Annotated in this window: 434 protein-coding genes, 2 tRNA genes, 1 other RNA gene, 7 pseudogenes and 1 other annotated feature (1 of these 445 only partly in view); of the genes and pseudogenes, 245 read left to right on the top strand and 199 right to left on the bottom strand. The window is 55.2% G+C overall.

The features are described 5' to 3' along the window. The 24 genes and pseudogenes from L350_RS15060 to L350_RS15165 all read left to right on the top strand — a co-directional run. Window positions 1–164 carry the final stretch of a hypothetical protein gene (locus tag L350_RS15060; protein WP_032624428.1) on the top strand. Its footprint begins 322 nt before the window's first position, so the window shows 164 of its 486 coding nt (coding positions 323–486); the start codon falls outside the window, past its left edge; it ends in the stop codon at window positions 162–164. A gap of 6 nt (window positions 165–170) precedes the next feature. After that, window positions 171–1,685, top strand: coding sequence for a terminase large subunit (locus L350_RS15065; protein WP_015980155.1), 1,515 nt, complete (start codon window positions 171–173; stop codon window positions 1,683–1,685). Further along, the gene (locus L350_RS15070) at window positions 1,685–2,959 is read left to right on the top strand and encodes a phage portal protein (protein ID WP_032624427.1); all 1,275 of its coding nucleotides are present in this window, start codon (window positions 1,685–1,687) and stop codon (window positions 2,957–2,959) included. Before L350_RS15065 ends, L350_RS15070 begins: the two co-directional genes overlap by 1 nt. Window positions 2,960–2,976: 17 nt before the next feature. Beyond that, the gene (locus L350_RS15075) at window positions 2,977–3,654 is read left to right on the top strand and encodes an HK97 family phage prohead protease (protein WP_016063561.1); all 678 of its coding nucleotides are present in this window, start codon (window positions 2,977–2,979) and stop codon (window positions 3,652–3,654) included. A gap of 2 nt (window positions 3,655–3,656) precedes the next feature. After that, a complete protein-coding gene (locus tag L350_RS15080; protein ID WP_032624426.1) occupies window positions 3,657–4,814 on the top strand; it encodes a phage major capsid protein in 1,158 nt (385 codons plus the stop codon). Window positions 4,815–4,846: 32 nt separating this feature from the next. Continuing rightward, window positions 4,847–5,173 (top strand): head-tail connector protein, encoded by a 327-nt coding sequence (locus tag L350_RS0122270; RefSeq protein WP_080686355.1) that lies wholly within the window; start codon window positions 4,847–4,849, stop codon window positions 5,171–5,173. Next, a complete protein-coding gene (locus L350_RS15085; RefSeq protein ID WP_032624425.1) occupies window positions 5,173–5,511 on the top strand; it encodes a phage head closure protein in 339 nt (112 codons plus the stop codon). The genes L350_RS0122270 and L350_RS15085 overlap by 1 nt, the downstream gene beginning before the upstream one ends. After that, window positions 5,508–5,957 carry an HK97-gp10 family putative phage morphogenesis protein gene (locus L350_RS15090; RefSeq protein ID WP_032624424.1) on the top strand — a complete coding sequence of 150 codons (450 nt, stop codon included), beginning with the start codon at window positions 5,508–5,510 and terminating at the stop codon, window positions 5,955–5,957. The genes L350_RS15085 and L350_RS15090 overlap by 4 nt, the downstream gene beginning before the upstream one ends. Beyond that, window positions 5,954–6,301: a tail completion protein gp17 gene (locus L350_RS15095; RefSeq protein WP_032624423.1), complete on the top strand. Its 348-nt coding sequence runs from the start codon at window positions 5,954–5,956 to the stop codon at window positions 6,299–6,301. The genes L350_RS15090 and L350_RS15095 overlap by 4 nt, the downstream gene beginning before the upstream one ends. Window positions 6,302–6,360: 59 nt before the next feature. Next, window positions 6,361–6,780 (top strand): annotated as a pseudogene (locus L350_RS15100) (phage tail tube protein); the annotation flags it as partial. Between the two features lie 32 nt (window positions 6,781–6,812). Further along, window positions 6,813–7,196 (top strand): phage tail assembly chaperone, encoded by a 384-nt coding sequence (locus L350_RS15105; RefSeq protein WP_001549114.1) that lies wholly within the window; start codon window positions 6,813–6,815, stop codon window positions 7,194–7,196. Window positions 7,197–7,204: 8 nt separating this feature from the next. Next, entirely contained in the window at window positions 7,205–7,483 is a 279-nt protein-coding gene (locus L350_RS15110; protein WP_032624421.1) for a phage tail assembly protein T, read from the top strand. Window positions 7,484–7,537: 54 nt separating this feature from the next. Continuing rightward, window positions 7,538–7,873: a zinc ribbon domain-containing protein gene (locus L350_RS15115; protein ID WP_016240210.1), complete on the top strand. Its 336-nt coding sequence runs from the start codon at window positions 7,538–7,540 to the stop codon at window positions 7,871–7,873. 46 nt (window positions 7,874–7,919) lie between these two features. After that, window positions 7,920–11,423, top strand: coding sequence for a phage tail tape measure protein (locus L350_RS15120; RefSeq protein WP_032624420.1), 3,504 nt, complete (start codon window positions 7,920–7,922; stop codon window positions 11,421–11,423). A 2-nt stretch (window positions 11,424–11,425) separates the two neighbouring features. Then, window positions 11,426–11,764, top strand: coding sequence for a phage tail protein (locus tag L350_RS15125; protein WP_032624419.1), 339 nt, complete (start codon window positions 11,426–11,428; stop codon window positions 11,762–11,764). Continuing rightward, window positions 11,761–12,519 carry a phage minor tail protein L gene (locus L350_RS15130; protein ID WP_032624418.1) on the top strand — a complete coding sequence of 253 codons (759 nt, stop codon included), beginning with the start codon at window positions 11,761–11,763 and terminating at the stop codon, window positions 12,517–12,519. Before L350_RS15125 ends, L350_RS15130 begins: the two co-directional genes overlap by 4 nt. 1 nt (window position 12,520) lies before the next feature. Then, on the top strand, window positions 12,521–13,231 hold the full coding sequence (locus tag L350_RS15135; RefSeq protein WP_032624417.1) for a C40 family peptidase: 711 nt from the start codon (window positions 12,521–12,523) through the stop codon (window positions 13,229–13,231). Between the two features lie 29 nt (window positions 13,232–13,260). Continuing rightward, the gene (locus L350_RS0122265; RefSeq protein WP_032624416.1) at window positions 13,261–13,602 is read left to right on the top strand and encodes a hypothetical protein; all 342 of its coding nucleotides are present in this window, start codon (window positions 13,261–13,263) and stop codon (window positions 13,600–13,602) included. A gap of 43 nt (window positions 13,603–13,645) precedes the next feature. Continuing rightward, the gene (locus L350_RS15140; RefSeq protein WP_032624415.1) at window positions 13,646–14,251 is read left to right on the top strand and encodes a tail assembly protein; all 606 of its coding nucleotides are present in this window, start codon (window positions 13,646–13,648) and stop codon (window positions 14,249–14,251) included. 53 nt (window positions 14,252–14,304) lie between these two features. Next, the gene (locus L350_RS15145; RefSeq protein WP_032624414.1) at window positions 14,305–17,757 is read left to right on the top strand and encodes a TipJ family phage tail tip protein; all 3,453 of its coding nucleotides are present in this window, start codon (window positions 14,305–14,307) and stop codon (window positions 17,755–17,757) included. Beyond that, window positions 17,757–18,059, top strand: coding sequence for a hypothetical protein (locus L350_RS24810; protein ID WP_022648742.1), 303 nt, complete (start codon window positions 17,757–17,759; stop codon window positions 18,057–18,059). The genes L350_RS15145 and L350_RS24810 overlap by 1 nt, the downstream gene beginning before the upstream one ends. Continuing rightward, window positions 18,059–18,733 (top strand): hypothetical protein, encoded by a 675-nt coding sequence (locus tag L350_RS15155; protein WP_022648741.1) that lies wholly within the window; start codon window positions 18,059–18,061, stop codon window positions 18,731–18,733. Before L350_RS24810 ends, L350_RS15155 begins: the two co-directional genes overlap by 1 nt. 111 nt (window positions 18,734–18,844) lie before the next feature. After that, on the top strand, window positions 18,845–19,078 hold the full coding sequence (locus L350_RS15160) for a phage exclusion lipoprotein Cor (protein WP_032624413.1): 234 nt from the start codon (window positions 18,845–18,847) through the stop codon (window positions 19,076–19,078). A 58-nt stretch (window positions 19,079–19,136) separates the two neighbouring features. Then, window positions 19,137–20,441 carry a phage tail fiber protein gene (locus tag L350_RS15165; RefSeq protein WP_032624412.1) on the top strand — a complete coding sequence of 435 codons (1,305 nt, stop codon included), beginning with the start codon at window positions 19,137–19,139 and terminating at the stop codon, window positions 20,439–20,441. A 95-nt stretch (window positions 20,442–20,536) separates the two neighbouring features. Here L350_RS15165 and L350_RS15170 read toward each other — a convergent pair whose 3' ends face one another. Next, window positions 20,537–20,803 carry a DinI family protein gene (locus tag L350_RS15170; RefSeq protein ID WP_032624411.1) on the bottom strand — a complete coding sequence of 89 codons (267 nt, stop codon included), beginning with the start codon at window positions 20,801–20,803 and terminating at the stop codon, window positions 20,537–20,539. Window positions 20,804–20,889: 86 nt separating this feature from the next. On the opposite strand from L350_RS15170, the gene L350_RS24635 reads away from it, so the two are divergent. Together L350_RS24635 and L350_RS15180 are read left to right on the top strand one after the other, a co-directional pair. Further along, window positions 20,890–21,129 carry a hypothetical protein gene (locus L350_RS24635; RefSeq protein WP_032624410.1) on the top strand — a complete coding sequence of 80 codons (240 nt, stop codon included), beginning with the start codon at window positions 20,890–20,892 and terminating at the stop codon, window positions 21,127–21,129. Beyond that, window positions 21,129–21,449, top strand: coding sequence for a hypothetical protein (locus tag L350_RS15180; RefSeq protein WP_032624409.1), 321 nt, complete (start codon window positions 21,129–21,131; stop codon window positions 21,447–21,449). Before L350_RS24635 ends, L350_RS15180 begins: the two co-directional genes overlap by 1 nt. Before the next feature lie 127 nt (window positions 21,450–21,576). Here L350_RS15180 and L350_RS15185 read toward each other — a convergent pair whose 3' ends face one another. Further along, window positions 21,577–22,860: a YeaH/YhbH family protein gene (locus L350_RS15185; protein ID WP_023299884.1), complete on the bottom strand. Its 1,284-nt coding sequence runs from the start codon at window positions 22,858–22,860 to the stop codon at window positions 21,577–21,579. An 89-nt stretch (window positions 22,861–22,949) separates the two neighbouring features. Then, the gene (yeaG, locus tag L350_RS15190) at window positions 22,950–24,884 is read right to left on the bottom strand and encodes a protein kinase YeaG (RefSeq protein ID WP_006809140.1); all 1,935 of its coding nucleotides are present in this window, start codon (window positions 24,882–24,884) and stop codon (window positions 22,950–22,952) included. A gap of 432 nt (window positions 24,885–25,316) precedes the next feature. Between yeaG and L350_RS15195 the strand changes: the two genes are divergently transcribed. Further along, on the top strand, window positions 25,317–26,063 hold the full coding sequence (locus L350_RS15195; RefSeq protein WP_023299885.1) for a MipA/OmpV family protein: 747 nt from the start codon (window positions 25,317–25,319) through the stop codon (window positions 26,061–26,063). A gap of 66 nt (window positions 26,064–26,129) precedes the next feature. On the opposite strand, the gene L350_RS15200 is transcribed toward L350_RS15195, so the two are convergent. Both L350_RS15200 and gapA read right to left on the bottom strand, forming a co-directional pair. Next, entirely contained in the window at window positions 26,130–27,014 is an 885-nt protein-coding gene (locus L350_RS15200) for a D-hexose-6-phosphate mutarotase (RefSeq protein WP_032624408.1), read from the bottom strand. 74 nt (window positions 27,015–27,088) lie between these two features. Further along, window positions 27,089–28,084 (bottom strand): glyceraldehyde-3-phosphate dehydrogenase, encoded by a 996-nt coding sequence (gene gapA / locus L350_RS15205; protein ID WP_006809136.1) that lies wholly within the window; start codon window positions 28,082–28,084, stop codon window positions 27,089–27,091. A 341-nt stretch (window positions 28,085–28,425) separates the two neighbouring features. On the opposite strand from gapA, the gene msrB reads away from it, so the two are divergent. After that, on the top strand, window positions 28,426–28,839 hold the full coding sequence (msrB, locus tag L350_RS15210; protein ID WP_022647790.1) for a peptide-methionine (R)-S-oxide reductase MsrB: 414 nt from the start codon (window positions 28,426–28,428) through the stop codon (window positions 28,837–28,839). 40 nt (window positions 28,840–28,879) lie between these two features. Further along, entirely contained in the window at window positions 28,880–29,152 is a 273-nt protein-coding gene (locus L350_RS15215) for a YeaC family protein (RefSeq protein ID WP_022647791.1), read from the top strand. A 51-nt stretch (window positions 29,153–29,203) separates the two neighbouring features. Here L350_RS15215 and L350_RS15220 read toward each other — a convergent pair whose 3' ends face one another. The 4 genes from L350_RS15220 to sppA all read right to left on the bottom strand — a co-directional run bounded on the left by L350_RS15220 (window position 29,204) and on the right by sppA (window position 34,267). After that, entirely contained in the window at window positions 29,204–30,457 is a 1,254-nt protein-coding gene (locus L350_RS15220; RefSeq protein WP_022647792.1) for a chitinase ChiD, read from the bottom strand. Between the two features lie 223 nt (window positions 30,458–30,680). Beyond that, on the bottom strand, window positions 30,681–31,322 hold the full coding sequence (gene pncA, locus L350_RS15225; RefSeq protein WP_017384686.1) for a bifunctional nicotinamidase/pyrazinamidase: 642 nt from the start codon (window positions 31,320–31,322) through the stop codon (window positions 30,681–30,683). A gap of 9 nt (window positions 31,323–31,331) precedes the next feature. Continuing rightward, a complete protein-coding gene (gene ansA / locus L350_RS15230; RefSeq protein WP_032624877.1) occupies window positions 31,332–32,348 on the bottom strand; it encodes an asparaginase in 1,017 nt (338 codons plus the stop codon). 62 nt (window positions 32,349–32,410) lie between these two features. Continuing rightward, complete coding sequence (sppA, locus tag L350_RS15235) at window positions 32,411–34,267, bottom strand: signal peptide peptidase SppA (protein WP_023299888.1); 1,857 nt, start codon at window positions 34,265–34,267, stop codon at window positions 32,411–32,413. A 167-nt stretch (window positions 34,268–34,434) separates the two neighbouring features. Here sppA and L350_RS15240 point away from each other — a divergent pair, with 167 nt between their 5' ends. From L350_RS15240 to L350_RS15250, 3 genes are all read left to right on the top strand, one after another. Continuing rightward, entirely contained in the window at window positions 34,435–34,986 is a 552-nt protein-coding gene (locus L350_RS15240; RefSeq protein ID WP_022647795.1) for an NAD(P)H nitroreductase, read from the top strand. Window positions 34,987–35,102: 116 nt separating this feature from the next. Next, window positions 35,103–36,146: a selenide, water dikinase SelD gene (selD, locus tag L350_RS15245; protein ID WP_022647796.1), complete on the top strand. Its 1,044-nt coding sequence runs from the start codon at window positions 35,103–35,105 to the stop codon at window positions 36,144–36,146. 4 nt (window positions 36,147–36,150) lie between these two features. After that, the gene (locus L350_RS15250; protein WP_023299889.1) at window positions 36,151–38,073 is read left to right on the top strand and encodes a DNA topoisomerase III; all 1,923 of its coding nucleotides are present in this window, start codon (window positions 36,151–36,153) and stop codon (window positions 38,071–38,073) included. Between the two features lie 114 nt (window positions 38,074–38,187). On the opposite strand, the gene gdhA is transcribed toward L350_RS15250, so the two are convergent. Further along, window positions 38,188–39,531 carry an NADP-specific glutamate dehydrogenase gene (gene gdhA / locus L350_RS15255; RefSeq protein WP_022647798.1) on the bottom strand — a complete coding sequence of 448 codons (1,344 nt, stop codon included), beginning with the start codon at window positions 39,529–39,531 and terminating at the stop codon, window positions 38,188–38,190. 225 nt (window positions 39,532–39,756) lie between these two features. On the opposite strand from gdhA, the gene L350_RS15260 reads away from it, so the two are divergent. Further along, a complete protein-coding gene (locus tag L350_RS15260) occupies window positions 39,757–40,029 on the top strand; it encodes a YnjH family protein (RefSeq protein WP_022647799.1) in 273 nt (90 codons plus the stop codon). Here L350_RS15260 and L350_RS15265 read toward each other — a convergent pair. After that, window positions 39,989–40,405, bottom strand: coding sequence for a pyrimidine (deoxy)nucleoside triphosphate diphosphatase (locus tag L350_RS15265; protein ID WP_022647800.1), 417 nt, complete (start codon window positions 40,403–40,405; stop codon window positions 39,989–39,991). The two genes, L350_RS15260 and L350_RS15265, sit on opposite strands and share 41 nt — an antisense overlap. A gap of 75 nt (window positions 40,406–40,480) precedes the next feature. On the opposite strand from L350_RS15265, the gene L350_RS15270 reads away from it, so the two are divergent. Then, window positions 40,481–41,053: a carboxymuconolactone decarboxylase family protein gene (locus L350_RS15270; RefSeq protein ID WP_023299893.1), complete on the top strand. Its 573-nt coding sequence runs from the start codon at window positions 40,481–40,483 to the stop codon at window positions 41,051–41,053. After that, window positions 41,043–41,660 (top strand): CDP-alcohol phosphatidyltransferase family protein, encoded by a 618-nt coding sequence (locus L350_RS15275; RefSeq protein ID WP_032624407.1) that lies wholly within the window; start codon window positions 41,043–41,045, stop codon window positions 41,658–41,660. The genes L350_RS15270 and L350_RS15275 overlap by 11 nt, the downstream gene beginning before the upstream one ends. Here the strand turns inward: L350_RS15275 and L350_RS15280 are convergent. From L350_RS15280 to xthA, 6 genes are all read right to left on the bottom strand, one after another. Beyond that, complete coding sequence (locus L350_RS15280) at window positions 41,657–42,964, bottom strand: rhodanese-like domain-containing protein (protein WP_032624875.1); 1,308 nt, start codon at window positions 42,962–42,964, stop codon at window positions 41,657–41,659. The two genes, L350_RS15275 and L350_RS15280, sit on opposite strands and share 4 nt — an antisense overlap. Before the next feature lie 73 nt (window positions 42,965–43,037). Next, window positions 43,038–43,658 (bottom strand): ATP-binding cassette domain-containing protein, encoded by a 621-nt coding sequence (locus tag L350_RS15285; protein WP_032624406.1) that lies wholly within the window; start codon window positions 43,656–43,658, stop codon window positions 43,038–43,040. Beyond that, entirely contained in the window at window positions 43,658–45,187 is a 1,530-nt protein-coding gene (locus L350_RS15290) for an ABC transporter permease family protein (RefSeq protein WP_032624405.1), read from the bottom strand. Before L350_RS15290 ends, L350_RS15285 begins: the two co-directional genes overlap by 1 nt. Next, window positions 45,160–46,329 carry an ABC transporter substrate-binding protein gene (locus tag L350_RS15295; RefSeq protein WP_080686354.1) on the bottom strand — a complete coding sequence of 390 codons (1,170 nt, stop codon included), beginning with the start codon at window positions 46,327–46,329 and terminating at the stop codon, window positions 45,160–45,162. The genes L350_RS15290 and L350_RS15295 overlap by 28 nt, the downstream gene beginning before the upstream one ends. 6 nt (window positions 46,330–46,335) lie before the next feature. Then, window positions 46,336–47,019, bottom strand: a complete 684-nt coding sequence (locus L350_RS15300; RefSeq protein ID WP_032624404.1) for a TVP38/TMEM64 family protein — start codon at window positions 47,017–47,019, stop codon at window positions 46,336–46,338. A 6-nt stretch (window positions 47,020–47,025) separates the two neighbouring features. Then, window positions 47,026–47,832 (bottom strand): exodeoxyribonuclease III, encoded by an 807-nt coding sequence (gene xthA / locus L350_RS15305; RefSeq protein WP_023299900.1) that lies wholly within the window; start codon window positions 47,830–47,832, stop codon window positions 47,026–47,028. A gap of 433 nt (window positions 47,833–48,265) precedes the next feature. Between xthA and L350_RS15310 the strand changes: the two genes are divergently transcribed. The 7 genes from L350_RS15310 (at window position 48,266) to ves (ending at window position 55,845) form a co-directional block, all read left to right on the top strand. Then, entirely contained in the window at window positions 48,266–49,486 is a 1,221-nt protein-coding gene (locus L350_RS15310) for a succinylornithine/acetylornithine transaminase (protein WP_032624403.1), read from the top strand. Next, the gene (gene astA / locus L350_RS15315) at window positions 49,483–50,517 is read left to right on the top strand and encodes an arginine N-succinyltransferase (protein WP_022647810.1); all 1,035 of its coding nucleotides are present in this window, start codon (window positions 49,483–49,485) and stop codon (window positions 50,515–50,517) included. The genes L350_RS15310 and astA overlap by 4 nt, the downstream gene beginning before the upstream one ends. Next, on the top strand, window positions 50,514–52,001 hold the full coding sequence (gene astD, locus L350_RS15320) for a succinylglutamate-semialdehyde dehydrogenase (RefSeq protein ID WP_032624402.1): 1,488 nt from the start codon (window positions 50,514–50,516) through the stop codon (window positions 51,999–52,001). The genes astA and astD overlap by 4 nt, the downstream gene beginning before the upstream one ends. Further along, the gene (gene astB / locus L350_RS15325; RefSeq protein ID WP_032624401.1) at window positions 51,988–53,313 is read left to right on the top strand and encodes an N-succinylarginine dihydrolase; all 1,326 of its coding nucleotides are present in this window, start codon (window positions 51,988–51,990) and stop codon (window positions 53,311–53,313) included. The genes astD and astB overlap by 14 nt, the downstream gene beginning before the upstream one ends. A gap of 9 nt (window positions 53,314–53,322) precedes the next feature. After that, the gene (gene astE, locus L350_RS15330; protein ID WP_032624400.1) at window positions 53,323–54,288 is read left to right on the top strand and encodes a succinylglutamate desuccinylase; all 966 of its coding nucleotides are present in this window, start codon (window positions 53,323–53,325) and stop codon (window positions 54,286–54,288) included. A 337-nt stretch (window positions 54,289–54,625) separates the two neighbouring features. Beyond that, entirely contained in the window at window positions 54,626–55,120 is a 495-nt protein-coding gene (gene spy / locus L350_RS15335) for an ATP-independent periplasmic protein-refolding chaperone Spy (protein ID WP_022647814.1), read from the top strand. Window positions 55,121–55,287: 167 nt separating this feature from the next. Next, complete coding sequence (gene ves / locus L350_RS15340; RefSeq protein ID WP_022647815.1) at window positions 55,288–55,845, top strand: environmental stress-induced protein Ves; 558 nt, start codon at window positions 55,288–55,290, stop codon at window positions 55,843–55,845. On the opposite strand, the gene cho is transcribed toward ves, so the two are convergent. Then, window positions 55,823–56,701: an excinuclease Cho gene (gene cho, locus L350_RS15345; RefSeq protein ID WP_032624399.1), complete on the bottom strand. Its 879-nt coding sequence runs from the start codon at window positions 56,699–56,701 to the stop codon at window positions 55,823–55,825. The two genes, ves and cho, sit on opposite strands and share 23 nt — an antisense overlap. Before the next feature lie 115 nt (window positions 56,702–56,816). Beyond that, the gene (gene nadE, locus L350_RS15350; RefSeq protein ID WP_022647817.1) at window positions 56,817–57,644 is read right to left on the bottom strand and encodes an ammonia-dependent NAD(+) synthetase; all 828 of its coding nucleotides are present in this window, start codon (window positions 57,642–57,644) and stop codon (window positions 56,817–56,819) included. Window positions 57,645–57,875: 231 nt separating this feature from the next. Here nadE and osmE point away from each other — a divergent pair, with 231 nt between their 5' ends. The 7 genes from osmE to chbG all read left to right on the top strand — a co-directional run bounded on the left by osmE (window position 57,876) and on the right by chbG (window position 63,727). Next, window positions 57,876–58,220 carry an osmotically-inducible lipoprotein OsmE gene (gene osmE / locus L350_RS15355; protein ID WP_022647818.1) on the top strand — a complete coding sequence of 115 codons (345 nt, stop codon included), beginning with the start codon at window positions 57,876–57,878 and terminating at the stop codon, window positions 58,218–58,220. A 275-nt stretch (window positions 58,221–58,495) separates the two neighbouring features. Next, window positions 58,496–58,819 (top strand): PTS N,N'-diacetylchitobiose transporter subunit IIB, encoded by a 324-nt coding sequence (gene chbB / locus L350_RS15360; RefSeq protein WP_225303350.1) that lies wholly within the window; start codon window positions 58,496–58,498, stop codon window positions 58,817–58,819. Between the two features lie 80 nt (window positions 58,820–58,899). Further along, a complete protein-coding gene (gene chbC, locus L350_RS15365) occupies window positions 58,900–60,258 on the top strand; it encodes a PTS N,N'-diacetylchitobiose transporter subunit IIC (protein ID WP_017384664.1) in 1,359 nt (452 codons plus the stop codon). Window positions 60,259–60,305: 47 nt separating this feature from the next. Continuing rightward, window positions 60,306–60,653: a PTS N,N'-diacetylchitobiose transporter subunit IIA gene (chbA, locus tag L350_RS15370; protein ID WP_022647820.1), complete on the top strand. Its 348-nt coding sequence runs from the start codon at window positions 60,306–60,308 to the stop codon at window positions 60,651–60,653. Window positions 60,654–60,655: 2 nt separating this feature from the next. Then, window positions 60,656–61,501: a transcriptional regulator ChbR gene (gene chbR, locus L350_RS15375; RefSeq protein ID WP_258462648.1), complete on the top strand. Its 846-nt coding sequence runs from the start codon at window positions 60,656–60,658 to the stop codon at window positions 61,499–61,501. Window positions 61,502–61,610: 109 nt separating this feature from the next. Beyond that, window positions 61,611–62,966 carry a 6-phospho-beta-glucosidase gene (locus L350_RS15380; protein WP_022647822.1) on the top strand — a complete coding sequence of 452 codons (1,356 nt, stop codon included), beginning with the start codon at window positions 61,611–61,613 and terminating at the stop codon, window positions 62,964–62,966. 11 nt (window positions 62,967–62,977) lie between these two features. After that, window positions 62,978–63,727: a chitin disaccharide deacetylase gene (gene chbG, locus L350_RS15385; protein WP_023305960.1), complete on the top strand. Its 750-nt coding sequence runs from the start codon at window positions 62,978–62,980 to the stop codon at window positions 63,725–63,727. A gap of 92 nt (window positions 63,728–63,819) precedes the next feature. On the opposite strand, the gene katE is transcribed toward chbG, so the two are convergent. Next, window positions 63,820–66,069 carry a catalase HPII gene (gene katE, locus L350_RS15390; protein ID WP_032624397.1) on the bottom strand — a complete coding sequence of 750 codons (2,250 nt, stop codon included), beginning with the start codon at window positions 66,067–66,069 and terminating at the stop codon, window positions 63,820–63,822. Between the two features lie 201 nt (window positions 66,070–66,270). Between katE and cedA the strand changes: the two genes are divergently transcribed. Then, window positions 66,271–66,510, top strand: a complete 240-nt coding sequence (gene cedA, locus L350_RS15395; RefSeq protein WP_022647825.1) for a cell division activator CedA — start codon at window positions 66,271–66,273, stop codon at window positions 66,508–66,510. A 48-nt stretch (window positions 66,511–66,558) separates the two neighbouring features. On the opposite strand, the gene tcyP is transcribed toward cedA, so the two are convergent. The 4 genes from tcyP to hxpB form a co-directional block, all read right to left on the bottom strand. After that, window positions 66,559–67,950 (bottom strand): cystine/sulfocysteine:cation symporter, encoded by a 1,392-nt coding sequence (gene tcyP, locus L350_RS15400; protein WP_022647826.1) that lies wholly within the window; start codon window positions 67,948–67,950, stop codon window positions 66,559–66,561. 127 nt (window positions 67,951–68,077) lie between these two features. Beyond that, window positions 68,078–68,668: a metal-dependent hydrolase gene (locus L350_RS15405; RefSeq protein ID WP_015570742.1), complete on the bottom strand. Its 591-nt coding sequence runs from the start codon at window positions 68,666–68,668 to the stop codon at window positions 68,078–68,080. Between the two features lie 95 nt (window positions 68,669–68,763). Next, window positions 68,764–69,525 (bottom strand): 2-dehydro-3-deoxy-D-gluconate 5-dehydrogenase KduD, encoded by a 762-nt coding sequence (gene kduD, locus L350_RS15410; RefSeq protein ID WP_022647827.1) that lies wholly within the window; start codon window positions 69,523–69,525, stop codon window positions 68,764–68,766. A 128-nt stretch (window positions 69,526–69,653) separates the two neighbouring features. Then, window positions 69,654–70,325 carry a hexitol phosphatase HxpB gene (hxpB, locus tag L350_RS15415; protein WP_022647828.1) on the bottom strand — a complete coding sequence of 224 codons (672 nt, stop codon included), beginning with the start codon at window positions 70,323–70,325 and terminating at the stop codon, window positions 69,654–69,656. Window positions 70,326–70,466: 141 nt separating this feature from the next. Here hxpB and L350_RS15420 point away from each other — a divergent pair, with 141 nt between their 5' ends. Further along, window positions 70,467–71,003 carry a YniB family protein gene (locus L350_RS15420; RefSeq protein WP_015570741.1) on the top strand — a complete coding sequence of 179 codons (537 nt, stop codon included), beginning with the start codon at window positions 70,467–70,469 and terminating at the stop codon, window positions 71,001–71,003. Between the two features lie 32 nt (window positions 71,004–71,035). Here L350_RS15420 and L350_RS15425 read toward each other — a convergent pair whose 3' ends face one another. The 3 genes from L350_RS15425 to pfkB form a co-directional block, all read right to left on the bottom strand. Further along, on the bottom strand, window positions 71,036–71,896 hold the full coding sequence (locus L350_RS15425) for a fructosamine kinase family protein (RefSeq protein WP_022647830.1): 861 nt from the start codon (window positions 71,894–71,896) through the stop codon (window positions 71,036–71,038). A gap of 105 nt (window positions 71,897–72,001) precedes the next feature. After that, entirely contained in the window at window positions 72,002–72,292 is a 291-nt protein-coding gene (gene ghoS, locus L350_RS15430; protein WP_032624396.1) for a type V toxin-antitoxin system endoribonuclease antitoxin GhoS, read from the bottom strand. A 91-nt stretch (window positions 72,293–72,383) separates the two neighbouring features. Further along, window positions 72,384–73,316, bottom strand: a complete 933-nt coding sequence (gene pfkB / locus L350_RS15435) for a 6-phosphofructokinase II (protein WP_022647831.1) — start codon at window positions 73,314–73,316, stop codon at window positions 72,384–72,386. Window positions 73,317–73,333: 17 nt separating this feature from the next. Between pfkB and L350_RS15440 the strand changes: the two genes are divergently transcribed. From L350_RS15440 to L350_RS0122260, 3 genes are all read left to right on the top strand, one after another. Continuing rightward, on the top strand, window positions 73,334–73,606 hold the full coding sequence (locus L350_RS15440; protein ID WP_032624395.1) for a hypothetical protein: 273 nt from the start codon (window positions 73,334–73,336) through the stop codon (window positions 73,604–73,606). Between the two features lie 5 nt (window positions 73,607–73,611). Continuing rightward, window positions 73,612–74,370: a DUF481 domain-containing protein gene (locus L350_RS15445; RefSeq protein ID WP_022647833.1), complete on the top strand. Its 759-nt coding sequence runs from the start codon at window positions 73,612–73,614 to the stop codon at window positions 74,368–74,370. 264 nt (window positions 74,371–74,634) lie between these two features. Then, window positions 74,635–74,868: a YdgH/BhsA/McbA family protein gene (locus L350_RS0122260; protein WP_032622263.1), complete on the top strand. Its 234-nt coding sequence runs from the start codon at window positions 74,635–74,637 to the stop codon at window positions 74,866–74,868. 149 nt (window positions 74,869–75,017) lie between these two features. Here L350_RS0122260 and yniD read toward each other — a convergent pair whose 3' ends face one another. Together yniD and yncL are read right to left on the bottom strand one after the other, a co-directional pair. Next, the gene (yniD, locus tag L350_RS24190) at window positions 75,018–75,125 is read right to left on the bottom strand and encodes a small membrane protein YniD (protein ID WP_003857815.1); all 108 of its coding nucleotides are present in this window, start codon (window positions 75,123–75,125) and stop codon (window positions 75,018–75,020) included. Window positions 75,126–75,223: 98 nt separating this feature from the next. Continuing rightward, window positions 75,224–75,316: a stress response membrane protein YncL gene (yncL, locus tag L350_RS23105; protein ID WP_071785204.1), complete on the bottom strand. Its 93-nt coding sequence runs from the start codon at window positions 75,314–75,316 to the stop codon at window positions 75,224–75,226. 323 nt (window positions 75,317–75,639) lie between these two features. On the opposite strand from yncL, the gene thrS reads away from it, so the two are divergent. The 14 genes from thrS to selO all read left to right on the top strand — a co-directional run bounded on the left by thrS (window position 75,640) and on the right by selO (window position 88,282). Beyond that, window positions 75,640–77,568, top strand: coding sequence for a threonine--tRNA ligase (thrS, locus tag L350_RS15450; protein WP_006809077.1), 1,929 nt, complete (start codon window positions 75,640–75,642; stop codon window positions 77,566–77,568). A 3-nt stretch (window positions 77,569–77,571) separates the two neighbouring features. After that, window positions 77,572–78,114 carry a translation initiation factor IF-3 gene (infC, locus tag L350_RS0122255; protein ID WP_059443439.1) on the top strand — a complete coding sequence of 181 codons (543 nt, stop codon included), beginning with the start codon at window positions 77,572–77,574 and terminating at the stop codon, window positions 78,112–78,114. A gap of 97 nt (window positions 78,115–78,211) precedes the next feature. Continuing rightward, window positions 78,212–78,409: a 50S ribosomal protein L35 gene (rpmI, locus tag L350_RS15455; protein ID WP_001124225.1), complete on the top strand. Its 198-nt coding sequence runs from the start codon at window positions 78,212–78,214 to the stop codon at window positions 78,407–78,409. 50 nt (window positions 78,410–78,459) lie between these two features. Beyond that, the gene (gene rplT, locus L350_RS15460) at window positions 78,460–78,816 is read left to right on the top strand and encodes a 50S ribosomal protein L20 (RefSeq protein WP_000124850.1); all 357 of its coding nucleotides are present in this window, start codon (window positions 78,460–78,462) and stop codon (window positions 78,814–78,816) included. A 117-nt stretch (window positions 78,817–78,933) separates the two neighbouring features. Next, window positions 78,934–79,058, top strand: a sequence feature (Phe leader region). Beyond that, the gene (pheM, locus tag L350_RS24545; RefSeq protein ID WP_001386830.1) at window positions 78,939–78,983 is read left to right on the top strand and encodes a pheST operon leader peptide PheM; all 45 of its coding nucleotides are present in this window, start codon (window positions 78,939–78,941) and stop codon (window positions 78,981–78,983) included. Its footprint overlaps the feature before it by 45 nt. 62 nt (window positions 79,059–79,120) lie before the next feature. Beyond that, complete coding sequence (gene pheS, locus L350_RS15465; protein ID WP_022647837.1) at window positions 79,121–80,104, top strand: phenylalanine--tRNA ligase subunit alpha; 984 nt, start codon at window positions 79,121–79,123, stop codon at window positions 80,102–80,104. A gap of 15 nt (window positions 80,105–80,119) precedes the next feature. Beyond that, window positions 80,120–82,507, top strand: a complete 2,388-nt coding sequence (gene pheT, locus L350_RS15470) for a phenylalanine--tRNA ligase subunit beta (protein WP_032624394.1) — start codon at window positions 80,120–80,122, stop codon at window positions 82,505–82,507. A gap of 4 nt (window positions 82,508–82,511) precedes the next feature. Further along, window positions 82,512–82,811: an integration host factor subunit alpha gene (gene ihfA, locus L350_RS15475; protein ID WP_003857805.1), complete on the top strand. Its 300-nt coding sequence runs from the start codon at window positions 82,512–82,514 to the stop codon at window positions 82,809–82,811. Between the two features lie 103 nt (window positions 82,812–82,914). Further along, the gene (gene btuC / locus L350_RS15480; RefSeq protein WP_023305965.1) at window positions 82,915–83,895 is read left to right on the top strand and encodes a vitamin B12 ABC transporter permease BtuC; all 981 of its coding nucleotides are present in this window, start codon (window positions 82,915–82,917) and stop codon (window positions 83,893–83,895) included. A gap of 33 nt (window positions 83,896–83,928) precedes the next feature. Continuing rightward, window positions 83,929–84,480 carry a glutathione peroxidase gene (locus tag L350_RS15485; protein WP_032624393.1) on the top strand — a complete coding sequence of 184 codons (552 nt, stop codon included), beginning with the start codon at window positions 83,929–83,931 and terminating at the stop codon, window positions 84,478–84,480. Then, complete coding sequence (gene btuD, locus L350_RS15490) at window positions 84,480–85,235, top strand: vitamin B12 ABC transporter ATP-binding protein BtuD (protein WP_022647841.1); 756 nt, start codon at window positions 84,480–84,482, stop codon at window positions 85,233–85,235. The genes L350_RS15485 and btuD overlap by 1 nt, the downstream gene beginning before the upstream one ends. Window positions 85,236–85,307: 72 nt before the next feature. Beyond that, complete coding sequence (locus tag L350_RS15495) at window positions 85,308–85,772, top strand: NlpC/P60 family protein (RefSeq protein ID WP_015570730.1); 465 nt, start codon at window positions 85,308–85,310, stop codon at window positions 85,770–85,772. Between the two features lie 292 nt (window positions 85,773–86,064). Beyond that, entirely contained in the window at window positions 86,065–86,778 is a 714-nt protein-coding gene (locus L350_RS15500) for an EAL domain-containing protein (RefSeq protein WP_022647843.1), read from the top strand. 61 nt (window positions 86,779–86,839) lie between these two features. Continuing rightward, complete coding sequence (gene selO / locus L350_RS15505) at window positions 86,840–88,282, top strand: protein adenylyltransferase SelO (protein ID WP_032624392.1); 1,443 nt, start codon at window positions 86,840–86,842, stop codon at window positions 88,280–88,282. Here the strand turns inward: selO and L350_RS15510 are convergent. From L350_RS15510 to ppsR, 8 genes are all read right to left on the bottom strand, one after another. Continuing rightward, the gene (locus L350_RS15510) at window positions 88,279–89,058 is read right to left on the bottom strand and encodes a heme ABC transporter ATP-binding protein (protein WP_032624391.1); all 780 of its coding nucleotides are present in this window, start codon (window positions 89,056–89,058) and stop codon (window positions 88,279–88,281) included. The genes selO and L350_RS15510 overlap by 4 nt on opposite strands. Beyond that, on the bottom strand, window positions 89,051–90,043 hold the full coding sequence (locus L350_RS15515; protein WP_023299913.1) for a FecCD family ABC transporter permease: 993 nt from the start codon (window positions 90,041–90,043) through the stop codon (window positions 89,051–89,053). The genes L350_RS15510 and L350_RS15515 overlap by 8 nt, the downstream gene beginning before the upstream one ends. Next, on the bottom strand, window positions 90,043–90,861 hold the full coding sequence (locus L350_RS15520) for a heme/hemin ABC transporter substrate-binding protein (protein ID WP_032624390.1): 819 nt from the start codon (window positions 90,859–90,861) through the stop codon (window positions 90,043–90,045). The genes L350_RS15515 and L350_RS15520 overlap by 1 nt, the downstream gene beginning before the upstream one ends. Then, on the bottom strand, window positions 90,858–91,886 hold the full coding sequence (gene chuS, locus L350_RS15525; RefSeq protein ID WP_032624871.1) for a hematinate-forming heme oxygenase ChuS: 1,029 nt from the start codon (window positions 91,884–91,886) through the stop codon (window positions 90,858–90,860). The genes L350_RS15520 and chuS overlap by 4 nt, the downstream gene beginning before the upstream one ends. A 35-nt stretch (window positions 91,887–91,921) precedes the next feature. After that, window positions 91,922–93,904, bottom strand: a complete 1,983-nt coding sequence (locus L350_RS15530) for a TonB-dependent hemoglobin/transferrin/lactoferrin family receptor (protein ID WP_032624389.1) — start codon at window positions 93,902–93,904, stop codon at window positions 91,922–91,924. A gap of 76 nt (window positions 93,905–93,980) precedes the next feature. Then, window positions 93,981–94,169 (bottom strand): hemin uptake protein HemP, encoded by a 189-nt coding sequence (gene hemP, locus L350_RS15535; protein WP_022647850.1) that lies wholly within the window; start codon window positions 94,167–94,169, stop codon window positions 93,981–93,983. 209 nt (window positions 94,170–94,378) lie between these two features. Further along, window positions 94,379–95,425, bottom strand: a complete 1,047-nt coding sequence (gene aroH, locus L350_RS15540) for a 3-deoxy-7-phosphoheptulonate synthase AroH (protein WP_022647851.1) — start codon at window positions 95,423–95,425, stop codon at window positions 94,379–94,381. A gap of 150 nt (window positions 95,426–95,575) precedes the next feature. Beyond that, a complete protein-coding gene (ppsR, locus tag L350_RS15545) occupies window positions 95,576–96,409 on the bottom strand; it encodes a posphoenolpyruvate synthetase regulatory kinase/phosphorylase PpsR (RefSeq protein WP_017384644.1) in 834 nt (277 codons plus the stop codon). 335 nt (window positions 96,410–96,744) lie between these two features. Between ppsR and ppsA the strand changes: the two genes are divergently transcribed. The 4 genes from ppsA (at window position 96,745) to L350_RS15565 (ending at window position 103,702) form a co-directional block, all read left to right on the top strand. Then, window positions 96,745–99,123: a phosphoenolpyruvate synthase gene (gene ppsA, locus L350_RS15550; protein WP_023305974.1), complete on the top strand. Its 2,379-nt coding sequence runs from the start codon at window positions 96,745–96,747 to the stop codon at window positions 99,121–99,123. 234 nt (window positions 99,124–99,357) lie between these two features. Continuing rightward, entirely contained in the window at window positions 99,358–100,758 is a 1,401-nt protein-coding gene (locus L350_RS15555) for an MFS transporter (protein WP_032624388.1), read from the top strand. A gap of 3 nt (window positions 100,759–100,761) precedes the next feature. Next, window positions 100,762–103,137 carry a glycoside hydrolase family 3 N-terminal domain-containing protein gene (locus tag L350_RS15560; RefSeq protein WP_032624387.1) on the top strand — a complete coding sequence of 792 codons (2,376 nt, stop codon included), beginning with the start codon at window positions 100,762–100,764 and terminating at the stop codon, window positions 103,135–103,137. Between the two features lie 358 nt (window positions 103,138–103,495). After that, the gene (locus L350_RS15565) at window positions 103,496–103,702 is read left to right on the top strand and encodes a hypothetical protein (protein ID WP_022647855.1); all 207 of its coding nucleotides are present in this window, start codon (window positions 103,496–103,498) and stop codon (window positions 103,700–103,702) included. Between the two features lie 186 nt (window positions 103,703–103,888). On the opposite strand, the gene rprA is transcribed toward L350_RS15565, so the two are convergent. After that, window positions 103,889–103,996: antisense sRNA RprA (gene rprA / locus L350_RS23095), an RNA gene on the bottom strand. A 209-nt stretch (window positions 103,997–104,205) separates the two neighbouring features. Beyond that, entirely contained in the window at window positions 104,206–105,321 is a 1,116-nt protein-coding gene (ydiK, locus tag L350_RS15570; RefSeq protein WP_032624386.1) for an AI-2E family transporter YdiK, read from the bottom strand. A gap of 199 nt (window positions 105,322–105,520) precedes the next feature. Between ydiK and L350_RS15575 the strand changes: the two genes are divergently transcribed. From L350_RS15575 to L350_RS15585, 3 genes are all read left to right on the top strand, one after another. Next, window positions 105,521–108,577: a D-2-hydroxyglutarate dehydrogenase YdiJ gene (locus tag L350_RS15575; RefSeq protein WP_032624385.1), complete on the top strand. Its 3,057-nt coding sequence runs from the start codon at window positions 105,521–105,523 to the stop codon at window positions 108,575–108,577. Next, window positions 108,574–108,984 (top strand): 1,4-dihydroxy-2-naphthoyl-CoA hydrolase, encoded by a 411-nt coding sequence (gene menI / locus L350_RS15580; protein WP_022647858.1) that lies wholly within the window; start codon window positions 108,574–108,576, stop codon window positions 108,982–108,984. The genes L350_RS15575 and menI overlap by 4 nt, the downstream gene beginning before the upstream one ends. 85 nt (window positions 108,985–109,069) lie before the next feature. Next, window positions 109,070–109,264, top strand: a complete 195-nt coding sequence (locus L350_RS15585; protein ID WP_003857766.1) for a YdiH family protein — start codon at window positions 109,070–109,072, stop codon at window positions 109,262–109,264. Between the two features lie 46 nt (window positions 109,265–109,310). Here the strand turns inward: L350_RS15585 and L350_RS15590 are convergent. Together L350_RS15590 and L350_RS15595 are read right to left on the bottom strand one after the other, a co-directional pair. After that, window positions 109,311–109,940, bottom strand: a pseudogene (locus L350_RS15590) (helix-turn-helix domain-containing protein). A 77-nt stretch (window positions 109,941–110,017) separates the two neighbouring features. Next, window positions 110,018–110,677 (bottom strand): winged helix-turn-helix transcriptional regulator, encoded by a 660-nt coding sequence (locus L350_RS15595; RefSeq protein ID WP_022647860.1) that lies wholly within the window; start codon window positions 110,675–110,677, stop codon window positions 110,018–110,020. A gap of 354 nt (window positions 110,678–111,031) precedes the next feature. Between L350_RS15595 and L350_RS15600 the strand changes: the two genes are divergently transcribed. The 6 genes from L350_RS15600 to L350_RS15625 are packed head-to-tail and all read left to right on the top strand — an operon-like array spanning window position 111,032 to window position 117,036. Then, window positions 111,032–111,562: a fimbrial protein gene (locus tag L350_RS15600; protein WP_032624383.1), complete on the top strand. Its 531-nt coding sequence runs from the start codon at window positions 111,032–111,034 to the stop codon at window positions 111,560–111,562. A 57-nt stretch (window positions 111,563–111,619) separates the two neighbouring features. Further along, window positions 111,620–112,297, top strand: coding sequence for a fimbrial biogenesis chaperone (locus tag L350_RS15605; RefSeq protein ID WP_022647862.1), 678 nt, complete (start codon window positions 111,620–111,622; stop codon window positions 112,295–112,297). A 27-nt stretch (window positions 112,298–112,324) separates the two neighbouring features. Further along, window positions 112,325–114,868, top strand: a complete 2,544-nt coding sequence (locus tag L350_RS15610) for a fimbria/pilus outer membrane usher protein (protein ID WP_032624382.1) — start codon at window positions 112,325–112,327, stop codon at window positions 114,866–114,868. A gap of 1 nt (window position 114,869) precedes the next feature. After that, the gene (locus tag L350_RS15615; RefSeq protein ID WP_032624381.1) at window positions 114,870–115,817 is read left to right on the top strand and encodes a fimbrial protein; all 948 of its coding nucleotides are present in this window, start codon (window positions 114,870–114,872) and stop codon (window positions 115,815–115,817) included. A gap of 11 nt (window positions 115,818–115,828) precedes the next feature. Then, the gene (locus L350_RS15620) at window positions 115,829–116,341 is read left to right on the top strand and encodes a fimbrial protein (protein WP_022647865.1); all 513 of its coding nucleotides are present in this window, start codon (window positions 115,829–115,831) and stop codon (window positions 116,339–116,341) included. 41 nt (window positions 116,342–116,382) lie between these two features. After that, window positions 116,383–117,036, top strand: a complete 654-nt coding sequence (locus tag L350_RS15625) for a helix-turn-helix transcriptional regulator (RefSeq protein WP_032624380.1) — start codon at window positions 116,383–116,385, stop codon at window positions 117,034–117,036. Between the two features lie 52 nt (window positions 117,037–117,088). Here L350_RS15625 and fdhF read toward each other — a convergent pair whose 3' ends face one another. The 4 genes from fdhF to ycgZ (L350_RS15640) all read right to left on the bottom strand — a co-directional run bounded on the left by fdhF (window position 117,089) and on the right by ycgZ (L350_RS15640) (window position 120,305). Further along, window positions 117,089–119,239, bottom strand: a complete 2,151-nt coding sequence (gene fdhF / locus L350_RS15630) for a formate dehydrogenase subunit alpha (RefSeq protein WP_032624379.1) — start codon at window positions 119,237–119,239, stop codon at window positions 117,089–117,091. A gap of 193 nt (window positions 119,240–119,432) precedes the next feature. After that, complete coding sequence (locus tag L350_RS15635) at window positions 119,433–119,711, bottom strand: biofilm/acid-resistance regulator YmgB/AriR (protein ID WP_022647868.1); 279 nt, start codon at window positions 119,709–119,711, stop codon at window positions 119,433–119,435. Between the two features lie 29 nt (window positions 119,712–119,740). Next, window positions 119,741–120,061 carry a hypothetical protein gene (locus L350_RS0122250; RefSeq protein WP_032624378.1) on the bottom strand — a complete coding sequence of 107 codons (321 nt, stop codon included), beginning with the start codon at window positions 120,059–120,061 and terminating at the stop codon, window positions 119,741–119,743. Window positions 120,062–120,065: 4 nt separating this feature from the next. Continuing rightward, window positions 120,066–120,305 carry a regulatory protein YcgZ gene (gene ycgZ, locus L350_RS15640; protein ID WP_032624377.1) on the bottom strand — a complete coding sequence of 80 codons (240 nt, stop codon included), beginning with the start codon at window positions 120,303–120,305 and terminating at the stop codon, window positions 120,066–120,068. 339 nt (window positions 120,306–120,644) lie between these two features. On the opposite strand from ycgZ (L350_RS15640), the gene L350_RS15645 reads away from it, so the two are divergent. Beyond that, window positions 120,645–121,865 (top strand): diguanylate phosphodiesterase, encoded by a 1,221-nt coding sequence (locus L350_RS15645; protein WP_032624376.1) that lies wholly within the window; start codon window positions 120,645–120,647, stop codon window positions 121,863–121,865. A gap of 188 nt (window positions 121,866–122,053) precedes the next feature. Beyond that, a complete protein-coding gene (locus L350_RS15650) occupies window positions 122,054–122,782 on the top strand; it encodes a MerR family transcriptional regulator (protein ID WP_023299929.1) in 729 nt (242 codons plus the stop codon). A gap of 110 nt (window positions 122,783–122,892) precedes the next feature. Here the strand turns inward: L350_RS15650 and L350_RS0122245 are convergent, their stop codons facing one another. Continuing rightward, window positions 122,893–123,486: a DUF3828 domain-containing protein gene (locus L350_RS0122245; RefSeq protein ID WP_240183871.1), complete on the bottom strand. Its 594-nt coding sequence runs from the start codon at window positions 123,484–123,486 to the stop codon at window positions 122,893–122,895. A 496-nt stretch (window positions 123,487–123,982) separates the two neighbouring features. Here L350_RS0122245 and sufA point away from each other — a divergent pair, with 496 nt between their 5' ends. The 7 genes from sufA to L350_RS15690 all read left to right on the top strand — a co-directional run bounded on the left by sufA (window position 123,983) and on the right by L350_RS15690 (window position 130,611). After that, a complete protein-coding gene (gene sufA, locus L350_RS15660; RefSeq protein WP_022647873.1) occupies window positions 123,983–124,351 on the top strand; it encodes a Fe-S cluster assembly scaffold SufA in 369 nt (122 codons plus the stop codon). An 8-nt stretch (window positions 124,352–124,359) separates the two neighbouring features. Further along, a complete protein-coding gene (gene sufB / locus L350_RS15665) occupies window positions 124,360–125,850 on the top strand; it encodes a Fe-S cluster assembly protein SufB (protein WP_003857739.1) in 1,491 nt (496 codons plus the stop codon). Window positions 125,851–125,859: 9 nt separating this feature from the next. After that, window positions 125,860–126,606: a Fe-S cluster assembly ATPase SufC gene (sufC, locus tag L350_RS15670; protein ID WP_022647874.1), complete on the top strand. Its 747-nt coding sequence runs from the start codon at window positions 125,860–125,862 to the stop codon at window positions 126,604–126,606. Further along, window positions 126,581–127,852 (top strand): Fe-S cluster assembly protein SufD, encoded by a 1,272-nt coding sequence (gene sufD, locus L350_RS15675; protein ID WP_022647875.1) that lies wholly within the window; start codon window positions 126,581–126,583, stop codon window positions 127,850–127,852. Before sufC ends, sufD begins: the two co-directional genes overlap by 26 nt. Then, on the top strand, window positions 127,849–129,069 hold the full coding sequence (sufS, locus tag L350_RS15680; RefSeq protein ID WP_032624374.1) for a cysteine desulfurase SufS: 1,221 nt from the start codon (window positions 127,849–127,851) through the stop codon (window positions 129,067–129,069). The genes sufD and sufS overlap by 4 nt, the downstream gene beginning before the upstream one ends. A 14-nt stretch (window positions 129,070–129,083) precedes the next feature. Continuing rightward, window positions 129,084–129,500, top strand: coding sequence for a cysteine desulfuration protein SufE (gene sufE / locus L350_RS15685; RefSeq protein ID WP_032624373.1), 417 nt, complete (start codon window positions 129,084–129,086; stop codon window positions 129,498–129,500). A gap of 97 nt (window positions 129,501–129,597) precedes the next feature. Further along, entirely contained in the window at window positions 129,598–130,611 is a 1,014-nt protein-coding gene (locus tag L350_RS15690; RefSeq protein WP_023299936.1) for a L,D-transpeptidase LdtE, read from the top strand. A gap of 60 nt (window positions 130,612–130,671) precedes the next feature. Here L350_RS15690 and lpp read toward each other — a convergent pair whose 3' ends face one another. The 4 genes from lpp to L350_RS15710 form a co-directional block, all read right to left on the bottom strand. Further along, window positions 130,672–130,908, bottom strand: coding sequence for a murein lipoprotein Lpp (lpp, locus tag L350_RS15695; RefSeq protein ID WP_001082307.1), 237 nt, complete (start codon window positions 130,906–130,908; stop codon window positions 130,672–130,674). A 312-nt stretch (window positions 130,909–131,220) separates the two neighbouring features. Continuing rightward, complete coding sequence (gene pykF, locus L350_RS15700) at window positions 131,221–132,642, bottom strand: pyruvate kinase PykF (RefSeq protein ID WP_015570703.1); 1,422 nt, start codon at window positions 132,640–132,642, stop codon at window positions 131,221–131,223. 377 nt (window positions 132,643–133,019) lie between these two features. Further along, the gene (locus tag L350_RS15705) at window positions 133,020–134,165 is read right to left on the bottom strand and encodes a trans-sulfuration enzyme family protein (RefSeq protein WP_032624372.1); all 1,146 of its coding nucleotides are present in this window, start codon (window positions 134,163–134,165) and stop codon (window positions 133,020–133,022) included. A 12-nt stretch (window positions 134,166–134,177) separates the two neighbouring features. Continuing rightward, a complete protein-coding gene (locus L350_RS15710; RefSeq protein WP_032624371.1) occupies window positions 134,178–135,548 on the bottom strand; it encodes a pyridoxal-phosphate dependent enzyme in 1,371 nt (456 codons plus the stop codon). Between the two features lie 400 nt (window positions 135,549–135,948). On the opposite strand from L350_RS15710, the gene L350_RS15715 reads away from it, so the two are divergent. From L350_RS15715 to L350_RS15755, 9 genes are all read left to right on the top strand, one after another. After that, window positions 135,949–136,971: a methionine ABC transporter ATP-binding protein gene (locus L350_RS15715; RefSeq protein WP_032624370.1), complete on the top strand. Its 1,023-nt coding sequence runs from the start codon at window positions 135,949–135,951 to the stop codon at window positions 136,969–136,971. Beyond that, window positions 136,964–137,632, top strand: coding sequence for a methionine ABC transporter permease (locus tag L350_RS15720; RefSeq protein WP_017384621.1), 669 nt, complete (start codon window positions 136,964–136,966; stop codon window positions 137,630–137,632). Before L350_RS15715 ends, L350_RS15720 begins: the two co-directional genes overlap by 8 nt. A 23-nt stretch (window positions 137,633–137,655) precedes the next feature. Continuing rightward, a complete protein-coding gene (locus L350_RS15725; protein ID WP_003857677.1) occupies window positions 137,656–138,468 on the top strand; it encodes a MetQ/NlpA family ABC transporter substrate-binding protein in 813 nt (270 codons plus the stop codon). Between the two features lie 108 nt (window positions 138,469–138,576). After that, the gene (gene fumD, locus L350_RS15730) at window positions 138,577–138,786 is read left to right on the top strand and encodes a fumarate hydratase FumD (RefSeq protein ID WP_003857676.1); all 210 of its coding nucleotides are present in this window, start codon (window positions 138,577–138,579) and stop codon (window positions 138,784–138,786) included. Between the two features lie 117 nt (window positions 138,787–138,903). Next, window positions 138,904–139,071, top strand: coding sequence for a hypothetical protein (locus tag L350_RS24430; RefSeq protein WP_022647883.1), 168 nt, complete (start codon window positions 138,904–138,906; stop codon window positions 139,069–139,071). A 144-nt stretch (window positions 139,072–139,215) separates the two neighbouring features. Then, window positions 139,216–140,622, top strand: coding sequence for a DUF1996 domain-containing protein (locus L350_RS15740; RefSeq protein ID WP_022647884.1), 1,407 nt, complete (start codon window positions 139,216–139,218; stop codon window positions 140,620–140,622). A 92-nt stretch (window positions 140,623–140,714) separates the two neighbouring features. Further along, on the top strand, window positions 140,715–142,025 hold the full coding sequence (locus tag L350_RS15745) for a sensor histidine kinase (RefSeq protein ID WP_022647885.1): 1,311 nt from the start codon (window positions 140,715–140,717) through the stop codon (window positions 142,023–142,025). Next, entirely contained in the window at window positions 142,018–142,629 is a 612-nt protein-coding gene (locus L350_RS15750; RefSeq protein WP_022647886.1) for a response regulator transcription factor, read from the top strand. The genes L350_RS15745 and L350_RS15750 overlap by 8 nt, the downstream gene beginning before the upstream one ends. An 89-nt stretch (window positions 142,630–142,718) precedes the next feature. After that, window positions 142,719–143,198 carry a GlcG/HbpS family heme-binding protein gene (locus L350_RS15755; RefSeq protein ID WP_022647887.1) on the top strand — a complete coding sequence of 160 codons (480 nt, stop codon included), beginning with the start codon at window positions 142,719–142,721 and terminating at the stop codon, window positions 143,196–143,198. A 38-nt stretch (window positions 143,199–143,236) separates the two neighbouring features. Here the strand turns inward: L350_RS15755 and L350_RS24180 are convergent, their stop codons facing one another. Then, window positions 143,237–143,377: a hypothetical protein gene (locus L350_RS24180; RefSeq protein ID WP_003857665.1), complete on the bottom strand. Its 141-nt coding sequence runs from the start codon at window positions 143,375–143,377 to the stop codon at window positions 143,237–143,239. 125 nt (window positions 143,378–143,502) lie between these two features. Between L350_RS24180 and L350_RS15765 the strand changes: the two genes are divergently transcribed. After that, window positions 143,503–144,285 (top strand): MBL fold metallo-hydrolase, encoded by a 783-nt coding sequence (locus tag L350_RS15765; RefSeq protein WP_022647888.1) that lies wholly within the window; start codon window positions 143,503–143,505, stop codon window positions 144,283–144,285. Between the two features lie 72 nt (window positions 144,286–144,357). Beyond that, window positions 144,358–144,993, top strand: coding sequence for a carbonic anhydrase (locus tag L350_RS15770; protein ID WP_022647889.1), 636 nt, complete (start codon window positions 144,358–144,360; stop codon window positions 144,991–144,993). Window positions 144,994–145,021: 28 nt separating this feature from the next. Here L350_RS15770 and L350_RS15775 read toward each other — a convergent pair whose 3' ends face one another. The 4 genes from L350_RS15775 to mdtK all read right to left on the bottom strand — a co-directional run bounded on the left by L350_RS15775 (window position 145,022) and on the right by mdtK (window position 148,424). After that, complete coding sequence (locus L350_RS15775; RefSeq protein WP_022647890.1) at window positions 145,022–146,617, bottom strand: FAD-NAD(P)-binding protein; 1,596 nt, start codon at window positions 146,615–146,617, stop codon at window positions 145,022–145,024. 122 nt (window positions 146,618–146,739) lie between these two features. Further along, a tRNA-Val gene (locus L350_RS15780) sits at window positions 146,740–146,816 on the bottom strand. A gap of 4 nt (window positions 146,817–146,820) precedes the next feature. Beyond that, window positions 146,821–146,897: transfer RNA gene (locus L350_RS15785), tRNA-Val, on the bottom strand. 153 nt (window positions 146,898–147,050) lie between these two features. Next, window positions 147,051–148,424, bottom strand: coding sequence for an MdtK family multidrug efflux MATE transporter (gene mdtK, locus L350_RS15790; RefSeq protein ID WP_032622176.1), 1,374 nt, complete (start codon window positions 148,422–148,424; stop codon window positions 147,051–147,053). A 225-nt stretch (window positions 148,425–148,649) separates the two neighbouring features. Between mdtK and L350_RS15795 the strand changes: the two genes are divergently transcribed. Continuing rightward, window positions 148,650–149,291: a riboflavin synthase gene (locus tag L350_RS15795; RefSeq protein WP_022647892.1), complete on the top strand. Its 642-nt coding sequence runs from the start codon at window positions 148,650–148,652 to the stop codon at window positions 149,289–149,291. A gap of 30 nt (window positions 149,292–149,321) precedes the next feature. Here L350_RS15795 and cfa read toward each other — a convergent pair whose 3' ends face one another. Beyond that, window positions 149,322–150,470 carry a cyclopropane fatty acyl phospholipid synthase gene (gene cfa / locus L350_RS15800; protein WP_022647893.1) on the bottom strand — a complete coding sequence of 383 codons (1,149 nt, stop codon included), beginning with the start codon at window positions 150,468–150,470 and terminating at the stop codon, window positions 149,322–149,324. 298 nt (window positions 150,471–150,768) lie between these two features. Continuing rightward, window positions 150,769–151,968 (bottom strand): purine nucleoside transporter PunC, encoded by a 1,200-nt coding sequence (gene punC / locus L350_RS15805; protein ID WP_032624369.1) that lies wholly within the window; start codon window positions 151,966–151,968, stop codon window positions 150,769–150,771. 113 nt (window positions 151,969–152,081) lie between these two features. On the opposite strand from punC, the gene punR reads away from it, so the two are divergent. Beyond that, on the top strand, window positions 152,082–152,993 hold the full coding sequence (punR, locus tag L350_RS15810) for a DNA-binding transcriptional activator PunR (RefSeq protein WP_022647895.1): 912 nt from the start codon (window positions 152,082–152,084) through the stop codon (window positions 152,991–152,993). Window positions 152,994–153,010: 17 nt separating this feature from the next. Here punR and purR read toward each other — a convergent pair whose 3' ends face one another. Further along, complete coding sequence (purR, locus tag L350_RS15815) at window positions 153,011–154,036, bottom strand: HTH-type transcriptional repressor PurR (protein ID WP_006809011.1); 1,026 nt, start codon at window positions 154,034–154,036, stop codon at window positions 153,011–153,013. Between the two features lie 297 nt (window positions 154,037–154,333). Here purR and L350_RS24175 point away from each other — a divergent pair, with 297 nt between their 5' ends. Together L350_RS24175 and L350_RS15825 are read left to right on the top strand one after the other, a co-directional pair. Next, on the top strand, window positions 154,334–154,423 hold the full coding sequence (locus tag L350_RS24175; RefSeq protein WP_003857632.1) for a cytochrome bd-I oxidase subunit CydH: 90 nt from the start codon (window positions 154,334–154,336) through the stop codon (window positions 154,421–154,423). 160 nt (window positions 154,424–154,583) lie between these two features. Continuing rightward, window positions 154,584–155,750, top strand: a complete 1,167-nt coding sequence (locus L350_RS15825) for an MFS transporter (RefSeq protein WP_023299945.1) — start codon at window positions 154,584–154,586, stop codon at window positions 155,748–155,750. Between the two features lie 37 nt (window positions 155,751–155,787). Here L350_RS15825 and sodB read toward each other — a convergent pair whose 3' ends face one another. Next, window positions 155,788–156,369: a superoxide dismutase [Fe] gene (gene sodB, locus L350_RS15830; RefSeq protein ID WP_032624368.1), complete on the bottom strand. Its 582-nt coding sequence runs from the start codon at window positions 156,367–156,369 to the stop codon at window positions 155,788–155,790. A gap of 122 nt (window positions 156,370–156,491) precedes the next feature. Beyond that, window positions 156,492–157,250 (bottom strand): C40 family peptidase, encoded by a 759-nt coding sequence (locus L350_RS15835; protein ID WP_023299947.1) that lies wholly within the window; start codon window positions 157,248–157,250, stop codon window positions 156,492–156,494. 338 nt (window positions 157,251–157,588) lie between these two features. On the opposite strand from L350_RS15835, the gene grxD reads away from it, so the two are divergent. Continuing rightward, entirely contained in the window at window positions 157,589–157,936 is a 348-nt protein-coding gene (gene grxD, locus L350_RS15840; RefSeq protein ID WP_003832760.1) for a monothiol glutaredoxin 4, read from the top strand. 78 nt (window positions 157,937–158,014) lie between these two features. Here grxD and rnt read toward each other — a convergent pair whose 3' ends face one another. The 5 genes from rnt to eptA all read right to left on the bottom strand — a co-directional run bounded on the left by rnt (window position 158,015) and on the right by eptA (window position 162,695). Beyond that, complete coding sequence (gene rnt, locus L350_RS15845) at window positions 158,015–158,674, bottom strand: ribonuclease T (protein WP_003857625.1); 660 nt, start codon at window positions 158,672–158,674, stop codon at window positions 158,015–158,017. A 96-nt stretch (window positions 158,675–158,770) separates the two neighbouring features. Further along, window positions 158,771–159,178, bottom strand: coding sequence for a lactoylglutathione lyase (gene gloA, locus L350_RS15850; protein WP_022647898.1), 408 nt, complete (start codon window positions 159,176–159,178; stop codon window positions 158,771–158,773). Window positions 159,179–159,277: 99 nt separating this feature from the next. Next, the gene (locus tag L350_RS15855; RefSeq protein ID WP_023299948.1) at window positions 159,278–160,375 is read right to left on the bottom strand and encodes an alkene reductase; all 1,098 of its coding nucleotides are present in this window, start codon (window positions 160,373–160,375) and stop codon (window positions 159,278–159,280) included. A gap of 53 nt (window positions 160,376–160,428) precedes the next feature. Then, the gene (locus L350_RS15860; RefSeq protein ID WP_022647900.1) at window positions 160,429–161,028 is read right to left on the bottom strand and encodes a TetR/AcrR family transcriptional regulator; all 600 of its coding nucleotides are present in this window, start codon (window positions 161,026–161,028) and stop codon (window positions 160,429–160,431) included. Window positions 161,029–161,069: 41 nt separating this feature from the next. Continuing rightward, window positions 161,070–162,695, bottom strand: a complete 1,626-nt coding sequence (eptA, locus tag L350_RS15865) for a phosphoethanolamine transferase EptA (RefSeq protein WP_032624367.1) — start codon at window positions 162,693–162,695, stop codon at window positions 161,070–161,072. Between the two features lie 148 nt (window positions 162,696–162,843). On the opposite strand from eptA, the gene L350_RS15870 reads away from it, so the two are divergent. The 3 genes from L350_RS15870 (at window position 162,844) to sodC (ending at window position 164,627) form a co-directional block, all read left to right on the top strand. Then, a complete protein-coding gene (locus L350_RS15870) occupies window positions 162,844–163,083 on the top strand; it encodes a DUF1289 domain-containing protein (protein ID WP_023299951.1) in 240 nt (79 codons plus the stop codon). Between the two features lie 48 nt (window positions 163,084–163,131). Further along, window positions 163,132–164,028 (top strand): aldo/keto reductase, encoded by an 897-nt coding sequence (locus tag L350_RS15875; RefSeq protein ID WP_023299952.1) that lies wholly within the window; start codon window positions 163,132–163,134, stop codon window positions 164,026–164,028. Window positions 164,029–164,108: 80 nt separating this feature from the next. Beyond that, window positions 164,109–164,627 carry a superoxide dismutase [Cu-Zn] SodC gene (gene sodC / locus L350_RS15880; RefSeq protein ID WP_032624366.1) on the top strand — a complete coding sequence of 173 codons (519 nt, stop codon included), beginning with the start codon at window positions 164,109–164,111 and terminating at the stop codon, window positions 164,625–164,627. Here sodC and L350_RS15885 read toward each other — a convergent pair. Genes L350_RS15885 through L350_RS15895 form a run of 3 tightly spaced genes read right to left on the bottom strand, consistent with a single transcriptional unit; the run spans window position 164,606 to window position 167,738 of the window. After that, window positions 164,606–166,639, bottom strand: coding sequence for an FUSC family protein (locus L350_RS15885; protein ID WP_032624869.1), 2,034 nt, complete (start codon window positions 166,637–166,639; stop codon window positions 164,606–164,608). The two genes, sodC and L350_RS15885, sit on opposite strands and share 22 nt — an antisense overlap. After that, a complete protein-coding gene (locus tag L350_RS15890) occupies window positions 166,639–167,499 on the bottom strand; it encodes an efflux RND transporter periplasmic adaptor subunit (RefSeq protein ID WP_032624867.1) in 861 nt (286 codons plus the stop codon). Before L350_RS15890 ends, L350_RS15885 begins: the two co-directional genes overlap by 1 nt. A gap of 2 nt (window positions 167,500–167,501) precedes the next feature. Further along, entirely contained in the window at window positions 167,502–167,738 is a 237-nt protein-coding gene (locus tag L350_RS15895) for a DUF1656 domain-containing protein (RefSeq protein WP_022647907.1), read from the bottom strand. Window positions 167,739–167,925: 187 nt separating this feature from the next. Here L350_RS15895 and slyA point away from each other — a divergent pair, with 187 nt between their 5' ends. Beyond that, on the top strand, window positions 167,926–168,366 hold the full coding sequence (gene slyA, locus L350_RS15900) for a transcriptional regulator SlyA (RefSeq protein WP_032623345.1): 441 nt from the start codon (window positions 167,926–167,928) through the stop codon (window positions 168,364–168,366). A 38-nt stretch (window positions 168,367–168,404) separates the two neighbouring features. Here slyA and L350_RS15905 read toward each other — a convergent pair whose 3' ends face one another. Together L350_RS15905 and slyB are read right to left on the bottom strand one after the other, a co-directional pair. Further along, window positions 168,405–169,766: a sensor domain-containing diguanylate cyclase gene (locus L350_RS15905; protein ID WP_032624365.1), complete on the bottom strand. Its 1,362-nt coding sequence runs from the start codon at window positions 169,764–169,766 to the stop codon at window positions 168,405–168,407. A 196-nt stretch (window positions 169,767–169,962) separates the two neighbouring features. Continuing rightward, complete coding sequence (gene slyB / locus L350_RS15910; protein WP_022647910.1) at window positions 169,963–170,430, bottom strand: outer membrane lipoprotein SlyB; 468 nt, start codon at window positions 170,428–170,430, stop codon at window positions 169,963–169,965. 255 nt (window positions 170,431–170,685) lie between these two features. On the opposite strand from slyB, the gene anmK reads away from it, so the two are divergent. The 5 genes from anmK (at window position 170,686) to pdxY (ending at window position 175,268) form a co-directional block, all read left to right on the top strand. Continuing rightward, on the top strand, window positions 170,686–171,810 hold the full coding sequence (gene anmK / locus L350_RS15915) for an anhydro-N-acetylmuramic acid kinase (protein WP_032624364.1): 1,125 nt from the start codon (window positions 170,686–170,688) through the stop codon (window positions 171,808–171,810). 93 nt (window positions 171,811–171,903) lie between these two features. Beyond that, window positions 171,904–172,227: a C-type lysozyme inhibitor gene (gene mliC, locus L350_RS15920; protein WP_022647912.1), complete on the top strand. Its 324-nt coding sequence runs from the start codon at window positions 171,904–171,906 to the stop codon at window positions 172,225–172,227. A 57-nt stretch (window positions 172,228–172,284) separates the two neighbouring features. Beyond that, window positions 172,285–172,941 (top strand): pyridoxamine 5'-phosphate oxidase, encoded by a 657-nt coding sequence (pdxH, locus tag L350_RS15925; RefSeq protein WP_032624363.1) that lies wholly within the window; start codon window positions 172,285–172,287, stop codon window positions 172,939–172,941. A 125-nt stretch (window positions 172,942–173,066) separates the two neighbouring features. Further along, the gene (gene tyrS / locus L350_RS15930) at window positions 173,067–174,341 is read left to right on the top strand and encodes a tyrosine--tRNA ligase (RefSeq protein ID WP_022647913.1); all 1,275 of its coding nucleotides are present in this window, start codon (window positions 173,067–173,069) and stop codon (window positions 174,339–174,341) included. Between the two features lie 66 nt (window positions 174,342–174,407). Further along, complete coding sequence (pdxY, locus tag L350_RS15935; protein WP_022647914.1) at window positions 174,408–175,268, top strand: pyridoxal kinase PdxY; 861 nt, start codon at window positions 174,408–174,410, stop codon at window positions 175,266–175,268. 60 nt (window positions 175,269–175,328) lie between these two features. Here the strand turns inward: pdxY and gstA are convergent, their stop codons facing one another. The 12 genes from gstA to blr all read right to left on the bottom strand — a co-directional run bounded on the left by gstA (window position 175,329) and on the right by blr (window position 185,508). Further along, window positions 175,329–175,934, bottom strand: a complete 606-nt coding sequence (gene gstA / locus L350_RS15940; RefSeq protein WP_032624362.1) for a glutathione transferase GstA — start codon at window positions 175,932–175,934, stop codon at window positions 175,329–175,331. A gap of 105 nt (window positions 175,935–176,039) precedes the next feature. Further along, entirely contained in the window at window positions 176,040–177,548 is a 1,509-nt protein-coding gene (gene dtpA / locus L350_RS15945; RefSeq protein ID WP_023299961.1) for a dipeptide/tripeptide permease DtpA, read from the bottom strand. A gap of 608 nt (window positions 177,549–178,156) precedes the next feature. Then, a complete protein-coding gene (nth, locus tag L350_RS15950) occupies window positions 178,157–178,792 on the bottom strand; it encodes an endonuclease III (protein ID WP_015570668.1) in 636 nt (211 codons plus the stop codon). Continuing rightward, entirely contained in the window at window positions 178,789–179,475 is a 687-nt protein-coding gene (locus tag L350_RS15955) for an electron transport complex subunit E (RefSeq protein ID WP_032624361.1), read from the bottom strand. The genes nth and L350_RS15955 overlap by 4 nt, the downstream gene beginning before the upstream one ends. 2 nt (window positions 179,476–179,477) lie before the next feature. Continuing rightward, the gene (gene rsxG / locus L350_RS15960; RefSeq protein WP_022647917.1) at window positions 179,478–180,098 is read right to left on the bottom strand and encodes an electron transport complex subunit RsxG; all 621 of its coding nucleotides are present in this window, start codon (window positions 180,096–180,098) and stop codon (window positions 179,478–179,480) included. 10 nt (window positions 180,099–180,108) lie between these two features. Beyond that, a complete protein-coding gene (gene rsxD, locus L350_RS15965; protein WP_022647918.1) occupies window positions 180,109–181,161 on the bottom strand; it encodes an electron transport complex subunit RsxD in 1,053 nt (350 codons plus the stop codon). Further along, window positions 181,162–183,183, bottom strand: a complete 2,022-nt coding sequence (gene rsxC, locus L350_RS15970) for an electron transport complex subunit RsxC (protein WP_032624360.1) — start codon at window positions 183,181–183,183, stop codon at window positions 181,162–181,164. Further along, a complete protein-coding gene (gene rsxB / locus L350_RS15975; protein ID WP_032624359.1) occupies window positions 183,176–183,754 on the bottom strand; it encodes an electron transport complex subunit RsxB in 579 nt (192 codons plus the stop codon). The genes rsxC and rsxB overlap by 8 nt, the downstream gene beginning before the upstream one ends. Further along, window positions 183,754–184,335, bottom strand: coding sequence for an electron transport complex subunit RsxA (rsxA, locus tag L350_RS15980; protein ID WP_022647920.1), 582 nt, complete (start codon window positions 184,333–184,335; stop codon window positions 183,754–183,756). Before rsxA ends, rsxB begins: the two co-directional genes overlap by 1 nt. Window positions 184,336–184,411: 76 nt before the next feature. Continuing rightward, window positions 184,412–184,852: a DUF2569 domain-containing protein gene (locus L350_RS15985; RefSeq protein WP_015570663.1), complete on the bottom strand. Its 441-nt coding sequence runs from the start codon at window positions 184,850–184,852 to the stop codon at window positions 184,412–184,414. A gap of 85 nt (window positions 184,853–184,937) precedes the next feature. Further along, window positions 184,938–185,153: a transcription modulator YdgT gene (ydgT, locus tag L350_RS15990; protein ID WP_000217941.1), complete on the bottom strand. Its 216-nt coding sequence runs from the start codon at window positions 185,151–185,153 to the stop codon at window positions 184,938–184,940. Window positions 185,154–185,382: 229 nt separating this feature from the next. Then, window positions 185,383–185,508 carry a division septum protein Blr gene (blr, locus tag L350_RS0122240; protein WP_151884424.1) on the bottom strand — a complete coding sequence of 42 codons (126 nt, stop codon included), beginning with the start codon at window positions 185,506–185,508 and terminating at the stop codon, window positions 185,383–185,385. Between the two features lie 239 nt (window positions 185,509–185,747). Between blr and L350_RS15995 the strand changes: the two genes are divergently transcribed. Next, window positions 185,748–186,788, top strand: a complete 1,041-nt coding sequence (locus L350_RS15995; protein ID WP_032624357.1) for an oxidoreductase — start codon at window positions 185,748–185,750, stop codon at window positions 186,786–186,788. 56 nt (window positions 186,789–186,844) lie between these two features. Here the strand turns inward: L350_RS15995 and add are convergent, their stop codons facing one another. The 3 genes from add to malX all read right to left on the bottom strand — a co-directional run bounded on the left by add (window position 186,845) and on the right by malX (window position 190,754). Next, the gene (gene add / locus L350_RS16000) at window positions 186,845–187,843 is read right to left on the bottom strand and encodes an adenosine deaminase (RefSeq protein WP_022647922.1); all 999 of its coding nucleotides are present in this window, start codon (window positions 187,841–187,843) and stop codon (window positions 186,845–186,847) included. A gap of 96 nt (window positions 187,844–187,939) precedes the next feature. Continuing rightward, window positions 187,940–189,112, bottom strand: coding sequence for a MalY/PatB family protein (locus tag L350_RS16005; protein WP_032624356.1), 1,173 nt, complete (start codon window positions 189,110–189,112; stop codon window positions 187,940–187,942). Window positions 189,113–189,161: 49 nt separating this feature from the next. Then, complete coding sequence (gene malX / locus L350_RS16010) at window positions 189,162–190,754, bottom strand: maltose/glucose-specific PTS transporter subunit IIBC (protein WP_032624355.1); 1,593 nt, start codon at window positions 190,752–190,754, stop codon at window positions 189,162–189,164. Window positions 190,755–190,933: 179 nt separating this feature from the next. Between malX and L350_RS16015 the strand changes: the two genes are divergently transcribed. Then, the gene (locus L350_RS16015) at window positions 190,934–191,962 is read left to right on the top strand and encodes a Mal regulon transcriptional regulator MalI (RefSeq protein ID WP_023299968.1); all 1,029 of its coding nucleotides are present in this window, start codon (window positions 190,934–190,936) and stop codon (window positions 191,960–191,962) included. Window positions 191,963–192,018: 56 nt separating this feature from the next. Here L350_RS16015 and L350_RS16020 read toward each other — a convergent pair whose 3' ends face one another. Both L350_RS16020 and manA read right to left on the bottom strand, forming a co-directional pair. Continuing rightward, entirely contained in the window at window positions 192,019–193,545 is a 1,527-nt protein-coding gene (locus tag L350_RS16020) for a YdgA family protein (RefSeq protein ID WP_022647926.1), read from the bottom strand. 99 nt (window positions 193,546–193,644) lie between these two features. Beyond that, entirely contained in the window at window positions 193,645–194,820 is a 1,176-nt protein-coding gene (manA, locus tag L350_RS16025; protein ID WP_032624354.1) for a mannose-6-phosphate isomerase, read from the bottom strand. Window positions 194,821–195,019: 199 nt separating this feature from the next. Between manA and fumA the strand changes: the two genes are divergently transcribed. Both fumA and fumC read left to right on the top strand, forming a co-directional pair. After that, window positions 195,020–196,666, top strand: coding sequence for a class I fumarate hydratase FumA (fumA, locus tag L350_RS16030; protein WP_022647928.1), 1,647 nt, complete (start codon window positions 195,020–195,022; stop codon window positions 196,664–196,666). A gap of 182 nt (window positions 196,667–196,848) precedes the next feature. Further along, window positions 196,849–198,243: a class II fumarate hydratase gene (fumC, locus tag L350_RS16035; RefSeq protein WP_022647929.1), complete on the top strand. Its 1,395-nt coding sequence runs from the start codon at window positions 196,849–196,851 to the stop codon at window positions 198,241–198,243. On the opposite strand, the gene tus is transcribed toward fumC, so the two are convergent. The 4 genes from tus to rstA form a co-directional block, all read right to left on the bottom strand. Then, window positions 198,244–199,173, bottom strand: a complete 930-nt coding sequence (tus, locus tag L350_RS16040; RefSeq protein ID WP_022647930.1) for a DNA replication terminus site-binding protein — start codon at window positions 199,171–199,173, stop codon at window positions 198,244–198,246. Window positions 199,174–199,247: 74 nt separating this feature from the next. Beyond that, window positions 199,248–200,546: a two-component system sensor histidine kinase RstB gene (rstB, locus tag L350_RS16045; protein WP_032624353.1), complete on the bottom strand. Its 1,299-nt coding sequence runs from the start codon at window positions 200,544–200,546 to the stop codon at window positions 199,248–199,250. 325 nt (window positions 200,547–200,871) lie between these two features. Further along, window positions 200,872–201,243: an anti-adapter protein IraM gene (iraM, locus tag L350_RS16050; RefSeq protein ID WP_022647932.1), complete on the bottom strand. Its 372-nt coding sequence runs from the start codon at window positions 201,241–201,243 to the stop codon at window positions 200,872–200,874. A 437-nt stretch (window positions 201,244–201,680) separates the two neighbouring features. Continuing rightward, window positions 201,681–202,397 carry a two-component system response regulator RstA gene (rstA, locus tag L350_RS16055; protein ID WP_032624352.1) on the bottom strand — a complete coding sequence of 239 codons (717 nt, stop codon included), beginning with the start codon at window positions 202,395–202,397 and terminating at the stop codon, window positions 201,681–201,683. Between the two features lie 127 nt (window positions 202,398–202,524). Here rstA and L350_RS16060 point away from each other — a divergent pair, with 127 nt between their 5' ends. After that, a complete protein-coding gene (locus L350_RS16060; protein ID WP_032624351.1) occupies window positions 202,525–202,860 on the top strand; it encodes a GlpM family protein in 336 nt (111 codons plus the stop codon). Here L350_RS16060 and folM read toward each other — a convergent pair. The 3 genes from folM to ydgH all read right to left on the bottom strand — a co-directional run bounded on the left by folM (window position 202,857) and on the right by ydgH (window position 206,131). Then, a complete protein-coding gene (gene folM, locus L350_RS16065; protein WP_022647935.1) occupies window positions 202,857–203,579 on the bottom strand; it encodes a dihydromonapterin reductase in 723 nt (240 codons plus the stop codon). The two genes, L350_RS16060 and folM, sit on opposite strands and share 4 nt — an antisense overlap. A gap of 39 nt (window positions 203,580–203,618) precedes the next feature. Next, window positions 203,619–205,001 (bottom strand): amino acid permease, encoded by a 1,383-nt coding sequence (locus L350_RS16070; RefSeq protein ID WP_022647936.1) that lies wholly within the window; start codon window positions 204,999–205,001, stop codon window positions 203,619–203,621. 185 nt (window positions 205,002–205,186) lie between these two features. Next, window positions 205,187–206,131 carry a DUF1471 family protein YdgH gene (ydgH, locus tag L350_RS16075; RefSeq protein ID WP_022647937.1) on the bottom strand — a complete coding sequence of 315 codons (945 nt, stop codon included), beginning with the start codon at window positions 206,129–206,131 and terminating at the stop codon, window positions 205,187–205,189. Window positions 206,132–206,666: 535 nt separating this feature from the next. On the opposite strand from ydgH, the gene pntA reads away from it, so the two are divergent. The 3 genes from pntA (at window position 206,667) to L350_RS16090 (ending at window position 210,815) form a co-directional block, all read left to right on the top strand. Beyond that, window positions 206,667–208,196: a Re/Si-specific NAD(P)(+) transhydrogenase subunit alpha gene (pntA, locus tag L350_RS16080; RefSeq protein WP_017384575.1), complete on the top strand. Its 1,530-nt coding sequence runs from the start codon at window positions 206,667–206,669 to the stop codon at window positions 208,194–208,196. 10 nt (window positions 208,197–208,206) lie between these two features. Next, the gene (pntB, locus tag L350_RS16085) at window positions 208,207–209,595 is read left to right on the top strand and encodes a Re/Si-specific NAD(P)(+) transhydrogenase subunit beta (protein WP_022647939.1); all 1,389 of its coding nucleotides are present in this window, start codon (window positions 208,207–208,209) and stop codon (window positions 209,593–209,595) included. 107 nt (window positions 209,596–209,702) lie between these two features. Further along, on the top strand, window positions 209,703–210,815 hold the full coding sequence (locus L350_RS16090; protein ID WP_022647940.1) for a mechanosensitive ion channel family protein: 1,113 nt from the start codon (window positions 209,703–209,705) through the stop codon (window positions 210,813–210,815). Window positions 210,816–210,853: 38 nt separating this feature from the next. Here L350_RS16090 and uspE read toward each other — a convergent pair whose 3' ends face one another. The 6 genes from uspE to L350_RS16120 form a co-directional block, all read right to left on the bottom strand. After that, window positions 210,854–211,804 carry a universal stress protein UspE gene (gene uspE / locus L350_RS16095; protein WP_003857535.1) on the bottom strand — a complete coding sequence of 317 codons (951 nt, stop codon included), beginning with the start codon at window positions 211,802–211,804 and terminating at the stop codon, window positions 210,854–210,856. A 137-nt stretch (window positions 211,805–211,941) separates the two neighbouring features. Continuing rightward, complete coding sequence (gene fnr / locus L350_RS16100) at window positions 211,942–212,694, bottom strand: fumarate/nitrate reduction transcriptional regulator Fnr (RefSeq protein ID WP_000611906.1); 753 nt, start codon at window positions 212,692–212,694, stop codon at window positions 211,942–211,944. A gap of 183 nt (window positions 212,695–212,877) precedes the next feature. Then, window positions 212,878–213,393 carry a methylated-DNA--[protein]-cysteine S-methyltransferase gene (gene ogt, locus L350_RS16105; protein ID WP_015570643.1) on the bottom strand — a complete coding sequence of 172 codons (516 nt, stop codon included), beginning with the start codon at window positions 213,391–213,393 and terminating at the stop codon, window positions 212,878–212,880. Window positions 213,394–213,402: 9 nt separating this feature from the next. Further along, window positions 213,403–214,929 (bottom strand): p-aminobenzoyl-glutamate transporter, encoded by a 1,527-nt coding sequence (gene abgT / locus L350_RS16110; protein WP_032624350.1) that lies wholly within the window; start codon window positions 214,927–214,929, stop codon window positions 213,403–213,405. Between the two features lie 41 nt (window positions 214,930–214,970). After that, window positions 214,971–216,416 carry a M20 family metallopeptidase gene (locus tag L350_RS16115; RefSeq protein WP_032624349.1) on the bottom strand — a complete coding sequence of 482 codons (1,446 nt, stop codon included), beginning with the start codon at window positions 216,414–216,416 and terminating at the stop codon, window positions 214,971–214,973. After that, complete coding sequence (locus L350_RS16120; protein WP_032624348.1) at window positions 216,416–217,726, bottom strand: M20 family metallo-hydrolase; 1,311 nt, start codon at window positions 217,724–217,726, stop codon at window positions 216,416–216,418. The genes L350_RS16115 and L350_RS16120 overlap by 1 nt, the downstream gene beginning before the upstream one ends. Before the next feature lie 175 nt (window positions 217,727–217,901). Here L350_RS16120 and L350_RS16125 point away from each other — a divergent pair, with 175 nt between their 5' ends. Both L350_RS16125 and smrA read left to right on the top strand, forming a co-directional pair. Then, complete coding sequence (locus tag L350_RS16125; protein WP_032624347.1) at window positions 217,902–218,813, top strand: LysR family transcriptional regulator; 912 nt, start codon at window positions 217,902–217,904, stop codon at window positions 218,811–218,813. A gap of 350 nt (window positions 218,814–219,163) precedes the next feature. Further along, entirely contained in the window at window positions 219,164–219,727 is a 564-nt protein-coding gene (gene smrA / locus L350_RS16130) for a DNA endonuclease SmrA (protein WP_032624346.1), read from the top strand. A 9-nt stretch (window positions 219,728–219,736) separates the two neighbouring features. On the opposite strand, the gene tcp is transcribed toward smrA, so the two are convergent. After that, window positions 219,737–221,395, bottom strand: coding sequence for a methyl-accepting chemotaxis citrate transducer (gene tcp, locus L350_RS16135; RefSeq protein WP_023299980.1), 1,659 nt, complete (start codon window positions 221,393–221,395; stop codon window positions 219,737–219,739). 144 nt (window positions 221,396–221,539) lie between these two features. Here tcp and L350_RS16140 point away from each other — a divergent pair, with 144 nt between their 5' ends. Next, a complete protein-coding gene (locus L350_RS16140) occupies window positions 221,540–222,406 on the top strand; it encodes an aldo/keto reductase family oxidoreductase (RefSeq protein WP_032624345.1) in 867 nt (288 codons plus the stop codon). 46 nt (window positions 222,407–222,452) lie between these two features. Here the strand turns inward: L350_RS16140 and L350_RS16145 are convergent, their stop codons facing one another. Next, a complete protein-coding gene (locus L350_RS16145; RefSeq protein ID WP_023299982.1) occupies window positions 222,453–222,653 on the bottom strand; it encodes a hypothetical protein in 201 nt (66 codons plus the stop codon). Window positions 222,654–223,287: 634 nt separating this feature from the next. On the opposite strand from L350_RS16145, the gene L350_RS16150 reads away from it, so the two are divergent. Further along, window positions 223,288–225,717 (top strand): glucose/quinate/shikimate family membrane-bound PQQ-dependent dehydrogenase, encoded by a 2,430-nt coding sequence (locus tag L350_RS16150; protein ID WP_032624344.1) that lies wholly within the window; start codon window positions 223,288–223,290, stop codon window positions 225,715–225,717. A gap of 86 nt (window positions 225,718–225,803) precedes the next feature. Here the strand turns inward: L350_RS16150 and pqqF are convergent, their stop codons facing one another. From pqqF to L350_RS16180, 7 genes are all read right to left on the bottom strand, one after another. Further along, the gene (pqqF, locus tag L350_RS16155; RefSeq protein WP_032624343.1) at window positions 225,804–228,080 is read right to left on the bottom strand and encodes a pyrroloquinoline quinone biosynthesis protein PqqF; all 2,277 of its coding nucleotides are present in this window, start codon (window positions 228,078–228,080) and stop codon (window positions 225,804–225,806) included. Between the two features lie 5 nt (window positions 228,081–228,085). Beyond that, window positions 228,086–229,228, bottom strand: a complete 1,143-nt coding sequence (gene pqqE / locus L350_RS16160) for a pyrroloquinoline quinone biosynthesis protein PqqE (protein WP_023299985.1) — start codon at window positions 229,226–229,228, stop codon at window positions 228,086–228,088. Continuing rightward, window positions 229,215–229,493, bottom strand: a complete 279-nt coding sequence (pqqD, locus tag L350_RS16165; RefSeq protein ID WP_003857508.1) for a pyrroloquinoline quinone biosynthesis peptide chaperone PqqD — start codon at window positions 229,491–229,493, stop codon at window positions 229,215–229,217. The genes pqqE and pqqD overlap by 14 nt, the downstream gene beginning before the upstream one ends. A gap of 2 nt (window positions 229,494–229,495) precedes the next feature. Further along, complete coding sequence (gene pqqC, locus L350_RS16170; RefSeq protein WP_023299986.1) at window positions 229,496–230,251, bottom strand: pyrroloquinoline-quinone synthase PqqC; 756 nt, start codon at window positions 230,249–230,251, stop codon at window positions 229,496–229,498. Between the two features lie 2 nt (window positions 230,252–230,253). Further along, window positions 230,254–231,171, bottom strand: coding sequence for a pyrroloquinoline quinone biosynthesis protein PqqB (gene pqqB, locus L350_RS16175; RefSeq protein WP_023299987.1), 918 nt, complete (start codon window positions 231,169–231,171; stop codon window positions 230,254–230,256). 55 nt (window positions 231,172–231,226) lie between these two features. After that, window positions 231,227–231,298 carry a pyrroloquinoline quinone precursor peptide PqqA gene (gene pqqA, locus L350_RS23085; protein ID WP_002905689.1) on the bottom strand — a complete coding sequence of 24 codons (72 nt, stop codon included), beginning with the start codon at window positions 231,296–231,298 and terminating at the stop codon, window positions 231,227–231,229. 138 nt (window positions 231,299–231,436) lie between these two features. Next, entirely contained in the window at window positions 231,437–232,456 is a 1,020-nt protein-coding gene (locus L350_RS16180) for a dipeptidase (RefSeq protein WP_023299988.1), read from the bottom strand. A gap of 255 nt (window positions 232,457–232,711) precedes the next feature. On the opposite strand from L350_RS16180, the gene L350_RS16185 reads away from it, so the two are divergent. Beyond that, window positions 232,712–233,158: a hypothetical protein gene (locus L350_RS16185; protein ID WP_032624342.1), complete on the top strand. Its 447-nt coding sequence runs from the start codon at window positions 232,712–232,714 to the stop codon at window positions 233,156–233,158. Window positions 233,159–233,225: 67 nt separating this feature from the next. On the opposite strand, the gene yajD is transcribed toward L350_RS16185, so the two are convergent. Further along, on the bottom strand, window positions 233,226–233,573 hold the full coding sequence (gene yajD, locus L350_RS16190) for an HNH nuclease YajD (RefSeq protein WP_006808895.1): 348 nt from the start codon (window positions 233,571–233,573) through the stop codon (window positions 233,226–233,228). Between the two features lie 208 nt (window positions 233,574–233,781). On the opposite strand from yajD, the gene L350_RS16195 reads away from it, so the two are divergent. Continuing rightward, window positions 233,782–234,816, top strand: a complete 1,035-nt coding sequence (locus L350_RS16195) for an LLM class flavin-dependent oxidoreductase (RefSeq protein WP_023299989.1) — start codon at window positions 233,782–233,784, stop codon at window positions 234,814–234,816. Next, window positions 234,809–235,756 carry a zinc-dependent alcohol dehydrogenase family protein gene (locus tag L350_RS16200; protein WP_032622195.1) on the top strand — a complete coding sequence of 316 codons (948 nt, stop codon included), beginning with the start codon at window positions 234,809–234,811 and terminating at the stop codon, window positions 235,754–235,756. The genes L350_RS16195 and L350_RS16200 overlap by 8 nt, the downstream gene beginning before the upstream one ends. Here L350_RS16200 and L350_RS16205 read toward each other — a convergent pair. Beyond that, a complete protein-coding gene (locus L350_RS16205) occupies window positions 235,753–236,793 on the bottom strand; it encodes an AI-2E family transporter (RefSeq protein ID WP_032624341.1) in 1,041 nt (346 codons plus the stop codon). The genes L350_RS16200 and L350_RS16205 overlap by 4 nt on opposite strands. Before the next feature lie 420 nt (window positions 236,794–237,213). Here L350_RS16205 and mdtJ point away from each other — a divergent pair, with 420 nt between their 5' ends. Both mdtJ and mdtI read left to right on the top strand, forming a co-directional pair. Next, a complete protein-coding gene (gene mdtJ, locus L350_RS16210) occupies window positions 237,214–237,576 on the top strand; it encodes a multidrug/spermidine efflux SMR transporter subunit MdtJ (RefSeq protein WP_032624865.1) in 363 nt (120 codons plus the stop codon). After that, window positions 237,563–237,892, top strand: coding sequence for a multidrug/spermidine efflux SMR transporter subunit MdtI (mdtI, locus tag L350_RS16215; protein ID WP_022647960.1), 330 nt, complete (start codon window positions 237,563–237,565; stop codon window positions 237,890–237,892). The genes mdtJ and mdtI overlap by 14 nt, the downstream gene beginning before the upstream one ends. A gap of 5 nt (window positions 237,893–237,897) precedes the next feature. On the opposite strand, the gene L350_RS16220 is transcribed toward mdtI, so the two are convergent. The 5 genes from L350_RS16220 to L350_RS16235 form a co-directional block, all read right to left on the bottom strand. Beyond that, entirely contained in the window at window positions 237,898–238,719 is an 822-nt protein-coding gene (locus tag L350_RS16220) for a trypsin-like serine peptidase (protein ID WP_023299991.1), read from the bottom strand. Window positions 238,720–238,821: 102 nt separating this feature from the next. After that, entirely contained in the window at window positions 238,822–238,905 is an 84-nt protein-coding gene (locus L350_RS24855; protein ID WP_057979992.1) for a small membrane protein YdgU, read from the bottom strand. A gap of 92 nt (window positions 238,906–238,997) precedes the next feature. Further along, entirely contained in the window at window positions 238,998–239,303 is a 306-nt protein-coding gene (asr, locus tag L350_RS16225; RefSeq protein WP_022647962.1) for an acid resistance repetitive basic protein Asr, read from the bottom strand. Between the two features lie 148 nt (window positions 239,304–239,451). Beyond that, window positions 239,452–240,936 (bottom strand): carboxypeptidase M32, encoded by a 1,485-nt coding sequence (locus L350_RS16230; protein ID WP_032624340.1) that lies wholly within the window; start codon window positions 240,934–240,936, stop codon window positions 239,452–239,454. A 74-nt stretch (window positions 240,937–241,010) separates the two neighbouring features. Continuing rightward, complete coding sequence (locus tag L350_RS16235; RefSeq protein ID WP_032624339.1) at window positions 241,011–242,264, bottom strand: MFS transporter; 1,254 nt, start codon at window positions 242,262–242,264, stop codon at window positions 241,011–241,013. 121 nt (window positions 242,265–242,385) lie between these two features. On the opposite strand from L350_RS16235, the gene L350_RS16240 reads away from it, so the two are divergent. The 3 genes from L350_RS16240 (at window position 242,386) to bioD (ending at window position 245,460) form a co-directional block, all read left to right on the top strand. Then, the gene (locus tag L350_RS16240; protein ID WP_032624338.1) at window positions 242,386–243,291 is read left to right on the top strand and encodes a LysR family transcriptional regulator; all 906 of its coding nucleotides are present in this window, start codon (window positions 242,386–242,388) and stop codon (window positions 243,289–243,291) included. A gap of 121 nt (window positions 243,292–243,412) precedes the next feature. Then, window positions 243,413–244,633: a sugar metabolism global transcriptional regulator Mlc gene (gene mlc, locus L350_RS16245; RefSeq protein ID WP_032624337.1), complete on the top strand. Its 1,221-nt coding sequence runs from the start codon at window positions 243,413–243,415 to the stop codon at window positions 244,631–244,633. 131 nt (window positions 244,634–244,764) lie between these two features. Continuing rightward, on the top strand, window positions 244,765–245,460 hold the full coding sequence (gene bioD / locus L350_RS16250) for a dethiobiotin synthase (RefSeq protein WP_032624336.1): 696 nt from the start codon (window positions 244,765–244,767) through the stop codon (window positions 245,458–245,460). Here the strand turns inward: bioD and clcB are convergent. The 7 genes from clcB to L350_RS16285 form a co-directional block, all read right to left on the bottom strand. Continuing rightward, a complete protein-coding gene (clcB, locus tag L350_RS16255) occupies window positions 245,395–246,705 on the bottom strand; it encodes a voltage-gated ClC-type chloride channel ClcB (protein ID WP_023299996.1) in 1,311 nt (436 codons plus the stop codon). The genes bioD and clcB overlap by 66 nt on opposite strands. Window positions 246,706–246,809: 104 nt before the next feature. Continuing rightward, window positions 246,810–247,958 (bottom strand): osmoprotectant ABC transporter ATP-binding protein OsmV, encoded by a 1,149-nt coding sequence (osmV, locus tag L350_RS16260; protein WP_022647969.1) that lies wholly within the window; start codon window positions 247,956–247,958, stop codon window positions 246,810–246,812. Beyond that, window positions 247,958–248,605, bottom strand: a complete 648-nt coding sequence (osmW, locus tag L350_RS16265) for an osmoprotectant ABC transporter permease OsmW (protein ID WP_022647970.1) — start codon at window positions 248,603–248,605, stop codon at window positions 247,958–247,960. The genes osmV and osmW overlap by 1 nt, the downstream gene beginning before the upstream one ends. A gap of 8 nt (window positions 248,606–248,613) precedes the next feature. Continuing rightward, a complete protein-coding gene (osmX, locus tag L350_RS16270; protein WP_017694085.1) occupies window positions 248,614–249,513 on the bottom strand; it encodes an osmoprotectant ABC transporter substrate-binding protein OsmX in 900 nt (299 codons plus the stop codon). Between the two features lie 18 nt (window positions 249,514–249,531). Further along, window positions 249,532–250,242, bottom strand: a complete 711-nt coding sequence (osmY, locus tag L350_RS16275) for an osmoprotectant ABC transporter permease OsmY (RefSeq protein WP_003857442.1) — start codon at window positions 250,240–250,242, stop codon at window positions 249,532–249,534. Window positions 250,243–250,503: 261 nt separating this feature from the next. Beyond that, window positions 250,504–251,247: a YoaK family protein gene (locus L350_RS16280; RefSeq protein WP_032624335.1), complete on the bottom strand. Its 744-nt coding sequence runs from the start codon at window positions 251,245–251,247 to the stop codon at window positions 250,504–250,506. A 299-nt stretch (window positions 251,248–251,546) separates the two neighbouring features. Then, a complete protein-coding gene (locus L350_RS16285) occupies window positions 251,547–252,674 on the bottom strand; it encodes an alpha/beta hydrolase (RefSeq protein ID WP_071993621.1) in 1,128 nt (375 codons plus the stop codon). A gap of 114 nt (window positions 252,675–252,788) precedes the next feature. On the opposite strand from L350_RS16285, the gene L350_RS16290 reads away from it, so the two are divergent. Next, window positions 252,789–253,673, top strand: a complete 885-nt coding sequence (locus tag L350_RS16290; RefSeq protein WP_032624333.1) for a LysR family transcriptional regulator — start codon at window positions 252,789–252,791, stop codon at window positions 253,671–253,673. Between the two features lie 86 nt (window positions 253,674–253,759). After that, window positions 253,760–254,419, top strand: coding sequence for a type A chloramphenicol O-acetyltransferase (gene catA, locus L350_RS16295; protein ID WP_032624332.1), 660 nt, complete (start codon window positions 253,760–253,762; stop codon window positions 254,417–254,419). Window positions 254,420–254,475: 56 nt separating this feature from the next. Here catA and L350_RS16300 read toward each other — a convergent pair whose 3' ends face one another. The 7 genes and pseudogenes from L350_RS16300 to L350_RS16330 form a co-directional block, all read right to left on the bottom strand. Next, a complete protein-coding gene (locus tag L350_RS16300; RefSeq protein WP_022647976.1) occupies window positions 254,476–254,787 on the bottom strand; it encodes a YebG family protein in 312 nt (103 codons plus the stop codon). A gap of 108 nt (window positions 254,788–254,895) precedes the next feature. Next, complete coding sequence (gene dmsD / locus L350_RS16305; RefSeq protein ID WP_032624331.1) at window positions 254,896–255,510, bottom strand: Tat proofreading chaperone DmsD; 615 nt, start codon at window positions 255,508–255,510, stop codon at window positions 254,896–254,898. 45 nt (window positions 255,511–255,555) lie between these two features. Continuing rightward, window positions 255,556–256,410, bottom strand: a complete 855-nt coding sequence (locus L350_RS16310) for a dimethyl sulfoxide reductase anchor subunit family protein (protein WP_023306112.1) — start codon at window positions 256,408–256,410, stop codon at window positions 255,556–255,558. Window position 256,411: 1 nt separating this feature from the next. Further along, window positions 256,412–257,029 (bottom strand): DMSO/selenate family reductase complex B subunit, encoded by a 618-nt coding sequence (locus L350_RS16315; RefSeq protein ID WP_017384545.1) that lies wholly within the window; start codon window positions 257,027–257,029, stop codon window positions 256,412–256,414. 10 nt (window positions 257,030–257,039) lie between these two features. After that, a pseudogene (gene ynfE, locus L350_RS16320) lies at window positions 257,040–259,478 on the bottom strand (selenate/tellurate reductase subunit YnfE). Between the two features lie 130 nt (window positions 259,479–259,608). Next, window positions 259,609–259,914 carry a DUF1161 domain-containing protein gene (locus tag L350_RS16325; RefSeq protein WP_006808860.1) on the bottom strand — a complete coding sequence of 102 codons (306 nt, stop codon included), beginning with the start codon at window positions 259,912–259,914 and terminating at the stop codon, window positions 259,609–259,611. Between the two features lie 102 nt (window positions 259,915–260,016). Then, window positions 260,017–260,871, bottom strand: a complete 855-nt coding sequence (locus tag L350_RS16330; RefSeq protein ID WP_022647981.1) for a glycosyltransferase family 17 protein — start codon at window positions 260,869–260,871, stop codon at window positions 260,017–260,019. A 192-nt stretch (window positions 260,872–261,063) separates the two neighbouring features. Between L350_RS16330 and L350_RS16335 the strand changes: the two genes are divergently transcribed. Continuing rightward, the gene (locus tag L350_RS16335; RefSeq protein ID WP_032622202.1) at window positions 261,064–261,774 is read left to right on the top strand and encodes a YnfC family lipoprotein; all 711 of its coding nucleotides are present in this window, start codon (window positions 261,064–261,066) and stop codon (window positions 261,772–261,774) included. Window positions 261,775–261,791: 17 nt separating this feature from the next. Here the strand turns inward: L350_RS16335 and speG are convergent, their stop codons facing one another. After that, the gene (gene speG / locus L350_RS16340) at window positions 261,792–262,352 is read right to left on the bottom strand and encodes a spermidine N1-acetyltransferase (RefSeq protein WP_022647983.1); all 561 of its coding nucleotides are present in this window, start codon (window positions 262,350–262,352) and stop codon (window positions 261,792–261,794) included. Further along, window positions 262,352–262,690, bottom strand: coding sequence for a DUF1283 family protein (locus L350_RS16345; RefSeq protein WP_022647984.1), 339 nt, complete (start codon window positions 262,688–262,690; stop codon window positions 262,352–262,354). Before L350_RS16345 ends, speG begins: the two co-directional genes overlap by 1 nt. 150 nt (window positions 262,691–262,840) lie before the next feature. Between L350_RS16345 and L350_RS16350 the strand changes: the two genes are divergently transcribed. The 5 genes from L350_RS16350 to L350_RS16370 all read left to right on the top strand — a co-directional run bounded on the left by L350_RS16350 (window position 262,841) and on the right by L350_RS16370 (window position 268,667). Beyond that, the gene (locus tag L350_RS16350; protein ID WP_023300008.1) at window positions 262,841–263,167 is read left to right on the top strand and encodes a YnfA family protein; all 327 of its coding nucleotides are present in this window, start codon (window positions 262,841–262,843) and stop codon (window positions 263,165–263,167) included. Between the two features lie 111 nt (window positions 263,168–263,278). Further along, window positions 263,279–264,493: a D-mannonate dehydratase ManD gene (gene manD, locus L350_RS16355; RefSeq protein ID WP_023300009.1), complete on the top strand. Its 1,215-nt coding sequence runs from the start codon at window positions 263,279–263,281 to the stop codon at window positions 264,491–264,493. 14 nt (window positions 264,494–264,507) lie between these two features. After that, entirely contained in the window at window positions 264,508–265,527 is a 1,020-nt protein-coding gene (locus L350_RS16360) for a Zn-dependent oxidoreductase (protein WP_032624330.1), read from the top strand. Between the two features lie 73 nt (window positions 265,528–265,600). Further along, a complete protein-coding gene (locus tag L350_RS16365) occupies window positions 265,601–266,980 on the top strand; it encodes an MFS transporter (RefSeq protein WP_032624329.1) in 1,380 nt (459 codons plus the stop codon). Window positions 266,981–267,203: 223 nt separating this feature from the next. Beyond that, complete coding sequence (locus L350_RS16370) at window positions 267,204–268,667, top strand: mannitol dehydrogenase family protein (RefSeq protein WP_032624328.1); 1,464 nt, start codon at window positions 267,204–267,206, stop codon at window positions 268,665–268,667. Window positions 268,668–268,711: 44 nt separating this feature from the next. Here L350_RS16370 and ydfZ read toward each other — a convergent pair whose 3' ends face one another. Then, on the bottom strand, window positions 268,712–268,915 hold the full coding sequence (gene ydfZ / locus L350_RS16375; protein ID WP_003857405.1) for a putative selenium delivery protein YdfZ: 204 nt from the start codon (window positions 268,913–268,915) through the stop codon (window positions 268,712–268,714). Window positions 268,916–269,202: 287 nt separating this feature from the next. On the opposite strand from ydfZ, the gene L350_RS16380 reads away from it, so the two are divergent. Next, on the top strand, window positions 269,203–269,634 hold the full coding sequence (locus L350_RS16380; RefSeq protein WP_023300013.1) for a universal stress protein: 432 nt from the start codon (window positions 269,203–269,205) through the stop codon (window positions 269,632–269,634). A 35-nt stretch (window positions 269,635–269,669) separates the two neighbouring features. Here the strand turns inward: L350_RS16380 and L350_RS16385 are convergent, their stop codons facing one another. Together L350_RS16385 and ydfG are read right to left on the bottom strand one after the other, a co-directional pair. Beyond that, the gene (locus tag L350_RS16385) at window positions 269,670–270,356 is read right to left on the bottom strand and encodes a GntR family transcriptional regulator (protein WP_003857403.1); all 687 of its coding nucleotides are present in this window, start codon (window positions 270,354–270,356) and stop codon (window positions 269,670–269,672) included. Between the two features lie 90 nt (window positions 270,357–270,446). Further along, window positions 270,447–271,193: a bifunctional NADP-dependent 3-hydroxy acid dehydrogenase/3-hydroxypropionate dehydrogenase YdfG gene (gene ydfG, locus L350_RS16390; protein ID WP_022647991.1), complete on the bottom strand. Its 747-nt coding sequence runs from the start codon at window positions 271,191–271,193 to the stop codon at window positions 270,447–270,449. A gap of 143 nt (window positions 271,194–271,336) precedes the next feature. Here ydfG and dcp point away from each other — a divergent pair, with 143 nt between their 5' ends. Further along, on the top strand, window positions 271,337–273,370 hold the full coding sequence (gene dcp / locus L350_RS16395; RefSeq protein ID WP_032624327.1) for a peptidyl-dipeptidase Dcp: 2,034 nt from the start codon (window positions 271,337–271,339) through the stop codon (window positions 273,368–273,370). A 297-nt stretch (window positions 273,371–273,667) separates the two neighbouring features. Here the strand turns inward: dcp and L350_RS24805 are convergent, their stop codons facing one another. Together L350_RS24805 and L350_RS23080 are read right to left on the bottom strand one after the other, a co-directional pair. After that, on the bottom strand, window positions 273,668–273,775 hold the full coding sequence (locus L350_RS24805) for a YnaM/YnfT family protein (RefSeq protein WP_022647993.1): 108 nt from the start codon (window positions 273,773–273,775) through the stop codon (window positions 273,668–273,670). A 208-nt stretch (window positions 273,776–273,983) separates the two neighbouring features. Continuing rightward, window positions 273,984–274,211 (bottom strand): hypothetical protein, encoded by a 228-nt coding sequence (locus L350_RS23080; protein ID WP_071993622.1) that lies wholly within the window; start codon window positions 274,209–274,211, stop codon window positions 273,984–273,986. A gap of 149 nt (window positions 274,212–274,360) precedes the next feature. Here L350_RS23080 and L350_RS24540 point away from each other — a divergent pair, with 149 nt between their 5' ends. Next, on the top strand, window positions 274,361–274,525 hold the full coding sequence (locus tag L350_RS24540) for a YnfU family zinc-binding protein (protein ID WP_213083702.1): 165 nt from the start codon (window positions 274,361–274,363) through the stop codon (window positions 274,523–274,525). A gap of 248 nt (window positions 274,526–274,773) precedes the next feature. Here L350_RS24540 and L350_RS16400 read toward each other — a convergent pair whose 3' ends face one another. The 3 genes from L350_RS16400 to L350_RS16410 form a co-directional block, all read right to left on the bottom strand. After that, complete coding sequence (locus L350_RS16400) at window positions 274,774–274,992, bottom strand: cold shock domain-containing protein (protein ID WP_022647994.1); 219 nt, start codon at window positions 274,990–274,992, stop codon at window positions 274,774–274,776. A gap of 367 nt (window positions 274,993–275,359) precedes the next feature. Beyond that, window positions 275,360–276,049 carry an SOS response-associated peptidase gene (locus L350_RS16405; protein ID WP_022647995.1) on the bottom strand — a complete coding sequence of 230 codons (690 nt, stop codon included), beginning with the start codon at window positions 276,047–276,049 and terminating at the stop codon, window positions 275,360–275,362. A gap of 263 nt (window positions 276,050–276,312) precedes the next feature. Continuing rightward, window positions 276,313–276,552, bottom strand: coding sequence for a DinI family protein (locus tag L350_RS16410; protein ID WP_006808847.1), 240 nt, complete (start codon window positions 276,550–276,552; stop codon window positions 276,313–276,315). A gap of 326 nt (window positions 276,553–276,878) precedes the next feature. On the opposite strand from L350_RS16410, the gene L350_RS16415 reads away from it, so the two are divergent. The 3 genes from L350_RS16415 (at window position 276,879) to L350_RS16425 (ending at window position 279,536) form a co-directional block, all read left to right on the top strand. Further along, window positions 276,879–277,298, top strand: a complete 420-nt coding sequence (locus L350_RS16415) for a translesion error-prone DNA polymerase V autoproteolytic subunit (RefSeq protein WP_022647996.1) — start codon at window positions 276,879–276,881, stop codon at window positions 277,296–277,298. Window position 277,299: 1 nt separating this feature from the next. Further along, window positions 277,300–278,568, top strand: coding sequence for a Y-family DNA polymerase (locus L350_RS16420; RefSeq protein WP_032622206.1), 1,269 nt, complete (start codon window positions 277,300–277,302; stop codon window positions 278,566–278,568). Window positions 278,569–278,774: 206 nt separating this feature from the next. Further along, window positions 278,775–279,536: an OBAP family protein gene (locus L350_RS16425; RefSeq protein WP_023300017.1), complete on the top strand. Its 762-nt coding sequence runs from the start codon at window positions 278,775–278,777 to the stop codon at window positions 279,534–279,536. A gap of 74 nt (window positions 279,537–279,610) precedes the next feature. Here L350_RS16425 and L350_RS16430 read toward each other — a convergent pair whose 3' ends face one another. The 3 genes from L350_RS16430 to L350_RS16440 form a co-directional block, all read right to left on the bottom strand. Continuing rightward, complete coding sequence (locus L350_RS16430) at window positions 279,611–282,919, bottom strand: autotransporter outer membrane beta-barrel domain-containing protein (RefSeq protein WP_032624326.1); 3,309 nt, start codon at window positions 282,917–282,919, stop codon at window positions 279,611–279,613. 333 nt (window positions 282,920–283,252) lie between these two features. After that, entirely contained in the window at window positions 283,253–284,218 is a 966-nt protein-coding gene (locus L350_RS16435; RefSeq protein ID WP_022648001.1) for a magnesium and cobalt transport protein CorA, read from the bottom strand. A 121-nt stretch (window positions 284,219–284,339) separates the two neighbouring features. Next, window positions 284,340–285,197 (bottom strand): alpha/beta hydrolase family protein, encoded by an 858-nt coding sequence (locus L350_RS16440; protein WP_023306125.1) that lies wholly within the window; start codon window positions 285,195–285,197, stop codon window positions 284,340–284,342. A gap of 368 nt (window positions 285,198–285,565) precedes the next feature. On the opposite strand from L350_RS16440, the gene L350_RS16445 reads away from it, so the two are divergent. Then, window positions 285,566–285,931 (top strand): hypothetical protein, encoded by a 366-nt coding sequence (locus tag L350_RS16445; RefSeq protein WP_032624325.1) that lies wholly within the window; start codon window positions 285,566–285,568, stop codon window positions 285,929–285,931. 10 nt (window positions 285,932–285,941) lie between these two features. Beyond that, window positions 285,942–288,038 carry a pyrroloquinoline quinone-dependent dehydrogenase gene (locus tag L350_RS16450; protein ID WP_022648004.1) on the top strand — a complete coding sequence of 699 codons (2,097 nt, stop codon included), beginning with the start codon at window positions 285,942–285,944 and terminating at the stop codon, window positions 288,036–288,038. Between the two features lie 74 nt (window positions 288,039–288,112). Here L350_RS16450 and L350_RS16455 read toward each other — a convergent pair whose 3' ends face one another. Then, window positions 288,113–288,703, bottom strand: coding sequence for a DUF4142 domain-containing protein (locus tag L350_RS16455; protein WP_032624324.1), 591 nt, complete (start codon window positions 288,701–288,703; stop codon window positions 288,113–288,115). 249 nt (window positions 288,704–288,952) lie between these two features. Between L350_RS16455 and L350_RS16460 the strand changes: the two genes are divergently transcribed. After that, window positions 288,953–289,231, top strand: coding sequence for a YdgH/BhsA/McbA family protein (locus tag L350_RS16460; RefSeq protein ID WP_032624323.1), 279 nt, complete (start codon window positions 288,953–288,955; stop codon window positions 289,229–289,231). A gap of 306 nt (window positions 289,232–289,537) precedes the next feature. Next, window positions 289,538–289,711, top strand: a complete 174-nt coding sequence (locus tag L350_RS23075) for a GnsA/GnsB family addiction module toxin (RefSeq protein WP_022648006.1) — start codon at window positions 289,538–289,540, stop codon at window positions 289,709–289,711. 87 nt (window positions 289,712–289,798) lie between these two features. On the opposite strand, the gene L350_RS16470 is transcribed toward L350_RS23075, so the two are convergent. Together L350_RS16470 and L350_RS16475 are read right to left on the bottom strand one after the other, a co-directional pair. Next, complete coding sequence (locus tag L350_RS16470) at window positions 289,799–290,635, bottom strand: alpha/beta fold hydrolase (protein ID WP_022648007.1); 837 nt, start codon at window positions 290,633–290,635, stop codon at window positions 289,799–289,801. 658 nt (window positions 290,636–291,293) lie between these two features. Then, the gene (locus L350_RS16475) at window positions 291,294–292,283 is read right to left on the bottom strand and encodes a 2-hydroxyacid dehydrogenase (RefSeq protein ID WP_003857375.1); all 990 of its coding nucleotides are present in this window, start codon (window positions 292,281–292,283) and stop codon (window positions 291,294–291,296) included. Window positions 292,284–292,493: 210 nt separating this feature from the next. On the opposite strand from L350_RS16475, the gene L350_RS16480 reads away from it, so the two are divergent. The 3 genes from L350_RS16480 to L350_RS16490 are packed head-to-tail and all read left to right on the top strand — an operon-like array spanning window position 292,494 to window position 295,646. Further along, window positions 292,494–295,133 carry a YdbH family protein gene (locus L350_RS16480; protein WP_032624322.1) on the top strand — a complete coding sequence of 880 codons (2,640 nt, stop codon included), beginning with the start codon at window positions 292,494–292,496 and terminating at the stop codon, window positions 295,131–295,133. Next, window positions 295,130–295,321 (top strand): YnbE family lipoprotein, encoded by a 192-nt coding sequence (locus L350_RS16485; protein ID WP_003857369.1) that lies wholly within the window; start codon window positions 295,130–295,132, stop codon window positions 295,319–295,321. Before L350_RS16480 ends, L350_RS16485 begins: the two co-directional genes overlap by 4 nt. Before the next feature lie 7 nt (window positions 295,322–295,328). Next, window positions 295,329–295,646, top strand: a complete 318-nt coding sequence (locus L350_RS16490; RefSeq protein ID WP_022648010.1) for a YdbL family probable chaperone protein — start codon at window positions 295,329–295,331, stop codon at window positions 295,644–295,646. Here L350_RS16490 and feaR read toward each other — a convergent pair whose 3' ends face one another. Next, window positions 295,647–296,555 carry a transcriptional regulator FeaR gene (feaR, locus tag L350_RS16495; RefSeq protein WP_023300024.1) on the bottom strand — a complete coding sequence of 303 codons (909 nt, stop codon included), beginning with the start codon at window positions 296,553–296,555 and terminating at the stop codon, window positions 295,647–295,649. It abuts the gene before it with no gap. A 241-nt stretch (window positions 296,556–296,796) separates the two neighbouring features. Between feaR and L350_RS16500 the strand changes: the two genes are divergently transcribed. Together L350_RS16500 and L350_RS24850 are read left to right on the top strand one after the other, a co-directional pair. After that, a complete protein-coding gene (locus L350_RS16500) occupies window positions 296,797–298,296 on the top strand; it encodes an aldehyde dehydrogenase family protein (RefSeq protein WP_022648012.1) in 1,500 nt (499 codons plus the stop codon). Between the two features lie 152 nt (window positions 298,297–298,448). Then, a pseudogene (locus tag L350_RS24850) lies at window positions 298,449–298,523 on the top strand (hypothetical protein); the annotation flags it as partial. A gap of 97 nt (window positions 298,524–298,620) precedes the next feature. On the opposite strand, the gene L350_RS16505 reads toward L350_RS24850, so the two are convergent. From L350_RS16505 to paaZ, 7 genes and pseudogenes are all read right to left on the bottom strand, one after another. Next, window positions 298,621–299,727 carry a GGDEF domain-containing protein gene (locus tag L350_RS16505; protein ID WP_032624321.1) on the bottom strand — a complete coding sequence of 369 codons (1,107 nt, stop codon included), beginning with the start codon at window positions 299,725–299,727 and terminating at the stop codon, window positions 298,621–298,623. 51 nt (window positions 299,728–299,778) lie between these two features. Further along, window positions 299,779–301,752 (bottom strand): alkyl/aryl-sulfatase, encoded by a 1,974-nt coding sequence (locus L350_RS16510; RefSeq protein ID WP_032624320.1) that lies wholly within the window; start codon window positions 301,750–301,752, stop codon window positions 299,779–299,781. A 166-nt stretch (window positions 301,753–301,918) separates the two neighbouring features. Further along, a pseudogene (tynA, locus tag L350_RS16515) lies at window positions 301,919–304,192 on the bottom strand (primary-amine oxidase). A gap of 153 nt (window positions 304,193–304,345) precedes the next feature. After that, window positions 304,346–304,741 (bottom strand): hypothetical protein, encoded by a 396-nt coding sequence (locus L350_RS16520; protein ID WP_032624319.1) that lies wholly within the window; start codon window positions 304,739–304,741, stop codon window positions 304,346–304,348. Then, entirely contained in the window at window positions 304,719–305,012 is a 294-nt protein-coding gene (locus tag L350_RS23070) for a polymorphic toxin type 44 domain-containing protein (protein WP_223825170.1), read from the bottom strand. Before L350_RS23070 ends, L350_RS16520 begins: the two co-directional genes overlap by 23 nt. Window positions 305,013–305,125: 113 nt before the next feature. Next, on the bottom strand, window positions 305,126–305,608 hold the full coding sequence (locus tag L350_RS16525; protein WP_022648017.1) for an Hcp family type VI secretion system effector: 483 nt from the start codon (window positions 305,606–305,608) through the stop codon (window positions 305,126–305,128). 225 nt (window positions 305,609–305,833) lie between these two features. Next, the gene (gene paaZ / locus L350_RS16530) at window positions 305,834–307,873 is read right to left on the bottom strand and encodes a phenylacetic acid degradation bifunctional protein PaaZ (protein WP_032624318.1); all 2,040 of its coding nucleotides are present in this window, start codon (window positions 307,871–307,873) and stop codon (window positions 305,834–305,836) included. A gap of 285 nt (window positions 307,874–308,158) precedes the next feature. On the opposite strand from paaZ, the gene paaA reads away from it, so the two are divergent. The 14 genes from paaA to L350_RS16600 all read left to right on the top strand — a co-directional run bounded on the left by paaA (window position 308,159) and on the right by L350_RS16600 (window position 321,968). Next, window positions 308,159–309,088, top strand: a complete 930-nt coding sequence (paaA, locus tag L350_RS16535) for a 1,2-phenylacetyl-CoA epoxidase subunit PaaA (protein WP_032624863.1) — start codon at window positions 308,159–308,161, stop codon at window positions 309,086–309,088. A 12-nt stretch (window positions 309,089–309,100) separates the two neighbouring features. Next, complete coding sequence (gene paaB / locus L350_RS16540; RefSeq protein WP_003857353.1) at window positions 309,101–309,388, top strand: 1,2-phenylacetyl-CoA epoxidase subunit PaaB; 288 nt, start codon at window positions 309,101–309,103, stop codon at window positions 309,386–309,388. Window positions 309,389–309,396: 8 nt separating this feature from the next. Further along, entirely contained in the window at window positions 309,397–310,143 is a 747-nt protein-coding gene (gene paaC, locus L350_RS16545; protein WP_032624317.1) for a 1,2-phenylacetyl-CoA epoxidase subunit PaaC, read from the top strand. An 11-nt stretch (window positions 310,144–310,154) separates the two neighbouring features. Then, window positions 310,155–310,652, top strand: coding sequence for a 1,2-phenylacetyl-CoA epoxidase subunit PaaD (gene paaD, locus L350_RS16550; protein WP_032624316.1), 498 nt, complete (start codon window positions 310,155–310,157; stop codon window positions 310,650–310,652). A gap of 7 nt (window positions 310,653–310,659) precedes the next feature. Continuing rightward, entirely contained in the window at window positions 310,660–311,730 is a 1,071-nt protein-coding gene (gene paaE / locus L350_RS16555; protein WP_032624315.1) for a 1,2-phenylacetyl-CoA epoxidase subunit PaaE, read from the top strand. Continuing rightward, entirely contained in the window at window positions 311,727–312,494 is a 768-nt protein-coding gene (gene paaF / locus L350_RS16560) for a 2,3-dehydroadipyl-CoA hydratase PaaF (protein ID WP_022648023.1), read from the top strand. Before paaE ends, paaF begins: the two co-directional genes overlap by 4 nt. Beyond that, the gene (gene paaG / locus L350_RS16565) at window positions 312,494–313,282 is read left to right on the top strand and encodes a 2-(1,2-epoxy-1,2-dihydrophenyl)acetyl-CoA isomerase PaaG (protein WP_041907448.1); all 789 of its coding nucleotides are present in this window, start codon (window positions 312,494–312,496) and stop codon (window positions 313,280–313,282) included. Before paaF ends, paaG begins: the two co-directional genes overlap by 1 nt. Before the next feature lies 1 nt (window position 313,283). Then, the gene (gene paaH / locus L350_RS16570) at window positions 313,284–314,708 is read left to right on the top strand and encodes a 3-hydroxyacyl-CoA dehydrogenase PaaH (RefSeq protein WP_032624313.1); all 1,425 of its coding nucleotides are present in this window, start codon (window positions 313,284–313,286) and stop codon (window positions 314,706–314,708) included. Further along, the gene (paaI, locus tag L350_RS16575; protein ID WP_023300032.1) at window positions 314,698–315,120 is read left to right on the top strand and encodes a hydroxyphenylacetyl-CoA thioesterase PaaI; all 423 of its coding nucleotides are present in this window, start codon (window positions 314,698–314,700) and stop codon (window positions 315,118–315,120) included. Before paaH ends, paaI begins: the two co-directional genes overlap by 11 nt. Continuing rightward, window positions 315,120–316,325 carry a 3-oxoadipyl-CoA thiolase gene (gene pcaF / locus L350_RS16580; protein ID WP_032624312.1) on the top strand — a complete coding sequence of 402 codons (1,206 nt, stop codon included), beginning with the start codon at window positions 315,120–315,122 and terminating at the stop codon, window positions 316,323–316,325. The genes paaI and pcaF overlap by 1 nt, the downstream gene beginning before the upstream one ends. 26 nt (window positions 316,326–316,351) lie before the next feature. Next, on the top strand, window positions 316,352–317,668 hold the full coding sequence (paaK, locus tag L350_RS16585) for a phenylacetate--CoA ligase PaaK (protein WP_022648028.1): 1,317 nt from the start codon (window positions 316,352–316,354) through the stop codon (window positions 317,666–317,668). A 572-nt stretch (window positions 317,669–318,240) separates the two neighbouring features. Next, window positions 318,241–319,176, top strand: a complete 936-nt coding sequence (paaX, locus tag L350_RS16590; RefSeq protein ID WP_032622213.1) for a phenylacetic acid degradation operon negative regulatory protein PaaX — start codon at window positions 318,241–318,243, stop codon at window positions 319,174–319,176. A gap of 9 nt (window positions 319,177–319,185) precedes the next feature. After that, the gene (paaY, locus tag L350_RS16595; RefSeq protein WP_032624311.1) at window positions 319,186–319,791 is read left to right on the top strand and encodes a phenylacetic acid degradation protein PaaY; all 606 of its coding nucleotides are present in this window, start codon (window positions 319,186–319,188) and stop codon (window positions 319,789–319,791) included. A gap of 179 nt (window positions 319,792–319,970) precedes the next feature. Next, window positions 319,971–321,968 (top strand): BCCT family transporter, encoded by a 1,998-nt coding sequence (locus L350_RS16600; protein WP_032624310.1) that lies wholly within the window; start codon window positions 319,971–319,973, stop codon window positions 321,966–321,968. A gap of 38 nt (window positions 321,969–322,006) precedes the next feature. Here L350_RS16600 and L350_RS16605 read toward each other — a convergent pair whose 3' ends face one another. Further along, window positions 322,007–322,642, bottom strand: coding sequence for a helix-turn-helix domain-containing protein (locus tag L350_RS16605; RefSeq protein ID WP_032624309.1), 636 nt, complete (start codon window positions 322,640–322,642; stop codon window positions 322,007–322,009). A gap of 203 nt (window positions 322,643–322,845) precedes the next feature. Here L350_RS16605 and L350_RS16610 point away from each other — a divergent pair, with 203 nt between their 5' ends. Beyond that, the gene (locus L350_RS16610; protein WP_032624308.1) at window positions 322,846–324,822 is read left to right on the top strand and encodes an alkyl/aryl-sulfatase; all 1,977 of its coding nucleotides are present in this window, start codon (window positions 322,846–322,848) and stop codon (window positions 324,820–324,822) included. A gap of 53 nt (window positions 324,823–324,875) precedes the next feature. Here the strand turns inward: L350_RS16610 and L350_RS16615 are convergent, their stop codons facing one another. Next, the gene (locus L350_RS16615; RefSeq protein ID WP_022648034.1) at window positions 324,876–325,628 is read right to left on the bottom strand and encodes a hypothetical protein; all 753 of its coding nucleotides are present in this window, start codon (window positions 325,626–325,628) and stop codon (window positions 324,876–324,878) included. A gap of 1 nt (window position 325,629) precedes the next feature. Then, window positions 325,630–325,827, bottom strand: a complete 198-nt coding sequence (locus L350_RS16620; protein ID WP_022648035.1) for a hypothetical protein — start codon at window positions 325,825–325,827, stop codon at window positions 325,630–325,632. Window positions 325,828–326,085: 258 nt separating this feature from the next. Here L350_RS16620 and L350_RS16625 point away from each other — a divergent pair, with 258 nt between their 5' ends. From L350_RS16625 to L350_RS16660, 8 genes are read left to right on the top strand one after another with little or no spacing between them, the layout of a single operon-like run. Further along, on the top strand, window positions 326,086–326,520 hold the full coding sequence (locus L350_RS16625) for a nuclear transport factor 2 family protein (protein WP_022648036.1): 435 nt from the start codon (window positions 326,086–326,088) through the stop codon (window positions 326,518–326,520). Beyond that, window positions 326,517–327,236, top strand: coding sequence for an SDR family NAD(P)-dependent oxidoreductase (locus L350_RS16630; RefSeq protein ID WP_032624307.1), 720 nt, complete (start codon window positions 326,517–326,519; stop codon window positions 327,234–327,236). The genes L350_RS16625 and L350_RS16630 overlap by 4 nt, the downstream gene beginning before the upstream one ends. Beyond that, entirely contained in the window at window positions 327,233–328,492 is a 1,260-nt protein-coding gene (locus L350_RS16635; protein WP_023306143.1) for an NAD(P)/FAD-dependent oxidoreductase, read from the top strand. Before L350_RS16630 ends, L350_RS16635 begins: the two co-directional genes overlap by 4 nt. 1 nt (window position 328,493) lies before the next feature. Continuing rightward, window positions 328,494–329,216: a DUF1365 domain-containing protein gene (locus L350_RS16640; protein ID WP_032624306.1), complete on the top strand. Its 723-nt coding sequence runs from the start codon at window positions 328,494–328,496 to the stop codon at window positions 329,214–329,216. After that, window positions 329,213–330,433: an SAM-dependent methyltransferase gene (locus L350_RS16645; RefSeq protein WP_032624305.1), complete on the top strand. Its 1,221-nt coding sequence runs from the start codon at window positions 329,213–329,215 to the stop codon at window positions 330,431–330,433. The genes L350_RS16640 and L350_RS16645 overlap by 4 nt, the downstream gene beginning before the upstream one ends. Beyond that, entirely contained in the window at window positions 330,430–330,915 is a 486-nt protein-coding gene (locus L350_RS16650; protein WP_023300043.1) for a DUF2878 domain-containing protein, read from the top strand. Before L350_RS16645 ends, L350_RS16650 begins: the two co-directional genes overlap by 4 nt. Further along, complete coding sequence (locus L350_RS16655) at window positions 330,912–331,436, top strand: chalcone isomerase family protein (protein ID WP_032624304.1); 525 nt, start codon at window positions 330,912–330,914, stop codon at window positions 331,434–331,436. The genes L350_RS16650 and L350_RS16655 overlap by 4 nt, the downstream gene beginning before the upstream one ends. Further along, entirely contained in the window at window positions 331,433–331,966 is a 534-nt protein-coding gene (locus L350_RS16660) for a DUF3833 domain-containing protein (protein WP_023300045.1), read from the top strand. The genes L350_RS16655 and L350_RS16660 overlap by 4 nt, the downstream gene beginning before the upstream one ends. On the opposite strand, the gene L350_RS16665 is transcribed toward L350_RS16660, so the two are convergent. Continuing rightward, complete coding sequence (locus tag L350_RS16665) at window positions 331,963–332,421, bottom strand: DMT family transporter (protein ID WP_022648044.1); 459 nt, start codon at window positions 332,419–332,421, stop codon at window positions 331,963–331,965. The two genes, L350_RS16660 and L350_RS16665, sit on opposite strands and share 4 nt — an antisense overlap. Window positions 332,422–332,425: 4 nt before the next feature. Next, the gene (locus L350_RS16670) at window positions 332,426–332,860 is read right to left on the bottom strand and encodes a DMT family transporter (RefSeq protein WP_003857304.1); all 435 of its coding nucleotides are present in this window, start codon (window positions 332,858–332,860) and stop codon (window positions 332,426–332,428) included. Window positions 332,861–332,958: 98 nt separating this feature from the next. Here L350_RS16670 and L350_RS16675 point away from each other — a divergent pair, with 98 nt between their 5' ends. Next, a complete protein-coding gene (locus L350_RS16675; RefSeq protein ID WP_032624303.1) occupies window positions 332,959–333,891 on the top strand; it encodes a LysR family transcriptional regulator in 933 nt (310 codons plus the stop codon). 3 nt (window positions 333,892–333,894) lie between these two features. On the opposite strand, the gene L350_RS16680 is transcribed toward L350_RS16675, so the two are convergent. Together L350_RS16680 and L350_RS16685 are read right to left on the bottom strand one after the other, a co-directional pair. Then, window positions 333,895–334,923 (bottom strand): methionine synthase, encoded by a 1,029-nt coding sequence (locus L350_RS16680; protein ID WP_003857302.1) that lies wholly within the window; start codon window positions 334,921–334,923, stop codon window positions 333,895–333,897. A 26-nt stretch (window positions 334,924–334,949) separates the two neighbouring features. Further along, window positions 334,950–335,924: a DUF1852 domain-containing protein gene (locus L350_RS16685; RefSeq protein ID WP_032624861.1), complete on the bottom strand. Its 975-nt coding sequence runs from the start codon at window positions 335,922–335,924 to the stop codon at window positions 334,950–334,952. 168 nt (window positions 335,925–336,092) lie between these two features. Between L350_RS16685 and L350_RS16690 the strand changes: the two genes are divergently transcribed. Next, window positions 336,093–336,632: a DUF2058 domain-containing protein gene (locus L350_RS16690; RefSeq protein WP_022648048.1), complete on the top strand. Its 540-nt coding sequence runs from the start codon at window positions 336,093–336,095 to the stop codon at window positions 336,630–336,632. A gap of 7 nt (window positions 336,633–336,639) precedes the next feature. Here the strand turns inward: L350_RS16690 and L350_RS16695 are convergent, their stop codons facing one another. Together L350_RS16695 and azoR are read right to left on the bottom strand one after the other, a co-directional pair. Continuing rightward, window positions 336,640–337,326 (bottom strand): RluA family pseudouridine synthase, encoded by a 687-nt coding sequence (locus L350_RS16695; RefSeq protein WP_023300051.1) that lies wholly within the window; start codon window positions 337,324–337,326, stop codon window positions 336,640–336,642. A gap of 89 nt (window positions 337,327–337,415) precedes the next feature. Then, window positions 337,416–338,021, bottom strand: coding sequence for an FMN-dependent NADH-azoreductase (gene azoR, locus L350_RS16700; protein WP_022648050.1), 606 nt, complete (start codon window positions 338,019–338,021; stop codon window positions 337,416–337,418). A gap of 203 nt (window positions 338,022–338,224) precedes the next feature. On the opposite strand from azoR, the gene hrpA reads away from it, so the two are divergent. Next, on the top strand, window positions 338,225–342,127 hold the full coding sequence (gene hrpA / locus L350_RS16705) for an ATP-dependent RNA helicase HrpA (RefSeq protein WP_032624302.1): 3,903 nt from the start codon (window positions 338,225–338,227) through the stop codon (window positions 342,125–342,127). A 116-nt stretch (window positions 342,128–342,243) separates the two neighbouring features. Here hrpA and L350_RS16710 read toward each other — a convergent pair whose 3' ends face one another. From L350_RS16710 to L350_RS16730, 5 genes are all read right to left on the bottom strand, one after another. Beyond that, a complete protein-coding gene (locus tag L350_RS16710) occupies window positions 342,244–342,870 on the bottom strand; it encodes an O-methyltransferase (protein WP_032624301.1) in 627 nt (208 codons plus the stop codon). Between the two features lie 74 nt (window positions 342,871–342,944). Beyond that, a complete protein-coding gene (locus L350_RS16715; protein ID WP_032624300.1) occupies window positions 342,945–344,324 on the bottom strand; it encodes an efflux transporter outer membrane subunit in 1,380 nt (459 codons plus the stop codon). Then, window positions 344,321–345,403, bottom strand: coding sequence for an HlyD family secretion protein (locus L350_RS16720; RefSeq protein ID WP_032624299.1), 1,083 nt, complete (start codon window positions 345,401–345,403; stop codon window positions 344,321–344,323). Before L350_RS16720 ends, L350_RS16715 begins: the two co-directional genes overlap by 4 nt. Window positions 345,404–345,425: 22 nt before the next feature. Beyond that, window positions 345,426–347,078, bottom strand: coding sequence for an MFS transporter (locus L350_RS16725; protein WP_023300055.1), 1,653 nt, complete (start codon window positions 347,076–347,078; stop codon window positions 345,426–345,428). A 158-nt stretch (window positions 347,079–347,236) separates the two neighbouring features. Beyond that, window positions 347,237–348,556 carry an MFS transporter gene (locus L350_RS16730; RefSeq protein WP_032624298.1) on the bottom strand — a complete coding sequence of 440 codons (1,320 nt, stop codon included), beginning with the start codon at window positions 348,554–348,556 and terminating at the stop codon, window positions 347,237–347,239. A gap of 391 nt (window positions 348,557–348,947) precedes the next feature. On the opposite strand from L350_RS16730, the gene L350_RS16735 reads away from it, so the two are divergent. The 3 genes from L350_RS16735 to cybB all read left to right on the top strand — a co-directional run bounded on the left by L350_RS16735 (window position 348,948) and on the right by cybB (window position 352,420). After that, window positions 348,948–349,742, top strand: coding sequence for a YdcF family protein (locus L350_RS16735; protein ID WP_022648057.1), 795 nt, complete (start codon window positions 348,948–348,950; stop codon window positions 349,740–349,742). 199 nt (window positions 349,743–349,941) lie between these two features. After that, window positions 349,942–351,381, top strand: a complete 1,440-nt coding sequence (gene aldA / locus L350_RS16740) for an aldehyde dehydrogenase (RefSeq protein ID WP_032624297.1) — start codon at window positions 349,942–349,944, stop codon at window positions 351,379–351,381. Window positions 351,382–351,889: 508 nt separating this feature from the next. Next, window positions 351,890–352,420 carry a cytochrome b561 gene (gene cybB, locus L350_RS16745; protein WP_023300059.1) on the top strand — a complete coding sequence of 177 codons (531 nt, stop codon included), beginning with the start codon at window positions 351,890–351,892 and terminating at the stop codon, window positions 352,418–352,420. Window positions 352,421–352,462: 42 nt separating this feature from the next. Here the strand turns inward: cybB and L350_RS16750 are convergent, their stop codons facing one another. Both L350_RS16750 and L350_RS16755 read right to left on the bottom strand, forming a co-directional pair. Continuing rightward, window positions 352,463–353,530, bottom strand: coding sequence for an oxidoreductase (locus L350_RS16750; protein ID WP_023306156.1), 1,068 nt, complete (start codon window positions 353,528–353,530; stop codon window positions 352,463–352,465). 13 nt (window positions 353,531–353,543) lie between these two features. Next, window positions 353,544–354,287 (bottom strand): DeoR/GlpR family DNA-binding transcription regulator, encoded by a 744-nt coding sequence (locus L350_RS16755; protein ID WP_032624296.1) that lies wholly within the window; start codon window positions 354,285–354,287, stop codon window positions 353,544–353,546. A gap of 756 nt (window positions 354,288–355,043) precedes the next feature. On the opposite strand from L350_RS16755, the gene L350_RS16760 reads away from it, so the two are divergent. The 4 genes from L350_RS16760 (at window position 355,044) to L350_RS16775 (ending at window position 376,200) form a co-directional block, all read left to right on the top strand. Then, on the top strand, window positions 355,044–356,357 hold the full coding sequence (locus tag L350_RS16760; protein WP_240183872.1) for a TolC family outer membrane protein: 1,314 nt from the start codon (window positions 355,044–355,046) through the stop codon (window positions 356,355–356,357). A 120-nt stretch (window positions 356,358–356,477) separates the two neighbouring features. Further along, window positions 356,478–372,686: an Ig-like domain-containing protein gene (locus L350_RS16765; protein WP_032624294.1), complete on the top strand. Its 16,209-nt coding sequence runs from the start codon at window positions 356,478–356,480 to the stop codon at window positions 372,684–372,686. Window positions 372,687–372,862: 176 nt separating this feature from the next. Then, the gene (locus tag L350_RS16770; protein ID WP_022648065.1) at window positions 372,863–375,028 is read left to right on the top strand and encodes a type I secretion system permease/ATPase; all 2,166 of its coding nucleotides are present in this window, start codon (window positions 372,863–372,865) and stop codon (window positions 375,026–375,028) included. Next, window positions 375,025–376,200, top strand: a complete 1,176-nt coding sequence (locus L350_RS16775; protein ID WP_032624293.1) for an HlyD family type I secretion periplasmic adaptor subunit — start codon at window positions 375,025–375,027, stop codon at window positions 376,198–376,200. The genes L350_RS16770 and L350_RS16775 overlap by 4 nt, the downstream gene beginning before the upstream one ends. Window positions 376,201–376,233: 33 nt before the next feature. On the opposite strand, the gene L350_RS16780 is transcribed toward L350_RS16775, so the two are convergent. Next, window positions 376,234–377,118: a hypothetical protein gene (locus L350_RS16780; protein ID WP_032624292.1), complete on the bottom strand. Its 885-nt coding sequence runs from the start codon at window positions 377,116–377,118 to the stop codon at window positions 376,234–376,236. Window positions 377,119–377,404: 286 nt separating this feature from the next. Here L350_RS16780 and L350_RS16785 point away from each other — a divergent pair, with 286 nt between their 5' ends. The 3 genes and pseudogenes from L350_RS16785 to L350_RS23065 all read left to right on the top strand — a co-directional run. Continuing rightward, window positions 377,405–378,706 (top strand): EAL domain-containing protein, encoded by a 1,302-nt coding sequence (locus L350_RS16785; protein ID WP_032624858.1) that lies wholly within the window; start codon window positions 377,405–377,407, stop codon window positions 378,704–378,706. A 49-nt stretch (window positions 378,707–378,755) separates the two neighbouring features. Continuing rightward, window positions 378,756–379,876 (top strand): IS3-like element ISSen4 family transposase gene (locus tag L350_RS16795; protein ID WP_096147877.1). Its coding sequence is split into 2 segments (ribosomal slippage): window positions 378,756–379,014 and window positions 379,014–379,876, totalling 1,122 coding nucleotides; the frame shifts between segments, so codons are not numbered across the junction. 28 nt (window positions 379,877–379,904) lie between these two features. Beyond that, window positions 379,905–380,087, top strand: a pseudogene (locus L350_RS23065) (EAL domain-containing protein); the annotation flags it as partial. 85 nt (window positions 380,088–380,172) lie between these two features. On the opposite strand, the gene L350_RS16800 reads toward L350_RS23065, so the two are convergent. The 5 genes from L350_RS16800 to L350_RS16820 all read right to left on the bottom strand — a co-directional run bounded on the left by L350_RS16800 (window position 380,173) and on the right by L350_RS16820 (window position 382,382). After that, window positions 380,173–380,451, bottom strand: coding sequence for a biofilm development regulator YmgB/AriR family protein (locus tag L350_RS16800; protein WP_075208094.1), 279 nt, complete (start codon window positions 380,449–380,451; stop codon window positions 380,173–380,175). A 23-nt stretch (window positions 380,452–380,474) separates the two neighbouring features. Beyond that, on the bottom strand, window positions 380,475–380,774 hold the full coding sequence (locus L350_RS16805) for a hypothetical protein (RefSeq protein WP_023306164.1): 300 nt from the start codon (window positions 380,772–380,774) through the stop codon (window positions 380,475–380,477). 112 nt (window positions 380,775–380,886) lie between these two features. Beyond that, window positions 380,887–381,126, bottom strand: a complete 240-nt coding sequence (gene ycgZ, locus L350_RS16810; protein WP_003857265.1) for a regulatory protein YcgZ — start codon at window positions 381,124–381,126, stop codon at window positions 380,887–380,889. A gap of 191 nt (window positions 381,127–381,317) precedes the next feature. Then, complete coding sequence (locus tag L350_RS16815) at window positions 381,318–381,590, bottom strand: ElaB/YgaM/YqjD family protein (protein ID WP_032624291.1); 273 nt, start codon at window positions 381,588–381,590, stop codon at window positions 381,318–381,320. A 186-nt stretch (window positions 381,591–381,776) separates the two neighbouring features. Next, complete coding sequence (locus L350_RS16820) at window positions 381,777–382,382, bottom strand: hypothetical protein (RefSeq protein ID WP_023300068.1); 606 nt, start codon at window positions 382,380–382,382, stop codon at window positions 381,777–381,779. Window positions 382,383–382,625: 243 nt separating this feature from the next. On the opposite strand from L350_RS16820, the gene L350_RS16825 reads away from it, so the two are divergent. From L350_RS16825 to L350_RS16835, 3 genes are all read left to right on the top strand, one after another. Further along, window positions 382,626–382,901: a metal/formaldehyde-sensitive transcriptional repressor gene (locus L350_RS16825; RefSeq protein WP_003857256.1), complete on the top strand. Its 276-nt coding sequence runs from the start codon at window positions 382,626–382,628 to the stop codon at window positions 382,899–382,901. Between the two features lie 32 nt (window positions 382,902–382,933). Continuing rightward, window positions 382,934–384,052 (top strand): S-(hydroxymethyl)glutathione dehydrogenase/class III alcohol dehydrogenase, encoded by a 1,119-nt coding sequence (locus L350_RS16830; protein WP_032624290.1) that lies wholly within the window; start codon window positions 382,934–382,936, stop codon window positions 384,050–384,052. Window positions 384,053–384,211: 159 nt separating this feature from the next. Then, entirely contained in the window at window positions 384,212–385,900 is a 1,689-nt protein-coding gene (locus tag L350_RS16835; RefSeq protein WP_032624289.1) for a methyl-accepting chemotaxis protein, read from the top strand. A gap of 41 nt (window positions 385,901–385,941) precedes the next feature. Here L350_RS16835 and L350_RS16840 read toward each other — a convergent pair whose 3' ends face one another. Then, window positions 385,942–386,865, bottom strand: coding sequence for a LysR substrate-binding domain-containing protein (locus tag L350_RS16840; RefSeq protein WP_032624288.1), 924 nt, complete (start codon window positions 386,863–386,865; stop codon window positions 385,942–385,944). A gap of 227 nt (window positions 386,866–387,092) precedes the next feature. On the opposite strand from L350_RS16840, the gene L350_RS16845 reads away from it, so the two are divergent. After that, window positions 387,093–388,436, top strand: coding sequence for a 2-oxoadipate dioxygenase/decarboxylase HglS (locus tag L350_RS16845; protein WP_022648074.1), 1,344 nt, complete (start codon window positions 387,093–387,095; stop codon window positions 388,434–388,436). A gap of 42 nt (window positions 388,437–388,478) precedes the next feature. Further along, window positions 388,479–389,984, top strand: coding sequence for a carboxylesterase/lipase family protein (locus L350_RS16850; protein WP_032624287.1), 1,506 nt, complete (start codon window positions 388,479–388,481; stop codon window positions 389,982–389,984). On the opposite strand, the gene L350_RS16855 is transcribed toward L350_RS16850, so the two are convergent. Continuing rightward, on the bottom strand, window positions 389,971–390,813 hold the full coding sequence (locus L350_RS16855) for a LysR family transcriptional regulator (protein WP_032624286.1): 843 nt from the start codon (window positions 390,811–390,813) through the stop codon (window positions 389,971–389,973). The genes L350_RS16850 and L350_RS16855 overlap by 14 nt on opposite strands. A 113-nt stretch (window positions 390,814–390,926) precedes the next feature. Between L350_RS16855 and L350_RS16860 the strand changes: the two genes are divergently transcribed. The 4 genes from L350_RS16860 (at window position 390,927) to rimL (ending at window position 395,411) form a co-directional block, all read left to right on the top strand. After that, window positions 390,927–392,096, top strand: coding sequence for a pyridoxal phosphate-dependent aminotransferase (locus L350_RS16860; RefSeq protein ID WP_032624285.1), 1,170 nt, complete (start codon window positions 390,927–390,929; stop codon window positions 392,094–392,096). A gap of 10 nt (window positions 392,097–392,106) precedes the next feature. Next, the gene (locus L350_RS16865) at window positions 392,107–392,880 is read left to right on the top strand and encodes an ABC transporter substrate-binding protein (RefSeq protein WP_023300074.1); all 774 of its coding nucleotides are present in this window, start codon (window positions 392,107–392,109) and stop codon (window positions 392,878–392,880) included. Window positions 392,881–393,110: 230 nt separating this feature from the next. Further along, the gene (locus L350_RS16870; RefSeq protein ID WP_032622222.1) at window positions 393,111–394,766 is read left to right on the top strand and encodes a glucan biosynthesis protein D; all 1,656 of its coding nucleotides are present in this window, start codon (window positions 393,111–393,113) and stop codon (window positions 394,764–394,766) included. 105 nt (window positions 394,767–394,871) lie between these two features. Beyond that, entirely contained in the window at window positions 394,872–395,411 is a 540-nt protein-coding gene (rimL, locus tag L350_RS16875; protein ID WP_032624284.1) for a 50S ribosomal protein L7/L12-serine acetyltransferase, read from the top strand. Here rimL and ydcK read toward each other — a convergent pair. Next, entirely contained in the window at window positions 395,406–396,386 is a 981-nt protein-coding gene (gene ydcK / locus L350_RS16880; RefSeq protein ID WP_032624283.1) for a YdcK family protein, read from the bottom strand. The two genes, rimL and ydcK, sit on opposite strands and share 6 nt — an antisense overlap. Window positions 396,387–396,507: 121 nt before the next feature. Here ydcK and tehA point away from each other — a divergent pair, with 121 nt between their 5' ends. Together tehA and tehB are read left to right on the top strand one after the other, a co-directional pair. After that, window positions 396,508–397,503: a dicarboxylate transporter/tellurite-resistance protein TehA gene (tehA, locus tag L350_RS16885; RefSeq protein ID WP_032624282.1), complete on the top strand. Its 996-nt coding sequence runs from the start codon at window positions 396,508–396,510 to the stop codon at window positions 397,501–397,503. Continuing rightward, window positions 397,503–398,096, top strand: a complete 594-nt coding sequence (gene tehB, locus L350_RS16890) for a tellurite resistance methyltransferase TehB (protein ID WP_032624281.1) — start codon at window positions 397,503–397,505, stop codon at window positions 398,094–398,096. Before tehA ends, tehB begins: the two co-directional genes overlap by 1 nt. On the opposite strand, the gene pepT is transcribed toward tehB, so the two are convergent. Continuing rightward, window positions 398,093–399,322 (bottom strand): peptidase T, encoded by a 1,230-nt coding sequence (pepT, locus tag L350_RS16895; protein ID WP_032624280.1) that lies wholly within the window; start codon window positions 399,320–399,322, stop codon window positions 398,093–398,095. The genes tehB and pepT overlap by 4 nt on opposite strands. Window positions 399,323–399,433: 111 nt before the next feature. Between pepT and L350_RS16900 the strand changes: the two genes are divergently transcribed. Both L350_RS16900 and L350_RS16905 read left to right on the top strand, forming a co-directional pair. Next, the gene (locus tag L350_RS16900) at window positions 399,434–401,029 is read left to right on the top strand and encodes an ABC transporter substrate-binding protein (protein ID WP_032624279.1); all 1,596 of its coding nucleotides are present in this window, start codon (window positions 399,434–399,436) and stop codon (window positions 401,027–401,029) included. A gap of 135 nt (window positions 401,030–401,164) precedes the next feature. Then, window positions 401,165–401,839, top strand: a complete 675-nt coding sequence (locus L350_RS16905; RefSeq protein ID WP_032624278.1) for a DUF3313 domain-containing protein — start codon at window positions 401,165–401,167, stop codon at window positions 401,837–401,839. Window positions 401,840–401,872: 33 nt separating this feature from the next. Here the strand turns inward: L350_RS16905 and L350_RS16910 are convergent, their stop codons facing one another. Continuing rightward, window positions 401,873–402,769: a DMT family transporter gene (locus tag L350_RS16910; protein WP_032624277.1), complete on the bottom strand. Its 897-nt coding sequence runs from the start codon at window positions 402,767–402,769 to the stop codon at window positions 401,873–401,875. Between the two features lie 174 nt (window positions 402,770–402,943). Between L350_RS16910 and L350_RS16915 the strand changes: the two genes are divergently transcribed. Further along, window positions 402,944–403,816: a helix-turn-helix domain-containing protein gene (locus L350_RS16915; RefSeq protein ID WP_022648088.1), complete on the top strand. Its 873-nt coding sequence runs from the start codon at window positions 402,944–402,946 to the stop codon at window positions 403,814–403,816. Here L350_RS16915 and L350_RS16920 read toward each other — a convergent pair. Then, window positions 403,796–404,962, bottom strand: coding sequence for a benzoate/H(+) symporter BenE family transporter (locus tag L350_RS16920; RefSeq protein ID WP_032624276.1), 1,167 nt, complete (start codon window positions 404,960–404,962; stop codon window positions 403,796–403,798). The two genes, L350_RS16915 and L350_RS16920, sit on opposite strands and share 21 nt — an antisense overlap. Before the next feature lie 92 nt (window positions 404,963–405,054). Here L350_RS16920 and L350_RS16925 point away from each other — a divergent pair, with 92 nt between their 5' ends. Beyond that, window positions 405,055–405,582 carry a helix-turn-helix domain-containing protein gene (locus L350_RS16925; RefSeq protein ID WP_032624275.1) on the top strand — a complete coding sequence of 176 codons (528 nt, stop codon included), beginning with the start codon at window positions 405,055–405,057 and terminating at the stop codon, window positions 405,580–405,582. A gap of 80 nt (window positions 405,583–405,662) precedes the next feature. Further along, complete coding sequence (locus L350_RS16930; protein ID WP_032624274.1) at window positions 405,663–407,627, top strand: peptidase U32 family protein; 1,965 nt, start codon at window positions 405,663–405,665, stop codon at window positions 407,625–407,627. On the opposite strand, the gene L350_RS16935 is transcribed toward L350_RS16930, so the two are convergent. After that, window positions 407,624–407,857, bottom strand: a complete 234-nt coding sequence (locus L350_RS16935) for a DUF2554 family protein (RefSeq protein WP_032624273.1) — start codon at window positions 407,855–407,857, stop codon at window positions 407,624–407,626. The two genes, L350_RS16930 and L350_RS16935, sit on opposite strands and share 4 nt — an antisense overlap. 242 nt (window positions 407,858–408,099) lie before the next feature. Here L350_RS16935 and L350_RS16940 point away from each other — a divergent pair, with 242 nt between their 5' ends. Next, window positions 408,100–408,462 carry a hypothetical protein gene (locus tag L350_RS16940; protein WP_032624272.1) on the top strand — a complete coding sequence of 121 codons (363 nt, stop codon included), beginning with the start codon at window positions 408,100–408,102 and terminating at the stop codon, window positions 408,460–408,462. A gap of 148 nt (window positions 408,463–408,610) precedes the next feature. Here L350_RS16940 and ftrA read toward each other — a convergent pair whose 3' ends face one another. Next, complete coding sequence (ftrA, locus tag L350_RS16945; protein ID WP_032624271.1) at window positions 408,611–409,609, bottom strand: transcriptional regulator FtrA; 999 nt, start codon at window positions 409,607–409,609, stop codon at window positions 408,611–408,613. A gap of 73 nt (window positions 409,610–409,682) precedes the next feature. On the opposite strand from ftrA, the gene L350_RS16950 reads away from it, so the two are divergent. The 8 genes from L350_RS16950 (at window position 409,683) to zinT (ending at window position 417,690) form a co-directional block, all read left to right on the top strand. Beyond that, window positions 409,683–410,093 (top strand): rhodanese-like domain-containing protein, encoded by a 411-nt coding sequence (locus tag L350_RS16950; RefSeq protein ID WP_023306182.1) that lies wholly within the window; start codon window positions 409,683–409,685, stop codon window positions 410,091–410,093. 156 nt (window positions 410,094–410,249) lie between these two features. After that, complete coding sequence (locus tag L350_RS16955) at window positions 410,250–411,353, top strand: cobalamin-independent methionine synthase II family protein (RefSeq protein ID WP_032624270.1); 1,104 nt, start codon at window positions 410,250–410,252, stop codon at window positions 411,351–411,353. A gap of 199 nt (window positions 411,354–411,552) precedes the next feature. Beyond that, on the top strand, window positions 411,553–412,824 hold the full coding sequence (gene urtA / locus L350_RS16960; protein ID WP_032624269.1) for an urea ABC transporter substrate-binding protein: 1,272 nt from the start codon (window positions 411,553–411,555) through the stop codon (window positions 412,822–412,824). 22 nt (window positions 412,825–412,846) lie between these two features. After that, window positions 412,847–414,421: an urea ABC transporter permease subunit UrtB gene (urtB, locus tag L350_RS16965; RefSeq protein ID WP_032624268.1), complete on the top strand. Its 1,575-nt coding sequence runs from the start codon at window positions 412,847–412,849 to the stop codon at window positions 414,419–414,421. After that, window positions 414,421–415,494 carry an urea ABC transporter permease subunit UrtC gene (gene urtC, locus L350_RS16970; RefSeq protein WP_032624267.1) on the top strand — a complete coding sequence of 358 codons (1,074 nt, stop codon included), beginning with the start codon at window positions 414,421–414,423 and terminating at the stop codon, window positions 415,492–415,494. The genes urtB and urtC overlap by 1 nt, the downstream gene beginning before the upstream one ends. Then, entirely contained in the window at window positions 415,494–416,291 is a 798-nt protein-coding gene (urtD, locus tag L350_RS16975) for an urea ABC transporter ATP-binding protein UrtD (protein ID WP_032624266.1), read from the top strand. Before urtC ends, urtD begins: the two co-directional genes overlap by 1 nt. 9 nt (window positions 416,292–416,300) lie before the next feature. Then, a complete protein-coding gene (gene urtE, locus L350_RS16980) occupies window positions 416,301–416,999 on the top strand; it encodes an urea ABC transporter ATP-binding subunit UrtE (RefSeq protein ID WP_023300094.1) in 699 nt (232 codons plus the stop codon). Window positions 417,000–417,051: 52 nt separating this feature from the next. Beyond that, window positions 417,052–417,690 carry a metal-binding protein ZinT gene (gene zinT / locus L350_RS16985; protein ID WP_023306187.1) on the top strand — a complete coding sequence of 213 codons (639 nt, stop codon included), beginning with the start codon at window positions 417,052–417,054 and terminating at the stop codon, window positions 417,688–417,690. A 46-nt stretch (window positions 417,691–417,736) separates the two neighbouring features. Here zinT and ydeE read toward each other — a convergent pair whose 3' ends face one another. Further along, window positions 417,737–418,954, bottom strand: coding sequence for an efflux MFS transporter YdeE (gene ydeE, locus L350_RS16990; RefSeq protein ID WP_032624265.1), 1,218 nt, complete (start codon window positions 418,952–418,954; stop codon window positions 417,737–417,739). Window positions 418,955–419,147: 193 nt separating this feature from the next. Here ydeE and eamA point away from each other — a divergent pair, with 193 nt between their 5' ends. After that, window positions 419,148–420,047, top strand: coding sequence for an O-acetylserine/cysteine exporter (gene eamA, locus L350_RS16995; RefSeq protein ID WP_023330139.1), 900 nt, complete (start codon window positions 419,148–419,150; stop codon window positions 420,045–420,047). A 38-nt stretch (window positions 420,048–420,085) separates the two neighbouring features. On the opposite strand, the gene marB is transcribed toward eamA, so the two are convergent. From marB to marR, 3 genes are read right to left on the bottom strand one after another with little or no spacing between them, the layout of a single operon-like run. Continuing rightward, entirely contained in the window at window positions 420,086–420,301 is a 216-nt protein-coding gene (gene marB, locus L350_RS17000) for a multiple antibiotic resistance protein MarB (protein ID WP_023300098.1), read from the bottom strand. A gap of 32 nt (window positions 420,302–420,333) precedes the next feature. After that, window positions 420,334–420,714 (bottom strand): MDR efflux pump AcrAB transcriptional activator MarA, encoded by a 381-nt coding sequence (gene marA / locus L350_RS17005; RefSeq protein ID WP_001303241.1) that lies wholly within the window; start codon window positions 420,712–420,714, stop codon window positions 420,334–420,336. Window positions 420,715–420,734: 20 nt separating this feature from the next. Next, the gene (marR, locus tag L350_RS17010) at window positions 420,735–421,169 is read right to left on the bottom strand and encodes a multiple antibiotic resistance transcriptional regulator MarR (protein WP_020884159.1); all 435 of its coding nucleotides are present in this window, start codon (window positions 421,167–421,169) and stop codon (window positions 420,735–420,737) included. Between the two features lie 256 nt (window positions 421,170–421,425). Between marR and L350_RS17015 the strand changes: the two genes are divergently transcribed. Continuing rightward, window positions 421,426–422,091, top strand: a complete 666-nt coding sequence (locus L350_RS17015; RefSeq protein WP_032624264.1) for a MarC family NAAT transporter — start codon at window positions 421,426–421,428, stop codon at window positions 422,089–422,091. A 93-nt stretch (window positions 422,092–422,184) separates the two neighbouring features. On the opposite strand, the gene L350_RS17020 is transcribed toward L350_RS17015, so the two are convergent. After that, a complete protein-coding gene (locus L350_RS17020; protein ID WP_022648106.1) occupies window positions 422,185–423,381 on the bottom strand; it encodes a sugar transporter in 1,197 nt (398 codons plus the stop codon). 176 nt (window positions 423,382–423,557) lie between these two features. Between L350_RS17020 and L350_RS17025 the strand changes: the two genes are divergently transcribed. From L350_RS17025 to L350_RS17035, 3 genes are all read left to right on the top strand, one after another. Continuing rightward, window positions 423,558–424,346 (top strand): PhzF family phenazine biosynthesis protein, encoded by a 789-nt coding sequence (locus tag L350_RS17025; protein WP_023306191.1) that lies wholly within the window; start codon window positions 423,558–423,560, stop codon window positions 424,344–424,346. A gap of 22 nt (window positions 424,347–424,368) precedes the next feature. Further along, on the top strand, window positions 424,369–425,181 hold the full coding sequence (locus L350_RS17030; protein WP_032624263.1) for a PhzF family phenazine biosynthesis protein: 813 nt from the start codon (window positions 424,369–424,371) through the stop codon (window positions 425,179–425,181). Between the two features lie 62 nt (window positions 425,182–425,243). Next, window positions 425,244–425,726, top strand: coding sequence for a GNAT family N-acetyltransferase (locus L350_RS17035; RefSeq protein ID WP_032624262.1), 483 nt, complete (start codon window positions 425,244–425,246; stop codon window positions 425,724–425,726). Here L350_RS17035 and ptrR read toward each other — a convergent pair. Further along, the gene (gene ptrR, locus L350_RS17040; RefSeq protein WP_032624261.1) at window positions 425,680–426,558 is read right to left on the bottom strand and encodes a putrescine utilization regulator PtrR; all 879 of its coding nucleotides are present in this window, start codon (window positions 426,556–426,558) and stop codon (window positions 425,680–425,682) included. The two genes, L350_RS17035 and ptrR, sit on opposite strands and share 47 nt — an antisense overlap. Before the next feature lie 99 nt (window positions 426,559–426,657). Here ptrR and sad point away from each other — a divergent pair, with 99 nt between their 5' ends. The 8 genes from sad (at window position 426,658) to L350_RS17080 (ending at window position 435,426) form a co-directional block, all read left to right on the top strand. After that, entirely contained in the window at window positions 426,658–428,040 is a 1,383-nt protein-coding gene (sad, locus tag L350_RS17045; RefSeq protein ID WP_032624260.1) for a succinate-semialdehyde dehydrogenase, read from the top strand. Between the two features lie 127 nt (window positions 428,041–428,167). Next, window positions 428,168–429,757: a methyl-accepting chemotaxis protein gene (locus L350_RS17050; protein ID WP_023300101.1), complete on the top strand. Its 1,590-nt coding sequence runs from the start codon at window positions 428,168–428,170 to the stop codon at window positions 429,755–429,757. Window positions 429,758–429,819: 62 nt separating this feature from the next. Further along, window positions 429,820–430,746, top strand: a complete 927-nt coding sequence (gene glsB, locus L350_RS17055; protein WP_003857165.1) for a glutaminase B — start codon at window positions 429,820–429,822, stop codon at window positions 430,744–430,746. Beyond that, window positions 430,746–431,108, top strand: coding sequence for a DUF4186 domain-containing protein (locus L350_RS17060; protein WP_022648114.1), 363 nt, complete (start codon window positions 430,746–430,748; stop codon window positions 431,106–431,108). The genes glsB and L350_RS17060 overlap by 1 nt, the downstream gene beginning before the upstream one ends. Before the next feature lie 58 nt (window positions 431,109–431,166). Next, window positions 431,167–432,132 carry a sensor domain-containing diguanylate cyclase gene (locus L350_RS17065; RefSeq protein WP_022648115.1) on the top strand — a complete coding sequence of 322 codons (966 nt, stop codon included), beginning with the start codon at window positions 431,167–431,169 and terminating at the stop codon, window positions 432,130–432,132. Between the two features lie 82 nt (window positions 432,133–432,214). Beyond that, complete coding sequence (locus tag L350_RS17070) at window positions 432,215–432,742, top strand: GNAT family N-acetyltransferase (RefSeq protein WP_032624259.1); 528 nt, start codon at window positions 432,215–432,217, stop codon at window positions 432,740–432,742. Window positions 432,743–432,858: 116 nt separating this feature from the next. Next, the gene (locus L350_RS17075; protein WP_032624258.1) at window positions 432,859–434,310 is read left to right on the top strand and encodes a tagaturonate reductase; all 1,452 of its coding nucleotides are present in this window, start codon (window positions 432,859–432,861) and stop codon (window positions 434,308–434,310) included. A 201-nt stretch (window positions 434,311–434,511) separates the two neighbouring features. Then, entirely contained in the window at window positions 434,512–435,426 is a 915-nt protein-coding gene (locus tag L350_RS17080; RefSeq protein WP_003857155.1) for a bestrophin family protein, read from the top strand. Here the strand turns inward: L350_RS17080 and L350_RS17085 are convergent. Beyond that, window positions 435,414–435,962, bottom strand: a complete 549-nt coding sequence (locus tag L350_RS17085; RefSeq protein ID WP_023300104.1) for a GNAT family N-acetyltransferase — start codon at window positions 435,960–435,962, stop codon at window positions 435,414–435,416. The two genes, L350_RS17080 and L350_RS17085, sit on opposite strands and share 13 nt — an antisense overlap. Window positions 435,963–436,406: 444 nt before the next feature. Here L350_RS17085 and L350_RS24165 point away from each other — a divergent pair, with 444 nt between their 5' ends. The 9 genes and pseudogenes from L350_RS24165 to L350_RS17120 all read left to right on the top strand — a co-directional run bounded on the left by L350_RS24165 (window position 436,407) and on the right by L350_RS17120 (window position 445,572). Beyond that, window positions 436,407–436,739: a hypothetical protein gene (locus tag L350_RS24165; RefSeq protein ID WP_023300105.1), complete on the top strand. Its 333-nt coding sequence runs from the start codon at window positions 436,407–436,409 to the stop codon at window positions 436,737–436,739. Window positions 436,740–437,236: 497 nt separating this feature from the next. Continuing rightward, window positions 437,237–437,803, top strand: coding sequence for a CPBP family intramembrane glutamic endopeptidase (locus tag L350_RS24800; RefSeq protein ID WP_309472211.1), 567 nt, complete (start codon window positions 437,237–437,239; stop codon window positions 437,801–437,803). Window positions 437,804–437,896: 93 nt separating this feature from the next. Further along, window positions 437,897–439,150, top strand: a complete 1,254-nt coding sequence (locus L350_RS17095; RefSeq protein WP_032624257.1) for an HlyD family secretion protein — start codon at window positions 437,897–437,899, stop codon at window positions 439,148–439,150. Next, window positions 439,150–440,800, top strand: a pseudogene (locus tag L350_RS17100) (ATP-binding cassette domain-containing protein). The gene L350_RS17095 and the pseudogene L350_RS17100 overlap by 1 nt, the downstream one beginning before the upstream one ends. Window positions 440,801–440,811: 11 nt before the next feature. Next, entirely contained in the window at window positions 440,812–441,039 is a 228-nt protein-coding gene (locus L350_RS0122230) for a GNAT family N-acetyltransferase (protein WP_254909581.1), read from the top strand. A gap of 134 nt (window positions 441,040–441,173) precedes the next feature. Next, complete coding sequence (locus L350_RS17105; RefSeq protein ID WP_032624256.1) at window positions 441,174–442,169, top strand: alpha/beta fold hydrolase; 996 nt, start codon at window positions 441,174–441,176, stop codon at window positions 442,167–442,169. A 44-nt stretch (window positions 442,170–442,213) separates the two neighbouring features. Continuing rightward, window positions 442,214–442,954, top strand: coding sequence for a response regulator (locus tag L350_RS17110; RefSeq protein WP_023300109.1), 741 nt, complete (start codon window positions 442,214–442,216; stop codon window positions 442,952–442,954). Further along, a complete protein-coding gene (locus L350_RS17115) occupies window positions 442,951–444,246 on the top strand; it encodes an ATP-binding protein (RefSeq protein ID WP_032624255.1) in 1,296 nt (431 codons plus the stop codon). Before L350_RS17110 ends, L350_RS17115 begins: the two co-directional genes overlap by 4 nt. Before the next feature lie 135 nt (window positions 444,247–444,381). Next, window positions 444,382–445,572, top strand: a complete 1,191-nt coding sequence (locus L350_RS17120) for a cytochrome c biogenesis protein/redoxin (RefSeq protein ID WP_032624254.1) — start codon at window positions 444,382–444,384, stop codon at window positions 445,570–445,572. Between the two features lie 6 nt (window positions 445,573–445,578). Here L350_RS17120 and tam read toward each other — a convergent pair whose 3' ends face one another. Beyond that, window positions 445,579–446,337: a trans-aconitate 2-methyltransferase gene (tam, locus tag L350_RS17125; RefSeq protein ID WP_032624253.1), complete on the bottom strand. Its 759-nt coding sequence runs from the start codon at window positions 446,335–446,337 to the stop codon at window positions 445,579–445,581. 84 nt (window positions 446,338–446,421) lie between these two features. Beyond that, entirely contained in the window at window positions 446,422–447,006 is a 585-nt protein-coding gene (locus tag L350_RS17130) for an NUDIX hydrolase (protein ID WP_032624252.1), read from the bottom strand. An 86-nt stretch (window positions 447,007–447,092) separates the two neighbouring features. Here L350_RS17130 and L350_RS17135 point away from each other — a divergent pair, with 86 nt between their 5' ends. Together L350_RS17135 and L350_RS17140 are read left to right on the top strand one after the other, a co-directional pair. Beyond that, a complete protein-coding gene (locus L350_RS17135; protein ID WP_023300114.1) occupies window positions 447,093–447,851 on the top strand; it encodes a DeoR/GlpR family DNA-binding transcription regulator in 759 nt (252 codons plus the stop codon). A gap of 104 nt (window positions 447,852–447,955) precedes the next feature. Beyond that, a complete protein-coding gene (locus L350_RS17140) occupies window positions 447,956–449,248 on the top strand; it encodes a glycoside hydrolase family 28 protein (protein ID WP_032624251.1) in 1,293 nt (430 codons plus the stop codon). A gap of 317 nt (window positions 449,249–449,565) precedes the next feature. Here the strand turns inward: L350_RS17140 and L350_RS17145 are convergent, their stop codons facing one another. From L350_RS17145 to L350_RS17155, 3 genes are all read right to left on the bottom strand, one after another. Next, complete coding sequence (locus L350_RS17145) at window positions 449,566–450,072, bottom strand: SRPBCC family protein (RefSeq protein WP_032624250.1); 507 nt, start codon at window positions 450,070–450,072, stop codon at window positions 449,566–449,568. A 133-nt stretch (window positions 450,073–450,205) separates the two neighbouring features. After that, on the bottom strand, window positions 450,206–451,114 hold the full coding sequence (locus L350_RS17150; RefSeq protein ID WP_032624249.1) for a LysR family transcriptional regulator: 909 nt from the start codon (window positions 451,112–451,114) through the stop codon (window positions 450,206–450,208). A 464-nt stretch (window positions 451,115–451,578) separates the two neighbouring features. Beyond that, on the bottom strand, window positions 451,579–452,496 hold the full coding sequence (locus tag L350_RS17155) for a DMT family transporter (RefSeq protein WP_050595060.1): 918 nt from the start codon (window positions 452,494–452,496) through the stop codon (window positions 451,579–451,581). A 183-nt stretch (window positions 452,497–452,679) separates the two neighbouring features. On the opposite strand from L350_RS17155, the gene L350_RS17160 reads away from it, so the two are divergent. Next, the gene (locus tag L350_RS17160; RefSeq protein ID WP_032624248.1) at window positions 452,680–453,474 is read left to right on the top strand and encodes an AraC family transcriptional regulator; all 795 of its coding nucleotides are present in this window, start codon (window positions 452,680–452,682) and stop codon (window positions 453,472–453,474) included. A gap of 133 nt (window positions 453,475–453,607) precedes the next feature. Here the strand turns inward: L350_RS17160 and L350_RS17165 are convergent, their stop codons facing one another. Together L350_RS17165 and L350_RS17170 are read right to left on the bottom strand one after the other, a co-directional pair. After that, window positions 453,608–454,003 carry a helix-turn-helix domain-containing protein gene (locus L350_RS17165; RefSeq protein WP_032624247.1) on the bottom strand — a complete coding sequence of 132 codons (396 nt, stop codon included), beginning with the start codon at window positions 454,001–454,003 and terminating at the stop codon, window positions 453,608–453,610. A gap of 53 nt (window positions 454,004–454,056) precedes the next feature. Next, window positions 454,057–455,454, bottom strand: coding sequence for an ISNCY family transposase (locus tag L350_RS17170; RefSeq protein WP_032624246.1), 1,398 nt, complete (start codon window positions 455,452–455,454; stop codon window positions 454,057–454,059). Window positions 455,455–455,804: 350 nt separating this feature from the next. Here L350_RS17170 and L350_RS17175 point away from each other — a divergent pair, with 350 nt between their 5' ends. Then, window positions 455,805–456,068: a DUF4225 domain-containing protein gene (locus L350_RS17175; protein WP_022648138.1), complete on the top strand. Its 264-nt coding sequence runs from the start codon at window positions 455,805–455,807 to the stop codon at window positions 456,066–456,068. Here the strand turns inward: L350_RS17175 and L350_RS17180 are convergent. Further along, entirely contained in the window at window positions 456,043–456,372 is a 330-nt protein-coding gene (locus L350_RS17180) for a hypothetical protein (protein ID WP_023306210.1), read from the bottom strand. The two genes, L350_RS17175 and L350_RS17180, sit on opposite strands and share 26 nt — an antisense overlap. Window positions 456,373–456,376: the final 4 nt, after the last annotated feature.

Below are 456,376 nucleotides of genomic sequence, written 5' to 3'. Positions count from 1 at the left end.
CTATTCTGGCTCAGCGCCGTGACCTCCAGATCCATTCCCACGCAACCAACGGCGAAAGCCGCGACCAGAAAAAACGCAATCAGAATGATCGTGATGCACGAAATACCAAAACCGAGCATCAGGACCAGGACGACAACCTGATCGCCTTTCCCAAGCACGGATAAAAGACTATGACGCGAGGTGAGCGTGTAATAGCGTTCATTGAGCGCTTTTGCATCGTGCCGGAAGGCAAGCTTATCGGCCAGCCTATGCGGTTGGACCCCTTTCAGAAAGATTTCATCCTGGCGGTTTACGACAATCCGGCCGGAACGGATATGGCGATCCTCAGCATCGCCCGAAAAAACGGTAAAACAGGCTTAATCGCTGGAATCCTGCTGGCTCACCTGGTGGGTCCTGAAGCGGTCCAGAACACGCAGATTGTCAGCGGTGCACTTAGCCGGGAACAGGCGGCCATCGTTTTTAACCTCGCGGTGAAGATGGTCAACCTGAACCCTAAGCTGCAGGAGATTGTGCACATTACGCCAAGCGGCAAAAAGCTGATCGGCCTGCCGTGTAACGTCGAATACAAGGCTTTATCCGCAGAAGGAAAGACGACGCACGGCCTTTCCCCCATTCTGGCCATTCTCGATGAAACCGGGCAGGTTAGGGGGCCGCAGGATGATTTTATCGATGCAATAACTACCGCGCAGGGGGCGCATGAAAACCCGCTGCTGATTGTTATCAGTACGCAGGCAGCAAACGATGCTGACCTGCTGAGCATCTGGATTGATGATGCGGTCAAATCGAAAGATCCGCACATCGTGTGCCACGTTTATGAAGCGCCAAAAGACGCTGATATCAGTAAACGCGAGTCCTGGCTGGCTGCGAACCCGGCACTGGGAACATTCAGGTCAGAAAAAGACATGGCGCGCCAGGCTGAGAAAGCTGGCCGAATGCCAAGCTTCGAAAACACCTTCCGAAACCTCAACCTCAATCAGCGCGTGTCTACCGTATCGCCGTTTATCTCCCGCAGCGTGTGGGAGCTTTGCGGAGAGATGCCGATTAACACGCCGAGGAAGTGGTACGCGGGGCTGGATCTGTCAGCCAGGAACGACTTAACGGCGCTGGTTATCGCTGGTGAAGCAGATGATGGTGTCTGGGATGTTTTCCCCTTCTTCTGGACACCGCAAAAAACCCTTGAAGAGCGAACCAAAACGGACCGCGCACCCTATGACGTTTGGGTGAGAGAGGGGCTGCTGCGCACCACGCCAGGCGCTTCGGTGGATTACTCATTCGTCGTTGCGGATATCGCTGAAATTATCGGTGATTTCGACCTTACCTCGATGGCTTTTGACCGCTGGCGCATTGACCAGTTCAGGAAGGATGCCGATGCCATTGGGCTGAGCCTCCCGCTGGTCGAGTTCGGCCAGGGCTTTAAGGATATGGGGCCAGCTGTAGACACGCTGGAGTCTCTGATGCTTAACGGGCGCGTGAGGCATGGCATGCACCCCGTATTAACGATGTGTGCTGTGAATGCGGTGGTGGTGAAAGATGCTGCTGGCAACCGCAAGCTCGATAAGTCAAAAGCAACAGGCCGTATTGATGGCATGGTCGCAATGACAATGTCCGTTGGTGCTGCTAATGGGGAAGTTACCGAACAGGGTGGTGACTTCGATGACTTCATTTTCCGACCGCTGAGCATGTGATGGAAGAACCTAAATACACGATTGACCTGCGAACCAATAACGGCTGGTGGGCAAGGCTGCAGTCCTGGTTTGTAGGCGGGCGTTTAGTCACCCCAAATCAGGGCTCACAGACGGGGCCTGTTTCGGCCCACGGACACCTGGGCGATTCATCCATTAACGATGAACGGATACTGCAAATTTCGACGGTTTGGCGCTGCGTGAGCCTGATTTCAACGCTCACGGCATGCTTACCGCTTGATGTCTTCGAAACCGACCAGAATGACAACCGCAAAAAAGTGGGTTTGAGCAATCCGCTGGCGCGACTGCTGCGCTACTCACCGAATCAGTACATGACCGCCCAGGAATTCAGGGAGGCCATGACGATGCAGCTCTGTTTCTACGGTAACGCGTATGCACTGGTGGACCGCAACAGCGCGGGTGACGTGATCAGCCTTCTCCCGCTTCAGTCTGCCAATATGGATGTGAAACTCGTCGGAAAAAAAGTGGTTTATCGCTATCAGCGCGACAGCGAATACGCCGACTTTTCGCAGAGAGAGATTTTTCACCTTAAAGGCTTCGGATTCACCGGGCTGGTCGGCCTGTCCCCCATTGCTTTTGCCTGTAAATCGGCAGGTGTGGCAGTTGCGATGGAGGACCAGCAGCGAGATTTCTTTGCCAATGGCGCCAAGTCTCCGCAAATCCTCTCAACCGGCGAAAAAGTGCTAACTGAACAGCAGCGCTCGCAGGTCGAAGAGAACTTCAAAGAGATCGCCGGCGGCCCGGTTAAAAAACGCCTCTGGATTCTGGAAGCGGGCTTTTCCACATCGGCAATTGGCGTAACGCCGCAGGATGCCGAAATGATGGCGTCCCGAAAATTTCAGGTAAGTGAACTGGCGCGATTCTTTGGCGTACCGCCTCACCTTGTCGGCGACGTCGAGAAATCAACGAGCTGGGGATCGGGCATCGAGCAGCAGAATCTCGGCTTCCTGCAGTACACCCTGCAGCCATATATCTCCCGGTGGGAAAACAGCATTCAGCGGTGGCTTATTCCTGCTAAGGATGTTGGCCGCATTCATGCTGAGCACAATCTCGACGGCCTGCTGAGGGGCGATTCGGCATCCCGCGCTGCCTTTATGAAGGCAATGGGAGAGGCAGGGCTACGCACCATCAACGAGATGCGACGAACGGACAACCTCCCGCCATTGCCGGGTGGAGATGTGGCTATGCGCCAGTCGCAATACGTGCCGATCACCGATTTAGGAACCAACAAAGAGCCCCGTAATAACGGGGCTTAATTTTTATGGGGGCCGTAATGCCTGAGATCGTAAAAACGCTGTCCTTCGACGAGACAGAAATCAAATTCACCGGTGACGGTAAACAGGGGATTTTTGAAGGCTACGCCTCTGTTTTTAATAACACCGATTCCGATGGCGACATCATTCTGCCCGGGGCGTTTAAAAACGCACTGGCGAACCAGACCCGCAAAGTGGCGATGTTTTTCAACCACAAGACGTGGGAGCTGCCGGTTGGTAAATGGGACAGCCTGGCCGAAGACGAAAAAGGCCTGTATGTGCGCGGTCAACTTACCCCAGGGCACAGCGGCGCCGCCGACCTGAAAGCGGCAATGCAGCACGGTACGGTTGAAGGTATGTCGGTTGGCTTTTCCGTTGCGAAAGACGATTACACCATCATTCCAACAGGCCGCATTTTTAAGAATATCCAGGCTCTGCGTGAAATCAGCGTCTGCACTTTCCCCGCCAACGAACAGGCTGGCATCGCAGCCATGAAGAGTGTCGACGGCATTGAAACAATTCGTGATGTGGAGAACTGGCTGAGGGATTCAGTCGGGCTCACCAAATCACAGGCAGTTGGGCTAATAGCCCGGTTTAAGTCAGCGATTCGGAGCGAGTCCGAGGGCGACGGAAACGAAGCACAAATCAACGCTCTGCTTCAGAGCATTAAATCTTTCCCTTCTAATTTAGGTAATTAATTATGTCTGAACTCGCTCTCATTCAAAAAGCTATTGAAGAATCCCAGCAGAAAATGTCCCAGCTTTTCGATGCACAGAAAGCAGAAATTGAAAGCACGGGTAAGGTTTCCAAACAGCTGCAGGCCGACCTGGTGAAGGTACAGGAAGAACTGACCAAATCCGGTACCCGCCTCTTCGATCTTGAACAGAAACTGGCATCCGGCGCTGAGAATCCCGGTGAGAAGAAATCCTTCTCTGAGCGAGCTGCTGAAGAGCTCATCAAGTCATGGGACGGTAAACAGGGCACCTTCGATGCGAAGACGTTCAATAAGTCGCTCGGCAGTGACGCTGACTCTGCTGGCGCACTGATCCAGCCAATGCAGATTCCAGGCATTATCATGCCGGGACTGCGCCGTCTGACCATTCGTGACCTGCTGGCTCAGGGCCGCATTTCCAGTAACGCTCTGGAATATGTGCGTGAAGAGGTGTTTACCAATAACGCCGATGTGGTGGCTGAGAAAGCGCTGAAGCCTGAATCGGATATCACCTTCAGCAAACAGACCGCGAACGTGAAGACCATCGCGCACTGGGTGCAGGCGTCACGTCAGGTGATGGATGATGCACCAATGCTGCAGTCTTACGTCAACGGTCGTCTGATGTATGGTCTGGCGCTGAAGGAAGAAAATCAGCTGCTGAACGGCGACGGCACCGGGGATAACCTGGAAGGCCTGAACAAAGTGGCAACTGCTTATGACACCTCGCTGAATGTTTCAGGTGACACCCGCGCAGATATTATCGCTCATGCAATTTACCAGGTGACCGAGTCTGAGTTTAGCGCTTCCGGTATCGTCCTGAACCCGCGCGACTGGCACAACATTGCGCTGCTGAAAGATAACGAAGGCCGCTATCTCTTCGGCGGCCCGCAGGCCTTCACCAGCAACATCATGTGGGGCCTGCCGGTGGTACCGACCAAGGCACAGGCAGCGGGTACCTTCACTGTGGGCGGTTTCGACATGGCCTCTCAGGTGTGGGATCGCATGGATGCCACCGTGGAAGTCAGCCGTGAAGACCGCGATAACTTCGTGAAAAACATGCTGACCATCCTGTGCGAAGAGCGCCTGGCGCTGGCGCACTATCGCCCGACGGCAATCATCAAGGGCACCTTCTCTTCTGGCTCATGATGGAGGGGGCGGGGAAACCCGCCCTTTAACGTATGGCGATAGATGTTCTCGATGTAATAAATCTCAGTCTGTTTAAGCAGCAGATTGAGTTTGAGGAAGACGACAGGGACGAGCTGATCACGCTGTACGCCCAGGCCGCTTTTGATTACTGCATACGCTGGTGCGATGAACCGGCATGGAAGGTTGCAGCTGATATTCCTGCAGCTGTTAAGGGCGCCGTTCTCCTTGTCTTTGCTGACATGTTTGAACACCGCACCGCGCAAAGCGAAGTACAGCTTTATGAGAACGCTGCAGCAGAACGCATGATGTTCATCCATCGCAACTGGCGCGGTAAATCTGAACCTGAGGAGGGCTCCTGATGGAACCTGGACGATTCAGGCACCGGGTAAAAATTCTCACCTTCACGACTTCGCGCGATCCCTCTGGTCAGCCGGTTGAATCGTGGACTGGTGGCAACCCGGTCCCGGCTGAGGTGAAGGGGATTAGCGGCAGAGAGCAGCTTTCAGGCGGCGCGGAAACGGCGCAGGCAACCATTCGCGTCTGGATGCGCTTCAGGGCAGAGCTGAACGCCTCTTCTCGTCTGGAAGTGCTCAGCGGCCCGTATAAAGGTCAGGTGCTAAATATCATCGGTCCTCCTGTAGCAAATGCGACCGGCACTCGCCTGGAAATTCTTTGCAAAACGGGAGCTGAAAAATGATTGAGACGAGCCTCGATTTTTCCGGGTTAAATGACATCGCAAAGGATCTGGAGGCGCTTAGCCGCGCTGAAAACAACAAGGTTCTGCGTGATGCCACGCGCGCAGGCGCAGAAGTGCTTAAGGAAGAAGTGATCGCCCGAGCTCCGGTGCGTACCGGGAAACTGAAAAAAAACGTGGTGGTGGTGACCCAAAAAAGCCGCCGCCGCGGGGAAATTTCTTCCGGCGTCCATATTCGTGGTGTTAACCCGCGCACCGGGAACAGCGATAACACAATGAAGGCGAGTAACCCGAGAAACGCCTTTTACTGGCGCTTTGTGGAGCTTGGCACTGCGAACATGCCTGCGCATCCTTTTGTGCGACCCGCTTACGATACGCGCGAGGAAGAGGTCGCCAGCGTCGCCATTGCTAGGATGAATCAGGCTATTGATGAGGTGTTGAGCAAGTGAATGAAGATGATATCTACGCTTTGCTTTCTCCCCTGGCAGAAGGGCGGGTATATCCCTACGTTGCGCCATTAGGTAGTGACGGAAAACCGTCTGTCTCGCCACCCTGGATTATTTTTTCCATCGTCGATGATGTTTCCGCTGACGTGCTGTGCGGCCATGCAGAGAGCAGGGTTTCCATTCAGGTAGATGTGTATTCCACTACGATCACTGAATCACGCACCCTGAGAGACTTGGCGCTCGCTTCGCTGAAGCCCTTAAACCCTACAGAGGTGGTAAAAATCCCCGGTTACGAGCCAGATTATCGGCTCTACCGTGCCACCCTGGATTTTAAAGTTATCCCCTGACAATTAATTCACCCAACGAACCCGCTTAATGGCGGGTTTTCTTTTTCCAGGAGACAGCTATGTCTGCACTTTATGAAAAATCGCAGCTGACGAAGATCCTTATTTCCTCCCTGCCAGCCACCAAAGAAACGATGGATTCCGCAACCTTCCTCGATCTGAGTTGCACCATCAAAGAAATTCAGTTCACCGGTGGTCAGAAGCAGGATATCGACGTAACAACACTTTGCTCTACCGAGCAGGAGAACATCAACGGCCTGCCTTCTCCGTCAGAAATCTCTCTGTCCGGCAACTTCTACAAGAATCCGGCGCAGGACGCCTTGCGTGATGCGTATGACAACGATACGACCTACGCTTTCCAGGTCATTTTCCCGTCCGGCAAAGGCTTTAAGTTCCTGGCTGAAATCCGCCAGCACACCTGGTCTTCCGGTACCAACGGCGTAGTGGCGGCAACGTTCTCCCTGCGCCTGAAAGGTAAGCCTGAAAACATCGAGTCTGGCTCCTGAGAGGTCGCATGAAGAATATTAAAAATCTCGCCCTGGCTAAGATGTCGGGTTTTCGTCATAAGACGGTCGCCGTTCCTGAGTGGGAAGGCGTCAAAGTGGTTCTCCGTGAGCCATCCGGTGAAGCCTGGCTTCGCTGGCAGGAAGTGGTGAAAGCGGGTGCTGATGATGAAAATGTGTCGGTATCGGAAAAGGCACACCGTAATCTTTGCGCTGACGTGGTGCTCTTCATTGACGTCCTGTGCGACACCGATAAGCAACCGGTATTCAGCGTAGACGAAGAAGAGCAGGTGCGTGAAATCTACGGCCCCGTCCATTCACGCCTGCTCAAACAGGCGCTTGACCTGATCAACAACGCGGACGAAGCGCGGGAAAAGTCTCAACCCCCGGCGTAAAGTTTCTGATGTCGCTTGCGCTCCGGATGGGGCGCACGCTCTCAGAGCTTCGGCAGAATATGACGGCAAGCGAGCTTCTGATGTGGATTGAGTACGACAGGCAAAGTCCGGTTGGCGATATTCGCGGTGACATTCAGGCCGCCCAGATCGTCTCTGCCATCTACGGTTCGCAGGGGGCAAAAGTACCGCTGGACGATGCGATCCTGCGCTGGGGTGGTGAGGAGCAATCAGAACCGAATGACCCGTTTGCAGGGCTTGAGGCTGCACTTACTGCCGCGACGCAGTGACTTTTGACCCAGATAATATTAGGATTCTTAGACTGATAATGCTGGGGAACCAAAATGGAAATTTTACTAGTTTCAATTGTTATAGGCTTAATTCCAGCCTTAATTGCTCAAAGCAAAGGAAGATCTTTCTTTGCATGGTGGGTGTATGGTGCTCTGCTATTTATAATTGCTTTTGTACATTCTTTGGTAATAAAGAAGGATGTTGCGGCAGAAGAAAAAGACTTAATTGAAAACGATGGTATGAAGAAGTGCCCATTCTGTGCAGAGTTAATCAAAAGCGAAGCTATTAAATGTAAGCACTGTGGTAGTGATTTAGCAGTCGATTCCCCACCGGTTAAGACTGATGAAGAATACCTCGAAGAAGCCAGGCAAAAGGTCTGGAAACAATAAAAATAAAACCGCTTCGGCGGTTTTTTTACGTCTGGAGTTAGACTAAATGGCAACTTTACGTGAGTTAATAATCAAAATTTCCGCTAACTCGCAATCATTCCAGACGGAAATTTCCCGCGCTTCACGTATGGGGCAGGATTATTACCGCACCATGCAAAATGGTGGCCGTCAGGCTGCCGCTGCCGCCCGAGAGAGCGAAAGGGCGTTATCTGATCTGACCGCTGGGTTTGCATCGGCAGGAAGAGCCGCTGCTGCTGCTACGGCCGCTTTTGCGACTGGTAAGCTCGTGCAGATTGCTGATGAGTGGAATTCAGTAAACGCCCGTCTTAAGCAGGCATCATCTTCAGCTGATGATTTTGCTGCCTCTCAGCGCCAGTTAATGGAAATCAGCCAAAGAACTGGCACCGCGTTTTCAGACAACGCAAACCTTTTTTCACGCGCAGCTGCTTCAATGCGTGAGTTTGGGTATAGCTCTGACGAAGTTCTGAAAATTACCGAAGCTGTTTCTACCGGCCTTAAACTTTCGGGGGCTAATACTCAGGAAGCGAGTTCTGTTATCACTCAATTCAGCCAGGCTCTGGCGCAGGGCGTTCTTCGCGGTGAAGAATTCAACGCCGTTAACGAAGCAGGTGATCGTGTTATCCGCGCACTTGCCGCCGGAATGGGCGTGGCCCGCAAAGACCTGAAGAGCATGGCTGACCAGGGGCAACTTACGATTGATAAGGTTGTTCCTGCATTAATGAGCCAGTTGGGCTCATTACAGGGTGAGTTTGCCAGCATGCCGCAAACAGTTTCCGGATCCCTGCAAAAAGTCACAAACTCGTTCATGGCATGGGTTGGAGGTGTCAACCAGGCTACAGGTGCTACCGATGCGCTATCTGGTGGCCTAGACGGAGTTGCCCAAACGCTTGATTCATTTACCTCTTCGGCAGTAAGCGGCGCACTAAGTGATGTTGCAGACAATATGTCCACGATCACAACAGTGGCGGGTGCACTTGTTGGCGTTGGGCTGGCAAGGTATCTCAGTGGAGTAGTAACTAGCGCCACGAGCGCAACCGGCGCGCTAATTTCTGCGGCTAAGTCAGAGGTTGCTCTTGCCGTTGCGCAGGATAAGGCTGCACAGTCTGCCGTTGCCGCCTCAAGGGCGGAGGTTTATAGGGCTCAGCAAGCTGTACAGAGATCGCGTAGCGCAGATGTTCAGGCTGCGCAGCAAGAGAAAATTGCTGCGGCAGAAGCAAAAGTCACTGCAGCCCAGGCCAGGCTGACTACCGCTCTAGCCAGCGGTTCTGCTACAGAGAAAGTCAGAGCCAGAACAGCGCTTGAGCGTGCGCAGGCAGGTCTGGTGGCAGCAAAAAACGCCGATGCACAGGCTATCGCTGAAAGACGCCTGGCTTCCGCGGAGGCCGCCAGAGACCGGAACCTTGCAAATCGTGTTACCACCCAAAGCAATCTCAATAGTGTCACATCTGTTGGCACCCGCCTTTTAAGCAGTGCCCTCGGGCTCATTGGCGGCGTGCCGGGATTGGTGATGCTTGGAGCCGGTGCCTGGTATGCGGTGTATCAAAATCAGGAGCAGGCTCGGCGCTCTGCTCAGGAGTATGCCAGCACGATAGATGAAGTCAGTAAAAAGACGAGGGCAATGACCCTTCCTGAAGCTTCAGATAATGCAGAGAAAACTCGTGCCGCTCTGAATGAACAAATCAGGCTAATTGATGAACAAAAGAGCAAGGTTGAAAGCCTGAAAGAGCAGATAGCTGGTTATCAGTCAGTGATTAGTAATCCCGGTCCAACTACCAGCGGTGGTTTCATGATTAACCACCTGACATATTTGGACACGGTGACTCGTGGGCTGGCTACGGCTACAGAGCAGTTATCTGTTGAGCAAGAAAGACTTGCTCAGATGCAGCAAGAATCCGCTTCTATTCAACAGGTTCTGGAAGGGCTTGAACATCGCCGGGTGGCACTCATTCGAGAAGAGGCTGCTAATCAAAACCGGGCTTATCAATCTCTCCTGTTGATGAATGGGCAGCATGACGAATTTAACCGTCTGCTGGGGCTGGGAAATCAGCTATTAATGGCTCGTCAGGGGCTGGCTAACGTCCCGCTCAGACTTCCCCAGGCCGACCTCGACAAAAAACAAACTGATGCCCTCGAAAAGAGCCGCCGGGATCTGGAGTTGTCACGCCTGAAGGGTGAAGCAAAAGAGCGTCTGCGACTGAGTTATGCAGCCGATGACCTGGGGTTAACCAGTGATCCGCAATTCCAGACAGGCCGTCAGGAGTTGATTAATAACGGTCTTGCTGAATGGCGGAATAATGAGGCCAACAAACCTAAGGCGAAGGGCGGTAAAACCGAAGGCGAGAAAACCGAGGATGTGTATAAGCGCCTTATCAAGCAGCAAAAAGAGCAGATTGCCCTGCAAGGCCAGAATACTGAACTGGCGAAGGTTAAATACCAGGTCAGCCAGGGGGAGCTTGCTTCTCTGACAGAAGCCCAGAAAAAGACGGTATTGCAGAATGCTGCGCTGATTGACCAGGTTAAATTGCGTGAGCAACTGCGAAATTACGAAGCCAACCTTGCTGACAGTAACGCCAGCGCCCGCGCAGCCAATGAAGCGCAACTGCTGGGCTACGGGCAGGGAGCCAGGTTCCGTGAAAGACTTCAGGAGCAGTTCAATCTGCGTAAGGAGTTTGAGCAGAAGAATACCGATCTTCTCCGCCAGCGTCAGGCTGGTGAAATCGACGAGACGTTCTATCAGCAGGGGCTGGCACTCAATAAGCGCTACCTCGAAGAGCGCCTGCGCGACCAGGAGGGATATTACGCAGCTTCTGATGCGCAGCGTGACGACTGGATGACGGGACTGTCTGAGGGTTATGCGAACTGGGTGGACGAAGCCACTGATTATTCTTCCATGGCCGCTGACGGCATGAAGCAGGCCATGGGTGGCGCGGTCACCACGATCACCGACATGCTCAATGGCAACGTTGACAGCTGGAAGGACTGGGGCGTGAGCGTACTGAAGATTATCCAGAACGTTCTGGTGAACATGGCTGTTGCTAATGGCGTCAGCTCAATTGGATCACTGTTCAGTTTTGGTGCCTCGTCAGCCGCAACCGCCAGCAGCGGTACCGCTATTCAGAATGCTGGCGCGAACTTTACCTTTAATGCGAAGGGTAATGTTTACGACTCTCCGTCCCTGAGCGCTTACAGCAATGGCGTTTTCCAGACGCCTCAGCTGTTTGCTTTTGCCAAAGGCGCAGGGGTTTTTGCCGAGGCTGGGCCGGAGGCGATCATGCCGCTTACCCGCGCGCCGGATGGTTCTCTCGGTGTTCGTGCGGTCGGAGGTGGCGGCGGTCAGTCTCTATCTTCGGCGCCACAGGTTTATATCACCATCGATGGTAATGGCAACACCTCAACGCAAACCTCACCTGGCCTTGAGCAATTTGGCGCTGAGGTCGGAAAATTTGTTGATCAGCGATATAAGCAGAATGTAATGCGTGATATCCGCCCCGGCGGTGACATCTGGAACGCAATGAAAGGAAACCGATAATTATGGCCATCGAAACTTTCACATGGTGCCCACGGATTAACGCTGAGGCTGATACAAATTTCCGCGTCAGGAAAGCCAAGTTTGGCGATGGATATGAGCAGGTTTCAGGGGATGGATTAAACCCTAAAAGCCAGCAATGGACACTTAATTTCACCGGCAATGAAACCTACATTTCCGCCATAAAGACTTTTCTCGACAGGCATGAAGGAACGAAAGCCTTTCAATGGAAGCCACCGCTCGAACCATTGGGTTTGTATCGTTGCGAAACGTATAAACCCACCGGGCTCGGCGCGGGGAAATTTAATCTTGAAGCAACATTCATCCAGGCATTTAAACCATGAGCTTAAACGCAGACTATCAGAAGCTGGAATCAGGAAACGACGTTCGTCTGATTGAGGTGGACGGTTCTTCTTTTGGACTGACGGACGTTCTCCGATTTCACAATTACAACATTCCCCACACCGAAGCGGAAATAGTCGCCGCCGGCGGGGATGAGGCCAAGCTCCCGGCGAAACCAATCTGGTGGCAGGGTAATGAATATTCCGCCTGGCCTTATCAGCTGGAAGGGCTGGAGAAATCGACCAGTGGCAGCAATGCGACGCCATCACTGACGGTCGCGAACATCGAAAGCTCTATTTCTGCCCTGTGTCTTGCGTATGACGATTTGCTTCAGGCTAAGGTCACTATTCACGACACAAAGGCAAAATATCTCGATGCGAAAAACTTCGCAGGCGGTAACCCTACAGCAGATCCGACTCAGGAGAAAATTCAGGTCTGGTATATCGACGGGAAAACGACCGAGCTTGCCGGCGAAACCATTGAGTTTGTACTGTCCAGCCCTATGGATCTTCAGGGACAAATGATCCCCACCCGGCAGCTTCATTCTCTGTGCACATGGTGCATCCGGAACAAGTACCAAACCGGCGATGGCTGCGACTATGCCGGTACGCGCTATTTCGACAAAAACAACAACCCGGTAAGCGATCCGTCACTGGATGAATGCAACGGAACGCTGACGGCCTGCAAACTTCGGTTCGGTGAAAACAACGAACTCTCGTTTGGTGGGTTCCCGGGTACGTCGCTGATCAGGAGCTGATATGCGTCAGAAAACCATTGATGCGATTATGGCGCATGCCGCCGCTGAATATCCTCGTGAGTGCTGTGGTGTGGTGGCGCAGAAAAGCCGCGTTGAACGTTATTTTCCTTGCCGGAATCTTGCCGCGGCGCCGGAGGACAATTTTGTCCTTTGCCCCGAAGATTACGCAGCCGCGGAGGACTGGGGTACGGTGATCGCCATCGTTCACAGCCACCCTGACGCCACTACACAGCCGAGCGAACTGGATAAAGCGCAATGCGACGCAACGCTTTTACCCTGGCATATCGTGAGCTGGCCGGAGGGGGATTTACGCACCATTCAGCCGCGCGGAGAGCTGCCGCTGCTGGAGCGTCCTTTTGTGCTTGGTCACTTCGACTGCTGGGGGCTGGTAATGAGCTATTTCCGGCAAACTCATGGTATCGAACTCCACGATTACCGGGTTGATTATCCCTGGTGGGAAAACGAATATCCGGAAAACTTCTACCAGGATTGCTGGTACGAGTGCGGATTCCGTGAATTCGACGGGCCGCCGAAACCTGGCGATATGGTGATCATGCAGGTGCAGGCTGATAAGTGGAATCATGCTGGAATTCTGCTGGAGGGCAATATGCTGCTGCACCATCTGTACGGACATCTGAGCCAGCGCGTGCCGTATGGGGGCTATTGGCGGGAACGAACGATGAAAATTCTACGTTACAAATCTCTGTGCTAACCTTTTGTAAAACCAAAGGGGATAGGGATATGAAAAAAACATTATTGGCACTTTCTTTGTTAATCATGGCTGGTTGTTCCAGTATGCAGGATCTCCGGAAGGAGCCAGCGTCAAATACTTTTCAATCGAAGAAACAAATTGACGCAGTAGCTGAATGCATACTCGCTGGATGGCAAGAAGAAAGCCAAAAATATGGAAGCGTTTTTATTCAGCCTTATGACGGTGGTAAAACTGTATTTACACAATCTCAACTTGAGATGGTTGATTTAATATCGGACGGCGGAATTACCAAGATTGAATTCCGTCATCAAGGTGGCCTATTTGCTTATCGAATCAACAGCCGGATTAAAGTAATAGAACGCTGTATATAACCAAGACTTAACCCGCTTCGGCGGGTTTTTTTATGGTGAGAATATGAAAGAAGTAATGACAACAATTCAGCTCGGCGGAGTGTTAGGAAAGACCTTCGGTAGAACCCATCAAAGACTGATAGCGCGAACTGGTGAAGCTGCTATTGCTTTAAGTAAAACATTGCCCGGTTTCGAAAGCTTCATGATCAGCAGTAAACGTCGCGGATTAACTTTCGCGGTGTTCAAAGGGAAAAAAAATATTGCAGCAGATGAGATGGGTTTTCCCTCTGAAGGCGATGTAGTAAGGATTATGCCTGTAATTATCGGTAGTAAACGCGCTGGTCTTTTTCAGACGATATTAGGAGCAGTTTTGATAGCTGCTGCTGTCTTTGTTTCTGGCGGAGTTGGCGCTGCGTTCGCTGCTGGTGGATTAACTGGGTTTGCTGCAGCAACTGGCGCCTCGTTGGTCCTCGGTGGGGTTATTCAGCTTCTTTCACCACAGCCATCAGGCATAGCCAGCAAACAAAGTGCAGATAACCGCGCATCCTACGCATTCGGTGGTGTAACAAACACCGCTGCTCAGGGCTACCCGGTACCGCTCCTTTATGGTAAGCGTCGAATCGGCGGAGCGATTATTTCTGCCGGAATTTATGTCGAAGATCAGCAGTAGATAACTAACCTTTTTTCTGGCCACCTTCGGGTGGCTTTTTTTATGGGCGCAATATGGCTACAGAAAAAGTTTTAAAGGGCCGCAAGGGCGGCAGCTCAAGTTCCCGAACCCCTACCGAACAGCCTGATGATCTGCAATCTGTAGCGAAGGCAAAAATCCTTGTTGCGCTTGGGGAAGGGGAGTTTGCAGGGCAGCTAACCGGCAAAGATATCTACCTGGACGGAACGGCCCTGGAAAATGCTGACGGCTCCCAAAACTTCAGCGGCGTGACGTGGGAGTTTCGCGCGGGAACGCAGGCGCAAAAATATATTCAGGGTATTCCCGGTACCGAAAACGAAATCAGCGTAGGAACAGAGGTATCAAGCGCTACAGCCTGGACGCGCACGTTTACCAATACGCAGCTTTCAGCAGTTCGCCTACGCCTGAAATGGCCCTCGCTTTTCAAACAGGAGGACGACAGCGATCTGGTGGGTTACTCGGTCAATTATGCGATTGACCTGCAGACCGACGGCGGCGCCTGGCAGACGGTGCTGAATACCAGCGTAACCGGTAAAACCACATCCGGTTATGAGCGCAGCCACCGTATTGATTTACCGCAGGCTGGCAGCACCTGGACAATCCGCCTGCGTAAGATTACCTCTGACGCCAACAGCGCGAAGATCGGCGACACGATGACGCTGCAGAGCTTCACCGAGGTGATTGACGCCAAACTGCGCTACCCGAACACCGCGCTGCTTTACATCGAATTCGACTCAAGCCAGTTCAACGGCTCTATTCCCCAAATTTCATGCGAACCGCGTGGCCGCGTTATCCGCGTTCCAGATACCTACGACCCTGAAACCCGCACTTATAGCGGTACATGGACCGGTGCGTTTAAGTGGGCATGGACGGATAATCCGGCGTGGATTTTTTACGATCTGGTTGTTTCTGACCGGTTCGGCCTTGGGCACCGTTTGACCGCTGCGAATATTGATAAATGGACGCTTTATCAGGTTGCCCAGTATTGTGATCAGATGGTACCAGACGGCAAAGGGGGCAACGGTACCGAACCACGTTATACCTGCAACGTGTACATTCAGGACCGGAACGACGCCTACACAGTCCTGCGTGATTTTGCCGCTATCTTCCGTGGCATGACCTACTGGGGAGGGGATCAGATTGTGGCCCTGGCTGACATGCCGCGCGATGTTGATTATAGCTACACGCGCGCTAACGTTGTTGGCGGTCGCTTCACCTATTCGAGCAGCACCACGAAAAGCCGCTACACCACAGCACTGGTTTCATGGTCAGACCCGGGTAACGCTTATGCCGACGCAATGGAGCCGGTATTTGAGCAGGCGCTGGTGGCGCGATACGGCTTCAATCAGCTGGAAATGACAGCCATCGGCTGCACCAGGCAGTCAGAAGCGAACCGAAAGGGGCGCTGGGGTATTCTCACCAACAACAAGGATCGCGTTGTTTCGTTTGATGTCGGGCTGGACGGCAACATTCCGCAGCCGGGCTACATCATCGCCGTGGCAGACGAGCTGCTTTCCGGAAAGGTTATGGGCGGCCGCATCAGCGCCGTCAACGGTCGCGTTATCAAACTTGACCGCGTGGCAGATGCAGCAGCAGGGGATCGCCTTATTCTCAACCTTCCCTCCGGAGCATCGCAGAGCAGGACCATTCAGGCTGTAAACGGGGAATCAGTCACAGTCACCACGGCATACAGTGAGACGCCACAGGTCGAAGCTGTTTGGGTGGTTGAATCTGACGAGCTCTACGCGCAGCAGTATCGTGTTGTCAGCGTTTCCGAAAAGGATGATGGCACTTTCTCGATTACTGGCGCATGGCACGACCCGGATAAATATGCCCGTATCGATACCGGAGCCATCATCGACCAGCGGCCGGTGAGTGTGATCCCTCCGGGTAACCAGTCGCCGCCTGCGAACATCGTGATCAGCTCGTTTTCCGTGGTGCAGCAAAATATCAGCGTAGAAACGATGCGCGTGAGCTGGGACCAGGCGCAGAACGCTATCGCCTATGAAGCGCAATGGCGCCGCAACGACGGGAACTGGGTTAACGTGCCGCGCAGCTCCACCACGTCATTCGACGTCCCCGGGATTTATGCCGGGCGCTACCTGGTGCGCGTGCGCGCAATCAATGCCGCAGAAATCTCATCCGGATGGGGCTATTCAGAAGAGAAAACGCTGACGGGTAAAGTGGGCAATCCACCGAAGCCGGTCGGCTTCATTGCGTCTGAAAACGTGGTATTCGGTATCGAGCTGAACTGGGGGTTCCCCGCGAATACCGACGACACGCTGAAGACGGAAATTCAGTACAGCCTGACCGGTTCTGAAGACGATGAGATGCTGCTGGCCGATGTGCCTTACCCGCAGCGCAAATATCAGCAGATGGGCCTTAAGGCTGGGCAGATTTTCTGGTATCGCGCGCAGCTGGTGGACCGAACCGGCAACGAATCAGGTTACACCGAATGGGTGCGAGGACAGGCCAGCATCGATGTTTCCGACATCACAGACGTGATCCTGGAGGAAATTAAAGACTCCGATACGTTCAAAGACCTGATCGAGAACGCGGTGGACAGCAACGAAAAAGTTGCAGGCATGGCGGATGACATCAAAAAGCATGCCGACGAGCTTGAGCAGCAGGCGAAAGACATCCAGGAGAATGCTGACGGGCTGGCGAAGGCCGAAGTGAAAATAGACGAGATTTCTGTGTCGATGGACGGCATGACGGGAGGCGTGAAGAACTCGGCAATTGCGATAATCCAGGCCAACCTCGCTCAGGTGGCCACGCGTAAAACCCTGTCGGCATCGGTTGCCGGTAACAGCGCGCAGCTGGACCGCATTGATGAGGTGATCGTCACTGACAGGGAGGCAACGGCACGCGCATTGCTGAGCCTGCAGACGAACGTCAACGGCAATACGGCATCCATCAACAGTCTGAGCCAGACGGTTTCGAATTACCAGCAGACCACGGCGACGCAGATAAACGCCATCACTGCGACCATAAACGGAAATACGGCGGCGATAACAACGAACGCCCAGGCAATTGCGAACGTAAACGGCCAACTCAGCGCGATGTACAACATCAAAGTTGCGGTAACGAGTAATGGCCAGTATTACGCCGCAGGCATGGGGATCGGGGTGGAGAATACGCCATCAGGGATGCAGTCGCAGGTAATCTTCATGGCCGACCGTTTTGCCGTCACTACGGCAGCAGGAAACAGCGTGGCGTTGCCATTTGTGATCCAGAATGGTCAGACGTTCATCAGGGCCAGCTTCATTCAGGACGGTACCATTGAGAACGCCAAAATCGGTAACTATATCCAGTCGAATAACTATGTGGCTGGCTCGGCAGGCTGGAAACTTGATAAAGGCGGCACCTGGGAAAACTACGGCAGCGACGGTCAGGGAGCAAGAAAATCCACCAATGTCACTGACAGTATCAGGGATTCAAATGGCGTGCTCCGCGTGCAAATCGGCAAACTTACAGGGGTGTTTTGATGTCATGGGGTATACAAACATGGGATGCGTCGGGTAAACCCAACAACTACGGTATCAAGCCAGTTTCAGTTGTTGGGCGTATACAGCTGGCTGCCGGACAAAACTCCGGCAACTGGTCTTTCGCGGTGCCCTCAGGAATGAAGGTCGGCTTTGTGCTCACACTTGATGAAGGAGGAAGCAGCGTAGGGAGGCGCATTGTCGCGTCAGGGAACACAATAACTGTAACTGCTGCCTCTTCTGTAGGCCTGGGAAATTACCCGGCCTCTAAGTGTGAGGTGATCGTTTTCATGGAGAAAGCATAGTGTCTGACTTTGGCGCAATGATATTAATGGAGAACGGCAATCCCTTTGTTACACCACAATCAACGCCTTTCTGCCTCTACGGAAAATACTCCTTCAATTCCTCAGCTAATGGCAGCTCTCAGCAGGTGGCGCAATATCTTTCGGTTCCTGACGATTATCCGGTAATGGTCTTCATAAAAACGACTAATACTGCGCAGCCGACTCCGGCCATGTCATATCGGATAGGAGGAAATGTCTATATTAGTGGCGTAAATCCCTATAACCAGGGCTTTACGCTGACAGCATATGTATTTGCAATTTTTCCGCAAACACTTCCCGCGTGGGGATTTGCTATCTGGGATGCCTCCGGGAAGCTTGTTCTGACGAACGAATCAAGGGTGCTTTCTGATCTGCAAACAGTGGGCACGCCAGGTGCAAGCGGCGGGATTAATATTGACCAGACGCTGAGCGGGTCATGGGCTGTTGCGCCTGCACAGCTTGGGCAGACCATCGTTGTGAATAACTCCACCCAGCCTCCGACCATCTACACCATCAATGCTTATTCGGCTTGCAGGTTTGACGGGACTAATACGAGGATAAATGCAGGGGGAACCTCCACCGGAACAGGTTCTCCGGGAGGGGGAACGAATACTGGCATTTCCTTGACCGCGATAAATACAGCGGCCTATGACTGATTGATCGTTTTGAGCGATCAATAACAAATAATTGATCTATCTAATCAATTATACCCGTTTCTTTCATGTTGGTATTGTCTAAGTTCATGAATACCTCTGGATACCATCAATATGATTAAGCTACTTATCTGCATGGCTGGCGCTGTCATGCTTTCAGGCTGCGCTGGAGTACTTGAGAAACAGGAACCAATTTGCAGCGGAACGGCCATCGTTGGCGGTCAGGAAAATACCGTCCAGATTTACGGTGTTCGTAAACAAAATAACCAGACGCAGTACCGAGCCGGTGATCCCTTTAACTGGCGCTGGGTAGGTGCAAATACATTCACTGGCACTACCTGTAAATAACCCACCTCATTCGAATACAACTTCGCTCCGGCGGGGTTTTTTGTTGCCTGGAGAAAATATGCTTTATAACACTGGCACCATTGCTATCAACGGAAATACCGCCACCGGGACGGGTACAAACTGGACGGCACCCGCCAGCCAGGTTCGCGCTGGCCAGACGATTATCGTCATGTCGAGCCCGGTACAAATTTTCCAGATCTCAAGCGTGGACAGTTCCACCTCAATGACGGTTACACCTGCCGCCGCTCCGGCACTTAGTGGCCAGAAGTATGGAATCCTGGTGTCCGACAATATCTCTGTCGACGGACTGGCACAGGCCATGTCGCAACTCATCAAAGAGTATGACGAGAATATTGGCGCGTGGGAGACGTTCGCCACAACCTCAGCCAATCAGAGCATCACTGTAACCATCAACGGCACCTCCGTAACCATCCCTGGCATCGGTAAGCTGGCACAGAAAGGGAGCAACGGCGCGCTAGCTGTCGAAGACGGCGGAACCGGGGCAACCACGGCAGAAGGCAGTCGCACAAACCTCGGTTTGGGAAATTCTGCAACGAAAAACACAGGAAAAACGAGCAATGATGTCATGCAGCCCGGCATGTTTGGTCTTGGGCTAGCTAATGGTGCAATTATAACGAACTCGACTAATTTCAGTTCTCTGGTCAACGACAACTTTACAACGCAGGGAACGGGATTGTGTGCATTCCGAAATGATACTCCAGTTACGAGCGGTGATACGCCTTTTTATCATTTTTCCCCATCGTTGTTTTTCAGGACCTTAGATACATTTGCTGTGCTCAACTTCCATTATAATGGTGGCCCGATAAGAGTTTTTACAGGTTTAATCAACGGGACGAACTTAATTACATCGACAAATGGCAGAACATTGTGGGACACAAAAAATACTGCTGTAGACAGTAATGGCTTTATAAAGGTGGCATCCCCGGTCGTCAAAATCTTCACTGATGGTAAGTATAAAACTAACGACGAATCAGAAGGCGTCACGGTCACTCGTCTGGATGTCGGGCAATATCTTATTGAAGGCTGTAAAGCACTCAATTCAGACGCTGCATGGGGAGGTATCGACGGAGGGTTTGAGATTCCCACAGATCGAAATAAACAACCGCTTATATGGCTGGACTACGACGTTAACGCAGACGGCTCTGTGCTGGTAAAAACCTATCACCGCGAACATCCTTCTGCGCCAGCATTTGCCAGGAATGAGCGTGATGGATTGGCAGATGGCGAGCCGGTTGACATCCCGGCTGACCAGTTCGTCAGCGTTCGTGTAGAAATGCCAGCTGACAGCATCTGGAATCAGAAACAAGCGGAAGAGGCTTTAAAGCAGGAACAGGGCTCGTAAAAAAAAACCGCCGCCATTTTTCGTAAGAATGAGCGGCGGTTGATTGCTCAGTATTCATGCCCGAGCAAACGTCGGGAATATTACCCGAACAATATCTACCGGCCAACCTGGCGAACGGTCGGGAACTCAGAAACCAGCCACATATCAGATTCTTCAAACATTTCCTCCAGCATGCGGTTCAGTTTTTCCCGATCGCTTTTGCTGGCGTCGCTATTCAGGCCGTTTGCCTGCATCGGCTTCACCTTCACTTCGGCATCAGGGAAAATCTGGTGCACCCGCTTCGTCAGCTCGGCCAGAATGATCTCTCTGGCCCCTTCGAGCCCCTCAACATTACGCTTGTCATAAACCAGCTCAACAAACATCACGATCCCTCCTTGCAAACTTGATCTACAAAACCAAAAATACTACTGTATATACATCCAGTCAATGATGAAGTGAGGGTGCTCTTATGCCTCGTCAACCTGATATCCACGCCGCATTTATAGCGTCAATCCAACAGAATCCAAAGGGCTACCTTTGTCTTAATACAGATAAGTTCATAACTGAACTACGTCAAAGAAACTGGCATTTCAGCCAGGCAGACGCTAACGCATTGATTGAGAGATACCAGCCAGATTTTGCTGATAAGACGAAGGACGGCAGTGATAACCGTTACTGGATATTGCGCAATATGGGGAGGGTTTTCTGATGGGATTTCCCTCACCGGCTATGGATTATCAAGAACAGCGGCTAACTATCGATCTGCTATGCGGAATTGATGGTAACTGCAGAGTAATAGAAACAACATTTGGTTGGGCTGTGATTAACGTTGCACTAAGACCAGAGCAGGGAGATACGCTACTGGTAAGAATGGATAACAGGAACGTGTTTGCAAAGCTATACGGGACGGCATTGATAACTGAAGATGGTGAAGCGATAGAAGGCGAAGCGCTGGATGATGTAACTGTATATGGCGTACTGACTCACACCCTTAACATTATAGGGGAGGACAAGTCACCCACTATCTAACCGGGTAACCACTGAACTGCCTTCCCCAAAATAAAAACTAAGGCAATGAAAATTATGGAGAATTTTGAACGTAAAAACTATAGTTAATCAGCCAGCAAAACAAATCTAACTGGCTGATTAACAAGGGTTAATTTGAAGTTGTTGAGCTTTGCTTCTGGAACAGTTCCCGGAAGACCGGATAGATGTCATCCTGGTCACGAATGTGCTGCATCGCAAAGTTATCGAACATCGCTTGCAGATGCTCATACTCACGCCACAGCGTCTGGTGGGCGCGACGGGTAATTTCAATGTAACTGTAGTAGCGCACCACCGGCAGGATCTTCTTCGCCAGAATTTCATGACACAGGGGCGAGTCATCCGCCCAGTTATCGCCATCCGATGCCTGGGCGGCGTAGATGTTCCACTGCGCCGGGTCGTAGCGCTCCTTCACCACCTCATCCATCAGCTTCAGGGCGCTCGACACGATGGTGCCACCGGTCTCCTGCGAGTAGAAAAACTCATGCTCATCCACCTCTTTCGCCTGAGTGTGATGGCGGATGTAGACCACCTCCACGTTCTTATACGTTCTGCTCAGGAACAGATAGAGCAGAATATAAAAACGCTTAGCCATATCCTTGGTGGCCTGATCCATTGAACCTGACACGTCCATCAGGCAGAACATCACCGCCTGGCTGGAAGGCTCCGGACGTTTTTCGTAGTTCTTATAGCGCAGGTCGAACGTGTCGATAAACGGTACCCGGTCGATCTTCGCCCGCAGTTCGGCGATCTCTTTTCGCAGGCGCTCCTCTTCCAGTAGTTGCGCCGGTTCGGTGTTTTCCACCACTTTCAGGCTGGTTTCCAGCTCGCGCAGTTCGCGCCGTTTGCCTGCCGTCATCGCCGTGCGTCGCGCCAGCGAGTTTTGCAGTGAACGCACCACGCTGATGTTGGCGGGCACCCCGTTTGCGGTATAACCCGCGCGATGGGTTTTGTATTCGTTGAGCTGACGGTGCTGATTCTTTCTCAGATTCGGCAGGGCCAGATCCTCAAACAGCAGGTCGAGATATTCGTCTTTTGAAATCTGAAAGACGAACTCATCCTGGCCTTCACCGTCCTGGCTGGCCTGTCCCTGACCGCTGCCAGAACCGCCGCCTCCGCCTTGTGGCCGCTCGATTCTGTCATTCTGGACGAAGTGGTCATTACCTGGGTGCACGCGATGGCGAAGGCCGCCACGCCCCTGATGAAACATCGGTTCGCTGATGTCATCGTTGGGAATGGAGACGGATTCGCCGCTGTCGACGTCGGTCACCGAGCGTTTGTTGATGGCCTCGGAGATCGACTGTTTAATTTGCGCTTTATAACGGCGCAAGAAGCGCTGGCGATTCACCGTGCTCTTGTTTTTGCCGTTAAGACGCCGGTCAATAAACCAGGTCATATATCCCCCGTACTGCATTTGCCAACTTGCAGCGTCCGTAAGTGCCGGACATTTTGTTGGCCCGGTAAGCGCGTTACCGGGCACTTGTTTTAAGACGATTTACGCACGCGCAAATACCATTCACAAAGCAGGCGGACCTGTTTGCGCGTATAGCCTTTTTCCATCATACGGTCGACAAAATCGTCGTGCTTTTTCTGCTCGTCGGTTGAGGTTTTGGCGTTGAACGAGATAACCGGCAACAGCTCTTCGGTGTTAGAGAACATTTTCTTCTCTATAACCGTGCGCAGTTTTTCGTAGCTGGTCCAGTTTGGATTGCGGCCGTTGTTATGCGCTCTGGCGCGCAGCACGAAGTTCACAATCTCGTTTCGGAAGTCTTTCGGGTTGCTGATCCCGGCCGGTTTCTCAATTTTTTCCAGCTCTGCGTTCAGGGATTCACGGTCAAACAGCTGGCCGGTATCCGGGTCGCGGTACTCCTGATCCTGGATCCAGAAGTCAGCGTAGGTGACGTACCGATCGAAAATGTTCTGGCCGTATTCGGAATAGGATTCCAGGTAGGCGGTCTGGATCTCTTTGCCGATAAACTCGGCGTATTTCGGGATCAGGTAGCCTTTCAGGAACTCCAGGTAGCGTTCAGCCTGCTCCTGTGGGAACTGTTCACGTTCAATTTGCTGTTCCAGCACGTAGAAAAGATGTACCGGGTTGGCGGCCACCTCCGCGTGGTCGAAGTTAAAGACGCGGGAGAGGATCTTAAACGCGAAACGCGTCGACAAACCGTTCATCCCTTCGTCGACCCCGGCGTAATCGCGGTATTCCTGGTACGATTTGGCTTTCGGGTCGGTATCCTTCAGGCTTTCGCCGTCATACACGCGCATTTTGGAGTAAATGCTGGAGTTTTCCGGCTCTTTCAGGCGCGACAGAATCGAGAAGCGCGACAGCGTTTCCAGCGTTCCCGGTGCGCAGGGGGCATGGACCAGCTCACTGTGGTTGAGCAGTTTTTCGTAAATCTTGATCTCCTCGGAGATCCGCAGGCAATAAGGCACTTTGACGATGTACACGCGGTCAAGGAACGCCTCATTGTTTTTGTTGTTACGGAAGGTCACCCATTCAGATTCGTTCGAGTGGGCGAGGATAATCCCGTTAAACGGCAGGGCGGAAATACCTTCCGTCCCGTTGTAGTTCCCCTCCTGGGTGGCGGTCAGCAGCGGATGCAGCACTTTGATCGGTGCTTTAAACATCTCGACAAATTCCATAATCCCCTGGTTGGCGCGGCACAGCGCACCGGAATAGCCGTAGGCATCCGGGTCGTTTTGCGCGTGATGTTCCAGCTTACGGATATCGACTTTACCCACCAGCGCCGAGATGTCCTGGTTGTTCTCGTCACCGGGTTCAGTTTTAGCAATGGCGATCTGCTCAAGGATAGACGGCCACACTTTTACGACGCGGAATTTGGTGATGTCCCCACCAAACTCGTGCAGGCGTTTTGCCGCCCACGGCGACATGATCGTACCGAGATAGCGATGCGGAATGCCAAACTCTTTCTCCAGAATTTGCGCATCCTCTTGCGGATTAAACAGGCACAGCGGATGGTCATTGACCGGGCTGCGCTCGCCGTTGGCGCTCAGCACATAGATCGGCACGCGCTGCATCAGCGCTTTCAGCCGTTCAGCCAGGGAGGATTTACCCCCGCCGACGGGACCCAACAGGTAAAGGATCTGTTTCTTCTCTTCCAGCCCCTGAGCGGCATGCTTCAGGTAGGAGACGATCTGCTCAATGGCATCTTCCATACCATAGAACTCTTCAAACGCCGGGTATCGGGCGACTACCCGATTCGAAAAAAGACGGGAAAGCCGTGGCTCCAGTGCAGTATCAACCATGTTTGGCTCACCGATAGCCATCAATAGCCGTTCTGCCGCATTGGCATAGGCACTGCGATCTTGCCGACAAATGGTAAGAAACTCCTGCAGTGTGAACTCTTCGTCCTTGGCAGCTTCGTAGCGCTGGCGATAGTGATCGAATATATTCATGGCATGCCGTCCTTTCGTTTTTTAGCACAGGATAAGAGCCGTTCGTATGAGTAGTGGAGGCTCCCGGAAGAGAATCTTTCGCACCTCACTGCCAGAGCAGCAACCTGTGTGCCAGGTCGAAGGCTATGAACCGCAGGGTGTTCAGCAAAACCTCTTCTTAAATTAAAGCGTAGATGGCAATTGCAAAACTTGCATACGGATAAAATCTACTTTCAATGACATATCAATAACTCATCCAAAAATTTCCACTGCGGTTATAAGCGAAAAGGGGGTTTTTCATTTATCGGTCACATAAATGAAAGCGGGATGTCATCTGAAAAATGAAAAATAATGGGTTAATCAAATGGATTCGCGCGCAAAAAATTTTGGGATGTACGGGAATGGCGGTTACACTTCACCCGCTGATTATTTGACTACAGGAAAGAATGGATTGTGACCAAACTCAAACTTCTGGCATTGGGCATCCTTGCCGCTACCGCAGCGAGCACCGTACAGGCTGAGAGCCAGTGGACTGTTGGCGCGGGTGCTGGCGTGATCAACAGCCCGTACAAGCAGTATGACCGCGACGTTTATCCTGTCCCCGTTGTCACCTATGAAGGCGATAACTTCTGGTTCCGTGGATTGGGCGGCGGCTACTATCTGTGGAACGATACGGCCGATAAGCTCTCCATCATGGCCTATTACGACCCAACGTACTTTAAACCAGGCGACAGCGACAGCAATGCGCTTCGTCAGCTGGACAAGCGCAGAAGCTCACTGATGGCCGGGCTTTCATATGTGCATAACACCCAGTATGGCTTCCTGCGCACGGCGCTGGCGGGCGATACCCTGGACAACAGCAATGGCTTCATCTGGGATCTGGCGTGGCTTTATCGCTATACCAACGGCGCGGTGACCCTGACGCCGGGTATCGGTGTGCAGTACAGCAGCGAGAATTACAATGACTACTACTATGGCGTGTCTAAGGCTGAGTCTCGCCGCAGTGGTCTGAAGAGCTACAGCGCTGATGATGGCTGGGATCCGTACCTGGAACTCACCGCCTCCTATAACTTCCTCGGCGACTGGAACGTGTACGGTACTGGCCGTTATACCCGTCTGAGCGACGAAGTGAAGGACAGCCCGATGGTCGACAAGTCCTGGTCCGGCATCTTCTCCGTGGGTGTGACCTACAAGTTCTGACCAGAACGTGATGTCTTAAAACGGGGCGCTTGCGCCCCGTTTGTTTTTTATGGTGCCTGATAAATATTAGCGCTTCACAATCTTGATCGTCTGGCCTAAGCGGGACGGTTTTTCTTCGCTGGTTTTCTGCGGGGCGGTCACGCACGCGGTTTCCACACACACGAAGGTCTTGTAACCGTCATCCGGGATATCTGCCATGCTGACGGAAAGGGCAGGGCCCGGGTTCCAGCCCACCACGTTGCTATGGTGGTGGTGAACCACGTCAATGCCGCGGTTCAACGCGCTGTCGTGGATGACGCTACAGGCTTCCGGGTGCAGATACACGCGATCGGTACGGTCCGGGAAGCTCTGAACGCCGTCGTCCAGCCTGCCTTCTTTCGCGTTGTCCACTTTGTCGATAAAGGTATCGCCAAGTCCGCTCACCTTAACGGCCTGAATGTCGCCTACGTTGAAATAGGTGTGCAGGGCGGACGTTGTTTCGAATTCGCCGTGCGCTTCCAGTTCTATCTCGCAGGTTTTACCCAGCTTGAAGCGGGCATAGAGGGTGAATTCATGTGGCCACAGGGCGCGCGTTTCATCATTTGCCTGAAGTTCAAAGGTCAACACCGCGCCGTTATGATCTTCGTTGTGGGCTTTCAGCGTCCACTGCTGGTTACGGGCGAAACCGTGAGACGGCAATCCCTGCTGCGCTGACGGACCAAACCATGGCCAGCAGATCGGTACGCCGCCACGGATCGCCGCCCCTTTTTTGAACGAGGTGGCCTCGCTCAGCCACAGGCCTTCTTCTTCGCCTTCTGGTTTCCAGGAGAGCAGGTGGGCGCCATTGAGCGCTACGGAGGCTTTAACGCGCGGATGATCGACGACGATGATATCGGCGCCGTCAATCTGACGGCGGGAGAGCACAGGGGTAAGTTGTTCGACTACCGGAAGTGCAAAAATTTTATTAATCATTAAGCAATCCTCTGTCTAAAAACAATAAAAAAGGCGACCGAAGTCGCCTTTTAGGATCAAGCACTCATCTCAACTTATTTGGAGATGTGAGCGATCAGGTCCAGTACTTTGTTAGAGTAGCCAGTTTCGTTGTCGTACCAGGAAACCAGTTTCACGAAGTTGTCGTTCAGTGCGATACCTGCTTTAGCATCGAACACGGAAGTGCACACTTCGCCGTTGAAATCGGTAGATACAACGTCGTCTTCGGTGTAACCCAGAACGCCTTTCATTGGGCCTTCGGAAGCAGCTTTGATTGCTTTCTTAATTTCTTCGTAAGAAGCAGCTTTTTCCAGACGAACGGTCAGGTCAACAACGGATACGTTAGGAGTTGGAACGCGGAACGCCATACCAGTCAGTTTGCCATTCAGTTCTGGCAGTACTTTACCTACTGCTTTAGCAGCACCGGTAGAAGATGGGATGATGTTCTGAGCCGCGCCACGGCCGCCGCGCCAGTCTTTGTGAGACGGGCCATCAACGGTTTTCTGAGTAGCGGTGGTAGCGTGAACGGTAGTCATCAGACCTTCGATGATGCCGAAGTTGTCGTTGATAACTTTAGCCAGCGGTGCCAGGCAGTTGGTGGTGCAGGATGCGTTGGAAACGATGTCCTGGCCAGCGTAAGTTTCGAAGTTTGCACCGCGAACGAACATTGGGGTGTTGTCTTTGGAAGGACCAGTCAGAACAACTTTCTTCGCACCCGCAGTGATGTGTTTACGTGCAGTTTCGTCGGTCAGGAAGATACCGGTAGCTTCAGCTACAACGTCAACACCGATTTCGTTCCATTTCAGGTTAGCTGGGTCTTTCTCAGCAGTAACGCGGATGGTTTTGCCGTTAACAACCAGGTGGCCGTCTTTCACTTCAACGGTGCCGTCGAAACGACCGTGAGTTGAGTCGTACTTCAGCATGTACGCCATGTATTCAGCGTCCAGGAGATCGTTGATACCAACGATTTCGATGTCAGAACGTTTCTGAGCAGCACGGAAAACAATACGGCCGATACGGCCAAAACCGTTGATACCTACTTTGATAGTCATATATTCCACCAGCTATTTGTTAGTGAATAAAAGGTTGCCTGTAAAATTACAAAAACCTTACGCAGCGTCAAGCGGAATCGTGTCAATCATTGCGACAAATCAATCCTGTGACTAACGTTTGTGCGACTGACTCGCCTCACTTTCCCTTTGAGCTAGCAACCACATGGGGGCTGCGCCCGGAATTTTAAAGGCCTCGCAGGATTAAAATGTGAAATTGATCACAATTGCCTGACCGCCTTTTCGCGACACATAAGTTTAGATCAAAAGTGCACGCGCGGGTGTTAATGTTTTGTTAGAATCTGGGTTAAAAGATGTCTGTTTCAACAGCGAGATGTAAGCATATGTCGAACCAACATAACCCCGACGATTTGAAAAAAAACCTTACAGAGATGCAGTTTTACGTAACGCAAAATCACGGCACGGAACCGCCGTTTACCGGGCGTTTGCTGCACAATAAACGGGAAGGCGTCTACCACTGCCTGGTGTGTGATGCACCGCTGTTTAACTCCCAGACTAAGTACGATTCTGGCTGCGGCTGGCCAAGCTTTTACGAGCCTGTCAGCGATGATGCGATCCGCTATCTGACGGACTCCTCGCACGGCATGGTGCGCACCGAAATTCGTTGTGGGAATTGCGACGCCCATCTCGGGCATGTCTTCCCGGATGGCCCGCAGCCGACGGGGGAGCGTTTCTGCGTAAATTCGGCTTCGATGAGCTTTACCGATGACGAAAACGGCGACCAGACCAAGGGTTGAAAAACGATTCAGCAAATTATTCCTTTGAAAGGGAGAGATCGTGAATATTGATGACATGATTGCAGGCATGACCCCGGAGGTTTATCAGCGCCTGGTGACGGCCGTTGAGCTGGGAAAATGGCCGGACGGTGTGGCGCTCACACCTGAGCAAAAAGAGAACAGCTTGCAGCTGGTGATGCTGTGGCAGGCGCGTCACAATACCAACGCCCAGCACATGACCATCGACACTAACGGTCAGATGGTGATGAAAAGTAAGCGCGAACTGAAAGAAGACTTCGGCATCACGCCGAAGCCGATTGCAACCTTCAAATAAATCTCCTATGTAGGCCGGGTAAGGCGAAGCCGCCACCCGGCACACTACACCTTAGTGCGGGATCCCAAGCGACTCCGCCAGCTGCTTCGCTAACTGGTTGTTGTCATCCGCGCCATACTCCCAGAACATCGCCCCGGCGAGACCTTTCTCCTTGATGTAATCTGCTTTAATCGCCACGGAACGCGGGTTCTCATAGGAGATCGCAAACAGCGCCTTCCCGTCGGCGGATTTTACCGACAGCCACGGCACCTTCGCCTGTTCGTCCCAGTGCTCGGTAAAGCGTTTCTGCGGATCGTTTAGCAGTTTGCGGACGATATCGTTGTATTTCACGTAGGTATCTTTGGTCAGGTCATAGCCAAGCGATTTGAACAGGCCCAGTTCCTGCGGCCCGAAGTAGGGCTGGGTGACCGGATTGTTTTGCGCATCCGGTTTACTCCAGTCGATACCCGGTTCAACGGCGCGCTTCGGTACACGACCGTAAAAACCGATTCCGAGGTTCATTTGCTGCGGCTTTAGGCCGGCGGCCAGATAGTTATTCACCACAAAATCAACGCTGTATTTGTCTGCGGCAGCCACCGTTGGCCAGGCGCTGGAGTCATACAGATTCGCGTTAAAATACTGCGTCCCGTACGCCATGTCGTAGGTCATCAGGTTGATGTAATCAAGCAGGGGGGCAATGGCCTTCACATCCACCCAGCTTTTCGGACTTTCTGCATTTGCGCCCACCGCAATCGTGACCAGTTTTTTCTTACCAAACGCGTCACGCATCTCTTTTAACAGCGCGGTGAAATTATCCCTGTCGGCTGGGGTGCTCTCGACCAGTCCCCACGCGCCGTTGACCGGGAACTCCCAGTCGAGATCGATCCCGTCCAGGCCGTATTGACTGACGATCTGCTGCGCGGAGCGAATAAACACCGCGCGGCTCTCTTTGGTAGCCGCTGCGCCAGAAAAACCACGTGCGCCCCAGCCGCCAACGGAAAGCAGCACTTTTAAATTCGGGTTTTGTTTACGAAGCTGAGGAAGTAACGCCAGGTCGGATGCCACCTTGGGTGATAACCAGATTTGATGCAGTTTTGCCGGATCTTTCAGTGCAGGGTTGGTCTCGTCTTTCTCGTTGTTATAGACCAGACCAAACGAGTAGTTGAGGTGTGTGATCTGGCGGACATCGAGTTTATTGATATCGCCACCCGGTCCGGCGGTAACATCGCCACCGCCATTGAAGTAGCCCACGGACATCAGGGGCGCGGCGGAAGCCAGTGACGCACAAAGCAAGGGTAATGCTGCCAGCAAGGGCAAACGTTTCATATAAGTTCCTCTTTGACTGAATAAAAATAACCACGCCACAGAAAAGGCGTGGCGAAAAAACAGCCTGAAGAGAATACCATCGCCGCCTCGCTTGTGATGCGAGGGAGTTCACTTTATGGGAGATCGGGGAGGGGTTTTGCCGGGTGGCGCTGATGCTTACCCGGCCTACAAAACCAGAGAAAGTAGGCCGGGTAAGGCGAAGCCGCCTCCCGGCTAAAAAAGCTTACGCCTGCGTCTCCATCCAGTCAGCCAGCGTATACAGCGTTGCGCCTTCTGCGGCCATATCCATAAACGCCTGGGCGCTGTCATGCGGCTGAATATTCACCCCGCGACAGCCGTCGGTAATGACATTCACGGTATAGCCCAACTGGAGCGCATCCAGCACGGTGAACTTCACGCAGTAATCCGTCGCCAGGCCCAGCACAATCAGCTCGGTGATCTCATGATGGCGTAACCATGCGTCCAGCGCCGTCTTCTGGCGGTGACCGTTATCGAAGAATGCGCTGTAGCTGTCGATGGTTGGATTTTCACCTTTGTGGAACACCGCGTCGATGGCTTTCTGGTTCAGCAGCGGATGCAGCTCAGCGCCTTCCGTCTGCTGCACGCAGTGATCGGGCCAGAAGGTTTGCGCCAGTCCGTCCAGTTCGCCCTGGCTGTAAGGCTCAACGTTGTGCTGGCTGGCAAAGCTGCCGTGGTTTGCCGGATGCCAGTCCTGACTCGCCACCACCGCTTCACCACGAGCCTTACACCACTCAATCAGCGAATTCGCGACGTCTACGGTGCTGTCGCCTTCCGCGACGGCCAGCGCACCGCCCGCACAGAAATCATTTTGCAAATCGACCAGTAACAGGGCGCGTTGCTTCATGGGAACTCCTTATTCGTCCGGCGTCAGTTCACCGCGTAGGTTTTGCATCATGGCGCGGCGAATGGAATCAATATCCAGATCCTGACTCAGTAAATAGTGAAGTTTAGTCAGCGTTGCCTCAACGGTCATATCGAAACCACTGATCACGCCAGCGTGCGCCAGGGCGTTGCCGGTGGCGTAGCCGCCCATATTGACCTTACCGGACATACACTGGGTGAGGTTGACCACCACAATCCCGCGATCGCTCGCCTCCTGAAGCTCTTTCAGGAACTCACCGTTCTGCGGGGCGTTACCCACACCATAGGAGCGCAGGATCAGCGCCTTAACCGGCTGGCGCAGGAAGTTGCGCACCACGTCGGCGGAAATACCCGGATAAATCGTCACCACGCCAATCGGCTGCGGGGTGATCGGGTGAACGATCAGCTCGCCTGCAGTATTTGGCGCGGGCGGCGTGCCCAGACGACGGATATGGATCCCCGCTTCCAACAGCGATTGCAGGTTAGGTGAGGCAAACGCGTCAAAGCCGTCAGCGTGCGCTTTAGTGGTACGGTTCCCGCGGTACAGTCGGTTGTTGAAGAACAGCGTTACCTCGTTGATCGGGTAATTAGCGGCCACGTACAGGGAGTTAAGCAGGTTGATCTGCCCGTCTGAACGCAGTTCCGCCAGCGGGATCTGCGAACCGGTCACGATGACGGGCTTGCCCAGGTTCTCCAGCATGAAGGAGAGCGCCGAGGCGGTGAACGCCATGGTGTCGGTGCCGTGCAGGATCACGAAGCCGTCGTACTGGTCGTAATGGGCTTTAATATCGTCCGCAATATGCTGCCAGTCTTCCGGCGTCATGTCGGAGGAGTCCATCAGCGGCTCATATTCGTGGATGGTAAAGTCCGGCATTTCCGGACGGTGGAATTCAGGCATCAGCGCCAGCTGGCGCTGCAAGTGGCCAGAAACCGGGATATAGCCATTTTCTGAGCGCTGCATACCGATGGTACCGCCGGTATAGGCGACATATATTGATTTCTTCTGCATGGTAATGAGTTCTTGTTCTTCAAAAGAAAAAATCCCCTCTTCACGGGAAGAGGGGACGGTTTTTAACGCACGTTCGCACAGGTCAGGCAAAACGCGTAACGGCTTTGCGGATCGTTGAAAGTCGCGAGCTTATCGCTCTCCGCTTTCATGGCTTTAGCCGCCGTCGCCACCGGCGCCGGCAGATACGCCTGAAGCGCTTCCGGCAGCATGGCGCGGACGGAGCCGGACATGCTGTCCATGACCATATCGAAGAACGTCGGTTCGTCCTGATAATAGTCAACGTGCCACTGCTTGAGCTTCGCCAGTTCCGCCGCTTTCTTCACGGCATCGTCGAAGTCACCCAGGCTGTCTACCAGACCGTTGCTCTTCGCATCCTGGCCGGTCCAGACGTGGCCCTGCGCGATCTGGTCAATCTGGTCTGGCGTTTTTTTACGGGAATCCGCCACCAGCGTGATGAAGCGCTTATAGCCACTCTCAATGCTGAGCTGCATCATCTCGGACACCTCAGGCGGCAGAGATTTAGTCACGGACACATCCGCCAGCGGCGAGGTGGAAACGCCGTCGGTATGAACGCCGAGATAATCCAGGCTGTTCTCTACGGTGTTGATCACGCCGAAGATGCCAATCGAGCCGGTCAGCGTGCTTGGGTTAGCCACAATGTAGTTGGCTGGCGTCGAGATCCAGTACCCCCCTGAAGCCGCCATGCCCCCCATCGAGACCACGACCGGCTTGCCCGCGGCACGCGCGGCGGCCAGCTCAGCACGGATCACCTCGGAGGCGCTGACGCTGCCGCCAGGGCTGTTCACCCGCAGGACAATCGCCTTCACTTTCGGATCCAGACGCGCATCGCGGATCTGCGACGCGGTGGTGTCCCCGCCGACGTTCCCCGGCGTTTCTTCACCGTCCATAATGGCCCCGTTAGCAAACACCACGGCGATGCTGTCACCGCTGTCATCCGGCTTTTTCGCGGCGTAGTCATACATGCTGATGGCGCTGTAGTTCTTGTCCTCTTTACTCCAGCCGAACTGTTTGGTCAGCGCTTTTTCGATTTCAGCGCTGGAACCCAGCCGATCGACCAGTTTGTTATCAAGCGCGTATTTCGCTGTATCGCCGTCCACTTTGCGCAGGCCCTCCAGCACACCGCGCGCGCCCGGGAAGACCTGCTCAGCGGTCATTTGACGGTTAGCGGCAATGGTGCCGAGATAGTTCTGCCACAGCTCGCCAATCCAGCGGCTGTCCGCTTCACGGGCGGCAGGGGACATATCATCACGGATAAACGGCTCCACGGCAGATTTATAGGTCCCGACGCGGAAGACGTGGGTAGTGACCTTCAGCTTGTCGAGCAGCGATTTGTAGTACAGACCATTTGTGGCGAAGCCATGCAGATCGACCGTGCCCTGCGGAGAGAGCCAGATTTTGTTAGCAAAGCTCGCCAGATAATATTGCCCCTGGGTGTAGCTGTCGCCGACGGCAATGACCGGTTTACCGCTGTCGCGGAATTCCCGCAGCGCTTTCCCGATGTACTGCATCGAAGGCTGATCGGCTCCGGCAAAATCTTTCAGATCCAGCACGATACCGGTAATGTTGCGATCGTCTTTGGCCTGACGGATCGTGTCGACGATATCAAACAGGGAGTTTTCCTGCAGGCGGTCTGAAGTCGCGCCGAACAGCTGGCGGCCAATCACGCCCAGACGATTGCTGGTCGATGGCTTATCAACAATCACCCCGGTGATATCGAGGAGCAGTGCGCCGCGCGTCGAATTCTGCGCCTGGCTGGCGCTGCTGAGATGCATCCAGATACCTGCGCATACCAGGACCAGGAAGATGAAGAAGATATTCATCACCAGGTTGCGGACGAAGTTGAGCAGTCGCCACGTCCATTTAAAGAAACCGGCAAAGATTCGCCAAAGGGTTCGCATGTATTCTCCCTAACCAGAAAAGGACTGTTTCCGTCGCCACGGGACGGTAATGTGCGGTTATCGTAATGACCCAACCGCCACTTGTCAGCAGGAATCGCCTGCCACGCTGTAACAAATTCTGCTGTCGTGTTAATTTTGTGAGTAAATTTCACGAAAGGAGTTAACCAATGGACGCACTTGAACTGCTTGTTAACCGTCGTAGCGCTTCCCGCCTGGCCGACCCGGCCCCCGTCGGCGAGCAGCTGGAAAACATTCTGCGTGCCGGAATGCGTGCGCCGGACCATGGCACATTGCAGCCGTGGCACTTCTTTATTATTGAAGGCGAAGGGCGCGACCGCTTCAGCCAGCTGCTGGAGCAGGGGGCGGTTGCCGCAGGCCAGGATGAGAAGGGGATTGATAAAGCCCGCAACGCGCCGTTCCGTGCGCCGATGATCATCGCGGTAGTCGCAAAATGCCAGGCCGACCATAAAGTGCCGGTCTGGGAGCAGGAGATGTCTGCCGGTTGCGCGGTAATGGCAATGCAGATGGCCGCCGTCGCGCAGGGCTTTAACGGCATCTGGCGTACCGGGCCGCTGACCGGGAGCGCCGCCGTGCGGGAAGGCTTCTCCTGCGGTGAACACGATAAAATTGTCGGCTTCCTCTATCTCGGCACCCCGCAGCTTAAAGCCTCCAGCACCATTAGCGTGCCGGACACCACGCCTTTCGTCAGCCGTTTTTGATTACACGCGCTAAACTGTCTGGATTCTGAGCATCCGCCGCAGAATTCAGACAGTCATACTTACCTCTTTATGGAATGAGCGCTACCATAGCGCGATTGAGATGACAGGAGACGTCCATGAGCGAGCAAACCATTCGTTTAACGCAATACAGCCACGGAGCCGGTTGCGGTTGTAAAATTTCCCCGAAAGTGCTGGAGACCATCCTGCACAGTGAACAGGCGAAGTTTGTCGACCCGAACCTGCTTGTCGGTAACGAAACGCGTGACGATGCAGCGGTTTATGACTTAGGTAACGGCACCAGCATTATCAGCACCACTGACTTCTTTATGCCCATTGTCGACAACCCGTTCGACTTCGGACGCATTGCGGCCACCAACGCCATCAGCGATATCTTCGCGATGGGCGGTAAGCCGATTATGGCGATCGCCATTCTGGGCTGGCCGATTAACACCCTCCCGCCGGAGATTGCCCGCGATGTCATCGAAGGCGGACGCTTTGCCTGCCAGCAGGCGGGTATTGCCCTGGCCGGTGGTCACTCTATCGATGCGCCGGAGCCGATCTTCGGCCTGGCCGTCACCGGCGTGGTGCCAACCGAACGCGTGAAGCGCAACAGCACCGCGCAGGCGGGCTGCAAGCTGTTCCTCACCAAGCCGCTGGGCATTGGCGTACTGACAACCGCCGAGAAAAAATCCCTGCTGAAGCCCGAGCATATTGGTCTGGCAACGGAAGTGATGTGCCAAATGAACCTTGCCGGTGCGGCATTCGCCAGTATCGACGGCGTAAAGGCCATGACCGACGTGACCGGCTTTGGTCTGCTGGGACACCTCTCTGAAGTCTGTCAGGGCGCGGGCGTGCAGGCGCAGGTCTGGTATCAGGATGTGCCGAAGCTGCCGGGCGTGGAAGAGTACATTGCTCAGGGCGCCGTTCCGGGCGGGACGCAGCGCAACTTCGCCAGCTACGGCCATTTAATGGGCGAAATGCCGGAAGCGTGGCGCAATCTGCTGTGCGATCCGCAAACCTCCGGCGGCCTGCTGCTGGCGGTGACGCCGGAAGCAGAAGCTGACGTTCAGGCAACGGCGGCCGAGTTTGGCATCACCCTGACGGCCATTGGCGAGCTGGTGACCGCCCGCGGTGGCCGCCCGATGATTGAGATCCGTTAATTCGATGCGGTTGTTTATTGCCGAAAAGCCGAGTCTGGCACGAGCCATCGCCGACGTGCTGCCCAAGCCGCATCGCAAAGGTGATGGCTTTATCGAATGCGGTAACGGGCAGGTGGTCACCTGGTGTATCGGTCACCTGCTTGAACAGGCGCAGCCGGATGTCTACGACAGCCGCTACGCCCGCTGGAACCTCAACGATCTGCCGATCGTGCCGGAAAAGTGGCGTCTACAACCGCGTCCTTCCGTCACCAAACAGCTCAACGTCATTAAGCGTTTCCTGCATGAGGCGACGGAAGTGGTCCACGCGGGTGACCCGGACAGGGAAGGGCAACTGCTTGTCGACGAAGTGCTCGACTACCTGGAGTTGGCACCGGAAAAGCGCCAGCAGGTGCAGCGCTGTTTAATTAACGACCTCAACCCGCAGGCGGTGGAGCGCGCGATTTCGCGCCTGCGCGCCAACAGCGAATTTATTCCCCTGTGTGTCTCCGCGCTGGCGCGTGCGCGTGCCGACTGGCTGTACGGGATCAACATGACCCGCGCCTACACCATCCTGGGACGCAATGCGGGCTATCAGGGCGTACTCTCTGTTGGGCGTGTTCAAACCCCGGTGCTGGGGCTGGTGGTGCGTCGCGACGAAGAGATCGAAAATTTCGTCGCCAAAGACTTCTTCGAAGTCAAAGCGCATATCGTCACGCCGAAAGACGAACGCTTTACCGCCGTCTGGCAGCCGAGCGATGCCTGTGAGTCATATCAGGACGAAGAGGGGCGGCTGCTACATCGTCCGCTGGCGGAGCACGTGGTTAACCGCATTACCGGCCAGCCCGCGATCGTTACCAGCTATAACGACAAACGGGAATCAGAGCCCGCACCGCTGCCGTTCTCCCTTTCGGCGTTGCAGATCGAGGCCGCGAAAAAGTTTGGCCTGAGCGCGCAGAACGTGCTCGATATCTGCCAGAAGCTCTATGAAACCCACAAGCTGATCACCTATCCGCGTTCGGACAGCCGCTATCTGCCGGAGGAACACTTCGCCGGACGCCACTCGGTGATGAATGCCATTGGTGTCCATGCGCCGGATCTGTTGCCGCAACCGGCGGTAAACCCGGATACCCATAACCGCTGCTGGGACGATAAAAAAGTCGATGCCCACCACGCGATAATCCCGACGGCGCGCACCAGCAACGTCAACCTGACCGACAACGAAGCAAAGGTCTATAACCTGATCGCGCGTCAGTATCTGATGCAGTTCTGCCCGGACGCGGTTTTCCGCAAGTGCGTTATTGAGCTGGAAATTGCCAAAGGCAAATTTATCGCCAAAGCGCGTTTCCTCGCGGAAGCGGGCTGGCGCACGCTGCTCGGCAACAAAGAGCGTGACGAAGAGAACGACGGCACGCCGCTGCCGGTCGTAGCCAAAGGCGATGAACTGCTGTGCGAAAAAGGCGAAGTGGTTGAACGTCAGACCCAGCCGCCGCGCCACTTCACCGATGCGACGCTGCTTTCGGCCATGACCGGGATCGCCCGTTTTGTGCAAGATAAAGATCTAAAGAAGATCCTCCGCGCCACCGACGGTCTGGGTACGGAAGCAACCCGCGCGGGGATTATCGAGTTGCTGTTTAAGCGTGGTTTTCTCGAGAAAAAAGGGCGCTATATCCATTCGACAGAGCCGGGCCGGGCACTGATTCACTCCTTGCCAGAGCTGGCCGCCAGACCGGACATGACCGCGCACTGGGAGTCGGTGCTGACGCAGATCAGCGAAAAGCAGTGCCGTTACCAGGACTTTATGCAGCCGCTGGTGGGGACGCTTTATCAGTTGATTGATCAGGCGCGCAGCACGCCAGTGAAGCGATTCCGGGGGATGGTTGCCCCGGGTGGCGGGGCGAAGAAACCGTTCAAAAAGAAAAAAAGCGCAGCCAAAAATACCACCGCTTAAACCGTAGGCCGGGTAAGGCGAAGCCGCCACCCGGCAAAAAGCAGCTCTGCGGCCTGAAAAAAGCCCGGTGGCGCTAACGCTTACCGGGCCTGCAAGGGCGAGAATGCAGCGAAACTAAATCACACCCTGCCCGATCATCGCATCGGCCACCTTCACGAACCCGGCGATGTTGGCGCCGCGCACGTAGTTGGTCTGTGAAGCCTCACCGCCATACTCCACGCAGGCATGGTGAATATCAAGCATAATGTGGTGCAGACGGGCATCCACTTTCTCCGCCTTCCAGCCCATTCTCGCGGCGTTTTGTGCCATTTCCAGACCGGATGTTGCCACCCCGCCCGCGTTCGCCGCCTTGCCTGGCGCAAAGAGTACGCCTGCGTCCAGGAACAGATCGGTCGCTTCAATGGTGGTGGGCATATTTGCCCCTTCCGCTACCGCCTTCACGCCATTGCTAATCAGCGTCCGGGCGGCATCCACGTCCAGCTCGTTTTGCGTCGCGCACGGCAGGGCGATATCCACCGGCACACCCCACGGCTGTTTACCTTCCAGATAGGTCAGGCCAAACTCTCGGGCATAATCCGCCACGCGGCCGTCACGGCTGGCTTTGATTTCGCACAGACGCGCCAGTTTTTCTGCTGTGAAGCCAGCTTCATCCACCACGGTGCCGCTGGAGTCGGAGGCGGTCACTACGCGCGCGCCAAACTCCATCGCTTTCTCGATAGCGTACTGCGCCACGTTGCCGGAGCCGGAGACCGCCACGCGCATCCCCTCGAAGCTCAGCCCGTGACGCTTAAGCATCGCTTCAGTGAAATAGACCAGACCGTAACCCGTCGCTTCCGGACGAATCAGGCTGCCGCCAAACGACAGACCTTTGCCGGTAAAGACGCAGGCGCTGTTGTTGGAGAGCTTTTTCATCATCCCGGCCATAAAGCCCACTTCACGCCCCCCCACGCCGATATCCCCGGCAGGAACGTCGGTGTCCGGCCCAAGGTGGCGATAGAGCTCAGTGACCAGCGCCTGGCAGAAGCGCATCACTTCGCCTTCGCTCTTGCCTTTCGGATCGAAATCACTCCCGCCTTTACCGCCGCCCATCGGCAGGGTAGTGAGCGCATTTTTAAAGGTCTGCTCGAAGCCGAGGAATTTCAGAATCGACAGGTTCACCGAGGGATGGAAGCGCATCCCGCCCTTAAACGGCCCAATGGCGGAGTTAAACTGCACGCGCCACGCGCGGTTGACCTGTACCTGATTGCGATCGTCCACCCACGCCACGCGGAACTGGATGACGCGCTCCGGCTCCACCAGACGTTCAAGCAGCGCCATCTGGCGGTAGCGCGGATTTTCCTCAAGGAAGGGCCACAGGGTGGTCATGACTTCACGAACGGCCTGGGCAAACTCGCTTTGGTGCGGGTCGCGCTGCTGAACATGGGCAAGAAAGCTTTCCAGAGAGCGTGTCTGATCCATAGATATAAGAACCTCTTATAATAATTTATGCGTGTGGCGGAGATGTTTTGTGTCGTTTTTTTGACTATACCACCCGCACCGCTTTGAGAGGCAAGCAGAAATTTAGGCCGAAAGGGAAATTAATGACAAGGCGCGCGTCATAACCAAAAGCGATGACGAGATAAATTAAAGATCCCGTCAGGATCTACCGTTATAGATATAAACGATGCAAAGGAAATTAAGTCTATGAACCGTTTCGCAATGGCCGCGTTATGTTTGATGGTGTCCGCCGGGGCACAGGCTGATCGCATTCGCCCGGATGTCGAAGTTAACGTGCCGCCAGAGGTTTTTAGCGCTGGCGGCCAGCGTGCGCAGCCGTGTAATCAGTGCTGTATCTATCAGGATCAAAACTATTCCGAAGGCGCAGTGGTCAGGGCGGATGGCGTGCTGTTGCAGTGCCAGCGTGATGAACGCACCCTCAGTACAAACCCGCTGGTCTGGCGTCGCGTAAAAGAATAAACGCTTCCAGAAGCGGTATATCCGCCGGGGCTAAATCATACGTGAACGCGTCTTCTGGCGTGCACCACACCAGCGCCGAGTGGTAGTGCGCCTTCAGCTCGCCGCTAAATTCCGGCACGTGCCAGGCGTGGAGGTGGATCAGCCGCTGCGACACTTCCCGCTGGTGGCTTGCCACATACCGCGCGGGCACGGCTTCAATGCCGAGCTCTTCGCGTAGTTCGCGGATCAGCGCTTCCTGCTGGGTCTCACCGGCTTCAACCTTTCCGCCCGCAAATTCCCACATTCCTGGCTGATCGGCATGTTCGGGACGCTGCGCCAGCAAGATCTTGCCCTCTTTTTCGAGGATGGCCGCAACAACATCGAGTGTTTTCAGCATGTTCGTCAATAATTAATAGCGAAAAACGACATATTATCGTGCCCTGCCAAAGAGTCCAGTCATCAGGAGAATCAGGTGAAAGAGACAGCCGCCTGGGTTGCGCCCATGGAAACCCTTCCCGTCAGCCTCAAGCCCATTGCTGCCATGCAGAAAAAACACTTCGGCGCGGTGCTGAACCCCACGCGCTGGTGGGGGCGTATGCCGCGTCTTTTCTGGCTGGTAGCGCTATTTGTCGGCTATCTGGAGCGGCGCAAGGCGCGTTTGACGCCGGTTCTGCGTTCGTTACTAATGACGCGGGTCTCGCAGATCTGCCACTGCGCATTTTGTATTGATGCCAACAGCCTGCGTCTGGCCGAGCGGAGCGGGGCGCTGGATAAAGTGCAGGCCGTCAACGACTGGCAAAATTCCACCCTGTTCAGCGAAGAGGAGCGCGCGGCGCTGGCCTATGCGGAAGCGGTCACCGCCACGCCGCCTCAGGTGGATGAAAATATCAAAAACCAGCTGAAGCGCCACTTTAGCGAAGAGACTATCACCGAAATGACGGCTCTGATTGCCTTTCAGAACCTTTCCGCCCGCTTTAACGCCGCGCTGGATATCCCGGCTCAGGGCCTATGTGCCACGTTTAAAGGTAAACCGCATGCTGGATAAACATCTGCATCCACGGCTGAAGCCCGGGTTAAATCAGCTGGCCGCCGCGCTGGATAAACCGTTTATTACGCCTGATGGGTTAACGCTCGCCGGGTTTGCGATTGGCGTACTGGCGTTACCGTTTCTGGCGTTGGGCTGGTATCTGGCGGCGCTGGTCGCCATTGTGCTGAACCGGCTGCTGGATGGTCTGGACGGTGCGCTGGCGCGTCGCCGTGGCCTGACGGACGCGGGAGGATTTCTTGATATCGCCCTCGACTTCCTGTTTTACGCGCTGGTACCGTTTGGCTTCGCGCTGGCCGCTCCGGCTGACAATGCGATCGCCGCCGCCTGGCTGCTGTTCGCGTTTATGGGGACGGGCAGCAGTTTCCTGGCCTTTGCCGCGCTGGCGGGGAAGCATAATATCGACAACCCCGGCTACGCGCACAAGTCGCTTTATTACATTGGAGGATTAACGGAAGGAACGGAGACCATCGCGCTGTTTGTGCTGTGCTGCCTGTTTCCGGCACACTTCACGCTGTTTGCCTGGGCGTTTGGCGCGTTGTGCTGGCTGACCACCACAACGCGCATCTGGAGCGGTTACGTGACGCTGAGGTCACTCCCCCGCTAGCGTGCGCTCTCCGGTCCACGCTCCCCGGTGGAGACCGGGTTCTGCGGATGGCTGCTCCATTCGTACCAGCCGCCGTCGTAGACGGCAACGTTTTGCCAGCCCATGGCGCGGGCGTACATGAAGGCTTCAGACGCGCGCCAGCCAGTGCCGCAGTAGAACGCAACGTGCTGCTCCGGCAGGATATTCCACGTCTTCCACATGGCGGCAATATCATCGGCGCTGCGCATGGTGCCATCCGGATTGTGGAAATCTTCCATGTGGGTCGCGTCGCTACCCGCATGGCCCCAGCGCGCACCGGCAATGTCACCTTTTGGCTTGATATAGCTGTAGCCGCTGGTTTCACCGATAAACTCTGGCCAGGAACGAATGCTCACCAGGGATGCATCCTGACGGTGCAGCATTCCCCGGGCCTGTTCCATATCCACCATCAGCCGGGGCTGGCCCGGGATCGGCGCGCCAAAATCAGGGGCTGGCTTCACGTTCTCAGGCGTTCCGCGCTCAACGGGCAGGCTGGCGTCTGACCATGCCTTCCAGCCGCCGTCCAGAATTCGCACATCCTTCACGCCCGCGTAGAGCATGATCTGCGCCACGCGCGCGGCGGCATATACGTCGCGACCGTACAGAATGACGGTGGTATCGTGACGGATCCCGTGCTTCGCCAGCATCGCTTTCAACTTTTCGTCAGCGACCTTATTCCACAGCGGTTCGCTTTCCACTTCATTGGTGTCGATGTAGCCCGCGCCGGGAATGTGGCTCAGGAGATAAAGCTTCGGCGCACCCCAGCCAGCCTCGATCACCTTCCACTCTCCGGCTGGTGCGGCAGTAACGGGTTTGCCCTGCTGCAACAGGTGGATCCACTGCGGATAAACCAGCTGTTCAAAATGTGCCAGACGTTGCAAACGGTCGGATTGTTGCAGGGCATCGCTCAGGATGGAAACGTGGGTAAAACCCGCTTTTTCCAGCCGCGTTTTGACGGTCTGGTTGTCATCATCATTGCCATAGAGCGCAACCGGCATGTCAGGCGTAAGCCGATGCTGTTTTGCCCAGCCGCTGAGCTGTTCATCGCTCATTGCCCCAAGCCAGCCTGCAGAGAGATTAAGCGCGGCGGGTTCATGCCCGGACGTTCCGCGCAGCGCCTGCGGCCAGCCGTTATAGAACGCACTGATGCGCGTATCAATTACCGCGCCGTTTTGCGCCTGGAGCTGGTCCAGCGTGAGGGAGTGGGGCATATCAGCCGCCATGGAGGAGAGTGAGGCGAGGCCGCAGATCAGAGCCAGCGCGGTCAGTTGAGAAACACGTTTCATCGAAAAACCTGACGTCATTAAAAGAGGGTGGCATTGTCGTCTCTCCTGAAGCCAAAAACATTGCGTTAGCACATTATTGCCAGCGAGAAATCTCAAACACCTCTCCGCCGGGCGGGATATCTTCCTCATCATGCGTGACCAGCACCACCGGGATCTTGCGCTGGCGAGTGGTTTCGAATACCCACGCCCGGAATGAGGCGCGGAGCGTTTTATCCAGTCGGCTGAACGGTTCGTCGAGCAGCAATGCCTGCGGCTGGGCGAGAAGGGCGCGCAGCAGGCTGACCCGGGCGCGCTCGCCGCCGGAAAGGGTCGCCGGATCGCTGACATAGTGGTTTGCCAGCCCGGCAGATTCAAGAGCCTGCTCTACCGCGTCGCGCCGCGCGCGTCCGGCAATGTGCGCCGGCAACGCCAGCATCAGGTTTTGCCCCACGCTGAAGGCGTCAAACAGCAGGGCGTCCTGAAACAGAATGCCGATCCCGCGCGTTTCCACGGGGAGCATATCGCAGCGACGATCGTTCAGCCACAGCTCGCCGTGCGCCTTAAAATCAGCGGATAACGCGCCCACCATCCAGGCGAAAAGGGTCGATTTCCCGCTCCCGGAGGGTCCCATCAGCGTGAGAATCTCCCCTGCCGGGACGCGGAAGTTGACCTCACGTAAGAGTGGCGCAATGGTGAGATTTTTCACGTTCAGCATTAACGTAATCCTTGTCTGTGACGGCCCACGAGCCGGGCGAGCAGCGCGGCAAGGGCAAATACGCTGCTGGTCAACAGCAACAGACCCAGCGCCCGGCTGGCGAGGATCGGAACGCTGCCGCCGCTGCTGAGGGCGACCGCCTCCGTCGTCAGAGTAGTAAAACGACCCGCTCCCAGCCAGAGGGTGGGCATGTACTGGGCCATGCTCACGGAAAAGCCGGTCGCAAAGGCCAGCAGTGCCGGACGAACCATCAGGGGACATTTCACTAACCAGAAAATTTTCGCCTGTCGCCAGCCCAGCGTTCTGGCGGTGAGGATAAGCCGGGGATCGAGCCTGCGCCAGGCCGGTTGCAGCACCAGGAGCATCCACGGGAGAACCCAGAGCATATGGCTCCAGAGCACCGCAGCGTACTGGCCGTCGATGCCCAGCCACAGCGCCACGGCATACTGCCCGGACACGAGGGGCAGCGCCGGGAGGGCAAGCGGCAGCCAGATCCACACCGCGCCGCGCTGGGGTCCCCACTCAAGCCAGATCATGAGGATGGCCAGCGCTGTCAGGCTGGACAGCAGTCCCAGTGAAAGGCTGTCGCTGACGGGGTCGGTGTCGTCCCGGCGTGCCAGCATCAGCAGAACCAGCGCACAGAGCACGCCGCACAGCGGCAGTAACCCGCCCAGCGTCCGTGCGGGCAGCGCCGTATGCGAAGCGCGACGTACCCCCGAGACATCAGGCTGGGCGCGCCGCCAAGCCGTCCAGAGGCCGTATCCCACCGCGGTAAGTGCGGCCAGCAGCAGGAGCAACACCAGACACAGCAACGTTCCCTTTGTCTGCTGCTGCGCATCGCCCTGGGTCAGCCACTGCCAGGCCAGCACCGCCAGCGTAGGTGGGTTGCCCGGCCCGAGCACGATCGCCACATCCACCACGGAAAGCGACCAGGCGAGCACCGCCAGCATCACGGCGCCCAGCGCGGGGGCGATAGCCGGGAGGACGAGCCAGTTGAGCGCCTGCATTCGTCCGTAGCCGAAGGTATGCAGGACAATTTTCTGCTGTGCGAGGCGCTTTTCAGGCAGCGCGGCGTAGATTGCCCACAGAACGAACGCGCTCTCTTTGACCGCAAGCGTCAGGCCAAGCCCGATACCGTAGCGGTCAAGCTGCGGCGAACAGACTGTACAGATCCGGTAAAACTGACCGCCTTCCGCAAACAGCAGCAGCGCGCTGGTGGCGAAGGCGATGTGCGGCACGGCTAACAGCCACGGCAGACGGGTGCTCAGGCGCTGCCAGCCATCACCCGGCCAGAGAAGCGCAAGCAGGCTCAGGGCGATAAACAGTGAGCCCAGCGTCGCGATGAGGGTTGACACCAGCGTAGCGGCCAGCGCCTGCGGCAGCTGCGGGTCGGCAAACAGCGCCGCCCAGTTACTGAGAGAAAAAGCCGGGGCCAGCAGCATGCCGCTGGCGGGAAGCAGTGGCAGATAGATGACCGCCATTGCCGCCCATACCAGCCCGCTTAGCGGGTTCCGTAGCGGCGAAGCCATTCCTGCTCCAGGGCGTTAACCCAGGCGGCGTGCGGTTCGGGAAGCACATCAGGCGTGCCTGAAGGGGTAAAGGCATGAAGCTGTTTTGCCGCTTTCGCAGGTAGTTTGGCACCATCCAGCACGCTCGGGTCACCCCAGACGGCAGGATCGGCTTTGCGGATCTGCGCCTGCGGTGACAGCAGGAAATTTGCCACCACTTTCGCCCCTGCGCTCGCACTGGCATTTGCCGGGATAGCGACAAAATGGACGTTGCCGATCATGCCTTTGAGAAAGCCGAAACTGTAGCTGTCGGCAGGCAGTTCACCGCTCGCCACCTTTTGCATCGCATGGGCGGGGTTAAAGGTGAGCGACAGGTTCAGGTTGCCGCTGGCCAGCAGCGTATCCATGCGCGCAGGCGATGGTGGAAAATCGTTCCCTTCGCGCCACAGCAGGGGATGCAGGGTATCAAGATAGTCCCACAGCGGCGCGGTGATCTCTGCAAAGGTGCCGTCCGGCGCGTTTTTTAACGCCTCCGGATGGGCGGTCAATGCCAGCAGAAGCTGTTCAAGAAACGCCGTGCCGGTAAAATCCGGCGGTCGCGGATAGCTCACCTTGCCAGGGTGCTGCTGAGCGTAAGCCAGCAGCGCGTGGGGATCTGCCGGAGGCGTCGACATACTCGCTTTACGGGCGATGAAGGTTAACTGCGCGCCGCCCCATGGGGATTCCGCCCCATCGGTCGGGATGGCAAAATCTTCCGTGACCGGTTTACGGGTATCGACGTAACGCCAGTTGGGCAGGGTTTGCGCCCAGCCGGTGAGCAGCAGGTTTGCCTCCTTCAGCGTGCGGAAGTTTTCCCCGTTTACCCAGAGTAGATCCACCGACCCGTTACTGCTACGTCCTGCGGCCTGTTCCGTCTGGATCCGCTTCACCGCATCGGCGGCATCGGCCAGATGAACGATCTTCAGGTTAATGGCATAGTGCGTTTTCATCTCGCCGCTCACCCAGTCGAGGTAGCGGTTAACGGCCTCGTCACCGCCCCAGGCGTTAAACCAGACGGTCTGCCCGGTGGCCTGTTGCTGAATGGATTGCCAGCTTTCTGCGGCGAAGGCAGAGGTTGCCAGCAGCAGACTCGTCAGAAACGCGCAAAAACGCACCCGGCGCATAATGCCTCACTTTTTAATCGAAGGGATGTAACGGGAAAACAGCCAGCGAGTGACCAGCGGTAATAACCCTAATAGTGTAAAGGCGAACAGCAGTCCCGGCGACACAATATCGCGCAGCGTGGTGAGTTTTCCCAGCTCGCGTCCGGCGTTCAGATAAATGACGGTGGCAGGTAGCATCGCAAGCTGGCTGACCCACCAGTAGTGACGCACCTGGATACGTGTTAGCCCCATCAGCAAATTGACCAGAAAGAACGGAAACAACGGCATCAGGCGCAGGGCAAAAAGGTAGCGCGCGCCATCGCGAACCATCCCCACATCGATCGTGTTCATCTGTGCGGCAAAGCGCCGTTGCACCCAGTCACGCAGCAGATAACGGCTGACGAGCATGGCAAGCGTGGCGCCGAGCGTCGAGGCCAATGACACCAACAGCATCGCCTCCCACAGGCTGAAAATCGCCCCGCCGAGCAGCGTCAGAAGCGCGGCCCCGGGTATCGACAGCGCAGAGACCAGAACGTAAACCGCAAAATAGATCAGCGCGCTCTGAAGGGGCGCCTGCTCCACACGATCGAGCAACGTTTGCTGGTGTATTTTTAGCGTGTCGAGGGAGAGCATGCCCGGAGGAAGCAAAACAACGATTAAAACAAATGCGCCCAGAAGGGCGCACAGGAGACTGATTTTTTTTATATTCACTGAGGATTACAGCTTGAACGTTGCCCATACCGGCGCATGGTCGGACGGTTTTTCCATGCTGCGAATATCATAGTCGATACCGGTTTCGATGCAGCGTTCGGCCAGGGGGGCGCTCGCCAGCAGCAGATCAATACGCAGGCCCCGGTTGTCATCGAAGCCTTTAGAGCGGTAGTCAAACCACGAGAAGCGATCCTGCGTCTCCGGGTTAGCGGTGCGGAAGGTATCCACCAGCCCCCAGTCAAGCAAGCGCTGCATCCACTCGCGCTCTTCCGGCAGGAAGGAACATTTCCCGGTGCGCAGCCAGCGCTTGCGGCTGTCTTCGCCAATGCCAATGTCCAGATCAGTCGGGCTGATATTCACATCCCCCATGATCAGCACCGGATTATCTTTGTTGAGTTCGGTCGTAAGGTAGTTTTGCAGATCCTGATAAAATTTGGCTTTGGCCGGGAATTTGGTCGGGTGGTCGCGGCTTTCACCCTGCGGGAAGTAACCATTAATCACAGTGATGTTACCCAGCGGGGAAGGCAGCTCAGCCATGATGAGACGACGCTGTGCTTCTTCACCGTCACCCGGAAAGCCACGACGCACCGACACCGGCGTATCTTTGGTCAGCAGCGCAACGCCGTAGTGGCCTTTCTGACCGTGGTAAAAAACGTTATAGCCCAGCTTCGCTACCTCTTCGAGCGGGAACATATCGTCGTGAACTTTTGTCTCCTGCAAGCCGATCACATCTGGCTGATGTTGCTCAACAATCGCTTCGAGCTGGTGAGGGCGGGCACGCAGGCCGTTGATATTAAAAGAGACAAATTTCATAGTCGCTGCCAATGCAAGGTGAATAGTGCAAGGATGGTAGCAGAATTTACGTCTTCTGTTATCCGCTTCGCCCAATTACTGCGACAGATAATGCCGACGGTGCAATATTTGCACCATTTCGACGCGTTTTGCCCTCGAACAGGGCGTAAAGAACCGATAAATTTCGCGAGCGATCACAATTCCAGAATTATATTTGGCATGTGCATACTCTTTCTTGTTTTCGTGCGGCAAAGCGCCGCTTGCTGTAAAAATATTCACTATTTATGCATTAACAGTGAATAACTCCATATTGTAACTCATTGATATTCTGTTACCCAAATCCGTTTATGCATTTTTATCGCTGGCTGGCATGAACGCTGCAATCTACATTCACAGTGCAAACACTCAATTATTTAACATTTAAACAACCTTTTATTTACCGGATGAGGTCGCTATGTCTCTGTCAGTTACGCGTGAAAATTTTGATGAATGGATGATGCCGGTATACGCTCCGGCGGCTTTTATTCCGGTACGTGGGGAAGGCTCTCGCCTGTGGGATCAGCAGGGCAAAGAGTATATCGACTTTGCGGGTGGGATTGCGGTGAATGCGCTGGGGCATGCAAACCCGGCGCTGCGGCAGGCGCTGAATGATCAGGCGGCGAAATTCTGGCATACCGGCAACGGTTATACCAACGAACCGGTGTTGCGTCTGGCGAAGAAGCTGATCGACGCCACTTTCGCAGAAAAAGTCTTTTTCTGTAACTCCGGCGCGGAAGCGAACGAAGCGGCGCTGAAGCTGGCACGCAAATATGCGCACGATAAATTCGGCCCGCACAAGAGCGGCATCGTAGCCTTTAAAAATGCCTTCCATGGCCGCACGCTGTTTACCGTCAGTGCGGGTGGTCAGCCCTCATATTCTCAGGATTTTGCGCCGCTGCCGCCGGATATCCGTCATGCGGCGTATAACGATTTACACTCTGCCAGCGAGCTGATTGACGACACCACCTGTGCGGTGATTGTCGAGCCCATGCAGGGGGAAGGCGGCGTCATGCCCGCCCAGAAAGCGTTCCTGCAAGGGCTGCGCGAGCTGTGCGATCGGCATAACGCGGTCCTGATTTTTGACGAAGTCCAGACCGGCGTGGGCCGTACGGGTGAGCTGTACGCCTACATGCACTATGGCGTGACCCCGGATGTGCTCTCAACAGCTAAAGCGCTCGGCGGCGGCTTCCCGGTGGGGGCGATGCTGACCACCGATACATTCGCCAGCGTGATGACCGTGGGCACCCATGGCACCACTTACGGCGGTAACCCGCTGGCAACCGCTGTCGCCGGACAGGTGCTGGATATCATCAACACTCCTGAGGTGCTTAGCGGCGTGAAGCAGCGTCACCAGTGGTTTGTTGAGCGTCTTACCGCCATCAATAACCAGACCGGCATGTTCAAAGAGATCCGCGGTCTGGGGCTGTTGATAGGTTGTGAGCTTGCCCCTGAGTTTGCTGGCAAAGCGAAGCTGATTTCACAGGAAGCGGCAAAGCAGGGCGTGATGGTGTTGATTGCCGGCGCTAACGTGGTGCGGTTTGCCCCTGCGCTGATCGTCAGTGAGGAAGAGGTCAGAACCGGGTTAGATCGTTTTGCGCTGGCCTGCGAACAGGTGAAGTCCGGGGTGTCATCATGATGGTCATCCGTCCCGTTGCGCACGGCGATCTCGCCGGGCTTATGCAGCTTGCCGGTAAGACAGGGGGCGGGCTGACCTCGCTGCCTGCCGATGAAAAAACGCTGTCGGCGCGCATTGAGCGCGCCCTGCAAACCTGGCAGGGGACGTTGCCAAAAAGCGAACAGGGCTATGTGTTCGTGCTGGAAGAGACCGACACGGGAACCGTGGCGGGGATTTGCGCCATCGAGGTGGCCGTCGGGCTTAACGATCCGTGGTACAACTACCGCGTCGGCACGATGGTCCACGCCTCGAAAGAGCTGAACGTCTACAACGCGCTGCCGACGCTCTTTCTCTGTAATGACCACACCGGCGCCAGCGAACTCTGCACCCTGTTTCTCGATCCGGACTGGCGCAAAGAGGGTAACGGTTATCTGCTCTCCAAATCGCGCTTCATGTTTATGGCCGCCTTTCGCGACCGCTTCAACGAAAAAGTGGTCGCGGAGATGCGCGGCGTAATTGATGAGACGGGCTACTCGCCGTTCTGGGAGAGCCTGGGCGAACGCTTCTTCTCCATGGAATTCAGCCGGGCGGATTACCTGTGCGGTACCGGTCAGAAGGCGTTTATCGCCGAGTTAATGCCGAAGCATCCTATTTATACCCATTTCTTAACGCCGGAAGCGCAGGCGGTGATCGGCGAAGTTCACCCGCAAACCGCTCCGGCCCGTGCAGTGCTGGAGAAAGAGGGTTTTCGCTACCGTAATTACGTCGACATCTTTGACGGCGGCCCGACGCTGGAATGCGATATTGACCGCGTACGCGCCATCCGAAAAAGCCGCCTGGTTGAGGTTTCAGAAGGCCAGCCCGCGCCGGGCGAGTGGCCAGCCTGCCTGGTCTCGAACGAGAATTACGCCAACTTCCGCGCCATGCTGGTGCGAACCAACCCAACATGCGAGCGTCTGGTACTGACGGCTGCGCAACTGGATGCCCTGAAATGTAACGCTGGCGACACGGTTCGCCTGGTGCGGCTCTGCCCTGAGGAGAAAACAGCATGACTCTATGGATTAACGGTGACTGGGTAACGGGCGAAGGTGATGCGCGGACAAAAACTAACCCGGTCGGCCAGGAGATGCTCTGGTCGGGGAACGACGCCAGCGCCGGGCAGGTTGAGCAGGCCTGCCAGGCTGCACGCCGCGCGTTTCCGGCATGGGCGAAACGGCCATTCTCCGAGCGCCAGGCGCTGGTTGAGAAATTTGCTGCGCTGCTGGAGGCCAATAAAGCAGAGCTGACCCGCATCATTGCCTGCGAAACCAGCAAGCCGCGCTGGGAGGCAACAACCGAAGTGACGGCGATGATCAATAAAATCGGTATATCGGTGAAGGCGTACCACGCCCGCACCGGTGAGCAGCATACCGGGATGCCGGACGGCGCCGCCACGTTGCGCCACCGTCCGCACGGGGTGTTGGCGGTGTTTGGCCCGTACAACTTCCCCGGGCATCTGCCGAACGGGCATATTGTGCCTGCGCTGCTGGCGGGAAATACCGTCATCTTCAAGCCGAGTGAGTTAACCCCCTTAACCGGAGAAGCAGTAGTAAAACTCTGGGAGCAGGCGGGGCTGCCACCGGGCGTGCTGAATCTGGTGCAGGGCGGGCGTGAAACCGGTCAGGCGCTGAGTGCGCTGAGCGACATTGACGGTCTGCTGTTTACCGGCAGTGCCGGAACGGGTTATCAGCTGCATCGTCAGTTGGCGGGGCAGCCGGAAAAAATTCTGGCGCTGGAGATGGGTGGCAACAACCCGCTGATTGTGGAAGATCCGGATGATATCGATGCTGCGGTCCACCTGACCATTCAGTCGGCATTCATTACCGCCGGACAGCGCTGCACCTGCGCCCGCCGCCTGCTGGTTAAACGCGGCGCGCAGGGGGATGCGTTTCTTAAGCGTCTGGTGGAGGTGAGCGGGCGTCTGGTTCCCGCGAAATGGGATACCGAGCCGCAGCCGTTTATCGGCGGGCTGATCTCCGGGCAGGCGGCGCTGAACGTGCTGAAAGCGTGGCAGGAGCACGTGGCGCGCGGGGCGAAAACCCTGCTGGAGCCGAAGCTGGTTCAGCCGGGCACATCGCTGCTGACGCCGGGGATTATTGAGATGAGTGCGACGAGCAACGTGCCGGATGAAGAGGTCTTTGGCCCGCTGCTGTGCGTCTGGCGCTATGACGATTTTGCATCGGCGATCGAGATGGCCAACAACACCCGCTACGGCCTGTCGAGCGGCCTGATATCCCCGCATCGCGAGAAATTCGACCAGCTGCTGCTGGAAGCGCGCGCCGGGATCGTGAACTGGAACAAACCGCTGATCGGCGCGGCGAGCACCGCGCCGTTTGGTGGCGTAGGGGCATCGGGCAACCATCGCGCCAGCGCCTGGTATGCTGCCGATTACTGCGCGTGGCCGATGGCAAGCCTGGAAACCCCGGCGCTGACGCTGCCGGAGACGCTGAATCCGGGGCTGGATTTTACAGAGGGTGACGCCCATGAAAGCGCGTGAGGTTAACTTTGACGGACTGGTGGGGTTGACGCACCACTATGCCGGGCTGTCGTTCGGCAATGAAGCTTCGACGAAGCACCGTTTCCAGGTCTCGAACCCGAAGCTGGCGGCCAAGCAGGGGCTATTGAAAATGAAGGCGCTGTCCGATGCCGGTTTCCCGCAGGCGGTGATCCCGCCGCAGGAGCGGCCGAACGTGGCCGTGCTGCGCCAGCTGGGCTTCAGCGGTACGGATGAACAGGTGGTTGAAAAAGCCGGTACGCAGTCCCCACAGCTGCTTTCCGCGGCCAGTTCAGCCTCTTCAATGTGGGTTGCGAATGCCGCCACCGTCGCGCCGTCGGCGGAAACGCTGGACGGCAAAGTGCATCTGACTGTCGCTAACCTGAACAACAAATTCCACCGCGCCAGCGAAGCGGAGACCACCGGGCGCGTGCTGCGCGCCATTTTTAATCATGATGCGCATTTTGAGGTGCATTCAGCGCTGCCGCAGGTCGCGATGTTTGGCGACGAAGGGGCGGCAAACCACAACCGTCTGGGTGGCGATTACGGCGATCCAGGCTTGCAGCTGTTTATCTATGGACGGGAAGAGGGCGGCCACGCCGCGCCGGTTCGTTATCCGGCGAGACAAACCTTAGCCGCAAGCCAGGCGGTTGCACGGCTGAACCAGGTTAATCCTACTCAGGTGATTTTTGCCCAGCAAAATCCGCAGGTGATCGACCAGGGCGTGTTTCATAACGACGTGATTGCCGTTTCCAACCATCAGGTGCTGTTCTGCCACGAGCAGGCGTTTGCCCATCAGGAAAAGTTGCTGGCCACGCTGCGCGAACGCGTGCCGGGATTTATGCCGATTCAGGTGCCCACGCAGGCGGTAAGCGTGCAGGATGCGGTCGAAACGTATCTGTTCAACAGCCAGCTGCTGAGCCGGGATGACGGCAGCATGATGCTGGTGCTGCCGCAGGAGTCCCGCAACCATCAGGGCGTCTGGCGCTATCTCAGCGAACTGGTGCAGGCGGATAACCCGATTGATGAACTGCGCGTGTTTGATCTGCGGGAAAGTATGGCCAACGGCGGGGGACCGGCGTGCCTGCGACTGCGCGTGGTGTTAACGCCGGAGGAAATGCAGGCCGTGAATCCGTCGGTGATGATGAACGACACGCTGTTCAATACCCTCAATGACTGGGTGGACCGCTACTATCGTGACCGTCTGGTTCAGGCCGATCTGGTTGATCCGCAGCTGCTGCGCGAAGGCCGCGAGGCGCTGGATGCATTATCGACCATCCTGCAACTGGGATCGGTTTATCCGTTCCAGCGCTAAGGAGACGATATGGAAAACTTTCTGGCGCTGACGCTGGCTGAAGAGACACCGGAGCGGCACGAGGGGGAAGGCCCTTCGTTCCACTGGCGATGGCTGGGGTCGGGCGTGCTTGAACTGACGCCGACGTGGCAATATAACCTGTCGCTGCTGCTTTCTACCGGCATTCACGGGAATGAAACCGCGCCTGTGGAGATTGTCGATCTGTTGCTGCGCGCGCTCTATGGCAAGGAGATTACGCTGCACTGCCGTCTGCTGGTGGTACTGGGAAATCCGCCTGCGCTGGCGCAAAACAAACGGTATCTCGTGAGCGACATCAACCGAATGTTTGGTGGCCGCTGGGCGCAATTTCCACAGAGTGATGAAAAGACACGTGCGCAATGGCTGGAGAAGGTGGTCACGGCGTTTTTTGCCGGGGCGGGGGAAACGCGCTGGCACCTCGATCTGCATACCGCCATCCGCGCCTCGTACCACGTACGTTTTGGCGTGTTACCGCAGCGCCATCAGCCGTGGGATGAGGCGTTTCTGACCTGGCTTGGCGACGCGGGACTGGAAGCGCTGGTTTTCCACCAGACGCCGGGCGGCACGTTTACCCACTTCACCTGCGAGAATTTCGGCGCGCTGTCCTGCACGCTGGAGCTGGGAAAAGCGCTGCCGTTCGGGCAAAACGACCTGACGCGTTTTGCCCCTACGCATCAGGCGCTTCGGGCGTTGCTCGCAGGGGTTGCGCCGGAACCCACCCGGGAACCCGTCGTGCGCTATCGGGTCGTACAGCAGATCACGCGTCAAAGTGAAGCTTTCCAGCTTCATATGGCGCCCCATACGCTGAACTTCACGCCGTTTCGCCAGGGCGTCCTGCTGGCGGAAGATGGTGAGACGCGCTATGCGGTACAGAACCCCACGGAATATGTTTTATTTCCTAACCCGTCAGTCGCGTTTGGTTTACGAGCCGGGTTGATGCTGGAAAAAATGCCCTGATCGTCTCCCCTCGCGCAGACCGGAGGGGAAACGAAGAATTAATTTCTTAACGTTAAAAGCGCTCTGGAAGTGTTTGCGGAATATTCCTGGAGAATTGCTTTATTATTAAACGGCACTTCGCTATACTCCTCCATAATCTCTTTAAAATCATCCTGTTGAATATTTTTGTTTCATCTCTCCACGCTTTTTCCTTAATTTCTCCATAATTGGCGCAAACGTGTTTTTTATACTTTCATTGTTTTACCGTTGCTCTGACTAATTGACGATAAACCCCGTAAAGTTAATCTCGTCAACACGGCATAGCGCCGAAGAATAACTGAAAGTAAGGAAAGACATTATGCGTAAATTAACTGCACTGTTTGTTGCCTCTACCCTGGCTCTGGGCGCTACCAGCATGGCGTTCGCCGCCGATACCGCGACCACTACCGCCGCGCCGGCAGAAGGCAAAATGATGATGCATCATAAAGGCAAGCCGGGTATGCATCATGAGATGATGATGTTTAAAGATCTGAACCTGACCGATGCGCAGAAGCAGCAGATCCGCGACATCAGGAAAAGTCAGCGTGACCAGATGAAACGTCCTCCGCTGGAAGAGCGCCGCGCGATGCATGACATCATTGCCAGCGACAGCTTCGACAAAGCAAAAGCAGAAGCGCAGATCGACAAAATGGCCGAGCAGCATAAAGCGCGCATGCTGGCCCACATGGAAACCCAGAACAAGATTTACAACATTCTGACGCCGGAACAGAAAAAGCAATTTAATGCCAATTTTGAGAAGCGTCTGACAGAACGTGCAGCGCCGGAAGGTAAAATGCCTGCACCAGCCGAATAATCGGTTCACTCTCTTAAGACCGCCGGGCTCCTGTCTACACAAGCGAAAACGCTGTGGACAGGACCGGCGGTTTTTCTTTTGCCCCATGCCTAAGGTCTGGCCATACCGTTGCCGATAATACGTCTGTGAAAATGCCCTGGCGCACGGTGCGTCCTTCAGGAGTGGTCATGGAATTCTTTGATATCCGTAAAATCCCCGTCAGTCTCTGGCGTAACGGCGCGGGTGAGACGCGTGAGATTTGCTGTTTCCCTCCCGCGACGCGGGATTTTTCCTGGCGGGCCAGCATCGCCTCCATCGCCAGTAACGGCGAATTCTCCGCGTTTCCGGGCGTTGACCGGGTGATTACGCTGCTGGAAGGCGGCGAGGTGACGCTGGATGCGGGGAGGGCGTTTTGCCATACCCTGAAACACCATCAGCCTTACGGCTTTGCGGGCGATTTGACGGTGAAAGCCGTGCTCACGGAGGGGCAGATGTCGATGGATTTCAATGTCATGACCCGACGGGAGCACTGCCAGGCAAAGGTGCGCGTTGCTACCCGAACGTTCACTACCTTCGCATCACGCGGTGGCGTGGCGTTCGTATTAAGCGGCGCCTGGCAACTGGGCGATAAATTACTGACCGCCGATCAGGGCGCCAGCTGGCAAGAGGGCAGCCATACCCTCCGTCTACTGGAAACGAAGGGGTCGCTGCTGTTCAGTGAAATTACCTGGCTGCCGGGTCATTGAGCATGACTATCTCATATTTACCGGTTAACAGCGGCTTACAGAGAATTTTGTAGCCATCCTGATCGAACCCGGCAGGTGTGCGCAGCAGGGCGGCAGCGTCATCCAGACTTTCAACCGCGCCAAGCCAGAGCCAGTTGCGGATGACGTGATAGTGCGTCATCGCATCGCGGGTCTCTTTCAACGCCACCGCGCCTTCCCACGGCCAGCAGTTGACGCTGATTGAGGCCAGGCCAGCCATAAACCGGGCATGATGTTCTTCAACGCTCTCTTTTCCACAGCACGCCCCGGCGCAGCGTTTCAACGCGGAGCGGAAACAGGCGCGACCGCGGGTAGTCGCTTCCAGTCCTAACAGGCCGTAACAAAGCTGTAATTCATCAGCAAGGGATTGCAGAGTTTGCAGTGCGGCACGTTTGTTGGCAAACAGACCGTAAAGATTCGGTTCATGCGAAAAATCCACTTCCCGGGCATAAACGACCTGCGGTTTTCCCGCGTTAACCTGCAAGGAACACAGCTGGCGGTTGCGGCGCAGGCGTTTGTTAAACAGCGGCTGCTGTTCCTTGATGAGCCGGGCTTCGAGCAGAAGCGCGCCCAGTTCACCTGCCGTCTCGATCCAGGTGATCCGCCGGGACTGTCTGAGCATCGATGCTTCGTCCGGCGTACGCAGGTGCGACATCACCCGACTGCGGATATTTACGCTTTTGCCGATATAGAGCGGCATGGTGTCGCTGTCGCCGTGGAAGAAATAGACGCCAGGCTGTTTAGGCAGCGCCTCAAGCCAGGGGCGAAGATGCTCGGGATATTCGTAGATAGCCGCCGCTTCAAACTCAAGACGCGGGGCGGATTGACGCCTGCTCACATACTACTCCATATACTGTTCAGGCATACAGTGTAGCAGGTGTTTGGTGGTTAAAAAAGAGCCGGGTGGCGGCTACGCCTTACCCGGCCTGCAAAACTGAGTTACCGTTTTGCTTTTACTTTTTCCAGAAATCATCAAACACCGTAATGGGTGGACGGCGTTTGTGCTCGGTTTTCAGATACCAGCCTTCAATAATTTTTGCGGTACCTTCGTCGAGCGTTTTGCCTTCCAGATAATCATCGATGTTGTCATAGGTCACACCCAGCGCGGCTTCATCCGGCAGGGAAGGGCGATCGTCTTCCAGGTCTGCCGTTGGCGCCTTCTTATACAGGTGCTCCGGGCAGCCCAACGCCGCCAGCAGTTGCTTACCCTGACGCTTGTTCAGGCGGAAGAGGGGGTTGATGTCCGTGCCGCCATCGCCGTATTTGGTGAAGAAACCGGTGATGGCTTCCGCGGCGTGGTCGGTGCCGACGACGACCCCTTTGGTCATCCCTGCGATACTGTACTGCGCTTTCATGCGCTCACGGGCTTTCTCGTTGCCACGAACAAAATCGCTCAGTTCAATACCGGCTTCACGCAAGGCCTGCTCGCTTGCCAGCACCGAACCTTTAATATTCACGGTTAGAACTCGGTCCGGCTGAATAAAGGCGATCGCATCCTGACAGTCCTGCTCGTCGGCCTGCACGCCATACGGCAGACGTACGGCAATAAATTGCAGTGCGGTGTCACCGGTCTCGTCACGAAGCTCGGTGATGGCCATCTGGCTTAGTTTACCGGCCAGAGTGGAGTCCTGACCGCCGCTGATACCCAGTACCAGCGTCTTCAGGAAAGGGTGTGCGGACAGGTAAGCTTTCAAAAAATCAACGCTACGACGGATCTCTTCATTGGCATTAATCGCAGGTTTCGCGCCCAGCGCCTGAATAATTTCTTGTTGCAGAGCCATTACGCCCTCCCTATGCAGAACCAAACAGAAAGTGTGATCTGTTAAAACTAACCCTTTGTCGGGGAAACGACAAGGATCACAGTTTTGAGTGTACTGTTTTACAGCGATTTAGCAGCTTAACGTTGTTTTATTAGAATTTTCCGAAATTCGTCTGGCGTAACTCGCAAAGTTGAACAATAGTAATTTTTATCCCATGCTTAGTTAACACGCTGATAAACAAGAGGACGGAATATGAACAAGAACGTAGCAGGAATTTTAAGCGCAGCGGCGGTACTGACTATGCTGGCTGGGTGTACAGCTTACGATCGCACCACAGATCAGTTCACACAGCCAGTGGTAAAAGACGTCAAAAAAGGCATGACGCGTTCCCAGGTTGCAGCCATTGCCGGTAAACCTTCTTCAGAAGTCACTATGATCCACGCGCGTGGCACCTGCCAGACCTATATTCTGGGTCAACGTAATGGTAAGGCAGAAACCTACTTTGTCGCCCTGGATGATACCGGTCACGTGATCAATTCGGGCTACCAGACCTGCGCTGAATACGACACCGATCCACAGGCACCTAAGGCGCAGTAACCGCGCTTGCCTGAAAGTGTTAACAAACCGGCCTGATGGCCGGTTTTTTTATGCATACGTAAATCTTATTTCTTAGCGCGAAATATTTGCCTGAAATGTGAAGGTAGTCAACAAGCCAGGTCAATGAGAGACAATTTGAGTCTATCCAGAATTATCCCCTCCCTGTACCATTGCGTATACTCACTTCAACGACAAACAATGTTCAGCACACTGCCCGTCAGCCAGGATAGCGAGTCGAGTGATAGCGCGACGGCGGTCAGACCAATAAGAGGGAAATTATCATGGAAAAGAAACATATCTACTTGTTCTGCTCTGCGGGCATGTCCACTTCGCTGCTGGTTTCAAAAATGCGCGCGCAGGCCGAAAAATATGAAGTCCCTGTGGTGATTGAGGCGTTTCCGGAAACGCTGGCGGGCGAAAAGGGTCAGACAGCAGATGTAATTTTACTCGGGCCGCAAATCGCTTATATGCTGCCAGAAATTCAACGTTTGCTCCCTAATAAGCCGGTCGAAGTGATCGATTCCGTTTTATACGGCAAGATTGATGGTTTAGGTGTATTAAAAGCTGCTGTTGCGGCGATTAAAAAAGCTGCTAATTAATTTTTTATTTTTCCCGTCAAAGAGTTATTTCACACACAATACGCCGTAACGGTCGTTGCGGCATTTAAGGGTATTTTCCTATGAGTAAAGTCATCGCTTCACTTGAAAAGGTACTCCTTCCTTTTGCTGTTAAAATAGGAAAGCAGCCTCACGTTAATGCCATTAAGAACGGCTTTATTAAATTAATGCCGTTGACATTAGCCGGGGCAATGTTCGTTTTAATTAACAACGTTTTTCTCAGCTTTGGAGAAGGTTCCTTTTTTTATTCATTAGGAATTAGGTTAGATGCTTCCACTATTGAAACCCTTAATGGTTTAAAAGCCATTGGCGGCAACGTATACAACGGTACGTTGGGTATTATGTCGCTAATGGCGCCTTTCTTTATTGGAATGGCGCTGGCGGAAGAGCGTAAGGTGGATCCGCTGGCGGCAGGATTACTGTCCATTGCCGCGTTTATGACCGTCACGCCGTACAGCGTGGGCGACGCTTACGCCGTGGGCGCCAACTGGCTGGGTGGGGCAAACATCATTTCCGGTATTATTATCGGACTGGTGGTGGCCGAAATGTTCACCTTTATTATTCGCCGCAACTGGGTTATCCGCTTGCCGGATAGCGTTCCGGCCTCCGTTTCTCGTTCATTTTCCGCGTTGATACCGGGCTTCATTATTCTCTCCATCATGGGGATTATTGCCTGGGCGCTCTCTCACTGGGGGACTAACTTCCACCAGATCATTATGGACTCTATCTCAACGCCGCTGGCGTCGATGGGTAGCGTGGTCGGTTGGGCGTATGTCATCTTTACCTCCCTGCTGTGGTTCTTCGGCGTGCATGGTTCACTGGCACTGGCGGCGCTGGACAGCGGTATTATGACCCCGTGGGCACTGGAAAACGTCGCGCTTTACCAGCAGTACGGCTCCGTCGATGCGGCGCTGGCGGCCGGTAAAACCTTCCATGTGTGGGCGAAGCCGATGCTTGACTCCTATATCTTCCTGGGCGGTACCGGGGCGACGCTGGGTCTGATCATCGCGGTCTTTATTGTCTCTCGCCGCGCCGACCATCGTCAGGTTGCGAAGCTGGCCCTGCCGTCAGGCATCTTCCAGATTAACGAGCCGATCCTGTTTGGTCTGCCAATTATCATGAACCCGGTGATGTTCATTCCATTCATCCTGGTTCAGCCGCTGCTGGCCGCGATTACGCTGACGGCGTATTACCTGGGCATTATCCCGCCGGTGACCAACATTGCGCCGTGGACGATGCCAGCTGGTCTGGGCGCGTTCTTCAACACCAACGGTAGCGTGGCCGCCTTCCTGCTGGCGATATTCAACCTCGGGATTGCAACCCTGCTCTACATGCCGTTCGTGGCGATTGCGAACAAGGCTGCAACGGTTATCGATGAAGAAGAGAGCGAGGAGGATATCGCCCTCGCACTGAAATTCTAAAATTGCACGGCGCGGGGCAACCCGCGCCAGCGTAAAGGAGCTTAAAGATGTTAGATTTAGAGAGTATCGTTGCCGAAGAAACCGCAGTGAACGATCTGGAAGAGGTGGTGATGGGGCTCATCATCAATTCCGGGCAGGCGCGAAGCCTGGCGTATGCGGCGCTTAAGCAGGCTAAGCAGGGCGATTTTGTTGCCGCGAAAACCATGATGGAGCAGTCCCGTACGGCGTTAAACGAAGCGCATCTGGTGCAGACGAAACTCATCGAAAGCGACCAGGGCGAAGGAAAGATGAAAGTGAGTCTGGTGCTGGTACATGCGCAGGATCACCTGATGACCTCCATGCTGGCGCGCGAGATGGTAGCGGAGCTCATCGAGCTTCACGAGAAGATGCAGTAAGTCTGAACAGGCACCAGGAGGTCAGCACGATGGAAATCAAAACCGCACATGAGCAGCAGCTGTTTAATGGCAAGAATTTTCACGTGGTGATTTACAACAAAACGGAGAGCGCCAGCGGTCTGCACCAGCATGACTACTACGAGTTCACGATTGTTCTGACCGGCCGCTACTATCAGGAGATTAACGGTAAGCGCGTCGTGCTTGAGCGTGGCGATTTCGTCTTCCTGCCGATGGGGTCCTATCACCAGAGCTTTTATGAGTTTGGTGCGACGCGCATTCTTAACGTAGGGGTGAGCAGACGTTTCTTCGAGAAGCACTATCTGCCGCTGGTTCCGTTCTGCTTTGTGGCGTCACAGGTGTATCGCGTTAAAAATGAGTTTATGACCTGGATTGAAACGGTTATCGCCTCGCTGAATTTCCGCGACAATGAATTTGATGAATTTATTGAAACCGTGACGTTCTACGTCATGAACCGTCTTCGCCATCACCGTGAAGAACAGCAGGTGGTGGATGATATTCCTCAGTGGCTGCGCAGTACCGTGGAGCTGATGCACGACAAAGGACAGTTCAGCGATAACGCCCTGGAAAACATGGTGGCGCTGTCGGGTAAATCGCAGGAATATTTAACGCGCGCCACGCAGCGCTATTACCGTAAAACGCCTGTTCAAATTATTAATGAAATCCGCATCAATTTTGCCAAAAAACAGCTGGAAATTACTAACTACTCTGTCACCGATATCGCTTACGAATCGGGTTACAGCAGCCCCAGCCTGTTTATTAAAACCTTTAAGAAAATGACTTCATTCACACCGAACAGTTACCGCAAAAATTTAACGGTAATTAATTAACTTTCGGCGGTTTATCCGCCAGGAATATTGACGTAATGGCTTGCCCAAATAGCGGGAAGAGTACGCTATACCTTGCAGGCGATTACCCTGATAAGCTAAGGGAGAGTTTATGCAAAAGAAATTAAAAGTCGTAACCATTGGTGGCGGAAGCAGCTATACCCCGGAATTACTTGAAGGTTTCCTGAAACGTTATCATGAATTACCGGTCAGCGAATTATGGCTGGTGGATGTTGAAGAAGGTCAGGAGAAGCTAAATATTATTTTTGAACTGTGCAAACGCATGGTTGAAAAAGCGGGCGTGCCTTTAACCGTGCATAAAACGCTGGATCGCCGCCTGGCGCTGAAAGATGCTGACTTCGTGACCACCCAGCTGCGCGTCGGCCAGCTGAAGGCGCGTGAGCTGGACGAGCGTATTCCGCTGAGCCACGGTTATCTGGGCCAGGAAACCAACGGGGCTGGTGGCCTGTTTAAAGGTCTGCGTACTATTCCGGTCATTTTTGACATCATTAAAGACGTGGAAGAGATCTGCCCGAACGCGTGGGTGATTAACTTTACCAACCCGGCCGGGATGGTCACCGAGGCAGTCTATCGTCACACCGGTTTCAAACGCTTTATCGGCGTCTGCAATATTCCGATCGGCATGAAGATGTTCATCCGCGATGTGCTGGCGCTAACCGATAACGATGAATTGTCCATTGACCTGTTCGGCCTGAACCACATGGTCTTTATCAAAGATGTGATTGTGAACGGGCAATCGCGCTTTGCGGAACTGCTTGATGGCGTTGCCTCTGGTCGCCTGACCGCGGCCTCGGTGAAAAACATCTTCGATCTGCCGTTCAGCGAAGGGCTGATCCGCTCCCTGAATCTGCTGCCGTGCTCGTATCTGCTTTACTACTTCAAGCAGAAAGAGATGCTGGCGATTGAAATGGGCGAATACTACAAAGGTGGCGCACGCGCTCAGGTTGTGCAGAAAGTAGAGAAGCAGCTTTTTGATTTGTATAAAGATCCGAACCTGAACGTCAAACCGAAAGAGCTTGAGCAGCGCGGTGGGGCATACTATTCAGATGCCGCGTGTGAAGTGATCAACGCCATTTACAATGACAAGCAGGCCGAGCACTATGTGAACGTTCCGCATCATGGGCACATCGACAATATCCCGGCAGACTGGGCCGTGGAGATGACCTGCATCCTTGGGCGCGAGGGTGCAAAACCGCATCCCCGCATTACCCACTTCGACGATAAGGTGATGGGCCTGATTCATACCATCAAAGGCTTTGAAGTGGCGGCGAGCAATGCGGCCCTGAGCGGCGAGCTGAATGACGTGCTGCTGGCGCTGAACCTGAGCCCGCTGGTGCATTCTGACCGTGACGCTGAAAAACTCGCGAGTGAGATGATCCTGGCGCATGAGAAATGGCTGCCAAACTTTGCTGCAACGGTTGAGAAACTGAAACTCACACACCGTTAAGAGGAGGCGCGATGGAAAACCTGCTGATCGTCAATGCCGATGATTTCGGCCTGTCAAAAGGGCAGAACTACGGCATTATCGAAGCCTGTCGCCGGGGCGTCGTGACCTCTACAACAGCGCTCATCAACGGTGAGGCGGTGGAACATGCGGCGCAGTTATGCCGTGAGCTGCCCGAACTGGGCGTGGGCATGCACTTTGTGCTGACGCTTGGGTTGCCCCTTTCACCGATGCCGGGGCTGACGCGCGACGGGCAACTGGGTAAATGGATTTGGGAAATGGCGGAGCAGGACGCTTTGTCGCTTGATGAGATTGCCCGCGAGCTGGACTGCCAGTTTAACCGCTTTGTGGATGTGTTTGGCCGCGAGCCCACCCATATCGACAGTCATCATCATGTGCATATGATCCCGGCGATTTTCCCGCTTGTGGCAGAATTTGCCCAACGTAAAGGCGTGGCGATGCGCGTGGATCGGGAGGTGCGCGGACTGCCGGACGTTGCGGTGACGTCAACGGAGGGGTTCAGCAGCGCATTTTATGGCGACGATATCGACGAAGCGCTGTTCCTGAAGGTGCTGGATGCCTCCGCCGCAAAAGGGGAGCGCTCGCTTGAGGTAATGGCGCATCCGGCGTTTGTCGATAACATCGTACGTAAGAGCGCCTACTGCTGGCCGCGTCTGGCAGAACTGGACGTGCTAACGTCAGCGTCGTTGAAGTATGCGATTGCCGAGCGTGGGTATCGTCTGGGGACGTTCAGGGATTTGTGAGCAAAATAAAGCCCGGGGACGGCTTCGCCTTACCGGGCCTACAACATCAGTCGAAATATAGGCCGGGTAAGCGTAGCGCCACCCGGTTTTTTTTACGCCGGTATCTGGTCAATCTTGCTGCTGCGCGACCACACGCGGTGCGCGGCGAGCAGGTCAAACAGCCGGGTCATAAACGCATCGTCAATGTTATCACCTTCGACAATGCCTTCTTCCCCTTGATCCGGTACCTTCAGCAGCGATTTAAACTTCCGCGCATCGCCTGCGAGGGCGATTGGCTTCAGGTGCTTATAGGCTTCCAGCAGATAATAGGCGGCATCACCGTTACCGAGCAAACTCTCAACGTCGCCGCACGGCATAATCACCGCATCAACCGTCAGGGACGGTGCCCCGGCAAAGGTCGCGGCAATCGGCAGGACGGAGCCATCATCGGCCGTCACTTCACCCATGCGTGAGTAAAGCAGTTTGGCGTGTACGCCCTGAGTCTTGAGCGCCCTCATGATCCCCAGCACGTCGCTGGCGCGCGGTTTATCGTTCAGCAGGATAGCCACTACGCGGCCTTTGATCGTCCCGCCAGGTACCGCGTACAGGCTCAGGGACGGATCCTTCTTAAGCCCGTTCACGTCTTTAGGCGGTGCAGCATGGCATTGCTCGTCAGTCAGCGTAATGCCGAGATTATTCGCCACGCCCTGAGCAAGCTGGATATCAATATGCGCCAGATGGTCGACCACGCGCTCGCGAATGTAGGTACGCACCACTTTGCTCAGCTCGAAGCTGAAGCCGCCGATAATGTGCTGCTGTTCGATCGGGGTCTGGCTGTTCCAGAACAGGCGAGGCTGAGCGTAATATTCGCCGAATGACGGGCTGCGCTCGCGAATTTTTGTTCCGTCCACGCGCTCCTGATACGACTCGAATCCGCCACGTTTTGGCCCCGGCGGGGTTTCACGCGGCCAGTTATCGTTAATGGAGTTCGGCTCGTAGTTCGCCAGGTTGGTATCGATATCCTGGCGATGCATCCCGTCACGCTGGAAGTTATGGTACGGACAGGTCGGACGGTTGATTGGGAGCTCATGGAAGTTAGGTCCACCAAGACGGCTGATCTGCGTATCGGTGTAAGAGAACAGACGACCCTGCAGCAGCGGATCGTTGGTGAAGTCCAGCCCCGGCACAATATGGCCCGGGTGGAACGCTGCCTGCTCATTTTCCGCGAAGAAGTTATCCGGGTTGCGGTTAAGCACCATTTTACCCACCAGCTGAACCGGCACCAACTCTTCAGGAATAAGCTTGGTCGGGTCGAGCAGGTCGAAGTCGAATTTGAACTCGTCTTCTTCCGGGATCAGCTGTAACCCCAGCTCGTATTCCGGGAAATCACCGGCTTCAATGGATTCCCACAGTTCGCGACGGTGGAAGTCCGGATCGCGTCCGGTCAGCTTCTGCGCTTCATCCCACACCAGCGACGCTTTCCCTGCGACCGGTTTCCAGTGGAAACGCACAAACGTCGCTTTACCTTCAGCGTTAATCAGACGGAAGGTATGAATACCAAAGCCTTCCATGGTGCGATAGCTGCGCGGGATCCCCCGGTCAGACATCGCCCACATCACGTTGTGAAGGGTTTCCGGTTGCAGGGAGACGTAGTCCCAGAATGTGTCATGCGCACTTTGTCCCTGCGGTATGGCCCAGTGTGGTTCTGGTTTTACCGCATGGACAAAGTCAGGGAACTTATGCGCGTCCTGTATGAAGAAAACCGGGGTGTTATTCCCGACGAGGTCGAAAATGCCCTCTTCGGTATAGAATTTGGTGGCGAAGCCGCGGATATCACGCACCGTGTCGGCCGAACCCGCGCCGCCCTGTACGGTAGAGAAACGCACAAACACCGGTGTGATTTTGTTCGGATCGGAAAGGAAATCTGCTTTGGTGAGCTCCTTCAGGCTCTTGTACGGCTGGAAATAGCCGTGCGCCGCGGAGCCGCGAGCGTGGACGATACGCTCAGGGATACGCTCATGGTCGAAATGGGTGATTTTTTCGCGCAGGATGAAATCTTCCAGCAGCGTCGGGCCGCGCGTTCCGGCGCGCAGGGAGTTCTGATCATCGGCAATGCGAACGCCCTGGTTCGTGGTCAGCGCATGGCCTTCACCGCCCTTGCGGTGAGGATCGAGCGATTTCAGCTTTTCGTTTTCCGTTTCCGGGGCTTTCATGCTGCCCGGGGCGGTAGGCTGTTCACCCGGTGCGGAAGGATCCGGTGATGGTTTGTGTGAGCCGTCGGCTGGGGCAAGTGAGTCCATTCCCGGTTGAGATTCTTCAGTCCCATGAATGGGTGACTGATGTGGTTTATCATTGTTCGACATTGCACGCTTCTCCTTTGTTCATTCCTAAAAACCCTATTAAGGATAGAACAATGTTAAGAATTAGCAGGCGAACTAAGCGTTTTCAGATATTGATTAGCGAAAGGAGCCATCTGCGATACGTCAGGCGCGACGGGCGGGGGGAGAATCGGCTATGATAGAAATTTCCTGCTTTAAGAATTTGCTTTAGTGAACCCGTCGCTTATGAAACCTCTTCGTCAACAAAACCGCCAGGTTATTAGCTATGTACCCCGCGTTGAGCCCGCGCCGCCAGACCATGCCCTGAAGGTGGATGGTTTTCGCGATGTCTGGATGCTGCGGGGTAAATACGTTGCCTTCGTGCTGATTGGCGAGCACTTCCGTCGCTCCCCTGCGTTTACGGTGCCGGAATCGGCGCAGCGATGGGCAATGCAGACCCGCCAGGATGAAGAGGTTGAAGAATAACAGCCATAAAAAAACCGCCCGATGGCGGTTTTTTTATTTCAGCAGTGATTAACGATGTGCCAGTTCGGCATCATCTTCACTGTCGAGAATCGTTTTGTCGGTCTGCTTCAGCCACTGGCTGGTCAGGGTACCGGCGGTCATTGAACCACTCACGTTCAACGCGGTACGACCCATATCGATCAGTGGTTCAACAGAGATCAGCAGGGCAACCAGCGTTACCGGCAGCCCCAGCGCAGGCAGAACGATCAGCGCAGCGAAGGTCGCGCCGCCGCCCACGCCCGCAACACCGGCGGAGCTAATGGTCACGATACCGACCAGCGTCGCAATCCAGACCGGATCCAGCGGGTTAATACCCACGGTTGGGGCAACCATCACGGCCAGCATCGCCGGGTAGAGACCCGCACAGCCGTTCTGCCCGATGGTGGCGCCAAAGGAGGCCGAGAAGCTGGCGATAGACTCGGGTACGCCCAGACGACGTGTCTGTGCTTCCACGTTCAGCGGAATCGATGCCGCGCTGGAACGGCTGGTGAAGGCGAAGGTCAGCACCGGCCAGACTTTGCGGAAATATTTCAGCGGGCCAACGCCGTTCACCGCCAGCAGGATGCCGTGCACAACAAACATGATGCCCAGACCGAGGTACGAGGCAATCACAAAGCTGCCAAGCTTGATGATGTCTTGCAGGTTAGAACCTGCCACGACTTTGGTCATCAGCGCCAGGACACCGTACGGCGTCAGCTGCATGACCAGACGCACCAGCTTCATTACCCAGCTTTGCAGGGTATCGATGGCAGTCAGAACCCGCTCGCCTTTCGGCGCATCGTCCTTCAGCAGCTTCAGCGCAGCCACGCCCAGGAACGCAGCGAAGATCACTACGCTGATAATGGAGGTTGGGCTTGCACCGGTCAGGTCAGCAAACGGGTTTTTCGGAATGAAGGAGAGCACCATTTGCGGAACGGTCAGATCGGCCACTTTACCCACGTAGTTGGTCTCAATCGCCGTCAGACGCGCGGTTTCAGCGCTACCCTGCACCAGACCTTCAGCAGTCAGGCCAAACAGATTGGTAACCAGCACACCCACCAGCGCCGCAATCAGCGTGGTGAAGAGCAGGGTGCCAATGGTCAGGAAACTGATTTTACCCAGTTGAGAAGCATTATGCAGGCGGGCTACGGCGCTCAGAATTGAGGCGAATACCAGCGGCATAACGATCATTTGCAGCAGCTGTACATAGCCGTTACCGACAATGTTGAACCACTGAATGGAATCTTTCAGTACCGGGCTGTCGGAGCCGTAAATAGCGTGTAAGGCCAGGCCAAACACCACGCCCATGACCAGACCAACCAGTACCTTTTTCGCCAGGCTCCACTGTTTGTGGCGAGCCTGGGCGAGAAGCAATAGCAATACGACGAACACAACAATGTTCGCGATGAGTGGAAAATTCATCCCCGTTCTCCTGATTTATTATACGGTCGGTTTTTACCGAACCTGTTGGCGCAAGGTTATCAGAAGTGTGATGTAGCGCTTATATCCATATGGAATGGTTTATGACAAAAGTGATTATATTGTCGGTTTAATGTTCAATCTGGTGATTAATAAAACGATTGAACTGAAATTGCAGCGAGTTGATCATCTGCGATGACCAGCGCACTGCACCATTTTCGGGCAATGTCTGCGGCATCCAGACGGCATAGGCAAACAGCGCCATGCACAGAACGCGCTCCAGCTGGTTGCCTTTTTGCGGCACGAGGATTGGCAGGCGGAAACGCCAGCGGCAGGGCCAGAGCAGCGGAACGCCCGCTGGCGTCAGCATATCGGCGAGGATATGGCTTAAGTAGCCGAGCACCATGCCCTGAATGGCATCCGCCGGGACTATCCAACTCTCGGGAACCTTCAAATAGAAGAGTGTAAGCAGGCCAAATACGGCCAGTAGGCTGTGGGTAAACCCGCGATGACCAAAGGCTCTGGCGATGGGTTTTGAAATCCACTTCAGCCGCTGACCAAGGAATGATTTTGGATGGTCGATGTCCGGCAGCAGGCAGGTCAGCACGGCAGAAGGGACAATATGCCACCAGTCCCCCTGGGCCAGCACAGGGGTCAGTTCAGCGTTTTTAGCAAACACTGCACAGGCAAGTGAAAAAAGCAGGTGGCCTTCCGCCGTCATGATAAAACCCGGTAAACTGTCAATCCATACAGTATAGGGTTTTTATACAGTGTGTGAAAGAGGTGACGGTGTAACTCTTTGTCACAAACCGGCGGTTAGCGCGCCAGCCAGCCACCGTCTACGGCAAGGGTATGGCCGTTAACGTAATCCGACGCCGCCGAGGCCAGAAACACCACCGGACCCTGTAAATCCTCCGGAAGTCCCCAGCGGCCCGCCGGAATACGGTCGAGGATCGCCTGGCTGCGCTGCTCATCATCGCGAAGTTGTTGGGTGTTATTTGTCGCCATATAACCCGGCGCGATAGCGTTCACGTTAATACCTAGCGGCGCCCATTCGTTTGCCAGCAGGCGGGTGAGCCCGAGGACGCCGCTTTTCGAAGCCGTATAGGACGGCACCCGAATGCCGCCCTGGAAGGAGAGCATGGAGGCAATGTTAATAATCTTGCCGCCCTGACCCTGCACGATAAACTGTTTCGCTACTGCCTGAGAGAGGAAAAAGACCGATTTCAGATTGAGATCGATGACCTCGTCCCAGTCCTTCTCGCTAAATTCCAGCGCATCGCACCGACGAATGGTGCCGGCATTGTTAACCAGAATATCGATGCGGCCCATCTCTGTGATGGCGGTATCCACGACGCTCTGAATACTCTCATGCTTGCCGAGATCGGCGCGAATTGCGATAAAGCGCCGTCCCAGCGCCGTGACGCGCGCTGCCGTTTCGTCAGGAACCTTGCGGTTTACCCCCACGATATCGCATCCTGCCTGGGCGAGGGCAATGGCCATGCCTTGCCCCAGACCGGTATCGCACCCGGTCACCATCGCCACTTTTCCTGCCAGAGTAAAAGCATCCAGTATCATACGCGCCTCAGAAGTCAGGTTATTGTCATTCTGCACGTAAGGATAGGAGTCTGGAATGAGAAAAGCAAATAAAGTAAAACGTTGTTTTGATTTTGTGATACAGGCAGCCGAAGCTGCCTGAAAGAGCGTTACTCTCCGCGCAGATGGCGGGCAGTCAATTCTTCAAGAGACGTCAGCCTGACATCCGCGAGGGCAAAGCGGGGATCGTGTCGGCCTTCTTCAGCCGGCACAACGATGGAGCGCATACGTGCGGCTTTGGACGCCACCATGCCGTTAACCGAATCTTCCAGCGCCACACAGGTAAGCGGATCCAGCCCCAGTTTCGCGGCGCAGTCCATATACACCTGCGGATGTGGCTTGCTGTAAGGAAGCTTTTCGGCCGAGGCCAGCGCGTCGAAGCTGTCGCGCAGCCCGAACATCGTCAGCACTTTTTCCAGCATATGCAGAGGTGAGGCAGAGGCAAGCCCCACTTTCAGCCCTTGCGCCTTGCACAGGGCGATAGCGTCGCGTACGCCCGGTAACAGAGGCTTATTCTCTTCAACAAGGGAGATAGCACGGTTGATAATGCGCGCCGTAACTTCGTCGCGATCCGGGCCAACCCATGGCTGGTGGGCATACCAAAGGTCAACCACCATATCGATGCGCAGCCCCAGGGTATCGGGAAGCTCATTACGACGACTGATATCGACGCCGAGGCTGGCCATCACGTCCAGTTCAGCCCGATCCCACAGGGGTTCGGAATCAATCAACAATCCATCCATGTCAAAAATAGCGGCAAGTATCTGGCGCGGTGTCGACATTACAACATCTCCTTATCTTGGGGGTAAGACGAACGGTGCTAAGCACAAGCAATTTAGCATATTGCATTCAAAGATCGGGCGAAAATGACCGACAGCAGGTAGACTTAGGCACAAATAACGCGTCTTTATGAAGAGGAACTAATGACGTATCAACAAGCTGGACGCATCGCAGTCTTAAAACGTATTGCTGGTTGGGTTATTTTCATTCCCGCCCTGATTTCAACGCTGATCTCCGTACTTAAATTTATGTACGATCACAGCGAAAAACAGCCGGGCATTAATGCCGTCATGCTCGATTTTGCCCACGTCATGATTGAGATGATGCGGTTTAACACCCCATTCCTGAACGTCTTCTGGTTCAACTCGCCCACCCCGGATTTTCACCACCAGCTGAATGTCGGGTTCTGGATAATCTATGCGTTGATCTTTATCGCGATGGCGTTGCAAGCCTCCGGCGCGCGCATGAGTCGCCAGACCCGCTTTTTACGCGAAGGGGTGGAAGATCAGCTGATACTTGAGAAGGCGAAAGGCCCTGACGGGATGAGCCGCGAGCAGATCGAATCGCGCATTGTCGTTCCGCGTCATACCATTTTTGTGCAGTTTTTCCCGCTCTATATCCTGCCGGTTATTATCATTGTGGCCGGGTATTTCTTCTTTACGCTGCTCGGCTTCCTGTAATGTCAAAGGGGGCGTATTGCCGCCCCCTCCCGCTATGCCGCCAGGATACGATCCAGCGCCCGCTGGGCATTCACCAGATGACTCCCGCCAAACAAAATCGCCCGGTTTAGCAAGGTGTACAGCTGATAAACCGGCTGACGTTCAAGGAAACCCGCAGGTAACGGCGAGACAGACTGATAGCCATCATAAATTTGCGGCGGCTGTTCAGGGTGCAACGGCAGCATCGCCAGGTCACATTCTCTGTCGCCCCAGTAGCAGGCCGGGTCAAATATATAGGGACCATCAGGCCCAAGCGCGCAGTTGTTCGACCATAAATCACCGTGCAGAAGGGAAGCCTGAGGCTGATGCGAAGCCAGACGCTGCTGAATGTGTTCAACAATCGCGTCGATGTTGCCGAACGCTAGTCCCTTTTCAGCGGCCAGCTCCAGCTGCCAGCCTATGCGCTGCTCGGCGAAAAAAGTCGACCAGCGGCGTTGCCACGCGTTTGGCTGTGGGGTGGTAGAGAGGTCGTTATCGAAATCGAGCCCAAACTGAGGTTGATCGCTCCACTGGTGCAAACGGGCGATCTGTTGGCCGAGAATAAAGGCGTTGTGCGCATCCAGAGGGCGCGCCGGAAGATAGTTCATCACCAGAAAGCTGTAGTCACGATCGCTGCCAACGGCTAAAACCTGTGGAACGTTGACTGTTTTACTGCGCGATAACAACTCAAGCTGATCGGCTTCGGCCGTAAAAATGGGGAGCAATTCGCGCTCATCACATTTTACGAAGAGATCGCGCCCGGCGTAACGTAAATGCCATGCGGCATGGATCTCTCCGCCTGGCAGTTCGTTACGCAGTTCAATTTCACCTTCACCCAGTTGCTCACTTAAAAGATGACTGATAGCCTGCCACATGATGTCTCTCCCATGTTGTCTGCCAGATCATAAAGTTAGCGCAAAACGGCTATAAAAAAACAGGAACTAACGCACAACTGAGCGGTTTAATTTTGTACAGGGCACTTATTGTTCTTTTTTATGCCAGTTTTCCCAGCTATCCACATCAATTTCCGTGGCTTTGTCAGTCACGCTTTCCACCAGGCTACTGGCCATCGCCTTCACCTCCTCCTGACTCAGCGGGCTTATCAGGCCAAAGGCCAGCGAGCCGAGATCGTGAATATTGCCCTCATCGTCCGTCAGCGTGAGCAGAAAATTCGCCCGCGTGAAAGCGTTGTTGAGTTCATTCAGTTCGGTCAGCGATGCTTCATGAATATTGACGGTTACGACGTAGCGGGTGATATCACCACTGCTCATAATTCACCTCGTTGTTATCCTGAAAGTTTTCTTAGCATAGTCGATAAGCCATATTTGGCGACTTCCCCCTCCACGGGAAGGGGAAGCACGTTCAGCTTCTCGCCAGGTAATCGACAATTTTCTGAGTATCCGCAAGCGAACACAGACGGGTTCCCTGATTGATGGTGGCAGCGCTCCCTGCCGCGACGCCATAGCGTGCCATCTCCAGAAGCGAAGCGCCCTGCGCCAGCTTCAGCACCATCGCGCCAACCATACTGTCACCGGCACCCACGGTACTCTGACTTTTCATCGGCGGTGGAACAACCTGCACGCAGCCCGTCTTGTCGACGGCCAGCGCACCCTGAGGACCGAGAGAGACTACAACGCGATGCGCTTTGCCCGTGCGTACCAGCTCTTCTGCGGCAGTACGCACGTCATCAGGCTGGTTGAGCTCGCGATTGACAAGCGCACTGAGCTCTTTCTGGTTAGGTTTGACAAGTTCAAGTTGTCCGGGCTCTAACGCCGCCTTCAGGGCATCGCCTGAGCTATCGACAATGCAGCGGATGCCGCGCTGGAGCACCGCCTGAACCAGTGCCGTCAGCTTTTCTGTTTTGACGCCCGGCGGCAGGCTACCGCTGATCACCAGCAATGAGCCGCTTTCAATGGTCAGCACTTTCTCTTCCAGTTGACGAAACTCATCATCGCTCAACTTCGCCCCTGGCATCACAAAACGATATTGCTCGCCGCTGGATTCAACATGGACATGCAGGTTTTGCCGGGTCCAGTCTCTGGCGTCAACGGTATCTACGGCAACCTGTTCATCTGCCAGCAACGCAACCAGATGCTCACCCGTGGCGCCGCCAGCGGGGAAGATGGCGGTTGCTTTTCCGCCGAGATGGGTAATTGCGCGCGCCACGTTAATGCCGCCGCCGCCCGGCTCAAACACCGGCGCGCTACAGCGCAGCTTACCTTCCGGATAGATTTGCGGCGTCATGGTCGCAGAGTCGAGGGAAGGGGAGAGCGTCAGCGTGTAAATCGAAGCCATCATGACCTCCTTTTATCATGGGTTATTTTAAGCCTGGCACCGTTTGGCAGGAAGGCAACGTAAATAACAGTATGATTTTAAAAATGAATGCTGACAAAAAACCTTGGCCGGGTATATACATTAAATCGCGTTTTGGGATCGTTCTTATTCAAAAAATGAAAGAAGAAATTATTGCTATGTTATTTGCGGCTTTTTATAATTTGTTACCTTTCTATGATCGCCTTGTCATTGATCCGCAAGAAAGTTTCCGAGACCGTGACGGTCTCTTTTTATGTTGTACGGACTCCTAAAATAAATGAAGCTTTTGAAGACAGTACCCGCAGCACTGATGCTGGCGGGTGGCGTATTTGCGTCACTGAATGCAACCGCCGATGATACCGTTTTTACTGTCATGGACGATCCCTCCACTGCCAAAAAACCCTTTGAAGGTAACGTGAATGCCGGGTATCTGGCGCAATCCGGTAACACGAAAAGCTCCTCCATGACCGCAGACAGCACCCTGACCTGGTACGGCAACACCACGGCCTGGTCGCTGTGGGGCAATGCCAGCAACACATCTGCTAACGATGAACGCTCCTCTGAGAAATACGCGGTAGGTGGGCGTAGCCGTTACAACATGACAGATTATGACTACCTGTTCGGGCAGGCGAGTTGGCTTACTGACCGCTACAACGGCTATCGCCAGCGCGATGTCATGACTGCGGGTTATGGTCGTCAGTTCCTGAATGGACCGGTGCACAGCCTCCGTTTTGAATTCGGTCCGGGTGTCCGTTACGACGAGTACACCAACGGCGAAGATGAAACCCAGCCGCTGGGTTATGCATCGGGCACCTACGCATGGCAAATGACTGACAACGCGAAATTCACCCAGGGTGTGTCGGTGTTTGGTGCTGAAGATACAACGCTGAACTCTGAAAGTGCGTTGAACGTGGCTATCAACGAACACTTTGGACTCAAGGTGGCGTACAACGTAACCTGGAACTCTTCACCGCCTGATTCCGCGCCGGAACATACCGATCGCCGAACCACGATTTCTTTAGGTTATAAAATGTAATTTCTTCGGGCCGGGACTATTCTCGGCCTGTTTTTTATTTTTTGAAACTGTGCTTATTTATATTAAACGGCGTTTTGAAATAATAGGCATGCTTTCGTCTTCATAATTTCTCCATAATTAGGCGACTAGGCCTTATTCAGTTTATTTGACACGATTTGATAAATAATTTGCCTAGGCAAAAGTGTGATCCAGATCTACACTTACGGCACAGGCAAAAAACTCGCCTCAGGCATTTCTGCATTAATTAAGTATGAGAACAGAATTATGAAAAAAATCAAAACCGCTACAGCAGCGATGGTGCTTTCCGCACTTTCATTTGGCGTATTTGCTGCTGATAATATGACGCAACCTGCCAGTGACGTTAACAGCCCAGTCGGGATCGCTAAAGCCTCTGATGTTGAAGCAGGCTCCAACATTGCCCCTGGCTCCCAGTCTACCGGCCAGTCAATGAATGATGCATTTGATGTACACAAGCTGGTGGCGGGTGAGTGGTCCTGATATTTCAACCGCCACATGTGATGGAATATATACGCTGTCACAGCCTGGCGAAAACCGGATTATGACGTACCGGTTTTGGACCATAAATTATCGTAAAGATAGTTAAGATTTATTCAGTAAATTCACGGCACGTTTTCGCTGACATAATATTAGCCCCAGATCATCGCGGCCCAACGCAGCAGCAACATCGCGCCGCAAATAGCGATTAACACCACGACCATTTTCCAGTGCTTAACGGCAAATCTTTTTGTTGGCATAACCCAATCCTTGTCAGTTGATACCCTTAGTCTACCAAAGTCTGCGCCAGAAAGCGCTTTACCCGGGACAACAGGTTATGCCAGAACAGCGGTTCGGCTTAAAACCAGTGGAATCTGTCGGCCAGTATCAATACCAGACCAGCAGCGGAAAGTAGATTCAATATCACAACGGTTCTGCTCGATACATTCATGTGATACCCCTTCGATGTTTAAGGACCAGATCAAGAATAGCTCAGCACTTTCGGATTGCGAGCCCCCGTCAACAAAAGTTCATGAACGCAGACATAAGGATGAGCGGTTCAAATCGGTCGCGGGAAGGTGCATTCGCCCTGTTAATAGTGTTACCATTACGCTGCTTGCCGTAAATCCGCATTTATCTGAATCGGCAGGTGCATGATGACGAACCAATTTGACGATTGTTGGTCAGATGGTTTCGTAATCTACTGTTTAATCACGATTATTTTCTTTGTATATGCTCTTATGTGTGGGGCATCACTGCAAATAAGGATATAAAATGCCTGTAATTACTCTTCCTGATGGCAGCCAACGCCATTTCGACCACGCTGTAAGCCCAATGGATGTTGCACTGGATATCGGTCCTGGACTCGCAAAAGCAACCATTGCAGGCCGCGTAAACGGTGAGCTGGTAGACGCGTCCGATCTGATTGAAAGCGATGCAACGCTTGCGATCATCACCGCGAAAGACGAAGAAGGTCTGGAGATAATTCGTCACTCCTGTGCGCACCTGTTAGGTCATGCTATTAAGCAGCTGTGGCCCAACACCAAAATGGCGATCGGCCCGGTTATCGACAACGGCTTCTACTACGACGTTGACCTTGACCACACCCTGACACAGGAAGATATCGACGCGCTCGAAAAACGTATGCATGAGCTCGCCGAAACGAACTATGACGTCATCAAGAAGAAAGTCAGCTGGCATGAAGCGCGTGAAACCTTCGTGAAGCGCGGCGAGAGCTATAAAGTCTCGATTCTTGATGAAAACATCGCTCATGATGACAAGCCTGGCTTGTACCATCACGAAGAATATGTCGACATGTGCCGTGGACCGCACGTGCCGAATATGCGCTTCTGTCATCACTTCAAACTGATGAAAATCGCAGGCGCCTACTGGCGTGGCGACAGCAACAATAAAATGTTGCAGCGTATCTATGGTACCGCGTGGGCCGATAAGAAAGCCCTGAACGCGTACCTGCAACGCCTGGAAGAGGCGGCTAAGCGTGACCACCGTAAAATCGGTAAGCAGCTTGACCTGTATCATATGCAGGAAGAAGCGCCGGGGATGGTGTTCTGGCATAACGACGGCTGGACAATCTTCCGTGAACTGGAAACGTTCGTGCGCTCCAAGCTGAAAGAGTACCAGTATCAGGAAGTGAAAGGCCCGTTCATGATGGACCGTGTGCTGTGGGAAAAAACCGGCCACTGGGACAACTACAAAGATGCGATGTTCACCACTTCGTCTGAGAACCGTGAATACTGCATCAAGCCAATGAACTGTCCGGGCCACGTTCAGATCTTCAACCAGGGTCTGAAATCCTACCGCGATCTGCCGCTGCGTATGGCGGAGTTCGGTAGCTGCCACCGTAACGAGCCATCAGGTGCGCTGCACGGTCTGATGCGTGTTCGTGGCTTTACTCAGGATGATGCGCATATCTTCTGTACTGAAGATCAGGTACGTGATGAAGTTAACGCCTGTATTCGTATGGTCTACGATATGTACAGCACCTTTGGCTTCGAGAAGATCGTGGTCAAACTCTCAACGCGTCCGGAAAAACGTATCGGTAGCGATGAGACATGGGATCGCGCAGAGGCGGATCTCGCCGTGGCGCTGGAAGAGAACGGTATTCCGTTCGAATACCAGCTGGGCGAGGGCGCATTCTACGGTCCAAAAATTGAATTTACCCTGTATGACTGCCTCGATCGCGCATGGCAGTGCGGAACGGTACAGCTGGACTTCTCCCTGCCGCAGCGTTTAAGCGCCTCTTATGTTGGCGAAGACAACGAGCGTCAGGTGCCGGTTATGATTCACCGTGCGATTCTCGGTTCACTGGAGCGCTTCATCGGCATCCTGACTGAAGAGTTCGCGGGCTTCTTCCCAACCTGGCTTGCGCCAGTGCAGGTAGTTGTGATGAACATTACCGATTCTCAGGCGGATTACGTTAAAGAATTGACGCAGAAACTACAAAATGCGGGCATTCGCGTAAAAGCAGACTTGAGAAATGAGAAGATTGGCTTTAAAATCCGCGAGCACACTTTACGTCGTGTCCCGTATATGTTGGTCTGTGGTGATAAAGAGGTGGAAGCAGGCAAAGTTGCCGTTCGCACCCGCCGTGGTAAAGACCTGGGGAGCCTGGACGTAAGTGAAGTGATTGAGAAGCTGCAACAAGAGATTCGCAGCCGCAGTCTTCAACAACTGGAGGAATAAGGTATTAAAGGCGGAAAACGAGTTCAAACGGCACGTCCGAATCGTATCAATGGCGAGATTCGCGCCCAGGAAGTTCGCTTAACAGATCTTGAAGGTGAACCACTGGGGATTGTGAGTCTGAGAGAAGCGATCGAAAAAGCTGAAGAAGCTGGAGTAGATTTAGTTGAAATCAGCCCTAACGCCGAACCGCCAGTTTGTCGTATTATGGACTACGGCAAGTTCCTTTATGAAAAGAGTAAATCTTCTAAGGAACAGAAGAAGAAGCAAAAAGTTATCCAGGTTAAGGAAATCAAATTCCGTCCTGGTACCGACGATGGCGATTATCAGGTAAAACTCCGCAGCCTGATTCGCTTTCTGGAAGATGGCGATAAGGCCAAGATCACGCTGCGTTTCCGCGGTCGTGAGATGGCCCACCAACAGATTGGTATGGAAGTGCTTAACCGCGTCCGTGAAGATCTGAGTGAACTGGCAGTAGTCGAATCCTTCCCAACGAAGATCGAAGGCCGCCAGATGATCATGGTGCTCGCTCCTAAGAAGAAACAGTAAGGCCTTCAAGCAGCAAAATCTGTGGAGCCTTCGGGCCCCATAGGTTTTGTTCGCCTATGTTTCGTTTATTTAACAATGCGAAGTGGAAGTTATTAAAATGCCAAAAATTAAGACCGTACGCGGTGCTGCTAAGCGCTTCAAAAAAACCGGTAAAGGTGGTTTTAAGCACAAGCACGCTAACCTGCGTCACATTCTGACTAAGAAAGCTACCAAGCGTAAACGTCACCTGCGTCCAAAAGCCATGGTTTCTAAAGGCGATCTGGGCCTGGTCATCGCGTGCCTGCCGTACGCATAAGTCGTTAACGTTTAACTTTTTTAACTTAGAATAGATACAGGAGAGCACACATGGCTCGCGTAAAACGTGGTGTAATTGCACGTGCACGTCACAAGAAAATTTTGAAACAAGCTAAAGGCTACTACGGTGCGCGTTCACGCGTATACCGCGTTGCCTTCCAGGCTGTTATCAAAGCAGGTCAGTACGCTTACCGTGACCGTCGTCAGCGTAAGCGTCAGTTCCGTCAACTGTGGATTGCGCGTATCAACGCAGCAGCACGTCAGAACGGTATTTCTTACAGCAAATTCATCAACGGCCTGAAAAAAGCCTCTGTTGAAATCGACCGTAAGATCCTGGCTGACATCGCAGTATTCGACAAAGTAGCGTTCACCGCTCTGGTCGAAAAAGCGAAAGCAGCACTGGCATAAGCCAGTTGAAAGAGGGGGCTTTGTTCCCTCTTTTCATATCGCCTTATCAGAAGATTGACATTTACCCGTCCAGGCTTTTCAATAAGGTCTTAACGGTTTTTACCCTACAAGGTAACGCAAGCATGAATGCTGCTATTTTCCGCTTCTTCTTTTACTTTAGCACCTGACTTCAGGAGGCTAGCGCGTGAAAGATGAAACGAAAAACAGCGCCAGATAAGCCTCCCGATGGAGGCTTTTTTTGTGCCTGAATTTGAGAGATTACGTCCAACAATTCGGTGTCTGCACCGACATAATGAGGAAAACCATGTCACATCTCGCAGAGCTGGTTGCCAGTGCAACGGCCGCCATTAACCAGGCCTCAGATGTTGCCGCGTTAGACAATGTCCGCGTCGAATATCTGGGCAAGAAAGGGCATCTGACCCTTCAGATGACTACCCTGCGTGAACTGCCAGCAGAGGAGCGCCCGGCAGCAGGTGCAGTGATTAACGAAGCCAAAGAGCAGGTACAACAGGCGCTGAACGCACGTAAAGCCGAGCTGGAAAGCGCAGTATTGAATGCGCGTCTGGCGGCAGAAACGATTGACGTTTCTCTGCCGGGTCGCCGTATCGAAAACGGCGGTCTGCATCCGGTTACCCGTACTATCGATCGTATTGAAAGTTTCTTCGGTGAGCTCGGCTTTACCGTGGCGACTGGCCCGGAAATTGAAGATGACTACCACAACTTCGATGCCCTTAACATTCCTGGCCATCATCCGGCACGCGCTGACCACGACACTTTCTGGTTTGACGCCACCCGTCTGCTGCGTACTCAGACATCTGGCGTTCAGATCCGTACCATGAAGGAGCAGGCTCCACCGATCCGCATCATCGCGCCGGGTCGCGTATACCGTAACGACTACGATCAGACCCACACCCCAATGTTCCACCAGATGGAAGGTCTGATTGTTGATAAAAACATCAGCTTCACCAACCTGAAAGGCACACTGCACGATTTCCTGAACAACTTCTTTGAGGAAGATTTGCAGGTTCGTTTCCGTCCGTCCTACTTCCCGTTCACTGAACCTTCTGCGGAAGTTGACGTGATGGGTAAAAACGGTAAATGGCTGGAAGTGCTGGGCTGCGGCATGGTGCATCCAAACGTACTGCGCAACGTAGGTATCGATCCGGAAGTATACTCCGGCTTTGCGTTCGGTATGGGCATGGAGCGTCTTACCATGCTGCGCTACGGCGTAACCGACTTACGTGCGTTCTTCGAAAACGATCTGCGTTTCCTCAAACAGTTTAAATAAGGGCAGGAAAGAACAATGAAATTCAGTGAACTGTGGTTACGCGAATGGGTTAACACCACGCTGGACAGCGACGCGCTTTCTAACCAGATCACCATGGCGGGTCTGGAAGTTGATGGCGTGGATCCTGTTTCTGGCGCCTTTACCGGCGTCGTGGTAGGTGAAGTGGTTGAGTGTGGCCAGCACCCTAACGCCGACAAACTGCGCGTAACAAAAGTCAATGTGGGCGGTGACCGTCTGCTGGATATCGTCTGCGGTGCGCCAAACTGCCGACAGGGCCTGAAGGTAGCCGTGGCGACCGTCGGCGCGGTACTGCCGGGCGATTTCAAAATCAAAGCGGCTAAGCTGCGCGGTGAGCCGTCTGAAGGCATGCTGTGCTCCTTCTCCGAGCTGGGCATTTCCGACGATCACTCCGGGATTATCGAGCTGCCGCAGGATGCACCAGTGGGTACCGATATCCGCGAATACCTGAAGCTTGATGACAACACCATCGAAATCAGCGTGACGCCAAACCGTGCCGACTGCTTAGGTATCATCGGTGTAGCCCGCGACGTGGCCGTTCTGAACCAGACCGAACTGAACGAGCCGGAGATCGCTCCGGTTGAGGCAACCATCAGTGATGTGCTGCCGATTCAGGTTGACGCCCCTGACGCATGTCCGCGCTACCTCGGTCGCGTGGTGAAAGGCATCAACGTTAAAGCGCCAACCCCGCTGTGGATGAAAGAGAAACTGCGTCGCTGTGGTATCCGTTCTATCGACGCTGTGGTTGACGTGACCAACTATGTTCTGCTGGAGCTGGGCCAGCCAATGCACGCCTTCGATAAAGATCGTATCGAAGGGGGTATTGTTGTGCGCATGGCGAAAGAGGGCGAAACCCTGGTTCTGCTGGACGGCAGCGAAGCGAAACTGAACGCCGACACCCTAGTAATTGCCGATCACAACAAAGCGCTGGCGATGGGCGGGATCTTCGGCGGCGAGCACTCTGGCGTCAACGACGAGACGCAAAACGTCCTGCTGGAATGCGCGTTCTTCAGCCCGCTCTCCATCACCGGCCGCGCACGCCGTCACGGTCTGCACACTGACGCTTCTCACCGCTATGAGCGTGGCGTGGATCCTGCGCTGCAATACAAAGCGATGGAGCGTGCGACTCGCCTGCTGATCGACATCTGCGGCGGCGAAGCGGGTCCGGTTATCGATGTGACCAACCAAGCGGCGCTGCCGAAGCGTGCGACCATTACTCTGCGCCGCAGCAAGCTGGATCGTTTGATTGGTCACCACGTTGCCGATGCGCAGGTGACCGACATTCTGACGCGTCTGGGCTGCGAAGTGACTGAAGGTCAGGATGAGTGGAAAGCCGTTGCGCCATCCTGGCGTTTCGACATGGAGATCGAAGAAGATCTGGTGGAAGAAGTGGCCCGCGTGTACGGCTACAACAATATCCCTGACGAGCCGGTGCAGGCGGGTCTGGTGATGGGCAGCCATCGCGAAGCCGATCTGTCACTGAAGCGTGTGAAAACCATGCTGAACGACAAAGGCTACCAGGAAGTGATCACCTACAGCTTCGTTGATCCTAAGCTGCAACAGCTGATCCACCCGGGTCAGGAAGCGCTGATCCTGCCAAGCCCGATCTCCAGCGAGATGTCAGCGATGCGTCTGTCCCTGTGGACGGGACTGCTGGGTACTATCGTTTATAACCAGAACCGTCAGCAGAACCGCGTGCGTATTTTCGAAAGCGGTTTGCGCTTTGTACCGGATACTCAGGCCAATTTAGGCATCCGTCAGGATCTCATGCTGGCCGGCGCCATTAGCGGTAACCGCTATGAAGAGCACTGGGACCTGGCAAAAGGGACGGTTGATTTCTACGATATGAAGGGCGATCTGGAAGCGATTCTCGATCTGACCGGTAAATTATCCGAAATTGAATTCCGCGCAGAAGCGATTCCAGCCCTGCATCCGGGCCAGAGTGCGGCGATCTATTTAGACGGCAAACGTGTTGGTTTTATTGGGGTTGTTCACCCGGAGCTGGAACGTAAGCTGGATCTGAATGGCCGTACCATCGTATTCGAGCTGGAGTGGAACCCGGTTGCAGACCGCGTCATTCCTCAGGCAAAGGACGTCTCACGCTTCCCGGCAAACCGCCGTGATATCGCGGTTGTGGTCGCTGAAAATGTGCCCGCAGCAGATATTTTGGCCGAATGTAAGAAAGTTGGCGTAAATCAGGTAGTTGGCGTAAACTTATTTGACGTGTACCGCGGCAAGGGCGTAGCAGAAGGTTTCAAGAGCCTCGCTATTAGCCTTATCCTTCAGGATACCAGCCGTACACTCGAAGAAGAGGAGATTGCCGCTACCGTCGCCAAATGTGTAGAGGCATTAAAAGAGCGATTCCAGGCATCATTGAGGGATTGAACCTATGGCGCTTACAAAAGCTGAAATGTCAGAATATCTGTTTGATAAGCTTGGGCTTAGCAAACGGGATGCCAAAGAGCTGGTAGAGCTGTTTTTCGAAGAGATCCGTCGTGCTCTGGAAAATGGTGAGCAGGTTAAACTCTCCGGCTTTGGCAATTTTGATTTGCGAGACAAAAACCAACGTCCGGGCCGTAACCCGAAGACGGGGGAAGATATTCCCATTACAGCCCGCCGCGTGGTGACCTTCAGACCCGGACAGAAGTTAAAAAGCCGTGTCGAAAACGCAACGCCCAAAGCAGAGTAATATGAACTAACTAAAAAGGCCGCTCACGCGGCCTTTTTTCTTTGCGCTATTTGCTAAACCCGCCGTAAAATCAATGATATCTCAACCGGATAACCTATCGTCTATGCTTGATCTTGCCCGTCTTCAGCACCGCTCCGATCTCCGCCGCCTGTGTCTGCTCGGGGTGCTGATGATTGTCGCCACCACCGTCAGCCTGTGTGCGGGCGATCGGTGGCTGGGACCGGAAAGCTGGTTTACGCCTGAGGGACAGCTCTTTGTCTGGCAGATCCGCCTGCCACGGACGCTGGCTGTGCTTTTAGTCGGCGCTGCGCTGGCGCTGTGCGGCACGATCATGCAGGCATTATTTGAAAACCCTCTGGCGGAACCCGGACTTCTCGGGGTGTCGAATGGCGCAGGCGTCGGGCTTATCGCCGCCGTGATGCTGGGGGGAGGCGAGCTCTCCGCCTGGGGGATTAGCCTCAGCGCCATCCTTGGCGCGCTGTTGATAACCCTTATCCTTCTGCGCTTTGCTCGTCGCCATTTATCCACCAGCCGGCTGCTGCTTGCCGGGGTAGCGTTGGGGATCATCTGTAGCGCGCTGATGACATGGGCCGTCTACTTCTCCACCTCTTTCGATCTGCGCCAGTTAATGTACTGGATGATGGGGGGATTTGGTGGCGTTGACTGGCGTCAGGGGTGGCTGATGGTGCTCCTGATCCCGGTCATCCTGTGGACGGCGTTCCAGGCGCAGCCGCTTAATATTCTCGCGCTGGGCGAAACGTCTGCTCGCCAGCTCGGGATGCCGATTGGCTTCTGGCGCAACGTGCTGGTTATCGCTATCGGCTGGATGGTGGGCGTAAGCGTGGCGCTGGCGGGGGCGATTGGCTTTATTGGGCTGGTGATCCCGCATATGCTGCGCCTGTGCGGTATTACGGACCACCGAACCCTGCTTCCGGCCTCGGCGGTTGCCGGGGCGGCAACGCTGCTGATTGCCGATATCATCGCCCGGCTTGCGCTGACGGCCGCTGAGTTGCCGATAGGCGTGGTGACCGCAACGCTGGGCGCACCGGTCTTTATCTGGCTACTATTAAAAGCTGGACGTTAAAACACAACCTGTAAGTCAACCTGAGGGAATGCTATGCAGTCTGATATTCTGAATACCGAACTGACTACCATTGACGGCGAGAAAACCACGCTGGAAGGCTACAAGGGCAAGGTACTGCTCATCGTGAACGTGGCATCGAAATGTGGCCTTACGCCGCAGTATGAACAGCTGGAAAACATTCATAAAGCCTGGGAAAAAGACGGCTTTACCGTACTCGGCTTCCCGTGCAACCAGTTCCTGGGCCAGGAGCCGGGCAGCGAAGAGGAGATTAAGACCTTTTGCAGCACAACCTATGGTGTGACGTTCCCGATGTTCAGCAAAATTGATGTGAACGGGGAGAATCGACATCCGCTGTATGCCAAACTGGTGGCTGCGGCGCCGACCGCCGTTGCGCCTGAAGAGAGTGGTTTCTATGAGCGTATGGCGAGCAAAGGTCGCGCGCCGCTCTATCCGGACGATATTCTGTGGAACTTCGAAAAATTCCTGATTGGCCGTGACGGTCAGGTCGTGCAGCGTTTCTCGCCTGACATGACGCCTGAAGATCCTATCGTGATGGAATCAATCAAACTGGCGCTGGCGAAATAATGACGCTGCTGATGCAGCTCACAGGCGTTGCCGGGAAGGGACGTCTTGAGCCTGTTACCGCCGCAGTCAACGCAGGTGAAATCCTTCACCTGGTTGGGCCTAACGGCGCCGGAAAAAGCACGCTGCTGGCGCGCATGGCGGGGCTGACCCGCGGGGAAGGGGAGATTACCTTTCTCGGGCAATCGCTCGTCAACTGGCTACCCTCTACACTTGCCTCCCGTCGAAGCTATCTGGTTCAGCAGCAGGTTCCGCCCTTTGCAATGCCCGTCTGGCACTACCTGACGCTGCACCTGCCTGATAAAAATCAGGTAGCATTGCTCCATGACGTTGCTGCGGCGCTCGGGTTAGACGATAAGCTCACCCGACAGGCCAGCCAGCTTTCCGGTGGCGAATGGCAGCGCGTGCGTCTGGCCGCCGTCATCCTTCAGGTTCATCCGGTGGGAAATCCTCACGGGCGGTTGCTGCTGCTGGACGAGCCGATGAGCGGACTGGACGTTGCCCAGCAGGCAGCGCTGGATACTCTGCTCAGCGCGCTGTGTCGCAAGGGCATCGCCATTGTGATGAGCAGCCATGATTTAAACCATACGTTGCGCCACGCGCATCGGGTGTGGTTGCTGGCGCGTGGCAAACTGATTGCCAGCGGAACGCGCGATAGCGTGCTGACGGCCCCCAATCTTGCGAGTGCTTACCACATGTCGTTCCGGAGGCTGGATATTGAAGGCCACAAGATGCTCATTTCCACGGCGCAGGAATAACCTTTCTTGCACAGCCGCATAGATGCACGCTAAATTACCGAAAGAACAAAAAAAGCAGAGGATTCGTCTGAAATGCGATTCTGGTTTCTCCTTGTTGCGGCGCTATTTCTTGCAGGATGCAGCAGCCATCGTGCACCTCCGCCTAACCCACGGCTTTCCGATTCCATTACGGTCATTGCCAGCCTGAACGATCAGCTCAGCAACTGGCGCGGCACCCCTTATCGCTACGGCGGGATGAGCCGGGGCGGGGTGGATTGCTCGGGATTTGTGCTGATGACTTTCCGCGATAAATTTGACCTACAGCTTCCGCGTGAAACGCGTATGCAGGCGAAAATCGGCACTGAAATTGATAAAGACGAGCTCCTGCCCGGCGATCTGGTCTTTTTTAAAACAGGTTCCGGTGAAAGCGGCCTTCATGTCGGCATTTATGACACCGATAATCAGTTCATCCATGCCTCGACCAGCCGTGGCGTAATGCGCTCCTCTCTCGATAATGTTTACTGGCGTAAAAATTTCTGGCAGGCCAGGCGTATTTAACCGCTGCATAAAGATGCAGTGCGGAGGGCCTGCCGGTGAAAATAGACGTCAGGCTTTTCTTGCGGGTGGATTAAAGTAAAATTTTTGCCCACTTATTTTTGTCAGCATGTGCCTGTTTTATCTAAAACTGGCTATTATTCAATAACCAGGATAAGATTATTTTAGATTCAGGGAAAAATCTGAAAATTAATACGGAAAGAATGAAATTAATCTTATTAAAATCAAGACAGTGGAATTGTGCCTGCAATTGCTCCAGGATGTTCTCTCTCATCTTTAATGCAGGACAAGGGCGATGATTATTACGCTAGATAATGCTTACCAGTCTGAACTTTTACTCCTTCCGGCGCGTGATAGTGCAGGTTTGCTTAAAGGTTTAGAGATTTTGGTTAACTTTACTGGCGTGGGTACGGACGTACGAATCCCGACTGAACTGGTTATCCCTCATCTTTCTCAGGAAGATGAATTAGTGCTGTTTCAGGAAAAACTGCAATTACTCGATACCTGTAAGCTATTTTTTATTCAGCATCAGTTAATTGCATGGATCAATATTACACCTGCAATTGTTGAGTTTTTATTAACTAATGAGAACGCTGTTTCAATCCTTGATCGTTATCCGTTTCTTGAGTTTACTGTTAATGAGAACTATCCAGGTTTAAATAACGGGAAAGACGATCTGACGCTTGCAAGAATGGCGATCCATTTCCCCTTAGTGCTGGCTAACTTTGGTGCAGGGGCTGCATCCCTTAAACCGGTTTATGATGGTCTGTTCAAACGGGTGATTCTGGATAAAAACTTTATTCATCAGCGCGTCTCGGCGCTCTCTTTCGAGCCATTTATGCGCGCCATTCTCTGGCAGATCGCGCCGCATTGTCAGTCGGTCATGGTCTCGGGAATTGACGATCACGGCATCTTACAACGCGTGCTGCCCTTCAATTTTGGCGCAATGCAGGGAACCCTGTGGCCTGCCGTCCCGGCAGAACGCGTAACGACCCTCGTTCAGCAATAACCCCTTTCTTCGCCCGTGTTTACGTCAAGGGAAACCCTCTACACTTAAAGCAGGAGGACTTATGACCCTGTCTTTTACTGCTCACTGGCACGATGAATTACCCGGCTTTTACACCGCGCTTAAGCCCACGCCTTTACAGAACGCGCGTCTTATCTGGCATAACGATGCATTAGCGGATTCGCTTGGCATCCCTTCGACACTTTTTCAGCCAGAAAAGGGCGCCGGTGTCTGGGGCGGCGAAACGCTGCTTCCGGGCATGAAGCCTCTGGCTCAGGTCTACAGCGGACATCAGTTTGGCGTCTGGGCGGGACAGCTCGGCGATGGTCGCGGCATCCTGCTGGGTGAACAGGTTCTGCCGAATGGCGAAACGCTCGACTGGCACCTGAAAGGGGCAGGGTTAACACCGTACTCACGCATGGGGGATGGCCGCGCGGTGCTGCGTTCAACCATTCGTGAAAGTCTGGCTTCCGAGGCGATGCATGCCCTGGGGATCCCCACCTCACGCGCGCTGTCCATTGTCACCAGCGACACGCCGGTGGCCCGCGAGACGATAGAGCAGGGGGCGATGCTGATCCGCGTGGCGGAAAGCCATCTGCGTTTCGGTCATTTTGAACACTTCTACTATCGCCGCGAGCCGGATAAAGTCCGCCAGCTTGCCGACTACGCCCATCGACGTCACTGGCCGCACCTGCAAGACGAACCGGACTGCTATGTTCTCTGGTTCCGTGATATTGTCGCGCGCACCGCCTCAATGATTGCCCGCTGGCAGGCCGTCGGCTTTGCCCACGGGGTGATGAATACCGACAACATGTCCCTGTTAGGGCTGACGTTTGACTACGGTCCGTACGGCTTCCTTGATGACTATCAACCGGGTTACATCTGTAACCATTCGGACTATCAGGGGCGTTACCGTTTCGACAACCAGCCTGCGGTGGGGCTGTGGAACCTTCAGCGGCTTGCGCAAAGCCTGTCGCCGTTTATCGACGTCGATGCCCTGAACGATGCGCTCGATACCTATCAGGAGGTTTTGCTGCGGGAATATGGTGTGTTAATGCGCAACAAGCTGGGGCTGATGACGCAGGAAAAAGGCGATAACGCGCTGCTGAATGGGCTGTTTGCCATCATGGCGCGTGAAGGCAGCGACTATACCCGAACCTTCCGTATACTAAGCCAGACTGCGCAGCAGAGCGCCGCTTCACCGCTGCGTGACGAGTTCATCGATCGACAGGCGTTTGATGACTGGTTTGCCACTTACCGGGCGCGTTTACAGCAGGAACAGATTGATGACGATACCCGCCAGGCGCGGATGAAGGCGGTTAACCCGGCGATGGTGTTGCGCAACTGGCTGGCGCAGCGGGCTATTGAGCAGGCAGAGCAGGGGGATTATGCCGAGCTGCATCGGCTGCATATCGCCCTGCGCACGCCGTTTGCTGACCGGGAGGATGACTATGTCAGCCGCCCGCCGGACTGGGGCAAGCGACTGGAAGTGAGCTGCTCAAGCTAAGGGGCGAGAAAAACCTGCGGCGCGGCGTGCGCCGGATGTCTGCCGACGTGCACCTGCGCACCGTACCAGCGCGCCAGCGCGTCGGCCTGCAATACCGTCTCCGGTATGCCCTGAGAAACAATCCTGCCGTTGTGTAACAGCAGGATCCGGTCCGACCATAACGCGGCGAGATTAAGATCGTGCAGCACCACGCAGGCGTGAAGATGACCCAGACGGGTCAGCGATTTCAAAAGGCGCAGCAAATGCTGCTGGTGGTAGAGATCCAGCGCTGAAGTGGGTTCGTCGAGAAACAGCCAGCCGCGCGGCGTTCCCTCACGCCACAGCTGCGCCAGCGCGCGGGCGAGCTGAACGCGCTGCTGCTCGCCCCCCGAGAGGGAATGATAACGTCTGCCAGCCAGCGGCAGGCAACCGGTCAGCTGCATCACCTTACGCACAATCGACGGTTCAGGTTGAGGCGACCAGGGCGCACGCCCCATTCCAACGATCTCCTCCACCAGCCAGTCAAATCCAGGCTGAGTATGCTGACGCATCACTGCCCGATAGCGGGACAGCGTCTCCGGGTGCCATTCATCCAGCGCTTTCCCCGCCAGCGAACAGCCGCCGCTGTCGGGTTTCAGGTAGCCGGTCAGCAGTCGCAGCAGCGTGGATTTCCCCGCGCCGTTGGGACCGATCAATGTAACCAGCTCTCCCTGCGACAGTGACAGCGAAACGTTATCTGTCAGCGTGCGGCCAGACCGGGTAAAAGTCAGATTTTCAGCCGTATAACGTTCAGCCATGCTGTTCTCCACGACGAAAAATGAGCCATAAGAACCAGGGGGCGCCAAGGATGCTGGTGAGCAACCCGACCGGCATTTCTGCCGGGGCGACCAGAGTGCGGGCTACCGTATCCGCCACCAGCAGCAGAAAAGCGCCCGCGAGAACCGTGCCGGGGAGGGTTGCCCGGTGATCGGCGCCCAGCCACATGCGCATCAGGTGCGGCACCACGAGTCCGACAAAGCCAATCACGCCGCTGACGGCGACAGCCGCAGCGACCAGCAGAGCGCTGCATAGCAGTAATATTCGCTGTACAAGGGCAACGTCCACGCCGAGGTAATGCGCTTCCTCTTCACCCAGTTGCAGTAAATTTAACGCGCTGGCACAACGCCAGATCGCCAGAGCGGCAGGCACCATCAGCGAGATCACGGCGAGCAGCGTTGACCACTGCGCCTGACCGAGACTTCCCATTCCCCAGAGTGAAAGCTGACGCAACTGGGCGTCATTGCTGACCCACGAAAGCACACCCACTGCCGCACCGCACAGGGCATTGATGGCGATACCCACCAGCAACAGACGTGACAGAGAGGTGTCACGCTGCTTGCTGAGCAGGAAGATCACGCCTGTGGCTGCCAGCGCCCCAAAAAATGCCGCCAGCATCGGGGCATAAAGCATCACCAGCGCGGGCAGCGAGAGCGGGAGCACCACCCACAGGGCGACGGCCAGCGCCGCACCGCTGCTGATCCCGAGCAGGCCCGGGTCGGCCAGCGGATTGCGAAACAGCCCCTGCATGACGCAGCCGGCGAGCGCCAGCGACCCGCCAATCACCAGCGCCAGCAGCACGCGGGGCAGACGGATGGTGAGCCAGATCTGGCGTAGCGTCTCATCGCTGCCGCTCCACAGCACGTTCACCGGCAGGCGTAACGCCCCAAAACCGGTAGCCATGAACGTCATGACGGTAAGCAACCCCGCCAGAAGCCATAACGATAACGTGATGCGCCGGGACATCAGGGCAGTTGCTCCGCTCTGGCACGCAGTTGTTGTATGGCTTTCGGCGTGCGGACGCTGAAGCCCAGCAGGGCCATGTCATCAATAGCCAGCACCTGCTTGCTTCGCCCCGCTGGCGTTTGCGCCAGGCCGGGCAGTTTCCACAGATTTTGTTCGCCGCCCAGCGCGTTAAGGCCGTCCTGCGAAATCACCACCAGATCCGGCTGGCTGGCCATTACCCCCTCCTGGGAGAGCGGCTGATAGCGGGTAAAGCCCTGCATGGCGTTCTGCAACCCGGCGGCGCGTATTGCCGCATCCGCGCCGGTCTGTTGCCCGGCCGCCATTGCGGTCATTCCGCCGTGGCTGAGGATAAACAGCACCCGCTTGTTGAGCGGTGTTGAGGGCAGAGCCGCCAGCGCCTGACGCAGCGAGTTGCGCAGGGTTTCCCCTTGCACCTCATGATGCGTCGCCTGGGCTATCACCCGCACTTTTTCGTCAATCGTGCGCAGGTCAGGCGTGCCGGGAACGGTAACCACCCGGACGTGGCTCTGTTCAACCTGTTTCAGCGCCAGAGAGGGTTGCGCCTGGTCGCTTGCCAGCACCAGCGTCGGGCGTACGGACAGAATTCCCTCCGCATTCAGCTGGCGGAGATACCCCACGTCAGGCAGCGCGTTTGTCGCCTGCGGCCACTGGCTGGTACTGTCGCGCGCAACCAGAGAAGACTCCGCGCCGAGAGCGTAGACGATCTCCGTCACGTCGCCGCCGAGGGCGACAATTCTCTCCGGCGCGGCGACGGCGACCAGCGGCAGGGCGCAGAGCAGGGCAAACCAGTTTTTCATGCGGCCAGCCCTTCTGGCGTCAGAGCGTCAATCTGGCGGCGCCACTGGCTCTGCTCCGGCTCGCCTTCGGTACGCTGCCCGTAGAGCTGGGCGATCTGAGTTCCATCCGCAGCAAACAGCTCCAGGCTGGTAACGTGTCCGTCTGCCGTGGGCTTACGCGTAACCCACGTCTCCGCGATAGTCTCCTCCAGCAGATGCAGGGTAAAGGTTGGGTTGAAGATGTTCAGCCAGCCCTTCATGGGCGTCAGTTTTTCCACCACACCGGTGAAGATCTGCACGCAACCGCGGTTGCCGACGAAGATCATGATTTCGTTTCCGTCCTGTTGCGCCGTCTCCAGCAGTTGTGCCAGCGCGCTGTTATCCACCTTACAGGCCAGATCGTCACTCACCAGACGAAACGCCTGCTGGCGGCTCAGGTTATGGCGCTTCAATAAGCTAAAGAATTGATGCACGTCGGTCATGGCGCGCCACTCTTTCTCCACCGAGCCTGCATCTGCACCGTCGGAATGCGCGGGGGCTTCGACAGCCTTCAGCGCCAGAGCGGGGTTATCGGCAATGATAAAACGGGTCAGCACGTCGCCCCAGGCGGCAACGTCGGTGTGATCCGTGGTGTAGACCTTCAGTAAAGCGTCGCCCTGATGATCGAAGAACTGAATGCTCTGACGTTCGCCGCGGGAGGTCGTTTCGCTAATGTGAAACGCGCTCGCCCACTGGTTGAGGAACAAACGCAGATCCAGCGCGCGCGGATTCAGCACCAGCCCGGCATGACCGCCGAGGTGCTGGTGAGTAAACGCTCCAACCTGTTCGTGAACGGCGTATTCGTTACGGCAGATGCATTTGGTTTCCCCCACGGACTCCAGCGCTGCCAGAATCTCGCGGATTTCACCGCGCAGCCGCCAGGCGTCGTGTCCAACGCGCGCAAATGCCAGCTCTGCTTCGCTGATGTGCATTAATCCGGCGATATCACGGGCGTACTTACCCGGATGTTCTTCTTTAAGCTCAAGCCAGCGTGTGTAGTGACCCATAATCTTATCCTTCTGAATCGTTGCCCCGAAGGGAATTACCATTGATAACTGACGAAGATCTTGCCGTTGCGGCCATCCTGCGGGATGCCCTGCGGTGACCAGTAGGCTTTGTCGAAGGCGTTCCCCAGCACGAGGGTGGTGGTGACGCCTTTGAACTGCTGCTGGCCTTTATAGCTGACGTAGAAATCATTTACTGCGTAGCCAGGCTGCTCGCTGTAGCTGCTGCTGATGTGCGTTGAACGTTCGACGAAGGTGCCGATCCAGCCCACGGAGAAGCCGCTTTGCGCCACCGGGATATCCAGCTTGCTGGTGACGGTGTCCGGGTTGATGCTGGAGATATATTCACCCGTGTCGGTATCTTTCCCGCGCGTGCGGTTGTAGGCCACGTCGAGGTTGAACAGGCTGGTCGAGTAGGTCGCCATCATGTCCCAGCCCCAGATTTTGGCATTTGGTACGTTATAGGACATGGTAGTGGCCGCCGCAAAATCGACGGTGGTAGAGATGTAATCTTTTGCTTTGGTGTCGAAGTAGCTGGCTTTGAACTCCAGCGCGTCGTTGGCGAGTAGCAGATCGTCAAAACGCAGCCCAAAACCGAACTCCTGGGTTTCGTTGGTCTCCGGACGCAGGTTCGGGTTCGGCACCCAGTAGTTAGTGTAGAAGCTGCCGATAGAGAAGTGCTTTGAGTCGTTATACATCTCGCCCATCGTTGGCGCGCGGAAGGCCTGGGCGTAAGAGCCGAACAGCATCAGCCAGTCGGTTGGACTCACAGTTAACCCGGCGCGTGATGACCATTTATCCGCATCCACGTCGTCGTAACCGTCGCTGCTGCCGCGGTAGTTGTCGTAACGCGTCCCGCCGAGAAGCGTTACCGGCAGGTCGCGCAGGGTGATCTCATCCTGCAACCAGCCGGAGCTGAAGTCGATTTTAGCGTCCGGGAAGCCGGTGGTCGCGCCGCCAGGGTGTTGCTCCTGACGGTAGTATTCCCCGCCGTAGGTCAGCAGGTGCGAGGCGAAGGAGTCGCTGAACAGGCGGGTGCGGTTTTCCACTTTGCCGCCTTTGGTGGTCTGCTTACGGAACTCGCCGCTGGCGTCGATGTTCTGGGCGTTGAGCCGCGCTTCGGACCAGTAAATTTTCGCATCGGCGTTCAGCCAGTCGTTTCCGGCTGGCGCAATGCGGTAGCCAAGCTGGGCATCGCGCTGAATGGTGGAACGATCGGTCATCGGGTTACTGCTGCTGGCATCCGTGGTCTGCGGGTTTTTCGGCTCCTGCGCGTCGTTGTTGTAGTAGCGCAGGGAGCCGCTCAGCGTCTGAGCCGGATCAATTTTCCAGCTGCCTTTCGCCAGCATATTGTTGATGGATTCGTCGTTTGGCGCCCTCGCGCCGTCACTCTGGCGAATGTCGCCGCGATCGCGACTGGACCAGGAGACCACACCGTCCAGGGTATCGGTGCGGCCATAGGCGCTGGCGCCCATCCCGATGCTGTGATCGCCCGTTGCACCGGTAGCAAATACGCGATAGCCGCTATTTTTACCTGCGTCCAGCAGATCGCTGGCGTCGACGGTGTCATATGAAATTACGCCGCCCAGCGCGCCGCTGCCGTACAGCAAGGCGGAAGGGCCACGTACCACTTCGATACGTTTGATCAGCGCCGGATCGAGGAACGTGCTGTTCAGGTGTCCGGTATCGGTGCCCTGTCGTACGCCATCCACCAGCACCAGCACGCCACGTCGGTCGTAACCGCGCAGGTTAACGTCCTGACCGTTGGTGCGCCCGGTGCCGTCCAGCGTCAGGCCGGGCACCTTGCGCAGCAGGTCGGCGGCGGAGCTGGCGGTCTGGTTTTCCGGCGCGGTGGTGTCAATCACGCTTACCATCATGGGGGCTTCGAAGGCGCTGCGGGCGTTGCCGGTGGCGGTAACGGTGATATCGTCTGTGGCGGCAAACGCAACGCCCGGCAGGGTGCTGACAATTGCCAGCGCCAGAAGAGACGGGCGTAAAGACGCGGATTGCAGGTGTGGCATAGCAACTCTCCATAAGAATTGAAAAGCGCTGGCTGCCTGGGGATCACCTGGGTGGCTGGCGAATGTGTTGTCTGGATTATTTAGTCAGGATCAGTTTTCCGGCATTGGTCTGGCGCAGCAGGTAGTGCTGGCCGTCATGCTCGATAATGACCCGTCCCTCCTCACCCAACAGGCTTTTGCTGTCGATTCGGCGATCGGTGGGAGCAGGGGACGGCGCTGTGTGTGTTTTTACTGGCGTTGCCGCGCTGTTATCGGTCGGTGACATAATGTTTATAAATAACAATCAATGTAACAATGATAATCATTATCAATAAACTGCAAATTCACGGCAAGCGTTTTTATGAAAATTGTGTGACGGGATCAAATTTGGGGGAGAGGTGCGGTCTGATGCCCTCACCCCGACCTTCTCCCATGGGGAGAGGGAGAAGGGCACGTACCGTAGGCCGGGTAAGCGCAGCGTCACCCGGCAGGATTTTAAAAGCGCGTGTCCACGGCTGAAGCCAGCTTCTCCAGCAGCCGTTCGCTGTCTTCCCAGCTCAGGCACGGGTCGGTGATCGACTGGCCGTACACCATTTGCTGTCCGGCGACGATCTTCTGCGTGCCTTCTTTGATAAAGCTCTCCGCCATAATTCCTGCAATGGCGGTCGAGCCGCTGCGGATCTGCTGGCAGACTTCATCGCAGACGTCCAGCTGGCGGCGGTGCTGTTTCTGGCAGTTGCCGTGGCTGAAATCCACCACCAGATGCTCCGGCAGGTCAAATTCCGCCAGCGTTTCGCAGGCGGCGGCAATATCTTCTGCATGGTAATTCGGTTTTTTACCGCCACGCATAATGATATGTCCGAACGGGTTGCCGCTGGTCTGGTAGATGGTCATTTGGCCGTTTTTATCCGGGGAGAGGAACATATGGCTGGCGCGTGACGCGCGGATGGCATCAACGGCGATGCGGGTATTGCCGTCCGTTCCGTTTTTGAAGCCCACCGGGCAAGAGAGCGCCGACGCCATTTCACGGTGGATCTGGCTTTCGGTGGTACGCGCGCCAATCGCGCCCCAGCTAATGAGGTCGGCAATAAACTGTCCGGTCACCATATCCAGAAATTCGGTAGCGGTCGGCACGCCCAGCTCGTTAACCTGTAGCAGCAGCTTACGCGCCAGCGCAATGCCGTGATTCACCCGGTAACTACCGTTCAGATCGGGATCGGATATCAATCCTTTCCAGCCCACGACAGTACGCGGTTTTTCAAAGTAGGTACGCATCACGATCTCCAGGCGATCCTGATACGTGCCGCGCAGCGTCTGAAGGCGTTGTGCATAATCCATCGCCGCGTCCAGGTCGTGGATGGAGCAGGGGCCAATTACTACCAGAAGACGTTTGTCTTCACCATTGAGAATTTTTTCGATGCGGCGACGGGAGGCCGTCACATGGTCCGCCACCTCGTCGGAAACGGGGTGCAGCCGGGCCAGTTCAGCCGGGGTGACCAGGCTATCAATGCGCGCGGTGCGCAGTTCGTCGGTTTTGTTCATGGAATGTCTCAGAAATTTTTTGCTTCATCGGCAGACTACCGGGAAGTGATGGGCATCACCTTAAACCAATCCCTGCTGATTTCAAGTTCGGGGCACGTCGCCCCGAGGATGGCATGATAATAACTGAAACTGGATTAATGTACTAGCATATTAGTACATGCGGCGATTCAGTCCCATGATATCGAGGATCTTGGTGGCAATTTCTTCTACTGAATAGTTGGTACTGTTCAGCCAGGGGATCTGATTTTTTCGGTACAGCGCTTCGACTTCGGAGACTTCCATTCGGCACTGGCGCATTGAGGCGTAGCGGCTGTTCTCGCGACGTTCTTCGCGGATCGCCGCCAGTCGTTCCGGGTTGATGGTCAGCCCAAACAGCTTATGCTGAAGCGGCTTGAGCGCGGCAGGCAGCACCAGGTTGTCCATATCATCGGCAATAAAGGGGTAGTTGGCGGCGCGAATGCCAAACTGCATTGCCAGGTAAAGGCTGGTGGGGGTTTTACCGCAGCGCGACACGCCAAGCAAAATGACCTGCGCCTGGTCCAGATTGCGCAGCGAGATCCCGTCGTCGTGCGCCAGAGTGTAGTCAATGGCGGCAATACGCGCATCGTATTTGGTCAGGTTGCCGGGGTTCAGCCCGTGGGTACGGTGAGCGATCGGCGTCGGGTCGAGCTTCAGCTCGCTTTGCAAGGGTGCAACCAGCGCCTGCACGATATCCTGACAGAAGCCCTCGCTTTGCAGAATGATGTTGCGGATCTCAGGGATCACAATGGAATAGAACACCAGCGGACGAACGCCGGTCTGCTGGTAAATGGCGTCGATCTGGTCCTTGACCGCTTTGGCCCGGCTCTCATTTTCCACGAACGGCAACGTGATGCTGTTTATCGATACCGGAAACTGCGACATCACCGCGTGTCCCAGCACCTCGGCGGTAATCGCCGTCCCATCAGAAATATAAAAAACGTGGCGATCGACAGCATTATCCATTTTATCCACCCTGAATAGCGTACGTAATTGCCTGAAAGCATAAATTAAAAAAGTTAATTGCACAGCAAAGAACTTATCTGAATTTAAAATGAAATGGTGTTTTTGATTTTCCTGAAAAGTGGATTTCATTTTCTGATTAGCGGCGTTATTTCTATGGTTTTTGACGGATTCTATAGGAATCATCGGGTTAGCGAGTGCGGGGAAACTGTCCGAAAAGTTGAAAATTTAAATTGCTTACACGATTCACCGTTTTTTTAGCGGAAATAAATATGCCAGTATAAATACGTAGTCAGGTGTTTCTTACTCCGATCAAATATCACAAAAGGATTGTTTCGATGTCCAACAATGGCTCGTCACCGCTGGTGCTTTGGTATAACCAACTCGGCATGAATGATGTAGACAGAGTTGGGGGCAAAAATGCCTCCCTGGGTGAAATGATTACAAATCTGTCCGGTATGGGTGTCTCCGTACCAAACGGGTTTGCCACAACCGCCGATGCGTTTAACCTGTTTTTAGACCAGAGCGGTGTAAACCAGCGCATTTACGACCTGCTGGATAAAACGGATATTGATGATGTCACCGAGCTTGCCAAAGCCGGGGCGCAAATCCGCCAGTGGATTATCGACACACCTTTCCAGCCGGAACTGGAAAAAGCCATCCATGACGCCTACAACCAGCTCTCCGCTGACGACGCGCAGGCCTCCTTTGCCGTGCGCTCTTCCGCTACCGCGGAAGATATGCCGGATGCCTCTTTCGCCGGACAGCAGGAAACCTTCCTCAACGTCCAGGGTTACGAGGCGGTACTGGTGGCGGTGAAGCATGTGTTTGCTTCCCTGTTCAACGACCGCGCCATCTCCTATCGCGTGCATCAGGGCTATGACCACCGCGGCGTCGCGCTCTCCGCAGGCGTACAGCGCATGGTGCGCTCCGACGTGGGCTCTTCCGGCGTGATGTTCTCTATCGATACTGAATCCGGCTTCGACCAGGTGGTGTTTATCACCTCCGCGTGGGGTCTGGGCGAGATGGTGGTGCAGGGGGCGGTGAACCCTGACGAATTCTACGTGCACAAGCCTACGCTGGCGGCTAACCGTCCGGCAGTGGTACGCCGCACCATGGGCTCGAAAAAAATCCGCATGATCTATGCCCCGACGCAAGAGCATGGCAAGCAGGTCACCATTGAAGATGTGCCGCAGGAGCAGCGGGATCGCTTCTCGCTCACCGACGCCGAAGTGGAAGAGCTGGCGAAGCAGGCGGTGCAGATTGAAAAGCACTATGGCCGTCCGATGGACATCGAGTGGGCCAAAGACGGACACACCGGCAAGCTGTTTATCGTGCAGGCGCGTCCGGAAACCGTCCGTTCGCGCGGTCAGGTCATGGAGCGCTACACCCTGCACGCGCAGGGCAAAATTGTCGCGGAAGGCCGCGCAATCGGCCACCGCATCGGTGCCGGTCCGGTGAAAGTGATCCACGACATCAGCGAGATGAATCGCATTCAGCCTGGCGACGTGCTGGTGACCGACATGACCGACCCGGACTGGGAGCCGATCATGAAGAAAGCGGCTGCTATCGTCACCAACCGCGGTGGCCGTACCTGTCACGCGGCTATCATTGCCCGTGAGCTGGGGATCCCGGCGGTGGTCGGCTGTGGTGACGCGACCGAACGCATGAAGGACGACCAGAACGTGACGGTCTCCTGTGCCGAAGGCGATACCGGTTACGTGTATGCCGATATCCTCGACTTCAGCGTGAAGAGCTCCAGCGTGGATACCATGCCGGACCTGCCGCTGAAAATCATGATGAACGTCGGTAACCCGGATCGCGCGTTTGACTTCGCCTGCCTGCCGAACGAAGGCGTGGGCCTGGCGCGTCTGGAATTCATCATCAACCGCATGATCGGCGTTCACCCGCGCGCGCTGCTGGAGTTTGACGACCAGGACGCGAAGCTGCAAAACGAAATCCGCGAGATGATGAAGGGTTACGACTCGCCGAGAGAGTTCTATGTCGGCCGCCTGACGGAAGGCATCGCCACGCTCGGCGCGGCCTTCTACCCGAAACGCGTGATCGTGCGTCTGTCGGACTTTAAGTCCAACGAATATGCCAACCTGGTGGGCGGCGAACGCTACGAGCCGGAAGAAGAGAACCCGATGCTGGGCTTCCGCGGCGCCGGACGCTACGTGTCGGAAAGCTTCCGCGACTGCTTCGCGCTGGAGTGCGAAGCGGTAAAACGCGTGCGCAACGACATGGGGCTGACCAACGTGGAAATCATGATCCCGTTCGTCCGTACCGTGGATCAGGCGAAAGCGGTGGTGGATGAGCTGGCGCGTCAGGGGCTGAAGCGCGGCGAGAACGGGCTGAAGATCATCATGATGTGTGAAATTCCGTCCAACGCCCTGCTGGCCGAGCAGTTCCTGGAGCACTTCGACGGCTTCTCCATTGGTTCGAATGATATGACGCAGCTGGCGCTCGGCCTGGACCGCGACTCCGGCGTTGTCTCTGAGCTGTTTGATGAGCGTAACGAGGCGGTGAAAGCGCTGCTCTCCATGGCTATCCGTGCGGCGAAGAAACAGGGTAAATATGTCGGGATCTGCGGGCAGGGTCCTTCTGACCATGAAGACTTTGCGGCCTGGCTGATGGATGAGGGGATTGATAGCCTCTCCCTGAACCCGGACACCGTGGTGCAAACCTGGCTGAGCCTGGCAGAGCTGAACAAGTAAAACCTGCATAACCTGAAAAAGGCGAGGATATCTGTCCTCGCCTTTTTTATTTTCCTGCGAATATGCTCACCATCACAAATAAAGCAAAAAACCAAATATCATAATTTATCTGTTAATTTAGACAATTGTTAGTGGGCAGGGCGTTGCTAATACTTGAGCCTTACCGCGTACATCCGTCGGGATGATGCGCGACTGGTTGAAATACGTTTTAACCTGATAAAAAGGCTAATAACAATGACAATCTCCTCTGTGTTACGTACCAAAGATAAAATAGGTTATGGCCTCGGTGATATGGCCAGCGCGCTGGTCTGGCAAACGGCAACGTTATTTCTCGCTTATTTCTATACGGACGTATTCGGTTTGCCGGCGGCCATTATGGGCACCATGTTTTTAGTGGTGCGCGTGATCGATGCGTTTGTCGATCCGTGCATTGGCGCGCTGGTGGACCGCACTCAGACCCGCCACGGTCGTTTTCGTCCCTGGCTGCTCTGGTTTGCCATTCCGTTTGGCGTGAGCTGCCTGATTACCTTCTACGTACCGGATGCCGGGCAGACGGCGAAAATTGTCTATGCTTGCGTAACCTATGCCATCCTGAGCCTGATCTACTCCGCGATTAACGTTCCATACTGCGCCATGCCCGGCGCGCTGACGCTCGACCCGCGCGAGCGCCACTCGCTGCAATCCTGGCGCTTTGGCCTGTCGTTTATCGGCGGGTTGATTGTAACGGTCATCGCGCTGCCGCTGGTCTCATTATTAGGTCAGGGGAATGTGCAAAAAGGTTATTTCTATGCCATGAGCCTGATGGGGCTGCTGGGTATTGTTTTATTCTTCTGCTGCTTCTTTATGACCCGGGAGCGTTACTCGCCACGCAATGACACCTCCGGCTCGATGCTGACGGATTTAAAACTGCTGGCCGCCAACAGCCAGTGGCGAATTGTTTTTCTGTTTAATATTTTACTGTTAACCGCCGTCGTGACGCGTGGCTCTGCGACCATGTATTACGTTAACTATGTTCTGTTACGTCCTGAACTGGTCTTTGCCTTTATTGTTTCCGGCATGGTGGCATCCTTAAGCGGCGCATTATTATCTGAACGCCTGCTGGGGAAATTTGATCGCGTACGCGCCTATCAGTGGACCATTATTTCTTTCGTTATTTTTGGCGCGTTGATTTTCTTCATTCCTCCTTCGCAGGTGTGGCTGATATTCGGTCTGAATATTGTGTTTAGTTTTATTCAGAACCTGACCACGCCGCTGCAATGGACCATGTTCTCCGATGTGGTGGACTACGAAGAACACCGCAGCGGCCGCCGTCTGGACGGGCTGGTCTTTTCTACCGCCCTGTTTGCCATCAAGTTTGGGTTGGCGCTGGGTGGGGCGGTAGTCGGTTGGGTGCTGGGCATGGTGGATTACGCGCCCGGACAGGCAAACCAGGCGCCTCACGTCCTCGCAACCATCAATGCCCTGTTCACCCTGATCCCCTGCGCGCTGTTCCTCTGCATGGTGGCGCTCCTTGCTATCTACAAACTCAACAGCCGACTGGTGGATTCCATTGCCCGTGAGCTGGCCAGCAAGCGAGACATTCGAAACGATGCGGGGCAGCTCAGCCCGGTAACCCAATCCGCACTACAGGAGTAAACCATGACTGTGATCTACAAGGACGCGGGACGTCCCGTACACGAGCGTGTCGCTGATTTACTGGCGCGTATGACGCCGGAAGAGAAATTTGCCCAGATGCACGCGTACTGGCTGATCCTCGATGAACACGGCAACCACCGCGAGCGCAGCGATTTGAGCGATGAGTTCGCCGGCGTGAGCGAACAGGCGTCCCTCAGCGAAAGGCTGAAGCTGGGCGTCGGGCAGATCACCCGTCCGCTCGGCACGCACATTGTTGATGCAAAAACCGGCGTGCGTGCCGCTAACCGCCTGCAACGTATGATGATGGAGGAGACCCGGCTCGGCATTCCGGCGCTGTTTCATGAGGAGTGTCTGGTGGGGCTGCTGTGCAAAGATGCAACCCTGTTCCCGTCGTCGCTGAACTACGGTTCCACCTGGGACCCGGCGCTGGTGCAGCGCGCGGCGGAGCAGATTGGCAATGAGGCCCGGTCTGTCGGGTGCCAGCAGGGGCTGGCCCCGGTGCTGGATGTCTCGCGCGATGTGCGCTGGGGACGGACGGAAGAGACCTTTGGGGAAGATCCGTGGCTGGTAGGGGTGATGGCGACGGCGTACGTGAAGGGGTTGCAGGGCGATAAGCGCGATCTGCTGGCGACCCTGAAACATTACGTGGGGCACTCCTTCAGCGAAGGGGCGCGCAACCATGCGCCGGTCCATCTGGGTTTCAGCGAGCTAAACGATACCTTCCTGCTACCGTTTGAGATGGCGGTGAAGCTGGCCAACGCCGGTTCGGTGATGCCAGCCTATCATGACATCGATAATCAGCCAGGGCACAGCGACCATTTCCTGCTCACCACCGTGCTGCGTGATCAGTGGGGCTTCGACGGCATTATTGTCGCGGATTACGGCGGCGTCAGCCTGCTGCACCAGCACCACGGGATTTCTCACGATCCAGCAGAATCGGCGGCGCTGGCGTTTAACGCCGGGCTGGACGTGGAATTGCCGAAGGATGACTGCGCGCGTCATCTGGCGGAAGCGGTAGAGCGTGGGCTTATCTCAATGGCGAAAGTGGATGAGATTGTGGCGCGCGTGCTAAGTGAAAAATTCCGTCTCGGGCTGTTTGAAAAACCGTACGCCGACGAAAAAGGTATCGATTTGCAGAATGAGGCGACCCGGCAGGTGGCGCGCGAGGTGGCAACAAAATCGATCACGCTGCTGGAAAATAACGGCATTTTGCCCCTCGGCGGAAAACCCCGTGTAGCGGTAGTGGGGCCGACGGCGGACGATCCGCTGGCGTTGCTGAGCGGCTACAGCTTCCCGGTTCACCTGATCATCAGCGATATGGTTGAAGAGACCTCGCAGGTGACAACCCCGCGCGCGGCGCTGGAACAGTACCTTGGTGCATCGCAGATACGTTACGCCAAAGGGTGCCACATTATCGAAAAACGGATGGCGGGTGCGCCGGTGTTCCCGGGCGACAGCGGCGGTAAACCGATGCAGCAATCGCCGGTTTCACAACGCACGGATTTGATCCCCGAAGCCGTGAGCGCGGCAAAAGAGAGTGACGTGGTGGTGGCCTGCGTGGGCGACCTCGCCGGGCTATTCCAGAGCGGCACCGTGGGGGAAGGATCGGATACCGATTCGCTGAATCTGCCGGGCGTGCAGCAACAGCTGCTTGAGGAGCTGGTGGCAACCGGCAAGCCGGTAATTGTCGTCATGACGGGCGGGCGTCCTTATAACCTTCAGGGGCTGGAAGAGAAGGTGGCCGCGCTGATGATGGCCTGGGCGCCGGGGCAGGAAGGGGGCTGGGCGATTGCCGATATCTTAACCGGCCGCGCGGAGCCGCAGGGCAGGCTGGTAGTCAGCGTGCCGAAAAACGCCGGGGCGATGCCGTACTACTATAACCACAAGCTGAAAAGCGGCGGCACGCCGTTTGCGTTCCATTTCGGCGCACTTTACCCGTTCGGTTACGGTCTTGGCTGGACGCAGTTTCGCTGGAGTGCGGCGCGTCTCGCTGAAAGCCACGTCCCGGTCGACGGAGAGGTGGTGTTAAGCGTCGAAGTCAGCAACATCGGGGAGCGCAGCGGCAGCGAAGTAATACAGGTGTACGTGCGTGACAAAGTCGCGACGCAGGTTCGTCCGCTTCAGGAGCTGAAAGCGTTTCAACGCGTTACGCTTTCACCGGGAGAAACCGCCACCCTGACCTTTACCCTGCCGGTGGAGATGTTTAATTTCACCCGCCGGGACGGGAAGCGAATTGTCGAGCCAGGTGAATTTGAGCTACAGGTTGGCGCGTCCTCGGCGGATATTCGCGAGGTGGTGAACGTGCAGGTGACCGGGGAGACGCGGGTGCTGGAGGGGGAATGGCAGATGTTGAGTAGGAGTGAAATTTGTAAAAATTAATATTCAGGACTCGCCTGGCCACAAAGGCGAGTCCTCTTTCAAGCAATCAAAAGAGGAAAATGAACTTACAAAGCACTAATAACTTAAAAAAATAGTTCGCATAAGAATAGTCTTAGCCGCCTTGCTCTGAGCCTGGAACTGATATAGCTACTCCTCACCCTCTGCTGGTTGCAGGACTGCGCCAGATAGCCTGATAGGTTTGATGAGCTATAAAAGATGAAATTTAAATGAATATACGGACTCTGTCTGATTTAAGTTCCCTGTGCAACGGCTACATGACAACGCAATGCAGGGAAAACGAAGAACTACAGTGCATAGCGTCAGAACTCAGGATTCAATAAGTAACTGGAGAGGTTAAGTGGTTGTAGATATTTCGGTGTTATTCATTATTCTTTTAATGATTGTGTGCGCCCTGATTTATCGCCTTTCTGTCATGGAAGATAAGTTGTTAGCAATGGAGTTAAGACACGCTACGGAAGTCAACGCAGCGCGTAGAGAAGGGTATATAAACTGCATGAATCTTCATGCTCAGGTTGAAAAAAGTATAAAAGATAAAGCTAAATGATGGCGTTTTTAGGAACGCCAATTGGCTGTTGGTACGAGAAAGATATTCAGTTGATAGTGAAATGGCATATGCTTATGACGAATGGAACTAAACAGTAAAACTCTTTCATCGCTATTCATCCGTCTGTAATGAACGGTTTTTTCGTTTAAAACACGCCTAAATCCTGTGCGCTCAGCATAAGGTAAATAAAAAAAAAGCCCATCGTGGGAGATGGGCAAAGACTACACACAGCAATTCGTTGTTTCACTCAGGGGATTTCCATGCTTATAAATCAAGGTGTTGATTTATAACCGTGTCTTAATAGTAGGCATGCCAACTTTATGAGTCGATCGGATTCGTCTCAATAGTTAAAGGGAGGTAAAGATTTCTTGAAGAGAATGACGGTTTTAGGCATGAAAAGGCGGGTCTGACCAGTGCGCAGAGAATAAATAGTTTAGCAACGTTTAAGTATTCCTGCGAAGAGTGTAGGCCGGGTAAGCGTTAGCGCCACCCGGCAAAGGTTATTACTGCGCGTTCTTATCTTCCAGCTCTTCAAGTTCGCTTAAGATGAGGTCCGGATCGGTTCCGGGTGGCGGCACTTCATGCACCCAGGCAGAGAAGAGACGCCAGGTTACCGCAAGCAGCACCGGACCGATAAACAGGCCAATCATGCCGAAGGCAATCAACCCCCCGATCACCCCGGACAGGATCAGAATCAGCGGCAGATCAGCGCCCATGCGGATGAGGAGAGGACGAATCACGTTATCCATGGTGCCCACCACGCAACTCCAGACCAGCAGCACCGTGCCCCAGGTCGTGTCCCCCGTCCAGTAAAGCCAGATAATGCAGGGAACCAGCACCAGCAGCGGACCAAGCTGTGCCAGACAGGTCATCAGCATGACAACGGTGAAAATGGTGGCATAAGGTACGCCGGAAACCGCCAGCCCGATACCGCCAAGCACCGCCTGCACCAGCGCTGTGACCACCACGCCGAGCGCCACCGCGCGAACGGCCTGGGCTGCCAGCAGCACGGCCGCATCGCCGCGTTTACCTGCCAGCCGGGTGGCGAAATGGCGTACCCCCAGCGCAACCTGCTCGCCGCGCCAGTACAGCAGGGCGCTGAAGACCAGCATCAACGTACAGTGCATCATAAAGCGACCAATATGCGCAGCCTGCCCGACAAACCAGGTGGTGGTTGTGCCGATGTACGGGCGCACTTTGGCCATCAGGGCGCTACCGCCCATCTCCAGCAGGCTGTGCCAGCCGCTGTATAGTTTTGCGCCCAAAACAGGAATGCTGTTCAGCCACGCGAGATCCGGCAGCGTCATGTCACCGCTGGTGACCGCGCGAATAACCGGGCCGCTGCTGTCAACCAGGCTGTTAACCAGCAGCGCAATGGGAATAATAAACAGCAGGAACAGCAGCAGCGTCATCACCAGCACGGCAAGGCCGCGGCGACCAAACAGCAGTTTCTGCAAACGTAAGAGTAAAGGCCAGGTTGCGACCACGACGGTCGCGGCCCAGGCAAATCCGAGCACGAAAGGACGAACAATCCACAGACACGCAATAATCATAATGGCTAAGAACAGCACCGACAGCAGTATCTGTGCGACATCCCTGGGCTGACGAAGATTGACCATAAACGAAACTTTCCTTAAATGAACACCAGCAAGGCTGATGGGAATATAAACCGCATCTCTCTAATCATTAGTGATTTCAGCGATTTTTGACAGGCGGATTTTGCCCGTAATTCTACGAAGCACATAAGAAAAAAATGTGATAAAACTTTCCAGACACAACGCAAACGATTTCACACTATTCTCATTAGGGTCGACAGCAATGATCCCACAGATTTCTCAGGCACCGGGCGTCGTTCAACTGGTGCTTAATTTTTTGCAGGCACTGGAGCAACAGGGTTTTACAGGTGATACCGCCACCGATTATGCCGACAGGCTGACGATGGCAACCGATAACAGCATTTACCAGCTTCTTCCCGATGCCGTCGTTTTCCCGCGCTCTACCGCCGATGTGGCCCTCATCGCCCGTCTGGCGTCGCAGGAGCGTTTCAGCTCCCTGGTCTTTACCCCGCGCGGCGGCGGGACGGGCACCAATGGGCAGGCGCTGAACCAGGGCATCATCGTTGATATGTCCCGCTATATGAATCGCATCATTGAGATCAACCCGGAAGAGGGGTGGGTGCGTGTGGAAGCGGGGGTAATCAAAGATCAACTGAATCAGTTTTTAAAACCGTATGGCTATTTTTTTGCGCCCGAGCTTTCCACCAGTAACCGCGCAACCCTTGGCGGGATGATCAACACCGATGCCTCAGGGCAGGGCTCGCTGGTCTACGGCAAAACCTCCGATCACGTCATGGGTGTGCGGGCGGTGCTGCTGGGGGGCGATATTCTCGATACCCAGCCGTTGCCGGTCGAACTGGCTGAAACGCTGGCAAAAGAGAGCACCACCAGCGGACGGATTTATCGCACCGTGCTGGAGCGCTGCCGCGAAAATCGCGAACTGATCCTCGACAAATTCCCGAAGCTCAATCGCTTCCTGACGGGCTACGATCTGCGCCATGTCTTTAATGACGATCTGAGCCAGTTCGATCTTACCCGCGTACTGACCGGGTCAGAAGGGACGCTGGCCTTTATCACCGAAGCGCGTCTGGATATCACCCCGCTGCCGAAGGTGCGCCGTCTGGTGAACGTCAAATACAACTCCTTTGACTCCGCGCTGCGTAATGCCCCGTTTATGGTGGAGGCGCGGGCGCTGTCGGTGGAAACCGTTGATTCAAAAGTACTGAACCTGGCCCGGGAAGATATTGTCTGGCATTCGGTGAGCGAACTGATTACCGACGTGCCGGATAAAGAGATGCTCGGTCTGAACATCGTCGAGTTCGCCGGGGATGACGCAGAGCTGATTGAGAGCCAGGTGAGCACGCTCTGCCAGCGTCTGGATGAGCTGATTGCACAGGGGGAAGGCGGCGTCATTGGCTGGCAGCTGTGTAACGACCTCTCCGGCATCGAGCGAATCTACGCGATGCGTAAAAAGGCGGTGGGGCTGCTCGGTAACGCGAAAGGGGCGGCGAAGCCGATTCCGTTTGCGGAAGATACCTGCGTGCCGCCGGAGCATCTGGCGGATTATATTGTGGAGTTTCGTGCGCTGCTCGACAGCCATGGTCTGAGCTATGGCATGTTCGGGCACGTTGACGCGGGTGTGCTACACGTGCGCCCGGCGCTGGACATGTGTGATCCGCAGCAGGAGATCCTGATGAAGGAGATCTCCGACGAAGTCGTGGCCCTTACGGCCAAATATGGCGGTTTGTTATGGGGAGAGCATGGCAAAGGATTCCGCGCCGAGTACAGCCCGGCGTTTTTTGGCGAACAACTCTACGCCGAGCTGCGTAAGGTGAAAGCCGCTTTTGATCCTGATAACCGTCTTAACCCGGGTAAAATCTGCCCGCCAGAGGGCGTTGATGCGCCGATGTTGCAGGTAGACGCCGTCAAGCGCGGCACCTATGACCGACAAATTCCGATTGCGGTTCGCGCTTCCTGGCGCGGCGCGATGGAGTGCAACGGCAACGGGCTGTGCTTCAACTTCGATGTGAAAAGCCCGATGTGTCCGTCGATGAAAATCACCAGCAACCGCATCCACTCCCCAAAAGGACGTGCGACGCTGGTGCGCGAATGGCTGCGCCTGCTGGCTGACCGCGGCATTGACCCGCTCAAGCTGGAACTGGAGCTGCCGGAAAAACGCGCCAGCCTGCGCAGGCTCATCGAACGGACCCGCAACAGCTGGCATGCGAATAAAGGCGAATACGATTTCTCGCATGAGGTGAAAGAGGCGATGTCCGGCTGCCTGGCGTGCAAGGCGTGTTCAACCCAGTGTCCGATTAAAATTGACGTGCCGGAATTCCGTTCCCGCTTCCTCCAGCTGTACCACACGCGTTATCTGCGCCCGATGCGCGATCATCTGGTGGCAACGGTGGAGAGTTACGCGCCGCTAATGGCTCGTGCGCCAAAAACCTTTAACTTCTTTATCAATCAGCCGCTGGTGCGCAAACTGTCTGAAAAACATATCGGCATGGTGGATCTGCCGCTGCTGTCGGTGCCATCGCTCCAGCGTCGGCTGGTGGGGCACCGCTCGGCGAACATGACCCTGGAACAACTGGAAGCATTAAGCTCTGAGCAGAAAGCGAAGGTGGTGCTGGTGGTGCAGGATCCGTTTACCAGCTATTACGATGCGCAGGTGGTGGCTGATTTTGTCCGTCTGGCAGAGAAAATTGGCTACCAGCCGGTGGTACTGCCGTTCTCGCCGAACGGCAAGGCGCAGCACATTAAAGGTTTCCTGACCCGCTTCGCGAAAACCGCGCAGAAAACTTCAGATTTCCTGAATCGCGTGGCGCAGCTCGATATGCCAATGGTGGGCGTCGATCCGGCGCTGGTGCTCTGTTACCGGGATGAGTATAAGCAGACGCTCGGCGATAAGCGTGGTGATTTTCAGGTCTTACTGGTGCATGAGTGGCTGCCTGCGGTGCTGAAGCAAACGGCCCCTCAGGAGGTCAGCGGAGAATCCTGGTACCTGTTTGGGCACTGTACCGAAGTGACCGCGCTGCCGACGGCGCCTGCCCAATGGGCTTCTATCTTCGCGCGCTTTGGCGCGAAGCTGGAAAGCGTCAGCGTGGGCTGCTGCGGTATGGCCGGAACCTACGGTCATGAAGTCAAAAACCACGCTAACTCGCTCGGCATTTACGAGCTGTCGTGGCACCAGGCAATGCAGCGCCTGCCGCGTAACCGCTGTCTGGCGACGGGCTACTCCTGCCGCAGCCAGGTGAAACGGGTGGAAGGTAACGGCGTTCGCCATCCCTTGCAGGCTTTACTGGAGATTATCGGATGATCTGGAAACGTGCGGTCACTCTGCAGGCCTTAAATGCTATGGGTGCAGAAAACATGGTCGGTTTGCTGGATATCCAGTTTACGCGCATTGGCGATACCGAACTTGAAGCGACGATGCCAGTAGACAGCCGTACTCATCAACCGTTTGGCCTGCTGCACGGCGGTGCGTCCGTCGTGCTGGCCGAAACGCTGGGGTCGGTCGCGGGTTACCTGTGTACGGAAGGGGAGCAGAAGGTGGTCGGGCTGGAGGTCAATGCCAACCACATCCGCTCCGTTCGCAGCGGGCGCGTGCGCGGTGTTTGCCGCGCACTGCACGCCGGAAGTCGTCATCAGGTGTGGCAGATTGATATTCTGGACGAGCAGGATCGCCTGTGTTGTTCATCCAGACTGACGACGGCCGTTGTGTAAAGTTTCCGAATGTCTTGCTTTTGGTCAAAAATTAGCCGTCTGATTGTGATATACTGGTCACGTTTTGAACATAAGCGAGGACATCATGGATACTGAAATAACCCCAACACAGCTGGCAATTGAATATTTACGTCGCGATAAAAGCAATCTGTCTCCGGCGCAGTACCTGAAAAAGCTGAAACAACTTGAGCTGGAATTTACGGATTTGCTGGCGCTCTCTTCAAACGAGCTGAAAGAAGAGATCTACTTTGCCTGGCGGTTGGGCGTTCACGTCCATTGAGCAGTGAAGAAAAGGCCGCCCGCGCGGCCTTTTTTGTGTCTGAAAATCAGTATTTGGCAGGCAGCTTGTTAATTTTAATGAGCCGGCCTTCTTCCATTTCGATGAACCCGCCCGTTTTCAGGTCAGCCAGTATCCGCATTACGCCGCTGCGGGAAAGCCGGGTTTTATCCCGGATGTACCTTTCCGCCGTCACGCTGCGTCGGTAGCTGTCATCTTCCTGCATCAGCATCATGAGCTGCTGACGAATCATCTCGTAAGCCGTTGGCGCACCTTTCGGCATGACGTTGTGATAAAGGCGGTTATAGATAAACATCAGATGATTAGAAAGCAGCCCCCATAACGCCTTCTCTTTGATAACTTCTGCCACCCGATCGGTTGCTAGCACGCCGATCAGGCATGGCGTCACCGTTTTGAGATAATCGTTAAAATATATGTCCGTCAGATTAGCGAGACCAAACAGGGCGGGACTGCGCGCGGTGGTAAGCATCATGTCGTCGCTTCTTCTGTATATCGCGATTGTGCCCTCGAGAATTAAATAACACATACTCTGCCCGTTAACCTAGAGATCAAGTTGCTCACCGGGATCGGTTTTATACGTGGCGCAGTGCGGCTGTAAGTGGGAAATCAGTTCCTGGGCATAGGGAGAGCCGCGATGCGATGGTTTGTCAGAAGACATAGCGTTAACCTGGAAAGAGACTGTACTTTCTATAGTGTCGCTCTTATTTTCCACCTTCTCCAGAGATAAAAACAGCCTCAGTACTTGCGGGGTAAGTGATGGATCTCGATTAGCACGCCGCGCTCCATAGTGATGTATTTCCCCGTCCGCAACTCCGCCAGGATCCGCATAATGCCGCTGCGTGAAAGATAGGTGCGGCTTTTGATATAGGCTGCGGCGGTAATGCTTTGTCTTATGGCTTCCGGCTCCTGCATCAGTTCTACCAGCTGAAAGCGGATAATGTCGTAAGCCGACATCTGCGATATCTGGGCACAATGTTCGTAAACGCGCGATGCGGTATAGATCAGCAGGTTCGAGAAGGACTCCCATAAATTCTGTTGTGCGACTACGTGATTAAAACGCTCCAGCGTAACGCTAGCCACCTCTGAAGTTTCCAGCGCTCTGACGTAGAGGTGCTCAGAAGAAAACTGGCTGCTCACGCCGAGTATAAAAGGTGCGGATTCGGAATTTAAGACGATACCGTCACCTCGACGATGCAATGCCACGCTGCCATGTAACAGTAAAAAGCACTGGCGGATATCACCGGAATAATAATGGATGACTTCACCTTTAGCCATGATGCATCTTTCCGTATGCGGCAAAACATTATCGATTATTTTTTCAATGTGCTTAAGAGGCTTAGCGCCAAGCACTGTTGTTATTTCATTACCTGAAACGGGCGCAATACGGGTGTTCATAAGAGGCCTCATACACTGATGCGATCATTTTTTGATCGACATAAAGAATTATCTTAAAAAACAGTTAGTCAGGGAATATTTTCGTCGAGTCTAATTATAGACTTGCCTATTAATGAGTGTTAATTAGTTGAATTTGAAACATTTTTGACTTAGGTCTAAAAGTAGACCGGGGACTTTATTGTTAAGATATTTCCAAAGTAATTTGTTTTGTTTTTGTTAAAAGAGAGTCTACAGCTAGACCCTAAAATCGATTGTGCGTAGAAAAAGAGTTGTATAAATTTTGATTCGTCGAAAGGGGTTTTATTTCTGCAACTGAATGTCGGTAATAAATAAAGTAATACAGGAAAGAGAATTATGAATAATAAATTGATGATGGCAATGTTAGCGGCAGGTTCTGTACTCACCATGACCAATGCATTTGCAGCGGCAGGTACCGTTAATTTTAACGGAAATATTCTGGATTCTGCCTGCGACGTAGATGTGGCATCTCAGAACCAGGTGGTGGTATTGGGCGATTATTATAAAACGGAATTCCCGACGGCGGGAGCAAGAACGGCTGCGACGCAGTTTAATATTATTTTGAAAAACTGTCCTGTGACGGTCACCAATGCAAAAGTCCGTTTTGACGGTACGCCGGATTTAACCAACGCCAGCCTGCTGGCGATTGATACGTCCGTAGCGGGGGCGGCCACAGGGGTAGCGATTAACCTGATGACTGCAGATAAAGCCGATCTGCCGCTGTACGGCAGCAACAGCTATACCTACGCGCTCAGCAGTACGGCTGATAATACACTGAACTTCTACGCGCAGTATATCTCCACCGCAGCGTCCGTGACCGCGGGCCCGGCTAACTCGGTCGCGAACTTCTCAGTGGTTTACAACTAAGTCATTGGCAGTAATTAGCAGGGGGCTTCCCGGCCCCTTGTTTTATGAGGTATTGAAATGCGTTTTATAACGACAACTGGCCTGGCGATGGCGCTGTTATCGCTGACGTTAACATCCGCCAGTGCTGGAGTAGTTATTGGCGGCACCCGCATTATTTTCGATGGGGCAAAAAAAGAAGCGTCAATAAGTATCACCAATCCTGATGACGTTCCTTATTTAATCCAGTCGTGGATTGATGTTCAGGATGGGCAATCCGGTAAAGCGCCTTTTATTATTACGCCTCCGCTGTATCGGCTGGATGGCGGGCAAAAAAACCTTGAGCGTATTGTCATGACAGGCTCGCTGCCTCAGGGGCAGGAGAGTTTATTCTGGCTGAACATTAAAGCTATTCCATCAGCTTCAAAGCAGATGAACTCGCTGCAAATTGCCGTCAAAACGCGCATTAAACTTATTTATCGGCCAGAGAGCCTTCGTGCGTCTACCCCTGAGGAACAAACCAACAAATTAACCTGGCATCGTGCGGGAAATGCTCTGCAGGTAAATAACCCAACGCCGTACGTTATCAATTTCAATGAAATAACGGTCGGGGGTAAAAAACTTGATGATGTCACGTACGTAATGCCTTCAGGCTCAGTTCGTTTCCCGTTACCGAATGGGACCAATGGCAATACGCTGACGTTTAAAGTCATTAACGATTATGGCAATCCTGGCGAATTACACCGGGCCAGTTTGTGATCCCTTTGCATTAATCGGGTGCTCGTCATGACAACGGCATTTAATACAGTGCAGCCTGCGCGCCTGGCAATATTCATTGCCCTCGCGCTTGCGGGTTTCTCTCCCACACTGTGGGCCAGTGAGACGTTTAATACGGAACTGGTAGAACTGGATAATCCCGGAATGGGAAAAGCGGATTTATCTGCCTTTGAATCCGGCTCGCAGGCGCCCGGGACGTACCACGTGGATATTATTCTTGACGAGCGGCTGCTGGAAACGCGGGATATTCGTTTCATGGCAGTGAAGGATGCTAACGGCAGTGAAACGTTGCAGCCGTGCCTGAGTATCAGGCAGTTAAAAGCGTGGGGCGTGAAAACGGCGCTTTTCCCGCAGCTCGACGCCGGGCAAGGAGAATGCGCCGATCTCAAGGCGATTCCACAGGCCAGCGCGGACTTCCAGTTTGGCGCCCAGCGTCTGGCAATCAGCATCCCACAGGCGGCCATAGATCTGCCAGCGAGAGGTTACGTTCCGCCGGAGATGTGGGATGAAGGCATTACCGCGGCTATGCTCAACTACAGCCTGAGCGGCGCGAACAGCCGGGCAAGAAGCGGGGCAGGCACCCGCAGCGAAAGTCAGTATGCAAACCTGCGACCGGGGATCAACGTCGGTCCCTGGCGGTTACGCAACTACACCACCTGGTCCCGCGATGCGTCCGGCCAGGATAAGTGGGACAATGTCTATACCTTGATGCAGCGCGCGATTATTCCCCTGCAAGCCCAGCTTACGCTCGGAGACAGTTCCGCCCCTGCCGATGTCTTTGACAGCATGCCTTTTCGCGGCGTCCAGCTGGCGTCCGACGACGACATGCTACCGGATTCCCTGAAAGGCTATGCGCCGGTGGTGCGCGGTATTGCGCGAACTAACGCGCAGGTCGTGGTGCGTCAGAATGGCTATCAAATCTACCAAAGCTATGTGGCGCCGGGCGCGTTTGAGATCCCGGATATGTATCCCACCGGCGGCGCGGGCGATCTTGATGTCACGATCGTCGAAGCTGATGGCAGTGAGCAACATTTCGCCCTGCCGTACGCTTCGCTGCCGGTCCTGCAACGGGAGGGGCGCCTGAAATATGCCCTTACCGCCGGGCAGTATCGATCGTATAACCGTAGCGTGGAGAAAACCCCCTTCGGGCAACTGACCGGAATCTACGGCCTCCCTTACGGCCTCACGCTCTATGGCGGCGTTCAGGGGGCAGATAAGTACCAGTCGGCGGCTCTGGGGGTGGGCAAGAACATGGGCGATTTCGGGGCGATATCCGCAGACCTCACCCAGGGCTGGTCAACGCCGGAGCATGCCGCGAAAACAAGCGGTCAGTCGTGGCGGGCCCGATACAGCAAGAATTTTATTAATACCGGGACGAACTTTTCGATTGCCGGGTATCGCTACTCGACCCGCGGCTATTACGGGATGCAGGAGGTCCTCGATTCGTACGGCGACAGCAGCGCGCTTCAGGACAGGCGACGTAACCGTGCCGAGCTGACAATGAGCCAGACGCTGGGGGACAACCTGGGCGCGCTTACCCTCAGTGCGGCGCAGGAAGATTACTGGAATGACGGTAAGTCGATGGCTTCGTGGAGCGTCGGCTATAGCAACTACTGGCACAACATCAGCTATGGCCTGACATGGACCTACAGCAAAAATGTCCGCTCAGCGTCAGAAACCCGCGACAACCAAAAAAACGCTGTTCACGACCAGCTTCTGGCGTTCAACATCAGCATTCCGCTGGATAAATTTTTGCCGCAGACATGGGCGAACTATGGCATGAACGCCAGCAGGAATAACGGGACGATACACAGCATCGGTCTGAACGGGGTGGCACTCGAAAACCGAGCCCTGAACTGGAACGTGCAGCAGGGATACGGCACAGAGGGCGTGGGCTATACCGGCAACGTTAACGCGGACTACAGAGGCACCTATGGCGAAGCCACGGCGGGGTATGGTTATGACAAAAACAGTGAACGCCTGAATTACGGGCTACAAGGCGGCATTCTCGCCCATGCTGATGGCATCACGCTTTCTCAGCCGCTGGGGGAGACCAACGCCTTAATTAAAGCGCCTGGCGCCCACGGCGTGGATATCCGCAATCAGCCCGGTGTACGGACAGATGTTCGCGGTTATACGGTCGTGAGCAACCTTTCGGTCTACCGAAAAAACGATCTCACTCTCGATCCGGAAAATATGCCGGAGGATGTCGAACTGGAGATCAACACCCGCACGGTGACGCCGACGCGGGGAGCGGTGGTGAGAGCCGATTATTTGCCGAAGTCAGGTCGCCGGGTGCTGATGACCTTGACCGACAACGAACACGCCGTTCCGTTTGGGGCGGTGGTCACCCTTGTCGGTGATGAGAGCAGCAGTTTTATTGTGGGCGATCGCGGCCAGGTTTATTTAACCGGTATGCGCGAGGAGGGGACGTTAGTCGCGACATGGGGGAGTCAGCCCAGCCAGCAATGCCGCGCTGATTTCAGCCTGCCGACACACTCAACATTCGGTGGGATCGCTGACATGCGCGCCTCCTGCCGTCAGGAACGTTAACATGAAATGGCTTATCGTGATTTTGCTTCTCTGTTTGCTCGCGGCGGGAAACCTCGCCCGTGCCGGTACGTGCACCACCATCACGCCGCAGCTGTCAACCCTGTCCGTGGGGACGATTAACGTGCAGCGTGATGCGCCTGTCGGCACGGTGGTCTTTTCCGGCGCGGCGACAGCCACCGGTTCCTATCTTACTGGATGTGCTAATCCGCTGATGCTGGGATTCAGCATGCGCTACAACAGCGCCACGTTGAGCAGCTACGGCAATCATGTTTACAACACTAACGTCAGCGGGATAGGCATACGCTTTTCCTCCAACGCCTATTTTGAAAACCCGAGCAATACGTTCTCGTACAATGCGCAGACCTCCTATGTCGACTGGTATGGCGGGAGGATTGAGCTGGTGGTGACTGGTGCGGTCTCATCGGGGGCGTTAACCCCGGGGGCGATCGGCGTCGTGACGCTTCAGGGGAGCGACGGCATCTATCGTGACGGCCTGACCACGCAGCTCACCGCCGGAACCATTAATGCCATGGCGTGCACGGTGAATACGTCACAGCTGACGTTTCCGATCGGGGATATCCCCGCCTCGGCGTTCGGCAACGTGGTGGGCACCACGCCAGCGGGAGCACAGAACACGCAAAACCTGGGCTTAAATTGCGCCGCCGGAACCAATATTACGGTCTCGCTCAGTGGAATACAGAATCCGGACAGCGCCAATACCAGCGTGATGGCCTTAACCGGGCAGGGGAATGCCGGCACCGCAAAAGGGGTTGGGGTGCAGCTTATCTATAACGGTGTGCCGCTGGTGATGAACAGCCGACTATTCTTGCGGCAGTCTGCCGGCGGGCAAGAGACATTGCCGTTAACGGCCCGATATTACCAGACGTTGAACCGCGTGGAGTCAGGTTCAGCAAATGCCTCCGCCACCCTTAATTTGACCTATCAGTAGCAGGTACGAAGATGAAAATAATATACGGGACACTGCTGTTACTGGCTTTACTCAGCGGGAAGGCTTTCACCGCTGATAGCGTCAACATCGGTGTGACGGGAAATATCGTTGCGTCGCCGTGCATATTTAATGGCGGGAGTAACAGCCTCGATGTCAATCTGGGCAATATTCAGGCAACCAATATGGCGACGCCGGGCTCAACATCGGATCCGGTGCCATTTAGTCTGCTGTTCACCCAGTGCCCAACGGGAACGCAAAGTGTGACCGTCTCTTTTACCGGCAGCCCCGATCCCGCGGCGGGCGCGGACTATTTTATGAACAGCGGTTCGGCCACGCACGTGGCGATAGCCATGCGCGATGCCCAAACGGGTACGCTTAAAGGAACAGGCTCTGGCATGACTCAAACTATTGGTGCCGACAGAACCGCGACAATGGCTATGCAGGCCTCGGTTAAATCCGTGACGGGTGGCGTCACGCCGGGAAGCATCAGTGCAGTTGTGGTGATGACGATGCAGTACAACTGAGCGCCGGTGATATGCCTTTTTTAAAGACGTTGGTATGAGCTATGTTAAATATTCTGATTCAGGAAACCGATCTATTTTTTCAGGCTGGGCTACATGAATTTTTCGAGGATTTTTTTAAACATAACTTTCATCGTGCCATCACATTTAACCTGGCGCTGACCCATGAAAACGTCAGTCAGGCCGATATTATTGTCCTGTCATTATGCCAGGGTGAAACACTGACCTGTTTTCCCGAGTTACTCGCCCGGCAAAAAGGGATTGTGCTAGGGTTTGTCGACGATGAACTGCGCTTTTCGGCGTTGCCCTCCTGCTTTCAGGACATTATTTTTCTCCCTCGCCGTGCATCGCTTGATCGTATCAGTGGCGTACTGTTTATCGCGTGGTTCAGGACGCAATTACCGGGTTACACATGGACTAAACATAACTGCTTCGACTGCCAGCATAAAGGGTTATCCCGGCAACAAATTCGTATTCTGGTCAATTTTTACCGAGGGCTGTCGGTAGTGCAGACCGCTCAGACGCTGGAGATGAGCCAGAAAACGGTCTTTACCCATAAATATATGCTGATGCAAAAATTTAATCTGCGAAGCGATTACGAGCTGATCGTACTATTGAGAAGGCTGATGGAGAAAAAGAGCCGTCCGAACCTGCTTCGCGATTACCTTGAAAATAATTATGCAGAACAGATAGCGTAAAACGCCAGCGGATAGCTGGCCGGGCAGTGATAGCCACCACCCGGCAATGCATTTAAACGTTAACCGCAGCGATCAACCGCGTCTTCATGGTCTGGTACGCAGAAGCCGCAAAATCCTCCGCCCAGCGCTGGTCCTCGATCGCCTCCATCTGCACGGCGCAATATTTCGTTTCAGGCGTTCTGGAGATCGGGTCTAGATTATCCTGCGTCAGCTCATTACAGGCGCCAATCCACCACTGGTAGGTCATATAGATTGCTCCCGCATTGATGCGCTCGCTGATGCTGGCGCGCGTGATCACTTTACCCCGGCGTGAACGTACCCAGACCAATTGGCCGTCGGCGATCCCACGCTCATCCGCGTCGGCCGGGTTCATTTGCACCCGGCCCGGCTCGTCGGCCAGGCTTTGCAGCGCCGCGCAGTTCCCGGTCATTGAGCGACAGGAGTAGTGACCGACTTCGCGCACCGTGCAAAGTACCAGCGGGTATTCCGTATCCGGTGTCTCGGCCGGAGCGCGCCAGGGGGCAGCAAACAGCTGGCCTTTGCCAGTGGGGGTGTCGAACTGATTATCCCTGTACAGATAGGGTGTGCCGGGATGATCAAGGGTTGGGCAGGGCCACTGGACATGGCCCATCTCGCCCATTTTTTCGTAGGTCACGCCGTAGAAGAGGGGGCACAGCTCGCGCATTTCGTCCCAGATCTGCTGGTTATTCTCGTAATGCATGGGATAGCCCATCTCCGTGGCCAGCAGGCTGATGATCTCCCAGTCGCGCTTGACGTTGCCGCTGGCCTCAATGGCCTTGCCAAAACGCTGGAAGCCGCGATCGGCACAGGTGAACACGCCAGCATGTTCTCCCCATGACGTGGCAGGGAGCAGTACGTCAGCCACCTCTGCCGTTTTGGTCATAAAGATGTCCTGAACCACCACAAAATCGAGGGACTCAAAGCCGCGGCGGACCAGGCCCAGATCGGCTTCTGTCTGAAGCGGATCTTCCCCCATGATGTAATAGGCTTTGATCTTACCTTCCAGCGCGAGATGCGGCACTTCGGTGATACGCGTCCCGACGCGATCGTCCATCCGGCTGACATTGATTTTCCACGCATCGGCAAATTTCAGTCTGACCGCCGGGTCAGTGACATCCTGGTAGCCGGGGAACATATTGGGCAAAACGCCCATATCGCAGGCACCCTGAACGTTATTTTGCCCGCGAACCGGACCTACGCCGACGGCAGGGCGGCCCAGGTTGCCGGTGAGCAGCGCGAGGCTGGAGAGACCTTTCACCACATCAACCGCCTGACCAAACTGCGTAACGCCCATTCCCCACATTACCGTTGCTGAAGGCGCCGCCGCGAACATGCGCATTGCCTGACGAACATCCCGCGCGGGAATGCCCGTCAGATGTTCAACCTGCTCGGGTGCGTAATCTTTTACCGTCAGTCGGTAAGCCTCAAGCCCTTCTGTGAAGCGGGCAACGTAGTTTTTGTCGTACAGTTCCTCTTCAAGCAGGACATAGCCAAAGGCATTGACCAGCGCCATGTTACTGCCGTTTTTCAACTGAAGATGAAGATCGGCAATGCGTGCCGTTTCAATATGACGCGGATCGCAGACGATGATTTTTGCGCCATTTTCACGTGCTTTAAGCACGCGTCGGGCGACGATGGGGTGAGAGTCGGCGCAGTTATAGCCGAACACCAGCAGGCATTTTGAGTTTTCAATATCGTTAATGGAATTGCTCATGGCACCGTTGCCGAGGGTCTCCTGTAAACCGGCAACGGACGGACCGTGACAGACGCGGGCGCAGCAGTCGACGTTGTTAGTGTTCAGCACCGCACGGGCAAATTTTTGCATCACATAGTTGGTCTCATTGCCCGTTCCCCGCGAGGACCCCGTGGTCATAATGGATCGAGGGCCGTACTGATCTTTGATGCTTTTAAGCCTGTGAGCAGTATAGCGAATGGCCTCTTCCCAGGTAACAGGGGTAAAGGACTCACCTTTGCTGTAGCGGATCATGGGCTGCGTCAGACGGGGGGTAAGCAGCCGTGTGTCGTTAAGAAAGTCCCAGCCGTAGAATCCTTTCAGGCAAAGCGTGCCCTGATTGGTTACGCCATCAGCGGCTTCGGCACGGATAATCCGGTTATTTTTCACGACGAGGTTTAGTTTGCAGCCTGCACCGCAGTAAGGGCAGACGCTGGCGATTTTTTTCATCAATAACAGACCTGTTAAGAAATGAAGCAATGTTTACTGGAAAGCCCAGTCCCTTAGCGGACTAAGCAGGAACCATGCCACATTCAGCGTGCTTGATTAACAGGGCGTCAGGGAAGAGAGGGTGTGTCATCGTCAGTCTGTTCGTCAGAATTGACGATGACACGCTATCCGTAGGGATGGGAAGGGAGAGGCGTTAAAGATCGTCCATGGTATAACCGACAACAATTTCCAGCGTCTTGCGGATCACATCCGCCTTAACGACATCGTCGGTAGTTTCCAGCGTCTGGATCAGCCAGAGAATGATCGCTTTGTTGGTCAGATGACCTTCAGAAGCGAGAACACAACGAACCGCAGTCGAAAAAATGGCAGACTCTTCAGCAAAGCGATCGCCTGCGTGACGGAAATACTCCGACAACGCGCTATCTAAAAAGGCGGAGTGGTATTCGGGTTGAAGCTGAATATTTTGTCTCATTTGTTCTCACCGTTGCTGTAAAGTTGTAGTCAATGCATCTTTTTGGGATCGGACGGTTTTCCATTTCCAAATAACGGCACTACATTGTCTCGATTATTTTTGAGAAATCCCTCTCTCTGTATTCGTCCTTGTGCGGTTCTGCGACCTTTGAAAGCGACCGTGCCTGAACTGATTTCAGCTATCACCCTCGCTAATGTCTCCCGCCGCTGGGGATCCGTCTCACAGGCTTGCATGTTACGCAGACGCTGAACCAATCCCTCGGTCGTCACGGGACCGCGCTCCTTCAAAAGTGAAAGAGCGGCTTCTCCAATAAGCTTGTCGATCAGTCTGTCCGCATCACTGCTGTTCATGACATTAACGTTCGAAGAGCAGACCAAGAAGCAGGTGATAATGATGTTCCTCTTCCGGGCCATTGGCCTTTTCAAGGCGACTCAACAGTTTTGTGCAGAGCGATTTGCGATTCAGATTTCGCCCGTCGCTAAGGATTTCAACAACAACCTGACCCAATGTTTCCTGTTGGGTTGGAAGCGCGGCTTTTTCGAAATACTGCGCAATCGCTGTTGCCGAGTCTGCGAGGTGTCCGTTCTGCTGCATGTTTCGCTCCTGTAAAATTCTGTAATCAGTAACGTTACATTTAAGGTATACATAATTTTCAAATCTGTACATTTAAAATGTACAATTTTTTAAATATTTTATAATATATTTTATAAAGTCTTTATTTATCATAGTGTTATGTGCGCACACTTTACTGCGTGATTCACAAAATATATTGTACAATCCAAAGCGGCGTCGCAGAGTTGTACAAGCTTGGGAAAGGCGCAAAGAAGCCGTGTAAATCGTTGAGATGTAAATTATTTGTTGGGAAATTAATGTGCTATAACAGAGTTCTCCCCACGTGTTTTCGTGGTCACCCCTTCAATCTTCAGGATTAGCATGCTCACAACCATCATTTACCGCAGTCATATCTGCGAGGACGTTCCAGTGAAAGCGCTGGAAGACATGGTCGCTGCTGCAAATTGTAGAAATCGCCAGTTCGATGTGACGGGGATTTTGCTGTTTAACGGCACACACTTTTTTCAGTTACTTGAAGGGCCCGCTGATAACGTTAAGGAGATCTATGAGCTCATTTGCCGTGACCCACGGCATCACAACGTGGTCGAATTGTTGAGCGATCACGGGCCTTCAAGACGTTTTGGCAATGTGGGTATGGAGCTCTTCGACCTTCGTCAGTACGACACCAACGAAGTGCTGCAACAGGTTCTTGATAAAGGCACAAGCCGCTATCAGCTGACCTATAACGATCGCGCCCTGCAATTTTTCCGCACCTTCGTTGAGGCCACTGAAAAAGCCAACTACTTTGAGCTGCCTCCGGCTGACGCCTGGGAGTTTGTCACCGAAAACACGCCGTTATCCTCCCAGCCGACGGTAGTGGCAAAGGGAGCGGACTGTAGTTTCGCGTTTCAACCTATCGTCGATCCGTTTATGCAGCAGGTTGTTTCCTGGGAAGCCCTGATCCGCACGCCGTCCGGTGAGTCCCCGGAAAGCTATTTTGCCAACCTGTCGCGTGAGGCGCTGTACGAATCGGATCTGAAGAGTAAACAGGTGGCTTTGTCGATGGCCAGCGCGCTGGGCCTACAGACTCAAACGTTGTCCATTAATCTGCTGCCGATGACGCTGGTCAATGTTCCTGGCGCCGTCGATTTTTTACTGACGGCAATTGAGGCGAACGGTTTTGTGTCGGAGCAAATTGTAGTCGAGTTCACCGAGAGCGAGGCCATCTCGCGCTTTGAAGAGTTCACCAGCGCGGTCAGACAGCTTAAAAGCGCCGGGATCAGCGTGGCCATCGATCACTTTGGCGCGGGATTCGCCGGTCTGCAACTGCTGGCCCAGTTCCAGCCGGACAGAATCAAGATCAACCGTGATTTGATTGCCAACGTGCACAAGAGCGGCCCGCGTCAGGCGATCATTCAGTCGATCATTAAATGCTGTGCGTCCCTGGAAATTCTGTTCTGTGCGGTTGGCGTAGAGCTGGCTGAAGAGTGGATGTGGCTGGAATCCGCCGGGATTTCTCAGTTCCAGGGACACCTTTTCGCCAGCCCGCGTCTGGGGGGCATTCCGGCGATTGCCTGGCCCGAGAAAAAGTACGATTTATAAAAACCTGTACGTAACTCTTAATAGTGACCTGTACGTACGGCTAAATTTATACAACAATACATTAACGAGTGAGGGGTTCTTTGAGCCATTCACTTGTCTCAGAACGAGGAGTTAGTTATACAAATGATTTGTACAATCTGATAAGGTTGGTTTGGTTAGGTATGGAAGTATTGTGCGTGAGGGAGTTAATGGCCTATTACAGTATCGGCGAAGTGGCCGAACGATGCGGTATCAACCCCGTTACGCTGCGTGCCTGGCAGCGCCGTTATGGATTGTTGAAGCCGCAGCGAAGTGAAGGGGGTCATCGTCAGTTTGACGATGAAGATATCCTGCGTATCGAAGAGATTAAACGCCTGATGAAAACGGGTGTTTCGGTCGGTAAAGTAAAAGCGCTTCTTGAAAATACAGAAGTGATGACGCATGGGAACTGGGCATCGTTTCAGGAAGAGATGTTAACCGTTCTGCGCTATGCCAATCCGGCAAAACTGCGCGCCAAAATCAGTGAGTTCCGCCGCGACCATGCGATGGATGTTCTGATAGATAACATCATCACCCCTGTGCGTCAGCGAATGAATCAGGATCAGAATACGGTGCGTCATATGGCGAGCCTGCTCGACGGTGTCCTGATTGAGTTTGCCGTTACTAGCCTGGTTGAATCACGAAAAAAAGCAGGTAAAGATGCGCTACTGGTTGGATGGGAGTGCGACGACCGTACGCATTTGTGGCTGGAAGCGGCCCGTCTTGCCTACAAGGGCTGGCATATCGACGTGCTGGCTGAACCCATTGATTCTCCACGTCCGGAACTTTTCCCTGGACAAAAAATTTTCGTCTGGACCGGTAAAGCACCTACGCCTCGTCAACAGGAGCAGCTCGACCACTGGCGTGAACAGGGTTTCGCCGTCTCGTTCCATCACTGATGTTAAGGGGGTCAACGGTAAACCGCCAGCGCGGGATTTTTGCTTTCTGGCGATACGACAGGGGTATCCGCGAAGATGCATAGCATCAGTACCCCTGTCATATCGTCGGTTTATTCCATCATCAGATTGTCTGAAATATTCATACTGGCCACGGATTCAACTTTCCACACGCCATCTTCCTTGAGCATGCAGTCAATCACGGTGTGATCCCGCTTTTTGCCGAATGAGATATAAACCTGCATACAGGCGGCATCGTAATCCAGCGCCCGCGCACTGACGATGTCCCAGTCATCTTCATATCCCTGAGCCTTGATGAACAAATCGACGTCAGGCACGTCATATTCATCTGGATCCAGCTTATCCATGTCTTTGAGTTTGCTGATGGTTTCACGGGTTACATATGGCCTCAGCGCTTCATAGTTTTTCAGGGGCTCTTTCCCGATAATAATTTGCGAGATGTACCACTTATTAAACTGAAGGGCAGCGGATACCTCAGGGGGTAACTTCTGTGCAGCTGATGCGAGAGTGGGCAGAAGCAGGATCGCCAGAATTAAATTGCTTTTCATATCCTTAGCATAATGTGTGTTCTGTAGATTAGCACCGCCGGCGCGAATGGATTTTGAAACAAATTCTGCACATCTTTTCTGGCTATACTGACCTGCATGCTGGCGAGCATGAACTGCGGCTTTATGGGCACTCCACATAATTTAATCCCTTACTGAATAAATGGTTAACAAGGGAAACATTACGCCGAAAAGGGACGAGTTTATGTAATTAATCATGATCGGAATTTAACCACTATCAGACTGATAAATAATGGTTAACTTATCCATCAAACGTCTTTATGCGCGCCCAGGTAAGGCAAAAAAGAATTAAAAAGAACCTGGCTTAAGGGGGAGGCATACGTAAAAAATGTATATGATGCCTGGGCGTACTTTAGCTATCTCAAAAATAGGTATTTTCAATACAATTTTTATTATTGCCCGCCACCTTACCGCCTTTCTTATGAAATGCATTATTTATCAATGCATTGAACAAAACTAACCCACCCATCCGCATCCCGTCACAGGGTCTATGCTTAATGAAAGTAGCCAAAAAGGGCGGTTTAGCCCAAAGCCCCTGCTCGCAGGGGGTTGAAGTGATAATCGTTATCACTAACATGGTGTTATGCCCTGGTGGCTTATCAGATGAGGTGGACCTATGGAACTGCATTCAGAAACCTTCAATCCGGCCGATTTTGCCTGGCGTGGCTTAACGCTGACGCCTGCGGCGGCGGCGCATATTCATGAGCTGGTGGCAAAAAATCCCGACATCCTCGGCGTACGCTTAGGCGTTAAGCAGACGGGCTGCGCAGGATTCGGCTACGTGCTGGATACCGTAACCGAACCCAAAAAGGACGATCTGGTCTTTGAAACCGACGGTGCAAAGTTATACGTCGCGCTACAGGCTATGCCGTTTATCGATGGAACCGAAGTCGACTACGTTCGGGAAGGTTTAAACCAGTTATTCAAATTTCATAACCCGAAAGCCCAGAACGAATGCGGCTGCGGCGAAAGCTTTGGGGTATAGGCGGTACTATGTCTCGTAATACTGAAGCAACGAGTGATGTAAACACCTGGAGCGGCGGACACCTCAACTATAAAGAGGGTTTCTTCACGCAGCTGCAAACCGATGAGCTGGCGAAAGGCATCAACGAAGAGGTCGTGCGCGCCATTTCGGCGAAACGTAACGAGCCGGAGTGGATGCTGGAGTTTCGCCTGAGCGCATTCCGCGCGTGGCTGGAGATGGAAGAACCCCATTGGCTGAAAGCGCATTACGATAAGCTGAACTATCAGGATTACAGCTACTACTCCGCGCCCTCATGCGGCAGCTGCGATGATACCTGTGCCTCGCAGCCCGGCGCGGTACAGCAAACCGGTGCCGAGAACAGCTTCCTGAGTAAAGAGGTGGAAGAGGCCTTCAATCAGCTCGGCGTGCCCGTGCGCGAAGGTAAAGAGGTGGCGGTGGACGCCATTTTTGACTCCGTCTCGGTGGCAACCACCTACCGTGAAAAGCTGGCGGAGCAGGGGATAATTTTCTGCTCCTTTGGGGAAGCCATTCACGATCACCCGGAGCTGGTGAAAAAGTACATTGGCACCGTGGTACCCAGTAACGATAACTTCTTCGCGGCACTGAATGCGGCGGTGGCGTCAGACGGCACCTTTATCTACGTGCCTAAAGGTGTGCGCTGCCCGATGGAGCTCTCAACCTATTTCCGCATTAACGCGGAAAAAACCGGCCAGTTTGAACGCACCATCCTGGTGGCCGATGAAGGCAGCTACGTCAGCTATATCGAAGGCTGTTCGGCGCCGGTGCGCGACAGCTACCAGCTGCACGCGGCGGTGGTAGAGGTGATCATCCATAAAGACGCGGAAGTGAAATACTCTACGGTACAGAACTGGTTCCCGGGCGATGGCAACACCGGTGGTATTCTGAACTTCGTCACCAAGCGTGCGCTGTGCGAAGGTGAAAACAGTAAGATGTCCTGGACGCAGTCAGAAACCGGCTCCGCCATTACCTGGAAATACCCGAGCTGTATTCTGCGCGGCGACAACTCCATCGGTGAGTTTTACTCCGTGGCGCTGACCAGCGGTCATCAGCAGGCCGATACCGGCACCAAGATGATCCACATCGGTAAAAACACCAAATCGACCATCATCTCCAAAGGGATCTCTGCCGGTCACAGCCAGAACAGCTATCGCGGGCTGGTGAAAATCATGCCGACAGCCACCAACGCACGTAACTTTACCCAGTGCGACTCCATGTTGATTGGTGCGGACTGCGGGGCGCATACCTTCCCCTATGTCGAATGCCGCAATAACAGCGCCCAGCTCGAGCATGAGGCGACTACGTCACGTATTGGTGAAGATCAGCTGTTCTACTGCCTGCAACGCGGGATCAGTGAAGAAGATGCGATTTCAATGATTGTTAACGGCTTCTGTAAGGACGTGTTCTCTGAACTGCCGCTGGAATTTGCCGTTGAAGCCCAGAAACTCCTCGCCATTAGTCTTGAACACAGCGTCGGTTAAGGAAAGCACATGTTAAGCATTAAAGATTTACAGGTTAGCGTGGAAGAGAAAGAGATCCTGCGTGGGCTCAATTTTGACGTCAAACCGGGTGAAGTTCACGCCATCATGGGGCCAAACGGCTCCGGGAAAAGTACGCTTTCAGCGACGCTGGCAGGACGCGAAGATTATGAGGTCACCAGCGGCTCCGTTGAGTTTAACGGCAAGGATCTGCTGGAGATGTCGCCTGAAGAGCGTGCCGGTGAGGGCATCTTTATGGCCTTCCAGTATCCGGTGGAAATCCCGGGCGTCAGCAACCAGTTCTTCCTGCAAACCGCGCTGAACGCGGTGCGCAAGTATCGCGGACTTGAGGCGCTGGATCGCTTTGACTTCCAGGATCTGATGGAAGAGAAAATCAAGCTGCTGAAAATGCCCGAAGATCTGCTCACCCGCTCGGTGAACGTGGGTTTTTCTGGCGGTGAGAAAAAACGTAACGATATTCTGCAAATGGCGGTTCTTGAGCCGGAGCTGTGCATTCTCGATGAAACCGATTCAGGGCTGGATATTGATGCCCTGAAGATCGTTGCCGACGGCGTAAACTCTCTGCGTGACGGTAACCGCTCATTTATTATCGTGACTCACTACCAGCGTATTCTGGACTACATCAAACCGGACTATGTCCACGTGCTTTATCAGGGGCGCATTGTGAAATCCGGTGACTTTACGCTGGTTAAACAACTGGAGGAGCAGGGTTATGGCTGGCTTACCGAACAGCAGTAATGCACTCCAGCAGTGGCACCGGCTGTTTGAAGCGCAGGGTGGAGCGCGCTCTGAACAGGCTCAGCACCATCTCCAGCAGATGCTGCGTCTCGGTTTACCGACGCGTAAGCATGAGAACTGGAAATATACCCCGCTGGACGGCCTGCTGAACGGCGAGTTTGTCACCCGTCTGGCGCAGGTTAGCCCCGGTCAGCGCGATGTGCTGGCGCTGAGCGTGGATGCCGTGCGTCTGGTGTTTGTAGACGGGCAGTTTCGTGAGGAACTCAGCGACAGCGTACAGGAGAGCGGGTTCGATATCGCCATTAACGACGAGCGCCAGTCGTTGAGTGCTCCGGTCCAGCCTGACGTCTTTCTGCACCTCACTGAGAGCCTGTCTAAGTCTGTCACCCATATTCACGTTAAGCGTAACCAGCGCCCGGCGAAACCGCTGCTGCTGATGCATATCACCCAGGGTGTTGAGGGCGGCGAGATCAACACCGCCCACTATCGCCACCATCTCGAGCTGGCAGAAGGGGCAGAAGCGACGGTAATTGAACATTACGTTAGTCTGAACGACACCCGCCATTTTACCGGCTCGCGTCTGACGATGAACGTGGCGGCCAACGCCCAGCTGCACCATATCAAGCTGGCGTTTGAGAATCCGCTCAGTCACCACTTCGCCCACAACGATATTCTGCTGGGCCAGGATGCCGCGGCTTACAGCCACAGCTTCCTGCTTGGCGGCGCGGTGCTGCGCCACAATACCAGCACCCAGCTGAACGGTGAGAACACTACGCTGCGTATTAACAGCCTGGCGATGCCGGTGAAGTCAGAAGTGTGCGACACGCGCACCTGGCTTGAGCATAACAAAGGCTACTGCAACAGCCGTCAGCTGCACAAAACCATCGTCAGCGACAAAGGACGTGCGGTGTTTAACGGCCTGATCAATGTGGCGCAGCACGCCATCAAAACTGACGGGCAGATGACCAACAACAACCTTTTGCTGGGACGTCTGGCAGAGGTGGACACCAAACCACAGCTGGAAATTTATGCGGACGACGTGAAATGCAGCCACGGCGCAACGGTCGGGCGTATTGACGATGAGCAGATGTTCTACCTGCGCTCTCGCGGGATAGACCAGCAGGCCGCGCAAAAGATGATTATTTACGCCTTTGCGGCTGAGCTGACGGAAGCGCTGCCCGATGGCGGACTTAAACAGCAGGTGCTGGCCCGTATCGGTCAGCGGCTGCCTGGAGGCGAAGCATGATATTTCCCGTAGAGAAAGTCCGGGCAGATTTTCCGGTACTGACCCGTGAAGTGAACGGTCTGCCGCTGGCCTATCTCGACAGTGCGGCCAGCGCGCAAAAACCGAATCAAGTGGTGGATGCGGAAGCCGAGTTTTACCGCCACGGTTATGCGGCGGTCCATCGCGGGATCCACACTCTGAGCGCCGAGGCGACCCAGCGCATGGAAAACGTGCGCACGCAGGTTGCGGCGTTTCTCAACGCGCGTTCGCCGGAAGAGCTGGTGTTCGTGCGTGGCACCACCGAAGGGATCAACCTGGTGGCTAACAGCTGGGGCAATGCGCAGGTGCACGCGGGGGATAACATCATCATCACCCAGATGGAGCACCACGCTAACATCGTGCCCTGGCAGATGCTCTGTGAGCGTATGGGGGCGCAACTGCGGGTGATCCCGCTAAACGAAGACGGTACGCTTCAGCTTGAACAGCTGGACGCCCTGCTTGACGACAGAACGCGGCTGGTAGCGGTGACCCACGTTTCAAACGTGCTGGGGACGGAAAATCCGGTGGCGCTGATCGTCGACAAAGCCCATCAGGCCGGTGCGAAAGTGTTGATTGATGGTGCCCAGGCGGTGATGCACCATGCGGTTGACGTTCAGACTCTGGACTGCGATTTCTACGTCTTCTCCGGGCACAAGCTGTATGGTCCGACGGGCATCGGCGTGTTGTATGTGAAAGAGGACATTCTTCAGGCCATGCCGCCGTGGGAAGGGGGCGGGTCAATGATTGCCACCGTCAGCCTGACGGAAGGCACAACCTACGCCCGGGCGCCCTGGCGCTTCGAGGCGGGCACGCCAAACACGGGCGGGATCATCGGGCTGGGCGCGGCCATTAGCTACGTATCTGAAACGGGGCTGGCGGCGATTCAGGAGTACGAACAGCTGCTGATGCAATATGCCTTGCAGGAGCTTGCCGGCGTCCCGGATCTGACCTTATATGGCCCTGCTGACCGTCTGGGTGTGATAGCCTTCAACCTCGGCAAGCATCACGCTTATGATGTGGGCAGTTTCCTGGATAATTACGGCGTCGCCGTACGTACCGGGCATCACTGCGCGATGCCACTGATGGCGTATTATCAGGTACCGGCCATGTGCCGCGCATCGCTGGTGATGTACAACACAACGGAAGAGGTCGACAGACTGGTGGCGGGACTAAAACGTATTCACCAGCTGCTTGGCTAACGGAGAGGCGAGAGATGGCAGATTTGCCGGACAGAGATAAATTGCTGCGTAACTTTGGGCGTTGCGCAAACTGGGAAGAGAAATACCTTTATATTATCGAGCTAGGTCAGCGCCTGCCGCCGCTCAGCGAAGAGGCGCATAACCCGGACAACATCATTCAGGGCTGCCAGAGCCAGGTCTGGATCCAGATGCAGCAGACGGAGGATGGCGTAATCGATTTACAGGGTGACAGCGATGCGGCCATTGTGAAGGGGCTTATTGCCGTCGTATTTATTCTTTATCACCAGATGTCGGCGCAGGATATTGTCGCCTTTGACGTTCGCCCGTGGTTTGAAAAAATGGCCTTAACCCAACACCTCACCCCGTCCCGCTCCCAGGGACTGGAAGCGATGATCCGCGCCATACGCGCCAAAGCCGCAATCCTTAGCTAAACTGACAGAACAGCATTCATTCTGTTTCGCGGGGTGGTTTCCACCTCGCTGGTTTTTCAGCTTTCTGACGTTTGGTCAGTGAATAAGGAATCTCAGCATGAAGCGCGCGTCTCTAATAACTCTATTACTCCTTGGTTCGCTCGGTGCTGTTAATTCAGCCAGGGCGGTTGATTATCCTTTACCGCCCGCAGGCAGCCGCCTGATTGGGCAAAATCAGACATACACCATTCAGGAAGGCGACAATAAGCTCCAGGCTATCGCTCGTCGGTTTAATACCGCCGCACAGCTTATCCTTGAAACCAATAATACCATTGCACCGGTAAACCCTGCGCCAGGAACGGTCATTACCATTCCTTCCCAGATGCTGCTCCCGGACACCGAGCGTGAGGGCATTGTGGTGAATCTGGCGGAGCTGCGTCTTTACTTCTATCCGCCTGGCGAAAATATCGTGCAGGTCTATCCGCTGGGTATTGGTCAGCTTGGGCTGGAAACACCGGTCAGCACCACCCGTGTGAGTCAGAAAATCCCTAACCCTACCTGGACCCCCACAGCGGGCATCAGAGCGCGCTCACTGGCGCAGGGCATTAAACTGCCGCCTGTGGTACCCGCAGGGCCAAATAACCCGCTGGGGCGCTTTGCGCTGCGTCTGGGCATCGGGAATGGGGAATATCTTATCCATGGCACCAGCGCGCCGGACAGCGTAGGGCTGCGGGTCAGCTCGGGCTGTATGCGAATGAACGCGCCGGATATCAAAGCGTTGTTTGAACAAGTGCGCGTCGGCACGCGGGTGCAGATTATCAATGAGCCGGTTAAGTTCTCCGTCGAGCCGGACGGCAAACGTTATATCGAGGTGCACAGGCCGCTGGCGCAGGCTGAGGGCGAAAACCCACAGACGGTGCCGTTCACGCACTCAGCGGCGTTTACCGCCTTCGCAGCGGAATCAGGTAGCGATAAAACGCTAATCGACAAAGCTCTGGCGCGCAGAGCCGGGATCCCGGTTGCCGTTTCAGCAGGCAATGGTTCGTCAGCCAGCAATTCTGTCCTGTCGGTTCAGAACAGTCGTGTCTCAGCGGCGGTGACGGAAGGCGAGGGAGAGAAAGCGCTTCAGTAGAGGTTTGACGAAGGCAAAAAAAATGGCGCACAATGTGCGCCATTTTATTAACAGGTACTATTACTTACGGTATTTAGTAGCCTGGTTGTCCAGACGCTGGTTAGCGCGAGCTGCGTCGTCTTTAGCAGCCTGAACGTCGGAACGCATTGCGTTCACGTCGTTGCTCAGCTGGTCAACTTTAGCGTTCAGAGTCTGAACGTCAGAAGACAGCTGATCGATTTTAGCGTTGCTGGAGCAACCTGCCAGCAGAGTAGAACCCAGGATTACCGCGCCCAGTACCAGTTTAGTACGATTCATTATTAATACCCTCTAGATTGAGTTAATCTCCATGTAGCGTTACAAGTATTACACAAAGTTTTTTGGGTTGAGAATATTTTTTTGATGGGATTACGCCTATTTTTGATCGTTCGCTCAAAGAAGCAACGAAATCGGCAATTTTGACGAAAAAGCTATGTTAAAAAAGGCATTTTTCATCGGATTCATCTTAGATAAATCGCGATTAAATAGAAAAACCCGATTTGCTTTTTGAATAGTTCTGGTTAATGGCGGGAATAAAAAAAGCGCCCCGAAGGACGCTTTTTAACAAAACAATAATTTGTTCGTGAAATATTACAGTACGTGGACAGATGCAGTGTTGGTTGTACCGCTTGGTACCAGTGCACCAGAAACCATAACCACCACGTCGCCTTTCTGAGCCAGGCCACAATCAACCAGTTCCAGAGCCACTTCTTTACCCAGACGATAGAAATCATCGGTAGAGGCAATCTCTTTCACCAAGTGTGGGATCACGCCTTTGCTCAGCACCAGCTGACGCGCGGTGGTTTCGTTGGTGGTCAGCGCCAGAATGGTCGCATCCGGGAAGTATTTACGCACGGCACGCGCAGATTTACCGCCCTGGGTCGCCACGACAATCAGTGGGGCTTCCAGTTTCTCGGCGGTTTCTACCGCACCACGGCACACGGCTTCGGTGATGCGCAGTTTACGGCTGTCGTTGTTGTAATCCAGACGGCTTTTCATCACGCGGTCGGTACGCTCACAGATGGTCGCCATGATGCCGACCGCTTCCAGAGGGTATTTCCCTTTTGCAGATTCGCCAGACAGCATAACGGCATCGGTACCGTCGAGGATGGCGTTCGCCACGTCGCCGGCTTCAGCGCGGGTAGGGCGTGGGTTTTTGATCATGGAGTCCAGCATCTGCGTTGCGGTGATAACCACTTTACGCGCGCGAACGCATTTCTCGATCATCATCTTCTGCGCGAAGATCACTTCTTCAACCGGGATTTCAACGCCCAGGTCACCACGCGCAACCATGATACCGTCAGACGCTTCAAGGATTTCGTCGAAGTTGTTCAGGCCTTCCTGGTTTTCGATCTTGGAGATGATCTGGATGTTCTCACCACCGTGCGCTTTCAGGTGCTCACGGATCTCAACCACATCAGAACGTTTACGGATGAAGGACGCCGCAACGAAGTCCACACCTTGTTCGCAGCCGAAGATCAGGTCTTGTTTGTCTTTTTCAGCCAGCGCTGGCAGAGCAATGGACACACCCGGCAGGTTAACGCCTTTGTTTTCGCCCAGATCGCCGTTGTTCAGCACTTTACAGATAACCTTGTTACCTTCAATCGCGGTCACTTCCATGCCGATCAGGCCGTCATCTACCAGCACGGTGTTGCCAACGGACAGATCGCTGGTGAAGCCTTCGTAGGTCACGGCAACGATTTCGTTATTACCTACAACGGATTTGTCGGTGGTGAAGGTGAAGGTCTGGCCCGCTTTCAGGGAAACGTCGTTACCGCCTTCCAGTTTGATGGTGCGGATTTCAGGACCTTTGGTGTCGAGCAGGATTGCCGCTTTTTTCCCGGTCTTGCTCATCACGTTGCGCAAGTTCTGAATACGCTGACCGTGTTCAGCATAGTCGCCGTGGGAGAAGTTCAGACGCATCACGTTCATGCCGGCATCCAGCATTTTGCTCAGCATCTCTTCGGATTCGGTTTTCGGGCCGATAGTACAAACAATTTTCGTCTTTTTCATGACAGTCTTAGTCTTTAAGTTGGGAAGGATATGGAAATCTCGCTCCGGGGGCGCACCGCCGCGGAGTCAAACCTGTGTTGCGAAAGAGTATATGACACGCACTAAGAATAGGTGACATCAAATGAGCGTGCAGAAGAAAGTGTGCCTGAGTGCCAGCCCAACGAATGAGAGGAGAAGTTGTACGTTGTTTTTTGTATTCCAAGCGCTGAAACCATTCACCAGGGATTTGGCGCGCATTATACGCTGATTCACAGTAAAAAGGAAAATGGAAACAGCGTTTCAAAAACATTCTGTGCAGATTCACATAAGTTTGTTATCAAGGCGTTAAGGCCTAATGTCATCTTATGACGGCAGGCGCAACGCCCGCCGTTTTTTGCTCACTTTTCCAGCGCCTGTTGAAGGTCGGCGATCAGATCCTTCGCATCCTCAATCCCCACCGACAGGCGTATCAGCTGCGGCACAATGCCGTTTGCAAGACGCTGCGCCAGTGGAATGGAGGCGTGGGTCATGCTGTAGGGCTGGCTCACCAGACTCTCCACCCCGCCCAGGCTTTCCGCCAGGGTAAAGAGCGTAAGATGACGAATCACCTCTGTCGCGCGTTGCGCATCGCCTTTAATCACAACGGAGATCATGCCGCCCGGCAGCGCCATTTGTCTGCGGGCAAGCGCATACTGGGGGTGTGACTCCAGCCCGGGATAGAGCACGCTCTCTATCTGCGGATGCTGCTCCAGCCATTGCGCAATCGCCAGCGCGTTGGCACTGTGCTTCTCAACGCGCAGGGAGAGGGTGCGAATCCCCCGTAGCGTCAGGAAGCTGCTGAACGGATCCAGAACGCCGCCAACCGCGTTTTGCAGATAGCCCAGACGCTCCGCGAGATCCTTATTTGCCCCGACAACAGCCAGCCCGGCAACCACGTCTGAATGACCGTTGAGATATTTGGTGGCGGAGTGAACCACAATGTCGAACCCCGCCTCCAGCGGCCGGTGAATGACCGGGGAGGCGAAGGTATTATCCGCCACGCTGATCGCATTATGGCGCCGGGCAATGTCTGCGATGGCCTCCAGGTCGGCCAGTTTCAGCAGCGGGTTCGTCGGCGTTTCCACCCAGATCATGCGGGTGTCCGGGCGAATGGCGGCCTCAAGTCCGGCTACATCGTCCGGCTTAACCCAGCTCACCTGTAACCCGGTGCTGCGCTTGCGCACGTTTTCGATCAGGCGATACGTACCGCCATACACGTCGTCAATGGCAACGATATGGCTGTCTTTATCCAGCAGTTCGAGCACGGTGGAAATGGCCGCCAGCCCTGACGCGAAGGCGTACCCGCGCGTGCCGCCTTCCAGTTCGGAGATGGCGGTCTCCAGCGCATGGCGGGTTGGGTTGCCGCTCCGGGAGTATTCGTAGCCGGTATGTTCACCCGGTGCCGGTTGCGCAAACGTCGACGTGGCGTAAATTGGCGGCATCACGGCGCCGTGCGTGTCGTGATACTCACCGCTGTGAACGCTGAGGGTGGCCAGGTATTTCATCTTTTGCTCCTTTTATTTCGTCAGGCGGTTACGCCAGGTGGTGAGTACGTCACTGCGTGTGATCAGACCCAGAAAGCGGTCTTCGTCATAAATAATCGCCACCAGGCCACGGTCAAAGATGGTGTACAGGGCGCTCTCCGGGGCCTGCTTATCCAGATATTCGACCTGACGTGTCATCGCCGCCGTCACGGGGAGAGAGAAGCGATCGGCATCTCCCTCAATGTGTCGCAGCAGGTCCCACTCGTCGATGATGCCGACGACCTTGTTGTTATCGAGCACCGGCAGCTGGGAGATGTCGTACAGGCGCATGCGGGCCAGCACGGTGGAAAGCGTGTCGTCCGGGGCGGCAGTCACCGTCGCGCCTTCATCGTGGCGCAGGGCAATATAGTCCGAGAGATCGCCTGCCTGCGGACGCGAAATCAACCCCTGCTGGCGCATCCAGTCGTCGTTGAACATCTTCGAGAGGTATTTATTGCCGCTGTCGCAGGCGAAGGTGACCACACGTTTTGGCGTAGTCTGCGCCTGGCAATATTTCAGCGCCGCCGCCAGCAGCGTGCCGGTGGAGGAGCCTGCCAGGATCCCTTCCGTTTTTAGCAGATCGCGGGCGGTGGTGAACGCCTCACGATCGGTAATGCGCCAGGCGCGGTTAACCCCTTCGATGTGCGCCAGCGGAGGGATAAAGTCTTCGCCAATCCCTTCAACCAGCCACGATCCGGCATCGTGATGGCGTCCGGTCTCAACCTGGTCCGCCAGTACCGACCCGGCCGGATCGGCAAGCACAAATTTCGTCTGCGGCGAATGTTCTGCAAACCACGCCTGTAAGCCACCCAGCGTACCGCCCGACCCCACGCCGACGACGATGGCATCGATCTGGCCGTCAAGCTGTTCAAACAGTTCCGGTGCGGTAGTGGTGCGGTGCGCCAGCGGATTGGCCGCGTTATTGAATTGGTCGATATAAAACGCGCCTGGCAGTTCGTTCGCCAGCCGCCGGGCATAATCCTGGTAGTAGGCCGGATGCCCTTTATTCACATCTGAACGGGTCAGCACGACCTGCGCTCCTAACGCGCGCAGGTGGAAAATCTTCTCGCGGCTCATTTTGTCCGGCACCACCAGGATCAGCGAGTATCCCTTTTGCGCCGCAATCAACGCCAGCCCCAGGCCGGTGTTCCCCGCCGTGGCTTCAATAATGGTGCCGCCGGGCCGTAGCTGCCCCATACGCTCGGCTTCGTTAATCATCGACAGCGCGACGCGGTCTTTAATCGAGCCGCCTGGATTCTGATTTTCCAGCTTCAGAAACAGCGAGCAGGGGCCGGTATCCAGCTTGTGCAGCTGGATGAGTGGCGTATGGCCAATTAGTTCGGTGACGGAGTGGTAAAGCGTCATGGTCATGTCCTGTGAAGAGGTGATGACCGGATGATAGGACCATGAAATTTTCTCAATAAAGAACGTTTCACTGGGTTTTAGAACAGAAAGGAATAATCCTTATGTTTTTGGATTGAAAGACAGCAAGACGTAAAGCTGCCCGGATGTGAGGATGGCTAAATCCGCATAAAGTGCTGCAAAATTAACCGATTTCGCCGGGTGAGTGTGACCTGATATGCAAAGGGCAGATAATTATTGCTGATATTCATCTAAATGCTTTTTCACCCGCCAGTTCGCTGCTTATTCCGCCGCGTTATAAGAAATTCTTTTTTGGTCATTTAAAAGCTGATAACGGCTGTTTACTATCTTTTGGACATCCATACTGCTAAACCGCTATATGCGTAACGGATAACGAATAAGAATGATCGTACTCAGTAATATTTCGAAGGTTTTTGACAACGGGAAGCTGGCGCTGACAGCCGTTGATAACGTCAACTTGACGATAGAGCAGGGACAGATTTACGGGATCATTGGTTACAGCGGGGCCGGGAAAAGTACGCTTATCCGTCTGCTGAACGGTCTGGAAAAGCCCAGCGCCGGCAGCGTCACTATTAACGGTCAGGATATCTCCGCCGCGAAGGGAGAAGCGCTGCGTCAGGCACGCCTGAAAATCAGCATGGTGTTCCAGCACTTTAATCTGCTCTGGTCGCGCACGGTGAAGGAAAACATCGCCTTTTCAATGCAAATTGCCGGTGTGCCAAAAGCGCAAATCCAGGCTCGCGTTGCCGAGCTGGTGGAGCTGGTCGGCCTGAAGGGGCGCGAGAATGCCTACCCGTCGCAGCTGAGCGGCGGGCAAAAACAGCGTGTGGGCATTGCCCGCGCGCTGGCCAATCATCCGGACGTACTGCTGTGTGACGAAGCCACCTCGGCGCTGGATCCGCAGACCACCGATCAGATCCTCGATCTGCTCCTGGACATTAACCGTCGTTTTAACCTGACCATCGTACTCATTACGCATGAGATGCATGTGGTGCGCAAAATCTGCGACCGCGTGGCGGTAATGGAGAACGGCAAGGTGGTGGAAGAGGGGGAGGTGCTGAGCGTGTTTACGCATCCTCAGCAGCCGATCACCCGGCAGTTTGTCCGCCAGGTGAGCCAGTACACGGAGGAAGAGACCTTCAATACCGAACTGGCAAATGAGCTGGAGGGCGCGGTCATCAAGCTCACCTTCACCGGGCACAGCACGCACAGGCCGATCGTCGGTGAACTGACCCTGCGCTACGGCCTGCCGTTTAACATCCTGCACGGCAAAATGACGCAAACCGCCCACGGTGTTTTCGGGCAGCTCTGGGTGCACGTGGTGGCATCGGATGAACAACTGAACAATATCCTCGCCGACCTGAAGCAAAGCGATATTGAAGGCGAGGTAATCAAGCATGGCTGAAGAACTCTTTCCGCACCTGAAGTGGGATCAGCTTTGGGCTGCAACCCAGGAGACGCTCTACATGACCGCGCTTTCCGGCGTGGCGACGTTTGTTCTGGGGATCGCGCTCGGTCTGGCGCTGTTTTTAACCGCCCGCGGCGGGTTATTTCACAACCGCACGGTCTACAGCGTGATGTCGATTGTGGTGAACGTGTTCCGCTCGATTCCGTTCATCATTCTCATTGTTCTGCTGATCCCGTTCACCAAGACCGTTGTGGGGACCATTCTCGGCGCTAACGCTGCGCTGCCCGCTCTGATTGTGGGCGCCGCGCCGTTTTACGCCCGTCTGGTCGAGATTGCCCTGCGGGAAGTGGATAAAGGGGTAATTGAAGCCACGCGTTCGATGGGCGCGCGGCTGAGCACGTTAGTTTTTCGGGTTTTACTGCCGGAATCTTCACCCGCACTGGTTTCAGGTATGACGGTGACGCTGATTGCGCTGGTGAGCTACAGCGCAATGGCGGGGGTGATAGGTGCCGGCGGTTTGGGAAATCTGGCTTATCTGGAAGGATTCCAGCGCAACCATGGTGACGTCACGCTGGTGGCAACGGTGACCATTCTGATCATTGTGTTCATTATCCAGTTCTGCGGCGATGCCATTACTTCACTGTTAGATAAACGCTAATAAATACACACAGGAACCACATCATGAAAAAGACACTGACACTGATCGCCGCAGCCACCCTGAGCGCCCTGAGCTTTGCCTCCTGGGCGGACACGCTCACCGTGGGGGCGTCCAACACCCCGCACGCGGAAATTCTGGAGCAGGCTAAGCCGATTCTGGCGAAGCAGGGTATTGATCTGGAGATTAAACCGTTCCAGGACTACATTCTGCCAAACACGGCGCTGGCAGGGCATGACATTGATGCCAACTATTTCCAGCACATCCCTTACCTGAACAGCGTGCTTAAAGATCATGCGGGCGATAAGGATTATGATTTTGTCAGTGCAGGCGCAATCCACATTGAGCCGATCGGTATCTATTCAAAAAAATACAAATCGCTGAAGGATCTGCCGGAAGGCGGCAAAATCATCATGCGTGATGCAGTTTCCGAGGAAGGGCGTATTCTCTCCATCTTCGAAAAAGAGGGCGTGATCAAGCTGAAGCCAGGCATCGATAAAGTGACCGCGCGCATCAGTGATATTGTGGAGAACCCGAAAAAGCTGCAATTCACCCCTAACGTCGAGGCATCTCTGCTGCCGCAGATGTACAACAACGACGAAGGTGCTGCGGTGGTGATCAACGCCAACTACGCAATTGATGCCGGTCTGGATCCGGTCCACGATCCAATTGCGGTTGAAAGCGGTGAGAATAACCCGTACGCCAACATCATTACCGTTCATCGCGGTGATGAGAAGAAGAAGGATATCGTCGCGCTGGTGAACGTGCTGCACTCCAAAGAGATTCAGGACTGGATCCGCACCAAATACAAAGGCGCGGTCATCCCGGTAAACAACTAATCGCCTGATTTTCCAGACGAAGCCCGGCGAACAACACGCCGGGCTTCTTTTTTGTATCCAGCCGACGAATGATTTAAGCTGACGGTTTAGGGCAACGGAGTGATGGCAATGGGCAATGTGACCAAAGACGAAGCGCTGTACCAGGAGATGTGTCGGGTGGTAGGCAAGGTCGTTCTGGAGATGCGTGACTTAGGGCAGGAGCCCAAGCATATCGTGATTGCCGGGGTACTACGTACCGCGCTGGCGAACCAGCGCGTTAAGCGCAGTGAGTTGACCACCAAAGCGATGGAAACGGTGGTTAAAGCGCTGGCCGGTTAGGACGAAGCGTCTCGCGAGTTTTTCAGATCCCGCATATCAACAGTCATTATTGTTATTTCCTCTTCATGATGAAGGCGTGTTTAACTGAGTCCAGGTTAAGCGAGAAGGGTAATGACGATGAAAAAATGGATAAGCACGTTACGGCGGTTTTTTGCGCCCCGACCAGCGAATGCGGAGAACAGCGCGCAACGTGTTCTTGAGTCAATACTGCCTGTCGCCAGCCTCTATGGCGTGGACGTAGCCAACATCGACCCGGAGTGGTTCTATGTTAAAACGTCACGCTGAACTTCGCCGGACGCGCGAAATGTACTGGAATGAGCTGTGCGTGATGCGTGTAAAGTGAGAATGAAGGGAAAAATGCCCTGGCTAATCCTCGGTAAACGATAGCCGTTTTGTTACCACTATCTCCTTTCTCAGATGGAGATGATAATGAAACGGACAGTATTAACCCCCGCGCTTTCTGCCACCGTGCTATTGCTTGCCATGCAGGCGGCACACGCTGGTCCACAGGCGCATGTTGTATGCAGTTATTCCCATACCCTCGGTGATGATGCCATTATGATGTACGGCATGCCCAACGAGGCCATGCTGCACGATTTTTTTGGTAACGTGCAAACGGATGCTTACTCCAGCCGTGAATCGCTGCGTACCCAGGAAAAGACCACCTGCGATAACAAAGCAGACAGCTCGGCCTACTGGGCTCCGTCGCTAAAATTACCGGACGGAACGGTGGTCAAACCCGCCTATCAAAAAACCTATTATCAGGCATCGAACGTTGACGCCTGGCCGCTGCACCCGTTCCCGGCGGGGCTGTCGCTGCTGGCGGGCGATCATCACGGCACCGCGCCAAATCCACATATCACCTTTTTATGCGCCAACGGCAAGGGCTACACCACCAGAACGGGTGAAGTCTGCGGCTTACGCAAGGCGAAGGATGCCGTGCAGTTTAATATCGGCATTCAGTTCCCGAACTGCTGGGACGGGGTCAACCTGAAGCCCGCCCACGGCCTGGCTAACGCCACCTACGATACGAAAGGACAGTGTCCGTCCGCCTTCCCGGTGAAGATCCCGACGGTGAACATGAATATTGCGTACGTGCTTCCGACAATTAGCTCTCTGGATACCAGTAAAGTCCAGCTTTCCCTCGACCCCACCATGCATGGCAGTGAACGTGAAGAGCGATGGGGGAGCCTGTATACGGCGCATGCTGACTTCATGAACGGCTGGACGGAAGATGCCGCGCGCTTTATGACCGACCTGTGCATGAACCACGGAATGGATTGCGGCACCACCGTGCCGTATGGTTATTCAAAAGCGAAGGCCAACGTCTGGCTCAGCAGCATGGAACCCGCACTTTCACAACCCGATCCCCAGGTCTTACTGGTGCAGGATAACTGGAAGAACGGTGGACGCACGAAAAACAGCGAAACATTGTCGCTGGTGAAGTTCAACATCCCTCCGCTGCCTGCCGGACAGGATCCTGCCCAGTTTAAATACCGCGTGAGAATTTATGGCGGGAAAGTGGAAACCAACGGCGCGGATCAAATCTTCTTCTATCCGGCGAGTAACGACTGGGATCCGGCCACCGTGAGCTGGCATTCACGGCCGTCCTGCAACTATCGCTCGGATGCGGTGCTTTACCTGAACCACTCCCGCGAATACCGGATGGTGGACGTGGATAAAGCGGTGCGCAAGGCGCTGGCAGAAGGGAAAACCGAAATTTCGTGGTATATCGGCGGCGATCGTCAGGGAAACCACTATCAGTTTGAGACGGGGTCATCTCAACAAAGCCTGATCCTGATGCTGACCGGGTTTAGCAAAACGCCGGAGATCTGATAACGCCCGCGTTTTTTTGTTCTCAACAGCGTTAACTGGTAATGTCGACAGCCTGAATGACTGCGCCCGTTAACGCTATGAGCTTAAATAAGATGATAAAGCGCAGCATCGCTGCATGGGTGGCGGTCTGCCTGATAAGCGGTATGCTGCTTTATGCGGAACAGATACGTCGCCAGTACTGGGAGCGCGATCGCGAGTTTACGGCACGCTATTCGGCGATCGGCGCGGTGCTGACGCAAAACGAATCGGTGCTTCCGCTTCTGAGCGGCGATGAAGATATTACCGCGTTACGCAAAAAGTTTCCTTCTGTCCTGGCCCTGGAAAAAACCGCGGGGCGTGCGCTGGACGCCCCGCGTGTGGAGCCGTTTCGCGGGGTGCAGTACTGGTTATATAATCCCTGGCGGCAGATACGCGTGCTGGTCGACCTAAGCGCGCTGATTCCCGCGCGCCATAGCTTTGCGCAGCTGCATCTTAACGTCACGAACGGCGATGGTCCGCCATCCTCCGGCGCTTTCTGGCGCTGGCAGCGCGCTTTCCCGCAGCATACCCAGCCCTTCGTTCTTACAGCCGAGGCAGAGCCTGACTGGTTCAGCGTTTCCCTGCTGCCTTACCTGCTGCTCTTTCTGACGTGGGGGGGAGCGATTGCGGGCGTGGGAAGCGTGCTCTGGCAGCGCAAACAGCGGCAGCAGGCCGAGCAGCGCGCCCGCTATTATCAGCATGCCAGGCTTAACACGCTGGGGGAGATCACCGCGGGCATTGTCCATGAAATTAACCAGCCGCTTACCGCCGTGCAAACCTGGATCCAGGGGGCGCAGCGACAGCTCGAGGCTAATCCGCAGGCCGTGCCGCAGGCGCTTGCGGCCGCGCTGCTGCAAACGCAACGCATCAGCGCCCTGCTGACGCGCTTTCGCGAGCATGTGGTACAGGAGAAGGTGACTCTGCGCGAAACCGATCTGGTGCAGTGCTGGCAGCAGGTTGAGAGCCTGCTGGAGCACGAGCGCAAATCGAACCGTATCGCGGTCATCCACGCGTTTGCAGCGGACGCCACGACCGTGCTGGCAGACAGGCTCTGGCTGGAGCAGATACTGCACAACCTGCTCAGCAATGCGATTCAGGCTCAGCAGGAGAGCACGCACGGCTGGGTGCGAATCGACAGCCAGAAAAACGAGAAGGGCATTCTGGTCACGCTTACTGACGGCGGGCCGGGATTTAGCCCGGAGGCCCTGCAAAACGCTTTTATGCCCTTCTTTAGCGGACGCCCCGGCGGAACGGGGCTGGGGATGACGTTAACCGAAACGCTAATAACCCGCATGACCGGCTCGATTGCCCTGGGCAACGCCCCGCAGGGTGGGGCGCAGATCCGGTTGCAGCTCGCAGAAGGTAAGGAGACAAAGCATGGATAAGGTGGTCTGGCTCATTGATGACGATGAGTCCATCAGGGAATCATTGACGTTTTTACTCTCCGGAATGGGCTGGCAGGTTAAGGCATTCGAGAGCGTCGATGCCTTTACGCTGGCGCACGGCGGCGAAACGGCGCTTGTCGGCTGTCTGCTTCTGGATATGCGCATGCCGGGCAAGAGCGGGCTTGCCTGGCTGGAAGAGGGTGAATGGCCCTGGCCGCTGCTGCCAGTCGTTATCATGACCGGGCACGGAACGGTCGACGCCTGCCGTCGCGCGTTTCGCAACGGCGTGTTTGAGTTCTTCACCAAACCCCTGGATGCCGACAGGCTTATCGAAACGGTTGGCATGGCTTTCGAAGAGAGCCTGCGGCGATCTGCCGCCTGGCAGGATATCTCGCGGATTAAAGCGCGATTCGAACAGCTAACCGCGCGGGAGCACGAGGTGTTGACCGTGCTGATGGAAGGATGCAGCAATAAAGAGGCGGCTGCGCGTCTTAACCTCTCCCCGAGGACCGTGGAAGCGCACCGCGCGGCGGCGTTTGCCAAGCTTGGCGTCAGCAGCCTGGTTCAGGCGAGCCGGGATTATGACAAATTGCAATCCGTATAACTACCAGGTGGAGTGCGTAATCAACCGAATTACGTGTAAACGCGCGCTTCAGTAATCTCGGGTTGTCTCCCAACACTCGAGGAAGTGCAATGAAAAAAGTATTGATGGTGGCGGCACTGGTTGCAGGTAGCGTAAGCCTGGCTGCACGGGCGGATGCGCTGAATCAGAAAAGCCTCTCTCTGGCACAGGCTAACGCGCTGGCAACGTCTGCTGTTAAGGCCTGTATGGCAAAGAACTATCAGGTTACGGTGACCGTGGTTGACCGCGCAGGGGTTGTTAAGGCGGTGCAGCGCACGGATAACGCTGGTCCACATACGGTAAAAGCCAGCGAAATGAAGGCATATACCGCGCTGAGTACGAAAAACGCGTCAGGCAAGGTAATGGAAGCTGCACAGACTAACGCGGGCGCGCAGAATATGCGTGATGTTCCCGGCTTCCTGCTGCTGGCGGGTGGTTTACCGGTAAAAGAGGGCGATGAGGTGATTGGGGCGATTGGCATCGGCGGTGCGCCGGGCGGTCATCTTGATGAAGCCTGTGCCCAGGCGGCCATTAACGGGGCCGGACAGTAATTCATAAAAAAAGCACCGGCATGGCCGGTGCTCTGTATTCAGATCTTGCAGGCATCGCCGCAGTCGTCATCGGCGACAATCGCCTGGGCTTTTTTATCCGCATCGTCGAGACGTTCCGCGTTGCGCTCTTCTGCTTCATCCAGCCCGTTAAAGACTAAGTTATCGAGATCAATTTCCATGTGCCACCTGCGTTATTCAGTTTTTGATACTGGCACAGTATAAGTCAAAAAAAGCGGGCCAGGCACCCCTCAGCACATATGGATAATCCCTGCCATACTCAGTGCTTTATTGCTGAGGAAAGCCGATGATTACACTCTGTAAAACCTGCGGTACCGCTTACGATGAACAGCCCAAAAACTGCCCGATTTGCGACGATGAGCGCCAGTATGTCCCGGTCACGGGCCAGGCATGGACGGACTTCGACAGCCTTACGACCACGCACACCAACAAATGGCAACAGCTGGAGCCGCAGCTGTTCAGCATCAAAACCGTTCCCGCTTTTGCCATCAACCAGCGGGCGCTTCTGCTGAGTACGCCGCAGGGCAATGTTCTGTGGGACTGCATCGCCAACCTCGATCCGGCGACCAGAGCGTTAGTTGACGCGCTCGGGGGCATCAGCGCGATCGCGATTTCGCACCCACATTACTACACCACCATGCAGGAGTGGGCCGCCGCGTTTAACGCGCCGATCTACCTGCACGCCAGCGATCGGCAGTGGGTGATGCGTGACAGTCCGGCGATACGCTTCTGGGAGGAGGACGCCCTGGAGATTTTGCCGTCGGTGACGCTGCTGCGTCTGGGCGGGCATTTTGCAGGCGGCACGGTGCTGCACTGGCAGTCAGGCGACGGCGTGCTGCTGGCCGGTGATATTTTGCAGGTTACGCCTGGTAAGGACGCCGTGTCGTTTATGTGGAGTTATCCGAATATGCTGCCGCTGCCTGCCCGCACCGTTGAATCGGTGATCGGTCGACTGACCGGGAAAACGTACCAGCGACTGTACGGGGCCTTTGAAGGGCAAAACATCCCGGCGAACGCAGATGAGATTGTGCAGCGGTCGGGCCAGAAATATATTGCTTGTCTCCGCTAAGGCACGGTGGTTAAATTTTACGAGTGTGATCGCGATCATACCTAAACTAAAACAGATAAAAGAGAAATGGCTATGCAACATATCATTGAAGGTTTTCTCAGCTTTCAAAAAGAGATTTTCCCGCAACGTAAAGAGCTTTTTCGTAGTTTAGCGTCTAGTCAGAATCCCAAAGCGCTGTTTATCTCCTGCTCCGACAGCCGTCTGGTTCCGGAACTGGTCACGCAGCAGGAGCCAGGACAGCTCTTTGTCATTCGAAACGCGGGCAACATTGTGCCACCGTTCGGGCCGGAGCCTGGCGGTGTCTCTGCAACCATCGAATACGCGGTAGTGGCCCTCGGCGTGACCGATATTGTTATTTGCGGCCACTCCAACTGCGGCGCGATGAAGGCGATTGCTGACAACGCCGATCTGGAGCCGATGCCAGCCGTTTCCCACTGGCTGCGCTATTCTGATGCGGCAAAAGCGGTGGTTGAGAAGAAAACCTGGGATCAGCCAATCGATAAAGTGAATGCGATGGTGCAGGAGAACGTCTTTGCTCAGCTGAGCAACATCAAGACCCATCCGTCGGTGGCGGTAGGCCTGCGCAACAACGCCATTCGCCTGCACGGCTGGGTGTATGATATTGAAAGCGGCAAAATCCTTGCCCTGGACAAGAACACTAAATCGTTCGTGTCGTTGTCGGAAAACCCGGAAGTCTTCTTCGAGTAATCCGACACCGCAGGGCAGGGAAGCCCTGTTAAAACTCCGTGTAAGGTAACTTCCGTCGCACGCCAGATGCAGGATTCCCCGCCGCTTTCGCCATCGCTTTACCAATTTCAGCGCACTCAGACAAACCCTGAACAAACGGATGATCGTGCATCAGCCAGGGGATCGCCCCAAAAGCGATACGTCCGCGCAGAGACGCAGGTGACAGCAACGTGTAGTCTTCCCCCACGTCCGGTATTTCATCCCCCGTTTCCTCAAGCTGTTTGCGCAGCGTCGGGAAGGGAATATCCTTATTTCTGAGCGGTTTCTGCCCGCGGGCATCGATAAAGACGTCGAAGCGATAACGCTTTTCTTTCGTGGTGATGACGGTCTGATCGCTGCCGATATCCAGGGCGTAATCATCACCGAGTGCGACTACGCTAATGATCCCTGCCTCGCGCAGTGCCAGTAACCGGCGGATAGACTGCGGTGGAATGGCGGCATAGTTATCAATAAACACACGCTCCAGCCCGGATTTAAACCGTTCTCTGTCACGTTCATTGAGTGAAGGGACAATGGCCTGAACTACTTCATGCAGACGAAGCACGGTATAGCGCCAGGCAACGGTGCGTTTCTCGCACTTATTGCGCTCCACTTCTTTCAGATTCGCTTCGGCCCAGGTGAAAGGACCATGCTTTTTACGATCCTCAAACCAGACATCACGAAGCGTGTCAGCATTCAGCGTGCCGATCGCTATCGCCTGGCACCAGCGCGGATCGGCCAGCTCAAGCTCTTTCACCATCAGCGCAAAGATGCGGTCAAGCAGCCCGTCAGGGCCTTTGGCAATTTCGCTTTCTGCCACAGACTCCGTTAACACCGACAGCGGTTCATAAGGGATAGGGCAGTAAAAGTCGGCCTCCGGAAGAACGCCCGAGCGGGACATCAGCGTGATGTTTAGCCCCTCACTACCTTTATTGACAACGAACTGCTCCCCGCTAAACCGACCATGCTGCATTACTACCGCCATAGCAGCGTCCAGTCCGCTGAGGGAGGTACCCATAATCCCCACCTCACAGGCTCGGATATCCGCGTCCATCAGCCCCGACCATGGGCTTGGGAAATAGTCGCGGGTGGATTCATCTTCATCAGGCCAGACGTGACCGGTGGCGACCACTGCAAGATCAAACCGCCTTGAGAAAGGGGCATCGTTCACTGACAGGGCCACGCCGTCTGCATCAGCCTTAATATCAGTGACTTCTGCGTTGGGATGAACCTCGATATGAAACCCAGCCTTTTTCGCCTCGGCAACGACGGCGAGAAAGCGGTCGTGGAAATATTCACCCAGCAGAATACGCGGCAGAAACTGCCGTTCATTCAGTCTGTCTTTGTCGACGTTATAGCGGGCAAGATGGGCTTCACTCTGCTGTTTGAGCCAGTCGAGGTAGGTGATAAAAATGGGCGGGATTTCGATACTGGCGATATTCGCCAGCATTAGCCGGGAGTTATCCTCGTCGCTGTAGGGCATCCCTACGCCGGGTTGGTCTGCTTTTTCGAACACGGTGATCGACAGCGGTGCTGCGTTGTTAAGAAGTGAGTAAAAGGTGTAAATCCCTGTTGGGCCTGAGCCGATAATGGCGATTTTTTTCATCGAAAGCGTTCCTGCGTTTCTGAACCATAGAATAAGCGTAGCAGGAGAAAGGTTAAGTCATTCAATGAAGGGAAAAATTAAGACGTTCAGAAGAGGATTTTTGCACCATTTCAGGACTGAAATGGTGCGTCCGAGTGGACTCGAACCACCGACCCCCACCATGTCAAGGTGGTGCTCTAACCAACTGAGCTACGGACGCAGAATGGTGCGTTCAATTGGACTCGAACCAACGACCCCCACCATGTCAAGGTGGTGCTCTAACCAACTGAGCTATGAACGCATTGTGTTGTCGGTGACAACGGGGACGAATATTAGCGGCACAGCACCAAGGTGGCAAGAGGGAAAATGCATTTTTCTCTCTGATTTCACGCGATTGCTTCATTACCGCGCAAAGTGAAGAGAAAGTAGCCGCCAGCCGGCGGCTACTGTGTCATTAACGCGCAGCGCGTTGCAAAATGACCGCAGACGACTGACGTTGCAGGAAGCGCATGCGCAGCATCATCATAATGGCTGCAGACGTTAAGCCGATGATAAAGCCCATCCAGAATCCGGCTGGCCCCATGCGATCCACCACCAGATCCGTGAGCGCCAGAATATACCCACTCGGCAGGCCCAGAACCCAGTAAGCGATAAAGGTGATAAAGAAGATGGAACGCGTATCTTTATACCCACGCAGCACGCCGCTGCCAATTACCTGGATGGAGTCAGAGATCTGGTAAATGGCCGCAAGCAGCATCAAATGCGAGGCCAGGGTCACTACTTCCGGGTTGTCGTTATAGAGCAGGGCAATTTGCTCACGCAACAGCACGGTAAAGAGCGCGGTACAGACTGCCATGCAGACGCCGACGCCCAGCCCGGTGCGGGCTGCCGTTTGCGCATCCAGCGTCGAGCCTTGCCCCAGACGGAAGCCCACGCGAATCGTCACCGCAGCAGCCAGGGACATCGGCAGGACGAACATCAAAGAGCTGAAGTTCAGGGCGATCTGGTGGCCTGCCACGTCAATAATCCCTAACGGCGAGACCAGCAGGGCGACAACGGCAAACAGCGTCACTTCAAAGAACAGCGCCAGCGCAATGGGCAGACCAAGTTGGGTAAGGCGGCTCATCATCGACCAGTCAGGCGTGCTAAAGGCGGTGTCGTTACGAATGTCGCGCATGGATCGCGCATGTTTAACGTAGGTGAGCATACAGCCGAACATCACCCAGTACACCGCAGCCGTCGCCACGCCACAACCCACGCCGCCGAGTTCCGGCATGCCAAAATGACCGTAGATGAAGATGTAGTTCACGGGAATGTTCACCAGCAAGCCGATAAAGCCCATCACCATGCCCGGCTTGGTTTTTGCCAGCCCTTCACACTGGTTACGAGCCACCTGGAAGAAGAGATAACCGGGCGCGCCCCAGAGCAGGGCGCGCAGATAACCGACTGCTTTATCTGCCAGCGCCGGGTCGATATTATGCATGGCGCGAATAATATACCCGGCGTTCCACAGGACGATCATAATCAGGACGGAGACACCCCCGGCCAGCCAGAAGCCCTGGCGCACCTGATGGGCTACGCGGTCGCGTCGACCGGAGCCGTTAAGCTGCGCGATAACGGGCGTCAGCGCCAGCAGCAGGCCGTGACCAAACAGAATGGCCGGGAGCCAGATTGAGGTTCCGATCGCCACGGCGGCCATATCGGTGGCGCTGTAACCACCGGCCATTACCGTATCCACAAATCCCATTGCGGTTTGGGCTACCTGCGCGACGATCACCGGTATGGCCAGTGCCAATAACTGACGCGCTTCGATCATATACTTCTGCACGTGAACACCTTTGTATTGTAGTTATTTGAGAGACTAAAAAGGCCGCCGTTACTGGCAGCAAGAAGAAAAAACAGAGGGATGCCAGCTATTGTAGCGGGGTTTAACTAATTATCTAGTGAAAAAATCGCCAGAAATTGCGCATCACTGGCAACCTGTTTTTTCAACTGTTATTGTGGTGGGATTATACGGTGTCATCGCCGTTCGGAATGAACAGGAGCTGTAAGCATGTTTACTGGTATTGTGCAGGGCACTGCCAAAGTGGTGTCCATTGATGAAAAACCGAATTTCCGCACTCACGTAGTTGAGCTGCCTGAATATATGCTCGACGGCATTGAAACCGGGGCGTCGATAGCGCATAACGGCTGCTGCCTGACGGTGACCGAAATTAACGGTAACCAGATAAGCTTTGATTTAATGAAAGAGACGCTGCGCATCACTAACCTGGGTGAGCTGGTGGTGGGGGATACCGTCAACGTTGAACGTGCGGCGAAATTCAGCGATGAGATTGGCGGGCATCTGATGTCGGGCCATATTATGACCACCGCAGAAGTGGCGAAAATCGTGACCTCGGAAAATAACCGTCAAATCTGGTTTAAGGTGCAGGATCCGTCATTAATGAAATACATCCTTTATAAAGGATTTATTGGCATCGATGGGATTAGTCTGACCGTCGGTGAAGTGACGCCAACGCGTTTTTGCGTGCATTTAATTCCTGAAACGCTGCAACGTACTACGCTTGGCGCAAAAAAACTGGGGCAGCGCGTAAATATCGAAATTGATCCGCAGACCCAGGCGGTCGTGGATACCGTTGAGCGCGTGCTGGCGGCGAAAGAGGCGGCGATAATAAAGGCCGTGGAAGAAGAATAAAAAATAACCCCGGTTACCCGGGGTTATTTTTCAGCGGGCCACGCGCAGGCCGTGCTCAATCCCACGACTAAACACCACCTGCCACAGCTGTATATCCCGCGCGCGGAACGCACCCGCGCAGGCATTAAGATAATAGCTGAACATCCGTTTGAATCGTTCCGAATAGTTGTCGGCGATTTCAGGCCATGCAGCCTGGAAACGTTCATGCCAGGCCATCAGCGTGGTGTCGTAATCTGCGCCGAAGTTATGCCAGTCTTCCACAATAAAATGCGGTTCGCTGGCGTTCGCAATCTGGCGAACAGAGGGTAAACAACCATTCGGGAAGATATATTTGTTGATCCAGGGATCCACATTGTTATCGGTGCGTTTAGAGCCGATGGTGTGTAGCAGGAAAATTCCGTCAGGCTTCAGGTTATGGTCGGCGACGTCGAAATAAGTCTTGTAGTTCTTTGGCCCCACGTGCTCGAACATACCCACGGAAACAATCCGATCGAACTGCTCATTCAGGTCGCGGTAATCCTGAAGCCGAATATCGACATCCAGACCCAGACAGCGTTCCTGTGCCATCTTCTGCTGTTCAGCTGAAATCGTGACGCCGACTACGCTGACACCGTAATGTTTCGCCATAAACCAGGCAAGGCCGCCCCAACCACAGCCGATGTCCAGCACGCGCATGCCGGGCTGCAACTGCAACTTATCGCAAATCAGCTGTAGCTTATCCTGCTGCGCCTCTTCCAGGGTTGTCGCTTTTTTCCAGTATCCGCAGGAGTACTGCATTAACGGGTCAAGCATACGGCTGAACAGGTCGTTGCCCAGGTCATAATGCTCTTTACCGACGATCCACGCGCGCTTTTTACTTTGCAGATTGAACAGGCGGGCGGAGGCGATACGTAACGTATCTTTGAAATGACGAGGGAGCTGATTTTCAAGACCGGCGCGTAAAACGCTGGAGAAGAACATATCCAGCCGCTCACACTCCCACCAGCCGTCCATATAGCTTTCACCCAGCCCTAACGATCCCTCCTGTAACACGCGTTTGAAAAAATCGGGATGTTTAATCTGGGGATCGGAGGGGGATGAGCCATTAATCGTAATGCCCGCACGTCCCAACAGTTCACTGACGATCCGGGACCAGTTATCGTCCGGAACGCTGACTTCTTCTATACACGATGAACTCATAGCTTCTCCATCACCTTGCTGTGATCAGAACCTTAAAACAGCGTAGACGCTTTTTTGGTTTGTGAGAAATCTCACGGTAAATGCCCGCGAGGCTAATATCCGACGTAGAACAGAGGAAGGGAGATAACCCTTGCCGAAATGCCTTCCATGGTAAAACGGGAGCGCTCCGGCTCCCGTTAACACTTAATATTTATCGTATTTAATCGAACCAAATTCAGTATAGGCCGCAAAATTTGGTGATTCAACAGAAAATTGTTAGCAACCTAATCACTGGTTTTTAACATAGTTTCCCGCGTAATCAGGCGTGCGACGTTTCTGCCTGCGCGTTTTCACTCTGCTCGCGATGGGCGGAGGACTGCATGCGATAACCCAATCCTGCCAGCACAACGGTGACCAGCATCACGCTGGTGGTGGTGAGCAGCGGGGTTGCAATCAACGCAGAGACCACGAGACTTGCCAGGAAGCACAGGCCAAGTTGCAGGGTATTTTGCAGCGAGGCAGCGCGGCCTGTCGCCTGCGGGAATGGACGCAGCGCCTGGGCTACAACGATAGGGTAAATGGCCCCGTTAGCGATCGCCATGACGCAGAACGGAATCAAAATTTCTGCAAGCCCGGCGCCGGGAATAAAGCCGACAGCCCAGGTCGCAATCACGCTTAGCGCATACAGCACCAGCAGCCAGGGCAGCATCTGCTGGCCTTCCCATTTTTGCAGCGCGGCGCGACAGCCATAGCCACCCACCAGGAAGGCGATGGTCTGTGGTACATAGCTCAGGCCGATAGCCGCCGGGCTGTAGCCCATGTCATGCAGAATGAACGGTGAACCGGTAAGCCAGGCAAAGAAGCTGGCAGAGCAGGCGGCATAAATCAGCACGTTACCGCGATAGGCTTTCGCCCGCAGTAAAGAGGTAAAGGTGATGGGCTTCGCGTCCGGATGCGTCTCTTTTTTATGCGCAGGTTTAAGCCCGAACGCGGGCAGCATCAGGACCAGCGTGATCGCAAAGAGCGTGGCGAAAATGGCCTGCCAGTCGAAATGCGCCAGGATCCAGCTGCCCAGCAGCGGAGCGAGCGCCGGAGACAGGCCGACCAGCGGCATGATGGTGGCGAAGATGCGGTTAGTGCGTGAGGCGGGGTAGTAATCGGTCACCAGCGCCTGCCAGGTGACCGCTGCGGCACAGACGCCGACCGCCTGAATAAAGCGCAACACCAATAACCAGGCGGCATCGCGGACCCACATCATGCCCAGACAGCCTACGGCAAAAATCGCCAGTCCCAGCAACAGGACGGGCTTACGGCCAAAACGATCAGAGAGCGGCCCCCAGAGCAGTTGCGCAAAAGCAAAGCCGGCGAGGAACAAACTCAAACTGGCGCTGATGGCGGCGGCAGGGGTTTGCAAATCTTCCTGCATCGCGGCGAATGCGGGCAGATACATATCGGTCGCCAAAAAGCCCAGCACGCTTAAGCCGCCGAGCCAGACTAAAAATCCTTTCCTGGGTTGCACTGTTTTTTCTCCTGAGGAGGCAGGTGTACGTTGGCGCAGAGTGTAGGGAGTGCAAAGCGGCTTGTGAAACGCTAATATTTGGTGGGTGCATTCAAAAAATTTGCAGGCTAAAGATGTGGTCAGATTATTCCCTTGAAGTGGTTGATGCCGTGGCGCGTAACGGCAGCTTTACTGGTGCCGCCCAGGAGTTGCACCGCGTTCCCTCGGCTATCAGCTATACGGTGCGCCAGCTGGAAGCGTGGCTGGCAGTCCCGCTGTTCGAGCGGCGTCATCGCGACGTGGAGCTCACGCCTGCCGGCGCGTGGTTTTTGAAGGAAGGCCGGTCTGTTATCAAAAAAATGCAGATCACCCGTGAGCAGTGCCAGCAGATCGCCAACGGCTGGCGCGGACATCTCGCTATCGCGGTGGATAACATCGTTAAGCCGGAACGGACCCGGCAAATGATCGTCGATTTCTATCGTCATTTTTCCGACGTCGAACTGCGTGTGTCGCAGGAAGTGTTCAACGGCGTATGGGATGCGCTGGCGGACGGCAGGGCGGAGATGGCGATTGGTGCAACCCAGGCGATCCCGGTTGGCGGGCGCTACGCGTTTCGCGACATGGGCATGCTGAGCTGGACCTGCGTGGTCGCGCGCGATCACCCGCTGGCGGCGCTGGACGGGCCGCTGAGTGATGACACCTTACGCAACTGGCCCTCGCTGGTGCTGGAAGATACCTCCCGCTCGCTGCCCAAGCGCATTACCTGGCTGCTGGATAATCAGCGCCGCGTGGTTGCGCCGGACTGGGAGTCGTCAGCCACCTGTCTGAGCGCGGGGCTGTGCGTTGGCATGGTGCCGGTGCATTTTGCGCGCCCGCGCATCGACGCGGGAGAGTGGGTGGCTCTGACGCTGGAAAACCCTTTCCCGGATGCTGCATGCTGTCTGACGTGGCAGCAAAACGACGTCTCGCCCGCCATGGCCTGGCTGCTGGATTATCTGGGAGACAGCGAAACGCTGAACCGGGAGTGGTTGCGGGGACCAGCGTAGCTGGCCCCGTAAAGAGATTAACGTCGGTAGTCGCGGAACGGACCGTCGGCAACGGAACGGCGTTCAATCAGGCGCGGGTGGACTTCAATGGACTGGGACTGTTCTCGCTTGTTGACGATCCTGTCCATCAGCATATTGAAGGCCGTTTCACCCAGCGAATCTTTCGGCTGGTGAATGGTGGTCAGCGCCGGGGTAAAGAAACGGGCGTTGCGAACGTTATCATAGCCGATCACCGAGATGTCCTGCGGAACGCGCAGGCCGAGTTCATCCGCCGCGCAGAGCGCGCCCATTGCCATGATATCGCCGCCGCAGAATACAGCGGTAGGGCGATGCGGCTGGGAGACGATCTGCTGCATAGCGCGATAGCCCGACTCCGGCTCGAAATCGCCCTGGACAATCCAGTTTTCCGGCACGGTAATCAGCGCCTCTTCCATCGCTTTCATGAAACCGGCCAGACGGCCAGCACCGGTGTTACGCTCCAGCGGGCCCGGGATCACGCCAATTTCACGATGCCCGCGTTCTACCAGATAACGCCCGGCCATGTAGCCGCCTTCAAAGGCGTTATCAATAACAGAGTCGGTGAAGTCTGCGCGCGCCTCGCCCCAGTCCATCACTACCATCGGAATGTGGCGATACTCTTCCAGCATGGAAAGCACCGACTCAGGGTATTCAGAACACATGACCAGCAGGCCGTCGACGCGTTTTTGCGCCATCATCGACAGGTAAGCGCGCTGTTTTTCAATGTTGTTCCACGCGTTGCCCAGAATCAGGGTATAGCCTTTCTGAAAGCAGTTTTTTTCAACGGCTTCGATGATTTCAGCAAAGTAAGCCGCTTCACTGCTGGTGGCCAGCAGGCCAATCGATTTGGTGTGATTAACCTTCAGGCTACGGGCGACCGCACTTGGCGAGTAGTGCAGTTCTTTGATTGCTGCCCAAACGGCATTACGCGTCTCTTCTGCGACGAAACGCGTTTTGTTAATAACATGTGATACGGTTGTAGTGGAAACGTTTGCGCGTTTTGCTACGTCTTTAATTGTTGCCATTAAATGTCACTCCAGACCATATCCTAAGCTCCTGAAAAAAATGAAGGTAAACGTTTGCCTTCTCTCACCCTTATTACGCAAACATGAGTTGCGACACGCCGGGAAAACGACACAGGACGTCAGGAGGGGGTCAGTGGCCGGTACGCTAATAAATTTAGCGTGGAATTTTGTCCTATCTTGATGAAAAGGGGAAGAGGTAAAGTGGATATCCGTTTAAATCCTGGAAGATTTTTGACCTGAACTGTGTAAAAATGAGCAAGCTCACTTTTCGTAAGGTGAATAAAAGGAGAAAAATTGATGAGTACCGATCTGAAGTTTTCGCTGTTTACCACCATTGTTGTTCTTGCCCTGATTGTTGCGGGTGGTTTAACCGCTGCGCTGCACTGATTTAGGTGGAGGGAGAGTCTTCTCCCTCCCTTGCCGCTATTGTTACCTCTCCGGCAAAAATCTTTTGCCAAAATGTTAACTTCTCATTTTTTGTGATTGATGTCATGCTTTTGCCTTCTTAGTCTGTGCCGGGTAACGGCACGGTATCCGGAGTCTTTTCATGAAAATCAATTTTCCCCTGCTGGCCCTGGCGATTGGCGCCTTTGGGATTGGCACCACTGAATTCTCCCCGATGGGGTTATTGCCTGTTATCGCCCGGGGTGTGGACGTCTCTATCCCTGCGGCCGGTATGTTGATTAGCGCCTATGCGATCGGCGTGATGGTGGGCGCACCGCTGATGACGCTGCTGCTTTCGCACCGCGCGCGACGCAATGCGCTGATTTTCCTGATGGCAATTTTTACTCTCGGAAATGTGCTTTCCGCGATTTCGCCGGATTACACCACGCTGATGCTTTCCCGTATTCTGACTAGCCTGAACCACGGCGCTTTCTTCGGGCTGGGCTCGGTTGTTGCCGCAAGCGTAGTGCCAAAACATAAGCAGGCCAGCGCGGTAGCCACTATGTTTATGGGCCTCACTATCGCTAATATCGGCGGCGTTCCCGCTGCCACCTGGCTCGGAGAAGCCATCGGCTGGCGTATGTCTTTCCTCGCAACCGCCGGACTGGGCGTGGTCGCGATGGTCGCGCTGTTCTTCTCGCTGCCGAAAGGAAGTGCGGGAGAACGTCCGGAAGTACGTAAAGAGCTGGCGGTGCTGATGCGTCCTCAGGTGTTGTCCGCGCTGCTCACCACGGTGCTGGGGGCAGGGGCGATGTTTACGCTCTACACCTATATCTCCCCGGTGCTGCACGACATTACCCACGCAACGCCACTCTTTGTTACCGCGATGCTGGTGCTGATTGGTGTCGGGTTCTCGATTGGCAACTATCTCGGCGGGAAATTTGCCGACCGCTCCGTCAGCGGGACGCTGAAAGGTTTTTTAACGCTGCTGATTGTCATCATGGTGGCGATCCCGTGGCTGGCACGTAACGAAGTGGGCGCCGCGGTTGCCATGGTGGTGTGGGGCGCCGCAACCTTTGCCGTGGTGCCGCCGTTGCAGATGCGTGTAATGCGCGTTGCGCACGAAGCACCGGGGCTCTCTTCGTCAGTGAATATCGGTGCATTTAACCTCGGCAATGCGCTGGGAGCCGCAGCGGGTGGGGCGGTGATCTCCAGTGGTTTGGGTTACAGCTTTGTGCCGGTGATGGGGGCGATCATTGCCGCACTCGGCTTGCTGCTGGTGTTGATGTCCGGGCGTAAACAGCCAGAAGCGGTGTGTACGGCGGAATAAATAAAAACGCAGAAGGGTTGCCCCTTCTGCGTGTCCCTTATGCGGCGAAGTTCTTCGCAACAAATTCCCAGTTAACCAGTGCCCAGAAATGTTCCAGGTAGTTCGGGCGCGCATTACGGTAATCAATGTAATAGGCGTGTTCCCATACGTCCACGGTCATCAGCGGCGTTACGCTGGTGGTCAGAGGGGTACCCGCATTAGAAGTGGAAACGATAGCCAGTTTGCCATCAGCCTCTTTTACCAGCCAGGTCCAGCCGGAGCCAAAGTTTTTAACGGCGGCGTCAGTAAATTTCGCTTTGAAATCCGCGAAACTGCCGAACGCGGCGTTAATCGCTGCGGCCAGCTCACCGGTAGGTTCTCCGCCTGCATTTGGAGCCAGGCAGTGCCAGTAGAAGGTGTGGTTCCACACCTGAGCGGCGTTGTTGAATACGCCACCGTCTGAACTGCGCACAATCTCTTCCAGCGTTTTGCCTTCAAAATCGGTGCCCTTGATCAGGTTATTCAGGTTGGTGACATAGGTCTGGTGATGCTTGCCGTAATGGTACTCCAGGGTTTCCGCAGAAATGTGCGGAGCCAGGGCGTCTTTTGCATACGGTAGTGCAGGTAATTCGAACGACATTGCTACTCTCCTTATAGTTTTATACGTTGCCAATAACCCTACAGACAACAAGGACAGAATAGCAAATTGAAAGGGTATGCAAAAGAGGAACTTACCCCGCCACGGAGGCGGCAGGGCAGGGTCTAGCGAATGGTTTTTGGCGTCATCACTCGGCGCGCACCCACATAGTGGCGCACCCAATAATCTTCGCTGAGGGAGGTGATCTGAATGTCCTGACCGCTGCGCGGTGACTGGATAAATTTACCGTTACCCACATACACCCCAACGTGATCGGCCGTGCCGCGTCCCTGGGTGCGGAAGAACACCAGGTCGCCATTTTGCAGTTCGCCACGGTTTACAGGCGCGGCGTCGCGCAGATGGTACATCTCATTGGCGGTGCGTGGAATGCGAAACTTCACCAGATCTTTATAGGCATAATAAACCAGCCCACTACAGTCAAAACCGGTGCGCGGAGAGGTGCCACCCCAGCGATATGGTTTACCTATTTGCCCCATCAGTTTATTCATCGCCGTTTTTTGCGCTTTCTGCATACGCGCTTTATGCACGTCAGCCAGCTTCGTCACTTTTGCGCATTTCGTTTTATGGCCTTTGCGCACGGTGCATTTATCATTCACCAGGCTGGCGGTCGTGCGAGTGGTTTTGTGCGTGCCGGAACGGAGAGTTTTGGTTTTACTGGAGGCGGTCTTTTTGGTGTGAGCGGTGGTTTTCTTCTTTACTGTTTTGCTGGTGGTTTTTTTCTTACGTTCTGTGGTTTTTGCCAGATGCGTTTTTTGTACAGCAGAATGCCGCGCCTGTTCGGAGGCGTTCGCCGCTGGCGTAAATGAGAGTGTGGTAAACAGTAAAGCACAGAGCGTCATCGAGATTTTAGTTATCCGCGCCACTGGGCAGTCCCCTGATAAGTGCGAGCCAAAATACATACCCGCATGAGATTTACAAAACCAGTCGATTCTAATCCATAAAATCGGAATAAGTTAATAGCATTTTTCATTCAAAAAATGTGTTTCGTTAGCAAGTGCAAAAAAATTCACCATTCTGTCGCACTCTTGTTCGCTCCTTAAGCAAAACCGCACGGCGCGCAGCCTTAAACGTCATTATCAATGCAACTTTACGCGATAGCGGATAAAATAATGAGACGTGACAAAAATGTTATTTTCCGATGTCGGCCTGACCCGCTACAATGTCAGACTGATGCCGTAACAGAAGTTAAAGGAAGCAAGACATGAGCACCACTATTGAAAAAATTCAGCGCCAGATCGCTGAAAACCCGATTCTCCTGTACATGAAAGGTTCTCCGAAGCTGCCAAGCTGCGGCTTCTCCGCGCAAGCGGTTCAGGCGCTGTCCGCCTGTGGTGAGCGTTTTGCTTACGTTGATATCCTGCAAAACCCGGACATCCGCGCTGAGCTGCCAAAATACGCAAACTGGCCGACCTTCCCACAGCTGTGGGTTGACGGTGAACTGGTTGGCGGCTGTGATATTCTGATTGAAATGTATCAGCGCGGCGAACTGCAACAGCTGATCAAAGAGACTGCGGCGAAGTATAAAACCGAAGAGCCGGACGCAGAATAAGTTTTCTGCGGATATAAAAAAGCGACCACATTATGTTGGTCGCTTTTTTTTGTCCTGTGGAGCTGTTGATTACCCAGTCTACGATTGAAGATCGGCCTCGTCGCCCATCGGCAGCGGCCAGCCACCCAGACGTTTCCAGCGGTTGACGATCTCACAGAACAGCTCCGCCGTACGCTCGGTATCGTATAACGCGGAATGCGCCTGAGTGCCGTCAAACGCAATACCCGCCGTGATGCAGGCTTTAGAGAGCACGGTTTGCCCCAGCGCCAGGCCGCTCAGCGCGGCGGTGTCGAAGGTCACAAACGGATGGAATGGATTACGTTTTAGCGAGGCGCGCTCGGCGGCAGCCATGGTGAAGCTGTGATCGAACGTAGCGTTGTGGGCCACCATGATGGCGCGGCTACAGTCATTCTCTTTCATGCCCTTGCGCACCATTTTGAAAATGGCGTGCAGCGCCTCATATTCGCTTACCGCCCCGCGCAGCGGGTTTGTCGGATCGATACCGTTAAAGGCCAGCGCCTCTGGCTGTAAGTTTGCCCCTTCAAAGGGTTCAACGTGGAAATGCAGCGTGGTGTCCGGTACAAGCCAGCCCTGTTCATCCATCTTCAGCGTGATGGCGGCAATCTCAAGCAGCGCATCGGTTTTAGCGTTAAATCCGGCTGTTTCTACATCAATGACAACGGGATAAAAACCACGAAAACGGTCGCACAGACCGGTAAATTGAGCGTTATCGGACATCAGGGTCTCTTACAAGGGGGAAAAAGCAGTGCGCATTATGGCAAATTTTGAGAGGGGATGCAGCAAAACAACGGGCGCATAGTGCGCCCTGCGGGATCAATTGCCCAGACCGCGACCAGCGTCTTTAGCTTCGATCAGTTCGATTTTATACCCGTCCGGATCTTCAACAAACGCAATCACGGTGGTGCCGCCTTTAACCGGACCGGCTTCACGGGTGACGTTACCGCCATTGCTGCGGATACGTTCGCAGGCTTCAGCCGCATTATCCACTTCCAGCGCGATGTGGCCGTAAGCCGTACCCAGCTCGTAGCTGTCCACGCCCCAGTTGTAGGTCAGCTCGATGACCGCTTCTTCAGATTCCGGGCCGTAACCGACAAACGCCAGAGAGTATTTATATTCCGGATTTTCGCTGGTGCGCAGCAGCTTCATGCCCAGAACGTTAGTGTAGAAATCGATGGAACGTTGCAGGTCGCCAACGCGCAGCATGGTGTGAAGTAGGCGCATAATTTCCTCATTAACCAGTGGAATGGATTATCTTTTTGAACAGAAACGATGTTTTAGTATAGCGGCGAAAGGTCGCCGCTATCAATGTACAAAGCGGGATTACAGTGAAGGGTAGTCGGTATAACCTTCCGCGCCGCCGCCATAGAAGCTTTCAGGGCGCTGCGGGTTCAGTTCGGCTTTCTTCTGCAAACGGGCAACCAGATCCGGGTTAGCAATGTAATCACGGCCAAAGGCCACGGCGTCGATCAGACCTTTACCGATCAGATCCTCGGCTTTCTCTGCCGTATAAGCGCCCGCCCCGATAATCACGCCGTGGAAGCGCTCGCGAACTTTCTGGCGGAAGGCTTCGCTGTAGGGCTTGCCGCCTGCCCAGTCCGGCTCGGACATGTGCAGATACGCGATACCGCGTTTAGCCAGCTCTTCAATCAGATACAGCGCATCCGCTTCTTCGTTCGGACCGTTGTCGACGTTCTGGAAGGTACCAATTGGGGAAACTCGAATACCAATGCGATCTGCGCTCCACTCATTACACACGGCATCTACCACTTCAAGCACCAGACGCGCGCGGTTTTCAACGCTGCCGCCGTACTGGTCGGTACGCTGATTGGAAGACGGTGACAGGAACTGGTGCAGCAGGTAGCCGTGCGCAGAGTGCAGCTCAACCAGGTCGAAGCCCGCTTCACGGGCGTTGGCGACGGCCTGACGGAAATCATTCACGATACCCGGGATCTCGTCCAGCTCAAGCGCGCGTGGCGTGGTGGTGTCGACGCGAATAGCATTACCGTTTTCATCGCGCAGGGAAGTGCGGGTATTCGCATTCAGGGCAGAGGCAGAAACGGGCGCCTGACCGCCAGGCTGGATGCTGCTGTGCGAGATACGACCGGTGTGCCACAGCTGAACCGCAATACGGCCATCTTCAGCATGAACGCCTGCGGTGATTTTTTTCCACGCGGCGATCTGTTCCGGGCTGTGCAGACCCGGCGCACCGGCGTAGCCTTTAGCCTGGGCAGAAATCTGCGTGGCTTCGGAAATAATCAGGCCCGAGCTGGCGCGCTGACGGTAATACTCACCCATCAATGGCGTTGGGATATCTCCCGGCTCGATGCTGCGCAGACGGGTAAGTGGGGCCATAAACACGCGGTTTGGGGCAGTAACGGCACCCACTTTCAGTGGGGTAAATAGCTTTTCAGCGGACATAATGGCTCCTGAGTAGACCAGTCGACTAGTAAAAGGGTAAATAAAAACGCCGGCTACACGCCAGGCGCGGTAATACAGTTTTTCACATGTGCCAGCGCGCTTTCGAGCGGCACGGCGCTGCGAGACATTTTTGCCTGCAGGTTGGCGCCTAACCAGAGGGAATAGAGCACCTGTGCCTGCGTGAGCGGATCGCCGGAGAAGGAGAGCGTTGTTTCATCGCGGCCTTTTTCCAGCGCCTGAGCCAGCAGAGCGATTACGCCGCTGGCCCCTTTATCCATGGCGGTGCGCATATCTTCGGAGAGATCGCACACTTCGGCAGACAGTTTTACCGTCAGGCACCCGCTGATGATGCCCTGCTGACAGAACTGCGTCAGCGTTTCCTGATAGTAGTTCAGAACACGATCCCGGTAGTCACCTTCGCCGCTGGCGAAGTGGGCTGCCAGGCGCTGATGGTAGCTGGCGTAGTGCCGCTCCAGCATGGCTACGCCAAACGCCTCTTTGGATCGAAAATAGTGATAAAACGATCCCTTAGGCACTTCAGCGGTTTTTAATAACTCGCTCAGCCCCATACCGGTAAACCCGCGATGCATGCAAAGGCGCTCGCCGGTAGCCAGCAAATGTTCTCGTGTATCGTGTTCTGTATGTCTGCTCATGCTCTTACTCTAATAGACCGTTCGGTCTAATGCAAGCCCGCTTAGCGACGACATTGCGACAAAATATCCAGCTGCGGCTGATAAACCACTGATTTCACGTCCATCATGCCCAGAACCGTGGCAAACAAATTGTCCTGTGAAACTGCCTCTTTTGCAGCATGGTTACGCAGGCAATCCGTGTTTACGCCGAAGTTTTTCGCATAGTCCGGGGAGAGCCAGAACATAAACGGAATATGCGTTTGCTGCTCCGGGGCCAGCATATACGGCGTACCGTGCAGGTAAATTCCGCTTTCGCCCAGCGATTCGCCGTGATCGGAGAGGTAAATGAGCGCTGTGTTCATACTGGCCTGCCGGGCTTTTAGCGCGTCGATGATTCGGCTGAGCACGCTATCGGTATACAGAATCGAGTTGTCATAGGTATTGATCAGCGACTGATGATCGCAATCCTGAATTTCATTGGTATCGCAGGTTGGGGTGAATTTCCGGAAGCGGTCCGGGTAACGGTTGTAATAAGCCGGACCGTGGCTGCCCATCAGGTGTATCACCAGTACGGTATCCTGCTTTATTCCGTCCAGCACGTTGTCCAGGCGGTACAGGTTGACGTCGTCGATACAGGATTTGTCCTTACAGAACTGATCCAGTTTCCACTGGGTCATATCCGTGTGCGGCACGCGGTCACAGGCACCTTTACACCCGCCGTCATTGTCACGCCACAGCAGGTTGAACCCGGCGTGGTTAAGCACATCGAGCAGTCCTTCCTGATGATGGGCGAGGTCCGCGTCATATTTTTTTCGCGTCATGCCGGAGAACATGCAGGGGACGGAAACGGCGGTTTCCGTGCCACAGGAGGAGGCCTGTGGGAAGTTGATGACATCCCGCTTTTTCAGCTCGGGGTTGGTTTCACGGGGGTAACCATTTAACGAATAGTTTGCAGCGCGGGAGGCTTCACCCACCACCAGAACCAGCACGGTTTTCTTACGTTGGCCGGAAATCAGCGCCCCTTTATGGGCATCCTCGCCAATGCGGACCAGCGTCTGGTCGCCGGCAAACCAGCGCATTTTACTGTACTTCACAACGGCGCTCACGTAGTTCGCCGGAGTGACCATTTTGACGATGCTTTTGTTATTGCGGAACAGCGAAGCATAGTCTTTATAGAACACTGCCGCGACGAGAATGATCACCAGCAGCGCACCCAGTATAGCGGCGAAACGTGTTAGCAGGGCATACCACCATTTTCCGGTTCGAATGCGCGTCAGGGCTAAGATGACGGAAGGGACCAGACCCGCGACGGCCAGCCACAGGATCAGCTGCGGCGTTACCAGGGCTGTCGCTTCCTGGGAGTTAGTCTCAAACACGTTCACAATCATGTTTTGATCGATAACCGCGCCATAGGTGTACATAAACCAGGTCGCGGCGGCGCATCCTATGGTCAGGGCAATCATGAGCGGCTTGCGAATAAAGGGAATATTCAGCAGGCTAAAAACAATGACCCAGCCGCAGAACAGAACCAGCGGCACACTGGCGGCAAAAAGCACGTCGTGCAGACGGGTAGGTGCGATGATTGACCAGCTGTGCTGGATAAACAGCGCATTGAACACGGTGAAGAAAAGCGCACAGGCGAGGGTAAATTTCGTATCGTTACAGTGTAACTTTTTAGTGAGCCACATGATGACCAGACCATTCGTTATATCAATGCGGCGAGTATAAGAAGGGAAGATTAGCGAAACCTTAATGCCCTGTTTGTGACGGACACGCCTTGCATGCAGGCCATTTAGGGTCTTCACTGTAGGGAATAATGACGTTCTGGAGGTAGGTGTGGCAGAGCAACTGGAATTTTTCCCTGTCCAGAGCCCGTGCCGGGGTATTTGCCAGGTTGATGAACGAGGATACTGCCGTGGCTGCATGCGCACACGCGATGAACGTTTTAACTGGCAAAATTTCAGCGACGCGCAAAAGCAGGAGGTCTTACGGCTCTGCCGACAACGTCTGCTGCGCAAAATTCGTGCAAACAAAGCGGTTGAAACCGAAGAACCTCAGCAACCTTCACTGTTTTAGCAGGGTAATTGCGTATACTGGTGACATGACTTCCTTGAGGAAAATGTTATGGTTCAGCGTATTACCCTTGCCCCGCAGGGCCCGGAATTCTCCCGATTCGTTATGGGCTACTGGCGCCTTATGGACTGGAATATGTCTCCGGTCCAGCTGGCGGACTTTATAGAAGAGCATCTCGATCTCGGGATCACCACCGTCGATCACGCTGATATTTATGGCGGCTATCAGTGCGAGGCCGCTTTTGGCGAAGCGCTGAAGCGTGCGCCAGCGCTGCGTGAACGTATGGAGATTGTGACCAAATGCGGTATTGCCACCACAGCAAAACCGGAGCATGCACTTGGGCATTACATCACTGACAGCGCGCATATCGTTAAAAGCGCTGAGCAGTCACTGGTCAACCTGGCCACCGATCGTATCGACCTGCTGCTGATCCACCGTCCCGATCCATTGATGGATGCGGATGAGGTTGCGGAAGCGTTCCTGACGCTACACCAGAGCGGCAAAGTGCGTCATTTTGGCGTGTCTAACTTCACCCCGGCACAGTTTGCGCTATTGCAGTCTCGCCTGCCGTTTACGCTGGCGACGAATCAGGTGGAGATCTCGCCTGTTCACCAGCCGCTGCTGCTGGACGGAACGCTCGATCAGCTGCAACAGTTACGCATTCGTCCGATGGCCTGGTCTTGTCTCGGCGGCGGTCGCCTGTTTAACGATGAGGCCTTCCAGCCGCTGCGTAACGAGCTTGAAACCGTGGCCCGCGAACTGAATGCGGAAAGCATCGAGCAGGTGGTTTACGCCTGGATCCTGCGCCTGCCGTCTAAACCGCTGCCAATTATCGGCTCCGGCAAAATTGAGCGCGTACGCGCTGCGCTGGTGGCTGAAGAGCTGGATATGTCGCGTCAGCAGTGGTTCCGCATCCGCAAGGCGGCGCTGGGCTACGACGTACCCTGAGTGCGTGGAGTCTGACTTTCCGGTGAAATCTGCGCCTCTGGTATAGACTTAAGGTGCAAAAAATAACCCGTGGAGGTCATATGAAGCGTTTTGCTCTGGCAGTGGTCACGCTGGTTGTTTGCGCAGGAGCGCAGGCAGCCAGCGAAGAAGTTGAAATGAATCTCGTCTCTTCTCAGGGAGTAGGCCAGTCCATCGGGACGGTGAAAATCACCGAAACCGATAAAGGGCTGGAATTTGCTCCCGATCTCAAGGCCCTTCCACCCGGTGAACATGGTTTTCACGTTCATGCCAAAGGCAGCTGTCAACCTGCAATGAAAGAGGGGAAACCTTCAGCCGCTGAGGCCGCTGGGGGGCATCTGGATCCGCACAACTCTGGTAAGCATGAAGGCCCGGAAGGTATGGGGCACCTCGGCGATCTGCCGGTGCTGGTGGTGAATAACGACGGTAAAGCCACCGATCCGGTTGTTGCGCCCCGGCTGAAAAAGATTGACGAGGTCAAAGGCAAGGCGCTGATGGTCCATGTGGGCGGCGATAACATGTCCGATCAACCTAAACCGCTTGGCGGCGGCGGGGCGCGCTATGCCTGCGGCGTGATCTGATCGCCAATTGTTCCGGGTGGCGGCGCCTGTTCAAGCTGTGACAGGGAGCAGTGCAGCCGCCAGATAATGGACGCCAGATCGCGGGCCGCAGGCTGATGGTGGTGCGCCAGAGCGTCGCAAATACGCTGAAGCTCGGCGAGCGTGACGCTCAGGGGGCGTTGCTGAACTCCGCGCTCGCTCATGACATCGCTGAGCATGGAAATACAATTATCGCGGACCTGCGAAAGCGGGTCGGAACGCGTCTCCCAGGCACGCAGCTGCCACACCACGTGCGAACAGTTCAGCAGCACCACGCCCCAGCGCAGTAGCCAGCGACGGGAGAGGGAATCCTGGCTGTTGTTCAGCTGGCTGACATGATGGTAAACCAGCGATTCATACTCGCTTTCACGCAGATGCGGCCTGCGGCTCAGTTGATCGACAAAACCCCTGCGCAGCTCACGAATATGCCTGCGGCTTTTACGCGCATCCGAGCCCGGGCGTAGCACGGCGAAAGCCAGCCACGCCAGCCCCACGCCGAGGATCTTCGCCAGGTTATCGTTGAGAAAATCAGCGTAATCGTAAACCGGAGGATTCGTTACAGAGATAAATGAGCCCATAAAAACAATCAACTGCCCCCACAGACCGGCCAGTTTTGGCATTTGCAGTTTGAGCAACTGCATGGTGGTTAATAGCGGGAAGAGAAACAGCAGAAATTGCCAGAGGTCGGTTATCTGCACCATCAAACCAAATTTCACCACGAAGCTGAACAGCGACAGCAGTACCAGCGTACGCAGCAGAAGCGTCAGGGAATTAAACGGGGAAGCTGCGACGGAATAGAGCACGCAGCTGATTGCCGCAAGCGTCAGGGCTGCACTGCCCGCATCCCATTGGGTGGTGATGGCCCATGCACCCACGGCCGTCAACGCGCAAAACGTACGAAAACCGCTCCACAGCGCCTCCATTGCGTCGGTATGGCGCGCCAGAGCTGGGCTACCGGGAACGGAAAATTCGGTGACGGGCGTGGCATTTTCGACGGCTTTTAACCAGCGGCTGCTGCGCAGATACAGGCGGCAGAAATAGTTCAGACGCTGCCAGAAGGCGCGGTGCCGGTAATCATATTCATCCGTTGGGGCGAGCGGCGCGATAATGCGGGCCACGGTATAGATATCGGCATCCGGACGCGCAAGGGCGGCGAGCAGCGCCTCGATAACTTCCCGGGTATGGGCTGGCGGCGCAGGCCAGTTCAGCAACATCCGGCGAAGGCTTGAGATCGCACTCGTCATCCGCAATTGCTGGTGCAGTAAATAGTTCAGGAGCGTGTTCTGGCGACGAAAACGGTAGTGGCTCCAGAATGCCTGGATGCGTAACAGGTTCATGGTCAGGATCTGGCCGATGACCTTTTCGTGTGCTAGACGGATGTTATCGCTGCTATCAGGCTGCCAGAGCAGGCTGGCATGTTCCAGCAAACGCGCGTGCATCGTTTTAAGGGCGGTGATAAGCGTAGTGCCATCCGAGGTGCTGGGCAGGATCATCATCATGACGCCGCCGCACAGAATGCCGACCATCACTTCACACACGCGTGCCTGGGCGATATCCCATAGCTCGGTGGTATCCAGCACGTTGACGACCGGAAAGGCGATAATGGCTGCGGTGTAACCTGCCAGTTGAAACGCGTACGCAACGTTGTTGGTAAAATGGGCGCAGGCCCAGGTGCACAGCCCCAGCCATGCCGACATGCTTAACAGAAAGAGCCAGGGATCGTTCAGGGTATGGCCGGCAAGAAGCAGTGCAGCGGTCGCACCCAGCAGGCTACCCGCCACGCGCCCGAGGCTTTTACTGATAACGCCCCCGACGGTAGGGAAGCTGACGACCGCAGCAGAGGTCATCGCCCAGTAAGGCTCATCCAGATTCAGATAATAGGCTACCGTAAGCGCAAGGCACATGGCGATGCCGTTACGCAGCGCGTAACGCCACTGCGGCCGTGTCGCTTTTATCCACGGCGTATTGCGCCAGGAGAAAGCCCCCAGGTTCATCATCGCGATCCGATGGCGACGGTGCAGGTTGTGCCAGAGACCAGAGTAATGTCTTTCGGCAGTTGCTCAAACTCGACGCGAACAGGCACCCGCTGAGCCAGACGCACCCACGGTACGTTGGGTTTGATGTCAGGCACCAGGCCAGAATCGGTTTCCACGCTCTGATCGTAAATTGCCCGACCTATGCTGCTAACGTGACCCTGTAACGTTTCTGCACCGCTGTAAAGCGTGATCCGGGCAGGCGCACCCTCGCGGATATGGCGCAGCTTGGTCTCTTCAAAATAACCTACAACATAGAAAGAGTGGCTATCTACCAGGGCAAAGACCGGCTGGCCTGTGGTGGCGTAATCCCCCACACGGGTCGACAGGCTCGTGATCCATCCATCCACCGGAGCTTTGACAACGGTCTGGGTCAGTTGCCACTCGGCCTGTTTCAGCGTTGCCTCTGCAACCTTCAGGCTGGCCTGCATGGCTTTTACATTGATATTGGCGGTATCGAGATCTTCCGCAGAGATGTAATTCCTCGACAGATGTCGGCGACGTTCGGCTTCGTTATTGGCTTTTGCCAGATCTGATTGAGCTTTTGCGAGCTGCGCCTGGGCATTGAGCACCGCAATGTGGAAAGGGGTCTCATCGATGCGGAATAACACATCGCCCGCATGAACGAACTGGTTGTCCTTCACCAGCAGCGCGCTGATACTGCCGGACACCTGTGGCGTGATGCTGACCTGTTCTGCGCGGATCTTGCCGTCACGCGTCCAGGGCGACTGCATGTAATAATTCCAGAGCCACCAGCCGGCCATAAGCGCCAGCGCTAAAACGAAAAGAGTGGAAAAATATTTTAACGTTTTCAATGCTATTCTCACCACACGGTTAACACGGCAAGGCCAAGACAGACGGAAAGGGTAAACAGGGAGAGATCCATTAACATCGGGTGCCAGATTTCACCGGAATACATCCAGTCGCGCAGCAGACGATGCGCAATGAGCCAGATCACAAAACCGACCATCACGGCTTTAAACAGTGGCGGAAAGTAGACCGATGCGCCGACAATCAGATCCTGGAGGGGCAACCCTGCGGAGAGGGAAAAGAACGTCACAAGCAGTGATCCTTTGCAGTGGGGTGAGGGCCACAATGGCATATTTCAATGCGATGGCGCATTACCGTTCAGTGTAAATCATCCTTTCAGGAATGATGAATACCGTGATTGCATTTGTTTTGGCAATACAAATACTGCAAACTATTCTAAAATCACTATAATCACTTAGCAAGCTAATTATAAGGAGATGAAATTGGAATCGCCATTAGGTTCTGATCTGGCAAGGTTGGTACGCATCTGGCGTGCTCTGATTGACCATCGCCTGAAACCTCTGGAACTCACGCAGACGCACTGGGTTACGCTGCATAACATTCATCAGCTCCCGCCCGACCAGTCACAGATCCAACTGGCAAAAGCGATTGGCATTGAGCAGCCGTCACTGGTGCGCACTCTTGACCAACTGGAAGAGAAGGGACTTATCTCCCGACAAACCTGCGCCAGCGACCGTCGCGCCAAGCGGATCAAATTGACGGAAAAAGCGGCCCCGATTATTACTGAGATGGAAGCTGTCATCAGTAAAACGCGTGGGGAGATCCTTGAAGGTATTTCCCCCGCTGAGCTGGAGATGCTGATAGGACTCATCGCCCGTCTTGAGCAGAACATCCACGATCTGCAGTCTCGCGACTGACCGAACGTAAAGGCCTTGCGAAATCAAGGCCTTTCTTATTATCTGAACACCACCACCCGGTTGCGCCCCGTCTCTTTTGCCTCATACATGGCTTTATCCGCGCTCTCCACGCAGGTTTCCGCACTGGTTTCCGGCGAGGTTGCGGTGAATACGCCCATGCTGATGGTAATGGGTTCCGGCAGATGACCGCCGCTGCTGGCTTTATCAAACCCGCTCAGCTTGAGGCGAATGCGCTCGGCCACCTGCCGCGCGGCGTCTGAAGGGGTATTTGTCAGCATCAACACAAACTCTTCACCACCGATTCGGGCCGCGATATCCTGGGGGCGCACGGAATCCGTCAGCAGATTAGAGACGAACTGTAATACCTTATCGCCCTGCAAATGCCCGTAACAGTCGTTGATACGTTTGAAACGGTCAAGGTCGCTTACCACCACCGATACCGGGTGTGCCTCCGTTGCAGAGCTGAGGGCATAGTTTAATGAATCATAAAAATAGCTGCGATTATAAAGACGGGTAAGCGGGTCGCGGATTGAATTTTGATATGACTGTTGGTATTTGACGTGCGAGTCACGATACAAATTAAAGACGTCGGAAAGCAAAATGAAAATAATCATTAATGTCGCGACAGTTTCGAATAACCGGGCGCGGTACCATGATACATCTTCTACGTATCCACCTACCAACAGCATTAACAGCGTGACGACATAACAGACGCATAAAAAATTGCCGCCCGCCCAGAACAAATTTCTTATCCGGGTCACGACCATCAGGGTGATTAATGTGACAACCCAAAGAATGACCAAAATGATGTTGATGGTCTGGCTCCAGAGAATCATGAACTGCCGGGTTTCATTATCCACAAGATCCAGGGTTAACGTCGTGGAATGGCTGGAATAGAACCACGCCAGCCAAAGCATGCAGCCCGTAAAGAGAGCCGATCCGACAACAATACCGATGTGGGTGCTTCGTGAAAGGGGGGAAACGCGAAGCGTATAAAGTAAGGCTGAGGCCATCATGAGCACCGCCATTAAGAGGTGTCGGAACATATAAAAGATCATCGCGTCATTATAGTTCGCCTCGTTGAACTGATAGAGATCCAGCCAACCTGGAAAACTGGATAGCGTACCCACCATCAGCAGTGCTGAACCGGCAAAGGCTGACGCAATCGGAACGAGATATAGCCGTTTTTTATCACACCAGTATTTCATTGCAATAAAACAGGCGATAAACAGATGGAATACCAGAAGAAAAATAGTGAGCGTAGGGAAAAATAGCGGAGAGAATGAAGGAACCCATTCAACAAGTTTTATAAAACAACCTTGTAACACGGCAATGATAAAAATGCACCCAAGTGCAAAGGCCACAAAGCGGTTCATTACAAATCGACAGTTCGCAAGCATAGAATCTTAAAAAATTAAAAAGAGGAAAAAGAGAATCAGACGAGTCTAAAGGAGGGAAATAAAAAATACTTTGAGCAGGAACAATATCAGAGGGAATTAATTATACGCCGTGTGAATGTATTTTTATAAATACATTTTTTAAAATGATAGTTTTGGTAAATGGATGCGGCCCGAAAGGACCGCATCCGTCGGGATATTAACGCGGGGAGACGGTGACCTGGCTACCGTTGCTTGCCAGTACAACACGCTGGCCTGCAGAGAAGCGAGTATTACCCTGTTTCTGCACAACCATAATGGTGCTGCCATCGTCTTTACGGATTTCCAGCTCAACGCCCTGAGTTTTGTTCATCGCACCCTGAACGCCCTGACCCGCTACGCCGCCTGCAACTGCGCCTGCTGCGGTAGCCAAAGAGCGACCGGTGCCGCCACCAATGGTGTTACCCAGGAAACCACCCAGCACAGCACCACCGATTGCGCCCACGACGTTCGTGTCATCACCACCCTGAATCTGAACAGGACGGGCATTAACGATAGTACCGTAGGTCACGTTCTGTACCTGTTTAGCTTCAGAAGCACTATATACGTCGCCGGAGAGTGAATTGTCGTTCACACAACCCGCCAGTGTTAAACCAATCAGCGAAACGCCCAGTACACGTAAAATCATTTGACTCTCCTGTTCACCAAAAAACGCCCGGTTGGGGCATCCGTTATGGCTAAATTATATGGCATTCCTGACCACAGTTCATATCTTTGCATGCCGAATAGATAAATTTTACCTGAACAGGGCTTAACGGGACATAAACAAAAACCGTCTGTGCTACAGGTCTGAGATTGTTAAAAAATATTATCACCGCATAGCAAAGCAGCGTTATTTATGATGGAGTGGTTGCACTTAGCCCATGTAACGTAAGGAAAGCGCATGAAATCGGGTCGCTATATCGGTGTGATGTCTGGTACCAGTCTTGACGGTGTGGATGTCGTTCTGGCCGCCATTGATGAAAACATGGTGGCGCAGCAGGCAAGCCTGACCTGGCCTATTCCGGTCTCGTTAAAAGAAGAGATCCTGAGCATCTGCCAGGGGCAACAGCTGACGCTTTCCCAACTGGGCCAACTGGATGTGCGTCTGGGGGCGCTGTTTGCTGATGCGGTATTGGCCCTGATGCAGCAAGAAAGACTTCATCCGCAGGATGTCGTGGCAATAGGTTGCCATGGGCAGACCGTCTGGCATGAACCTGTCGGCGAGGCGCCGCACACGATGCAAATTGGCGATAATAACCAGATTGTGGCAAAAACCGGCGTGACGGTGGTGGGGGATTTCCGTCGTCGCGATATGGCCCTCGGCGGGCAGGGGGCGCCGCTGGTTCCGGCATTTCATCAGGCGCTGCTGGCGCACCCGGTGGAGCGCAGAATGGTTCTGAACATTGGCGGGATTGCCAACCTGTCAATGCTCATTCCCGGGCAGCCCGTGCGTGGATACGATACCGGGCCCGGTAATATGCTGATGGATGCCTGGATCTGGCGTCAGAACGGTAAACCCTACGACAAAGACGCGCAGTGGGCCAGCCAGGGGAAAGTGATCCTTCCCTTGCTGCAAGCCCTGTTAAGCGATCCATTCTTTGCCCTGCCAGCGCCGAAAAGCACGGGGCGAGAGTATTTCAACTACGGCTGGCTTGAACGTCATCTGGCACGCTTCCCCGGCCTTGCGCCTCAGGATGTGCAGGCTACGCTGACTGAGCTTACCGCCGTGTCGATTTCTGAACAGGTGTTGCTCAGCGGCGGGTGCGAGCGTCTGCTGGTATGCGGAGGCGGAAGCCGCAACCCGCTCCTGATGGCACGCCTCGCCGCCCTGCTGCCGGGCACCGAAGTCACGACCACTGACGAAGCCGGGATCAGCGGAGACGACATGGAAGCGCTGGCCTTCGCCTGGCTTGCCTGGCGTACGGTTGCCGGTCTGCCCGGGAATTTACCCTCCGTAACCGGTGCGCGAGAGGCGAGCGTCCTCGGTGCTATTTTCCCGGCAAATCCGCGCCATAATCAGAGTTAACTGAAATTCAGCGGGAGGCATAACCCGTAAAATAGGGAAAAACAGGAGGGCGGTTAGGCCCTCCAGGACCAGGATAGTCTTCGGAATCTGCCCATGAAAAAACTTCTTCTCATTGCTGTACCTTTTCTTATGACCGGATGCAGCGTCTATAACCAGTTCGTTGAGCGTATGCAAACCGATACGCTGGAATATCGTTGTGATGAAAAACCGCTGACGGTGAAGCTGAACAACACTCGCCAGGAAGCCAGCTTTGTTTATGACAATAAGTTGTTGACGCTGAAGCAGGGGATGTCCGCCTCCGGGGCGCGTTACACGGATGGGATCTACGTCTTCTGGTCAAAAGGTGACAGCGCCACCGTCTATAAGCGAGACCGCATTGTGCTGAACAATTGTCAGCTGGAAAATCCGAAGCGTTGAGATTTTTGAAGGGGGCGCGCACAATAGCGCCACCCAACCTCACTTTCAGCTAACGCCATGTCAGATAACGACGAACTACAGCAAATTGCGCATCTGCGCCGTGAATACACCAAAGGCGGTCTGCGCCGCCAGGATCTTCCCGCCGAACCGCTGGTGCTTTTTGAACGCTGGCTGAAACAGGCCTGCGAAGCGAAACTGGCCGACCCGACGGCGATGGTCGTTGCCACGGTTGATGATAACGGTCAGCCGTATCAACGCATCGTTCTTCTTAAGCATTATGACGAGAAAGGGCTGGTGTTCTACACCAACCTTGGTAGTCGTAAAGCGCATCACCTGGAAAATAATCCGCGTATTAGCCTGCTCTTCCCGTGGCATATGCTTGAGCGCCAGGTGATGGTTACCGGCAAGGCAGAGCGCCTCTCTACGCTCGAAGTGGTGAAATATTTCCACAGCCGACCGCGCGACAGTCAGATTGGCGCCTGGGTTTCTAAACAGTCCAGCCGAATCTCGGCCCGCGGCGTACTTGAAAGTAAATTCCTCGAACTCAAACAGAAGTTTCAGCAGGGTGAAGTGCCGCTGCCGAGTTTCTGGGGCGGGTTCCGCATCCCCATTGAGCAGATGGAATTCTGGCAGGGCGGTGAGCACCGCCTGCACGACCGCTTTTTATACCAGCGCGACAACGGTGGCTGGAAAATAGACCGACTGGCACCGTAATCCCCAAAATTTGTTGATTTAAGCGCTAGCGCACACCGCGCTGGCGCTTTATTCTATGGTCCTTTCGCGTCAGGCGAAAAGTCGTGTACCGGCAAAGGTGCAGTCGTTTATACATGGAGAATTTGATGGCAAGCAGTAACTTGATTAAACAATTGCAAGAGCGGGGCCTGGTGGCCCAGGTGACGGACGAGGAAGCGTTAGCAGAGCGACTGGCGCAAGGCCCGATCGCGCTCTATTGCGGCTTCGATCCCACCGCTGACAGCTTGCATTTGGGGCATCTTGTTCCATTGTTATGCCTGAAACGCTTCCAGATGGCGGGTCATAAGCCTGTTGCCCTGGTTGGCGGTGCGACTGGTCTGATTGGCGACCCAAGTTTCAAAGCCGCTGAGCGTAAGCTGAATACCGAAGACACCGTGCAGGAGTGGGTGGATAAGATCCGTAAACAGGTTGCACCGTTCCTGGATTTCAACTGTGGTGACAACGCTGCGATTGCGGCGAACAACTACGACTGGTTTGGTGGCATGAACGTGCTGACGTTCCTGCGTGACATCGGCAAACACTTCTCTGTTAACCAGATGATTAACAAAGAAGCGGTCAAGCAGCGTCTTAACCGTGACGATCAGGGTATCTCTTTCACCGAGTTCTCCTACAACCTGTTGCAGGGGTATGACTTCGCCTGCCTGAACAAGCTGCACGGCGTGTCGCTGCAAATTGGCGGTTCTGACCAGTGGGGTAACATCACCTCCGGTATCGATCTGACCCGTCGCCTTCACCAGAATCAGGTGTTTGGTCTGACCGTGCCGCTGATCACCAAAGCAGACGGTACCAAGTTTGGTAAAACCGAAGGCGGCGCAGTATGGCTTGATCCGAAGAAAACCAGCCCGTACAAATTCTACCAGTTCTGGATCAACACGGCGGATGCCGACGTTTATCGCTTCCTGAAATTCTTCACCTTTATGGATATCGAAGAAATCAATGCGCTGGAAGAAGAAGACAAGAACAGCGGTAAAGCACCGCGCGCCCAGTATGTGCTGGCCGACGAAGTGACTAAACTGGTTCACGGTGAAGAAGGTCTGGCAGCGGCGAAACGCATTACGGCGAGCCTGTTCAACGGGACCCTGAGCGATTTAAGCGAAGCGGACTTCGAACAGCTTGCTCAGGATGGCGTGCCGATGGTGGAGATGGAAAAAGGCGCCGATCTGATGCAGGCGCTGGTGGACTCCGAGCTCCAGCCGTCTCGCGGTCAGGCGCGTAAAACCATCGCCTCTAACGCGATCACCATTAATGGCGAAAAACAGGCCGATCCGGAATACACCTTTACCGAGAACGACCGTCTCTATGGTCGCTACACGCTGCTGCGTCGCGGTAAGAAAAATTACTGCCTGGTCTGCTGGAAGTAATTAAAAGTACGCAGGGGCGTGGGAAACCACGCCCCTTTTGTTTTGACAGGGTTTGGTAAGTACAACATGAAGAACATCCTCGCCATTCAGTCCCACGTTGTTTTTGGACATGCTGGCAACAGCGCTGCGGAATTCCCGATGCGCCGCCTCGGGGCCAACGTCTGGCCCCTCAATACCGTTCAGTTCTCGAATCACACCCAGTACGGTAAATGGACCGGCTGCGTGATGCCGCCGTCGCATCTGACGGAGATCGTTCAGGGGATTGCGGATATCGACCAGCTTAAACGCTGCGATGCCGTACTGAGCGGTTATCTGGGTTCGGCGGAGCAGGGGGAACATATCCTCGGCATTGTGCGCCAGGTGAAAGCGGCAAACCCCGCGGCGAAATATTTCTGCGATCCGGTGATGGGACATCCGGAAAAAGGCTGCATCGTCGCGCCGGGCGTTGCGGAGTTTCATGTCCGTCATGCATTGCCTGCCAGCGATATTATTGCGCCCAACCTGATTGAACTTGAGATCCTGTGCGAGCATCCAGTCAACAGCGTAGAAGAGGCTGTACGCGCCTCTCGCGAGCTGATCGCCCAGGGGCCAGAGATTGTGCTGGTTAAGCACCTGGCACGCGCAGGGTTGAGCCAGGACCGTTTTGAAATGCTGTTGGTGACGAAGGATGAAGCCTGGCACATCAGTCGACCGCTGGTGGATTTCGGTACACGTCAGCCTGTCGGGGTTGGGGATGTGACCAGCGGTTTGCTGCTGGTGAAGCTATTGCAGGGCGCAAGCCTGCGCGATGCGCTGGAGCACGTAACCGCAGCCGTTTATGAAATCATGATTGCGACGAAGACGATGCAGGAATATGAGCTCCAGGTGGTCGCGGCGCAGGATCGCATCGCGAAGCCCGAGCATTATTTCAGCGCAACCCAATTGTAAGAGCAGGGATAGTGTAGGCCGGGTAAGCGCAGCGCCACCCGGCAATACAGCGCGCTCGGATTAATTCAACCCTTCTGCCTTCAGCGCCGCCGCCACCGCAGGACGCTCCGCCACGCGCGTCATATACGACGCGACATGGTCTAACCCTTCCATGTTCAGCTTAACCGCGCGTGCCCAGCGCAGAACGGTAAACAGATAGGCATCGGCGATGGTGAAACGCGAGCCACAGATCCACTGGTCGTCTTTCAGCGCGTCGTTAACGTACTGCAACTTTTTCTCCAGCAGCGTGCGCACGGTCGGTTTGTACTCTTCCGGAGTATCCGGGCGGAACAGCGGCGTAAAGCTTTTGTGCAGCTCGGTCGCGATGTAGTTAAGCCACTCAAGGGTTTTATAGCGAGAGATACTGCCTGTTGGTGCCAGCAGCTGACGATCAGGCACGTTGTCGGCCAGGTACTGCATTATCGCCACGCCTTCGGTCAGCAGCGTACCATCATCCAGCAGCAGGGCCGGAACCTGCCCTTTTGGGTTAATCGCAAAAAAGTCATCCCCGTTTTCCAGGCGCTTTTTCATCAGGTCAACGCCGTCCAGCGTGAAATCCTTACCGCTCTCGCGAAGGGTGATATGCGAAGCAAGAGAGCAGGCGCCCGGTTTATAGAACAGTTTCATCGGTAACTCCTTTTTGCTGAGGTTCCCGCTATGTTAGTGCGCGTTCAGATAAAAAAAAAGCCGCTAATCAATTAGCGGCTTCTGTTCAGTCGTTTCCCGATGACATTACGCGTTCGCGGTGTTGGTCGCTTTAGCGGATTTGTCGTCGTCCTGCGTCATACGATTGAGTTTTGGTGCGGTGAGCAGCATCAGCACGGCAATTACGGCTGTCGCGATACCAATTTGCATGAACACGGTACCGTAGACGTTCAGGGAGACCAGCGGGTCGGTAACGTTGTCCGGTACCGCCATCAGGTTCGCAATCTTACCTGCAATGATGGCTGCGCCAGCGGTCGTCAGGAACCAGCTACCCATGATGAAGCCCATCAGACGCTGAGGGACCAACTGTGCAACCATCGCCAGGCCCAGACCGGAGATCATCAGTTCACCGATGGATTGCAGCGCATAGCTTAGGATCAGCCAGTTAACAGACACGATACCCGCGTCGGTCGCGAATTTCGTCCCCAGCGGCAGCACCAGGAATGCGCCAGAGCACAGCACCATACCGATAGCGAACTTGTGCGGCATCGGCAGACGGTCGCCCATCTTGTTATAGATAGCGGCCAGAATCGGGCTACCAATCATGATCCAGAACGGGTTCAGTGCCTGGTACTGCTCCGGCTCGAACGCGATACCCAGGATGGAGTGCTCAACGTTGCGGATTGCGAAGAAGTTCAGAGACGTCGGCATCTGGCTGTACAGGACGAAGAAGATAATCGCTTCCAGCATCAGGATGAACGCCACAATCATCTTACGACGTGCCGCACCCTGCATCGCGAAGGCTTCTTTAGCGAAGATAATCACGATACCCAGCGCAACCACGGCCAGCACGGCACGTGCAATACCCTGGTTGTGCAGCAGCCAGGTCGCGACAGCGGCCAGGATCACAATGCCGACGATGGTTGCCAGCAGTTTGCCCATATGCACGGGTTCGAAGTCTGGTTTAGAACCATAATCTTTAACCCAGCTGCGACAGAACAGGAAGTTCACAACGGTGATCAGCATACCCACGAAGCTCAGCGCAAACGCTACGCTCCAGCCGAATTTCGCGGCCAGCCATGGGGTTGCCAGCATAGAGAAGAATGAACCGATGTTGATGGACATGTAGTACATGGTAAATGCACCGTCCAGACGCGGATCATCTTTGTTGTAGCAGGTAGAAAGCAGGGAGGAAGGGTTAGCCTTAAAGAGGCCGTTACCTACCGCGATGGTAGCCATGCCCATGTATACCACGCCCGCATCGTGCCCGGACCATGCAACCAGACCATAGCCAATCGCCAGAACCACGGCGCCCAGCATAATGACACGTTTCGTACCGAGAACTTTATCGCCTAACCAGCCGCCGATGGCGACCAGGCCATAGACCAGAGCGCTGAACGACGAGAACAGCGTGATGGAATCGGCTTCGGACATACCCAGTTGCTTAACCAGGTAAACGGCCATAATCCCTTGCAGGCCGTAGTAGCCAAAACGCTCCCATAATTCGATAGAGAAAATGAGATAGAACGCTTTAGGCTGTTTGAAAGCGTTAAGACTTACGCTCTCATCTGTTGGTTTATTGTTTGCAGTAGACACATATACCTCTTTTTTTACATCCCATATTAACGGGGGTGTTCATAGCGTGATGACCGTAGTCCATCCGCTTTATAGTTATATTGGGAGGGGAAACGGCGGGTAATGTTCACTATCCAGCCCCATCTGGCAATACGTTTGTAATAATCTGTTACATATAACTGTGACGGTATAATCATCGGTTCACGCAAATGTTATGCAGCGTTAAATTTCATCCGTTGAGAATTGGTGGTTTTTTTCACTGTAAATGACCCTGATGAATGGCTGTATGGCGATATGTTCTGCTATTTTGGGTGAAAAGCAGTGATATAGCCCATATTCTGAAAAATGACTGGTCTTATATGCGGTGAGTAAAGGATGAGAACTTGTCTGGCAAAGGCGTGGAGAGGGTTTTAACAACAAAAATCCAACATCAAGTTATCAGAGTGATCGCGATCACAGATGTATAGAAATTTTTGGTGATGAAAAAACTATTAACCTGTTTGAGTGTTAAATATCCGCAGAATCGACAACGCTTTATGGACAATGAGAGGGGAAATTACGGCCAAGGGAGAAGATATCAGAGCCCTTGTTTAATCTAAGGGCTTGAACAGTAACAAGTGGATGTACCTTCAGGGATAGACTTTTTCTTTGTATTCACAGAGATCTTCGATAATGCAGGAGCCGCAGCGTGGCTTACGTGCAATACAGGTATAGCGCCCGTGAAGGATTAGCCAGTGATGGCAATCCACCTTAAATTCCGCAGGGACCACTTTTAATAGCTTTTCTTCCACCTCTTCCACGTTTTTACCCGGCGCGAACCGGGTGCGATTAGAAACGCGGAAGATGTGAGTGTCCACGGCGATCGTCGGCCAGCCAAACGCCGTGTTGAGCACGACATTTGCCGTTTTACGCCCGACGCCTGGCAACGCTTCCAGCGCTGCGCGATCTTCCGGGACTTCACCGCCGTGCTGCTCAAGCAGGATCCGGCAGGTCTTAATGACGTTTTCGGCCTTACTGTTAAACAGGCCGATGGTCTTGATATAGGATTTTACCCCTTCAACCCCCAGCTCCAGCATAGCCTGCGGCGTATTGGCGACAGGGTAGAGCAGGGCCGTGGCTTTGTTGACGCTCACGTCAGTGGCCTGCGCAGAGAGCAGCACCGCGATCAACAGTTCAAACGGCGAGTTAAAATTCAGCTCTGTCGTTGGATGAGGATTCTCATCGCGCAGGCGCGTCAGGATCGCAATGCGTTTCTCTTTATTCATACTGCTTTCTCGGGGATCCCTTCCTGTACGCCGCGTTCAGCGGCGCGGCGTTTACGTTTTTCATCAATCAGGTATTTTAACGCCAGCATCATCCCAAGGCCAATGAAGGCGCCTGGCGGTAGCATGGCCAGCAGGAATGGGGTGTCCGTATGGAACACCTCGATACGCAGCGATTTCGCCCAGCCGCCAAGCAGCGCGTCCGCACCGTCGAAGAGCGTACCGTTGCCCAGAATTTCACGCAGAGAGCCGAGGACGAACATGGCGGCAGTCGCGCCCATGCCGATGGAAAACCCATCCAGCGCGGAAATTGCCGGGTTGTTTTTCACCGCGAAGGCTTCAGCGCGTCCCACGACAATACAGTTAGTCACGATAAGCGGAATGAAGATCCCGAGCGACTGGTACAGGCCAAATGCGTAGGCGTTAATCAGCATTTGCACGACGCTGACCACCGATGCAATGATCATGACATAAATCGGAATACGGATTTCCGATGGCGTCCAGCGGCGCAAAACAGAAATGGAGAAGTTGGTCAGGGTCAGCACCAGCGTGGTCGCCAGCCCCAGCCCGAGCGCGTTGGTGGCGGTAGACGTCACCGCCAGCAGCGGGCACAATCCCAACAGCTGTACCAGTGCCGAGTTGTTTTTCCAGAGTCCCTGGACGATAACCTCTTTAACCTGGCTCATGGTCACTCCTCACAGGCGGAAAGATGATTGATCTGCGCGGGCAGCGTTTCGGCATACAGACCGGCGCGTTTGACGGCGTTGACGACCGCGCGGGGCGTAATCGTGGCGCCCGTGAACTGGTCAAACTCACCGCCATCTTTTTTCACCGCGAAAGCAGGATCGTCCTCGCCATGAATCATCTTACCGGCAAAGTGTAAAATCCAGTCGCTCAGGCGTGTTTCAATTTTGTCGCCAAGGCCCGGCGTTTCGTGATGTTCCGTCACGCGCGTACCCAGCACGGTGCCGGAAAAATCGCTGCCTACCAGCAGCTGAATTGCGCCAGAGTAACCGTCCGGCGCGGTGGCTTCCATGATGGCACCCACCGGGTTCTCGCCCTTACGGGCAATATAAACGCGGTGGCTTCCTTTACCGAGCTGCGGGGCCTGCACGACAAAGCAGCTTTTTTGCAGGTTATTATCATAGAAGTCTGATGGGATCACCTGATCGAACAACGCCTTTTGCTGCTTCATTGCCTGCTCTTCAATGGTGCTTTTCGTCAGTTCATTTACCAGCGCGGTCAGCCCGGTGAGGGCGGCGGCGAAGATCGCCAGCGTGACGCCGTGTTTTTGCATAGTCTTTAGCATGGCGTAACCCTTAGCGATGACCGTACACGCGTGGACGCGTGTAGTAGTCGATGAGCGGAACGGTGATGTTAGCAAGCAGTACGGCAAATGCCACGCCGTCCGGATAGCCACCAAAGCTGCGAATAAGCCAGACCAGCAAGCCCGCCAGCGCGCCGAAAATCAGACGACCTCGGTTGGTGGTAGAGGCGGTGACCGGATCGGTCAGAATAAAGAATGCCCCGAGCATGGTCGCGCCTGAGAGCAGATGGAGCTGTGGGCTGGCCAGTGACTCAGGTGAGATGACCCAGCCGAGCGTTGAACAGACGGCCAGCGTCACCAGGAAGCTCACCGGAATATGCCAGCGGATCGCTTTTTGTTGCAGCAGGAAGGCACCGCCCAACAGGTAGGCCAGATTGACCCACTGCCAGCCCGCACCCGCCAGTACGCCGCTGTAAATAGACGATTTCATCACCTGCTCGACGCTGTGGCCGGCACGCAGGGAGGTTTTGAAGGTATCGAGCGGGGTGGCCTGGCTGATGCCATCCACGCCCATGCGAAGCGCGTTCATATCCGCGCCCATCGCGGTGTGGCCAGTAAAGATAACGTTCAGGGCATCCATAAAGCCGGGCACCGTGGCGGCGATCTCATGCGGCGGCAGCCAGCTGGTCATCTGTACCGGGAAGGAGATCAGTAGCACCACGTAACCAATCATTGCCGGGTTAAACGGGTTATGGCCCAGCCCACCGTACAGCTGCTTGGCGATGATCACCGCAAATACCGTTCCCAATACTACCATCCACCACGGGGCGAACGGGGGAATGCTGATGGCCAGCAACAGGCCGGTCAACAGGGCGGAGTTATCGCTCAGGATGCGAGTCACCTCCATTTTGCGCAGCTTCAGGATCGCTGCTTCCGCTGCGACGGCACTGGCGCAACCCAGAACTAACTGGAAAAGCGTACCCCAGCCGAAAAACCAACACTGTACGGCAATACCTGGCAACGCGGCCAGGCACACCAGCATCATAATACGCGATGTCTGGCGCTGGTTATGGGTGTAAGGGGAACTTGCAATTCTGAAAACCATTTAATCCTCGTTAACGGCTTGCTGCGCGGCTTTCTTTGCCTGAACACGCGCAATCGCGGCGGCGACTGCGGCTTTGCGTGGATCGTCGTTGGCGGCCGCAGGCCGTTCGTCCTGCTGTGCGGCTTTTCGTGCTTTGGCACGGGCGATGGCCGCTTCAACGGCGGCTTTACGTGGGTCGACAGGCGCTTCACTCTCTTCGGCAGGCTGAAGCTGTGCCGCTTTACGTGCTTTGGCGCGGGCGATAGCGGCTTCAACGGCCGCCTTGCGCGGATCGGTCGCTTCCTGTTCAACCACCACTGTCTGCTGACCGGCTTTACGGGCTTTTGCCCTGGCGATAGCCGCTTCCACCGCCGCTTTACGCGGGTCTGTGTCGGTTTCCGGTTTGGCGTTTTGCGCCTTCTCCGCCTGACGTGCGCGCGCTTCGGCTTTACGCGCTTCGCGGGCGGCAATCGCTTCGCTATTGTCCGGCTTTTGGCCAGCCACGATCGCTACCGGCTGAGCGGCAGTCGCGTTCTTCTCCCGCACACGGGCGAGGGCAGCGTTAATCGCATCCTGATCTTTCGCCGCAGGCTGCACGGCAGCCTGCTTATGGCGTTCCTGACGGGCTTGTTTCTCGCGCTCCAGTCGCGCCTGGCGCGCTTCAAAGCGGGCCTTCGCCTCAGCGGCACGTTTTTCTTCCATGGAGATAGCGTAGATTTCGGCTTTCTCCTGACGGAAGTACTGCACCAGCGGAATATTGCTTGGGCAGACCCAGGCACAGGCACCGCATTCAATACAGTCAGCCAGGTTATGCGCCTGGGCTTTATCGTGCAGCTGGCCTTTGCTGTACCAGTACAACTGCTGCGGCAGCAAGTCTGCCGGACACGCATCCGCGCAGGCGCTACAGCGTATACAACCTTTCTCTTCCTGCGTTTCGCCCATCTCCGTTGGGGAAGGGGCGAGCAGGCAGTTGGTAATCTTCACCACTGGCACATCCAGCCACGGCAGGGTAAAGCCCATCAGCGGGCCGCCCATAATGACCATCTGCTCGCTCCCCGGGCAGAAGTCAGCCTGTTCCAGCAGATGATGCACCGGCGTACCCAGACGCGCCCAGACGTTGCCGGGACGGGAGACGGACTCGCCGGTCAGCGTGACGACGCGTTCGGTCAATGGCTCTCCGTCAATCACCGCACGTTTCACCGCGTAGGCAGTACCCACGTTTTGCATCAGCACGCCGATATCGGACGAACGGCCCCCGTGGGGAACCTGTTTTCCGGTCAGGATCTGCGTCAGCTGCTTCGCCCCGCCGGATGGGTATTTGGTTGGAATCACGCGCAGGGCGATATCATGGCTGTCCGCCAGCACCGCACGCAGCATCGAAATGGCCTGCGGTTTATTGTCTTCAATACCGATCAGCACTTCGCGGGGTTGCAGGATATGCGCAAGAATGCGAATACCTTCCACCACCTGCGCGGCACAGTCCTGCATCAGACGATCATCGGCGGTGATGTACGGTTCGCACTCGGCGGCGTTAATAATCAGCGTTTCGATTTTATCGCCGCCGCCGTGAAGCTTGGCGCCGGTCGGGAAGCCAGCGCCTCCAAGACCTGCTACGCCAAACTGATGAATGCGTTCAATCAGCGCTTCACGGCTGCGGGAACGGTAGTCGCTCCAGCCGTCACGATCGATCCAGCGATCTTCCCCGTCGGCTTCAATGATGACGCTCAGCTCAGACAACGCCGAGGGATGGGCAACGGTATGGGGGGCAACAGCCACCACCTTGCCCGAAGTCGGGGCATGTATCGGCAACATACGTCCACGACCAAAGGTCAGCGGCTGGCCGCGAAGGACGGTATCGCCTTCTTTCACGCACAGCTCGCCTTCCGCGCCGATGTGCTGTTTCAATGGCATCACGTAGCGGGTCGCCAGCGGAATTTGACGCAGCGGCGTACCGTTTGACTGGGTTTTCATTTCCGGGGGATGGATACCGCCGTCGAAGTCCCAGATCTTCTCTTTTCTGAAAGCAGAAAATAACTTAAGCATGTTGTTCCACAGGAATATTGCGAACCGGAATGGTCTGAAGATCCCATTTCCAGCTTTCGGTCGTCGTTTCAACCGGGCGGAGTTCTATACACTGCGTCGGGCAGGGGGCCACGCAGAGGTTACAGCCGGTGCACAGGTCCGCCACAACGGTGTGCATGGCGCGGGTTGCGCCTACAATGGCGTCGACAGGGCACGCCTGAATACATTTGGTGCAGCCGATGCAGTTGGCTTCGTCGATAACAGCAAGGGCACGATCGGGCTCCTGCGCCTGTTCATCGCCGTCGACAGGCTGCGGATCGACGTTCAGCAGGGCAGCTATTTTAAGCATGACCGCTTCGCCACCCGGCGCGCAGCGGTTGATCTTTTCTCCCTGCACGCCCACAGCCTCAGCGTAAGGACGGCAGCCAGGGTAGCCGCACTGCCCACACTGGCTCTGCGGCAAAAGCTCATCAATTTTTTCAACCACCGGATCGTCCTCTACCGCAAACCGGCGGGAGGCATAACCCAGAATGATGCCAAAGACGAGTCCCAGTACGCTGATGGACGCGATGGCAATCCAGATAGCACTCATTACAACTTCACCAGACCACTAAAGCCCATAAAGGCCAGAGACATTAAACCTGCGGTCACCAGAGCGATGGCGTTACCGCGAAACGGCGCGGGAATATCCGCCGCTGCCAGACGCTCGCGAATCGACGCGAACAGGACCATAACAAAAGAGAAACCGACCGCCGCGGAAAAACCGTACAGCGCCGACTGCATGAAATTATGCCCAAGGTTGATGTTGAGCAGCGCCACGCCCAGCACAGCACAGTTGGTGGTGATGAGGGGCAGAAAAATACCCAACAGGCGATACAGGGCAGGGCTGGTTTTACGCACTACCATTTCGGTAAATTGCACCACCACCGCAATGACCAGAATAAAGGACAAGGTGCGCAGGTAGAGCATGTCCAGCGGGATCAGGATCCAGGTATCAATCAGCCATGCGCAAATGGAGGCCATCGTCATCACGAAGGTGGTGGCCAGCCCCATGCCCATTGCCGTCTCCAGCTTTTTGGAGACCCCCATAAACGGGCACAGGCCAAGGAACTTCACCAGTACGAAGTTATTAACCAGCACAGTTCCGACAAAGAGCAGTAAGTAATCGGTCATTATTTAGCCTGAAATAAAAGAGCCGCCTATTATCGGATAAACGACAACAGGCCACAACAGGTTAACTGTAAGGTTATTACGGGTTAACGAAGGTCTTCTTAACGCGCGTCGACCGCTTGAAATAGGGCACCAGAAGCGCCGTTGCAAGCAACGGAAAGAGTAGCTGGCGAACCGCCAGTGCGTCAGAAACTGGCGAAAAAGCGAACGCTTTGACGGCAAGCAGCACGGAGACCAGCAGCCAGATAATGTAATGTTTCGGCACGCTTTTGCGGCGTTTGAAGAAGGCGATGGTCAGCCAAAGCGTGTAGTACCACATCGCGATTGCGAAAACGAACGACACAAACCACGTCGCAATATTGAGCGCGCTCTGAGACATCAGTGTCTGGATAGCATGAGGAGTAACCAGTGCAGTGGTGTAAAGCAACAGCGCCAGCGAAGCGCTTAATAAAGCCACCAGCAGCCATGCCAGCGGGGCGATTAACCAGCCCCCAATTCTCTCTCCAGGCAATGCGGTCATACGCTCTCCCATAGTCTGCGCGAAATGTTATACAGAAATTTGCAGGGCGGAGAGTATATAACATTTCACGCCGAAGGCTACTTTCTTATACAACGTAACGCCAGACAGATTTAGGTACTTCCCCCACGTTGAACAGACGACCGCCAGAGACGAGTTCGGCGCGACGATGGTCAGCCGCGCGGTACATATTGATGATGTCCTGATTATCCGACAGCGTGTAGTTCAGATGGTCAAACAGTTTTTCCAGGCTTTCGAGGGAATTGATCTTGCGAAATTTTAATAAATAGTCCTGAACTGTCATATTAATAAGTTTCCATATAAAAGGGTAATACCCATAAAGGTAATGCGTTCGAATAATAAACGGATTAATAAAGACGTAAACTGTCCACTCGGGTAACGCGACGAAATTAGGAGTTTTCTTTGCGAAGATTCAGGCATCAGCAGATGCCTGGAAGAGAAGGGTAACCCCGTTCATTACGGCTGGCAATACGTTCCATGACGTAATGTGTCACGCTTTATGACGATGCGGCTTACTTTTGTTGAGCAACAGTAACAGGCTCCGGCGGCTGGTAGTTATCGATATGGCTGGCAATGCCGAGCAACACGACTGAAACGCCAAGGACAATCCATCCCGCTAATTCAATGATTCGATTAATTATTGATGACATATTTTGTGTTTGTAATTTATCCATAAATACAGATTACAAATGTTACAGCGGCCTTTTCGACAGAGCAAGCGCTTTGGGAACGATTCCCGGGCCCCATATACACACTTTAATGCGAGGTAACAAAAAAAGCTGTCGCGAGATGCTATTTTAACTCACAGGGCACATTATTAATCTGTGCGTTAAGCACAAGGCCAGTGATAAATAAGCGCACAGCGAGGGGGCATACGATGAGTGAAAACATCCGCGTCGGTCTTATTGGCTACGGGTACGCAAGCAAAACCTTTCATGCGCCGCTGGTTGCCGGCACGCCGGGAATGGAACTGGCGGCTATCACAAGCAGCGATGAAACCAAAGTCCATGCCGACTGGCCAGCCGTGCCGGTGGTAACGGAGCCTAAGCATCTGTTTAACGATCCTAATATTGACCTTATTGTCATTCCCACCCCTAACGACACCCATTTCCCCCTGGCGAAAGCGGCGCTGGAGGCTGGCAAACATGTCGTTGTCGATAAGCCTTTTACCGTGACGTTGTCACAGGCGCGCGAGCTGGATGCGCTGGCGCGAAGCCTGGGTCGGTTATTGTCGGTCTTTCACAACCGGCGCTGGGATAGTGATTTCCTGACGATCAAAGCGCTGATAAACGAAGGCACGCTCGGCGAAATTGCTTTTTTTGAGTCTCACTTCGATCGTTATCGTCCGCAGGTGCGAGATCGCTGGCGCGAGCAGGCGGGACCGGGCAGCGGCATCTGGTATGACTTAGCGCCGCATCTTCTCGATCAGGCCGTTCATCTGTTTGGTCTGCCCGTAAGCATGACGGTCGATTTAGCGCAGCTCAGGCCGGGGGCGCAGACCACCGACTATTTCCACGCCATTTTGAGTTATCCGCAGCGGCGCATTGTGCTGCACGGGACAATGCTTGCGGCGGCGGAATCGGCCCGCTATATCCTTCACGGGGCGCGCGGCAGCTATGTGAAGTTCGGCCTGGATCCGCAGGAAGAGCGCCTCAAAAATGGCGAACGCTTACCGCAGGAGGACTGGGGCTACGACATGCGGGACGGGGTGGTGACGCGTGCGGAGGGTGAGGTATTGGTTGAAGAGACGGTGTTGACCCAGCCTGGGAACTATCCGGCGTATTACGCCGCAATTCGTGACGCGCTGAACGGTTCAGGTGAAAATCCGGTTCCGGCGAGCCAGGCAATCCAGATTATGGAGCTCATCGAGCTGGGGATCGAATCCGCCAAACATCGCGCAACGCTCTGTCTGGCATAAGTGCCAAACGCTTTCGTAGGCCGGGTAAGCGCAGCGCCACCCGGCAGTAAAGAAGACTACTGAGCAACTTTATCGCGCAGCGCCTGTTTCTCTTCAGGCGTCAGGAAGGCGATCTCCAGCCCGTTGATTTGCGCCTGACGGATCTGCTCGCGGCTCAGCCCGGCCTGCGGCGCGGCGATGTTGTATTCGTGAATAATATCCACGCCCTGAACCGCCGGATCGTCCGTGTTCAGTGAAGCCAGCACCCCGTGTTCAAGGAAGGTTTTCAGTGGGTGTTGCGCCAGCGACGCCACTGTACTGGTCTGAATATTGGAGGTCAGGCAGGATTCGATTCCAATACGTTGTTCGGCGAGGAAATCCATCAGCGCGCGATCTTCAATGGCTTTCACGCCGTGACCAATACGTTCCGCACCCAGTTCACGAATGGCCTGCCAGATGCTTTCCGGCCCCGCGGCTTCGCCCGCATGAACAGTTATATGCCATCCTGCATCACGTGCGCGGTTGAAATGAGACAGGAACAGGCTGCCCGGGAAGCCCAACTCATCACCGGCCAGGTCGATGGCGGTGATCTGGTCGCGATGCGCCAGTAACGCTTCCAGCTCCTGAAGACAGGCCGCTTCACCGAAGGTACGGCTCATAATGCCGATCAAACGCGCCTGAACGTCAAAGGTTTTGCAGCCTTCACGCACGCCTTCAATGACCGCTTCAACCACGCCCGCTACGGGGAGACTGTGGGTCATCGCCATATAGCCCGGAGAGAAACGCAGTTCGACATAGTGCAGGCCGTTGCGAGCGGCATCTTCGATGTTTTCAAAGGCGACACGGCGACAGGCATCGAGCGAGGCCAGCATCTTCACACCCCAGTCAAGCTTGCTCAGAAAACTTACCAGATCCGGCTCGTTCGACGTCACCTGGACATGGGGGATCAGGGTTTCAAGCGTTTCGGCAGGAAGCGTTAAATTGAACTGGCGACCAAGATCGAGAATAGTTTGGGCACGAATGTTCCCGTCGAGGTGGCGGTGAATATCAGTTAAAGGCAGGCGTGTATCAATCATGGTCGCACTCTTTGCTGGTTAAAGTGCGCCATATTATAAAAACAAAACGGGGGAAAAAGCTATTTGCGCAAGGGAATATTCCGTTGCGCACATTATTTACAGCAGAGTGTTGATGCCAGCAATAAGGCGCTGAACGCCCTGTTCAAGCTTACTACGCGGACAGCCAGCGTTCAGTCGCACATAGCCTTTTCCTTCATCCCCATAAGTATATCCCGGCATGATGGCCACTTTTTGTTGTTCAATCAGCACGTTTTGCAGCGTATTGTCATCAATACCGAGTGGGCTGAGATCAATCCAGGCCAGATAGGTGGCCTCTGGCGGTTGCCAGTTGAGTGTCGGAAATGCAGCATTCAGTTCGTCAGCAATGTAGCGCAGGTTTTCTTCGAGATAGGTCCGCAGCGCGTCCAGCCAGGGTTCGCCCTGCCGGTAAGCAGCAATGTGCGCGGTCAGCGCCAGCACGGAAGGGGAAGAGAGTCCGTCCCGCCCTTTTAATGCATTCAGATAGGCGTTACGGCTGTCGTCATCGGCGATAAGCCCCCAGGCGCCCGTCAGTGCCGGAATATTGAAGCTTTTGGAACCCGAGGTCAGCAGCGCCCATTTACCGCGTGCAACCTCATTCCACGGGGTATGGCGATGCGTGCCCCATACCATGTCCATATGAATTTCGTCGCTGATTACCGCCACATCATGACGGCTGCAAAGCGTTGCAATAGTGGCCAGCTCTTCCCGCGTCCAGACTTTGCCGGTTGGATTTTGCGGGCTACACAGCAGCAGAACCGTGTTTTCCGGTTTTGCCAGCGCCGCTTCCAGCGCGGCCATATTGCCGTCCCAGCCACGCGCCGTTTTCTGCATCGGCACGGAAACAACGGTACGCTGGTTGCCTTCAATGGCTTTATAAAAGGCATCGTAAGCCGGGGTATGAACCACCACGCCGTCGCCAGGCGCGGACCATATGCGGATCAGCTCCGAGACCATATAAATGACCGACGGCCCATACACTACGGTTTCGGTATCAATCTGACTGTTAAAGCGTTGCCGGAACCAGTGCGCCACGGCAGCCAGAAATTCGTCATTTTTCCAGCGGCTGTAGCCAAACACGCCGTGGTTGATGCGCTGGTGCAGCGCATCGGTAATACAGGGAGCGGTGGCGAAATCCATATCAGAGATGGTAAAGGGCAGCAGGTCGGCAGCCCCAAAACGGTCAGCGACATAATCCCACTGGGTACACCAGGTGCCGTGTCGATCCACGACGGTAGAAAAATCAAACATGACGGTGCTCCGTAAAGTAAAACCCCCTCATGACGAGGGGGGCGAGGCATCAGGCTTCGACGGTTCGCATCAGGGTTGCCAGCTCATCCTTCACTGACTGTACCTGCGGGCCAATGACGACCTGCAAATTGTGTTGATTTAACTGTACCACGCCGATAGCCCGGTTAGCTTTAAGTGCGTTGGTATCCACTTTGGACATGTCCGCCACCGACAAACGCAGGCGGGTGATGCAGTTATCCAGAGAGGTAATGTTATCCGCACCACCCAGCGCCGCCAGAATAGCCGGCGTGTTATATCCGGATTTCCCAACGGTACCGGCCACTGCCTGTTCAACGCTGGTGGCCGTATCGGTATCGCGGCCAGGCGTTTTCAGGTTAAAGCGGGTGATGGCGAAGCGGAAGATCCCGTAGTAAACCGCGAACCAGATGGCGGCCACAACCGGCACCAGATACCACTTGGTGGACAGGCCGTGCAGGATACCGAATACCACGAAGTCAATCACGTTACCGTCGGTGTTACCGATGTTCACACCGAGCACAGCCATCACGGTGAAGCCCAGGCCTGTCAGTACGGCGTGGATGAGGTATAACACCGGTGCCACGAACAGGAACAGGAACTCGATAGGTTCTGTCGTACCGCCCACCACGCAGGCAATAACGCCGGAGATCAGCAGGCCTTTAATTTTATGACGATTTTCCGGGCGGGCGCAGTGGTACATCGCCAGCGCAGCGCCCGGCAGGCCGCCGAGGAAGGCAGGCATTTTCCCCTGAGAGAGGAAACGCGTCGCACTTTCAGAGAAGCCGTGCGTGGTCGGGCAGCTCAGCTGGGCCTGGAAGATGGTCAGCGCGCCGCTAACGGAATGACCGCAAACGTCCATAGTGCCGCCTGCTTCAGTAAAACGGATCAGGGCAACCAGGATGTGCTGTAAACCAAATGGCAGCAGCAGACGTTCACCCGTACCGAAAATCATCGGGCCGAAATCACCCGCGCCGTTGATAATGCGGCCAATACCGGTGATCCCCATGGCAAAAACCGGCCAAATCAGAGGGATGATCAGACCAAACAGACCCATCACAACCAGCGTAATGATTGGCACAAAGCGGGTGCCGCCGAAGAAGGCCAGCGCATCGGGCAGGCGGATGTTATGAAAGCGCTCGTGCAGCATCCAGATGATCACTCCCGCGATCACGGCTCCAAGGATCCCGGTATCGATGGACTGAATTCCAATCACGCTCTGAATGTTATTGGCTTTCAGTACCGCCGCGTCGGTCGTGGGCAGGATCCCTTTGGCGGTCAGCCAGAAGTTAACCGCAAGGTTCATGACCGCATAGCCAACGAAGCCCGCAAACGCCGCCACGCCTTTGTTTTCCCGCGCCAGACCCAGAGGAATGGCGATACAGAACATTACCGGCAGGAAGCTAAAGGCAAAAGAGCCGACCTTGCTCATCCAGATGAAGATCGCCTGCAGTACCGGATTTCCGAGGAAAGGGATTAGAGTAATGACGTCATGGCTGCTTAACGAGCTGCCGATCCCCAGCATGATCCCGCAAAAAGAGAGAAGCGCCACGGGCAGCATAAAGGTTTTGCCCAGTTGCTGGAAAAACTCCCACAGCGATATTTTTTGTGCTGCTTTCGTCGTCATAAAACGACTCCTTAAATGGTAGAAAGAGATTTAACGACCGCGATGGGGCGAGAAGATAAAACGTTTTATCAGACTTTAGTGCGCGCTAAATCACATTCTCAGGCTTTTACTGGTAGTATAAAGATAACGTATTGATAAAACGTTTTAGCGATCTCATTATCAAGGAGTCACGCCACCACATGGCTGTAGCGAAAAAGATCACCATCAACGATGTCGCGCTGGCGGCGGGGGTTTCCGTCAGCACCGTTTCGCTGGTATTGAGCGGGAAGGGGCGCATCTCTCCTGCTACGGGTCAGCGCGTCAACGAGGCCGTTGAGCAACTGGGCTTTGTGCGTAATCGCCAGGCGTCGGCGCTGCGCGGTGGGCAAAGCGGGGTGATAGGGCTGATTGTTCGCGACCTCGCGTCGCCGTTTTATGCAGAACTGACCGCCGGGCTTACCGAGGCGCTTGAAGCGCAGGGGCGAATGGTTTTCCTGCTCCACGGTGGGCGCGAACCGGAGCAGCTGCTCTCCAGGCTGGATATGCTGCTGACGCAAGGGGTGGATGGGGTGATCGTGGCCGGCGCGTCCGGTGTGGGCAGTGAATTGTGTGAGCGCGCGGCGCAGAAAGGCGTACCGCTGGTGGTTGCGTCACGCGCCAGCTATCTCGACGAAGCCGATACCCTTCGGCCGGATAACATGCAGGCCGCGCAAATGCTGACCGAGCATCTTATTCATCGCGGCCATCAGCGCATCGCCTGGCTCGGCGGTAAAAGCTCGTCCCTGACGCGTGCGGAGCGGGTGGGCGGTTACTGCTCCACGCTCATCAAATACGGCCTGCCGTTTCACAGCGAATGGGTGGTGGAGTGTGAGTCCAGCCAGAAAAAAGCCGCCGAAGCCATCGGCACGTTGCTTCGCAACAGCCCGACAATCAGCGCGGTGATTTGCTATAACGATGTGATTGCGATGGGGGCGTGGTTCGGCTTGATCCGCGCCGGACGCCAGAGCGGTGAGGGCGGGGTAGAAACGTTCTTCGGCCATCAGGTGGCGCTGGGGGCATTTGCGGATGTCGGTGAAAATGCGCTAGACGATCTCCCCATCGTCTGGGCGACGACGCCGGCTCGTGAAATGGGGTACACCCTGGCAGACCGAATTATGCAGCGTATTGAAAATACGGACGTGCAGGCCGGGCATCAGATTGTGGCGGCGCGGTTAGTGACGGTGAAGTAATCTCCGCTGCACATCGCCTGGCAATAAAAAAACCCCTCATGCGAGGGGTTTTTCGTTTACTGCTGCGGTACTGCCGGCGGCGCAGCCGGTTCAGCCGGTGCCGGAATGCCCAGCGTCGGCATACCAAACATGCCGACAAAATCTTCCAGCGGCATTTTGTCGCCGTTGAGCGTTACCTGGCCATTAGCATATTGCAGGCTGGTGGAAATGGTGTTGTCTTCCACCTTCGTGATGCGGAACATCTGGCCCATCGCCGCCAGGCCTTTCACCTGTTGGTTTGCCAGTTTACCTGCATCTTCTTCACCATACCCTTCGAGTTTCGCAATCTGCGTCATGAACTCGGTTGCCATATCCATCGGGATGGTCAGCTTGCTGTCGAGCGATTTCACGCTGCGGTCAACTTCCTGCGCCAGGGTCTGCGGCTCGCCGGTCGCGGCCGCCGGATCCTTCAGGAACAGCGACAGGTTGAAGTTGGTTTCGCCTTTGTCGTTTTTCCAGCTCAGTGGCGCAACGGTAATTACCGGCTCGCCTTTCAGCAGGATCGGCAGGTTATTAAACAGCACGGCCATCGCCTGCTGCTGGTACGCCTGCGGGTTCTGTTGCAGGGCGGCATCGGTCAGCAGAGCCTGACTCTCTTTGCTGTATTTCTGGCTAAATTCGTGCCATGCCTGGCCGTCAATGTTGCCAATTTTCAGTGACAGCTTGCCGGTACCCAGGTCCTGATTCTGTACTTTCAGGCTTTTCAGGCTGTAATCCAGCTGGGTGTTGATGCTTTTACCGTCTTTGGAAACGTCAGACTTGCCGTCCAGATCCATGCCTTCCAGCACTGCCATCTCTTTACCTTCAATCGCAATGGCGATCTTATCGAGGCTCAGCTTCTGATCGCCAATACGCTCGTCAAAATCGGTCATACGGCTATTGCCGCTGGCTTTCAGGTTGTTGAAGGTAAGCTGGACCTTCTGGTTATATTCATTGACTGAATTCACCAGGCCGCTGGCGGCATCGCCGGTCAGAGAGACATTCTTGCCGTCGCGATCGGCATCAAGCTGGAAATTACCGCCGCTGAAGGCGACTTTATCGGTGCCTTGTTCGTAATTCAGCGCTTTCAGGTCGATGTCGGAACGCGTATCACCGGCATAGCTGATGCGGGTATTGATCTCGAACGGCGACTCATTTTTCGCCATATCGAAAATTGGCTTCGTCACCTCGTTATTTACCAGTACGGTTCTGGCGGATGCCATAGAGGGGATCAGGTTAAACTTTTTCAACTGTGCCAGCGGGAACGGACCGTGGCTGACCACTTCATCCAGTACCACGCTCTGGCCCGGTTTCAGCCAGGCGTTCTGATTGCCCGCTACCGGCTTCACCACCACCTGCATATGGCTGGTAAAGACGCCACGCTGGTAGTTCTGGTAGCTCAGCTCCAGACCTGCTTCAGGCGCGCTGCGCTTAATCTCGCTGTTTGCCTGCGCCATCATCTCTGCCAGACGGCTTTCCAGCTGTTTCCCGGTATACCAGGAAGCACCCGTCCAGATCACGCCTAAAGCAACAATCACTCCTACCGCTACGACCGATTTTTTCATTGCGATTATCCCTAAAATGAAACCAGGCGGTTAAAACCGCCTGGTGTTACAACGCCTGTTACTAGCTTAGCAAGAGTTGTTAAAAAATTCAGTAAGTCCCTAAAGCTTATTAAAAACGCGCGCCAGGCGACCAGTGCCGCTCACGAAGACAGGCGACTCGTTTGCCGGGACAAAGGCGGACTCCCCCGGTTTAAGCAGCAGACGCTCGCTACCGTTATGCAACGTCGCTTCGCCTTCCACACAGAACAGGATCGCGGCGCTCTCCTGTGCAATGGCGGTTTCGTCTGCGCTGAGGTCATGCAGGGAGAAGGCAAAATCGTCAACCGGAATCGGGAAGTCCAGCTCTGCGCCGTTTTTCACCGGCTGAGTGAGCAGCTCCGCAGCAGGTTTCGCCACGAACTTCACGTTGGCAACCAGCTCAGGGATGTCGATGTATTTTGGCGTCAGGCCCGCGCGCAGTACGTTATCGGAGTTAGCCATCACCTCCAGTGCCACGCCATTCAGGTAGGCGTGCGGGGTTTCAGCGAACAGGAACATTGCTTCGCCCGGGTTGAGCTTCACCACGTTCAGCAGCAGCGGAGAGAAGAGGCCGCTGTCGTCCGGATAAAACGCGGAAATTACGCGAATGGTGTCCCATGGCTCACCCTGCTGGTCGTTCAGCGCGGCTTTCAGCACCGCCAGCGCGTGGGATTTTTCCTCGCCCTGCATATTCAGCAGGCTGGCAAACAGCGCGCTCAGGGCTTCTGCGTTCGGGTTTTCCAGGAAGTGGGCGATCGCGTTGTGAGCCCCAGCGACCGGTTGCAGCAGGGAGATGATCTCGGAAAACTCGCGGAAGGCATTCATCGCCAGGAAAGGGGTAAGGGCGAAAACCAGTTCCGGCTTGTGGTTAGGATCTTTGTAGTTACGCTCTGCGGCGTCTAACGGAATACCGGCGGCATTTTCTTTGGCAAAGCCCAGCTCAGAGGCTTTTTTGTTCGGGTGAACCTGAATGGAGAGCGGCTGGTCGGCGCACAATACCTTGAACAGAAAAGGCAGCTCACCAAAACGATTCGCCACTTTATCGCCGAGCAGCGCGGCTTTGTCGGCATCGATGACATCACGCAGGCTACGCACCTGGCCGCTGGCATCTTCAATTTTTGAGCTGCTCTTCGGGTGCGCGCCCATCCACAGCTCTGCCATCGGCAGGTTGTCCGGGTTGGCGATACCGTAGAGATCCGTTAACGCAGTTTTACTTCCCCAGGCGTAGTTTTGCACTGAGTTGATGAGTTTTTGCATTATCAAGCCCTGATTCATATGTGGAATTAACTTCGCGTATTAAAGCAATAAACCGAATGGAAGTAACCTGCGGATGTAAAAAGTCGTACTAGTCTCAGTTTTTGTTAAAAAATTGTGTAGGATAAGCTGACTCGCTTTTAAGCCGGGCAGCGGAACATCTGCCCTGAATAAACAGACCGAAGCAGTAAGTGAGAGAACAATGTCGAATAAACCCTTCCATTATCAGGATCCTTTCCCCCTCAGTCAGGATCGGACCGAGTATTACCTGTTAACCCGCGATTACGTTTCTGTCTCTGAGTTTGAAGGGCAGGAGATCCTCAAAGTTGACCCGCAGGCGCTGACGCTGCTGGCGCAGCAAGCCTTCCACGATGCTTCCTTTATGCTCCGTCCGGCGCATCAGCAGCAGGTTGCCGATATTTTGAGCGACCCGGAAGCCAGCGAGAACGATAAGTACGTTGCCCTGCAATTCCTGCGTAACTCTGATATCGCGGCGAAAGGCATTCTGCCAACCTGCCAGGACACCGGCACGGCGATTATCACCGGTAAAAAAGGCCAGCGCGTCTGGACCGGCGGCGGTGACGAAGCGGCGCTGGCGCGCGGCGTCTACAATACCTACACCGAAGATAACCTGCGCTATTCGCAAAACGCGGCGCTGGACATGTACAAAGAGGTGAACACCGGCACCAACCTGCCTGCGCAGATTGACCTCTACAGCGTCGACGGTGACGAGTACAAATTCCTCTGCATCGCCAAAGGCGGCGGTTCAGCCAACAAAACCTATCTTTACCAGGAAACCAAAGCGCTGCTTACCCCGGGCAAGCTGAAGAACTATCTGGTTGAGAAGATGCGCACCCTCGGCACGGCGGCCTGCCCGCCGTACCATATCGCGTTTGTGATTGGCGGTACGTCTGCTGAAAGCACCCTGAAAACCGTTAAGCTGGCCTCAACCAAATATTACGATGGCCTGCCAACGGAAGGTAACGAACATGGTCAGGCGTTCCGCGACGTGCAGCTTGAGCAGGAACTGCTGGCCGAAGCGCAGAATCTGGGGCTGGGCGCGCAGTTTGGCGGCAAATACTTCGCGCATGACATTCGCGTGATCCGCCTCCCGCGCCACGGTGCATCCTGTCCAGTGGGGATGGGCGTGTCGTGCTCTGCGGATCGTAACATCAAAGCGAAGATCAACCGCGACGGTATCTGGATCGAAAAGCTGGAGAACAACCCGGGCAAATACATCCCTGAAGAACTGCGTAAAGCGGGTGAGGGCGAAGCGGTACGCGTTGACCTGAATCGTCCGATGAAGGAGATCCTGGCGCAGCTTTCGCAGTATCCGGTTTCAACGCGCCTTTCCCTGAACGGGACGATTATCGTGGGCCGCGACATCGCCCATGCGAAGCTGAAAGAGCGCCTGGACAACGGTGAAGGGCTGCCGCAGTACATTAAAGATCACCCGATCTACTACGCAGGCCCGGCAAAAACGCCTGATGGGTATGCTTCCGGCTCGTTAGGCCCAACCACGGCGGGCCGTATGGACTCCTACGTCGACCAGTTGCAGGCCAACGGTGGCAGCATGATCATGCTGGCGAAAGGCAACCGCAGCCAGCAGGTGACGGACGCGTGCCACAAGCACGGCGGCTTCTACCTCGGCAGCATAGGCGGCCCGGCAGCGGTGCTGGCACAGGGCAGTATCAAGAGCCTGGAGTGCGTGGAGTACCCGGAACTGGGTATGGAAGCGATCTGGAAAATTGAAGTGGAAGACTTCCCGGCGTTCATTCTTGTGGATGACAAAGGTAACGACTTCTTCAAACAGATCCAGTCTTCCCAGTGTTCGGCGTGTGTGAAGTAATTCTGTAAATTGCCGGGTGGCGCTGACGCTTACCCGGCCTACATTCTCGTAGGTCGGGTAAGGCGCAGCCGCCACCCGACATCAAAAAGAGCGCACAAAGCGCCATAACGTTTCTCAGAAGTCATCAATACTTATCTCTTAAGCATGTGAGCAATCCCATCTTTGTTATCAAGGAGTAAGTAATGACAATGCATCGCCGCGAGAAAGACTCCATGGGCGCCATCGACGTCCCGGCCGACAAGCTATGGGGCGCGCAAACCCAGCGTTCGCTGGAGCATTTCCGCATTTCGACAGAGAAAATGCCCGTCTCGCTAATCCAGGCGCTGGCGTTGACCAAACGCGCTGCCGCCAAAGTCAATCAGGATCTGGGCCTGCTGGATGCCGATAAAGCCTCCGCCATCATCAATGCCGCCGACGAAGTGCTGGCGGGCAAACATCCCGACGAATTCCCCCTTGCCATCTGGCAGACCGGCTCAGGCACCCAGAGCAACATGAACATGAACGAGGTGCTGGCGAACCGCGCAAGCGAGCTGCTTGGCGGCGTACGCGGTATGGAGCGGAAGGTTCACCCGAACGATGACGTGAATAAAAGCCAGAGTTCCAACGACGTGTTCCCGACGGCCATGCACGTGGCGGCCGTCATCGCTATCCGCGAGCAGCTTATCCCGCAACTCAACGTGCTCAAATCTACGCTTAACGAGAAAGCGCAGGCTTTCGGAGACATTGTAAAAATTGGTCGTACGCACCTGCAGGACGCCACGCCGCTGACGCTTGGCCAGGAGATCTCCGGCTGGGTGGCGATGCTGGAGCACAATCTTAAGCATATAGACAACAGCCTGCCGCATCTGGCGGAGCTGGCGCTCGGCGGAACGGCGGTTGGCACCGGGTTAAACACCCATCCCGAGTACGCGGTGCGCGTGGCCGAAGAGCTGGCGAAGATCACCGGGCAGCCGTTTGTTACCGCCCCGAATAAATTCGAAGCCCTGGCGACCTGTGATGCGCTAGTCCATACCCATGGCGCGCTGAAAGGGCTGGCAGCCTCGCTGATGAAAATCGCCAACGACGTGCGCTGGCTGGCCTCCGGCCCGCGCTGCGGCATCGGCGAAATCAGCATTCCGGAAAACGAGCCGGGTAGCTCCATTATGCCGGGTAAAGTAAACCCGACGCAGTGCGAAGCCATGACTATGCTGTGCTGTCAGGTGATGGGTAATGACGTTGCGGTCAACATGGGCGGCGCGTCGGGTAACTTCGAGCTTAACGTCTATCGCCCGATGGTGATCCACAACGTACTGCAATCGATTCGTCTGCTGGCCGATGGCATGGAGAGCTTTAACGAGCACTGCGCGGTGGGCATTGAGCCTAATCGCGAGCGAATCAGCCAGCTGCTGAATGAGTCCCTGATGCTGGTCACGGCGCTAAACACCCATATTGGTTATGACAAAGCGGCCGAAATCGCTAAAAAAGCGCACAAAGAGGGGCTTACCCTGAAAGCCTCTGCGCTGGCGCTGGGCTACCTGACGGACGCCGAGTTTGATGCCTGGGTCCGCCCGGAAGCGATGGTGGGCAGCATCAGGTAATCACTGCGCCACATACAGGTGCAGCCGCGGGATAATCAGCTGTAGCGGCTGTGCCTGGGGTTTATAGCGATGCTGAACGTTTTCAGCATCGTAGTTCAGCAGTTCTCCTATATCCGGCACCACCGCACCCTGATCGGCATCGTAGAGCGCAATCAGCGGTGTCGGGCAGGCGTATTGCACCTGCTTTTGCTGTCCCGCATACCAGACACGAGCGATAGGCTGCACCTTCACCGGACGCTTTATTTTAAGACGGGTATCAGCCGGCAGGGAGGCAATGCTGTGGTACTCCTGCTCCAGCCGTTCAATCCACTGTTCCCGCGACCACGGGGCGACCGTTCGCGGCGACTTCAGGCTTTTCTCCAGCTGAGCCAGGATCTCGTCGCGCGTGAAGTTTTTAATGATGTGCTTGTTGGCCCAGCCGAAGCGCAGCGTGGCGGGGTGGCGCAGTACCGTCAGCGTGCGGTAAGCATTCAGGGTGATCAGCCCCGGAAGCTGGCGATGCACCCATTCAAAACGGGCAGCCGGTGCCAGCCCGGACTCAACGGTCACGATTTTCTCGAAGGCGGCTTTCAGCGTATTAATATGCGTAATTTGCGCCTCAATGGCTTCACGCGTTGCGGTATCCGTTTGCAGACAGATGACGCCGGGCAGGCGAACGGCGGCCTTACTGCTGCGATTTTCGGACTGCTGCTGGATGAAAAGGCGGCGATAGTGCTGCAACGTCAGTTCCAGCGCCACTTTACCGATATGCTGCGTTACCTCAATGGTGTTCAGCGGGTCGTGTTCCGCGCCTTTCGCCACCTCGGGCAGGGAAAAGACGCGGGCGGCCAGCAGGCGGCAGCCCTGTAGTTGCGCCGTCAGGGTCAGTAACGCCTGCTCTATTTCCCGAAATGTGGTGTTAAGCCTTTCGATGAGATCGTAAGTCGCCATAATAGCCCTTAATTAGTTACAACATACTACTGATATAGCACAACACGCCGGGTCAGGCCAGCGTGCGGTTTAGTTCAGGCAGGTACGGGAAGAGGAATGTTGTGATAGATCGGCCAGCTAAAGACGAACCGGGCCCCGCCCAGCTCGCTCGCTTCGCAGCGAACCGAACCGCCCATCGCCTGGGCAATAGAACGGACAATAGCCAGCCCCAGACCACAGCCGCCGGTAGCACGGTCGCGGCTGGGGTCGAGGCGCACAAACGGCTCGAAAACTTTTTCACGCTCCGCTGGCTCAATACCGGGGCCATCGTCTTCCACACACAGAATTACCTGGCTCCCCTGCAAATCTAAACCTATGCGCAGCGTGGTTTCGCTGTAGCGCATGGCGTTGTTCATCAGATTATCCAGCACGCGTTCCATCAGGCGCATGTCCAGCGCGCCGTACGCGCCGGGGGTAATGGCTGTCAGCAGTTTTCGCTGAGGGTTAACGCTCTGCACATCGTTAATATGCGTCTGTAGCCAGACGGGAAGATCCGGCGTACTGAGGTGCAACTCCGTCTGAGGCCGATCGAGGCGGGCATAGGTCAGCAGCTCTTCAATCAGCGCTTCAAGCTGGCCAATATCCCGATTGAGGGCCTGCGATTCCGCGGCGGTGAGGTTCTCGCTCATCTCCAGGCGATAACGCAGGCGTACCAGCGGAGTGCGCAGCTCATGCGCAATGCCGTCGATAAGCTGCTTCTTGCTGGCAATCAGGGCGTTAATGTTATCGGCCATCTGGTTAAAGGCAATACCGAGACGGTCAAAACTGGAACCACTGTCGAAATGTATGCGTTCAGTTAAATGACCCTCCCCAAAACGCTGTGCGGCGGATTCCAGTTTCAGCATGTCCTGCCAGTGCGGTCGCATCCAGATGAATACAGGGAAAGCGAGCGAGATGGCAATAAAGCCCAGCAGGGCGAGATCCAGCAGGCGCATCTGGTGCAGGTAATAGAGATAGGGCACTGGCCCGACGGCCAGGACATAGTGGCTGCGCGGAATACGCTGAATGAAGGTATATTTCTCGTCCAGGGCGACGATGTCTCCGTCGCGCAAACGCTGCATCGCCGGCGGCGCTAAATCAAAATCCTTCAGGGGTTCGATACGCAGATCAAACGACAGATTCAGATCCAGCTCTTTTAACGTACGTGCCCAGTCATGCGGAGGAATTTCGCGCAGCTCGCTACGCATCAGGTAGAGCGAGCTTTTCATCAGATCGTCCAGGGATTGTCTGCCCGCACGCTCTGCGGTGAACTTATAGACCAGCCCGACCAGCATGGTCATCACCAGAAAGCAGACAAACAGCAGTAAATAAAACTGAACAAACAGCTTCTTCATTAATTTCACCGAAACAGGGGCTTCACTACACGTCTTTTACCAGCAGGGTCGCTATGGGCGCAAGTCAGGCATGATGCGTTGAAAAGGGGGTAATCGTCGAAAGGTAATAAAACACGGCATCGCTTTATTCCATCAATGCCCGGGTAATCCGTTTACGCTTCGCTATACGAGTTTATTTGCGATTGAGAGTATTTGTGAATCAGAATAACAATGACAAAGGCCACCTGCGGGTGGCTTTATTTATGGCGTTTACCAGTGAGAGGTATCCGGCGCAAACGGTGTGACAAAGATACTTATCTTTGTAACCTGAACATTACCACATTCGTTAATGTCTGGATTTGACTGTGCTGACAATCAGTGGATTCGTGGCAAACCCATGCGGACACTTACGCGCGTTGCAATGCACCGCGTAGGTACATATCTCCTCTTCCTGGTTTCGATTGTATGGGCAGGCCATCTTGTTTTTAATTTCACTCCATAACATCTCGTTGTAAGGGGAGATGTTGTATATCGATATTGGCTTGAAAACACCATTAATGAAGACGCCATTCTTTGTCGGATATATCCTATCGCCGGGGTACAAATAAACATCGCTTTCATACCAAATGATGAGTTTCAAGAACTTGAGTCCCAAGATGCTTGAATAAACGATCCCCGTGTTAGGACAAATTACCGAGCTAATGACTCTCCATGACATTGCTATACCTCGTTCATTAAATAATTGAGAGAGTATAAGGTTTAGCATGAGAATTAGATTTCTGCAAACGCGTAAGCTATTGAAAAAGATCGATATTATTTATATGCTAACTATATCCCCTTTGTTTTCATAAGGATAAGATAATAATTTAGTCAATTGTAAAGTTCATTTTTAACACAATGTGCATTTAAGTGACGGATTTTTGATCGATGATGGTTCCTGAACTGCTGAATATATATTGTACTATAGCAATGAAATACATTAGAGCTACTTTTGTTTACGCGATAAATGCGCATCGAAATTGAACAGGTAAGAGGAATGTGATCAAAGGATATTTCATGACTAACGATGCATATAATCGAAAACTTACGACGTATACCGATAACATTCCTGATGCATCGCAAGTTATTTTTCGAAATTTACTGTGTAGCTTTTTTTCAGGTTTCCCATGCGTGCGGGGCAAACAGGTAGCCCTTATTACGTACGGTTTTAATGCGGTAGGGCTCGGTGGCGCTGTCCTGCAGTTTTTTTCGTAGGCGAGAAATCGCCACATCAACGCTACGATCCATTCCGTCGTAACTTACGCCGCGCAGATTTTTCAGCAATGCATCCCGGTCCATAATTTGCCCGGCATGAGTTGCCAGCTCCCACAGCAGGTCAAAATCTGCGGTTGAGAGCGAAATCAGCTCCCCGGAAAGCATAACCTGTCGGTTGACCGGGTCGATAGAAAGCGTGCCGAACCGCATCGCCTTATGCGGCGTTAAAGAGGGCGCAGGCGCTTCACGCTCAGCGCTGGCACGCTGACGCAGATGAAGGCGCAAACGGGCAAGCAGGACCGCCGGCGGCGTGGTTTTCAGGATGTAGTCATTCGCGCCCATCTCAAGGGACAGAATATGATTCATATCGCTGTCGAGAGAGGTCAGCAGCACGATCGGGCCGTCCCATTTCGCGCGCAGATCCCGGCAAAGCGTCATGCCATCTTTTCCGGGCAGCATAATGTCCAGCAACACCAGGTCCGGGTTTTCGCGGGTGACGACGTCTTCAGCGCGATCGCCACGAGGTTCGACAACCACTTCAATATCATGTTTACCCAGATAAGCGGCGATCAATTGACCCACTTCGGGTTCATCTTCAACATAAACAATCTTATTCATACTACGTCTGTCATCGCGAAAAACGTCAACATACACCGCACAACCTTAACCTTCCATTAATCTTTCATAATTAGCCGGAGTTCCGTTATCCTGCACGGGAATGTTATTTGATTGTTAAGGGAAAAGAATGGGGCTGTTGATCAAAGCCGCGCTGGGTGCGCTGGTCGTGCTGCTGATTGGGGTGTTGGCTAAAACGAAGAACTACTACATTGCCGGGCTTATCCCGCTGTTTCCCACCTTTGCGTTAATTGCGCACTATATTGTGGCCTCTGAGCGGGGTATAGAGGCGCTGCGGGCTACCATTGTATTCGGGATGTGGTCAATCATCCCGTATTTCATCTATCTGCTGTCGCTGTGGTACTTCACCGGTTTTCTGCGTCTGCCCCTGGCGCTGGGCGGGGCGGTGGTCTGCTGGAGCCTCATCGCCTGGGTGCTCATCTTCTTCTGGAGCCGCTTTCACTAGCGCAGCGGGCGGCCACCGTCCACGGCAAACGTCCTTCCCGTGACGTAACAGCTGGTCAGCAGATAATCGATCAGGTCGATCACCTCTTTCTCGCCGGGCGCAATTTTCATCAACGATTTGTTAAGCGCCTGCTGACGATACTCGGCATCATCACCCTCGTTAAATAAAATCATCGCCGGGGCAATCGCGTTGACTTTTACCTCGGGGGCCAGCTTGCGCGCGAACGAGCGAGTCATATTATCCAGCGCGGCTTTGCTGGCCGCGTAGGCGATGTGTTTATCGCTGCCTCGCTCCACCACGTAATCGGTGAAATGGATAATGTCGCCTGCGGCATGGCCGTGTCCGCGTAGAAGATCCTGTAGGGCATGGTTGAGCAGATAAGGCGCATTAACGTGGATCTGCATCATGCAGGCGAGCGTTTCGCTGAGCGAATGTCCTGCTTTTTCAGGAAGCCAGGTACTGGCGTTGTGAATAACCGCCCGCAGCCCGGGGGTGGTCGATTTCACTTTTTCCGCGAAAGCAAGAATACCTTCATCCGTGGAGAAATCCGCCTGAATGCAGACGGCTCCGGCATGTCGTAGCCCTTCAATGGAGGGATATTCCGTGCGGTAACTGACGATAACCGGATGGCGAAGATTGAGAAAGTGATGGGCGAGGGCGAGGCCGATGCGACGGCCTGCGCCAGTGATCAATATTGGGCGTTGCTGCGTGTGTCCCATCGTAATCTCCTTTTCAGTTCAACAATGGGACAGGCGGCGCTATCCCATTAACATCCACGTTGCCGGTACGGCAGCGACTAACAGCAAACCTATCAACGCCATTTCGCGGCGCTTAAGGGCATTATCAAGCTGATGCGTACGGCGAGCGTAGATAAACACCAGCAGGCCTGGCGCGTAGAGCACCACGGACAGCAGCAGATGCATCGGGCCGGAAGCATACAATAACCATAGACCGTAAATACAGGCACCTACGCCTACCGCATAGTGTGCCGGGCGGGTCGCAATTTTTAACAGATATGCGCCCACTAAGAAATAGGGTACCAGAATCATCTCGGAGGCGATGGTCAGCAGCGTGTTATAGTCCGAACCTGTGAGCCAGATCAGCACCAGACAGACCTGCACGCTGACGTTGGTGAGCCACAGAGAGGCCGATGGCGCACTGTTTTTATTCTGACGGGCAAACAGGCGCGGGAACGCTTTGTGCGTGGCGGCCAGGAACGGAACTTCCGCCGCCATAATGGTCCAGCTCAGGTACGCGCCGCAGACGGAGACAATCAAACCTGCCGCGATAACCACATCACCCCAGGGACCGAGCATTTTCACCATCAGCCCGGCCATGGACGGATTACGCATCTCCGCCAGTTCAGGGCGGGCCACCACACCGAGCGACAGCAGCGTCACCAGCAGATAAACGCCCAGCGCCGCCAGGACGGCCAGCAGCGTGGCGCGTCCCACGTCGCGTTTGTTACGCGCGCGGGCAGAGACCACGACGGCACCTTCAACACCGATGAACACCCATAGGGTGATCAGCATGGTATTTTTCACCTGCTCCCAGACGGGAACGCCCAACGCAATACCGCTGAAATCGAGCGTAAAGACATCGAGACGGAAGGCGAGGAAGGCCAGCACGACGAACAGGCCAAGCGGCACCAGCTTGGCCAGCGTCGCCACCAGGTTAATGCTGGCCGCGGTCTGAACGCCGCGCATAATCAACCAGTGAACAATCCACAGCAGCACCGAGGCGCCGACGATGGACTGCCAGGTATTGCCGTCACCAAACAGGCGCAGTTCGGGCGTATCGGTAAAGAAACTGAGCGCCGAGAAGACGATAACCAGATAGGAGACGTTGGCGATCACCGCGCACAGCCAGTAGCCCCAGGCGGAGCAGAAGCCAATCAGCTCGCCAAAACCTTCACGGGCGTAAGTGAATATTCCGCCGTCCAGATCCGGTCGGATACGCGTCAGCAGCAGCATGGCGAACGCCAGCAACAAAATCCCGACGCCGGTGATGCCCCAGCCAATCAATAATGCGGCCGGGCTGGCGACGGCCGCCATGTTCTGCGGCAAACTGAATACGCCCGCCCCCAGCATTGAGCTCAATACAAGTGCAGTTAACGCACTCAGGCCAAGTTTCTTTTCCATTGGCTTCCTGTTATGAAAAGTCCAAATCCAGAATAATTATTTCGCTAAGGCGCATAAAAATGGTGGATCACGCTAAGGCGCGGGATTTTACGGAGTGTGACGGATGCATGCAATGACATGGGGCAGAAATCAGAAAAAAAGTAACAAAAAAGGCGGCACTCCGCCGCCTTTATGAAACCGTTTTGTTACTTGTACAGATCAGCACTGATGGTCAGGTTGTTGCCACGTTCCTGCCACTGGCGGGTGATGTGGTAATACTTCGCGCCTTTCTTCGCAGCACGCTTCGCCACCTGATAGGAGATTTCTGTCATGTTGCCATAGTTGCCCGTAAACTTGATGCTGTCGAACGGCACCATCTGCGCGGCAGTGGCTTTGTTCAGCTCTTCAATTTTCGTGCCGTCTGGTAACGTAACGGTATAACGACCGCCTTTGGTGGATTGGGTTTCAAAGAAACGACCCACTTCAGCGCTTGGTGCCGCAGACGTTGCTACGCCCGGAATTTCAACTTTCTTCGCTTCTTCACCGCCTTTTGCTAACGCAGCACGACCGGCTTCTGAATCCGCTGGAATCGCATCCGGGCTTTGCACTACGCGTTTTTTCGCATCTTGCTTATAGATGAAGGCGGTAATGCGCTGGTTTCCGCCCTGGTTGGCATCAACCTGACGCACGATATAAAACGCGTAAGCGCCTTTTTCTCTCGCGGCTTTGGTGATGGCATCGTTAACTTCAGGCTGGCTGCGGTAGAAGCCCTGAACGGTCACGGTGTCATACGGTTCCAGCTGAACAGCCTGATCTTTCGGCAGTTCAACAATGCCGTTAATCACGCGGTTTTTCTGTTCATCTGCCTTTGGGGCATTCTCTTTGTACAGCGCAACAGTCACGCGCTGGTTACCGCTGTTGCCCTGATCGGACTGGTCAACAACGTAAAACGAGGCAGCGCCGTTTTTATCGGCGGCTTTTGATGCGGCGGCGACGGCATCGCCAATGGAATTATACCGACCCACAATGACCGTATGGTCAAAAGGTTTTAACGCTGCCGCTTGCTCCGGCGTCAACTCTGTCGCAGCATTCGCTGACAGGGCGGTCGCGGAAAGAAGTGCGGACGCCAGGAGTGTGTTCTTAAGCTTCATAAAAATAATCCTTCGCCTTGCGCAAACCATGTACTGGTGTTGTTGTTAATTTGAGACGGTCCCGATTATGGCATTTAACACCCGTCGCTGTCTGCGGCATTTTTCACAGCCTGTGCTCAGCAAAGGACCTGATTCGATAACATTTTGTGATATGTGGAAAAAACAGGCGTTTCACAAGAAAAACTGATTAAGCATATGACTTTTACAAGTTAATTTAATGTTAATGAGTTGTTCTTTTATGGCGCTATATCATGTTTTTACCGCTTCGCTTGCGCGATTTATCGGTCCTGAAGGCGAATTTAAGGTAAATATCTCTGTCAGTGACCCCGATCGCTTATTTTTCACAGATAAAATAAGAAATAGTGTTTTCTGGCGGTAGATCACGGGCGCTATTTTCAGTAGGTTATAGAAAGTTTGTTACTGTTTTATTTTCCGGGGTTAATCATTCTCCGTCGTTATCGCGATGGTGAAAATTGATACGAACCGCGGGCAATTATCGACAAACCATCATCACAAACCGATGGAAGGGAAAACTATGCGTATTGGGGTACCAAAAGAACGGTTAGCCAATGAAACCCGCGTAGCGGCAACACCAAAAACGGTGGAGCAACTGCTTAAACTGGGTTTTACCGTCGCGATTGAAAGCGGCGCGGGCAAACTGGCGAGTTTCGATGACGAGGCCTTTACTCAGGCTGGCGCGGACGTAGTGGACGGTGCTGAGGTCTGGCAATCACCCATTATTCTGAAGGTAAACGCACCGGAAGAGAGTGAAATTGAACTGCTGAACGCGGGCACGACGCTTGTGAGCTTTGTCTGGCCAGCCCAAAACCCGGAGCTGATGGAGAAGCTGGCGGCACGCGGTGTCACCGTGATGGCGATGGATTCCGTGCCGCGTATTTCGCGCGCGCAGTCTCTGGATGCGCTGAGTTCTATGGCAAACATTGCCGGCTATCGCGCCATTGTCGAAGCTGCTCATGAGTTTGGTCGCTTCTTTACCGGTCAAATTACGGCCGCAGGCAAAGTACCACCCGCGAAGGTGATGGTAATTGGTGCCGGTGTGGCAGGTCTTGCCGCCATTGGGGCCGCAAACAGCCTGGGCGCTATTGTTCGTGCGTTTGATACCCGGCCGGAAGTGAAGGAGCAGGTGCAGAGTATGGGCGCCGAATTCCTTGAGCTGGACTTCAAGGAAGAAGCGGGCAGCGGTGATGGTTACGCGAAGGTCATGTCTGAAGCCTTTATTAAGGCGGAAATGGCGCTCTTTGCGGCGCAGGCAAAAGAGGTGGACATCATTGTTACCACCGCGCTTATTCCGGGTAAACCGGCACCGAAGCTGATCACCCGTGAGATGGTGGATTCCATGCAGCCGGGCAGCGTGATTGTCGATCTGGCGGCGCAAAACGGCGGTAACTGTGAGTATACCGTGCCAAATCAGGTCACGACGACCGCGAACGGCGTGAAGGTGATCGGTTATACCGACCTGCCAGGACGTCTGCCAACCCAGTCCTCTCAGCTGTACGGCACGAACCTCGTTAATCTGCTGAAGCTGCTCTGCAAAGAGAAAGACGGCAACATCACCGTTGATTTTGATGATGTGGTGGTGCGCGGCGTGACCGTGGTGCGTGAAGGGGAAATCACCTGGCCTGCACCGCCGATACAGGTTTCCGCTCAGCCTCAGGCTGCGCCGAAAGCGGCGCCTGAGCCTGCAGAACCAGCGAAACCTGCGTCGCCGTGGCGCAAATACGCCATCATGGCGCTGGTCATTATCCTGTTTGGCTGGCTGGCGGACGTCGCGCCAAAAGAGTTCCTTGGCCACTTCACCGTCTTCGCGCTCTCCTGCGTGGTGGGTTACTACGTCGTGTGGAACGTTTCCCATGCGCTGCATACCCCGCTGATGTCGGTTACCAATGCCATCTCCGGGATTATCGTGGTTGGGGCATTGCTGCAAATTGGTCATGGCGGCTGGATCAGCTTCCTGAGCTTCATTGCAGTGCTGATCGCCAGTATCAATATTTTCGGTGGTTTCACCGTGACTCAGCGCATGCTGAAAATGTTTCGTAAAGGCTAAGGGGTAGCATATGTCTGGAGGATTAGTTACAGCCGCATACATTGTTGCTGCAATCCTGTTTATTTTCAGTCTGGCGGGGCTTTCCAAACACGAAACGTCTCAGCAGGGAAATAACTTTGGTATCGCCGGGATGGCGATTGCGCTGATTGCCACCATCTTTGGGCCGGACACCGGCAACGTGGCGTGGATCCTGGTGGCGATGATCATCGGTGGTGCGATTGGTATTCGTCTGGCGAAACGCGTTGAAATGACCGAGATGCCGGAGCTGGTTGCTATTCTGCACAGCTTCGTGGGTCTGGCCGCGGTGCTGGTGGGCTTCAACAGCTATCTGTACCACGAACCGGGTCTGGAACCGATTCTGGTGAACATCCACCTGACCGAAGTGTTCCTCGGCATCTTCATTGGTGCGGTGACCTTCACCGGCTCAATCGTGGCGTTCGGCAAACTGCGCGGGAAGATCTCTTCCAAACCGCTGATGCTGCCTAACCGCCATAAGCTGAATCTGGCGGCGCTGGTCGTTTCCTTTGTGCTGCTGGTGGTCTTCGTGCGTACCGAAAGCGTAGGCTTGCAGGTGCTGGCGTTACTGGTGATGACCATTATCGCGCTGGCCTTCGGCTGGCATTTGGTGGCGTCTATCGGCGGGGCAGATATGCCGGTAGTCGTCTCCATGCTGAACTCCTATTCCGGTTGGGCAGCGGCGGCAGCAGGCTTCATGCTGAGCAACGACCTGCTGATTGTCACCGGTGCGCTGGTCGGTTCTTCCGGTGCGATCCTGTCTTACATCATGTGTAAGGCGATGAACCGCTCGTTTATCAGCGTCATCGCGGGTGGCTTCGGTTCTGACGGTTCATCAACCGGTTCTGATGAGGAAGTGGGTGAACACCGTGAAATCAGTGCGGAAGACACCGCAGAGATGCTGAAAAACTCGCATTCCGTTATCATCACCCCGGGCTATGGCATGGCGGTGGCGCAGGCGCAGTATCCGGTGGCGGAAATCACCGAGAAACTGCGCGCGCGCGGTATCAAGGTTCGCTTTGGTATTCACCCGGTGGCGGGGCGTCTGCCAGGCCACATGAACGTGCTGCTGGCGGAAGCGAAGGTGCCTTACGACATCGTGCTGGAAATGGACGAGATCAACGATGATTTCGCCGACACCGACACCGTGCTGGTGATTGGCGCCAACGACACCGTTAACCCGGCGGCGCAGGACGATCCGCGCAGCCCGATTGCGGGTATGCCTGTTCTCGAAGTGTGGAAGGCGCAGAACGTCATTGTCTTCAAACGCTCTATGAACACCGGCTATGCTGGCGTGCAGAACCCGCTGTTCTTTAAAGATAACACCCACATGCTGTTTGGCGACGCCAAAGCCAGCGTGGATGCGATTCTGAAATCTCTTTAATTCCGCTTCATCCTGACAAACCGCCTCCGGGGGCGGTTTTCTTATTTCTGCGGTCAGCCATTCTCCTCTGTCTATACTTTACCCTTTGTGTAATACGAGGAGGTGTAATGCAATTTCTGTCCCGCTTTGACATCATCGCGCTGATGATGACGCCATCATTCTGGATTGGCGTCGCCACGGTAGTCTTTGTAACTCTGCTGGTGTACTGGCTGCTGACGCGCCTGATCGCCTTTGTTAAGAAAGGGATCACCACCTGGGGCGACAAGCATCCCACCACCAACCGGATGCGTTTTATCCTGACGGATATGCTTAACCGCACCAGCCGCTTCCTGCTTTTTGTCGTGGCGCTGCTGTTCAGCCTGCGTTTCGTCGACTTACCGGATCATCTCTTTGGTACCGTGAGCCACGCCTGGTTCCTGGTCTTCGCCATCCAGGTGGCGCTGTGGATGGATCAGGGGGTGGTATCGTGGCTTCGTCACGTCATGCTGGCGCCGGGAAGCCATAAAAACCCGGTGACGCTGGTGATCACGGGGCTTATCCTCCGTGCCATTGTCTGGTCAGTGATGCTGCTGTCTATCCTTGCTAACGCGGGCGTCAACATCACTGCTCTGGTTGCCAGCCTTGGGGTAGGGGGTATTGCTATCGCCCTCGCGGTGCAAACGATCCTGAGCGACGTGTTTGCATCGCTCTCCATCGGTTTTGATAAGCCGTTCGAAATCGGCGATTTTGTGGTGTTTAACGATGTCGCCGGGACGGTAGAGCACATCGGCCTGAAAACCACCCGTATCCGTAGCCTGAGCGGGGAGCAGATTGTCTGCGGGAACGCCATCCTGCTGCAACAGACGCTGCATAACTACAAGCGGATGCAAACGCGCCGGATCGTCTTTACCTTCGGGGTCGCCAGCGACACGGCGCCGGAAAAACTGCGTTCAGTGGGTGATATGGTCAAACAGATCATTACCGACGTCGGGGAAACGAAGTTTGACCGCGCCCATTTCCTGGGCTTCGATCGCGATCGCCTGACCTTCGAGGTGGTCCATATCGTTAATACGGCGGATTACAACAAGTACATGGATATTCAGCAGGAGATCAATATTCGTATTCTGGAGGGGCTGAACCAGCAGGAGATCAAGCTGGCGCTGCCGAGCATGGTTCTGCACGCGCCCTGGATGAATGCTGGCGACGAGGCACCGGCGCAACGGTTGAGCGAAGCGCAATAAAAAAAGCCCGCCGTTACCGGCGGGCTTTCATTTTGGGGTCAATCGTCTTCCTCATCGTCCAGTTCAACCGGCGTCTGATACTGATCCGGCTTGATAACCAGAAGGTCGCAGCGAAGATGGTCGATCACCTGCTCGGCGGTATTACCCAGGAACGCGGCAGAAATACCGGTCCGGCCAATGGTGCCCAGCACCACAATCCCGGCCTGCAAATGCTCCGCCAGATCCGGAATAACCTCTTCCGGTAACCCTTTTTCTACGTGGGTCATGTTCTCATCGATACTGAATTTCTGGCGCAGCGCTTTCATGGCTAGCAGATGCTGACCGCGAATCGCATCGTTATACACGCTCGGGTCAAATTCAGGCAGCTCGATGGCGATATTGATTGGCGTAACCGGATAGGCTCCCACCAGATGGACTTCGGTATGGTTAACCTGGTCGGCAAGCTGAAGGGTCTCCTTCACCAGCTTCTCGTTCAGCGAATTGTGATAATCCTCTTCGCTGGCCAGATTGACCGCCACGACGGCTTTCCCGCCCTCAGGCCACGGCTGATCTTTCACCATCCATACCGGACAAGGGCATTTGCGCAGCAGGTGCCAGTCGGTCGGGGTGAAAATCACGGATTCCAGTTTGTCATGCTGGTGCGCCATTTTCAGCAGCAGGTCATGCCCACCGGCCACCACTTCCTGAATAATGGCTTCGAAAGGACGGTTGTGCCAGACCACCTTGATATCGATAGGTACGCCCGCTTCCAGATAATACTTCGCCTGCTCGCGGATCCACGCGGTACGCTGGCTGATCACTCCCTGACGCATAGCGGTGCGCTCGTCAGGCGACAGAAGGGTGGTCATCTCGTATGAGAAGTCATAAATCGGCAAAAAGGCTTTAATTTTGCCACCAATCCGTTGATGTAAATACACAGCACGTCGTAATGCTGGCTGATCGTCCTGATTCGGATCGATAGCCACCAGCATATTTTGATACTTTGCCATACAGGTCTCCTTACTACTGTCACCACAGTCTGTAAGTAAAAGAGTAACCTATATATCTTGAATGAAACAGGGGGGAAGTTTTTGCCAGATCAATAATCATGAAAATTTATCGACCTGGCATAAGATATCCGGGAGAGTTATGCCACGTTACGTGAGTGACCCGCCAGAATGGCCAGGGCTTCACCGTTTTCAATGGTGATGTACTTACCTTTAACCGCCAGCATTCCGCTCTTCTGGAAACGACCCAGCAGACGGCTGATGGTTTCCACGGTCAGGCCCAGATAGTTACCAATATCGCCACGCGTCATGGTCAGACGGAATTCGCGTGGGGAGAAGCCACGTTCCGCGAAACGGCGGGAGAGGTTATAGATAAAGGCGGCCAGACGCTCTTCGGCATTCTTTTTGGAAAGCAGCAGGATCATATCCTGGTCGCCTTTGATCTCACCGCTCATCAGACGCATCATCTGCTGACGCAGGTTCGGCATCTTACCGGACAGATCGTCCAGCGTTTCAAACGGGATTTCACAAACCATAGAGGTTTCCAGCGCCTGAGCAAAGCTCGGGTGATGGCCACTGCCGATGGCGTCAAAGCCGACTAAATCGCCCGCCAGATGGAAGCCAGTGATCTGCTCGTCGCCCTGTTCGGTAATGGTGTAGCTTTTGATGGTGCCAGAACGGATAGCATAGAGCGATTTCAGTTCGTCTCCCGCTTTAAACAGCGTCTGCCCTTTCTGAATAGGCTTTTTGCGCTCGATGATATTGTCAAGCTGATCGAGTTCATGCTCATTCAGAGTAAACGGGATACAGAGCTGGCTGATGCTGCAATCCTGGCAATGGATAGCACAACCGCCAGACTGAATGCGTCGTATAATTCGCTTTTCCGGGATCATAGGTTTGCTCAAGCCTTAATTGATATTGGTCAATTTTAACATCTTTTTGGTAAGGACGTAAGTCTGGCAAACCCCCAATAAAGACAAGAGACGGCAGCGAGTTGCCATCTCCTTGAAATTCCACAGAATGATTAAGGATTATTAGCCTAACAGGAAGAAAATTAAGCACAAAAAGCCTGGGAATTACAGCAGAAAATACCCTTCGTGACGCAGCAGCCACTCTTTACGCTGTACGCCCCCGGCATAGCCGGTGAGGGTGCCGTTGCGCCCGATCACGCGATGGCAAGGCACCACAATGCTGACGGGATTTGAGCCATTTGCCGCACCGACTGCGCGCGCCGCGCCGGCACGGCCAAGCTGCTCTGCCAGCTGACCGTAGTGCATCACCTGCCCGCAGGGAATGTTACGCAGCGCCTGCCACACCTCGCGCTGAAAAGGGGTACCTGCCGTGGCGGTTGGCAGGGTATTAATAATGCTGAGATCGCCCTCGAAGTAGGCCGTCAGTTTATCGCTCAGCCCGCCAGGATTACGGGCTGTAATACGCTCGTAACCCTCGGCGCGATAATGAATGTTGAGCAGCTCAACCATCCGGTCGCTGTGCTCTTCCCACTCAACAGCGCGAAGATTGAACGCTTCATCCGCGATAACCCACAGCGGCCCCAGCGGTGTCGCAATCTTGTCTTCGAGTAATCTCAGCATCAGTATTCCTTAGTTCAGCCTCGGGTAAATACCCGGTCCAATCGGCAGGCCGACAAGATACCACGCCACCAGCATCACCAGCCATACCCCTAAGAAGATAAGCGGATAGGGCAAGACCAGCGAATAGTAGGTACCCAGCTTAGCCTCCGGTCTGTAGCGTTGCAGGAAACCTAAAAACAGCGGAACGAAGGGTGACACGGGCGCCAGCGGGATCACCGAAGAATCGGCGACACGGAACAAGATCTGGGCGAATGCCGGATGAAAGCCGAGCATCATAAACATGGGGACAAAAATGGGGGCCAGAATCGACCAGATGGCCGACCCGCTGGCTATAAACATGCACAGCAGGGACGACAGCAGCGCCAGGCCGACAAACGCCGGAACCCCGCTCAACCCCGCCGCCTCCAGCGCGTCCGTCAGGCTCACGGCCATAAACTTGCCCATGTTGCTCCAGTTAAACATGGCCACAAACTGCGCCAGCGGGAACACCATCACGATAAAACCCGCCATCTCCTTCATCGGCTCGATCATCAGGTGCGGCAGATCTCCCTGACGGCGGATTTTACCGGTAGCGATGCCGTAGGCGAGCGAAACGACGAAGAAGAAGAGAATTATCAGCGGCACAATACCCTGAATAAACGGCGAGGGAAGTACGGTGTGTTTGATCGGATCGCGCAACACGCCATTCTCCGGCACCACCATCAGCGCCACAGCCGCAATGAACGCCAGCGAGACGATCCCGGCGACGCGCAGGCCGAACTGCTGCTCTTTGCTCAGCGTCTCCAGCTTTTCATCGCTCCGGCCTTCCCATTTACCCAGGCGCGGCTCAACGATCTTATCGGTAATCAGCCCCCCGATAATCGTCAGGACAATCACCGAACTGGCCATAAAGTACCAGTTGTCGATCACGCTGACGTGCATGGCCGCATCGATGGTGATGGCTGCCTCCGTGCTGATGCCGGAGAGCAGCACATCGGTGGTCACGATAAGCAGGTTAGCAGTAAACCCACAGCCGACGCCCGCGATCGCCGACAGCAGGCCCGCAACAGGATGACGGCCAACGGCGAGGAAAATCAGCGCCCCCATCGGCGGCATGATCACCAGCGCCGCGTCGGACGAGATATGGCTGAAGAAGGCAATAAACAGCACCATATAGCTGGCATAACGCGCGCTGACGTGCGAGGCCATTTTCACCATCAGCGCGGGCAGCAGACCCACGCGTTCGGCCAGACCAGCGCCTAACACCAGCGCCAGGATGGCGCCCAGCGGCGCAAAACCGCTGAAGTTTTTAATCACGTTCGGCAAAAACCAGTGCAACCCCTCCACGCTGAGCAGATTTTTTACGGCCACCATGCTGCCGTCGGCCGGGCTGCGCACGCTCACATCAAAGGCGGACAGCACGGCTGTCGCGACCATCAGGATGACAATTAAATAGATAAAAAGCAGGAAAGGGTGCGGCACTTTATTACCGATCCTTTCAACCCAGCCATAGAGCTTACCGGATGGGGAATGCGAAGGTATGGATGACATACTCATGGGCGTTCCTCGGGACTGTTGTTGTGTTGTGTTGTGTTTTTTTATTTTAAAGGTGACGGTGTCACGTCTTGCGGGATCGGACACTCGTACGGTTTTTCTGTTATGTGTTGTTCGAATTCTTCCCGACATTTTCGCAGCAGGTCGGCATCCTGAAGCAGATGCAGCGCGGTCGCGCCCATCACTTTTCCGGCCAGCAGCATGCCTTTATGGGCAATAGAGGTAAGCCCCTGCGCCACCAATTGCCAGGTATGCAGCGGGGTGCCGACGGTAAAACAGGGGCTAAAGCACTGTGCGACAGGCATCTTCCAGCTGACATCCCCCACGTCGGTGGAGCCAGCCAGCACGTTATCGGTGATGGCGTAAGGGGCAACTTCATCCACCAGCAGCGTCTCCTGATGGCGTCGGGCAAAGGCTTTTCCCTCTTCGGCTCCCGTTGCGGCAATGTTTTTCAGGCTGTTTTGCAGGTCGTTTGCCGTGAGCGTGGCGCGGATTTCACGGGCAAATTCGCGTTCTTCTTCCGTCCAGTCCGGCGTGCCGTAATGCTGCAATGCGCGGTACATGGCCGCTTCGAGCGTACGGTTCGGCAGATAGCTGGAGCAGGCTTTATCAAAGCGACACTCGACTGTGGTTTCGGTCATCATCGCCGCGCCCTGGGCGATTTTCTCGATGCGCGCGTAGATCTGCTGCGCATCGGCCATCTCCGGGGCGCGGATCAGGTACAGCACTTCGGCCTGGGCCTGCACTACGTTAGGCGAAATTCCGCCGGTATCGGTGATGGCGTAATGAACGCGCGCTTTTTCAATGATGTGTTCGTTGAGGAAGTTTGTGCCGGTAGTCATCAACGTCACGGCATCCAGCGCGCTACGTCCCAGATGTGGGGAGTTTGCGGCGTGGGCGGCGATCCCCTTAAACCGCCAGGCGGCCTGAATATTGGCCAGCGTGCTGACGTTAAACATCCCGGCAAAGGCTTCCGGATGCCAGGTCACGGCAGCGTCCACGTCGTCAAATAATCCTTCACGCACCATAAAGGTTTTACCAGAGCCGCCTTCCTCGCCGGGGCAGCCGTAAAATCGTACCGTTCCGCTGCCGCCGTGCTGTTCCAGCCAGCTTTTCACCGCCACCGCACCGGCAAAGGCAGCAGTACCCAACAGGTTATGCCCGCAGCCATGGCCGTTAGCCCCCGGGGTGGCGGATTGCGCCGTCGCGCAGTGCGCCTGCTGGCTCAACCCGACCAGGGCGTCGTATTCGCCCAGAAGGGCGATAACGGGCTTGCCGCTGCCGTAGCTGGCAATAAAGGCGTTGGGAATGCCTCCGGCTTCCCGCATCAGGGTAAAGCCCTCGGCTTCCAGCGCGCTGGCAAGCCGTTCGGCGGACCAGAACTCTTCAAAGCGCGTTTCGGGATGATCCCAGATGTCGTCGGCAATATCGGTAAACGTCTGACATCGCGTGTCGATGGCATCAGCGATAAAAGCGTAGTTCTCCTGCATTACACACCTCGCGTCCACGGGAAATTAAGCGCAGTTCGCGCCAGTGTTTCGATGGCAACGTTCATCACCTGCTCATCAAAATCGAATTTTTCGTTGTGATGTCCGGCGCTCAGTTCGGTGCCGAAGACCATATACGAGGCCATGCCGCCGTTCTGCTGCACGCGGGCCATCATTAGCGTGGCATCTTCGGAGCCCGCAGGCGCTTTGACCTTATTAATGGCATGAGTCACGCCGGGCACCTGGCTTGCCTGTTCGCGCAGATAATCGACCCAGGCCGGGGAGGGGGCACTGGAGGTCGCCGCCCCCATCAGGTTTATCCCGGCTGTTACGCCGTAGAGCGCTGCCGCGCCGGTAATCACCGCCTGCGCGCGATCGAAGACATACTGATTAATGGCCTCGCTTTCACCGCGGGTTTCAACCTTAAGTAACGCATTAGCCGGAACCACGTTGCGTCCGCTGCCCGCCTGCATGACTCCGACGTTAACCCGGGACGCGCCTTCGCTGTGGGGCGCGATGCCATGCAGCGCGATAGCGGCCTGGGCCGCCGCGAGCAGGGCGTTACGGCCCTCTTCCGGTTTACCGCCAGCGTGTGCGGCAACGCCGGTAAAGCGCACGTCAAATTTAGTGGTCGCCATGAAGTTATCGCTGCCGCAGATCACCGTCCCTTCCGGAACGCCGGTTCCAATATGAATGGCGGTAAAGTAGTCCACGTCGTCCAGCGCCCCTGCAGCGACCATAGCGCGGGCGCCGCGCGTACCCTCTTCGGCAGGCTGGAAGATCAGTTTGATGGTGCCGTTGAGCTGGGCTTCATGCTGCTTAAGCACCTGCGCCAGCCCCAGACCAATGGTGGTGTGGCCGTCGTGCGCGCAGGCGTGCATCATGCCCGGGTTGCAGGAGGCAAAACCGTCGCGGTACGGCCGGTGGCTGTCGTCATGCGCTTCGCTCAGATCAAGCGCATCCATGTCCACGCGAAAGGCCAGCGTCGGGCCGGGGCGACCAGTATTCAGGGTCGCGACAATGCCGGTGAACCCGCCTTCGAACGGCGCGAGCCATTTTTCCTGTGCGCCTTGCGCGCGGGCGCGGGCAAATTCCCGCGCCAGGGTTGCGTCATCGGGCAACCCCATCCGGCTTTCGGCATCCACGACATCGCGACCCATCGCCAGCTCGTAACCCAGCGAGTCCAGGGTCTCCGAGACTTTCGCGGCAGTGCGAAACTCCACCCAGCCGGATTCCGCGAAATGGTGAAAATCGCGACGCCATGCGCTCAGTTGGGGGGCTAATGTGTGGATGTACTGCGCCAGTGCGTTCATATCTTTTCCTGTCATCATTAAAATATGTGAACTGCTTCACGCTGTGATAGTTTTTACTTATCACTAAGCGATTTTTCACAGTTTTAACCGTTCAGGAATTACCCTCGCACATCCGATTCCATTAAAGTAGATGACAGTTTCTTTACTCTGATAAACAACGGTTATCGGTCGGGTTATGTCATTTCAGATTAAATTTCATCAAATTCGGGCTTTTGTCGAAGTGGCGCGTCAGGGCAGTATTCGCGGAGCCAGCCGGGTGCTGAATCTTTCGCAGCCCGCGCTGACTAAATCCATTAAAGAGCTGGAAGAGGGCATGGCGGCACAACTGTTTGTGCGCCGGAGTAAAGGTGTCGCCCTGACCGAGTGCGGGGAAGGGTTTTATCACCGCGCTAATTTGATTCTGGAAGAGCTTCGCGCAGCGCAGGATGATATCCGTCAGCGTCAGGGGGAACTGACCGGGCAGATCAATATTGGGATGGGTGCCAGCGTGGCGCGCAGCCTGATGCCCGCCGTTATCTCCCGTTTTCATGCGCAGCATCCTCAGATCAAGGTGCGGATTATGGAAGGTCAGCTGGTATCAATGATCAATGAATTACGCCAGGGTGAGCTGGACTTTACCATCAATACCTATTATCAGGGGCCTTACGATCACGAGTTTACGTTTGAAAAACTCTTTGAGAAACCTTTTGCGGTATTTTGTCGGGAAGGACATTCGGCGTTGGGGGCTACCTCTATTAATGAACTTCTTCATTATAACTGGACAATGCCAACGCCGCGGGGAAGTTATTATAAGCAGCTTGAGGATATATTTCATCATCGCTCGCAGATACCGCGTATTGGCGTCGTTTGCGAAACCTTTTCGTCCTGTATAAGCCTTGTCGCACAAAGTGACTTCCTGAGCGTGCTGCCGCAGGAGCTGGGCTGCGACCCGCTGCTGGCGCACCGGCTGGTCATGCTGCCGGTTGTGGAAACACTTCCCAGAGCGGCCTATTATTTAATTCAGCGCCGTGATGCACGCCAGACGCCCCTGGCTGAATCATTAATTACACAATTCAGAAGGGAAGCGAGAAAAATAGTTTTATCGTGAAATTGCCAAAGAAAAAATAGAGCCTGCCCGACATCAGACAGACCCTACAGTACACACAGCAGTGCGTCCTTTCGCAAATCCTGGGTATTATATCCATGAGGCAGGTATATTTAGGTATAACATCTTTCCTGAAAAAAGAAAGGCGGCACGTCATTGGTTTTACAAAATTTCAACGCAAATCACTTATTTTAACTCTGCTGTAGTTTTAGTTAAGTAATATTTAAATAACTTTAATGGTAGCTATATATATTCATCAGATTAATATTTATCTTGCCCCTTGCGGTAAGGGTTATTGAGGCCCCTGCCCGGTGCAGGTATAGTACAAGCCCCGATGTGCCCGGAGGATTTCCATGAACCCTGACGACAAATCACTTTTTCTTGACGCCATGGAGGATGTCCAGCCCCTGAAACGCTGCACCGATATCCACTGGCAGCAAAGCCGTAATACCCGGGTTCGCCAGGAGATCGATACCGAGCAGCTCGACAACTTTCTCACACTGGGTTTCCTGGAACTCTTGCCGCTTGAAGAGCCGCTGATGTTCCAGCGCGAGGGCGTTCAGCAGGGCGTTATTGACAAGCTGCGCTCGGGTAAATACGCCCGACAGGCCAGCTTAAATCTGTTGCGTCAGCCCGCCGAACGCTGCCGCCAGATGCTGTACGCCTTCATTCGCCAGGCCAGCCGCGACGGTTCACGTAACCTGATTATCATTCACGGGAAGGGCCGCGAGCAGAATTCGCACCCGAACGTGGTGCGCAGTTATCTTGCCCGTTGGTTAACTGAGTTCGAGGACGTGCAGGCTTTCTGCGTGGCGCTGCCGCATCACGGCGGCAGCGGGGCATGTTATGTTTCACTCCGAAAATCCGATGAGGCGAAACAGGAGAACTGGGAACGTCACGCCAAGCGCAGCCGTTAACGGTAAGGCCTAGAACGTCTCCCAGTTTGTGTCACCTGAGGCACTGACCGTGGCGGGACGCAACAGTTGCGGTGCTTTTGTATTTTTTGGCCGCGGAGCGGTGTTTTCCTGCATGTTCAGCCGGAATGCCGCCACGGCCTGGCGCAGCTGTTCAGACTGATCTTCCAGCGCCGCCGCCGCCGTTGCCGACTCCTGTACCAGCGCGGCGTTTTGCTGCGTTACGCTGTCCATCTGCGAGACCGCCAGGCTGACCTGTTCAATACCGCGGCTTTGCTCGTCAGACGCCGACGAGATTTCAGCCATAATATCGGTTACGCGTGTCACGGCCGCGACGATCTCTTTCATGGTCGCACCCGCCTCGCTCACCTGTTCCGAGCCGGTATTCACCCGGCTGACGGAGTTTTCAATAAGCCCTTTGATCTCTTTTGCCGCCTGCGCGCTGCGGCTGGCCAGCGTCCGTACTTCGCCTGCCACCACCGCAAAGCCGCGGCCTTGTTCGCCGGCACGGGCGGCTTCAACCGCCGCGTTGAGCGCCAGAATGTTGGTCTGGAAGGCAATGCTATCGATAACGCCGGTGATATGCGCAATTTGCTGAGAACTGTCGGCAATGTCATTCATGGTACGCACTACATTATTCACCACCTGGCCGCCGCGTGCGGCGGTTTCAGACGCATTCTTTGCCAGCAGCGTCGCCTGACGAGCGTTATCCGAGTTCTGTTTCACCGTGGCCGTCAGCTCTTCCATGCTGGCGGCGGTCTCTTCCAGCGAGGCTGCCTGCTGCTCGGTTCGGGCGGAAAGGTCGTTACTCCCGGCGGCAATTTCTCCTGCGCCCGTGTAGATAGAATCTGTGCTGCCGCGCACGGCGCTGACGGTGCTGACCAGCGACTGTTGCATCTCATGCAGACCGGCGGCCAGCTGGCCCATTTCGTTGCGCCCGGTAATCGCGACGTTTTGCGTCAGATCGCCGCTCGCGATGGTGCGAATATGGTTCATGATGGCGTTGAGCGGTCTCAGGAGCAGGTGCTGTAGACCCTGCCAGATCACCACCAGCACGGCGATAACGGTCAGGAAGATCGCCGCCAGCGTCCACTGCATCTGGGTAAAGCTGTTCTGGTTCTCTTCGGCGGCGGCTTTCAGCAGCACGTTGTTTTCCGCGCGCCAGCGGGTATAGACCGCCTCCATCTCATCCTGCGCCTGCTGGGCGTCCAGGTCGCCATAGGCCTGATAGTTATCGGCGCGCAAGTACGCAATGGACAAGCGCATTACCTCGTGCATGTTCTTCCAGGCTTTCTGCATCTCTTCGGTGAGCGCGGCATTTTGCCCCTTCACCTGCGGAATCGCCTGCCAGTTTTTGTAATAGTCTTCGGCTTTGGCCAGCGAACCGTTCGCGGTGCCCAGCAGCGTATTGATTGCCGCGAGAGAGGCCGGGTCGCGCTGGTTTTTCAGGTAGCGGATCGCCACGCGAGTGACGGTAACGCGCGTTTTCACCAGGGTGTTCACACTGTCGCTCAGGCTCTCCTGCTGGGCATTAAGCAACCCGGAGTTCTGAAAGTTGTGACGATCGTTGTTAACGGCAGAGTAGAACAACCCTCCCGTGACAACTTGCAGCAGACAGAATATGGTGAGGGCAAAGATAATACCGGTAATCACGTGCAGATTTTTCAGCATGGCGGTCATCCGTAATAGAAGAGGCAGGGTTACATCAATACTATCGTCGTAGCGAATTTAAACTTTAATTTTACTATTGCTTAACTAATGGTTTCGTTGCGGAACCTGTTGTAAACCCGGATCATTTTAATGAGGAAGGTCAGCATGAGCAGCATAGATAAATGCGGAACATTCACGCTCGGAACGCGTACGGTTAAACGGTTTGGCTATGGCGCGATGCAGCTTGCCGGACTTGGCGTTTTTGGTCCGCCAAAAGACAAAAATGCGGCGCTGGCGGTGTTGCGTGAAGCGGTAGAGTCGGGGGTAAATCACATTGATACCAGCGATTTTTACGGCCCCCATGTGACCAACCAGCTTATCTGCGAGGCGCTTCATCCTTACCGGGATGACCTTACGATTGTGACCAAGATCGGAGCCCGACGCGGCGAGGACGCCTCCTGGCTGCCGGCGTTTTCCGCCCAGGAGCTGACGCAGGCGGTGCATGACAACCTGCGCAACCTGAAGCGAGATGTGCTGGACGTGGTTAACCTGCGGATCATGTTTAGCGCCCACGGACCAGCGGAAGGCTCGATTGCCGCGCCGCTAAGCACCCTCGCGGAGCTGCAACAACAGGGGCTGGTTCGCCATATTGGGCTGAGCAACGTCACCGCTTCGCAGGTGGCTGAAGCGCAGAAGATGGTTTCCGTGGTATGCGTACAGAACATGTACAACGTGGTGAATCGCGGTGACGATGCGCTGGTAGATTCGCTGGCGCAGCAGGGGATTGCCTGGGTGCCGTTCTTCCCACTGGGTGGTTTCACGCCACTGCAATCTTCCGGGCTACAGGCGGTGGCGGATTCACTGGATGCGACGCCTATGCAGGTGGCGCTGGCATGGCTGCTGCAACGCTCGCCAAATATCCTCTTGATCCCGGGTACTTCTTCGGTGGCGCATCTGCGTGAAAACCTGGCGGCAGCCGATCTGGTATTGCCGCCTGAGGCGCTGGAGACGTTAAATACGCTGGTGGAGTAATCCAGACAGCAGCAAAAGCCCGGGGGATTTTTCGGGCTTTAGGTGTTTATGACACAATCTGATTCCTTTGGCGGTGAAGTGCTAACGCTTCCGCCACGATTTCCTGCTTACTTTTCCGTGTTTCATACGCAGTAATGCGGATGTACTCCATCAGCGCTGGATCGATGCGCGCACTTAACATCCTGAGATCGGCCTCCTTTGCTACACCGCGAGCAACACGCTTGTCGGGATAATCACGGGCTGGCATAGAAAACGTCCTCCAAAAATTGTCTTGTTAATTTGTGCTGTAAAATATGCGCTAGTCTTGGTGTAAAGTCAATGTGTAGTGAAATCGCAGTGAATTACTGTTTGGCTTTTCTGCGATTCAAGACTTCATTAAGTGATTTGATAGTGTTTGTATTGTCACGCTGTGAGTCCGCTTTGATGCGGAAAGTCACATTTTCAGTGCTGATAATGACGGAATGTTCAACGCACCAGACGCTCTAAAATTATTGATAACTTCTTCCTGAAACTGAACTCAGGTTTATCCCTGTGCTTATTCATGGTTATTGCTTAATTAAATCTTCTGTTTGAAGGCTCAGCTGTAAAAATCTGACGCTATAAGAACGGCCTTGGGGGAATCCTGATATTAATCCTTTAAGCAACTTACGGCTGGTCATAAATTCCAGCATCGGTGACGTAGTTAGCGATATTCGCTATTTTAACCCTGTTAAATCCATGCAATTGCGCTGGTTTTCATTTCTTCCGACATAATAGGTTTTGTCTACGTTCTCTTTTTAATTTATGCTTCGCATACGAACAATTAGCGTTGTGCAGGGTTTTAACATCGTGGCAGTTAATAAAACCCTGCTTTATATAAAGTAATCAGGAGATTCATTTTTATGTCAGACAATAATCCCCGCCCATTGGGCTGGTTAGGCCCGTGGTGCCTGCTGGTGGGTGTGGTACTTCTTGTGACGGGGCTGTTTTTTGCCATCGGCGGTTTTAAACTGGCTTCCCTGGGGGGGAGTTGGTACTTTCTCATTGCCGGGGTTTTCACGCTGCTCTCTGCTATTCAGTTTTTCCGCCGCAAATCCTCTGCCGTAGGGCTGTTTGCTCTGGTGTTTCTTGGCACCCTGATTTGGGCATTTTTCGATGCCGGACTCGACTTCTGGCCCCTGGTTTCCCGATTAATGGTACCCGCCGGGCTGATGGTGCTGGCAGCAGCCACCTGGCCTGCATTGCGTAAGCGTGAAGGAAAACCGTCCTCCACGAAAGGGGCGATAGCGGTCTGCGCGGTCCTTATTATCGGCATGGGCGTCACCTTTGTTCAGATGTTTCAACCCCATCCGACCGTGCCGTTTAGCGGCGAAAAGCGCCCGCTGGTGCCGGTAAAAGAAGAGGCGAAACAGCAGAACTGGGATCACTACGGTAATACGGCTGGCGGTAGTCGCTTTGTGTCGCTGGACCAGATAACCCGTGACAACGTGAAAAACCTGAAACCGGTCTGGACCTACCATACCGGTGATATTCCGCAAAGTCCGGATGGCAATGGCGCAGAAGATCAGCAAACGCCGCTACAGGTAGACGATCGTGTCTTCCTCTGTACGCCGCATAACAACGTGATCGCCGTGGATGCCGATAGCGGGAAAGAGATCTGGAAAGCGGAAATCAACGCTAAGTCTGCAATCTGGATGCGCTGCCGTGGCCTGGCGTACTTTGATGCCACCAAACCGCTGGCACAGCCAACGGTAGCCGGCTCCACACCGGTTCTGCCAGCGCAGGTCGCACCGGGCGCGGCATGCCAGCGCCGTATCCTGATGAATACCATTGACGGTAAGCTGATCGCGTTAGACGCCGATAACGGCAAATTCTGCCCGGACTTCGGTACTAACGGCAGCGTTAACCTGCATGAAGGAATGGGCGACGCGTCAGATCCAACCTATGTGTTGACGTCGGCCCCGACGCTGGCGGGTACCACGGTCGTGGTTGGCGGCCGCGTTGCGGATAACGTCAGCACCGATATGCCGGGCGGCGTAATACGTGGTTATGACGTGATCACCGGCCAGCTGCGCTGGGCGTTCGATCCGCGTAATCCGGATCCGAACTATGTTCTGAAGCCGGGCGAACACTACAAACGCAGCTCCGCAAACTCCTGGGCCCCTATGTCCTGGGATGCGTCGATGAATACCGTGTTTATCCCGATGGGAAGTTCCTCTGTCGACCTGTGGGGCGCTGACCGTATTCCGGAAGATCACAAATACGCCACCTCAATTCTCGCGCTGGATGCGACTACCGGGAAAGAGAAGTGGGTATACCAGACCGTGCATAACGACCTCTGGGATTTCGATATCCCGATGCAGCCGAGCCTGGTTGATTTCCCAACGAAAGAGGGCAACAAGCCCGCGGTGGTGGTGGGCACTAAAGCGGGGCAAATTTACGTTCTCGATCGCCTGACGGGTAAACCGCTCACTGAAGTGAAAGAGGTTCCGGTAAAACCAGCGGATATTCCACGTGAACAGTACCCGGCAACGCAGCCTCGCTCTGTGGGGATGCCGCAGATTGGCGCTGAAACCCTGAAAGAATCGGATATGTGGGGGGCGACGCCGTTTGACCAGCTGGCCTGTCGTATCAGCTTCAAATCAATGCGTTATGACGGTCTGTACACGATGCCGGGAACCGATATTTCCCTGAGCTTCCCGGGCTCGCTGGGTGGAATGAACTGGGGCAGTTTGTCCACCGATCCGAACAACCAGTATATCTTCGTCAATGACATGCGTCTGGGCCTGTGGGTTCAGCTGATTAAGCAAGATCCGCAGAGCGCGGTGGCAAACACGGGCGGTGAAGCCGTGAACGCCGGGATGGGCGCCGTTCCGATGAAAGGAACGCCGTATTCGGTCAACAAAAACCGTTTCATGTCACCGCTGGGCATTCCGTGCCAGAAACCACCGTTTGGCTCTCTCTCCGCCATTGACCTGAAAACGCAGAAAATCGTCTGGCAGGTGCCGGTCGGTACCGTACAGGATACCGGTCCGTTTGGGGTAAAAATGCGTATGCCAATGCCTGTCGGTATGCCGACGCTGGGCGGTACGCTGGCCACGCAGGGCGGTCTGGTCTTCATTGCGGGAACCCAGGATTACTACCTGCGCGCCTTTGATTCCTCTACGGGGGAAGAAGTGTGGAAAGCGCGTCTTCCGGTGGGTAGCCAGGGCGGACCTATCAGCTATGTATCACCGAAAACCGGCAAACAGTACATTCTGATCTCTGCTGGCGGTGCACGCCAGTCGCCGGATCGTGGTGACTACGTGATTGCCTACGCGCTGGATAAATAACAGCGAAATAAGCAACCTGGCCCCGTCGTAGTACGGGGCTTTTTTTTGACTAAAAACCACGGATATGAAGAAAGCGGCGGGTCCGGTCAGCCCGTGAAAAGCACCCGCCAGCGACGGCGATGGCGAGTCATCTCGCGCCATAGTGCGATTATCTCGTCATGTTGCAGGGCATCAACAGCCTGCGGCGTTAACACCGGTAAACCATAGCGCTGGCGCAGGGCGGCTACTGCCGTGGCGCTGGCATTCATCGGTGACCGGATTTGCGTCGCCAGCTGCTGTCGCAATACGCTGAACGCCGTCACATCGCACAGCGTCAGCTCACGCAAAAATTGTTTGCAGCAACCCAACAGGTTCACGGGAGAGCGGTCAGGCGACTGTAACGCCAGCAGCAGGCCATCGCGATCGGCAATACGCTGATAACGACAGCTGACCACGTAGCCAATCTGCTGTTCCACGCGCAGGCGCTGGAAAAATTGCGGTTCGCAGCATAACGCCAGCAGCCGCAGCGCGGCGAGCGATGCGCCCGGCGGCAGGGGAATAAACACCAGCAGCGCCGAATCCGCGCTGGCGTGCGGAATGTGTTCGATCCCGCCGGGACAACCGCTTAATGGCGTCGGCTTAGCGTTAACCGGCGCCCGGAGCAGGCCAAGCTGCCGGGCTAACCCGTGCGCGTGTGCGACGCTGCCGCCAACTAGCGCCGCCAGCCAGCCGTCCCGTGGCGGATCCGATGCCAGACGTTCAGGCAATTGCTGAAGCAGCTCACGGATGGCAATGCCTTCTGGCACTGGCGTAAGAGCCGGAGCGGGGAGGGAGAGGCGATCGATTATCGCCCCGATGATGTGTTCCGCCGTCACCACGGCGTCAGGAAGCCGCAGGGTGAGCTGCCAGCTACCGTCAACCGTTTGCCACTCGCCGCTGCCGTCAATATGGCGCAGTTCAGCAAGAAGAGGGCGTAACTGTTTGCTCATCGCCACCCCCTGCGCCCGTTCCACGCACGAATAAAAAGGCCTGCGCAGGATCAGCGTTGGCGGTTGTGTCTGCGCCGACAAATGCAGCAGCGGAGCGGCTTCTGACGTCGGGGCTGGCGTAACATACCTGGCAGTCTGCGGGTAGAAGGAAAACGCGATGGGGCTATCATCTGCAACCGGCTGGCGACGCCAATGGCTAAGCGGCAGAGCAAACCCCTGGCTGGCGATAATTTCAGCGGTTTCAATTTGTTTGCAGGCCAGATACGAGGTGGGCGCCGCCAGTAAATCGGCACAAAAGGCAGAAAAACTTACGGGCGCCGCACCGGGCGCAAAACCGAACGCCCGCTGGCGCAGCTGCTCCAGCGTCGGCAGGGCGTTGAAACGCTGCTGTGCCAGCCGATAATAATGCCGCTGCTGCTCATCCGTCGTTTGCTGTAGCGCCCGTAGCCAGTGGGTAATATGCGGGTCAACCTCCTCGGGTCGTTCGCTATCAACCGTTAGCGCCAGCCAGCCGTTATCGTTATCCTGATAAAGCCAGTTCAGGGCGACATCTTCTGCCAGCCCGCGCTCCCGCAGCCCGGCAATCAGGCTTCCGGGGGCGTCGTCCAGTAAAAACTCCCGAAATAAGGTGACGTTGTCACTTTTTCGAATTAACGGACAACGCCACAGTGCGGGTCGCTCCGTCACTGCCAGCTGAAAATCTCCCTCAGCGCTAAGACGCAACGGGGGAGCGGTTTCAGGCATGCCACCAGAAGCAAAACCGGACGCAAACGTATGGGCAAGCTCGGCCAGCGCATCCAGCGTTTGCGGCCCTTGCAGCCACAATTGCAGGTGTCCGGCCACATAATAGCGCCGATGAAAGTCGCGCAACGCGGTTTGCAGCGATCCCGTGTCCTGCCCCAGAGAATCCTGGCTACCTACCTGAAAACGGCGAAAAACTGTGGGTTCTTCCATCGCGTGGCGTGCCGCCGCTTCGCGCCTGGCGGAATCATGCTGCTGGATGAGCCGGTTTTCCGCATCAATGACCGCCACTTCGCGCTGTATGTCATCGCATGAAAGCAGCGGCGCCTGCAACATATCCCGCAGTCGTGCGACGCCGTCGGACAGGTTATCGGCGGCCACATCGAAGAAAAATGCGCTGTGGCGAGCCAGCGTGGTGGCATTGACGCTACCGCCCTGACGCTGGACCCAGGCCATGAGTCGATCGTCGCCCTGATAGCGCTGGCTACCGCGGAACAGCAGGTGCTCAAGTAAATGCGCAAGACCGGCGAAGCGCGGTGGCTCGTGATGGCTTCCGGCACTCACGCGCGCCAGCGCCGCCGCGCGTGTCGCCTGCGACTGATGCACCAGCGTTGCGCGTAAACCGTCTGCCAGCTCCACGATGCGGGTGGTCATTATCGCTACAGTTCCCGGGTTTTATAGATAAGCTGCGAACGGGTACGGTTGCGGAACTGAAGCTGGCCGATTTTCATGTCGCTACAGGCTGCTTCGCGTCGCGCGTCCAGAATTTTATGATGATGCGGCGATTTGCTGCACACCGGATCGGCGTTATCAGCATTCCCGGTGAGCATAAAGGCCTGGCAGCGGCAGCCGCCGAAGTCCTTCTCCTTTTCATCGCAGGAGCGGCACGGCTCCGGCATCCAGTCAAACCCGCGATAGCGATTGAAGCCGAAAGAGTCATACCAGATGGATTCCAGACTCTGCTCAAGCACCGAGGGGAACTCCACCGGCAGCTGGCGCGCGCTGTGGCAGGGCAGCGCCGTGCCTTCCGGGGTCACGCTGAGGAAAATCGACCCCCAGCCGCCCATACAGCCTTTTGGTCGCTCTTCGTAATAATCAGGGGTGACGAACAGCAGGTTGGTCAGATTGCCGCTGGCGGCCATTTTTTGCCGATAGTCGGCAACCACGCGTTCCGCGCGGGCGATCTGTTCTCGCGTCGGCAAAAGGCCCTGACGATTAAGGAACGCCCAACCGTAGAACTGGCAGGTGGCAAGTTCGACGTCGTCGGCGTCCAGTTCGATGCACAGCTCGATGATTTTATCGATCTGGTCGATGTTGTGCCGGTGCAGGACGAAATTCAGCACCATCGGGTAATCGCGCGCTTTGACCGCTTTGGCCATCGCCAGCTTCTGCTGGAAGGCTTTTTTATTCCCCGCCAGCGCGGCGTTGAGCACTTCATCGCTGGCCTGGAAGCTAATCTGGATATGGTCCAGACCGGCCTCGCTGAACGCGTCGAGCTTGCTTTCCGTCAGGCCAATTCCCGAGGTGATCAGGTTGGTATAAAAACCGAGATCGCGGGCGGCGCGGATCAGCTCCGGCAGATCTTTACGCGTCAACGGTTCGCCGCCGGAAAAACCTATCTGCACGCTGCCCATCGCCCGCGCCTGGCGGAAAACCTCAATCCACTGTTCAGTGGTCAGCTCCTGATCCTGCCGGGCAAAGTCCAGCGGGTTAGAGCAGTAAGGACACTGTAGCGGACAGCGATAGGTTAGCTCCGCCAGCAGCCACAGCGGTGGATTGACGGTGGGTTTATTCTGGCTCACGGAAAATAATCCACTTCTGTTGATAAGCGATTTGCAGGAATTCTACGACGTCGTCATCCACGCCGCCGGCTTCCGGGAACCGTTCGTTGAGTATGGCAATGATGGCCGCCGCGTCGCGTTGGCCATCGACCAGTTCGAGGATTGCGGCCGCGGTCTCATTGAGTTTAGCCATGCCTTCCGGATAAAGGATGACATGGCTGTCCTGAGCGGCTTCCCATTGCAGGCGATAGCCGCGACGAAAGGCGACGATGGAGTTTTTTTGCATGCTTATACCAGTCGGGTTGTGTGCCAGGCCGCTTTGTCGGTGACCGTGTGATAAGGCGGACGCTGTAGCGCGTAGGCCATGGTCATCGCGTCGAGCATCGACCACAGGATATCGAGTTTGAACTGAAGGATCTCCAGCATCCGATTCTGCTTTTCTGCGCTATCGCAGTAACTCTTCGCCAGCTCCAGACCGTGTTCAACGTCGCGGCTGGCCTGGCTGAGGCGGCTGCGGAAATAAAAATAGCCTTCCTCTTTGATCCACGGATAGTGCTGCGGCCAGCTGTCGAGACGCGACTGATGAATTTGCGGGGCAAACAGTTCGGTGAGCGAACTGCATGCCGCCTCCTGCCAGTTGGCGCGGCGGGCGAAGTTAACGTAAGCGTCCACGGCGAAACGGACGCCGGGCAGCACGTGGCGTTCGCTGATTAAGTCGTCGCGGCTAAGCCCTACGGCTTCGCCCAGCTGTAGCCAAGCTTCGATCCCGCCGTCATGACCGTTGCTGCCGTCGTGATCGAGGATCCGCTGCACCCATTTGCGACGCGTGTGCGGATCAGGGCAGTTCGCCATAATGGCCGCATCTTTCAGCGGGATCGTCGTCTGGTAGTAAAACCGGTTCGCCACCCAGCCCTGGATCTGCTCGCGGCTGGCCTCGCCGTTATGCATCGCGATATGGTACGGATGGTGAATATGATAGTAGGCGCCTTTCGCCCGGAGGGCGTGTTCAAACTCTTGCTGCGAGAGCGTTTCACGAATGTGCATAGTTAGTCCTGAAGCGTGATGGTCATCCCGTCCCAGCTCACTTCAATTCCCTGCTGCGTGAGGGCGTGACGCTGCGGCGACTGCTCGTTAAGGATCGGGTTAGTGTTATTAATGTGAATCAGAATCTTGCGCTTTGCCGGCAGTGAGGCCAGCAGCGCCATCATGCCGTGTTCATCGCCGAGCGCCAGATGGCCCATATCGCGGCCGGTATTGCGCCCGACGCCAGCGGCCTGCAGTTCATCGTCCTGCCAGACTGTGCCGTCAATCAGCAGACAGTCCGCTTTTTTAAGCCACGGCAGGATGGCGGCATCGGGTTCACCGAGACCCGGCGCGTAGAACAGCGTCTGACCGTTGCGGCGGTTTTCGATAAACAGCGCCACGTTATGCCCCGGCAGCGGGCGGTCGCGCCACGGCGAATAGGGCGGTGCGTTACTGGCGATGGGGACAGCGGTAAACTGCAAATCAGGGCAGGCTTCCACGCTAAAGGCGGCGAGCGGTGCGATCGGATGATGAATCAGGCCGCCGTTCCAGTGCCGGAGCATGGTAAAAATCGGGAATCCGCTGGAAAGATCTTCATGCACCTCCGGCGTACACCATACCTGATGCGGACACCCTTCGCGCAGGCTGAGCAGCCCGGTGGTGTGGTCAATCTGGCTGTCGGTGAGAATAATGCCGCCAATATGCGTGCCGCGCAGAACCTCTTTCTTATTCAGTTCTGGCGTATGGGCAATCTGCTGGCTGATATCGGGCGAGGCGTTACACAGTATCCACTCTTCGCCGTTATCGCTGACGATGATCGACGACTGGGTGCGGGGGGTCGCCTGAAGGGTACCGTTGCGCAAACCCTGACAGTTGGCGCAATTACAGTTCCACTGAGGGAAACCGCCGCCGGCGGCGGAACCGAGGACTTTAATAAACATGAAGATAGGCCAGGTAGTAAAACAAAAATGCCCGCACGGATGGCGGGCTGAGCGATTAGCGGTTGGAAATGTACAGCGTCACTTCCAGGCCAAGACGTAAATCAATAAAAGCAGGTTTCTTCCACATCGTTTTTTCCTCTTTAAAAATGCAGCACCAACACCATTGTTTGTGCCAGTTTTGTGATGGTCATCAAATAATGCGTCACAGTGGGGCAAAGCTCAACCCGAAAGATGTAAGGAATTAACGTAATGTTTACAACGTAACCTATTGTTGCCAAACATTTTGCAATACCTTTTGCCAGTTGCCCCACAGCAGCTTATTCAGCACAAATTGATCATAGCCGCTGTCACGCAACGCGCTGATTAGCCGCGGTAAACCACTCACATCATGCAAATCATCAGGTAACGTGATGCCGTCAAAATCGGAGCCCAGCGCAACATGATCTTCGCCCATGATGTTAATAAGATAGTCGATATGGCGAACGATTGTGCTCAGCGGGGTATCGCTATCGCGTTTACCGTCGGCGCGCAGAAATGCGTTGCCGAAATTGACCCCTGCCACGCCGCCGCTGTCGCGGATAGCCAGCAGTTGCCGATCGGTCAGATTACGCGGTTGCGGGCACAGCGTATGGGCGTTGGAATGGGTGGCGACCAGCGGTGAAGAGGAATGACGAGCAGTATCCCAGAACGCCTTTTCATTCATGTGAGAAACGTCAATCAGCATGTTCAGGGCGTTAGCGTGCTTGATGAGGGCGATACCCTCTGCGGTAAGCCCTGGGCCGCTGTCCGGGCTGCCGGGAAACGCCCCGTTAACGCCGGTGCCAAAACGGTTAGCAATGTTCCAGAAAAGCCCAATGCTGCGCACGCCAGCGGCATAGAAAGCCTGTAGATCGCCACCCTCGCCGTCAAAACCGCCCGCACCCTCAATATGCGCCACCATCGCCAGCACCTTATCCTGACGGCAGCGTTCGATATCTGCCGCGCTCAGGCACAATCGCGCCCGTCCATCGGAGTGTGCGACAAGCTGCTTGAGGATCGTCAACTGCTGCCAGAGAATGTCGATCGGTTGCCACGGCTCGCTGGCGTAGTGCGGCGCCATGCGGGCGATATACTCCTGCGGCGGCACGAACAGCGCGAACAGCCCGCCGGAAAATCCGCCTTGCTGCATGCGCGGATAATCGAGGTGTCCGTTCTCAATGCCGGAGAAGAAGGCCGTTACCGGATCCTGGCGATGATGAAGCCATAAATTAAGCAACAGGTCATTGTGACCATCAAAAATCGCCATAGCGCATCCCACTGTTTTTTATTGCTGAAAAAGTTGCCTGGCACGATAACTGATTTGTCCTGTCCGGCAAGGAGAAACTTACAACTTAGCAGCAATTGTTAATAACGCTTAACCGTGAGGAGATCCGCACATCATGTTGCGTGGCGAGATAAGAGCATTTCCCGTTCCATCTGCGATTGCATCGCGTACGTTCCCTGAGCTACCGGGCTACGCTATACTTCGCCACTTTGAGTTATGCGTGGCAGGTAACGAAATATGCGGGAGAGCATTAATTTTATTTTCGTGGTGCTGTCTTTCACGGCACTGATTATGCTGATGCGCTTTTTCATCAGGCGTATTCGGCATCCAAAGCGCATCGTTGCCGACAGCCGGGGAATGAAAAAAATCTCTACCCATCCTTCCTGGTTTGGCGGATCGTCAGGTAAAACCTACTTTTATGATGAGCAGTATTTATACGAGGTCATAAATAGCGTCACCCGTAAAATTGAGCTGGCGGCTATCGTAAAAATTAAGCCGGGCTCGACGGTGGTAAATAACAGGCGGATCTGGTCTGTGAGCTATCTTGAGGGAACCCGTGAAAAACAGGTGCAATTTTATAATAATCTGACGGTGTTTAATCAAAACTTTGCTGCGTTTTTAGAGGCTGTAAAACGCGTGAATCCTGAAGCCGATATTAAGGCCGTCTCCTTGTTCAATCTGTGACTGGAATACATTACCTTTATCTTTCTGACTGCCCATACGGCAGGTATGGGCAGTAAAGCCGCCGATATTACTTCTTCTTGTTCATCATCGCCTTGAGATCGGCAAAGGGGTTAAACGTGGCGACACCCACGTCTTTTTGCGCATCCTCACCTGCGACAACGGTGGTGCCATACTGATCCGCTTCGGTGTACTTTGAGTGTTCGTGGTCATGGCAAAACAGGCACAACAACTCCCAGTTACTGCCATCTTCCGGATTATTGGTGTGATCGTGGTCGATATGATGGACCGTGAGTTCACGAAGATTCGAATACACAAACTCCCGCGAGCAGCGTCCACAGACCCACGGGTAAATTTTTAGCGCTTTTTCACGGTAGCCGCTTTCCAGCCGTGCGTAGTTTTTGGGGATCAGAGCCATTGCTGATGTTACCTGTTAAAAAAGAGAACAGTTCACACTATATCCCATTTTGAGATGCCAGGAGAATGCCTCCTCTGCGGGAAGGCAGCGTGCGATTTGCGTATTTCTGTCAGTTTATTTGAAGCATTCCGTTAAATAATCACCATTTATTCTCATCGGTTAATGCGTAGAGTAGGGATAACGCAATGCTTTATCAGGATACTCCACTATGAAAAAGATCGGATTTTTGTCGTTTGGTCACTGGACGCCGTCTTCCCAGTCCGGCACGCAAACCGCAGCTGACACGCTGCTACAGTCCATCGATCTGGCTGTCGCCGCTGAAGAGCTGGGCGCGGACGGTGCTTATTTCCGCGTGCACCACTTTGCCCGCCAGCTCAGTTCGCCATTCCCCTTGCTGGCTGCGATAGGCGCGAAAACCAAACGCATCGAAATCGGTACGGGCGTGATCGACATGCGGTACGAGAATCCGCTGTATATGGCGGAAGATGCTGGCGCGGCAGATCTCATCTCCGGCGGGCGATTACAGCTTGGTATCAGCCGGGGCTCCCCGGAGCAGGTGATTGATGGTTGGCGTTATTTTGGTTACGTGCCGCAGGACGGGGAAAACGAATCTGATATGGCGCGCCGCCACACTGAGGTACTGCTTGATGTATTACGCGGTGAAGGGTTTGCGAAGCCTAACCCACAGCCGATGTTCCCAAACCCGCCGGGATTGTTGCGTCTGGAGCCGCATTCAGAGGGCTTACGCGATCGTATCTGGTGGGGGGCTGGCTCCAATGCAACGGCAGTATGGGCGGCAAAACTGGGGATGAACCTGCAAAGCTCAACGCTGAAAGATGATGAAACCGGCGAGCCGTTCCATATTCAGCAGGCAAAACAGATCCGTGCCTACCGACAGGCCTGGGCCGAGGCAGGGCATACCCGTCAGCCACGCGTTTCGGTCAGCCGCAGTATTTTTGCCCTGATGGACGATCGCGACCGGATGTATTTCGGTTCAAGCCGCAATGAGAGCGACAGCGTTGGCTATCTGGATGAGAAAACGCGGGCCATTTTCGGACGCAGCTATGCCGCAGAGCCAGACAAGCTGATTGAACAGTTGAGAAAGGATGAAGCGATCGCGGAAGCGGATACGCTGTTGCTTACCGTGCCGAATCAGCTGGGCGTGGAATACAACGCACATGTGATCGAGTCCATCCTGAAACATGTCGCACCGGAAATGGGATGGCGCGATCGCAATGCGTAATCTGGCCCTCTGGTATCGCCGGTTTGGTGAGCCTGAATCGGTACTGCAAGCGGAAACCACACCATTGTCACCGCGACAGCCGGGAGAGATACGTGTGCGCATGCTTTTTTCTCCGGTGAACGCCTCCGATCTCATCCCCATCACCGGGGCATATCGCCATCGCACGCCGCTGCCCGCAATAGCCGGTTATGAAGGGGTCGGAATAGTGACCGAAACGCCCGCCGCTTACCCGGCGCTGCTGGGCAAGCGGGTTCTGCCGTTACGGGGGCAGGGAACCTGGCAGCGCTATGTCGACTGCCCGGTGGCGTATGCGGTTCCCGTCCCGGACGACATCGACTCGCTTCTTGCCGCGCGGGCGTATATCAACCCGCTTGCCGCTCAGATGATGCTGGACCGCTATCCTCCGATCGGGAAAACGGTGCTGCTCACCGCTGCCGGTTCTGACTGCGCCGTTCTGCTCGGGCAATGGGCACGCCAGGCGGGTGCAGAGGCGGTTTACGGGATCCATCGCTCGCCCGTGCACGCTCAACGTCTGGCTGAAATGGGGATCGTCCCGATTGCGCAAGATGATACGGCCGCCGTCAACGCTGCCGCCGCGCAAGCGGAGGTGGTGTACGACGCCACGGGCGGCAGCCTGGCGGAGGCGATCCTGAGCGTGATGCCCGAAACCGGTACCTTTGTCTGCTACGGGCTACTCTCCGGGCAGACCTTCCGGCAGCAGCGGCCGTTGCCGCGCGTGGCGTGGTTTCACATTCGTAACTATCTGGACGCGCTGAGCGCTGAGGCGTGGCAGGCGGAGTTTCGGCGCATCTGGCCTAAACTGCGCGCCAGCCAGTGCAGCGATGTTACCCTCTACCCGCTGTCGGAATGGCAGCGGGCAGTGGGCAACTACCGCGAAGCGGGAAGAACGGGCAAGCCTATGCTGTCGATGGACAATTAATCGGCCTTATGGCTCATGTCGCTCAGCAGTACAGCGATACTTTGTCCACCGGCGGTCTGCTCCAGGCCAATTTTGACAATAATTGTCAGCGGAACGGAAAGCAGCATGCCGACAGGCCCGAGCAGCCAGCCCCAGAAAATCAGGGACAGGAACACAACAAGAGTTGAAAGCCCCAGCCCGCGTCCCATTATCCGTGGTTCGAGAATGTTCCCGAAGACAAGGTTAATCACCAGATAACCTGCCAGCAGAATCAGGGCATCATACAAACCGCTGAAAACCAGCACCTGAAGGATAGGGGGGATCGCCGCCAGCACGGAGCCGATGTTAGGAATATAGTTGAGCGCAAAGGCCAGCAGTCCCCAGACGAAGGCAAAACGCACATCCAGCGCGGCGAGCATCCCCCAGACCACTAATCCCGTCACCAGGCTGATGGCCGTTTTCAGCACCAGATAGCGTGAAACGCTGTCGAGCGCGCGCTGAATAGCACCCATTCCCTCTACCGGACGCACCATGATGTGCTGGAGTTTTGCAGGCAGCTGTGGAACTTCCAGCAGCATAAACACAACCGTCAGGAACAGCAGGAAAATCGAGGTCATGGCGTTGGAGAGCTGTGCCAGCAGGCTGGTGACAATCGTCATGGCGGCATTCGGATCGATGTATTTAAGCAGTTCCTCAACCGAGACTTCGATACCCGCGCGTTGCAGCCAGGGTTCAATGTGCAGCAGCGGGGTCGCGAGGGAAGAGCGGTATGTCGGCAGCGTCCGCGCCAGCTCGTTCAGGGAGGTTCCCAGATAGGCGACTAACAGCACCATCGCAACGATAATAATACTGATAAGCAGGCTTATCGCCAGCACACGCGGGATGCGCAGCCGCACCATTCGCTGCACCAGTGGATTGAGGATCACCGCGATAAAAAGCGCCAGGATAAAGGGCACGATGATATCGGCCGCAAAACGAACGCCGGTCAGAATGATCACCAGCATGCCCAGCATGATGACGATCTTAAGCCCGTTGAGGGTGATAATGGGTTTGGCCATGGACGTTCCTGAACAGTTTTTTATTTATAATAGAGGGGAAAGCGGATTAAAAAAACTAACCAAAATCAAACAGACTGGGTAAAGAAATGAAAAGGCTTTGAGTAAATTCCTGGCTTATGATACAAATCAGGCGTGTTCAACTACTGAGGACAATTTTCATCCGCAAAGACGAGAAGCAACACCGCGGATAATTGTAATTTTATGGACAATTTGTTCAGGACGTATTTTTCAAACAACTCTGCTCTGTTTTCTACCTCCCTCTGCACGCTTTCCGGTGAACAACACTGGCGTTCCGCGCTATAGTCACGTCTTCTGCCTGAGCTGGCGCTATGCGCTTAGCTAACTGATTTAATTCCCACTTTTTTGGTTTGCTGTTCGCAGCGAGCCTCGATGGATTATATTCTCAAGCAGGAGAAAAACATGTTTTACTGGATTTTATTAGCTCTGGCTATCGTTGCTGAAATTACCGGCACCTTGTCGATGAAATGGGCGAGCGTGAGTGATGGCAGCACCGGATTTATTTTGATGCTGGTCATGATTACGCTTTCCTATATATTCCTCTCTTTCGCGGTTAAAAAAATCGCGCTGGGCGTGGCATACGCTTTGTGGGAAGGTGTTGGTATTTTATTGATTACGCTGTTCAGCGTCATGATATTTGATGAAACCCTGACGACAATGAAAATTGCCGGGCTGACGACCCTGGTGGCAGGTATCGTGCTGATTAAATCGGGTACGCGCAAACCGGCAAAACAGCAGAAGGAGCAGACCCATGCAGCAGTTTGAATGGATCCACGCGGCCTGGCTGGCTTTCGCCATCGTTCTGGAAATTATTGCGAACGTCTTTCTGAAGTTCTCCGACGGTTTTCGTCGCAAAGCCTACGGCCTGTTATCGATTGCCGCGGTTCTGGGGGCGTTTAGCGCTCTGTCACAGGCGGTGAAAGGCATCGATCTTTCCGTGGCCTACGCGCTGTGGGGCGGCTTCGGTATTGCCGCCACCCTGGCGGCAGGCTGGATTATGTTCGGGCAGCGTTTAAACCATAAAGGCTGGATAGGGCTGGTATTACTGCTCGCTGGCATGATCATGATTAAACTGGCCTGAGTGACCTACTGCTGCGCCAGGGCTTCCAGCCGGTCGCGAAAACCGGTCACCGCTAACGCTCGGTTATCGGCGCGCCAGCGGTCTTTCGCTGCCGGAGCAGAACTCTGAACGCCAATCAGTTGCCAGCCGTTAACGGTTTTTAACATCAGGGGCGATCCGCTATCACCCGGTAGCGTATCGCACTGATGCGAAAGCACGCTGTTTTGCGCCCAGCCCGTCACCACGCAGTCCGTATGGGTGTACAGCGAATCGAGGTGATCAACAGGGTAGCCTGACTGCGTCACTTTTCGATCGGCGGCTTTCAGGGCGGCGGTGAGCGCGTCTTTGTCACCATCAAAGAGCGGTAGCGGAGCGATCCCGGACGGCGGATAACGTAAAACGATCAGCCCGAAATCCCAGGATGCCGCCCCGGGCGGCACAATCCAGCCATCGCCATCCGGTTTCAGGCGTTTCCCGAGCGACGGATCCACCCGCCCCTCAATACCGTGAATTTCGTAGCGCCAAATCCCTTTCTGCGAGACAAAGCGCAGGGCGATCGCTTTATCCGGTTTGCCTTCGGGCGGCATTAACAGGCAATGACCCGCCGTAAGCGCAAGGCGTGGCGTTATGAGAGTTGCGGTACATAGATTGCCGCTGGCGGTTTCCAGTTGCCCGATGGCATCCCAGGGCGCTTCGGTAGGATCGGTGACACGCGTACGATCGTCATGACCAAAAAACAGCGTCTTTACCTCTTTGGCGCTGATGGCGTCATCGTCGCCCTCATCCGCATGTGAAAAGCCAGCAAAAAGGCTAAACGTTCCCAGTAACAGCACAACAGATTTACGCATATCACACTCTGGTGGGGGTAATTATGATTATTAAAAGTGAACCCTATGAAAATACTATAGACGCGACGGCGAGAAAGTGGGAGTAAAATCAGCGTGCTACATTCAGGAAAGATAAAAGTGGCTGGCGATGAGCGCGCATAAAATTAGCAGGATAAGAATGAACTCAAACCGATAGCGCCGCAGCATACGCCCTCCGGATAAAAAAACGGCGCTGACCGCAATCCCGTTCAGCGCCGGTTTACCAACGTGCCCCGAAGGGCACGGTTAAGCTTGTACTCTTACGCTGCTGGCTGTGCAGCAGGTTTAGCCGCTTCGTGTTTTGCCGCTTTTTTGTGATGCTTTTTAGCCGCCTGGGCTTTCTGCTCTACCGCAGGTTTTGCCGCTTTTTTGTGGTGCTTTTTCGCGGCCTGCGCTTTCTGTGCTGCCGCTGGTTTAGCCGCTTTGTGATGTTTTTTATGGTGAACCGTTTTGGCCGGAGCAGCGGTGGATGCCGCAGGCGCTGCGGTGGCGGTAGTTTCAGCCGCGAATGCAGCGGAAGAAAGACCCATAGCAGCGGCAACAACCAGAGCTAATACTTTTTTCATTTTCATACCCTCGAATTTGGTTTTTCATTTAACCCCACTGCGGGGCCGTTGAAATAACTATATCCCTGTAAATTCGGGGTTTCCGTGAGTGATTGGTATCGGTGTGTAACCGTATGTACAACGCCGGGGTGGCCCCCGGCGCGTTCGTTTACAGGTAGCGGGACGTCAGGTGTTCGCGGAAGTAGCGGATATTCAGATCTTCACCTGTGGCCTGGGTGATGAGCTGCGACGTGCTGAAACGGCTGCCGTGCTGCCAGATATTCTGACGCAGCCAGTCAAACAGCGCCGAGAAGTCGCCCCCGGCAATGGATGCCTGCAACCCGGGCAGCGCAGTTTTGGCGGCATGGAACAGCTGTGCCGCATACATAGCCCCCAGCGTGTAAGACGGGAAGTAGCCAAAACCGCCGTCGGTCCAGTGGATGTCCTGCATACAGCCGTTGCGGTAGTTATCTTTGGTGGATAATCCAAGCCAGGCCTGCATTTTCTCATCCCATAACGCGGGGATATCATCCACTTCAATTTCGCCATTGATCAGCGCGCGCTCAATCTCATAGCGCAATACCACATGCGCCGGATAGCTCACTTCATCTGCATCAACGCGGATGTAGCCCGGTTTCACGCGCTGATTCCAGGCAATAAAATTATCTTCACTGAATGCCGCCTGGCTGCCGAAACGGGCATGGACCGCCGGAAGCAGATGCTTCAGGAAAGCCTCACTGCGGCCCAGCTGCATTTCAAAGAACAGACTTTGGGATTCATGGATCGCCGTAGAGCGCGCCAGCGCAACGGGCTGGCCGGCCCACGCTCGCGGAAGGTTTTGCTCGTAGCGGGCATGTCCGGTTTCGTGGATCACGCCGAAAAGCGCGCTGAGCAACTCGTCTTCATCGTAACGCGTGGTGATACGCACATCTTCCGGAACGCCGCCGCAGAACGGGTGGGCGCTAACGTCCAGACGACCGCCGTTAAAATCGAAGCCAAGCATTTTCATCGCTTCCAGGCCCAGCTCGCGCTGGGTGGCGGTGGGGAAGGGACCCTGTGGCGGAACGAACGATCGTTGAGCCTGTTTTTCCACAACCTTTGCCAGCAGCTCCGGCAGCCAGGACTTCAGATCGCCGAACAGCACATCCAGGCGAGCGCTGGACATGTCGGGTTCAAAGATATCCAGCAGCGCGTCGTAAGGCGTGCAGCCTTTAGCCTCGGCGCGCAGGCGGGCCTCTTCACGACTGAGCTTCACCACCTCTTTCAGGTTGGCTGAAAAGCCCTGCCAGTCGTTGGCCGGACGCTGAGTACGCCAGGCGTGTTCACACCTGCTGCCCGCCAGCGATTTGGCCTCCACCAGCGATTCCGGCAGTAAAGTGGCCTGCTGGTAGTGGCGCGTCATTTCACGCAGGTTGGCCTGCTCAACGTCGTTCAGATCTTCTTCTGCCGCCGTCGCCAGCCATTCACCCACTTTTTTATCGGTCAGGATCTGATGTTGCAGGACGCTCATCTCCGCCAGCGCTTCACCGCGCGCGGCGCTGCCGCCGGGCGGCATCATGGTAAACATGTCCCAGCTGGCGATGGAGGAGAGGTGAGAGAAGCGGGAGAGACGCTGGAAGGTGCGGGTGAGTTGTTGATAGTTATTGTTTTTCATGAAGTCCTCGTGTCTGAATCAGCCGATGACAAAAATTAGCATCGGCTCGATTTAAACACGAAGAGGGCTGAATGTTAATGCAGTCGTTTATGCAGGCTCGCGCCCACCAGCAGTGCCGCACACAACATCAGCGCGATAAATCCGCCCACGCCGTTCCAGCCGTAGTTATGCCAGAACACCCCGCCGAGCGTACCGGCTATGCTGGAACCGAGATAGTAACTGAACAGATACAGTGACGAAGCCTGACCTTTAGCGCGGCGCGCGCGTGGGCCAATCCAGCTGCTGGCAACGGAATGCGCGGCAAAGAAGCCCGCAGAGAAGAGCAGCATTCCGGCAAAAATCAGCCACAGGGAAGAGAAAAGCGTCATCAGCAGTCCGAACAGCATCACGGCGGTGGATACCAGCATCACCGGACCACGGCCGAAGCGCGCGGTCATGGCGCCCGCTTTTGGCGAACTCCATGTTCCGGTGAGATACGCCACAGAGAGCAAACCCACCAATGCCTGGCTAAGATGCCAAGGTGAAAGCATCAGCCGGTAGCCAATATAGTTAAACAGCGTGACAAATGACCCCATCAGCAGGAATCCCATCAGAAATAGTCGCGGCAAACCTTTGTCGCGCCAGTGCAGACGGAAGTTGATAAACAGTGTTTTCGGACGCAGGGAAGTCGGGCGGAAATGGCGCGATTCCGGCAGGATTTTCCAGAACATTAGCGCCGAAGCGAGGGCGAAGCAGCCGATTACGGCCAGCGCAATGCGCCAGTTAAAGAAATCGGTAAACACACCGCTGAGCAGGCGTCCGCTCATCCCGCCGATAGAGTTCCCGCTAATGTACAGCCCCATGGAGAAGGCCACGAAACTCGGTTGGATCTCCTCGCTGAGATAGGTCATCCCGACCGCCGCCACGCCGCTGAGGGATAACCCAATCAGCGCGCGCATGACCAGAATGCCGTGCCAGCTGGTCATCATGGTGGACAGCAAGGTACACACGGAGGCCAGCATTAACGCCGTTACCATGACCTGCTTACGCCCGATGGCATCTGAAAGTGGCCCGGTGAACAGCAGACCGATCGCCAGCATCCCGGTTGAAATGGAGAGCGAAATACTGCTGCTGGCTGGCGACACGCCAAATTCATGCGACAGGACCGGCAGGATCGGCTGAACGCAGTAGAGCAGGGCGAAAGTGGCGAGACCTGCTGAAAAGAGCGCCAGCGTGACGCGCATAAACTGGGGGGTACCACGTTTTATAAACTGAACCGGCTGCGGTACTGCGGGTAAATCATCAATGTCGCTGGCCGGCGCGATATCAACGGTCGTTGTACGGCTCACACATAATCCTTGCTTAAACTTCCCCGTGGTTTCTGGTGACGGGTATGACCACAAGATTAGGGTAGGAAAATGTAAATAATCTGTCTAATATATTAATAATCTCAAATGATACTTTAAAAATATGAATATCGAGCTGCGCCATCTGCGCTATTTTGTCGCCGTCGCCGAAGAGCTCCATTTTGGTCGTGCTGCGGCAAGGCTGAATATCTCCCAGCCACCGCTGAGCCAACAGATCCAGATCCTTGAGCAGCAGGTTGGGGCGCGTTTGCTGGCGCGAACCAACCGCAGCGTGAGCCTGACGGCGGCGGGAAAACAGTTTCTCGCCGATAGCCGACAGATCCTGAGTATGGTGGTGGACGCCGCCGCCAGAGCGGAACGGCTTCATCTCGGGGAGACGGGAGAGCTGCGCATCGGGTTTACCTCGTCGGCCCCCTTCATCAGCGCTGTTTCACAAACGCTATCCTCGTTTCGCAGTAACTTTCCGGATGTGCATATTCAGATGCGCGAAATAAATACCCGGGAGCAAATATCGCCGCTTAATGAAGGATCGCTCGACCTGGGCCTAATGCGTAACACGCAGTTGCCTGATACCGTGGCGTGGCAGGTGATCCTCCGCGAACCGCTGATGGCGATGATCCCCCGGGATCACCCGCTCGCCGCGCAGCATAGCGTCACGCTGGCTGAACTGGCGAAAGAACCCTTTGTCTTTTTTGACCCACAGGTGGGTACCGGATTGTATGACGATATTCTTGGTCTGATGCGGCGATATGGCCTTGTCCCGACTATCGCGCAGGAAGTGGGGGAAGCCATGACGATCATTGGTCTCGTTGCCGCAGGGCTTGGCGTGTCGATTCTTCCGGCCTCGTTTAAACGGGTACAACTGCCGGAAATGCGCTGGGTGAAGATAGCCGAGCAGGATGCGGTCTCGGAGATGTGGCTGGTGTGGTCTAAACATCATGAACAGAGCCATGCGGCACAGCGTTTCAAAGAACAATTAATTACCGCTTCTCACGGGCGTTATTTATAGGGAAAAGCGGGCGAAAATGTGCAGTAAATCACATGGCTAAGTAAAAATTTGACGTCAGCCATTGAAGTGCTTCACCATAGCCCTCAGTTTATTTCGAAGCTCGAAAATAAGGGAGTACGAGGTGGTTGCTGATAGTCAGCCAGGGCATATCGATCAGATCAAGCAGACCAACGCGGGCGCCGTTTATCGCCTGATTGATCAGCTGGGTCCGGTTTCGCGTATCGATCTTTCGCGCCTGGCACAACTGGCACCCGCCAGTATTACCAAGATTGTCCGCGAAATGCTGGAAGCCCATCTGGTTCAGGAGACAGAAATTCAGGAGCCGGGCAGCCGTGGCCGTCCGGCGGTAGGGCTGGTGGTGGAAACGGAAGCCTGGCACTACCTGTCGCTGCGAATTAGCCGCGGGGAAATCTTCCTCGCGCTGCGCGACCTCAGCAGCAAGCTGGTGGTGGAAGACCGGCTGGAACTCCCGCTCGATGCAGAGCAACCACTCCTCGATGCCATTCTGACCCACATCGACCAGTTCTTTATTCGTCACCAGCAGCGCCTTGAACGTTTAACGGCGATTGCGATCACCCTGCCGGGAATTATTGATACCGAAAATGGCATTGTGCACCGCATGCCGTTTTATGAAAACGTCAAAGAGATGCCGCTGGGCGACGTGCTGGAAAACCACACCGGTGTACCGGTCTACATTCAGCATGATATCAGCGCCTGGACGATGGCGGAGGCGTTATTTGGCGCTTCCCGGGGCGCGCGAGACGTGATTCAGGTGGTGATTGATCACAACGTTGGCGCAGGTGTGATCACCGACGGGCGTCTGTTGCATGCTGGCAGCAGTAGCCTGGTGGAGATTGGCCATACGCAGGTCGATCCGTACGGAAAACGCTGCTACTGCGGTAATCATGGTTGTCTGGAAACGATTGCCAGCGTCGAAAGCGTGCTGGAGCTGGCGCAGGTGCGGCTCAGCCAGTCAATGAGCTCCACGCTGCACGGTCAACCGTTGAGCGTCGAGGCATTGTGCACTGCGGCAAGGCAGGGCGATCTGCTGGCGAAGGACATCATTACCGGCGTGGGCACTAATGTCGGGCGCATTCTGGCCATTATGGTGAACCTGTTTAACCCGCAAAAAATACTGATCGGCTCCCCGCTCAGCCAGGCGGCGGATATCCTCTTTCCGGCGATTTCCGCCTGCATCAACCAGCAGGCGCTTCCCGCGTACAGTAAAAACATCGTGGTGGAAAGTACGCAATTTTCCAACCAGGGTACGATGGCTGGCGCCGCGCTGGTAAAAGATGCGATGTACAACGGCTCGTTACTGATTCGTTTGCTTCAGGGCTAACTCTTTTCCATAGATGTACGAAAAATTGCGCTATCTCAAGCCGGGTAGCGCACGCTTCCCGTAGACTTTCCCCACTGAATTATTTACCTGGTTTATATTTTTTGAAGCATACCCAAGAGGTGGAATGAGTCATGCTTAAGCGTTTCTTTATTACTGGTACGGATACGTCTGTCGGGAAGACCGTCGTATCCCGCGCGTTACTTCAGGCCCTGGCGGCAAGCGGTAAACGCGTTGCAGGATACAAGCCGGTAGCAAAAGGCAGTAAAGAGACGCCAGAAGGGCTGCGCAATAAGGACGCCCTGGTTCTGCAAAGCGTCTCGTCTCTGGAACTGCCTTATGATGCCGTCAATCCCATCGCGTTAAGCGAAGAGGAAAGCAGCGTCGCTCACAGTGGGCTTATCAACTACAGTCTGCTTTCTGATGGCCTGGCAAATCTGAGTGAAAAGGTTGATCACGTTGTCGTTGAAGGGACCGGTGGCTGGCGCAGCCTGATGAACGATTTACGTCCCCTTTCCGAGTGGGTGGTGCAGGAGCAGCTGCCGGTGATTATGGTCGTGGGCATTCAGGAAGGGTGCATCAACCATGCCTTGCTGACGGCGCAGGCTATCGCTAATGACGGCCTGACACTGATTGGTTGGGTGGCGAACCGTATTAACCCGGGCCTTGCGCACTACGCAGAAATCATCGACGTGCTGAGCAAAAAGCTGCCTGGCCCGTTGGTAGGCGAACTGCCTTATCTGCCCCGCGCCGAGCAGCGCGAATTAGCGCACTATATCGATCTCTCGGCTTTCGGCGGTATGCTGGCCGTAGATCGAGTCGTGGCGTAGCGTTCTCGACAATACCGACGCCACAACACAGGCAACCAGCAAACCGGGAAGTAAAAAATACTGCCCGGTCATCTCACATACCATCAAGGCCGACATGATTGGCGCATGCGTTGTGGCGGCGAGCAGCGTCGCCATTCCTGCCAGCCCAAGCAGGATCGCCGTCTCAGAGCCAGGAAACCACAGCGCAAAGATCTGCGCAAACAGCATTCCCGTTGCCATACCAACGAACAAGGTTGGCGTAAACACGCCTCCCGGTGCGCCGGACCCGCTGCTTGCCAGCACCGCCAGGAGCTTGCAGATAAAGACGCCGGCAATTACCGACAGCAGCGGCGGCGACTGCAAAAACGCCTGAACCACGCTGTAGCCATTCCCCCATACCTTCGGCGTCAGCAGCGACAGCAGCCCGACGATCAGCCCCCCCAGTGCCAGCTGCCACGGCGGTGAGAGTTTGAGACGCAGAAACAGAGAATGACTGAAAGCCATTAGCCACATCAAAAGCGGGCCGCACAGCCCAGCCAGCAGACCCACGCCAACGATCAGGAAATAATCCACCGCCGTAAGCATCTCGCTGAGATGGACATCATAAAGTGTATTCGCGCCGGGACTTAACAGGCGCGTGGTCAGCAGGGCCACCACAGCGGCAATCACCACCGGGCCGAGGGAGGCCAGCATCAGCGTGCCAAACAGGATCTCTGCGATAAACAGGCTGCCCGCCAGCGGGGCATGATAGGCGCTGGCCATCCCGGCGGCGGCACCGCAGGCGATCCACAGTTTCCATTCGGATTTCGGCGTACAACGTTGTGCAAAAAAGGAGGCAGCGAGGGCGGCAAGCAGGATCATGGCGCCTTCCCGGCCGATGGCGCTGCCGCTGGCGACCACCAGCAACGAGGCGAGGGATTTCACCAGGCTGGCGCCGTAATCAAACTGGCCATCACCCGTCTCCAGCGCCTCCATATAATCGGTGGGGGCGTGGGGACGTTGTGCCGTCATGCGCTGCCATCCCCACAGTAGCACTCCCGCGGCCAGACCACCCAGCGCAGGCGTCAGCGCCCGCCGCCAGGGCGATAACGCGGCAGCGGCGTTCACCAGGCTTCCGCTTTCGTTGCTGAGAAACAACCACTCCAGCAGATACATGCTGTGGCGGAACACCGCAACGGCCAGCGCTGCCAGCACGCCGGTGACAGTAGCAATCAGGAGACGGCGAAACATCGCGCGGATGTCGGGGTAAGCGTGAAGACGTTGCATGAAGTCGTGATTAACGGGGACGATACGATATTGTGGCGGGAAAACGTGAGGTTAGCAAAAGGTATGCGTGCGGAAAAAGGCCGGGCAGTACCCGGCCTGAATGCTTAACTCTCGCTATGAATATTCAATGCCCGGCGCGTACGCCCGGAACTCAAATACTCCGCAATATAATCCTGGGATATCTCGCCGTTATAGCGTCCGTCCTCGTCCACAATCGGCATCCAGCTGGTGTTGCTCTCATACAGGCGAGAAAGCACCACGCGCAGGTTATCCTCGGCCTTACCTGTCATGCGGAACGGATGCAGAATATCACCGCAGCTGCCGCTGGCATTACGCGCTTCGCGGCGCTTCACAAAGCCCAGCGGTTTGCCGAGATCATCAACCACGGTAATGGCGCGAATATCGTTGTCATCCATGGTGGCGAAGGCCTCTGGCAGCGGCGTCGATTCGCGTACCGTAATCGTCGGCTGCTGGTCGGTGACGTCGCCCGCGGATACCAGCAGCAGGCGTTTCAACGTCCGGTCCTGACCAACAAACGAGCCGACAAACTCATTGGCGGGTTTCGCCAGCAGCTCGTCCGGGCTGGCGCACTGAACAATACGCCCCTGACGGAAGACGGCAATACGGTCGCCCAGCTTCAGCGCTTCGTCAATATCGTGGCTCACCAGCATCACGGTCTTTTTCAGCTTGCGCTGCATCTCCAGGAACTGGTTCTGGATCACCTCACGGTTAATCGGGTCAACCGCGCCGAATGGTTCATCCATCAGCAGGACTGGAGGATCCGCTGCCAGCGCGCGGATGACGCCGATACGCTGCTGCTGACCGCCGGACATTTCGCGCGGATAGCGGTGAAGGAATTTATGTGGATCCATTGCCACCATATCCATCAGCTCCTCGGCACGGGATTTACAGCGCGCTTTGTCCCAGCCCAGCATGCGCGGCACGACGGTAATGTTCTCTTCGATAGTCATGTTCGGGAACAGGCCAATCTGCTGGATCACGTAGCCAATGTTGCGGCGCAGGGTCACGGTGTCCATCCCGCTGGTGTCTTCGCCGTTAATCAGGATCGTCCCGCTGCTTGGCGTAATGAGACGGTTAATCATCTTCAGGGTAGTGGTTTTCCCGCAGCCGGACGGGCCGAGCAGCACGCACATTTCCCCTTCAGGCACGTTCAGGTTGACGTTGTCGACGGCCTTAAACGTCTGGCCGTGCTTCTGTGAAAATTGTTTGGTGAGGTTTTCCAGTTTTATCATTATCGAATCCCCTTCGGAGTCAGTACCACCTGCAAACGGTGCAGCAACCAGTCGAGCACAATCGCTAAAAGACAAATCATCAGCGCGCCCGCAATTAACATACGAATATCACTCCCGCCAATACCGTTAAGCAGCAGCAGGCCCAGACCGCCCGCGCCAATCACGGCAGCAATCGCCATGACGCCGATGTTCATCACCACGGCGGTGCGGATGCCGCCAAAAATGACCGGCAGCGCCATTGGGATTTCCACCCAGCGCAGACGCTGCCAGAAGGTCATGCCGATGCCGCGTCCCGCTTCGCGCAGGCCGGGTGGCAGGCTGTCGAGCGCCGTGTGGGTGTTGCGCACAATCGGCAGCAGTGAATAGAGGAACACCGCCGTAATCGCGGGCAGGGCGCCAATGCCCTGACCGATCAGCGAAAAGAGCGGGATCATCAGGCCGAAAAGCGCAATTGACGGGATGGTGAGCACAATGGTGGCAATCCCCAGCACCGGCGTTGCCAGCCATTTATGGCGGACAATTAAAATACCCAGCGGCACGCCAATAACAATCGCCAGGCCCACGGCGAGTGCCACCAGCCAGAGGTGTTGCAGCGTCAGGGTTAAGAGATAGTCCCAGTTGTCGAGAATATAGTGAATCGTCTCCATAGCGCCTCCTACAGCAACTGTTTGCTACGCAGGAAATCACGGGCGACCTGCTGCGGTGACTGATGGTCGATATCCACCTTCTTATTCAGTTCGGTGATAACGTCGTTGTTGAGCTGGGCTGAGAGGGTGTTCAGCGCCTCCTCCAGCCCCGGGTTAGCCTCCAGCGTGTCTTTTCGAACAACTGGCGTCACGGCGTAACTCGGGAAGAAGCCTTTATCGTCTTCCAGCACTTTAAGATCGAAGCCCTTCACGCGCCCGTCGGTGGTGTAGATCAGCCCGGCATCGACAAACCCGTCGCGCACCGCGTTATAGACCAGCCCCGGATCCATCTGGCGGATCTGCGGGCGGTCCAGCTCCATGTTGTAGGCCGCCTGCAACGGTTTCATCCCGTCGCTACGCCCGGCAAATTCCAGGTCAAGGCCCAGCAGCCAGTTGTTATCTGGATCGGTTTTACGGATCTGCTCAATCTTTGCCACCATCTCAGACATGGTATTGATATGTTCAGCCTCGGCGCGCTTGCGCTGCATGGCAAAGGCATAGGTATTGTTCATATCGGCAGGTTTAAGCCACACCAGACCGTGCTTTGCGTCGAGGCGTTTCACCGTCTCGTATGACTCCTGCGGCGACATGCGTTTGTTGATATGGTTGAAGATGATCAGCGACGTGCCGGTGTACTCCCAGGTCATATCAATCTGCTTGTTAATCATCGCGTTACGGGAAATCACCGTCGCAATATTAGTCTGCGGCTGCACCTGAAATCCTTTCTTTTGCAGATACTGTACGGTCATGGCCGAGAGAATGTGCTGCTCGGTAAAGCTCTTGGTGGCCAGGATCAGCGGCGCGGCGAGCGCCTGGCTGGTGAAGAGCGCGGCGGCGCATAGCGCCGTCAGCCCAGAAAACAGTCTCATAGAAGCTCCTTGTTATAATTATCGCGCGAGATGCGGGCTCAGTAATCGGCCCAGTGCCGCCAGCAGCGTATCCAGAATCAGGGCGAACAGGGCGGTGGCCGCCGCGCCCAGGATCAGCGTCGGGAAATCATTCAGATAGATCCCCGGGAAAATCAGCTCGCCGTAGCTGCTGGCGCCAATCAGGAATGCCAGCGGTGCGGTACCGACGTTAATCGCAGTGGCAATGCGAATACCAGAAAGCATCACCGGCCACGCGTTAGGGATCTCAACCTGACGCAGGCGCTGCCATTTGGTCATGCCGATACCGTTTGCCGCTTCCAGCAACGACGCGGGAACAGAGCACAGCCCGGCATAGGTGTTACGCACAATCGGCAGCAGAGAGGCCAGAAAGAGGGCGATAATGGCCGGTTTATCACCGATGCCAATCACCACCATCGCCAGTGCCAGAACGGCCAGCGGCGGCAGGGTGTTGCCCACGTTAAAGATTTGCATCACATATTCGGCGATACCACGCGCGGCCGGACGGCTCAGCAGAATCCCGCTTGGAATACCCACCAGCAGGGCAAAGAACATTGATGAAAAGACCAGAATCAGGTGCTGTTGCCCGAGGTAAATCAGGTCAACCTGGCGCGCCTTAATCGTCTCCAGTCCAATTCCCCAGGTGAGGAGAGCGAGGACCACGATAATCGCGCCGACAAAAAGCAGCGAACGTTTAAGTAATGGGTGCATTGCGGTGTGTCTCCCTGTGCGCATGCGTTATAGCAACCACCTGTTGCGGTTGCCTGTTGTTATGCCATGTTTCGGCAGGGGTACTTCACCTATAGCAAGCGAAACGGAAGGGTTCCAGCAAAGGGGGTAAAACAGTAACCCTATGAAATTAGTGACAACCTGAGTTAAGCCTTATGGCGTAAGGGCTGTCAGTGGGAAGGCAGAATAGTCTTAAAGAAGCACGCCTCAAGTGACAACGTCACTTGAGGCGTGCTGATCACCCTATCGACTAAGCGCGGCGCGTACCTTTCGAACGCGCCACGAGATACGAACGATTGAAAAGGCGGCGATAAACACCAGCATCAGGCCCAGTGCCAGCATCGCGTGGAATCCAAACTCTCTGAAGAGGATTAGCCCCGCAATCCCGCCGGTAATAAACGAGAAAAGGGTGGTTAAATGGGTTTTGAGCTGGCTCTTTTGCGCGGCCGTGTCTTTGGAATAATCCCGGCGCAACATGGCGACCATAACGGAGGCCAGCGAAATGCCGGCATCGGTCAGCGTACCGGTAATGTGCGTGGATCTCACCCGACCGCCGGAAAGCTGAGTTGAGGTGGAGTTATGAATTCCCATCAAACCGCACAGGAAAAGAATAATCTCTTTATTCGTGGCGAAGGAGTGAAAATACATTTCATAAAGGGAGACCCCGGCGAGTAACAGTCCTTCAACAAATAAAACCTGGCTGAATATCAGCCTGACGTTATGGATAATTCCCCAGATAACAATAATCCGCGCAACAATGGCGCCAGTGACAAACGACAGAATAATGGCGCCAAAAAAAAGAATATCACTGAGATCGGTGGAGGAAACTTCGCTGGATAACTGCGATGTATTACCCGTCATATGAGAGGGGAAAAAGCCGAACGCGCCCAGCGCAATGGCATTCAGCAGTCCCGCGGAGGTCGCCAGCCAGAGTGCAAGACGACGATCCTCCTGATGCGTTCGTTCTTTCTTTAATTTAATCAGCAAAGAATACCTCCAGTTTGAGCTTTGCCTGACTTCTCAAGCTAACAAAGCGATGTCGCCGACTGACCAGGATATTGCTTAATTATTATTTCAACTGGAGGTATTCGAGGTTTTGTAATTAAATAAAATAACCCTGTTAATATAATGCCTTATTGCTAATGCCACGAGCAGACTGACGGGCAAAAATACCGTCCCAGTGTGCATGCTCGCTGTAGCGGGATGGGATTTGATTCAGTGTAGACATAGGTGTCATTCACGACGATGAGAAGAGATGCCCCCGTGATTTCCGGGGGCTTAGAGTGTTATTTCAGACTGGTTTTGAAGAACTGCTCAAACTGCGCGAACGGGATTTTTCCTGCGACGTTATCGTAGAGATCTACATGGTTTGCACCGGGAACAATCACCAGCTCTTTCTCTTTGCTGCCGACGGCCTTGAACGCATCCTCCGCAAAATAACGAGAGTGTGCGTTTTCACCGGTCACAATCAGCGTTGGGATAGTGATCTCCCCGGCATAGCTCAGCAGCGGCATATTCATAAAGGATAACGGCATGGTCGCAGTCCACGCGCCGGTGGAGTTTACGGAACGGGCATGGAAACCGCGCGGCATACGGTAGTAATCATAGAACTCTTTCAGTACCGGATGCGGATCGGTGGGCAGTGCTTCCGGCAGAATGCGCTCGGCCGCCGTCACCTTGCCATTCTCATCGACATTAATATCGTGGCCGCCATGGGCGAAAGTGCCGCTTTCAGCATCTTTCCAGCGCTGCGCGTTCAGATACTGCAATACGGCCCGACGATCGGCCGCTGAATAGCGATCTTTCCCGTTGCCCACGCCGTGACCCATCGCGCGGCTCATATCGTACATTACGCTGGTGGCGACCGCCTTCACGCGGGTATCCATGGATGCCGCGTTCAGCGCCATACCGCCCCAGCCGCAGATACCAAGAATGCCGATACGGTTACGGTCGACCTCTTTCTGTAACCCCAGGAAATCCACAGCGGCGCTAAAGTCTTCGGTGTTGATGTCAGGGGAGGCAACGTTACGCGGCTGGCCGCCACTTTCCCCCGTGTAGGATGGGTCGAAGGCCAGGGCCACGAACCCCTGCTCAGCCAGAGTCTGGGCGTACAGACCGCTAGATTGTTCTTTAACCGCGCCGAACGGCCCACTGACAGCTATCGCCGCCAGTTTATGGTCGCCGTTGTTCCTGGGAATGTACAGATCGCCCACCAGGGTGATCCCGTACCGGTTCTGGAACGTCACTTTGCGGTGGTTGACTTTATTGCTCTCGGCGAAGGTTTTATCCCAGGTTGTCACCATCGAAACGGGGGCGTTAGGATTTAGCGTTTCTGCATAACTCATTGTTGTCACTCCACTTAATGATGCGCATAACAGCAGCGCAACGGACAGTTTTTGGGTGAATGTTCTCATAAGAGGTACCGTGTGTTGTTGTAATGAGGCCATTATAGTTAGCAGAAATAGTGCTGATTAGAGGCCTGAAGCTGCTAGGATTAATATCATTTTGTTATGAATTGACGAGGCATGATGGCGAAGCGGGAAAACTATAATGAGCTGTATCTCTTTATCCAGGTGGTGCGGGAGGGAAGCTTCACGGCAGCCGCACAGCGGCTCGGGCTGGCGCAATCCGGCATCAGCCGATCGGTTCGCGAGCTGGAGGAGCGGCTGGGCGTTCAGCTTCTGGTGCGCACTACGCGCAAGCTGTCGCTGACACACGCCGGGGAACAGCTTTACCAGACCGCCGGCTCCGCCTTTGATGCGCTTGATACCGGGTTGACCAGACTGGCGCATTATCGTCAGACGCCGTCCGGCACGGTGCGCATTAATGCCAGCCAGCACGCCATCGAGAAATGTCTGCTGCCAAAGCTCGCTATCTTCAAACAGCGTTACCCGGATATCCGTCTGGAATTGATGAATGAGAGCCTGTTCGTGGATATCATTGCCGAGCGATTCGACGCGGGCGTCCGGCTGGGGCCGGAGGTGGGACAAGGAATGATTGCGGTGCGCATCACGTCCGATATGGAGATGGCTGTGGTTGCCGCCCCGGCGCATTTTCGGCGCTATGGTTTCCCGCAGACGCCCGCCGATCTGGACGCTCATCCCTGCATTGCCTACCAGTTTGCCGACGGTAACCACTATCAATGGGAGCTTGTTCAGGACGGGAAGCGAGTTACGCACCGGCCTGAGGGGCAATGGGCCTTTTCCGACAGCTACATGGAGGCCGAAGCGGCCCGGTTGGAACTCGGGCTGGCCTATGTCCCGGTTGAGCTGGTGGCTGACGATCTGGAGCGTGGCACGCTTATACGCGTCTTACAGCGCTACAGCCTGCGGATGGAAGGGCTTTCCCTCTATTATCCGCACCGCAACGTGTCCCCGGCGCTGAGAGCGGTTATTGATACGTTGAAAATTTAAGGCAGCCTCTGCTCGATGGTCTATACAGCTCCTGGGTTTATGGTACGCTACTATTTTATATAGCGCTGCTTAATTAAGGCAAAGAAATGACAAAAATTACGCCAGAATATACGGCTGTAGACTTATCGAGTTGGGCAAGGAAAGAACATTTTGAAGTCTTTCAGAGCTTTGCTCAATGCACGATTAACCAAACGGTTCAGCTGGATATCACTGCGCTGCTGAAACATATCAAACAGGTTGGCTGGAAATTTTATCCTTCGATTATTTCCCTTATTTCGACAGTCGTTAACCGCCATTCTGAGTTCCGTATGGCTATGAAGGATAATGAGCTTGTAATATGGAATGAGGTGCATCCCAGCTATACCCTTTTCCATAAAGAGACGGAGACGTTTTCATCATTATGGAGTCACTTCGACGGGAATATTCATCACTTTCAGAACGTTTATGCAGTAGACGTTTCTCGCTATGGTGATAATCTTGCCTACTGGCCCAAAGAAGAGTACCGGGAAAATATATTCTTCATATCGGATATTCCGTGGGTCAGTTTTACCAGTTTTAATATCAACGTGGCTAACATGCAGAACTTTTTTGCGCCCATGTTCACGTTTGGAAAATACTTTAACCAGGATGGAAAAGTCTTGTTGCCTTTCGCCGTTCAGGTTCATCATTCTGTCTGTGATGGTTTCCATGTGGCCAGACTAATCAACGAGTTGCAAGAGTTGTGTGATAATTTACCGCACTATTAAGCCGCGAGCCGTTTCCGGCCCGCGGCAGCAGGACAGGTGATGAGTCGTTCTGACGATCAGGCGGCTTTGACGGCCCGGATTTTTTTGCTGCTATCCGCCTCTGGCGCTGTTTTATCCGTTGCAGCATTGAGCTCGGGAAGCTTGCTGGTACGCAGGATATGCTGCACGGACTCTTTCTGCTCGGCAAGATACAGACCAAGGTTTTCCGCCTGCGTTTCATCCATCTGCATTCCGCTTTGCAGCAGCCAGTCGGTGAACGCTTCTGCCATGTCGAGCAGTTTGTCGTGAGCGTCAGCCTCTTTCTTACTGGCAAAAGTCATTTTCTCTTCACCTTTTCTTACGACCACGAATTTTGTTTCAACAGCCATTTTGCACCTCCAGTACTGTAATTATATACAGTATAGCAGTTCCGGATCTGCGTTGCAGCAAAAATGTCCGAACCTGGCTTACACAACGGATGTACAAGCCAGGAGCTGTTATCGGTACAGCGTTTTTTCTGCAATCGGGATCAGCAAAGTGGACTGCCATTCTGCCAGCGTCAGCTGGGCAAGTTTACCCAGCGCCGTGTAGAACGGATGGGCCGCGTTTTCAACGAATACGCTAAGGAAACGCGTGCTCCACGGCAGCAGATGCCAGGCCATAAGCTGGTCGCGTTCTGTGTCGCGACCGTTCTCGGCAAGCCATGCCGCCAGCATCAGCAACGTTCCGAAGTGATCTTCCGGCTCATTCTGCTGCATCTCAAAGGCGATATGGTTTTCACGCATCCACTGGCGCAATGCAAGGGTCGAATCGCCAAACAGCACGGACTCGCGATCGAGCCAGACGGAGCCCCACGGGGGGGCGGGCAGGGCATACGGGCCAATAAACAGACGCTGCCAGGCGTCTTTCAACGCTTCGTCCGACGGGTTCTTAAACATACTGGCCACGGGCTGCAGGCTTTCCTGCGCCAGCGGCCAGTCCTGCACCCAGTCACCTGCGGTCAGGGCACTCACCAGCGGTGCGGTCTGCTCGCTGTCAGGGGCAAAATAAAACAGCGCGCCCAGTACCCGGGCGCTGAACGCGAACGATTCGCGGTGTGAGACGTCATTCATTACAACTTTCCTTACTTGTGCGCGGGGGTAGCCCGCGCACCTGTGTTAACCTGCAATTGCTAACCCTGCGGTCATATGCAAACCATAAAATAGCCCACGGCCAATCAGTTCACCCACAGCCACCAGCACGAAACCTGCAAACAGGCCGAGCGTTTTCGGTTCCTGACGACGAATAAGTGGACAGATCCAGCAGCCTAAACCCGCCGCCAGCAGCGCGATGCGCCATACCTGAAGCGAACCATAATCCGGCAGCAGGGCGTTAGCCTGCTGGATAGAACTCTGGATCGTCCCCAGCGTATTGCTTTGCAACACGACGACCGCCACGCATGCGATGAGTGCCAGTACGCTGACAGACGCGGCAAGGGTACCTTTGTATGTCACGTTTGCGACCCGCAGCAGCAGCGCGGCCAGCATCGGGCCAGTAAGAGCCATCGTCAGGAAGAAGGCCAACGTGGTGTAGCCCGTATACCAGGTCGGAACGGTATCGATCTGATAGACCCGGGTCATCGCCCAGACAAAAACGACACCCAGGAGCTGGCTGACAACCATCCAGATTTTGCCTAAAGCTGGGGGCATTTTACCGATAACCGACACCAGCCACCAGAAACCGCCCACGGCAAAGAAGATCGAACCCGCCGCGATCTCATTACTCAGCGCTGACGCTCCCACGCGGTTAAGCGAGTTGAAGGCGCGCAGCGGGGAGCCAAGATGCAGTACCGAGGCCATAAACCCAATACCCATTACCAGCCAGAGAAAAAACAGGCTGCGCACGATGCGTATTCTGGCCTTGTCATCACGTTCATTCAGCCAGGCGAAGCCCATCACGATTAATGCGCCAGCCACGCACTGCCCGAAAACGGTGAAGATCACCAGCGGCCATTCATGCCATCCACTTCCCATCTCACACCTCCTTCGGGTTTGCCAGGTAGCCGGTGGTGTCACCCGTCGGACGGCTGTTGGCGTTAGGTTTAATCACAATACTCGGCTTCGTGAAGTGCGCAGACGGCAGCGGCGCGACCGCAGCAAGCTGACCGTGTTTTTTACGCAGCTCTTCAATCGGGCCAAAGTCCAGCGCGCGCAGCGGGCAGGACTCGACGCAGATGGGCTTTTTGCCGTCCGCCACGCGGCTGTGGCAGCCGTCGCACTTGGTCATGTGGCCTTTAGCCGCGTTATACTGCGGCGCACCGTACGGGCAGGCCATGTGGCAGTAGCGACAGCCAATGCAGACATCCTCGTCCACCACCACAAAACCGTCGTCGCGCTTGTGCATTGCCCCGCTCGGGCAGACCTTAGTGCAGGCCGGATCTTCGCAGTGGTTGCAGGCAATCGACAGGTAATAGGCGAAGACGTTCTGATGCCAGACGCCGTTATCCTCCTGCCAGTCGCCGCCCGCGTATTCATAAATACGACGGAAGCTGACGTCCGGGGTCAGATCTTTGTAATCCTTGCAGGCCAGCTCGCAGGTTTTACACCCGGTGCAGCGGCTGGAATCAATAAAAAATCCATACTGGGTTGTCATCGGTTAATCCTTATGCCTTCTCGATCTGCACCAGGTTCGTGTGCTGCGGATTGCCTTTCGCCAGCGGTGACGGGCGGTGTGTGGTCAGGGTATTGATGCAGGAGCCGTGATCGACACGATCGCCGTTCATGTTGGCGTCATGCCAGGCGCCCTGGCCCATCGCGCTCACACCAGGCATGATGCGCGGGGTGACTTTGGCGGCAATGCGCACTTCGCCGCGATCGTTAAACACGCGCACCGTGTCACCGTTTTTAATGCCGCGCTTCTCGGCGTCTACAGGGTTAAGCCACACCTCCTGGCGACAGGCGGCCTGGAGCACATCCACGTTGCCGTAGCTGGAGTGGGTACGGGCTTTAAAGTGGAAACCGAACAGTTGCAGCGGGAATTTGCTGCGCTCGGGCGCGTCCCAGCCTTCAAAGGTTGAGGTTTAGACCGGTAGCGGGGTGATGGTTTCGTCTTTTTGCAGTTCCCAGGTTGCCGCAATATCCGCCAGCTTGCTGGAGTAGATCTCGATTTTCCCCGACGGTGTTTTCAGCGGATTGGCATCCGGATCGTCACGGAATTTTTTATAGGCCACAAAATGTCCATTTGGATCTTTGCGCTTATAAATACCCATTTTTTTCAGCGCGTCGTAGGACGGCAGCAGCGGATCTTTGGCAACCATTTTGGCGTAAAGGTAGCGCAGCCACTGCTCCTGCGTACGGCCTTCGGTGAATTTCTGATAGACATCCGGTCCGAGACGTTTCGCTACTTCGCTCATGATCCAGTAGATGGGTTTGCGCTCAAACTTCGGGGCGGTTACCGGCTGGAGGAAAATCAGGTATCCCATGTTGCCGGCGTAATCGTTGGGGATGATATCTTCCTGCTCAACGGTCATCAGGTCCGGCAGGACAATATCGGCATACTTCGCGGACGAGGTCATGAAGTTGTCGATAACGACGATCGTTTCGCACTTACTCTCATCCTGCAAAATGTCGTGAGTTTTGTTGATATCAGAGTGCTGGTTGATGATGGTATTACCCGCATAGTTCCAGATGAACTTGATCGGCACATCCAGCTTATCCTTACCGCGTACGCCGTCGCGCAGGGCGGTCATCTCCGGTCCACGCACGATGGCATCCGTCCAGCTGAAGCAGGAGATTTGCGTTTTCACAGGATTTTCCGGCAGCGGCATACGTTCGATGGTGATGGTGTAGGTCGATTCGCGCGCGCCGCTGTTGCCGCCGTTAATGCCGACGTTGCCGGTCAGGATCGGCAGCATGGCGATGGCGCGGGATGTCTGCTCGCCGTTGGCCTGACGCTGCGGGCCCCAGCCCTGGCAAATGTAGGCCGGTTTTGCCGAACCGATTTCACGGGCCAGCTTAATAATGCGATCGGCAGGAATGCCTGTAATGCGCGACGCCCATTCCGGGGTTTTCGCGGTTCTGTCATCACCCTGGCCGAGAATATAGGCTTTGTAATGACCATTAGCAGGTGCGCCTTCCGGCAGGGTTTTTTCGTCATAACCTACGCAGTATTTATCGAGGAAGGGCTGATCGACGAGGTTTTCATTAATCAGCACCCACGCAATACCTGCCACCAGTGCGGCATCGGTGCCCGGACGAATCGGGATCCACTCGTCTTCGCGGCCTGCGGCGGTGTCGGTGTAGCGCGGATCGATAACGATCATCCGTGCGTTAGACCGTTCACGTGCCTGTTCAAGGTAGTAAGTGATCCCGCCGCCGCTCATGCGCGTTTCTGCCGGATTATTGCCGAACATCACCACCAGTTTGGTGTTTTCGATATCTGATGTACTGTTACCGTCGTTGTTGCCGTAGGTGTAGGGCATTGCGCAGGCGATCTGCGCGGTGCTGTAGGTGCCGTAGTGGCTGAGGAAGCCGCCGTAGCAGTTCATCAGGCGTGCCACCAGCGAGGCGTAAGGGGAGGAGCGGGTGATATTGCCGCCGACAATTCCGGAGGAGTAGTTAATGTAGACCGCTTCGTTGCCGTATTTTTCGACCACGCTTTTCAGGCTCGCGGCGATGGTGTCCAGCGCTTCTTCCCAGGTGATACGTTCAAACTTGCCTTCTCCGCGTTTGCCCACGCGTTTCATCGGATAGTTCAGACGGTCTGGATGATTAATGCGACGGCGAATTGAACGGCCTCGCAGGCAGGCGCGAACCTGATGGTTGCCGTAAACATCCTCGCCGGTATTATCCGTTTCAACCCAATAGACTTCGTCATCGCGAACGTGCAGACGTAGCGCGCAGCGGCTACCGCAGTTTACCGAGCAGGCGCCCCAGACGACTTTATCTTCCGCTGGCTGAATAGCGGTCTGCACTGCGGCGGCGGCGCTTTTCAGACCAAAAGGCAATGCGATCCCACCGGCGGCAAGCGCCAGAGATCCTATGGCAGTAGATTTAACCAGAGTTCGACGGCTTATCCCGTCGTGATGTTCAACTTCGGACATAACTCACCCCATCATTGTTAATAATTATTTTCACCCGTGACTACAACCGGGCTAATGATGGGGGGAGTGTTACTTATTTAGAGGTATTAAATATTAATCCTCGTCAACTCAGGGGAATTGAGTGGGAAAATCATTGCGGCTCAGCGGGTGCATTCTCCTGCGTACCTGCACCGCTTACCGGGTAGTTTCCGCTACTGGTACGAGTGTACAAAATTTTGAAAGTATCGTTGGCGCAATGCCCAACGACCTGCGCATCCGGCTGGTCGGCCTGATCGTTCGGCACGATGTTCAGGGTAAAGCCAGACTCCGGTACGCCGTTGTTGATAATCTTCTGCTGAATGTCGCTTTTCACGCGCTCGCAGGAGTCCGGGGCCGCAAGAATAGCAGGTGAAGCACTCATTAACAGCAGGGCGGTAATCCAGGGTAACCGTTTCATCTGTAGCTCCTTTTCACTGTGTAGACTGTAAGCATAGCAGGGTTAGGGTAAGCTTTTGTTTTTGTGTCTCTCTTTCTGAATTGTCCTGGAGCCCCGCCTGCGTCATAAAATAAATTGCGAATAATGGTGCTGATTGTCTACCAGATAAGAAGGCAGGGTGCGTTTTGATACCTCTTGCCTGACCAGTTTTCGGTCTCGTCCCCAGATATCTTCGGCGTTGGTGATAACCTTCATAATATGTTCCGGGTTATTAAATTCCGGCAGATCGTATTCGGTATGAGAAATGGTAGACATTTTTTCGGAAATTCTTTCTGGGGTCATTACCCAGGAGAAATGCCAGCCGCCATCTTTCACAACCTTATTATTGATTTTTAGCCAGTTCCATTTAAACCATGACCAGTTTTTATCTTTGCGTGTCCGCTTCCAGTTTCTGAAAGATTCAGGCTCACCGTGGAAGAAATGCTTAAGGTTGTAATAGGACGTCGCGCGGGGCAAGGTACATTTTCTCGGCGTACCATCCATGTTGTGAACCTGAAGATTAAACTGATAGTTGAACACGTTTTGATGAATAGTCGTGCAGAGCGCGCGTGGATTAATGGCCCTGACCGTCTCGGGAGAGAAAATTTCATCAACGTCTGACACCAGAATCAGATCGTCGTCTGCCGCGTCTTTTAACCCATTCATAATGGAGTTGCGAAGCGCTGCTTCATTTGCCCAGGCATCAACCTGGTTATTGTCAGCACTGTTTAAAATAGGCTGCGCGTCAAAAGGCACGTAAATAATTTTGTCTCTGAATTTGGCAAACTTCGTAATATCGAAATGTAATTCTCGCGGTATGCCCGTAAAAGAGTGTGTTGCTTCTACAATGACAAAACGGTCAACGACATCAGCGAGCGTATGTAATCTGATGTCGAGCAACATATCTTCGTCATAGTACAAAAAACAGTCGTAAATCATGATGTTAACCTGAAAAGTTAAGAATCTAATTTTATAATAATGTGGAATCTTCCGCGCCCAAAGTAGCCACTTTGGCAGGTCTCGTCAATGCAAACGACGGATTTATACAGCGTAAAGAGTCAAATGAAGTGCTGTTATGTAAGTTGCTGTATTTGCTAATATGATTGTATCTCTCTATGAACGGTAAATGATGTGAATAAATACGCAGCGATAACGCTACTGGCAACGGTACTGGTGGGATGTGACAACAACACCGCGCCGCTGTCATTTACGCCGGAGATGGCGAGCTTTTCGAACGAGTTTGACTTTGACCCTCTGCGCGGGCCGGTGAAAGATTTTACCCAGACGCTGTTGAACGATAAGGGTGAAGTCTCTAAACGCGTGACCGGAACGATGTCGTCGGAGGGGTGTTTCGATACCCTTGAACTGCACGATCTGGAGGCTAACACGGGCGTTGCGCTGGTGCTGGATGCTAACTACTACGTCGATGCGGAAACCCAGCAGCAGAAGGTGAAGTTGCAGGGAAAATGTCAGCTGGCGGAACTGCCGTCTGCCGGCCTGACATGGGACACCGACGATAACGGGTTTGTGGTTGCCGCGCACAGCAAAGAGATGGAAGTGAAGTACCAGTATGATACCGACGGCTACCCGCTCGGTAAAACCACGGTCTCCGGCGACCAGCGTTTATCGGTTAAATCGATGCCGTCGAAAGATCTGCGTAAGCGCATGGATTATACGGCGGTAAGCCTGTTGAACGATAAACCGATGGGCAATGTAAAGCAGAGTTGCGATTACGATCGCCACAACAACCCGGTGAGCTGCGAGCTGGTTATCGTCGATGACAGCGTTAAACCTGCCATTGAGCGCAAGTACACCATCAAAAACAGCATTGAATATTATTAAGAATAAAACCGCGCAGGTTACTGCGCGGTGGGTTTAAGCAGGTTGGCGGAGGAAGATTTATGCCCGGCCAGATGCTGATGCTGGAAAATGCACATGCGGATGGTGTTACGGTATTCGCCATTAATAAAGAACTCATGGATCAGTTCACCTTCCACCATAAAGCCGAGCTTACGGTAGATATGAATCGCTTTTTCGTTCTCTTTATCGACGATGAGGTAAAGCTTGTAGAGATTCAGGACGTTAAACCCATAATCCATCGCCAGCTTTGCCGCCCGCGACGCAAGACCTTTCCCCTGGTGCTCCGGTGAAATAATGATCTGAAATTCCGCCCGACGGTGAACATGGTTGATCTCAACCAGTTCAACCAGCCCGGCTTTCTCACCTTCGCACTCCACCACAAACCGGCGTTCACTCTGATCGTGGATATGCTTATCGTAGAGATCGGACAGCTCGACGAAGGCCTCGTAAGGCTCTTCAAACCAGTAGCGCATCACGCTGGCATTGTTGTCGAGCTGGTGGACAAAGCGTAAATCTTCGCGCTCCAGCGGACGGAGCTTTACGTCACACGGCGTCGACATTACGGTGCTACCGTGCGGCCAGTGCGACGATCCAGACAGCGCAGGGTGTTAGGCTCCCAGTAAGCGTTGACGTTGGCACTTTGCTGGCATTTGTCGCGGGCATCAAACGCGACGTCTTCTTTATCCCACTCTTTTTCCACGCGCTTATTCACTTTCTGACGCAGGCTGCGGGTGTCATTCCATTGTTCTTTGTCCATGGCGGCGTTCTGGCGGCTTTGCGCGCTGTCACCAGACTCAATGATGAGTTTGCTGGTTTCGGCTGATGCCGTTGCGGTGAAGGCGAACGAGGACAGCGCCAGTGCGGCTGTCAGACAAAGGCGTTTGCTTAATGTAGTCATAGCGTTTCCTTTAAACGGGTGCAGACAATCGGATTACCCCGTTGGATTCTACACCAATCCGAAAGGGTGTCATACCCGCGCGGCAGGTATGGGAACGATGAGAGCATTATCGCGTATGATGTCTAAATCAATCCTCACGAAACGAGAAAAATGTTCAAAACGACGCTGCTTTTTTTCGCGACCGCGCTGTGTGAAATCATCGGATGCTTTTTGCCGTGGCTCTGGCTAAAGCGGGGCGCTTCCGCGCTGCTGCTGATCCCGGCGGGTGTGTCCCTGGTTCTTTTCGTCTGGCTGCTCACCCTGCATCCGGCCGCCAGCGGGCGGGTTTATGCGGCCTACGGAGGGGTGTACGTCTGTACTGCGCTGCTGTGGCTGCGCTTTGTCGATGGCATCAGGCTAAGCCTGTATGACTGGGCAGGCGCGCTGGTTGCCCTGTGCGGCATGTTGATCATCGTGGCTGGCTGGGGACGCGCATAGTCGTCCTCATAGTGTGATCGCCCACTGATTTTTCGATCGTTATACTTGTATGGTAGTAGTGTAGTTGCGTAAATTTCCTGCATCACAACGAGCGATGTAAGGAAATGGATTATGAAGATTGTCGGGGCTGAAGTATTTGTCACCTGCCCGGGGCGTAACTTTGTCACCCTTAAAATCACCACCGATGAGGGCATTGTCGGTCTGGGGGATGCCACGCTTAACGGACGTGAACTTTCCGTTGCCTCCTACCTGAAAGATCACCTGTGCCCTCAGCTGATTGGCCGCGATGCGCACCGCATCGAAGATATCTGGCAGTTCTTCTATAAAGGCGCGTACTGGCGTCGTGGCCCAGTCACCATGTCAGCGATTTCTGCCGTGGATATGGCGCTGTGGGACATCAAAGCGAAAGCCGCGAACATGCCGCTCTATCAACTTCTGGGCGGAGCCTCCCGGGAAGGGGTGATGGTTTATTGTCATACCACCGGGCACACCATTGACGACGTACTGGAAGATTATGCCCGTCATAAAGAGATGGGCTTCAAGGCTATTCGCGTGCAGTGCGGCGTGCCGGGGATGAAAACCACCTATGGTATGTCTAAAGGAAAAGGGCTGGCGTATGAGCCTGCAACCAAGGGCGACTGGCCGGACGAGCAGCTTTGGTCCACCGAGAAATACCTCGACTTCACGCCGAAACTGTTCGACGCAGTGCGCAGTCAGTTCGGCTTCAACGAACATCTCCTTCACGACATGCACCACCGTCTGACGCCCATCGAAGCGGCGCGATTCGGCAAAAGCATTGAAGAGTACCGCCTGTTCTGGATGGAAGACCCGACTCCCGCTGAAAACCAGGAGTGTTTCCGCCTGATCCGCCAGCACACCGTCACGCCCATTGCGGTGGGGGAAGTGTTCAACAGCATCTGGGACTGCAAGCAGCTGATTGAAGAGCAGCTCATTGACTATATCCGCGCCACCATAACCCATGCGGGCGGCATCACCGGGATGCGTCGCATTGCTGACTTTGCCTCACTCTACCAGGTGCGTACCGGCTCACACGGCCCGTCGGATCTGTCGCCGATTTGCCACGCCGCGGCCCTGCATTTTGACCTGTGGGTACCGAACTTTGGCGTGCAGGAGTATATGGGGTATTCAGAGCAGATGCTGGAAGTGTTCCCGCACAGCTGGCGCTTCGATAACGGCTATATGCACCCGGGCGACAAGCCAGGGCTGGGCATTGAGTTTGATGAGAAGCTGGCAGCGAAATACCCGTACGAACCGGCCTGTCTGCCGGTGGCCCGTCTGGAAGACGGCACCCTCTGGAACTGGTAAACGAGGAGCGAATAATGAAAAGCGTAGTGATCCAACAGCCGAATACGCTGGTGATTGAGGAGCGTCCTCTCCCGTTGCCGGGCGCAGGCGACGTCCGCGTCAGAATTAAGCTCGCCGGTATCTGCGGTTCAGACAGCCATATCTATCGCGGGCATAACCCGTTTGCGAAATACCCGCGGGTAATCGGTCACGAGTTCTTTGGCGAAATAGACGCGGTTGGCGAAGGCGTGGAGAGCACCCGACTGGGCCAGCGCGTGTCTGTGGATCCGGTGATCAACTGCGGACACTGCTACCCGTGTTCCGTCGGAAAACCGAACGTTTGCACCTCGCTGGTGGTGCTGGGCGTCCACCGTGACGGCGGCTTCAGCGAATACGCCGTCGTGCCGGCGAAAAATGCCTGGCACATTCCGGATGCGATCCCTGACAAACACGCGGTGATGGTTGAGCCCTTCACCATTGCCGCCAACGTGACGGGGCAGGCGAAACCCACCGAACAGGACGTGGCGCTGATCTACGGCGCAGGCCCGATGGGGCTGGTCACCGTGCAGGCGCTAAAGGGCGTTTACAAGGTGAAGCAGGTCATCGTGGTGGATCGCATTGATGAGCGGCTGGGGATGGCGCAACGCAGCGGCGCAGACTGGGTCTTCAACAACAGCGAGCACTCATTACAGGCCGCGCTGGATGAAAAAGGCATCAAGCCGACGTTAATCATCGATGCTGCCTGTCATCCGTCCATTTTGCAGGAAGCGATTACGCTGGCGTCTCCGGCGGCGCGCATCGTGCTGATGGGCTTCTCCAGCGACCCGAGCCAGATCGTGCAACAGGGGATCACCGGCAAAGAGCTGTCGATCTTCTCTTCGCGCCTGAATGCCAACAAATTTCCGGTGGTCATTGACTGGCTGGAAAAAGGGCTGATCGACCCTGAAAAACTGGTCACCCATACATTTGACTATCACTACGTTACAGACGCCATCGAACTGTTTGAAAAAGACCAGCGGCAGTGCTGCAAAGTCTTGCTCACGTTCGACCAATAATAATTCACGCGGTTAAGAGCCTGCGAAGACAGGCTCTCAGTGGTACGCATCTTACCTTGCAGAGATAGCCATTATGACTCAAGCACAACCTCAAAGAAGTACGTCAGACCTGGTGAAAGCCGCCGTATCCGGCTGGCTGGGCACCGCCCTGGAGTTTATGGATTTTCAGCTTTACTCCCTTGGCGCCGCGCTGGTATTCCATGAAATTTTCTTTCCTGAACAATCCGCGGCCATGGCGTTGATCCTGGCGATGGGGACCTATGGGGCAGGCTACATCGCGCGTATCGTCGGGGCATTTATCTTCGGCAGAATGGGAGACAGAATTGGCCGCAAAAAGGTGCTGTTTATCACCATCACCATGATGGGGATCTGCACCACCTTAATCGGCGTCCTGCCAACCTACGCGCAGATCGGGATTTTCGCACCGGTGCTGCTGGTGACGCTGCGTATTATTCAGGGGCTGGGCGCGGGGGCAGAAATCTCCGGCGCAGGTACCATGCTGGCGGAGTACGCGCCGAAGGGTAAACGCGGCATCATCTCCTCGCTGGTGGCCATGGGAACCAACTGCGGGACGCTGAGCGCCACGGCGATCTGGGCCGTGATGTTCTTTGCCCTCGATCGTGAAGAACTTATTGCCTGGGGCTGGCGCGTGCCGTTCCTCGCCAGCGTGGTGGTGATGATCTTCGCCATCTGGCTGCGTATGAACCTTAAAGAGAGCCCGGTGTTTGAGAAGGTTAACGACGCCGAAACCGTTGCGCCGGTTGCTGCGCCGGATACCTCGGTCGGCGCGATGTTTAAGAGCAAATCGTTCTGGCTGGCGACGGGGCTGCGCTTTGGTCAGGCCGGCAACTCAGGTTTGATTCAGACTTTCCTTGCCGGATATCTGGTGCAGACGCTGTTGTTTGATAAGGCGATCCCAACCGATGCGCTGATGATCAGTTCGATTCTCGGCTTCCTCTCCATCCCGCTGCTGGGCTGGCTGTCCGATAAAGTGGGGCGCCGTCTGCCGTATATCCTCCTTAACATTTCAGCCATTATTCTGGCTTACCCGATGCTGTCGATTATCGTCGATAAGAGTTACGCGCCGGGCGTGATTATGCTCTCTATCATCGTTATTCATAACTTTGCGGTGCTCGGGCTGTTCGCGCTGGAAAACATCACCATGGCAGAGATGTTTGGTTCGCGGAACCGCTTTACCCGCATGGCCATTTCGAAAGAGGCGGGCGGGCTGGTAGCTGTAGGCTTTGGTCCGGTGCTGGCGGGGGTCTTCTGCAACATGACCGGGTCCTGGTGGCCGATTGTGGTGATGCTGGTGGCGTACTCGCTGATTGGGCTGGTCTCCGCGTTGCTGATGCCGGAAGTGCGCGACCGCGATTTGAGTGAAGCCGAAGATGCTGCGGAGGCTCCTCATAAGGAATCGGTAGCCTACGGCGCGCTCTCTTCACGCCGCTAGTGGTTTACATCTTGCGTTACCTGTCACACAACTTTTTACTGATGTCACACCACATGGCGAAAAGTTAATGTAAATCAAGATCTGAAAACGATGTATCAGTATGGTTAATGGCAGCGTTTTTTGACTCCGACTGCCATTCTAGTTGGTGTAGTCAGCAGGCGCTGCCGCTCTTAAAAGGAAGCGGCAGTGGATCACAGCTTTCATTAATTAATGAGTCTCAATCATGGAAAACCGGTTATTACAGGCGAAGGCAACGCATCCTCAATACGATCGCGACAGCCTCAAGGCACGCATTGTTCATTTAGGGTTTGGCGCGTTTCACCGTGCGCACCAGGCGGTGTACACCGATATACTCGCCGCAGAACAGGGCAGCGACTGGGGTTACTGCGAAGTTAACCTGATTGGCGGCGAACAGCAGATCGCCGATCTGAAGGCACAGGATAACCTTTATACCGTGGCAGAGATGTCTGCCGATGCGTGGACGGCGCGCGTGGTCGGCGTCGTCAAAAACGCGCTGCATGCGCAGATCGACGGGCTGGAAACCGTGTTGGCGGCGCTGTGCGAGCCGCAGGTCGCCATTGTTTCCCTGACCATCACCGAGAAAGGATATTGCCACTCCCCGGCAACCGGACAACTGATGTTCGATCATCCGTTAATCGTTGCAGACCTGCAAAACCCGCATCAGCCTAAATCTGCGCCGGGCGTGGTGGTTGAGGCGCTGGCGCGTCGCAAGGCGGCGGGGCTACCGGCATTCAGCGTGATGTCATGCGATAACATGCCGGAGAACGGCCACGTGATGCGCAATGTGACCTGTGCCTACGCGCGCGCCGTAGACGGCGAACTGGCGGACTGGATCGAAGCGAACGTCACCTTCCCGTCAACGATGGTGGACCGCATTGTGCCCGCCGTCACGGCTGATACGCTGGATAAAATCGAACAGCTGACTGGCGTACGCGATCCGGCAGGTGTCGCCTGCGAGCCGTTCCGCCAGTGGGTGGTGGAAGATAATTTTGTTGCCGGACGTCCCCAGTGGGAAAAGGCCGGTGCGGAGCTGGTTTCTGATGTCATTCCGTTTGAAGAGATGAAGCTGCGAATGCTTAACGGCAGCCACTCGTTCCTGGCCTATCTCGGCTATCTGGCCGGTTATCAGCACATTAACGACTGCATGGAAGATGAACATTATCGCGCAGCCGCGCATGCGCTGATGCTGATAGAGCAGGCGCCGACGTTGAAAGTGCGGGGCGTGGATTTGGGTCGTTATGCCGACCAGCTGATTGCGCGTTACAGCAATCCGGCCCTGCGTCACCGCACCTGGCAAATCGCCATGGACGGTAGCCAGAAATTGCCGCAGCGCATGCTCGATTCTGTGCGCTGGCACCTTGTCCACCAGAAACCCTTCCCGCTGCTGGCCCTCGGCGTGGCGGGCTGGATGCGTTATGTCGGCGGTGTGGATGAGCAGGGTAACGCGATTGAGGTGAGCGATCCGCAGCTGGCGGTGATTCAGGCGGCGGTAAACGGTAGCGCTGAAGGTGAAAGCCGCGTTAGCGCGCTGTTGGGCATTGAGGCTATTTTCGGTAACGAGCTGCCGAAGGACACGGTATTCGTGGCTGCCGTCATGCAGGCCTATCAAACGTTGCTGCAAAAAGGCGCGAAGGCCACGGTTGCTGAGTACGCAGCCCGGCTTTAACGCTTTGACATGCCGCCGTTCGCGGCGGCATGTCGGGGCACAGCTTAGTGCATCCCCAGGCGAATCAGCTCAATCGGTTCGAACTTACCTTCGCATCCTTCCACTTCAACCGTTTTACCACGACGCACCTGCTCGGCATTAAGGCCGTCGCTGTGGATCGCTTTAATCACGCCGAACTGACCTGTGCCGCTAATCATGACGCGGCTGCCAGTGGTGATTGCATTTCGGTTACGGTCGTATGTCATCATGGTATTTTCTCCTCTCGCACTTATCCGTTACGGCGCTAATTCAACGGCTGCCGTTCACGGGGCACTATTAATACGCCTCTCTTAAACGAAATTATTTGCTTTTGATCAAGCTCACACTTTTTTCTTATTTCCAGATGGCGTTGACGGTTCAGGACACCGCTTTACAAAGCGGACAGTTATTTTCCTTAATTGATAGTTTCCAGACGCAATTGCTTAGGCTTTGTTTATATCCACAATGCCATTCTGGAGGCAGAAAATAACCCTTCATCGGAAAAGGAGTCAGGCTTATGTATAAGAAAATTTTGATGCCTGTTGACGTGTTTGAAATGGATCTAAGCGATAAAGCGGTACGCCACGCGGTCAACCTCGCGAAATCGGAAGGCGCAACGATCACCCTGGTCAATATTCTCCCTAACAGCAGCCGTTCGTTACTGCGGGGGTTCAATGCCGATATTAAGAAGTTCGAAGAGTATATGACCGCCGAGTCGGATAAGAAGATGAAGGCACTGAAACGGCTCTTTGATATGTCCCCAGAAAATATTGATTGTGAAGTACGTTTCGGCAACGTACGCGATGAAATCATCCAGCTCAGCAAAGAGGGGAAATATGACGTTATTGTTATTGGATCAAGAAACCCGAGCATGACAACACATCTGCTGGGCTCGAATGCTGAAACTATCCTGCGCTACGCCACTATTCCGGTGTTAGTGGTCCGCTAATCACTTCGCCGCAACCGAAAGGGGGCGGCGAGGTTTTATTCTTCGCTGAACCACTCGCGGTTTTCCTGACGAATTAACTGAACTGACTCGCTAATTTCCTGGAGGTGAAGCGTCATCGCTTTATCTACGGCTTCCACGTCGCGTTTTTCCAGTGCGCTGAAAATATCGTGATGCTGGCGCAGCAACATCTCTGGCGGAGAAACATGGTCGAGGCTCATGTAGCGCACGCGGTCGATGGTAGCTTTGATGTTTTCGACGGTATCCCACGCGAGCTGGCACTCGGCGATCTGCGCCAGTTTCTGGTGAAATTCGTCGTCCAGCTGGAAAAAGTCGTTTAACTGTTTGCGGTCGATGGCAATGCGTTGCTGATGCAGGTTTTGCTCCAGCAGGTAGCACTGGTTATCGTTGATGAGCGACGCGGCGCGACGCACAACGGCGCACTCAATGGCCTGGCGAACAAAACAGCCATTCCGTACCTGCGAAAGCGAAATTTTATTTACATAGCTGCCGCGCTGAGGGCGGATCTGGATAAGGCCGTTTTCTGCGAGCTTAATAAACGCCTCGCGCACGGGCTGACGGGAAACGTCAAAACGTACCGAAACCTCTTTTTCTGAGAGTGGCGTTCCCGGTGGGATCAGGCAGCGAACGATATCACGGCGTAAGATGCGATAAATTTGCTGATTTACAGGCTGGGTAGGATTAAGTTGCGATTCAGCGGCCATGGGTTGTGATTTCTCAGAGAGTTAACCTGAACATACTACCATTCTTTTACCCGTCATCACATACCCGGCCCGCAGGCCGGGAAGGGTGAATTACCCGCGATGCACGCTGAGTCCGGCATAGGTCTGGCTGACGGGCATCATCTCAACCGTGTTGATGTTGACATGCTTCGGCAGCGTCGCGACCCACCAGACGGTTTCGGTGATATCTTCCGGTGTCAGCGCATTCGCATTTTCATAGGTTTTATCCGCTTTCGCGTCGTCACCCTTGAAGCGCACGTTGGAGAATTCCGTTCCACCGACCAGACCCGGCTCAACATCGGTCACGCGGATCGCGGTACCGTGCAGGTCGGTGCGCAGGTTCAGGCTGAACTGGCGTACAAAGGCCTTGGTCGCGCCATAGACGTTGCCGCCCGCGTAAGGCCAGCTTCCGGCGGTGGAACCGATGTTAATGATATGACCACGGTTACGTTCAACCATGCCCGGCAGCACGGCGCGGGTCATGTACACCAGCCCTTTGTTGTTGGTGTCGATCATGTTTTCCCAGTCTTCCACGCTGGCTTTGTGGGCAGGCTCCATGCCCAGCGCCAGGCCAGCGTTATTGACCAGCACGTCGATTTCACGCCATTCGGCAGGCAGGTTGGCAATCATCTCTTCAATGGCGGCGCGGTTGCGCACGTCCAGCTGTGCGGTCAGGATGCTGTCGCCCAGCTCGTCTTTCAGCTCCTGGAGACGCTCCTGACGACGACCCGTTGCAATCACCTTATGTCCGTTGGCGACGAAGCGACGCGTGATGCTTTCACCAAAACCTGCTGTCGCCCCGGTAACTAATATAATCATCTCACTGTTCCTCAACGCTTTTTGTGTTGTACTACCATAGCACGCACTCGGGCACATCGTTAAGGCAACATTTGTATGACGCCATTGCAGGCCGGAGCAGGCTGGCCTACTCTGGTGAGAAATACCGTGCTCAGGAGTAAACGATGTCGGTCAACAACCCTTTCTTTGACGTTAGCCTGCTGCCTTATCAGGCTCCGTGTTTTGATGTGATAGAAGACAGCCACTATCGCCCGGCGTTTGATGAAGCAATGCGCCTCAAGCGTGCAGATATTGACGCGATTATCGCGCAGAGCGCCGTGCCGGACTTCAACAACACCGTGCTGGCGCTGGAAAAGAGCGGGGCCATGCTGTCGCGCGTCAGCAGCGTGTTCTTCGCCATGACGTCCGCACACACCAACGATTATCTTCAGGCACTGGACGAGCAGTTCTCCACCGAACTGGCCGGGCTGGCGAACGATATCTGGCTAAACGATACGCTTTTCGCCCGCGTGGAAGCCGTCTGGCAGGATCGCGACACGCTGGATGCCGAATCCCGCCGACTGACGGAGGAGACGTATCAGCACTTTGTTCTTGCGGGCGCGCGTCTGAACGCCGATGAAAAAGCCGAGCTGAAAGCCCTGAATACCGAAGCCGCCACCCTGACCAGCCAGTTCAACCAGCGCCTGCTGGCTGCGAACAAGGCGGGAGGGCTGGTGGTGGATGATGTTTACCAGCTTGACGGACTCAGTGCGGAGGAGATTGCTGCCGCGGCTCATGCTGCCGCAGAAAAAGGGCTGACGGATCGCTGGCTGATCCCGCTTCTGAATACCACGCAACAGCCCGCGCTGGCGGCGCTGTCTTTGCGCGAGACCCGTAAAAAGCTGTTTAGCGCGGGCTGGGAACGCACTCAAAAAGGCGACGAAAACGATACGCGCGACCTGATCCGTCGGCTTACCGCGTTGCGGGCAAGACAGGCGCAGCTGCTCGGCTTTGACAACTATGCCAGCTGGAGCATTGCCGATCAGATGGCGAAAACGCCGGATGCCGCGCTCGAATTCATGCGCGGGATAGTTCCTGCGGCGCGCAGCAGGGCCGCGCTGGAGCAGGCGGATATTCAGAAGGTCATTGACGACGAGCAGGGCGGTTTTACGGTGCAGGCCTGGGACTGGGCGTTTTATGCCGAACGCGTGCGTTCAGCGAAATACGCGCTGGATGAGTCGCAGATCAAACCCTATTTCGCGCTCAATACCGTGCTGGAAGATGGCGTATTCTGGACCGCCACGCAGCTGTTCGGTATCCGTTTTGTCGAGCGTTTCGATATTCCGGTTTATCACCCGGACGTTCGCGTGTGGGAGATTTTCGACCACACGGGTGAAGGCATGGCGCTGTTCTACGGCGACTTTTTCGCGCGTGATTCCAAAGCGGGCGGGGCGTGGATGGGGAATTTTGTTGAGCAGTCTTACGAGTTTGCCGCGCGTCCGGTGATTTATAACGTTTGCAACTATCAAAAACCAGCGAACGGGCAGACCGCGCTGATCTCCTGGGATGATGTGATTACCCTGTTCCACGAGTTTGGCCATACGCTGCATGGCCTGTTTGCCAGCCAGCGCTATGCCACGCTTTCAGGCACCAACACGCCGCGTGATTTCGTTGAATTCCCGTCGCAGATCAATGAACACTGGGCCAGCCATCCGCAGGTGTTTGCGCACTTTGCCCGCCATTATCAAACCGGCGAGCCGATGCCGGATGCGCTGCGGGAAAAAATGCTCAATGCGACCCAGTTTAATAAGGGTTATGACATGACGGAACTGCTGAGCGCCGCGCTGCTGGATATGAACTGGCACGGCATTCATGAGCCCGTTGAAGACGTGGAAGCCTTTGAAGCCGCCGCGTTGAAAAAAGAAGGGCTGGATCTTCCAGCCGTACCGCCGCGCTATCGCAGCAGCTATTTTGCTCATATCTTCGGCGGCGGCTACGCGGCGGGCTATTACGCCTATCTCTGGACGCAGATGCTGGCGGACGATGGCTATCAGTGGTTTGTCGAGCAGGGTGGTTTAACGCGCGAAAACGGACAGACATTCCGCGAGGCGATTTTGTCGCGCGGCAACAGCACTGATTTAGCTGAACTTTACCGGAACTGGCGCGGGCACGATCCGAGGATCGAACCGATGCTGGAGAATTGTGGATTGAGTGTTTAAGGGCTTTTTAGTGTGGAAACAGAACCGGGCGCGATGCCCGGTTTTTTGTTCGATTTTTTCTTCCCCGAAACTCCTCCAAATTCCTCCCCAAAATGAATCCTTAAATTCTGCGAAATTTGCAGGATAACTTTCTTATGGCTGACCCTAAATATCAGGGCAAACGACAGGGCAGCTTACTGCTGCGCCAATGGAGAGGGAATTAATTGTGGAACGTACCCGGGGCTGGAGTGGCGCTGCCTGCGAGGAAAGGTGAATAGGCTGCCCAGTAAATAAAGAGGTTATGGAAACTTGAATACATTACAGTTCATCAGGATTGTTCGATACGCTGATCCCGATCTTGATCAGACTTAAAATCATCAATGCCAGTACCATTGCCACGATAGTAGAGATGATAAGCGTTGTCATAAAGGCCCCCTTTGTGAGTATATCTTTTAGACTGTTTGAATCAAAAAATGTTCCGAGTCCTAAAAAATATATGACATTAGACAGGAATGTATCGTCTGCTAAATGAAAAAAAAGCCTACGCCAGGTAGGCAATACTGATAATTCCTAATTGTTTTAATAATGCTTGTTACTAAAGGTTATCTGCAGTGTTGGTAGAAGATATTGAAGCTTATAGATACTTCTTGGCTGCATCTAATATTTCCTGAGATGTAAGCTCTCGATCTGATGCAACATAGATAACTTCATGGTCACCTGTTAAAGAGGGAAAACCGGCTGACATTATCGGAAGGTTTATCCCTTCTCCATTAGGGTATTGTTCGCGTATTGATGTCACGCCCTTAAGTACGGTGATTACTTTACCTGGTTTACTATTAAAGAAAATAATTACTTTTTTCATGTATCACCATGTATTTCAGGGGGTTTTATGGCCCGGGGTTGTTCGAAAGGGGTTGATTTATTGACGTTTAGTTACCTCTTTCGAAATTAAAACAAGCAATATTCTGCCTTAACGTGTACTGTAGCAGTCCATTTGTACTGGAGAAGCTTATGTCTGCACGTAAAAACACGCAATTCCGCCGAAATTATTTAGTCAAATGCCCTTGTCCAAACTGCACAAGAGACTCGGAGCATAGTTACAATCGTGTACAAAAGGGAGCTCAACTGGTTTGCCCTTACTGCAACGCGTTGTTCAAATCCCCTCAACATTACTAAAAAATCTCATATAATAACTAAGAAGTGATGCTTTTGGAGGCTGCCTAACCTCTTACGCACTTTAATATTTTATAAGCAGTTAGTTTCTGCTTTGAGACTATTCATGCAGCAGTCCTGCATTTCATCACATCGGTCAGCAAATTTGACGGTGCTGTAAATATGCTGGCCTGTTGTAATGATATTCGCAAACGATAAATGACGCTTCTGATTATTTAATTCACAGAAGCTTAAGCGGTCATTGAGGGGGGTTATTTATCGCAAAGCGTAACATTTGCAGCTGTCGGACCTTTGGTACCGGCAATGACAGCAAATTTAACTTTTTGGCCTTCAAAAAGAGTTTTGAATGTCTCTCCCTGTAGAGAAGAAGAGTGAACAAGGATATCTTTACTTCCATCGAGTGGGGAGATGAAGCCAAAGCCCTTATCATCGTTAAACCACTTAACAAGACCTATCATTTTTGATGACATAAAAACTCCACTTGAACACTTAAAAGTTACAAGTTCATGAAAAGAAACGCATGATGGCATACGTATGGACTCAAGAGGAGGGGATATCAGAGATAGCACCTGGTTATGAGGACTACTTTGGAAAAGTCAGATTCACATTGCATCGAACCAACCGCATCATTAAGGCACGTGTAGATCTTTTAAGCAAATCTTATTTTAGCCATCTGGGAGGCCATACAGATTAGATTAGCCAATCCAAATTTTTCCTGTGTCGTCGAATTTGATTTACAGCAAGGAAATAATTTGTCTCGTAAAATGACAGAAGCTGTCAAAGGTTTTGACTTCAATAGAGGGAAGGGTTTTATTATCCCATCTAAAAAGTGCAGGTCTAACTAAGTTCAGATTTGATTTCTATTTGCTCTATCAAATTCCTCCCCTGGTTTTTTACATTTCCTACTGTACGCGTTACCGCATGCCAGACGAACTTATCGGTGGGCACTGCACCATCTGAAGCTATCTCTTCAGCTTCTTTCCCGCCAACATGCTGGCGCATCCACTCGCGTGCCGCTTCTGGTGACAAAACCAGTGGCCTGCGGTCATGAATGTCGACGAGGCCTTTATCAGCCGCAGACGTCACAATCAGAAATCCCTCGGCTTCATCGCCGCGCTCAAACGGTGTGCTTCCGATCGCCGCCATAAAGATTGGCTGACCGTCGTCCCGGTGGATGAAGTAGGGTTGTTTCTTGTCACCTGACTTCTTCCATTCGAACCATCCATCGGCAAAACAGATCGCCCGGCCATGTTGCCACAGAGGTTTAAACATTCTGCTGGTGGCCGCGGTTTCTACACGTGCGTTAATCAGTGGTGCTTTGTCCCACCATCCAGGTGCGTAGCCCCAGAACACCGGATCGAGGTGCAGTAGTTCGTCGCGTTCGCTCAGCAGCAGGACTTTGGTACCGGGCGCGACGTTGTACCGGCCAATGGGGGCCGGGTCATACGCGATGTCGCGATCGCCTTCGTCGGCAAGGTAGGCCAGGTATTCTTCACGGGTTTGGGCTTGTGCAAAGCGTCCACACATAGAAACCTCCAGTCGGATGTCATACTCAAAGTATAGGGCAGGGATAAGATGACTTGATCGACATGCAAAAGCTGTATTTTGTGCAAGATAACGCGAGAAAATGGGCAGAAATTCCGGGAGGCGTTTTTATCTTGCGGGCACGATCCGAGAAATGAACCGATGCTGGAGAACCGCGGGTGAGTGATTAAAGGCATTACTGGCTGAAAACAGAACCGGGCATTGCGCCCGGTTTTTCCCCGGTGGGCTGGTATTTGTTAACCTTGTTACTCTTGCGTCAGCCACATGTCCGACTCTTCAAACATTTCCTCAAGCATACGGTTCAGCTTTTCCCGGTCGCTTTTGCTGGCATCGCTATTCAGGCCATTCGCCTGCATTGGCTTAACCGTCACGCTGGCATCAGGAAAAATCCGGTGCACACGTTTTGTCAGTTCAGCCAGAATTATCTCCCTGGCTCCCTCCAGCCCCTGTACGTTTCGCTTGTCATAAACCAGTTCAACAAACATTATTTTTTCCCTATGAATATTAATTGTGCGATTCTGTCTGCACGTAAAAATACTACTGTATATGGGTACAGTCAAACGGCATTCCGGCTAAAGAAATGCCATGCCGCCCTTCACCTTGTTTATGTTGATGACAATCTATTCATTTAGCCTTTAAAACGAGCAGTCGAAGCGTTTAATCGTAAAATTTACAAAAACCATAATTTGAAGCCAGAGAGAAACTTACAAACGAAACGGTGAAGGTTTAAACAGTCGCTACGGTTCAGCTGCCTTGCGCGTGCTTCAAAACAAAACTACTGTATATAAAAACAGTATTAGAGGTATGCGTAATGGAATTTATCAGACCTACAGAACTGCGTGAGATTATCGCGCTTCCACTTTTCAGCGATTTAGTTCAGTGCGGATTCCCAAGCCCGGCTGCCGATTATGTGGAGCAGCGCATTGATCTTAATGAACTTCTGGTTGCCCACCCCAGCTCGACGTATTTCGTTAAAGCCGCGGGTGATTCAATGATTGAAGGGGGAATAAGCGACGGCGATTTACTGGTGGTCGATAGTTCCCGAACGGCTGAGCACGGCGATATCGTCATCGCCGCGGTGGAAGGGGAATTCACCGTTAAGCGCCTGCAACTGCGGCCTAATGTTCAACTCAATCCGATGAACAGCGCTTATTCACCGATTATCGTTGGCAGTGAAGACACGCTGGACGTTTTTGGTGTGGTCACTTTTATTGTTAAATCGGCCAGCTGATATGTTTGCGCTCTGTGATGTGAATTCATTCTATGCATCATGCGAGACGGTATTCAGGCCAGATTTGAGAGGCCGACCGGTGGTTGTCCTCTCAAATAACGACGGTTGCGTGATAGCGCGCAGCGCAGAGGCCAAAGCCGCTGGCGTTACCATGGGGGCGCCATACTTTAAGCAGAAAGACCTGTTCCGGCGCGCCGGCGTGGTTTGCTTCAGCAGTAACTACGAACTTTACGCTGACATGTCCAGCCGGGTAATGACCACGCTGGAAGAAATAAGCCCTCGCGTCGAAATATATTCCATTGATGAGGCCTTTTGTGATCTCACCGGGGTTCGTAATTGCCGGGACCTGACTGATTTTGGCAAGGAGATCCGCGAAACGGTTTTGAAGCGTACGCACCTGAAGGTCGGCGTTGGCATAGCCCAGACGAAGACGCTGGCGAAGCTGGCAAATCACGCGGCGAAGAAATGGCAGCAGCAGACGGGTGGGGTGGTTGATTTATCCAATATCGACCGCCAGCGCCGGTTGTTGGCTATCGTGCCTGTAGAGGACGTATGGGGCGTGGGCAGGCGCATCAGCAAGAAGCTCAATGCGATGGGTATCAAAACGGCGCTGGATCTCTCAGAGCAGAGCACGTGGATTATCCGCAAGCACTTCAATGTAGTGCTGGAGCGAACGGTCCGGGAGCTGCGCGGCGAGCCGTGCCTCGATCTGGAAGAGTTTGCACCGACAAAGCAGGAGATCGTCTGTAGTCGGTCATTCGGTGAGCGCGTGACAGAATACGAGCAGGTGCGCCAGGCTATATGCAGCTATGCGGCCCGTGGCGCTGAGAAGTTACGTGGCGAGCACCAGTATTGCCGCTTTATCTCGGCGTTCGTAAAGACCTCTCCGTTCGCTCTGAACGAACCCTATTACGGCAACAGTGCCTCAATGACGCTTCTCACACCCACTCAGGACTCCCGCGACATTATCAACGCCGCGGTAAAGTGCCTCGACAAAATCTGGAAGGAGGGCCACCGCTACCAGAAAGCCGGCATTATGCTCGGGGACTTCTTCAGCCAGGGCGTTGCCCAGCTCAATTTGTTTGACAATAGCGCGCCGCGTGCCGGAAGTGAAAAGCTGATGGAAGTGCTGGATCGTCTGAACGCGAAAGATGGAAAGGGTACGCTTTATTTTGCCGGGCAGGGCATACAGCAGCAATGGCAGATGAAGCGTGAAATGCTTTCGCCGCGGTATACGACCCGGTATTCAGATTTACTGAGAATTCGATGAATGTTAATGGCTGTTTTGTGCCAGAAGCGGACATTGATATAAATGGCAATTGATCAAACAAATCTCTGATGCTCTTTCTGCCAGTATTTAAATGGTGTTCTTAAACGGAACGTACGCCAGTTTGCCGGATGGTTTAATAAAAACTCTCCTGGCGTGTCTGCGCGAATGTACTACTTTCAGTAAAGTGACTTTTACAGGGAGGGTCAATGAAACCATTATCGCTTTTATTATTGTCGAGCCTGACGTTAGTGGGTTGTGGCGCGAACAATACCCCTTCAAATACGCCTGTTCCGGGTGTAAAAACCTCCGTCGGGACGAGCACGCTTGAAGCCGGTGCTCAGCTTATCCAGTCCCGTCCGCCCATTGATGCAATGAGTGCCTACCTTGACGGTTTCCATTTTTATAGCGGGGATAAAAATGGCCAGATGGAAGCCCATCATTATGTAACCGTGTTGAATGAAGACGTGATGCAGGCGGTGATCTACGACGGTAACACCAAAGATGCCCGTTTAATGGGCGTTGAGTACATCATTAGTGAGCGTTTGTTTAACACACTGCCGCCGGAAGAAAAAAAATTGTGGCACAGCCATCAATATGAAGTGAAATCCGGCAGCCTGATTGCTCCAGGTTTACCTGCAGTGGCTGACAAAGCATTGATGAGCAAAATTGTGAATACCTACGGCAAGACCTGGCATACCTGGCACACCGACCGCGATAAAAAGCTGCCGCTCGGCATTCCGGCACTGATGATGGGCTTTACCGGGGAAGGGCAGTTAGACCCTAAACTTCTGGCGGACAGAGATCGACGCTTTGACGTGAGCACGCAAGCCATCAAAGAAGAACGTAAGGATATTGTGGCGCACCCAGTTGCTAAGGGAGCGGATGCCTGGCAACGTGGTGAAGAGATCCAGCTTAAGCGGGTTAAAGGTTCAGGTGAGCATGGCCAGGGCGACACAAGCCATTTTTGATATCAAAAGCCTTCAGGAATACCCCGGCAACGCCGGGGACAGGGCCAGTCCTATTATTTTCTCGTCCTCAGACATCAGAAACGCCAGGTGGCTGAAAGATTACCTGCAATCGAGTCATAGCCAGAACGAAACATTTCGCTTTCAACCCCGATGCCCAATTCGACATCAGCGTTGATTTTATAGCTCATACCTGCCTTAACACCCAGAGTGTCACGACCAGTCACCTGATTCCTGGAACTAAACCCTGTGCTTCGATAGTTGGCGAAAGAGGCTTGTTGCACTACGTTGCCATCAAGCAGTTCATGATCCCAGCTGAGCTGCAGCTCAGCTGCGAACGATGCCCCTGAAGCGAGGGGTACATTCCAGTTACCATTCACCCCGATACGTGATCTCAGAGAATCGAAGGTCTGCGAACCCAGCATCAGTCGGCTGCCGTCATTGCCGCTTTCCTTCACGCCGGGACGATGTAATGTGGTGTAATTCAATGACGTTACCGGTCCGGCGTTCACATTATTATTCAGCGCCCATCGATAGCCTCCGCCGGCCGTAACAGAACCTGACAATCCGGTCCAGGTGGCATGGTGGCTTGCTCCGTAAGTTTCTACATTAATGTTTCTGTCCAGCCAGCTGTCTTCAATACCCAATCGGCCAGTGCCGAATAAATACATTCCTTCGGACCTTTCAGCGCCGTAACGAGCATGAACACCCAGATCGAAAGCAGTGGTTTTCCCGGTTGCGGTTTCTGGTGATTTCACCGTCACCGACTGACCGCTGACCGCACCATGAAAGCCATAAATCCAGTTGTGATTCTCATCGTTTTGTTTTTCAGCACCGAATACAATGCCATAACTGCTGGCGTCGTACCCTACACTGTCACCCTGACGCTGTTGCCAGAAGCCGCCGCCAAAGGGTATGGCAAAGCTGCGCCATTCGCCTTCCGTCAGTTGCTTCGGCATAACCACAGGATTTGGCCCGCCAACGATCCGCGCTATCTGCTGTTCACGCTGCAGGGAACTTGCGAACATGGCGCTGTAGGCGCCCGCAGAAAGTTGCGGCAAGGCATTGCTGATACTCCCGCCATCAGTGGCCGAGAAATCCAGAGTACGGTACAGCGGTTGTATATCCGACTTAGCTTCCGCCACAATTTTATCCAGCGCTTGCCCTACCTGACGCGCATTAGCGTCCTGCGCATACCGGCTGTATGCGTTTGAAGCGCGCAGCATTGAGAGCTGCCAGCCATTCTTTCCCTGTGGCGTTGTTTGCAGCGTTAGCGTGGGTGAACGGAGCACGCTGTTCACCGCACTGAAATTGCCGTCGGAAGCGTCCGTTTTTAGCAAATCTTGCGTATTCAGACGCCAGTTTGTTGCGTACCAGTCCGGCTGCGGCGCAAACGTCAGTTGACCGTCAAATTGTGCGTGACCGTCCACTCGCAGAGTATCATGCCTGCCGCGCCCGTCGACTTCCAACAACAACTGCCCGGTATTCCCCTGTTGATAAGCACCGGATATATTGATTTGCCCAAGTGAATTACCCGGCGCAAGGATCCCGTTATTTACAAAGCGGCCTTCCTCATTAAGCGTATAGCTGGCGTTGCCGGACAGGCTGGCACCTGGCGCGATAGTCATGCTGTAAATCTGGAAATCGCCATTAAGCGAGGTTTTCCCTCCGTGCGCGTCCAGTGCCAGATTATTGATACCTTCAATGTTTCCGCGGTACGTAAAGCTGAAATCAGCATCGGCAGCTTCCGTCGCTTGCCCGTACGCATTGGCCTTCCGACCGAAGGTAAGCAGCGTTAACCGCTGTTGGCCATAGTCATCCCGCTGGGCGTAGTCCGAATAAATATCACCCTCCAGCCGGGCACCCGTTAATATATTTATATTACCGACCAGCGCGTTCGGTGATATATAAATCGCCGCGCCTTTACCGGCAACCCGTCCGCTGATGTCGGCATTGTCTACCAGCGCTCCCTGCAACTCGGGTAATAACGCATCGTAATAGCCGTCCACGATATGAAGCCAGGATCCGCGATAGTCCACCTCGTTACCCAGGAGGTTATTGCCAAAATCAAAACTGATACCGACGCCACTGGCTCCCAGTGCCTGAACGTCGCCACGTTGAATAAGGCTGTGCTGTTTACCGTAGGCAAACATCACCCCACGGCCATTAACGCCATCGGCGTATATCCGTACACCGGGATCGATGCTCAGGGTGTTATTTTGCCCATCTATACGGATGCCCGCGCCGCCAGCCCCTGACGTCAACAGGTCCGCTTGTTGAAAGATATGGTTATTACTGCCATACACATGCAGGCCAACTCCCAGATTAGCGGTATTGTATTGACCAGCCAGATAGCCATCCGCCTGCTGATTACGCTGAAAATAGCCATTGCGGTTAACGAGCGTTTGCCCGTTGCCATATAGCGAAAAACCGAAAAAGTTACGCCGGTCAATCTGATATCCCATATCCTGCAGCAACGCCAGTTCCGCTTCCATAAACGTGGTGTAATTGCGGTAGTTCTGATGGCTCATCATGCTGTTTTTCAGCTCGATATGGCTCATGTAGTTATCATCGACCGAGCCGTCGTCTGCTAACATTTTCACCGGCACGCCAGGCATGGCGCCTGCAAGGACTTCATCCACATGCCTGCCGGTGAAATAGCCTTTATCAAGCCGTACATCAAAGCCTTGTGGATCCCATCTGTTATTGCATCCATTACACAATATTACTTGCCCTGGTCGGGCAGGATTGCCACGGTCATCGCGCAGATGGCTGGTCCAGGAGCCAAAAGGCACGGTATCGAAAGCGGGCGTGAATGTGCCACTTCCTTGCAGATCGGTAACCATATTGGATATTCCCAGTCCATGGGCCAGCTCATGAACAGCGACGCTGACCAGATCGGCCTTTCCAGTGCGCGGCAATTGCGCGGGCACATAGGGAACGTTATCAAAATCCAGTTTGCCCATGATGAACTGGGCGTGGGAGCCAAAGGTCAGCTCTCCGGTATCAATACCGTTCAATGCGCCTTGCAACTGCGTCAGACTTATAATGCCGTCGGTAACTGAATCGCTGGAACCTGCGGCATTCTCGTCGTTAAACGTCCCCACATTGATAATGGCAGGCAGTTGCCCTGGGCTGGGGGTAATAACCTCAGCCCAGTAACGCATAGCATCGAGTATTTTTTCTTTTTGTTGCTGGCCAAGATCCCAGGTTGACTCAGACGCATTCGGCCAGTCCGGCATAAAGGGGCCGTCGCCAACATTAAAGAAACGCACTTCAAATACCGCAATATTATGTGGGTTATAGACCAGATAGCTTTCTCCTGCATACGGATTATTACTGACAAATAAACCCGTTAATGCAGCCGTCATAAAAACCCTTTTCATATTAACCATCCTTGTGTGAAAAAATAATGTTTACGTCCGTCAATATAAATTCACATCTGAGCTCAATGAATCATAAACAAATATAATAATTATCGATGTGGTTTGATAATTTAGAATAACGAGTCACCTTGCCCTGTGATAGCCTCGTTTTTCAGGATTTTATAAACGGTGGAGCGAGCGATCCCGGATTGAGCAACCGGGTCCCGGTGAACAGGAATGTACCGACATATGCAGGGGAAATAACGGATAGGGTATGGTGTCGTGGCATAATCGACATAAGCGTGAGGCTTTACTGTACTTCACGACACCAAAAACTATCAGATCGCTTATCAATCAAAGCCAGCGAGAGCGTTTGAGCCGAAGCCACAGTAATACACAGGCTCCCAGCGTGACAGCGACCGTAGCCGGATAACCAAAGAGCGTCTTCAGTTCCGGCATATGTTCGAAGTTCATACCATACATGCTAAAGACTACCGTCGGGATCACGAGGATGGCCCCCCAACCGGCCAGTTTCTTCACGACTTCGTTTTGCTGCACTGAAACCAGTGCCAGGTTAACGTGCATCGCGCTGCTTAGCAGCTCACGCATGTCATTTACATCCGTTACTACATGGCTTGCGTGATCCTGAATATCTCTGAAATACGCCCTGAGGGGTTTTGGAATAAGTTCTTCATGAATGCGGATAAGCTCTGTACAGATTTCTTCTACTGGCTGAGCGGCGTTGCGAAGCCCGAGTAGATTACGGCGGAGGGAATACACGTCCTGAATAGCTTCACGGTCAAATTCACTGTGAAAAAGTGTCGCTTCTATATCACCAATTTTGGTGTTGAGGCGCGCAGTCAGCTCTGCATAACTGTCAACAATAAAATCCAGAATACAGTAAAGAGGATAAGCCGGACCGTACGAAAGCATGTCCGGGGCCTCAGCAGCACGGGCGCGTATAGGTGCATAGCTCACTGAAGCACCATGGCGCACCGTAATAAGGAAGTTTCGGCCCACAAACAAATGCGTTTCGCCAAACTCAATATTGTCGTCCTGTCCACTGACGGTTTTTACAACGATAAATGCCGAGCTGCCATAACGCTCTATTTTAGGCCGCTGATGTGCATTAAGCGCATCCTCAACGGCCAGATCGTGCAGACCGAACTCCTCCTGGACTTTGTACATAAACGCAGGTTCAGGCTGCCAAAGCCCCAGCCAGATAAACGCATCGGTATCCTGGATGACTTCACTGATATCCTCAATATCTACGGTTTCGGCGGGGTGGCCTGAACGGTAGACCATACAGTTAACAATCATTTCCTGACTATCCCTTAAGCATGTGTCTAAGAAGCTTAACCATTTCCGTTAAATTTCCAAATTTTTATGCCGGCAGGTTTTAATATGTTGAATACTCAGAAAGGTCATGTTCACGCGTCGTTCAATCCGGGCACTGACTCTCCAGCCATTGACCGACGACGGGCCATAATTTCTCCGCACATCGCGTACGAAAAAATCCCATATGCCCAATGGACGAAAGACCAAACTCTGCGTGCCGTATCTCGCAGCGTTCTATTTTTGCTTGTTGCACCGGCTCCATCAGCCGCGCAATAGCTTCACGGTTAGCCCAGGGATCGTCATCAAATCCCATTACTAGCACGGGTAGGGTGATCTCACTAGCCCGTTGGCGTGCATTCCAGTGTGGATCATCGTAGAAATATCCAGGCATTGCGCTCCAGCGCCCCCATTGAAGCATGACTGGCGCAGGTAAATCTTCACCCAGTCCCAGGCGCCTGGCAGGCATGTAACCGAAGATACGGCACAGAATCGGAGCCAGAACACGTAATACGCACCAGACACGCACCTTTTCTGTAGTGCGTTTGATGGTGCTCGTCACCCCGGCATGTGAGGCTACAATGACCGCAGCTTGCAGGGCGTGGGTGGCTGTTGAAAGCAGAACGGCATGCCCGCCCACACTGTGTCCTACCGCCAACAGGCTAAGCTCTGGAAAATGTGCTTTAGCCCAGGCGGTTATACATCCGACGTCCTGGTCGATCCAGTCAGACATCGAAACGCGGTAAGTACGGACCAGCCCGGATTTAGAGAGGCCGGTGCCGCGATAATCGTATGTGAGGACGTTGAATCCTCTGTTAAAAAGATATTCTGCGAATCCCTTATAAAACCCCTGTACAACCGCCGTTGCCGGATGAAGGAGCACTATCGCTTTGGCATCGCTTCTTTCCCAAATTGTGGCTGCCAGAAATCCACCTTCATTGACGGGTATTATGACTGAACGCATTCATAGAGCCTTATTTATGTGGTCATACCAGTTATGCCTGAATTAAATCTAGCCTTTACTACCCTATCTGGCGATTTTTTTTTACAACCCAGCGTTTGTCCCTCGCTCAAAGCAGACAATAAACCTCGCCCGAGCGTTTTTAGCGAAACACACTGCCTTATGGGCTCAACGTGAGGAAGGGTACTCGCCGGATAAACGCCCCTTTAAAAAATCCTCTTCTATACTCAGTTACGTTTAGGGAAATATGCCGCCGTTTTTCACGTCGCGTTGTTTTAATAGCCATTGCACGCGCGAACAGCAGGGACATATATCCACGAAAACGCCTTAATGTTGGTCCATTTTGCATTTTTTAGAGGGGGATTCCTGGTATGTTGCATTCTCAATCTTCGCGCGTCGGCACTATTTTGCTGCTGTTGGCCGCGGTTATAGGCTTCGCGGTGGCGCTATACGCCTGGTGGACGCCGCTTACCGGCGTCACAGACACCATTGGCGCACTGGGCGTGGCCATTGCCAGCGCGGTGCTGGCGATACTGATCTTTGCGTTACGTGCGGCATCGGGGCGCGGGGCGCGTGTTTTCCTGATTATTGTCACCCTGGTGGTGTTGGCGGGTATTGGTTTTGCCGCCGCGCTGCTGCACCAGTACATCATAACGGCAGCCATGGTGGTCGGCCTGATTGGTCTGATTATGCTGAGCAGCCATTCCGCCCGTTACAACCATTCCGTCAGAACCTGAGGAGCCGCCCGTGCATAACGATAAGCATTATCCCTTCATAAAAGTCAGCATGACGGCGCTGGCGCTGCTGGTCACCCCGTTCGCGCTGCAGGCGCAGGATAAAGCCGCTGAGGCCTCTCAGGGGACCCAGGAATCACTGAATATTGATGCGGCCGATCAGCAGGCGCCTGGAACCACAAAAACCACAGACGATGCCTCAACCGGTAGCGGTGACGGAAAGAAAGTCGCCTCGGCCAGCCAGCCAGCGACGCCGCTGGTGCCCGGCACGCCAACCTGGGACAGCTTCCACGGCCAGCTTAACGCGCAGAAATACAGCCCGCTTACCCAGATCACGGCGGATAACGTCAGTAAATTAACGAAAGTCTGGGAGTTCCATACCGGCGACGTCTCGGATGGTAAAGGTGATACGCCAGCGACCGTGTGGTCCGCAACGCCCATTTTCGCTAACGACACGCTCTACATCGGCACCCCTTTCGATCGCCTGATTGCGCTGGATCCGGGCACGGGTAAAGAGAAGTGGCACTATGACACCAAATCGTCGCGCAAGGCACTGACCCAGCCGGTGCTGAAAAACCGCGGCGTTTCCTACTGGCAGGCCAAAAATCCGGTGAAGGGAGAGGCGTGCCAGAAGATGGTCTATATGGGCACCGTTGACGGCAAGCTCTTTGCGCTGGACGCCGATTCAGGCAAACCGTGCAGCGGCTTTGCGGACAATGGGGTGCTGGATCTGAATCAGTGGAACACCGTTAACGCCAAGTATCCGCTCTCTGTCCTGCAACCGCCAACCGTCGTCGGCAACCATCTGCTGGTGGGTTGGGCCGGGAAAGACTGGGCCTATGCCGAAGCGCCTCCGGGTACCGTATTTTCTGTCAACGCCCAGACCGGCAAGCTTGAATGGACCTTTGAGGCGATACCGGCAGAGATCCGCAAGCGTACCGGTACCGCCAACGTCTGGACGCACATGTCCGCCGATGAGGCCAATGGGCTGGTCTATCTCCCGGTCTCATCGCCGTCTCCCAACTATTGGGGCGGCAACCGCGTCGACGCAATTCCGCTTGGCACCTCCACCACCGCGCTGGACATCAACACCGGTAAAGTGGTCTGGTCCCGTCAGTGGGTACACCACGACGTCTGGGATTACGACATCAACTCTGCCCCGACGCTGATGGATATCACCGTAGACGGCAAGCAGATCCCGGCGCTGGTTCAGGCCACCAAGCAGGGCTTCCTGTTTGTGGTTAACCGCCTGACCGGGGAGGACGTATGGCCAATCGAAGAGCGTCCGGTTCCGCAGGGTGATGGTTCGGTCCAGGGCGAAGTTCTCTCGCCTACACAGCCGTTCCCGACCAAACCTGCGCCGCTGCTCGACCAGTCGAAAAAGCCGGAAATCTGGAAGTTGGCAGATATCGTCGGTGGCGGCCAGTGCTCTCGCCTGTGGGATAACCTGACCTATGAGGGAATGTATACTCCGCCTACCACCAAAGGCGAAGGCACGCTCACCTATCCCGATAGCGCCGGCGGCGTGCAGTGGGGCGGGGTGGCGTTCGATCCGCAAAAACAGATCGCCATCGTCAACACCTCGCATATCGTTCAGTACGTGAAGCTCTACAGCCGTGAGGATTACGATAACGCGGACAAAGACTCCGGCAACGAAAGCGGCTTTGCCCCACAGGAAGGCGCCCCGTACGGTATGCGTCTGCTGGTGGCGAGCAACTGGCTGGGCATGCCGTGCTGGCAGCCGCCATTTGGCGAAATCGTGGCGATAGACATGCACACGGGCGATGTGAAATGGCGTCGTCCGGTTGGCGCCTCACAGCAGTATGGCTTCTTCATGCCGGAAAGCTGGGGTTCGCCTACCATTGGTGGCCCGGCAGTGACGGCGGGTGGCGTGATCTTCATCGGTGCTTCAATGGATGCCAAAGTGCGTGCCTACTCGGTAGAGAGCGGTGAAGAGCTGTGGTCCGATCAGGCAGAAGCTCCAGCGGTAGCGAACCCGTCCGTGTATGAATATAAGGGTCGGCAGTATGTGGCCTTCGTGGCTGGCGGGAACACGATCCTGAAGGATCAGGTAGGCGATCAGGTGGTTGTCTACGCGTTGCCGGAATAATTCATCAGGAAGGTGAAATAAGCGTGGGGCCTGCGGGCCCCACTTTATTTTGCAGTAGTCGTTTCACCGACGCGTTATTTATCGGCTGATGTGCCAGCTCGCGTTGACATCTGCTCGGCGGACTTCAGATGCTGCTCAACGACCGGCGTGTGCTCGTTGGCCAAAGCCTTCACATCCGGATCGTCGATTTTACTGGCGTCGCTCTTAAGCTTCGACAGCACCTTCTCGTGGTCCTTCACGCCAGCATATTCCATATACATTTTGTCAAAAGCGTCACCGCGCTGGTTTTCAAGCCTTGAGTTCAGGGCTTTATGGGCGGCGTCTGGCTCGGTTGGCAGCTCTACGCCCTTTTTCTGGGCAACGGCCTGCACTTTGGTCAGGGCGGCGCCGTGGTCGTCGACCATTTTCTGGGCGAATGTTTTCACTTCACTGGTCTGGGCCTTGTCCAGGGCGAGCCTGGCGGCGGCGACTTCGTTGATATTGGCCTGCGCCATGTCCTTCAACGCTTTCTCGTCGCCGGAGCTGAGTCTGGCGTCCGGTTGAGCCTGGCCCGCAGCGTTAGTTTGCGCGGCGCTTGTCGTCTGGGCTTGTACGCCAACGGTGCTGAACATTGCTGCAACTGCTGATACGGCTAGCAGCCTTTTCAGGGTTTTACTCGTGTGCATATTGTTCTCCTGATGGTCATGGTACAGGTAAGTTTCGGTTACCTTACGCGCAACCGGGCAGATAAATGCTAACTTCACAGGTCAGTATAGTAGATGAACCTGCTGTAATCGCAGGTTGCGTCAGAGAGGGCAGGTAATAATGCTCAACAGGCGACGCTTATCGCTCAGTCTCTCTACGACATTGGCACGGATCATTCCCATATTTGATGCTAATGTTAAATAGATAGATTTATTAACAGGAGGAATGATATGAAAAAAGCACTATTAGGGAGTGTATTGGCTTTAACAGTTGCAAGCTTTGGCGCATATGCGGCAGATATGATTTCCAAAGATGAAGCGCACCACTTCAAACTTGAATACCTGGGCAATGTATCTGTAGGGGCTTCAGGTGGACAAATTTCTTCACCTTCAGATCTTCATCAAAAACTCTCGAAACTGGCAGATGAGAAGGGCGGGAAATACTATGTCATCATCGCTGCTCGAGAGCATGGCCCTAACTTCCAGGCCGTAGCAGAAGTCTTCAAATAATCTTTCCGAATAACGCAGAAACCCGCTCATGGCGGGTTTTTTACTTATAGGGAGCAAAAAAATGCCCCTGGTGCGGGGCGAGTTTGAGTCAAATCTTTTCTTATGTTTATGTGCTCTAAGGCGTTGGCACAATAACAGCTTATTCAAATAATGCAATCTAAATGCATATTTAAATGCAATGGCCCCATCTGCCCCTCATCTCAAGGTGAAGGCAGCATACGTAACGCAGATAGTCTACGCTTTACATAGGGTTATGGTTAAAACCAGTTAGATACTGGAAACAGTAAACGGCCGCAAGAGGTAAATATGAAAGTTGACGCAATGACGCAAAAGGCAGAGGAAGAAATTTCAGCGCTTATAGCCAAAAAAATTGCAGAATTACGAAAAAAAACAGGGCAGGAAGTATCTGAAATTGAGTTTATCGCTCGTGAGGCCATGACAGGCCTGGAGGGGTATGAAGTAAAAATCAAACTCCTGTAAGCGTTTCTTCCTGAAATGGTCGCTCAATTGTTGCCGCAAAAGAGAACCGGGCGTGGTGCCCGGTTGTTTTATGGATAATCAATGTCTTTATGAGCGAATAAACGTCAGGATATCGGCATTTATGGTATCTGCATGCGTGGTATGCATCCCATGCGGGAAGCCTGGATAGATTTTAAGCTCGCTGTTTGCGAGCAGCTTATCCTGAAGAAGGGAGGCATTTTTATACGGGACGACCTGATCGTCATCACCCTGCAACACCAGGACGGGAACCGTGATGGCTTTGAGATCGTCCGTCTGGTCGGTTTCTGAAAATGCCTTAATGCCATCATAGTGGGCTTTGGCGCTACCGATCATACCCTGACGCCACCAGTTCTGGATTGTTCCCTGCGAAACCTCTGCTCCGTCTCGGTTAAATCCATAGAAAGGACCGCTGGCGACGTCGAGGTAAAACTGGGCGCGGTTAGCGGCCAGCGCCTGGCGGAAGCCGTCGAACACCTCAATGGGCGTACCGCCGGGGTTCGTGTCTGATTTTACCATCAGCGGAGGAACGGCGCTGACCAGTACCGCTTTGGCCACCCGCCCCTGAGGCTGGCCGTACTTCGCAACGTATCTGGCGACCTGGCCTCCGCCGGTGGAGTGGCCGACGTGCACTGCATTACGCAAATCAAGGCTTTCGACCACGGCTGATGCGTCGGAGGCATAATGATCCATATCATGACCTTCACTTACCTGATCGGAACGACCATGACCACGACGGTCGAGGGCGATGACGCGGAAGCCTTCTGCAAGGAAAAAGAGCATCTGGTTATCCCAGTCATCGGCGCTCAGCGGCCAGCCGTGATGGAAAACGATCGGCTGCGCATCCTTCGGACCCCAGTCTTTGTAATAAATACTGACACCATCTTTCGTTGTTACGAATGCCATATTTCAGACTCCTCTGCTAATGGCAACATGTGTGAAGGCTAAGTAAATAGCCCAGCATTTAGGGACGTAATAAAACTGACTTATATTAATCTTATTACTGATATATCCGCTTAAAGTGTAGAAGGGTTCCTGAAAACAGTTATAGATTAATTTTGTATGGTCATTATTTATTTTTAAACGAAATATCCCCTAAACCAGCCGGGGCACTGTGTTATTTTTCTCGCGTGGTGAATCCCCCTGTGCGGAGGGGCTAAACAGCACGTGTAGCTTAGGCAATCAGCAGCGGGTCAAGGTGGCTGACCAACGACTCACCGGGAGGCACCCGGCACCACACATACGTTAAAGCTTGTATCTCGCTGAATTTATTAGGGATGGTGTATGAAGTTGGGCTTTTTGGCTGGAGCAGTGCTGGCAACCTGGTTGTCTTTAACCTACCCGACGCAAATGAGAGCTGTTTTTGAACAACTGGTTACGATAGTGCAGCAAATCACGCAGCCTTCAGCAGAGCCTCATTCTGATATGGTCACACCGGAACAGTCATATCCTTGATTGTTATATTTACGATGAACGTTAGCCATCTTAATAGTTAACCTGTGCTTATTTTCTGATGGGCTTATTATTGGCCGGGCAGAGGTTACCGCCACCCGGCCTGACGGTCTTAAACGATCGCGTTAGGGCACGCTTCGCCCTTATCAAGCTGCTGTAAATTCCCCAGCGTGGTTTCCGAAATACTGATCAGCGCTTCGGCGGTCAGAAACGCCTGGTGGCCGGTGAACAACACGTTGTGGCAGGCCGACAGGCGACGGAACACGTCGTCCTGAATCACGTCGTTAGATTTATCCTCAAAGAACAGATCGCGTTCGTTCTCATACACGTCCATACCCAACGCGCCGATTTTTTGCGTTTTCAACGCTTCGATAGCGGCCTGAGAGTCGATCAGTCCGCCGCGGCTGGTATTGATGATCATCACGCCGTCTTTCATCTGGTCGAACGCCGACTGGTTAAGCAGGTGATAGTTTTCTGGGGTCAACGGACAGTGCAGGGAGATAACATCAGACTGCGAGAAGAGCGTTTTCAGATCGACATACTCCACGCCCAGCTCCAGCGCAGCGGCGCTTGGGTACGGATCAAACGCCAGCAGGCGCATGCCAAATCCTTTCAGGATGCGTAGGGCGGCCACACCAATTTTGCCGGTACCGATCACGCCTGCGGTTTTACCGTACATGGTAAAGCCAGTCAGCCCTTCCAGAGAGAAGTTGGCATCACGGGTACGCTGATAGGCACGGTGAATACGACGGTTGAGCGACATCATCATCCCGACGGCATGTTCTGCCACGGCTTCCGGAGAATAGGCCGGAACGCGAACAACCTTCAGACCCAGCTCTTTGGCGGCATCGAGATCGACGTTGTTAAAGCCCGCACATCGCAGGGCTATGTATTTCACGCCCTGTTTTTTCAACTCTTCCAGTACCGGTCGGCTACCGTCATCGTTAACGAAGATACACACGCCTTCGCAGCCGTGGGCGGTTTTAGCCGTCTTTTCAGTCAGCAGAAAGTCGAAAAATTCAAGATCGAAACCGTACGTCTCGTTAACATGTTGCAGATACTTTTTGTCGTACTGCTTTGTGCTATATACCGCGAGTTTCATAAGACTTTCTCCAGTGATTTTGGAACCACGTTAGCATGTTTAAAATTATCTTACAATTTTTCAAAATTCATTGAAATCAATAAGTTCTATGAATTATTGTAGAGCATCTACTCTTAAAAATGGCATTACCTTCAACTGACTGGCTAAACATGCGACAATGAGCGGCAAGAACGGCTTATTTATTTCGCAAAATCAGGATATTAACTGCCCATGAAGGGTAAATACAAAGCCGCAATCGCGCTATTACTGCTGCTATTTCTTGTGCCGCTGACGCTGCTGATGACGCTCGCCCAGTGGGTGCCCACGCTCGCCGGGATCTGGCTTCCCGTTGGAACACGCATAGCGTTTGAAAAAAGCCCACGGCTCACGCGCCACGCCCTGATCATCCCCGATCTCCGTTATCTGGTAGAAGAGTGCGAAATTGCCCGCGTGGAAAACGTGACCCTGTCACACCCCAGCCGCTGGGATCTGGATATTGGCGCACTTGAACTTAACTCTGTCTGCCTGAGCAAATTACCGCAATCGGCGCCGTCTACGGTGGCGCCGAAAACGCTGGCGCAGTGGCAGGCCATCCTGCCCAACACCTGGCTGACCATCCACCGTTTTACCCTTTCTCCCTGGCAGCAGTGGGAGGGTGAGCTGCATGCCTCACTCACGCCAGCCCGCCAGGACATCACCTATAAAGGCGAGCAGGTGAGCATTAAGGGGCAGTTGCGCGGCCAGACGCTCTCCTTCAGCCAGTTCGATGTGCAGCTGCCGGACCAGTCGCAGCCCGTGAAGCTGGTCGGTGAATTTACCCTGCCGCTGGTGCCGGACGGCGTACCGGTGAAAGGGCATACGGTCGCGACCTTTAACGTGCCACAGTTATCCTCGCTGGTCGATGCCGATCTGGACTGGGAGGATAATCAGGGCCAGCTGGTGGTCATGGCGCGGGACAACCCCGATCCGCTGCTCGATTTACCGTGGCAGATCACCGCTCAGCAGTTGACCATCAGCGACGGGCGCTGGAACTGGTCAGCCTCCGGTATGCCGATGAGCGGTCGCATCGGCCTGAAGGTGGATAACTGGCAGCAGGGGCTGGAAAAAGCCACCTTCACGGGGCGGCTCAACGTGCTGACCCAGGGAGATGCGGGTAAGGGCAACGCGGTGCTGAATATCGGTCCCGGCTCGCTCAGTATGGAAAACAGCGCTATGCCGCTGCACCTGAGCGGGGAAGCCAAGCAAAACGATCTGATCCTGTATGCCAGACTCCCGGCGAAGCTGACCGGCAGCCTTTACGATCCGCAGCTTACGTTTGAACCCGGCGCACTATTGCGCTCGCGCGGACGCATCATTGACTCGCTGGATATCGATGAGATCCGCTGGCCGCTGGCGGGCGTGAAGCTCACGCAAAAGGGCGTGGACGGCCGCCTGCAAGCCATTCTGCGGGCGCATGAAAACGAGATGGGCAATTTTGAGCTGCATCTGGACGGCCAGGCTAACGACTTTTTACCGGACAACGGTTTGTGGCAGTGGCGCTACTGGGGTAAAGGGAACTTCACGCCGATGAACGCGCGCTGGGATGTCCGGGGAACCGGGGAGTGGCGCGACAACGTTATCGAACTGACCGATCTTTCCACGGGGTTCGACAAATTGCAGTACGGCACGATGCTGGTCAGCAAACCGCGCCTGGTGCTGGATCACCCGGTGCGCTGGTCGCGGGACCCGGATAACCCCATCTTTAGCGGCGCGCTCGCGCTCAATGCCGGGCAAACAAGCTTTTCAGGCGGAAGCGTGCTGCCGCCGTCCGTTTTGACCTTCAGCGTTGACGGGACAGACCCGACGGTGTTCCAGTTTAAAGGGAATCTTCATGCGGATGACATCGGCCCGGTCCAGGTGAATGGACGCTGGGACGGCGAACGCCTCCGCGGTCAGGCCTGGTGGCCAAAACAGTCTCTTACAGTGTTCCAGCCGCTGATCCCGCCAGACTGGAAAATGACCCTGCGCGGCGGCGAAATGTACGCGCAGGTGGCTTTCTCGGCGGCCCCCGACCAGGGGTTTGAGGCCGGGGGGCACGGCGTGCTGAAAGCGGGCAGCGCGTTGATGCCGGATAACGAAATCAACGGCGTTGATTTTGTTCTGCCGTTCCGCTTAAGCCAGGGCACCTGGTCACTGGGCACGCGCGGACCGGTAACGTTACGAATCGACGAGGTGAAAAACCTGGTCACAGCCCGAAATATCACCGCGGATCTCCAGGGCGATTATCCCTGGACCGAAGCGAACCCGCTCCTGCTCACCAACGTGAAGGTGGAAGCGCTCGGCGGGAAAATCACCATGCAGCAGTTGAGAATGCCGCAGCACGATCCGGCTTTACTGCGCGTGGATAATATTTCCTCCAGCGAACTGATAAGCGCGGTAAATCCGAAGCGGTTTGCCATGTCCGGCCCGGTGAGCGGCGCGCTGCCGTTCTGGCTGGACAATGAGAAATGGATCATTAAAGATGGCTGGCTGACCAACCCGGGGCCGATGACGCTGCGCATCGACCAGGACACGGCGGATGCCATTGTGAAAGACAACGTGGTTGCCGGGGCGGCGATCAACTGGCTCCGCTATATGGAAATTTCGCAGTCGTGGACAAAACTCAATGTGGATAATCTGGGTGTGTTAACCATGCAGGCGGCCATTAAAGGCACCAGCCGCGTCGAGGGCAAAAGCAGCTTCGTTAACCTGAATTACACCCATGAAGAGAACATTTTTACCCTCTGGCGCAGCCTGCGCTTTGGGGACAATCTGCAAACATGGTTTGAGCAACATGCGGCGATACCCCTTCTCCGCGGTTCGACAGGCAAGGAAAGTGAGGAACAACAATGAAAAAGAGGGCTGGTGTACTCACCGTGGCCGTCGTCGCGCTGCTGTCAGGCTGCACGCCGCGCATTGAAGTGGCGGCGCCCAAAGAGCCGATCACCATCAACATGAACGTGAAAATCGAGCATGAAATCCATATCAAGGTGGATAAAGACGTCGAAGCCCTGCTGAAATCCCGCAGCGATCTGTTCTGAGGATGCCATGAAACGATTAGCTCTGATGTTACTGGCGCTGGGGATGAACGTTCACGCCGCCACGCTTACGCTCAACGATGCGCGCACCCAGGGGCGCGTAGGGGAAACCCTGAGCGGCTATCTTGCGCCCGTTCAGCACGACGCTGAAACCCTGGCGCTGGTGAACCGTATCAACGCCGCACGCACGGAAAGTTACCAGCAGCTTGCTGACAGCAATAATTTGCCCGTCGACGAGGTGGCGAAAATGGCGGGGCAAAAGCTGGTGGCCCGCGCGCAGCCGGGTGAGTACGTGAAGGGGATTAACGGCAAATGGCTGAAAAAGTAACTAGCGGTAACGCTTACGGTATTCGCCCGGCGAAACCCCGAAACGCTGCTTAAAGGCGGTGGAAAAATGGCTATGGTCGGTAAAGCCCCAGCTGTAGCCAATGCCCGCCAGCTTTTCGTCATCGCCGATGGAACGCAGCGCCTGAGCGCATAAATCGAGGCGACGGTTCTTAATATACTGCGCCACCACCAGCCCTTTCCCGGCAAACATGCGGTACAAGCTACGCACGGACATGCCGCTCTCTGAGGCTATCCACTCCGGTCTTAACGCCTCCGACTGAATATGATCGTCAATCAGGGACAGAACGTGGCGGAACTGACGCTCCTTGCGCGGCAGCACCTCGTCATGCTGCTGGAAGGCCGGACGCAGCAGACACACCATCGCCTCCAGCGCCGCTTCGCTTTCACTGGCGCTGAGATCGGCATTGCCCATGCTCTCCTGTAACAGTCGGTAGCTCAGCTGTACGGTAGGCAGACTGCGGGAGAGGGGCAACGCGCACCTCACTTCCTGAAAACGCGCGTGTTGCTCAATGATTTGTCGCGGGAGCAGCAGCGAAATCTGGCGGGAACGCTCCTGCCAGTAAATGGAGCACGGGCGGGAGGCGTCAATCAGCGTGATATCCCCGGCTTTCAGCAGCGCGCGCTGGTCGTCCTGTTCGATTCCGGCGCTGCCTTCCAGCTGAAAGACGGTGTAGAACCAGGCATCGTTGCCGTTTTTGATCTCCTGACGGGTGCGAAACAGGTTAACGCCTGCGGCGGTCACCGTGCTCAGCTTCAGACTTTGGGTATAGCTGGTTTCCAGTTCGCCGAGAAACGCCCCCTCTAACGGACGTGCCGCAAAGCGCCCACAAACCTGGTTAATTTGCGCCAGCCACTGCTGAAAATTGTCCTGTTCGCTTGCACATGCCATTGATTTTCTCGCTGCACCGTCACTGTTTTCGCATTGTTGCATTTATGTTGCATATTGTCAGGGCTACGAGGCTGACTATAGGAAAGAACACTCAACGGTTACAGCGATATAAGCGGGAATTATCACGATTTGCGGAGCCTGTCACAGCTGGCAAAGCGAATGTCACACAGACAAAAGCAGGAATGCGAATCCCCTCTTAGACTGCATACACACCCTGCGAAGCATAACGAAGGAGTATCCTATGTCCGAATCACACGTCGCCGTCCTGCCTGGCGTGCAGCAGTTTTTAGATCGCCAGCACGGCCTGTGGATCGAAGGGCGTCAGGCGGCATCCGATAGCGAAAAGCGTCTGAACGTCTACAACCCGGCGACCGGAGAGGTCATTGCCTCCACCGCCGATGCCAGCGTTGATGATGTCGATCGTGCGGTGATGTCTGGCTGGCGCGCCTTTGTCGCCCGAAGCTGGGCCGGGCGGCTTCCGGCAGAGCGGGAACGCATCCTGCTGCGGTTTGCGGATCTGGTGGAACAGCATGGCGAAGAGCTGGCACAGCTCGAAACCCTGGAGCAGGGGAAATCGATTAACATTTCCCGCGCCTTCGAGGTGGGCTGCACCCTGAACTGGATGCGCTACACGGCGGGGCTGACCACCAAAATTGCCGGTAAAACCCTCGATCTCTCGATTCCACTGCCGCAGGGCGCGCGTTATCAGGCGTGGACGCGTAAAGAGCCGGTTGGGGTCGTGGCGGGGATTGTGCCATGGAACTTCCCGCTGATGATTGGCATGTGGAAAGTGATGCCCGCGCTGGCGGCAGGTTGCTCCATCGTGATCAAACCCTCGGAAACGACGCCGCTCACCCTGTTACGGGTGGCGGAACTGGCGAGCGAGGCGGGGATCCCGGATGGCGTATTCAACGTGGTGACCGGCAGTGGCGCCGTCTGTGGCGCGGCACTGACCTCGCACCCGCGCATTGCCAAAGTGAGCTTTACCGGATCGACGGCGACGGGCAAGCAGATTGCCCGCGCGGCGGCGGATACGCTGACGGGCGTGACGCTGGAGCTGGGGGGCAAAAACCCGGCCATCGTGCTGAAAGATGCCGATCCGGCGTGGGTGATTGAAGGGCTGATGACCGGCAGCTTCCTGAATCAGGGGCAGGTCTGCGCGGCCAGTTCACGTATATATATTGAAGCTCCGCTGTTCGACACGCTGGTCAGCGGCTTTGAACAGGCCGTGAAATCCCTGAGCGTCGGGCCGGGCATGTCGCCGGACGCGTTTATCAACCCGCTGGTGTCGCGCGCCCACTGCGATAAGGTCCAGGCGTTTCTGGATGAGGCGAAGGCGCACAATGCGGAGCTGATCGCCGGGAACCGGGGGCCAGACGGCAAAGGCTATTACGTTTCGCCAACGCTGGTGGTCAACCCGGATAATCATCTGCGACTGACGCGTGAAGAGGTCTTCGGGCCGGTGGTGAATCTGGTCCGTGTAGCTGACGGGGAAGAGGCGCTTCAGCTGGCGAACGACACTGAATACGGCTTAACGGCCAGCGTCTGGACGCAGAACATCAGTAAAGCGCTGGAGTACACCGACAGGCTACAGGCCGGAACCGTGTGGGTGAACAGCCACACGCTGATAGATGCCAACCTGCCGTTCGGCGGCATGAAGCAGTCCGGCACCGGGCGCGATTTCGGCCCCGACTGGCTGGATGGCTGGTGTGAAACCAAGTCGGTGTGTGTGCGGTATTAAAAAAACGCCGGGTGGCGGCTACGCCTTACCCGGCCTACGGGATCGAGGAAAAAGGTTGGTTTTGTAGGCAGGGTAAGCGCAGCGCCACCCGGCGTAACTTACAGCGACCACCGATTCCGCCCGGCCTCCTTCGCCCTGTACAGCGCCGCATCGGCGCGGGCAATGATTTCCGCCCCGACTGGCTGGACGGCTGGTGCGAAACCAAGTCGGTGTGTGTGCGGTATTAAAAAAACGCCGGGTGGCGGCTACGCCTTACCCGGCCTACGGGAGCAAGGAAAAGGTTGGTTTTGTAGGCCGGGTAAGCGCAGCGCCACCCGGCGTAACTTACAGCGACCACCTATCCCGCCCGGACTCCTTCGCCCGATACAACGCCGCATCGGCGCGGGCGATGATTTCCGGGCCGGCCAGTCCTGGGGTATAGCCGGCAATGCCCATACTCACCGTCACACATTCACTCACCTTTGACGCGCTGTGCGCAATGGCTGCGGTGCGCAGGCCAGCCTGGATCCGCGCGGCGACTTTCTCAGCAACGCTTTCTTCACAGTCAAAGAGGATCACGACGAACTCCTCACCACCGTAGCGCGAAACCACATCCTCTGGCGTGCGCACCGAGGTGTTCAGCACCTCCGCGACCCGCGCGAGACACGCGTCTCCCGCCTGGTGACCATAGGTGTCGTTATACAGTTTGAAGTAGTCGACATCCAGCATCAGGACCGTGAAGCGTTTGCCTTGCTCCACCGCGTTTTCCAGCACCAGCTCCATCGCCCGGCGGTTGGCCGTTTTCGTCAGCGGATCCTGATGGGCCAGCGCATCCAGCCGCGAAATTAAACGCTGATTCTGCTGGTTGCGACGCCAGGCCTCTTCAAACCAGCTCAAGAGGATGTAGCGTCCGCAAAAGAGAATGAACGTGAACACCACCCACAGCCCGGCAAAGCGAAGGTTCATCTCCTGATTCAGCAGCATGCTGGCAACGGGCATGGTGATCCACAGCGGCGCGATAAAGCACACCAGCCCCACCGGATGAAAATAGAGCGCGGTCATACCGGCCATCAGCAGGGTAACGAATATCGGCCAGGGATGAGGAAGCTGTATCACGTTGATAAACCAGTAACAACTTATCGACCATAGCAGGCTACACATTAACAGCACGGCGCTGACGCCGCGGATGTGGCGCCAGGCCATTATTACCAGCGCCACGGAAAGGATGACTACCCCCAGCATGGAAGCGTCAATCATCTGTGTGAGAGGTGGGCTGACGTGTAAGAGGGTATCAATTTGGCCGAACAGGGAATTGCGCAGCAGGATCATTAGCGCAAAGCTCGCGTTGACGAAGGCGAGCCACGGCAGGTTCATGGCCAGCCCGTGGACAACCATGGCGTTACGGGTCGGCCAGGTCGCGGGCTCCGGAGTGGCGTTGTGTCTTTTTTCCATGGACGAGAATTTCCTTGAGCGGGCGGAATGTCCGCCCGCGAGTGCATGCCTTTACGGGGTCACAATGTTAAACCAGAATTCAAATTTATCCATGTAACCGAGCATGGCATCGAGTTTTGCGGCATCGCCCGTCACTTTGATATCGCCATTATCCTGAGCCTGTTTAAGCGTCACTTCTTTCAGGATGATTTTATTCAGCGTATCGCGGTTGAGGGTCACGGTCGCGTCAGCATCCTTCGCTTCGGCGTTCGCCGTGTGGTTCAGCACGCCATTTTCCAGCTCCAGCTTGTATTTGCCGCCGTCGCTGCCGAGGTCGATGTTAAACACCGATTTTGCATCCGCTGCTTTTTCACCGTTGATATGCACCGCCAGATAGTCAAAGAACATTTCTGGCGTCATTGCGCGCACGGTATCCGGGCTGGCGGTATTCGGGGTCGGACCTTTCACCACGCCGTTACGCAACTCCTGCGCGCCGGTCAGGTAGAAGTTACGCCATGGGCCGGATTCAGCCTGATAACCCAACTGCTCCAGGGCATCCGCTTCAAGGTTACGTGCGGCCTGGTTGTTTGGATCGGCGAACACCACTTTGCTGACCACCTGAGCCACCCAGCGATAGTTGCCCTGGTCAAAATCGGTTTTAGCTTTACTCAGGATGGCATCCGCGCCTCCCATATACTCCACAAATTTCTTCGCGGCTTCTTCCGGCGGCAGTTCATCCAGGGTCGCGGGGTTGCCGTCAAACCAGCCTAAATAGAGCACGTAGGTGGCTTTGACGTCATGGCTGACTGAACCGTAATAGCCTCGGTTGGCCCAGGTATTGGCCAGGGAGTTCGGCAGCTTGAAGTTGGCGGCGATCTCGTCACGCGTCAGCCCTTCATTCGCCATGCGCAGGGTCTGGTCGTTGATGTAGCGGTAGAGGTCGCGCTGGCTTTTCAGCAGGTTAACCACATTCTCGTTGCCCCAGGTCGGCCAGTGGTGCTGCGCCATGATAACTTCGGCCTTATCACCCCAGCGTACAATTGCCTGGTTGATGTATTTCGACCATGGCAGCGGTTCACGAATTTTCGCACCGCGCAGGGAGTAGGTGTTGTGAAGGGTATGGGTGACATCTTCCGCAGACTCGATCAGCTTTTTCTCTTCGATATACCAGAGCATCTCAGAAGGCGCTTCGGAGCCCGGCGCGAGCATAAAATCATAGGTCAGGCCATCGATCACCTCTTTCTGACCATCTTTCTCGATGATATTGGTCGGGGCAATCAGGGTCACCGTCCCGGCGGAGGTGGTGGTGCCGAGACCCGCACCCACCTGGCCTTTCGCATCCGGCTTCAGCAGGTTGCCGTACATATAGCTGGCGCGGCGGCTCATGACGTTACCCGCCATGATATTTTCCGCGACGGCGGCCTCCATAAATCCGGCTGGCGCGTAGACTTTAACCTTGCCGGACTTCACGTCGGCTTCGTCCACCACGCCGCGCACGCCGCCATAGTGGTCAACGTGGCTGTGGGTGTAAATAACAGCGACGACAGGTTTCTTGCCGCGATTTTTATAGTAAAGATCCATCCCGACTTTGGCCGTCTCCGCCGACACCAGCGGGTCGACCACGGTAATGCCTTCTTTACCTTCAATAATGGTCATGTTTGACAGGTCGAGGTTACGGATCTGGTACACGCCCTCGGTGACTTCAAACAGGCCGCTGATGTTAATCAGCTGGGACTGACGCCATAAGTTCGGGTTAACCGAATCGGGCGCTTTATCGCCTTCCTTGATAAAGGCGTACTGCTGTGGATCCCAGACGGTGTTGCCTTGCTCCCCTTTGATAATTTCCTGAGGTAGCGGGGCGATAAACCCTTTGTGGGCATTGGTAAAATCGGTGTTATCGGAGAAAGGAAGCTGGTTGAAGAGTGCGTTGTTGGCCTGCTGAGTTGCTGCGGTTGCATCCTTAGGGGCTTCTGCGGCCCAGGCTGAACTGGCGGAAATGAAAAAACCGGCCAGCGCAAGGCTTCTTGCTATCTCATTGACTTTCATCCTAAAACCTCTCGGTTATGTATAGCGTTGTTCATGGACACTTCGATATCTACAAAATGTTTCAGATGTTGCAAAAGCATTAAGCGAAGTAACATTAACTATAATCGGGGAGTGGTATTCAGCAAGAAAGCGAATGAAAAACCGGGCATCGTGCCCGGTCAACGTGTTATTTCTGCTCTTTTTTCTTGCCGAGCGTTGGCGTCTCGTCAAAGAAGTTCCACGGTTTGAGTAACGTGTGCACCCATTCCGTCGGCATTATCGGCCACTCCTCGGCGCGGGCGACATGGGTGGTGCCGGTGGTCATCCAGATGACGTTATCCTGGTCGTTCAGCGACTCGTTATCTTTGCTGTACTGGCCTAGGCCCGTATCGTGCGTGGAACGGTTCGGGTATTTTCCCTCCGGGTACATCTCGTCGGGATGGTAACGCGTCACCCACAGCTGTTTATCCATAAAGCTCAGGCGGTGATAAATCCACTCGTCCGGGGCAAACTTCGCGCCCGTCGCCACCGGGTGTGTGCCCCCCGCGTAAGGGATGATCTGATACGAGACCGGGTTGCCCATGCGGTTCTCTTTGCTGGTGTTGCTCAGCAGGCGGATGGTGCCCGGATCAAACTTTTGCGCCGCCTGCTGTTCAGTATCAATATCATACTGATTCACCTGCATGGTGCTGGTGCGCGGTCCGCCAGCGGTGTTCGGTTTGACGTCCGGATCCATGGCCACCAGCTTGTTGTTGATGCCGTCCACGTCCATATCCAGACGGAAGTTGTAGATGTGCTGGTGGGTGGTGCCGACAATATTATGGTCGATCAGCGTACCGTATCGGGTGTCATCCTTCGCGGTGGCATCATGCATGGTTTTCGTCTGCACGCCTTTCACCGCTTCAATGCCCGTGGCCCCTGCATCAATGCCGATGGTGCCGTTTTCGTGGAATACCCAGTCGAAGATATAATCGTAGTTACCCACGGTGCTGACCCAGCGCACCACCAGCTCGCGGCGCTCGGTGCTGACGTTGGGTTTACCTAACTCCTGATGCTTATACTCCGGCCCGGCGTAACGCTCGAAAATGGCGATCGCCCGGGGGATCTCCATTGGCGCACCGGTATAGTCCGGGATGGTTTCGTTGAGCATCACGGCGTTAGACGGAACATCCTTGCCGCGCACCAGCGGGGAGGTCAGGGTACCCATGCCGTAGTCGCCGGAGTCCAGGTAGGCCTTAAAGTACCAGCCGATATCCGGGTCGCCGTACGGCACAATCATTCCGCCGAGCGATCCCTGATACATCACCTGTCGCTTTTTGCCGTTGTCGTTATAGGTCACGGTGGAGATCATCGGGCCGACGCGCGAGTCCAGGCTCAGATGAAAATCCCAGTTCTGCCAGTGCACCATATCCCCGGTAATGGTGTAGTTCTTGCCTTCCGGCTCGATAATCTCCAGCGGTTTTTTCACCGTTTCAACGCGGTCACGGCCATCATAAGGACGCGGGGTGAGCGGCACCGGCACGACCGGGCCTTCCTCAATCTTCTGGATTTTCTTCTGCTCAAGATCCACTACCGCAACCAGGTTTTCGATCGGGTGCGCCCAGTAGTTACCGTCGCCCACGTCGAGATAGCTGATCACTTTCAGCAGGCGGTCTTCCTGTTTCAGCCCATCCTTGCCGTCAAAAAAGCCGACGGTAAGCGGGGTGGTGATCACTTTCTTCGGATCGGTAATGCCGCGCTTTTTCAGCACGGCGGCAAACTCCGGGCTTTCATTGATGATCTGCTGCACGGTATTGAAGTCATCCAGCAGCACCATGCCGTGCGCGTCTTTGATCGGCTCCCAGCGGAGGATCTTTTTGTCCTTCAGATCCACCCGGCTTTCGATGATGCGTTTGCCGTCAAGCATAATGATATTGGCCTGGCGGGGCGCATCCACCGCCGTGCCGTTAAGCACGAAGTCCCAGACTTTGGCTTTTTCTGGCTCCGCCAGCGCAATCTGGGTAAAGCGGGTATTGGGTTTAAAATCCGCAGAGGCTTTCACAATGGCTACGGCCTAGTTGATTTCATCAGCGGTCAGCGCGTTTAACGGGTGGGGGCGTTTTTCAACCTGGAATGTCTGATCAAGACCGGACTGAAAGACATCGTTGATAAAAGTCTCCGGGATATAGGCCTTATTGTTCTTCATCACCACGGGCACCTGGAGCGTCAGCGGTTTGCCGTTAACGATGGCGGTGTTGGCGCCGGGTTTGACCTTCACAAAGGCACCGTCTTTAGCGATGGTGAACATCTGGGCGTAATCATCCCACTGCACGTCCGCGCCAAACGCCTGAAGCGTTTTGTCCATCGGGACCATATGCGCCTCGCTGCCGTGAGCGTAAACAGGGGATTGCCAGGCGCAACAGAGCGCAACGGCCATGGCCAGTGCCGTTCTACGGGCAAAAAAAGAAGAATTGCTTCCCATCGCAGACCTCATCTTGTTGTGTTTATTGTGTTGTGTCAGCCTTATCCTGACAGGCGCGCGCGAAAAGCGTTTGCCTGCATCTGCCAGGTTGTTTGTCAGTCTTGCCAGGTTAAAAAAAGACCGGGGGTGCATCACACCCCGTGAAAGTATGCTTCAGTAAGGTGAACTGTCGAGATGAATGCGGACATCGAAACCTACCGTCGTGAACGAATAAACCGTACCGCGAACGCGAAGATAAATGTCTCCATTTTTAATTGCCGCTGAAGCTTTATCATCATCGGTGATCATGACTGGATTGATATTCTTAATATTAGACATGAATTCTTCCGGACTTTTTTTCGCATCAAAGAGATAAATATGATACCTGTTTTTAGACAGTGAGCCCGTCTCAACCTGGGTGATGTAAAGAGTTAAACGATCGTTAACCTTGATTTTTTCCTGCAAATTTTCATACACGGTAAAAAGATCGCGGAAAGGGTATGCAATGAATATGAGAAAACTAAAGATAATAATTCCAGCTCGCCAGTTAAAAACCCGAACGTCGCGCATAATCTATTCCTGCCCTTATCCATAACTGATCGACTGGATCATCACCGTAATTATTATTGTTCTGGAATTTTGCAAATTCGGCAGGATCGCTTGTCCCGGCAAGAATCTGTGCAGTGCCTGCCCCCCGGAGCAGAATTCCCTCAGGAATGCCTGCTGCCGCACCAACGGCACCGTAATGAAAATTGCCAAAATTGGCATACTCTGCACGGCCTTGTTTATAATCCCAGGGACCATGGTTTCTGACCATTTGATAAAACCATATGTAGGTCATTAATGAGGGGCCACCATGAAATCGCGCTATTATCATGTGGCTAACGACGTCCACGCCAGGTGGTGCAAAGGATGCAATATTATAGGGTGTTGAATAGGAAGGATTTCGCATATTTAACGCTCAGCCCAACAGTCTGCAAACTGTATATTACCATCGCAATATGTCCATGTTATTTTATCATAGCGTAGTTCAACGACTTCAAGATGATTATGTTTTTCTTTCGTCGGGTCTTTAATGTCATGCATCAATGGCGTAACGGAAACGACGCGAATATTATCGAGACGCATATTGTAATATTCTACTTCCTGTCCGGCGTCATTAATGCGATACCACCTGAACTCGGCCGTTTTAAGGGTTTGGCCAGTCGCAACGGCTTTCATCAGGTAAGGGGAGGAGGAATCGATTTCTTTTTGAAATACGACTGGGGCATGGTTACGTTTACTGGTAATTTTCCCGGTCAATGGATCGGTTGGGAGGCGAAGATTGTGTGTAAAGCCAGTGACTTCAATGCTTCCCTCACGGTAACAAACATCCACCGAGCCTGTAATTTTTGTACCACCATCGTCAGTCAAGAAAAGGTAAACAGGAATTGCCATAGTCTGTTAATCATCCATGTAATTTAACGCGGGAATATTCCCGGCGATAAATAATAACTATGCTAACTATACGGTCAATTTGCTTAGTGTTTCCGGTTGTAACTTATCCAAACCAGGCAGACTGGATGGTTCGATTAATCAAAGCCAACCAGTCCCTGTATTACCTTCCGTTTATTTTGATGCGCTCAAACACTCCAGGCAGCAAGGTTAATGCCATTGCTTTGATTAAAAGTCACCCTGCTGGCGCGCCACCAGCGTCAGAATGGAGTAAAGCGCCACGGCCTGCTGATGCTGGTTGAAGATCTCCACCGCCCATTCCACCACGCCCGTCGGTTTTTCCTCGGCAATGCGCTGTTTCTTCAGCGTTTTACGTTTACAGGTCAGGCGCACCTGAATGGTATCGCCCGGCTTGACCGGCTCGATAAAGCGCAGGTTTTCCATGCCGTAGTTGGCAATGACCGGCCCAACCCCGGCATCGACAAACAGCCCCGCCGCGGCGGAAATCAGGAAATAACCGTGTACCACGCGCTCACCAAAAATCGACTCCGCCGCGCCAATTTTGTCCATATGGGCATAGAAATGATCCCCGCTCAGGCAGGCAAAATTCACGATATCCGCTTCCGTCAGGGTACGACGCGGGGTCAGCAGGCTGTCGCCCGGCTGTAACTCCTCGAAGTATTTACGGAACGGATGAACGCGATCTTCCAGCACCTCCGCGCCACGGACCCACTGTTTGCCGATGGCGGCGAGCATGGAAGGGCTGCCCTGAATGGCCGTGCGCTGGAGATAGTGCTTCACCGCACGCAGGCCGCCCAGCTCCTCGCCGCCGCCCGCACGTCCCGGGCCGCCGTGCACCAGCTGCGGCAGCGGTGAACCGTGGCCGGTGGATTCTTTCGAGGATTCCTGGTTGAGGATCTGAATGCGTCCGTGGGCGCGCGCGGCACCGGCAATAAATTGCCGCGCCACGTTTGAATCTGCCGTGACCAGCGTTCCCGCAAGGCTGCCGCCGCCCGCCCGCGCCAGCTGCATGGCGTGTTCACTGTTGCGGCAGGGCATCAGGGTGGCGACGGGGCCAAAGGCTTCGGTGGCGTGAACGGCCGGAGTTTCGTCCGGCTGCGGGCAGAACAGCAGGGTGGGCGGGAAGAATGCGCCAGCCGCCTGCATATCGGCTTTACCACCCAGACGGATCTGGCAGCCCGAGGCAAGCAGATGATCGACTTTTTCCTGCACGTCAGCACGTTGCTCACTGTTGACGAGAGCCCCCATCTTCACCCCTTCCTGGGCCGGATCGCCGACGACCACGTTCTCCAGCCGCGCAATCAGCGCCTGGCTGACGGCTTCAACCTGCGCTTCCGGCACGATGATGCGGCGGATGGCGGTACATTTTTGCCCGGCTTTGGCAGTCATCTCGCGCACCACTTCGCGAATAAACAGCGCAAACTCCGGCTGCTCCGGCGTCACGTCCTCACCCAGCACGCAGCAGTTAAGGGAATCCGCTTCCATGGTAAACGGAATGGAATTCGCGACGATATTCGGATGTACGCGCAGGCTCTGCCCGGTGCTGGCCGACCCGGTAAACGTCACCACGTCCTGGCTGTCGAGCTGGTTCAGCAGATCGCCCGCGCCACCACAGATCAGGCTGATGACGCCGTCCGGCACCAGTCCGCTCTCGACGATCGCTTTCACCATTGCCTGAGTCACCTGCGCGGTGGCGGTGGCGGGCTTGATGATGGCGGGCATCCCGGCAAGCCAGGTGGGTGCGAGCTTTTCCAGCATCCCCCAGCACGGGAAGTTGAACGCGTTGATATGCACCGCCACGCCGGATTTCGACGTTAACACGTGACGTGCCGCAAAGCCGCCTTCCTTCGACAGCGGGATCAGCTCATCCTCCGGCCACAGGGTATCGTCCGGCAGCTCACGGCTGCCGAGGCTTGCGTAGGTGAAGAGGGTGCCGATACCGCCTTCAATATCCACCCAGCTGTCGGCCTTTGTCGCGCCGGTCTGGGCTGACAGGGCATAAAACCGATCCTTCTGGCTCAGCAGATGTTTGGCCACCGCCTTCAGCATGGCGGCGCGCTCGATAAAGCTCATTGCGCGGAGCGCTTCTCCGCCGTGTTCAATGGCGTAACGGCGCGCGGCCGCCATATCCAGCCCTTCGCTGGTGACTTCAAATAGCGTTTCCCCGCTGATGGCGTGGGTGATGGTGCGCTCGCGGCCCCGGCCTGATTGCCAGGTGCCGGACAAGAAGCTGGCTAACTGCTGCATTTCTTCTCTCCAGGTGTTTCGTGATTTCACTATAAATAGTTTGATCGTGAATCATAAAAAGCAAGCTGAGTTTTAATGAATTGTTAACGTTGTGATCTCTATTGCTTAGCCTGACCACCCGAAAGCCTTGTATAATCGGCCTTTCATGAAAAGGCTTGCGAGCATCGTCACAAAATAAACAAACGCTTCTTGGGGTTATATTTAACCTTTGTGTAACTTTTAAGAAACCAAATGATTCACCATTTTGCTGTTTGTGGTGATTTAACGAATCACAAAGGTGGTTATGTGACGCAAGAACAACGCTTTGAGCAACGCATCGCACAGGAGACGGCCATCGAGCCGCAGGACTGGATGCCGGATGCCTATCGCAAGACGCTGATCCGCCAGATTGGACAGCACGCCCACTCTGAGATTGTCGGCATGCTGCCGGAAGGAAACTGGATCACCCGCGCGCCGACGCTGCGCCGGAAAGCCATTCTGCTGGCGAAGGTTCAGGACGAAGCCGGACACGGCCTGTACCTCTACAGCGCGGCGGAAACGCTGGGCTGCGCCCGGGAGGACATCTATCAAAAGATGCTCGACGGCAAGATGAAATACTCCTCCATCTTCAACTATCCGACCCTGAGTTGGGCCGATATCGGCGTCATTGGCTGGCTGGTGGACGGGGCGGCCATCGTGAACCAGGTGGCGCTGTGCCGTACGTCTTACGGCCCGTACGCCCGGGCGATGGTGAAAATCTGTAAAGAAGAGAGCTTCCACCAGCGTCAGGGTTTTGAGGCCTGTATGGTGCTGGCGCAGGGCAGCGAAGCACAGCGGCAGATGTTGCAGGACGCCATCAACCGTTTCTGGTGGCCCGCGCTGATGATGTTCGGACCCAACGACGACAACTCCCCAAACAGCGCCCGCAGTCTCGCCTGGAAGATCAAACGCTTTGGCAACGATGAGCTTCGCCAGCGCTTCGTGGACAACACGGTGCCTCAGGTGGAGATGCTCGGCATGACCGTGCCGGATCCCGACCTGCGTTTCGATGAAGAGAGCGGCCACTACCGCTTCGGCGAAATCGACTGGCACGAATTTGACGAGGTGATCAACGGGCGCGGGATCTGCAACCACGAACGTCTGGCCGCAAAACGTAAAGCCTGGGATGACGGCGCATGGGTGCGTGAAGCCGCTCTGGCCCACGCGGAAAAACAACGCGCCCGCCAGGCCGCATAAGAGGAATCAACCATGAGCAATGTTTACTGGCCGTTATACGAAGTTTTTGTCCGTTCGAAGCAGGGGCTGTCGCACCGCCATGTGGGCAGCCTTCACGCTGCCGACGACCGCATGGCGCTGGAAAACGCGCGCGATGCCTATACCCGCCGCAGCGAAGGCTGTTCCATCTGGGTGGTGAAGGCGAGTGAAATCGTCGCTTCCCAGCCGGAAGAGAGCGGGGAGTTTTTCGATCCGGCGGAAAGCAAGGTCTACCGCCATCCGACGTTTTACACCATCCCTGATGGCATTGAGCATATGTGAGGTTGGGGATGAACAACGTATCTGCTTATGCCCTGCGTCTGGGCGACAACGGTCTGGTGCTCTCACAGCGTCTGGGCGCCTGGTGCGTCCATGCGCCGGAGCTGGAAATTGACCTGGCGCTCGCCAATATCGGCCTTGATCTGCTCGGGCAGGCGCGCAATTTCCTGACCTACGCCGCTGAACGGGAGGGTAAGGGTGATGAAGACACCCTGGCCTATGGCCGCGATGAGCGTCAGTTCCGCAATCTGCTGCTGGTGGAACAGCCAAACGGCAGCTTCGCCGACACCATTGCCCGTCAGTATCTGATGGATGCGTGGAACGTAGCGCTGTACGAACGGTTGATCCACAGCAGCGACAGTCAGCTTGCCGCCATCGCGGCAAAAGCCATTAAAGAGGCGCGCTATCACCTGCGTTTTAGCCGCGGCTGGCTGGTGCGGCTGGGGGACGGGACAGAAACCTCCTCACAGAAAATGCAGCAGGCGGTGGATAGCCTGTGGCGCTTTACGGCTGAATTGTTCGACGCCGACGACGTCGAGCTGGCGCTGGTTGACACCGACGTGGCGGTTGATCCGCGCGCCCTGCGGGAACCGTGGGAGCGCGAAGTGTTTGCCGGGCTGGCGGAAGCTACCCTCCGCGTGCCCGAGGAAGTGGCGTATCGCACGGGCGGCAAGAAGGGGCTACATACTGAACACCTCGGACCGATGCTGGCTGAGATGCAGTATCTCCAGCGCGTTTACCCCGACCAGCAGTGGTAAAGGAGAACGCTATGCAACGCCTCGTCGACATTGCGCCTGCCCAAATCCCGCAGATTTGGGCGCTGTTAAGCCAGATCCCCGACCCGGAAGTGCCGGTGCTGACCATCACCGACTTAGGCATGGTGCGCAGCGTGAAGGCGCAGGGGGAAGGCTGGGTTATAGGCTTCACGCCAACCTATTCGGGCTGTCCGGCAACGGAGCATCTGCTGGGGGCGATCCGCGAAACTCTGACCGGGAACGGCTTTTCCCCGGTACATATTCTGCTGCAACTGGAGCCCGCCTGGACCACCGACTGGATGACCGACGATGCCCGCAGGCGCCTGCGGGAATATGGCATCAGCCCGCCTGTCGGCCATAGCTGCCATGCCCACGTTCCCGCGGAGGTGAGCTGCCCGCGCTGTGCGAGCACCGATACCTCGCTCATCAGTGAATTTGGTTCCACGGCCTGCAAAGCGCTCTACCGCTGCAATACCTGCCGTGAGCCCTTCGACTATTTCAAATGTATTTGAGGCTGCCATGACAACGTTTCATTCATTAACAGTGGCAAAAGTGGAACCTGAAACCCGCGACGCGGTGACCATTACCTTCGCGGTGCCGCAGGCGTTACAGGAGGCGTACCGCTTTCGTCCCGGTCAGCATTTGACCCTGAAAGCCAGTCCTGGCGGGGATGAACTGCGCCGCTGCTACTCCATCTGCCGGAGCACCGCGTGCGGTGAGATCAGCGTGGCGGTCAAAGCCATCGAGGGCGGACGTTTTTCCCGCTATGCCCGGGACGAAATCAAACCTGGCATGGCACTGGAGGTGATGGTTCCCCAGGGGCATTTTGGCTACCAGCCGCAGGCCGAACGCGAAGGCCACTATCTGGCGATTGCCGCCGGGTCCGGGATCACCCCGATGCTGGCGATTATGTCCGCTACGCTGGCCACTGAAGCCCACAGCCACTTCACCCTGATTTACGGTAACCGCAGCAGCCAGAGCATGATGTTCCGCCGGGCGCTGGCGGACCTGAAAGATAAATACCCGCAGCGTTTGCAGCTGATCTCTATCTTCAGCCAGGAGACGCTCGACAGCGATCTGCTCCATGGCCGTATTGACGGGGAAAAGCTCCATGCGCTGGCAAAAACGCTGGTGAATTTCCGCCAGTACGATGAAGCCTTCATCTGCGGCCCGTCGGCGATGATGGACGAGGCTGAGGCGGCGCTGAAAGCGCTGGGTATGCAGGAAAAAGCGATCCATCTTGAACGCTTTAACACGCCGGGAACCCCCGTTAAACGGACAGTCAGCGTGCAGGCCGACGGGCAGAAGGTCACCGTCCGTCAGGACGGGCGCGACAGGGAGATCACCCTGACGGCGGACGACGAGAGCATTCTTGACGCGGCCCTGCGTCAGGGGGCGGATCTGCCTTACGCCTGCAAGGGCGGCGTGTGCGCCACCTGCAAATGCAAAGTGCTTCGCGGGGAGGTGGACATGGCGACCAACTACAGCCTGGAGCCGGACGAGCTGGCCGCAGGCTATGTGCTGAGCTGTCAGGCGCTGCCGTTAACCGCTGACGTTATCGTCGATTTTGATGCGAAGGGGATGGCATGAGCGAACTGATTGTCACCCGTCATGGCCGCGTGTTGCAGCTGACGCTTAACCGTCCGGCGGCGCGCAACGCGCTCAACAATGCCCTGCTCACGCAAATTGCGGAGCAGCTTGAAGCCGCCGCCGCGGATGCGGAGATCGCCGTCTGTGTGATTTACGGCAACGAACGCTGCTTTGCCGCCGGGGCCGATCTCAACGAAATGGCGGAGAAAGACCTGCCCGCCACACTGAACGATATCCGCCCGCAGCTGTGGGCGCGGATAAACGCCTTCACCAAACCGCTGATTGCCGCCGTGAACGGCTACGCGCTGGGGGCAGGCTGTGAGCTGGCGCTGCTCTGCGACGTGGTGATTGCCGGTGATAACGCCCGCTTTGGCCTGCCGGAAATCACCCTCGGGATCATGCCGGGCGCAGGCGGCACCCAGCGGCTAATCCGTAGCGTGGGCAAATCGCTGGCCAGCAAAATGGTGCTGACGGGCGAAAGCATCACGGCGGTTCAGGCGCACAGCGCCGGGCTGGTCAGTGACGTTTACCCGGCCTCGCTGACGCTGGAGTACGCCCTGAAGCAGGCGGGGCTGATGGCGCGCCACTCGCCGCTGGCGTTACAGGCGGCGAAGCAGGCGCTTCGCCAGTCGCAGGAAGTGCCGCTTCAGGCCGGGCTGGCGCAGGAGCGTCAGCTGTTTGCGCTACTCGCGGCCACCGACGATCGCCGGGAAGGCATCAACGCCTTTTTACAAAAACGCACCCCAGACTTTAAAGGACGCTAATTGTGGAATTTATTCTGAGCCATGTTGAGCAGGGCGTAATGACCATTACGCTGAACCGCCCGGAGCGCCTGAACAGCTTTAACGACGTCATGCACCAGCAGCTTTCCGAATGCCTGAAGCAGGCCGAGCGCGATGACGCTATCCGCTGCCTGCTGATCACCGGGGCAGGACGCGGTTTCTGCGCCGGGCAGGATCTCAACGACCGTAACGTGGACCCGACCGGCCCCGCGCCGGATCTGGGCATGTCCGTTGAGACTTTTTACAACCCGCTGGTGCGCCGTCTGGCAAAACTGCCGAAGCCGGTGATTTGCGCGGTTAACGGCGTGGCGGCGGGGGCAGGAGCCACGCTGGCCCTCGGCTGTGACATGGTGATTGCGGCCCGTTCAGCCAGCTTTGTGATGGCCTTCAGCAAGCTCGGGCTGGTACCGGACTGCGGCGGAACCTGGCTGCTGCCGCGCGTGACCGGACGCGCCCGCGCCATGGGGCTGGCATTGCTGGGCGACAAGCTCAGCGCCGAGCAGGCACAGGCCTGGGGAATGATCTGGCAGGTGGTGGACGACGAGCAGCTCTCCGCCACCGCACAGCGGATGGCGCTGCATTTTGCCTCGCAGCCGACCTATGGCCTGGGCTTGATCAAGCAGGCAATCAACGCCGCCGAAACCAACACCCTCGACGCCCAGCTTGATCTGGAGCGCGACTATCAACGTCTGGCCGGACGCAGCGACGACTACCGGGAAGGCGTCAGCGCGTTCCTGGCAAAACGCGCGCCGAACTTTACGGGGAAATAAGATGGTGAATATCCATACGGTCGCCGTCATTGGCAGCGGCACCATGGGCGCCGGGATTGCCGAAGTGGCAGCCACCCACGGTCATCCGGTTCTGGTGTACGACATTGACGCTGCGGCGATTTCCCGCGCCGTCGACGGCATTCGCCAGCGGCTGTCCTCTCGCGTTGCGCGCGGAAAACTCTCTGCCGACGCCGGGGAACAGGTCCTTGCCCGCCTGACGCCGGTGACGAATATTAGTGCTCTGGCGAAAGCCGATCTGGTGATCGAGGCGGCCTCCGAGCGGCTTGAAGTGAAAAAGGCGCTGTTTACCCAGCTGGCAGAGGTTTGTCCGCCGCAGACGCTACTCGCCAGCAATACCTCGTCCATTTCCGTTACCGCGATTGCGGCGGAGATAAACCACCCTGAACGCGTCGCCGGGCTGCACTTCTTCAATCCTGCCCCGGTGATGAAGCTGGTGGAGGTGGTCAGCGGGCTGGCGACCTCACCCGAAGTGGCCGATGCGCTGTGCGAGCTGGCGCTGAGCTGGGGAAAGCAGCCGGTACGCTGCCAGTCCACACCGGGGTTTATCGTCAACCGCGTAGCGCGTCCTTTCTACTCGGAAGCCTGGCGCGCGCTGGAAGAGCAGGTGGCAGCGCCCGAGGTGATCGACGCCGCCCTGCGAGACGGTGGGGGTTTCCCGATGGGGCCGCTTGAGCTGACGGACATGATTGGTCAGGACGTCAACTTTGCCGTGACCTGCTCCGTATTTAACGCCTTCTGGCAGGAGCGTCGTTTTTTGCCGTCGCTGGTGCAGCAGGAGCTGGTGCTGGCGGGGCGTCTGGGTAAGAAAAGCGGGCAGGGCGTTTACCGCTGGCAGGAGGACAAACCCGCCGTCAGCTGGCTCGCCCCGGTCAGCCACAGCTTCAGCCCGATGCGCGCACAGCGAAGAAGTGACGGTGTCACGGAAATTGACGATCTGTTGTTGATCGAAACGCAGGGTGAAACCGCGCAGTCGCTGGCGCTGCGCCACGGCTGTCCGGTGGTGGTGGTCGACCGCATCGAGCGGGATGTGGCCGTTATAGCCGCCGCGCCCGGCAACCCGCACGCCGCCACGCAGAAAGCCATTTACTGGTTGCAGCACCAGGAGAAACGGGTGGTCCAGATTGCGGATTACCCCGGCCTGCTGATCTGGCGCACGGTGGCGATGATTGCCAACGAAGCGCTGGATGCCCTGCAAAAAGGGGTCGCCAGTGAGCAAGACATCGATACCGCCATGCGCTTAGGGGTCAACTATCCCTGCGGCCCCATCGCCTGGGGCGAGCGCCTTGGCTGGCAGCGTCTGTTAACGCTGCTGGAGAACCTGCAACGTCACTACGGCGAGGAACGTTATCGCCCCTGTTCACTGCTGCGCCAGCGTGCGCTTCTGGAGAGTAGTTATGAGTCATAACGCCTGGCATAACGCCCGCGCGATGTACGAACGGGACGCCTGCGCGCAGGCGATGGGGATGGACATTATCGAGATGGGCGAGGGCTACGCGGTGGTGACCATGACCATCACCCCGCAGATGCTTAACGGGCATAAAACCTGCCACGGCGGACAGCTATTCTCGCTGGCCGATACCGCCTTTGCCTACGCCTGCAACAGTCAGGGGCTGGCGGCGGTGGCCTCAGGCTGCGCCATCGATTTTCTGCGTCCGGGCTTTGCTGGCGATAAGCTGACCGCTACCGCGCGGGTGAAGCATCAGGGCAAACTGACCGGCGTCTACGACATCGAAATTCAGAATCAACAACAGAAAACCGTCGCTCTTTTTCGCGGGAAATCCCACCGCACCGGCGGCAGTGTGACAGGAGAAGCCTGATGCGTAACGCATTTATTTGTGAGGGTGTGCGTACCCCGGTCGGTCGCTACGGTGGAGGATTATCCAGCCTGCGTGCCGATGACTTAGGGGCCGTTCCGCTGCGTGCGCTGCTGGCGCGTTACCCGCAGCTCGATCTGGAGCGCATAGATGACGTGATCTTCGGCTGCGCAAATCAGGCCGGAGAGGATAACCGCAACGTGGCGCGCATGTCGTCGCTGCTGGCCGGGCTGCCGCAGACCCTTTCCGGTACCACCATTAACCGCCTGTGCGGCTCCGGTCTGGATGCCCTTGGCTTTGCGGCGCGCGCCATTAAGGCCGGGGATGGCGATCTGCTGATCGCCGGTGGCGTCGAATCCATGTCCCGTGCGCCGTTCGTGATGGGTAAAGCCACCGCGGCGTTTCAGCGTCAGGCGGAGATCTTCGATACCACCATCGGCTGGCGATTTGTGAATCCGCTCATGCATCAGCAATACGGAACTGACAGCATGCCGGAAACGGCAGAGAATGTAGCGGAATTGTTAAATATAAGCCGTGCCGATCAGGACGCATTTGCCTTGCGCAGCCAGCAGCGCACCGCGCTGGCGCAGCAGAATGGCGTTCTGGCGCAGGAGATAATCCCGGTACAGGTAACGGGGAAAAAAGGCGCGGTAACGGAAGTGAGCGTAGACGAGCATCCGCGCGCCGAAACCACCCTGGAACAGCTTGCCGCGCTGAAAGCCCCGTTTCGCAAGAACGGTGTGGTGACGGCGGGGAACGCCTCTGGCGTCAACGACGGGGCGGCGGCGCTGATTATCGCCAGCGAGCCGATGGCGCTTGCCCAGGGGTTAACCCCGCGCACCCGCATTGTGGCCATGTCGACCGCGGGCGTCGAGCCGCGTCTGATGGGATTAGGCCCGGTTCCCGCCACCCGTAAGGTGCTGGAACGTGCCGGACTCAGTATCACCGATATGGACGTCATTGAGCTTAACGAAGCCTTCGCCGCACAGGCGCTGGGGGTGCTGCGTCAGCTGGGCTTGCCGGATGACGCGGAGCATGTCAACCCGAACGGCGGAGCGATCGCGCTAGGTCATCCGCTGGGAATGAGCGGTGCCAGACTGGCGCTGGCCGCGAGCAATGAATTGCACCGACGCGGCGGGCGCTACGCGCTGTGTACGATGTGCATCGGTGTGGGTCAGGGCATTGCCATGATCCTTGAGCGTGTTTGAGCGAACAATAATGTGAGTACCCTGCGATGATAAATACAACAAAGCTTGATCCGATCGAAACCGCGTCCATTGATGAATTGCAGGCGTTGCAGACCGCGCGCCTGAAGTGGACGCTGAACCACGCCTACAACAACGTTCCGATGTACAAACGCAAGTTTGATGCCGCGGGCGTTCACCCTGACGATTTCAACGAGCTGGCGGACCTGCAAAAATTCCCGTGCACCACCAAGCAGGATCTGCGCGACAACTACCCGTTCGATACCTTTGCGGTGCCGATGGAGCAGGTGGTGCGTATTCACGCCTCGTCGGGCACCACCGGAAAGCCGACCGTGGTGGGGTATACCCAGAATGATATCGACAACTGGGCCAATATCGTCGCCCGTTCCCTGCGCGCCGCCGGGGGCAGCGCGAAGGATAAAATTCACGTCGCCTACGGTTACGGGCTCTTCACCGGCGGGCTGGGGGCGCACTACGGTGCAGAGCGTCTGGGGGCGACGGTGATCCCGATGTCCGGCGGCCAGACGGAGAAGCAGGCGCAGCTGATCCGCGATTTCCAGCCGGATATGATCATGGTGACGCCCTCTTACTGCCTGAACCTGATCGAAGAGCTGGAGCGTCAGATGGGCGGTGATGCCAGCGCCTGTTCCCTGCGCGTCGGCGTGTTTGGCGCCGAGCCGTGGACGCAGGCGATGCGCCGCGAAATCGAGAAACGGCTGGGCATTACCGCGCTGGATATCTATGGTCTCTCCGAGGTGATGGGGCCGGGCGTGGCGATGGAGTGTCTTGAAACCGCTGACGGCCCGACCATCTGGGAAGATCACTTCTACCCGGAGATCGTCAACCCGAATGACGGCACGCCGCTGGCCGACGGCGAGCAGGGCGAACTGCTGTTCACCACGCTGACCAAAGAGGCGCTGCCGGTGATCCGCTACCGCACCCGCGACCTGACGCGCCTGCTGCCGGGTACCGCACGCACCATGCGCCGGATGGATCGCATCAGCGGGCGCAGCGACGACATGCTCATCATTCGCGGCGTTAACGTCTTCCCGTCACAGCTGGAAGAGGAGATCGTCAAGTTCGAACATCTTTCGCCGCACTATCAACTGGAGGTGAACCGCCGCGGGCATCTTGATTCACTTTCGGTGAAAGTCGAGCTGAAACAGAGTAGCTTAACGCTGACGCATGAACAGCGTTGTCAGGTCTGCCATCAGCTGCGTCATCGGATTAAATCGATGGTGGGGATTTCAACCGATGTGATGATCGTTAACTGCGGCAGCATACCGCGATCCGAGGGTAAAGCCTGCCGGGTGTTTGATTTGCGTAAAGTGGCAGCCAACGGTTGAATTTCCCTTACTCCAGCCCTCTCCCAAAGGGCTGAGGGTTCCCCACAAATTAATGCGAGCACTGAGCAATCCCCTCGCCCCTCCGGGGAGAGGGTTAGGGTGAGGGGAACATACGGCGGTGGTGGTCATTCCGTTCACTTTATGTTCCTTGCTACTCTGTAACGACATGACCGGTGAACGTGCCAGGGTGGCTCAGTCGCCACCACCCTGGCGACCCGGGCTCCCGGCGGTAAATCGCCGCTTCGCGGTGCCCTCGGCTTATTCCTTCCGGCTTATCGGGTACGGGCGGAGGCAACGTCCCTGTAAAGCCGCCCTCTCGGCGCATCCCTGCGCCTCGCCCCGGCCGGAAGGCAAACGCCTCAGCGATTTACAGCCGGACCAGGGCATCGCTGACAGCCCTCAGTCATTTAGAAAGCAACTTTATTGCTTCTGCATAAAAAAATTACTGGGGATCCCTCAGCCCAAAGGGAGAGGGTGTATTAAGTTCCCTCTCCCTTTGGGAGAGGGTTAGGGTGAGGGGGAAACCCCAGATTCCTATGCTATGATTCATCCAGGAAAAAAATAACAACAGAATGAATCACATGAATAAACTTGATGCCTTTATCCAGCACGCAGTCAGCTCTGTTCCCGTCAGCGGAACGTCGCTTATCTCCTCGCTGTATGGCGACGCGCTTTCCCATCGCGGCGGAGAGATCTGGCTCGGCAGTCTGGCGGCCCTGCTGGAAGGGATGGGATTCGGGGAGCGCTTTGTGCGCACCGCGCTGTTTCGCCTCAACAAAGAGGGCTGGCTGGACGTGTCCCGCATTGGCCGCCGCAGCTTTTACCGTCTCAGCGACAAGGGGCTGCGTTTGACCCGACGCGCGGAAAATAAAATCTACCGTGCAGAACTGCCGGCGTGGGATGGTAAATGGCTGCTGCTGCTTTCCGAGGGGCTGGATAAAACCACGCTCGCGGACGTGAAAAAACAGCTCATCTGGCAAGGGTTCGGCACGCTGGCGCCGAGCCTGATGGCCTCGCCGTCGCAGAACCTCGCGGACGTGCAGTCGCTGTTGCATGACGCGGGCGTGGCGGAAAACGTCATTTTCTTTGAAGCTCATTCGCCGCTGGCTTTGTCACGCGCGGCGTTACGATCCCGCGTGGAAGAGTGCTGGCAGCTGACCGAACAAAACGCGATGTACGAAACGTTTATCAACTCGTTCCGTCCGCTGCTGCCGCTGCTGAAAGAGGCGTCGCCCGAGGATTTAACCCCGGAACGCTGCTTTCAGATCCAGCTGTTACTCATTCATTTTTATCGTCGCGTGGTGCTGAAAGATCCGCTGTTGCCGGAGGAGTTACTCCCGGCGCACTGGGCGGGACAGAGCGCGCGACAGCTGTGCATTAACATCTACCAGCGCGTGGCAGCGGGAGCCCTGGCGTTTGTCAGTGAGAAGGGGGAAACCTCCGTCGGCGAGCTGCCCGCGCCCGGCACGCTTTATCACCAGCGTTTTGGTGGTCTGAATATCACATAAGGAGAGGGTATGCCTGTTTATCAAATTGATGGTCTGACGCCGGTCGTGCCTGAAGAGAGCTATGTTCACCCGACCGCGGTGCTGATTGGCGACGTGATCCTCGGCAAAGGTGTTTACGTAGGCCCCAACGCCAGCCTGCGCGGTGATTTTGGCCGGATCGTGGTGAAAGACGGCGCGAACATTCAGGATAACTGCGTGATGCACGGTTTTCCGGAGCAGGACACGGTGGTGGAAGAGGACGGGCATATCGGCCACAGCGCGATCCTGCACGGCTGCATTATCCGCCGTAATGCGCTGGTGGGGATGAATGCGGTGGTGATGGACGGAGCGACGATCGGCGAAAACAGCATCGTCGGGGCGGCGGCGTTTGTGAAGGCCAAAGCGGAAATGCCTGCGAATCACTTAATTCTTGGCAGTCCGGCGAAAGCGATTCGTGAGCTAAGCGCGCAGGAAATAGAGTGGAAAAAGCAGGGCACGCGGGAGTATCAGGTGCTGGTGGATCGCTGTAAGCAGACGCTGTATCAGGTAGAGCCGCTGCGGGAAGAAGAGCCCGGACGCAAACGGCTGGTATTCGATGAGAACTTACGGCCCAAGTCGGCTGGCCGGGATAATTAACCATTTCTTGCCTGCGAAATAATGCAATGGCATAGGGATGCGTTAACGCGCAACAAATACCCTTTGGGGATAGTGTATAATTGAACGTTTCAGACCTGCATTCATAAAGGGATTTTGTTACCCTGACGCAGATCACGCCTCTCATTCAGAGCGGTCAATACGTTTATGGAAGACACTATATGAGTGGAAACGACACTATCCCAAAGCAGTCCAAAAGCCAGATTAACAAAGCGGTATTTTACACATCTGCTTTGTTAATTTTCCTTCTTGTCGCCTTTGCCGCGATTTTCCCTGACGTTGCCGATAAAAACTTTAAGCTACTGCAACAGCAAATATTCACCAACGCCAGCTGGTTTTACATTCTTGCCGTCGCGCTGATTTTAATGAGCGTGACGTTCCTCGGCTTGTCCCGCTACGGCGATATTAAACTCGGGCCCGACCACTCCCAGCCTGATTTCAGCTACCACTCGTGGTTCGCCATGCTGTTCTCGGCGGGGATGGGGATCGGCCTGATGTTCTTCGGTGTGGCGGAGCCGGTCATGCACTACCTTTCCCCGCCGGTGGGGACACCTGAAACGGTCGCTGCGGCCAAAGAGGCCATGCGGCTGACATTCTTCCACTGGGGGCTGCACGCCTGGGCTATCTACGCCATCGTTGCGTTGATTCTGGCGTTCTTCAGCTACCGCCACGGCCTGCCTTTGACGCTTCGTTCGGCGCTTTATCCGATTATCGGGGACCGTATTTACGGCCCGATAGGTCATGCGGTGGATATCTTCGCGGTAATCGGCACCGTATTTGGCGTGGCGACCTCGTTAGGTTACGGCGTTTTACAGGTCAATGCCGGGCTGAACCACCTTTTTGGCGTGCCCATCAACGATACCGTGCAGGTGATCCTTATCGTCCTGATTACCGGGCTGGCGACCATTTCTGTGGTGTCCGGTCTGGATAAAGGCATTCGCATTTTATCAGAGCTCAATCTGGGGCTGGCGGTACTGCTGCTGGTGCTGGTGTTGTGCCTGGGGCCAACCGTACTCCTGCTGAAATCCTTTGTGGAAAATACCGGCGGATACCTGTCCGAGCTGGTGAGCAAGACGTTTAACCTGTACGCTTATGAACCGAAATCCAGCAACTGGCTGGGAGGCTGGACGCTGCTGTACTGGGGCTGGTGGCTGTCCTGGTCGCCGTTTGTCGGGATGTTCATTGCCCGTGTGTCCCGCGGCAGAACCATCCGCGAGTTCGTGACTGGCGTGCTGTTTGTCCCGGCGGGCTTTACCCTGATGTGGATGACGGTGTTCGGCAATAGCGCCATTTACCTCATCATGAACAAGGGAGCGTCCGATCTGGCGAATACCGTCCAGCAGGACGTGGCGCTGGCGCTGTTTAATTTCCTTGAGCATTTCCCGTTCTCTTCCGTGCTGTCATTTATCGCCATGGCGATGGTTATTGTCTTCTTTGTAACCTCCGCTGACTCCGGGGCGATGGTGGTGGATACCCTCGCGTCCGGCGGCGAGGCCAATACACCCGTCTGGCAGCGCATCTTCTGGGCCGCGCTGATGGGCGTAGTCGCTATCGCGCTGCTGCTCGCGGGCGGACTGAGTGCGCTGCAAACCGTGACTATCGCCAGCGCGCTACCGTTCTCGATGATCCTGCTGGTGTCGATCTATGGCCTGCTGAAGGCGCTCCGACGCGATTTGACCAAACGCGAGAGCCTGAGTATGGCCACGATCGCGCCGACAGCGGCCCGTAACCCCATTCCGTGGCAGCGCAGACTGCGTAACATCGCCTACTTACCTAAACGCTCCCTGGTGAAACGCTTTATGGAAGAGGTGATCAAACCGGCCATGGTGCTGGTGCAGGATGAACTGAATAAGCAGGGAACGCAGAGCCATATCAGCGACGCGTCGGACGATCGTATTCGCCTTGAGGTGGATTTAGGCAATGAGCTGAATTTCATTTATGAAGTCAGGCTGCGTGGCTATAACTCGCCGACCTTCGCGCTAGCGGCCATGGAGAATGATGAGAATCAGGCAGAACAGCACCGGTACTATCGGGCAGAAATCTACCTCAAGGAAGGTGGGCAAAATTACGATGTGATGGGCTGGAACCAGGAGCAGTTAATTAACGATATCCTGGACCAGTATGAAAAACATCTGCACTTCCTGCACCTGGTGCGTTAATCAGCCAGCCCCTGAAGCATTCGCTTCAGGGGCGTAATTTAATACGCCTCCGGCAGCGGACGGTCTATCGACACCAGCTTTCCGCGCTTCATGGTGATATAGCCCCCGGCTTTAAGATCCGCCAGCACGCGAAAGACATGCGTTCGCGACAGGTTAGTGCGCTTGATGATAAACAGCGCCAGACCCTCATTCTCTCCCGTGTGGGTTTCCTGCCGATAAAGATAGCGATAGAGCATGGGTTTAATGGTCTGGTAGCTGGTGACCTGCCTGCGTTCGTTATGCAGGTCGATGGTGAATATCGACATATAGGTCAGTATGGTGGCCAGCGCCTGCATGCGCTCAGGCCCACCCTGGAAAAATATCTGGTCGAAGTCGGCCCAGGATATTCTCACCAGTTTCACCCTGGCACTGCTGCGATATTCATACTTCGCCAGTGGACAATACCTTTCCATTAACCCGATCGGCATATACTCAATAGTATTGCCAATATTCAGCCCATCATCAGGCATTAATATCGTCAGCGACCCTTCAGTACAGAAATAAATATAGCCAGGTTCAACGGTGAGTTTTTTATTTGCGGCAACGGTTAAGACCTCGCCTTCACAAAGCATTTGCGGAAAAAATTGCCCAATATTGAGTTGCTGATAATAGGTATGGATATCCTGAAAATTCACGCTAAGCCTCTCCCCGCAACGTCTGCTATGGTAGCGAGTATAGCAGCAATAGCCCACGGATTACGAATCGATAAATAACCAGTCCCATATGGGACTATGAAGGGAAGGTATTCTGGTTAGAATGGTCCTCAATGAGTTCGCATTAAAATTATCCGCCACAATTAAATATCGCTGGCGGCGCAATTAATCTATGAGGCCATTTAATGAAATTAACGATAATCGCTAAACATCTGGCGCTGGCCGGTGTGTTGACGTCGCTGTCGCTTTCCGCGTTTGCGGAAGTACAGCCGCAGGATGCCACTCCTACAACCCAGCAGGCTAATAACGCCCTGTATAACAAATTACCGTTTGCCGATAAAACCGACTTTGAAAATGCCCATAAAGGCTTTATCGCCCCGCTGCCGCAAAACATGATCAAAGGCGAGCAGGGGAACGTTATCTGGAACCCGGCGAAATATGATTTCGTCAAAGAGGGTGAAAAAGCCCCGGATACGGTTAACCCGAGCCTGTGGCGTCAGTCACAGTTGATCAACATTGGCGGGCTGTTTAAGGTCACCGACGGCGTGTATCAGATCCGTAATCTCGATCTCTCCAACATGACCATCATTGAGGGCGAGAAGGGCATTACCGTTATCGACCCGCTGTTAAGCGCTGAACCGGCGAAAGAAGCGCTGGATCTCTACTATGCAAACCGCGGCAAGAAACCGGTCGTCGCTGTGGTGATCACCCACAGCCACGTTGACCACTATGGCGGCCTGCGCGGCGTGGTTGACGAAGCTGACGTCAAGTCTGGCAAAGTGAAAATCTACGCGCCGGATGGCTTTATGAAAGAGGCGGTCTCCGAAAACATTATGGCCGGAAACGCGATGAGCCGCCGTGCGAGCTATATGTACGGCAACCTGCTGAAGCCGGATGCAAAAGGCCAGGTGGGTGCAGGCCTTGGCACCACCACCTCTGCGGGTACTGTCACCCTCATCCCGCCGACCGACTACATTACCCATACCGGTCAGGAAGAAGTGATCGACGGTTTGACCTACGACTTTATGATGGCGCCGGGTTCAGAAGCTCCGTCGGAGATGCTGTGGTACGTCAAAGAGAAGAAAATGATCGAGGCCGCAGAGGACGTGACCCATACTCTGCACAACACCTACTCCCTGCGCGGCGCGAAAATCCGCGACCCGCTGGCCTGGTCTAAGTACATTAACGCCGCCATTGAGCGCTGGGGCGCGGACGCGGAAGTGATTATTGCGCAGCACCACTGGCCGACCTGGGGTAACGAGAATATCGTCAAGCTGATGAAAGGCCAGCGCGATATGTACCGCTACATCAACGACCAGACCCTGCGTATGGCCAACAAAGGCCTGACTCGCGATGAGATCGCCGCAGAATTTAAGCTGCCGGAATCGCTCGAGAAACAGTGGGCAAGCCGCGGTTACTACGGCTCCGTTAGCCACGACGTCAAAGCCACTTACGTGTTTTATCTCGGCTGGTTCGACGGCAACCCGGCAACCCTCGACGAGCTGCCGCCTGAACAGGCTGCGAAGAAGTTCGTGCAGTACATGGGCGGCGCTGATGCCATCATGCAGAAAGCCAAAGCGGATTATCAGCAGGGTAATTACCGTTGGGTTGCTCAGGTGGTCAGCAAAGTGGTCTTTGCCGATCCTAACAACCAGGCTGCCCGTAATCTGGAAGCCGACGCGCTTGAGCAGTTAGGTTACCAGGCGGAGGCGGGCACCTGGCGTAACTTCTACCTGACCGGCGCGCAAGAACTGCGTAATGGCGTGAAGAAGCTGCCGACGCCGAACACCGCCAGCCCGGATACCGTGCGAGCGATGACCCCGGAAATGTTCTTCGACTACCTGGGTGTGCACATCAACGGGGTGCGGGCCGGTAACGCGAAGGCGGTCTTCAATGTCGATCTCGGTAAGGATGGCGGCAAATACAAGCTGGAGCTGGAAAACGGCGTGCTGAACCATACCGCCAACGCGCAGGCGAAGGATGCCGACGCAACTATCGCGCTTGATCGCACCACGCTGAACAACATCATCCTTAAGAAAGAGACGCTGAAGCAGGCGATGGATAAAGGTGACGTGAAGGTGAGTGGAAACGAGGCGAAGCTGGAAGAGATGCTGAGCTACATGGACAAATTTGACTTCTGGTTCAATATCGTAACGCCATAAGTTCAGGTTTCATCCACATAATCCTGGCGCCTTAGAAATAAGGCGCCATTTTTTTATTCACGCATCGCCAGCGCGCTGGCACTTGCCGGATCGAACAGCGAAATACTCTCGATCTGATCAAGCATGATCACCTTACGGAAATCCATAGCGCTTTTTGGTTCTGAGTCGAGCGTAACCTCATGCTCGGCGTACCATTTGCTGTAGTTGTGCTCAATACACAGCTGCATGTTCTCCCCGTCGCGGTAGCCGCTCAGCATCGGGATAAGCACGATATTGGCGGTTTTTTCATACTCCAGCGTGGCGGTATGGATCATGCCAATATAAATCCGCCGCGACTTCAGCGTGACGTGCGCAAGTTCACCTTCCTCCATGCACTGATAGAGCAGTTGTTCAATCCCGCTCGATTGCGCCAGCCGCTTGTAGAGCTTTTTCCGGCCTTCGCCGTCCAGCCGCGCGCTACCGGCCCAGTTAGAACGATAGAGACAAAACAGGATCGCAAAGGCCAGCATCACCACGACCGGAGCCTGAATTCCTAAAAAGCTCCAGTTCATAAAATCAATTTGCCAGTCGGCGTATTTTGCGGACGTGAAATGGAACGTGTTGTCGGCGGCGGAGAGGGCGAACAACAGCAGCCAGAGCAGGCCGGTGGCGATCACGCCCTGTAAAACGAAAATGCAGCCATACAGCGCCACAAGAAAATAGACATCCCAGCCGAATGAACGCTTAATTTTGAACCGGGTTGAGAGATCGCGGCTGGTGTACCAGTAGCCGCATACCATCAATACCATGAATATTGCCGTTCCCATTTCAGGCCCTCTTCAGCGCGTTGACATGGCGCAGAAAGTCCTGCCGAACCTCGTTACTTTTGTAGTTAACCGAGGCGTTTCCATCCTGATCGATGATGATGCGGTCGCCATCCTCTACGGCTTCGATAATTTCCTGGTGACTCATAACCTGCAACAAGGATTCCGGGCTGGAAAAGAGCGCCATCAGTAAATTTTTCATCGCGTGACATCCTTATGAATTAAAAGGATAAGTCTGGAAGATAAATGGCACCTTTGCCTTAAGGTTATCCCTAAAAAATAACGGCACGGCGGTGAGAATCTGCTTTTGACTCAAATTGGCACCTCAGGGAAAGTTTTTAAAGTACTGAATTAAAATAGGTATAAAAAATATATCTGCACAAACTTGGACAAATAACGCTAATTGTGTAAGTTTTAATTATGCGATTTCGCTACGTTGTTTACAGCCAGGATGTGACCCATGAGCACGTTGCCGTCCGTCATCAGTCGATTCGTTGATTATTACGCCACGCTGGATACCCAGCCACCTTCGGCGCTGGCAAAGATTTATCGCGCCGATGCCACGCTTATCGATCCCTTTGGCGAACACAGCGGGTTGTTCGCGATTCAGCGCTATTTCACTCACCTGCTGGCTAACGTCCAGCGGTGCCGCTTTACCGTCGATGCACCGTTGCAGCAGGGCGATCGCTTTGTTGTTACCTGGATGATGCACTGGTCGCACCCGCGTATTGCCCGGGGGGCAATGCGCCAGCTGCCGGGCTGCTCTGTGGTAGACATGCGCGACGATCGCATTGTTCGCCAGCGGGATTACTACGATGCCGGAGAGATGATTTACGAACATCTTCCGGTGCTCGGCTGGGCCGTACGCGGCGTGAAGCGGAGAGTGAAATCATGAAAACGGTTCTGATCACCGGCGCAAGCTCGGGCATAGGGGCCGGGCTGGCGAAATCTTTTGCCGACGATGGCTACCGGGTGATTGCCTGCGGGCGCGATGCGCAACGTCTGGCAGCCGTGCATCAGCACAGCCCCAACATTACGGTGCGCCTGTTCGATATGACAGACAGGGACGCCTGTCGCCAGGCGCTGGCGGACTGTGCTGCCGACACGGTGATTCTTTGCGCCGGAACCTGCGAGTATCTCGAGCGCGGCGAGGTGGATGCCGCGTTGGTGGCGCGGGTCATGACCACCAATTTCATGGGGCCGGTAAACTGCCTTGCGGCGTTGCAGCCGCAGCTGATATCCGGCAACCGCGTGGTGCTGGTCAGTTCGATGGCGCACTGGCTTCACTTCCCGCGAGCCGAAGCCTATGGCGCCTCTAAAGCGGCGTTAACCTGGTTTGCTGAGACGCTGCGCCTCGACTGGGAGCCGAAAGGGATCGCCGTCACGGTCGTTTCACCTGGTTTTGTCGACACGCCGCTGACCCGAAAAAATGATTTCCCGATGCCGGGCCGGGTCAGCGTGGAGGACGCCGTCCATGCCATTCGTCGCGGTCTGGCAAAAGGGAAGGATCATATCGCGTTTCCCGCCGGGTTTAGCCTGGCGCTGCGCCTGCTCTCCGGTCTGCCCGATATACTTCAGCGCGCACTGCTGCGCAGGATGGTGCGACCATGAAGATCGCGATTATCGGCAGCGGTATCGCCGGGTTAACCTGTGCCTGGCGGCTCGCCGGACATCATCAGGTCACGCTGTTTGAAGCGCAGGCTACGCCGGGCGGGCATACTGCAACGGTGGATGTCGACACGCCGCAGGGCAACTTTGCCATCGACACCGGTTTTATTGTCTACAACGACCGCACCTATCCGCGCTTCATGGGGCTGCTGAGCGAACTGGGCATCAGCGGGCAAAAAACGCAGATGAGTTTTTCGGTACATAACCCGCAGAGCGGGCTGGAGTACAACGGCCACACGCTGACGTCGCTGTTCGCCCAGCGTCGTAATCTGTTAAACCCTGCCTTCTGGACGCTGCTGAAGGAGATCGTGCGCTTTAACCGGCTGGCGAAACAGACGCTCCGGGGTGACGTCAGCGAGTCCGCCACGCTGGAGACGTTCCTGCACCAGCACCGCTTCACGCCTTTTTTTGCGCGTCACTACATTCTGCCAATGGGGGCGGCTATCTGGTCATCCTCGCTACAGGAGATGAAACGCTTCCCGCTGCCGCTCTTTTTACGCTTTTTTGAAAACCACGGTCTGCTGGACATTACCCATCGTCCGCAGTGGTACGTGGTGCCGGGCGGCTCCCGGGAGTACATCCGCGCGATGCTGGACAAGCTTGGCGATCGCCTGACGCTGCACCTCAATGCGCCGGTGCAGCAGATTATTCGCCACGATCGCGGGGTTGATATAACGCGTGAGGGCGTAACAGACAACTTTGATCAGGTGATCTTCGCCTGCCACTCCGCTCAGGCGCTGGCGATGCTCGCCAGCCCAACGCAGGCTGAACGTGAGGTGCTGGGTGATATCGGCTGGCAGCGTAACGAGGTGGTGCTTCACAGCGATCCGCGCTGGCTGCCGGTGCGCAAGCGCGCGTGGGCGAGCTGGAACTACCGCCTCAGCGAGCAGGATCGGGCCAGCGCCTGCGTCACCTACAACATGAATATTTTGCAGGGACTGCCGCCGGGTAGCCCGCTGTTTTGCGTCACCCTCAACCCGGAAACGCCGGTGGAAGAACGCTATGTGCTGCGCCGCTTTGTCTATGAGCATCCGCTTTTTAACCCGCAAAGCTGGCAAGCCCAGGCCCGGCGTGGCGAAATAAACGGTCGCCAGCGGAGCTGGTTCTGCGGCGCGTACTGGTACAACGGCTTCCACGAAGATGGGGTACGCAGTGCGCTGGATGTGGTAAACGCTATCGCGGCCGGGGAGGGCAACTGAGATGAACAGCTGCCTTTACCACGGCACATTGCGCCATCGCCGTCTTTCGCCAAAAGCGCACCACTTTACCTACAGCGTCTTTATGGCCTGGCTCGATCTCGATGAGCTGGACGCGCTGCCCTCCGTCGGCGTGCGCCGTAACCGCGTTGCGCCCGCGGCATTTTATGATGCGGACTACCCGCTGGGCACGCCGCTCAAAGAGCGCGTCCTTGAGCGTCTGGAAAATCTGACCGGCGAACGCCCGGCGGGGCGGGTCATGCTTCTAACCCAACTACGTTATTTCGGCTTTCATTTTAACCCGGTCAATTTTTACTATTGCTATGACGGGGAAGACACCCTGCGCTGGGTTCTCGCCGAAGTTCGCAACACGCCGTGGAATGAACGACACTACTACGCGGTAGCGGGGCGGGACGCCCCGCCGACGGAAAAAGCGTTTCACGTCTCGCCCTTTAATCCGATGGACATGGTCTACCACTGGCGCTTCAACAGTCCGGCCAGCACGCTGCGCATGCATATCGAAAACCATCAGGAGACGAAGGTGTTTGATGCCACTCTGACGCTGCGCCGGGAGCCGCTGACGCGCGCAGCGCTGCGGTCGCTGCTGGCGCGGATCCCGTTGATGACCCTCAAAACCGTTTTCGCCATTTACTGGCAGGCGCTCAGGCTGTGGCTGAAGCGCCTGCCGCTGCATAACCATCCCCTAAGCAGGAGTGAACGCTCATGACCGATCCCGTCTTTGCGCTTGAACCCGATATCCCGCGCAACGTCCGCGTCGCGCGATGGCTGCTTTTTCGCCTGCTGAACGGGCTGCGCGGCGGCTCGCTGACGCTGCGTGAAGGCGCGCAGACATTCCAGTTCGGCGACGCCTCCACCGCGCTTCACGCTGAGGTGCAGGTACTCGCGCCGGGCGTCTACTGGCGCATTCTAACCGGGGGCAGCCTCGCCGCGGCACAAGCGTGGATGGATGGCGACTGGGAGACGGCCCACCTGACGCCGCTGCTGGAGCTGATAGCGCGCAATAGCCAGATCCTCGGGGAACTGGAAAAAGGGTTTCGCCTGCTCGGGAAACCGGTAGAGCGGCTACGGCACTGGATGCGGCGCAACTCCCGCGCGCAGGCACGGGAAAATATTGCCGCCCATTACGATTTGGGCAACGCCTTTTACGCCCATTTCCTTGATGAACAACTCCTTTACTCCAGCGCGCTGTTTACCGGGGAAGAGCAGGATCTGGCAGCGGCTCAGCAGGCAAAAATGGCCAGGCTGTGCGACCAACTGGCGCTCACCGCAAACGATCATCTGCTGGAGATTGGTACCGGCTGGGGGGCGATGGCAGAATATGCCGCCCGTCATTATGGCTGCCGGGTCACAACTACCACGCTATCGCAGGAGCAGTACCACTGGGCCACCGCGCGGATCGCGCGGGCAGGTTTACAGGATCGCGTTGAGGTGCTGCTCTGTGACTACCGCGATCTGACCGGAGTGTACGATAAGCTGGTGTCGGTTGAGATGATTGAAGCCGTCGGCCAACGCTACCTGCCAACGTTTTTCCGCACCTGCCAGGCGCGTCTGCGTCCGGGCGGGCGGATGGCGATTCAGGCCATCACCATTCAGGATCAGCGCTATCGCGACTACAGCAAAAGCGTCGATTTTATTCAGCGCTACATCTTCCCCGGCGGCTTTTTGCCCAGCATCTCCGCCATGAATGAACTGATGACCCGCCATACCGATTTTGTCGTGCGTAACCTCTTCGATATGGGGCCGGACTACGCCCGCACGCTGGCGCACTGGCGTCAGCGCTTCGTTCACGCCTGGCAGGAGATTGAAAAGCTCGGATTTGATGACCGTTTCCGCCGGATGTGGCTGTACTACCTCGGCTACTGTGAAGCCGGGTTTAACGCCCGCACCATCAGCGTGGTGCAACTGACTACGGAACGCGTATGAAGCGCTACGGGCAGGTCTTTCTGCTGGCCATCGGGTTTGATCTCTACTGGACGCTGGTGGTGCTGTTTCGCGAGCAGGGGCTGGTCATCTGGATCGCGCTGGCGCTGATTGCCTGGCTGTTGTTACCGCCATCACACCGGGTATACGCCCTTGTGCTGGCGGCGTCGGGCGCGATGCTGGACGCCCTTTGGGCGCTGACGGGGTTGATTTCATTCACTGGCACGTCTCTGATGCCGCTATGGATGGTGGCGCTGTGGCTGATGTTTGCCACCGTCTGGACGCAACTGACCCGCACGACCACCTTGCCGGGCTGGCTGCTGACAGCGCTGGCGACCCTGGGCGGGCCGCTGGCCTACCTGTTTGGCGAGCGTCTGGGGGCCATCACGTTCCTGGAGCCGACTTTTATCGTCGTCAGCTGGATGATCCCGGGCTGGCTGGTGCTGATGCTGTTTTTCCACCTGCTGATGGGGAGACAACAATGAGACATCTGTTACTCGCACTCGCGCTAACCGTTATGGCCTGTAACGCGCAGGCGACTGACTGGCTGAGCTGGCGCAAGGTAGGCGATGCCACCCTCACCTGGGGGCCGTTTACCGTTTATACCTCTCAGCTGCTGACGCCCGACGGCAGCTATACAGGAACAGACAGCGATAACGCGCTGATTATCACCTATGCCCGGGATATCGATGGCGACGACCTGGTCGAGGCGACCCGCGACCAGTGGCAGGCGCAGGGCATTTTGCAGCAGGAGCCGCAGAGTGAAGCCTGGCTGCGGATGCTAAAAGCGCTCTGGCCCGACGTCACGCCCGGCACGCAGCTCGCGTTTGTGGTTAATAACGGTCAGGGGCAATTCTGGTATCGCCCCACGGCGTCGCAGAAAAAATTTACGCCCCTCGGGCCGCGCCAGTCGGCAGCGTTTAGCTCGCGCTTTCTGGCGATCTGGCTCGATCCCCGCACCGAGTATCCTGAACTGCGTCAGCAGTTAATCGGAGGACCACAATGAAACGATTCCTGTTAATGGCGCTTACACTGACAATGCTGGTGGCCGGGTGCAGCACAGAAGTGACCGAGTATCGTCAGCAGCAGCCAAGGCTTGATATTTTCCACTACTTCCAGGGCAAAACCGAGGCGTGGGGGATGGTGCAGGACCGCAGCGGTAAGCAGATCCGCCGTTTTCACGTCGAGATCGCCGGAGATGTCATCGGCGATACGCTGACGCTGAACGAGCATTTTGTCTATGACGACGGCGAGAAGCAAAAGCGCGTCTGGCATATCCGCCGCATTGGCCACGATCGTTACGAAGGCACGGCGGGTGACATAGAAGGTGTCGCGACCGGTCAGGTTTCGGGCAACGCCCTTAACTGGCGCTACAGCATGAACGTGAAGGCGGACGGTAAAACCTGGCTGCTGCACTTTGATGACTGGATGTATTTGCAGGACAGCACCCGTCTGTTCAATAAAACCGAGATGAAGAAATTTGGCGTCACCGTCGCCACGGTGACGCTGTTCTTTACCCGCAAAGAGGGCGGTTAATCCTCTTCGGGCTGAGGTTTACTGCTTGAGTAGATGAAGAAGAGCGCGATACTCAGGCAGACCACGGCCCCGAAACGGCTCGCTGAAAACGGAATGGCTTCATTGTTCAGCCAGCCAAAGTTATCAATCAGCATGCTCATGGCCAGCTGACCCAGGATCACCGCTACCGTGGCAACGGCGGTGCCGATACGCTGCACCGCGAGCACCATAATCACGATATAAGGGACGCCGCACAGGGCGCCCAGAAGCTGCCACTTGGGCACATCCATCAGGCTGACCGCCTGTTTCGGCTCAAAAAAGAAAATGAGCAGGGCGGTTACCAGCGCGCCGACGGAAAAGGTCAGAAACGCGCTTTTGAATACCCCCACGCTGCTGCCTAATTGCCCGTTAATGGCAGCCTGAATGCTCAGCGTCGCGCCGCCAATCACCGCCAGAATAATCATAATCACGGTCATAACGTTACCCCTGCGCCACGAGAATGAGCGCGGCGATGATAAATCCCAGCGCAATAATGCGTTTTGTATCGATCCTGCGGTGCGGCGTACCCAGCAGGCCATAGTGGTCAATAATCAGGCTTTTAAAGACCTGGCCTGCCAGAATGCCGATCATCGTCATGGCAATACCGATCGCTGGCGTGGCAATGGTGAGAATGATGACGTAGACCGGGCCGAGCACGCCGCCCAGCAGGTGCCATGACGGCTGCGCAAAAAATGAGGGACTGTTGCGGGGGCTGAAAAACAGCATCAGCAGAAACGTCAGCCCGGTTCCCACGCTAAATATGCTGAACGCCGCCCACAGGTCGCCCACCTCCGCGCCCAGCGGCCCCAGCAGCCCGGCTTCCACGGACAGCCCCATGCCGCCGGCAATCACCAGTAAAATTAAAATAATGTGCATAACGCTTTTTCTCCTTTTTCCAGGCGGAGAAGATTACGTCTGAACATCATTGAGAAAAATGCCATAATGCAGGAAACACCTGTGCAGGAAATGCATTAATGATGGATGCCGGACATATCAGCGTTCGCGCGCTGCTGATCTTCATCGACGTTTATGAAACGCAGAATTTTTCCGTGGTGGCGAGGCGGGAAGGGATTTCTGCGTCGCAGGTTTCCCGCATGATCCACCAGCTTGAGGACGCCCTCGGGCAACAGCTTTTCTACCGCAACACGCGGGCGATTATGCCCACAGAGAGCGGGCATCTTTTTGTGCGCTATGCCCGGGCGATGGCCGGAAATCTGGAGGATGCGCGACGCGAGCTGGATGAACGCGCCCGCGAGCCGTCGGGCACGCTGCGTATCAATGGCCCGGTCTTTTTCGGACAACGGCACATCGCGCCGGGCCTGCCGGGGCTTCTGGCGCGTTATCCTCGTCTCTCCATTGAACTGACCCTCACCGACGATTTTATCGATCCGCACCGCGACGCCGCGGACGTTATCTTCCGCATCGGCGCGCTGACGGACTCCTCGTTTCACGCCCGGGTGTTCGGTCAGCAGTTCTACCATCTGGCGGCCTCGCCGGACTATCTGCAAAAACATGGCGCACCCGAGGGGCCGGACGATCTCAGCCGTCACCACTGTCTGGTTTACCGCGGCTCGTCCGGGCCTAACCGCTGGCTGATCCGGCAGTCGGGCGAGGCGTGGGTTCACTATCCCATCGTACCGCTGATGACTTCCAATAACGCGGAAACGCTCCTGATAGCGGCGCTGGGCGGCATGGGCGTTGTGCTATTCCCGGACTGGATGGTGAGCGAACGGCTCAAAAGCGGTGAGCTGGTGGCACTGCTGCCGGAAATGGAGTGTTCTATTAATACGGAGCCACTGACGATTGCGGCGATTTACCCGAACGCGCGTCATCCGCCCCTGAACGTCAGGGCGGTGATTGACTACTATATTGAGCGGTTCGGTACGCCGCTGTACTGGCAAACCTGAAGGTTAGCGGGCAAGCTCGCGACGGATAATGTCAGCCCCGGCGCTTAATGCCTTCAGCTTACCGTTGGCGACCTGGCGGGAAAGGGGAGCCATGCCGCAGTTGGTGGACGGATAGAGCTTGTCTGCATCCACAAACTGCAACGCCTTGCGTAGCGTATCGGCAACCTCTTCCGGCGTTTCGATGGTCTGGGTGGCAACATCAATTGCCCCGACCATCACTTTTTTACCGCGGATCAGCTCCAGCAGATCCATCGGCACGCGCGAGTTGTGGCACTCCAGCGAGATGATATCGATCTTTGAGGTCTGCAACTTTGGAAACGCCTCTTCATACTGGCGCCACTCGGAGCCGAGCGTTTTTTTCCAGTCCGTATTGGCTTTGATGCCGTACCCGTAGCAGATATGTACTGCGGTTTCGCATTTCAGCCCTTCAATGGCGCGCTCCAGCGCGGCGATGCCCCAGTCATTCACTTCGTCGAAAAAGACGTTAAAAGCAGGTTCGTCGAACTGAATAATGTCAACGCCGGCCGCTTCCAGCTCGCGGGCTTCCTGATTGAGAATTTTTGCGAACTCCCAGGCCAGCTTTTCGCGGCTTTTATAGTGAGCATCGTATAGCGTGTCGATCATGGTCATCGGGCCAGGCAGCGCCCACTTGATCGGCTTGTCCGTCAGTTGGCGAAGGTATTTCGCGTCGTCTACAAACACCGGTTTCTGGCGCGCCACCGCGTCTACCACGGTCGGCACGCTGGCATCGTAACGGTTACGGATCCGCACCGTCTGACGATTTTCAAAATCCACGCCGCTGAGATGTTCAATAAAGGTGGTGACGAAATGCTGGCGGGTTTGTTCCCCGTCGCTGACGATATCAATCCCGGCGCGAATCTGTTCATCCAGAGACAAACGCAGCGCATCCTGTTTCCCTGCCAGTAATTCCTCATCCTGGAGTTTCCACGGCGACCAGAGCGTTTCCGGCTGCGCAAGCCAGGTGGGTTTCGGCAGGCTGCCAGCCGTCGATGTCGGGAGCAATGTTTTCATAAGAAGAACCTTTTATTCGTATTAAATTAAAGCGTGAAGTGATGAGACCACTGCTCAAGAAGGGTTTTATAGGGTTTGATGAACCGCTCTTCGGTATATTTACCCTGTTCAATGGCCAGCCGGCTGCGCTCTTCACGGTCATAAACGATTTTTGTTAATGAGTGATCCTGCTGATTCAGGTCGGGCTGATAGCACTGTCCCGCAGCGGAATTGGCATTGTATATTTCTGGTCGATAGATCTTCTGGAACGTCTCCATGGTGCTGATGGTGCCGATCAGTTCCAGATTGGTGTAATCACGCAGTAAATCGCCGGAGAAGAAGAAGGCAAATGGCGCGACGCTGTTTTCCGGCATGAAATAGCGAACCTTGAGGCCCATCTTCGCGAAGTACTGTTCCGTTAGCGACTCGCCGTCCGGCTGGTACTCATACCCCAGCACCGGGTGGTGGTTACCGGTACGACGATAGGTGTCTTTGCTGGAGACGCTCAGGCAGATCACCGGCGCTTTTTTAAAGTTCGCCTGATATTCCGCAGAATGAATGAAGCTTTTAAAGATATTGCCGTGCAGCTCGCCAAAATTCTCGGGGAGGGTAAAACGGGGCTGATCTTTATTATGCTCCAGCAGCAGGACGCTGAAATCATAGTCACGAACATAGGATGAGAAGTTATTCCCGACGATGCCTTCGATGCGCTCGTGGGTCTTTTTATCCACGATCGTCGTTTGCAGAATTTCGATGGCCGGGAAAGTAAAATCGCCGCCGATATTCATATCGACTGAAATAATCTCCAGCTCGACGGCATAGCGGTCGGATTTTGGGTTATCCCAGCTCGCCAGCGCGTTAAAGCGGTTGTTGATCATCACCAGCGTATTGCGCAGGTTCTCCTGACGCTTCTCGCCACGCGCCAGGTTGGCGAAGTTGGTGGTGGTGCGCGTGTTTTCTGACGGGTTATAATTTTCATCAAAGCAACTGCGCTTAAGGGTAAATGTGAAAGCCTGACTCATTTGGTTATGCATCCTAAGTTCATGTTGCCTAAACGTTATCAATGCATAATTTATGCCTGAGCCACTGGCGCAGGGGAAGTGACTTAATTTCACTGCGTCATGAGGGTTCTTCATGAACTGCGCGATTCAGGTATAATCCCCCGACATTTCCAACCGGTTTAAACGATCATGACAAAACTCACCCTACAAGAGCAGATGCTGAAAGCGGGCTTAGTCAGCAGTAAAAAGATGGCGAAGGTTCAGCGCACGGCGAAAAAATCCCGCGTCCAGGCTCGCGAGGCGAGAGAGGCTGTTGAAGAGAACAAGAAAGCCCAGCTGGAGCGTGATAAGCAGCTGAGCGAACAGCAAAAACAGGCGGTGCTGGCAAAAGAGTTCAGGGCGCAGGTGAAGCAGCTGATTGAGATGAACCGCATCACCGTGGCGAAGGGCAACATTACCTTTAACTTTACCGATGGCAGCCTGATCAAAAAAATCGACGTCGATAAGCAGACGCAAACCCAGCTGATCAACGGTCGCCTGGCGATTGCCCGACTGGTGATTAACGCGAATGGCGACTGTGATTACGCGATTATCCCGGCGGTAGTGGCGGATAAAATTGCCCAGCGCGATGCGGACAGCATTGTGCTTAACAGCGCGCTGAGTCAGGAAGAGCAGGACGAAGACGATCCGTACGCAGACTTCAAAATCCCTGACGATTTAATGTGGTAAACCTCGTTCAGAATGGCGCGGCGTGACGGGCATTCATGGTCTCGCCGCTCAGCGGATGAATAAAACTCAGAACGCTTGCATGCAGCATCAGCCGGGGCGTTTCTTCCGCCCCCGGCCATTCCAGACCCCCATACAGATCGCACCCCAAAATAGGGTGGCCTAACTGCTGGCAGTGAATGCGCAGCTGGTGGGTGCGCCCGGTCTCCGGGGTAAGCTCAACCCGCGTCAACGGCATTGTCGTATCCTGATAAATACGTTCCATCACCCGATAGCGGGAGCGAGCGGGCTTACCGGTGCGGGCACAGATCGTCATCAGCGGAAACAGCGCCGGATCTTTGGCAATCGGGGCATCCACGGTCCCTTCGTCCTGTTCCACATGTCCGCACAACAGGGCGGTGTAAACTTTGGTCACGGCGCGCTGGCTGAACTGGTGGCAAAGCGCGGCGTTAATCGCTTTGTTACGTGCAATGACCATCAGACCCGAAGTGCCAAAATCAAGACGATGCACCAGCGTGCAGCCGGGAAAGGTTTGCACCAGACGGTGGTGGACGGAATCGCGGTTTTGCGGATTTTTCCCGGACAGGCTGAGCAGCCCTGAGGGTTTGTTGATCAGCAGCAGATGCTCGTCCTGCCAGAGGATCTCAATGTCGTCGTGACAGGGGGGGGCAATAAACGTATCGATAATGACAGACATCAGGCCGCCGGGCTGGAGAGTGGGTGCGGATGATAACGAAATACGGGGGAAAGAAAAACCCTCCCACCGGGCGGTGAGAGGGGGAAAATTTAGGCTGCGACCAGGCTGTCGATAGCGGCTTTCGCGTCGGTCTGCGCTTTGGTGGCTACTTCCGGGCCGTAAGCGATACCTTCAGCGAACACGAAGTTCACGTCGGTAATGCCGATGAAGCCCAGGAACAGCGTCATGTACGGTGCGACCAGATCGGTAGGGGTATCTTTGTGAATACCGCCGCGGCTGGTCAGGACGATAGCGCGTTTACCTTTCACCAGACCTTCCGGGCCGTTCTCGGTGTAACGGAAGGTTACGCCAGCGCGCGCCACCAGGTCGAAGTAGTTCTTCAGCTGCGTAGGAATGTTGAAGTTATACATTGGGGCGTTGATCACGATAACGTCGTGGGCCTGCAACTCAGCAATCAGCTCGTCGGAGAGCGCCAGGGCTTCCTGCTGACGTGGGGTGAGAGGCGCATCGCTCGGACGCAGCGCGCCAACCAGCTCGCCGTCCAGCACAGGAATCGGGTTTGCCGCCAGGTCACGCACGGTGATTTCATCCGCGCTGTGCTGTTCACGCCACTGTTCAACGAAATAGTCTGCCAGCTGACCAGACTGTGAATACCCTGCCAGAATACTGGATTTCAACACTAATACTTTGCTCATGGGAATTTCCTGTTTTGTATTTGATTGAGGGGGTTGCCCCGTTGCTTGTTGACACTTTATTCACAATCCTGCCACAGGGATAGCGCAATATATCGAAGCCTATGTTCGAATTTTTTGAATAAGGCGCGAAAAGCACTGATGTGGTACTCTATAGCAATCATTAAAAAGAGATTTTATCCGGCAGTGCACTGCCCATTAACGCTATGACAGAACAACAGAAATTATCCTTCCCGGTGCTGATGCAACAGCTTGATTCGCTGATGCTGCGCGATAAACAGCGGTTTGCGCGCCGTCTGCACGGCGTTAAGAAGGTTAAAAATCCTGATGCACAACAGGCCATTTACCAGGAGATGGCCAAAGAGATTGAACAGGCGGCAGGGAAAGTTGTGCTGCGTGAAGCCGCACGCCCGGAGATTACCTATCCGGAAAACCTGCCCGTCAGCCAGAAAAAACAGGACATTCTTGAGGCCGTGCGCGACCACCAGGTGGTGATCGTCGCGGGGGAAACCGGTTCAGGTAAAACCACTCAGCTGCCGAAGATCTGCATGGAATTAGGCCGCGGGGTGAAAGGGTTGATCGGTCACACCCAGCCGCGTCGTCTGGCGGCGCGCACCGTGGCGAACCGTATTGCCGACGAGCTGCAAACGGAGCCGGGCGGCTGCATCGGCTACAAGGTGCGATTCAGCGACCACGTCAGCGATAACACCATGGTTAAGCTGATGACCGACGGTATCCTGCTGGCGGAAATCCAGCAGGATCGTCTGCTGATGCAGTACGACACTATCATCATCGATGAAGCGCACGAGCGCAGCCTGAACATCGACTTCCTGCTCGGCTACCTGAAAGAGCTGCTGCCCCGGCGTCCGGATCTGAAAATCATCATCACCTCCGCGACCATCGACCCGGAGCGCTTCTCAAAACATTTCAATAATGCGCCGATCATTGAAGTCTCAGGCCGAACCTACCCGGTTGAAGTGCGCTATCGCCCGATTGTTGAAGAGGCGGACGATACCGAGCGCGACCAGCTTCAGGCCATCTTCGATGCCGTCGACGAGCTGGGCAACGAGAGTTCTGGCGACATTCTGATCTTCATGAGCGGCGAGCGTGAGATCCGCGATACCGCCGATGCGCTCAGCAAGCGCGATCTGCGCCATACCGAGATCCTGCCGCTGTACGCGCGCCTGTCCAACAGCGAGCAGAACCGCGTGTTCCAGCCGCACAGCGGGCGCCGCATCGTGCTGGCGACCAACGTGGCCGAAACCTCGCTGACCGTACCGGGCATTAAATACGTGATCGACCCGGGTACGGCGCGCATCAGCCGCTACAGCTACAGAACCAAAGTTCAGCGTCTGCCGATCGAGCCGGTTTCGCAGGCGTCAGCTAATCAGCGTAAGGGCCGTTGCGGCCGCGTGTCGGAAGGGATCTGTATTCGTCTCTATTCGGAAGACGATTTCCTGTCGCGCCCGGAGTTTACCGATCCGGAGATCCTGCGAACCAACCTGGCATCCGTTATCCTGCAAATGACCGCGCTGGGGCTGGGCGATATCGCCGCCTTCCCGTTTGTGGAAGCGCCGGATAAGCGCAATATTCAGGATGGGGTGCGGCTGCTGGAAGAGCTGGGGGCCATTACTACCGACGAGCAGGCGACGGCCTACAAGCTAACGCCGTTGGGCCGCCAGCTTAGCCAGCTGCCGGTCGACCCGCGGCTGGCGCGCATGGTGCTGGAGGCGCAAAAACACGGCTGCGTGCGCGAGGCGATGATCATCACCTCGGCGCTCTCCATTCAGGATCCGCGCGAGCGTCCGATGGACAAACAGCAGGCGTCGGATGAAAAACACCGTCGCTTCCACGATAAAGAGTCCGATTTCCTCGCATTCGTCAACCTGTGGAACTACCTCGGCGAGCAGCAAAAAGCGCTCTCTTCGAATCAGTTCCGCCGTCAGTGCCGGGTGGATTTCCTCAACTACCTGCGCGTACGCGAGTGGCAGGATATCTACACCCAACTGCGCCAGGTGGTGAAAGAGCTGGGCATCCCGGTGAACAGTGAACCGGCAGAGTACCGCGAAATTCATATCGCCCTGCTGACCGGCCTGCTGTCTCATATCGGGATGAAGGATGCGGATAAACAGGAATTTACCGGCGCACGCAACGCGCGTTTCTCCATCTTCCCGGGCTCCGGTTTGTTCAAGAAGCCGCCGAAGTGGACCATGGTCGCCGAGCTGGTGGAAACCAGCCGTCTGTGGGGGCGTATCGCCGCGCGTATCGATCCAGAGTGGGTTGAGCCGGTGGCGCAGCACCTGCTGAAACGCTCATACAGCGAGCCGCACTGGGAGCGCGGGCAGGGCGCGGTGATGGCGACGGAAAAAGTCACCGTTTACGGCCTGCCGGTGGTTGCAGCGCGTAAGGTTAATTACAGCCAGATTGACCCGGCGCTGAGTCGCGAGCTGTTTATCCGCCATGCGCTGGTGGAAGGCGACTGGCAGACGCGCCATGCGTTCTTCCGCGAAAACCTCAAGCTGCGCGCCGAGGTGGAAGAGCTTGAGCACAAGTCCCGCCGCCGCGACATTCTGGTGGACGACGAGACGCTGTTTGAGTTTTACGACCAGCACATCAGCCACGATGTGATCTCGGCGCGCCATTTCGACAGCTGGTGGAAGAAAGCCAGCAAAGAGACCCCGGACCTGCTCAACTTTGAAAAGAGCATGCTGATCAAAGAGGGCGCGGAGTCGGTCAGCAAGCTCGACTACCCGAACTTCTGGCATCAGGGCAACCTCAAGCTGCGTCTGACCTATCAGTTTGAGCCGGGCGCGGATGCCGATGGCGTGACGGTGCACATTCCGCTGCCGCTGTTAAACCAGGTGGATGAGAGCGGGTTTGAGTGGCAAATTCCCGGCCTGCGCCGCGAACTGGTCATTGCATTAATCAAATCCCTGCCTAAACCAGTGCGGCGTAACTTTGTACCGGCGCCGAACTACGCCGAAGCGTTTTTAGGCCGCGTCACGCCGCTGGAACTGCCGCTGCTGGACGCACTGGAGCGTGAGTTCCGACGCATGACCGGGACCACCATTGACCGCGACGACTGGAACTGGGATCAGGTGCCCGATCACCTGAAAATCACATTCCGCGTAGTGGACGATAAAAACAAAAAGCTGCTCGAAGGCCGTTCTCTGACGGAGCTGAAAGAAGCGCTGAAAGGTAAAGTCCAGGAGACGCTCTCTGCGGTGGCCGATGACGGTATTGAGCAGAGCGGGCTGCACATCTGGAGCTTTGGTCAGCTTCCGGAAAGCTATGAGCAGAAGCGCGGGAACTACAAGGTGAAAGCCTGGCCCGCGCTGGTGGATGAGCGCGACAGTGTGGCGATTAAGCTCTTTGACAATCCGCAGGAGCAACAGCAGATGATGTGGCGCGGGCTGCGTCGCCTGCTGCTGCTTAACATCCCGTCGCCGATTAAGTATCTGCACGAGAAGCTGCCGAACAAAGCCAAGCTGGGGCTCTACTTTAACCCGTACGGTAAGGTGCTGGATCTGATCGACGACTGTATCTCCTGCGGTGTGGACAAACTGATCCACGAGGCTGGCGGTCCGGTCTGGACGGAAGAGGGCTTTGCTCAGCTTCATGAAAAGGTGCGCGCGGAGCTGAACGATACCGTGGTAGAGATTGCGAAACAGGTCGAGCAGATCCTCACCGCCGTGTTCAATATCAACAAGCGCCTGAAGGGGCGGGTGGATATGACCATGGCCCTGGGTCTGTCGGACGTGAAGGCGCAGATGGCGGGGCTGGTGTATCGCGGCTTTGTCACCGGCAACGGCTTTAAGCGTCTGGGTGATACGCTGCGTTATTTGCAGGCGATTGAGAAGCGTCTGGAGAAAATGGCGGTCGATCCGCATCGCGATCGAGCGCAGATGCTGAAAGTCGAAAACGTGCAGCAGGCGTGGCAGCAGTGGCTCAACAAACTGCCGCCAGCGCGTCGCGATGACGACGACGTGCGGGAGATCCGCTGGATGATCGAAGAACTGCGCGTCAGCTTCTTCGCCCAGCAGCTCGGTACGCCGTATCCCATTTCGGATAAGCGTATCTTGCAGGCGATGGAGCAGATCTCCGGCTAAAACCATTGCCCGGTGGCGCTGCGCTTACCGGGCCTACGGGAGAACATGCAGGCCGGGTAAGGCGTAGCCGCCACCCGGCTTTTTTATCGTTCCACCATCGCTAGCGTAAACCCATCCTACCCCTTAACGCCCACCGTTTGCAGCGCGGTGGCGGTTAAGCGTGGGTTATCTCCAGTCATCTCGATAAACTTCCGTACCCCCTGCACGCGTGCATCGTCGCTTTGCCCGTTAACCACCTCGCCGTCGCGCACCACGTTATCGCCGATTATGACCGTGCCGGGACGGGAGTAGTGCAGCGCCCACTCCAGGTAGCCGGGATTGTTTGGCTTATCGGCATCAATAAAGATCAGGTCAAAGGGCGGGACGTCACCGAAATTCTCGAGCGACTTTAGCGCCGGGCCTGCAATCAGTTCGATACGATCGCTGAGTCCCGCAAGGTGAATGTTCTGGCGTGCAACAGCGGCATGTTTCGGGTCCGCTTCAAGCGTAATCAGCTTTCCATCCGGCGGCAGGGCGCGCGCCATCCAGATTGAGCTATACGCGCCCAGCGTACCGATTTCCAGTATTCGACGCGCCTGCGTCATGCGGACAAACAGCGCCAGCAGTTGCCCCTGATTTGCGGCAACGTCGTGCTCGGGTAAACCGGCGCGTTTGTTGTTTTCAAGGACGTTCTGGAGAACTTCATCTTCAGGAATAAGCGACGAAATCATGTAATTATCTACTGAACACCACTGCTGTTGCATAGATTGACTCCTTGGGGGTATCGCCAGAGGCGAAATGTAGGCCGGGTAAGGCGTAGCCGCCACCCTGCATGTTTTCACGCACTGACCCAACCGCCGCCCAGCGCTTTATACAAATCAATTTGCGCCAGCAGCAGGTTGTTTTTCACCTGTACCACGCTGGTCTGCACCGAGAACAGCGTGCGCTGTGCATCGAGCACATCCAGATAAGAAGAGTACCCGTTGCGGTAGCGGTTTTGCGCTATCCGCAGCGTCTCCTGCGCGACCGCCTGCTGAGCCAGCAGCTCGGTAAGCTGTTCCTGATAACGGGTGATGGCATCAAGGCTGTCATTCACCTCGGCAAACGCATTACGTACGGTTTTTTCGTAGCTGTACAACGCCTGATTACGCTGAGACTGGGAGATATCCACCTGTGCATTCAGCGCCTGTCGGTTCAGCAGCGGCGCAAGAATACTGCCGCCCACGCTCCAGAGCTGGAGGGGGTTATCCAGCAATCCCGACAGCGTGCGATCCTGCACCGATCCTGTGGCCGTGAGGTTGATCGACGGCAGCAGGCTGGCGTGCGATGCCGCCAGCGTCGCGTCCGCCGCAATCAGCTGACGTTCAGCCTGGACGATATCCGGACGCCGGTTCAGTAACGTCGACGGCAACTGGGAGGGCAGTTTCAGCGGCGTCAGGGCATCAAAGCTTTCACCGCGCGCAACGTTACCCGGGTTGCTGCCCAGCAGCAGGCTAAGCGCATTCTCCTGCTGCGCAATCTGGTGCTGAAGCAGTGGAACCTGAGCGCGGGTGGCGCGCAGCTCAGAATCCGATTGCATCAGCTCAAGGCGAGAGCTGTATCCCGTCTCAAACTGTCGTTTAGCAAGGTTGAACGCCTCTTCACGCGATTTCAGCGTGGACTGGGTAACGCGAAGCTGTTCATCCAGCGACAGGAGAGTGACGTACCCGGAGGCCACCGACGATGCGACCGTGAGATCTGCCGCCGCGGCCGCCGCCTTTTGTGCCTCCAGCGACGCTTCGGCGGCACGGGAGGTGCTGCGGTTTACCCCCCAGATATCCACGTCGTAGCTGGCGGTCAGGCTGCCTTTGTACAACGTACCGTATACCGGAAGGCCTGTGGCGGCGGACTGCGAGCGCGCGCGCGTCCCGGTCACGCCCGCGTCAAGCGACGGGAACAGGCTGCCGTCGGCGGCGTATACCCGGGCCTGATACTCATTAATCCGCTCGCGGGCAATCAGCACGTCGCTGTTGTTCTTCAGCGCCTGATCCACATAGTGATTCAGATTGCTGTCGTGGAAATTACGCCACCAGAGCTGCTCTGTCGGGCTGGTTGGCCCCGACGTCGCGCGCCACTGGGCCGGGATGTGCAGGGACGATTTGGCGGGCTCAACGTCAACCGACTGGCAACCCGCAAGGATAGCCATCATCAGCAGGCCAGCTATCGGGCGAAGCGTCATTGTTTCGCCTCCCGCGTGTCGATGGTGACCTGCACCGACATGCCAGGGCGCAGCAGCCGGTACGCCTCCGGCTCACCGAGTACCTCAATGCGTACCGGGATGCGCTGGGCGATTTTAACAAAGTTGCCCGTGGCGTTATCCGGGGTGATAGCGCTGAACTCGACGCCTGTGGCCGGGGATATGCTCTCCACGCGGCCCTGATAGGCTTTATCGTTTAACGCATCGACGGTGAATTTCACTGGCTGTCCGACGCGTAAATTCGCCAGCTGCGTCTCTTTGATATTGGCGATCACCCAGTGCTGCGGCGGGACCAGCGTGGTAAGGTGCGTCCCGGCGGTGACGTACGCTCCCAGACGCACCGCAATCTGCCCGAGCTGACCGTCACGCGGCGCGACAATGCGGGTGTTTTGCAGATCGATCTGCGCAAGCTCCAGCGCGGCTTTCGCATTTTCAACGTCCGCTTCCAGCGAAGCGCGATTGACGATAACCGTTTGTAGATCCTGGCGCGACATCTCAAGCGTTGCTTTCGCCTGGTCGATATCGGCGCTCCCCTGGGCGGCACTGGCCAGCGCCGCATCGCGCTCGCGAATGGACAGGGAGCCGTCTGCGGTCAGATCCTTCACGCGTTTCAGATCCGCCTGGGTTTTCAGACTTTGGGCACGGGCGTTTTTCAGTGCCGCTTCGTTTTTGGCAATCACCGCTTCCGCGCTTTTACGCTGTTGCAGGTTGTTGTTCAGCGCAGCAATTTTCATTGCCAGCTGCGCCTCGGCCTGATGGACACGCTGGCGATAGATCCGGTCATCAATCTGCAACAGCAGGTCGCCTTTTTTAACCTGCACAAAATCCTGAACATGGACCTCAGTAATGTAGCCGTTGACTTGCGGACTGATGAACGTGGTCTGGCCGCGCACGTAGGCGTTATCAGTAAACTGGGTATGACGCGTGAACGGGGGCAACTGCCAGGCATAAAGGATCACCAGCACCCCGACAATGCCGATAGCCGCGGCGGTGAAAATGGAAACGACGCGTACATTTTTGCGGGTGTTGGCCTGCTCTTTGGCGGCATCCTGCTGACTCATAACTTCTCCTGAAAAATAGTCATTACTTATTGCCAGTGGCGTTCTTAAGGGCCATACGGGCGGTGATGCGCAGGCGCAGCAAGCGCCATAAAATCCAGACCAGCGTGGCTGTGGCAATGCTCGCCGTCAGGAGATAAGTATCGTTGTAAGCCAGAATGTTTGCCTCAAGCGTCGTCACCGTCTGAAGCTGAATAATGGCCTGGGTTCCCAACAGGGAACTGTCGCCAACCAGGCTTTTATACATCTGGGTGTAAAGCTGAATGCGTTCGTTCACCAGCGGGTTGAGGGTGGTGAGCTGGTCAGCCAGCAGGCTGGAATGGTACTTCTCGCGCCAGGTCTGGAAGGTACCAAGGATTGCAGAACCCAGCAGGCCACCAAGGTTCTGACTCATGCCAAACATCACGGAAAAGCTGACCAGATTGCGTGGTTCGGCGATCACCCCGCCAATGGCGGCCAGCATCGCAGGGGCGAGGAAGAAAGCGCTGCCGAAACCAAGCAGGAACTGGCTGAACATCAGCTGATCCGGCCGGGTCAGGTTGTTGGACTGGCTGTCCAGCAGCGAAGCAACAATCATCAGCGCCAGCGAGGTGATAATCGGCCAGGCCAGCTTAGTGGGTTTGATCGTCAGACAGCTGGTGACGATACCGCAGACGATTCCGGCGAAAATAGACCACGCCAGATGGGTCATCTGTTCATTCTGTAGGCCCGCATATTGCAGCCAGCCGATGACGCCGGTGTTCTGTTCCGCCAGTACGATGCGGATCAGCAGCATAATCAATCCCAGGCGTACGATGCTGCCGCTGGACAGCCAGCGGGTATTGAGCAGCGGGTTGCTGCGGTTATGTTCAAAGACGATTGCACAGACAATTAGCACCAGCGAGAGAGCCAACGCCCAGCCGATCCACGGTGTTTCAAACCACCATTCCAGACGCCCTAGCGACAGAACCGCGCACAACAGCGCCATACCGGGCGCAAGCAAAAAGAAGGTGATGAAATCTTTTTTCTCGAAAACTTTGCGTCGATCGCCCGGGGGCAGTTTCAGCACCATCACGCAGGCCAGTGAGATCAGGGCCAAACCCAGCTCGAAGAAGTACAGCCCACGCCACTCATCAAGCTGCAACAGCTCGGTGGAGAACAGCCGCGCCAGCGGTATCGCCAGCGACGAACCGGTAATGCCGATGGTCAGCGCCTTGAGTCGGTGCTTCGCGGGCCAGGCCTGTATCTGGTAATAAATGCCGAGCGAGCTGAGCGCGGCGGCGACCATCCCGTGTGCCGCCCGTACCATCAGCGCCGAGCTGAGATCGTTCACAAACAGGTGAAAAAAGGTGACCAGCACATACAGCACCAGGAAGCCTTCCGTAAACGCGCGCAAACCGTACTGCTGGCGAAACTTTACCAGCAGCAGGTTGATGGAGACGTTGGTCATGACATAGACGGCAGGCAGCCAGGCGATTTCAGTCGACCAGGCGCCGAAGGTGCCTTGCAGATTTTGCAGATTGGCGGTGACGACCGCGTTACCCAGCGCCCCGGTCAGACACACCAGCAGGCCGACCACGCCATAGGCGATCCGTTTCGACGTCGGATGTTCCGGGGTGGAAGGGGAACCCAGCAGAGCGGGTTTCTCGTGTGGCTGCCACTCGCGAGGAGCATAAGGATCGCGTTGGGGCAGGCGCATAACGGGGTTTACCTTTAAAAATGTTGAATTGTGAGCGGGCTAATGATTCTACGGCTGACGCAAATCATAATTCAAGTGAATACGAATATTGTATGTTAATCAAATGTAGAGGGAATGATGAAGAAAAAGTGCGGCTCGCGAACGGAGCCGCAATAATATTATCGCTGTTCCGGCTGCGCCTGAAGGTGGCGTTCACGGTTGATGCGGCTGGCACAAAAAATTGCAATGAGGGAGATAGCAACCGTCACGCCCAGATACCAGGCCACGGGTACCCAGTCGCCGTCGTATTTCGCCAGCAGTCCGGTAGCGATTAGCGGTGCCGTTCCGCCCGCCAGCGCGGCCCCAAGTTGATAACCCAGCGTGATACCGGTGTAGCGAACGTTGGCACTGAAAATTTCAGAGCAGAGCGTGCCGAGAACTGCCGTCACCGGTGCCCACAGTACGCCAAAAGCGATAACGGTCGCGAGCACAATTCCCCAGGTGGTACCGGTATTCAGCAGCATAAACCAGGGCACGATAAACAGGCCGAGCACGAAGACACTGACGGCGTACATACGCTGGCGGCCAACCCTGTCGGAGAGCAGCCCCATCAGCGGGATCATGATAGTGGCGACCAGTGCGCCAAGAGTTACTGCCTCCAGCGCCTGGGATTTCTGATAGGTCAGGGTGGTAGTGGCGTAGCTCACCACAAACGTGGAGAAAATATAGAACGGTGCTGTCTCCACAACCTTAAGCCCGGCGGCAATTAGCACTTCACGCCAGTGGTGTTTTATGGTGTCGCGCAGCGGAGCTTTCGCAACCTGGCCGGATTTTTTCACTTTCTGGAAATCAGGCGTTTCGTCAATATCTTTCCGAATCCAAAGCCCCAATATTACCAGCACGGAACTGAGCAGGAACGGAATGCGCCAGCCCCAGGAGAGAAAATCCTCTTCGCTGAACAGCGTCATTAGCGAGACGATAAATGTCGCCATCAACATGCCGATGGTAACGCCCGCCTGCGGAATACTGCCGAAGAAGCCTTTGCGTTTTTCTGGCGCATACTCATAAGCCAGCAGCAGCGCGCCACCCCATTCACCGCCGATACCCATCCCCTGAATAATACGCATCAGGATCAGCAACGCGGGCGCCCACATCCCGATCATGTCGTAGGTGGGCAGCAGGCCAATCATCACGGTTGCACCTCCCATCAATGAAAGGGTGAGGACAAGCGTTTTTTTGCGACCGATACGATCCCCGATATGTGCAAAGAGAACGCCGCCAATGGGGCGAATAAAGAAGGTCAACGAGAAGGAGAGATAGGAGAGGATCAGCCCGATTACCGGGTCGACCATCGGAAAGAAAATCTTGTTAAACACCAGCGCGGCAGCGGTGCCATAGAGAAAATAATCAAACCATTCAATAGAACTTCCCGTAAGACTGGCAATTAATACCTTTTTGTTTTTCCGCAATACCGTTGTCGTGCTCTCATGTTGTGTCATGACTCAAAACTCCGCCACGTGGATGATAATAGAGGTGTTACCTGGCGCGCTTCAGGTGCAACCTGTCGGTGTGTAATGGTTGTGAAATTGTTAAGCAACTTAGGGTTGGATGTTACGTTTGGCAAGTCAGCCAGAACTAAAACGGGTCAGATCACGATGGATTAAGCAGCAACTGGTGCTTTTTCAGCACGCTGTTGTGGCAGGATGTGTTGAAGGGCAGATAATCAAAAGCACAAACTCAGGGTGCAACCCAATTGTTTTTGGATGTTTCTGGTTATTTCATCAAAATGACAAATATGCAGCTTAATGAGCACCTCGCCTTTCAGAGTGATCTCCTTTTCAACCCCGTTGTGTGAAGTACTCTAAAGATTAATGCTGTAAGGAGGTAACGATGACAATGGCACTTTTCCCCTGTCTGCCTGGCACAACACTCGACGCCGTGAATACCGTTGGGGCGTGGCTTGCTCAGGACGACTATCAGGACAACCAGCCCGTTGATCTGGTGATTCTGGCGGGTAACGCGGTGATCCCCGCGATTGATGCTGCCTGTAAAATCGCGGCTGAACAGGGGGTTCCTCTGATCATCAGCGGCGGGATCGGTCACTCGACGACCTTCCTCTACGCCGCGATTGCTAAGCACCCCCGCTATAACAGGATACCCACCACCGGGCGGGCTGAGGCGGCTATTCTGGCCGACATCGCCCGTGAATTCTGGAACATTCCGGCTGAGCATCTTCACGTTGAGGATCAGTCGACCAACTGTGGCGAAAACGCCCGCTTCAGCCGGGCGTTGATGAAACAGTCCGGACTGAACGCCGCCCGGGTGCTGGTAGTGCAGGACCCGACGATGCAGCGTCGCACAATGGCTACGTTTGCCCGCGTTTGCCGCGACGAGGCTGCATCGCCCGCATGGATGAGTCATCCCGGCCTGACGCCCGTGCTGCAAAACAGTGACGACGGTCTGGCGTTCAGCGGCCCGGTCGAGGGGTTATGGCCGGTAGAACGTTACCTGTCGCTGGTGCTGGGTGAATTTCCGCGACTCAGGGACGACATCAACGGCTACGGTCCGGCGGGACGTGATTTCATTGCCCATGTCGATATCCCTGCCGACGTGGACGCCGCGTGGCAGATCCTGCGAAACGACGTCATTCTCACCGACGCGCTGGTGAGCCGTTCTCTGCTGTAATGCTCTTGCCCGTTTGCGCCATCTTTTACGCAAACGGGCAGCCTTTGTTGCCGATTTGTGATTTTTGAAACGGGCTGACCCGTTTCTTTTATGAGATATCTCACAAAAACAGACTCATAGAGTAGGCAATTACCCCGGTAATTATAGTTTTTAACATTAAGTTTACTTGTTAAAAACAGTGTGATTACAGGAGCAGGTTATGACAGTACCCGTACAACATCCTATGTATATTGATGGACAGTTTGTTGCCTGGCAGGGTGATGCCTGGATTGACGTGATCAATCCGGCCACGGAAGAGGTCATTTCCCGTATTCCCGATGGCACCGCCGAGGACGCCCGCAAGGCCATTGACGCGGCAGAGCGCGCGCAGGCTGGCTGGGAGGCGCTGCCTGCCATTGAACGCGCCAGCTGGCTACGCAAAATTTCCGCCGGGATCCGCGAGCGCGTCAGCGAAATTAGCGCGCTGATTGTGGCCGAAGGGGGCAAGATCCAGCAGCTGGCGGAAGTGGAAGTTAACTTTACAGCTGACTATATCGACTATATGGCCGAGTGGGCGCGCCGTTATGAAGGGGAAATCATTCAGAGCGACCGTCCGGGCGAGAATATTCTGGTGTTTAAGCGCGCCCTTGGCGTCACCACCGGCATTCTGCCGTGGAACTTTCCCTTCTTCCTGATTGCCCGTAAGCTCGCTCCTGCGCTAATCACCGGCAACACCATCGTTATCAAACCGAGCGAATTTACCCCAAACAACGCCATTGCGTTTGCCAAAATCGTCGACGAGATTGGCCTGCCGAAAGGCGTCTTCAACCTGGTGCTGGGCCGCGGTGAAACCGTCGGACAGGAGCTGGCCGGGAACCCGAAAGTGGCGATGGTCAGCATGACCGGCAGCGTCGGGGCGGGTGAAAAGATCATGGCTGCGGCTGCGAAAAACATCACCAAAGTGGGGCTGGAGCTGGGTGGTAAAGCCCCGGCCATCGTGATGGACGATGCCGACCTCGAGCTGGCCGTGAAGGCCATTGTGGATTCACGCGTCATCAATACCGGACAGGTGTGTAACTGCGCGGAACGTGTCTATGTTCAGAAGGGGATCTACGACCGCTTTGTGAATCGTCTGGGTGAGGCAATGAAAGCCGTCCAGTTTGGCAATCCGGCTGAGCGAACGGATATTGCCATGGGGCCACTGATCAACGCCGCCGCGCTGGAGCGTGTGGAGCAGAAGGTGGCGCGCGCGGTGCAGGAAGGGGCTAAAGTGGTCCTTGGCGGTAAAGCGGCAGAGGGCAAAGGGTATTTTTATCCCCCAACGCTGCTGCTGGACGTACATCAGGACATGGCCATCATGCACGAAGAGACCTTTGGCCCGGTGCTGCCGGTGGTGGCTTTCGACACCCTGGAAGAGGCCCTGAAAATGGCCAACGACAGCGACTACGGTTTAACCTCGTCTGTATATACGCAGGATCTGAATGTCGCCATGAAAGCCATTAAAGGGCTTAAGTTCGGCGAGACCTATATTAACCGTGAAAACTTTGAAGCGATGCAGGGCTTCCATGCGGGCTGGCGGAAATCCGGGATCGGCGGGGCGGATGGCAAACACGGTCTGAATGAGTATTTGCAGACGCAGGTAGTCTATTTGCAGTCGTAATCAGGAGCCCCCTCCATGCGAGATAATGTGTGCACGGAGCAGTTCCCTCGCCCCTTTGGGAAGAGGGTTAGGGTGAGGGGAACATACGGCTCTGGTGGTCATTCCGTTCACTTTAGGTTCCTTGCTACTCTGTAACAAAATGACCGGTGAACGTGCCAGGGTGGCTCAGTCGCCACCACCCTGGCGACCCGGGCTCCCGGCGGTAAATCGCCGCTTCGCGGTCACTTCGGCTTATTCCTTCCGGCTTATCGGGGACGGGCGGAGGTAACATCCCTGTAAAGCCCGCCCTCTCGGCGCATCCCTGCGCCTCGCCCCGGCCGGAAGGCAAACGCCTCAGCGATTTACAGCCGGACCTGGGCATCGCTGTAATCCCTCCGTTATTCTGAAGGCACGTTAATGCTTCTGATTTCAAATAACTGGGAATACTCGGCCCTCCGTAAAAGGGGGTTCACATTTTCAGGAAAGGTGGTTATGTTGGCGCGATAACTGTTATTTATCGGGAAACAACATGCGCACAAAATATACGGGTCTGCAAATCAGCATTCACTGGCTGGTTTTTCTGTTAGTTATTATGGCCTATTGCGCCATGGAGTTCAGAGGTTGGTTCCCGCGAACCGATCGTCCGCTTATTAATATGATCCACGTTTCCTGCGGGATTAGCATCCTGGTGCTGATGGTGGCGCGCCTGCTTATCCGCCTGAAATTCCCGGCTCCGCCCATTCAACCGAAACCAAAAGCGATGATCACCGGGCTGTCCCATCTGGGGCATCTGGTTATCTACCTGCTGTTTATTGCGCTGCCGCTGATCGGCATGGTGATGATGTATAACCGGGGAAATGACTGGTTTGCGTTTGGCCTGACGATGCCGCATGCGGCGGAGGGGAATTTTGACCTGGTGGATACGCTAAAAGCGTGGCACGTAACGCTGGCGAATCTGGGGTATTTTGTGATTGGTTTGCACGCCTTTGCCGCGTTGATGCATCACTATTTCTGGAAAGACAATACGCTGCTGCGCATGATGCCGAAAAAGCGTCAGTGACCGATAATGCCCTGCCAACCCGCAGGGCATTTTTTTTGCGGCTTATTGCAGTTGCGCGCGCTCCTGCGCCGTTAAATCCAGTTCCTGAGTTGTACCCGTTTCTGAAGATTTTACCGCCGCTTCCAGCACCGCCATCACCGCCAGGGCTTCCACCGGATGGACCGGATTGTCAATCTTGCCGTTCAGGGCATCGCGCACGTTTATATAGTACTGCCGCTGGTCGCCTTTTGGCGCAGGGATAGCGCTGGCGTCACCCTGGGCATTAAACAGCACCATAGCGTCGCTGTCCTCCCCCCAGCTTTCGCTACCCGGAATGACGCCTGCCAGAAGCTGGGCTTCCTGCTGATCGATGCGCGCTTTCACCACGCTGGCCTTATCGCCGTGGACGGTAAAGCGGGCAACGCCGCCTGCCACCAGCATGCTGCAATGGAGGACCACTTTGTGTTCAGGATAGTTCAGCACCACGTGCGCCCAGTCGTTAATTTCCGCACCGTCACGCAGGGTGGCGATGTTGCCCTGTACCGACAGCGGCAGACCAAAAAGCTGTAGCGTCTGGTCAATCATGTGCGGGCCTAAGTCGAACCACAGGCCACTGCCGGGAACATTTTGCTCTCTCCAGCGCACGCGAACCTCCGGGCGGAAACGATCGATATGCGATTCAAAGTGTTTTACCTTGCCGATACTGCCTTGCTCAATCACCTGCTTAATGCCGAGAAAATCGCTGTCCCAGCGGCGGTTATGGAAGACAGAGAGCAGGCGTTGTTTTTCTTGCGCAAGCGCAATCAGGTCTCGCGCTTCCTGCATATTGAGCGTAAACGGCTTATCCACCACTACGTGCTTGCCGGCGTTGAGCGCCAGGGTGGCCAGCGGCGCATGGGTCGCGTTAGGGGAGGCGATAACCACCAGGTCGATATCCGGGTGCTGAATAGCCTCTTCAGGGGTGGCAACAACGAGGACATTCGGCAGATCGCGTTTGACCTTTTCTTCATCCCGGGATGAGACCACCGCCAGCTTCAGGCCGTCGACGGACTGGATCAGCGGGGCATGAAACGTCTTACCCACAAAACCATACCCGATCAGCGCAATATTCATTGTCTTCACTTTATTCATGACCTTCTCCACGTTAATGCGCGCAAACGGTAACCTGCACGGCGCTATGGTCCCCGAGCTCTGCCCAGGGACGATCTAAAAACAGTTGATGAATCTGGGATAACCCTGAAACCAGATAAGGTTCGCACTGGTTGAGTTTCAGATGATCGGCGACTACCCAGTGCGCCTGGCTTGCGGCCAGCATGGCACGCTTCACCTCGGCATCCGCCTCCTGACTGGCGCTCAATCCGAGCTCGGCATGAATGGCGCATGCGCCAAGGATGGCGATATCCGCCCGGTAGCGAGAGAGCAGCGACAGGGTGGCGCTTCCGGCAAACAGGCGCTGTTTCTGATCCCACTTTCCACCAAGCAGGATCAGATCAATATCTTCCCGATCGCTAACCTGCTGGGCGATATCAAGAGAAGGGGTGATGATGGTCAGCGGTCCCTGCAGGAAAGAGGCAACGGCCAGAAGTGTGCTTCCGGCGTCCAGAAAAAGCGTCGAGCCCGCAGGTACGCACTGCGCAACCTGTTTACCCAGCCGCTGCTTGATTTCAGGCAGTAAGGTATTCCTGCTAACTCGGTTCATCGTCGAGAGATTCAGCGCGATGGCGCCGCCATGGTTTTTTTGCGCCAGTCCCTTTTTTTCCAGATCGGTCAGATCGCGACGGATGGTATCCGCCGAAACCTGCAACTTTTCTGCCAGCTCAGTGATGCTGGCCTGGCCTTGTTCAGTAATAATTTCAAGTACATATTTCTGTCTGGCGGTTTTATGCATGGGTGCAGTATCCTGCAAAATGTCGCAATACTATGCAGTTTACAGCATTTTACAGGAAAGGGAATCGTAACAGGAGGGGGATGTTGTCCAAAAACAGTTTAATAAGGTGAATATTGAATTAGCATTAATCAGTCATCAAAAACATGTATGTATCGTTTAGACCTGATGTTAACGCTATGTTTTACATAGAAATTTGGTTAAAGCTACCGAATAAGGAGTTCGAATAAGAATATAAAACCAGATTATAAATATAAATTGGTGCTTATATCTATTGGATATTCTTTTTAAAGTAAAATAATTTAATATTAATCATCGAATGACTTAAATTGACAGTTCTTTGAAAATCTTTGTGTCTGATTCGAGATGAAATAAACGCAAAAATGTACATCAAGGTGTTTCAGAATTTTCCTTAAATTACAGAGGGTTTATATGATTCAGCGTAAACGCATCTAATAGCCATTTGTCCAGAAACCCCATCTTTTTTCTTATTTGTAACACCACATTAACATTACGGATGTGGTCGCTCATATCACATTTTGTTATGCTGCGAATCAATAAATATTTAAGTAAATTCTTAAAAGAAAAAAAGAGATTGTACGGCTCTCATCTCAATTGAAATGGGTGTGGGCGACTATTGGCGGAATTTATCAAACAGGAGTGGGGTAAATAGGGTGAATTATTTGTACCTCTTCCTGGTAATTATTTAGCCATCACCTGAAGTCCGGGGGTATTATAAAGATGAAATGCAATAACAGGATGCTCAGATTATCTGCTTCCCTGACCTTAATTTCACTGGTGGTGACTGCGGCTCATGCAACTAACGGTCTGGTAGGGATATCTCCCGTTGCGGCAATGACGATGAAAGAAAGTATTCTTTTCGCTCTTGACCGCGACCCGTCGGTGAGTCAGCAGGCTGCACAGCTGGGGATTGGCCAGGCACAAATAGACGAAGCGCGTAGTGGCTGGATGCCACAAATAGCCCTGAACGGGAGTACGGGTCACAGCCAGACCACCGATTCGAGCGGCTCGTTGCGAAATTCCGCAGCCTGGGGGCTGAGCCTGACGCAGCTTGTGTACGATTTTGGCAAGACCAATAACAGCATCAGCCAGTCTTCAGCTCAGCGTGACAGCTATCGCTACCAGCTGATGAGCACGATGTCTGCCGTCGCGGAAAAAACGGCCCTCAGCTATGTGGAAGTGAAACGCTACAGCGATCTGTTACAGGCGGCAACAGAGAACGTGCAGGCGCTTAAAAACGTTGAGCAGCTGGCAAAACTCCGCGCCGATGCAGGCGTAAGCTCCACCTCTGATGAGCTTCAGACCCGCACCCGTATTGCCGGAATGCAGGCGACGGTAGAGCAGTACAATGCGTCACTGAACAGCGCCTGCGCGCGGCTGGCGGTATTAACTGGCATACAGGCTGAACGCTATTCACCGGTTCCGGGAGGTCTGGCCGTGGAGTCGGATTCTCTCAATCGAATTGATTATTCACTGATCCCAACGGTGATGGCCGCGCAGAACATGGAGCGTTCAGCCCAGTACGGCGTAGAAACCGCGAAGTCACAGCACTGGCCAACCTTAAGCCTGAAAGGGGGCCGCACCCGGTACGAGTCTGATAATCGCGCGTACTGGGATGATCAGATCCAGCTCAATATTGATGCACCGCTTTATCAGGGCGGCGCGGTCTCGGCGCGCGTCCGTCAGGCCGAGGGCGCAAGGGCAATGGCATCGTCTCAGGTCGATCAGGCCCGTTTTGATGTCCTGCAAAAAGCCTCCGTAGCACAGGCCGACTGGACCGGGGCGCAAGGACGTATGGAGGCCGGAAAACGTCAGCTGGAAAATGCGTTGCGCGCCCGCGACGTCTACAAAAATGAATATACCCTGAGCAAGCGCAGCATTAACGATCTGCTCAGCGTGGAGCAGGATGTCTGGTCTGCCACCTCAGCGAAAATAATGGCTGAATACGATGGCTGGAGCGCGGCGATTAATTACGCCTCCGCGGTGGATAATCTCATGCCGCTTATCGGAATAGAGAAAAACGCTGCCGCGAAATTACCTGATTTGAGTTAAAAAAGGCGCGCCTTTCTGCGCGAAATAAGTCAGACAATAATGGGTGGTTTTTCCCAGGGATAGTTACATCCCTCTGGTGGACATAACCACAGGAATACGCGCACCTGCAAGGAGAAGAATATGAGTAACGCAAAAGTTGTTGATGTTATCATTCGAAAAACGGCAGAAAAAACGAAATTAACCGGTGAAGGGAATCTCTCGGTCTCTATTTCATCGCCGAGCGTGATTGAAATTCAGGGTTCTGCTCAGGACGTGGTGCGTTATGTCCGCCAGGGGAATGACCTCCTCATTTATATGAAAGATGGCAGCGTGATCCGCTGCAATAATTATTTTGTCGAAGACACGGAAACCCATAATCATTCCGAACTGGTATTTAACGATAACCAGGAGTTGACGCATATTTCATTTGCCGATGCCGGGGAAGCATCAGGCGTTGCCGCCACCGAATTAACCGCCCAGGCTGCACCCATTAGCAGCATTGAACCTTTTCTGGAGCAGGGAAGCGTCTTAAGCGATGCGCCGTGGGGCTGGATTGCCGGAGCGGCGTTGGGAGGCGGTGCGATTGGCGCACTGCTGGCTCACGGCGGTGACGGCGAAACCAAAACAAAAGTTATTGATAATACGAAAGAAGTCGAAAGCGCCACGCCAACATTTTTGCTGACGGATAACGCGGGTGACAAGCAGGGGGTGCTGAGTGCAAAAGAGGTCACGGATGATAACACCCCAACCTTCAGCGGTACCGGGCAGCCGGGCGCGACCATTCAGGTTAAAGACAGCAGCGGCAGCACCATCGCCAGCACCATGGTCGCAAAGGACGGCACCTGGACGGTAACACTTCCGACCCAGGCGGAGGGGGAACATACCTGGTCCGTCGTTCAGATCGACGGCAGTAAAACGACCTCTGCGGGCAGTATTACCGTAACCGTTTCTACAGCGGATACCAGCGTGACGCTCGCCACCACGGCGGGCGATAACGTGATCAACGCCAGCGAGCAGGCCGCTGGCTTTACGCTGTCCGGCACCAGCAAAAACCTGGCGCAGGGAACGGCGCTTACCGTCACGCTGAACGGTAAAACCTATTCCGCAGAAGTGGGGGCAAACGGCGCATGGAGCGTGAAGGTGCCTGCTGCTGACGCGCAGGCGCTGGGCGATGGTACCTGGACGGTCAACGTCAGCGGCAAAGACGCGGCGGGCAACACCGTGACCGGCAGCCAGACGATTGGCGTCGATACCGCTGCGCCAGCAATTTCTGTCGACACAATCGCCCAGGACAACATCATCAACGCGGCTGAACATAATCAGCCGCTGACGCTGACCGGAAAAACCGATGCGGAAGCGGGCCAGATTGTGACGGTCACGCTGAACGGCAAAAATCACACGGCGACCGTGGGCAGCGACGGCACCTGGTCCGTTACGCTTTCGGCCAGTGAAGTACAGGCGATGGCTAACGGCGAGCACACCCTGACGGCAAACGTCAGCGACAAAGCGGGTAACGGGGCCTCCACCACCGCCGATTTCACGGTCGATACCGCAGCGCCAGTGGTCACTATCAACACTGTCGCGGGCGACGACATTCTGAACACCAGCGAGCAGGGGCAGGCTCAGATTATTTCCGGCCAGGCGAACGGCGCGGCGGCGGGCGACGTTGTCACCGTGACCGTTGGCGGCAAGACCTTTACCGGTGTCGTCCAGGCGGACGGCAGCTGGAGCGTCGGCGTGCCTGCCTCTGTCATTGGCGCGCTGGGTGAAGGTAGCCACAGCATTTCGGTCTCCGTGACCGATGCGGCGGGCAACACCGGCAGCGCGACGCACGGCATTACGCTCAGCGGCAACCCGCCGGAATTCACCCTTGACCCCATCAGCCAGGATAACGTCCTGAATGCGCAGGAGGCCATGCAGCCTCTGAGCCTGAGCGGGACCAGTAATCTGCCGAACGGCAGCGCTGTCACCGTGACGTTGAACAACGTTAACTATCAGGCCACCGTTGAGAATGGTAGCTGGTCCGTTCAGGTGCCGGTTTCCGACGTGCTGGATCTGGCGAATACCCTTTACACCGTGAGCGTCAGCGGCACCGACAGCGTGGGTAACAGCGGCTCCGCCGAGGCGAATCTGCTGGTCGATACCGCGCTGCCGCAGGTGATCCTCAACTCCTTTGCCGGGGATAACCTGGTCAATAACGCCGAAGCGGCGGTTGACCAAACCCTCAGCGGACGCGTCACCGGCGCGGCGGCGGGCGATACCGTCTCTGTCACCGTGGGCGGCAAGAGCTACACCGCGACGGTTGGCAGCGACCTGAAATGGAGCGTGACCATCCCATCGGCCGACCTTCAGGCGTTTGGCGACGGCGATTTAACCTTCAGCGCCTCTGTCACCAATGCGCACGGCAACACCGGCACCGGCGAGCGTGATATCAACATCAACGCCGAACTGCCGGGCCTGCGCGTGAACACGATCTCTGGCGATGACGTGATTAACGCCATTGAACAGCAGCAGGATCTGGCCGTGACCGGCTCCAGCACTCATCTGGCCGAAGGCACACAGATCACCGTCACCATCAATAATGTTGAATACGTCACCACGGTTAACGCCAGCGGCAGCTGGCAGATTGGCGTGCCGTCAGCGGACCTGCAGGCATGGACGGCGGGAGGCATGACCGTCAGCGTCAGTGCGGAAGATGCCTGGGGCAACACCGTGGCGGCTGAACACCCGATCGAGCTTGACCTGAACGCGGTGGCCGTCACCATCGATACCGTCACCACTGACGATATGCTCAACGCGGTGGAAAAAGGCGCGGATGTCACGCTTTCCGGTCAGACGCAGGGCGTAGAGGCCGGGCAAACCGTGGTGGTGAAATTCGCGGATCAAACCTTTACCGCACAGGTGCAGCAGGACGGCTCCTGGCGCCTGACCGTTCCGGCGAGCGCGATGGAAACGCTGATCGACGGGCGGGCGCAGGTGAGCGTCAGCGTGACTAACGTCAACGGCAACAGCGCGGACGCCTCACGCGTGGTGACCGTTGATACGCAGCCGCCAGCCATTACGCTTGATAACCTGACCGACGACAACATCATTAATGCGGCAGAAGCGCAGCAGGATCTGGTGCTCAGCGGCAGCACAACCGCTGAAGCGGGCCAGACGGTCACCGTGACGCTGAACGGTAAATCTTACCAGACCACGGTCCAGGCGGACGGTCGCTGGCAGTTGAATGTGCCTGCCGCCGACGTTGGCGCGCTGACCGATGGCAATGTCACCGTCACGGCCACCGTCAGTGACGTGGCGGGCAACAGCAGCAGCGCGGACCGCGTTGGGCTGGTGGATGCCACCGTGCCGCAGGTGACCATCAACGATTTCGTCACCGACACCAACACCGTTAACCAGCTGGCCCATTCACAGGCGCAGATCCTGAGCGGCTCCGTCACCGGCGCGGCGGCGGGTGATTTGGTCATCATCACCATCAATAACGTGGACTACACCACCGTGGTGGATGCGGCGGGTAACTGGAGCCTCGGCCTGCCTGCGTCCGTCGTTCAGGGGCTGACGGACGGCACCAGGACCATTAACGTCTCCGTGACCGATCGGTCCGGCAACACCGGCAGCAGTTCAGTGGATGTGGTGGTCAATACAGTCACGCCTGTAATCGGTATTAATACGCTGGCAGCGGATGACGTGATCAATGCGGCAGAGAAGGGCGAAGATCTGCTGCTTTCCGGTACCAGCAACCAGCCGGAAGGAACCACCATCACCGTTAATCTGAACGGTATCAACTACGCTGCCACCACCGACGCCAGCGGCAACTGGAGCGTTACCGTACCCGCCTCTGCGGTGAGCGCGCTGGGTGAAGCCAATTACACCGTGACGGCGAGCGTCACCGATAATGTGGGCAACAGCGCCTCTGCCACGCACGATGTGCTGGTGGACAGCTCGCTGCCGGTTGTTACCCTCAACAACGTCGCGGGCGACAATATCGTTAACGCGGCGGAAGTGGCCGCAGGGCAAACCCTGACCGGGAAAGTATCGAACGCGGCATCGGGCGATACCGTCACCATTATCATCGGCGGGCAGACATACACGGCTACCGTACAGGACGATCTCACCTGGAGCCTGCCGTTAACCCAGAGTCAGTTAACCGCGCTCGGCAACGGCGACCTGACCGTCTCGTCCAGCGTGACGAACGGGCACGGTAATACCGGATCGTCTTCCCTGGATGTCACCATTGACGCCCAGTTGCCCGGCCTGCGCATTGATACCGTCGCCGGTGACGACGTCATTAACGTTATTGAACACGCGCAGAACCTGGTTATCTCCGGTACCAGCACCGACCTGGCGGCGGGTAGCACCGTCACCGTGAGCATCAACGGCAAGAGTTATTCCGCCTCGGTACTGGCGGATGGCACCTGGCAGGCTGCGGTTCCGGCCGCGGACGTCTCCCGGTGGGCGGATGGAGCGCTCACCATCAGCGCCAGCGCGCAGGATACCTCCGGCAACCCGGTGAACATCGGTACCGTGGTGGATGTCGATCTCGCCCCGGTGGCGATAAGCATCAACAGCGTGACGGACGACAACGTGCTGAACGCGGCAGAAAAAGGCCAGGATCTGGTGCTGTCCGGCTCCTCCTCGAACGTTGAAGCGGGCCAGACCGTTACCATTATCTTTGCGGGTAAAACCTGGACCACGATGGTCGATGCCAACGGCGACTGGACCTGCACCGTACCGGCTGCCGAACTGAGCGGCCTGAAGGATGGCGACGCCAGCGTACAGGTTAGCGTAACCAACATGAACGGCAACGCGGCCTCTTCCTCGCAGGCATTCAGCGTCGATACCGCCGCGCCAGCGGTCACCATCAACACCATCAGCGGCGACAACATGCTAAATGCGGCAGAGGCGGCGCAGGACCTGACCCTGAGCGGGACGTCTACTGCCGAAGCAGGCCAGACGGTCACCGTGACCTTCAACGGTAATCAGTACACCGCCCAGGTGCAGGCAAACGGCAGCTGGACGCTGGATGTACCGGCGGCGGATCTGGCGGGGATCGCAGACGGTAGCGCGGCGGTCACGGCGACCGTGTCCGATAAAGCGGGCAACCCGGCCAGCGCGGGGGCGTCCGTGCTGGTCGACACTACCGTGCCGCAGATTACCTTCAACATTGTGGCGGGCGACGACATTGTTAATATTGCCGAGCACGGCCAGGCGCTGATTGTCACCGGCAAGGTGACGGGCGCGCAGGCGGGCGATGTGATTACCCTGACCCTGAACGGCAAAGACTACACCGCCATGCTGGACGGTGCCGGTAACTGGAGCGTGGGCGTTCCGGCGGCGTACGTGGGCGCGCTGGCTAACGGCGATCAAACGATCTCCGCCACGCTCACCGATAAAGCGGGCAACAGCACCAGCGCGACGCACGCGTTTGACGTCTCCCTGACCGCGCCGGTGATTGCCATCACTACCCTGGCGGTTGACGACGTGATCAACGCGACCGAGAAAGGTCAGGATCTGCTGGTCTCCGGCACCAGCAACCAGCCGGACGGGACCCGCATCACCGTAACCCTGAACGGTATCAGTTACGCCGCCACCACCGATGCCAGCGGTAACTGGAGCGTCACCGTTCCGGCGGCAAACGTCTCGGCACTGGGCGAAGCGAGCTACAGCGTGACGGCCAGCGTGACCGATACCGCGGGTAATAGCGCGAACACCAGCCATAGCGTGCTGGTCGACAGCGCGCTGCCGCAGGTCACCATTAATGCAGTTGCCACCGACGACGTGATTAACGCGGCGGAAGTGGCTTCCGGACAAACCCTGAGCGGGAAAGTGAGCGGCGCGGCGAGCGGTGACACTGTCACGATCGGTATCGGGGGCAACACCTATACCGCGACGGTTCAGGACGATCTGAGCTGGTCGGTTAACGTGGCGTCTGACGTCTTAACCGCTATCGGTAACGGCGATCTCACCGTAACAGCGAGCGTGACCAACGGCCACGGCAACACCGGCACCGGCGAGCGCGACATCACGATTGATGCCAGCCTGCCGGGCCTGCGCGTGGATACCGTGGCAGGCGACGATGTGATCAACAGCATCGAGCATACTCAAAACCTGATTATCACCGGCTCCAGCGACGGGCTGGCGAGCGGATCGGCGCTGACGGTCACCGTCAACGGCAAAACCTACGCGGCAACCGTGCTGGCGGACGGCACCTGGACGGCGGCTATTCCGGCGGCTGACGTCGGCGCGCTGAGCGCAGGTACAGTCACCGTGACCGTTGACGGCCAGAGCGCGGCGGGTAATCCGGTTTCCATCAGCCATGAAGTGAAGGTGGATCTGGCGCCGGTCGCCATCAGCATCGACGCCATCGCTACCGACGACGTGATTAACGCAGCCGAGAAGGGTGCGGATCTGGTGCTGTCCGGCTCGACCACCAACGTGGAAGAAAACCAGACCGTTACTATCATTTTCGGCGGTAAGACCTATAGCGCGACGGTGGATGCCAGCGGCCACTGGACGGCGACCGTACCGTCTGCCGATTTAGGCGGACTGAAAGACGGCGACACCAGCGTGCAGGTCAGCGTCACCAACGTAAACGGCAACAGCGCCTCTGCGGGCCGCGAGTACAGCGTGGATGCCACCGCGCCGACGGTGTCGATTGAAATCGTCAGCGACAACAACATCATCAATGCTGCCGAAGCGCAGCAGGATCTGGTCATCAACGGCGTCTCTGACGCGGAAGCGGGCCAGACCGTGACCGTGACCCTGAACGGCGAGAATTACACCACCACCGTGCAGGCGAATGGCAGCTGGAGCGTCACCGTACCGTCTGCGGATGTCGGCGCGATTTCCGACGGCGATTACACCATCACGGCAGCCGTCCTGGATAAAGCGGGTAACCCGGCCTCGGCGGATCGCGATGTGCTGGTGGATACCACAGTGCCACAGCTGACCATTAACACCGTTTCCGACGACGACGTGATCAACAGCGCCGAGCATGCGCAGGCGCTGATTGTCACCGGTTCTGTGACCGGTGCGGAGGCGGGCGACGTGGTGACCGTCACCATCAATAACAAAGATTACACGGCAACCCTGGACGCTTCCGGCAAGTGGAGCGTGGGCGTGCCTGCGGCGGACGTGAGTACTCTGACCGCCGGGGATCACACCATCACCGCGGCGCTGACCGATAAAGCCGGAAACAGCAACAGCACAACGCACGAGGTTGAAGTCAACCTCACCGCGCCGGTGCTGACCATTGACACCGTGTCCGGTGACGATGTGATCAACAACACCGAGAAAACCCAGGATTTGACGATCTCCGGTACGGCTTCCGGGCTGGCGGCGGGCGCGGTGGTGACCGTGATGCTCAACGGCAAAGCGTACAGCGCCACGGTAGCTACCAATGGCCAATGGACTACAACCGTTCCGGCGAGCGAGGTTGGGCAACTGGGTGAAGCGCTTTACACCGTGTCGGCCTCCGCGACGGACAGCGTCGGCAACAGCACCAGCACCTCGCACACCGTGAACGTGGAATCCGTTCTGCCGGGCGTCATCATCAACACCGTGGCGGGCGACGACGTGATCAACGCTGCGGAGCTGGCAACCGGCCAGACCATCAGCGGTAAGGTGGTGAATGCCGAAGCGGGTAACACCGTGACCGTGACCATTGGCGGCAACAGCTACACCGCAACGGTGCAGAGCGATCTCACCTGGTCCGTTAGCGTGCCGGAGTCTGTGCTGACCGCGCTGGGCAACGGCGATTTAACCGTGTCAGCCAGCGTCACCAACGGCGTGGGCAATAGTGGAACGGGCGAGCGCGAAATCGTGATAGACGCGAATCTGCCGGGCCTGCGCGTGGACACCGTGGCGGGCGATGACGTGATTAACAGCATCGAACACGGGCAGAATCTGATTATCACGGGTTCAAGCGACGGCCTGACGGCGGGTACGGCGCTGACCGTCGCCGTAAACGGTAAAACCTATGCGGCTACCGTGCTGGCAGACGGCACCTGGAGTGCGGCGATCCCTTCTGCGGACGTGAGTGCCCTTGCCGCAGGCACGGTCACCGTGACCGTTGAAGGGCAGAGCAGCGCGGGCAATCCGGTGACTATCAACCATGATGTGACGGTGGATCTGGCAAACGTCGCCATCAGCATTGACGCCATCGCTTCCGATGACGTGATCAACGCCGCCGAGAAGGGCGCGGATCTGGTGCTCTCCGGCACCACTGCGAACGTGGAGGAAAATCAAACCGTCACCATCACCTTCGGCGGCAAGAACTACACCGCCACGGTGGACGCTGAGGGTAAATGGACCGCCACGGTGCCATCTGCGGATCTGACCGGTCTGAAAGAGGGTGATGCCAGCGTGCAGGTAAGCGTCACCAACGTGAACGGCAACAGCGCCTCGGCGGGGCGCGAGTACAGCGTGGATACTACCGCGCCGTCCGTGACCATCAACATGATTGCCACAGATGATATCCTCAACGCCTCAGAAGCGCAGTCTGACCTGGCAATCTCCGGCACCAGCACCGCCGAAGCAGGCCAGACGCTGACCGTGTCGCTGAACGGCAAAGATTACACCACAACCGTCAGCGCGAACGGCAGCTGGACGCTGAACGTTCCGGCGGCGGAGCTGGCAGGATTAACCGACGGCAGCGTGACGGTAACTGCCTCAGTCAGCGACAAGGCGGGTAACCCGGCATCGGTTGATCACACTCTGATGGTGGATGTGACCGTTCCTGCGGTGACCATCCACACCGTGGCAGGCGACGACGTGATTAACGTGGCTGAACACAAGCAGGCACAGATTATCAGCGGCTCCGCCACCGGCGCGGCGGCGGGCGATAAGGTCACCGTCACGATCGGCGGCCAGACTTACACCACCGTGCTGGACGCGGCGGGTAACTGGAGCGTGGGCGTTCCGGCAAATGTGATTTCAGGCCTCAGCGACGGTACGGTGACCGTCACTGCGTCTGTCACCGACGCGGCGGGCAACACCGGCAGCGGCACGCATAATGTGACCGTCGATACCGGTCTGCCGTCGGTCAGCTTCAACGCCATCAGCGATGACAACGTCCTGAACGCCGTTGAAAAAGGGCAGGACCTGAGCGTCAGCGGCACCAGCGCCAACCTGACGGAAGGCACCGTGGTGACCGTAATTCTGAACGGCAAAAACTACACGGCGACAACTGCGGCAGACGGCACCTGGAGCCTGACGGTTCCGGCGGCGGATCTGGCCGGTCTCGGTCAGGCCAGTTACACCCTGAACGCGACCGCCACCAACGGCGTGGGCAACAGCGTGAGCAACACCGCGAACCTGCTGGTGGACACCGCGCTGCCAACCGTCACCATCAACACCGTGGCGGGCGACAACGTGATTAACGCGGCGGAAGTGGCGGCAGGTCAGACCCTGAGCGGCACCGTGGCGAATGCCGAAGCGGGCAACACCGTGACGGTGACCATCGGCGGCAACAGCTACACCGCGACGGTGCAGAGCGATCTGACCTGGTCCGTGAACGTGCCTGAGTCGGTTCTGACGGCGCTGGGCAACGGCGATTTAACGGTGTCAGCGACCGTCACTAATGACCATGGCAATTCGGGAACTGGCGAGCGCGATATCACTATCGACGCCAGCCTGCCGGGGCTGCGCGTGGATACCGTGGCGGGCGATGACGTGATCAACAGCATTGAGCATGGTCAGAATCTTATCGTCACTGGCTCAAGCGATGGGCTGGCGGCGGGCACTACGCTCACCGTGACCCTGAATGGCAAGACCTATGCCGCGTCGGTACTGGCAGACGGCTCCTGGACCGCGGCGATCCCGGCGGCAGACGTGGGCGCTCTGGCCGCAGGCACGATGACCGTCACCGTAGCGGGCCAGAGCGCGGCGGGCAATCCGGTCTCCATCAGCCACGACGTCACCATCGATCTGGCAGCCGTGGCAATCAGCATCGATGCCATCGCCACCGACGACGTGATTAATGCGGCGGAGAAAGGCGCGGATCTGGTGCTTTCCGGCAGCACATCCAATGTAGAAGAGAACCAGACCGTGACCATCACCTTTGGCGGCAAGTCTTACACCGCCAAAGTCGATGCCGACGGCAACTGGACGGCGAACGTGCCTTCCTCGGATCTTGCGGGTCTGAAAAACGGCGACGCCAGCGTGCAGGTGAGCATCACCAACGCGCACGGCAACAGCGCTTCGGCGGGCCGCGAATACAGTGTAGATGCCACCGCGCCAACCGTGACGATTGACACGGTCGCAGGCGACAACGTGATCAACGGCAGCGAAGCGGCTGCGGGCGTGGCCATTTCCGGCACCACCACGGCGGAAGTCGGTCAGACGGTAACCGTAACCTTCGGCGGGAACAGCTACACCGCGCAGGTTCAGCAGGGCGGCGTCTGGAGCGTTAACGTGCCGGGCACAGACCTGTCCGCCCTGGCGGATAACGGCTACACCGTGCAGGTGAGCGTGAGTGACGCCGCGGGTAACCCGGGCAGCGCGGGTAAAGCGATTACGCTTGATACCACGCCGCCGACCGTCAGCTATAACGTCGTGGCGGGTGATGACGTCATCAACAGCGTGGAGCACGGGCAGGCGCAGATCGTCAGCGGCACCGCAACCGGCGCCAGCGTCGGCGATAAGCTGATTATCACCATCGGTTCGAATCAGTACACCACCACCGTTGACGCCAGCGGTTACTGGAGCGTGGGCGTTCCGGCCAGCGTGATTTCCGCACTGGCCGACGGCACCGTAACCCTCAGCGCGACTATCACCGACAGCGCAGGCAACAGCAGCACTCAGACCCATGACGTGGTGGTAAATACCGCATCGGTCGCGCTGACCGTCAACACCCTCAGTGGTGATGACGTGATCAATGCGGCAGAAGCGGGCGCGTCGCTGGTTATCAACGGTTCCAGTGCGCAGTTCGCCAGCGGCACGCAGGTCACTATCACCCTGAATGGTAAGAGCTATACGGCCACCATTCAGAGCGACGGCGCCTGGCAGACCACCGTTCCGGCCGCCGACGTGGGCACTCTGGCCGACGGCGCGAGCTACCAGGTTTCTGCTTCGGCGCAGGACAGCGCCGGGAACAGCGCCTCGGCGACGCATACCATCAGCGTGGACACCACCGTGCCGGTGATTAGCGTGAACACGTTGTCGGGCGACGACGTGCTGAATGCGGCGGAAGCTCAGCAGCCGCTCACCGTACACGGCTCTTCCAGCGCGGAAGCAGGCCAGACGGTGACCGTCACGCTGGGCGGAAAAACCTACACTGCGCTTGTCGGCAGCGATGGCACCTGGACGCTGGACGTTCCGGCGGCAGACCTGGCCGCACTGAGCCAGGGTGCGCTGACGGTGACCGCCGTGGTCAACGATAAAGCCGGTAACAGCGGCCAGACGACCCATACCTTAACGGTCGATACCGTCGCACCAGCCGTCACCATCAGCACCGTGGCCGATGACGATATCGTCAACAACGCCGAGCAGCTGGCGGGGCAGACTATTAGCGGGACCACCACCGCGGAGCAGGGCCAGACGGTGACCGTCTCCTTCAACGGGCACAGCTATCAGGCGACCGTTGGATCAGACGGTTCGTGGTCGGTCTTCGTGCCGGGCCGCGACTTCCTCGGCCTGAGCGATGGGGATTACACCATTACGGCTACGGTGAGCGATAAGGCGGGTAACCCGGGCAGCGCAACACACGACGTGACGCTGAACGGCGACGTGCCGACCATCGTCATTAACACCTTTGCCCAGGACGATATCGTCAACGCCGCCGAGCACGGCACGCCGCTAATTGTCAGCGGCACCACCGACGCGCCTGCGGGCCAGACGGTGACCATTACGCTTAACGGTAAAACCTACACGGCTAACGTTCAAAATGACGGCACCTGGAGCTATACGGTCGGCAGCGCAGACGTGACCGCGCTGGCGGACGGCGGTTCGTACGTGATCAATGCGCAGGTGAGCAACGCCATCGGCAACAGCGCCAGCGATAACCACAGCGTCACCGTGGATCTCACCGCACCGTCAATGGGGATCAGCATTGATTCCCTGCAAAACGATACCGGCCTGAGCGCGAGTGACTTCATCACCAACGATAAGCAGGTGGTGGTGAACGGTTCGCTATCGGCGCAGCTCGGCAATAACGAGAAGGCGCAGATCAGCCTCGACGGTGGTTCAACCTGGATTGACCTGACCGTGACCGGCACCACCTGGCGTTACACCGATGGCCGCACCCTGACGGACGGTACGTACCCGTACCAGGTGCGCGTCATTGATAAAGCGGGCAACGTCGGGGCAACGGACAGCCAGGACGTGGTAATCGATCTGACGAAGCCTGCGGCGACGAGCATTACCGTGGATTCCGTCTCGCAGGATACCGGCCTGTCCGACAGCGACTTCATTACCAGCGACAACCAGATTAGCCTGAAAGGGACGCTCGGCGCGGCCCTGGGCAGCGGCGACCACGCGCAGATCAGCCTGGACGGTGGCGCGACCTGGACTGACGTGAGCGTCAGCGGACTGAGCTGGACCTACGTTGATGGCCGCACGCTGGCCGACGGAGACTACAACTACCAGCTGCGGGTGATTGACGACGCGGGGAATATCAGCGCCACCACCAGCCAGGTGGTGACCATTGATACCGTCGCGCCGGACGCCAGCAAAACGATCGCTATCGACAGCATTAGCGACGATACCGGCCTGAGCAGCAGCGACTTTATCACCAATGATACCTCCCTGACGCTGCACGGCTCGCTCGGCGCAACGCTGGCCGACGGCGAATATGCCCAGATCAGCATCGACGGCGGGGTCACCTGGCAGAACGTGATCGTCACTGGCAACAGCTGGTACTACGTGGACGGCCGCACGCTGGGTAACCAGACCTATGACTACTACGTTCGCGTAGTGGATGCGGCAGGCAACGTAGGTGCCAGCGCTCATCAGCAGGTGACGGTCGATACGGTCGCGCCGGATGCGGCGATTACAGTTACCGTGGATAACATCACCGTCGATACCGGCTTCGACAATAACGACTTCCTGACCAGTTCGACCTCGTACACGCTCAACGGGACGCTCGGGGCCGAACTCGGGGCGGGTGAGTATGTGCAGGTGAGCATGGATGGCGGCACCACCTGGGTTTACGCCACGGTAAGCGGCACCCGGTGGAGTTATAACGACACCCGCACCCTGGCCGACGGCGACTACCGCTATCAGGTGCGGGTTGTCGATCAGGCGGGCAACGTTGGGGCCACCACCACGCAGGACGTGACGGTGGATACCCAGGCGCCGCAGTACGGCATCACCATTGACAGCATCAGCGAAGATACCGGGCAGTCCGGGAGTGATTTCATCACCATGGACACCTCGCTGGCGATCAACGGCTCGTTGGGCAGCGCGCTGGCCAGCGACGAGCGCGTACAGATCAGCCTCGACGGCGGCAATACCTGGATTGACACTGCCGTCACTAACCAGCGCTGGAGCTATACGGATACCCGCGATCTGGCGGACGGGGATTACACCTGGCAGGTGCGGATCATCGACCAGGCGGGCAACGTCGGCTCAACCTCGTCGCAGGTGGTAACGGTTGATACCACGCCGCCTGAAACGGTGGGAACGGTGGTCAGCTATACCGACGGGGAAGGTGAACGTACGGGCACGTACGGCGCATCAGTCGCGACGGACGATACCTCACCGCTGATCAACGGTACGCTCAACCGCGCCCCGGAGGACGGCGAAATCGTGCAGCTTTACCGGGACGGGATCTTGTTGGGTCAGGTCACAATGAACGGCAGCGCAAGCTGGTCCTATCAGGACAACGGCCTGCTCGACGGGAATCACACTTACATTCTGCGCGTCACCGACAAAGTCGGTAACTACACGGAATCGGATGGCTTTGTGCTGAACGTCGATACCAGCATCCCGACCACCACGGCGGCGATTACTGCCCAGACCACCTCGGATACCACGCCGATTATTAATGGCACGGTGTCTGCGGACCTGGTGAATGGGGAATACCTGGTGGTGATGGTGAACGGGAAAACCTATACGTCGCAGACCGGCGGCGCGGTGGTAGTCGACCCGGATCACAATACCTGGTATCTGCAGATCCCGGACAGCGATGCCCTGAGCGTGGCGAACTACGACGTAACCGCGCAGGTGAAGAGTAGCGCGGGCAACGGTAACACCACTGGTACGGCAACCGGCAGCCTGGTGATCGATACCACCTCGGTGAATACCGACTGGGCGACCACGACGGGTAACTCGAACAACTCGACCATGACGGTGGGCACCAATAGCAGCGGGCTGTGGAATATCATTGCTAACGGCCAGTCTTACTCCAGCAGCGATAGCTCGACCTATGCCGGCAATACGCTGAGCAACACCCGTGGCTATTACGTGGTGAGTCAGACCGCCGCCGACTTTGACCGTAACGGCACCCAGGATATTTTCGCAACTGAGAACACCTACGCGGGTTCTACGCAGGTGATGTGGACCTACGATGGCAGCAGTTACACCGCCAGCCAGCTGGCAATGGGGACCACCATCTGGTACGGCGGCGTAATTGCCTACGACAAAACCGGCGATGGCTATCTTGATCTGGCGTACGGCGATGCCGGTATGGACTCCCTGACCTACCTGGTGAATACCAACGGCGTTCTGTCGCCGGACGGCACCGGCGGGGAAGGTGGATTCTACGGCCAGTTCGATTCCGGGCGTGAAATCTCCGGCGTCGACCTGAACAACGACGGTACCGTGGACATCGTGCAGCACACCAACCGCAGCGGGGCGTACTCGCTCACCGTGATTAACAACAACGGGAACGGTACGCTTTCCATTGGCCAGAACCTGACCAACGTGTTTGTGGCCAACGCCTCGAATACCACCACGGCGGCCTCCATGACGTGGGCGGACTTTAACGGCGATGGCTACATGGATCTGTACCTCGGCAGCAGCTACAACAACAACGGCGGGGTGATTTACTACAACGACGGTACCGGGCAGCTTTCCACGACCAAAAGCGCGGTGGAAGCCTCTAACGCCACGGCGGGCTATCTGTCGGTGGCGGTAGACTGGAACGGTGACGGGCAGATGGACATCATCAAGCTCAGCACCTACGGCAGCTCACAGACGGCGACCCTGTTCACCAACAACGGCTACGGCTCAACCTGGACTTCAAGCCAGCTGGCGTCAGGGCTTGCTAACGTCACCGGCGTCGCCGCGGTGGATTACAACTGGGACGGTGCGCAGGATCTGCTGGTGTCTCAGCAGAATGGCAAGGTGGTGCTGGTGCAGAACAATGCGGAGATCGCTGACGGTACCGCGATGCATCTGCACATTGTCGATAGCGAGGGCATCAACGCCTACTACGGCAACACGGTCAATCTGTACAACGCCGCGGGCGTACTGGTGGCCTCGCAGATCATCAACGCCCAGTCCGGCATTGGCTCGAATGATACCTCTGCGCTGGTAAGTTTCTACGGGCTGGATCCGAACGAAACCTACTCGGCGGAGATCGTGAAGATCACCAACGGCGTGTCGGATAACGTCACCTGGACCGGCCTGGACGCGAGCAACGGCAAAGAGGGTTATGTTCTCACCGCCGAAGCGGCCACCGGCGGCCACAGCGGAACCATTACCGGAACCGGGTATAACGACACCTTTATCGCAGAGGATGGGACCTATACCTATAACGGCTCCGGCGGCTGGAATACCCATTCCGACTACGACACCTGGAGCAATACCGGCGGCATGGACGTGGTGGATTACCGCAATGCCACCTCTGGGATAACCGTTGATTTGCGCCTCTCAACGGCGCAGGACACCGGGTTCGGTACCACACGGTTGTTGAATATTGAAGGGATTAACGGCTCCGACCATGACGACGTTATCACCGGCAACAGCGGTGATAACCAGTTCGAAGGCCGCGGCGGTAACGACACCTTCAACATCGGCAGCGGCGGTCAGGACACGCTGCTCTATAAGCTGATCAACGCGTCTGACGCGACCGGCGGCAACGGTAGCGATGTGGTGAACGGCTTTACCGTCGGTACCTGGGAAGGGACGGCAGACACGGACCGCATCGATCTGCGCGACCTGCTTTCCGACAGCGGCTATACCGGCACCGGCTCGGCGAGCTACGTGAACGGCGTGGCGACGCTGGACAGTAGCGCGGGCAACATTGCTGACTACATCCGCGTGGTGCAGAACGGCAGCAACACCGAGATCCAGGTTGACCTCGACGGGACGGGCGGCCAGTTCTCGCCAACCACCCTGGTGACGCTGAACGGCGTGCAGACGGATCTGGCGACGCTGCTGGCAAATCATCAACTGTTAATTGCGTAAAACAACGCCGCGGGGAGCGATCCTCGCGGCTTTTTGCGTTTCTTTACATTAATAGCCATAACCCTCTATTTCACAAGATTATTTTGCGGGCTCGTTTAGGCAACGTTCGATTTCTAATCATCTCGCAAAGGTATCATTTCAGTGCGAAATCATCGCCCTGAACAGGACGTAGCATTATGAAGACACATCCACAGTACGAACCCTGGTTGCAGGGCATGCTCATCATCGCTAAGCACTATCGGCTGGATTTTTCGGCGGAGCATGTTCGGGTCACGATTAACCATGAAAGCCAGTCTTCGCGCCAGCTGGTGCTGGAGGAGATGGCGCGCCAGCTTGGGCTGGGGATGCGTTGGGTAGCGGCGGAAGCCGTATCGCTCGACCCGTGGCGCTTACCGCTGCTGGCGGAGTTCACCGGCGGGCAAATCGCGGTCATCAACCGTATGGACAATGAAGGGAACATCAGCGTGCAGTTCAGCGGCGACGGCGGCCTGGAGACGACGCTGACGCGTGACGAACTCGGTTCGCGGTTAAAAGGGCTGATGGTGCTGCGTCCCCTGGAGTCCACGCCGGATGCGCGCGTGGATGATTACATCAAACCCTATGAGAAAAACTGGTTCTGGCAGTTGGCGCTGAAAGACTGGCGTCGCTACAGCGACATTATGCTGGTGGCGCTGGTCGCCAACGTGCTGGCGCTCTCCGGCATGGTCTTTTCCATGCAGGTGTATGACAGGGTGGTGCCGTCCCAGTCGGAGGCCACGCTGTGGGTGCTGTTTGGGGGCGTGATGATCGCTATCGTGTTTGAATTCATCATGCGCATGCTGCGGGTGCATATTTCGGATGTGGTAGGGAAACGCGCCGACCTGCGTATTTCCGAGCGCGTGTTTGCCCACGCCCTGCGGATTAAAAACGGCGCACGGTCGAAATCGACCGGGTCGTTTATCGCCCAGATCCGCGAGCTGGAGTCGGTGCGGGAGCTGATCACCTCCACCACCATTGCAGCCATCTCCGATCTGCCGTTCTTCCTGCTGTTCGTCTTCATTCTGTGGATGATTGGCGGCCCGCTGGTGCTGGTGGTGCTGCTGGCCGTGCCGCTGCTGCTCATTCCCGGCCTGCTGGTGCAGCGCCCGCTGGGAAAACTCTCCAGCGAAGGGATGCGTGAATCGGCGATTCGTAACGCCACGCTGGTGGAAGCGGTGCAGGGGCTTGAGGACATCAAGCTGATGCGCGCCGAGCAGCGGTTCCAGAACCAGTGGAATAACACCAATGACGTTGCCGCCAGCGTCGGCATGAAACAGCGCTGGCTGACGGGGCTGCTGCTGACCTGGACCCAGGAGGTGCAATCTATCGTCTACGCCGTGGTGCTGCTGGTGGGCTGTTACCTGGTCATCAGCGGCGACATGACCACCGGTGCGCTGGTGGGCACCTCGATTCTGGCGTCCCGCACCATTGCGCCGCTGTCGCAGATTTCCGGCGTGCTCTCCCGCTGGCAGTCAGCAAAGGTGGCCCGCAAGGGACTGGATGACCTGATGCAGCGTCCGATTGACGATCCCCAGCACGGCAAAAAAGTGCATAAAGCCCACCTGCGCGGTGATTATCAGCTGGACGACGTCGGGTTTTATTACGACGAAGAAGAGAAGCTCACCGTGCTGAACGTCAGCAAACTGCGCATTCGCGCCGGGGAGCGCGTGGCGGTGCTCGGGCGGAATGGTTCGGGGAAAAGCACTTTGCTGCACCTGCTGGCGGGAATGCAGGAGCCACAGCAGGGCAGCATTTTGCTGGACGATATTGCTCTCAATCATCTTGACCCGGCTGACGTACGCCGCGATATGCAGCTGCTCAGTCAGCAGGCGAGGCTGTTCTTCGGCTCCGTACGCGACAACATCCTGATGGGTAATCCGCTGGCGACAGACGAGGAAATCCATCAGGCGCTGGTCAATAGCGGCGCGCTGGAGTTTGTGCGCAAGCAGAAAATGGGGCTGAACACCATCATCAACGAGGGCGGAATGGGGCTTTCCGGCGGGCAACGTCAGGCGCTGTTGCTGGCCCGCGCGCTGATCACCTCGCCGAATATTCTGCTGCTGGATGAACCCACAGCCTGGCTGGATGAGGTCAGCGAGAAGCAATTTATCCAGCATCTGCACCAGTGGCTCGGTAAGCGCCGGACGCTGGTGGTGGCGACGCATCGTCTGCCGATTCTGGACCTGGTTGACCGCATTATCGTGCTGGAAAACGGCAAAGTGGTGATGGATGGCCCTCGTGATGCCATTTTACGCCAGCACGGAATGGCCCCGCAGCAGGCGCCGCAGCGCACGGTTAAACTGAAAACGGAGGGCGTGGCATGAATGATTTCTCCCGCTTCAATAGCCGACTGAAGGAGCCCCGCCTGCCGCGATCGTCGCTGGTGGCATGGTCGCTGTTTGCCCTGCTGGTGGTGTTTATTACCTGGGCCAGCCTGTTCCAGCTGGATGAGGTCACTACGGGCAGTGGCAAGGTGATCCCGTCCTCCCACGAGCAGGTGATCCAGTCCCTGGAAGGGGGGATTATCCACAGTCTGATGGTGCGCGAAGGCGATATCGTCGAGCGTGGTCAACAGCTTGCCCAACTGGACCGGACGAAAACCGAGTCCAGCGTGCTTGAGAGCGAGTCTCGATTAAATGCTGCGATGGCGACAGCCGCGCGTCTGAATGCTGAAGTGAACGACACCGGGCTGACATTCCCGGCAGAGCTGGATGACGACGTTGAGCTGGTTAAACAGGAAACGGCGCTTTACAAGTCTCGTCGCGAAAGTCTTGAAAAAGGGCTGGCGGGTTTACGCCAGGGAGCGGATCTCGTGCAGCGTGAACTGGCATTAACGCGCCCGCTGGTGACGCAGGGGGCGGCCAGTAAGGTCGAAGTCTTACGCCTTGAACGCCAAAAAAATGAGCTGGAGAGCAAAATCACCGAGATGAAAAACCAGTACTACGTTCGCGCCCGCGAAGAACTGGCGAAAGCGAACGCGGAAATCGAAGCGCAGCGTTCGGTGATGAAAGGGCGCGAAGACTCACTCACCCGCTTAACGTTTAATGCGCCGGTGCGTGGCATCGTGAAAGACATTGACGTGACGACGGTTGGCGGGGTGATCCCGCCGAACGGCAAACTGATGAGCCTGGTACCGCTTGATGACCAGATGGTGATAGAAGCAAAAATCTCGCCGCGCGATGTCGCGTTTATCCATCCCGGGCAAAAAGCGCTGGTGAAAATCACCGCTTATGACTACTCCATTTACGGCGGGCTGGAGGGGGAGGTGACGATGATTTCACCGGATACCCTTCAGGACGAGGTGAAACGGGATGTTTATTATTATCGCGTTTATATCCGTACAGACAGTAACCATCTGACTAACCGGCAGGGCAAGGAATTCCCGGTGTTTCCGGGCATGATAGCTACGGTTGATATCAAAACCGGCAGTAAATCCGTCATTGATTATCTGCTGAAACCGTTAAATAAGGCAAAAGAGGCGCTGCGCGAGCGATAAAAAAGGCGTTCAGCAAGCCGAACGCCCGTCAGATCAGAGTGTAGACGTCATGTTGACAGCATGGCGTCGTTCTTTTGGCACCACATTGATGTAATGTGTGACATAGGCAAAATATAAACCGGCATAATTTTCGACAAGTTCGATAAATGCCGGGTAAATGGACATCCGGCCATCGCCGCGATCTTTAAGATAACCTGCCTCCTGTGCCGATTTGATAATGCGGTTGACGTGAATACGCGAGACGAAAAATTCTTTTGCAAGTGTGCTGGCTGAATACGCTATTATGGCACCGTATGCTGTTTTGTTTTTAATGGCCTGCAAATAGAGATAGAGCATAATCATTCGGCCACCATCCTTATCAATAAATAAACCCACCTCCGGAAGTACTTTACTGAATGTTAATCCGCGGAAAAGGTATTCTGCGGCGCGCCGGAAAAAGTTGTGCCTGAGTGTGTCATTGTCCAGAAGATTAACATTAATGTTGAATGTCGGATAAAGAATGCTAACAGGCGTGAACGCCCCGGACATATAGCGTTTAAGCTCATCCAGTCCTTTTTCCGTAGGCGCGATTTTTGTTTTTCGCCGATCTTCGGTACAGCGCCAGGTCTTAATTCGCCCGGTGGTTTTAAGTATGGTGATGATCGCAATAACGCTGTTAGAGCTGGCGATATTATAGCGTGAGCACAGTGCCTTAATCTCCGAGACCGACTCAGCCTGATTGCCAAAAACAAAACAACATATTGAGAGTATTATATTGAACCGTGATTCCTGAAGCATCGTTTTGTAGAACAGGGGTTGTTTTTTATAAATGGCGTCATTGATTCTGTAGTGTTCTATTATAGCTTCACTAAATCGCGGGTTGTTTTTAATGACATCCCGTCGATGTAGCAAAGCTCTGGATGAGATGTGATTATCCATAGCATTTTCTCTTTTTTGTCTGAGCCGATGAGAAGAAGTGTCCGGACTTCTTTTTCGGAATTTTCATTATACCTTGAGAAAGTCCTGGTTACTGTTGTTATATGAAAAGAAAATGATATTTATGCTGCATATGGATGAGTCGGTTGATTAACGCAAAGATGTTCATGTGCATAACATTGATAACGGTTTATTAACCAAAAGGGGTGCGGTAAAATTATTCAATGCGACAAGGAATATTGGCTTTAATTACATATGGGAATGATGTTTGTATTCTCAGGAGCAGGTTATGTCTCAAAATTTACCTTCTGTGCAAGGTACTTGCTACAAGCAACGGTTTGTTATTTCAGCCTGCGGTTTCACCTTTGAAGGGTATAGCCTGCTTCTGAAATCTCGAGGCGTACACGCCACGCGACTCCATTTTGAAGAGGATGAAATATGTTCCGTTGACGTTGAAAAAATGATGGAAAATCAATCGCCCGAGGTTTCGGTTTTCCTTGGTCGTGACGTTGCTACTTTTCTTGAAAGCCTGAAGCGCTTGGTATCCGTTCTGAATGCACTGCCGGTGATTTGCAGGGTCACCCTGTATGGTGCACTACCTGAGCGATGGCTTAATGCAACGTTGAGAAGTCTCGTTAATAATACAAAAAAGCTTTCCACGATCAGGGTAGAGAATATTACAGAAATATTGGGCTTTGTAAAAAATGAGACAGATGAGCGTGCTGGCCCTTCACGCTTGTTGCGTAACGTACCGGACAAGGAGGGTAAAGAAAATTTGCATGGGTTAACACATCGCGAGTTAACCGTGCTACTGAATTTCTATCGGGGTATTTCCATAAAAGAGCAGAGTAAGAGGTTAGGGCTGTCAGATAAAACTATTTATACCCATCGTAAGGTGGGTTTGGGTAAATTATATATTATCAGAGTATGGTTTAGCGACTCTCGCGTTTTCAGAGATGAGGTTTGTGCAGGAAAAAATAAAACAAAAGTGTTTTCGGAAACGGAAATTGATATATTACAAGCGTTACATAAACGGGAAATCTTTGCGGCTTATCAAATTATCACTGATAGTGATAAAAAAGGAGTTGGATTTGAAATCCTGCTGCGCTGGCATAAAAAAGGTGAGATCCTGAAGCCAGCCTATTTTCTGGGAGGGATAAAAAATAGTGAAATATGGCTCAAGCTAACGGCGTTAGTCATCCATGCGGCCGTATCAGGTATCAATAAATACAATGGAAAATATTATTTTTCAGTTAACATTCCTCCTCAACTTGCTTCGGGAAACGCGCTGCCGGGGATGGCCAAAAAGGCCGTCGAAATGTTACTCAAACCGCAGTGGGCCGGGAAACTGGTCTTTGAACTAGCTGAAACGATTGACGTAACAAAGGATAAAAATATTCCCGAAACACTCCAGCGTTTACGCGCCGAGGGATGTCGGCTTTTTCTGGATGACTGTTTTTCAAAATATCATGCTATGCTGCCCATCAGACTGATTAATGTTGATGGACTAAAGCTTGATCGCGATATTGTTGAGCACTTTGTGGCTAACGACAAAGACTATAGCATTATTGACCTGCTCCCCGTTGATTAGTACACCCCGATGTTAGTAATGTCTTCATAAGCCACATGAGGACATCCCCATGAAGAAGCGTTTTTCCGATGAACAGATCATCAGTATTCTCCGCGAAGCCGAAGCTGGGGTACCCGCCCGTGAACTCTGCCGCAAGCATGCCATTTCCGATGCCACGTTTTACATCTGGCGTAAGAAGTATGGCGGTATGGAGGTGCCTGAAGTTAAGCGCCTGAAGTCGCTTGAGGAAGAGAACGCCAGACTCAAGAAGCTGCTTGCCGAAGCCATGCTGGATAAAGAGGCGCTTCAGGTGGCTCTTGGGCGAAAGTACTGACGACAGACCAGAAGCGGGAAGCCGTGATGTTGATGTGTGATGCGACCGGTCTGTCGCAACGTCGTGCCTGCAGGCTTACAGGTTTATCCCTGTCGACCTGCCGCTATGAGGCTCACCGTCCGGCTGCTGATGCGCATTTATCAGGGCGCATCACTGAGCTGGCACTGGAGCGCAGGCGTTTTGGCTACCGTCGTATTTGGCAGTTGCTGCGCCGTGAAGGGCTTCATGTTAATCATAAGCGCGTGTACCGGCTTTATCACCTCAGTGGCCTGGGCGTAAAACGCAGAAGACGTCGTAAAGGGCTGGCAACAGAACGTCTGCCGCTGCTCCGTCCGGCGGCGCCCAATCTGACCTGGTCGATGGATTTCGTCATGGACGCACTTTCCACCGGTCGCAGGATCAAGTGTCTTACCTGCGTCGATGATTTCACAAAGGAATGCCTGACGGTCACTGTTGCCTTTGGGATTTCAGGCGTTCAGGTCACGCGTATTCTGGACAGCATTGCACTGTTTCGAGGCTATCCGGCGACGATAAGAACTGACCAGGGGCCGGAGTTCACTTGCCGTGCACTGGATCAATGGGCCTTTGAGCATGGTGTTGAGTTGCGCTTAATCCAGCCGGGCAAGCCAACGCAGAACGGATTTATTGAGAGCTTTAACGGACGATTTCGCGATGAATGTTTGAATGAGCACTGGTTCAGCGATATCGTTCATGCCAGGAAAATTATTAATGACTGGCGGCAGGATTATAACGAATGCCGCCCGCACTCCACGCTGAATTATCAGACACCGTCTGAATTTGCAGCGGGCTGGAGAAAGGGTCATTCTGAGAATGAAGATTCCGACGTTACTAACTGAGTGTTGTATCTAATCGTGGGGGCAGGTCATTATTAAAGCGATACAGGTTTACAGCGACATGACGGGGACCGAATGCGTTGCGGAAGGCGTCGATAGCGAAGAAAAATTTGAAAAACTTGTCGCGTTAGGGGTTAAGCGATTCCAGGGTTATTATCTTTCCCACGCGGTTAAAGAAGAAGAGTTGGATCGAATGGTACGGCTATTTAGTTAACGGCTTCACTATGCTGGTGGTACGACAGACTACAGTATTCGACCACCAGTAAAAAACACTCAATCACCGTCGCAATAGTGTATTCTCAGATATCATCACGCGTAAAGCCGACAACAATTTCAAGTGTGTTGCGAATGACATCGCAGGCTTCAGGCTCCTCGGTAATTTCAAGGGCGTGAATCAGTTGCAGGATGATCTCTTTATTCGAAAGGTTGTCACCGGTCAGCATAATACAGCGTATTGCCGAGCCTAACACTTCAACTTCACCACTGAGATGCTTTCCAGCATTAAGAAAGTGTTCCGCCAGTCCTTTATCGTGCAGGGCTTCAAAATTATACGTCTGGTGCATAGTCGCTTTACTCATGGTGGTCACCGTCTCGGTTAAAATTAGTGTTTCTTATTTGGGCTCAGAAGCGTGTTGTGAGTAAAGAGAGAGCGCATGCGGCCAATTTCATAATCGCCCATCACTCTTCCCCGGTCGTGCGATACGCCGGTTACACGCTGGCGCACTTCATCTTCAGCGGCAATCAATGCATTTTTACGCTCATCATTTGATTCAACGTTAGCCATCGCCAGCAGGCGATTAGCAAGAGACGCAAAGGTAATAGGCCCGTTCTCTTTCAGTATGGATAATACGGCCTCACCGATAAGGTCATCCTTAAGTCGTTCAAATTTAGTTCTATGCATAGCTTAATCTCACTCTGCTACACGCGGCTGTAGCATGGGGTTAGTCATCGCATCCAGATGCTCTATTCTCACTCAGCATGACTAACTTAGTAAGTTAAAAACAGTGTTCAGGTTAACGCTCGAAGAAGAGGGCTATCAAACCGTTATAGTGCGCTTTCTCAACGTCAGACGTTGATTCTTCAATTCTGCGCAACAGCTTTGTACAAATTGTCATTCTGCTCAGTTGTACATTTTCTTTGATGATCTCACTGACGATGGCACCAAGGGTTTCCTGCTGTGTTGGGACGTTATCCTTGTTAAAATACAAGGTTATAGCGCTTTCTGCTGTAGAGGGAGCATGGTTGCGACGCATAATTTTCCACCGTTGACAAACAATTTTGTAACATCACTGGCATCGAATTTATACTATCCGGTCAAATCTGTACATCTAAATTGTACAAGTTTTTCGTGCAGTTCGGGGATTTGTCAGAAGAACTATCAAAATTAGGGGGGAAGAGAGGGAGAAAAACGTGGGGAAAAGAAAAGGCCCCGGAGGGCCTGAAATTATTTCCGTCCCAGCAGAAGTCCCAGAACGATGCCTACCGCACCCGCAGCGATTAAGCCCGTTAACGGGTTATTTCTGACGGCTTCAGTAACATCCGAGACGGCATCACTGGCCTGGGCAGCATATTTTTTCGCTGCACCTTTCACCTGATGTTTAGGGGAATCAACGAATTCACCAAACTGCTGCTGCGCAGCGCCGGATAATTCATCAAGTTTGTTTTTGGCTTTATCGCCAGCGTATTGTGCATTTTTATCAGTGTCGAAATCAGACATTCCAGCCTCCTTTTGTTGATAGTCTAAGGATAGACGCTGATGGCAAGAGTGAGAGAGAATTCGCTAAAATCGACGCCTGATTATCTCTTTTTAGGATATGTCTTTCTTACATGTCCACCATAACGCCCTAAGGATGGAGTGGATAAATATTTCCCTCGCCGTCTCTGTCTACGTAGCGGGAAGAGACTATTTCTCTCGTGCGTTAGCGCGAAAGGTAATGTAATAGCCAAGGGATGCGGCCAGGCACAGCATATAGCCGAACGATTCCGAACCTTCCTCCACGGCGTTTTTCACGACACGCATATAGCCATGCTCCAGAATGGCGTGCCACAGCACCTGCATTCCAAAGAGACGGGAGAAGACCAGTACAGCCAGCAGGCCGCTCAACAGAATACCGTACCAGGGGGATTGCGTGTATTTTGCCAGCTGTTCCAGGGTAGTGCGAAAATGCATAACGGGGCGAATTATAGCCAGCAGAGCGGTAATCAGCGCGAACCACACCCAACTCCCATGAGAAATGAGGTCAAAAAGCGCGTCCAGTTCACGAATTAACATCGTCAGGAAAAAACCGCCAACCAGTATATTACAGTAACGCATGGATTCATCCATTTTCGCCAGACGAAAATGGAGAAACACGATAGTCGCTAATACCGTTTCCTGCATGATTTCGGTCAGTGATAATTCCGGAATATCATGGCCGACAAACCGCATATCAACCCAAAGACAAAGTATAATAAGCGCGCATGCGACCGCCGCGCCAACAAAGAATAAAAAGCTCTTTAGTACAATCATTAACACCACCATTTTGTTTGTAGCAGTATGTTAGGTGACGAGAATGTTATTTCTGTTCACATCGTGCCATATAAGTGCTGAATTTTAACATTACGAGCTAAATAGGATTCGTAGCGGCCAGAATAAACCCTAAATATCTTTTGTTCCTTGCCGGCGATGTGCTCATTGCAGCGTCTCTATCTTGTGGTTTACAGGGCAATAACATACGAGGTACCATACCCCCCTATAGTATCAGGAGGGCGTATGCCGCATTCACCCGAAGATAAAAAACGTATTCTGACCCGCGTCCGCCGCATTCGAGGCCAGGTTGATGCCCTTGAACGCGCCCTGGAGTCGGGCGATCCCTGTCTCGCCATTCTGCAGCAAATAGCCGCCGTGCGCGGTGCTGCCAATGGCCTGATGGGTGAAATGGTTGAAATTCACCTCAAAGATGAGCTGGTGACGGGGGAGACCACCCCGGATCAGCGGGCAGTGCGGATGGCGGAAGTCGGCCATTTGCTGCGCTCTTATCTAAAATAAACCCACACACCTCACAACAAGGGAAAGACATCATGAAATCTCGCGCAGCTGTCGCGTTCGGCCCAGGCCAGCCGCTGAAAATCGTTGAAATTGATGTTGCTCCGCCGAAGAAAGGCGAAGTGCTGATCAAAATTACTCACACCGGCGTCTGCCATACAGATGCGTTTACCCTGTCCGGTGACGATCCGGAAGGCGTATTCCCGGCGGTGCTCGGCCACGAAGGGGGCGGTGTAGTGGTGGAAGTGGGTGAAGGCGTTACCAGCCTGAAGCCCGGCGACCATGTGATCCCGCTCTACACCGCAGAGTGCGGCGAGTGTAAGTTCTGCAAATCCGGCAAAACTAACCTCTGTCAGGCCGTGCGCGCCACGCAGGGCAAGGGTCTTATGCCGGACGGCACAACCCGCTTCTCCTATAACGGCGAGCCAATCTATCACTACATGGGGACCAGCACCTTCAGCGAGTACACGGTGTGCGCCGAGATCTCACTGGCGAAAGTGAATCCGCAGGCACCGCTGGATAAAGTCTGTCTGCTCGGCTGCGGTGTCACCACCGGTATCGGCGCGGTGCATAACACGGCGAAAGTGAAAGAGGGTGACACCGTGGCGGTGTTCGGCCTGGGCGGGATCGGTCTGGCGGTCATCCAGGGCGCGGTACAGGCGAAAGCTGGGCGTATCATTGCTGTGGATACCAACCCGGAGAAATTTAAGCTCGCAGGTGAGATGGGTGCGACCGACTTCATCAACCCGAAAGACTACGACAAACCGGTTCAGGACGTGATCGTTGAGCTGACCGACGGCGGCGTGGAATTCAGCTTCGAATGTATCGGCAACGTCAACGTAATGCGCTCAGCGCTGGAGTGCTGCCACAAAGGCTGGGGCGAGAGCATCATTATCGGTGTGGCCGGCGCGGGTCAGGAGATTAAAACCCGTCCCTTCCAGCTGGTGACAGGGCGCGTATGGCGCGGGTCGGCATTTGGCGGCGTGAAAGGCCGTACACAGCTGCCGGGCATGGTTGAAGATGCGATGGTCGGCAAAATTCAGCTCGACCCGTTCATTACGCACCGCCTGCCGCTGGAGCAGATCAACGAAGCTTTCGATCTGATGCACGAAGGAAAATCCATTCGTACCGTCATCCATTTCGGCGACAACTGATTATTCTGCCAGCGGTTTTTCCCGCTGGCATTTCTTCCCTGATCTTCTCTAAAGTGTGACCTGTCCGGCGCTTTTAGACGTAATCTAATTCCCCGCTGTGCCGATGACTCTTTTACAGGCGTGTTTTTACGCATCTTACCTATAAGAGAGTCGACGGTCATGGACAACACAACATCGATGCAGGCGCAGCACAAGCTGAGTTTCTTGCATCACATCCGGCTGGTTCCGCTGTTTTCCTCCATTCTTGGTGGCATTATTCTCCTGTTTGCCTTGAGCTCGGGTCTGGCAGGCTATTTCCTGCTCCAGGCCGATAACGATCAGCAGGATGTCACAGCAGAAATCCAGGTGCGCACCGGTCTGTCAAACAGTTCCAACCATTTACGCACCGCCCGTATCAACATGATCCACGCGGGGGCGGCGAGCCGCATCGCGGAGATGGAGGCGATGAAGCAAAACATCGCTGAGGCTGAGACCCGCATCAGGCAGTCGCAGGATGGATTTGCCGACTATATGAAGCGCACCGTTCGCACTCAGGCTGATGAAGCGCTGGATGGCGATCTGAAAGCCCGCTATGACGCCTACATCGCCGGTATGCAGCCGATGCTGAAATATGCCAAAAACGGCATGTTTGAAGCCATTATCAACCATGAAAATGAGACCGCGCGTCCGCTGGACGATGCCTATAACGCGGTGCTGCTGAAGGCGATAAAAATCCGCACCGAACGCGCCAACGCACTGACGGCGCAGGCTCACACCCGCACCCGGCTGGGGCTGATGTTTATGTTCGGCGCGTTTGGCCTGGCGCTGGCGCTGGCGGTGATCACCTTTGTGGTGCTGCGCCGTACGGTGATAAACCCGCTTCAGCGAGCCGCTACGCGTATCGAAAATATCGCGAAAGGCGATTTAACCATGCCGGACGAACCGACCGGGCGCAGCGAAATTGGCCGCCTGACGCGCGATCTGCAAACAATGCAGCACGCGCTGGTGGCAACCGTGGGCACGGTGCGGCAGGGGGCGGAGGAGATTTACCGTGGAACCAGCGAGATCTCCGCGGGTAATACCGATCTCTCATCCCGAACCGAACAGCAGGCGGCGGCCATCGAACAGACGGCGGCCAGCATGGAGCAGCTCACCGCGACGGTGAAGCAAAACGCCGATAACGCGCATCATGCGAGTAAACTTGCAGAAGATGCCTCCGGTAAGGCCAGCCGCGGGGGGCAGATGGTCTCCGGCGTGGTGAAAACCATGGGTAATATTTCCACCAGCTCGAAGAAGATCTCTGAAATTACCGCCGTGATTAACAGCATCGCGTTCCAGACCAATATTCTCGCGCTCAATGCGGCGGTCGAGGCGGCGCGTGCGGGTGAACAAGGACGCGGCTTTGCGGTCGTGGCGAGTGAAGTCCGCACCCTGGCAAGCCGCAGCGCGAACGCGGCGAAAGAGATTGAAAGCCTGATTAATGAATCGGTGTCGCTTATCGGTCAGGGTTCCGGGGAGGTGGTTGCGGCGGGCAATACCATGAATGAGATCGTCGAGGCGGTTAAACGCGTCACCGATATTATGCTGGAGATTGCGGCCGCGTCTGATGAGCAGAGCCGCGGCATTGTTCAGGTGAGCCAGGCGATTTCCGAGATGGATAAGGTGACGCAGCAGAATGCCTCGCTGGTGGAAGAAGCCTCTGCGGCGGCGGCCTCGCTGGAAGAGCAGGGCGCGCGTCTGACGGAAGCCGTTGGCGCGTTTCGTCTCAACGGGGCACGAGCAGGAAGGACTGCTGCCGCAACCGCAGCAAAACCCGCGCCTTTAACCCCGGCGGCGGCTGTCTCAGGTGATAACTGGGAAACGTTCTGAGAAAGACAGACCCGCCCTCGCGGCGGGTTCTGCGTTTAGGGTCAGAGAGGCATTGACTTACGAATGGCGTTTAACAGCGTTTGGGCGCCTTCAGAGAGCGGGGCATCTACCCGCGTCAGGATCCCAATGGGTTCTCCTGCGCCGGGTGAGGTTACCGGCAGCGCGGTGAGCACGCCGCGTCGCAGGTCGTCCTTCACCGCGCCGGACGGCACAAACCACACGTAGTCATAATCCACCGTCAGCTGGCGCGAAAGAGACGCCGAGAGCGTTTCAATATACCCTGAAGGCAGCGTGCAGCCCTGCATTTGCAGCAACGCTTCCGCATTCTGACGCGGAACCGTTCCTTTCGGGGAAACTACCACCGGCCACTCCATTACGCGGCTTAAGGTGACGGTATCCTGCAGCAGGGGATGATTCGGACGCACGACCAGCTTCAGTGATTCCAGGAACAGCAGCTCGTAATTCAGGCCGCTCATCAGTTCCGGATCGGACATCCGGCCAATGCCCAGATCCAGCTCGCCTGACTTCAGGCCCGCCAGCAGCATGGTGTTATTCATGGTCGCGACCTGAAGCGTGGCGTGCTTTTGCTGGCGGTGGAACTGGCCGATCGCCGCAGGCAATATGCCCAGCGCCGCCGTTGGCAGTGCCCCCACGCGCACGATGTAGCTGGCCTGCTCTTCTTTACGGTTTAAGGCCTGACCGGCGGTATTGAGGGCATCAAGAACTTTAACGGCATGCGTCAAGAACTGTTCGCCTACGAGCGTAAGCTGAGCGCCCAGACGGCCGCGGTCGAACAGACGGGTTCCGGTAAGCTGTTCCAGTTCGTTCAGCGTTTTGGATAGTGCAGGCTGACTAAGGTTAAGGGTTTCAGCCGCTCGCCCCAGCGTTCCCTGTTGAGCGACGGCCACAAATGTATGCAAATGGCGCAAGCGTATGCGCTGACTGAACAGACCATTTTTTTCCATAGGCGATGTTAAAAACAGAGCGACGCGGGTGACAAGTTAAGTTGTTTGAATTTGATAACCTGATAGCAAAATATTCTTAACATTTGATCTGTTTGAGTTACAACTGTTTTTCGAAAACGCCCATGCTTTGACCACTCGTCTGCCTGGATCACAATTTGTAAATTCTTCCCAACGAAAAGAACGGGCTTCTCTACACTCCAGGTAGTATTCACTGGAGGCATGACATTATGGCGAACACCATCACGGCGGATGATATTCGGGAACACTTTTCGCAGGCTATGTCGGCGATGTACCAGCAGGAAGTTCCGCAGTACGGCACCTTGCTGGAACTGGTGGCGGACGTTAACCTGGCGGTTCTGGAAAATAACCCACTTTTACATGAACAACTGGCAAATGCAGACGAACTGGCGCGCCTGAATGTTGAACGTCACGGTGCGATCCGCGTTGGCACCGCGCAGGAGCTTTCCACCCTGCGCCGGATCTTCGCCATTATGGGCATGTACCCGGTCAGCTACTACGATCTCTCCCAGGCGGGCGTGCCCGTCCACTCGACGGCGTTTCGTCCGACTGACGATGCGGCGCTCTGCCGTAATCCGTTTCGCATTTTTACCTCGCTGCTGCGCCTGGAGCTGATTGAAAACGTTGCGCTGCGCGAAAGGGCGGCAGAGATCCTCTCCCGGCGCAACATCTTTACGCCGCGCTGCCTGGACCTGATCGACCTGCATGATGTACAGGGACACTTTACCGAGGCACAGGCGCGCGAATTTGTGCAGGAAGCCTTAGAAACCTTCCGCTGGCATCGCCATGCGACGGTCGATCAGGAAACCTATCTGGCGCTTAGTAACGAACATCGCCTGATAGCCGATGTGGTCTGTTTCCCAGGGTGCCATATCAACCATCTCACGCCGCGCACGCTGGATATCGACCGGGTACAGGAACTGATGCCGAAGTACGGCATTGAGCCGAAAATCCTGATTGAAGGCCCGCCACGCCGCGAGGTGCCGATCCTCCTGCGCCAGACCAGCTTTAAGGCGCTGGAAGAGCCGGTGCTTTTCGCGGGAGAACACAAGGGTACGCATACCGCGCGTTTCGGTGAGATTGAGCAGCGGGGCGTGGCCCTTACGCCGAAAGGACGCGAGCTGTACGACCGTCTGTTAAATCAGGCCGGGACCGGCAAAGACAACCTGACCCATCAGCTTCACCTGCGCGAGATATTCAGCACCTTCCCGGACAGCGAAATGTTCCTGCGCCGTCAGGGGCTGGCTTATTTCCGCTACCGTCTGACTCCGACAGGTGAGGCGCATCGCCACGCGTTTCGTCCCGGTGACGATCCGCAGCCGCTGATCGAACGCGGCTGGGTTGTGGCGCAGCCGATCACCTATGAGGATTTTCTGCCCGTCAGCGCGGCGGGGATTTTCCAGTCGAATCTTGGCAATGAAACGCAGGCGCGCAGCCACGGCAATGCCAGCCGCAATGCCTTCGAAGCCGCGCTCGGCTGTGCGGTGTACGACGAGTTTACACTTTACGAGGAGGCGGAAGCGCGCAGCAAACAGCGTTGCGGTTTGCTCTGAAACCGTTACTCTGCAGGGGTGTGATGGAAAAAGAAGGTTGGTATGGAAAATCCCTCCGCCCCTGTGGTTGAAACGCGCCAGGGCGCACTAATTGGTTCTACTGAAGGCGATACCCATGTGTGGTGTGGCATTCCTTATGCGGCACCGCCGGTTGGCCCGTGGCGCTGGCGCTCCCCACGCCCCCCTGCACGCTGGGATGGCGTGCGTCCGGCGACGGCATTCTCCGCCTCCAGCTGGCAGAGCAGCGAAAGCTGTCAGGAGCTGGGCGGCGGCGATCCCGGCCAGTTCTCTGAAGACTGCCTGTACCTTAACGTCTGGTCGCCAGTCGCACGCGCCGATCCGCTTCCGGTGATGGTCTGGCTGCACGGCGGAGGATTTACCCTCGGCGCTGGCGGTCTGCCTCCGTATAACGGCAGGGCGCTGGCGAAGCGCGGTACGGTGGTGGTGACAATTAATTACCGTCTCGGCCACCTCGGCTTTTTTGCCCATCCGGCGCTGGAGGGGGAAGAAGAACACGTGGTGCATAACTTTGCGCTGCTCGATCAGATCCAGGCCCTGGAATGGGTGCGCGATAACATTGCCGCGTTCGGCGGCGATCCTGAGAACATCACCGTATTTGGCGAGTCGGCCGGTGCGCGCAGCGTGCTGTCGCTGATGGCTTCTCCGCTTGTGGGAGGACTGTTCCATAAAGCCATTGTGCAAAGCGGGTACACGCTGCCCGACACCCCGCGCGAGCAGGCCATGCATAAAGGCGAAGCGATTGCTGCCCATTTTGGCCTGCAAAATGCCACCGCGGAACAGCTTCGCGCGATCCCGCCTGAGGCGTTCTGGCCGCTGACCTCGCCACTGAATATCGCCCCTGCGCCCATCGTGGGTGACTGCGTTTTGCCTGAGGCCATGCTCGATGTCTTTTTCGCTGCCCGTCAGCATTCAGTACCGGTGATGATTGGGTCGAACAGCGACGAAGCCAGCGTGATGTCGGTGTTCGGGATCGATCTGGCCGGTCAGATCCAGAAGCTCCGTCGCGAGCGGCGCTTTGGCCTGGGGCTGATCAAGCTGCTTTATCCGGGCGTGAAGGGCGATGAGGAACTCGGCAGGCAGGTTTGCCGCGACATGGCCTTTACCACCATGGGATACGTGGTGATGCAGGCGCAGCAGCGGGCAGGCGGCCTGTGCTGGCGATACTGGTTTGATTATGTGGCCGAAGCGGAGCACGCGACGTATACCAACGGCGCCTGGCACGGTAACGAAGTGCCCTACGTGTTCGATACCCTTGGGCAGGTGGAACCCTCGCGGCAGTATGTAAATGAACGCGATCTGGCCTTCGCCGCTCAGGTGGCGGACTACTGGGTGAGCTTCGCCCGGGATGCGGGGGCACGCGATAGCCTGACAGGGCCCACGCGCTGGCCCGCCTGCCGGAAAGGGCGAGACGTGCTGTTACGTATCGGTGTGAATAAACATGCAGGTTTTCGGCTTGAAAACCGCTTCATGCGTGCCCGTATGAGCCTCTTCAAACGGGTGATGAAACACCACGTCAGCCTCGACTGAGCAGACAGGCACGAAACGCATCCAGCCCGTTCTCCGGGTCGGGTGCGTCGCGTAACACCAGCCGGTAGCTCGCCCCCGTCTTTATGCTCGTATCATAAGGCCGCATCAGCCGTCCGGCGCGCACGTCCTCCTCCACCAGCGTTTCATCCGCAATGGCGATGCCCAGCCCCTGAATGGCGGCGGTAATGGCCAGATCCATGGTTTCAAAGTGTTGATTTTTGAGCATAGCTGGCGCCGGACGCGGCTGTTTCGCCAGCCACAGCGTCCAGTCCGTTTTGTCCCGCGTGGGGTGAAGGAAGGTGAGTGTTTCCAGCGCAGAACCGGCCCGCAGCGGGCTCATCACCGGGGTTAAGGCCTCTTCGAACAGCAGATCGCCAGCGCTCATGTGCGTTCCAAACACAATCGCCGCGTCATAGGATTCGGTTTTGAAATTGACGTTATGATCGGTGGTAGTGGTCAGCGCAATCTGGAGTTCCGGCTGTTCGCGCTCGACCTGTAACAGACGCGGTACCAGCCAGCGCATCGCGCAGGTAGGCGCTTTCAGACGAATTATAGTCTGGTGCGTCCGCGCCTGTTCAACAACGTTAAGCAGGTGCTCAAACGCAGATTGCAGTTCCGGCAGCAGGGCGCTTCCCTGTGAAGAAAGACGCAGGCCGCGAGCATGGCGTTCGAACAGCGGGAAGCCGAACCAGCTTTCCAGCGAGGCAATTTTGCGGCTTACCGCCCCCTGCGTCAGACAAAGCTCCTTCGCGGCATGGGTAAGATTCAGGTGACGCGCGGTCACGATAAACGTCTCTACGGCATTAAGCGGAAATGAACGACGCGACATATCTCACCTTAGCTATGCGTTTTTGTCATGGCTATTATGACAACAATTCGATTGTCCCGGCAATGAAGTTGTTGTTTGAATAGTTATGCATTCACCACGAGAAGGGACAGAGGATGACTTTGAAAACGCCGGTGCAGACACGATCCAAATTGCCCGATGTGGGAACCACCATTTTTACCGTTATCGGCCAGCTTTCAGCCCGGCATAACGCCATCAACCTTTCTCAGGGTGCGCCGAATTTTTCCTGCGACCCAAAACTTATCTCCGGCGTCACTCGCGCCATGGAGTCAGGGCATAACCAGTATGCCTCCATGACCGGGCTGCAACCGCTCAGAGAGCGCATCGCGGACAAAATTGCCACGCTCTATGGCACCCGCTATGACCCGGCGAGTGAGGTACTGGTGACCGCCAGCGCCAGCGAAGGGCTTTACTCAGCCATCAGCGGGCTGGTTCATCCTGGCGATGAGGTGATCTATTTCGAGCCCTCCTTTGACAGCTATGCGCCGATTGTCCGTCTGCAGGGGGCGACGCCGATCGCTATTAAGCTGACGGTACCGGATTTTGCCGTGAACTGGGATGAAGTACGCGCGGCTATTACCCCACGCACGCGGATGATCATCGTCAATACGCCGCACAACCCGAGCGGACAGGTGTTTTCAGCCGCCGATCTGCACCAGCTGGCAGTGCTGACGCGCCACACCGACATCATCATTTTGTCTGACGAAGTGTACGAGCACGTCGTTTTTGATGGCGAACCGCATCACGGGATGGCGACGCACCCGCAACTGGCGGAGCGCAGCGTGATTATTTCTTCTTTCGGAAAAACCTATCACGTCACCGGCTGGCGCGTGGGTTATTGTGTGGCGCCCGCGGAGCTGATGGATGAAATATGTAAGGTCCATCAATTTTTAATGTTCTCGGCCGATACGCCGATGCAGTACGCGTTTGCCGAACACATGACCGATCCGCAAACCTGGCTGTCGCTGGCGGCGTTTTATCAGCGCAAGCGCGATCTGCTGCAAAGTTTGCTCGCCGACTCACCGTTCAGGCTGCTTCCGAGTGCCGGTTCGTTTTTCCTGCTTGCGGATTACAGCGGCTTTAGCGACGAGCGCGACAGCGAGATGGTGAAAAGGCTGATTGTCGAGTACGGGGTTGCCACCATTCCGCTGTCAGCGTTTTATGCCGATGGCACGGACAATAAACTGATCCGTCTCTCTTTTGCGAAAGATGAGGCGACGTTACGGGCAGGTGCCCAGGCCCTTTGTCGGGTTACACCACGTTAAGGAATTTGAGATGAAATTACGCGCGTTAGTTGTCGGCATAGGACTGCTGTGTTCATTCTCGTCGTTTGCTGCTACCGAGTTGCGATACGGGCTGGAAGCGGAATATCCGCCGTTTGAAAGCCGCAATGCCTCAGGGGAGCTGGAAGGATTTGACGTAGAACTGGGAAATGCCATCTGTAAAGCCGCCGCGCTGAAGTGCAGCTGGGTAGAAACCTCGTTTGATGCGTTGATTCCCGGTCTGCTGGCGAAAAAGTTCGACGCCATAAACTCGGCGATGAACATCACCGAACAGCGTCGTAAGAGCATTGATTTTACCCAGCCCATCTACCGTATTCCCTCCCAGCTGGTGGGCAAAGCCGGTTCTGCGGTAGAGGCCACGCCGGAAGGGCTGAAGGGCAAAACCATCGGCGTTCTCCAGGGTTCAATTCAGGAAACCTACGCCAAAGAGCACTGGGAAAAGCACGGTGTCACCGTGGTGTCTTATAAAGATCAGAATATGGCCTGGGGAGATCTGCTGAATGGCCGCATCGATGCCTCGCTGGTCATGTCAGCGGCCGGGCAGGCAGGTTTCCTCAGCAAGCCGCAGGGTAAAGGGTTTGGCTTTATCGGCAAACCGGTGTCGGACGACACCATCCTCGGCAGTGGGATCGGCTTTGGGCTGCGTAAGGGGGATGAGGCCACCAAAAAGCAGCTTGATGCCGCAATTGATAAAGTACGTGCCGACGGCACGATCGCTAAACTGGCTGATAAGTACTTCCCGGGTATCGATGTCAGCGTAAAATAACCGCCTCGTTGGTCCCGGCTGTCGATGTCCAGCCGGGACTCTTTTATACATAACTTTACCCCTTTTTCAGGCCGTTCTGGTCGACAGAAAATATTTCTCGGTTTGTTCAGATAATCACCCGCCAACAATTGGATTCTTAACCGTTTTTGTTTAGGCTGTGCGTTCTTTCTTGCCGTCATTTCGCTGCGCGCGAAACTCATTCACACGACCATAAGGACGTTTTCTCAGGCATGAATCGCAGACGTTTTCTCAAAGGTTCCCTGGCAATGGCTGCCCTGAGCGGCACTTCTGGCCTTGCTTCTCTGTTTTCCCAGGCGGCGTATGCTGCTGACTCCGACATTGCCGACGGTCAGAGCCGTCGCTTTGACTTCTCTGTTCTGCAATCCATGGCGCACGATCTGGCGAAAACCCCGTGGGGTGGTGCGCCGCGTCCGCTGCCGGAAACGCTGGCCACCATGACGCCGCAGGCGTACAACGCCATTCGTTACGATGAGAAACAGTCGCTGTGGAATAACATTGAAGGTCGCCAGCTGGACGCCCAGTTCTTCCATATGGGGATGGGATTCCGCCGCCGCGTGCGCATGTTCTCGCTGGATCAAAGCACCTCTCAGGCGCGTGAGATCCATTTCCGTCCAGAGCTGTTCAGCTACGGCGATACGGGCGTGGATACCAAACAGCTTGAAGGTCAGAGCGACCTCGGCTTCGCCGGATTCCGCGTCTTTAAAGCGCCCGAACTGGCGCGACGCGATATCGTTTCGTTCCTGGGCGCGAGCTACTTCCGCGCAGTGGATGATACCTACCAGTACGGCCTTTCCGCACGCGGGCTGGCGGTGGATACCTTTACTGACACCCCGGAAGAGTTCCCGGATTTCACCTCCTTCTGGTTTGAAACCGTTAAGCCGGGCGATACCACCTTTACCGTCTATGCGCTGCTGGACAGCCCGAGCATTACCGGTGCCTATAAGTTTGTGATCCACTGTGAGAAGAGCCAGGTGATCATGGACGTCGAAAACCATCTCTATGCGCGCAAAGACATCAAGCAGCTCGGCATCGCGCCGATGACCAGCATGTTCAGCTGCGGCAACAACGAACGCCGCATGTGCGACACCATTCATCCGCAGATCCACGATTCAGACCGCCTGGCAATGTGGCGCGGTAACGGAGAGTGGATCTGCCGACCGCTGAACAACCCGCAAAAGCTGCAATTTAACGCTTATCTGGATAAAAACCCGAAAGGCTTTGGTTTGTTGCAGCTTGACCGTGATTTCTCCCATTACCAGGACGTCATGGGCTGGTATAACAAGCGACCAAGCCTGTGGGTCGAGCCGCGCAACAACTGGGGTAAAGGATCCATCGCCCTGATGGAGATCCCGACAACCGGCGAGACGCTCGATAACGTGGTCTGCTTCTGGCAGCCGGAAAAACCGGTGCAGGCGGGTGATGAACTGGACTTCAAATACCGTCTCTACTGGAGCGCGCAGCCACCGGTGCGTTCACCGCTGGCAAACGTCTACGCTACCCGTACCGGTATGGGCGGCTTCCCGGAGGGCTGGGCGCCGGGTGAAAATTACCCGAAAGTGTGGGCCCGTCGCTTTGCCATCGACTTCGTCGGGGGCGATTTGAAGGCCGCCGCACCGAAGGGCATTGAGCCGGTGATCACCCTGTCCAGCGGTGAAGCGAAGCAGGTGGAGATCCTCTACGTCGAGCCGTTCGACGGGTATCGCATTCTGTTTGACTGGTATCCAACCTCTGACTCCACCGAGCCGGTCGATATGCGTCTGTTCCTGCGCTGTCAGGGCGACGCCATCAGCGAGACCTGGCTGTACCAGTATTTCCCGCCCGCGCCGGACAAACGTAACTACGTTGACGACCGGATCATGCGCTAGTCCTTATGGGTTTGTGCCGGGTGGCGGCTTCGCCTTACCCGGCCTGCTCTGGACGCATTTGTAGGCCGGGTAAGCGTCAGCGCCACCCGACAATTAAGAGGCACCATGTCTTCAGAAATCATCCCCGTAACCCAGGAAATCGAGCTTCGCGCCGTCGAAGAGCGCTATACCACCGATCTGCATAACCTCGTAATCAAAAACAAAACCTGGCTGCAAAGCGCCTTCGACTGGGCGCAGCATGTCGGCAGCGAAGAGGACACGCGCCGCAACGTGCAGAGCAACCAGATGCTGCACCAGCGCGGTTACGCCAAAATGTTCCTGATTTTTATGAATGACGAGCTGGTGGGCGTGCTGTCTTTCAACGCGATCGAGCCTGCGAATAAGGCCGGGTATATCGGCTACTGGCTCGACGAAGCGCATCAGGGGCAGGGAATACTTTCTCAGGCGCTCCAGGCGTTTATGCGCTATTACGTTAAGCGCGGCGAGATCCGCCGTTTTGTGATCAAGTGTCGCGTGGATAACCAGAGCAGTAACCGGGTGGCGCAGCGCAACGGTTTCACGCTGGAAGGTTGTTTGCGGGAAGCGGAAATGCTCAACGGCCGTTACGATGACGTGAACCTGTACGCCAGAATCTTCCCGCTATAGCGCCCCCAGCAGCGGCGTCCGGGTGATCCGCGTGTCGCCGTTGATCACTTTGGCTCCCCGGACGTGAATGCTTTCACCCTCCAGCGCCTCGATAACCGCATCGTCCGTTATTTCCACCTGATGCTCAATCAGGACATCGCCGCTGATACGCGCCCGCCCCTGAATGACCACTTTGTCATCAATCAGGATCGGCCCGCCGCGTAACCACGCCTCGCCGCCTATTAATACGTGGTGTTTAATGACGCAGTTGCCTTCGACGAGGGCGTTTTCCGCGACCTGTGAACTGTACCGCACGGTCGGGATGGCATCATCCTCCAGACCAGCCAGCAGACGGGCGCTGCCGTACACTTTGGCGCAGTCGCACACCCAGACGTTATTCAGCGCGTTGCCCTCAAGAATGGCGCGATCGAACACCTCGGCGCGGTGCTCAACAAAGGCCCAGGTCACCATGGCATCACCGTAGATTTGTGCCTGATGCACAATACGCGACTGGCTGACCATGGCTCGGTCATAAATTTGCAGGATCTGCTCACGGTCGGGTGTCAGCCCTTTGGCTGCAATCACCAGGCTGTTGTGCAGCACCCGCGCGTCACCCGCGATACGGCATTCCCCGCGTACGGTGGAGTGCTGAATGGTGACGTTGTCACTTATTACCGCTCCGTGACTCACCTCGGCCGCGTCAAGCCAGCTGTTGCCGCCAACGTGTGCGCGGTGGCTTACGATGCAGGGTTGGGTGAGGCGGGCGTTACCGGATATACTGGCCCCGGCAAACACCACGCTGTTTTCATCGTAAACCCAGCAATCCCCGTCCTGGGCGAGCGCGTGTTCATCCTCAACCCAACCGCCTTTAGTCCCGCTGGTCACATCGTTAAAATCCTTCACGGCAATAATTTGTCTTAGAGGCGTTGTGCACGGTGTTGATCCGTCCTGCCAGCGCCAGAGACGCGTTTCATTGCTGAGCCGATATTTTGTCATCGTGTTATCCCTGAAAAGCCTTTCAATAAACGTAGCAAAGTTTTGGTTTTTCGAAGTGCTGGCGTCCGCTCAGGAAACCCCTTAAAATGGCATTTAAAATACATTTTAAAGTTTAAAAAAAATGCATAACCAAAACCAACGCGTTCTTAACTTGCCCGCCGGGTATTTCGGTATGGTCCTCGGGACCATAGGTATGGGGTTCGCCTGGCGTTATGCCAGCACCACCTGGTCGGTGACGCGCTGGCCGGGCGAGATCCTGGTGGCGCTGGCGGTGGCGATCTGGTTCCTTCTGAGCGTGGCGTTTCTTACCCGTGCGGTACGGTTTCCACATAGCGTGCTGGCCGAGATGCGGCATCCGGTAATGAGCAGTTTTGTCAGCCTGTTTCCTGCCACCACGCTGCTGGTGGCCATCGGCTTTGTGCCGTGGTATCGCCCGGTGGCGCTGGGGTTGTTTAGCGTGGGCGTGGTGATCCAGCTTGTGTATGCCGCCTGGCAAAGCGCCGGGCTGTGGCGCGGCAAGCATCCGGAAGAGACCACGACGCCGGGACTCTATCTGCCGACGGTAGCGAACAATTTTATCAGCGCGATGGCCTGCGGTGCGCTGGGTTTCCACGATGCGGGGCTGGTGTTCCTTGGCGCCGGGGTCTTTTCCTGGCTGAGCCTGGAGCCGGTCATTTTGCAACGCCTGCGCAGCGCGGGCGAACTGCCCGCGGCGCTTCGTACCTCGCTTGGGATCCAGCTTGCGCCTGCCCTGGTAGCCTGTAGCGCCTGGTTTAGCGTCAACGGCGGCGAAGCGGACACCTTCGCCAAAATGCTTTTCGGCTATGGTCTGTTGCAACTCCTGTTTATGCTGCGTCTGATGCCGTGGTATCTGTCACAGCCGTTCAACGCGTCGTTCTGGAGCTTCTCGTTCGGGGGGGCGGCGCTGGCGACCACCGGTTTGCATCTTGGGCAAAGTAGCCCGTCAGGGTTCTTTCACGCCCTTGCTGTTCCCCTGTTTATTTTCACCAACGTCATCATCGCGATGCTGCTGGTCCGTACTTTTATCTTGCTGATGCAGGGCAAACTTCTGGTGCGCGCTGATAAGGCACTGCTTATGCAATCTGAGGAAAAATAATGACTGTCGATGAAAACTACTTTACTGAGAAATATGGGCTGACCCGCACGCACTCAGAGGTGCTGCTCAGCGCGGACATTGTTAAGCCGGGTGAAACGCTCGATCTCGGTTGCGGGAATGGCCGCAACAGCCTCTACCTCGCTGCCAACGGCTATGACGTGACGGCGTGGGATAAAAACCCGATGAGCATCGATAACATCGAGCGCATTAAGGCGGCGGAAGGGATCGCGAATCTGCAAACGGCGATTAAGGATCTGAACAACCTGACCTTTGACGGCGAATACGACTTTATTCTTTCCACCGTCGTGTTGATGTTCCTCGAAGCGAAAACCATCCCTGGTCTTATCGCCAATATGCAGCGTTGCACTAAACCAGGCGGCTATAACCTTATCGTTGCCGCCATGGATACGGAGGATTATCCGTGCACCGTCGGCTTCCCGTTTGCCTTCAAAACCGGTGAACTGAGCAACTACTACGAAGGCTGGGAGCTGATCAAGTATAACGAAGAGGTGGGGGAACTCCACCGTACCGATGCCAACGGCAACCGAATCAAGCTGCGCTTCGCCACCATGCTCGCACGCAAGCCCGCTTAACGCGCGGCCAGCAGACAGAGTTGCAGGGCCGTGCGACAGGAGGCCTCGAACGACGACAGCGGTAAAAACTCAAACTTCGAGTGGAAGTTATGGGCGCCGGTGAAGAAGTTCGGGGTGAGCAAGCCTTTGGCTGACAGGGCCGCCCCGTCCGTGCCACCGCGCATGGGGATCGGTTTTGGGGTGATACCGAGCGATTCCATCGCCTCGAACATCAGGTCGATCGCGCGGCGGTCTTCGCCAATCGCATTGCTGATATTGCTGTAGGTATCTTCAATGCGATACTCCACGTTTGCCGTGGGATGCTGCGCAGCAATCCGCGCTGCCACATCGGCAATTTGCTGCTTGCGGGCGGCAAAACCCTCTTTGTCAAAATCACGAATGTTGGCTTTCAGCACCGCTTCGTTTTGCCCGGCCTGGATGCCGTTAAACCAGATATAACCTTCGCGCCCCTCGGTGCATTCCGGGGTTTGCTGGCGATCGAAATGGCTGATGAAATCCGTTGCCATCAGCAGCGGATTGACCAGCACCCCTTTGGCGGACATCGGGTGAGCCGTGACGCCGGTAAAGCGAATTTCAGCCGCCGCCGCGTTAAAGTTCTCGTAAACAATCTCCCCCAGCTCGCAGCAGTCGATGGTCCAGGCAAAATCGACGTCGAAGCGCTTCAAATCCAGCGCTTTCGCCCCGCACAGGCCAATCTCTTCATCGGGCACAAACGCCACCACAATATCGCCATGCTTATGTTCAGCGGTGAGGTTTTCCAGCACCGTCATGACCACGGTGACAGCCGCTTTATTATCTGCGCCTAATACGCTGGTTCCGTCGCTGAAAATAATCTCCTCATCAGGATAAGCCAGAATTTCCGGGTGCTCTTTTACGCGCAGCCAAATATCTTTCTCTTTATTCAGACAGAGATCATCCCCCGTAAACGTTAATATTTGTGGATGAATATCCGGGGATAAACCGACGTCGACGGTGTCGATATGGGTAATAAAACCAATCCGCGGCGCGCCGGGAACATTGCCTTTTTTCACGGCGGTAACGGTGGCGAACTCATCAATCACAATATCGTCTAACCCCAGCGTTTCCAGCTCCTTCGCCAGCTCCCGCGCCATGTCGTGCTGGCCCGGGGTGGAGGGCAGGGTTTTGACTTTCGGGTCGCTCTGGCTGGTGATGGCGAGATAGCGGAAAAAGCGTTGGGTTAATTGTCTGGAGAGTTCCGAGCCCATAGTGTTTCCTTCTGTATTTATTTTTCATGTGTTTGCGCCATCACTTTAATGTTATTTATGAAATGGCAAAAGAAGTAATTAGCCGTCGAATTAAAAAGACAGGAATAAATGATGAAAAGCACATTCACAATGATAACGCTGGCGCTTGCTGCACTGACGGTCAGTTCCACCGTCGCGGCAAAAACGCTGGTGTATTGCTCCGAAGGATCGCCGGAAAATTTCAATCCTCAGCTCTATACGTCGGGGACCAGCGTGGACGCCAGCGCCGTACCGGTTTATAACCGTCTGGTCGATTTCAAACCGGGCACTACCGAACTGGTGCCGAGCCTGGCGGAAAGCTGGGAGGTAAGCGAGGATGGCAAGGTCTACACCTTCCACCTGCGCAAAGGGGTGAAATTCCACAGTAATAAACTGTTCACGCCGACGCGCGACTTCAACGCGGACGACGTGATTTTCTCGTTTATGCGCCAGAAGGATGTGAATCATCCTTACCATAACGTCTCGAACGGTAGCTATTCCAACTTCGAAAGTCTGGAGTTCGGCAGCCTGATTACCGCCATTGATAAAGTTGACGATCGCACCGTGCGCTTCACCCTGGCGCATCCGGAAGCGCCGTTTGTCGCTGACCTGGCGTGGTACTTTGCCTCCATTCTGTCGGCAGAGTACGCCGATGCCATGCTGAAAGCGGGCACGCCAGAAAAGGTCGATATGCAGCCGATTGGCACCGGGCCGTTTAAGCTGTCGCAATATCAGAAGGATTCCCGCATCCTCTTTACCGCTTTCCCTGACTACTGGCAGGGAAAATCGAATCTGGATCGTCTGGTGTTCACCATCACGCCGGACGCCTCGGTGCGTTTTGCCAAAGTCGAGAAGAATGAGTGCCAGGTGATGCCGTTCCCGAATCCGGCGGACCTGCCGCGTATGAAGGCTAACAAAGACATCAACCTGATGAGCAAGGCCGGTCTGAATACCGGTTTCCTGGCATTTAACACGCAAAAGCCGCCGCTGGATAACGTAAAAGTGCGCCAGGCGCTGGCGATGGCGATTAACAAACCGGCCATCATTGAGGCGGTCTTCCACGGCACCGGCACGGCGGCGAAAAACCTGCTGCCGCCTGGCGTCTGGAGTGCCGACAGCGAGCTGAAAGACTACGATTACGATCCAGAAAAAGCGAAAACGCTGTTAAAGGAGGCGGGATTTGCCAACGGCGTAAGCATCGATCTGTGGGCTATGCCCGTGCAGCGGCCGTATAACCCGAACGCGAAGCGTATGGCTGAAATGATCCAGGCGGACTGGGCGAAAGTAGGCGTGCAGACCAAAATCGTGACCTACGAATGGGGCGAATACCTGAAGCGCGTGAAGGGCGGGGAGCATCAGGCTGCGCTGATGGGCTGGACAACGGCGACGGGCGATCCGGATAACTTCTTCGGACCACTGTTTACCTGTACGTCCGCCAACGGCGGGTCGAACTCGGCCAAATGGTGCTATAAGCCGTTTGATAACCTGATTGCCGAAGCAAAATCGATAACCGATCGCGAAAAACGCGTGGCGCTGTACAAGCAGGCGCAGCAGATGATGCACGATCAAATGCCGGCGGTTATGATTGCCCACTCGACCATTTTTGAGCCAGTCAGAAAAGAGGTCACGGGCTATGAAATCGATCCCTTCGGCAAACATCTGTTCTGGCAGGTAGATATAAAACAGTAATATTTTTCTGCCCGGATCCCGTCCGGGCACTATTTTTACAATTTGTGCCTTCCCCGTCATTTTTTGCCACAACATTTCCCTCTGTTTTTTGTTATAACTTCAAGTGCATACTTGCAGATAACTCGGAACTCCATCATGCGTACTTCCACTTTTTTTAAAGTTGCAGTGCTTTCTGGCCTGTTGGCCCTTTCTGGCTGTGCGTCAAAAGTCGCAGCCCCCGATCAATATTCAGGCTTTTTAAAAAATTACTCTGACTTGCAGGAGATGACATCAGCAACCGGGAAACCAACCTTGCGTTGGGTCGATCCTTCCTATGATCCGGCGAACTACGACAGTATTATCTGGACCCCGATAACCTATTATCCGACACCAAAGCCAACCACACAGCTTGGGCAAAAAACGCTTGATGAATTGTTGAGTTACACCAATAACACATTAAAAAACGCGATTGGCCAGCGTAAGCCAATTGTGACGACGCCGGGCAAACATAGCCTGATCTTCCGCGGCGCCATCACGGGTGTGAGCTCAGAGAAAGAAGGTTTGCAGTTCTATGAAGTGGTGCCCGTCGCGCTGCTGGTTGCGGGTACGCAGATGGCAACTGGCCATCGCACCATGGATACGCATCTTTTCTTTGAAGGTGAGCTGATTGATGCGGCCACGAACAAACCGGTAGTTAAAGTTGTTCGTAAAGGTGAAGGTAAAGAGCTTGCCAACGAGAACACGCCGTTGGGATTCGCCACACTGAAACAGGTTGTGGATGATATGGCGACCGATGCCACCATGTTTGATGTCCATCAGACAGCAAAATAATAAAAACGGCCTGCATCTACGCAGGCCGTTATTTTATGCCGTCAGCAGGCGGCGGAACCAGGTTTCCGGTTTCGTAAACATCACCATATTTCCCCCCAAAATCAACAGCAGGCCGACGATCCCGTTGATATGCCACACGTAACCCTCGTACACCGTTGAAATCGACAGCGCCACCAGCGGGAACAGCAGGGTGCTGTACGCGGCCTTACCGGGACCAATGCGGCCTACCAGCGTAAAGTAGGCGCCGAAGGCAATCACCGAGCCAAACAGCGCAAGATAGAGCAGCGCCCCCATATAGCTCACCGTCCATTCCGGCATAAAGCTATCGCCCCTGAAGAGAGCGATAAGGCCCATCACGACGGTGCCATACAGCATCGCCCAGGCGTTGGTGGTCATGGTTTCCAGCCCGTTTCGCTGATGACGCATGCTGATCATATTCCCCAGCGAGAAGCCGTAGGTGCCGAGGGCGGAAAGCCCGATGCCCGTCAGCAATGACGCGCTCCAGCCGCTGGCGAGCAGATCGTTCCAGAACAGGGTAATGATCCCGATAAGCCCCAGCGCTGCCGCCGTCCAGAAGCGCGCGGGTGGACGCTGGCCGAAGAAGATAAAGCTGTTGATGGCGTTATACAGTACGGCCATCGAGAAAATCACCGACTCAAGGCCGGTATTGATATGGGCGGCGGCGGTATAAAAGCACCAGAAGTTGAAACAGAAAACGCAGCAACCCTGAAGCATGCAATAGAGATGATCCCGCAGCGCCAGCCTGCGCAGGCGACGAAGGGCGACCAGGACGATCATCATCATGGCGCTGGCCACGGCGAAGCGCCAGAAAATGGAGACCGGCGCTGCAACCGGCCCCTGTTGCAAAAAAATGGCGATCCAGGTCGTGCCCCAGATAACAACAACCAGCCCATAGAGTAATGCGTTCATGGTGTCTCTCTTCTCATACCGCGGAAAACAACAGTGTGGCGAAAGAAGGGGGCCCCGGCTTTCATCGCCTTGCGCCGGACTTGCAAATTCTTGCGCTTTTTTCTCGCACAATGGCTGGTAACAGGCTGCAACACTTCTTAGACTGACAGTCTGATTAATCACCTGTTTACGGCCATGTCTCTCGTTTACGACACCTTTGAAACGTTACGCCAAAAAAATGCAGTGCTGCGGGAAACCGTCGCGCTCAATACTGGCATTCAACTGGCGGCGTGGTACAACAAGCACGACACGATCACCGTGAAAAGCAACCATCACACCCTTAGCCTGTACGTGGCGGATGGCTATGAAAGCTATCAAAAAACGCCGGGTGGCTGGAAAAATGGCGGCGGGCCGGACCGTTTTTGTCTAATGCCGGAAGAGAGCGAATCCACATGGGATATTCGTGATGACCTGTCGTTCGTGCACCTCTACTGCACCGATGAACACCTGCGGGACGTGGGGGAGAAAATCTGGGATAAACGACCGCTATCGCTGACGCTGGAGGAAAAAATCTTCGGCAGCGATCCGAAAATCACCGCCCTTTATCGCCAGTTTTTGCTCGGCTGCGACTGGCAGCAAAACGCCAATCAGCTCACCCTGAGCACTGCGTCGACCTTATTACTGACGCATTTGGTCCAGCACTATTCCAGCGTCCAGTGGAAGTTACCGGTGGTCACCGGCGGGCTATCGCCGTTTGTGCTGCGCAACGTGCTGGCTTTTATCGAGGAAAATCTGGCGCAACCCTTAACGCTGGCGGAACTGGCGGGCCAGGCCGCACTCAGTGAGTATCACTTTGCGCGGATGTTCCGCCAGTCGATGGGGCTGGCGCCGCATCAGTACGTCATGCAGCGCCGAATGGAGAAGGCCAAAGCGCTGATTCAGCACACGACCACGCCGCTCACCGACATCGCGCTGGCCTGCGGATTTAACTCCGCCAGCCATTTCAGTAACCGTTTTCGCAGCATGACCGGCATCACGCCGTCACAGCTACGCGCGGCGAAGGCGTGAGAAGACAGCGTAACAGATCCCACCCAGCACCAGCCCCCAGAAAGCGGAGCCAATTCCCAGGAGCGTGACGCCGCTGGCGGTCATCAGGAAGGTGACGATCGCCGCGTCGCGCTCTGCTTCATGATTCAGTGCCTGATACAAACTCCCGCTGATAGTGCCGAGCAGGGCCAGCCCGGCCAGCGTCTGGATGCCGCTCAGCGGCAGGGCGGCCATCAGCCCCGAAATCGACCCGCCGAACACCCCCGCCAGCAGATAAAACCCACCTGCGGCCGCCGCTGCCAGCCAGCGTTTACTGGCATCCGGGTGGGCGTCCGGGCTCTGGCAGATGGCGGCGGTGATGGCGGCGATACAGATGGAATAGACGCCGAAGGGGGACAACAGCAGCGCCAGCCCGCCGGTGGCAACGATCAGCGGTGAGACCGCCAGCGGATAGCCCGATGCCTGTATGGTGGCGAAGCCGGGCGCATTCTGCGACGCCATGGTCACCAGGAAGAAGGGTAAGCCGACGCTGATCAGGCTGGTGAAGGTGAACGCAGGGGCAATGAATTCCGGCATGATCACCGATAACGTCATTTTATTCGTGACAACGTCACCTCCAGCCCAGGCCACGAACACCCCCACCAGCAGCGTGGCGACAATGGCGTACCGGGGCGCTACGGCTTTAGCCACCAGCCAGGCGACCAGCATACTGCCGCAAAGAAGCACGTGTCCCTCAAGATTGCTGAATGACTTCAGGCCAAACTGTAACAGCACACCTGCCAGCATAGCGGCGGCAAGCGAGTGCGGGATCAGTTTCATCAACCGGGCAAACAGGCCAGTGACGCCGCACAGCAGAATCAGCGCATTCGCAAATATAAATACCCCTATGGTTTCCGCCAGCGTCACGCCTTGCAGGCTGGTGGCGAGCAGCGCCGCGCCAGGAGTCGACCAGGCGGTCAGCACCGGGGCTTTATACCACCACGACAATGCAAGCGTGCTGATCCCCATCCCGAGCCCCAGCGCGGTCATCCATCCGGCGATTTGCTGTGTACTGGCGCCGGCCGCCGCAGCCGCCTGCCAGATAATGGCGGCAGAGCTGGCGTAGCCCACCAGAACGGCAACAAAACCGGCCAGCACGGCAGGAAAGAGTGAGGTAATCGATCGCATGTGAACTCCGTTGTGCGTTATAACGTCCGGGGTAAGGTATCACTGTGCGCTATAGCGTACAAGTGGTATGCTTTGCTGCAACGGGAGGAACCATGGACATCACTCAACATCTGGCAACCACACTGAAAGCGCTGCGTCAGGCGCGGGGCTGGAGCCTGTCGAAACTGGCGGAAGAGACGGGCGTGTCGAAAGCGATGCTTGGGCAAATCGAACGCAATGAGTCCAGCCCGACGGTCTCAACCTTGTGGAAAATTGCCACCGGGCTGAACGTACCTTTTTCGGCGTTTATCACTCCAGAGAGCGAACCGCAGGCGGTGTTCGATCCGCAGCAGCAGGCGATGGTGGTGAAACCGCTTTTCCCCTGGGATGAACAGCTTAAGTTCGACCATTTCTCCATCACCCTGTCGCCCGGCGCGCTGAGTGAGTCCACGCCGCACGAAGCCGGGGTGATTGAACACGTGGTGGTGATAAGCGGTGAGCTGGATATGCATATCGACGGTGTCTGGCGCACTCTATACGCTGATTCAGGCGTGCGTTTTGCCGGCGATAAACCGCACGCGTACCGCAACAGCAGCACCCGGACGGTGCATTTTCACTCTCTGATCCATTATCCCCGCTAAAGCGTTGCAAAACGGTTTCACTGGCACAGACTTCTGACTACAATAGCCGCCATTTTGACCATAACGGATAACGACGAAGTATGCGCCTGCACCCCCATCATCTTGAACTGCTAAGCCCGGCCCGCGACGCCGCCATTGCCCGTGAAGCCATTCTTCACGGTGCGGATGCCGTCTACATTGGCGGCCCAGGCTTCGGTGCCCGTCATAACGCCAGCAATAGCCTGCGCGACATTGCCGAACTGGTACCGTTCGCCCACCGTTTCGGGGCGAAGGTGTTCGTGACCCTGAACACCATTCTTCATGATGATGAGCTGGAGCCCGCGCAGCGTCTTATTACCGATCTCTACCAGACCGGCGTTGACGCTCTGATCGTTCAGGATATGGGTGTTCTGGAACTGGATATCCCGCCAATTGAGCTGCACGCCAGCACCCAGTGCGATATCCGCACCGTTGAGAAGGCGAAGTTTCTTTCAGACGTCGGGTTTACGCAGATTGTTCTGGCGCGCGAGCTGAACTTGAACCAGATCCGCGATATCCACCAGGCCACCGACGCGACCATTGAATTCTTTATCCACGGTGCGCTTTGCGTGGCCTATTCCGGCCAGTGTAATATCTCTCACGCCCAGACGGGGCGCAGCGCTAACCGCGGCGACTGCTCTCAGGCCTGCCGTTTGCCGTATACCCTGAAAGACGATCAGGGCCGCGTGGTGGCATTCGAGAAACACCTGCTGTCGATGAAAGATAACGATCAGACGGCAAACCTCGGCGCGCTGATCGATGCCGGCGTACGCTCCTTCAAAATTGAAGGCCGCTACAAGGACATGAGCTACGTGAAAAATATCACCGCCCATTATCGTCAGATGCTGGATGCCATCATCGAGGATCGCGGTGACATGGCGCGCGCGTCCGCCGGTCGTACAGAGCATTTCTTTATTCCATCGACGGACAAAACGTTCCACCGCGGCAGTACGGATTATTTCGTTAATGCGCGCAAAGGGGATATTGGCGCGTTCGATTCACCGAAGTTTATCGGTCTGCCGGTGGGTGAAGTGCTGAAAGTGGCGAAGGATCATCTTGACGTTCAGGTTACAGAGCCGCTGGCGAACGGCGATGGTCTCAACGTGATGATCAAACGTGAAGTGGTTGGTTTTCGCGCCAATTCGGTGGAGAAAACCGGCGAAAATCGTTATCGCGTCTGGCCGAACGAAATGCCTGCCGACCTTTACAAAGCTCGCCCGAATGCGGCGCTGAACCGTAACCTAGATCACAACTGGCAGCAGGCCTTGCTCAAGACCTCCAGCGAGCGTCGCATTGCAGTGGATATCGCGCTGGGTGGCTGGGAAGAGCAGCTGGTCCTGACCATGACCTGCGAAGACGGCATCAGCGTGACGCATACGCTCGACGGCCTGTTCGAGGTGGCGAACAATACGGAGAAAGCGCTTAGCAACCTCAAGGATGGCGTAGCGAAGCTCGGGCAGACCATTTATTATGCGCGCAATATTGAGGTGAATCTGCCGGATGCGCTGTTCGTGCCGAACAGCCTGCTGAATCAGTTCCGCCGTGAAACGGCTGAGATGCTGGATGAAGCACGACTGGCAAACTATCCGCGCGGCAGTCGTAAGGCCGAAGCGGTGCCTGCGCCGGTCTACCCGGACACGCATCTCTCTTTCCTTGCGAACGTTTACAACCACAAAGCGCGTGCGTTTTACCATCGTCACGGCGTGCAGCTGATTGACGCCGCGTATGAAGCGCATGAAGAGAAGGGCGATGTGCCGGTGATGATCACCAAACACTGCCTGCGGTTTGCCTTTAACCTTTGTCCGAAACAGGCGAAAGGCAATATTAAAAGCTGGAAAGCGACGCCGATGCAGCTGGTGAATGGCGATGAAGTACTGACGCTGAAGTTTGACTGCCGTCCGTGTGAAATGCACGTTATCGGTAAGATGAAGAATCACATCTTCAAAATGCCGTCTCCGGGCAGCATTGTGGCCTCCGTCAGCCCTGACGATTTGATGAAGACCCTGCCGAAGCGTAAAGGCAGCTAACCCCCAGAGTGGGTATCCGGTTTGCGCGATTTCTGCCAGGCATGGTGTTCGCGCAACCCCTCCGCAGACTCCTCTGCTGCGCTGCGTAACTCGTCGCTGTCAGCTTCATGACGAAGCTGATGGTCGGCGTTTTTCACATACACAAATTCATGCCCTTTGTGCTCCGCCATAATCTGCCCCGAGAACAGGGCGCTAATCACCAGCAGTAGCGAAAAGCCTTTTCTGAACATCTTTTACCCCCGAAAATACGCTACGGTCATCGTAGGGATAATTTCATAGAGTAATTATTCGACTCTTAAAATTTGAGAAAATAGACTGTCAAAAATTGTGGTCGCCATAAAACTCACTTAAGACTATTCTTAAAAGCAATATCGCCGTTGTAAACTCCCATTTCTGGTATGCAAAGAGAAGCTAGATTTATTGGGAAATCATTTACAATAAGATTTTTCTGGCTAAGGATTGGATCGAATAAATGAAAAAAATAATCGTGCTATCACTTCTGGGCGTAGTGGTTGCGGTGGGTGCTGCGACCAGCATCTATTCAAATGAAGAACCAGAATATATTCAGTCAGCAAAAAGCCGTGTCGGATCGTATTTAACCAGCGATTACGGACGTGTCGAATGTAATAGCACCCAGGTAAGTGAAGATCGCTGGGAGCTGGGCTGTACCAATAAGGCGAGGGGCAAAACCTTCCAGTTCGCTGTTTACCCGTCCGAGCAGGCGCCGTATGGGGTCTCTCGTGCGTTTTATCTCGAAGCGATTAATGATGATGCCCGCCAGAGTGCAGAGCAGGGGCTGATGCGTTATCTGCAAATTAATACCAAAGCGGGTTAATCGATTCGTTTATGCTTCGTTGAGGCTCACAGTGGTAGATTGCAGGTGATCCACATCCCGGTATGGAATACCGGAGCGTAGATACCAAAATACAAATCTATCCATGCAAGCATTTACCGCCAGATTATGGCGGTTTTTTTTTGCCCGTTTATCGTACCGGCTGTAAAAATTGTTTGCGATATTGCGCGGGTGAAAGCGCAAATTGCTGCCGGAAATGGTGGCGCAGCGTGGCGCTTTGTCCAAATCCGGTTTGTTCCGCAATATTGTCGATGCTGAGCCGACTGTTTTCGAGATAATCTTTTGCCCGCTGCAATCGCGCAGTCAATAACCAGCGCGCGGGCGTTGTTCCGGTCGCGTCCTGGAAACGGCGCAGAAAGGTGCGCTGACTCATACCCACCCGCAGGGCCAGCGATTCGACGGTATGGGAAACAGCCAGATGCTGGTGAAGATAATCAAACAACTGGCCGAGGCGCTGGCTCTCCCGCAACTGAGCCACCGGTCGGCTAAGCTGCTGGGTTTGCGAGCCGTCCCGATGGGGCGGGATCACCAGCCGACGCGCCACGCGGTTTGCCACTTCCATACCATAATTCCGGCGCACCACGTGCAGGCACAGATCAATCCCCGCGGCGCTTCCGGCGGAAGTGAGAATGTCGCCTTCGTCCTGGTAGAGCACATCTTCGACCACGGTAATGGCGGGATAGCGTGTTTTCAGCGCTTGCGTGTAGCGCCAGTGGGTGGTTGCCTTCCGCCCGTCAAGCAGGCCTGAGGCTGCCAGAACGAAAACGCCAGAACAGATCGAGAGTAGCTGGCAGCCGCGGGCATGCGCCGCGCGGAGCGCCTGGCAGAGCGCTTCCGGTACGGGTTCGTCCAGCCCTCGCCAGCCGGGAACGACAACCAGATCCGCCGTCTCCAGCAGACCCAGATCGCCATCGGCCAGAATACGGATCCCGCCCGTTGCCCGGAGTTCGCCATCATCCACGCTCGCCACGGCAAACTGATACCAGTCATCGCCCATCTCCGGGCGCGGCAAGCCAAAGATTTCTACCGCCACGCCAAACTCAAAGGTACATAAACCGTCATATGCCAGCACGACCGCGCGCGGCGAGGGATGTCTTAAGTTTGTCATCTTTTTGCTGTTTTCTGGCATAGGTGGACGCATTCATGGGCTGAGTTAAGGGATAGAGTAGTGTTAACACAAACACCACAAATGAGGAAGATTCATGAGCTATGTTACTGAATTTCCGGCTGCTGAGCCGCAGGAAGCTGTGGGACATTTTCTGCGTCGTCTGAGTGTCGAGACGGACTGCGCCGATGTCCATCACGCGGTATCCGGCGGTGAGCAGGACTTTGTTCTGCTGCACGTTGTCGGAAAGCCTGAACATTTTGCCCGGCGGCATCTGCCCGGCGCGCTGCATTTACCCTGGAGCCAGATCACCGCAGAGCGGATGAAAGCGTGGCCGGAGGGCACGCTGTTTGTCGTCTATTGTGCAGGCCCGCACTGCAACGGGGCGGACAGGGCGGCGCTGAAGCTGGCGCGTCTGGGTCTGCCGGTTAAGATTATGCTCGGGGGCATGACCGGCTGGGAAGATGAGCGGTTCGCGTTTGCAGGATCTTCATCACCCGCTCTGTGAACATGAATTTATTTCAACACAGATGAAATTTTCTCGTTTGTCGGCGGCGAGCCGGTATGACATCTTTTCAGGACGTTTAGACATCCAGAAGTCTAAAGATTCAAGAGATGAATTATCACTGTGGGCAATTAACGCCGACAGACAGAGGAGATTTCCATGCAGCGACACCATGCCCCGTACCGCGCCGATGTAGTCGGCAGTTTTTTACGCCCGGATGCCATTAAACAGGCCCGTCTGCAATTTGCCAGCGGTGAAATCGATGCCGGGCAGCTTCGCGCGGTTGAGGACGAGGCCATTCGTCATGTTGTCGAGCAGCAGTGCGCCTGCGGTCTGCATGTGGTAACGGACGGTGAATTCCGCCGCGCCTGGTGGCACTTTGACTTCTTTAACGGGCTACAGGGCGTGGAGCGTTATGATTCCCAGCAGGGCATTCAGTTCAACGGGGTGCAGACTAAAGCCCATGGCGTGCGCGTAACGGGCAAACTGGGCTTCGGCGATCATCCTATGCTGGATGATTTCCGCTACCTCAAAAGCATTAGCGGTAATGCACAGCCGAAGATGACCATTCCGAGCCCGAGCGTGTTGCACTTCCGCGGTGGCCGCAAGGATATTGATGCTACGGTCTACCCGGATCTGAAGGATTACTTTGACGATCTGGCGACCACCTGGCGCGATGCCATTCGGGCCTTTTACGATGCAGGCTGCCGCTATCTGCAGCTGGATGACACCGTCTGGGCCTATCTTTGTTCGGAGGACCAGCGCCGCCAGATCCGCGAGCGCGGTGACGATGCAGACGAACTTGCCCGGACCTATGCCCGGGTGCTGAATAAGGCGCTGGAGGGCAAACCGGACGATCTGACCGTCGGGCTGCACGTCTGCCGCGGCAACTTCCGCTCAACCTGGATTTCCGAGGGCGGCTATGAGCCGGTGGCGGAGGTGCTGTTCGGCACGGTGAACGTCGACGCGTTCTTCCTGGAGTACGACAACGACCGTAGCGGGGACTTCGCGCCACTGCGTTTTGTGCGCCCGGGTAAACAGCAGGTGGTTCTGGGGCTGATCACCACCAAACACGGTGAACTGGAGAACCCGGAAGGGGTGAAAGCGCGTCTGGAAGAGGCTGCGCGCTACGTGGCGAAAGAGCAGATTTGCCTCAGCCCGCAGTGCGGATTTGCTTCTACGGAAGAGGGTAACAGCCTGAGCGAAGCCCAGCAGTGGGATAAAGTTCGCCTGGTGACGCAAATCGCCAGCGACGTCTGGTAACGCCGTTTACAGCGCTGCATTATTACAGTGCAGCGCTGTACCATTCTGAGTCGTTTCCCGTCACTCCTCTCTTCGATCCCTTTAAAATCCTGTCTCTGCAACCTGGCACTGTTTTTGCTCTCCTGAAACTGGCGTTACTTTTTTCTGCGTCCGGCGGTAACGGACGTCTTCGCACAGCTTTCTTTTCAGGAGTGAAAATATGCACCGTCGTACCTTTATTAAAGCGTTCACCTTGTCCGCCTCCGTCATCGCCATGGGAATGAGCTTTGGCGTCCAGGCCGCAGAGACCATTAAAGTCGGGATTATGCACTCTCTCTCCGGCACGATGGCCATTTCAGAAACGCCCCTGAAAGATGTCGCCCTGATGACCATCGATGAAATCAACGCTAAAGGCGGCGTGCTCGGGAAAAAGCTGGAGCCGGTGGTGGTTGACCCGGCATCCAACTGGCCGCTGTTTGCCGAAAAGGCCCGCCAGCTTCTGAGCCAGGATAAGGTCGCCGTGGTGTTTGGCTGCTGGACCTCCGTATCGCGTAAATCGGTTCTGCCGGTTTTTGAGGAGCTGAACGGTTTGCTGTTCTATCCGGTGCAGTATGAAGGGGAAGAGATGTCACCTAACGTCTTCTATACCGGCGCGGCGCCTAACCAGCAGGCGATCCCGGCGGTGGAGTACCTGATGAGCGAGGACGGCGGCAGCGCGAAGCGCTTCTTCCTGCTGGGTACGGACTACGTTTACCCGCGGACTACTAACAAGATCCTGCGCGCCTTCCTGCACTCGAAAGGCGTTGAAGATAAAGATATTGAAGAGGTCTACACCCCATTTGGTCATAGCGATTACCAGACCATCGTCGCCAGTATCAAAAAGTTCTCCACGGGCGGCAAAACGGCAGTGGTCTCCACCATCAACGGTGATTCCAACGTGCCTTTCTATAAAGAACTGGCGAACCAGGGGCTGAAAGCCACAGACGTGCCGGTGGTGGCGTTCTCGGTGGGCGAGGAAGAACTTCGCGGCATTGATACCAAACCGCTGGTGGGTAACCTGGCGGCGTGGAACTACTTTGAATCCGTCGACAACCCGACCAACCAGACCTTTGTCGCGGCTTACAAAGCCTACGCGAAAGCCCATAAGCTGCCGAATGCCGATACCGTGGTCACCAACGATCCGATGGAAGCGACTTACGTTGGCCTGCATATGTGGGCGCAGGCGGTTGAAAAAGCGGGAACAACCGACGTGGACAAAGTGCGCGCGGCAATGGCGGACCAGTCGTTCAACGCGCCGTCCGGCTTTACGCTGACCATGGACGCCACCAACCACCACCTGCATAAGCCCGTCATGATTGGTGAAATTGAAGGCAACGGCCAGTTCAACGTCGTCTGGCAAACCGAACAGCCGGTACGCGCTCAGCCGTGGAGCCCGTTTATCGCCGGGAATGACAAAAAGCCTGACCAGCCGATGAAAACCGCCAGCAACTAAGCCACCACCAGGGAGAGACGTCATGAACGCCATACGCATGATGATTGCGATTGTGTGGCTTACCGGACTGCTGCCAGGGATGGCGCAGGCATCGGATGCCGATGATTTCGTTGCCGCTAGCCGCAGCCAGCAAACCGCCATGCTGACCCGCTGGGCAGCCACGCCGGAACCTGCACGTTTGCCGCTGCTTAAGGCGCTGCAACAGGAGAACCTTTATACCGACAGCCAGAAGAAGGCATTTACCCGCATCGACGGCGAAATGGTTGCCCTGGGCGCGGCAAAAAGCGCCGAAGGATCGACCAAAGCCGTGCGGCTGACCAACCGACTGCGCGTGTTAACCGTCACGGCGCTGGCGACGCATCAGCTTGTCAGTGACAGTGTCACAGAAAGGCGTCATGCCGCGCGGCAACTTCAGCGTGACGCCCAGCCGGATATGCTCGGCTTTCTGCAACAGCGGGCCAGTAGCGAAACGGACGACGTCGCCCGACAGTCGCTGATGCTGGCGCTGGCAAACCTCCAGCTGACGAGCCCACAGGCTGAAGTACGGCTCAAGGCTGTTGAGCTGTTGGGACAGTCTGACGATCCGGACGTGCAGGCCACGCTGACGCCGTTCACCCGGACGCAAACCGAGCCGGACGCACGGGTACGTGCCGCCGCCGCTGAGAGCCTGGAGCGTATTCAGCACCGGCTGATGTGGGGCGAACTGCTGGGGCAGGCCTTCATGGGCCTGTCGTTGGGGTCGGTACTCTTGCTGGCCGCGCTCGGGCTGGCTATCACCTATGGTCTGCTGGGGGTGATTAACATGGCTCACGGTGAAATGCTGATGCTCGGGGCGTATGCCACCTGGATGGTGCAGCAGGTGATGGCGCAGTGGATGCCTCAGTGGCTAGCGCTCTATCCGGTGGTGGCGCTGCCGGTGGCGTTTTGCCTGACCGCAGGCATCGGAATGGTGCTGGAGCGCACGGTGATACGCCATCTTTATGGCCGCCCGCTGGAAACCCTGCTCGCCACCTGGGGGATCAGCCTGATGCTTATCCAGCTGGTGCGAATGACCTTTGGCGCCCAGAACCTTGAGGTCGCTAACCCGGCCTGGCTGTCCGGCGGGGTGCAGGTTTTCGCCAACCTGACGCTGCCCTGGAACCGTATTGTGGTGCTCGGCTTTGTACTGCTGGTGCTGTTCTTCACCTGGCTCATTCTGAACAAAACGCGTCTGGGTCTCAACGTGCGGGCGGTGACGCAAAACCGCAGCATGGCGGCCTGCTGCGGTGTTCCCACCGGACGGGTAGATATGCTGGCGTTTGGCCTCGGGTCCGGCATTGCCGGGTTGGGCGGCGTGGCGTTGTCCCAGCTGGGGAACGTGGGGCCGGAGCTGGGCCAGGGATACATCATCGATTCGTTCCTGGTGGTGGTGCTCGGCGGCGTCGGCCAGCTGGCCGGTAGCGTCGCGGCGGCCTTTGGTCTGGGGATCTTCAATAAAATTCTTGAACCGCAGATGGGCGCCGTGCTGGGCAAGATCCTGATTCTGGCGGCGATCATTCTGTTTATCCAGAAACGTCCGCAGGGGTTATTCGCACTTAAAGGGAGGGTGACAGACTGATGAGCCAGCCATTGACCTTAACACTGGCGCGCAGGGCACCGCGCACCGCGCAAATCTTCGGCAGTCTGCTGGTTGCGGCGCTGCTGGTGCTGCCTTTTCTCGCGCTGTTACCCGCCACCCATCCGCTGGCCGTTTCGACGTGGATGTTGACGCTTATCGGCAAGATCCTCTGCTACGCAATTGTCGCCGTGGCCCTCGATCTGGTCTGGGGCTATGCCGGTATGCTCTCGCTGGGGCACGGCATATTCTTCGCCCTGGGCGGCTATGCGATGGGCATGTACCTGATGCGCCAGGCGGCCGGGGACGGGCTGCCCGCGTTTATGTCGTTTCTCTCGTGGAGCGAACTGCCCTGGTTCTGGTGGGGAACGCAGCATTTCGCCTGGGCTCTGGTGTTAATCGTGACGATCCCCGGCCTGCTGGCGCTGGTCTTCGGCTGGTTTGCTTTCCGCTCGAAGATAAAAGGGGTCTATTTTTCCATCATGACCCAGGCGCTGACCTATGCGGGCATGCTGCTGTTCTTTCGCAACGAAACCGGTTTTGGCGGCAATAACGGCTTTACCGGCTTTACCACGCTGCTCGGGTTTTCCGTTACGGCGACCACCACGCGGATCGCGCTGTTTCTCGCAACGGTCATGCTGCTGCTTCTGGCCCTGGGCACAGGCTACGCGCTGGCGAAGAGTAAATTTGGCCGCATTTTAACGGCGGTGCGCGATGCGGAAAACCGTCTGACGTTCTGCGGCTACGATCCGCGCGGCTTCAAGCTGCTGGTCTGGATGCTTTCCGCCGTACTGTGTGGTCTGGCGGGGGCGCTGTACGTTCCGCAGGTGGGTATTATCAACCCGGGTGAAATGTCGCCGACCAACTCGATTGAAGCGGCCATCTGGGTGGCGCTGGGCGGGCGCGGCACCCTGGTAGGCCCGGTGATTGGTGCGGCGCTGGTCAATGGTGCGAAGAGCTTTTTCACCGTGGCGATGCCGGAGTACTGGCAACTGTTTCTTGGGCTGATTTTCATCGCCGTGACGCTCTTTTTACCGCGCGGCGTGTTCGGTCTGTTTCGTAAGGGAGATAATTAATGCAGCCCTCTGAAGGACTCTTTACCCGCCAGCTACCGGGCGATCGTTACCGTGAGCAGACCGATCCTGTGTTGCAGCTTGAGGCCATTAACGTCAGTTTCGATGGTTTTCAGGCGTTGACCGATCTCTCACTTAATATCGGCATTGGAGAATTGCGCTGCATCATTGGCCCTAACGGCGCCGGTAAAACTACGCTGATGGACGTGATCACCGGCAAAACCCGGCCAAAAAGCGGGAAGGCTATTTACGATCAATCCATCGATCTGACAGCCCTTGAACCGGCGGCCATTGCCCGTCAGGGCATTGGCCGTAAGTTCCAGAAACCGACCGTGTTTGAAGCGCTGACCGTAGGGGAAAACCTCGAAATCGCCATGAAAGCCGACAGGTCCGTCTGGGCGAGCCTGCGGGCAAAACTCAGCGGCGAGCAGCGCGACCGCATTGACGAGATGTTGGTTTTGCTGCGGCTTGGCAGCGAGCGCGATCGCCGCGCCGGGCTGCTTTCCCACGGGCAGAAGCAGTTTCTGGAGATCGGCATGCTGCTGGTGCAGGATCCGCATCTGTTGCTGCTGGACGAACCCGCCGCCGGTATGACCGACGCAGAGACGGAATACACAGCCGAGCTGTTCCGAACTCTGGCAGGCAAGCATTCGCTGATGGTGGTTGAGCACGATATGGGCTTCGTCGAGACCATCGCCGACCACGTCACGGTGCTGCATCAGGGGCGCGTACTGGCCGAAGGCTCGCTTCGCGAGGTACAGGCCAATGAGCAGGTGATTGACGTCTATCTGGGACGCTAAGGAGAGGGGATGTTACAGGTTAACGAGCTGAATCAGTACTACGGCGGAAGTCATATTCTGCGCGGGGTGAGCTTTGAGGCGGTGGTCGGGGAAGTTACCTGCCTGCTGGGGCGCAACGGGGTAGGGAAAACCACACTGCTGAGGTGCCTGATGGGGCTGATCCCGGTGAAAGCCGGGGAGGTGGTCTGGCAGGGAAAGACCATCACTCACAGTAAACCGCACCAGCGGGTGCAGTCCGGCGTGGCGTATGTTCCGCAGGGGCGGGAGATTTTTCCGCGTCTGACCGTAGAAGAAAACCTGCTGATGGGACTGTCGCGCTTCTCCGCGGGAAACGCAAGGAGCGTGCCGGAGGAGATTTGGCAGCTTTTCCCGGTGCTGAAGGAGATGAAACACCGTCGCGGAGGCGATCTTTCCGGTGGTCAGCAGCAGCAGCTGGCGATTGGTCGCGCGCTGGCGAGCCGTCCACGGTTACTGATCCTGGATGAACCTACGGAAGGTATACAGCCGTCGGTGATTAAAGAGATTGGGCAGGTGATCCGCAGCCTGGCGAACCGGGGGGATATGGCGATCCTGCTGGTGGAGCAGTTTTATGATTTTGCGGCGGAGCTGGCCGACAGCTATCTGGTGATGTCGCGCGGCAGCATCGTCCAGCAGGGGCGCGGTGAGAACATGGAGCAGGAGGGGGTTCGCGGACTGGTTGCGATCTGAAATGTTATACTATAACATCCTCATTCTTATAACACGGAATGAGGGTTTTGCTGTGGCTGCACAACTTGGAAAAATTGCGCTGACTCTGGGAACGCTGCTGGTAAGCGGCTCACTTTTTGCCCATTCGCACGGTCATCAGATGACGGAGGCGGAACAGAAGGCGGCAAACGGCGTCTTTGAGGATAAAGACGTCAGGGACAGGACGCTGTCTGACTGGGACGGGACCTGGCAGTCTGTTTACCCGTTCCTGCTTGATGGTTCGCTGGATCCGGTTTTCGAAAAGAAAGCGCAGAAGGGGGAAAAATCCGCTGCCGAGGTGAAAGCCTACTACCGTAAGGGCTACGCGACGGACGTGGACGCCATCGGCATTGAAAACAACGTGATGGAATTCCACAGAGGCAAAACGGTGAGCAGCTGCCGCTACGACTACAGCGGCTATAAAATTCTGACCTATGCGTCGGGGAAAAAAGGCGTGCGCTACCTGTTTGAATGTAAGGATAAGGCAAGCCAGGCGCCTAAGTTTGTGCAGTTCAGCGATCATACCATCGGGCCGAAAGCCTCTTCACACTTCCATATCTTTATGGGCAACACCTCCCACGAGGCGCTGCTGAAAGAGATGGATAACTGGCCGACCTACTACCCGAACGAGATGTACAAAGAGCAGGTGGTGGAGGAGATGTTGCACCACTAGGCTGTTGGATTTGCCGGGTGGGGGCTTAGCCTTACCCGGCGTGGGATTAGGGTTTCGTAGGTCGGGTAAGCGCAGCGCCACCCGACACGCTATCTTCACTTTTCACGCGCATCCCGCGCAAAACCATCAGCCACGCCGCAATGATGGCGGCCATCATAATAATAAATAACGACCAGTGCGGCAGATGGGTCAGGATGAGCCCGGTGATCATCGGGTTCGCCGCCGCGCCCAGCCAGCCCAGCGCCTGGGCGGAGAAGTAGCTCGCCTTCATGCCCGGCGGGGCGATATTGTCGATCAGCATGTATTCACCCGGGGCATAAATAATTTCACCCAGGGTGAAAATCGCCGCCGCAATCCCCCAGTAAAGCAGGTTCTCGCCGGAGATCATAAACCCGCCCAGCCCGAGGATGAAAAAGAGCGTTGCGGCTGTCATTAGCGGGCGGATGTTGCTGGCGGAGATCTTGCGGCCAAGCGCGTATTGCAGGGAGACCACCACCACCGCGTTGACGGGCAACACAACGGCCACCACCTTTTCTGCGAAATCGCTGTCCGCATACGCGGCGAGGACGTACTGGGAAATGCAGCTGGCGAACGATCCGCCCACGTAGGACGCCAGCAGGCCGGAGAGCGTGTACCAGAACAGCGCCCGGTCCTTCAGCAGCACCGAGGGCTGCCACGGCGCTTTTTCCTCCACGCTGTCAGACGCTACGCTTTTCTGCACAAAGAAATGGATAAACCCGAGCGGCAGTGCGGCGCAGAAGGCCGCCAGCCAGAACGGCAGTTGCAGGCTGTACATCACCAGTAGAGTGCCAACCGGCGGCCCAATCGTCCAGCCGATGTTCAGGAAACTGTAGTTGAGTGAGAAAACGCGCGCCTTTTCGCTGGAGGTCAGCACGTCGGCAAACCACGCTTTCAGCACCGTTGAGAAGACGGAATAGGCGCAGTTAATCAGGGCAAAGAACAACACCACCAGCGTCACGCTATTCACCAGCGGAATGGCCACAAACCCGGCGATAAAGGCCACGATGGCGACCAGCATATAGCGTTTTTTGTCGAACTTGTCCGCCAGGATGCCAAACCCCAGGCTAAACACCACGCCAATGGTCAACGCCACGGTAAGGGCATAGCCAATATTCTCCACGCTCATATCGTACACGCGTGTGAGATATATGGTCATAAAGGGCAGCGTTGCCCCGCGGCCAATTGTTAATAACAATGACGATGCCAGTAGCGCTGCGGTTGAGCGCCTGATTGATGGTTTCATTTTCCTGCCCGACAAATGCTTATGCTTTTTTTGTTGTGTTATTACAGGATTATCATGGGATCGGCAGCTTGTATAGCACCCAATTTATCCGCAAGTGCTTCTCCTCAGTACCAGAATTAATGATCTTCTCGCGGGGGTATTTTTTCTGTTACCTTGAAGTGTTTACAAAAATTTAATAATTCAGGGGCGGAAAATGACGCGGAAAGACGGGCTGTTAGCGTTACTGGTTGTCGTGGTGTGGGGACTCAATTTTGTGGTCATCAAAATGGGGTTGCACAACATGCCTCCACTCATGCTGGCGGGTCTGCGCTTCCTGCTGGTGGCCTTCCCGGCGCTGCTGTTCGTTGCCCGTCCAAAGATTCCCCTGAAGCTTCTGCTGGGCTACGGCCTCACCATCAGCTTTGGTCAGTTTGCGTTTCTTTTTTGCGCCATCAAATTCGGTATGCCTGCGGGTCTGGCTTCGCTGGTGCTTCAGGTGCAGGCTTTCTTTACCATTATTCTCGGCGCGTTTGTCTTTGGCGAACGTTTGCAGGGCAAACAGCTGGCGGGCATTAGCCTTGCGGTATTTGGCGTGCTGGTGCTGATAGAAGGCAGCCTCAACGGTCAGCATGTCGCGCTGCTGGGCTTTATGCTCACCCTGGCGGCGGGGCTGAGCTGGGCGTGCGGCAACATCTTTAACAAGCTGATAATGCAGCATGAGTCGCGTCCTGGGATCATGTCGCTGGTGGTCTGGAGCGCGTTGATCCCCATTGTGCCGTTTATGGCCGCGTCGTTTATTCTGGATGGACCGCAGGTGATGCTGAAAAGCCTGGTGGAGATCGACCTGACGACCATTTTGTCGCTGATCTACCTGGCATTAGTCGCCTCAATCATTGGCTACGGCATCTGGGGATCGCTGCTCGGGCGCTATGAAACCTGGCGCGTGGCGCCGTTATCGCTGCTGGTACCGGTGGTCGGGCTTGCCAGCGCCGCCCTGTTGCTGGATGAAACGCTCAGCGCGCTGCAACTGTGTGGCGCAGGGCTGATTATGGCCGGGCTGTATATCAACGTCTTTGGCTTGCGGGTGCGTCGGGCGACGCGGGTGCGGAGTTAAGGCAGAAAAAAGCCCCGCATTAGCGGGGCAAAAACGAATTACAGGTCGTGATTATAATACGGCACGCCTAATTCGTCGGATTTGTCGCTGCCAGCGCCCATGTGATTGAAGTCCCAGGGCGACTGGTTTTGCGTGGACGGCATAATCATGGTGTCACGATTATTTTGCTGCCCCGCACTGGGGGTTTGCTCCGCGAAGCTCTGGCCGGAAACCAGCACCAGCAAGGTGAGGGCGGCGGAGACGATAAATTTCATGATTTCCTCGGTTACGTCTTAACAGGCGATGATTAACTGCAATGTTTTAGCGGATACAGATAACGGGATTCACCCGGCATACTGGTAATACGGTACTTATGAGGCGGCACGTCAAAGTAGTTCTTGAACGTACGCGTCAGGGTTTGTTGCGATTCAAATCCGTAGCGTTCCGCCAGATAGAGGATCGGCTCATTGCTTTCTTTCAGTTTTTGGGCAATCTCCGTCAGCTTACGGCTGCGAATATATTGTCCTAATGAATGGCCGGTCTCTTTTTTAAACATCCGTTGCAGGTGCCATTTTGAGTAACCTGAACGCTCAGACACTTTCTCAAGGGAAAGTGGAGATTCCAGGTTATCTTCGATCCAGTCCAAAATGCTATGAATGGTGATAGCGTCAGTATTGCGTCTGGACATCGTCATACCTCTTTTTCTGTTTACGGCAGGATTTTCTTGAGTAAAAGCTCAAGCGTTGCCACTTCATCTGCCGTTAAGTTTTTTGTCAGTTCCTGGTGCAGTGTTTGTCCTACTAATTGATGACATTGCTCACACATGGCCGCGCCATCGCTGGTCAGTTTCACCAGTACGCCACGTTTGTCATTCGGGTTAGGGCTTCGTTCTATCCATCCTTTGCAGACGAGACGATCCAGCATGCGGGTTAACGCACCCAGATCGACAGAGAGCACCTTTTTCAGCTCAACCGGCGTGATACACACTTCGCAGCGAATGGAACACAGCACTTTGAACTGTGTTGCGGTGATATCCAGCGGTGACAGGTAGTCATTGAGCAGGCGATCTTTTTTTTGGTTAACCATATGAATAAGACGACCCAGTGGGATTATGTCGTTAAAGAGATCACTGGTGCTTTTCACAATGGTTGCCCTGGCAAGTAGTTTAGTCACGGCAGATATTATTGCTCAGGCAAGTATAAGTCAACTGAATGGATCAGCCGATGCCACGAATTGCTAAAACGCTTCAGGAACTTTTTCTGTACGCTTTTAAATCATATAGATAATCTGGGGTTATTAGTTACGCGGGACAATTATGGTTACGTTGCGCGGATAGCTCAGGACGAGACTTTCCCCCTATAATTGCGGTAATGAATAAGGATAAGGACTGCGGTGCATTATGTTGGATTTGATTAAAGCAGTGGGGCTTGGGCTGGTGGTGTTGCTTCCGCTGGCGAACCCGTTAACGACCGTGGCGCTCTTTCTGGGGCTGGCGGGTAACATGAACAGCGCGGAGCGCAACCAGCAGTCGAGGATGGCCTCCGTCTACGTCTTCGCGATTATGATGGTGGCTTATTACGCCGGACAACTGGTGATGAATACTTTTGGTATTTCGATTCCCGGTCTGCGTATCGCCGGTGGGCTGATTGTGGCGTTTATTGGTTTCCGGATGCTGTTCCCGGCGCATAAAGCGCATGAATCGCCGGAAGCCAAAAGCAAATCGGAGGAGCTTGAAAGCGAACCGAGCGCCAATATCGCGTTTGTGCCGTTAGCCATGCCGAGCACGGCGGGGCCGGGAACGATTGCGATGATCATCAGTTCCGCCTCAACGGTGCGTGATGGGTCGACATTTCCGCACTGGGTTATCACCGTTGCGCCGCCGATCATTTTTGCGCTTATTGCCATTATTGTCTGGGGGTCATTGCGCAGTTCCGGGGCGATTATGCGCTGGGTGGGCAAGGGGGGGATTGAAGCTATCTCCCGTCTGATGGGCTTCCTGCTGGTCTGTATGGGCGTGCAGTTTATTATTAACGGCGTACTGGAGATTGTTAAGACGTATCACTGAGGACATTGCCGGGTGGCGCTGCGCTTACCCGGCCTACAAGTCCGTAATAACCTAGGCCGGGTAGGTCGAAGCCGCCACCCGGCACAACTAACGTCAACCGTGGCTGGTCTGTTCTTCCATCGCGACCGGCCATTTACGGAAGATAAGCACCGACCAGATCAGCGCAATCAGCGCGGGAATCGCCCCGAGATAGCCAATGGCCGACATCGATACATGCAGGCTGATCTGATTTCCCACCAGCGCACCGGCCCCAATTCCCAGATTAAAAATTCCCGAGAACAGCGACATTGCCACGTCCGTGGCGTCCGGGGCCAGGGCCAGCACTTTGACCTGCATTCCCAGACCAATAATCATGATCGCCACGCCCCAGAACAGACTGAGGATCGCCAGATGACTCTCGCTGCCTGCCGCAGGCATCAGTAACAGCAGGCACGCCAGCAGCAGGCCAATCGCACTGCTTACAAGCGCAGACGCGTGCTTATTGCCCAGCTTCCCGAACAGGATGCTGCCGATAATCCCCGCGCCGCCCAGGATCAGCAGCAGAACGGTGGCGAAGTTAGCGCTAAAGCCCGCCACAACCTGAACAAACGGCTCAATATAGCTGTAGGCCGTGTAATGGGCGGTCACCACAATCACGGTCAGCAGATAGATGCTCATCAGCGCTGGTCGACGCATCAGCAGCGGCAGACTTTTCAGCGAGCCGGAGTGTTCGCTGGGCAGTTTTGGCAGCAGTTTGATCAGACACACCAGGGTGATCAGCGCCCCCATGCCGATGGCAAAGAAGGTGGTGCGCCAGCCGAAGTATTGACCCACAATGCGCCCGATCGGCAGGCCTAACACCATCGCCAGCGCCGTTCCGGTGGCAATCAGGCTCAGCGCCTGGGCGCGTTTCCCCGCCGGGGCGAGACGAATGGCGAGCGATGCGGTGATCGACCAGAAAACGGCATGGGCAAACGCGATGCCGACGCGGCTGATCACCAGCACCGTAAAGTTCCATGCCATAAATGACAGCACATGGCTGGCTATGAACACCACAAACAGCCCAATCAGCAGCTTACGACGTTCCATCTGGCTGGTCAGCAGCATAAACGGCAGCGACATCAGCGCTACCACCCATGCATAGATGGTCAGCATAATGCCAACCTGTGCCGTTTCCATATGGAAGCTGGCTGCAATGTCGGACAGCAGCCCAACCGGAACAAATTCCGTGGTGTTGAAAATAAACGCTGCGATGGCGAGCGTGACCACGCGTAGCCACGCGACCCTGCGGGAAACCGTGTGTGTTGTCATAGGGATATCTGGGATTCGTTGCCTGAAAGATGAGGAGACGATCTTAAAGCCTTAAACGGCGAAAACTCAACCGTTATGTGATGTGAATCACAAAATTTACCTTCATGCAGCGGTAGCGAACGCGGTTGTTTTCATTGAAGATAAAGAACAACACAACAAAAACAGGCGGTAACACAATGCAGGAGATTGATTTTTATCTGGTAGATGCGTTCAGCGAGTCCTCCTTTGGCGGCAACCCGGCGGCGGTGTGCCCGCTCGACGCGTGGCTACCGGATGAGACGTTACTGCGGATGGCACAACAGCATAACCAGTCGGAAACCGCGTTTTTTGTGTGCACCAAAGGGGGGATTGAGCTGCGCTGGTTCACCACGCTCACCGAGGTTAATCTGTGTGGTCACGCGACGCTTGCCGCGGCGTATGTTCTGTTTAACGAACTGGATTATCCGGACTCACGCCTTCATTTTGACACCGCTTCTGGTCGCCTGACCGTCAGCCGTGAAGGTGACTGGATGACGCTGGACTTCCCGGCCTGCCCGACGCAGGCACAGACGCCGCCACCGGAGATGCTCGCCGCACTCGGTATCAGCCACTACGTCGAGGCGCGAAAAGGCCGCGCCTGGGTGCTGGTACTGGAGAGCCGCGAGCAAGTGGAAGCCATTAATCCGGATTTCTCCGCCATGACGCCGGGGGAGCATAAAGTGGCCGTCACCGCCCGGGACGAGGGGGAATACGACTTTGTCAGTCGTTTCTTCTCGCCGGGCGTGGCCGTGCCGGAAGATCCTGTCACCGGCTCCGCGCACACCATGCTGATCCCTTACTGGAGTGAACAGCTTGGCAAAACACAGATGTTTGCCCGTCAGGTTTCTGCCCGTGGTGGCGACGTACGCTGCGAACTGGAAGGCGACCGCGTGCGGATGGGCGGGCAGGCGGCGCTGTATCTGAAGGGCACAGTATTTCTGCGCTGAATAAATCTAAGAGGAACCAACGATGCAGGAAATTGATTTTTATCTGGTGGATGCCTTCAGCGACAGGGCGTTCGGCGGCAATGCGGCGGCGGTGTGTCCGCTGGAAGCGTGGTTGCCGGATGAGACGCTGCTGAAGATGGCGAAGCAGCATAATCAGTCAGAGACGGCGTTCTTTGTCCGAACGGATAACGGGTTTGAACTGCGCTGGTTTACCACGCAGGATGAAATTAACCTCTGCGGCCACGCAACCCTCGCGGCTTCTCACGTTATTTTCGAATACCTGGATTATCCACATACGGAAATCACCTTCACCACGCGCTTTGTCGGCGAACTGACGGTACAACGCAGCGGCGACTGGCTGACGCTGAATTTCCCGGCGTGGTCAACCGAGGTTGTCGATACTCCACCCCCAGTGCTGTTCAGCTCGCTGGGCATTAACGCGGCAAAAGAGGTGCGTGCAGGGCGCGATTACATGCTGGTGCTCGACAGCCAGCGGCAGGTGGAGGCGCTGACGCCGGATATCACAGCCATGCTCCCGCTGGGGAAAATGGTCTGCGTTACGGCGCCGGGGGATGAGTATGATTTCGTCAGCCGCTTCTTCTGCCCGGGGGAAGGGGTACCGGAGGATCCGGTGACGGGATCAGCGCACAGCATGCTGATCCCGTACTGGAGCGAAAAGCTTGGAAAAACGCAGATGTCGGCCCGCCAGGTCTCCTCCCGTGGCGGGGATCTGCGCTGCGAGCTGAAAGGCGACCGTGTGCTGATTGGCGGGCAGGCCACGCTGTATATGAAGGGGAAAATTTTCCTTCGTCTCCAGGATTACGGTCATCATTAAAAACTATGTCGCCGGTATACAGGGCGGGCGGTATGTTGAACGAAAACGACAAGGAGCCTGCCATGTATTCTATTACCGCTGAATCCGCCCATCATCCAGATATTCTCGCCCTGATTACGGCGCTGGACCGTTATCAAAGCGTTCTCTATCCCGCGGAAAGTAATCATCTGCTGGATTTAACCGAACTGCCGGACGACTCGCTGATCCTGATGATTATTCGTGACACTCAGCTTAACGCTGTCGGGTGTGGCGCTGTTGTTTTGAACGGGGACGGGACCGGGGAAATGAAACGGGTCTATATTGATCCAACCCATCGCGGGCAACGGCTGGGTGATAAATTACTGGCGGCGCTGGAAGATGAAGCCCTCAGCCGCTGCTGCCACACCGTCCGGCTGGAGACGGGGATCAAACAACACGCCGCTATTCGTCTGTATCAACAGAGTGGATACGAACGGCGCCCCGCGTTTGCCCCCTACAACGAGGATCCGCTGAGCCTGTTTATGGAGAAGACACTGGTGGCTGACGTTCGTTTAGCAGCCCTATAAACGCCTCAAGCTGGCGGGTCATCGCCCCGCGTCGCCACACCAGCCAGGTGGTGAGCCAGCGCCATTTTTCCGCCAGCGGCCACGCCGCCACCTGATGATGCCCCGGCATACTCTCCAGCATGGAGCGGGGCATCAGCGCAATGCCTGCCCCGGCAATCACGCAGGCGAGCATCCCGTGGTAGGACTCCATCTCGTGGATCCTTCCCGGCGTTACGCGGTCAGCATGAAACCAGCTCTCCAGATGACGCCGGTAGGAACAGTTGGCGCGAAAGGCATACACGTCGCTACCGCTCACCTGCGTGGCTTTTGACACTTCCGCATGGCCCGCAGGGGTGACCAGCATCATCTCTTCCCGGTAAACCGGCATTCCTTCCAGTTCGGGGTGTGAGAGCGGCCCGTCGACAAAGGCGGCGCTGAGCGTCCCCTCAAGCACGCCGTCAATCATCGTACCGGAAGGCCCGGTGGATAACGCAAACTGAATGCGCGGATAGCGCTGATTAAACCGCGCCAGACTTTCCGGAATGCGTACGGCGGCGGTACTTTCCAGCGCGCCGAGCGAGAATAATCCCTGCGGTTCATCCCCGGCGACGACCATTCGCGCTTCGTCGACCAGCGCCAGGATCTGCTTGCTGTAGCGCAAAAAATTGTGCCCGGCGGGGGAAAGCCGCAGGCGCTGATTCTCGCGAATAAACAGCTCCACACCGAGATCCGCTTCAAGCTGTCGGATGCGGGTGGTGAGGTTTGACGGCACCCGGTGTACCTTCTGCGCCGCCTGGGTAATGCTGCCGGTCAGTGCGACGGCGTTAAACATCTCAAGCTGTGTTAAGTCCATACCGTTCTCGATTCGTGAACAAGGTGGTGAGTATTATTCATTTTTAAGAAATAGCAGAGTGGGCCACAATCAATCAACTGTTATTACATGGAGAACTTCATGACGTATTCATCTGCTACCCATGCCCACTCTGTCAACCCGGCTACCGGCGAAACGCTGGCTGCTTACCCGTGGGCAACGTCCGGTGACGTTGAACGTGCCATTGCGCAGGCGGATACCGGTTTTCGTCAGTGGCGACGCGAAAGCGTAGCGCACCGGGCGCAAAAACTTCGCGATCTGGGTGCGGCGCTGCGTAGCCGTGCGGAAGAGATGGCGCAGACTATCTCCCGGGAGATGGGCAAGCCCATTGGGCAGGCGCGTGCGGAGGTGGCTAAGTCCGCCAGCCTTTGCGACTGGTACGCTGAATACGGCCCGGCAATGCTGCGCCCGGAATCTACCCAGGTCGACAATGCGGTGATTGAGTACCGTCCGCTGGGGCCTATTCTGGCGGTGATGCCGTGGAACTTCCCGCTCTGGCAGGTGCTGCGCGGTGCGGTGCCGATCCTGCTGGCAGGGAACAGCTATCTGCTTAAACATGCGCCAAATGTGCTCGGCTCGGCGGCGCTTATCGGGAAGGTGTTCGCGGATGCCGGTTTCCCGGAGGGGATCTTTGGCTGGGTGAACGCGACAAATGACGGCGTCAGCCAGGCGATTAACGATCGGCGTATCGCGGCGGTGACTGTAACCGGCAGCGTTCGGGCTGGTGCGGCAATTGGCGCGCAGGCGGGCGCGGCGCTGAAGAAATGCGTGCTGGAGCTGGGCGGCTCCGATCCGTTTATCGTTCTGAATGATGCCGATCTGGATCTGGCTGTCAACGCGGCCGTGGCCGGACGTTATCAGAATACCGGACAAGTTTGCGCGGCGGCGAAACGCTTTATTGTGGAAGCGGGCGTGGCGGACACCTTTACCCAACGCTTTGTTGACGCGGTCAAGGCGCTGAAAATGGGCGCACCGGATGAGGAAGATAACTATATTGGCCCGATGGCGCGATTTGATCTTCGCGATGAACTGCATCAGCAGGTACAGGCTACGCTGGCGGAAGGGGCGACCCTGCTGCTCGGCGGCGAGAAGCTTGCCGGGACCGGTAACTTTTATGCGCCAACCGTACTCGGCGACGTCACCCCACAGATGACGGCCTTCCGTCAGGAGCTGTTTGGCCCGGTGGCTGCGATTACCGTCGCCAATGATGCGTCGCACGCGTTGCAGCTGGCTAACGACAGCGACTTTGGCTTATCAGCGACGGTCTTTACCGCGAACGATGCGCTGGCTGAAACCTTCTCTCGCGAGCTGGAGTGCGGCGGAGTCTTTATCAATGGCTACAGCGCAAGCGATGCGCGCGTTGCGTTTGGCGGAGTGAAGAAGAGCGGCTTCGGGCGAGAGCTTTCACATTTCGGTCTGCATGAGTTCTGTAACGTTCAGACGGTCTGGAAGGATCGCGTGTAATGTTGATGCCGGGTAGGGCAAGGCCGCTACCCGGCAATTCACGTTTCCTGTCATTATTTTGCAATGGTTCTGTCATTTTCGTTTCGTAGACTCGCTCGCGTCTAACGTATTGTTACAGAAGAAAATTATGAACCTAACGCAAATTTTTCGTCGTCTTGCGCAGCGCTTTTTTCCTCGTCAGTTTGGCCTGCTGACCGGCATCTTTTGTATTATCGGCCTTTTCTCCGCCCTGCAACTTTCATCCTCCTTCCTGCTTACCGCTTCCCTGAATCAAGCCCAGCGTAACGAACAGCGCAATCAGCTGGCCTGGCAGCAACAGAGCAGACTGGATCAGGCGCGTATTTCGCTGCTTGCGGCGAGCGATCTGCTCAACCGCTCCGGGGTGTACTTTATGCAGGATAAAGAGACCGGTTCGGAAGGGAGCTGGCATAGCCTGATGGACGAGGCGCAAAAATCCCTGGCGGCGTCTCAGCAGGCATGGCAAGCCTGGCTCGCGCTTAATCCTCCGCAGGACGAGGGGCTTGTTAATAGCTATCAGCTGTTCTTCGGTGCCATTAGCGAGCAGGCGGAAGGGCTGGTGAAAACCAACAGCATCGACCTCTTTTTCGCCGTACCCGCCCAGGCGTTTCAGACCGATTTTAATGACAACTTTGCACGTTATCAGCAACGGAGTGAGAAGCAGGCGATACAGGGGCGTCAGTCGCTCATGGAACAACTCTCAGGCCTGCAACGGCTGTTCCTGTTTGCGCCGCTGGTGCTGCTGGCTATTGCCATTGCCGTCTGGTTTGCAATGGCGAAATGGGTGATATCCCCGCTACGCCGTCTGATTGTCCATATTAACCAGCTTGCGGCAGGGGATTTGTCGGGAATACCCCCTGACGTTGTGCGTTTTAACCGTGAAATCAGCCAGCTCAGCGGCAGTATTACCGCCATGCAGCGCGGGCTCCAGCAACTGGTGACTCAGGTCAGCGAGGCCACGACCTCTATGGTCGAAAATATCGGGTCACTTGCGCAGGGGAACCAGAAGCTTTATCAGCAGTCCACGCGACAGGCCAAAGAGCTGGAGGAAGTGACCGCGCATATCGCTGATCTCGAAACCCACGTTGAGGGGAACACGGGTTATGCAAAACTCGCCCGCTCGCGCGCGGATGAAGCCCGACAGGCTGCCGTCGGCGGGGAGCAAATGATGACAGCGGTGAATGGCTCGATGCAGACGATCGTCGACCGATCCTCAGAGATGCGTGGGATCGTCGCCATGATCGACAGCGTGGCGTTTCAGACCAATATTCTGGCCCTCAACGCTGCCATTGAAGCCGCCCATGCGGGAGAACAGGGGCGCGGGTTCGCGGTGGTCGCCCGTGAAGTGGGGCTGCTGGCCAGAAAAAGCAGTCACTCTACGCAAACCATTCAGTCGCTAATTAACCACTCGCTACAGGGCATTGAAGAAGGTTCTCAGGTGGTAAACCGTCTGGAAGAAAATCTCCAGCAGGTCACCGGGCTGGTGGCCAATCTGAGTAGCCTGCTCAATGATATTTCGCTGGCCACTCTAAATCAGGGGGAAAGCATTCATCAGATGACGCGCCAACTTCAGGCGCTGAATCAGGTATCGCGTCAGACAGATGTGCTGGTTAGCGAAGCGTCGAATGCCTCTGAGCGCCTGCATCGGGAGTCAGATCTTTTGTTGCAGGCCGTCTCGCGTTTTCGTCTCCCTGCCTGACGTGACGTATAAGCCTCTGTTATACTCGCAGCCCGTTTTAGCCTGAGGGCAAGGAGCAAAGTGTGGCTGCGGTCATCCATAATGAGATGCTGGACGAGATTCTGGCGCAGGTTCGTCCGTTACTGGGGCAGGGTAAGGTTGCCGATTACATTCCCGCGCTGGCCTCGATCAGCGGTAATAAGCTCGGCATCGCCATTTGTACTGTCGACGGGCAGCGTTTTCAGGCGGGAGATGCACTGGAGCGCTTTTCAATTCAGTCGATCTCAAAAGTGCTTAGCCTCGTTGCCGCCATGCGCCAGTATGACGAGCAGGAGATCTGGCAGCGGGTGGGCAAAGATCCCTCCGGTCAGCCCTTCAACTCCCTTCTCCAGCTTGAAATCGAACAGGGTAAGCCGCGCAACCCGTTTATCAACGCCGGGGCGCTGGTGGTGTGCGATATGCTGCAAAGCCGTCTGAGCGCGCCGCGCCAGCGTATGCTCCAGATTGTGCGGCAGCTTTCCGGCGTGCAGGACATCGCCTACGATCCGGTGGTAGCGCGCTCTGAGTTTGAACACTCTGCACGTAACGCCGCCATCGCCTGGCTGATGAAGTCCTTCGGCAACTTTCATAATGATGTCGCCACGGTGCTGCAAAACTATTTTCATTACTGCGCGCTGAAGATGAACTGCGTTGAACTGGCGCAGACTTTTCTGTTTCTGGCGCATCAGGGCCATGCCCCGCATCTGGGCGAGGACGTTGTCTCCCCGATGCAGGCCCGGCAGATCAACGCCTTAATGGCAACCAGCGGAATGTATCAAAACGCCGGGGAGTTTGCCTGGCGCGTGGGGCTGCCGGCTAAATCCGGCGTTGGCGGCGGCGTTGTGGCCATTGTTCCGCACGAGATGGCGATTGCCGTCTGGAGCCCGGAACTGGACGAGACCGGCAACTCACTGGCGGGCGTCGCGGCGCTGGAACAGCTGACCAAACGCCTTGGACGGTCTGTATACTGATGTCCACGTTAGATCCTCTGTTCACGCGCCTGGCTCGCTCCACGTTTCGTTCACGATTTCATTTAGGGATGAAAGAGCGGCAATACTGCTGGGATAAGGGCGCTGACACTATCGATAAGCATGCCGCTGATTTTGTCGCCGCGCGGCTGGCGCCTGCACACCCGGTGAATGACGGTAAGCAGACGCCGATGCGCGGCCATCCGGTTTTTATCGCCCAGCATGCCACGGCAACCTGCTGCCGGGGTTGTCTGGCTAAGTGGCATGCTATCCCGCAGGGCGTGCCGCTGAGTGCGCAGCAGCAACAGTATATCGTCAACGTGATCCATCATTGGCTGGTCATTGAGGTAAATCGTGCCTCCTGAACTGACAATGTCTCTGTTTAAGCTACGCTTTTACTAATGCTCAGCGTCAGGAGACGTCATGAAAGCACCTCTAATTCCCGTGAATGAAACGGAGCGCATGAATGCGCTGCGCGAGTCCGGTCTGCTTGAGATCGACAATTATCCCGCGTTTGATCGTCTCACGCGGCTGGCAACACGCTTTTTCAGGGTGCCGCTGGCGATGATTACGCTGGTGGATGACCACGCTGCGATCGTGAAATCTGCCGACGGGCGGGCACTCGCCAGCCAGCCTCGCGATCTCTCGTTTTGTGGTCATACGATCCTGGGTGACGCGCCGCTGGTGGTGGCTGACACGCTGCTGGACGAACGCTTTGCGGATAATCCGCAGGTGGCGGGAGATCCGGGCGTACGCTTTTATGCCGGTTTCCCGCTGCGTTTACGTGACGGGGCGTGCGTAGGATCGTTGTGTCTCATTGATTACGCACCGCGTGAGTTTACCGCGGCGGATTCCGCCGTACTGGCCGATCTCAGCGCGCTGGCAGAAGATGAATTTGCAGCCGTTAGCGCCGCCACGACCGATGAACTCACGGGCCTGTTTAACCGACGCGGGTTTAACCAGTTTGCCCAGTTTGCACTGTCGGTTTCGCAGCGTAGGGCAGAACCGTTAACGCTTGGCTGGCTGGATCTGGACCATTTCAAAACCATTAACGATCGCTTCGGGCATCAGGAGGGCGACAAAGCCCTGAAAGCGATGGCCGCCCTGATGCGCTCCTCATTCCGCGAGGCCGATATGCTGGTACGTTTCGGGGGAGATGAGTTCGCGGTGCTGTTTGCGGATACCGATGAGCCTGGCGCCTGGATCGCCATGCAGTATCTTGTCGAACAAACGGAGAAGTATAACGCGCGTCAGCTGCATCCCTGGTCGTTACAGTTCTCCTGGGGGCTGAGCGAGTTCGATCATCACCGCAACGATATGCAGGCATGGTTAAAACACGCGGATGCGCAAATGTACGCCATGAAGCGGCAACATCACGGCGAAAAATGACATAACGAAATCCTATGTCATCGCTTATTGCGTAACAAAAATGTTAATAGCAAAGTGGAGAGATTCAACCTAAGGACGCGCAATGAACTCTCCCATGCTGATTAAACCTCTCTCCCGACAGGACATCCTCAGCCACATTGATGCCCTGAGCGATATCCTCGTCAACTGTGTAAACGGCGGCGCCTCCGTCAGCTTTATGCTGCCTTTTTCTCCCGAGAAAGCCCAAACCTTCTGGCTCGGCGTCGCAGACAGCGTCGGGCGCGACGAGCGTACCGTCCTGGGCTGTTTTGACGCGGAGCAGGGGCTGGTTGGCACGGTCCAGCTGATCACCGACCAGCCGGAAAACCAGCCGCACCGCGCAGATGTCGCGAAACTTCTGGTACATGAGAAGGCGCGCCGTAAAGGTGCGGCAATGGCGCTGATGGAAGCCCTGGAGGCGGTTGCGCGTGAAAAAGCGCTTACGGTGCTGGTGCTTGATACCTCGACCGGCAGCGGCGCGGAGACATTTTATCAGAGAGCGGGCTGGCAAAAGGCGGGGGAGATCCCACGCTACGCCCTGATGCCGAACGGGGACATGACGGCGACCTCGGTGTTCTATAAATTTCTTTGATATTTTTCACCATCGCGTCCTGAGTTGATCCAGACAGGGGTTCTGGTCCTGAAGTTTTGATAAGTTATCACACCAATCTTCTCAGGCTGTATGACTAATTATAAAGGACCTCCATTGTGAACACACTCAACCGTCGTGATTTCCCCGGTGCGCGCTACCCTGAACGTATCATCCAGTTTGGCGAAGGTAACTTCCTCCGCGCGTTCGTTGACTGGCAAATCGACCTCTTAAACGAGCATACCGATCTCAATGCAGGTGTGGTGATTGTACGGCCGATCCAGAGTGATTTTCCGCCGTCGCTGAGCACCCAGGATGGTCTGTATACCACGATTATTCGTGGTCTGAATGAGGAGGGGGAAGCGGTAAGCGATGCGCGTCTTATTCGTTCCGTGAATCGTGAAATCAGCGTCTACAGCCAGTACGATGAATTCCTGAAACTCGCCCATAATCCGGAGATGCGGTTTGTCTTCTCCAATACCACGGAGGCGGGGATCGGCTATCACGCGGGCGATAAGTTTGACGATGCGCCAGCTGTCAGCTATCCGGCCAAACTGACGCGTCTGCTGTTTGAACGCTTTACCCACTTTAACGGGGCTGCGGATAAAGGCTGGATCATCATTCCTTGTGAGCTTATCGACTACAACGGCGATGCCCTGCGTGAACTGGTGCTGCGTTATGCACAGGAGTGGGCGCTGCCAGCGGCATTCATTGCGTGGCTGAATAACGCTAACACCTTCTGCTCGACGCTGGTTGACCGCATTGTTACCGGCTTTCCGCGTGATGAGGTGGCAGAGCTGGAAGCCGGGCTGGGCTATCACGACAGCTTCCTCGACACGGCAGAACATTTCTACCTGTTTGTTATTCAGGGGCCAAAATCACTTTCAGCTGAATTGTGCCTGGATAAATACCCGCTCAACGTCCTGATTGTTGACGATATCAAACCTTATAAAGAGCGTAAGGTGGCGATCCTCAACGGCGCACACACGGCGCTGGTTCCGGTCGCTTTTCAGGCCGGGCTGGATACGGTAGGGGAAGCCATGAACGACGGGGAGATTTGCGCGTTCGTAGAGAAGGCTATTTATGAAGAGATTATTCCGGTCCTGGATCTGCCGCGCGATGAGCTGCACTCCTTCGCCAGTGCCGTAACGGGGCGTTTTCGTAATCCGTACATTAAGCATCAGCTGCTGTCGATTGCACTGAACGGGATGACCAAGTACCGCACCCGCATTCTGCCGCAACTGCTGGCAGGGCAGAAGGCGACCGGTGAACTGCCAGCACGTCTGACCTTTGCCCTGGCGGCGCTAATTGCATTTTACCGTGCCGAGCGCAACGGTGAGCGCTATCCGGTGCAGGACGATGCGCACTGGCTTGAACGTTACCAGCAGCTGTGGACGCAACATCACGACAAACAAGTCACTACCCGTGAACTGGTATCGTCGGTGTTAAGCGTGAGCGAGCACTGGGAACAGGATCTCACTCTGGTGAACGGACTGGTAGACCAGGTTGCGCAGGATCTGGATGCAATTTTAAGCAAAGGCATGCGCGAGGCGGTGAAACCTCTCTGCTAATCATAATGCCCGGCGTTTGCCGGGTTTTTTACAGACCATTATTAGTTACAACATACTATACGTCCTTTTTTTAAAAAGCTCAGGCAGCACCGTGCGGTCAGGGCTTAACAGGTCAGAAAATGCAATGAACTATTAACATGCTTGCAACCGTGATGAGGATCACGTTTAATAGCCGCGCTCTTTACTTTTCTGAAGCTGATTATGATTGTTCGTCCTCAACAGCACTGGCTGCAACTGATTTTTGTCTGGCATGGTTCGGTACTTCCCAAAATTTATACCCGACTGCTGCTTAACTTCCTGCTATCCATCGCCGTGATTGTCATGCTGCCGTGGTACACCTCGCTGGGTATCCGCTTTACCGTCGCGCCGTTCAGCATTCTGGGCGTGGCTATCGCCATCTTCCTGGGATTTCGCAATAACGCCTGTTATTCGCGCTACGTTGAGGCGCGTCTGCTTTGGGGGCAGTTGATGATAGCGGCGCGCTCGCTGTTTCGCGAGGTAAAAAACACCTTGCCGGATGATAAACATCTTGGAGAGTTTGTACGCCTGCAAATCGCGTTTGCTAACTGTCTGCGTATGACACTGCGCAGAGAAACCAATGCCGATCAGCTGTCCCGCTATCTGGCTCCAGACGATTTACGCAAAGTGATGGATGCCAACTCGCCGGCGAACCGTATCCTGCTGATCATGGGGGAGTGGCTGGCCGTACGGCGGCGCAGCGGGCACCTTTCAGACATCCTGTTTCACAGCCTCAACAACCGCCTGAACGATATGTCCATCGTGCTGGCAGGCTGTGAGCGTATCGCCAATACGCCAGTCCCGTTTGCCTATACGCTGATCCTGCACCGGACGGTGTATTTGTTCTGCATCATGCTGCCGTTTGCGCTGGTTGTTGATCTGCATTACATGACGCCCTTTGTCTCTGCGCTGATTTCCTACACTTTTATCTCGCTTGATACGCTGGCGGAAGAGCTGGAAGATCCGTTTGGGACGGAAGATAACGATCTGCCGCTGGACGCCATCTGCAACATGATGGAGCGCGATCTGTTGCAGATGAACGATGAAGAGAACATCCCTGAAAGGCTAATGCCGGATAAGCATTATCAGCTGACCTGACGGGCATTCCACTCGTCGCGGGTGATTTCCCACAGCTCCGAATCCAGCAGGCCGCTGACATAGGCTTTCTTCTCTGTCCTGATGAGTCGCATGCCGCTGCTGTCTGAAATACGTCGGGAGCGGCTGTTGGCCGCCGCTTTCGGCGCGCGTAACACCGCTTTGTTAAGCGTATTGAACCAGTAATCCGTTGCCGCGATACTCGCCTCACGCATATATCCCTGGCCCTGAAATTCCGGCGCGAGCCAGAACCCCCTGTTGTTGTCCTCCACGTCATACAGGCAAATCAACCCCATCAGTTCGTCAGGCGCTTCGCGACGGCGAATCGTCCAGAACCACGCAATCCCTTTGGCCATGTCGGGCAGTGCAACGTTGTTGACATAATTTTCTGCACCGTTTTCCGGGTAGGGCCAGGGGACTGAAGCCACCATATAGCGGACAATTTCCCAGCGCGGATAGCGTTGCTGGATCTGGACGGCATCGGCGGCAACAAGGGGTTTAAGTAATAAGCGTTCTGTCGTAAGCGTGGGTATCGTCATCCGGTGATCTCCATATTTGAGCGTTATCATTTGTTTGGGTTCTGATATTTCATCAATATCAAATTCCAGTTGGTCGTGCTTTTGTTATTCAGATTTATCCATAAAGGAGTATGTAATGCCAAGAAAAGCCAGGCCCGAAGAAGCCGAAACACTCTGGCACGTCCGTAACGAAGCGATGCGCCATGGCTGTAAAATCTGTTACGACGCAGAAGTGATTGCGCGCTGGACGTCAGAAAAGATGCCTGAACATTACCGTACCTCCAGGTCGATTTCGTGTTATAGGCCTGCCCATGCAGGAGCTGAACTGCTCCCAAATGGAGCTACGGTTTACGAAGTTCAATAGCTTATTTACATTTGCTTACATAAATACACTTTCTTTACATTAAGTAATGTAAGATATTTTTTTAGCACAAAATGCAAAACTAAATTAAATGGAGATGATTTATGTCGAATATAAGAGCATTAAGCCTTAATGAGATAGCATTAGTAAGTGGCGGCAATGGAAGCGGTAATTATGAAGGTGCCGGTAGTCGTAACACCAGCTCTAAATCTGGTAATTCAAAAGGAAACAATGGCTCTATTTACAAGGGCGTTGACTCATGCGGCGCAGGAATCATCGGTGGTCTAATCGCCGGCTCTCCTGGGGGGCCAGTGGGTATGACCGCTGGGGTAATTGGTGGAGCTATAGCTGGCCAGTGCACAAAAGATAGTTTTTCAGATCGTGGTAGTAAAGATAAAAGTAATAATTACAACGGCCCCGGACAATGCCGTTGGTAAGTAATTTGAGTTGTGTGTGATAATAATTTAAAAGCTCATTATAACTGAATGTTATTCTAGGTGTTTCGATATTTAATGATTATTCGAAGTAGTCATGATGAACTATTATCTTTGATAAAGTTAATGTAATCACAAGTATCGGGTTAAGCATGAAACAATTTTTAAATTTCCTAATTTACTTATTTTTTTTCATTATCGCATTTACCCTTTTGAAATACGCTGAAGTTCTTGAGTTTGACGAAGTATCACGGCCAGGGATTATATCAAGGTTTCTTATTGCGTTGATTGTATTAATAGCAGTAACTCGATGGGGCGTTAACTTGATGAATAGGTTTAAAAGTAAATAAAGTACACTCCGATAAAAATTGTTGTGTTGCAGAATGGAATCATTACAAATGTTCACTGAAGTTAAAGTGCATGATATCAAAAAATGATTACGATATCATAACCATATTTGTTGATTCTTATATAAAATATGAATTAATAATAGGTTGAACATGATAATCTTTAGGCATGTCTATCCATTCATTTATAGTAAGAAAAACGTAATTGTTCTTTTTATTGCGTCTGTTATCTCAATAATAATTACGTTATCGCCATCCATAACCCTCCGCTATCTTACTCTCGATGTGTCATTACTCTTATTGTTTATTGCGGAATTTTCAATTGCATTTTTCTTGTATATTTTCTACTTAAGGAAGTTGGATGGTTTTAAATTACGCCCAAGTAGAGATTTAACTTCAATAAAATTTTCTATTGTTGTGTTGTTTGTCATTTTGCTGGTTCAGTATAATGTTTATCTTTACAGGGATAATTTATATCATTATGGACCTTCCCATATTAGTTTTATAGCATTTATAATAGCCACCTTCGTAGTCCCATATTATGAGGAGATTATATACAGGGGCTGTATCTTCGGTGTTTTCCACTCAATTTTTAATAAAAAGTATATTATCCCATGTATATTGACTTCATTGTCTTTTTGTCTGATGCATGGACAGTATTATAACATTTTAGATCAATCCATTCTTTTTTTTGGTGTCAATATTGCTATTAATAGTTAGAATAAGAAGCAGAGGGCTTTTTTATCCTATTATAATTCATTCGTGCATGAATGCTTTTGTTTTGTCGTTAAATTATTGAAGGGTATTTGGGATATGAATATCTTCAGGGAAGAGGCTTTAAATCATCAAACAGATTCTGATTATGGTGAGATTGTCTTACCTGCGTCATTCGGTTTATCAGTAAGCGCACTCACAACGTTATTCATATTTCTGTGCCTGATACTCTTTATTCTTTATGGTAGCTATACACGTAAGGCTCACCTTTCCGGAATCGTTATGCCCTCATCCGGGCTGGTAAAAATCACTCCTCAATATGCTGGCTACGTAACCAAATTGACCGCCTCAGAAGGTCAACACATTATTGCCGGTGAGACTCTTTATCATATCAGCGGTGAACATTTCAACGAACAGGGGGCAGGTACACTCGCTGCTATAAGACTTTCCCTACAAACTCAGTTTACAATGCTGACTTCTCAACAGACCCTGGAATTGCGTGACAACAGTCAGCAGCAGCATGCCATACAACAGCGAATAGTTTCCCTGAAACCTCAGGTTAAAAGTGCAGAAAAGCGTCTGTCACTTGCCGTGCATCAGGCTGCGCTGGCCGTGTCTGTTATGGAGCGCTATAAGAAACTTGCTGATACGCATTACGTATCAGATATCGAATACCAGCAGAAGCAGATTGACGTTTCAACGTCACAGCAAAACGTTGAGGATCAGCGTCAGGGGCTTCTGCAACTGCACACCGCGATGGAGGCTGCTAAAGACGACCTTGACCATCTCATCGTTCAGGGTGAAAGCCGGAAGGCTGAAATGGACAGGCAGTTGCAGGTGATCAGGCAACAGCAGGACGAACTGGCAGGTAAGGAAAATTTCACGCTGACTTCACCGGTATCCGGAACCGTTGCTGCCGTGCTGGTCAGACAGGGACAGTCTGTCAGGGCATCTGAACCTGTCATGACCCTCATTCCCGACAATGCCCGTTTGCAGATAGAACTCTATGCTACCAGTCAGAATGCTGGCTTTATTCAGGCGGGGCAGCGTGTTGCCCTGCGGTTCTCTGCCTTCCCCTATCAGAAGTTTGGTGTGCAGTACGGGACTATCCGTGAAATAAGCCATACAACGCTGACATCTTCTGATTTACTCTCCGTATCTCCTGTGACCTGGAAGGAGAATGAAGGTCATTACCGCGTCATCGTTGAACCTGAAAATACTTTTATTCTGGCTTATGGGAAACAGGAAGCCCTGCGCCCCGGCATGGTTCTTGAGGGGGATGTCAGCCTGGATACCCGCAATTTGTGGGAGTGGCTGACTGAGCCGCTCTGGAGCCTGAAAGGAAAGCTGTGATGGATACACTCAAATGGACCGGGAGAAAACAGCTTCCTCTCACCCGACAGACAGAGTCAGCGGAATGTGGTCTGGCATGCCTGGTCATGATGGCCTGCTGGCATGGTCTGCAAACAGACTTACCCACACTGCGCGAACGTTTCAGTATCAGCTCACAAGGGATGACCCTGCAGAGACTGACTGAATGTGCGGCCGGTATCGGATTATCCAGCCGGGCAGTTCGGCTGGAGTATTAATGCTCGTTTTGAGGCGGTAGATACCATCCAGCAGGCGCTGACTACGCAAGTGCTGGAAGGTATTCTGGATGTGTTGCTCGTGGTGACTGCGCTTTGCATGATGCTGCTGTACAGTCCTGAAATGACATTGATCGCCGTACTTGCAGCCATTTTCTATGGTGTGTTGAGGGCACTGTGGTATCCGTCCCTTCGACAGTCGGCAGAAGATGCCTGGGATGCAGGTGCCAAGGAGTCCGGGCATTTTCTTGAAACACTCAACGGGATCCTCAGCCTGAGAATTAACGGTGTGACGGCACATCGTGAGGCCGCCTGGCTGAATCTCAACGTTGCCCGCAGAAATACGCAGTTGCGTCAGAGCCGTCTGCTGATGTGCTATGACATTGCTCACACTCTTACCGGCAGCGTGGTATCAGCAATCATTTTGTGGAAAGGCGCCGGGGAGGTATTGAATGGTACCTTCACCGTCGGCATGCTGGTTGCTTATTTATCCTATCAGACGCGTTTTTCTTCCAGTATCAGTAGCCTGACTGATAAGTTTTTTTCCTGGCGTATGCTCGATGTTTACAACGAACGACTGGCTGATATTGTACTGACCCCGACAGAAGGCCTTCAGCAACAGCCTTTTCGTGAGCATAACAACGCTTCGCACATTCCTTCTGTATCCCGCAGGGAGATGGATGAATATGCTCATGCTCCTCTAGTACTTGAGCACATCATCTTCAGCCACAAGGGAGGGGAAAATCCGATAATCGGCGGGGTGTCGCTGACACTCAATCCCGGAGAAGTCGTTGCCATTACAGGTAAATCCGGATGCGGGAAAACGACACTGGTGAAGCTTATCCTTGGGATCCACATCCCTGATGAGGGCAGGATCAGGGCATTTGGCATATTGCATACGCATCCGGATTATTTTCAGGTTCGTCAGCGTATCGGTACCGTACTGCAGGATGACCATCTTTTCAAAGGTTCTGTAGCAGATAACATTATTTTTTTCAGTGATGACCGAAATTATGAACGAATGATCCAGTGCGCAAGACTGGCACTTATCGACAGCGATGTTATGGCAATGCCGATGGGGTATCAGACGCTGATTGGTGAAACCGGCGGAGGGCTTTCCGGAGGACAAAAACAACGCATTCTGCTGGCAAGGGCGTTGTACAAGAAACCGGGATTCCTGTTACTGGATGAAGCGACCAGCCACCTTGATGTTGAGAGTGAAATCCGGATAAGCCAGACCTTACGTCAACTGGGGCTTCCTGTTCTGCTGATAGCCCATCGCCCGGAAACCATAGCCTCTGCAGACCGGGTTTTGTATCTGGCAGACGGCTACTTAACGGAGCTGAATCTCCAGCATACAGTCAATAATGGCGAGTCTGTTTGTGAATATACTAATGACGTGATGGCAAAAAATTAACCTTAACGTACATAATTTTCGATATCCAAACTTACCCCTATCTGGAAGATCTATTTGTTGACGCTGCCGAACGTGGCGCAGGGGCGGGTAAAGCGCTTATCGACGCCCTGATCGATGAGGGTAAGCGGGAAGGGTGGTCAAAACTCTACTGGGTAACCCGCATGCACAATCCGGCGCGTAAGCTGTATGACCACTATGGTGAAGCCGACGATTACGTCCGGTACCGAATCACCCCTTAACCGGGTTTGTATCACACTGTATCTGCGTCTGTGATACATACACAGGTATGCAATAAAACCGCATCCGCACACATCCTTTATACAAACGCATGGTGTTATATCTCCGTCAACTGAACTCACCCGGAGATAACATCATGTTTAACAAACTCGCATACTCAGCAGTCGCCCTGACCGTTTCGCTTGGCACCGTGATGTCCTGTCAGGCGGAAGCGATGGGTAAGGATTACTCGTCGGCTTTTAACCAGGTAAAACAAATTAACGCCGGCGATCTGAACGTCGGTTATGTCGATATCGGGCCGAAAGACGGGCAACCAGTGATCCTGCTGCATGGCTGGCCGTACGATATTCACAGCTACGCGGAAGTTGCCCCCGCGCTGGCCGCGAAGGGGTATCGTGTCATTGTGCCATCCCTGCGCGGGTACGGCACCACGCGCTTTATTTCTGATAAAACGCCGCGAAACGGCCAGCCTTCGGCAATGGCGAAAGACATCGTCAACCTGATGGACGCCCTGAATATCAAACAGGCGGTGTTTGCCGGTTATGACTGGGGGGCGCGTACGGCGGATATCGTTGCGGCGCTCTGGCCGGATCGAGTGAAATCGCTGGTCTCGGTAAGTGGCTACCTGATCAGCAGCCAGGCGATTGGCAAACAGCCTTTACCGCCGAAGGCAGAGGTTCAGTGGTGGTATCAGTTCTATTTCGCCACGCCGCGCGGGGCGGAGGGCTATGCTAAAAATACGCACGATTTTGCCCGGTTGATCTGGTCCCAGGCTTCGCCTGACTGGAAATTCAGCGATGCCACCTTCAATGCCAGCGCCAAATCCCTCGATAACCCAGACCACGTTGCCGTCACGCTCAGTAATTACCGCTGGCGTCTGGGGCTGGAGAAGGGTGAGCAGAAATATGACGCCTACGAACAAAAGCTGGCTACGCTACCGAATATTACGGTGCCGACCATCACCATCGAGGGCGGTAACAACGGAGCACCACATCCTGCACCCGCAGCCTATGCGGGGAAATTCACCGGAAAATATGAGCACCGTACTTTCGGCGCAACGGTTGGCCACAACCCGCCGCAGGAAGATCCGCAGGACTTTGTTAAAGCCGTTGTCGACGCGGATAAGCTCTGATATGTGCTATTTTCAATCCGTTACCTCTTAATCAGGAGCCTGCGGTGGAGCATATTGATCACATCCTTGTCGTCGATGACGACAGGGATATTCGTGAACTGATTGTCGATTACCTCGTGAAATCCGGCTACCACGCCTCTGGCGCGGCGAACGGTAAAGAGATGCGCGTAGTGCTCGACAAACAGCATATCGACCTGGTGGTGCTGGACGTGATGATGCCCGGTGATGATGGCCTGACGGTGTGTCGACAGCTGCGCAGCAGCAGGCATAAGGATCTGCCGATCCTGATGCTCACCGCGCGCAACGAGGACATGGACCGGATCCTGGGGCTGGAGATGGGCGCCGACGATTATGTGGTAAAACCGTTTGTGGCCCGCGAACTGCTGGCGCGTATCAAAACTATCCTGCGCCGTTTTCGTACTATGCCGCCTAATCTTCAGGTGACCGAGGCAGGGCGCCTGGTGGTGTTCGGTGAATGGCAGCTGGATACCGTGGCGCGTCATCTGATTGATAACGAGGGGATGGTTGTGGCGCTCAGCGGGGCGGAATATCGCCTTCTGCGTGTATTTCTCGATCATCCTCAACGGGTGCTGACCCGCGATCAACTGCTGAACCTGACGCAGGGACGTGATGCCGAGCTGTTTGAGCGTTCGATTGATCTCCTGGTGAGCCGCGTGCGACAGCGCCTGAATGAAGATGCCCGCTCGCCAGCCTACATTAAAACCGTTCGAAGCGAAGGCTACGTTTTTACTATGCCGGTGACCATCGTCGAGGCCAATGAATGACGCTGTGGCCCCGCACCTTACTGGCCCGGCTGCTGATCATTGTGCTGCTTGGACTCTTGCTGGCTAACGCGCTCAGCCTGACGCTGGTCATGGTTGAGCGAATGCACAGCGCGCGCACGGTTATGCTGGGCAATCTTGAGAATGACGTGGCGACCAGCGTGGCCATTCTCGACCGGCTTCCGGCCAAAGAGCGGCCAGAGTGGCTGGAACGGCTCGGTCGCGGTAATTATCGTTATATCCTTGGTCCCGGCGAGGCAGGCGCTGCGCCAACGGACAAGCGCTCGCGGGATGCGATTCGCACCCTGAAAGAGACGCTTTCAGTTCAATATCCGCTCCAGTTTACGGCAGTGCCGGGGCCTGTTTCCCACATTCAGGCCCATCTGACGCTCCGCGACGGCGCACCGCTCACTATCGATCTGATCCCGCGCATGCCGCCAGTCGCCAGCTGGTTACCCGTGGTGCTGGTTCTTCAGTTGTTACTTGTCGCGCTCTGCTCCTGGATTGCCGTGCGCCAGGTTGTCCGGCCTTTCCTGCAATTCACGCGCGCGGTTGATTCCCTCGATCCTGCGGCCCATTCTCCTATGACTGAAAAAGGTCCGGTTGAGGTGCGACAGGCGGCGCAGGCTTTTAATGAGATGCAGTCGCGGATACAAACTTATCTGCGTGAACGCGCGCAGATTCTGGCGTCCATTTCTCACGATCTTCAGACGCCCATCACGCGTATGAAGCTGCGGGTCGAAATGGCGGATCAGCCCGAACTCCACGATAAGTTGTTGAGCGACCTGGATAATATGTCGCGCCTGGTACGAGAAGGTATTGCCTATGCCCGGTCATCAGAATCACTGAAAGAGACCACGCTTAAGCTGGAGCTAAACGCGTGGGTTAACAGCATCGCCAGTGATTATCAGGACATTGGTAAAAACGTGCAGTTTCATGCACGCAGTACACGTCTGCCGATCGTCACCCGCCCCCAGGCATTGCGCCGGGTAATGACCAATCTGCTGGATAATGCGCTCAAGTTTGGCCATAGCGCGGTAATAGAGATTGATGAAGATGAAAGGCAGGTAGCGATCCGCATTATGGATAACGGCCCCGGCATCCCGGAGGCAGAACTGGGGGCGGTGTTACAGCCGTTCTACCGGGTTGAAACGTCGCGCAACCGCGAAACGGGCGGCACCGGGTTAGGCCTCGCCATTGCCGCGCAGCTCACCGCCCAGCTTGACGGGAAATTGCATCTTGCAAACCGGGCAGAGGGCGGGCTGGCCGTAAGCGTGACTCTTCCGCGCGTTTAATTGTACGCCTGTGTATCTGCGCGCCGTGCGGATACGAAGGCAGACAAAATTCAGTTTTTTGCACACGGCCTGAACACATTCGCAGGGTGAAATGACCTCACTGCACCTTCGCAGCAACTGTATCGTGAGGTCGTTATGTTTCTGATAATCGCTTTTTTAGGCGGCATGATTAGCCTGCTCAGTCCGTGCACGCTTCCCGTTATTCCTCTGCTGTTCGCCGGCTTTCAGGGGCAGCGCAAACACATTCTGGCGCTTCTGGCGGGAATGATAGTGATGTTCACGTTTGTGGCGATGGTAGTAACGGTTGCCAGTGACTGGATAGCTGACGCCACCGTTATCGGTCGCTGGATTGCGCTGCTGGTACTGAGCATTGCCGCCCTGGCCCTGATCTTCCCGCAGTTCGCTCAGCGCATTGCCAGCCCGGCGGTCAGCGCGGGGAACGTTCTTAACACCCACAGCGTTCAGCGACACGGCATGTTTTCGGCTTTTCTGGCAGGGCTGGCCGTTGGACTTCTGTGGTCCCCCTGTGCAGGACCGATTCTCGGGGCGATCTTCGGCATTAACATTACTGGCCACTCGGCCATCGCAACCGGAGCGCTGTTAGCCGCTTACGGCAGTGGGTGCGCGTTGATGCTGGGGCTGCTTGTCACGGGTGGCCGTAAGCTGATAACCCCTCTGAGAGCCAAATCCGCATTGATGGAGCGTCTGCGTCAGGGCGCAGGGGTGATGATGTTAGCCGCCGTGGCTTTCAACGCCTCAGGAATGACGTCGGTCCTGAAAGGCGCCAGCGGTATTACCGACCAGCTGGAAAACGCTCTCTTGAGCCTTGCGCAACCAACCTCCACGCAGGTGAAACTGCGACCGATCGCTGACGCAATGCCGAGCAGCCAGCTACCGACATTAAGCGGCGGTACGGGCTGGGTAAACGGTGACCCTGTCACGTCTAAGGCCTTGCGGGGGAAAGTTGTGCTTATCGATTTCTGGACCTGGGACTGTATCAACTGCCAGCATACCCTTCCGCATGTTCGAGACTGGGCGAAGAAATATGAGTCACAAGGTCTGGTGGTGATTGGCGTCCACACCCCTGAATACCCCTGGGAAAAGCCGTTATCATCGGTGAAAAACGCGGTCAACGAATGGCAGTTGCCGTACCGCGTAGTGACGGATAATAACTACAAAATCTGGAGCGCGTTCGGTAATCAGTACTGGCCAGCACATTACTATTTCGATGCGAAAGGGCAACTGCGTTACACCTCGTTTGGCGAAGGCAACTACGACAAGCAGGAGGCTGTAATTCAGCATTTGCTCAAGGAAGCGCGTTCCTGATTCGGCTTACGGAACCCGCTGAGCAACCATAAACAGGCGCGGAAAAGCCAGCAGTATCTGTCCGTTCTCCTGGAGCGGATACTGCTCTTCCAGCAGCTCGAGGTAGCGTTTCAGAAAGTTTTGCTGCTCGCTCTCGTTGAGATCCTGTAGCCACGGCCGTAACCCCGTCGCGCTGACCCAGTCAATAATCGCCTGATGAGAGCTCATCTGATGAAAGTAGGTGGTGCGCCAGATATCCACGTCGCATCCCGCGTCCGTCAGAATATCATAGTAGGCATGAATACCCGGCAGCTGCTCGCGGCCACGATCGGGGTAGCCCTGTTCCCAGGCAACTTCACGCATCAGGGCGTGCGTCGGCTCAAGCCAGTTGTCAGGCATTTGTATCGCCAGCACGCCGTTTAACTGGAGCAGTGAAACCAGATGCGGCAGAAGGTGGTAATGGTCCGGGATCCATTGCAGGGAAGCGTTGGCGTAGATCAGGCTGAGAGGCTGGTCAGGTTTGTAGTGACGGATATCCGATTCAACAAAGTGGCAGTCTGGCAGGGCCTGTCGGGCTTCCTCCAGCATCGCCGGGGAGTTATCCACACCGGCTATCTGCGCTGAAGGCCAGCGTTGTTTCAGCAGCGCGGTGCTGTTGCCTGGCCCGCAGCCCAAATCCACGCCAGAGGTTATGTCAGCAAGCGGCACCCGGGCCAGTAACTCAGCGGCGGGACGTGTGCGTTCTGCGCTGTATTGTAGATACAGAGAAGGATCCCAGTCGGCCATTTTCGCATCTCCATGTTGAGGTGTTCAGCAAGAATAGCACAGGCAAATACCTGCGCAGGGGCAGGTATCCGGATAAACGTGAGATTATAAAATGCCTTTCAGGGTCACGTGATAAAGCAGCATGATGGTTTTACCGTCGACGATCTGGCCATTCTCGATGCCACGAAGCGCGTCGTCCAGCGTCATTTCCAGCACGTCGATATCTTCCCCCTCTGCTTTAACGCCGCCGCCCGCGCTGGTCCGATCCTGCGGGTGATATTCCGCCAGATAGAAGTAGAGTTTTTCGGTAACGGAGCCCGGGCTCATATAGGCCTCAAAAATTTTCTCTACGCGCGTCACCTTATACCCGGTTTCCTCTTCCGCTTCGGCCTTAATCCGGCTTTCCGGGTCAAGGTTATCGAGCAACCCGGCAGCCGCCTCAATGAGATCCTCTTCGTGACCATTGATAAACACAGGGAAACGAAACTGACGTGTAAGAATGACTGTTTTGCTGTCGCGATTATAGAGCAGGATCGTCGCGCCATTCCCGCGGTCATACACTTCACGCTCTTGCCGCTGCCAGTCACCATCGCTGCGCTGGAGGTCAAAAGTGTATTTTTTCAGGTTATACCAGTTGTCGGACAACGTTTCGCTGTTGATGATGCGTATATCTGCACGTTTTGATTGCACGTTTGGCTCTCCTCTCGTAGAGTATGCATCATAAACAGCATTTTCGTGTAATTACAATAATTATCGTGCAACATCAGGAATAATTCATGCTCACAAGTCAGCGTAAACAGTTGATTCTGGAAAAGCTGGAGGCGGAAGGCCAGGTTCAGTCAACTGCGCTCAGCCTCTTTTTCTCGGTGTCTGAGGACACTATCCGCCGGGATCTACGTGAACTGGCGGCAGAAGGGCGTTTGCAGCGTGTCCACGGCGGCGCGCTTCCGGCATCTTCAGCGATTGCGCCTTTTGCCGAGCGTCAGTCCGTTAAAATGGATGCAAAAAAACGCGTGGCACGTCGGGGCGCGCAGCTCATTTCACCGGGGCAGGTGGTGATCATTGATGGCGGGACGACCACCTCAGAACTTATTACCTTCTTGCCGCCAGATTTGCGGGTAACCGTGGTGACGCACAGCCCGGGTATTGCATTGGGGCTGGTCAACCATCCGTGCATAGAGGTGATCCTGATTGGCGGTCGTTTGTATAAACACTCCATCGTCACGGTCGGCGCGGCCGCTATTGAAGGCATCAACAATATTCATGCGGATCTGTTTTTCATGGGTGTCACCGGCGTGCATCCTGAGGCCGGGCTGACCACCGGAGATTATGAAGAAGCATGCATCAAACGTGCATTTTCCGGCAGAGCGGCGGAAACGGTGGTATTGGCCTCACCGGAAAAGATCAACACGGCCTCGGCGTTTGTGATTGGCGATTTGTCGCTGGTGAATACGCTCGTAGTTGAAAACACAACGGATGAACGCTGGGTCAACGTTATGAAAGAAAAGGGCGTTGCGGTGATCGCCAGCCAGTAAATATCCGCTTTTTTGCCAGCCTGACTGCGTGGCTGTCAAACAGACAAAGGTTATCCATCACGCGGATTCCTAGACTAAGGCTTTCATCTGTTTAAGGAAAAGCCATGAAAGCGATCTCCATTCTGGCGTATGGCGCGGACCCAACCGCGCAACGCCTGGCAACATCCGCCATTCAGCAGGCCATAAATAGTGCTCAACAGAACGATGTCATCGTTATTCCGCAAGGCCGTTTTCTGACCGGAGCGTTGTTTCTGAAAAGCGGTGTTTCACTTCGCCTGGACGCTGGCGCACAGCTCGTTGGAAGCCAGGATCTGGCTGATTATCCCCTGATAAATACCCGGGTGGCCGGCATTGATATGCGCTGGCCGGCAGGCATTATTACTATCATCGATTGTGAAAACGTCAGCATTACCGGTACAGGCACTATAGACGGGCAGGGTGCAATTTGGTGGCAACGCTACTGGGGCGATGACGAGCGCAGCGGCATGGTCGGCGATTACAGCGCAAGAGGATTGCGCTGGGTTGTTGATTATGACTGTCAGCGCCCGCGCAATATTCTGGTCTTTGAAAGTCAGAGCATTCTGCTGCGTGATTTTACCAGTAGGGAGTCCGGATTCTGGAACATGCACCTCTGTTATTCGCGCCATATCGCGGTTGAGGGCGTGCAAATCAGCAATTCTGCGGGGCCGAGCACCGACGGGATTGACGTCGACTCCTGCGAACAGGTGCGGATTGAACGCTGCATTGTGTCCTGCAATGACGACAATATCTGCATCAAATCAGGACGAGGACGCGAAGCGGCGCAAAAAGCTCGTGCCGCGCGGGATATAGTGATTCGAGGATGTACGCTGAATAAGGGATCCGGGATCACACTGGGGAGTGAAACTTCAGGTGGCATTGAACGCGTCCTGATAGAAGATAACGCGTTTAACGGAACGGGCGTCGGGTTTCGCATTAAATCTGCTCGCAACCGGGGCGGATTTATCCGTGATATCACCGTACAAAATCTACGGCTTACGGACGTGCGTTTTCCGGTGCTGATCCAGCTGAACTGGTTTCCGCAGTATAGCTATGGCGACCAGAGCAATTTATCTGATAAACCAGAACACTGGCGCAAACTGGCTGAAGGTGTTGAGGGCGAAGCCGGTCTTACTGCGGTCAGCGGACTGACGATTAAAAATATGACGGCGCGTCGATCAGACAGCAAATGCTTTTCGCGGGCATTTTTCATCGAGGGATATCCGGAGCGTCCTGTGGTTGGGTTAACGCTGGAGGGGATTTTGATTGACGCGTCAGAGTTCGGGAAAATTTCTGGTGTGGATGGGCTGCGCTTTAAGGATGTACAGGTGACTGCCGTGGAGATCACGCAAGACCGTAACGACAGTTATGAACGTTGATGGCACAGAACAGAGGTACATGATGCGCGGAATGAGCAGAACAAGGATGGGTCTGAACTGGCTGGATTTACTCGTATTCAATCTATGTCAAGGCTCGTTAGAATTGTCTAATCAGTGGCTCGTTAGAAATGTCTAGGGCATCATAGCGATGAAATGTCCGCTGGGTGCCAGGAGGGGACATTACAGATATGGCCGCGCTGTGTCACTTGCGGGGGTTACATGATTTACCTGTAATCAAGTGCAATAGCAAACGGGCAAATATTCTTGAGGCTGCGGGAAAGTGCAGCCTCAGTGATATGACTGTGGAAAGCGGTTTATTAATTCTTTGCTGCTCGAATCAGGCCGTCAAGCCATTCCTGATGACCATTAAGCATTGGGTTCGGGCGGGTATTTGCCAGATCTTTTGCCGGGACTCCGTTCTGTGTTTCCTGCGTTAGGATACGGACCCTGTGACCGGAAAGATCCTCCAGTAGCCACGCATGATGGACATCGAGTCGTTGAGCGGTATCTTTTTCACCGGCCCATCCGTGCCATGCCAGACGAGCAGGTTTACCTTCAGCAGGTGGAACAAACTCCACAACCTGAGCTTCAACTGGGAAACCAAACGTGCTGAAGTAGAAGCGAACCCCATTTTCCAATTCTGGACCTTTGTTGTCATAAAAGCGCACATCGGCGGAATTTTTATAGTATTCCGGCCATAGCAATGGCTGACTCAGGAGCGGCCAGACATCATTAACGTTCAGACCTAAGATGATCATTTCATTAGAAATAAAGTTATCGGTAAAACCCGGAACAAAGCCTTCTGGCCAGTTAATCGCGTTCATAAATTTCTCCAATTGCTATAGTTGAGTCCACTGCGTGTGTCATTACGGCAGTAACGTGATGACAGTGATTATTGGTGCAATGGAGTTATAAGGCGAATTGTCATTACTTATATTCTTAATAAGATAAATTATATCAGGACGCGGGATGTTGGCTTACTTCTGCGCATAAAGCACGAATCCACTGATGACTTGGGTCACGATGGGTTCGCTCATGCCAGGCCATGCTCTTGGTAAAGCCGGGAACTTTCAGGGGCAAAGGGAGAATGATGAGATCGTTGTTAGTCAGGACCATACGGTGAGGTACAACTGCAATCATATCAGTCACTCGCAATATATCAGGTATCACCTGAAAACTATTAACTGACATGCCTACTCGTCGTGTCAGACTGAGCTTAGCCAGTGCTTCATCTGTAACACCGGTGAAGTTACCTTCTGAAGACACCAGAATATGTTCCTGTTTGCAAAATTGTTCGAGCGTCATTTCTGAACTCGTTGCCAGTGGATGATGACGTCTTGCTACGCAGACATAATCTTCTTCATAGAGCGCTCTTCCATGCAGGTCTTCAGGGGTTGTTTGCGGTGTTATCAAAGCCAGATCAACTTCACCCCGAGACAACTGCTGATACATTTGCTTATTGTCCACGGGCCGCACGGCGATTTTAATATACGGTGCACGTTGTTTTAGCTCAGCCAACAACGGAACGACAACAGCCTTAAGTGCATAGTCCGTTGCGACGATGGTATAAGTCAGTTCCACCGTCACGGGATCAAATTTATTTGGTTTCAGCAGGATAGCTATATCGGTGAGGATTTGTTTTACCGGCGTAGAAAGTTCGTTGGCCCGCATTGTGGCGACCATACCGTGGCTGGTGCGAACAAAGAGTGGATCGTCAAAGTATTCACGCAAGCGAATAAGCATACCACTGACGGCAGGCTGCGTCAGGGAGAGGCGCTGTGCAGCCCGAGTCACGCTTCCCTCATCCAGCAATGCATCAAGGGCCTTAAGAAGGTTAAGGTCGAGGGTTCTGATATCATTTTTCATAATGAACTAGCCTGACAGATATTAAAATTTTAATTCAGGCTAAATGCTCGGGAAAAGGTTGTCTAGAAGGTTTGCGAGTGTTTTCATTTTGGGGGAACTTCTATTTCTGTATGGTAAGCCTTGTAAGGATAAGTCCGCTCTTCGCTCAAGCTGTGTGAAAACATTAGCGATCGCAGAAAGGGGGGAGAAAAGAGCCGAAAAATGCGCTCCTACGTAAAATTTGATGTTGTTGACCAGTCGATCGGATTCCAGATTTTGCATAGCCTCACGCACTTCGGTTTTGGGTTAGGGTTTTCACACAGACTGCGCTCTCAGCAGACCTTCAGCGCAGTTAACTTGTCCGCTCCGTGCAAGAAGCGGACACCACTACGGCAGTCGTTAGGTCGTCAGCTATCCCAGTCCCACACAACTCCTGTCGTTATCTCATTGCTCAGTAGCCAGACGCCTGCTTATGACCGGTGCAACTATTTTCTGGTTTTCTTTCCGGTATGGTGATGGACATCGTTAACGGTCACAGCCTGGTTGCCATTGAATACCTCAACAATGACCACGCCGCCAAGGGACAGCACGCCACCAACAAGCAGCGACCAGGTGAACTCTTCGTTCAGGAACAGGATCGCCATGATTGCGGTAAAAATCGGGATCAGGTTAAAGAACAGCGACACACGTGAAGGGCCGAGACGTTTTGAGCCGACCATCCATGTCAGTGGCGCCAGAATCGACGCGCCAATCGCCGCATACAGAACCATTCCGCCGGAAACCAGGGTCAGGGTGTGTTTTTCACCTGTCAGGTAAAATGGCATTAACACCACGGCTGCGGTTGTCGCCTGAACATACAGGGACAAAATCAGCGGCACGTTGACATGCCAGCGTTTCAGCAGAATGTTATAAATCGCCATTGCAAAGGTCGCCACAAGCATCAGCCCGTCACCGATATTCATCCCCTGTGTGATCAGCTTTGACGGTTCTCCACCTGAGATGACCAGCACAACACCGGCCAGGGACACCAGTGCACCCACAACAGTACCTGCCCCCGGTTTATTTCTGAATACCAAGCTTGCCAGGATGATCGCCATCAGGGGCATCAGAGCCTGAATAATTCCCATGTGCATTGCGGAGGTATACGCCGCTGCGTTATATGCCATACCCTGGAAAATGACGCTGCTTAATAAACCCAACATCATTAACTTAGGTATATTTGGCAGAACTTCTTTTTTATGTTTTTTCATTGGACGCCAGATAACCGGTGTCAGAATAATTACGGCAATCAGCCAGCGGAGAAAACTTATCTCACTTGGTGAAATGACGCCGGACGTCATTTTGGTAATGATTGTGTTGGTGCCCCAGAGGAAAGCGGCCAGAAGTGGGAATAAGTAGCTCATAGTAATATCCTGCGTTTTTGAATCAATGCAGACTTTAACACTCGTCCTAAATAGAATATATAATCATTTTACGACATTTGATGCAGATCTTTAGACAGGTTGAACCGCGGTTATCCTGCCACCTTTTCTAGGCTATAATTAATGATATTGTGAAAATACGACAACTGTTCGTGGAGAGATTGGGTGAGAGAATCCGGAGTTATTCCTGTTATTAATGATTTGCCTGGCGAGCTTTATTTCCGGCATGACCAGCTTGCGGCGATGGAATGGCAGACTCACTCTCATTCATGGGGACAGCTAAACTATGTCTCTTTCGGGGTCATGAATCTCGAAATTAATGGTATCCGGTATTTGTCGCCACCTCAGTATGCCATCTGGATCCCCCCAAACGTGGAGCACTTCTCCTATACGCTTCAGGAGGCTATTTACCGTTCGGTTTACATTGGACTTGAGACCTCGGCAAGACTGCCCTTAGCGCCATGCACAATGAGTGTCAGCCCGGTGTTAAGAGCCATTTTTGACGACTTTGCGCTAAGGGACATCCGTTCGCCAGAAACAGAACAGGATATCCGCATGGCTCAGGTCGCATTGGATCAAATCCTGAATGTAGAAACACATGATAACTACCTGCCGTACGCCTCTTCCGAAGAGCTGAACCGGTTACTGAGACTCCTTCAGGATAATCCCGGGGATAAGCGAAGTGTAAGGGAACTGGCGTCAACGCTTCATACCACGTCACGTTCTCTTGAACGCAGATGTCAGCGTGAGCTGGGGATGTCCTTCGGAGAATGGCGACTGAGACTGAAATTTATGTATGCACTGGAATGTCTTGATGCGGGGCATACTGTACAAAGCATTGCCCTTGATTTAGGTTACTCAACCACGTCTGCGTTTATTGTCATGTTCAGACGATTTACCGGTACTTCCCCCGATCAGTACAGGACCACACGACGCATGAGTCAGGTGAATAAAATGTAGTGGTGCACTAATTAGGCTATCGGAACAAATATGTAAATGTCCGCTTCGCTCATTGCAGACGGTCGGGTTATACCGCAGAGTCCTGCCAGTTCAAGTTTAAACCAAGGCTGTCATTCATTCCGGGATAATTCGCTTATGGGGTTTTCGATTTTTGTTGCCATAACTTTTCTGCAATCATCAACTGTCTCACCGTTTCGACTGACAGGCTGATACTCTCAGAGGCTACCAGCATTCTTTGTGCCTGTGTCGGTCCCATGTTCAGGCACTCAGTTTTCAGAAAATGAATAACGCGGGCTTTAAGCTCTGCCTGAAGCCGGTGATTACTGGGTTTTCCACGCCGCTGGCTGACTAACCCGCCAGGCCCTGCCTGTAGGTATTGCGCAATCAGACGGCGGCAGTGACGCGGGGTTATCTCCATTGATGCAGCCGCATCCGTCAGGCTTAATTCCCGGGATATAACGGCTTCAATGAGTTCCAGCCGGTAGCGTTCCCTGAGGGACATCATCACTTTTTCATCTGTTTCTGACATATCTGGCCTCTTTTTCAGGGTGAATTAGCCGCTGTTGCTCGATTGCATTGGGTTCATCTTTTTCCAAAAATGGCCTCAGAGCTACCCTGAAGCTTAATCATGGCTTCAAGCATGTCATCTTCGTTCAGCGAACGCTGAGATTTGTTAATGCCGGGTGCATGCCGCCTGCGGGAAGGTTCATCGCCAGCAGGTACCGACTGTGACCGATTATTGTCGCGTTTTCTCTGAACCTGCCGGGCAACGTCCAGCACATGGCCCAGTCTTTTATTATCAACAATCGCGACGGGGTCAACTTCCGATAACCGGTCATAGGTGGAATAGGGGAGCAGCACATCATTCAGGCGCAGTTCCTTATGTCCGTCAGGATAGTGCCAGACGTCGATATACTTACCGATGGCCCGGCGGCTGTACTCACTGTCTTCAATCAGATACAGCACTTTATCGTACTGTACGGTAAGGTTTTTTGAAACCCGCCGTGGCTCTCGCCAGGTAAATTCCGCATCCAGGTCATCGTCTAATGCCAGCGGCCGATGCGCGTTAAATTCATGCAAGGGGGCTTTGGCAAAGCGCCGGTTATAATCTGCCATGTATTCTTCAGCAAATGCATTCGCAGCTTCTATCGTACTGATCCCTTTAAGCCTTAGCTCCTTAACCAGCCTGTCCTGAAGTGTCAGATGAGCACGTTCCACGCGCCCTTTGGCCTGGCTGGTTTCAGCGCACAAAGGGGTGATGTTAAGGCAGCGCATGGCTCGGGCAAACTGCGTTTCGCCGGGACCGGTGGTGGCATGTTTATTATTGACCCGGAAGACACTGGCTTTATCGCTGTATAGGATCATGGGCTTACCGTATTTCTCGATATAGCCACGGGTCGCTTCAAAATAGGTAAAGGTGGACTCAGATTTCACAAACAGCAGGTGCATCAGACGACTGGTGGCATCGTCGACATAGACCAGCGCCGTACAGGGCCGACCCCGGTTTTCAAACCAGTGATGGTCACAGCCGTCAATTTGGATCAGCTCGCCGGTACAGGGACGTCGGTAACGGGGCTGATGAATTTTCGGTGCGCGTTGTCTTCGAGGGATCCAGAGTCCGGCTTTTATCATAAGGCGCCTGATGGTTTCCTTGCCCAGGACCAGACCATGAAGTTCCTCCAGTTTTTCCCGGGCCAGCGTGGGGCCAAAATCGTGGTAGCGTTCTCGTATGATACTCAGTGCCAGGTCAGTCAGTGATGTGGGCAACAGGCGGTTTCCGGTGCGACCGCGACTCTGGTTGTTCATACCAAGCGGTCCGGACTGACGATAACGTTTCAGCAGACGGCTGCAATGGCGTGGCGTGATGCCGAGCATTTCCGCAGCCTGGCCAGGACGCAGGTTACGGTCGATGACGTCTTGAAGGATTTTGAGGCGGTTGATTTCTTTCACGGTGAACATCCCGACGTCATGTATAGCCATAGCAAACTCCTCATCAGGAAAAAGTGAGTCGTTGACTAGACATACAGGTCTGAAAACTATAGCCTGGACATTCCTAATGAGCCACAAATAGACATTAGCATTGAGCCTCTACAATCTAAGTGCGCATAATGTATATTATGTTAAATACGGTGAGTTTATTCTTTAGTCCATGAGTTCCTCTCTTTCAGGAGCTTACCGATGAATCAGAGAAATCATCTCATAGTTGATGATGTGACTACCCTACCGGTTATGTTCGCCACAATTTATGGAATGAATGAACTGAGCAAGAAACATCTGGGGATTCAAGAAAACATTCTGTGTTCGCTGCGTTTCTAATAGCGGACGGCGCTATGTCCATAGCGGAATTTATGGGGTTCAGTCGCGATGTTGGCCTGGGGATCTTTAACGCAACCACGCTTGCAGCCAGCGTTTATGGGGTGTTTGGTATGACTGGTAAAGCTGATGCCTGGCGTCTTTTCCGTTATCTTCCCGGAGACTATTACCGCAAGGTGGAAACCATGTCTCCGGGCAAACTGACGATGAAGGTTATGGGATGGGGGGTGAGCGCGAAGGTGGTACTGGAACTCCTTACCCGTGATGACCGGAGTCGCTGATCTGTGTTCTCATCAGCTTCCATGATTTATAGCCAAGTCTGACCGGCATCACCAGAAGCAGAACAATTAGCAAAAAGACGACGGCAACCACACAGGAGATAACATGGCTGGCGCTGCCAAAGATCGCGGTGAACAAGGTGATGATGGCCATCCCGCCGGTGATCCAGGCTACCGACAGGAAATAACCGGCCAGATCCTTCAGAACCTTTTCCTGCGATTCCCCCGTCGCCTGGTGACGTTTGATTCGCTCGATATCCTTACTGGTGAATCCTGCCGCTATGAGTTCCTGGTTTTTCACTGTCATTCAC

Source organism: Enterobacter sp. MGH 4 (assembly GCF_000534735.1).
GTDB lineage: Bacteria > Pseudomonadota > Gammaproteobacteria > Enterobacterales > Enterobacteriaceae > Enterobacter > Enterobacter intestinihominis.
The sequence above is the reverse complement of the archived record's forward strand: the minus strand, read 5'-3'. Positions and strand labels throughout refer to the sequence as shown.

Excerpts from the sequence above, each read along its gene's own strand:
- L350_RS15065 (WP_015980155.1), top strand. The coding sequence starts at position 171 with ATGACGCGAGGTGAGCGTGTAATAGCGTTCATTGAGCGCTTTTGCATC.
- L350_RS15070 (WP_032624427.1), top strand. The coding sequence starts at position 1,685 with ATGGAAGAACCTAAATACACGATTGACCTGCGAACCAATAACGGCTGG.
- L350_RS15075 (WP_016063561.1), top strand. The coding sequence starts at position 2,977 with ATGCCTGAGATCGTAAAAACGCTGTCCTTCGACGAGACAGAAATCAAA.
- L350_RS15080 (WP_032624426.1), top strand. The coding sequence starts at position 3,657 with ATGTCTGAACTCGCTCTCATTCAAAAAGCTATTGAAGAATCCCAGCAG.
- L350_RS0122270 (WP_080686355.1), top strand. The coding sequence starts at position 4,847 with ATGGCGATAGATGTTCTCGATGTAATAAATCTCAGTCTGTTTAAGCAG.
- L350_RS15085 (WP_032624425.1), top strand. The coding sequence starts at position 5,173 with ATGGAACCTGGACGATTCAGGCACCGGGTAAAAATTCTCACCTTCACG.
- L350_RS15090 (WP_032624424.1), top strand. The coding sequence starts at position 5,508 with ATGATTGAGACGAGCCTCGATTTTTCCGGGTTAAATGACATCGCAAAG.
- L350_RS15105 (WP_001549114.1), top strand. The coding sequence starts at position 6,813 with ATGAAGAATATTAAAAATCTCGCCCTGGCTAAGATGTCGGGTTTTCGT.
- L350_RS15110 (WP_032624421.1), top strand. The coding sequence starts at position 7,205 with ATGTCGCTTGCGCTCCGGATGGGGCGCACGCTCTCAGAGCTTCGGCAG.
- L350_RS15115 (WP_016240210.1), top strand. The coding sequence starts at position 7,538 with ATGGAAATTTTACTAGTTTCAATTGTTATAGGCTTAATTCCAGCCTTA.
- L350_RS15120 (WP_032624420.1), top strand. The coding sequence starts at position 7,920 with ATGGCAACTTTACGTGAGTTAATAATCAAAATTTCCGCTAACTCGCAA.
- L350_RS15125 (WP_032624419.1), top strand. The coding sequence starts at position 11,426 with ATGGCCATCGAAACTTTCACATGGTGCCCACGGATTAACGCTGAGGCT.
- L350_RS15130 (WP_032624418.1), top strand. The coding sequence starts at position 11,761 with ATGAGCTTAAACGCAGACTATCAGAAGCTGGAATCAGGAAACGACGTT.
- L350_RS15135 (WP_032624417.1), top strand. The coding sequence starts at position 12,521 with ATGCGTCAGAAAACCATTGATGCGATTATGGCGCATGCCGCCGCTGAA.
- L350_RS0122265 (WP_032624416.1), top strand. The coding sequence starts at position 13,261 with ATGAAAAAAACATTATTGGCACTTTCTTTGTTAATCATGGCTGGTTGT.
- L350_RS15140 (WP_032624415.1), top strand. The coding sequence starts at position 13,646 with ATGAAAGAAGTAATGACAACAATTCAGCTCGGCGGAGTGTTAGGAAAG.
- L350_RS15145 (WP_032624414.1), top strand. The coding sequence starts at position 14,305 with ATGGCTACAGAAAAAGTTTTAAAGGGCCGCAAGGGCGGCAGCTCAAGT.
- L350_RS24810 (WP_022648742.1), top strand. The coding sequence starts at position 17,757 with ATGTCATGGGGTATACAAACATGGGATGCGTCGGGTAAACCCAACAAC.
- L350_RS15160 (WP_032624413.1), top strand. The coding sequence starts at position 18,845 with ATGATTAAGCTACTTATCTGCATGGCTGGCGCTGTCATGCTTTCAGGC.
- L350_RS15165 (WP_032624412.1), top strand. The coding sequence starts at position 19,137 with ATGCTTTATAACACTGGCACCATTGCTATCAACGGAAATACCGCCACC.
- L350_RS15170 (WP_032624411.1), bottom strand. The coding sequence starts at position 20,803 with ATGTTTGTTGAGCTGGTTTATGACAAGCGTAATGTTGAGGGGCTCGAA.
- L350_RS24635 (WP_032624410.1), top strand. The coding sequence starts at position 20,890 with ATGCCTCGTCAACCTGATATCCACGCCGCATTTATAGCGTCAATCCAA.
- L350_RS15180 (WP_032624409.1), top strand. The coding sequence starts at position 21,129 with ATGGGATTTCCCTCACCGGCTATGGATTATCAAGAACAGCGGCTAACT.
- L350_RS15185 (WP_023299884.1), bottom strand. The coding sequence starts at position 22,860 with ATGACCTGGTTTATTGACCGGCGTCTTAACGGCAAAAACAAGAGCACG.
- yeaG (WP_006809140.1), bottom strand. The coding sequence starts at position 24,884 with ATGAATATATTCGATCACTATCGCCAGCGCTACGAAGCTGCCAAGGAC.
- L350_RS15200 (WP_032624408.1), bottom strand. The coding sequence starts at position 27,014 with ATGATTAATAAAATTTTTGCACTTCCGGTAGTCGAACAACTTACCCCT.
- gapA (WP_006809136.1), bottom strand. The coding sequence starts at position 28,084 with ATGACTATCAAAGTAGGTATCAACGGTTTTGGCCGTATCGGCCGTATT.
- msrB (WP_022647790.1), top strand. The coding sequence starts at position 28,426 with ATGTCGAACCAACATAACCCCGACGATTTGAAAAAAAACCTTACAGAG.
- L350_RS15220 (WP_022647792.1), bottom strand. The coding sequence starts at position 30,457 with ATGAAACGTTTGCCCTTGCTGGCAGCATTACCCTTGCTTTGTGCGTCA.
- pncA (WP_017384686.1), bottom strand. The coding sequence starts at position 31,322 with ATGAAGCAACGCGCCCTGTTACTGGTCGATTTGCAAAATGATTTCTGT.
- ansA (WP_032624877.1), bottom strand. The coding sequence starts at position 32,348 with ATGCAGAAGAAATCAATATATGTCGCCTATACCGGCGGTACCATCGGT.
- sppA (WP_023299888.1), bottom strand. The coding sequence starts at position 34,267 with ATGCGAACCCTTTGGCGAATCTTTGCCGGTTTCTTTAAATGGACGTGG.
- L350_RS15240 (WP_022647795.1), top strand. The coding sequence starts at position 34,435 with ATGGACGCACTTGAACTGCTTGTTAACCGTCGTAGCGCTTCCCGCCTG.
- selD (WP_022647796.1), top strand. The coding sequence starts at position 35,103 with ATGAGCGAGCAAACCATTCGTTTAACGCAATACAGCCACGGAGCCGGT.
- L350_RS15250 (WP_023299889.1), top strand. The coding sequence starts at position 36,151 with ATGCGGTTGTTTATTGCCGAAAAGCCGAGTCTGGCACGAGCCATCGCC.
- gdhA (WP_022647798.1), bottom strand. The coding sequence starts at position 39,531 with ATGGATCAGACACGCTCTCTGGAAAGCTTTCTTGCCCATGTTCAGCAG.
- L350_RS15260 (WP_022647799.1), top strand. The coding sequence starts at position 39,757 with ATGAACCGTTTCGCAATGGCCGCGTTATGTTTGATGGTGTCCGCCGGG.
- L350_RS15265 (WP_022647800.1), bottom strand. The coding sequence starts at position 40,405 with ATGCTGAAAACACTCGATGTTGTTGCGGCCATCCTCGAAAAAGAGGGC.
- L350_RS15275 (WP_032624407.1), top strand. The coding sequence starts at position 41,043 with ATGCTGGATAAACATCTGCATCCACGGCTGAAGCCCGGGTTAAATCAG.
- L350_RS15280 (WP_032624875.1), bottom strand. The coding sequence starts at position 42,964 with ATGAAACGTGTTTCTCAACTGACCGCGCTGGCTCTGATCTGCGGCCTC.
- L350_RS15285 (WP_032624406.1), bottom strand. The coding sequence starts at position 43,658 with ATGCTGAACGTGAAAAATCTCACCATTGCGCCACTCTTACGTGAGGTC.
- L350_RS15290 (WP_032624405.1), bottom strand. The coding sequence starts at position 45,187 with ATGGCTTCGCCGCTACGGAACCCGCTAAGCGGGCTGGTATGGGCGGCA.
- L350_RS15295 (WP_080686354.1), bottom strand. The coding sequence starts at position 46,329 with ATGCGCCGGGTGCGTTTTTGCGCGTTTCTGACGAGTCTGCTGCTGGCA.
- xthA (WP_023299900.1), bottom strand. The coding sequence starts at position 47,832 with ATGAAATTTGTCTCTTTTAATATCAACGGCCTGCGTGCCCGCCCTCAC.
- L350_RS15310 (WP_032624403.1), top strand. The coding sequence starts at position 48,266 with ATGTCTCTGTCAGTTACGCGTGAAAATTTTGATGAATGGATGATGCCG.
- astA (WP_022647810.1), top strand. The coding sequence starts at position 49,483 with ATGATGGTCATCCGTCCCGTTGCGCACGGCGATCTCGCCGGGCTTATG.
- astD (WP_032624402.1), top strand. The coding sequence starts at position 50,514 with ATGACTCTATGGATTAACGGTGACTGGGTAACGGGCGAAGGTGATGCG.
- astB (WP_032624401.1), top strand. The coding sequence starts at position 51,988 with ATGAAAGCGCGTGAGGTTAACTTTGACGGACTGGTGGGGTTGACGCAC.
- astE (WP_032624400.1), top strand. The coding sequence starts at position 53,323 with ATGGAAAACTTTCTGGCGCTGACGCTGGCTGAAGAGACACCGGAGCGG.
- spy (WP_022647814.1), top strand. The coding sequence starts at position 54,626 with ATGCGTAAATTAACTGCACTGTTTGTTGCCTCTACCCTGGCTCTGGGC.
- ves (WP_022647815.1), top strand. The coding sequence starts at position 55,288 with ATGGAATTCTTTGATATCCGTAAAATCCCCGTCAGTCTCTGGCGTAAC.
- nadE (WP_022647817.1), bottom strand. The coding sequence starts at position 57,644 with ATGGCTCTGCAACAAGAAATTATTCAGGCGCTGGGCGCGAAACCTGCG.
- osmE (WP_022647818.1), top strand. The coding sequence starts at position 57,876 with ATGAACAAGAACGTAGCAGGAATTTTAAGCGCAGCGGCGGTACTGACT.
- chbC (WP_017384664.1), top strand. The coding sequence starts at position 58,900 with ATGAGTAAAGTCATCGCTTCACTTGAAAAGGTACTCCTTCCTTTTGCT.
- chbA (WP_022647820.1), top strand. The coding sequence starts at position 60,306 with ATGTTAGATTTAGAGAGTATCGTTGCCGAAGAAACCGCAGTGAACGAT.
- L350_RS15380 (WP_022647822.1), top strand. The coding sequence starts at position 61,611 with ATGCAAAAGAAATTAAAAGTCGTAACCATTGGTGGCGGAAGCAGCTAT.
- chbG (WP_023305960.1), top strand. The coding sequence starts at position 62,978 with ATGGAAAACCTGCTGATCGTCAATGCCGATGATTTCGGCCTGTCAAAA.
- katE (WP_032624397.1), bottom strand. The coding sequence starts at position 66,069 with ATGTCGAACAATGATAAACCACATCAGTCACCCATTCATGGGACTGAA.
- cedA (WP_022647825.1), top strand. The coding sequence starts at position 66,271 with ATGAAACCTCTTCGTCAACAAAACCGCCAGGTTATTAGCTATGTACCC.
- tcyP (WP_022647826.1), bottom strand. The coding sequence starts at position 67,950 with ATGAATTTTCCACTCATCGCGAACATTGTTGTGTTCGTCGTATTGCTA.
- L350_RS15405 (WP_015570742.1), bottom strand. The coding sequence starts at position 68,668 with ATGACGGCGGAAGGCCACCTGCTTTTTTCACTTGCCTGTGCAGTGTTT.
- kduD (WP_022647827.1), bottom strand. The coding sequence starts at position 69,525 with ATGATACTGGATGCTTTTACTCTGGCAGGAAAAGTGGCGATGGTGACC.
- hxpB (WP_022647828.1), bottom strand. The coding sequence starts at position 70,325 with ATGTCGACACCGCGCCAGATACTTGCCGCTATTTTTGACATGGATGGA.
- L350_RS15420 (WP_015570741.1), top strand. The coding sequence starts at position 70,467 with ATGACGTATCAACAAGCTGGACGCATCGCAGTCTTAAAACGTATTGCT.
- L350_RS15425 (WP_022647830.1), bottom strand. The coding sequence starts at position 71,896 with ATGTGGCAGGCTATCAGTCATCTTTTAAGTGAGCAACTGGGTGAAGGT.
- ghoS (WP_032624396.1), bottom strand. The coding sequence starts at position 72,292 with ATGAGCAGTGGTGATATCACCCGCTACGTCGTAACCGTCAATATTCAT.
- pfkB (WP_022647831.1), bottom strand. The coding sequence starts at position 73,316 with ATGGCTTCGATTTACACGCTGACGCTCTCCCCTTCCCTCGACTCTGCG.
- L350_RS15440 (WP_032624395.1), top strand. The coding sequence starts at position 73,334 with ATGGGTTATTTTAAGCCTGGCACCGTTTGGCAGGAAGGCAACGTAAAT.
- L350_RS15445 (WP_022647833.1), top strand. The coding sequence starts at position 73,612 with ATGAAGCTTTTGAAGACAGTACCCGCAGCACTGATGCTGGCGGGTGGC.
- L350_RS0122260 (WP_032622263.1), top strand. The coding sequence starts at position 74,635 with ATGAAAAAAATCAAAACCGCTACAGCAGCGATGGTGCTTTCCGCACTT.
- yniD (WP_003857815.1), bottom strand. The coding sequence starts at position 75,125 with ATGCCAACAAAAAGATTTGCCGTTAAGCACTGGAAAATGGTCGTGGTG.
- yncL (WP_071785204.1), bottom strand. The coding sequence starts at position 75,316 with ATGAATGTATCGAGCAGAACCGTTGTGATATTGAATCTACTTTCCGCT.
- thrS (WP_006809077.1), top strand. The coding sequence starts at position 75,640 with ATGCCTGTAATTACTCTTCCTGATGGCAGCCAACGCCATTTCGACCAC.
- rpmI (WP_001124225.1), top strand. The coding sequence starts at position 78,212 with ATGCCAAAAATTAAGACCGTACGCGGTGCTGCTAAGCGCTTCAAAAAA.
- rplT (WP_000124850.1), top strand. The coding sequence starts at position 78,460 with ATGGCTCGCGTAAAACGTGGTGTAATTGCACGTGCACGTCACAAGAAA.
- pheS (WP_022647837.1), top strand. The coding sequence starts at position 79,121 with ATGTCACATCTCGCAGAGCTGGTTGCCAGTGCAACGGCCGCCATTAAC.
- pheT (WP_032624394.1), top strand. The coding sequence starts at position 80,120 with ATGAAATTCAGTGAACTGTGGTTACGCGAATGGGTTAACACCACGCTG.
- ihfA (WP_003857805.1), top strand. The coding sequence starts at position 82,512 with ATGGCGCTTACAAAAGCTGAAATGTCAGAATATCTGTTTGATAAGCTT.
- btuC (WP_023305965.1), top strand. The coding sequence starts at position 82,915 with ATGCTTGATCTTGCCCGTCTTCAGCACCGCTCCGATCTCCGCCGCCTG.
- L350_RS15485 (WP_032624393.1), top strand. The coding sequence starts at position 83,929 with ATGCAGTCTGATATTCTGAATACCGAACTGACTACCATTGACGGCGAG.
- btuD (WP_022647841.1), top strand. The coding sequence starts at position 84,480 with ATGACGCTGCTGATGCAGCTCACAGGCGTTGCCGGGAAGGGACGTCTT.
- L350_RS15495 (WP_015570730.1), top strand. The coding sequence starts at position 85,308 with ATGCGATTCTGGTTTCTCCTTGTTGCGGCGCTATTTCTTGCAGGATGC.
- L350_RS15500 (WP_022647843.1), top strand. The coding sequence starts at position 86,065 with ATGATTATTACGCTAGATAATGCTTACCAGTCTGAACTTTTACTCCTT.
- selO (WP_032624392.1), top strand. The coding sequence starts at position 86,840 with ATGACCCTGTCTTTTACTGCTCACTGGCACGATGAATTACCCGGCTTT.
- L350_RS15510 (WP_032624391.1), bottom strand. The coding sequence starts at position 89,058 with ATGGCTGAACGTTATACGGCTGAAAATCTGACTTTTACCCGGTCTGGC.
- L350_RS15515 (WP_023299913.1), bottom strand. The coding sequence starts at position 90,043 with ATGTCCCGGCGCATCACGTTATCGTTATGGCTTCTGGCGGGGTTGCTT.
- L350_RS15520 (WP_032624390.1), bottom strand. The coding sequence starts at position 90,861 with ATGAAAAACTGGTTTGCCCTGCTCTGCGCCCTGCCGCTGGTCGCCGTC.
- chuS (WP_032624871.1), bottom strand. The coding sequence starts at position 91,886 with ATGGGTCACTACACACGCTGGCTTGAGCTTAAAGAAGAACATCCGGGT.
- L350_RS15530 (WP_032624389.1), bottom strand. The coding sequence starts at position 93,904 with ATGCCACACCTGCAATCCGCGTCTTTACGCCCGTCTCTTCTGGCGCTG.
- hemP (WP_022647850.1), bottom strand. The coding sequence starts at position 94,169 with ATGTCACCGACCGATAACAGCGCGGCAACGCCAGTAAAAACACACACA.
- aroH (WP_022647851.1), bottom strand. The coding sequence starts at position 95,425 with ATGAACAAAACCGACGAACTGCGCACCGCGCGCATTGATAGCCTGGTC.
- ppsR (WP_017384644.1), bottom strand. The coding sequence starts at position 96,409 with ATGGATAATGCTGTCGATCGCCACGTTTTTTATATTTCTGATGGGACG.
- ppsA (WP_023305974.1), top strand. The coding sequence starts at position 96,745 with ATGTCCAACAATGGCTCGTCACCGCTGGTGCTTTGGTATAACCAACTC.
- L350_RS15555 (WP_032624388.1), top strand. The coding sequence starts at position 99,358 with ATGACAATCTCCTCTGTGTTACGTACCAAAGATAAAATAGGTTATGGC.
- L350_RS15560 (WP_032624387.1), top strand. The coding sequence starts at position 100,762 with ATGACTGTGATCTACAAGGACGCGGGACGTCCCGTACACGAGCGTGTC.
- ydiK (WP_032624386.1), bottom strand. The coding sequence starts at position 105,321 with ATGGTCAATCTTCGTCAGCCCAGGGATGTCGCACAGATACTGCTGTCG.
- L350_RS15575 (WP_032624385.1), top strand. The coding sequence starts at position 105,521 with ATGATCCCACAGATTTCTCAGGCACCGGGCGTCGTTCAACTGGTGCTT.
- menI (WP_022647858.1), top strand. The coding sequence starts at position 108,574 with ATGATCTGGAAACGTGCGGTCACTCTGCAGGCCTTAAATGCTATGGGT.
- L350_RS15585 (WP_003857766.1), top strand. The coding sequence starts at position 109,070 with ATGGATACTGAAATAACCCCAACACAGCTGGCAATTGAATATTTACGT.
- L350_RS15595 (WP_022647860.1), bottom strand. The coding sequence starts at position 110,677 with ATGAACACCCGTATTGCGCCCGTTTCAGGTAATGAAATAACAACAGTG.
- L350_RS15600 (WP_032624383.1), top strand. The coding sequence starts at position 111,032 with ATGAATAATAAATTGATGATGGCAATGTTAGCGGCAGGTTCTGTACTC.
- L350_RS15605 (WP_022647862.1), top strand. The coding sequence starts at position 111,620 with ATGCGTTTTATAACGACAACTGGCCTGGCGATGGCGCTGTTATCGCTG.
- L350_RS15610 (WP_032624382.1), top strand. The coding sequence starts at position 112,325 with ATGACAACGGCATTTAATACAGTGCAGCCTGCGCGCCTGGCAATATTC.
- L350_RS15615 (WP_032624381.1), top strand. The coding sequence starts at position 114,870 with ATGAAATGGCTTATCGTGATTTTGCTTCTCTGTTTGCTCGCGGCGGGA.
- L350_RS15620 (WP_022647865.1), top strand. The coding sequence starts at position 115,829 with ATGAAAATAATATACGGGACACTGCTGTTACTGGCTTTACTCAGCGGG.
- L350_RS15625 (WP_032624380.1), top strand. The coding sequence starts at position 116,383 with ATGTTAAATATTCTGATTCAGGAAACCGATCTATTTTTTCAGGCTGGG.
- fdhF (WP_032624379.1), bottom strand. The coding sequence starts at position 119,239 with ATGAAAAAAATCGCCAGCGTCTGCCCTTACTGCGGTGCAGGCTGCAAA.
- L350_RS15635 (WP_022647868.1), bottom strand. The coding sequence starts at position 119,711 with ATGAGACAAAATATTCAGCTTCAACCCGAATACCACTCCGCCTTTTTA.
- L350_RS0122250 (WP_032624378.1), bottom strand. The coding sequence starts at position 120,061 with ATGAACAGCAGTGATGCGGACAGACTGATCGACAAGCTTATTGGAGAA.
- ycgZ (WP_032624377.1), bottom strand. The coding sequence starts at position 120,305 with ATGCAGCAGAACGGACACCTCGCAGACTCGGCAACAGCGATTGCGCAG.
- L350_RS15645 (WP_032624376.1), top strand. The coding sequence starts at position 120,645 with ATGCTCACAACCATCATTTACCGCAGTCATATCTGCGAGGACGTTCCA.
- L350_RS15650 (WP_023299929.1), top strand. The coding sequence starts at position 122,054 with ATGGCCTATTACAGTATCGGCGAAGTGGCCGAACGATGCGGTATCAAC.
- L350_RS0122245 (WP_240183871.1), bottom strand. The coding sequence starts at position 123,486 with ATGTGGAGTGCCCATAAAGCCGCAGTTCATGCTCGCCAGCATGCAGGT.
- sufA (WP_022647873.1), top strand. The coding sequence starts at position 123,983 with ATGGAACTGCATTCAGAAACCTTCAATCCGGCCGATTTTGCCTGGCGT.
- sufB (WP_003857739.1), top strand. The coding sequence starts at position 124,360 with ATGTCTCGTAATACTGAAGCAACGAGTGATGTAAACACCTGGAGCGGC.
- sufC (WP_022647874.1), top strand. The coding sequence starts at position 125,860 with ATGTTAAGCATTAAAGATTTACAGGTTAGCGTGGAAGAGAAAGAGATC.
- sufD (WP_022647875.1), top strand. The coding sequence starts at position 126,581 with ATGGCTGGCTTACCGAACAGCAGTAATGCACTCCAGCAGTGGCACCGG.
- sufS (WP_032624374.1), top strand. The coding sequence starts at position 127,849 with ATGATATTTCCCGTAGAGAAAGTCCGGGCAGATTTTCCGGTACTGACC.
- sufE (WP_032624373.1), top strand. The coding sequence starts at position 129,084 with ATGGCAGATTTGCCGGACAGAGATAAATTGCTGCGTAACTTTGGGCGT.
- L350_RS15690 (WP_023299936.1), top strand. The coding sequence starts at position 129,598 with ATGAAGCGCGCGTCTCTAATAACTCTATTACTCCTTGGTTCGCTCGGT.
- lpp (WP_001082307.1), bottom strand. The coding sequence starts at position 130,908 with ATGAATCGTACTAAACTGGTACTGGGCGCGGTAATCCTGGGTTCTACT.
- pykF (WP_015570703.1), bottom strand. The coding sequence starts at position 132,642 with ATGAAAAAGACGAAAATTGTTTGTACTATCGGCCCGAAAACCGAATCC.
- L350_RS15705 (WP_032624372.1), bottom strand. The coding sequence starts at position 134,165 with ATGAAATACCTGGCCACCCTCAGCGTTCACAGCGGTGAGTATCACGAC.
- L350_RS15710 (WP_032624371.1), bottom strand. The coding sequence starts at position 135,548 with ATGACGCTTTACCACTCCGTCACCGAACTAATTGGCCATACGCCACTC.
- L350_RS15715 (WP_032624370.1), top strand. The coding sequence starts at position 135,949 with ATGATCGTACTCAGTAATATTTCGAAGGTTTTTGACAACGGGAAGCTG.
- L350_RS15720 (WP_017384621.1), top strand. The coding sequence starts at position 136,964 with ATGGCTGAAGAACTCTTTCCGCACCTGAAGTGGGATCAGCTTTGGGCT.
- L350_RS15725 (WP_003857677.1), top strand. The coding sequence starts at position 137,656 with ATGAAAAAGACACTGACACTGATCGCCGCAGCCACCCTGAGCGCCCTG.
- fumD (WP_003857676.1), top strand. The coding sequence starts at position 138,577 with ATGGGCAATGTGACCAAAGACGAAGCGCTGTACCAGGAGATGTGTCGG.
- L350_RS24430 (WP_022647883.1), top strand. The coding sequence starts at position 138,904 with ATGAAAAAATGGATAAGCACGTTACGGCGGTTTTTTGCGCCCCGACCA.
- L350_RS15740 (WP_022647884.1), top strand. The coding sequence starts at position 139,216 with ATGAAACGGACAGTATTAACCCCCGCGCTTTCTGCCACCGTGCTATTG.
- L350_RS15745 (WP_022647885.1), top strand. The coding sequence starts at position 140,715 with ATGATAAAGCGCAGCATCGCTGCATGGGTGGCGGTCTGCCTGATAAGC.
- L350_RS15750 (WP_022647886.1), top strand. The coding sequence starts at position 142,018 with ATGGATAAGGTGGTCTGGCTCATTGATGACGATGAGTCCATCAGGGAA.
- L350_RS15755 (WP_022647887.1), top strand. The coding sequence starts at position 142,719 with ATGAAAAAAGTATTGATGGTGGCGGCACTGGTTGCAGGTAGCGTAAGC.
- L350_RS24180 (WP_003857665.1), bottom strand. The coding sequence starts at position 143,377 with ATGGAAATTGATCTCGATAACTTAGTCTTTAACGGGCTGGATGAAGCA.
- L350_RS15765 (WP_022647888.1), top strand. The coding sequence starts at position 143,503 with ATGATTACACTCTGTAAAACCTGCGGTACCGCTTACGATGAACAGCCC.
- L350_RS15770 (WP_022647889.1), top strand. The coding sequence starts at position 144,358 with ATGCAACATATCATTGAAGGTTTTCTCAGCTTTCAAAAAGAGATTTTC.
- L350_RS15775 (WP_022647890.1), bottom strand. The coding sequence starts at position 146,617 with ATGAAAAAAATCGCCATTATCGGCTCAGGCCCAACAGGGATTTACACC.
- L350_RS15795 (WP_022647892.1), top strand. The coding sequence starts at position 148,650 with ATGTTTACTGGTATTGTGCAGGGCACTGCCAAAGTGGTGTCCATTGAT.
- cfa (WP_022647893.1), bottom strand. The coding sequence starts at position 150,470 with ATGAGTTCATCGTGTATAGAAGAAGTCAGCGTTCCGGACGATAACTGG.
- punR (WP_022647895.1), top strand. The coding sequence starts at position 152,082 with ATGTGGTCAGATTATTCCCTTGAAGTGGTTGATGCCGTGGCGCGTAAC.
- purR (WP_006809011.1), bottom strand. The coding sequence starts at position 154,036 with ATGGCAACAATTAAAGACGTAGCAAAACGCGCAAACGTTTCCACTACA.
- L350_RS24175 (WP_003857632.1), top strand. The coding sequence starts at position 154,334 with ATGAGTACCGATCTGAAGTTTTCGCTGTTTACCACCATTGTTGTTCTT.
- L350_RS15825 (WP_023299945.1), top strand. The coding sequence starts at position 154,584 with ATGAAAATCAATTTTCCCCTGCTGGCCCTGGCGATTGGCGCCTTTGGG.
- sodB (WP_032624368.1), bottom strand. The coding sequence starts at position 156,369 with ATGTCGTTCGAATTACCTGCACTACCGTATGCAAAAGACGCCCTGGCT.
- grxD (WP_003832760.1), top strand. The coding sequence starts at position 157,589 with ATGAGCACCACTATTGAAAAAATTCAGCGCCAGATCGCTGAAAACCCG.
- rnt (WP_003857625.1), bottom strand. The coding sequence starts at position 158,674 with ATGTCCGATAACGCTCAATTTACCGGTCTGTGCGACCGTTTTCGTGGT.
- gloA (WP_022647898.1), bottom strand. The coding sequence starts at position 159,178 with ATGCGCCTACTTCACACCATGCTGCGCGTTGGCGACCTGCAACGTTCC.
- L350_RS15855 (WP_023299948.1), bottom strand. The coding sequence starts at position 160,375 with ATGTCCGCTGAAAAGCTATTTACCCCACTGAAAGTGGGTGCCGTTACT.
- L350_RS15860 (WP_022647900.1), bottom strand. The coding sequence starts at position 161,028 with ATGAGCAGACATACAGAACACGATACACGAGAACATTTGCTGGCTACC.
- eptA (WP_032624367.1), bottom strand. The coding sequence starts at position 162,695 with ATGTGGCTCACTAAAAAGTTACACTGTAACGATACGAAATTTACCCTC.
- L350_RS15875 (WP_023299952.1), top strand. The coding sequence starts at position 163,132 with ATGGTTCAGCGTATTACCCTTGCCCCGCAGGGCCCGGAATTCTCCCGA.
- sodC (WP_032624366.1), top strand. The coding sequence starts at position 164,109 with ATGAAGCGTTTTGCTCTGGCAGTGGTCACGCTGGTTGTTTGCGCAGGA.
- L350_RS15885 (WP_032624869.1), bottom strand. The coding sequence starts at position 166,639 with ATGAACCTGGGGGCTTTCTCCTGGCGCAATACGCCGTGGATAAAAGCG.
- slyA (WP_032623345.1), top strand. The coding sequence starts at position 167,926 with ATGAAATTGGAATCGCCATTAGGTTCTGATCTGGCAAGGTTGGTACGC.
- L350_RS15905 (WP_032624365.1), bottom strand. The coding sequence starts at position 169,766 with ATGCTTGCGAACTGTCGATTTGTAATGAACCGCTTTGTGGCCTTTGCA.
- slyB (WP_022647910.1), bottom strand. The coding sequence starts at position 170,430 with ATGATTTTACGTGTACTGGGCGTTTCGCTGATTGGTTTAACACTGGCG.
- anmK (WP_032624364.1), top strand. The coding sequence starts at position 170,686 with ATGAAATCGGGTCGCTATATCGGTGTGATGTCTGGTACCAGTCTTGAC.
- mliC (WP_022647912.1), top strand. The coding sequence starts at position 171,904 with ATGAAAAAACTTCTTCTCATTGCTGTACCTTTTCTTATGACCGGATGC.
- pdxH (WP_032624363.1), top strand. The coding sequence starts at position 172,285 with ATGTCAGATAACGACGAACTACAGCAAATTGCGCATCTGCGCCGTGAA.
- tyrS (WP_022647913.1), top strand. The coding sequence starts at position 173,067 with ATGGCAAGCAGTAACTTGATTAAACAATTGCAAGAGCGGGGCCTGGTG.
- pdxY (WP_022647914.1), top strand. The coding sequence starts at position 174,408 with ATGAAGAACATCCTCGCCATTCAGTCCCACGTTGTTTTTGGACATGCT.
- gstA (WP_032624362.1), bottom strand. The coding sequence starts at position 175,934 with ATGAAACTGTTCTATAAACCGGGCGCCTGCTCTCTTGCTTCGCATATC.
- nth (WP_015570668.1), bottom strand. The coding sequence starts at position 178,792 with ATGAATAAAGAGAAACGCATTGCGATCCTGACGCGCCTGCGCGATGAG.
- L350_RS15955 (WP_032624361.1), bottom strand. The coding sequence starts at position 179,475 with ATGAGCCAGGTTAAAGAGGTTATCGTCCAGGGACTCTGGAAAAACAAC.
- rsxG (WP_022647917.1), bottom strand. The coding sequence starts at position 180,098 with ATGCTAAAGACTATGCAAAAACACGGCGTCACGCTGGCGATCTTCGCC.
- rsxD (WP_022647918.1), bottom strand. The coding sequence starts at position 181,161 with ATGGTTTTCAGAATTGCAAGTTCCCCTTACACCCATAACCAGCGCCAG.
- rsxC (WP_032624360.1), bottom strand. The coding sequence starts at position 183,183 with ATGCTTAAGTTATTTTCTGCTTTCAGAAAAGAGAAGATCTGGGACTTC.
- rsxB (WP_032624359.1), bottom strand. The coding sequence starts at position 183,754 with ATGAGTGCTATCTGGATTGCCATCGCGTCCATCAGCGTACTGGGACTC.
- rsxA (WP_022647920.1), bottom strand. The coding sequence starts at position 184,335 with ATGACCGATTACTTACTGCTCTTTGTCGGAACTGTGCTGGTTAATAAC.
- L350_RS15985 (WP_015570663.1), bottom strand. The coding sequence starts at position 184,852 with ATGACCGCATTGCCTGGAGAGAGAATTGGGGGCTGGTTAATCGCCCCG.
- ydgT (WP_000217941.1), bottom strand. The coding sequence starts at position 185,153 with ATGACAGTTCAGGACTATTTATTAAAATTTCGCAAGATCAATTCCCTC.
- L350_RS15995 (WP_032624357.1), top strand. The coding sequence starts at position 185,748 with ATGAGTGAAAACATCCGCGTCGGTCTTATTGGCTACGGGTACGCAAGC.
- add (WP_022647922.1), bottom strand. The coding sequence starts at position 187,843 with ATGATTGATACACGCCTGCCTTTAACTGATATTCACCGCCACCTCGAC.
- L350_RS16005 (WP_032624356.1), bottom strand. The coding sequence starts at position 189,112 with ATGTTTGATTTTTCTACCGTCGTGGATCGACACGGCACCTGGTGTACC.
- malX (WP_032624355.1), bottom strand. The coding sequence starts at position 190,754 with ATGACGACGAAAGCAGCACAAAAAATATCGCTGTGGGAGTTTTTCCAG.
- L350_RS16015 (WP_023299968.1), top strand. The coding sequence starts at position 190,934 with ATGGCTGTAGCGAAAAAGATCACCATCAACGATGTCGCGCTGGCGGCG.
- L350_RS16020 (WP_022647926.1), bottom strand. The coding sequence starts at position 193,545 with ATGAAAAAATCGGTCGTAGCGGTAGGAGTGATTGTTGCTTTAGGCGTG.
- manA (WP_032624354.1), bottom strand. The coding sequence starts at position 194,820 with ATGCAAAAACTCATCAACTCAGTGCAAAACTACGCCTGGGGAAGTAAA.
- fumA (WP_022647928.1), top strand. The coding sequence starts at position 195,020 with ATGTCGAATAAACCCTTCCATTATCAGGATCCTTTCCCCCTCAGTCAG.
- fumC (WP_022647929.1), top strand. The coding sequence starts at position 196,849 with ATGACAATGCATCGCCGCGAGAAAGACTCCATGGGCGCCATCGACGTC.
- tus (WP_022647930.1), bottom strand. The coding sequence starts at position 199,173 with ATGGCGACTTACGATCTCATCGAAAGGCTTAACACCACATTTCGGGAA.
- rstB (WP_032624353.1), bottom strand. The coding sequence starts at position 200,546 with ATGAAGAAGCTGTTTGTTCAGTTTTATTTACTGCTGTTTGTCTGCTTT.
- iraM (WP_022647932.1), bottom strand. The coding sequence starts at position 201,243 with ATGTCATGGAGAGTCATTAGCTCGGTAATTTGTCCTAACACGGGGATC.
- rstA (WP_032624352.1), bottom strand. The coding sequence starts at position 202,397 with ATGAATAAGATTGTTTATGTTGAAGATGAACCCGAAGTGGGTCAATTG.
- L350_RS16060 (WP_032624351.1), top strand. The coding sequence starts at position 202,525 with ATGGGGCTGTTGATCAAAGCCGCGCTGGGTGCGCTGGTCGTGCTGCTG.
- folM (WP_022647935.1), bottom strand. The coding sequence starts at position 203,579 with ATGGGACACACGCAGCAACGCCCAATATTGATCACTGGCGCAGGCCGT.
- L350_RS16070 (WP_022647936.1), bottom strand. The coding sequence starts at position 205,001 with ATGGAAAAGAAACTTGGCCTGAGTGCGTTAACTGCACTTGTATTGAGC.
- ydgH (WP_022647937.1), bottom strand. The coding sequence starts at position 206,131 with ATGAAGCTTAAGAACACACTCCTGGCGTCCGCACTTCTTTCCGCGACC.
- pntA (WP_017384575.1), top strand. The coding sequence starts at position 206,667 with ATGCGTATTGGGGTACCAAAAGAACGGTTAGCCAATGAAACCCGCGTA.
- pntB (WP_022647939.1), top strand. The coding sequence starts at position 208,207 with ATGTCTGGAGGATTAGTTACAGCCGCATACATTGTTGCTGCAATCCTG.
- L350_RS16090 (WP_022647940.1), top strand. The coding sequence starts at position 209,703 with ATGCAATTTCTGTCCCGCTTTGACATCATCGCGCTGATGATGACGCCA.
- uspE (WP_003857535.1), bottom strand. The coding sequence starts at position 211,804 with ATGGCAAAGTATCAAAATATGCTGGTGGCTATCGATCCGAATCAGGAC.
- fnr (WP_000611906.1), bottom strand. The coding sequence starts at position 212,694 with ATGATCCCGGAAAAGCGAATTATACGACGCATTCAGTCTGGCGGTTGT.
- ogt (WP_015570643.1), bottom strand. The coding sequence starts at position 213,393 with ATGCTGAGATTACTCGAAGACAAGATTGCGACACCGCTGGGGCCGCTG.
- abgT (WP_032624350.1), bottom strand. The coding sequence starts at position 214,929 with ATGAGTATGTCATCCATACCTTCGCATTCCCCATCCGGTAAGCTCTAT.
- L350_RS16115 (WP_032624349.1), bottom strand. The coding sequence starts at position 216,416 with ATGCAGGAGAACTACGCTTTTATCGCTGATGCCATCGACACGCGATGT.
- L350_RS16120 (WP_032624348.1), bottom strand. The coding sequence starts at position 217,726 with ATGAACGCACTGGCGCAGTACATCCACACATTAGCCCCCCAACTGAGC.
- L350_RS16125 (WP_032624347.1), top strand. The coding sequence starts at position 217,902 with ATGTCATTTCAGATTAAATTTCATCAAATTCGGGCTTTTGTCGAAGTG.
- smrA (WP_032624346.1), top strand. The coding sequence starts at position 219,164 with ATGAACCCTGACGACAAATCACTTTTTCTTGACGCCATGGAGGATGTC.
- tcp (WP_023299980.1), bottom strand. The coding sequence starts at position 221,395 with ATGCTGAAAAATCTGCACGTGATTACCGGTATTATCTTTGCCCTCACC.
- L350_RS16140 (WP_032624345.1), top strand. The coding sequence starts at position 221,540 with ATGAGCAGCATAGATAAATGCGGAACATTCACGCTCGGAACGCGTACG.
- L350_RS16145 (WP_023299982.1), bottom strand. The coding sequence starts at position 222,653 with ATGCCAGCCCGTGATTATCCCGACAAGCGTGTTGCTCGCGGTGTAGCA.
- L350_RS16150 (WP_032624344.1), top strand. The coding sequence starts at position 223,288 with ATGTCAGACAATAATCCCCGCCCATTGGGCTGGTTAGGCCCGTGGTGC.
- pqqF (WP_032624343.1), bottom strand. The coding sequence starts at position 228,080 with ATGACCACCCGCATCGTGGAGCTGGCAGACGGTTTACGCGCAACGCTG.
- pqqD (WP_003857508.1), bottom strand. The coding sequence starts at position 229,493 with ATGCAAAAAAACTCCATCGTCGCCTTTCGTCGCGGCTATCGCCTGCAA.
- pqqC (WP_023299986.1), bottom strand. The coding sequence starts at position 230,251 with ATGCACATTCGTGAAACGCTCTCGCAGCAAGAGTTTGAACACGCCCTC.
- pqqB (WP_023299987.1), bottom strand. The coding sequence starts at position 231,171 with ATGTTTATTAAAGTCCTCGGTTCCGCCGCCGGCGGCGGTTTCCCTCAG.
- L350_RS16180 (WP_023299988.1), bottom strand. The coding sequence starts at position 232,456 with ATGGCGATTTTTGATGGTCACAATGACCTGTTGCTTAATTTATGGCTT.
- L350_RS16185 (WP_032624342.1), top strand. The coding sequence starts at position 232,712 with ATGCGGGAGAGCATTAATTTTATTTTCGTGGTGCTGTCTTTCACGGCA.
- yajD (WP_006808895.1), bottom strand. The coding sequence starts at position 233,573 with ATGGCTCTGATCCCCAAAAACTACGCACGGCTGGAAAGCGGCTACCGT.
- L350_RS16195 (WP_023299989.1), top strand. The coding sequence starts at position 233,782 with ATGAAAAAGATCGGATTTTTGTCGTTTGGTCACTGGACGCCGTCTTCC.
- L350_RS16200 (WP_032622195.1), top strand. The coding sequence starts at position 234,809 with ATGCGTAATCTGGCCCTCTGGTATCGCCGGTTTGGTGAGCCTGAATCG.
- L350_RS16205 (WP_032624341.1), bottom strand. The coding sequence starts at position 236,793 with ATGGCCAAACCCATTATCACCCTCAACGGGCTTAAGATCGTCATCATG.
- mdtJ (WP_032624865.1), top strand. The coding sequence starts at position 237,214 with ATGTTTTACTGGATTTTATTAGCTCTGGCTATCGTTGCTGAAATTACC.
- mdtI (WP_022647960.1), top strand. The coding sequence starts at position 237,563 with ATGCAGCAGTTTGAATGGATCCACGCGGCCTGGCTGGCTTTCGCCATC.
- L350_RS16220 (WP_023299991.1), bottom strand. The coding sequence starts at position 238,719 with ATGCGTAAATCTGTTGTGCTGTTACTGGGAACGTTTAGCCTTTTTGCT.
- L350_RS24855 (WP_057979992.1), bottom strand. The coding sequence starts at position 238,905 with ATGCTGCGGCGCTATCGGTTTGAGTTCATTCTTATCCTGCTAATTTTA.
- asr (WP_022647962.1), bottom strand. The coding sequence starts at position 239,303 with ATGAAAAAAGTATTAGCTCTGGTTGTTGCCGCTGCTATGGGTCTTTCT.
- L350_RS16230 (WP_032624340.1), bottom strand. The coding sequence starts at position 240,936 with ATGAAAAACAATAACTATCAACAACTCACCCGCACCTTCCAGCGTCTC.
- L350_RS16240 (WP_032624338.1), top strand. The coding sequence starts at position 242,386 with ATGAATATCGAGCTGCGCCATCTGCGCTATTTTGTCGCCGTCGCCGAA.
- bioD (WP_032624336.1), top strand. The coding sequence starts at position 244,765 with ATGCTTAAGCGTTTCTTTATTACTGGTACGGATACGTCTGTCGGGAAG.
- clcB (WP_023299996.1), bottom strand. The coding sequence starts at position 246,705 with ATGCAACGTCTTCACGCTTACCCCGACATCCGCGCGATGTTTCGCCGT.
- osmV (WP_022647969.1), bottom strand. The coding sequence starts at position 247,958 with ATGATAAAACTGGAAAACCTCACCAAACAATTTTCACAGAAGCACGGC.
- osmW (WP_022647970.1), bottom strand. The coding sequence starts at position 248,605 with ATGGAGACGATTCACTATATTCTCGACAACTGGGACTATCTCTTAACC.
- osmX (WP_017694085.1), bottom strand. The coding sequence starts at position 249,513 with ATGAGACTGTTTTCTGGGCTGACGGCGCTATGCGCCGCCGCGCTCTTC.
- osmY (WP_003857442.1), bottom strand. The coding sequence starts at position 250,242 with ATGCACCCATTACTTAAACGTTCGCTGCTTTTTGTCGGCGCGATTATC.
- L350_RS16285 (WP_071993621.1), bottom strand. The coding sequence starts at position 252,674 with ATGAGAACATTCACCCAAAAACTGTCCGTTGCGCTGCTGTTATGCGCA.
- L350_RS16290 (WP_032624333.1), top strand. The coding sequence starts at position 252,789 with ATGGCGAAGCGGGAAAACTATAATGAGCTGTATCTCTTTATCCAGGTG.
- catA (WP_032624332.1), top strand. The coding sequence starts at position 253,760 with ATGACAAAAATTACGCCAGAATATACGGCTGTAGACTTATCGAGTTGG.
- L350_RS16300 (WP_022647976.1), bottom strand. The coding sequence starts at position 254,787 with ATGGCTGTTGAAACAAAATTCGTGGTCGTAAGAAAAGGTGAAGAGAAA.
- dmsD (WP_032624331.1), bottom strand. The coding sequence starts at position 255,510 with ATGAATGACGTCTCACACCGCGAATCGTTCGCGTTCAGCGCCCGGGTA.
- L350_RS16310 (WP_023306112.1), bottom strand. The coding sequence starts at position 256,410 with ATGGGAAGTGGATGGCATGAATGGCCGCTGGTGATCTTCACCGTTTTC.
- L350_RS16315 (WP_017384545.1), bottom strand. The coding sequence starts at position 257,029 with ATGACAACCCAGTATGGATTTTTTATTGATTCCAGCCGCTGCACCGGG.
- L350_RS16325 (WP_006808860.1), bottom strand. The coding sequence starts at position 259,914 with ATGAAACGGTTACCCTGGATTACCGCCCTGCTGTTAATGAGTGCTTCA.
- L350_RS16330 (WP_022647981.1), bottom strand. The coding sequence starts at position 260,871 with ATGATTTACGACTGTTTTTTGTACTATGACGAAGATATGTTGCTCGAC.
- speG (WP_022647983.1), bottom strand. The coding sequence starts at position 262,352 with ATGTCGACGCCGTGTGACGTAAAGCTCCGTCCGCTGGAGCGCGAAGAT.
- L350_RS16345 (WP_022647984.1), bottom strand. The coding sequence starts at position 262,690 with ATGACTACATTAAGCAAACGCCTTTGTCTGACAGCCGCACTGGCGCTG.
- L350_RS16350 (WP_023300008.1), top strand. The coding sequence starts at position 262,841 with ATGTTCAAAACGACGCTGCTTTTTTTCGCGACCGCGCTGTGTGAAATC.
- manD (WP_023300009.1), top strand. The coding sequence starts at position 263,279 with ATGAAGATTGTCGGGGCTGAAGTATTTGTCACCTGCCCGGGGCGTAAC.
- L350_RS16360 (WP_032624330.1), top strand. The coding sequence starts at position 264,508 with ATGAAAAGCGTAGTGATCCAACAGCCGAATACGCTGGTGATTGAGGAG.
- L350_RS16365 (WP_032624329.1), top strand. The coding sequence starts at position 265,601 with ATGACTCAAGCACAACCTCAAAGAAGTACGTCAGACCTGGTGAAAGCC.
- L350_RS16370 (WP_032624328.1), top strand. The coding sequence starts at position 267,204 with ATGGAAAACCGGTTATTACAGGCGAAGGCAACGCATCCTCAATACGAT.
- ydfZ (WP_003857405.1), bottom strand. The coding sequence starts at position 268,915 with ATGATGACATACGACCGTAACCGAAATGCAATCACCACTGGCAGCCGC.
- L350_RS16380 (WP_023300013.1), top strand. The coding sequence starts at position 269,203 with ATGTATAAGAAAATTTTGATGCCTGTTGACGTGTTTGAAATGGATCTA.
- L350_RS16385 (WP_003857403.1), bottom strand. The coding sequence starts at position 270,356 with ATGGCCGCTGAATCGCAACTTAATCCTACCCAGCCTGTAAATCAGCAA.
- ydfG (WP_022647991.1), bottom strand. The coding sequence starts at position 271,193 with ATGATTATATTAGTTACCGGGGCGACAGCAGGTTTTGGTGAAAGCATC.
- dcp (WP_032624327.1), top strand. The coding sequence starts at position 271,337 with ATGTCGGTCAACAACCCTTTCTTTGACGTTAGCCTGCTGCCTTATCAG.
- L350_RS24805 (WP_022647993.1), bottom strand. The coding sequence starts at position 273,775 with ATGACAACGCTTATCATCTCTACTATCGTGGCAATGGTACTGGCATTG.
- L350_RS23080 (WP_071993622.1), bottom strand. The coding sequence starts at position 274,211 with ATGAAAAAAGTAATTATTTTCTTTAATAGTAAACCAGGTAAAGTAATC.
- L350_RS24540 (WP_213083702.1), top strand. The coding sequence starts at position 274,361 with ATGTCTGCACGTAAAAACACGCAATTCCGCCGAAATTATTTAGTCAAA.
- L350_RS16400 (WP_022647994.1), bottom strand. The coding sequence starts at position 274,992 with ATGTCATCAAAAATGATAGGTCTTGTTAAGTGGTTTAACGATGATAAG.
- L350_RS16405 (WP_022647995.1), bottom strand. The coding sequence starts at position 276,049 with ATGTGTGGACGCTTTGCACAAGCCCAAACCCGTGAAGAATACCTGGCC.
- L350_RS16410 (WP_006808847.1), bottom strand. The coding sequence starts at position 276,552 with ATGTTTGTTGAACTGGTTTATGACAAGCGAAACGTACAGGGGCTGGAG.
- L350_RS16415 (WP_022647996.1), top strand. The coding sequence starts at position 276,879 with ATGGAATTTATCAGACCTACAGAACTGCGTGAGATTATCGCGCTTCCA.
- L350_RS16420 (WP_032622206.1), top strand. The coding sequence starts at position 277,300 with ATGTTTGCGCTCTGTGATGTGAATTCATTCTATGCATCATGCGAGACG.
- L350_RS16425 (WP_023300017.1), top strand. The coding sequence starts at position 278,775 with ATGAAACCATTATCGCTTTTATTATTGTCGAGCCTGACGTTAGTGGGT.
- L350_RS16430 (WP_032624326.1), bottom strand. The coding sequence starts at position 282,919 with ATGAAAAGGGTTTTTATGACGGCTGCATTAACGGGTTTATTTGTCAGT.
- L350_RS16435 (WP_022648001.1), bottom strand. The coding sequence starts at position 284,218 with ATGATTGTTAACTGTATGGTCTACCGTTCAGGCCACCCCGCCGAAACC.
- L350_RS16440 (WP_023306125.1), bottom strand. The coding sequence starts at position 285,197 with ATGCGTTCAGTCATAATACCCGTCAATGAAGGTGGATTTCTGGCAGCC.
- L350_RS16445 (WP_032624325.1), top strand. The coding sequence starts at position 285,566 with ATGTTGCATTCTCAATCTTCGCGCGTCGGCACTATTTTGCTGCTGTTG.
- L350_RS16455 (WP_032624324.1), bottom strand. The coding sequence starts at position 288,703 with ATGCACACGAGTAAAACCCTGAAAAGGCTGCTAGCCGTATCAGCAGTT.
- L350_RS16460 (WP_032624323.1), top strand. The coding sequence starts at position 288,953 with ATGAAAAAAGCACTATTAGGGAGTGTATTGGCTTTAACAGTTGCAAGC.
- L350_RS23075 (WP_022648006.1), top strand. The coding sequence starts at position 289,538 with ATGAAAGTTGACGCAATGACGCAAAAGGCAGAGGAAGAAATTTCAGCG.
- L350_RS16470 (WP_022648007.1), bottom strand. The coding sequence starts at position 290,635 with ATGGCATTCGTAACAACGAAAGATGGTGTCAGTATTTATTACAAAGAC.
- L350_RS16475 (WP_003857375.1), bottom strand. The coding sequence starts at position 292,283 with ATGAAACTCGCGGTATATAGCACAAAGCAGTACGACAAAAAGTATCTG.
- L350_RS16480 (WP_032624322.1), top strand. The coding sequence starts at position 292,494 with ATGAAGGGTAAATACAAAGCCGCAATCGCGCTATTACTGCTGCTATTT.
- L350_RS16485 (WP_003857369.1), top strand. The coding sequence starts at position 295,130 with ATGAAAAAGAGGGCTGGTGTACTCACCGTGGCCGTCGTCGCGCTGCTG.
- L350_RS16490 (WP_022648010.1), top strand. The coding sequence starts at position 295,329 with ATGAAACGATTAGCTCTGATGTTACTGGCGCTGGGGATGAACGTTCAC.
- feaR (WP_023300024.1), bottom strand. The coding sequence starts at position 296,555 with ATGGCATGTGCAAGCGAACAGGACAATTTTCAGCAGTGGCTGGCGCAA.
- L350_RS16500 (WP_022648012.1), top strand. The coding sequence starts at position 296,797 with ATGTCCGAATCACACGTCGCCGTCCTGCCTGGCGTGCAGCAGTTTTTA.
- L350_RS16505 (WP_032624321.1), bottom strand. The coding sequence starts at position 299,727 with ATGGAAAAAAGACACAACGCCACTCCGGAGCCCGCGACCTGGCCGACC.
- L350_RS16510 (WP_032624320.1), bottom strand. The coding sequence starts at position 301,752 with ATGAAAGTCAATGAGATAGCAAGAAGCCTTGCGCTGGCCGGTTTTTTC.
- L350_RS16520 (WP_032624319.1), bottom strand. The coding sequence starts at position 304,741 with ATGCGCGACGTTCGGGTTTTTAACTGGCGAGCTGGAATTATTATCTTT.
- L350_RS23070 (WP_223825170.1), bottom strand. The coding sequence starts at position 305,012 with ATGACCTACATATGGTTTTATCAAATGGTCAGAAACCATGGTCCCTGG.
- L350_RS16525 (WP_022648017.1), bottom strand. The coding sequence starts at position 305,608 with ATGGCAATTCCTGTTTACCTTTTCTTGACTGACGATGGTGGTACAAAA.
- paaZ (WP_032624318.1), bottom strand. The coding sequence starts at position 307,873 with ATGCAGCAGTTAGCCAGCTTCTTGTCCGGCACCTGGCAATCAGGCCGG.
- paaB (WP_003857353.1), top strand. The coding sequence starts at position 309,101 with ATGAGCAATGTTTACTGGCCGTTATACGAAGTTTTTGTCCGTTCGAAG.
- paaC (WP_032624317.1), top strand. The coding sequence starts at position 309,397 with ATGAACAACGTATCTGCTTATGCCCTGCGTCTGGGCGACAACGGTCTG.
- paaD (WP_032624316.1), top strand. The coding sequence starts at position 310,155 with ATGCAACGCCTCGTCGACATTGCGCCTGCCCAAATCCCGCAGATTTGG.
- paaE (WP_032624315.1), top strand. The coding sequence starts at position 310,660 with ATGACAACGTTTCATTCATTAACAGTGGCAAAAGTGGAACCTGAAACC.
- paaF (WP_022648023.1), top strand. The coding sequence starts at position 311,727 with ATGAGCGAACTGATTGTCACCCGTCATGGCCGCGTGTTGCAGCTGACG.
- paaH (WP_032624313.1), top strand. The coding sequence starts at position 313,284 with ATGGTGAATATCCATACGGTCGCCGTCATTGGCAGCGGCACCATGGGC.
- paaI (WP_023300032.1), top strand. The coding sequence starts at position 314,698 with ATGAGTCATAACGCCTGGCATAACGCCCGCGCGATGTACGAACGGGAC.
- pcaF (WP_032624312.1), top strand. The coding sequence starts at position 315,120 with ATGCGTAACGCATTTATTTGTGAGGGTGTGCGTACCCCGGTCGGTCGC.
- paaK (WP_022648028.1), top strand. The coding sequence starts at position 316,352 with ATGATAAATACAACAAAGCTTGATCCGATCGAAACCGCGTCCATTGAT.
- paaX (WP_032622213.1), top strand. The coding sequence starts at position 318,241 with ATGAATCACATGAATAAACTTGATGCCTTTATCCAGCACGCAGTCAGC.
- paaY (WP_032624311.1), top strand. The coding sequence starts at position 319,186 with ATGCCTGTTTATCAAATTGATGGTCTGACGCCGGTCGTGCCTGAAGAG.
- L350_RS16600 (WP_032624310.1), top strand. The coding sequence starts at position 319,971 with ATGAGTGGAAACGACACTATCCCAAAGCAGTCCAAAAGCCAGATTAAC.
- L350_RS16610 (WP_032624308.1), top strand. The coding sequence starts at position 322,846 with ATGAAATTAACGATAATCGCTAAACATCTGGCGCTGGCCGGTGTGTTG.
- L350_RS16615 (WP_022648034.1), bottom strand. The coding sequence starts at position 325,628 with ATGGGAACGGCAATATTCATGGTATTGATGGTATGCGGCTACTGGTAC.
- L350_RS16620 (WP_022648035.1), bottom strand. The coding sequence starts at position 325,827 with ATGAAAAATTTACTGATGGCGCTCTTTTCCAGCCCGGAATCCTTGTTG.
- L350_RS16625 (WP_022648036.1), top strand. The coding sequence starts at position 326,086 with ATGAGCACGTTGCCGTCCGTCATCAGTCGATTCGTTGATTATTACGCC.
- L350_RS16630 (WP_032624307.1), top strand. The coding sequence starts at position 326,517 with ATGAAAACGGTTCTGATCACCGGCGCAAGCTCGGGCATAGGGGCCGGG.
- L350_RS16635 (WP_023306143.1), top strand. The coding sequence starts at position 327,233 with ATGAAGATCGCGATTATCGGCAGCGGTATCGCCGGGTTAACCTGTGCC.
- L350_RS16640 (WP_032624306.1), top strand. The coding sequence starts at position 328,494 with ATGAACAGCTGCCTTTACCACGGCACATTGCGCCATCGCCGTCTTTCG.
- L350_RS16645 (WP_032624305.1), top strand. The coding sequence starts at position 329,213 with ATGACCGATCCCGTCTTTGCGCTTGAACCCGATATCCCGCGCAACGTC.
- L350_RS16650 (WP_023300043.1), top strand. The coding sequence starts at position 330,430 with ATGAAGCGCTACGGGCAGGTCTTTCTGCTGGCCATCGGGTTTGATCTC.
- L350_RS16655 (WP_032624304.1), top strand. The coding sequence starts at position 330,912 with ATGAGACATCTGTTACTCGCACTCGCGCTAACCGTTATGGCCTGTAAC.
- L350_RS16660 (WP_023300045.1), top strand. The coding sequence starts at position 331,433 with ATGAAACGATTCCTGTTAATGGCGCTTACACTGACAATGCTGGTGGCC.
- L350_RS16665 (WP_022648044.1), bottom strand. The coding sequence starts at position 332,421 with ATGACCGTGATTATGATTATTCTGGCGGTGATTGGCGGCGCGACGCTG.
- L350_RS16670 (WP_003857304.1), bottom strand. The coding sequence starts at position 332,860 with ATGCACATTATTTTAATTTTACTGGTGATTGCCGGCGGCATGGGGCTG.
- L350_RS16675 (WP_032624303.1), top strand. The coding sequence starts at position 332,959 with ATGATGGATGCCGGACATATCAGCGTTCGCGCGCTGCTGATCTTCATC.
- L350_RS16680 (WP_003857302.1), bottom strand. The coding sequence starts at position 334,923 with ATGAAAACATTGCTCCCGACATCGACGGCTGGCAGCCTGCCGAAACCC.
- L350_RS16685 (WP_032624861.1), bottom strand. The coding sequence starts at position 335,924 with ATGAGTCAGGCTTTCACATTTACCCTTAAGCGCAGTTGCTTTGATGAA.
- L350_RS16690 (WP_022648048.1), top strand. The coding sequence starts at position 336,093 with ATGACAAAACTCACCCTACAAGAGCAGATGCTGAAAGCGGGCTTAGTC.
- L350_RS16695 (WP_023300051.1), bottom strand. The coding sequence starts at position 337,326 with ATGTCTGTCATTATCGATACGTTTATTGCCCCCCCCTGTCACGACGAC.
- azoR (WP_022648050.1), bottom strand. The coding sequence starts at position 338,021 with ATGAGCAAAGTATTAGTGTTGAAATCCAGTATTCTGGCAGGGTATTCA.
- hrpA (WP_032624302.1), top strand. The coding sequence starts at position 338,225 with ATGACAGAACAACAGAAATTATCCTTCCCGGTGCTGATGCAACAGCTT.
- L350_RS16710 (WP_032624301.1), bottom strand. The coding sequence starts at position 342,870 with ATGCAACAGCAGTGGTGTTCAGTAGATAATTACATGATTTCGTCGCTT.
- L350_RS16715 (WP_032624300.1), bottom strand. The coding sequence starts at position 344,324 with ATGACGCTTCGCCCGATAGCTGGCCTGCTGATGATGGCTATCCTTGCG.
- L350_RS16720 (WP_032624299.1), bottom strand. The coding sequence starts at position 345,403 with ATGAGTCAGCAGGATGCCGCCAAAGAGCAGGCCAACACCCGCAAAAAT.
- L350_RS16725 (WP_023300055.1), bottom strand. The coding sequence starts at position 347,078 with ATGCGCCTGCCCCAACGCGATCCTTATGCTCCTCGCGAGTGGCAGCCA.
- L350_RS16730 (WP_032624298.1), bottom strand. The coding sequence starts at position 348,556 with ATGACACAACATGAGAGCACGACAACGGTATTGCGGAAAAACAAAAAG.
- L350_RS16735 (WP_022648057.1), top strand. The coding sequence starts at position 348,948 with ATGACAATGGCACTTTTCCCCTGTCTGCCTGGCACAACACTCGACGCC.
- aldA (WP_032624297.1), top strand. The coding sequence starts at position 349,942 with ATGACAGTACCCGTACAACATCCTATGTATATTGATGGACAGTTTGTT.
- cybB (WP_023300059.1), top strand. The coding sequence starts at position 351,890 with ATGCGCACAAAATATACGGGTCTGCAAATCAGCATTCACTGGCTGGTT.
- L350_RS16750 (WP_023306156.1), bottom strand. The coding sequence starts at position 353,530 with ATGAATAAAGTGAAGACAATGAATATTGCGCTGATCGGGTATGGTTTT.
- L350_RS16755 (WP_032624296.1), bottom strand. The coding sequence starts at position 354,287 with ATGCATAAAACCGCCAGACAGAAATATGTACTTGAAATTATTACTGAA.
- L350_RS16760 (WP_240183872.1), top strand. The coding sequence starts at position 355,044 with ATGCTCAGATTATCTGCTTCCCTGACCTTAATTTCACTGGTGGTGACT.
- L350_RS16765 (WP_032624294.1), top strand. The coding sequence starts at position 356,478 with ATGAGTAACGCAAAAGTTGTTGATGTTATCATTCGAAAAACGGCAGAA.
- L350_RS16770 (WP_022648065.1), top strand. The coding sequence starts at position 372,863 with ATGAAGACACATCCACAGTACGAACCCTGGTTGCAGGGCATGCTCATC.
- L350_RS16775 (WP_032624293.1), top strand. The coding sequence starts at position 375,025 with ATGAATGATTTCTCCCGCTTCAATAGCCGACTGAAGGAGCCCCGCCTG.
- L350_RS16780 (WP_032624292.1), bottom strand. The coding sequence starts at position 377,118 with ATGGATAATCACATCTCATCCAGAGCTTTGCTACATCGACGGGATGTC.
- L350_RS16785 (WP_032624858.1), top strand. The coding sequence starts at position 377,405 with ATGTCTCAAAATTTACCTTCTGTGCAAGGTACTTGCTACAAGCAACGG.
- L350_RS16800 (WP_075208094.1), bottom strand. The coding sequence starts at position 380,451 with ATGAGTAAAGCGACTATGCACCAGACGTATAATTTTGAAGCCCTGCAC.
- L350_RS16805 (WP_023306164.1), bottom strand. The coding sequence starts at position 380,774 with ATGCATAGAACTAAATTTGAACGACTTAAGGATGACCTTATCGGTGAG.
- ycgZ (WP_003857265.1), bottom strand. The coding sequence starts at position 381,126 with ATGCGTCGCAACCATGCTCCCTCTACAGCAGAAAGCGCTATAACCTTG.
- L350_RS16815 (WP_032624291.1), bottom strand. The coding sequence starts at position 381,590 with ATGTCTGATTTCGACACTGATAAAAATGCACAATACGCTGGCGATAAA.
- L350_RS16820 (WP_023300068.1), bottom strand. The coding sequence starts at position 382,382 with ATGATTGTACTAAAGAGCTTTTTATTCTTTGTTGGCGCGGCGGTCGCA.
- L350_RS16825 (WP_003857256.1), top strand. The coding sequence starts at position 382,626 with ATGCCGCATTCACCCGAAGATAAAAAACGTATTCTGACCCGCGTCCGC.
- L350_RS16830 (WP_032624290.1), top strand. The coding sequence starts at position 382,934 with ATGAAATCTCGCGCAGCTGTCGCGTTCGGCCCAGGCCAGCCGCTGAAA.
- L350_RS16835 (WP_032624289.1), top strand. The coding sequence starts at position 384,212 with ATGGACAACACAACATCGATGCAGGCGCAGCACAAGCTGAGTTTCTTG.
- L350_RS16840 (WP_032624288.1), bottom strand. The coding sequence starts at position 386,865 with ATGGAAAAAAATGGTCTGTTCAGTCAGCGCATACGCTTGCGCCATTTG.
- L350_RS16845 (WP_022648074.1), top strand. The coding sequence starts at position 387,093 with ATGGCGAACACCATCACGGCGGATGATATTCGGGAACACTTTTCGCAG.
- L350_RS16850 (WP_032624287.1), top strand. The coding sequence starts at position 388,479 with ATGGAAAATCCCTCCGCCCCTGTGGTTGAAACGCGCCAGGGCGCACTA.
- L350_RS16855 (WP_032624286.1), bottom strand. The coding sequence starts at position 390,813 with ATGTCGCGTCGTTCATTTCCGCTTAATGCCGTAGAGACGTTTATCGTG.
- L350_RS16860 (WP_032624285.1), top strand. The coding sequence starts at position 390,927 with ATGACTTTGAAAACGCCGGTGCAGACACGATCCAAATTGCCCGATGTG.
- L350_RS16865 (WP_023300074.1), top strand. The coding sequence starts at position 392,107 with ATGAAATTACGCGCGTTAGTTGTCGGCATAGGACTGCTGTGTTCATTC.
- L350_RS16870 (WP_032622222.1), top strand. The coding sequence starts at position 393,111 with ATGAATCGCAGACGTTTTCTCAAAGGTTCCCTGGCAATGGCTGCCCTG.
- rimL (WP_032624284.1), top strand. The coding sequence starts at position 394,872 with ATGTCTTCAGAAATCATCCCCGTAACCCAGGAAATCGAGCTTCGCGCC.
- ydcK (WP_032624283.1), bottom strand. The coding sequence starts at position 396,386 with ATGACAAAATATCGGCTCAGCAATGAAACGCGTCTCTGGCGCTGGCAG.
- tehA (WP_032624282.1), top strand. The coding sequence starts at position 396,508 with ATGCATAACCAAAACCAACGCGTTCTTAACTTGCCCGCCGGGTATTTC.
- tehB (WP_032624281.1), top strand. The coding sequence starts at position 397,503 with ATGACTGTCGATGAAAACTACTTTACTGAGAAATATGGGCTGACCCGC.
- pepT (WP_032624280.1), bottom strand. The coding sequence starts at position 399,322 with ATGGGCTCGGAACTCTCCAGACAATTAACCCAACGCTTTTTCCGCTAT.
- L350_RS16900 (WP_032624279.1), top strand. The coding sequence starts at position 399,434 with ATGAAAAGCACATTCACAATGATAACGCTGGCGCTTGCTGCACTGACG.
- L350_RS16905 (WP_032624278.1), top strand. The coding sequence starts at position 401,165 with ATGCGTACTTCCACTTTTTTTAAAGTTGCAGTGCTTTCTGGCCTGTTG.
- L350_RS16910 (WP_032624277.1), bottom strand. The coding sequence starts at position 402,769 with ATGAACGCATTACTCTATGGGCTGGTTGTTGTTATCTGGGGCACGACC.
- L350_RS16915 (WP_022648088.1), top strand. The coding sequence starts at position 402,944 with ATGTCTCTCGTTTACGACACCTTTGAAACGTTACGCCAAAAAAATGCA.
- L350_RS16920 (WP_032624276.1), bottom strand. The coding sequence starts at position 404,962 with ATGCGATCGATTACCTCACTCTTTCCTGCCGTGCTGGCCGGTTTTGTT.
- L350_RS16925 (WP_032624275.1), top strand. The coding sequence starts at position 405,055 with ATGGACATCACTCAACATCTGGCAACCACACTGAAAGCGCTGCGTCAG.
- L350_RS16930 (WP_032624274.1), top strand. The coding sequence starts at position 405,663 with ATGCGCCTGCACCCCCATCATCTTGAACTGCTAAGCCCGGCCCGCGAC.
- L350_RS16935 (WP_032624273.1), bottom strand. The coding sequence starts at position 407,857 with ATGTTCAGAAAAGGCTTTTCGCTACTGCTGGTGATTAGCGCCCTGTTC.
- L350_RS16940 (WP_032624272.1), top strand. The coding sequence starts at position 408,100 with ATGAAAAAAATAATCGTGCTATCACTTCTGGGCGTAGTGGTTGCGGTG.
- ftrA (WP_032624271.1), bottom strand. The coding sequence starts at position 409,609 with ATGCCAGAAAACAGCAAAAAGATGACAAACTTAAGACATCCCTCGCCG.
- L350_RS16950 (WP_023306182.1), top strand. The coding sequence starts at position 409,683 with ATGAGCTATGTTACTGAATTTCCGGCTGCTGAGCCGCAGGAAGCTGTG.
- L350_RS16955 (WP_032624270.1), top strand. The coding sequence starts at position 410,250 with ATGCAGCGACACCATGCCCCGTACCGCGCCGATGTAGTCGGCAGTTTT.
- urtA (WP_032624269.1), top strand. The coding sequence starts at position 411,553 with ATGCACCGTCGTACCTTTATTAAAGCGTTCACCTTGTCCGCCTCCGTC.
- urtB (WP_032624268.1), top strand. The coding sequence starts at position 412,847 with ATGAACGCCATACGCATGATGATTGCGATTGTGTGGCTTACCGGACTG.
- urtC (WP_032624267.1), top strand. The coding sequence starts at position 414,421 with ATGAGCCAGCCATTGACCTTAACACTGGCGCGCAGGGCACCGCGCACC.
- urtD (WP_032624266.1), top strand. The coding sequence starts at position 415,494 with ATGCAGCCCTCTGAAGGACTCTTTACCCGCCAGCTACCGGGCGATCGT.
- urtE (WP_023300094.1), top strand. The coding sequence starts at position 416,301 with ATGTTACAGGTTAACGAGCTGAATCAGTACTACGGCGGAAGTCATATT.
- ydeE (WP_032624265.1), bottom strand. The coding sequence starts at position 418,954 with ATGAAACCATCAATCAGGCGCTCAACCGCAGCGCTACTGGCATCGTCA.
- eamA (WP_023330139.1), top strand. The coding sequence starts at position 419,148 with ATGACGCGGAAAGACGGGCTGTTAGCGTTACTGGTTGTCGTGGTGTGG.
- marB (WP_023300098.1), bottom strand. The coding sequence starts at position 420,301 with ATGAAATTTATCGTCTCCGCCGCCCTCACCTTGCTGGTGCTGGTTTCC.
- marA (WP_001303241.1), bottom strand. The coding sequence starts at position 420,714 with ATGTCCAGACGCAATACTGACGCTATCACCATTCATAGCATTTTGGAC.
- L350_RS17015 (WP_032624264.1), top strand. The coding sequence starts at position 421,426 with ATGTTGGATTTGATTAAAGCAGTGGGGCTTGGGCTGGTGGTGTTGCTT.
- L350_RS17020 (WP_022648106.1), bottom strand. The coding sequence starts at position 423,381 with ATGACAACACACACGGTTTCCCGCAGGGTCGCGTGGCTACGCGTGGTC.
- L350_RS17025 (WP_023306191.1), top strand. The coding sequence starts at position 423,558 with ATGCAGGAGATTGATTTTTATCTGGTAGATGCGTTCAGCGAGTCCTCC.
- L350_RS17030 (WP_032624263.1), top strand. The coding sequence starts at position 424,369 with ATGCAGGAAATTGATTTTTATCTGGTGGATGCCTTCAGCGACAGGGCG.
- L350_RS17035 (WP_032624262.1), top strand. The coding sequence starts at position 425,244 with ATGTATTCTATTACCGCTGAATCCGCCCATCATCCAGATATTCTCGCC.
- ptrR (WP_032624261.1), bottom strand. The coding sequence starts at position 426,558 with ATGGACTTAACACAGCTTGAGATGTTTAACGCCGTCGCACTGACCGGC.
- sad (WP_032624260.1), top strand. The coding sequence starts at position 426,658 with ATGACGTATTCATCTGCTACCCATGCCCACTCTGTCAACCCGGCTACC.
- L350_RS17050 (WP_023300101.1), top strand. The coding sequence starts at position 428,168 with ATGAACCTAACGCAAATTTTTCGTCGTCTTGCGCAGCGCTTTTTTCCT.
- L350_RS17060 (WP_022648114.1), top strand. The coding sequence starts at position 430,746 with ATGTCCACGTTAGATCCTCTGTTCACGCGCCTGGCTCGCTCCACGTTT.
- L350_RS17065 (WP_022648115.1), top strand. The coding sequence starts at position 431,167 with ATGAAAGCACCTCTAATTCCCGTGAATGAAACGGAGCGCATGAATGCG.
- L350_RS17070 (WP_032624259.1), top strand. The coding sequence starts at position 432,215 with ATGAACTCTCCCATGCTGATTAAACCTCTCTCCCGACAGGACATCCTC.
- L350_RS17080 (WP_003857155.1), top strand. The coding sequence starts at position 434,512 with ATGATTGTTCGTCCTCAACAGCACTGGCTGCAACTGATTTTTGTCTGG.
- L350_RS17085 (WP_023300104.1), bottom strand. The coding sequence starts at position 435,962 with ATGACGATACCCACGCTTACGACAGAACGCTTATTACTTAAACCCCTT.
- L350_RS24165 (WP_023300105.1), top strand. The coding sequence starts at position 436,407 with ATGTCGAATATAAGAGCATTAAGCCTTAATGAGATAGCATTAGTAAGT.
- L350_RS24800 (WP_309472211.1), top strand. The coding sequence starts at position 437,237 with ATGATAATCTTTAGGCATGTCTATCCATTCATTTATAGTAAGAAAAAC.
- L350_RS17095 (WP_032624257.1), top strand. The coding sequence starts at position 437,897 with ATGAATATCTTCAGGGAAGAGGCTTTAAATCATCAAACAGATTCTGAT.
- L350_RS17105 (WP_032624256.1), top strand. The coding sequence starts at position 441,174 with ATGTTTAACAAACTCGCATACTCAGCAGTCGCCCTGACCGTTTCGCTT.
- L350_RS17115 (WP_032624255.1), top strand. The coding sequence starts at position 442,951 with ATGACGCTGTGGCCCCGCACCTTACTGGCCCGGCTGCTGATCATTGTG.
- L350_RS17120 (WP_032624254.1), top strand. The coding sequence starts at position 444,382 with ATGTTTCTGATAATCGCTTTTTTAGGCGGCATGATTAGCCTGCTCAGT.
- tam (WP_032624253.1), bottom strand. The coding sequence starts at position 446,337 with ATGGCCGACTGGGATCCTTCTCTGTATCTACAATACAGCGCAGAACGC.
- L350_RS17135 (WP_023300114.1), top strand. The coding sequence starts at position 447,093 with ATGCTCACAAGTCAGCGTAAACAGTTGATTCTGGAAAAGCTGGAGGCG.
- L350_RS17140 (WP_032624251.1), top strand. The coding sequence starts at position 447,956 with ATGAAAGCGATCTCCATTCTGGCGTATGGCGCGGACCCAACCGCGCAA.
- L350_RS17145 (WP_032624250.1), bottom strand. The coding sequence starts at position 450,072 with ATGAACGCGATTAACTGGCCAGAAGGCTTTGTTCCGGGTTTTACCGAT.
- L350_RS17150 (WP_032624249.1), bottom strand. The coding sequence starts at position 451,114 with ATGAAAAATGATATCAGAACCCTCGACCTTAACCTTCTTAAGGCCCTT.
- L350_RS17155 (WP_050595060.1), bottom strand. The coding sequence starts at position 452,496 with ATGAGCTACTTATTCCCACTTCTGGCCGCTTTCCTCTGGGGCACCAAC.
- L350_RS17165 (WP_032624247.1), bottom strand. The coding sequence starts at position 454,003 with ATGTCAGAAACAGATGAAAAAGTGATGATGTCCCTCAGGGAACGCTAC.
- L350_RS17170 (WP_032624246.1), bottom strand. The coding sequence starts at position 455,454 with ATGGCTATACATGACGTCGGGATGTTCACCGTGAAAGAAATCAACCGC.
- L350_RS17175 (WP_022648138.1), top strand. The coding sequence starts at position 455,805 with ATGTCCATAGCGGAATTTATGGGGTTCAGTCGCGATGTTGGCCTGGGG.
- L350_RS17180 (WP_023306210.1), bottom strand. The coding sequence starts at position 456,372 with ATGACAGTGAAAAACCAGGAACTCATAGCGGCAGGATTCACCAGTAAG.